This window comes from Amycolatopsis rubida (genome assembly GCF_900115345.1).
GTDB lineage: Bacteria > Actinomycetota > Actinomycetes > Mycobacteriales > Pseudonocardiaceae > Amycolatopsis > Amycolatopsis rubida.
This window is the reverse complement of the sequence record NZ_FOWC01000007.1, coordinates 56,598-458,490: the sequence shown is the minus strand read 5'-3', so window position 1 is coordinate 458,490 and position 401,893 is coordinate 56,598. Positions and strand designations below refer to the sequence as shown.

The 401,893-nt window shown below is 70.5% G+C and carries 375 protein-coding genes, 4 tRNA genes, 8 pseudogenes and 1 riboswitch; of the genes and pseudogenes, 169 read left to right on the top strand and 218 right to left on the bottom strand.

What is annotated here, in order from left to right:
• Positions 1-91: 91 nt before the first annotated feature.
• Positions 92-409, bottom strand: coding sequence for a dienelactone hydrolase family protein (locus BM362_RS27450; protein WP_107309564.1), 318 nt, complete (start codon positions 407-409; stop codon positions 92-94).
• Positions 410-641: 232 nt separating this feature from the next.
• Here BM362_RS27450 and BM362_RS27445 point away from each other — a divergent pair, with 232 nt between their 5' ends.
• A complete protein-coding gene (locus BM362_RS27445) occupies positions 642-1,544 on the top strand; it encodes an NADP-dependent oxidoreductase (protein ID WP_093575084.1) in 903 nt (300 codons plus the stop codon).
• Here the strand turns inward: BM362_RS27445 and BM362_RS27440 are convergent.
• Positions 1,531-3,234 carry an MFS transporter gene (locus BM362_RS27440; protein WP_208865354.1) on the bottom strand — a complete coding sequence of 568 codons (1,704 nt, stop codon included), beginning with the start codon at positions 3,232-3,234 and terminating at the stop codon, positions 1,531-1,533. The genes BM362_RS27445 and BM362_RS27440 overlap by 14 nt on opposite strands.
• Positions 3,235-3,380: 146 nt before the next feature.
• On the opposite strand from BM362_RS27440, the gene BM362_RS27435 reads away from it, so the two are divergent.
• Complete coding sequence (locus BM362_RS27435; RefSeq protein WP_093575083.1) at positions 3,381-4,445, top strand: zinc-binding dehydrogenase; 1,065 nt, start codon at positions 3,381-3,383, stop codon at positions 4,443-4,445.
• Between the two features lie 13 nt (positions 4,446-4,458).
• Here BM362_RS27435 and BM362_RS27430 read toward each other — a convergent pair whose 3' ends face one another.
• The 4 genes from BM362_RS27430 to mrf are packed head-to-tail and all read right to left on the bottom strand — an operon-like array spanning position 4,459 to position 7,209.
• Positions 4,459-5,553, bottom strand: coding sequence for a GTP-binding protein (locus BM362_RS27430; RefSeq protein ID WP_067587237.1), 1,095 nt, complete (start codon positions 5,551-5,553; stop codon positions 4,459-4,461).
• On the bottom strand, positions 5,550-5,708 hold the full coding sequence (gene rpmF, locus BM362_RS27425) for a 50S ribosomal protein L32 (RefSeq protein WP_093575082.1): 159 nt from the start codon (positions 5,706-5,708) through the stop codon (positions 5,550-5,552). Before rpmF ends, BM362_RS27430 begins: the two co-directional genes overlap by 4 nt.
• Positions 5,708-5,971 carry a type B 50S ribosomal protein L31 gene (locus BM362_RS27420; RefSeq protein WP_067587243.1) on the bottom strand — a complete coding sequence of 88 codons (264 nt, stop codon included), beginning with the start codon at positions 5,969-5,971 and terminating at the stop codon, positions 5,708-5,710. Before BM362_RS27420 ends, rpmF begins: the two co-directional genes overlap by 1 nt.
• A complete protein-coding gene (gene mrf, locus BM362_RS27415; protein ID WP_093575081.1) occupies positions 5,968-7,209 on the bottom strand; it encodes a ribosome hibernation factor-recruiting GTPase MRF in 1,242 nt (413 codons plus the stop codon). Before mrf ends, BM362_RS27420 begins: the two co-directional genes overlap by 4 nt.
• Before the next feature lie 78 nt (positions 7,210-7,287).
• On the opposite strand from mrf, the gene rpmB reads away from it, so the two are divergent.
• The 6 genes from rpmB to BM362_RS27385 all read left to right on the top strand — a co-directional run bounded on the left by rpmB (position 7,288) and on the right by BM362_RS27385 (position 11,260).
• Entirely contained in the window at positions 7,288-7,524 is a 237-nt protein-coding gene (rpmB, locus tag BM362_RS27410) for a 50S ribosomal protein L28 (protein WP_067587249.1), read from the top strand.
• Entirely contained in the window at positions 7,525-7,692 is a 168-nt protein-coding gene (gene rpmG / locus BM362_RS27405) for a 50S ribosomal protein L33 (RefSeq protein ID WP_009078884.1), read from the top strand.
• Complete coding sequence (gene rpsN / locus BM362_RS27400) at positions 7,692-7,997, top strand: 30S ribosomal protein S14 (protein ID WP_067587252.1); 306 nt, start codon at positions 7,692-7,694, stop codon at positions 7,995-7,997. The genes rpmG and rpsN overlap by 1 nt, the downstream gene beginning before the upstream one ends.
• On the top strand, positions 7,994-8,239 hold the full coding sequence (rpsR, locus tag BM362_RS27395) for a 30S ribosomal protein S18 (protein ID WP_093575080.1): 246 nt from the start codon (positions 7,994-7,996) through the stop codon (positions 8,237-8,239). The genes rpsN and rpsR overlap by 4 nt, the downstream gene beginning before the upstream one ends.
• A 94-nt stretch (positions 8,240-8,333) precedes the next feature.
• Positions 8,334-9,395 (top strand): AAA family ATPase, encoded by a 1,062-nt coding sequence (locus BM362_RS27390; protein ID WP_067587258.1) that lies wholly within the window; start codon positions 8,334-8,336, stop codon positions 9,393-9,395.
• Complete coding sequence (locus tag BM362_RS27385) at positions 9,392-11,260, top strand: vWA domain-containing protein (RefSeq protein WP_093575079.1); 1,869 nt, start codon at positions 9,392-9,394, stop codon at positions 11,258-11,260. Before BM362_RS27390 ends, BM362_RS27385 begins: the two co-directional genes overlap by 4 nt.
• 33 nt (positions 11,261-11,293) lie before the next feature.
• Here BM362_RS27385 and BM362_RS27380 read toward each other — a convergent pair whose 3' ends face one another.
• Both BM362_RS27380 and BM362_RS47655 read right to left on the bottom strand, forming a co-directional pair.
• Positions 11,294-11,548 carry a hypothetical protein gene (locus tag BM362_RS27380; protein ID WP_093575078.1) on the bottom strand — a complete coding sequence of 85 codons (255 nt, stop codon included), beginning with the start codon at positions 11,546-11,548 and terminating at the stop codon, positions 11,294-11,296.
• 4 nt (positions 11,549-11,552) lie between these two features.
• A complete protein-coding gene (locus BM362_RS47655; protein WP_167545454.1) occupies positions 11,553-11,729 on the bottom strand; it encodes a hypothetical protein in 177 nt (58 codons plus the stop codon).
• A 655-nt stretch (positions 11,730-12,384) separates the two neighbouring features.
• On the opposite strand from BM362_RS47655, the gene cobA reads away from it, so the two are divergent.
• Complete coding sequence (gene cobA / locus BM362_RS27375; protein WP_093575077.1) at positions 12,385-13,611, top strand: uroporphyrinogen-III C-methyltransferase; 1,227 nt, start codon at positions 12,385-12,387, stop codon at positions 13,609-13,611.
• A 29-nt stretch (positions 13,612-13,640) separates the two neighbouring features.
• A complete protein-coding gene (locus BM362_RS27370; RefSeq protein ID WP_067587272.1) occupies positions 13,641-14,408 on the top strand; it encodes a PIG-L deacetylase family protein in 768 nt (255 codons plus the stop codon).
• 172 nt (positions 14,409-14,580) lie between these two features.
• Here BM362_RS27370 and BM362_RS27365 read toward each other — a convergent pair whose 3' ends face one another.
• Entirely contained in the window at positions 14,581-15,456 is an 876-nt protein-coding gene (locus BM362_RS27365) for an alpha/beta fold hydrolase (protein ID WP_093575076.1), read from the bottom strand.
• Positions 15,457-15,566: 110 nt separating this feature from the next.
• Between BM362_RS27365 and BM362_RS27360 the strand changes: the two genes are divergently transcribed.
• The gene (locus BM362_RS27360; RefSeq protein ID WP_067587278.1) at positions 15,567-16,409 is read left to right on the top strand and encodes a crotonase/enoyl-CoA hydratase family protein; all 843 of its coding nucleotides are present in this window, start codon (positions 15,567-15,569) and stop codon (positions 16,407-16,409) included.
• A gap of 35 nt (positions 16,410-16,444) precedes the next feature.
• Positions 16,445-18,151 carry an AMP-binding protein gene (locus tag BM362_RS27355; protein WP_093575075.1) on the top strand — a complete coding sequence of 569 codons (1,707 nt, stop codon included), beginning with the start codon at positions 16,445-16,447 and terminating at the stop codon, positions 18,149-18,151.
• A gap of 21 nt (positions 18,152-18,172) precedes the next feature.
• Here BM362_RS27355 and BM362_RS48390 read toward each other — a convergent pair whose 3' ends face one another.
• A complete protein-coding gene (locus BM362_RS48390) occupies positions 18,173-18,691 on the bottom strand; it encodes a hypothetical protein (RefSeq protein ID WP_208865353.1) in 519 nt (172 codons plus the stop codon).
• A gap of 271 nt (positions 18,692-18,962) precedes the next feature.
• Between BM362_RS48390 and BM362_RS27345 the strand changes: the two genes are divergently transcribed.
• The 6 genes from BM362_RS27345 to BM362_RS27320 all read left to right on the top strand — a co-directional run bounded on the left by BM362_RS27345 (position 18,963) and on the right by BM362_RS27320 (position 22,796).
• Positions 18,963-19,196 carry a hypothetical protein gene (locus tag BM362_RS27345; protein ID WP_067587284.1) on the top strand — a complete coding sequence of 78 codons (234 nt, stop codon included), beginning with the start codon at positions 18,963-18,965 and terminating at the stop codon, positions 19,194-19,196.
• 525 nt (positions 19,197-19,721) lie between these two features.
• A complete protein-coding gene (gene clsA, locus BM362_RS27340) occupies positions 19,722-20,318 on the top strand; it encodes a cardiolipin synthase ClsA (protein WP_067587287.1) in 597 nt (198 codons plus the stop codon).
• Positions 20,319-20,364: 46 nt separating this feature from the next.
• On the top strand, positions 20,365-20,748 hold the full coding sequence (gcvH, locus tag BM362_RS27335) for a glycine cleavage system protein GcvH (protein WP_067587291.1): 384 nt from the start codon (positions 20,365-20,367) through the stop codon (positions 20,746-20,748).
• Positions 20,749-20,872: 124 nt separating this feature from the next.
• Positions 20,873-21,343: a glycogen accumulation regulator GarA gene (gene garA / locus BM362_RS27330; protein ID WP_009078859.1), complete on the top strand. Its 471-nt coding sequence runs from the start codon at positions 20,873-20,875 to the stop codon at positions 21,341-21,343.
• Complete coding sequence (gene ftsR / locus BM362_RS27325) at positions 21,340-22,110, top strand: transcriptional regulator FtsR (RefSeq protein ID WP_167545453.1); 771 nt, start codon at positions 21,340-21,342, stop codon at positions 22,108-22,110. Before garA ends, ftsR begins: the two co-directional genes overlap by 4 nt.
• A 212-nt stretch (positions 22,111-22,322) precedes the next feature.
• Positions 22,323-22,796, top strand: a complete 474-nt coding sequence (locus tag BM362_RS27320) for a bifunctional nuclease family protein (RefSeq protein ID WP_009078856.1) — start codon at positions 22,323-22,325, stop codon at positions 22,794-22,796.
• Positions 22,797-22,832: 36 nt separating this feature from the next.
• On the opposite strand, the gene BM362_RS27315 is transcribed toward BM362_RS27320, so the two are convergent.
• Positions 22,833-23,462 (bottom strand): TetR/AcrR family transcriptional regulator, encoded by a 630-nt coding sequence (locus BM362_RS27315; RefSeq protein WP_067587296.1) that lies wholly within the window; start codon positions 23,460-23,462, stop codon positions 22,833-22,835.
• A gap of 259 nt (positions 23,463-23,721) precedes the next feature.
• On the opposite strand from BM362_RS27315, the gene BM362_RS27310 reads away from it, so the two are divergent.
• Positions 23,722-24,303, top strand: a complete 582-nt coding sequence (locus tag BM362_RS27310) for a MerR family transcriptional regulator (protein WP_067587299.1) — start codon at positions 23,722-23,724, stop codon at positions 24,301-24,303.
• A gap of 33 nt (positions 24,304-24,336) precedes the next feature.
• Positions 24,337-24,436, top strand: a riboswitch (glycine riboswitch).
• Between the two features lie 227 nt (positions 24,437-24,663).
• Here BM362_RS27310 and BM362_RS27305 read toward each other — a convergent pair.
• Positions 24,664-25,038, bottom strand: a complete 375-nt coding sequence (locus BM362_RS27305; RefSeq protein WP_067587302.1) for a nuclear transport factor 2 family protein — start codon at positions 25,036-25,038, stop codon at positions 24,664-24,666.
• 110 nt (positions 25,039-25,148) lie between these two features.
• Between BM362_RS27305 and BM362_RS50035 the strand changes: the two are divergent.
• Both BM362_RS50035 and BM362_RS50030 read left to right on the top strand, forming a co-directional pair.
• A pseudogene (locus tag BM362_RS50035) lies at positions 25,149-25,481 on the top strand (nucleotidyltransferase family protein); the annotation flags it as partial.
• A 23-nt stretch (positions 25,482-25,504) separates the two neighbouring features.
• Positions 25,505-25,738 (top strand): nucleotidyltransferase family protein, encoded by a 234-nt coding sequence (locus BM362_RS50030; RefSeq protein ID WP_280142746.1) that lies wholly within the window; start codon positions 25,505-25,507, stop codon positions 25,736-25,738.
• Between the two features lie 131 nt (positions 25,739-25,869).
• Here the strand turns inward: BM362_RS50030 and BM362_RS27295 are convergent, their stop codons facing one another.
• Positions 25,870-26,772 carry a LysR family transcriptional regulator gene (locus BM362_RS27295; RefSeq protein ID WP_093575074.1) on the bottom strand — a complete coding sequence of 301 codons (903 nt, stop codon included), beginning with the start codon at positions 26,770-26,772 and terminating at the stop codon, positions 25,870-25,872.
• A 70-nt stretch (positions 26,773-26,842) separates the two neighbouring features.
• Here BM362_RS27295 and BM362_RS27290 point away from each other — a divergent pair, with 70 nt between their 5' ends.
• The 4 genes from BM362_RS27290 to BM362_RS27275 are packed head-to-tail and all read left to right on the top strand — an operon-like array spanning position 26,843 to position 29,899.
• A complete protein-coding gene (locus BM362_RS27290) occupies positions 26,843-27,532 on the top strand; it encodes a nitroreductase family protein (RefSeq protein WP_093575073.1) in 690 nt (229 codons plus the stop codon).
• A gap of 36 nt (positions 27,533-27,568) precedes the next feature.
• Entirely contained in the window at positions 27,569-28,366 is a 798-nt protein-coding gene (locus BM362_RS27285; protein ID WP_067587311.1) for a helix-turn-helix domain-containing protein, read from the top strand.
• A 20-nt stretch (positions 28,367-28,386) separates the two neighbouring features.
• Entirely contained in the window at positions 28,387-29,373 is a 987-nt protein-coding gene (locus tag BM362_RS27280; protein ID WP_093575072.1) for a zinc-dependent alcohol dehydrogenase, read from the top strand.
• A gap of 40 nt (positions 29,374-29,413) precedes the next feature.
• On the top strand, positions 29,414-29,899 hold the full coding sequence (locus tag BM362_RS27275; RefSeq protein ID WP_093575071.1) for a GNAT family N-acetyltransferase: 486 nt from the start codon (positions 29,414-29,416) through the stop codon (positions 29,897-29,899).
• Positions 29,900-30,322: 423 nt separating this feature from the next.
• On the opposite strand, the gene BM362_RS27265 is transcribed toward BM362_RS27275, so the two are convergent.
• The 4 genes from BM362_RS27265 to BM362_RS48385 all read right to left on the bottom strand — a co-directional run bounded on the left by BM362_RS27265 (position 30,323) and on the right by BM362_RS48385 (position 32,305).
• Positions 30,323-30,760: an SRPBCC family protein gene (locus BM362_RS27265; protein WP_093575069.1), complete on the bottom strand. Its 438-nt coding sequence runs from the start codon at positions 30,758-30,760 to the stop codon at positions 30,323-30,325.
• An 8-nt stretch (positions 30,761-30,768) separates the two neighbouring features.
• A complete protein-coding gene (locus BM362_RS27260; protein WP_067587323.1) occupies positions 30,769-31,209 on the bottom strand; it encodes an SRPBCC family protein in 441 nt (146 codons plus the stop codon).
• An 81-nt stretch (positions 31,210-31,290) separates the two neighbouring features.
• Entirely contained in the window at positions 31,291-31,686 is a 396-nt protein-coding gene (locus BM362_RS46950) for an STAS domain-containing protein (RefSeq protein ID WP_143132494.1), read from the bottom strand.
• A gap of 397 nt (positions 31,687-32,083) precedes the next feature.
• Positions 32,084-32,305 carry a hypothetical protein gene (locus tag BM362_RS48385; RefSeq protein WP_093575067.1) on the bottom strand — a complete coding sequence of 74 codons (222 nt, stop codon included), beginning with the start codon at positions 32,303-32,305 and terminating at the stop codon, positions 32,084-32,086.
• Positions 32,306-32,367: 62 nt separating this feature from the next.
• Between BM362_RS48385 and BM362_RS48380 the strand changes: the two genes are divergently transcribed.
• From BM362_RS48380 to BM362_RS50360, 3 genes are all read left to right on the top strand, one after another.
• Complete coding sequence (locus tag BM362_RS48380; RefSeq protein WP_093575066.1) at positions 32,368-32,697, top strand: hypothetical protein; 330 nt, start codon at positions 32,368-32,370, stop codon at positions 32,695-32,697.
• Between the two features lie 147 nt (positions 32,698-32,844).
• On the top strand, positions 32,845-33,816 hold the full coding sequence (locus tag BM362_RS27240; protein ID WP_093575065.1) for an L-threonylcarbamoyladenylate synthase: 972 nt from the start codon (positions 32,845-32,847) through the stop codon (positions 33,814-33,816).
• A gap of 289 nt (positions 33,817-34,105) precedes the next feature.
• Positions 34,106-36,253, top strand: a complete 2,148-nt coding sequence (locus BM362_RS50360) for an ANTAR domain-containing protein (RefSeq protein ID WP_342029821.1) — start codon at positions 34,106-34,108, stop codon at positions 36,251-36,253.
• Between the two features lie 119 nt (positions 36,254-36,372).
• Here the strand turns inward: BM362_RS50360 and BM362_RS27225 are convergent, their stop codons facing one another.
• The 4 genes from BM362_RS27225 to BM362_RS27210 form a co-directional block, all read right to left on the bottom strand.
• Complete coding sequence (locus BM362_RS27225; RefSeq protein ID WP_093575064.1) at positions 36,373-36,615, bottom strand: STAS domain-containing protein; 243 nt, start codon at positions 36,613-36,615, stop codon at positions 36,373-36,375.
• Between the two features lie 283 nt (positions 36,616-36,898).
• Positions 36,899-37,720 carry a GAF and ANTAR domain-containing protein gene (locus BM362_RS27220; RefSeq protein ID WP_167545452.1) on the bottom strand — a complete coding sequence of 274 codons (822 nt, stop codon included), beginning with the start codon at positions 37,718-37,720 and terminating at the stop codon, positions 36,899-36,901.
• 181 nt (positions 37,721-37,901) lie between these two features.
• A complete protein-coding gene (locus BM362_RS27215; RefSeq protein ID WP_067587345.1) occupies positions 37,902-38,078 on the bottom strand; it encodes a CsbD family protein in 177 nt (58 codons plus the stop codon).
• A 76-nt stretch (positions 38,079-38,154) separates the two neighbouring features.
• Positions 38,155-38,646, bottom strand: a complete 492-nt coding sequence (locus BM362_RS27210) for a hypothetical protein (protein ID WP_067587348.1) — start codon at positions 38,644-38,646, stop codon at positions 38,155-38,157.
• Positions 38,647-38,900: 254 nt separating this feature from the next.
• Here BM362_RS27210 and BM362_RS27205 point away from each other — a divergent pair, with 254 nt between their 5' ends.
• Positions 38,901-39,335, top strand: coding sequence for an ATP-binding protein (locus tag BM362_RS27205; RefSeq protein WP_067587351.1), 435 nt, complete (start codon positions 38,901-38,903; stop codon positions 39,333-39,335).
• A 74-nt stretch (positions 39,336-39,409) separates the two neighbouring features.
• On the opposite strand, the gene BM362_RS27200 is transcribed toward BM362_RS27205, so the two are convergent.
• Genes BM362_RS27200 through BM362_RS27185 form a run of 4 tightly spaced genes read right to left on the bottom strand, consistent with a single transcriptional unit; the run spans position 39,410 to position 43,960 of the window.
• Entirely contained in the window at positions 39,410-40,861 is a 1,452-nt protein-coding gene (locus BM362_RS27200) for a glycoside hydrolase family 3 protein (RefSeq protein WP_093575062.1), read from the bottom strand.
• Positions 40,858-41,688, bottom strand: coding sequence for a carbohydrate ABC transporter permease (locus tag BM362_RS27195; protein WP_067587358.1), 831 nt, complete (start codon positions 41,686-41,688; stop codon positions 40,858-40,860). The genes BM362_RS27200 and BM362_RS27195 overlap by 4 nt, the downstream gene beginning before the upstream one ends.
• The gene (locus tag BM362_RS27190) at positions 41,685-42,671 is read right to left on the bottom strand and encodes a carbohydrate ABC transporter permease (RefSeq protein WP_067587361.1); all 987 of its coding nucleotides are present in this window, start codon (positions 42,669-42,671) and stop codon (positions 41,685-41,687) included. The genes BM362_RS27195 and BM362_RS27190 overlap by 4 nt, the downstream gene beginning before the upstream one ends.
• Positions 42,668-43,960, bottom strand: a complete 1,293-nt coding sequence (locus tag BM362_RS27185; RefSeq protein ID WP_067587364.1) for a sugar ABC transporter substrate-binding protein — start codon at positions 43,958-43,960, stop codon at positions 42,668-42,670. Before BM362_RS27185 ends, BM362_RS27190 begins: the two co-directional genes overlap by 4 nt.
• Before the next feature lie 661 nt (positions 43,961-44,621).
• On the opposite strand from BM362_RS27185, the gene BM362_RS50690 reads away from it, so the two are divergent.
• The 3 genes from BM362_RS50690 to BM362_RS27170 are packed head-to-tail and all read left to right on the top strand — an operon-like array spanning position 44,622 to position 46,827.
• On the top strand, positions 44,622-45,908 hold the full coding sequence (locus tag BM362_RS50690; protein WP_093575061.1) for a lysozyme: 1,287 nt from the start codon (positions 44,622-44,624) through the stop codon (positions 45,906-45,908).
• 59 nt (positions 45,909-45,967) lie between these two features.
• Positions 45,968-46,333, top strand: coding sequence for a YrdB family protein (locus tag BM362_RS27175; protein WP_093575060.1), 366 nt, complete (start codon positions 45,968-45,970; stop codon positions 46,331-46,333).
• A gap of 53 nt (positions 46,334-46,386) precedes the next feature.
• Entirely contained in the window at positions 46,387-46,827 is a 441-nt protein-coding gene (locus BM362_RS27170; RefSeq protein WP_143132493.1) for a hypothetical protein, read from the top strand.
• Between the two features lie 4 nt (positions 46,828-46,831).
• Here the strand turns inward: BM362_RS27170 and BM362_RS27165 are convergent, their stop codons facing one another.
• On the bottom strand, positions 46,832-49,042 hold the full coding sequence (locus BM362_RS27165; RefSeq protein WP_167545451.1) for a serine/threonine-protein kinase: 2,211 nt from the start codon (positions 49,040-49,042) through the stop codon (positions 46,832-46,834).
• Between the two features lie 90 nt (positions 49,043-49,132).
• Between BM362_RS27165 and BM362_RS27160 the strand changes: the two genes are divergently transcribed.
• Together BM362_RS27160 and BM362_RS47640 are read left to right on the top strand one after the other, a co-directional pair.
• The gene (locus BM362_RS27160; RefSeq protein ID WP_093575058.1) at positions 49,133-50,722 is read left to right on the top strand and encodes an acyl-CoA synthetase; all 1,590 of its coding nucleotides are present in this window, start codon (positions 49,133-49,135) and stop codon (positions 50,720-50,722) included.
• Positions 50,723-50,923: 201 nt separating this feature from the next.
• Positions 50,924-51,091, top strand: a complete 168-nt coding sequence (locus BM362_RS47640) for a hypothetical protein (protein ID WP_167545450.1) — start codon at positions 50,924-50,926, stop codon at positions 51,089-51,091.
• A 114-nt stretch (positions 51,092-51,205) separates the two neighbouring features.
• Here the strand turns inward: BM362_RS47640 and BM362_RS27150 are convergent, their stop codons facing one another.
• A complete protein-coding gene (locus BM362_RS27150; protein WP_093575056.1) occupies positions 51,206-51,655 on the bottom strand; it encodes a MarR family winged helix-turn-helix transcriptional regulator in 450 nt (149 codons plus the stop codon).
• Between the two features lie 55 nt (positions 51,656-51,710).
• On the opposite strand from BM362_RS27150, the gene BM362_RS27145 reads away from it, so the two are divergent.
• Entirely contained in the window at positions 51,711-53,990 is a 2,280-nt protein-coding gene (locus BM362_RS27145) for an FUSC family protein (protein ID WP_107309563.1), read from the top strand.
• A 43-nt stretch (positions 53,991-54,033) separates the two neighbouring features.
• On the opposite strand, the gene BM362_RS49330 is transcribed toward BM362_RS27145, so the two are convergent.
• Together BM362_RS49330 and BM362_RS49325 are read right to left on the bottom strand one after the other, a co-directional pair.
• Positions 54,034-54,273 (bottom strand): S1 family peptidase, encoded by a 240-nt coding sequence (locus BM362_RS49330; RefSeq protein WP_244287300.1) that lies wholly within the window; start codon positions 54,271-54,273, stop codon positions 54,034-54,036.
• Complete coding sequence (locus BM362_RS49325; RefSeq protein WP_232791814.1) at positions 54,270-54,671, bottom strand: S1 family peptidase; 402 nt, start codon at positions 54,669-54,671, stop codon at positions 54,270-54,272. Before BM362_RS49325 ends, BM362_RS49330 begins: the two co-directional genes overlap by 4 nt.
• A gap of 321 nt (positions 54,672-54,992) precedes the next feature.
• Between BM362_RS49325 and BM362_RS27135 the strand changes: the two genes are divergently transcribed.
• From BM362_RS27135 to BM362_RS27120, 4 genes are read left to right on the top strand one after another with little or no spacing between them, the layout of a single operon-like run.
• Positions 54,993-55,934, top strand: a complete 942-nt coding sequence (locus BM362_RS27135) for an ABC transporter permease (protein ID WP_067587387.1) — start codon at positions 54,993-54,995, stop codon at positions 55,932-55,934.
• Positions 55,931-56,932: an ABC transporter permease gene (locus tag BM362_RS27130; RefSeq protein ID WP_232791815.1), complete on the top strand. Its 1,002-nt coding sequence runs from the start codon at positions 55,931-55,933 to the stop codon at positions 56,930-56,932. Before BM362_RS27135 ends, BM362_RS27130 begins: the two co-directional genes overlap by 4 nt.
• Before the next feature lie 19 nt (positions 56,933-56,951).
• On the top strand, positions 56,952-58,640 hold the full coding sequence (locus tag BM362_RS27125) for an ABC transporter substrate-binding protein (RefSeq protein WP_093575054.1): 1,689 nt from the start codon (positions 56,952-56,954) through the stop codon (positions 58,638-58,640).
• Between the two features lie 4 nt (positions 58,641-58,644).
• Positions 58,645-60,261 carry a dipeptide ABC transporter ATP-binding protein gene (locus tag BM362_RS27120; protein ID WP_093575053.1) on the top strand — a complete coding sequence of 539 codons (1,617 nt, stop codon included), beginning with the start codon at positions 58,645-58,647 and terminating at the stop codon, positions 60,259-60,261.
• 88 nt (positions 60,262-60,349) lie between these two features.
• On the opposite strand, the gene BM362_RS27115 is transcribed toward BM362_RS27120, so the two are convergent.
• Positions 60,350-60,904 (bottom strand): hypothetical protein, encoded by a 555-nt coding sequence (locus BM362_RS27115; RefSeq protein ID WP_093575052.1) that lies wholly within the window; start codon positions 60,902-60,904, stop codon positions 60,350-60,352.
• A 68-nt stretch (positions 60,905-60,972) separates the two neighbouring features.
• On the opposite strand from BM362_RS27115, the gene BM362_RS27110 reads away from it, so the two are divergent.
• Entirely contained in the window at positions 60,973-61,497 is a 525-nt protein-coding gene (locus BM362_RS27110) for a dihydrofolate reductase family protein (protein WP_093575051.1), read from the top strand.
• Here the strand turns inward: BM362_RS27110 and pip are convergent.
• Positions 61,494-62,438, bottom strand: coding sequence for a prolyl aminopeptidase (gene pip / locus BM362_RS27105; RefSeq protein ID WP_093575050.1), 945 nt, complete (start codon positions 62,436-62,438; stop codon positions 61,494-61,496). The two genes, BM362_RS27110 and pip, sit on opposite strands and share 4 nt — an antisense overlap.
• Before the next feature lie 143 nt (positions 62,439-62,581).
• Here pip and BM362_RS27100 point away from each other — a divergent pair, with 143 nt between their 5' ends.
• On the top strand, positions 62,582-63,262 hold the full coding sequence (locus tag BM362_RS27100) for a hypothetical protein (RefSeq protein WP_208865352.1): 681 nt from the start codon (positions 62,582-62,584) through the stop codon (positions 63,260-63,262).
• Between the two features lie 58 nt (positions 63,263-63,320).
• Positions 63,321-64,175: an SAM-dependent methyltransferase gene (locus tag BM362_RS27095; protein ID WP_093575114.1), complete on the top strand. Its 855-nt coding sequence runs from the start codon at positions 63,321-63,323 to the stop codon at positions 64,173-64,175.
• Between the two features lie 3 nt (positions 64,176-64,178).
• On the opposite strand, the gene BM362_RS27090 is transcribed toward BM362_RS27095, so the two are convergent.
• The 6 genes from BM362_RS27090 to BM362_RS27065 form a co-directional block, all read right to left on the bottom strand.
• Complete coding sequence (locus BM362_RS27090) at positions 64,179-65,660, bottom strand: APC family permease (protein WP_093575048.1); 1,482 nt, start codon at positions 65,658-65,660, stop codon at positions 64,179-64,181.
• Between the two features lie 30 nt (positions 65,661-65,690).
• Positions 65,691-67,034, bottom strand: coding sequence for an MFS transporter (locus tag BM362_RS27085; protein ID WP_093575047.1), 1,344 nt, complete (start codon positions 67,032-67,034; stop codon positions 65,691-65,693).
• 154 nt (positions 67,035-67,188) lie between these two features.
• Positions 67,189-68,595 carry an aspartate ammonia-lyase gene (locus tag BM362_RS27080; protein ID WP_067587407.1) on the bottom strand — a complete coding sequence of 469 codons (1,407 nt, stop codon included), beginning with the start codon at positions 68,593-68,595 and terminating at the stop codon, positions 67,189-67,191.
• Between the two features lie 25 nt (positions 68,596-68,620).
• Entirely contained in the window at positions 68,621-69,754 is a 1,134-nt protein-coding gene (locus BM362_RS27075) for a M20 family metallopeptidase (protein WP_093575046.1), read from the bottom strand.
• Complete coding sequence (locus BM362_RS27070; RefSeq protein ID WP_067587413.1) at positions 69,754-70,431, bottom strand: DUF1028 domain-containing protein; 678 nt, start codon at positions 70,429-70,431, stop codon at positions 69,754-69,756. The genes BM362_RS27075 and BM362_RS27070 overlap by 1 nt, the downstream gene beginning before the upstream one ends.
• Entirely contained in the window at positions 70,428-70,940 is a 513-nt protein-coding gene (locus tag BM362_RS27065; protein ID WP_244287299.1) for a RidA family protein, read from the bottom strand. The genes BM362_RS27070 and BM362_RS27065 overlap by 4 nt, the downstream gene beginning before the upstream one ends.
• 136 nt (positions 70,941-71,076) lie before the next feature.
• Here BM362_RS27065 and BM362_RS27060 point away from each other — a divergent pair, with 136 nt between their 5' ends.
• Positions 71,077-72,357, top strand: a complete 1,281-nt coding sequence (locus tag BM362_RS27060; protein ID WP_093575045.1) for a flavin-containing monooxygenase — start codon at positions 71,077-71,079, stop codon at positions 72,355-72,357.
• A 421-nt stretch (positions 72,358-72,778) separates the two neighbouring features.
• Here BM362_RS27060 and BM362_RS27055 read toward each other — a convergent pair whose 3' ends face one another.
• A complete protein-coding gene (locus BM362_RS27055) occupies positions 72,779-73,717 on the bottom strand; it encodes a beta-ketoacyl-ACP synthase III (protein WP_093575044.1) in 939 nt (312 codons plus the stop codon).
• Between the two features lie 60 nt (positions 73,718-73,777).
• Between BM362_RS27055 and BM362_RS27050 the strand changes: the two genes are divergently transcribed.
• Positions 73,778-74,371 carry a TetR/AcrR family transcriptional regulator gene (locus BM362_RS27050; RefSeq protein WP_067587422.1) on the top strand — a complete coding sequence of 198 codons (594 nt, stop codon included), beginning with the start codon at positions 73,778-73,780 and terminating at the stop codon, positions 74,369-74,371.
• A gap of 13 nt (positions 74,372-74,384) precedes the next feature.
• On the opposite strand, the gene BM362_RS27045 is transcribed toward BM362_RS27050, so the two are convergent.
• Both BM362_RS27045 and BM362_RS27040 read right to left on the bottom strand, forming a co-directional pair.
• A complete protein-coding gene (locus BM362_RS27045; RefSeq protein WP_067587424.1) occupies positions 74,385-75,296 on the bottom strand; it encodes a LysR substrate-binding domain-containing protein in 912 nt (303 codons plus the stop codon).
• A gap of 14 nt (positions 75,297-75,310) precedes the next feature.
• Positions 75,311-77,218 (bottom strand): annotated as a pseudogene (locus BM362_RS27040) (primary-amine oxidase); the annotation flags it as partial.
• Between the two features lie 126 nt (positions 77,219-77,344).
• Here BM362_RS27040 and BM362_RS27035 point away from each other — a divergent pair.
• Positions 77,345-77,953 carry a TetR/AcrR family transcriptional regulator gene (locus BM362_RS27035; RefSeq protein ID WP_208865351.1) on the top strand — a complete coding sequence of 203 codons (609 nt, stop codon included), beginning with the start codon at positions 77,345-77,347 and terminating at the stop codon, positions 77,951-77,953.
• On the opposite strand, the gene BM362_RS27030 is transcribed toward BM362_RS27035, so the two are convergent.
• A complete protein-coding gene (locus BM362_RS27030) occupies positions 77,944-79,404 on the bottom strand; it encodes an aldehyde dehydrogenase family protein (RefSeq protein ID WP_093575041.1) in 1,461 nt (486 codons plus the stop codon). The genes BM362_RS27035 and BM362_RS27030 overlap by 10 nt on opposite strands.
• Before the next feature lie 102 nt (positions 79,405-79,506).
• Positions 79,507-80,268 (bottom strand): 23S ribosomal RNA methyltransferase Erm, encoded by a 762-nt coding sequence (erm, locus tag BM362_RS27025; RefSeq protein WP_093575040.1) that lies wholly within the window; start codon positions 80,266-80,268, stop codon positions 79,507-79,509.
• A 462-nt stretch (positions 80,269-80,730) separates the two neighbouring features.
• Here erm and BM362_RS27020 point away from each other — a divergent pair, with 462 nt between their 5' ends.
• Complete coding sequence (locus BM362_RS27020) at positions 80,731-81,588, top strand: PRC and DUF2382 domain-containing protein (protein WP_093575039.1); 858 nt, start codon at positions 80,731-80,733, stop codon at positions 81,586-81,588.
• 78 nt (positions 81,589-81,666) lie between these two features.
• On the opposite strand, the gene BM362_RS27015 is transcribed toward BM362_RS27020, so the two are convergent.
• The 3 genes from BM362_RS27015 to BM362_RS27005 are packed head-to-tail and all read right to left on the bottom strand — an operon-like array spanning position 81,667 to position 85,044.
• Positions 81,667-82,410 carry a succinate dehydrogenase/fumarate reductase iron-sulfur subunit gene (locus BM362_RS27015; protein WP_093575038.1) on the bottom strand — a complete coding sequence of 248 codons (744 nt, stop codon included), beginning with the start codon at positions 82,408-82,410 and terminating at the stop codon, positions 81,667-81,669.
• Positions 82,407-84,335, bottom strand: coding sequence for a fumarate reductase/succinate dehydrogenase flavoprotein subunit (locus tag BM362_RS27010; protein WP_093575037.1), 1,929 nt, complete (start codon positions 84,333-84,335; stop codon positions 82,407-82,409). The genes BM362_RS27015 and BM362_RS27010 overlap by 4 nt, the downstream gene beginning before the upstream one ends.
• A 1-nt stretch (position 84,336) precedes the next feature.
• Positions 84,337-85,044 (bottom strand): succinate dehydrogenase cytochrome b subunit, encoded by a 708-nt coding sequence (locus BM362_RS27005; protein ID WP_093575036.1) that lies wholly within the window; start codon positions 85,042-85,044, stop codon positions 84,337-84,339.
• Between the two features lie 83 nt (positions 85,045-85,127).
• Between BM362_RS27005 and BM362_RS27000 the strand changes: the two genes are divergently transcribed.
• Entirely contained in the window at positions 85,128-86,051 is a 924-nt protein-coding gene (locus tag BM362_RS27000) for a LysR family transcriptional regulator (protein WP_093575113.1), read from the top strand.
• Between the two features lie 130 nt (positions 86,052-86,181).
• On the opposite strand, the gene BM362_RS26995 is transcribed toward BM362_RS27000, so the two are convergent.
• From BM362_RS26995 to BM362_RS26960, 7 genes are all read right to left on the bottom strand, one after another.
• Positions 86,182-86,625 (bottom strand): TetR/AcrR family transcriptional regulator, encoded by a 444-nt coding sequence (locus BM362_RS26995; protein WP_208865364.1) that lies wholly within the window; start codon positions 86,623-86,625, stop codon positions 86,182-86,184.
• Positions 86,626-86,710: 85 nt separating this feature from the next.
• On the bottom strand, positions 86,711-87,091 hold the full coding sequence (locus tag BM362_RS26985) for a PPOX class F420-dependent oxidoreductase (RefSeq protein WP_067587450.1): 381 nt from the start codon (positions 87,089-87,091) through the stop codon (positions 86,711-86,713).
• Between the two features lie 12 nt (positions 87,092-87,103).
• Positions 87,104-87,706, bottom strand: a complete 603-nt coding sequence (locus BM362_RS26980; protein WP_093575034.1) for a dihydrofolate reductase family protein — start codon at positions 87,704-87,706, stop codon at positions 87,104-87,106.
• A 19-nt stretch (positions 87,707-87,725) separates the two neighbouring features.
• On the bottom strand, positions 87,726-89,009 hold the full coding sequence (locus tag BM362_RS26975; RefSeq protein WP_093575033.1) for an FAD-binding oxidoreductase: 1,284 nt from the start codon (positions 89,007-89,009) through the stop codon (positions 87,726-87,728).
• Positions 89,010-89,308: 299 nt separating this feature from the next.
• Positions 89,309-90,181 carry a DUF6597 domain-containing transcriptional factor gene (locus BM362_RS26970; RefSeq protein ID WP_244287298.1) on the bottom strand — a complete coding sequence of 291 codons (873 nt, stop codon included), beginning with the start codon at positions 90,179-90,181 and terminating at the stop codon, positions 89,309-89,311.
• Between the two features lie 477 nt (positions 90,182-90,658).
• Positions 90,659-92,002: an NADP-specific glutamate dehydrogenase gene (gene gdhA / locus BM362_RS26965; protein WP_093575031.1), complete on the bottom strand. Its 1,344-nt coding sequence runs from the start codon at positions 92,000-92,002 to the stop codon at positions 90,659-90,661.
• Positions 92,003-92,074: 72 nt separating this feature from the next.
• Positions 92,075-95,410 (bottom strand): molybdopterin-dependent oxidoreductase, encoded by a 3,336-nt coding sequence (locus BM362_RS26960; protein WP_093575030.1) that lies wholly within the window; start codon positions 95,408-95,410, stop codon positions 92,075-92,077.
• Positions 95,411-95,503: 93 nt separating this feature from the next.
• Here BM362_RS26960 and BM362_RS26955 point away from each other — a divergent pair, with 93 nt between their 5' ends.
• The 7 genes from BM362_RS26955 (at position 95,504) to gcl (ending at position 104,803) form a co-directional block, all read left to right on the top strand.
• Complete coding sequence (locus tag BM362_RS26955) at positions 95,504-96,145, top strand: GntR family transcriptional regulator (RefSeq protein WP_232791873.1); 642 nt, start codon at positions 95,504-95,506, stop codon at positions 96,143-96,145.
• Between the two features lie 777 nt (positions 96,146-96,922).
• Positions 96,923-97,927 carry a pyridoxamine 5'-phosphate oxidase family protein gene (locus tag BM362_RS26940; RefSeq protein ID WP_067588918.1) on the top strand — a complete coding sequence of 335 codons (1,005 nt, stop codon included), beginning with the start codon at positions 96,923-96,925 and terminating at the stop codon, positions 97,925-97,927.
• A 270-nt stretch (positions 97,928-98,197) separates the two neighbouring features.
• Complete coding sequence (locus BM362_RS26935; protein WP_067588916.1) at positions 98,198-99,385, top strand: cupin domain-containing protein; 1,188 nt, start codon at positions 98,198-98,200, stop codon at positions 99,383-99,385.
• A gap of 347 nt (positions 99,386-99,732) precedes the next feature.
• On the top strand, positions 99,733-100,680 hold the full coding sequence (locus BM362_RS26930) for a ferredoxin family protein (protein ID WP_067588914.1): 948 nt from the start codon (positions 99,733-99,735) through the stop codon (positions 100,678-100,680).
• 711 nt (positions 100,681-101,391) lie between these two features.
• Positions 101,392-102,216, top strand: coding sequence for a hydroxypyruvate isomerase family protein (locus tag BM362_RS26925; RefSeq protein ID WP_093575028.1), 825 nt, complete (start codon positions 101,392-101,394; stop codon positions 102,214-102,216).
• Positions 102,216-103,106: an NAD(P)-dependent oxidoreductase gene (locus tag BM362_RS26920; protein ID WP_093575027.1), complete on the top strand. Its 891-nt coding sequence runs from the start codon at positions 102,216-102,218 to the stop codon at positions 103,104-103,106. The genes BM362_RS26925 and BM362_RS26920 overlap by 1 nt, the downstream gene beginning before the upstream one ends.
• Positions 103,107-103,108: 2 nt before the next feature.
• Positions 103,109-104,803: a glyoxylate carboligase gene (gene gcl / locus BM362_RS26915; protein WP_093575026.1), complete on the top strand. Its 1,695-nt coding sequence runs from the start codon at positions 103,109-103,111 to the stop codon at positions 104,801-104,803.
• A gap of 47 nt (positions 104,804-104,850) precedes the next feature.
• Here the strand turns inward: gcl and BM362_RS26910 are convergent, their stop codons facing one another.
• Positions 104,851-105,657 carry a helix-turn-helix transcriptional regulator gene (locus BM362_RS26910; RefSeq protein WP_093575025.1) on the bottom strand — a complete coding sequence of 269 codons (807 nt, stop codon included), beginning with the start codon at positions 105,655-105,657 and terminating at the stop codon, positions 104,851-104,853.
• Positions 105,658-105,701: 44 nt separating this feature from the next.
• On the opposite strand from BM362_RS26910, the gene cmtR reads away from it, so the two are divergent.
• The 3 genes from cmtR to BM362_RS26895 all read left to right on the top strand — a co-directional run bounded on the left by cmtR (position 105,702) and on the right by BM362_RS26895 (position 107,727).
• On the top strand, positions 105,702-106,034 hold the full coding sequence (gene cmtR, locus BM362_RS26905) for a Cd(II)/Pb(II)-sensing metalloregulatory transcriptional regulator CmtR (protein WP_093575024.1): 333 nt from the start codon (positions 105,702-105,704) through the stop codon (positions 106,032-106,034).
• Complete coding sequence (locus tag BM362_RS26900; RefSeq protein WP_093575023.1) at positions 106,031-106,702, top strand: cation efflux transmembrane domain-containing protein; 672 nt, start codon at positions 106,031-106,033, stop codon at positions 106,700-106,702. The genes cmtR and BM362_RS26900 overlap by 4 nt, the downstream gene beginning before the upstream one ends.
• Positions 106,703-106,986: 284 nt before the next feature.
• A complete protein-coding gene (locus BM362_RS26895) occupies positions 106,987-107,727 on the top strand; it encodes an SDR family oxidoreductase (protein WP_067588904.1) in 741 nt (246 codons plus the stop codon).
• 10 nt (positions 107,728-107,737) lie between these two features.
• Here BM362_RS26895 and BM362_RS26890 read toward each other — a convergent pair whose 3' ends face one another.
• Entirely contained in the window at positions 107,738-108,379 is a 642-nt protein-coding gene (locus tag BM362_RS26890) for a hypothetical protein (RefSeq protein ID WP_093575022.1), read from the bottom strand.
• A gap of 149 nt (positions 108,380-108,528) precedes the next feature.
• On the opposite strand from BM362_RS26890, the gene BM362_RS26885 reads away from it, so the two are divergent.
• Positions 108,529-108,942, top strand: a complete 414-nt coding sequence (locus BM362_RS26885; protein ID WP_093575021.1) for a hypothetical protein — start codon at positions 108,529-108,531, stop codon at positions 108,940-108,942.
• Positions 108,943-109,521: 579 nt separating this feature from the next.
• On the opposite strand, the gene BM362_RS26880 is transcribed toward BM362_RS26885, so the two are convergent.
• A complete protein-coding gene (locus tag BM362_RS26880; protein ID WP_067588900.1) occupies positions 109,522-109,980 on the bottom strand; it encodes a single-stranded DNA-binding protein in 459 nt (152 codons plus the stop codon).
• 503 nt (positions 109,981-110,483) lie between these two features.
• Between BM362_RS26880 and BM362_RS50025 the strand changes: the two are divergent.
• The 3 pseudogenes from BM362_RS50025 to BM362_RS50355 form a co-directional block, all read left to right on the top strand.
• Positions 110,484-110,654: pseudogene (locus tag BM362_RS50025) on the top strand (hypothetical protein); the annotation flags it as partial.
• 20 nt (positions 110,655-110,674) lie between these two features.
• Positions 110,675-111,415: pseudogene (locus BM362_RS49320) on the top strand (hypothetical protein).
• 462 nt (positions 111,416-111,877) lie between these two features.
• A pseudogene (locus BM362_RS50355) lies at positions 111,878-112,081 on the top strand (glycoside hydrolase family 15 protein); the annotation flags it as partial.
• Between the two features lie 248 nt (positions 112,082-112,329).
• On the opposite strand, the gene BM362_RS26865 reads toward BM362_RS50355, so the two are convergent.
• Positions 112,330-113,352, bottom strand: coding sequence for a DMT family transporter (locus BM362_RS26865; RefSeq protein ID WP_093575018.1), 1,023 nt, complete (start codon positions 113,350-113,352; stop codon positions 112,330-112,332).
• Positions 113,353-113,388: 36 nt separating this feature from the next.
• On the opposite strand from BM362_RS26865, the gene BM362_RS26860 reads away from it, so the two are divergent.
• Positions 113,389-113,949, top strand: coding sequence for a TetR/AcrR family transcriptional regulator (locus BM362_RS26860; protein WP_093575017.1), 561 nt, complete (start codon positions 113,389-113,391; stop codon positions 113,947-113,949).
• A gap of 4 nt (positions 113,950-113,953) precedes the next feature.
• On the opposite strand, the gene BM362_RS26855 is transcribed toward BM362_RS26860, so the two are convergent.
• Positions 113,954-114,514, bottom strand: a complete 561-nt coding sequence (locus BM362_RS26855; RefSeq protein WP_093575016.1) for a CGNR zinc finger domain-containing protein — start codon at positions 114,512-114,514, stop codon at positions 113,954-113,956.
• Positions 114,515-114,618: 104 nt separating this feature from the next.
• On the opposite strand from BM362_RS26855, the gene BM362_RS26850 reads away from it, so the two are divergent.
• Both BM362_RS26850 and BM362_RS26845 read left to right on the top strand, forming a co-directional pair.
• Positions 114,619-115,530 carry a pyridoxamine 5'-phosphate oxidase family protein gene (locus BM362_RS26850; RefSeq protein WP_093575015.1) on the top strand — a complete coding sequence of 304 codons (912 nt, stop codon included), beginning with the start codon at positions 114,619-114,621 and terminating at the stop codon, positions 115,528-115,530.
• Between the two features lie 13 nt (positions 115,531-115,543).
• Complete coding sequence (locus tag BM362_RS26845; protein WP_093575014.1) at positions 115,544-116,005, top strand: nuclear transport factor 2 family protein; 462 nt, start codon at positions 115,544-115,546, stop codon at positions 116,003-116,005.
• 87 nt (positions 116,006-116,092) lie between these two features.
• On the opposite strand, the gene BM362_RS26840 is transcribed toward BM362_RS26845, so the two are convergent.
• On the bottom strand, positions 116,093-117,484 hold the full coding sequence (locus BM362_RS26840) for an amino acid permease (RefSeq protein WP_093575013.1): 1,392 nt from the start codon (positions 117,482-117,484) through the stop codon (positions 116,093-116,095).
• Positions 117,485-117,891: 407 nt separating this feature from the next.
• Between BM362_RS26840 and BM362_RS26835 the strand changes: the two genes are divergently transcribed.
• The 5 genes from BM362_RS26835 (at position 117,892) to BM362_RS26815 (ending at position 125,596) form a co-directional block, all read left to right on the top strand.
• Positions 117,892-120,873: an arabinosyltransferase domain-containing protein gene (locus BM362_RS26835; protein ID WP_093575112.1), complete on the top strand. Its 2,982-nt coding sequence runs from the start codon at positions 117,892-117,894 to the stop codon at positions 120,871-120,873.
• A gap of 296 nt (positions 120,874-121,169) precedes the next feature.
• On the top strand, positions 121,170-123,272 hold the full coding sequence (locus tag BM362_RS26830) for a DUF6541 family protein (protein ID WP_143132492.1): 2,103 nt from the start codon (positions 121,170-121,172) through the stop codon (positions 123,270-123,272).
• Between the two features lie 101 nt (positions 123,273-123,373).
• Entirely contained in the window at positions 123,374-124,315 is a 942-nt protein-coding gene (gene ligD / locus BM362_RS26825) for a non-homologous end-joining DNA ligase (protein WP_067588888.1), read from the top strand.
• Positions 124,316-124,392: 77 nt separating this feature from the next.
• Positions 124,393-124,743: a hypothetical protein gene (locus tag BM362_RS26820; RefSeq protein WP_232791872.1), complete on the top strand. Its 351-nt coding sequence runs from the start codon at positions 124,393-124,395 to the stop codon at positions 124,741-124,743.
• A gap of 76 nt (positions 124,744-124,819) precedes the next feature.
• Positions 124,820-125,596 carry an SDR family oxidoreductase gene (locus BM362_RS26815; protein ID WP_093575011.1) on the top strand — a complete coding sequence of 259 codons (777 nt, stop codon included), beginning with the start codon at positions 124,820-124,822 and terminating at the stop codon, positions 125,594-125,596.
• Here BM362_RS26815 and BM362_RS26810 read toward each other — a convergent pair.
• The 13 genes from BM362_RS26810 to BM362_RS26750 all read right to left on the bottom strand — a co-directional run bounded on the left by BM362_RS26810 (position 125,593) and on the right by BM362_RS26750 (position 137,288).
• A complete protein-coding gene (locus BM362_RS26810; protein ID WP_067588884.1) occupies positions 125,593-126,066 on the bottom strand; it encodes an SRPBCC family protein in 474 nt (157 codons plus the stop codon). The two genes, BM362_RS26815 and BM362_RS26810, sit on opposite strands and share 4 nt — an antisense overlap.
• 47 nt (positions 126,067-126,113) lie before the next feature.
• On the bottom strand, positions 126,114-126,317 hold the full coding sequence (locus tag BM362_RS26805) for a DUF6186 family protein (RefSeq protein ID WP_067588882.1): 204 nt from the start codon (positions 126,315-126,317) through the stop codon (positions 126,114-126,116).
• Positions 126,314-126,904 carry a hypothetical protein gene (locus tag BM362_RS26800; protein ID WP_093575010.1) on the bottom strand — a complete coding sequence of 197 codons (591 nt, stop codon included), beginning with the start codon at positions 126,902-126,904 and terminating at the stop codon, positions 126,314-126,316. The genes BM362_RS26805 and BM362_RS26800 overlap by 4 nt, the downstream gene beginning before the upstream one ends.
• A gap of 136 nt (positions 126,905-127,040) precedes the next feature.
• Positions 127,041-127,946, bottom strand: coding sequence for a cobalamin-binding protein (locus BM362_RS26795; protein WP_067588878.1), 906 nt, complete (start codon positions 127,944-127,946; stop codon positions 127,041-127,043).
• Between the two features lie 14 nt (positions 127,947-127,960).
• Positions 127,961-129,061 (bottom strand): serine hydrolase domain-containing protein, encoded by a 1,101-nt coding sequence (locus BM362_RS26790; RefSeq protein ID WP_093575009.1) that lies wholly within the window; start codon positions 129,059-129,061, stop codon positions 127,961-127,963.
• 8 nt (positions 129,062-129,069) lie between these two features.
• Positions 129,070-130,647 carry an ATP-binding cassette domain-containing protein gene (locus tag BM362_RS26785; RefSeq protein WP_067588874.1) on the bottom strand — a complete coding sequence of 526 codons (1,578 nt, stop codon included), beginning with the start codon at positions 130,645-130,647 and terminating at the stop codon, positions 129,070-129,072.
• On the bottom strand, positions 130,644-131,540 hold the full coding sequence (locus BM362_RS26780) for an ABC transporter permease (protein WP_093575008.1): 897 nt from the start codon (positions 131,538-131,540) through the stop codon (positions 130,644-130,646). Before BM362_RS26780 ends, BM362_RS26785 begins: the two co-directional genes overlap by 4 nt.
• Positions 131,537-132,493, bottom strand: a complete 957-nt coding sequence (locus tag BM362_RS26775; RefSeq protein ID WP_093575007.1) for an ABC transporter permease — start codon at positions 132,491-132,493, stop codon at positions 131,537-131,539. Before BM362_RS26775 ends, BM362_RS26780 begins: the two co-directional genes overlap by 4 nt.
• A complete protein-coding gene (locus tag BM362_RS26770; protein WP_067588870.1) occupies positions 132,490-134,082 on the bottom strand; it encodes an ABC transporter substrate-binding protein in 1,593 nt (530 codons plus the stop codon). The genes BM362_RS26775 and BM362_RS26770 overlap by 4 nt, the downstream gene beginning before the upstream one ends.
• 82 nt (positions 134,083-134,164) lie before the next feature.
• On the bottom strand, positions 134,165-134,590 hold the full coding sequence (locus tag BM362_RS26765) for a thioesterase family protein (protein WP_067588868.1): 426 nt from the start codon (positions 134,588-134,590) through the stop codon (positions 134,165-134,167).
• Entirely contained in the window at positions 134,583-135,542 is a 960-nt protein-coding gene (locus tag BM362_RS26760) for a 3-hydroxyacyl-CoA dehydrogenase NAD-binding domain-containing protein (RefSeq protein WP_093575006.1), read from the bottom strand. Before BM362_RS26760 ends, BM362_RS26765 begins: the two co-directional genes overlap by 8 nt.
• Complete coding sequence (locus tag BM362_RS26755) at positions 135,535-136,428, bottom strand: beta-keto acid cleavage family enzyme (RefSeq protein ID WP_067588864.1); 894 nt, start codon at positions 136,426-136,428, stop codon at positions 135,535-135,537. The genes BM362_RS26760 and BM362_RS26755 overlap by 8 nt, the downstream gene beginning before the upstream one ends.
• Positions 136,428-137,288 (bottom strand): TetR/AcrR family transcriptional regulator, encoded by an 861-nt coding sequence (locus BM362_RS26750; protein ID WP_067588862.1) that lies wholly within the window; start codon positions 137,286-137,288, stop codon positions 136,428-136,430. The genes BM362_RS26755 and BM362_RS26750 overlap by 1 nt, the downstream gene beginning before the upstream one ends.
• Before the next feature lie 511 nt (positions 137,289-137,799).
• Here BM362_RS26750 and BM362_RS26745 point away from each other — a divergent pair.
• The 5 genes from BM362_RS26745 to BM362_RS26725 all read left to right on the top strand — a co-directional run bounded on the left by BM362_RS26745 (position 137,800) and on the right by BM362_RS26725 (position 142,128).
• Complete coding sequence (locus tag BM362_RS26745; RefSeq protein ID WP_037805907.1) at positions 137,800-139,122, top strand: M20/M25/M40 family metallo-hydrolase; 1,323 nt, start codon at positions 137,800-137,802, stop codon at positions 139,120-139,122.
• The gene (locus BM362_RS26740) at positions 139,122-140,015 is read left to right on the top strand and encodes an alpha/beta fold hydrolase (RefSeq protein WP_067588860.1); all 894 of its coding nucleotides are present in this window, start codon (positions 139,122-139,124) and stop codon (positions 140,013-140,015) included. The genes BM362_RS26745 and BM362_RS26740 overlap by 1 nt, the downstream gene beginning before the upstream one ends.
• Before the next feature lie 33 nt (positions 140,016-140,048).
• A complete protein-coding gene (locus tag BM362_RS26735) occupies positions 140,049-140,651 on the top strand; it encodes an ArsR/SmtB family transcription factor (protein ID WP_037805909.1) in 603 nt (200 codons plus the stop codon).
• On the top strand, positions 140,644-141,372 hold the full coding sequence (locus tag BM362_RS26730; protein WP_093575005.1) for an SRPBCC family protein: 729 nt from the start codon (positions 140,644-140,646) through the stop codon (positions 141,370-141,372). The genes BM362_RS26735 and BM362_RS26730 overlap by 8 nt, the downstream gene beginning before the upstream one ends.
• 111 nt (positions 141,373-141,483) lie before the next feature.
• Entirely contained in the window at positions 141,484-142,128 is a 645-nt protein-coding gene (locus tag BM362_RS26725; protein WP_093575004.1) for a hypothetical protein, read from the top strand.
• Between the two features lie 147 nt (positions 142,129-142,275).
• On the opposite strand, the gene BM362_RS48370 is transcribed toward BM362_RS26725, so the two are convergent.
• The 4 genes from BM362_RS48370 to BM362_RS26705 form a co-directional block, all read right to left on the bottom strand.
• Positions 142,276-142,839, bottom strand: coding sequence for a VOC family protein (locus BM362_RS48370; protein ID WP_208865349.1), 564 nt, complete (start codon positions 142,837-142,839; stop codon positions 142,276-142,278).
• An 18-nt stretch (positions 142,840-142,857) separates the two neighbouring features.
• The gene (locus BM362_RS26715) at positions 142,858-143,082 is read right to left on the bottom strand and encodes a DUF5703 family protein (protein WP_067588850.1); all 225 of its coding nucleotides are present in this window, start codon (positions 143,080-143,082) and stop codon (positions 142,858-142,860) included.
• Positions 143,079-144,092: a YncE family protein gene (locus BM362_RS26710; RefSeq protein ID WP_093575003.1), complete on the bottom strand. Its 1,014-nt coding sequence runs from the start codon at positions 144,090-144,092 to the stop codon at positions 143,079-143,081. The genes BM362_RS26715 and BM362_RS26710 overlap by 4 nt, the downstream gene beginning before the upstream one ends.
• Positions 144,093-144,190: 98 nt before the next feature.
• Positions 144,191-145,153 carry an aldo/keto reductase gene (locus BM362_RS26705; protein WP_067588948.1) on the bottom strand — a complete coding sequence of 321 codons (963 nt, stop codon included), beginning with the start codon at positions 145,151-145,153 and terminating at the stop codon, positions 144,191-144,193.
• A 245-nt stretch (positions 145,154-145,398) separates the two neighbouring features.
• Between BM362_RS26705 and BM362_RS26700 the strand changes: the two genes are divergently transcribed.
• From BM362_RS26700 to BM362_RS26690, 3 genes are all read left to right on the top strand, one after another.
• Entirely contained in the window at positions 145,399-146,241 is an 843-nt protein-coding gene (locus BM362_RS26700) for an undecaprenyl-diphosphate phosphatase (protein ID WP_093575001.1), read from the top strand.
• Positions 146,242-146,270: 29 nt separating this feature from the next.
• The gene (locus BM362_RS26695; RefSeq protein WP_067588844.1) at positions 146,271-146,975 is read left to right on the top strand and encodes a histidine phosphatase family protein; all 705 of its coding nucleotides are present in this window, start codon (positions 146,271-146,273) and stop codon (positions 146,973-146,975) included.
• Between the two features lie 91 nt (positions 146,976-147,066).
• Complete coding sequence (locus tag BM362_RS26690) at positions 147,067-149,118, top strand: M3 family metallopeptidase (protein WP_093575000.1); 2,052 nt, start codon at positions 147,067-147,069, stop codon at positions 149,116-149,118.
• Between the two features lie 190 nt (positions 149,119-149,308).
• Here BM362_RS26690 and BM362_RS26685 read toward each other — a convergent pair whose 3' ends face one another.
• Positions 149,309-149,677 carry a hypothetical protein gene (locus tag BM362_RS26685; RefSeq protein WP_093574999.1) on the bottom strand — a complete coding sequence of 123 codons (369 nt, stop codon included), beginning with the start codon at positions 149,675-149,677 and terminating at the stop codon, positions 149,309-149,311.
• Positions 149,678-150,229: 552 nt separating this feature from the next.
• Here BM362_RS26685 and BM362_RS26675 point away from each other — a divergent pair.
• Together BM362_RS26675 and BM362_RS26670 are read left to right on the top strand one after the other, a co-directional pair.
• Positions 150,230-151,480, top strand: a complete 1,251-nt coding sequence (locus tag BM362_RS26675; protein ID WP_208865348.1) for an MFS transporter — start codon at positions 150,230-150,232, stop codon at positions 151,478-151,480.
• A 184-nt stretch (positions 151,481-151,664) separates the two neighbouring features.
• Positions 151,665-153,401, top strand: coding sequence for a glycosyl hydrolase family 18 protein (locus BM362_RS26670; RefSeq protein WP_167545447.1), 1,737 nt, complete (start codon positions 151,665-151,667; stop codon positions 153,399-153,401).
• Between the two features lie 83 nt (positions 153,402-153,484).
• Here the strand turns inward: BM362_RS26670 and BM362_RS26665 are convergent, their stop codons facing one another.
• From BM362_RS26665 to BM362_RS49310, 5 genes are all read right to left on the bottom strand, one after another.
• A complete protein-coding gene (locus BM362_RS26665; RefSeq protein WP_093574995.1) occupies positions 153,485-153,784 on the bottom strand; it encodes a hypothetical protein in 300 nt (99 codons plus the stop codon).
• 156 nt (positions 153,785-153,940) lie between these two features.
• Positions 153,941-154,486: a hypothetical protein gene (locus tag BM362_RS26660; protein ID WP_093574994.1), complete on the bottom strand. Its 546-nt coding sequence runs from the start codon at positions 154,484-154,486 to the stop codon at positions 153,941-153,943.
• Between the two features lie 46 nt (positions 154,487-154,532).
• Entirely contained in the window at positions 154,533-156,167 is a 1,635-nt protein-coding gene (locus tag BM362_RS26655) for a beta-ketoacyl reductase (protein WP_093574993.1), read from the bottom strand.
• A gap of 276 nt (positions 156,168-156,443) precedes the next feature.
• Complete coding sequence (locus BM362_RS26650) at positions 156,444-157,043, bottom strand: P-loop nucleotide/nucleoside kinase family protein (protein ID WP_093574992.1); 600 nt, start codon at positions 157,041-157,043, stop codon at positions 156,444-156,446.
• Positions 157,044-157,457: an MBL fold metallo-hydrolase gene (locus tag BM362_RS49310; protein WP_244287297.1), complete on the bottom strand. Its 414-nt coding sequence runs from the start codon at positions 157,455-157,457 to the stop codon at positions 157,044-157,046.
• Positions 157,458-157,774: 317 nt separating this feature from the next.
• Between BM362_RS49310 and BM362_RS26640 the strand changes: the two genes are divergently transcribed.
• Positions 157,775-158,209, top strand: coding sequence for a MarR family winged helix-turn-helix transcriptional regulator (locus BM362_RS26640; RefSeq protein ID WP_067588826.1), 435 nt, complete (start codon positions 157,775-157,777; stop codon positions 158,207-158,209).
• Here BM362_RS26640 and BM362_RS26635 read toward each other — a convergent pair.
• Complete coding sequence (locus BM362_RS26635) at positions 158,133-158,771, bottom strand: TetR/AcrR family transcriptional regulator (RefSeq protein ID WP_093574991.1); 639 nt, start codon at positions 158,769-158,771, stop codon at positions 158,133-158,135. The genes BM362_RS26640 and BM362_RS26635 overlap by 77 nt on opposite strands.
• Positions 158,772-158,863: 92 nt before the next feature.
• On the opposite strand from BM362_RS26635, the gene BM362_RS26630 reads away from it, so the two are divergent.
• Positions 158,864-159,925 (top strand): Gfo/Idh/MocA family protein, encoded by a 1,062-nt coding sequence (locus BM362_RS26630; protein WP_093574990.1) that lies wholly within the window; start codon positions 158,864-158,866, stop codon positions 159,923-159,925.
• Between the two features lie 129 nt (positions 159,926-160,054).
• Here BM362_RS26630 and BM362_RS26625 read toward each other — a convergent pair whose 3' ends face one another.
• Positions 160,055-161,044: a malate dehydrogenase gene (locus BM362_RS26625; RefSeq protein WP_067588822.1), complete on the bottom strand. Its 990-nt coding sequence runs from the start codon at positions 161,042-161,044 to the stop codon at positions 160,055-160,057.
• A gap of 541 nt (positions 161,045-161,585) precedes the next feature.
• Here BM362_RS26625 and BM362_RS26620 point away from each other — a divergent pair.
• Positions 161,586-162,224, top strand: a complete 639-nt coding sequence (locus BM362_RS26620) for a DUF4360 domain-containing protein (protein ID WP_093574989.1) — start codon at positions 161,586-161,588, stop codon at positions 162,222-162,224.
• 37 nt (positions 162,225-162,261) lie between these two features.
• On the opposite strand, the gene BM362_RS26615 is transcribed toward BM362_RS26620, so the two are convergent.
• Positions 162,262-162,699 (bottom strand): MarR family winged helix-turn-helix transcriptional regulator, encoded by a 438-nt coding sequence (locus BM362_RS26615; RefSeq protein ID WP_093574988.1) that lies wholly within the window; start codon positions 162,697-162,699, stop codon positions 162,262-162,264.
• A gap of 103 nt (positions 162,700-162,802) precedes the next feature.
• Between BM362_RS26615 and BM362_RS26610 the strand changes: the two genes are divergently transcribed.
• On the top strand, positions 162,803-163,189 hold the full coding sequence (locus BM362_RS26610) for a nuclear transport factor 2 family protein (protein ID WP_093574987.1): 387 nt from the start codon (positions 162,803-162,805) through the stop codon (positions 163,187-163,189).
• Positions 163,190-163,288: 99 nt separating this feature from the next.
• Here the strand turns inward: BM362_RS26610 and BM362_RS26605 are convergent, their stop codons facing one another.
• Complete coding sequence (locus BM362_RS26605) at positions 163,289-163,519, bottom strand: hypothetical protein (protein WP_093574986.1); 231 nt, start codon at positions 163,517-163,519, stop codon at positions 163,289-163,291.
• A gap of 356 nt (positions 163,520-163,875) precedes the next feature.
• Here BM362_RS26605 and BM362_RS26600 point away from each other — a divergent pair, with 356 nt between their 5' ends.
• Positions 163,876-164,826 (top strand): aldo/keto reductase, encoded by a 951-nt coding sequence (locus BM362_RS26600; RefSeq protein WP_093574985.1) that lies wholly within the window; start codon positions 163,876-163,878, stop codon positions 164,824-164,826.
• A gap of 1 nt (position 164,827) precedes the next feature.
• Here the strand turns inward: BM362_RS26600 and BM362_RS26595 are convergent, their stop codons facing one another.
• Positions 164,828-166,915: an FUSC family protein gene (locus BM362_RS26595; protein WP_093574984.1), complete on the bottom strand. Its 2,088-nt coding sequence runs from the start codon at positions 166,913-166,915 to the stop codon at positions 164,828-164,830.
• 455 nt (positions 166,916-167,370) lie between these two features.
• Between BM362_RS26595 and BM362_RS26590 the strand changes: the two genes are divergently transcribed.
• Together BM362_RS26590 and BM362_RS26585 are read left to right on the top strand one after the other, a co-directional pair.
• Complete coding sequence (locus BM362_RS26590) at positions 167,371-168,063, top strand: papain-like cysteine protease family protein (RefSeq protein WP_067588810.1); 693 nt, start codon at positions 167,371-167,373, stop codon at positions 168,061-168,063.
• Between the two features lie 76 nt (positions 168,064-168,139).
• A complete protein-coding gene (locus tag BM362_RS26585) occupies positions 168,140-168,937 on the top strand; it encodes a hypothetical protein (protein WP_093574982.1) in 798 nt (265 codons plus the stop codon).
• A gap of 1 nt (position 168,938) precedes the next feature.
• Here BM362_RS26585 and BM362_RS26580 read toward each other — a convergent pair whose 3' ends face one another.
• From BM362_RS26580 to BM362_RS26570, 3 genes are all read right to left on the bottom strand, one after another.
• A complete protein-coding gene (locus tag BM362_RS26580) occupies positions 168,939-169,886 on the bottom strand; it encodes a hypothetical protein (RefSeq protein WP_093574981.1) in 948 nt (315 codons plus the stop codon).
• Between the two features lie 206 nt (positions 169,887-170,092).
• Entirely contained in the window at positions 170,093-171,367 is a 1,275-nt protein-coding gene (locus tag BM362_RS26575) for a hydroxymethylglutaryl-CoA reductase, degradative (RefSeq protein ID WP_067588804.1), read from the bottom strand.
• Between the two features lie 131 nt (positions 171,368-171,498).
• Entirely contained in the window at positions 171,499-173,334 is a 1,836-nt protein-coding gene (locus BM362_RS26570; RefSeq protein ID WP_093574980.1) for a helix-turn-helix domain-containing protein, read from the bottom strand.
• Between the two features lie 177 nt (positions 173,335-173,511).
• On the opposite strand from BM362_RS26570, the gene BM362_RS26565 reads away from it, so the two are divergent.
• Genes BM362_RS26565 through BM362_RS26550 form a run of 4 tightly spaced genes read left to right on the top strand, consistent with a single transcriptional unit; the run spans position 173,512 to position 179,845 of the window.
• A complete protein-coding gene (locus BM362_RS26565; RefSeq protein WP_093574979.1) occupies positions 173,512-175,563 on the top strand; it encodes a hydantoinase/oxoprolinase family protein in 2,052 nt (683 codons plus the stop codon).
• A gap of 26 nt (positions 175,564-175,589) precedes the next feature.
• Positions 175,590-177,743: a hydantoinase B/oxoprolinase family protein gene (locus tag BM362_RS26560; protein WP_093574978.1), complete on the top strand. Its 2,154-nt coding sequence runs from the start codon at positions 175,590-175,592 to the stop codon at positions 177,741-177,743.
• 27 nt (positions 177,744-177,770) lie between these two features.
• Complete coding sequence (locus tag BM362_RS26555) at positions 177,771-179,051, top strand: CaiB/BaiF CoA transferase family protein (RefSeq protein WP_244287296.1); 1,281 nt, start codon at positions 177,771-177,773, stop codon at positions 179,049-179,051.
• Positions 179,051-179,845, top strand: coding sequence for an enoyl-CoA hydratase/isomerase family protein (locus BM362_RS26550; RefSeq protein WP_067588793.1), 795 nt, complete (start codon positions 179,051-179,053; stop codon positions 179,843-179,845). Before BM362_RS26555 ends, BM362_RS26550 begins: the two co-directional genes overlap by 1 nt.
• Before the next feature lie 13 nt (positions 179,846-179,858).
• On the opposite strand, the gene BM362_RS26545 is transcribed toward BM362_RS26550, so the two are convergent.
• From BM362_RS26545 to BM362_RS26535, 3 genes are all read right to left on the bottom strand, one after another.
• Complete coding sequence (locus BM362_RS26545) at positions 179,859-182,984, bottom strand: GH92 family glycosyl hydrolase (protein ID WP_093575110.1); 3,126 nt, start codon at positions 182,982-182,984, stop codon at positions 179,859-179,861.
• A 30-nt stretch (positions 182,985-183,014) separates the two neighbouring features.
• Positions 183,015-183,416 (bottom strand): GNAT family N-acetyltransferase, encoded by a 402-nt coding sequence (locus tag BM362_RS26540; RefSeq protein ID WP_067588791.1) that lies wholly within the window; start codon positions 183,414-183,416, stop codon positions 183,015-183,017.
• 153 nt (positions 183,417-183,569) lie between these two features.
• On the bottom strand, positions 183,570-187,877 hold the full coding sequence (locus BM362_RS26535; protein ID WP_093575109.1) for a GH92 family glycosyl hydrolase: 4,308 nt from the start codon (positions 187,875-187,877) through the stop codon (positions 183,570-183,572).
• A 518-nt stretch (positions 187,878-188,395) separates the two neighbouring features.
• On the opposite strand from BM362_RS26535, the gene BM362_RS26530 reads away from it, so the two are divergent.
• Positions 188,396-189,052: a class I SAM-dependent methyltransferase gene (locus BM362_RS26530; protein WP_067588789.1), complete on the top strand. Its 657-nt coding sequence runs from the start codon at positions 188,396-188,398 to the stop codon at positions 189,050-189,052.
• Positions 189,052-189,687, top strand: a complete 636-nt coding sequence (locus tag BM362_RS26525; protein WP_093574977.1) for a class I SAM-dependent methyltransferase — start codon at positions 189,052-189,054, stop codon at positions 189,685-189,687. Before BM362_RS26530 ends, BM362_RS26525 begins: the two co-directional genes overlap by 1 nt.
• A gap of 43 nt (positions 189,688-189,730) precedes the next feature.
• On the opposite strand, the gene BM362_RS26520 is transcribed toward BM362_RS26525, so the two are convergent.
• Both BM362_RS26520 and BM362_RS26515 read right to left on the bottom strand, forming a co-directional pair.
• A complete protein-coding gene (locus BM362_RS26520; RefSeq protein WP_093574976.1) occupies positions 189,731-191,035 on the bottom strand; it encodes a M20/M25/M40 family metallo-hydrolase in 1,305 nt (434 codons plus the stop codon).
• A complete protein-coding gene (locus BM362_RS26515; RefSeq protein ID WP_093574975.1) occupies positions 191,028-191,855 on the bottom strand; it encodes a M55 family metallopeptidase in 828 nt (275 codons plus the stop codon). The genes BM362_RS26520 and BM362_RS26515 overlap by 8 nt, the downstream gene beginning before the upstream one ends.
• Before the next feature lie 188 nt (positions 191,856-192,043).
• Here BM362_RS26515 and BM362_RS26510 point away from each other — a divergent pair, with 188 nt between their 5' ends.
• From BM362_RS26510 to mptB, 5 genes are all read left to right on the top strand, one after another.
• On the top strand, positions 192,044-193,819 hold the full coding sequence (locus tag BM362_RS26510; protein WP_244287295.1) for an ABC transporter substrate-binding protein: 1,776 nt from the start codon (positions 192,044-192,046) through the stop codon (positions 193,817-193,819).
• Positions 193,820-194,096: 277 nt separating this feature from the next.
• The gene (locus BM362_RS26505) at positions 194,097-195,125 is read left to right on the top strand and encodes an ABC transporter permease (RefSeq protein WP_093574973.1); all 1,029 of its coding nucleotides are present in this window, start codon (positions 194,097-194,099) and stop codon (positions 195,123-195,125) included.
• A complete protein-coding gene (locus BM362_RS26500; protein WP_093574972.1) occupies positions 195,122-196,036 on the top strand; it encodes an ABC transporter permease in 915 nt (304 codons plus the stop codon). Before BM362_RS26505 ends, BM362_RS26500 begins: the two co-directional genes overlap by 4 nt.
• Positions 196,033-197,685 carry a nickel ABC transporter ATP-binding protein NikE gene (nikE, locus tag BM362_RS26495; protein ID WP_093574971.1) on the top strand — a complete coding sequence of 551 codons (1,653 nt, stop codon included), beginning with the start codon at positions 196,033-196,035 and terminating at the stop codon, positions 197,683-197,685. Before BM362_RS26500 ends, nikE begins: the two co-directional genes overlap by 4 nt.
• A 76-nt stretch (positions 197,686-197,761) precedes the next feature.
• The gene (mptB, locus tag BM362_RS26490; protein ID WP_093574970.1) at positions 197,762-199,312 is read left to right on the top strand and encodes a polyprenol phosphomannose-dependent alpha 1,6 mannosyltransferase MptB; all 1,551 of its coding nucleotides are present in this window, start codon (positions 197,762-197,764) and stop codon (positions 199,310-199,312) included.
• 704 nt (positions 199,313-200,016) lie between these two features.
• On the opposite strand, the gene BM362_RS26480 is transcribed toward mptB, so the two are convergent.
• From BM362_RS26480 to BM362_RS26470, 3 genes are all read right to left on the bottom strand, one after another.
• A complete protein-coding gene (locus tag BM362_RS26480; protein WP_067588773.1) occupies positions 200,017-200,622 on the bottom strand; it encodes a short chain dehydrogenase in 606 nt (201 codons plus the stop codon).
• The gene (locus BM362_RS26475; protein ID WP_093574969.1) at positions 200,619-201,488 is read right to left on the bottom strand and encodes a helix-turn-helix transcriptional regulator; all 870 of its coding nucleotides are present in this window, start codon (positions 201,486-201,488) and stop codon (positions 200,619-200,621) included. The genes BM362_RS26480 and BM362_RS26475 overlap by 4 nt, the downstream gene beginning before the upstream one ends.
• A 61-nt stretch (positions 201,489-201,549) precedes the next feature.
• Entirely contained in the window at positions 201,550-203,082 is a 1,533-nt protein-coding gene (locus BM362_RS26470; RefSeq protein ID WP_143132491.1) for a hypothetical protein, read from the bottom strand.
• A gap of 126 nt (positions 203,083-203,208) precedes the next feature.
• Between BM362_RS26470 and BM362_RS26465 the strand changes: the two genes are divergently transcribed.
• Entirely contained in the window at positions 203,209-203,568 is a 360-nt protein-coding gene (locus BM362_RS26465) for a nuclear transport factor 2 family protein (protein WP_093574967.1), read from the top strand.
• 13 nt (positions 203,569-203,581) lie between these two features.
• Here the strand turns inward: BM362_RS26465 and BM362_RS47630 are convergent, their stop codons facing one another.
• The 5 genes from BM362_RS47630 to BM362_RS26445 are packed head-to-tail and all read right to left on the bottom strand — an operon-like array spanning position 203,582 to position 207,696.
• Positions 203,582-203,722 (bottom strand): hypothetical protein, encoded by a 141-nt coding sequence (locus tag BM362_RS47630; RefSeq protein ID WP_157905055.1) that lies wholly within the window; start codon positions 203,720-203,722, stop codon positions 203,582-203,584.
• 2 nt (positions 203,723-203,724) lie between these two features.
• Complete coding sequence (locus BM362_RS26460; RefSeq protein WP_143132490.1) at positions 203,725-204,393, bottom strand: hypothetical protein; 669 nt, start codon at positions 204,391-204,393, stop codon at positions 203,725-203,727.
• Positions 204,394-204,439: 46 nt separating this feature from the next.
• Positions 204,440-204,853 (bottom strand): TIGR03668 family PPOX class F420-dependent oxidoreductase, encoded by a 414-nt coding sequence (locus BM362_RS26455; protein WP_093574965.1) that lies wholly within the window; start codon positions 204,851-204,853, stop codon positions 204,440-204,442.
• Between the two features lie 6 nt (positions 204,854-204,859).
• Positions 204,860-205,759, bottom strand: coding sequence for a S66 peptidase family protein (locus BM362_RS26450; protein WP_067588757.1), 900 nt, complete (start codon positions 205,757-205,759; stop codon positions 204,860-204,862).
• Positions 205,756-207,696, bottom strand: coding sequence for a prolyl oligopeptidase family serine peptidase (locus BM362_RS26445; RefSeq protein ID WP_067588755.1), 1,941 nt, complete (start codon positions 207,694-207,696; stop codon positions 205,756-205,758). The genes BM362_RS26450 and BM362_RS26445 overlap by 4 nt, the downstream gene beginning before the upstream one ends.
• 130 nt (positions 207,697-207,826) lie before the next feature.
• Between BM362_RS26445 and BM362_RS26440 the strand changes: the two genes are divergently transcribed.
• Genes BM362_RS26440 through BM362_RS26430 form a run of 3 tightly spaced genes read left to right on the top strand, consistent with a single transcriptional unit; the run spans position 207,827 to position 210,095 of the window.
• Entirely contained in the window at positions 207,827-208,402 is a 576-nt protein-coding gene (locus BM362_RS26440; RefSeq protein WP_037805986.1) for a DUF3090 domain-containing protein, read from the top strand.
• A gap of 8 nt (positions 208,403-208,410) precedes the next feature.
• Positions 208,411-209,220, top strand: a complete 810-nt coding sequence (locus tag BM362_RS26435; protein ID WP_067588753.1) for an SCO1664 family protein — start codon at positions 208,411-208,413, stop codon at positions 209,218-209,220.
• Positions 209,220-210,095, top strand: a complete 876-nt coding sequence (locus BM362_RS26430) for a phosphotransferase (protein WP_093574964.1) — start codon at positions 209,220-209,222, stop codon at positions 210,093-210,095. Before BM362_RS26435 ends, BM362_RS26430 begins: the two co-directional genes overlap by 1 nt.
• A 64-nt stretch (positions 210,096-210,159) precedes the next feature.
• On the opposite strand, the gene BM362_RS26425 is transcribed toward BM362_RS26430, so the two are convergent.
• Positions 210,160-211,152 carry an aldo/keto reductase gene (locus BM362_RS26425; RefSeq protein ID WP_093574963.1) on the bottom strand — a complete coding sequence of 331 codons (993 nt, stop codon included), beginning with the start codon at positions 211,150-211,152 and terminating at the stop codon, positions 210,160-210,162.
• Between the two features lie 155 nt (positions 211,153-211,307).
• Between BM362_RS26425 and BM362_RS26420 the strand changes: the two genes are divergently transcribed.
• The 3 genes from BM362_RS26420 (at position 211,308) to BM362_RS26410 (ending at position 214,119) form a co-directional block, all read left to right on the top strand.
• Entirely contained in the window at positions 211,308-212,123 is an 816-nt protein-coding gene (locus tag BM362_RS26420; protein ID WP_093574962.1) for a DUF3097 domain-containing protein, read from the top strand.
• A gap of 92 nt (positions 212,124-212,215) precedes the next feature.
• Positions 212,216-212,650, top strand: a complete 435-nt coding sequence (locus BM362_RS26415; protein WP_067588746.1) for an NfeD family protein — start codon at positions 212,216-212,218, stop codon at positions 212,648-212,650.
• 53 nt (positions 212,651-212,703) lie between these two features.
• Entirely contained in the window at positions 212,704-214,119 is a 1,416-nt protein-coding gene (locus BM362_RS26410; RefSeq protein ID WP_093575108.1) for an SPFH domain-containing protein, read from the top strand.
• 62 nt (positions 214,120-214,181) lie between these two features.
• Here BM362_RS26410 and BM362_RS26405 read toward each other — a convergent pair whose 3' ends face one another.
• Positions 214,182-215,525, bottom strand: a complete 1,344-nt coding sequence (locus BM362_RS26405) for an MFS transporter (protein WP_067588743.1) — start codon at positions 215,523-215,525, stop codon at positions 214,182-214,184.
• Between the two features lie 166 nt (positions 215,526-215,691).
• Here BM362_RS26405 and BM362_RS26400 point away from each other — a divergent pair, with 166 nt between their 5' ends.
• The 3 genes from BM362_RS26400 (at position 215,692) to BM362_RS26385 (ending at position 217,628) form a co-directional block, all read left to right on the top strand.
• Positions 215,692-216,261 carry a TetR/AcrR family transcriptional regulator gene (locus BM362_RS26400; protein WP_067588741.1) on the top strand — a complete coding sequence of 190 codons (570 nt, stop codon included), beginning with the start codon at positions 215,692-215,694 and terminating at the stop codon, positions 216,259-216,261.
• Positions 216,262-216,465: 204 nt separating this feature from the next.
• A complete protein-coding gene (locus BM362_RS26390) occupies positions 216,466-216,861 on the top strand; it encodes a hypothetical protein (RefSeq protein ID WP_208865346.1) in 396 nt (131 codons plus the stop codon).
• Positions 216,861-217,628, top strand: coding sequence for an SGNH/GDSL hydrolase family protein (locus tag BM362_RS26385; RefSeq protein ID WP_067588739.1), 768 nt, complete (start codon positions 216,861-216,863; stop codon positions 217,626-217,628). Before BM362_RS26390 ends, BM362_RS26385 begins: the two co-directional genes overlap by 1 nt.
• Here the strand turns inward: BM362_RS26385 and BM362_RS26380 are convergent.
• The gene (locus BM362_RS26380) at positions 217,625-218,152 is read right to left on the bottom strand and encodes a CGNR zinc finger domain-containing protein (protein WP_093574961.1); all 528 of its coding nucleotides are present in this window, start codon (positions 218,150-218,152) and stop codon (positions 217,625-217,627) included. The genes BM362_RS26385 and BM362_RS26380 overlap by 4 nt on opposite strands.
• Positions 218,153-218,611: 459 nt before the next feature.
• Here BM362_RS26380 and BM362_RS47625 point away from each other — a divergent pair.
• From BM362_RS47625 to BM362_RS26365, 4 genes are all read left to right on the top strand, one after another.
• Positions 218,612-218,697, top strand: a tRNA-Tyr gene (locus BM362_RS47625).
• Positions 218,698-218,828: 131 nt separating this feature from the next.
• A tRNA-Arg gene (locus BM362_RS26375) sits at positions 218,829-218,902 on the top strand.
• 139 nt (positions 218,903-219,041) lie between these two features.
• A tRNA-Gln gene (locus BM362_RS26370) sits at positions 219,042-219,113 on the top strand.
• A gap of 144 nt (positions 219,114-219,257) precedes the next feature.
• Positions 219,258-219,329, top strand: a tRNA-Arg gene (locus tag BM362_RS26365).
• Positions 219,330-220,470: 1,141 nt separating this feature from the next.
• Here BM362_RS26365 and BM362_RS26350 read toward each other — a convergent pair.
• Entirely contained in the window at positions 220,471-221,271 is an 801-nt protein-coding gene (locus tag BM362_RS26350; RefSeq protein WP_093574960.1) for a pentapeptide repeat-containing protein, read from the bottom strand.
• 46 nt (positions 221,272-221,317) lie between these two features.
• The gene (locus tag BM362_RS26345) at positions 221,318-221,734 is read right to left on the bottom strand and encodes a hypothetical protein (RefSeq protein WP_093574959.1); all 417 of its coding nucleotides are present in this window, start codon (positions 221,732-221,734) and stop codon (positions 221,318-221,320) included.
• Positions 221,735-221,820: 86 nt separating this feature from the next.
• On the opposite strand from BM362_RS26345, the gene BM362_RS26340 reads away from it, so the two are divergent.
• Both BM362_RS26340 and BM362_RS26335 read left to right on the top strand, forming a co-directional pair.
• Positions 221,821-222,993 carry a sensor histidine kinase gene (locus BM362_RS26340; protein WP_232791869.1) on the top strand — a complete coding sequence of 391 codons (1,173 nt, stop codon included), beginning with the start codon at positions 221,821-221,823 and terminating at the stop codon, positions 222,991-222,993.
• Complete coding sequence (locus tag BM362_RS26335; protein ID WP_067588728.1) at positions 222,990-223,595, top strand: response regulator transcription factor; 606 nt, start codon at positions 222,990-222,992, stop codon at positions 223,593-223,595. The genes BM362_RS26340 and BM362_RS26335 overlap by 4 nt, the downstream gene beginning before the upstream one ends.
• A gap of 55 nt (positions 223,596-223,650) precedes the next feature.
• On the opposite strand, the gene BM362_RS26330 is transcribed toward BM362_RS26335, so the two are convergent.
• The 4 genes from BM362_RS26330 to BM362_RS26320 all read right to left on the bottom strand — a co-directional run bounded on the left by BM362_RS26330 (position 223,651) and on the right by BM362_RS26320 (position 226,953).
• Positions 223,651-224,139 carry a DinB family protein gene (locus tag BM362_RS26330; RefSeq protein WP_093574958.1) on the bottom strand — a complete coding sequence of 163 codons (489 nt, stop codon included), beginning with the start codon at positions 224,137-224,139 and terminating at the stop codon, positions 223,651-223,653.
• Between the two features lie 163 nt (positions 224,140-224,302).
• Positions 224,303-225,373 carry a coiled-coil domain-containing protein gene (locus BM362_RS26325; RefSeq protein ID WP_244287294.1) on the bottom strand — a complete coding sequence of 357 codons (1,071 nt, stop codon included), beginning with the start codon at positions 225,371-225,373 and terminating at the stop codon, positions 224,303-224,305.
• A gap of 220 nt (positions 225,374-225,593) precedes the next feature.
• A complete protein-coding gene (locus BM362_RS47620; RefSeq protein ID WP_167545445.1) occupies positions 225,594-225,761 on the bottom strand; it encodes a hypothetical protein in 168 nt (55 codons plus the stop codon).
• A gap of 70 nt (positions 225,762-225,831) precedes the next feature.
• Positions 225,832-226,953, bottom strand: a complete 1,122-nt coding sequence (locus BM362_RS26320; protein ID WP_093574957.1) for an FAD-dependent oxidoreductase — start codon at positions 226,951-226,953, stop codon at positions 225,832-225,834.
• 78 nt (positions 226,954-227,031) lie between these two features.
• Here BM362_RS26320 and BM362_RS26315 point away from each other — a divergent pair, with 78 nt between their 5' ends.
• Both BM362_RS26315 and BM362_RS26310 read left to right on the top strand, forming a co-directional pair.
• Complete coding sequence (locus BM362_RS26315; protein ID WP_093574956.1) at positions 227,032-227,727, top strand: TetR/AcrR family transcriptional regulator; 696 nt, start codon at positions 227,032-227,034, stop codon at positions 227,725-227,727.
• Complete coding sequence (locus tag BM362_RS26310; protein ID WP_093574955.1) at positions 227,724-228,887, top strand: tyrosine-type recombinase/integrase; 1,164 nt, start codon at positions 227,724-227,726, stop codon at positions 228,885-228,887. Before BM362_RS26315 ends, BM362_RS26310 begins: the two co-directional genes overlap by 4 nt.
• On the opposite strand, the gene BM362_RS26305 is transcribed toward BM362_RS26310, so the two are convergent.
• Positions 228,888-229,517, bottom strand: a complete 630-nt coding sequence (locus tag BM362_RS26305; RefSeq protein ID WP_342029822.1) for an MBL fold metallo-hydrolase — start codon at positions 229,515-229,517, stop codon at positions 228,888-228,890.
• Here BM362_RS26305 and BM362_RS50345 point away from each other — a divergent pair.
• Positions 229,473-229,679 carry a hypothetical protein gene (locus tag BM362_RS50345; RefSeq protein ID WP_342029820.1) on the top strand — a complete coding sequence of 69 codons (207 nt, stop codon included), beginning with the start codon at positions 229,473-229,475 and terminating at the stop codon, positions 229,677-229,679. The two genes, BM362_RS26305 and BM362_RS50345, sit on opposite strands and share 45 nt — an antisense overlap.
• 61 nt (positions 229,680-229,740) lie before the next feature.
• Here the strand turns inward: BM362_RS50345 and BM362_RS26300 are convergent, their stop codons facing one another.
• Together BM362_RS26300 and BM362_RS26295 are read right to left on the bottom strand one after the other, a co-directional pair.
• Positions 229,741-230,484: a hypothetical protein gene (locus BM362_RS26300; protein ID WP_067588714.1), complete on the bottom strand. Its 744-nt coding sequence runs from the start codon at positions 230,482-230,484 to the stop codon at positions 229,741-229,743.
• 27 nt (positions 230,485-230,511) lie between these two features.
• Positions 230,512-231,198: a TetR/AcrR family transcriptional regulator gene (locus BM362_RS26295; RefSeq protein WP_067588712.1), complete on the bottom strand. Its 687-nt coding sequence runs from the start codon at positions 231,196-231,198 to the stop codon at positions 230,512-230,514.
• Positions 231,199-231,281: 83 nt separating this feature from the next.
• On the opposite strand from BM362_RS26295, the gene BM362_RS26290 reads away from it, so the two are divergent.
• Positions 231,282-232,418 carry an FAD-dependent oxidoreductase gene (locus BM362_RS26290; RefSeq protein WP_067588710.1) on the top strand — a complete coding sequence of 379 codons (1,137 nt, stop codon included), beginning with the start codon at positions 231,282-231,284 and terminating at the stop codon, positions 232,416-232,418.
• Positions 232,419-232,443: 25 nt separating this feature from the next.
• On the opposite strand, the gene BM362_RS26285 is transcribed toward BM362_RS26290, so the two are convergent.
• Together BM362_RS26285 and BM362_RS26280 are read right to left on the bottom strand one after the other, a co-directional pair.
• Positions 232,444-233,379 carry an AraC family transcriptional regulator gene (locus tag BM362_RS26285; RefSeq protein ID WP_093574954.1) on the bottom strand — a complete coding sequence of 312 codons (936 nt, stop codon included), beginning with the start codon at positions 233,377-233,379 and terminating at the stop codon, positions 232,444-232,446.
• Positions 233,380-233,629: 250 nt separating this feature from the next.
• Positions 233,630-234,469, bottom strand: coding sequence for an alpha/beta fold hydrolase (locus tag BM362_RS26280; protein ID WP_067588706.1), 840 nt, complete (start codon positions 234,467-234,469; stop codon positions 233,630-233,632).
• A 111-nt stretch (positions 234,470-234,580) separates the two neighbouring features.
• Between BM362_RS26280 and BM362_RS26275 the strand changes: the two genes are divergently transcribed.
• Entirely contained in the window at positions 234,581-235,057 is a 477-nt protein-coding gene (locus tag BM362_RS26275; RefSeq protein WP_067588704.1) for an anthrone oxygenase family protein, read from the top strand.
• 19 nt (positions 235,058-235,076) lie between these two features.
• On the opposite strand, the gene BM362_RS26270 is transcribed toward BM362_RS26275, so the two are convergent.
• From BM362_RS26270 to BM362_RS26250, 5 genes and pseudogenes are all read right to left on the bottom strand, one after another.
• Positions 235,077-235,565 (bottom strand): GyrI-like domain-containing protein, encoded by a 489-nt coding sequence (locus tag BM362_RS26270; protein ID WP_167545444.1) that lies wholly within the window; start codon positions 235,563-235,565, stop codon positions 235,077-235,079.
• 30 nt (positions 235,566-235,595) lie between these two features.
• A complete protein-coding gene (locus tag BM362_RS26265) occupies positions 235,596-235,919 on the bottom strand; it encodes a YciI family protein (RefSeq protein WP_067588702.1) in 324 nt (107 codons plus the stop codon).
• Positions 235,919-236,647, bottom strand: a pseudogene (locus BM362_RS26260) (alpha/beta fold hydrolase); the annotation flags it as partial. The gene BM362_RS26265 and the pseudogene BM362_RS26260, both read right to left, overlap by 1 nt.
• A 144-nt stretch (positions 236,648-236,791) precedes the next feature.
• Positions 236,792-238,033 (bottom strand): annotated as a pseudogene (locus BM362_RS26255) (RNA polymerase sigma factor); the annotation flags it as partial.
• Positions 238,034-238,119: 86 nt separating this feature from the next.
• The gene (locus BM362_RS26250) at positions 238,120-238,869 is read right to left on the bottom strand and encodes a TetR/AcrR family transcriptional regulator (RefSeq protein WP_093574952.1); all 750 of its coding nucleotides are present in this window, start codon (positions 238,867-238,869) and stop codon (positions 238,120-238,122) included.
• Between the two features lie 106 nt (positions 238,870-238,975).
• Here BM362_RS26250 and BM362_RS26245 point away from each other — a divergent pair, with 106 nt between their 5' ends.
• Both BM362_RS26245 and BM362_RS26240 read left to right on the top strand, forming a co-directional pair.
• Positions 238,976-241,444, top strand: coding sequence for a DEAD/DEAH box helicase (locus BM362_RS26245; RefSeq protein WP_244287293.1), 2,469 nt, complete (start codon positions 238,976-238,978; stop codon positions 241,442-241,444).
• On the top strand, positions 241,441-242,088 hold the full coding sequence (locus BM362_RS26240; protein WP_067588698.1) for an SWIM zinc finger family protein: 648 nt from the start codon (positions 241,441-241,443) through the stop codon (positions 242,086-242,088). The genes BM362_RS26245 and BM362_RS26240 overlap by 4 nt, the downstream gene beginning before the upstream one ends.
• 88 nt (positions 242,089-242,176) lie before the next feature.
• Here BM362_RS26240 and BM362_RS26235 read toward each other — a convergent pair whose 3' ends face one another.
• Positions 242,177-242,563 (bottom strand): TetR-like C-terminal domain-containing protein, encoded by a 387-nt coding sequence (locus BM362_RS26235; protein ID WP_093575104.1) that lies wholly within the window; start codon positions 242,561-242,563, stop codon positions 242,177-242,179.
• Between the two features lie 27 nt (positions 242,564-242,590).
• Here BM362_RS26235 and BM362_RS26230 point away from each other — a divergent pair, with 27 nt between their 5' ends.
• Positions 242,591-242,965, top strand: coding sequence for a fumarylacetoacetate hydrolase family protein (locus BM362_RS26230; RefSeq protein WP_425285732.1), 375 nt, complete (start codon positions 242,591-242,593; stop codon positions 242,963-242,965).
• A 182-nt stretch (positions 242,966-243,147) separates the two neighbouring features.
• Positions 243,148-243,924: a PE-PPE domain-containing protein gene (locus BM362_RS26225; RefSeq protein WP_093574950.1), complete on the top strand. Its 777-nt coding sequence runs from the start codon at positions 243,148-243,150 to the stop codon at positions 243,922-243,924.
• Between the two features lie 57 nt (positions 243,925-243,981).
• Here the strand turns inward: BM362_RS26225 and rox are convergent, their stop codons facing one another.
• The 5 genes from rox to BM362_RS26200 all read right to left on the bottom strand — a co-directional run bounded on the left by rox (position 243,982) and on the right by BM362_RS26200 (position 249,017).
• The gene (gene rox / locus BM362_RS26220; RefSeq protein ID WP_093574949.1) at positions 243,982-245,409 is read right to left on the bottom strand and encodes a rifampin monooxygenase; all 1,428 of its coding nucleotides are present in this window, start codon (positions 245,407-245,409) and stop codon (positions 243,982-243,984) included.
• 176 nt (positions 245,410-245,585) lie between these two features.
• Entirely contained in the window at positions 245,586-246,230 is a 645-nt protein-coding gene (locus BM362_RS26215; RefSeq protein WP_093574948.1) for a class I SAM-dependent DNA methyltransferase, read from the bottom strand.
• 52 nt (positions 246,231-246,282) lie between these two features.
• Positions 246,283-247,899, bottom strand: a complete 1,617-nt coding sequence (locus BM362_RS26210) for an acyl-CoA dehydrogenase family protein (protein WP_093574947.1) — start codon at positions 247,897-247,899, stop codon at positions 246,283-246,285.
• The gene (locus BM362_RS26205) at positions 247,883-248,488 is read right to left on the bottom strand and encodes a TetR/AcrR family transcriptional regulator (protein ID WP_093574946.1); all 606 of its coding nucleotides are present in this window, start codon (positions 248,486-248,488) and stop codon (positions 247,883-247,885) included. The genes BM362_RS26210 and BM362_RS26205 overlap by 17 nt, the downstream gene beginning before the upstream one ends.
• Before the next feature lie 40 nt (positions 248,489-248,528).
• The gene (locus tag BM362_RS26200; protein ID WP_093575103.1) at positions 248,529-249,017 is read right to left on the bottom strand and encodes an AAA family ATPase; all 489 of its coding nucleotides are present in this window, start codon (positions 249,015-249,017) and stop codon (positions 248,529-248,531) included.
• Positions 249,018-249,143: 126 nt separating this feature from the next.
• On the opposite strand from BM362_RS26200, the gene BM362_RS26195 reads away from it, so the two are divergent.
• Positions 249,144-250,010 (top strand): LLM class flavin-dependent oxidoreductase, encoded by an 867-nt coding sequence (locus tag BM362_RS26195; RefSeq protein ID WP_093574945.1) that lies wholly within the window; start codon positions 249,144-249,146, stop codon positions 250,008-250,010.
• Here BM362_RS26195 and BM362_RS26190 read toward each other — a convergent pair.
• Positions 250,007-250,519, bottom strand: a complete 513-nt coding sequence (locus BM362_RS26190) for a hypothetical protein (protein WP_208865344.1) — start codon at positions 250,517-250,519, stop codon at positions 250,007-250,009. The genes BM362_RS26195 and BM362_RS26190 overlap by 4 nt on opposite strands.
• 125 nt (positions 250,520-250,644) lie before the next feature.
• On the opposite strand from BM362_RS26190, the gene BM362_RS50340 reads away from it, so the two are divergent.
• The 5 genes and pseudogenes from BM362_RS50340 to BM362_RS50020 all read left to right on the top strand — a co-directional run.
• Positions 250,645-250,902 (top strand): SDR family NAD(P)-dependent oxidoreductase, encoded by a 258-nt coding sequence (locus BM362_RS50340; protein WP_342029819.1) that lies wholly within the window; start codon positions 250,645-250,647, stop codon positions 250,900-250,902.
• Between the two features lie 85 nt (positions 250,903-250,987).
• The gene (locus BM362_RS50335; RefSeq protein WP_342029818.1) at positions 250,988-251,341 is read left to right on the top strand and encodes an SDR family NAD(P)-dependent oxidoreductase; all 354 of its coding nucleotides are present in this window, start codon (positions 250,988-250,990) and stop codon (positions 251,339-251,341) included.
• Positions 251,342-252,054: 713 nt separating this feature from the next.
• Positions 252,055-253,080: a tyrosine-type recombinase/integrase gene (locus BM362_RS26180; RefSeq protein ID WP_093574944.1), complete on the top strand. Its 1,026-nt coding sequence runs from the start codon at positions 252,055-252,057 to the stop codon at positions 253,078-253,080.
• A 4-nt stretch (positions 253,081-253,084) separates the two neighbouring features.
• Positions 253,085-253,549: an SRPBCC family protein gene (locus BM362_RS26175; protein WP_208865343.1), complete on the top strand. Its 465-nt coding sequence runs from the start codon at positions 253,085-253,087 to the stop codon at positions 253,547-253,549.
• Positions 253,550-253,840: 291 nt separating this feature from the next.
• Positions 253,841-254,038: pseudogene (locus BM362_RS50020) on the top strand (tetratricopeptide repeat protein); the annotation flags it as partial.
• A gap of 492 nt (positions 254,039-254,530) precedes the next feature.
• Here the strand turns inward: BM362_RS50020 and BM362_RS26160 are convergent.
• Positions 254,531-254,911, bottom strand: coding sequence for a hypothetical protein (locus BM362_RS26160; RefSeq protein ID WP_067588650.1), 381 nt, complete (start codon positions 254,909-254,911; stop codon positions 254,531-254,533).
• A gap of 66 nt (positions 254,912-254,977) precedes the next feature.
• On the opposite strand from BM362_RS26160, the gene BM362_RS26155 reads away from it, so the two are divergent.
• A complete protein-coding gene (locus BM362_RS26155) occupies positions 254,978-255,754 on the top strand; it encodes a glycerophosphodiester phosphodiesterase family protein (RefSeq protein WP_093574941.1) in 777 nt (258 codons plus the stop codon).
• A 40-nt stretch (positions 255,755-255,794) separates the two neighbouring features.
• Entirely contained in the window at positions 255,795-256,793 is a 999-nt protein-coding gene (locus BM362_RS26150) for a helix-turn-helix transcriptional regulator (protein WP_067588648.1), read from the top strand.
• Here the strand turns inward: BM362_RS26150 and BM362_RS26145 are convergent.
• The gene (locus BM362_RS26145) at positions 256,726-257,430 is read right to left on the bottom strand and encodes a transglycosylase family protein (protein WP_067588646.1); all 705 of its coding nucleotides are present in this window, start codon (positions 257,428-257,430) and stop codon (positions 256,726-256,728) included. The genes BM362_RS26150 and BM362_RS26145 overlap by 68 nt on opposite strands.
• A gap of 250 nt (positions 257,431-257,680) precedes the next feature.
• Here BM362_RS26145 and BM362_RS26140 point away from each other — a divergent pair, with 250 nt between their 5' ends.
• From BM362_RS26140 to BM362_RS26130, 3 genes are all read left to right on the top strand, one after another.
• On the top strand, positions 257,681-259,081 hold the full coding sequence (locus BM362_RS26140; RefSeq protein WP_067583428.1) for an MFS transporter: 1,401 nt from the start codon (positions 257,681-257,683) through the stop codon (positions 259,079-259,081).
• A 22-nt stretch (positions 259,082-259,103) separates the two neighbouring features.
• Positions 259,104-259,865, top strand: coding sequence for a thymidine kinase (locus BM362_RS26135; RefSeq protein WP_208865342.1), 762 nt, complete (start codon positions 259,104-259,106; stop codon positions 259,863-259,865).
• A 226-nt stretch (positions 259,866-260,091) separates the two neighbouring features.
• Complete coding sequence (locus tag BM362_RS26130; RefSeq protein WP_009078445.1) at positions 260,092-260,439, top strand: RNA polymerase-binding protein RbpA; 348 nt, start codon at positions 260,092-260,094, stop codon at positions 260,437-260,439.
• 98 nt (positions 260,440-260,537) lie between these two features.
• Here BM362_RS26130 and BM362_RS26125 read toward each other — a convergent pair whose 3' ends face one another.
• Positions 260,538-261,701, bottom strand: a complete 1,164-nt coding sequence (locus tag BM362_RS26125; protein ID WP_093574940.1) for an MFS transporter — start codon at positions 261,699-261,701, stop codon at positions 260,538-260,540.
• A 49-nt stretch (positions 261,702-261,750) separates the two neighbouring features.
• Between BM362_RS26125 and BM362_RS26120 the strand changes: the two genes are divergently transcribed.
• From BM362_RS26120 to BM362_RS50330, 3 genes are all read left to right on the top strand, one after another.
• Entirely contained in the window at positions 261,751-262,227 is a 477-nt protein-coding gene (locus BM362_RS26120; protein ID WP_093574939.1) for a winged helix-turn-helix transcriptional regulator, read from the top strand.
• 80 nt (positions 262,228-262,307) lie between these two features.
• The gene (locus tag BM362_RS26115; RefSeq protein ID WP_067583439.1) at positions 262,308-262,652 is read left to right on the top strand and encodes an ArsR/SmtB family transcription factor; all 345 of its coding nucleotides are present in this window, start codon (positions 262,308-262,310) and stop codon (positions 262,650-262,652) included.
• Positions 262,649-263,731 (top strand): SRPBCC domain-containing protein, encoded by a 1,083-nt coding sequence (locus BM362_RS50330; RefSeq protein ID WP_093574938.1) that lies wholly within the window; start codon positions 262,649-262,651, stop codon positions 263,729-263,731. The genes BM362_RS26115 and BM362_RS50330 overlap by 4 nt, the downstream gene beginning before the upstream one ends.
• A 3-nt stretch (positions 263,732-263,734) precedes the next feature.
• Here BM362_RS50330 and BM362_RS26105 read toward each other — a convergent pair whose 3' ends face one another.
• From BM362_RS26105 to BM362_RS26095, 3 genes are read right to left on the bottom strand one after another with little or no spacing between them, the layout of a single operon-like run.
• Positions 263,735-264,502, bottom strand: coding sequence for a polyprenol monophosphomannose synthase (locus BM362_RS26105; RefSeq protein WP_037806192.1), 768 nt, complete (start codon positions 264,500-264,502; stop codon positions 263,735-263,737).
• A gap of 23 nt (positions 264,503-264,525) precedes the next feature.
• Positions 264,526-266,160 (bottom strand): apolipoprotein N-acyltransferase, encoded by a 1,635-nt coding sequence (gene lnt, locus BM362_RS26100; protein WP_093574937.1) that lies wholly within the window; start codon positions 266,158-266,160, stop codon positions 264,526-264,528.
• 10 nt (positions 266,161-266,170) lie between these two features.
• Positions 266,171-267,772 carry an amidohydrolase gene (locus BM362_RS26095; protein ID WP_093574936.1) on the bottom strand — a complete coding sequence of 534 codons (1,602 nt, stop codon included), beginning with the start codon at positions 267,770-267,772 and terminating at the stop codon, positions 266,171-266,173.
• A gap of 121 nt (positions 267,773-267,893) precedes the next feature.
• On the opposite strand from BM362_RS26095, the gene BM362_RS26090 reads away from it, so the two are divergent.
• Complete coding sequence (locus BM362_RS26090; protein ID WP_208865341.1) at positions 267,894-269,282, top strand: KamA family radical SAM protein; 1,389 nt, start codon at positions 267,894-267,896, stop codon at positions 269,280-269,282.
• Positions 269,283-269,692: 410 nt separating this feature from the next.
• Here the strand turns inward: BM362_RS26090 and BM362_RS26085 are convergent, their stop codons facing one another.
• Together BM362_RS26085 and BM362_RS26080 are read right to left on the bottom strand one after the other, a co-directional pair.
• Entirely contained in the window at positions 269,693-270,163 is a 471-nt protein-coding gene (locus tag BM362_RS26085) for a MarR family winged helix-turn-helix transcriptional regulator (RefSeq protein ID WP_244287292.1), read from the bottom strand.
• A gap of 10 nt (positions 270,164-270,173) precedes the next feature.
• A complete protein-coding gene (locus BM362_RS26080) occupies positions 270,174-271,058 on the bottom strand; it encodes a TIGR03621 family F420-dependent LLM class oxidoreductase (RefSeq protein ID WP_093574935.1) in 885 nt (294 codons plus the stop codon).
• Positions 271,059-271,241: 183 nt separating this feature from the next.
• Between BM362_RS26080 and BM362_RS26075 the strand changes: the two genes are divergently transcribed.
• From BM362_RS26075 to BM362_RS26065, 3 genes are all read left to right on the top strand, one after another.
• Positions 271,242-272,078 (top strand): SDR family oxidoreductase, encoded by an 837-nt coding sequence (locus BM362_RS26075; RefSeq protein ID WP_093574934.1) that lies wholly within the window; start codon positions 271,242-271,244, stop codon positions 272,076-272,078.
• Between the two features lie 102 nt (positions 272,079-272,180).
• Complete coding sequence (locus BM362_RS26070; protein WP_093574933.1) at positions 272,181-272,450, top strand: acyl carrier protein; 270 nt, start codon at positions 272,181-272,183, stop codon at positions 272,448-272,450.
• A gap of 224 nt (positions 272,451-272,674) precedes the next feature.
• Positions 272,675-274,501 (top strand): AfsR/SARP family transcriptional regulator, encoded by a 1,827-nt coding sequence (locus BM362_RS26065; protein ID WP_167545443.1) that lies wholly within the window; start codon positions 272,675-272,677, stop codon positions 274,499-274,501.
• Positions 274,502-274,578: 77 nt separating this feature from the next.
• On the opposite strand, the gene BM362_RS26060 is transcribed toward BM362_RS26065, so the two are convergent.
• From BM362_RS26060 to BM362_RS26045, 4 genes are all read right to left on the bottom strand, one after another.
• Positions 274,579-276,096, bottom strand: a complete 1,518-nt coding sequence (locus BM362_RS26060) for a right-handed parallel beta-helix repeat-containing protein (protein ID WP_167545442.1) — start codon at positions 276,094-276,096, stop codon at positions 274,579-274,581.
• A gap of 334 nt (positions 276,097-276,430) precedes the next feature.
• Positions 276,431-276,850: a cupin domain-containing protein gene (locus BM362_RS26055; RefSeq protein ID WP_425285735.1), complete on the bottom strand. Its 420-nt coding sequence runs from the start codon at positions 276,848-276,850 to the stop codon at positions 276,431-276,433.
• A gap of 2 nt (positions 276,851-276,852) precedes the next feature.
• Positions 276,853-277,188, bottom strand: coding sequence for a TcmI family type II polyketide cyclase (locus BM362_RS26050; protein ID WP_093574929.1), 336 nt, complete (start codon positions 277,186-277,188; stop codon positions 276,853-276,855).
• 86 nt (positions 277,189-277,274) lie between these two features.
• Positions 277,275-277,958 carry an SDR family NAD(P)-dependent oxidoreductase gene (locus BM362_RS26045; RefSeq protein WP_093574928.1) on the bottom strand — a complete coding sequence of 228 codons (684 nt, stop codon included), beginning with the start codon at positions 277,956-277,958 and terminating at the stop codon, positions 277,275-277,277.
• Between the two features lie 95 nt (positions 277,959-278,053).
• On the opposite strand from BM362_RS26045, the gene asnB reads away from it, so the two are divergent.
• From asnB to BM362_RS26010, 7 genes are read left to right on the top strand one after another with little or no spacing between them, the layout of a single operon-like run.
• Positions 278,054-279,898, top strand: a complete 1,845-nt coding sequence (gene asnB / locus BM362_RS26040) for an asparagine synthase (glutamine-hydrolyzing) (protein WP_093575099.1) — start codon at positions 278,054-278,056, stop codon at positions 279,896-279,898.
• Between the two features lie 14 nt (positions 279,899-279,912).
• Positions 279,913-280,563: a TenA family protein gene (locus BM362_RS26035; protein ID WP_093574927.1), complete on the top strand. Its 651-nt coding sequence runs from the start codon at positions 279,913-279,915 to the stop codon at positions 280,561-280,563.
• A gap of 17 nt (positions 280,564-280,580) precedes the next feature.
• Positions 280,581-281,777, top strand: coding sequence for a cytochrome P450 (locus BM362_RS26030; protein ID WP_244287290.1), 1,197 nt, complete (start codon positions 280,581-280,583; stop codon positions 281,775-281,777).
• Between the two features lie 7 nt (positions 281,778-281,784).
• Positions 281,785-281,994, top strand: a complete 210-nt coding sequence (locus BM362_RS26025; RefSeq protein WP_093574925.1) for a ferredoxin — start codon at positions 281,785-281,787, stop codon at positions 281,992-281,994.
• Between the two features lie 18 nt (positions 281,995-282,012).
• Entirely contained in the window at positions 282,013-282,378 is a 366-nt protein-coding gene (locus BM362_RS26020) for a SchA/CurD-like domain-containing protein (RefSeq protein ID WP_093574924.1), read from the top strand.
• A gap of 5 nt (positions 282,379-282,383) precedes the next feature.
• Positions 282,384-283,454: an LLM class flavin-dependent oxidoreductase gene (locus BM362_RS26015; RefSeq protein ID WP_093574923.1), complete on the top strand. Its 1,071-nt coding sequence runs from the start codon at positions 282,384-282,386 to the stop codon at positions 283,452-283,454.
• Positions 283,438-284,490, top strand: a complete 1,053-nt coding sequence (locus tag BM362_RS26010; RefSeq protein WP_093574922.1) for a methyltransferase — start codon at positions 283,438-283,440, stop codon at positions 284,488-284,490. Before BM362_RS26015 ends, BM362_RS26010 begins: the two co-directional genes overlap by 17 nt.
• A gap of 51 nt (positions 284,491-284,541) precedes the next feature.
• On the opposite strand, the gene BM362_RS26005 is transcribed toward BM362_RS26010, so the two are convergent.
• A complete protein-coding gene (locus BM362_RS26005) occupies positions 284,542-285,312 on the bottom strand; it encodes an SDR family NAD(P)-dependent oxidoreductase (protein WP_093575098.1) in 771 nt (256 codons plus the stop codon).
• Positions 285,313-285,475: 163 nt separating this feature from the next.
• Here BM362_RS26005 and BM362_RS26000 point away from each other — a divergent pair, with 163 nt between their 5' ends.
• Genes BM362_RS26000 through BM362_RS25985 form a run of 4 tightly spaced genes read left to right on the top strand, consistent with a single transcriptional unit; the run spans position 285,476 to position 289,843 of the window.
• On the top strand, positions 285,476-286,681 hold the full coding sequence (locus tag BM362_RS26000) for a hypothetical protein (protein ID WP_093574921.1): 1,206 nt from the start codon (positions 285,476-285,478) through the stop codon (positions 286,679-286,681).
• Positions 286,678-287,520, top strand: coding sequence for a TylF/MycF family methyltransferase (locus BM362_RS25995; RefSeq protein WP_093574920.1), 843 nt, complete (start codon positions 286,678-286,680; stop codon positions 287,518-287,520). The genes BM362_RS26000 and BM362_RS25995 overlap by 4 nt, the downstream gene beginning before the upstream one ends.
• Positions 287,517-288,722: a class I SAM-dependent methyltransferase gene (locus tag BM362_RS25990; protein WP_093574919.1), complete on the top strand. Its 1,206-nt coding sequence runs from the start codon at positions 287,517-287,519 to the stop codon at positions 288,720-288,722. The genes BM362_RS25995 and BM362_RS25990 overlap by 4 nt, the downstream gene beginning before the upstream one ends.
• Before the next feature lie 17 nt (positions 288,723-288,739).
• The gene (locus tag BM362_RS25985) at positions 288,740-289,843 is read left to right on the top strand and encodes a nucleotide disphospho-sugar-binding domain-containing protein (RefSeq protein ID WP_093574918.1); all 1,104 of its coding nucleotides are present in this window, start codon (positions 288,740-288,742) and stop codon (positions 289,841-289,843) included.
• Here BM362_RS25985 and BM362_RS47615 read toward each other — a convergent pair whose 3' ends face one another.
• Positions 289,844-290,869, bottom strand: a complete 1,026-nt coding sequence (locus tag BM362_RS47615; RefSeq protein WP_167545441.1) for a hypothetical protein — start codon at positions 290,867-290,869, stop codon at positions 289,844-289,846. It lies immediately after the preceding gene.
• 97 nt (positions 290,870-290,966) lie between these two features.
• On the opposite strand from BM362_RS47615, the gene BM362_RS25975 reads away from it, so the two are divergent.
• Together BM362_RS25975 and BM362_RS25970 are read left to right on the top strand one after the other, a co-directional pair.
• Entirely contained in the window at positions 290,967-292,106 is a 1,140-nt protein-coding gene (locus tag BM362_RS25975) for a nucleotide disphospho-sugar-binding domain-containing protein (protein ID WP_093574916.1), read from the top strand.
• 2 nt (positions 292,107-292,108) lie between these two features.
• Positions 292,109-292,747 (top strand): TenA family protein, encoded by a 639-nt coding sequence (locus BM362_RS25970; RefSeq protein WP_093574915.1) that lies wholly within the window; start codon positions 292,109-292,111, stop codon positions 292,745-292,747.
• Here BM362_RS25970 and BM362_RS25965 read toward each other — a convergent pair.
• Both BM362_RS25965 and BM362_RS25960 read right to left on the bottom strand, forming a co-directional pair.
• Entirely contained in the window at positions 292,744-293,577 is an 834-nt protein-coding gene (locus BM362_RS25965) for an NmrA family NAD(P)-binding protein (protein ID WP_093574914.1), read from the bottom strand. The two genes, BM362_RS25970 and BM362_RS25965, sit on opposite strands and share 4 nt — an antisense overlap.
• Positions 293,574-294,776 carry an FAD-dependent monooxygenase gene (locus tag BM362_RS25960; protein WP_167545440.1) on the bottom strand — a complete coding sequence of 401 codons (1,203 nt, stop codon included), beginning with the start codon at positions 294,774-294,776 and terminating at the stop codon, positions 293,574-293,576. Before BM362_RS25960 ends, BM362_RS25965 begins: the two co-directional genes overlap by 4 nt.
• 85 nt (positions 294,777-294,861) lie before the next feature.
• Here BM362_RS25960 and BM362_RS25955 point away from each other — a divergent pair, with 85 nt between their 5' ends.
• Positions 294,862-296,079: a class I SAM-dependent methyltransferase gene (locus BM362_RS25955; protein ID WP_093574912.1), complete on the top strand. Its 1,218-nt coding sequence runs from the start codon at positions 294,862-294,864 to the stop codon at positions 296,077-296,079.
• Between the two features lie 8 nt (positions 296,080-296,087).
• Positions 296,088-297,182 carry a Rieske 2Fe-2S domain-containing protein gene (locus BM362_RS25950; RefSeq protein ID WP_093574911.1) on the top strand — a complete coding sequence of 365 codons (1,095 nt, stop codon included), beginning with the start codon at positions 296,088-296,090 and terminating at the stop codon, positions 297,180-297,182.
• Here BM362_RS25950 and BM362_RS25945 read toward each other — a convergent pair.
• From BM362_RS25945 to BM362_RS25935, 3 genes are read right to left on the bottom strand one after another with little or no spacing between them, the layout of a single operon-like run.
• Positions 297,119-297,742: a dTDP-4-dehydrorhamnose 3,5-epimerase family protein gene (locus BM362_RS25945; RefSeq protein ID WP_093574910.1), complete on the bottom strand. Its 624-nt coding sequence runs from the start codon at positions 297,740-297,742 to the stop codon at positions 297,119-297,121. The genes BM362_RS25950 and BM362_RS25945 overlap by 64 nt on opposite strands.
• Positions 297,743-297,752: 10 nt before the next feature.
• Positions 297,753-298,817: a methyltransferase gene (locus BM362_RS25940; protein WP_093574909.1), complete on the bottom strand. Its 1,065-nt coding sequence runs from the start codon at positions 298,815-298,817 to the stop codon at positions 297,753-297,755.
• Positions 298,814-300,034: a cytochrome P450 gene (locus BM362_RS25935; RefSeq protein WP_167545439.1), complete on the bottom strand. Its 1,221-nt coding sequence runs from the start codon at positions 300,032-300,034 to the stop codon at positions 298,814-298,816. Before BM362_RS25935 ends, BM362_RS25940 begins: the two co-directional genes overlap by 4 nt.
• Before the next feature lie 154 nt (positions 300,035-300,188).
• Here BM362_RS25935 and BM362_RS25930 point away from each other — a divergent pair, with 154 nt between their 5' ends.
• Positions 300,189-301,223 (top strand): methyltransferase, encoded by a 1,035-nt coding sequence (locus tag BM362_RS25930; protein ID WP_093574907.1) that lies wholly within the window; start codon positions 300,189-300,191, stop codon positions 301,221-301,223.
• A gap of 1 nt (position 301,224) precedes the next feature.
• Here BM362_RS25930 and BM362_RS25925 read toward each other — a convergent pair whose 3' ends face one another.
• From BM362_RS25925 to BM362_RS25870, 12 genes are all read right to left on the bottom strand, one after another.
• Complete coding sequence (locus BM362_RS25925) at positions 301,225-302,493, bottom strand: nucleotide disphospho-sugar-binding domain-containing protein (protein WP_093574906.1); 1,269 nt, start codon at positions 302,491-302,493, stop codon at positions 301,225-301,227.
• A 13-nt stretch (positions 302,494-302,506) separates the two neighbouring features.
• Complete coding sequence (locus BM362_RS25920) at positions 302,507-303,862, bottom strand: acetyl-CoA carboxylase biotin carboxylase subunit (RefSeq protein WP_093574905.1); 1,356 nt, start codon at positions 303,860-303,862, stop codon at positions 302,507-302,509.
• Positions 303,859-304,350 carry an acetyl-CoA carboxylase biotin carboxyl carrier protein gene (locus BM362_RS25915; protein ID WP_208865339.1) on the bottom strand — a complete coding sequence of 164 codons (492 nt, stop codon included), beginning with the start codon at positions 304,348-304,350 and terminating at the stop codon, positions 303,859-303,861. The genes BM362_RS25920 and BM362_RS25915 overlap by 4 nt, the downstream gene beginning before the upstream one ends.
• Complete coding sequence (accA, locus tag BM362_RS25910; protein WP_093574904.1) at positions 304,347-306,062, bottom strand: acetyl-CoA carboxylase carboxyl transferase subunit alpha; 1,716 nt, start codon at positions 306,060-306,062, stop codon at positions 304,347-304,349. The genes BM362_RS25915 and accA overlap by 4 nt, the downstream gene beginning before the upstream one ends.
• Positions 306,031-306,222, bottom strand: coding sequence for a hypothetical protein (locus tag BM362_RS25905; protein WP_093574903.1), 192 nt, complete (start codon positions 306,220-306,222; stop codon positions 306,031-306,033). The genes accA and BM362_RS25905 overlap by 32 nt, the downstream gene beginning before the upstream one ends.
• 19 nt (positions 306,223-306,241) lie before the next feature.
• Positions 306,242-306,544, bottom strand: coding sequence for an antibiotic biosynthesis monooxygenase family protein (locus tag BM362_RS25900; protein ID WP_093575096.1), 303 nt, complete (start codon positions 306,542-306,544; stop codon positions 306,242-306,244).
• Positions 306,541-306,894: an antibiotic biosynthesis monooxygenase family protein gene (locus tag BM362_RS25895; RefSeq protein ID WP_093574902.1), complete on the bottom strand. Its 354-nt coding sequence runs from the start codon at positions 306,892-306,894 to the stop codon at positions 306,541-306,543. Before BM362_RS25895 ends, BM362_RS25900 begins: the two co-directional genes overlap by 4 nt.
• Positions 306,894-307,646 (bottom strand): SDR family NAD(P)-dependent oxidoreductase, encoded by a 753-nt coding sequence (locus BM362_RS25890; protein WP_093574901.1) that lies wholly within the window; start codon positions 307,644-307,646, stop codon positions 306,894-306,896. The genes BM362_RS25895 and BM362_RS25890 overlap by 1 nt, the downstream gene beginning before the upstream one ends.
• Positions 307,647-307,679: 33 nt before the next feature.
• Entirely contained in the window at positions 307,680-308,138 is a 459-nt protein-coding gene (locus BM362_RS25885; RefSeq protein ID WP_093574900.1) for an anthrone oxygenase family protein, read from the bottom strand.
• A gap of 14 nt (positions 308,139-308,152) precedes the next feature.
• Positions 308,153-308,620, bottom strand: coding sequence for an SRPBCC family protein (locus tag BM362_RS25880; protein WP_093574899.1), 468 nt, complete (start codon positions 308,618-308,620; stop codon positions 308,153-308,155).
• A gap of 1 nt (position 308,621) precedes the next feature.
• Positions 308,622-309,881 carry a ketosynthase chain-length factor gene (locus BM362_RS25875; RefSeq protein WP_093574898.1) on the bottom strand — a complete coding sequence of 420 codons (1,260 nt, stop codon included), beginning with the start codon at positions 309,879-309,881 and terminating at the stop codon, positions 308,622-308,624.
• A 184-nt stretch (positions 309,882-310,065) separates the two neighbouring features.
• Positions 310,066-311,580, bottom strand: coding sequence for an FAD-dependent oxidoreductase (locus BM362_RS25870; protein ID WP_280142744.1), 1,515 nt, complete (start codon positions 311,578-311,580; stop codon positions 310,066-310,068).
• On the opposite strand from BM362_RS25870, the gene BM362_RS25865 reads away from it, so the two are divergent.
• Complete coding sequence (locus BM362_RS25865) at positions 311,531-311,998, top strand: MarR family winged helix-turn-helix transcriptional regulator (RefSeq protein ID WP_167545438.1); 468 nt, start codon at positions 311,531-311,533, stop codon at positions 311,996-311,998. The two genes, BM362_RS25870 and BM362_RS25865, sit on opposite strands and share 50 nt — an antisense overlap.
• Positions 311,999-312,843: 845 nt before the next feature.
• Here BM362_RS25865 and BM362_RS25860 read toward each other — a convergent pair.
• Positions 312,844-313,908, bottom strand: coding sequence for a methyltransferase (locus tag BM362_RS25860; RefSeq protein WP_093574895.1), 1,065 nt, complete (start codon positions 313,906-313,908; stop codon positions 312,844-312,846).
• Positions 313,909-313,997: 89 nt separating this feature from the next.
• A complete protein-coding gene (locus BM362_RS25855; RefSeq protein ID WP_244287288.1) occupies positions 313,998-314,504 on the bottom strand; it encodes a MarR family winged helix-turn-helix transcriptional regulator in 507 nt (168 codons plus the stop codon).
• 479 nt (positions 314,505-314,983) lie between these two features.
• Between BM362_RS25855 and BM362_RS25850 the strand changes: the two genes are divergently transcribed.
• On the top strand, positions 314,984-316,951 hold the full coding sequence (locus BM362_RS25850; RefSeq protein ID WP_167545437.1) for an AfsR/SARP family transcriptional regulator: 1,968 nt from the start codon (positions 314,984-314,986) through the stop codon (positions 316,949-316,951).
• Positions 316,952-317,000: 49 nt separating this feature from the next.
• Here BM362_RS25850 and BM362_RS25845 read toward each other — a convergent pair whose 3' ends face one another.
• From BM362_RS25845 to BM362_RS25835, 3 genes are read right to left on the bottom strand one after another with little or no spacing between them, the layout of a single operon-like run.
• Positions 317,001-317,198 (bottom strand): ferredoxin, encoded by a 198-nt coding sequence (locus BM362_RS25845; protein ID WP_342029817.1) that lies wholly within the window; start codon positions 317,196-317,198, stop codon positions 317,001-317,003.
• Positions 317,195-318,391 carry a cytochrome P450 gene (locus tag BM362_RS25840; protein WP_093574892.1) on the bottom strand — a complete coding sequence of 399 codons (1,197 nt, stop codon included), beginning with the start codon at positions 318,389-318,391 and terminating at the stop codon, positions 317,195-317,197. The genes BM362_RS25845 and BM362_RS25840 overlap by 4 nt, the downstream gene beginning before the upstream one ends.
• A gap of 37 nt (positions 318,392-318,428) precedes the next feature.
• Positions 318,429-319,571 (bottom strand): cytochrome P450, encoded by a 1,143-nt coding sequence (locus BM362_RS25835; protein ID WP_244287287.1) that lies wholly within the window; start codon positions 319,569-319,571, stop codon positions 318,429-318,431.
• Positions 319,572-319,723: 152 nt separating this feature from the next.
• Here BM362_RS25835 and BM362_RS25830 point away from each other — a divergent pair, with 152 nt between their 5' ends.
• Positions 319,724-320,941 (top strand): nucleotide disphospho-sugar-binding domain-containing protein, encoded by a 1,218-nt coding sequence (locus tag BM362_RS25830; protein ID WP_107309562.1) that lies wholly within the window; start codon positions 319,724-319,726, stop codon positions 320,939-320,941.
• Here the strand turns inward: BM362_RS25830 and BM362_RS25825 are convergent.
• From BM362_RS25825 to BM362_RS25805, 5 genes are all read right to left on the bottom strand, one after another.
• Entirely contained in the window at positions 320,925-321,722 is a 798-nt protein-coding gene (locus tag BM362_RS25825) for an SDR family NAD(P)-dependent oxidoreductase (protein WP_093575094.1), read from the bottom strand. The genes BM362_RS25830 and BM362_RS25825 overlap by 17 nt on opposite strands.
• Before the next feature lie 55 nt (positions 321,723-321,777).
• Positions 321,778-323,217, bottom strand: coding sequence for an NDP-hexose 2,3-dehydratase family protein (locus BM362_RS25820; RefSeq protein WP_093574889.1), 1,440 nt, complete (start codon positions 323,215-323,217; stop codon positions 321,778-321,780).
• A gap of 6 nt (positions 323,218-323,223) precedes the next feature.
• Positions 323,224-324,222, bottom strand: coding sequence for an acetylserotonin O-methyltransferase (locus tag BM362_RS25815; protein WP_244287286.1), 999 nt, complete (start codon positions 324,220-324,222; stop codon positions 323,224-323,226).
• 20 nt (positions 324,223-324,242) lie between these two features.
• Positions 324,243-324,698, bottom strand: a complete 456-nt coding sequence (locus tag BM362_RS25810; protein WP_093574887.1) for an anthrone oxygenase family protein — start codon at positions 324,696-324,698, stop codon at positions 324,243-324,245.
• A 214-nt stretch (positions 324,699-324,912) separates the two neighbouring features.
• Entirely contained in the window at positions 324,913-326,550 is a 1,638-nt protein-coding gene (locus BM362_RS25805; RefSeq protein ID WP_167545436.1) for an MFS transporter, read from the bottom strand.
• A 272-nt stretch (positions 326,551-326,822) separates the two neighbouring features.
• Here BM362_RS25805 and BM362_RS25800 point away from each other — a divergent pair, with 272 nt between their 5' ends.
• Complete coding sequence (locus tag BM362_RS25800) at positions 326,823-327,440, top strand: PadR family transcriptional regulator (RefSeq protein WP_093574885.1); 618 nt, start codon at positions 326,823-326,825, stop codon at positions 327,438-327,440.
• Positions 327,441-327,579: 139 nt separating this feature from the next.
• Here BM362_RS25800 and BM362_RS25795 read toward each other — a convergent pair whose 3' ends face one another.
• From BM362_RS25795 to BM362_RS25755, 9 genes are all read right to left on the bottom strand, one after another.
• The gene (locus tag BM362_RS25795; protein WP_093574884.1) at positions 327,580-328,050 is read right to left on the bottom strand and encodes a hypothetical protein; all 471 of its coding nucleotides are present in this window, start codon (positions 328,048-328,050) and stop codon (positions 327,580-327,582) included.
• 116 nt (positions 328,051-328,166) lie between these two features.
• A complete protein-coding gene (locus BM362_RS25790; RefSeq protein ID WP_093575093.1) occupies positions 328,167-329,426 on the bottom strand; it encodes a beta-ketoacyl-[acyl-carrier-protein] synthase family protein in 1,260 nt (419 codons plus the stop codon).
• 25 nt (positions 329,427-329,451) lie between these two features.
• Positions 329,452-329,901, bottom strand: coding sequence for an anthrone oxygenase family protein (locus BM362_RS25785; protein ID WP_244287285.1), 450 nt, complete (start codon positions 329,899-329,901; stop codon positions 329,452-329,454).
• Positions 329,898-330,752 carry an LLM class flavin-dependent oxidoreductase gene (locus BM362_RS25780; RefSeq protein ID WP_093574883.1) on the bottom strand — a complete coding sequence of 285 codons (855 nt, stop codon included), beginning with the start codon at positions 330,750-330,752 and terminating at the stop codon, positions 329,898-329,900. Before BM362_RS25780 ends, BM362_RS25785 begins: the two co-directional genes overlap by 4 nt.
• Before the next feature lie 18 nt (positions 330,753-330,770).
• Positions 330,771-331,664 (bottom strand): NAD(P)-dependent oxidoreductase, encoded by an 894-nt coding sequence (locus tag BM362_RS25775; RefSeq protein WP_093574882.1) that lies wholly within the window; start codon positions 331,662-331,664, stop codon positions 330,771-330,773.
• Between the two features lie 5 nt (positions 331,665-331,669).
• Positions 331,670-332,074: a SchA/CurD-like domain-containing protein gene (locus BM362_RS25770; protein ID WP_093574881.1), complete on the bottom strand. Its 405-nt coding sequence runs from the start codon at positions 332,072-332,074 to the stop codon at positions 331,670-331,672.
• Entirely contained in the window at positions 332,074-332,811 is a 738-nt protein-coding gene (locus tag BM362_RS25765) for an SDR family NAD(P)-dependent oxidoreductase (protein ID WP_093574880.1), read from the bottom strand. The genes BM362_RS25770 and BM362_RS25765 overlap by 1 nt, the downstream gene beginning before the upstream one ends.
• A gap of 68 nt (positions 332,812-332,879) precedes the next feature.
• A complete protein-coding gene (locus tag BM362_RS25760; RefSeq protein ID WP_093574879.1) occupies positions 332,880-334,370 on the bottom strand; it encodes a peptide MFS transporter in 1,491 nt (496 codons plus the stop codon).
• Positions 334,367-335,986, bottom strand: coding sequence for an FAD-dependent monooxygenase (locus BM362_RS25755; protein ID WP_093574878.1), 1,620 nt, complete (start codon positions 335,984-335,986; stop codon positions 334,367-334,369). The genes BM362_RS25760 and BM362_RS25755 overlap by 4 nt, the downstream gene beginning before the upstream one ends.
• Positions 335,987-336,161: 175 nt before the next feature.
• Between BM362_RS25755 and BM362_RS25750 the strand changes: the two genes are divergently transcribed.
• Both BM362_RS25750 and BM362_RS25745 read left to right on the top strand, forming a co-directional pair.
• Positions 336,162-337,154 carry a methyltransferase gene (locus BM362_RS25750; RefSeq protein WP_244287284.1) on the top strand — a complete coding sequence of 331 codons (993 nt, stop codon included), beginning with the start codon at positions 336,162-336,164 and terminating at the stop codon, positions 337,152-337,154.
• Positions 337,151-338,161 (top strand): methyltransferase, encoded by a 1,011-nt coding sequence (locus BM362_RS25745; protein ID WP_167545435.1) that lies wholly within the window; start codon positions 337,151-337,153, stop codon positions 338,159-338,161. Before BM362_RS25750 ends, BM362_RS25745 begins: the two co-directional genes overlap by 4 nt.
• Before the next feature lie 3 nt (positions 338,162-338,164).
• On the opposite strand, the gene BM362_RS25740 is transcribed toward BM362_RS25745, so the two are convergent.
• The gene (locus tag BM362_RS25740; protein ID WP_093574875.1) at positions 338,165-339,274 is read right to left on the bottom strand and encodes a DegT/DnrJ/EryC1/StrS family aminotransferase; all 1,110 of its coding nucleotides are present in this window, start codon (positions 339,272-339,274) and stop codon (positions 338,165-338,167) included.
• 896 nt (positions 339,275-340,170) lie between these two features.
• Here BM362_RS25740 and BM362_RS25730 point away from each other — a divergent pair.
• Both BM362_RS25730 and BM362_RS25725 read left to right on the top strand, forming a co-directional pair.
• Positions 340,171-341,790: an alpha/beta hydrolase gene (locus tag BM362_RS25730; protein ID WP_093574873.1), complete on the top strand. Its 1,620-nt coding sequence runs from the start codon at positions 340,171-340,173 to the stop codon at positions 341,788-341,790.
• 855 nt (positions 341,791-342,645) lie between these two features.
• Entirely contained in the window at positions 342,646-343,335 is a 690-nt protein-coding gene (locus BM362_RS25725; RefSeq protein ID WP_093574872.1) for a RidA family protein, read from the top strand.
• 8 nt (positions 343,336-343,343) lie between these two features.
• Here the strand turns inward: BM362_RS25725 and BM362_RS25720 are convergent, their stop codons facing one another.
• The 11 genes from BM362_RS25720 to BM362_RS25670 form a co-directional block, all read right to left on the bottom strand.
• The gene (locus BM362_RS25720; protein ID WP_093574871.1) at positions 343,344-344,420 is read right to left on the bottom strand and encodes a threonine aldolase family protein; all 1,077 of its coding nucleotides are present in this window, start codon (positions 344,418-344,420) and stop codon (positions 343,344-343,346) included.
• A gap of 12 nt (positions 344,421-344,432) precedes the next feature.
• Positions 344,433-345,644, bottom strand: coding sequence for a PucR family transcriptional regulator (locus tag BM362_RS25715; RefSeq protein WP_161269830.1), 1,212 nt, complete (start codon positions 345,642-345,644; stop codon positions 344,433-344,435).
• A gap of 45 nt (positions 345,645-345,689) precedes the next feature.
• A complete protein-coding gene (locus tag BM362_RS25710) occupies positions 345,690-346,922 on the bottom strand; it encodes an NAD(P)/FAD-dependent oxidoreductase (RefSeq protein WP_067585237.1) in 1,233 nt (410 codons plus the stop codon).
• Between the two features lie 54 nt (positions 346,923-346,976).
• Positions 346,977-348,296, bottom strand: a complete 1,320-nt coding sequence (locus BM362_RS25705; protein ID WP_093574870.1) for an NAD(P)/FAD-dependent oxidoreductase — start codon at positions 348,294-348,296, stop codon at positions 346,977-346,979.
• Between the two features lie 197 nt (positions 348,297-348,493).
• Entirely contained in the window at positions 348,494-350,422 is a 1,929-nt protein-coding gene (locus BM362_RS25700; RefSeq protein ID WP_093574869.1) for a S9 family peptidase, read from the bottom strand.
• A complete protein-coding gene (locus tag BM362_RS25695) occupies positions 350,419-352,305 on the bottom strand; it encodes a dipeptide ABC transporter ATP-binding protein (protein WP_244287283.1) in 1,887 nt (628 codons plus the stop codon). Before BM362_RS25695 ends, BM362_RS25700 begins: the two co-directional genes overlap by 4 nt.
• A gap of 17 nt (positions 352,306-352,322) precedes the next feature.
• Positions 352,323-353,177 carry an ABC transporter permease gene (locus tag BM362_RS25690; protein ID WP_093574867.1) on the bottom strand — a complete coding sequence of 285 codons (855 nt, stop codon included), beginning with the start codon at positions 353,175-353,177 and terminating at the stop codon, positions 352,323-352,325.
• Positions 353,177-354,139, bottom strand: coding sequence for an ABC transporter permease (locus BM362_RS25685; protein WP_167545434.1), 963 nt, complete (start codon positions 354,137-354,139; stop codon positions 353,177-353,179). Before BM362_RS25685 ends, BM362_RS25690 begins: the two co-directional genes overlap by 1 nt.
• Positions 354,140-354,173: 34 nt before the next feature.
• Positions 354,174-355,784, bottom strand: a complete 1,611-nt coding sequence (locus tag BM362_RS25680; RefSeq protein ID WP_093574866.1) for an ABC transporter substrate-binding protein — start codon at positions 355,782-355,784, stop codon at positions 354,174-354,176.
• 130 nt (positions 355,785-355,914) lie between these two features.
• A complete protein-coding gene (locus BM362_RS25675) occupies positions 355,915-357,600 on the bottom strand; it encodes a gamma-glutamyltransferase (protein ID WP_067585249.1) in 1,686 nt (561 codons plus the stop codon).
• Positions 357,597-359,654, bottom strand: a complete 2,058-nt coding sequence (locus tag BM362_RS25670; protein WP_167545433.1) for a prolyl oligopeptidase family serine peptidase — start codon at positions 359,652-359,654, stop codon at positions 357,597-357,599. The genes BM362_RS25675 and BM362_RS25670 overlap by 4 nt, the downstream gene beginning before the upstream one ends.
• 209 nt (positions 359,655-359,863) lie before the next feature.
• Between BM362_RS25670 and BM362_RS25665 the strand changes: the two genes are divergently transcribed.
• Both BM362_RS25665 and BM362_RS25660 read left to right on the top strand, forming a co-directional pair.
• Positions 359,864-361,054 (top strand): aminotransferase class V-fold PLP-dependent enzyme, encoded by a 1,191-nt coding sequence (locus BM362_RS25665; protein ID WP_093574864.1) that lies wholly within the window; start codon positions 359,864-359,866, stop codon positions 361,052-361,054.
• 43 nt (positions 361,055-361,097) lie between these two features.
• Positions 361,098-362,585, top strand: a complete 1,488-nt coding sequence (locus BM362_RS25660) for a benzaldehyde dehydrogenase (RefSeq protein ID WP_067585264.1) — start codon at positions 361,098-361,100, stop codon at positions 362,583-362,585.
• Between the two features lie 1,091 nt (positions 362,586-363,676).
• Here the strand turns inward: BM362_RS25660 and BM362_RS25650 are convergent.
• Positions 363,677-364,645, bottom strand: a complete 969-nt coding sequence (locus tag BM362_RS25650; RefSeq protein ID WP_244287282.1) for an alpha/beta hydrolase — start codon at positions 364,643-364,645, stop codon at positions 363,677-363,679.
• A 156-nt stretch (positions 364,646-364,801) separates the two neighbouring features.
• On the opposite strand from BM362_RS25650, the gene BM362_RS25645 reads away from it, so the two are divergent.
• Both BM362_RS25645 and BM362_RS25640 read left to right on the top strand, forming a co-directional pair.
• A complete protein-coding gene (locus BM362_RS25645) occupies positions 364,802-365,707 on the top strand; it encodes a helix-turn-helix domain-containing protein (RefSeq protein WP_067585270.1) in 906 nt (301 codons plus the stop codon).
• Between the two features lie 41 nt (positions 365,708-365,748).
• Positions 365,749-366,894, top strand: a complete 1,146-nt coding sequence (locus tag BM362_RS25640; RefSeq protein WP_093574862.1) for a low temperature requirement protein A — start codon at positions 365,749-365,751, stop codon at positions 366,892-366,894.
• A gap of 128 nt (positions 366,895-367,022) precedes the next feature.
• Here BM362_RS25640 and BM362_RS25635 read toward each other — a convergent pair whose 3' ends face one another.
• From BM362_RS25635 to BM362_RS25610, 6 genes are read right to left on the bottom strand one after another with little or no spacing between them, the layout of a single operon-like run.
• Positions 367,023-368,072: a zinc-dependent alcohol dehydrogenase family protein gene (locus BM362_RS25635; protein WP_093574861.1), complete on the bottom strand. Its 1,050-nt coding sequence runs from the start codon at positions 368,070-368,072 to the stop codon at positions 367,023-367,025.
• A 16-nt stretch (positions 368,073-368,088) separates the two neighbouring features.
• Positions 368,089-369,576, bottom strand: a complete 1,488-nt coding sequence (locus BM362_RS25630) for a sugar ABC transporter ATP-binding protein (RefSeq protein WP_093574860.1) — start codon at positions 369,574-369,576, stop codon at positions 368,089-368,091.
• Positions 369,573-370,631 (bottom strand): hypothetical protein, encoded by a 1,059-nt coding sequence (locus BM362_RS25625; RefSeq protein ID WP_093574859.1) that lies wholly within the window; start codon positions 370,629-370,631, stop codon positions 369,573-369,575. Before BM362_RS25625 ends, BM362_RS25630 begins: the two co-directional genes overlap by 4 nt.
• Positions 370,628-372,790 (bottom strand): ABC transporter permease, encoded by a 2,163-nt coding sequence (locus BM362_RS25620; protein ID WP_093574858.1) that lies wholly within the window; start codon positions 372,788-372,790, stop codon positions 370,628-370,630. The genes BM362_RS25625 and BM362_RS25620 overlap by 4 nt, the downstream gene beginning before the upstream one ends.
• A 10-nt stretch (positions 372,791-372,800) precedes the next feature.
• Positions 372,801-373,877, bottom strand: a complete 1,077-nt coding sequence (locus tag BM362_RS25615; RefSeq protein WP_093574857.1) for a sugar ABC transporter substrate-binding protein — start codon at positions 373,875-373,877, stop codon at positions 372,801-372,803.
• A gap of 36 nt (positions 373,878-373,913) precedes the next feature.
• A complete protein-coding gene (locus BM362_RS25610) occupies positions 373,914-374,897 on the bottom strand; it encodes an ABC transporter permease (protein WP_167545432.1) in 984 nt (327 codons plus the stop codon).
• 201 nt (positions 374,898-375,098) lie between these two features.
• Between BM362_RS25610 and BM362_RS49295 the strand changes: the two genes are divergently transcribed.
• The gene (locus BM362_RS49295) at positions 375,099-376,169 is read left to right on the top strand and encodes a LuxR C-terminal-related transcriptional regulator (RefSeq protein WP_167545431.1); all 1,071 of its coding nucleotides are present in this window, start codon (positions 375,099-375,101) and stop codon (positions 376,167-376,169) included.
• 13 nt (positions 376,170-376,182) lie between these two features.
• On the opposite strand, the gene BM362_RS25600 is transcribed toward BM362_RS49295, so the two are convergent.
• The 21 genes from BM362_RS25600 to BM362_RS49290 all read right to left on the bottom strand — a co-directional run bounded on the left by BM362_RS25600 (position 376,183) and on the right by BM362_RS49290 (position 401,734).
• On the bottom strand, positions 376,183-376,560 hold the full coding sequence (locus BM362_RS25600) for a DUF2255 family protein (RefSeq protein ID WP_093574854.1): 378 nt from the start codon (positions 376,558-376,560) through the stop codon (positions 376,183-376,185).
• Positions 376,561-376,660: 100 nt separating this feature from the next.
• Positions 376,661-377,467, bottom strand: a complete 807-nt coding sequence (locus tag BM362_RS25595) for an SDR family NAD(P)-dependent oxidoreductase (protein ID WP_093574853.1) — start codon at positions 377,465-377,467, stop codon at positions 376,661-376,663.
• A complete protein-coding gene (locus BM362_RS25590) occupies positions 377,464-379,071 on the bottom strand; it encodes a class I adenylate-forming enzyme family protein (protein ID WP_093574852.1) in 1,608 nt (535 codons plus the stop codon). The genes BM362_RS25595 and BM362_RS25590 overlap by 4 nt, the downstream gene beginning before the upstream one ends.
• A gap of 16 nt (positions 379,072-379,087) precedes the next feature.
• A complete protein-coding gene (locus BM362_RS25585; protein WP_093574851.1) occupies positions 379,088-380,542 on the bottom strand; it encodes an aldehyde dehydrogenase family protein in 1,455 nt (484 codons plus the stop codon).
• The gene (locus BM362_RS25580; protein ID WP_093574850.1) at positions 380,539-381,273 is read right to left on the bottom strand and encodes a hypothetical protein; all 735 of its coding nucleotides are present in this window, start codon (positions 381,271-381,273) and stop codon (positions 380,539-380,541) included. Before BM362_RS25580 ends, BM362_RS25585 begins: the two co-directional genes overlap by 4 nt.
• Positions 381,273-383,234 (bottom strand): hydantoinase B/oxoprolinase family protein, encoded by a 1,962-nt coding sequence (locus BM362_RS25575; RefSeq protein WP_093574849.1) that lies wholly within the window; start codon positions 383,232-383,234, stop codon positions 381,273-381,275. Before BM362_RS25575 ends, BM362_RS25580 begins: the two co-directional genes overlap by 1 nt.
• 5 nt (positions 383,235-383,239) lie before the next feature.
• Positions 383,240-385,270: a hydantoinase/oxoprolinase family protein gene (locus tag BM362_RS25570; RefSeq protein WP_093575089.1), complete on the bottom strand. Its 2,031-nt coding sequence runs from the start codon at positions 385,268-385,270 to the stop codon at positions 383,240-383,242.
• A gap of 14 nt (positions 385,271-385,284) precedes the next feature.
• Entirely contained in the window at positions 385,285-385,494 is a 210-nt protein-coding gene (locus BM362_RS25565) for a hypothetical protein (RefSeq protein ID WP_093574848.1), read from the bottom strand.
• A gap of 363 nt (positions 385,495-385,857) precedes the next feature.
• Complete coding sequence (locus BM362_RS25560; RefSeq protein WP_167545430.1) at positions 385,858-387,177, bottom strand: MFS transporter; 1,320 nt, start codon at positions 387,175-387,177, stop codon at positions 385,858-385,860.
• Between the two features lie 453 nt (positions 387,178-387,630).
• Complete coding sequence (locus BM362_RS25555) at positions 387,631-388,989, bottom strand: aldehyde dehydrogenase (RefSeq protein WP_093574846.1); 1,359 nt, start codon at positions 388,987-388,989, stop codon at positions 387,631-387,633.
• Positions 388,986-390,407 (bottom strand): MmgE/PrpD family protein, encoded by a 1,422-nt coding sequence (locus BM362_RS25550; protein ID WP_093574845.1) that lies wholly within the window; start codon positions 390,405-390,407, stop codon positions 388,986-388,988. The genes BM362_RS25555 and BM362_RS25550 overlap by 4 nt, the downstream gene beginning before the upstream one ends.
• 89 nt (positions 390,408-390,496) lie before the next feature.
• Positions 390,497-391,936 (bottom strand): helix-turn-helix domain-containing protein, encoded by a 1,440-nt coding sequence (locus BM362_RS25545; RefSeq protein WP_093574844.1) that lies wholly within the window; start codon positions 391,934-391,936, stop codon positions 390,497-390,499.
• A gap of 50 nt (positions 391,937-391,986) precedes the next feature.
• Positions 391,987-392,745 (bottom strand): SDR family NAD(P)-dependent oxidoreductase, encoded by a 759-nt coding sequence (locus tag BM362_RS25540; RefSeq protein WP_208865338.1) that lies wholly within the window; start codon positions 392,743-392,745, stop codon positions 391,987-391,989.
• Between the two features lie 18 nt (positions 392,746-392,763).
• On the bottom strand, positions 392,764-393,105 hold the full coding sequence (locus BM362_RS25535) for a nuclear transport factor 2-like protein (protein WP_093574843.1): 342 nt from the start codon (positions 393,103-393,105) through the stop codon (positions 392,764-392,766).
• A gap of 54 nt (positions 393,106-393,159) precedes the next feature.
• The gene (locus BM362_RS25530; protein ID WP_093574842.1) at positions 393,160-393,963 is read right to left on the bottom strand and encodes an SDR family NAD(P)-dependent oxidoreductase; all 804 of its coding nucleotides are present in this window, start codon (positions 393,961-393,963) and stop codon (positions 393,160-393,162) included.
• A gap of 13 nt (positions 393,964-393,976) precedes the next feature.
• Positions 393,977-394,696: a hypothetical protein gene (locus BM362_RS25525; RefSeq protein ID WP_093574841.1), complete on the bottom strand. Its 720-nt coding sequence runs from the start codon at positions 394,694-394,696 to the stop codon at positions 393,977-393,979.
• Positions 394,697-394,724: 28 nt separating this feature from the next.
• Positions 394,725-396,287 carry a class I adenylate-forming enzyme family protein gene (locus BM362_RS25520; RefSeq protein WP_143132487.1) on the bottom strand — a complete coding sequence of 521 codons (1,563 nt, stop codon included), beginning with the start codon at positions 396,285-396,287 and terminating at the stop codon, positions 394,725-394,727.
• A 5-nt stretch (positions 396,288-396,292) separates the two neighbouring features.
• Complete coding sequence (locus BM362_RS25515; RefSeq protein WP_093574839.1) at positions 396,293-396,553, bottom strand: hypothetical protein; 261 nt, start codon at positions 396,551-396,553, stop codon at positions 396,293-396,295.
• A gap of 8 nt (positions 396,554-396,561) precedes the next feature.
• Positions 396,562-398,487 (bottom strand): hydantoinase B/oxoprolinase family protein, encoded by a 1,926-nt coding sequence (locus BM362_RS25510; protein ID WP_093574838.1) that lies wholly within the window; start codon positions 398,485-398,487, stop codon positions 396,562-396,564.
• A gap of 11 nt (positions 398,488-398,498) precedes the next feature.
• The gene (locus tag BM362_RS25505; protein WP_093574837.1) at positions 398,499-400,565 is read right to left on the bottom strand and encodes a hydantoinase/oxoprolinase family protein; all 2,067 of its coding nucleotides are present in this window, start codon (positions 400,563-400,565) and stop codon (positions 398,499-398,501) included.
• 92 nt (positions 400,566-400,657) lie between these two features.
• Positions 400,658-401,734, bottom strand: a complete 1,077-nt coding sequence (locus tag BM362_RS49290) for a helix-turn-helix transcriptional regulator (protein WP_093574836.1) — start codon at positions 401,732-401,734, stop codon at positions 400,658-400,660.
• Positions 401,735-401,893: the final 159 nt, after the last annotated feature.

The window sequence follows — 401,893 nt, the reverse complement described above, 5'->3', positions numbered from 1 at the left end:
CTACCGGCTCAAGCTTCGGCCCCCGACGTCCCGCGGCACCATCAGTCATGCCGCCAGAGCCTAACTGACGACGAATTAACGACGCAGGACACTAGCCGGTCACCCCGACCGGTCCGGAGCTCACTTCGGGCCGGGCGGTGAGGAATTCGAGATAGGCGCTGGCATCACGCAGGACCAGCTCGGGGGTGTGCGCTTCGATCAACGGCAGCACCTGAGCGAAGACCCCGGCCCGCTCGTCTTCGCCGATGAATTCCGGAAGGTCGAGCACCGGGGCCGGGCCGTGCCGATAGAAACAGCGGGGCACGAGGACGTAGTAACCGTGCTGCGCGAGTTCGCTGGCCAGGCCCTGGAGCACCGGCCGGAGGCCGAAGCCGTCGGCGGTGGGGATCGGCAGAGTTGTGCCGGGCATGAATTCTCCTGTCGTCGTCGAGGTTGCTCTGGTCACGACGAAAGGAGGCGGGGCCCGCGCGGCGGTCAGAAGAGCACCGGGTAGCCGATCCGTGAGTGGCGAAATGCCGTCCCGGTAGTCATCGCTGCCCAATCTAGCCCATCGGGCGGGGGTTGGCCGACCCCGCGGCTTGACATCAAGTCCGCTTGATGTCGAACACTGGCGGTGATCGACACGAGCGCTGGAGGCGGGAATGAGCAAGGCGATGGGGTTCCGCGAGCTGGGCGGGCCGGAGGTGCTGCGGCTGGAGGAGGTCGCGGAACCGCGTCCGGGGCCGGGGGAGGTCCGGATCCGGACGAAGGCCGCGGGGGTGCAGGCGTTCGACGTCGCGGTGCTCGCCGGGCTCATCCCGGTGCCGGAACCGGGCGCGTTCACCGTGCCGGGCAACGAGTTCGCCGGGGTCGTCGACGAAGTCGGGGAAGGCGCCGAAGGGTTCGCGGCGGGCGACGAGGTGCTCGGCTTCGGCCGGCTGGGGGCGTATCAGGAACTGGTCGTCGCCGGAGCGGACCAGGTGGTGGCGAAGCCGCCGGAGATGCCGTGGGAGGTCGCGGGCGCGTTCACCGCGGCGGCGCAGACCGCGGAGATCGCGATCGAGCGGATCAACGTCGGCCCCGGCGACACGGTGCTGGTACACGGCGCGGCTGGTTCCGTCGGAGCGATGGCGGTGCAGCTGTCCCGGTCGCGCGGCGCGAAGGTGCTCGGCGTCGCGCGTCCGGCGTGGCACGAGCAGGTGCGGGCACTCGGGGCGATTCCTCTTGCCTACAGCGAGGATTTCGTCGAACGGGTGGCTCCCCACGGCGTCACGGCGGCGATCGACGGGGTCGGCGGCGCCGCGCTGGAGTACACCTTGGACCTGATCGAGGACCGGTCCCGGATTCTCACCCTGGTCGAGCACGACCGCGCCGGCGAGCTGGGCATCCTGCTCACGGTGAACGACCGCTCCGCGGCCCGCCTCGCGCGGTTGGCGGGCCGTTACGCGAAAGGCGAGCTGACGCATCGCATCATGGCGACGTTCCCGCTCGCCGAAGCCGCCGAAGCGATGCGGACCTATCAGGCGGGGAACATCCACGGCAAGATCGTGCTCACGATGGATTGACCGGGTCCTGGTGGAAGTACCGCTTCCCCCGCGACGCGGACGCGGCCGCGGCGACCAGCGCCATCGCCGCGGCCGCGACGAACACGGTGACCAGTCCGTCGTGGAACGGACCGGAAATCAGCGTGGGGAAGAACTCCTTGCCGGTCAGCGCGGCGGAATCGGCGGGGGAGAGCCGGCCGAGCATCCCGGGGCCGACCAGGTGCGCCACCGGGTTGCTGCCCAGGAAAGCGGCGAAGAGGGTGCTCACCGGCGGCAGCTGGGCGATGTTCGCGGCGACGTCCGCCGGGACGCCGTGCGCCCGCAGCCCGCCGGTGAGCGTCGCGGGCAGCGATCCGGCCAGCCCGGCGATCATCAGCGAGAAGAACACGCCGATGGACAGCGACGTCCCGGAATTCTGGAATGTCGAGCGCATGCCGGACGCGACGCCGCGCTGGTTGTCCGGCACGCTGCTCATGATCGCCGAGGTGTTCGGCGCGGAGAACATGCCCTGGCCGATGCCGCTCAGCACGAGCAGCAGCGCGAACGCCGGATAGCTGAAGTCCACCGGCAGCGCGAGCAAGCCGAGGAAGGATCCGGCGACCAGCACCAGCCCGCCGGTGGAGAACAGCCGCGCGCCGAACCGGTCGGAGAGGTATCCCGACACCGGGCCGGCGATCAGGAATCCGGCGGTGAGCGGCAGCAGGTAGATCCCGGCCCACAGCGGGGTCTGCTCGTAGTCGTAGCCGTGCAGCGGCAGCCAGATCCCCTGCAGCCAGATGATCAGCATGAACTGCATCCCGCCGCGCGCGATCGCGGTGAGCAGCGCGGCGAGGTTCCCGGCGGTGAACGCGCGGATGCGGAACAGCGACAGCTGGAACATCGGCGACGGCACCCTGGTCTCGATCACGCAGAACCCCGCCAGCAGCGCGATCCCGGCGCCGAGCCCGCCGAGCACCCACGGGTTGCCCCAGCCGGTCGCCGCGCCGCCGTAGGGCTGGATGCCGTAGGTGATCGAGGCGAGGATGACCGCGGTGCCGAGCGCGAAGGTGACATTGCCGCCCCAGTCGATCCGCGCGCGCTGCGGCTTGCTGATCTCGCGCAGGCTGCGGATCGACCAGACGGTGCCGAAAACGCCGAACGGCACGCTCACCCAGAACACCGCGCGCCAGTCGAGTTCGGCCAGCAGCCCGCCCGCGACGAGGCCGAGGAACTGCCCGGCCAGCGCGGTGATCTGGTTGACGCCCAAGGCCATTCCGCGCTGTTCGCGCGGGAAGGCGTCGGTGAGGATCGCCGCGGAGTTCGCGGTGAGCATCGCGCCGCCGACGGCCTGCACCACCCGCCAGCCGATCAGCCACAGCGCGCCGCCGCCCGCGTGGAACGGGTCGAACGACAGCGCCACCGAGGCGACGCTGAAGATCACGAACCCGACGTTGTACATCCGGACGCGGCCGAACATGTCGCCGAGCCGCCCGAGCGTCACCACCAGGACCGCGGACACCAGCAGGTAGCCGAGGATCATCCACAGCAGGTAGCCGATGTTGGCCGGGGCCAGCGGGTCGAGTCCGATGCCGCGGAAGATCGCCGGCAGCGAGATGATCACGATCGACCCGTCCAGCGCCGACATCAGCACGCCGAGCGTCGTGTTGGAGAGCGCGACCCATTTGTAGCGCCCGTCGCGGTGTGCCTGGGTGTCGATCGTCCGGTCCGCCACAATCGACAGCCTAGACTGATAAACCTAGCCTGTTCAACTCGTGCGAAACGGGTATCCGGGACGAATTTTCGGGATCCTGGTAGCGGCGGGCTCCTGGTTGCCGATTCCTGATTCCGCTTGGATGGAACGGAACGAAGGAGGATTCGGTGAAGGCTGCTGTGCTCAAGGAATTCGGGCGCCCGCTGTCGGTCGAGGACGTCGCGGAGCCGGTGCCGGGCACCGGGGAAGTGGTCGTGGACGTCGTCGCGGCGCCGGTGCTGCACTACACCGCCGAGGTGGTCAGCGGCGCCCGGCGGTACGCGCTGGAACTGCCCGCGATCCTGGGCGCCGGCGCGGTCGGCCGGGTGCGGTCGGCCGGGCCGGACGCGACGAAACTCCGGCCGGGCGATTGGGTCCGCTGCGACCCGGCCGTCCGCTCCCGCGACGACGCGGTGACGCCGGACGTCGTCCTGCAAGGCCTGACCGCTCGCGGCGACGGAGGATTGGCGCTGCAGCGCCATTTCCGCAACGGCGGGTTCGCCGAGCGGATCATGGTCCCGACGGAGAACGCGGCCCCGCTGGGCGAGATCGGCGAGGCCGGCGCGGGCCGGTGGGCCGCGCTCGGGATCTGCCTGGTGCCCTACGGCGGCCTGCTCGACGGCGGATTGCAGCCGGGGGAGACGGTGCTGGTGAGCGGCGCGACCGGCACGTACGGCGGTGCGGCGGTGGCCGTGGCGATCGCGATGGGCGCGGGCCGGGTGATCGCGCCGGGCCGGAACCGGGCCGCGCTGGCCGATCTGGAGCAGCGCTTCGGCCATCGCGTGCGGACGGTCGTGTTGTGCGGCAACGAAGACGAGGACCGCGAGGCGATGCTCTCGGTGGCCGGCCCAGTGGACCTGGTGCTGGATCTGCTGCCGCCGTCCGCCCCGGCCGCCGCGGTGCGCGCGGCGGCGATGACGGTCCGGGAGTTCGGCCGCGTGGTGCTGATGGGCGGGGTCGGCGGCGAACTCGCGCTGCCGTACCCGTGGCTGATGCTCAACAGCGTGACGGTGCGGGGCCGGTGGATGTACCCGCGCGACGCGGTGCCGAAGCTGATCGCGCTGGCCCGGTGCGGACTGCTGGACCTGGCCCAGTTCGAGGTGGACGAGTTCGCGCTGTCCGCGGTCGGCGAGGCAGTGGAGCACGCGGCGGCGAAGAGCGGGCGGTTCCGGCTCACGGTGCTGCGGCCGTGAGCCGGAACCGTCCTTAGTGGACGTGCACCGGCTCCCACTCGGGGAACGGGTCGTCGGTGGCTCCGCTCTCGGCGAGGCAGGTCTCCAGTGCGTCGAGCAGAGCGGCGTGCTCGAGCCCGACGCCGATGAACACCAGTTCCTGCCGGGGTTCGTCCGCGACGCCCTGCGGTTCGAACCGTGCGACGCTGCCCGCCTGCGACCACAACCCCAGCGTGCCCGGCCGGCTGCTGAGGCTGAAGAACCCCTTCGACCGCAGCACCGTGCCGAACTCGCCGGAGTCCAGCCGCGAGGTCACGAAGTCCCACAACCGCACCGGGTCGAACGCGCGCGGGGAGCGGAACACCACGCTGGAAATGCCGTACTCCTCGGTCTCCGGCACGTGGTCGCCGTTCAGTTCCGCCACCCAGCCCGGCGCTTCCCGCGCGCGTTCGGCGTCGTAGCGGCCGGTGCCGAAGACCCGCTCCAGCGGCACCCGGCCGAACTCGGCGGACACGACGTCGGCAGCCGGGTTGAGGCGGCGCAGCGAGGCGAGCAACCGGTCCTTCTCCGACGGTGTGACCAGGTCGACCTTGTTCAGCAGCAGCACATCGGCGAACTCGACCTGGTCCATCAGCAGGTCGCTGACCGTCCGCTCGTCGCCCTCGTACTGGTCCAGCCGACGCTCGGCCAGGCTGTCCCCGCGGGCCAGTTCGCGGGCGAAGTTCGCCGCGTCCACCACGGTGACCATCGTGTCCAGCCGCGCCGACGACAGCACCGGGGAGCCGTCGTCGGCGGGGAAGGAGAACGTCGCCGCGACCGGCATCGGCTCGGAGATCCCGCTCGACTCGATGAGCAGATGGCCGAACCGCCCGTCCTCGCACAGCCGGGCGACCTCGTCGAGCAGATCCTCGCGCAGGGTGCAGCAAATGCACCCGTTGGTCATCTCGACCAGCCGCTCCTCGGTCCGCGACACGCTGTCCCGCACGAGCGCGGCGTCGATGTTGACCTCGCTCATGTCGTTCACGATCACCGCGACGCGCAGGCCCTCGCGGTTGGCCAGGATCCGGTTGAGCAGCGTGGTTTTCCCGGCGCCGAGGAATCCGGAAAGGACAGTGACCGGGACGCTCACCGCCCGAGCCGCTGGAAGTGCTTGATCAGCTTGCGCGGCACCAGTTTCCGCTCGCCGTCCACGACGATCGGCACCAGGTCCGGTGCCGCCGCCTTCCACTGCGAGCGCCGGGACCGGGTGTTGCTGCGGGACATCTTCCGCTTCGGGACGGCCATCAGCGCGCACCCCCGCCGCGGCGCTGCCCGTAACGGCGGTGGAACTTCTCGACCTGGCCCGCCGAGTCGAGGATCCGCTGGGTGCCGGTCCAGAACGGATGCGACCACGCGCTGATGTCCACCGCCACGAGCGGGTAGGTGTTCCCGTCGGACCATTCGATGGTCCGGTCGGAGGTGGCGGTGGAGCGGGTCAGGAACGCGTCGCCGGTCGACGAGTCCTTGAAGACCACCGGGTGGTAGTCGGGGTGGATGCCGGGTTTCACAGGGTTTCGTCCTTCTGGTTGGCGGCGTTCGCGTGCCGGTCGGGTTCTTCGGTTTCTTCGCAGGGGTCCTCGTGCCAGTCCCCGAAGGGGTCGGGGTATCCGCGCCAGGCGGCTTCGCCTTCGGCGAGTTCGGCGTCGGTGAGCAGGGCGGCTTGCAACGCGCTCTCGATCTCCGCGGGAGCGGCCTGATCGGTGACGATCACCAGCTCCTGCGCGCGGTCGCCGTGCACCGGGTCCCAGCGCAGCGAGGCGAGCGTGCGGCGTTCGGGGGAGACCTCGGCCCAGTCCGGTCCCTCCGGCGAGGCGAGCCACGGCCCGGCGTGCCCGATGCCGAGCCCGCCGCCCGCCGATTCGATCCAGAACGCGACGTCGGGCTGGCTGGCGACCCAGGCCCGGCCGCGGGTGCGGACCACGCCGTCGAGCAGCAGGTCGATCGCCTCGTGCAGCCGCTCCGGATGGAACGGGCGCTGCGCGGTGAACCGCAGCAGTTCGATGCCGCAGTCCGGGTGCAGCGGCGGCGCGCCGCGCAGCAACGCGCCGTGCAGGTCGGTGACCTCGCCGCGGCGGGCGTCGGCCGGGATCGCGGCGAACAGTCCGGCGGCGTCGGTGCGGGCGAGCTCGACCCGGGGAACGGACGGCGCGACCCGGTCCAGCACCGCGGAGGATCTGGCCGCGCACCAGGCGTCCGGTGCGGCTCCGGCGAGCACGAGCACGTCCGCCGATTCCGCCTGGGACAGTGCGACCTGCGCGAGCGTCCGCTCGTCCTCGGGGCTGCCGTGGAGGCCGCGCTCGGCGAGCAGGTCGTCGCCGGTGACGTCGGCGAGCCAGGTCGCGCAGTCCAGCACGGTGAACACCGCTTCGAGCTCGACGTCGTCGCTCACCGGGCGGTCGCCGACCAGGACGTTGCGGATCGCCCAGCTCACCGGCTCCGGCTCCATCGCTTCGTCCAGCCGCACCACGATGCGGTCGACCTGCGGCATCCGGGCCAGCCGGCGCAGCAGCGGCAGCAGATCCTCGCGCAGCGTGCAGTTGACGCAGCCGTGCGCGAGTTCGAGCGGGGTCAGCTCGTCGCGGCCGCGCAGGAGGATCCGGCGGCGGACGACGCCGGAGCCGATGTCGCGCAGGTCGTGGTGGACGACGGCGGTGCCGGGGCTCGCGCGGAGCAGAAGCGCGGCGAGAGCGCCGGTGCGGGCGATCCCGCTGCAGAGCACGAGCGGGACACGCGGACGTGGGGGCACTGGATCTCCAGACGACGGGGCGGGGTACGGTGACGAGCGTAGTTGAACATGAATGTCACTATCAACTTGGGAGGGTCCGTGTCAGCCGTGTGCCAGGTCACCGGCCGCAAGCCGGGCTACGGCAAGCAGGTCTCGCATTCGCATCGCCGCACGTCGCGGCGGTGGGAGCCGAACCTGCAGACGCGCCGCTACTACGTGCCGAGCCTCGGCCGCACCGTGCGGCTCAAGGTGTCGGCGAAGGGCATGAAGACGATCGGCAAACGCGGCATCGATGCCGTCGTCGCCGACCTCGTCGCGAAGGGAGCGAAGTTCTGAATGGCGAAAAGCACCGACATCCGGCCGGTCATCAAACTGCGGTCGACCGCGGGCACCGGCTACACGTATGTCACCAAGAAGAACCGACGCAACAACCCGGACCGGATGGTGTTGCGCAAATACGACCCGGTGGCGCGCAAGCACGTCGAATTCAAGGAAGAACGCTGATGGCGAAAAAGTCGAAAATCGCGAAGAACGAGCAGCGGAAGGTGATCGCCGCGCGGTACGTGGAACGCCGGCGCGCGCTCAAGGCGCTGATCGCGTCGCCGTCCGCCTCTGCCGACGAGAAGGCCGACGCTGTCGTTGCGCTGCAACGGATGCCGCGCGACGCGAGCCGCACGCGGATCCGCAACCGCGACGCCGCCGACGGGCGTCCGCGCGGATACCTGCGGAAATTCGGGCTGTCCCGGGTGCGCATGCGGCAGATGGCGCACAACGGGGAACTGCCCGGCGTGTCGAAGTCGAGCTGGTGAGCACCGTGCCCAAACCAGACCGGACGCCGCGCCGCCGCCCGAACCCCTTCCACGCAGCCGGAATCACCCGGGTGGACTGGAAAGACGTCGATCTGCTGCGGAAATTCATTTCCGACCGGGGCAAGATCCGGGCCCGCCGGGTCACCGGACTGACGCCGCAGCAGCAGAAACAGGTGGCGACCGCGATCAAGAACGCGCGGGAGATGGCGCTGCTGCCGTACCCGACGGCGGCGCGGAGCTGAAAAACCGGATGCGGGCAGCGGGCCGGGCGCGCGACCATCACGGCACGAAACGGGCGTCGCACGAGGATGTCCCGACACCGGAAAGGTCCGCGTTGTGCACGCCCAGCTCACGGTCACCCCCGCCCAGCTGCCCGACATCCTGCTCACGACCGCCGTCGTCCGTCCGGTCTTCCTCTGGGGCGCGCCCGGAATCGGGAAGTCTTCGCTGGTCCGGGAATTCGCGGCGGCGCTCGGCCTCGAATGCGTCTCGCTGCTCGGCACGCAGCTCGCGCCCGAGGACCTGATCGGCGTCCCGCAGATCGTCGACGGCCGCAGCCGGTTCTGCCCGCCCGAGCAGATCGCGCGCGACGAGCCGTACTGCCTGTTCCTGGACGAGCTGAACGCCGCGTCGCCGGACGTGCAGAAGGCGTTCTATTCGCTGATCCTCGACCGGCGGATCGGCTCCTACGAGCTGCCGCCCGGTTCGGTGGTGATCGGCGCCGGCAACCGCGCCACCGACCAGGCGCTCGCCCGGCCGATGGCCTCGGCGCTGGTGAACCGGCTGGTCCACCTTCACCTGCGCGCGTCGGCGGGCGACTGGCTCGCCTGGGCGGCGGGCAACGGCATCCATCCGGCAGTGGTCGAATACCTGACCCAGCGCCCGGACCACCTGTGGAGCCAGCCGCCGAAGACCGAGGAGCCCTTCTCCACGCCGAGGTCCTGGCACATGCTGTCCGACCTGCTGCATTCGGCAGGCGATGCGCTCGACGACGAGACCGCCGGGCTGCTCGCGTACGCCACGCTCACCCGGCAGCACGCAGGCGCGTTTCGGTCCTATCTCAAGGTCGCGCGGCACGCCTACGACCTGGAAGCCATCCTCAAGGGCGACGCGCGCTGGCCCGCCGAGGCGGGCGAGCGCGACCTGCTCTACTTCCTCGCCGAGACCTTCCGCGTCCGGCTCTCCCGCGACCTGCCCGCGGACAAGCGGCACGCGTCGGCGGCGGTGCGGCAGTTCGCGTTCCGGGCGAAGAGCCTGCTGGTCGAACTGGCGGAGATCTCGCTGGAGATGGCGCAGCTGGTGATCGCGGACGACGAGGCGGGCAACCCGCGCCTGCCGGCGTGGTTCCTGGTCGAAGCCGCGCGCGACCTGCCTCGGCTGGTGGCGGCCCGGGCATGAGCACCGTCCGCTCCGACGCTCGCCTCCGCGAACGCCGGAACAAGGCGATCGACGCGGGCTGGGCGCTGGTCCGCGCGAACACCGTCCTGAAGCGGCTCGCGGAGGGCGCGAGCCTGGACCGCGTCAGCCTGACCGGCGCCGCGGCTTGGGCAGTCGTCGCCGACCGCGGCCTGATCACCGCGAACCGCTCCCGCGACGCCGAACCGGCCGAGTGGGCATGGGTGTTCGCGCATCTGCTGCTGCACCTCGGCCTCGGCCATCTGGACGAGGGACAGCTCGCCGAGGCGGACGCGATCACTGCCGACCGCGACGTCGACGCGAGCTACGGCGCGGCATGTTGCGTCGCGGTGCACCGGTTCGCGGGGGCAGTGCGGGTCGGGACGCCGCTCACGCTGCTGCCCGAACTTCCCGGCACGGACGAGCTTTCCCTTGCCCGCGCTTGGCGCGACACCGGTGTTCCGGAGGTCTTCCGTTCGCTCGGCACCGGCGGCGACCGGCCGTGTCTCGCGCTCACGGAGCCGCCGAGCCGCTGGCACGCCCAGTACTACGGGAAGTCCGCGCCGTGGACCGAGCGGTTCGTGCACGGCCTGATCGCTTCGGCCACCGAGGCGATGGAGCAGGCCGCCGACGCGCGCGGCCAGACCCGGCACCGGCGGAGGCTGGGGGAGTGGGACCGCGCGCTGGGCTGGTTCGCGTCGTCGTTCCCGCTGCTGGGCGCGGTGGCCGCCGGGTTCACGCTGATCGCCGATCCGGAGGTGGTCCGCGCCTGGGACATCTCGGTCGCGGCGGTCGACGCCGAACACGGCGAGATCTACGTCAACCCGCATGCCGCGCTGACCGCCGAGGAATGGCGGTTCGTGTTCGCCCACGAGATGCTGCACGCCGCGCTCCGGCACGACCGCCGTGCGCTCGGCCGCGATCCGTATCTGTGGAACGTCGCGTGCGACTACGTGGTCAACGGCTGGCTGGTCGCCCTCGGCGTCGGCGAATTGCCCGGCGACGGGCTGCACGATCCGCAGCTGGCCGGGCTGTCCGCGGAATCGGTGTACGACACGCTGACCACCGATCTGCGCCGCGCCCGCAAACTGCGCACGCTGGGCGGCCGCGAGGCGGGCGACGTCCTCGGCGACTGGCTGTCCGAGCCGGACGCCGCCGCCCGCCGTTCCTCGCGCCGGGCCGAACCCAAGCCGCTGCCGTGGCGCGACGGCGACCGGACCGGCGGCGTCGACCTGGACGAGTTCTATCGCCGCGCGCTCAGCCAGGGGCTCGGCCTGCTGCCGCTCGGGCTGGAACAGGAGATCCGCGCGCTGGACCACCCGCCGCTGCCGTGGGACGCGCAGCTGGCGCAGTGGTTCGACGAGCACGTCCGGGCCGAGCGGCCGGTGCGCAGCTACGCGCGGGCGTCGCGCCGTCAGCCGGCGACGCCGGACATCCCGCGTCCGGGCCTGGTCCGTCCGGAGCGGATCGACCGCCGCGCGACCTTCGGCGTCGTGCTGGACACCTCCGGGTCGATGAACGCGGAACTGCTGGGCAAGGCGCTCGGCGCGATCGCGTCGTACGCGCGGGCCCGCGACGTCCCGGCCGCCCGGGTGGTGTTCTGCGACGCGGCCGCCTACGACGCCGGATACCTCGCCGTGGAAGACATCGCGGGCCGGGTAAGGGTCCGCGGCCGCGGCGGCACCCGGCTGCAGCCCGGGGTCGAGCTGCTGCGCCGCGCCCCGGATTTCCCGGCGGACGGGCCGGTGCTGATCATCACTGACGCGCAGTGCGATCACGTGCGGCCGTCGCGGGAGCATGCTTTTCTGGTTCCGCGTGGCGCTCGGCTGCCGTTCGTGCCGCGCGGTCCGGTTTTCCGGGTCGAGTGAGGACCGGATTGACGCGCGAAGCCGCACCCGGTGCTAGTGGAGTTTCCAAGCCACCGCATGCGTTTTGCAGCCGGTGGGGTCCGCGCTTCCGACGAGGTAGCCGCTGTCGGCGATCCACTCCGCCTTGCTGTGACTGCCGCCGGGAAGGATCCCGAACCGCGCGATGTCCTCGTTCTCGTACCAGACAGTCGCGCGTTTCTGCGAAGCCCCCACCGCGTTGCCGTTCGAGCCGACCCCCGCGATGTCCCCGTCGACGAGGCAGATGGTGCCGTCCGGGTCCCAAAGCACCGAATCACAGATACCCGCTGCCGGTCGCGTAGCCGGTGGGGCCGGCCTGATTGAGCCAGCTCGGATGCGGGCTCGGCCAGTCCAGCCGGTGCAGCACGCCGTTCCGGTCCCAGGTCGTCGGTGCGGAGATGCCGTGCTCGACGCCGGTCAGGTGCCCGCCGATCGTCCCGTCCCGGTCCATGACGTTGTTCGCGCTGGCCCACGCGGTCGGTGATCGGCCCGCCGTTGACCCACCGCACCGAGTGGGCCTTCGCCGGGTTCGTGTCCAGGCCGGAGATGACGGCGCCGTCGGCGAGATGCCGGTCGCGATGCACCACGTGTCGCCGGGAGCGTGCCGAGGTGGGCGACCTGGCCGTCCGGGTCCCAGCGGAAGGGGTGCTCCAGGTTGTCCGGCGTCAGCCATTCGCCGACGACGACGCCGGTGTCGCGCGCCGGGACGGCGACGGTCGGCGTCAGCATGTAACCCGCGGCGACGCCGTGGCTGTTGACGGCGCGCGCCTGCCCCTGTGTCGCGCCCGGCGCGGGCGGGCTAGCACGAGCAGAGCCTCGGCCACCGCACCCGCGCGTCTTCGTCTGGCCGCACGATTCCTTGTCATCATGACTCCCCACGTGATCCGGTATGCGCCCAGCAGTCGCTTCCGGACGCGGCGGCGGATTTGGGTGCGGACAGCCGACGCATTTTCCCGTGTCGTTAGCCCCAGCGGCCTCAGCCGCACTCCGGCGTGGCATGACCCGCGCTCGCCGCGACGAGAAGACGGTGCGCCGCCCGTATCTCCGCCTTCCTCCCCTCCGCCGCCCTCGACGGAGGCGCTGCGCGCCGCTGTTAGATTCGGCGCATGGACGACCCGCACTACCTTTCCGGCCTCGACCTGACCGGCCGCCGCGTCGTGGTGTTCGGCGGCGGTTCCGTCGCCCAGCGCCGGCTTCCGCGGCTGATCAGCGCGGGCGCCCGCGTCGAGCTGGTGTCGCCGCACACGACGCCGTCGGTGCAGGGGATGGCGGACGCGGGCGAGCTGGTGTGGCACCAGCGCCGCTACGCCGAGGGCGACCTGCGCGCGGCTTGGTATGCGCTGGCCTGCACGAACGACCCGGCGACCAACGCCGAGATCTGCGCGGAGGCGGAGCGGGAACGCGTCTTCTGCGTCCGCGCCGACGAGGGCGAGTCCGGTTCGGCGGTGACCCCCGCGACCGGACGGCACGGCGGCCTCCTGTTCGGCGTCCTGTCCGGCGGCGAGCCGCTCCGCTCGGCCGCGGTCCGCGATGCGATGCTGGACGGCCTGCACGCGGGCACGATCGAGGACGGCCGCCGGCCGCATCCGGAAGGCACGCTGCCCGGCGTCGCGCTGGTCGGCGGCGGGCCCGGCGACCCGGACCTGATCACCGTCCGCGCCCGGCGGCTGCTCTCGCGCGCCGACGTCGTGGTCGTCGACCGGCTCGGCCCGCGCGACCTGCTGGACGAATTGGCGCCGGAGGTCGAGGTCGTCGACGCGGCGAAGATCCCGTACGGCCGCGCGGCGAGCCAGGACGTGATCAACCGGACGCTTGTCGAAAAGGCCAAGGAGGGCAAGTTCGTCGTCCGGCTCAAGGGCGGCGACCCGTACCTGTTCGGCCGCGGATTCGAAGAGGTCCAGGCGTGTGCCGAGGCCGGCGTGCCGGTGACCATGGTCCCGGGCATCACCTCGGCGTTCGCGGTGCCCGCGGCGGCCGACGTCCCGGTGACGCACCGCGGGGTCGCGCACGAGGTGGTCGTCGTGTCCGGGCACGTCGCGCCGGGGGACGAGCGGTCGCTGGTGGACTGGTCGCTGCTGGCCCGGATGCGCGGGACGATCGTGCTGATGATGGGCGTCGAGCGGCTGCCGAAGTTCGCCGCCGCCCTGCTCGAAGGCGGCCGCCCCGGCGACACGCCGGTCGCCGTGGTCGAGGACGGGACGATGCGGACCCAGCGGGTGCTGCGGTCGACGCTCGCCTCGGTGGCCGAGGAAGCGGCGGCCGCGGGAGTCCGCCCGCCCGCGGTGATCGTGTTCGGCCCGGTGGCCGGACTGGACCGGAATCAGGCCGGATAACGCGGACAGCGGGCCGTCCGCGGGCGAAGATGTCCGGTATGACCCTGCCTGCCCTGCCTGAAGAGTCCTTCCGGCGCGTGCTCTGCGTCGTCGCGCACCCGGACGACATGGAGTACGGCACGTCCGCCGCCGTCGCGCGCTGGACCGCGCGCGGCATCGAGGTCGCCTACCTCCTGCTCACCCGCGGCGAGGCGGGCATGCCGAACCCGCCCGAGGAGACGGCCCGCCTGCGCGTCGCCGAACAGCGCAACGCCTGCGCGGCCGTCGGCGTCGAGCGCCTCGCCGTCCTCGAACATCCGGACGGCGTGCTCGTCTACGGCCTCGACCTGCGCCGGGACATCGCCCGCGAGATCCGCCGGTGCAAGCCCGACGTCGTGCTCGGCTGCGGATTCGACGTCGAAACGCCCTACGGCTTCGACCAGGCCGACCACCGTGCCGCCGGACTCGCGACCCTCGACGCGATCCGCGACGCGGGCAACCGGTGGGTCTTCCCGGAGCAGATCGACGACGAGGGCCTCGCCCCGCATTCCGCGCGCTGGTACCTCGTCCCCGGACTCCCCGGTTCCGGGGCGACCCACGGCGTCGACGTCACCGGAGAACCGCTGCAGCGCGGTGTCGCGTCCCTGGAGGCGCACGCGGCGTACCTGGCCGCGCTCCCGGACCACCCCGCGCCCGCGGACTTCATCCCGCAGTTCACGGCGATGAGCGGCAAGGCCATGGGCGTGGAGCACGCCGTCCTGTTCCGCGCGCACGACCTCCAGGCACCGCCGGAGTCCCCCGGCCTCGACGAGGATTGACCCGTGCCGGGGGTTCGTGAGGGGAACCCTGACGGAATCAGAGTTCCCCTCACGAACCTCGCTGAGCCGCTCAGGACCGAACTCGCCGATGGCGTGCACGGCAGGGGGCACGCCGCTGCGGACGACCTTCGCGCCCCGCCCGACGTGCCGTGAAGGACCTCGGGAGCCGGGCTCAGGCGGGGTAGCGGCGAAAGGCGAAGTCCCGGATCGCCGCGCTCAACCGCTTCGGGTCGAACCGCAGCTCGACCGGGCTCCGGGCCTGGACGAACTCGGCGTCCGGCAGGTCCTCGGCCAGACTGCCCGCGTCGCCGAAGGGGTGGATCGGGTCGCCCTCGTGCCCGATCACCAGCGTCGGCGTGGTGATCGTGCCCCGGATCGACTTCGGCGGCGCGACGCGGCCGAACAGCACGCCGTGCAGCAACGCGGCCATCGGCGCCGGTTCCTGGCTCAGCGTGTCCGTGATGACGTCCACCCATTGGTTCCCGTGCGGCACCAGGTGCGCGGCCAACGCCACCCCGCGCACTGTCGCGGGCAGGAAGCGCGCGGCGAACAACAGGGGTGCGAAGGTCAGCAGCCCGGCGATGATCGCGTTGTCCAGCACCGGCATTTCGACCACCAGCCCGCGCACCCGCGACGGCGCGGCGACGGCCACCTCCAGCGCCACGTTCGCGCCCAGCGAGGTGCCGCCGACCACCGCGTCCTCGATCTCCAGGTGGTCGAGCAGCGCGACGGCCTGTTCGCCGAACGCGGGCATCGAATAGCGCCACGACTGTGTCGGCCGGTCCGAATCGCCGTGGCCGAGCAGGTCGAGGGTCACCACGCGGAACCCCGCGCGGGCGAGCCGCCTGGCCAGCGGCGCGTGCATCCGGCGGGTGAACATGATCCCGTGCATCAGCACCACGACGCGGTCGCCGCTGCCGTATTCGGTGTAGCACAGGCGCTGGCCCTCGTGCCGGAACGAGCCGGACAGCTCGATCGGCCTTGCCTTGCGGGCCGCCGCGGGTTCCGCCGGCGGCGCGTCGGCGACGGGCACGGGTGCCGGATCCATACGGGCGCCTCCCTCTCCACCTCGGGTCTCCAGGAAAGCATCCCGCAGCCGGGTTGGCACAGTGTCAACTCCGATGGGCTGGGCTGGCGGGGATGCGTCAAGATGACCGTATGACCGAACCAGCAGCCGCCCTGCCCGAACTCGCCTCGCTCCGCGTCGACCTCGACGGACCGGTCGCCGAGGTCACCCTGCTCGGCCCGGGCAAGGGCAACGCGATGGGCCCGGACTTCTGGCGGGAGCTGCCGCTGGTGTTCGCCGCCCTCGACGCCGACCCGCGCGTGCGCGCCGTGGTCCTCGCCGGAAGCGGCAAGCACTTCTCCTACGGCCTCGACCTGCCCGCGATGATGGGCAGCTGGGCCCCGCTGCTGGCGGGCGACGCGCTGGCCGGGCCGCGCACCGAGTTCCACCGCGAGGTCCAGCGGCTGCAGCAGGCGGTCAGCTCGATCGCCGAATGCCGCAAACCGGTGGTCGCCGCCGTGTCCGGCTGGTGCATCGGCGGCGGCGTGGACGTCATCACCGCCGCCGACATCCGCCTCGCCAGCGAGGACGCCAAGTTCAGCGTCCGCGAGGTGAAGGTCGCGATCGTCGCCGACATCGGCAGCCTCCAGCGGCTCGCGCCGATCGTCGGCGAGGGCCATGTCCGCGAGCTGGCCCTGACCGGCAAGGACGTCGACGCCGCGCGGGCGGAGAAGATCGGCCTGGTCAACGACGTGTACCCGGACCAGGAGACGCTGCTGGCCAAGGCCCGCGAGCTGGCCGCGGAGATCGCCGCGAACCCGCCGCTGGTCGTCCAGGGCACCAAGCAGGTGCTGTCGGCGAACACCGAACGCCAGGTCGCCGAGGGCCTGCGCTACGTCGCCGCGTGGAACTCCGCGTTCCTGCCGAGCAAGGACCTCCAGGAAGCCGTCCAGGCCTTCCTGGAGCGACGAGCGCCGGAGTTCACGGGCGAGTAGAACAGGCACGGGAAAGCGAGCACGAGGAGTACGACGTGAGCAACGGCGCTGAGGTCACCGGCTACCAGGCATTCCGCGCGGCGCGGGACTATCTGCAGGCCCACCGCGAGGACTACGACACTGCCTATCGCGAGTTCGCGTGGCCGCGGCTGGACGAGTTCAACTGGGCGCTGGACTGGTTCGACGCCGTCGCGGCGGACCCGGCGAACGCGCAGCGGTACGCGCTGTGGATCGTGGAAGAGGACGGCACCGAGAACCGCTGGACGTTCCCGGAGATGTCCGCCCGGTCCAACCAGGTCGCGAACTGGCTGCGCGGCCTCGGCGTCTCGCGCGGCGACCGGGTGATCGTCATGCTCGGCAACCAGGGCGAGCTGTGGGAGACCATCCTCGCGGCGATCAAGCTCGGCGCGGTCGTGATCCCGGCGTCCACGTTGCTCGGCCCGGTCGATCTCGTGGACCGGGTGGAGCGCGGCAACGCGAAACACGTGATCGTGCGCGACGTCGACGCGGAGAAGTTCGCCGACGTCGCGGGCGACTACACGCGCATCGCGGTCGGCGAGCCGGTTTCCGGGTGGCACGCCTTCGAAACCGCGTACGCGTCCTCCGCCGAATTCACCCCGGACGGGGTCACCCGCGCCGAGGATCCGCTGCTGCTGTACTTCACCTCGGGCACCACCGCGAAGCCGAAACTCGTGCAGCACACGCACGTTTCGTACCCGGTCGGCCATCTGTCCACAATGTACTGGATCGGGCTGGAACCGGGCGACGTCCACCTCAACATCTCGTCGCCGGGCTGGGCCAAGCACGCGTGGAGCAATTTCTTCGCGCCGTGGAACGCCGAAGCGACCGTGTTCCTCTACAACTACGCGCGGTTCGACGCGGCCGCCCTGATGGCGCAGATGGACCGCTGCGCGGTCACCAGCTTCTGCGCGCCGCCGACGGTGTGGCGGATGCTGATCCAGGCCGACCTCAGCGCGCTGCGGACGCCGCCGAAGAAGGTCGTCGGCGCGGGGGAGCCGCTCAACCCCGAGGTGATCGAGCAGGTCGAGAAGGCGTGGGGCGTCACCATCCGGGACGGCTTCGGGCAGACCGAAACCAGCGTCCAGGTCGCGAACACGCCGGGCCAGGACGTCGTGGCCGGTTCGATGGGCCGCCCGCTGCCCGGATTCGCGGTCGCGCTGGTCGACCCGGTCACCGGCGAGCGCGCGGCCGAGGGCGAGATCTGCCTCGACCTCGCGCACCGGCCGGTCGGCCTGATGGCGGGCTACACCGACGACGACGAACGCACCTCGGCCGCGTTCGCGAACGGCTACTACCACACCGGAGACGTCGGCTCGGTCGACGAACGCGGCTACATCACCTACGTCGGCCGCACCGACGACGTCTTCAAGGCCTCGGACTACCGGATCTCGCCGTTCGAACTGGAGAGCGTCCTGCTGGAGCACGAAGCGGTCGCCGAGGCGGCGGTGGTGCCCGCGCCGGACCCGATCCGGCTGGCCGTGCCCAAGGCCTACGTCGTGCTCGCCGCCGGACGCGAGCCGAACGCCGAGACCGCGCGGGAGATCCTGGCGTACGCGCGGGAGCACCTCGCCCCGTACAAGCGGATCCGGCGGCTGGAGTTCGGCGACCTGCCGAAGACCATCTCGGGCAAGATCCGCCGGGTCGAACTGCGCGGCCGGGAGGGCGGCGAGCGGCCGGAGGGCGAGTTCCGCGAGGACGACTTCCCGGCTCTCAAGTCTTGAGAGCCGGCGGTGGTCCCGGTCTCATTCGGCCGGGACCACCGCCGCCAGCACGGTCTGCTCGCCCTTGCTGCACGTGGTGCCGCCCTGCGCGGCGGGCGGGCCGGAAACGCACAGCCAGCCGTCGACGGTCGCGTTGACCGGGTTGTTCGAGCCCGCCGCCTGGCGGCCGTTGATCGCCTGGTGGAACTTCTTGACGAGCGCCATCGCGTCGGCGCACGGAGTGGCTTTGTTGTCGTAGACGTACAGTGTCGTCCCGCTCGCCGCGGTGACTGTGCCGCAGGTGCCCGGAGTGGCCGGCGGTGCCTGTTTCGACGGTTTCGGCGCGGCCGCGGTGCTGCGGGGTGCGGCGGGCGGGCTGCTCGCGCCCGCGGTCTGCGGAAGCGGCGGGGGAGCGTGGCTGCTCGGCGCTGCCGAGGCGATCGCGGAGGGCGCCGACGACGCGGCCGCCGGTGACGCTTGATCCCCCGAACAGGCGGTGAGCGCGGGCAAAACCACCACAGCCGCGCACAGCGGCCCGTACACGGTTTTCGACGGGAGCACCGCGATCCTTTCTCCGGGGTCGCGCCCATTCTGGCCCCTCGCGCCCCCGCTGAGCGGCACCGACACACCGGAGCGGCCTCGTTTCAGTCTACTGTGGACGGTTGTTTTCGGTTTCCGGACTGGGAAATCCGCATCGCCGGGACCCATCGTTCGGAGGAATCCGGCCCGGGGCGGTTAACGCTCGGCGGTTCCGCGCCGACGTAAAGGGCAGGCGCCCCGCGCGTTCCAGGTCCCCGAAGCCCGACGCCAGAGAGCACGAGTCACCGAGAGCATGAGCACCGAAACCGTCCCCGCAGCCGAGACCGACGCCCCGACCGACCCGCCGACCGAACCCTGCAGCGTGGTGTGGTGCGGCGGCCGCCCCTACGTCCTCGAAGCCGGAGCCGTGCGCCCGCGCTGGGTGGGCACCGACGGCCGCGGCCGTCCCGAAACGCTGAGCACCGCGCAGCTGCGGCGCCGCGGCTGGAGCCACCGCCGCGCGGCCGGCAGGCGGCGCTCTCGCTGAGACTTCCGCCGGACTGCGGCCGGAGCCGGGGAGGGGTTCCGGCCGCCGTCCGCCGGATCCGCCGTTTTTCCTGGTGCTGCACCGGTTCACCTGCTGTACCGGCTTGCCCGCCGTGGCGGTTCGTTCGTGGCGCTGGCTTGCCCGCCGTGCCGGTTCGCTCGCGGCACCGGTTCACCCTCGGCACCGGTTCGCCTCGGCACCGACGGAATCGTTCCAGGCCGAGCCGGACGGACCCCGCCGCGCCGGTTCGCCGAAGTCTTCCTCGCGGCACAGCGAGCAACCCGACGGCGTCAGCCATCCCGTGCGCGGAGGTTCCCCCACTGCCAGCGGACCTCCGCGGGAGCGAAGCCGGGCGGCCCGCCGGTGTTCCGCGGCGAACTCGCCGCGCCCCGCGCCGCCGAGAAAACCCCGATGTGGCGTTCGGTGCGTTCAGCACCCGCCGAACCCCGCCTCAGCACAACCGCGGCCCCGCCTTTCACCCCGCCACGACAACCCTCACGATCCCGTCCGCTCTAGGCTGACCAAGTGACCACGGTCCCCGACGAGCCCAAGACCGAGCCCTCCCTGTGGCGGCAGGCGCTCACCGTCCCCAACCTGCTGTCGCTGCTGCGCCTGGCGGGCGTCCCGGTGTTCCTGTGGCTGCTGCTCGGCCCGAAGGAAGACGGCTGGGCGCTCGCCCTGCTGATCTTCTCCGCGCTCACCGACTGGCTCGACGGCAAGCTCGCCCGCTGGCTCGACCAGATGTCGCGGCTCGGGCAGCTGCTCGACCCCGCCGCGGACCGGCTCTACATCCTCGCCACGCTCGTCGCGTTCCTGATCCGCGACATCATCCCGTGGTGGGTCGTCGTGCCGCTGGTGCTGCGCGAGCTGGTGCTCGGGGTGTGCGTGATGCTGCTGCGCCGCGGCGGGTTCGCGCCGCCCGAGGTGACCTACATCGGCAAGGGCGCGACCTTCGTCCTCATGTACGCCTTCCCGTTCCTGCTGCTCACGCAGGGCGGCTCGGACGTCGCCGCGGTCGCGCGGCCGATCGCCTACGCGTTCATGGTGTGGGGCGGCGTCCTCTACCTCTGGTCCGGCGTGCTCTACGTCGTGCAGGCGGCTCGCGCGCTGCGCACCCGGTGAGGGAAGATTGCCGGCAGGAAAGCCGGCACCAGGAAGGGGAGCGGCGTTGACCACTCCGGAAGAACTGCGCTACACCGAGGAGCACGAGTGGGTCGCGGCCCGCGAGGGTTCGCTCGTGCGGGTGGGCATCACCGAATACGCCCAGGACCAGCTCGGCGACGTCGTGTTCGTCGACCTGCCCGAGGTCGGCAAGCAGGTCGGGGCGGGCGACGCGTTCGGCGAGGTCGAGTCCACGAAGAGCGTCTCGGAGCTGTTCGCGCCGGTCGACGGCGAGATCGTCGCGGTCAACTCCGCGGTCGCCGATTCGCCGGAGCTCGTCAACTCCGACCCCTACGGCGAGGGCTGGCTCGTGGAGATCCGGCTCGATGACCCGGCCGGTCTCGAGGCGCTGCTCGAGGCCGAGGCGTACCAGGCGCTCATCAAGGGCTGAGCCGTTCGGCCGGGCGCCGGAGCCGCAAGGGGAGCCCGAGGGTTCCGGGCCGGTCGGGCACGGTACGTTGACAGCTGCACGTTCTTGGTCGACGACAACACTTCATGCGTAGAGGAGAGCTCAGGTGAGCACGAACGACGGGCCCGGCGTTCCCCCGGAGCAGTCTCCGGAGCGGACCTCTGTCTTCCGGGCCGATTTCCTGGCCGACATGGAAGGCCAGCAGGAGTCCGCGCCGGCCGCCGAGGCACCGGTGCAGGGCGTCGACGCCCTGCCGCCGGGTTCCGCCCTCCTGGTCGTGAAGCGCGGGCCCAACGCGGGCTCCCGCTTCCTGCTCGACCGCGACACCACCAGCGCGGGACGGCACCCCGACAGCGACATCTTCCTCGACGACGTCACGGTTTCCCGCCGCCACGCGGAATTCCGGCGCGAGGGCGGGGAGTTCGTCGTGATCGACGTCGGCAGCCTGAACGGCACCTACGTCAACCGCGAGCCGGTCGACCAGGCCGTCCTCGCCGGCGGCGACGAGGTGCAGATCGGCAAGTTCCGCCTGGTCTTCCTGACCGGCCCGGGGCACGGGGGCCAGGGAGCGCAGTGACGGCGGCCGGGCAGCCCGGTCGTCAGGAGGCCCGGCGGGACGGGTTGAGCATCGGGGCGGTGCTCGCGCAGCTGCGCGGGGACTTCCCCGATGTCACGATTTCCAAGATCCGTTTCCTTGAGGCGGAAGGCCTGGTCCGCCCGGGCCGCACGCCCTCGGGGTACCGGCAGTTCTCGCCGGCGGACGTGGAACGCCTGCGGTACGTGCTGTCCGCGCAGCGCGACCACTACCTCCCGCTCAAGGTCATCAAGGAGCAGCTCGACGCGGCAGGCGCGGGCGTGCAACCGCCCGCGCCGGTCCCGTCGGCTCCCCAGCTGCCGCGGCGGCTCGTGCCGCTCGGCGACGGGAGCGATCCGGCGGGACTGCCCGCGGCGGCGGACTTCGAGACCGGGCCGGACACCCGGCTCACCCAGGAAGACCTGCTGGAACAGGCGGGCATCGACGACGCGATGCTCGCCGAGCTGTGCCAGTACGGCCTGCTGCGTCCCGGCGCGGCGGGTTTTTTCGGCCCGGAGTCGGTGCTGATCGCCCGCACCGTCAAAGCGATGACCGAGTTCGGGCTCGAACCGCGGCACCTGCGCGCGTTCCGCGCCGCGGCCGACCGCGAGGTCGGCCTGCTGGAGCAGATCGTGACCCCGGCGTACCGGCATCGCGACGCGGACGCGAAGGCGCGCGCCGACGAGGTCGTGCGCGAGCTGGCCGCGCTGTCGGTCACGCTGCACACGCTGCTCGTCAAAGCCGGCATCCGCGGCGTGGCCGGCGACTGACCCGTATGCCCGAGACGCGTTTTCGGCCACTTGTCAATGACTGAACCTCAGCGCCGGGATGCCGTACCGTGAGAGACGGTTCGCGAGACCACGAACCGAGAATGTCCGCTGCGAGCGAGCACAGCGCCCGGATGACGGGTAGCGTCGGAGACAACGGTCGTCAGCCGTCGCCAGCGCTGCGGCCCGTGTGCACGAGAGGGAGGCGAAGCCCGATGAGCGAGATGCGCGTCGTCGGCGTGCGGGTCGAACTGCCCGCGAATCAGCCGATCTTGTTGCTGCGGGAGACCGAGGGCGAGCGGTACCTGCCGATCTGGATCGGCTCGGTCGAAGCCACCGCGATCGCCCTGGAACAGCAAGGCGTGCGGCCCGCGCGGCCGCTCACCCACGATCTGCTCAAAGAGGTCATCGGCGCGCTCGGCCGCGAGCTTGAGCAGGTCGTGATCACCGATCTCAAAGAAGGCACGTTCTTCGCCGAGCTGGTCTTCGACGGCGACATCCGGGTGTCGGCCCGCCCGAGCGACTCGGTCGCGCTGGCGCTGCGGATCGGGGTCCCGATCCACGCGGTCGACGCGGTGCTCGAGGAAGCCGGGCTGATCATCCCGGACGAGCAGGAGGACGAGGTCGAGAAGTTCCGCGAGTTCCTCGACTCCGTGTCCCCGGAAGACTTCCGCGGCGCCGACACCTGATCGCCGCTGCCCGGCGGTTTCCCGCCGGGCACGAGCTCACCGCGCGGTGGCGCGGGCGAACAGGTCGGCCAGCTCCCGGCCGTAGCGATCGAGGTCCACCGCCGGATCGGCGGCGTAGGCGGCCGCGACCCCGTCGATGGCCTGCGCGATGGACAGCGCCACGATCTCCGGCGAGATGTCGCCGAACGCCCCTTCTGTGCGGCCCTGTTCCAGTTGCCGCCGCAGCGCGCCGGTGCGCAGCTGCCCGACCATGACGCCGGTCATCGCCCAGCCGTCGCGGTCGTCGGCGTGCGCGGCCATCTCGACCAGCACCCGCTCGCATTGCGGGTAGTCGCGCAGGAACGCGACCGAAGTTTCGATGTACGCGCGCAGGTTCCCCGCCCGGTCCGCCGGGTCGACGCCCTCGCTGCGCCGGCGCAGGTATTCCGATTTGGTCTCGGACACCGTGCTCAGCACCGCCTGCATGAGGCCGGCCTTGGTGGTGAAGTGGTACGAGATCAGCCGCGTGCTGCTGAGCCCGGCCCGTTCCTTGATGCGCGCGAAGGTGGTGCGCGCGTACCCGTGGTCGGCGATCGTGGCGATGGTCGCGCCGATGATCTGCGCCCGGGTGGTGGCCTCGGTGACGCTGAGGCCCAGTTCGGCTTGCGTGTCGATGTTTACTTGCATGAGTAATAAGTTACTCGGCTGAGTAAAAACTGTCCATCCCGTGCGGCGAACGGGCCAAAGCCTCGACACGGGCTTGAGGTCCGCCGCGCGTCGCGTTGACCGGCTCGCGGCGCAGCCTTACCGTCAAAGGCGGTAAATCGCCATGATGTGATTCGCCGACCCGGCGCGCTCGTGGCAGTTTTCCCCGGCCGATCCCGATCCTGGGCTCGACCGGCCTGTCGAACGCCCCGCCGCGAGGCCGGGCGAGGGGAGGCTTGCGGTGGTCGAGGCTGGTCGTCCGGAGATACCTGCCGGACCTGTCGCCGACGGCGAGCAGGGCGAGCTGTTCCCCGACGCCTCGCTGCCCGACGAGCTGGTCGGCTACCGCGGTCCCGCGGCCTGCCAGATCGCCGGGATCACCTACCGCCAGCTGGACTACTGGGCGCGCACGAAGCTGATCGCGCCCAGCATCCGGACGGCGCACGGTTCGGGGTCGCAGCGGCTGTACTCGTTCAAGGACATCCTGGTCCTCAAGGTGGTGAAACGCCTGCTGGACACCGGGGTCTCGCTGCAGAACATCCGCGTCGCGGTGGACCACCTGCGCGTGCGCGGGGTGCGCGACCTGGCGAAGGTCACGCTGTTCTCCGACGGCACCACGGTGTACGAATGCACGTCGCCGGAGGAGATCGTGGATCTGCTCCAGGGCGGCCAGGGCGTCTTCGGCATCGCGGTCAGCGGGGCGATGCAGGAGATCAGCGGCACGATCCACGAGTTCCCGGCCGAGCGTGCCGACGGCGGACTGGTCGAGGCCGTCGTGCCGGACGAGTTGACCCAGCGCCGCAACGCCCGCCGCACGGGCTGATCTTCCTCCGCGCTAGACTGGGCGCGCGATCGACGAACCCGCGCGGGAGAGACCGGACCGGCATCCCCGGTCCGGCGCCGAAGGAGCAAGTCCTCCCCGGAACCTCTCAGGCACCCTGGACCGCGCGGACGAGACGCCTCTGGAAAGCGCATCGGCAGGAGACCACCAGCCGGTGCCGCCGACGGTGCAAACCCGGGTATCCACGCGGGTGAAACTCTCAGGCGCCCCGCGGGGTACGGACAGAGTGGGGAGGGCCACGCCCGCTGTGCGGCGTGGCTTCGCCGGGTGAGGTTCAGACCTCCCGGGTGGTCTGAACCTCGCGGATGTGGTCAAGACCACATCCCCGGCGTCTCCGGTCGGTCAGCCCGGAATCTTGTCCAGGAAGCCGTGCACCTTGGCGATCCGGCCACCGGCGATTTCCACGACGTCGAACCCGATCGCGATCGGCTCGGGGTTGCCCGGAGCCGACAGGTGCCACTGGAACCGTGCGAGATCGTGGTGCGCGTCCGGCTCCGCGGGCAGGCTGAAGACCAGCCCGGCGAACTGCGCCTGCGCGCCGCCGATGAACCCGTCGATCTCGTCCTGGCCGGCGACCGCGCCGAGCGGGTCGGTGTAGGCCGCGCCCGGCGCGAAGACCTCCGAGACGAGCTGGCGGCGCCGCTGCGGGTCGGTCTCGTTCCACACGTCGAGGTAACGGCGGGCGAGGTCGGCGGCGGTCGGTGCGGTGGTGGTCATGTCGGGGTTCTCCTTGTGTCGTCCCGTTTTCGGTAGCGCCAAGCCTGGCCGAGGTTCGGCGGCCGGTCGATTACGCGGGAGGTAATCGGTCCGCTGTGCTAAACCAGGGCATGGACTGCGGCCGGACGGCGATGGAGCGGCAACCCGAGAAATTCCGCGAGATCGTGACGCGCCACGACCTGGTGCCGGAAGTGCTGGCGCGGGCGGCGGAGCTGGCGCTTCCCAGTTGGTACCTGACCGCGGGCCGCTGGTGCCAGACCGTGCGGAACGTGGTGACCGGACGCCCGCCCGCCGAGGGCAGCAAGGACTACGACCTGTTCTCCTTCGATGACTCGGATCTCAGCTGGGACGCGGAGAACGCGGTCATCGAGGAGGGCGCCCGGAGGTTCGCGGATCTCCCCGCGTCGGTGGAAATCCGCAACGATGCGCGGGTGCACCTCTGGTACGAGGATCGCTTCGGCGTGCTGTGCGCGCCGTACTCGTCCACCGAGGCGGCCATCGACTCACGACGCCTTGCCTGGGGATCCGGCTGGCCGGCGGAGGGGAGTGGCAGGTCTACGCGCCGCACGGGTTCGCGGACATGTTCTCCCTCGTCGTCCGGCCCCGTCCCGGGCACGCGCCGCAGAGCAGTTACGAGGCGAAAGCCCGGCGCTGGCAAGAACAACGGCCGGAGTTGACCGTCCTGCCCTGGCCCAGCTGACGGGTGTCTCGGCGGAAGCTTCCGGGGCGGGCATGCGCGGCGACCGTGGCTGTGGCGCAACGGTTTGGCGCGGCCGCTTCGCCGAGAAAGCCCGGTGCTGGCCGGACTTCTCGGGCGCGAACCGTGCGGAGTCACGTTCTGGCGCCGAAAAACTCCCGGCAGAAAGTGCGGAACGTTTCGGCCCGCCGGGTCAACCGGGCGCCTTCCGCGCGAGCCAGCACCACCGGCGTCGTCGGGACTCGCTCGCGGAGCGGCCGTACGGCGAACGGCGTGCCCTCGACGGAAAGCTCCAACGACGGCCGCTGAACGGAGAGCGTGTAGCCCAGCCCCCGGGCGACCAACGCGCGCGCCAGTTCGAAGCTCGTCGTGCGGTGCGCGACCGGCATCGGCAGGCCGACAGCGGCGAAGACGTCCCGGAAATAGCGCTCCGACGGCGGTACGTCCAGCAGGACGAACGGCTCATCGGCCAAGGCGCGCAACGAAACCGTCTTGCGGCGGGCGAGGGGGTGCGCCAAGGGTAGGAGGACGCTCGGCGGCTGGTCGTACAGCTGGTCCGCCGCGATCCCGGGCACCAGGTCTTGCCGGTACAGCACAGCCAGGTCGCAGCGGCCCTCCAGCAGGAGGTGCTGCAGGTCGGGCAGCGTGCCTTCGACGAAGGAGACGTCGACTTCCGGGTGCTGGGTGCGGAAGGTCGCCAGCGCGGCGGGTACGTGGAGCGGCGCGAGGGGTGTGTAACAGCCGAAGTTCAGGCGTCCGGCCAGGTCTTGGCCGTAGTCGCGGGCAGTGGCGCCGAGTTCGGCGACCGAGGTGAGCACCGCGCGGGCCTCGCCGGCGACCTGGCGGCCGGCGTCGGTCAGCGCGGTCGCGCGGCCGGGGCCGCGGAGGACGAGCTGCACGCCCAAAGTCCGTTCCAGCGAAGCGATCGCCAGCGACACCGCCGACTGCGACACGTGGCAGCTGTCCGCGGCCGCGGTGAGGCCGCCGGTGTCGGCGACCGCGACCAGATACTCGAGCTGGCGCAACGAGGGAGACATCAGTGCAGCTTATGTCGTTCACGAGAAATGTGAACTGGACCGATGACCGCCGGCGCGGCAGGGTCGGGGCATGACCCGGCACCAGCACCCGTTCGTCCCCTACGCGCCGCCGCGGCTGTCCCCGGAGGAGGGCCTCGCCCGCGGGCAGGAGCTGTACCGGCTGCTCGACCGGCGCCGGTCGGTCCGCTGGTTCTCGCCGGACCCGGTGCCGCTCGAAGCGATCGAGACCGCGGTGCGGATCGCGAACACCGCGCCGAGCGGGGCGCACCACCAGCCGTGGACGTTCGTCGCGACCGGCGACCCGGACCTCAAGCGGGCGGTGCGCGAGGCGGCCGAGGCCGAGGAGCGGAAGTTCTACCGCGAACGCGACGCGCCGGACTGGCACGCGGCGCTCGCCCGGCTCGAAACCGACGAGCACAAGGAGTTCCTCGAAATCGCGCCGTGGCTGGTGGTCGCGTTCGCGCAGAAGAGCACGCCGCTGCCGGACGGTTCGCTGCGGAAGAACTACTACGTCAACGAGAGCGTCGGCATCGCGTGCGGCATGTTCATCACCGCGCTGCACACGATGGGCCTGGCGACGCTCACCCACACGCCGAACCCGATGGGCTTCCTCAGCGAGGTCTTCGAGCGCCCGGTCACCGAACGGCCCTACATCCTGTTCCCGGTCGGCTATCCCGCTCCGGACTGCGAGGCGCCGGACCTCGACCGCAAACCGCTCGCCGAGGCGCTGGTGGTGCACGCGCCGTTACCCCGGGGATAATGGTCTCCCGGCCGGCGACGCCGTAGCGTCGGACGCGTGACGACCACGGTGAAGGCCCCGATCGGCGAACTGCTCCGGGAATGGCGCGACCGCCGCCGCCTCAGTCAGCTCGCCCTCGCGATCTCGGCGGACATCTCGACGCGCCACCTGAGCTTCGTCGAGACCGGCCGGTCCAGGCCGAGCCGGGACATGGTGCTGCGGCTGGGCGAGCACCTCGACCTCCCGCTGCGCGAACGCAACCGCCTGCTGCTCGCCGCGGGCTACGCGCCCGCCTACGGCGAGTCCGACATCGGAGCGCCGGAAATGACCGTGATCCGCGAGGCGGTCCGGCGGTTGCTCGCCGGGCACGACCCGTACCCGGCGGCGGTGGTCGACCGCGGCTGGAACCTCGTCGACGCCAACCTCAGCCTCGGCGTGCTCACCGAGGGCATCGCGCCCTCGCTGCTGGCCGGCCCGGTGAACGTGCTGCGCGCGACGCTGCACCCGGACGGCATGGCGCCGCGGGTGCTGAACCTGGGGGAGTGGCGCGCGCATCTGCTGGGCCGGCTGCGCCGCCAGGTCGAGCAGACCGCCGACGCCGGGCTCGCCGAACTGCTGGAGGAGCTGCGCGGGTATCCGTGCGACGACGAGGTCCCCGAGCTGGAGATCCCCGGCCCAGGTGACATTTTCGTGCCGTTGCGTTACCGGCACGAGGATCTGGAGCTGACCTTCTTCAGCACGGTCGCGACCTTCGGGACGCCGCTGGACGTGACGGTCGCCGAGCTGGTGATCGAGTCGTTCTATCCGGCCGATCCGGCGACGGCGGCGTTCCTGCGCGAGCGCGTGACCGGCTGAGCGCCGCTACGATCGGGGCCATGCGGGCGTTCGTGGTGACCGGACCGGGGGAGGCCGGGCCTGCCGAGGTGCCGGAGCCGGCCGCCGGGGTCGGCGAGGTCGTCGTCGACGTGGAGCGCGCCGGGGTGTGCGGCACCGACGTCGAGTTCTTCACCGGCGAGATGCAGTACCTCGCCGACGGGCACGCCCGCTACCCGATGCGGCTCGGCCACGAATGGTGCGGGACGGTGTCCGAGGTCGGCCGGGGCGTGCATCCGGCGTGGGTCGGCCGCCGCGTCACCGGGGACACGATGCTCGGGTGCGGGGACTGCCGGCGGTGCCGGGGCGGGCGCCAGCACGTCTGCGCGGACCGGCAGGAGGTCGGCATCCGCGGCGGCCGGGCCGGAGCGCTCGCCGAACGCCTCGCCGTGCCGGTGCGCTCGCTGCACGAACTGCCCGACACCGTGGATCCCGTCGCCGGCGCGCTGGTCGAACCGGGCGGCAACGCCTGCCGGGCGGCGCGGGCGGCCGCGGGCGAACGGGTGCTGGTTCTCGGCCCGGGGACGATCGGATTGCTCACCGCCCTGTTCCTCAAGGCCGCGGGCAGCGAGGTCCATCTGGTGGGCGCGACGCCGTGGTCGGCGGAATTCGCGCGCGGCTTGGGTTTTTCCGCCGGGACGAACGTTCCGGAACCGCCCTTCGACGCGGTGGTCGACGCGACCGGCGATCCCTCGGCTCCCGCCCTCGCGGCCGAGGTGGTCGAACCGGCGGGACGGATCGTCTGCATCGGACTGTCCGGGCGGCCGAGCCTGCTGGACACGCGGATGCTGGCGGTGAAGGACGTCACCGCGATCGGCGTGCTGAGCGGCTCGCCGGGCTTGGCGCGGGCGATCGACGCGTACGCGTCCGGCGAGGTGGACCCGCGGCCGTTGGTGGCGGGGACGGTCGGGCTGGGCGGGGTCGCGGCGGTGCTCGGCGGGGAGCGGCCGCCGGGAGGGCCGAAGATCCACGTCGACCCGCGACGGTGACCAGGTTGCTCGGCGCGCGCGAAAACGAGAGGGTCGGGACATGAGCGCCGACCTGACTTTCCGCCAGCCGCACGAAAACGACCACGCGCGCGTCCTTGCCGCGCTGGGACCGTGGTGGGGCGGGTTGAAGGGCGAAGCCGGCGCGAAGGAGCGGGCGTTGCTCGTGCCACGCCTGTACTTCCAGCACTTCACCACGACGAGCCGCCTGGTGGAGCGTCCGGACGGGACGCTGGCAGCCTTTCTGATCGGTTTCGTCTCGCAGACCGACCCCGACACCGCCTACATCCACTTCGTCGGTGTCGACCCGGAGCTGCACGGCCAGGGAATCGGCCGTTCGCTGTACGAGTGGTTTTTCGGGCAGGTGCGGGAATCGGGGGTGCGCAGGGTGAAGTGCATCACGAGCCCGCAGAACACCGCTTCGCGCGCGTACCACGCCCGGCTCGGGTTCGAGGTGTCCGACGTGCTTCCCGACTATGACGGGCCGGGCTTGGACCGGGTCGCGTTCAGCCGCGGCATCGCCGCCTGACTCCCGGCAGAACGCGGATCCGGCTTGAGCCAGGGGAGGTCTGGCGGTCGCTGGTCCTGCTCGGGTGTGGGCCCGGACTTGTCGCGCTCGAATCCGCCAGGGGGACGGGACATCGGGTCCCGCGCCGCGGCGACCTGGACGGTGATCGGGCGGTACAGCGTGAAAACAACGCTCACCCGCGGCCGCCGCACCGTCACGACCCGGCGGATCTTGGTCGGAAGGGTCCTGGGGGCGGCCGGTCCGGCGCAGTGATCGCCTTGCGGATCTCGTGAAGCCTTCCCTCACCGGTGACCGGGAGAAACGCGAACTCGCCTCGCACCGCGCCAGCGGGGCGCCGATCGCCCGCTGGCGCGGTTCGTGGGCGAAGAAGCATCGAGTCGGCCGATGCGGCGCAGTAGCGCAGAACAGACCGCCGGCCGCGGTTTACCCGGCCAGTCGGTTGAGCGCGTCCGCGAGCTGCCGTTCGGTGTCGTTGCCCAGCTTCTCGAACACCACTTTGCCCAGCGGGGCGGCTAGTTTGGCCAAGCCTTTGAACTGCAGCTCGTTGGTGTAGGTGACGCGCGATCCGGTGCCGCTCGCCGCGACCTCGATCGTTTCGGTGGAGGTCGCGGTGTCGTTGCGCCCGACCAGCACGACGCGATCGGCGTCGAAGCGTTCGAGCGTGTACGTCAGCTCCGTGGTGATTCCCGCGATCTTCGAGGTGTTGTGCCACGACGAGCCGACGCGGACCGGCCCGTCGTCGTCGCGGACGCAGCGTTCCGTTCCGGGATCCCACTCTTCGGCGTTGCCGAAGTCGGCCAGATAGGCGAGAACCGCGTCCGGGCCCGGGTTCACGGCGAAGGTGCGCGAGACCGTGGTCACGGGGGCGCTCAGCGGGCTTCGATGACGGTCTGGAACTGTTCGGCGGCCCGCTCGACCTTCTTCTGCGGATCGGCCAGCAGCGACGCGACCGCCTCGCCGAGTTTGCCCGCCGGGGGCTCGTATTCGAGGGAGATCTCCACGCCGGTGCGGCCGTGGCCCTTGTCGTCGAACCGGACGACCCCGGAGTTGCGCACGTCCGGATCGGCGTCGTCCACCGTGGTCCAGGCGATCTTGCGCGGCGGGGCGTCCTCGACGATCCGGGCCTGCCATTCCACTGTGGACCCCGCCGGCCCGTCGACCTTCCACCGGGTGCGCGTTCCGTCGCCGTCCAGGGCTTCGACCGACTGGACGTCGGAGAACAGTTCCGGCAGCCGGGTCAGCGGACGCCACCAGTCGTAGCACGCCTGCGCGGGAGCGTTGACCTCGACGTAATGCGCTGCAGCAGCCATGGGTGCCTTTCCTCGGAGTTCAGCGAAATCTTGCCGAACCCTGCGGCTACCCGGCCGGTCGGCGGCGCAAACCGCGCGCGGCTACGAGATTCCCTTGCGGGGAACCGGAACGAGATTGGCGCCGCCGCGGACGTCGAGGGTCCGGTCGAGGCCGAGCAGCCGCAGGGGACGCAACACGGCGCGTTGGTGTGCCAGCACCGCGAAAGGCACCTCCGCGAAGTGCGCCTCGTGTTCGGCGGCCAGCAGAACGGACAGTCCCCGGCAACTGCAGAACGTCACCGCTCTCAAATCGGCGACCACTCCACCGGGTGAGTGCGCGATCGCCGCGACAGTGTGCTCGAAAAACGTTTCAGCGACTGAAGAATCGAGGTCTCCGGACACCGCGACGACCGTGATGTCGTCGGCGGTGCTGACGGTGATGTCCGCGAGAGGCACCGCGCAGGCAGGCAGCCTGGCAGGGCGAACGGGGTGCGTCATCGGGGCCTCCTGCGGACCGGCGGAGGCGGACCGGCGCTGGACTGCCTCGCTGTGCTGGGCGGGCGGCTCCTGGCTGAACCGATGCTGCCACGGTAACTCCGCCGCCGAATTCCGACAACCAGGCGCCGCGCGAACGGGGAGATCCCGTTGCGCCGGACCCGCTCGCGGCCCGTTCGGGAGTGCCGGGCGGATGCCTCCCCGCGCGCACCCGCGCCGCTCCGGCGGCGAGCGTTGCCGGTCCGGGCGGAGGAGGGCGGAGAAATCGACGCCGGCCAGGCGTTCGCCCAGGTTCGCCGAGTCCCGCGGCGTGGTCCGCGGGATGTTCTCGCCCTCGATGTTCATAGCCGGCGCGTCGAGTTCCCGGGACTGGCTCAGCGGCGAGTACGACGTGATCCTGTCACCCGACCAGGTGCGCCGGGCCCACGAGCGGCCCGATTCGGTACGCGGGCGAAGAAAGGCGGTGCTCGGCCTCGCCTGAGCGGTGACGGAAGAATTCGTTGTGCGGGCCGAGCTGGGCGCGGGTGCCGATCGGGCGCCGCTGGCCGACCTGGCCGAGGCAGGCCGCGATCCGGGCCGGATCATCCCGGGCGCGTTCGCCGGCGGGCATCCGGACCGGCACGGGCGGGGTGGTCGGGGAGCCGGTCGCTGGCGGAGTACCCGGCGTGCGCGCAGCACGAGGCGTTGGGCAATCTGGCGTCCGGGGGCCGCTGGACGACCGTCCTGTGCCCGCGCGCCGCCGAGGCGCTGGGAGCGACCGAGCTGGCCGACGCGGTGTTCGGCGGCGGCAACCGCGAACTGCCGCCACCGCCCGGCTCCCGGTCCTTCGCCGCCGAACCCGACCTCGTGGACCTCCGCGTGGTGACCGCCGAGGCCCGGGTCGAGGGCGCGGTGTCGGAGCTGGCGGTCGAGAGCGCGGAGCACGGCAGCGGATCCGCGGTCCTGCGGCTGGGCTTCTCCGGTCGCGCCCCGGCTTCCCGGCCCAGGGCCGCGGTCGCGGACTGCTGCTGGTGAACTGTCTCGCGGACCTGGTGCGGATGTGTGCGGACCCGGCCGGGGCGGCGGTGGCGGCCCGGTTCGCCGCCGGGTGAAGGCGTCCGGCACGCGCGGCTTAGGCTGACGGGCGAGGACAAGCCATCCGTCTGGCAGGAGAGTGCGAGCGTGACCGCGGCAGCTGGCGACATCGAGAAGGCGGCCGGGGTGCTGCGCGCCGGGGGCTTGGTGGCCTTCCCGACCGAGACGGTCTACGGCCTGGGCGCCGACGCCTCGGATCCGGCCGCGGTTTCCCGCATCTACCAGGCGAAGGGCCGCCCGCCCACGCACCCGCTGATCGTGCACCTCGCCGGTGCCGGGCACCTGGACGGCTGGGTCGGGAAGGTGCCCGGGCCCGCGCGGCTGCTGGCCGAGCGGTTCTGGCCGGGCCCGCTCACCTTGGTGCTGCGGCGCGGCCCGCGGGTGTCGTCGGCGGCGACCGGCGGACTGGAGACGGTGGGGGTGCGCGTGCCGGACCATCCGGTGGCGCTGGCGCTGCTGTCGGCGTTCGGCGGCGGCGCCGCGGCTCCGTCGGCCAACCGGTTCGGCTCGGTCAGCCCGACCACCGCCGAGCACGTCCGCGCGGAGCTGGGCGATGCCGTCGATTTCGTGCTGGACGGCGGTCCCTGCCAGGTCGGTGTCGAGTCCACCATCGTCGACGCCACCAGCGACACGCTCAGCGTGCTGCGGCCCGGCGGCGTGCCCCGGGAGGACCTGGAGGCCGTGCTCGGGAGTTCTCTCCAGGTGCCGTCGGTGAGCCCGATCCGGGTTCCGGGCCAGCATCCGTCGCACTACGCGCCGCGGGCTCGGGTCGTTCTCGTCGAGCCCGGCCGGGTGGTCGCCGAAGCGCGCCGCGCGCGGGACCTCGGGCACCAGGTGGGTGTCTTCCTGCCGCCGTCCCAGGACGTCGCGGCGCCGGAGGCGCACGCTGTGGTGGCGGTTCCGGCTTCGACGGCCGAGTACGCGCGCGGTCTTTACGGCTTTCTGCGCGAGCTGGACCGGGCGGGATGCGACTTGATCGTCGCGTCGCTTCCGGAGGAGAAGGGGCTGGGTCTCGCGATCGCGAACCGCCTTCGCCGCGCCGCGGGGCCGCGCGGCTGAACGTGCCGATGCGCAGGTAGTCCACAGTAGACAGTTCGGCCACGTCTCGCACCGCCGGTTCCGGCGTGCCCTGCTCCGGCGGAAGGTCGTGCCGGGTAGGCTTTTTTCTCGGTGCGTTAAGCAGGCAGCGTCCACAACCCGCTGGCTGAGGCGCGCCCTGCGCCCGGTCCGGCCCGCTCCTAGGAGTGCGTGTGGCGACCGCCGAGTGCCGAGCATCCCGTCCAGCGCGCAGACGCGCAGCCGAGCCCCACCCGGGCGTCTTCGCGCGAAGCGTGGTCGTGCGGCTGCCGTGACGGACCTGAAGATCACCCCTCGGCAGTTCGGCGATGCTGTGGTGCTGACCTTGCCGGACCGGCTCGCGACGACGCACTCGGCCGAAATCGTCGAGGCCCTGCACGCGGCGGGCCGCGCTGTCGCACCGGGCACGCGCATAGTGGTCGACCTCCGGGGCGTCAGCCCGGTGAGCGCGCCGCTCGCCCGTGCACTGGTCTCGTTCGCCCGCGAGCGCGACTGCGTGCTGGTGCCGGACCAGGCCACGACGGCGGTGCTGGACAGCGCGGATCCCGGCGCGGCCGTCCGGCGGGCCGCGTCGCCCGCGGAGGCGCTGGCCGGATCCGGGGGCGTCCGGCAGTCGTTCGCGGCGAGCGGCGCGGTGCGGTCGCTCGCCTTCGACAGCGACGATCTGACCCGGACCGAGGCGTTCCTGAGCAGCGCGTACGCGCCGATGCGGATCGGCAGCGAAGCCGGCCACGCGGGCACGCACATCAGCAGGCACGAGGTCGACGGGCTGAGCGCCGACCAGCTCGCCCTGTCCTTCGAAATGAGCTACGCCGTCGAACCGCTGGGCACGATCTGCCTGTGCGACGTCGAATCGGGCACGATCGAGGACCACCGCGTGGAGGGCTGGCCGGAAGCGGAGACGTTCGGCCCCGGGGACCTGGTGTCGTTTTCGCCCCCGGACCGGCCCTACACCGGGCGGATCGCGCGCGCCGAGTACAGCATCACCATGTTCGATCCGGTCCTGCTGAGCCAGGCCGCGGGCGTCGACCGGCCGGTGCGGCTGCTCGACCACCGGCCGGTCGACGCCAGCGCCGCCCAGCACCTGCGCTCCGCCGTCGCCCATCTGCGCGACGACGTCCTCGGCGTGCCCGGGGTCGGGGAGAATCCGCTGGCCGTGGCGACGGTGGCGCGCTACCTCGCCGTGGCCGTGCTGAACGCGTTCCCGCACACGGCCTCCGCCGAGCGCCGCGGGGACGGGCTCGACGCCCATTCGCAGACGCTCCGCCGCGCGATCTCCTTCATCGAAGCCCATCTCCACCGGCCCATCGACGTCGCGGAGATCGCCGCCGCGGCCCGGGTCTCGGCCCGTGCGGTGCAGCTGGCCTTCCGCAGGCACCTCGGCACGACCCCGATGGCCTACCTGCGCCGGGCACGGCTCGACCGCGCCCGAGCGGAACTGCGCGCCGCCGTTCCGGAGCAGGACACCGTCGCGCGGATCGCCGCCCGATGGGGCTACGCGCCCAGTGTGTTCGCCGCCCACTACCGGGCCGCGTACGGCGAGTCGCCTTCGGCGACGCTGCACCGGGGCACCGCCGAGCACATTCGTTTCCCTGGCAGCCGGAGCTTCGTTCGGACGGCGATCGAGCCGAAAAGCGAACCCGGTGACGAGGAACGGACCCTGGTGACCGCCGGGCTGCCCGGAGCGCCGGATCGCGCGCAGCCGGACGCCGCGGACCGCTTCGAACAGCTGAGCGGGATGCTGCTGTCCGCGAACTCGGTCGCGGACGTGCTGCGGCAGGTCGTGGAAGCGACCGCGGCGGCGGTGGCCGGAGCGGACTGGGCCAGCGTCACCGTGCTGGGTTCCGACGGCCGCTTCTCCACTGCCGCTCGGACCGGGAAGACCGCCGCCGAGCTGGACCGGATCCAGTACCGCGACGGGGAAGGCCCGTGCGTGGAGGCGGCCCGCGCGGACAGCCCGAGCTATGTCGCGAGCGCGGATCTAGCCGCCGAGACCCGATGGCCCCGGTTCACCGCCGCCGCCCGCGCACTCGGCTGCCGCGCGGCGTTTTCCACCGAACTCCCGGCAGTTCCCGGCTCCGACCGGGTGGCGGGCTCGCTCACCGTCTACTCCCGCCGCCCGGACAGCCTGGCCGAGACCGACCGCCGCATCGCGCTGCTGCTGGCGACGCACGCGTCGCTGGCATTGGCGAACACCCACCTGCGGAAGACCGCCGAACTGCGTCGCGCCGAGTTTCGGCGAGCCGTCGACACCCGGGATGTCATCGGGCAGGCCAAGGGCATCCTGATGAACCGGGAAGGCTTCACCGCGGACGAAGCGTTCGACCTGCTGCGGCGGACGTCCCAGGACCTGAACGTGAAGCTGGTCGAGGTGGCGCGCACCCTGACGGATCGGCACGGCGAGCTTGAGCAGGGGTGACCGCGGCGGTCAGGAATCTCGCCGCCGGTGCGCGGTTTCGGCGGCGGGCGCGGTGAAGTGGTCGAGGAGGCGGGTGCGGCGGAGCAGCCGGTCGAGTCCGGTGGACCGGTCGTCCAGGCTCAGGCCGAGCGGACCGGCCTGCTGACCATGAGCGGGCCGGACAATCCGGACGAGTCGCGGAAGGCCGGCTCGCCGCAGTCGAGGCGGACAGCGCGGCAATCCGGGTGCGCCGCCAGCATTTCCCGGGCAGTCCGGACGAGCAGGTGCTGGCTGTCGTGATCGAACTCGCCGCGCACGGTCAGCCAGGTTGTCCGAGGATGCGGTGCGGTCCACGTGCGGGCGGGCGGGTGCGGCGGCGTCACGGGGCGGCCTCCTGCGCCCGCGCGGGCGCGAGAGAGGTCCCGCAGCTGCTCGCCGGGGAGGATGTCCGCGGTCCAGCGGAGAAAACCCGTGAACAGCTCGGGATCGTCGACGTAGACGGACGTCTTGAGGTACTCGACCGGGGCGGTTCCGCCGGCCTCGGGTCTTGACCGGCGGAACCTCGGTCCCGGTCTCCTGCGCGCCGGAGGCCGACCCTGGTCTCCGGCTACCCGTTCGCCGGGAATTCACGCGTCCCGGCGCGAACGCGGCGGAAACCGGCGAGGGTCAGAGGTCGAGTTCCCGGTGCCGTTCGGCCACCGTGCGGGCGAGTTCGACCAGCTTGACGTTGAGGTCCTGGGACGTGCGGCGCAGGATGTCGAACGCCGCGTCGGCGGTGACCCCGCGGCGGTTCATCAGGATGCCTTTGGCCTGGCCGATGAGGTCGCGGCTGTCGACGGCGCGCTTGAGGTGGGCTTCCTTGAGCGCGGCCGCGGTGTGCGCGGCGGATCCGGAGAGGGCGAGCGAGGCGTGCGAGGCCAGGATGAGCGCGCTGTCGACGGCGTCGTCGTCGAAGGCCCCGGCCTGGCGGCTGTAGAGGTTGATCGCGCCGGGCGGCCGGTCGGACTTCGCGTCCGGCAGCAGCGTCGTGGCCAGCAGGGAGCCGAACCCGAGCCGTCCGGCGAGCACGCCGAATTCGGGGAAGGCGTCGGACTCCGGAAGGTTGTTGGTCAAGGCGTGCCCGGGCCGTTCGTGCCGGGCGGCTTCCAGGCACGGGCCTTCGCCGGTCCGGTACTGGATCCGGTCCAGCTCCTCGGCGGCCTCGTGGGTGCGGACCGGGGTGTGGAACCCGCCGTCGGCCGACCGCAGGGTGATGCTGGCCAGATCGGCTTGCGGCACGATCCGCAGCGCGGCGGACACCACGCGCTCCATCGCTTCGTGCAGGGAGCCCGCGTCGAGCAGGAGAACCGCGAGCGCGCCGAACTGCCGGGAGAGCGGCCCTTCGAGGGCCACGCCGCTGCGGGCCCAGCCGTCGACGGCCGGTTCCGCGCAGAACGCGACCCGGTCGGCCTCCCAGCCCTGATCGGTCTGCGTATCGGCGTCCGTCACCCCGGCCTCCTCGTTCGCTGCCCCGCCACCGGGTCGCACCGCCGGTGACCTTACCGGGCCGTGAAACCGGACCGGCAGCTGGCGACGAGGGAGGGCGTGCCCGGCGGCCGAAGCCGCGGAGGGAGGGCGGACAAGGGCCGGCGGCCGGAACCGAAGTCCCGGCCGCCGATCCGATCGCTGGTCAGTCTTTCACGCCTTTGACGGCGTCCTTGACCTTTTCTCCCGCTTGCTTGAGCGCGCCCTTCGCCTGTTCGGCCTTCCCCTCGGCCTGCCACTGCTCGTTCCCGGTGGCATTGCCGAGCGCTTCTTTGGCCTTGCCCTTGAGCTCCTCGGCCTTGTGTCCGGCGGTGTCGCTCATCGTCGATGCCCTCTCTTCGTGTCCGGGGATTCCGGGGCTACCCGCTGAGGCCAGTGCGCAAACCAGCGGCCCGCGGTCAGCGGGGCGCCTTCGCCGCGGCGATGTACTGATTGGCTTCCGGGAGAAAGGAAAGGATCACGCCGAGCAGAGCCAAGGCGGTGCTGACGTAGCCGATGACCGTGCTCTGGCCGGCCAGCAGGGAGACCACCTGCAGCGCGGTGAGCACAGTGAGCACGATCCTCGCCCAGTTGCGGCCCGCGCGGAGTTTGAACGCGAACAGCAGGCGCAGCAACGCGATCACGACCGCGATCACGACCGCGATGACGATGCCGATCGTGACCGCCTGGTCGATCTGGGCGTCGGTGAGGCGCGCGGCGTTCTGCTCATTCGCTCTTCGCATCGCGTCGGCCAGCGCGTCCCGCGCGAAGAACAGGAACACAGCTCCGACAAGGCCGGCCACCGTCGCGGCGACGAATGCCCAGAACGCGCCGGTGAGCACCGCGGGGCGAGGCGGGGCTTCGGCGGGAGTTCCGGCGGAAGGGGACGGGTAAGCAGGCATGTCAGTCATGGGAAAAAGGTGGCACAGCGCACGAAACCCCGCACGGCAAGAGCGAAACCAGTCCCGGAAAACCTTGCGGCGAGCGACTTCGCGCACAGTTTCCGGGCGTGCGGTTTGGCGCCTGCGGCCCATGGGTACCCAGCTCGCGGGGAACTGCTGATAAATTGCCGCGGGAATTCGCGGCCAGTATTGAAGAATTGACAACGGACCGTGCGGGTACTTTCTTCGTGCAGCGCAATACCGGCCGAGGAGGAGGTCGAGCGATGAGTGTGGAGGAATTGCGGTCCAGTCGCTTGCCCGCGCGCGCCGTGTCGCCGGGAGGCGCGGTCCCGCGGCTGGACCTGGCAGTGGCGCAGGATTCCACGACGTTGCGCCGGATCCGGGACCAGGCAGCGGCGTTCGTGCGCGGCCATCGGCCGCGCACCGGCGCGGACGCGGTGGCCGACGTGCGCCTGGCGCTCGACGAAATGGTCTGCAACGCGATGCGGCACGCCCGCCCGCCGTGCACGCTGGCCCTGTCCTTGCGCGGTGACCGGCTCCTGATCGAGGTGTCCGATTCGCTCCCGGCCTTCGCGCGCTACCGGGAAGGGTACGAGGGCGGAGGACGCGGGATGGCCCTGATCAACGCGATCGCCGTGCGCTGGGGCCAATCATCCCGGGCAGGCGGGAAGACCGTCTGGGCCGAACTGGCCCTTTAGCCGCGCGATCCGAAGGTGCGTGTGGGGAACCCTCAGGCAATCAGATTCCCTGAGGGTTCCCCACACGCACGGGGTCAGGAGCGAGCGAGGTACTCCGCCGCCGCCCGCAGGCTGACGTAGGAGCCGCTGAACGTGTCGATCCTCGGCGCGGCACCGGATTCCGGCCCGGGCACCCCGGTCTCGACCCGGATGTAGTCCACAGTGGACAGGCCGGCCAGGAACTCCCGGACCGCCGGATGCCGGTGCGCTTCCCGGGTCACCACCACGACGCTCTCCGCCGACGCGGCCTCGGCCAGCACCGTCGAGACATCGTCCGGGGAGACCGAAAGCGTCCGGATGCCCGGAACCAGTTCGGCCAGATGCGCGCCCAGTCCCCACGGCATCGGCCCGGCGGCGATGCCCGGTTCGGTCTGCACGTCCACCACGAGCGACGGGCCCGTCAACCGCGGCGTGCCGGTGATCCGCAGGGCGGCCCGCGCGGCGGACAGCCCGAGCGAGTAGTCCACCGGCCGGACCGTGGCGGGGGCGGGGGAGGCGCCCAGCGAAGCGGTCCGGGCAGCGGCGTCGGCGAGCCGCTCCAGGGAAAGCCGTCCCTCGGTCACCGCCGCGACGATCGCCTCCGCGGTCCGGTCCAACGTCTCGGCGTCGAACGCGGCGCCGCCGAGGCACAGCGCGTCCGCGCCGCCCAGGAGGGCCCGGACCGAAGCCTCGCCGAGCCCGTCGTGCCGTCCGTACGCCCCGGAAACGGCGCCCATCTCCAACGCGTCGGTGATGACCGCTCCGGTGAACCCCAGTTCGCCGCGCAGCACGTCGGCGAGCGCGGTCCGGTTGAACGTCGCCGGTTCCTCGCCCCATTCCCGCACGACGAGGTGCCCGGACATGACCGTCCGGACGCCCGCCTCGATCGCCGCGGCGAACGGGACGAGTTCGGTCTTCCGAAGCTCGTCGGCGGTCCGCGGCAGCACGGGCAGCGAGAGGTGCGAATCCTCGGTCGCCGCGCCGTGTCCGGGGAAGTGTTTCGCACAAGCGGCGACCCCGTACTTCTGCATGCCGGTCACGAACGCCGCGACGTGCGGCGAGGCCGCCGCCGGGTCCGAGCCGAACGCCCGCACGCCGATGCCCGGATCTTCCGCCGCGAGCGTGAGATCCGCGCACGGCGCGAGGTTGACCGTGACCCCGCACGCCGCCAGCCGCTCGCCGAGAGCGGCCGCGACGGACGCGGTCAGCTCCGGATCCCCGGCCGCGCCCAGTGCGAGCGGGCCGGGCACGAACGAGCCCTTGCCGACGTCGAGGCGGGTGACGTCGCCGCCCTCCTCGTCGATTCCGACGACCACGCCGTCCCGCTCGGACCGCAGCGCCGAGGCGAGCGCGGCGACCTGTTCGTCGTCGGCCACGTTGCGGCCGAACAGGATCACGCCGCCGAGCCCCTCGGCGATGCGGCGGCGCACCCAGTCCGGCGCGGTCGTGCCCTCGAACCCGGGCAGCAGCACGGCTTCGGCCAGCCTGCGGGGGTCAGCCACCGTCATCCCTTCACCGCGCCCGCGGTCATGCCGGACACGAGTTTCCGTTGCACGATCAGGAAGAAGATCACCGCGGGGATCGCGTAGATCACCGACGCGGCCATGACGCCGCCCCAGTCGATCGAGAACGCCGTCTTGAACGACGACAGCCACACCGGCAGCGTCTGCTTCGACTGGTCCCGCATGAACACCAGCGCGAACAGGAACTCGTTCCACGCGGTGATGAAGCTGAACACCGACGTGGTCACCAGGCCCGGCCCGAGCAGCGGCAGCGTGACCCGGCGGAACGCGCCGACCCGGCTGCAGCCGTCGATCATCGCGGCCTCTTCGAGGTCGTACGGGATGCCGTTGACGAACCCGTAGAGCATCCACACGGTGAACGGCAGCGACGTCGCGAAGTACACCAGCAGCAGCGACGGCAGCGTGTTCAGCAGCCCGATGTCGCGCATCAGCAGGTACATCGGGATGAACAGCGCCGAGAGCGGGGCCAGCTGCGCCACCAGGATCAGCAGCAGGAACCCCTTGCGGCCGCGGAAGCGGAAGCGCGCGAGCGGGATCGCCGCGAGCACGCCCACCACCAGGGCGGCCAGCACCGCGCCGAGCGTCACGATCAGGCTGTTGGTCAGGTACGTGACGAACCCGGGCTTGGTCAGCGCCGACGCGAAGTTCGACAGCGTCGCCGAGGTCGGGATCAGATCGTACTTCGGCGACAGCACGTCGCCCGGCGTCTTCAGCGACGTGGTGAACATCCAGTACGTCGGGAAGAGGAACAGCAGCGCCACGAAGAGGCCGGCGATCGACACCAGCACCCGGGCGGGCAGGGACTTCCTCATGCGATCTCCCCGTCCTTGGTCCGGACCAGCAGCTGCACGTACCGGCCGGTGACCAGCAGGAGCAGCACCAGCATGATGGTGGCGATGGCCGCGGCGGAGCCGAAGTGGCTGCCCGCGATGCCCTTGAGGTACTGCAGGATCGCCAGCGTCGTGCTCGCGCCGTCCGGGCCGCCCTGGCGGATGGCCCACACCTGGGCGAACATGTTGAAGTCCCACAGCATCGACAGGAACGTCACCATCGTCAGGATCGGCCGGATCGCGGGCCAGCTGACCGCGCGGAAGGTCTGCCACGGCCCGGCCCCGTCGATGCCCGCCGCCTCGTACTGCTCGCGCGGCACGCCGATGAGGCCCGCGTAGAGCGTGAACGCGACGAACGGCACGGCCTGCCACAGCACCAGCAGCCCGATCACCACGAGGGTGCTCGGGCCGCTGGAGAACCACGAGTACCCGATGAACGAATGGAAGCCCAGCCGGTCCAGCGTCTTGTTGAGGATGCCGTACTGCTGGTCGAAGATCCACTGGAACACCGTGGTGGTGGCGATGACCGGCACCGCCCACGCGAGGACCAGCGAAACCTGCACGAAGATCCGCAGCACCGGGTTGAGGTGGCGCATCAGCACCGCGATCAGCAGCGCCACGAGCAGGGTTGCGGCGACGAGCGCGCCGGTGAAGAGGATCGTGCGGATCGCGACTGCCCAGAACTCGGGATCGGACAGCACGTCGGTGTAGTTCTTGAAGCCGATCCACACCATCTTGCCGGTCACCAGCTCGCGCAGGTCGAGCTGGCGGAGGCTGATGCCGAGCATCTGAACGGTGGGCCAGCCGAGCAGCACCAGCACGGCGGCGAGCGCGGGCAGGATCAGCAGGTACGGCATGAGCCGTTCGCCGAACCAGCCGCTGCCCCGCTTCCGCGCCGCCCCGACGTGCGCCGATGCCGGCGGGGTCGCCCCCGCCGGCATCGGCTTGTCCTTCGTCGCGGTCATCCGCCGATGATCTTGTCGAGGGCGGTGTTCGCGTCGGCCGCGGCCTGGTCCAGGGTCTTCTTCCCGGTCAGGTAGGCGGTCAGCATGTCCTTCAGCGGGTTCTGGCCGGATTCGACCTCGCCCCACTTCGGACTGGCCGGCATCGCGTGGCCGTTCTTCGACGCCTTGGCCATCACCGCGCCCACCGGGTCCTTGTCCAGGGCGCTGACGTCGGTGGAGGTGCCCGGCACGTAGCCGCCGGCGGCGAGCTGCGTCATGTACTTGGTGCTGGTCAGCAGCTTCAGGTAGTCCTTGGCGAGGTCCTGGTGCTTGCTGTTGAGCGGGACGACCAGGTTCGAGCCGCCGAGGAACACCGGGGCGGTCTGGCCCGCGGTCTTCGACGGGATCGGGAACGCACCGGTCTTGGCGGTGATGCCCGGGTCGGTCTTGGCCGCGGTCGCCACCTCGTTCGGGGTGCCGATGAACATGGCGACCTTGCCCGCGCCGTAGATGCCCGCCTGCTGCGGCGTGGCCTCGTCGTTGTCCTTGGGCGCGGTGGTGCCGGAGGCGTCCACGAGCTTCTTGTAGAACTCGAGGCCCGCCTTGGCTTCCGGCGTGTTCAGCGACGACTTGAAGGACTTGCCCTCGGCCTTGGCGATGTCGCCGCCGTTGTCCCAGATGAACGACGACAGCGCGTACCAGTTCTGGCCCGGCATGTAGAGCGGCTGGAACTGCGGGTCGCCGCCGAACTTCGTCTTCAGCTTCGCGATGTCCGCGAGCCATTCGTCGTTCGAGGCGGGCGGCTGGGTGATGCCCGCCTGCTCGAACATGTCCTTGCGGTACATGACGACGCGGTTGGCGGCGTAGAACGGCACGCCGACGGTTTTGCCGTCGTACTGGCCGGACGCCTTGAGCCCGGCGAGCCACTGCCCGCCGTTGAGGTTGCCGACGTCGCCGGAGAGGTCGGCCAGCACGCCTTGGGCGGCGAACGCCGGCGTCTGGGTGTTGCCGACCTCGATGACGTCCGGCGGGGTGTCGCTCGCCAGCGCGGTGGTCAGCTTCTGCTGGATGCCGTTCCACTGCTGGATCTGGTAGTCGACCTTGACGCCGGGGTGGGCGGCCTCGAATTCCTTGTTGAGGGCGGCGGTCAGGCTGTCCGGCGCGGAGCCGGTCATGAGCCAGACGGTCAGCTTGCCGTCCTGCGCGCCCCCAGCGCTCGAGGCGTTCTCACTCCCGCCTGAGCCGGCGCAGCCGGCTGTGGCGAGCGTGATGGCGGCGGCTCCCGCCGCCAGCTTGAGCCAGCGCTTCACGTGTCTCGTCCTTTCGGTGCCCGGTCGTCGGCGACCGGGGCTGAATGACAAATGGTGTAGACCAATGTTCAGCAGGGTGGTCCGGACCACAGCCGGTGTCAAGCCGGTTGCCAAGATGTTGCGAAGACGGCCGCCTGGTTGACGCTGCGTGTCCGGGCCATTACCGGCGCTGGCGCGAAAAGTGCTGGTAGAAGGCGATTTCCGCAGTGCGGGCAACGGTTTCCGGTGCGGCGAAGTTGTTCGTGAACGGCTCGCCGGGCCGGGCGTGCCGCGTGCCGCGGGCGTGTCCCGGACAGGTCCGGGCGAACGACCTTCGGCCCTTGCGCGCGGAGGGAACTTCGGATTCGAGACAACTGCGGTCCGGTCCGGACGGTGCTGCGCTCCGGTCCCGGCGCGCGTGCTCGCCCGCTGCGACGGGTGGCGGGCCGGCCGCCGACAGTGACCCGGGATGGGTGAGTTTCCTCCCGGCAGGGACCGGGCGTACCCCCGGTGACCTCGGAAAACCTCTTGTGTACCACGCGTCACATCACTCCCAGTGGTTTACAGGCGTCCCGCGTGTCACACACACTGGGGCTCGCCCAGGTGATCCGGTGCCGCTCTTGGGGAAGAGAGGCGGACGGCCGGAGCGCTCCCCGGGCGGGAAAAGAAGAGGGAGTAGAGGATGACGGGCTCCGGGCGGATAGCGGCTCGGGCGGGTGCGATCGTCGCGGCGGCGGCGGTGGCTGCCGCCGGAGCGCTGGGGCTGCTGCACGCGCCCCAGGCGGCGGCAGCGCCTGCCGAGGTGCCGGGCATGGACGTGTCCGGACACCAGGGCAATGTGGACTGGAAGGCGGCCTGGAACGCCGGCGCGCGTTTCGCGTACGTCAAGGCGACCGAGGGCACCGGGTATCGCAACCCGTACTTCGCGCAGCAGTACAACGGCTCTTACGACGTCGGGATGATCCGCGGCGCGTACCACTTCGCGCGTCCGGACGTGTCCGACGGCGCGACGCAGGCGGACTATTTCGTGGCGCACGGCGGCGGCTGGTCCGCGGACGGCCGCACCATGCCGCCGATGCTGGACATCGAATACAACCCGTACGGCTCGACCTGCTTCGGCCTGTCGAAACCGGCGATGGTGTCGTGGGTGAAGTCGTTCTCCGAACGGCTGCACGCGAAAACGTCGCGCTGGCCGATGCTCTACACCACGACCGACTGGTGGAAGACCTGCACCGGGAACTCGGCGGCGTTCGGCGACACGCATCCGCTGTTCATCGCCCGCTACGCGCAGAGCGCGGGCCCGCTGCCCTCGGGCTGGCGCTACTACACCGTCTGGCAGTACTCCGACTCCGGCAACAAGCCCGGCGACCAGGACTCGTTCAACGGCTCGATGGAGCAGTTGATCAAGCTCGCCGGCGGCGAAGCCCCGAAGAGCGAGGCCCCGGCTCCGCCGAAGCCGGCCACCTCGACGAAGCCGCCGACGTCGACGAAGCCGACCACGAGCGCGCCGCCGACCTCCTCGGCGACCAAGACCCCGACCAGTTCGGCGACCGCTTCGCCGAGCACCACGACGAAGACGAGCCCGACGACGTCCAGCAGCCCGACGTCCTCGGCGACGAAGCCGCCCGCGTCCGCTTCGTCCACTGCGGCGAAGAAGGACATCAGCGGTCTCGTCTGGGCGGGTGGCAAGCAGGCGAATCCGCCGGGATCGCTGTCGGACGCCAAGCACGCCGACTCGCTCACCGCCCGCGTCCACGAGATCGCGAAGGTGACGCCGAAGGCACCGGCCGTGCAGAAGGCCACGACCAGCCACCCGACGCAGACCGCCGCGCCGGAAACCAGCCAGCCCCAGCGGCAGGCACTGGCGAAGACCGGCGTGAGCACCCCCCGGCTCGCGGTGTTCGGTGCGGCGCTGCTGGTGTTCGGGGCGATCCTGATGACGCTGTCCCGGATGGCGGCCCGGCGCTGATTCCGGCCGGGTCCGCACTCCGCGCACGGAGCGCGGGCCCGGCCGTTAGGCTTCCCGGCGTGACCACCACTCGACCCGAATTGCGCGGTTTCCCCGGCGCGGTGCTCGTCATCCGCTTCCTGACCGAACTGGCGCTGCTCGCCGGTCTCGCGGTCGCCGGCGCGCGGCTGGGCGGGAACGTGTTCCTCGACATCCTGTCCGCGGTGCTGTGGCCGGCGCTGGCGGCGGCGATCTGGTGGCTCGTGATCGCGCCGAAGGCGAAGCGGCGCAGTCCGGAGCCGACCCGGTTCTTCCTGGAGGCCGCGCTGTTCGCGGTCGCGGCGCTCGGGCTGATCGCGTCCGGTCTGCTGGTCGCGGGGATCGTGCTCGGCGTCGCCGGGATCGCGGTCGCGGCGGCCGTGCGGGTGTGGGCGAAGGACGGCTGAGCGGTTTTCCCGAGCTGGGACCGGTCCCGGCCGTCGTTGAGTACGGTGCGGGCATGGAATTTCCCGCCGTTGCCCGGACGGTGCTCGCGCCGGTCGCGTTGCTCGCCGCACTGACCGCGTGCTCGGGCAGCCCCGCTCCGGCTCCCGCGGCGTCGTCTTCCTCCGCCGCGCCGGTCGAGGAACGGGTGCCTGATCGCCAGCCGCACACGCTCGTGCTGAACGCGACCGGTTCCGGTTCCCTGAAACAGATCACCTACACCTTGGACGGCGCCACCCAGGAAACCGGGCCGGTGAAGATGCCGTGGCGGCAGTCGCTCACCGTGCCGGCGGACGGGAAACCGCACCAGTGGACGCTGGAGATCACCTATTCCGGCGCGAGCGGCGAAGTGGACATGTATTCCGTCGTGGACGGCAAGGAGTCCGTGCACACCGCGAGCGGCGGGCACGGGAACGTCACCGGGTCGGCCTCGATCGGCGGCTCCCTGGAGGGCTGAGCGCTCAGGACGGGCCGGAGTCGTGGTTCCACCAGTCGGCCATCGCGAACGGCTCGGTGCCGCGATGCGCGACCGCGAGGATCCCCGACTGGTCGTCTGTCCACTTGAGGTAGCGCTCGCCGCTGGGCGCGAGGGTCGCGCAGGCGAGGCGTCCGGTGTGGCCGTCGCGCGAGTAGGGGCGGTCGGCGGCGAAATCGGGCGGCTGGTCGGTGCACGCCTTTTCGGTGGTCTGGGTGCTGTTGAAGACCTGGTTCATCGTGGCGGCGTCGGGCAGCTGGTAGTAGACGACCAGTCCGGCTCCGCTGGCCGGTCCGCACGCGACAGCGGCATCGGCCCGCACCGCGCCGAGGTCTCGCCAGCGCTGGTCTGCGGACGGGCGCACGCAGTTGATCCGCGAAGCGGGCGGGATCCGTCGCAGCAGCGTGTTTTCCGCCGGGGCCGGGAACGCGGGGGAGGACTCGCGGTTGACCTGCGAGACGATCCGGCTGAGCGGCGCGAGATGCCATTGCGTCCACCAGCCGCCCGCGCCTTCCTGGCTGGCGCCGGTGACGTGGCCGAGGACGTGGAACGAATCGAGGCTCCAGTCGATCGCGACGGTGCCTTCCCGGCCGGGACGGCAGAGCACCTGGCCGAGATCGACGCTCAGCCAGTCGAAGCGGGTGGTGCTCGGCGACGCGCCCGGACAAGGTTTCCCGCTCGGCGCCTTCGCGGCGGTGACGAGACCGTCGAAGCTGGAACGCAGCGTCCGGGTGTCGGCGAAACGGTAGTAGGACACGTCGCGTGGGCCGGTCCCGCGTGGTGTGCAGGCGATTCCGGCGATGGCTCCGGGATAGGTGCCGAGATCCGCGGGTGCCGCGCGGTGGCACTGGTTTCCGGCGGCGATCTCGGTGAGGGCGGTCTCGTCCGGGGTCGGGAAGGCCGGCGTCCCGGTCCAGCCGACCCACGCGGCGCGCAAAGCAGCATCCTCGTCCGCCGAGGCAGTGGCTGTGGTGACCGCGCGAGCGGCATCGTCCTTCCAGACCACTGTGGACCGTCCGCCTCCGGCATGGCAGAACACGCGGCCGAGAGCGGGACCGGTTGCCGGGTAACGGTGTTCGGCCCCCGAGGCGACGGCGCAGTCTCCTTGGCCGGTTGACTCGCCGCCGCGCGACAGCAAGGCGGAGTAGGCGTCGGCGGCCTGCTTCGGGTCGGCGTACAGCGCCGTCGTCGCGGCGCGGCCGGCCGGGTCGTGACAGGTGATGGTCGCGGTCGCGCCGGAGACGGGCGTGTCCGCGGTCGCACAGTCGGCCCGCAAGGCGGCCGGCATCCGGGCGAGAGCGGCGTCGTCGACTCCGGACAGGCCGCCGGTGGTCAGCGAGGCGACGAGCAGACCGGCCGCAGCGACCGCCGGGACTCCCGCGCGCAGCATCCGCCGTCGCCGCCGATCCCGGCGTTCGGCGGCCGCCAAATCCTCGACCAGCGCGGTGCAGGCCGGATGCCGCGCGGCCGGGTCGATGCTGAGCGACCGGCGGAGGGCGCGCCGGACGGCGCGGCCGAGTTCGGCGTGGTGGCCCGGCGGCGCACCGGCCAGGCATTCGCCGAGCACGCAGGCGAGCGAATACACGTCGGCCGCCGGTCCGGCCGGCTTGCCCTGGCGTTGTTCGGGCGCGGCGTAGCCGGCCGTGCCGAGGAACGCCCCGGTCGCGGTGAGCTGCGTGAGGTCGAGCTGGCGGGCGATGCCGAAGTCGCACAGGTACGCGCGGCCGTCGGCGTCGAGCAGGATGTTGCCGGGTTTGACGTCGCGGTGCACGAGCCGCCGTTCGTGCGCCGCGTCGAGGGCGGCGGCGATCTCGCGTCCGATCCCGAGAGTCTCCTTGACCGGCAGCGGACCCCGATCGGCGAGCATCCGCGCGAGGTTCGTGCCGCGCACGTACTCCATCGCGAGGTAGCCCAGGCGGCCGTCTTCGGTGAACCCGGCGTCCAGCGCCGGGACGATGTTCGGATGCCCGAGGTCGCGCGCGATCCGGGTTTCGCGCTCGAACCGGGTGCGGAACCCGGGCACCGCCATGAACTCCGGGCCGACGACCTTGAGCGCCACCGCTCGCCCGTCCGCGGTGTCGAGCGCCTCGAAGACCTCGCTCATCCTGGTGCGCGCGAGCTGGCGGACGAGCCGGTACCGGGGCAGCCTGCCGGTGATGTCCGGCCGGTCGAGCGTCGGTGCTTCGGTCTCGTCCACGCGCCCCTCCCCGGATGGTGCCGGAAAGCCTACCGAGGGTCGCCGCCGGCCCTGCTTGCGCGCGCCGCGCCGGTGGATGAGACTCCCGCTATGCCGAGCCCGTTCAGCGCCGAAACGGCGGAAGCGATCCAGCACGCCCGCCAGCATTCCGTCGGGGATCTCCTGCGGCGCACCGCGTTGCGCCTGCCGGACAAGCTCGCGATCGTCTCCGGCGAGCGACGCGCGACCTACCGCGAGTTCGACGCGGCGGTCAACCGCTGCGCGCGCCGGCTCGCCGAGCGCGGCCTCGCGAAGGGCGACCGGCTCGCGCTGCTCAGCCGCAACTGCTGGGAGTACGCGGTGCTCGTGTTCGCCACGGCGAAGCTGGGCGTGGTGCTGGTGCCGGTGAACTTCATGCTCGGCGCGGAGGAGGTCGCGTTCATTCTCGGCCACGCCGGAGTGTCGGGGCTGATCGCCGAGGACGCGTTGCTCGGCATCGCGGCGGAGGCGGTGAAGCGCTCCGGCCGCACCGACGCCCTGCGCGCCCGGATCGGCGGCAGCGGCGGCGAATGGGAGAGCGTCGCGGACTGGATCGACCGGCCCGGCGACGAAACCGCGCCTGCGGTGCTGGTGGCGGACGACGACCCGTTGCGGCTGATGTACACCTCCGGCACCGAATCGCGGCCGAAGGGCGTGCTGTTGTCGAGCCGTTCGCTGATCTCGCAGTATGTGTCGTGCGCGATCGACGGCAGCATGACCGGCGACGACATCGAGGTGCATTCGCTGCCGCTCTACCACTGCGCGCAGCTGGACTGTTTCCTGTCGGTCGACGTCTACCTGGGCGCGACGAGCGTGATCCTGCCCGGTCCGGACCCGGCGGCGCTGCTGGCCGCGGTGGAACGGGAACGCGCGACGAAGCTGTTCGCGCCGCCGACGGTGTGGATCTCGCTGCTGCGCCACCCGGCGTTCGACACGACGGACCTGTCGAGCCTGCGGAAGGGCTACTACGGCGCGTCGCCGATGCCCGCCGAAGTGCTGCGCGAACTCGCGCGCCGCTTGCCGGACGTGCAGCTGTGGAACTTCTACGGCCAGACCGAAATGGCCCCGCTGGCCACGATCCTGCGTCCGCACGAACAACTCGCGAAAGCGGGGTCGGCGGGCCGGGCGTCGGTCAACGTCGAAACCCGGATCGTCGACGAGGACGGCCGAGCACTGCCGCCCGGCGAGGTCGGCGAGATCGTGCACCGCAGTCCGCACGCGACGCTCGGCTACTACGAGGACGAGGAGAAAACCGCCGCCGCCTTCGCGGGCGGCTGGTTCCACTCCGGCGACCTCGGCGTGCTGGACGAAGAGGGTTATCTGTCCGTGGTGGACCGGAAGAAGGACATGATCAAGACCGGCGGCGAGAACGTCGCGAGCCGCGAGGTCGAGGAAGCCCTGTACCTGCTCGACGGAATCGCCGAGGTGGCGGTGTTCGGAGTCGCGCACCCGCACTGGATCGAAGCGGTCACCGCGGCGGTCGTGCCGCGCGAGGGCGTCACGCTCACCGAGGACGAGGTGCTCGCGCACGCCCGGCAGCACCTGGCCGGATACAAGTGCCCGAAGTACGTGGTGTTCGTGGACGCGCTGCCGAAGAACCCGAGCGGGAAAATCGTGAAGCGCGCGCTGCGGGAGGGGCACGCCGACCTGGCGCGGGAGTGACGTGCTCCGAGGAAGCGAAAATGAGCTGTGCGATCCGTCTTCTCCAGCCGCCTCGGCTGGTCTGGCCCACCACCGAAGTCGGCACGTGCTATCTCGTCGGCGAACAGGCTGGCTGCTTGCTCGAAGGCCGCCCGGCCGAGTGGCTGGACTCGGCGAGCGACGACTCCGCCGGCTTCGTCGCCGCGCGGCGCGCGGTGGGGAGTGCCGTCCACGGTCTTCTGGTACGTCTCCGGCGAGTACTCCCCGGGCGCGCTGGTCGTCCGGCCCGAACTCACCGCCGAACTCGCCGAAGCGGGTGCCTCCGTGGCGGCACGCGGACGCTGGCGGCCGGGCTCGCGGAATGCCGGAGCCTCGACCGCGTCCTGCTGACCTGGGCCGCGGACAACGAACCCTCGCGGCGGGTGATCCTCTCCAACGGCGGCGCGCCGGACGGCCGCGGGCGCGGCGAGAACCGATTTCGGTTCGACCTCGCCGCCGACGGCGTCAGTCGCCGAGGTAACGGCGCGTGACTGCGCTGTTGTACCGGGTCAGCAGGCCGGCGAAGGCTTGTACCTCGTCAGGCGACCAGTCGTTCAGCAGTTCCGCGACCGAGGATCGCCGCCGGGTACGGGTGCGGTGCATGAGTTCGCGGCCGTGCCCGGTCGGGGTGATGACGCAGCGTCTGCGGTCGTCGCCGGCCGGGCTGCGCTCGGCCAGTTCCTTCCGGAGCATGGCCGAGACCTGCCGTCCGGCGGTGGACGGGTCGAGGCCCAGCGCGCCGGCCAGGGTGCCGATGTCGGCCGGGCCGAGCTCGTCGAGCGTGCGCAGGATCAGGTACTCGGCCTGGTCCAGTTCGGCGTAGACGTCGGTGCGGCGGCGCAGCATCTCGAAATTCCGCACCAGCACCGCGGTGGCGCGTTCCAGCACGTCGAGCGGTTCGCTGGGCTGTTCCATGCCCGGGTCCTCCGATGAGCCGAAGAGGCGTCGCGGAAATATCGGTATCATACCGGTGATCGCGCAGGAGGACGGGAAGGCGGGGTGGATGCTGCCCAGGGGAACGGAGATCCGGGACCGGGTGGCCGCCTCGGATCCGGGGCTGAGCCGGTTGCGCTCGGCGCTCGGGGCGACCGTGTCGATGGGCACCGCGCTCGGCGTGGAGTACCTGCTGGCGCATTTCACCGGCGCGGACCCGAAGGGCGCGCTGGTCGGGATGCTGCTCGGCGCGGTGGTCGCGATGATGGGGTCGATGGCCCTCGGCGACTCGCCGGCCTGGACGAAGGTGAAGACCGCGGTGTTCTTCCCGGTCGCCTTCGGAGCCGGCATGGTGCCGGGAGCGGCGGTCGGCGCGCATCCGGACCTGATGCTCGTCGTCTTCGTCGTGGTGATGTTCCTCGCGGTTTTCGTCCGCCGTTTCGGGCCGGTTTTCTTTTTCTACGGCTTCATGGCCTGGATGGGCTACTTCTTCGCGTCCTTCCTGCACGCGACCGTCGAGACGCTGCCCGCGCTGCTGCTCGCCGTCGTGGTGGCATCGGTGTGGGTGCTGCTGCTGTCGCTGACGGTGTTGCGCACCAGCCCGGAACGCACGCTCGGCCAAGTGGTGCGCGCGTTCGACGCACGAGGCCGAGCGCTCGCCCGGTCCTGCGCGGATCTGCTGAGCAGCCCGGATCCGCATCAGGACGTGCGGCTCCGGCGGCGAGTTCAGCGGCGGCAGGCGCGGATCGCCGAAGCGGCGCTGATGATCGAGGCGTGGTCGGCACAGCCCGGCGCGGTGCCGGAAGGCTTCTCGGCGGCCGCGCTCCGGCGCGCGATGGTCGACGCGCACCATCTGCTCGACCAGCTGGCGACCTCCGCGTGCGCGCTCGTCGACAGCGGTTCCGGGCTGGCCGTGCTGGCCGCGGAGGTGTCCGACCGGCTGGCCCGGCACGACGACCGGGGTGCGTCGCAGGTCGCCTACCGGCTGGCCGCGCTGGCCGAGGGTGCGGGCGGCACGGCAGGCGGGTGGTGGCCCGCGCGGCACTTCGCGGCGGCCGCGCTCGAACTGGCCCCGGTGCTCGAACGGGCCCGGCGGCCCGGCGCGGCCGGGGCCGAACCCGTCGACGATTTCGAACCGGCGGTGGGCCTGGTCTTCGGCGCGCTGCCGGGTTCGGCGGCCGCCGCGGGCGAGGTCCCGGCCCGGCACGCCCGGTGGAACCCGTTGTCCCGCCTCGACTTCGTGAGCAGGCAGGCGGTGCAGGGCGCGCTCGCCGGCGCGCTGGCGATCCTGGCCGGCAAGCAGTTGTCCGACGCCCGCTACTACTGGGCGGTGCTGGCCGCGTTCGTCATGTTCACCGGCACCGCCACCCGAACCGAAACCTTCCTCAAGGGCTTCAACCGGGTGGTCGGCACGTTCGTCGGCCTCGCCGCGTCGATCGGCCTGGCGGCGCTGACCGCGGGCAGCACCGCGGCCGTGCTGGCGACCATCTGCGCGAGCATGTTCCTCGGCTTCTACCTGATCCGGTTGTCGTACGCGTACATGATCTTCTTCGTGACGATCATGGTCGGCCAGCTCTACAGCGTGCTGCACGAGTTCTCGCCCGGTCTGCTTCTGCTGCGGCTGGAGGAAACCGCGATCGGCGCGGCGGTCGGCCTGCTGGTCGCGCTGCTCGTCACCCCGCTGTCCACTCGGGACACTGTGCGCACGGTGCGGAACAACCTCCTCGGCGCGCTGCACGAGGTGCTGACCGCCGCCGCGGCCCGGCTTGAGCGGCACCCCGGCCCGCCCGCGGACTTCGACGCGCTCGCCCGCGACCTCGACCACCGGCTGTACCAGCTCGCGCTGGTCGCGCGACCGCTCACCCGCCCGGTCCTCGGCGGCACGACCTCGCCCCGGTTGCGGCACCGGTTGTCGCTTTACGCCGCGCTGACCACGCACGGCAGGGCGCTCGCGGTCGCGATGCGGATGCCTGGTTCGTGCACCCGGCATCCGGAAGGCCCGGTGGCGGCGTGCACCGCCCTCGCCGAGGCGGTCGAGGAATTGACCGCGGCTCCGCCCGGCACGGGCCGGCCAGCCGCGGAGGGCCCGCTGGCGCGCGCCGACGTGGCCTTGTTCGCGTATACCCCCGCTGCCGCCGGAGAACGGGCGAAAGACCCGGCTCTGCGGGCGCTGAGCCACCTTTACCACGTCTTGTGCGATCTGGCCGCGACCGGATCGGCCGGCCCGCGGCGGCTGCCGGCGCTGCCCAACCCGACGGTGCCGCGGCTGTACCGGCAGGTCCGGGCGGGGATCCCGGGGGAGACTCCGAGCGGGTGAGGCACAGCGTGCCGAGCGGTCTCCCCCCCCTCGGGCAGCGCGCTCAGGCGAGTGTCGCTCCGCAGGCGGCGAGCGCCGGCGGCAACGGCTGGAAGAAGCTGACCTGGTCGTTCCCGCCGGAGAGCACTCCGTACCCGACCCCGGCGCAGAACAACGGGCCGCCGCTGTCGCCGGCCCCGACCGGGATATCCGTAGCGATGGTCCCGACGACCTGCTTGCCGTCGCCGAAGTTCACGGTCTGGTTGAGGCCCAGGACCTTTCCGCACGTCTTCTTCGTGGTCATGCCGCTCTTGCACACCAGCTGTCCCACTCGCGGGGCGCCCGCGCGCAGGATCCGCTGAGTGCTGCCGTCGTACAGATCGACCCGGCTGTGCCCGGATCCTCGACGCGGCCGTAATCGGTCACCGGGAAGCGGCTGTCGACGTTGCGGCCGACGGCTTTCCAGTCGAGCCCGTGTTCGGTGCAGTGCCCCGCGGTGCGGAGGTACCGGACCTGCTTGACGAGAACCGCGAATCCCGCAGAGCAGTAGTACGGCTCGCGTCCGGGTCCCGGCGAGACGGTGTACATCGCGTCGCCGCCGTTCACCGCCGCGCCGGCCGCCGAGGCGGGAGGGCTGACCGGCAGGGCGGCCGCGGCCGCGGAAATCAGCACTCCGGCCAGCTTGCGCGAGCTGCGAGACATCGGCAGGTCCTTCCGTCCACATGAGACTGGTTCCGTGCGGCCAGTCCAGAGCCGGCCGGGCCGCGGCACAGTCCGGGTCAGCCGACCGTCCCGGGACTGCGTCCGAACGGGTGACGACAACGCCGGCCGGGCAGCTGTCCGCACGGCAGACTGAGCTGGGCCGCCGGATCGCGGGTGACCTGGGTGAACAAGCCGAATGCCCGAGGAGTCGCGACCTCGGCGGCGTCTCACGATCCGGGACGGGCGCCGCCGTCGTGGTGAATTTCCTTCGGGTTCTTTACTGTCACGTCATCAAGTAACGCTGATCTGCATAGGGAACCGTTGTCCGACATCCTGTCGCCGGGCGGCGCCGGTGTCCCGGCGGCCGCTCCGGCCTCCCGGAACCTCTGGCGCGCGCTGCGGCACGACCGCTGGGCGCAAGCCAGCGCGGTCGTCATCGTGCTGGTGATCATCACCGCTCTCGCGGCTCCTCTGCTCGCCCTGATCGAAGGCCAGGATCCCTACGCCTACCACACCGAACTGCTCAATCCGGCCGACGGCACCGGCGCGGGATTCCTCGGCGGCATCAGCGGCAGCCACTGGTTCGGCGTCGAACCGCTCACCGGCCGGGACCTCTTCGCGGTCGTCGCGTACGGCGCGCGCACGTCGTTCCTGATCGGGCTCGCCGCGACCGCGGTGTCGATGCTGCTGGGCGTGCTGCTCGGGGCGAGCGCCGGGTACCTCGGCGGCTGGTGGGACACCGTGGTGAGCCGGGTGACCGACGTGCTGCTCGGGTTCCCGCAGCTGATCTTCATGATCGCGCTCGGCGCGGTCGCCCCGCAGTCGATCCCGCGCCCGCTGCTGCTGATCGCGGTGATCGGACTGTTCGGCTGGCCGCGCGTGGCCAGGGTGGTCCGCGCGCAGACGCTGAGCCTGCGCAATCGCGACTTCGTCAAGGCGGCCCGGGCGCTCGGCGCGGGCGGCGTGCACGTGTTCCGGCGCGAGCTGCTGCCGAACCTGTGGGCGCCGATCATCGTGCTGGCGACGGTGAGCATCCCGGCCAACATCGGGCTGGAAGCCGCGCTGTCGTTCCTCGGCGTCGGCATCCCGCCGCCCACGCCGAGCTGGGGCCGTTCCATCAGCGACGCGATCAACTGGGTGCAGACCGATCCGATGTTCCTCATTTTCCCCGGCGCCGCGCTGTTCCTCGCGACGCTCGCGTTCAACATGCTCGGCGACGGGCTGCGCGACGCGCTCGACCCGAAGACGGCGGTGCGCCGGTGAACCGCACCCTGCGTTTCGTGGGCATCCGCCTGCTGGGCATGCTCGGTGTGCTGCTCGTGGTCAGCTTCGGCACCTTCGCGGTGTTCTACCTGCTGCCCACCGACCCGGCGTACATGTCCTGCGGCAAGCCGTGCACGCCGGAGAACCTGGCGCTGGCACGGGAGTTCATGGGCTTCGACAAGCCGTGGATCCAGCAGTACTTCGACTTCCTCGGCGGCATCTTCACCGGCCGCACGTTCGGTACCGGCGTGACGGCGATCGTCTGCTCCGCGCCCTGCTTCGGCTACTCGTTCCAGCAGAGCGAACCGGTGCTGACGCTGATCGGGGACCGGCTGCCGATCACCGTCTCGCTGGCCGTCGGCGCGTCGGTGATCTGGCTGATCGCCGGGGTCGCGACCGGGGTGTTCTCCGCGCTGCGCCGCGGCAAGTTCGCCGACCGCGCCGCGATGACGGTGACGCTCGCCGGAGTGTCCGCGCCCGCGTATCTGGTGGGACTGCTGGGAATCCTGCTGTTCGGCTTCACCCTCGACGTCGTTCCGGTGAGCGGTTACGTGGCGTTCGCGCAAAGCCCGCTCGACTGGGCGTGGCACCTCGTGCTCCCGTGGCTGGTGCTGGCGTTCATCAACGCCGCGGTCTACGCCCGGCTCTCGCGCGGGCAGATGCTCGAAATCCTGGGCGAGGACTTCATCCGCACCGCGCGGGCGGTCGGCCTGCCGGAGCGGACAGTCATCGGGAAATACGCGCTGCGCAACGTGTTGCTGCCGGTGGTGACGGTGTTCGCGGTCGATCTCGGCGCGCTGCTCGGCGGCGCGGTGATCACCGAGCGGGTGTTCGCGCTGCCCGGTCTCGGCGGGCTGCTCGTCGACGCCGTGCACCAGGTGGACCTGCCGGTGCTGATGGGCGTCAGCCTGTTCGCCGCCTTCTTCGTCGTCCTCGCGAACTTCGCGGTGGACGTGCTCTACGGGGTCCTCGACCCCCGCGCTCGGCTCGGTTCTTGAGAAAGGGAACGGAAAAACCATGGATCGCAGGGACTTCCTGAAGGCGCTCGGCATCACCGCCACGGTCACCGGGGCAGGGGCGTTCCTCGCCGCGTGCAACGCGAACGAGCAGTCCGGCGGCGGGGGAGCGGTCGCGGTTTCGCCGGGCGGGACGCTGTACATCCTCAGCGACACCACGACCCAGCACCTCGACCCGGCGAAGAGCCAGAACCTGGCGATCACCACGATCAGCCTGATCCACCGCCGGCTCACCGCGTGGAAGACCGCCGCGGACGGCCCGGCGACCGTGGTCCCGGACCTCGCCACCGACACCGGCCGGGCCAGCGCGGACGGCAAGACCTGGACCTACACGCTCAAGGACGGCCTGAAGATGGCCGACGGCACGCCGATCACCAGCGCCGAGATCAAATACGGCATCGAGCGGTCGTTCGACCCGGCGTTCTCCGGCGGACTGGGTTACCACAAGAACCTGCTCGCCGGCGGACCCGGCTACCAGGGCCCGTTCAAGGGCGGCGAACTGGCGTCGATCGAGACACCGGACCCGAAGACGATCGTGTTCCGGCTGGCCCGCCCGTACGGCGACTGGCCGTGGATCGCGAGCATGCCGGCGTTCGCCCCGGTGCCGAAGGGCAAGGGCACCGACGGGACCTACGACACGAAGCCGGTCGCGTCCGGCCCGTACCAGGTCGAGTCGTACCAGAAGGGCGTGCAGGTCAAGTTCGTCCGCAACCCGAACTGGGACGCCAAGACCGACCTCGCGCGCACCGGCCTGCCGGACGCGGTCGTGATCCAGATGGGCCAGGACACCGGCGTCGTCGCGAAGCGGCTGCTGGCCAGCCAGGGCAACGACGCGTTCGCGTTCGGCTCGTCGTTCGTGAACCCGGCGCAGCTGGCGCAGATCCGCACGAACCCGGCGGCGAAGAACCAGCTCGTCACGTCGAAGTCCGGCGCGCTGGCCTATCTCGCACTGAACACCAAGCGCGGGCCGCTGGCGAATCCCCAGGTGCGCCAGGCGTTCCAGTACGCGGTGGACAAGACCGCCTACCAGGTCGCCGCCGCGGGCAGCGCGGATCTGGCGGGCCCGATCGCGACAACGCTGATCACCGAGGGCATCGCCGGGCGCGAGGTGTACGACCTCTACCCGGCCCCGCCGAACGGCGACGTCGCGAAGGCGAAGCAGCTGCTCGCCGAAGCGGGTTTCCCGAACGGCATCGACAACCTGGACTTCCCGGTGTCGACGGCGAACAACGAGGCGGACAAGGCGCAGGCGATCCAGGCCGCGCTGCAGCGGGCGGGGATCCGCACGAAGCTGCGCCCGCTCGACGACGAGGCGTGGACGACGCTGGTCACCGGCAACGACGGCGACTACGACCTCACGCTCGGTTCGTGGCAGCCGGACTTCCCGAGCGCCAACGCCAACATCGAGCCGCTGTTCGGCACGTCGGAGATCGGCAACGGCGGGTACAACGAGGCGCGCTACTCGGTGCCCGAGGTGGACGCGCTGATCACCGAGGCGCAGGGCACGGTCGACCCGGCCGCGGCCGGGAAGCTGTGGGCCAAGGCGGACCAGCGGATCATGCGGGACTCGCCGGTGGTCCCGCTGATCTACACGCGCAACTCGTTCCTGCACGGCGCGAAGGTCGGCAATTTCGCGATCGGCGCGTTCCCCGCGTACCCGAACTACCTCCAGATGGGCCTGGCGAAGTAATCCCGTGTCCGAGCAGCTGCTTTCCCTGCACGACGTCTCGATCCGGTTCGGCGACACGGCCGCCGTGCACGCGGTGAGCTTCGAGGTGAGCCCCGGCGAGGTCGTCGCCCTCGTCGGGGAATCCGGGTCCGGCAAGTCGGTCACCGCGCTGTCGCTGCTCGGCCTGCTGCCGGACACCGCGACGGTGACCGGCTCCGCGGTGCTCGACGGCCGCGATCTGTACACAGTGGACGGTCCGGCGCTGCGCGCGGTGCGCGGCGGCGAGATCGGCATGGTGTTCCAGGAGCCGATGAGCGCGCTGAACCCGGTGTTCCGGATCGGCACGCAGCTCGTGGACGCGGTCCGGGCGCATCGCACGGTGTCCCGGGCCGCGGCGCGGGAACGAGCCCGGGAACTGCTGGAGCTCGTGGAACTGGACGCGCGGCGCGTGCTGCGCGCCTACCCGCACGAGCTGTCCGGCGGGCAGCTGCAGCGGGTGGTCATCGCGATCGCGCTGATCCACGACCCGAAGCTGCTGGTCGCGGACGAGCCGACCACCGCGCTGGACGTCACCGTGCAAGCCGGGATCCTGCAGCTGCTGCGGTCGCTGCGGGACCGGCTCGGCACGGCGATCCTGCTGGTGACCCACGACATGGGCGTGGTCGCGGACGTCGCGGATCGCGTGGTGGTGCTGCGGGAGGGCCAGGTGGTCGAGCAGAACACGGCGGCCGGGTTGTTCGCTTCGCCGCGGGCCGGCTACACGCGGGAGCTGCTGGATTCGGTGCTGTCACTGGGTTCCGCTCCGGCCGGTGCGGTCCGGCCGACGTCGGCTCCGCTGGTTTCGGTGACGGATCTGGAGGTGACCTACCGGGTCGGCGGCGGGGCTCCGCCAGTGCGCGCGGTCGACCGCGTGTCCCTGACCGTCGGGACGGACGAGGTGCTCGGTCTCGTCGGCGAATCCGGTTCGGGCAAGAGCACGATCTCGTCCGTGCTGACCGGCTTGGTCGCTCCCTCGGCGGGCACCGTGCGGATCGACGGCGTGGACGTCGCGCGGGCATCGGCCCGGCAGCGGCGGGAAATCCGGCGGCAGATCGGGATCGTGTTCCAGAACCCGGCCTCGGCCCTCAACCCGCGCGCGACGATCGGCGCGAGCATCGCCGAGCCCTTGGTGGTGCACGGCGAACGCGGCGAGCACCGGGAGCGGGTCGCGGAACTGCTCGCCGCCGTCCGCTTGGATCCCCGCTGGAGCGGCCGGTACCCGCACGAACTGTCCGGCGGGCAGCGGCAGCGGGTCGGGATCGCGCGGGCGCTGGCGCTGCGGCCGCGGCTGCTGATCGCGGACGAGCCGACGAGCGCGCTGGACGTCTCGGTGCAGGCCTCGGTGCTGGACCTGCTGGCGGACTTGCAGCGGGAACTGGCCTTCGCCTGCCTGTTCATCAGCCACGACCTGGCGGTGGTGGAACGGGTCGCGGACCGGGTCGCGGTGCTGCATCACGGCCGGGTGGTCGAGGAGGGCCCGGTGGCGTCGGTGCTGGGGTCGCCGCGGGAGGACTACACGCGGCGGCTGGTCGCCGCGGCTCCGGTGGCGGACCCGGAACGGCAGCGGGAACGCCGGGAGGCTTGGCGCGCGCTGTCCGGCTGACCGATGAGTTTCCGCCCTTCCGGGAGTCGGTACTTGGCAGGCTCGCGCAGCCGAGCCGACATGCTGAGGCGTCGTCCGCGCGGGGTATTCAGGATCCGAGCAGGCATTCTTCGACCCGGTGCCCCAGCGTGGTCCAGGGCTGGCTGGCTAGCCAAGGCTGCCGGTAGCGCTCTGCCTCGGCGCGCAACCACTGTCCGTACAGATAGTTCATCCGCACCACTCCGCGTTGTTCGCGCGGGCCCAGCGCGAGGAAGCGCCGGTTGCCCGGCCTGGTCGCCAAGGTCGTCAGCAGCACGCGTTCTTCTGATTCGATCAGGTAGACGACGCGGCAGTCGAGGTGCGGGTATCGATGCATGAGGTCCGGCTGTACGCCTTCCCCTTCGACGATGACATGATCGCGGCGCTTGCCGAGCCGGTCGAGCTGGGCGGCCAGGGCAAATTGCACTCGAGCGGTCGAGGCCAGCAACGTGCCCAGGAGTTCGGCGTCGGAATGAAGCCAGCTGTGCGCCGGATGTGTTGTGACGTCGTGGGTGCGCAGGTCGTCGACGTGGATCACGTCGGCGATGTCGTGTCTGGCTGCGAGGTACTCGACGACGGTCGTCTTGCCGACGCTGGAGCTGCCACCGATCGCGTATACGGTCATGGGACCGATTGTCTTCGCTGGCGGCCAGCCGTTCGTGCGGGTGTGTCAGGCGATCCGAAGGGGCTGACATGGGAAAGCTGCTGTACTCCGCCGCGATGTCGCTGGACGGGTTCATCGCCGGGCCCGGCGGGGACATGGGATGGCTCGCGCCCTACACCGGAGACACCTCGGCGGACGACCTGGCCGCCGAGGTCGGCGCGCTGCTGGTCGGCCGCCGGACGTTCTCCGGCGATGACCCGTACCGCGGCACCGAGGGCGAAGGCAAGGCTTTCGGCGGCGGTTGGGACGGGCCGCAGGTAGTGCTGACCCGCCAGCCCGCTCCGCCAGCGGCGCCCGGGGTGGCGTTTCGCTCCTCGCTGGAGGAAGGCGTCGAAGCGGCCCGGGCGGCGGCGGGGGAGAAGACGGTGAACGTGCTGGGCGCTTCGGTCGGCCGGGCTTGCGTGGAGGCCGGCCTGCTGGACGAGGTCGAGGTGATCGTGATGCCGGTGCTGCTCGGCGGCGGGGTGCGGCTGTTCGAGCGGCCCGGCCCGCCGGTGCGGCTGGAGTTGCTGGAGCAGCGGGGAACGAGCCTGCGCTACCGCGTGCTGCGCTAGCGATCCTCGAACCGGGCGATCGCCTCCAGCACCGCCGTCCCCATCGACGGGCTCCCGGTGTGCCCCGCGTCGTCGATCACGACCAGTTCGGCGTCCGGCCAGGCCTGGGCGAGCTGCCACGCCTTCCGCAGCGGCGCGCTCAGGTCGGCGCGTCCGTGGATCAGCACCGCCGGAATGCCGTGCAGCAGGCGGATGTCGCGCAGCAGCTGATCGTCCTCAAGCCAGGCGTGGTGGCTGTAGTAGTGCGCGCAGAGGCGGGCGAGCGTGATCAGCTCGTCGTCGGTGCCCGCGCTGAACTGGCCGGTTCGCCCGCCGGTCCATTCGTGCGAGATCACCGCGTCTTCCCAGGCGCACCAATCGCGGGCGGCGCGGAGCCGCACCGCGCGGTCCGGGCTGGCGAGCAGCCGCGAGTACCCGGCGAGGAGGTCTCCGTCCGGGTCGGGCGCGCCCGCCCGGAACGCTTCCCATTGCGCGGGCAGCAGCCGCCGGAGGCCGCGGTAGAGCCAGTCGACCTCGTCCGGCGACGAGGTGAAGGCGGCGACCAGCACGATGCCGCTGACCCGTTCCGGATGCCGCTGCGCGTAGGCCAGCGCGAGCGTCGCGCCCCAGGAACCGCCGTAGAGCAGCCAGTTTTCGACGCCGAGATGGACGCGCAGCTTCTCCATGTCGGCGATCAGCTGCCCGGTGGTCTGGTGCTCCAGGCTCACCGCCGGGTCCGCGACGCCCGGCCTGCTCCGTCCGCAGCCGCGCTGGTCGAACACCACGACGCGGAACTTCTCCGGGTCGAATCCGCTCCGGCCGAAGCTGCCGCCGCCTCCGCCGGGGCCGCCGTGCACGCACAGCACCGGCTTGCCGGAGCCGCTGGCGTCCCAGTAGATCTGCTGTCCGTCGCCGGCGTCGAGCAGGCCGGTCGTGTCGGGTTCGACCGAAAACGGCCGCATCGCGGGCCTCCTCCCCGGGCCGGAAACCCGTCGAGCGTACTGGATCACGCCCGGGACGGGTTTACAGCGCGGACCGGGGGTCCCTAGGATCTGGCGCGCCGGAAGCGCCGCGGACGCGCGGCCCCGGCGGGGTGGAGGTCTGGATGGGGAACCCGGAGTCCGGCAGCGACCTCGAGTCGGTCGCGAATCTCGTGCGGCTGTCCGAGACGGCGCCGATGCCCCGGATCGACGGCAGCGAACCCCCGCCGCTGGTGCGCCGCCGGGCCGACCGCGCCGACGAACCGACCTCGGCGTTCGGCGGGGTCCTCGACGTTTCGACCGGCTCCCCGGCCGAACAGCTCGCCAAACGCGGCCCGGTGCCGGTCGCCGATCCGCCCGCGCCGGCCGCCGAGACCGCGCCGCCCAGCCGGCGAAAGCCGCGCTACGGCCTCTTCGCCGGTGCCGCGGTCGTAGTGTGCGCGGGGCTCGGCTCGTGGGCGTTGTGGCCGTCGGCGTCCGGCGGGACAGGTCCGCAGCCGGTGCAACCGCCGCCCGCTCCTGTCCGCACCACCTCGTCCGCGCCGCCCGCGGTGAGCACGCTCAGCGCGTCCCCGGCCCCGGCGAGCGACCAGGTCCGGGACACAGTCATCCGGGCCAGCAGCCGTCCCGCGACGACCGCGCCGCCGCCGCGCGTCCAGCCGACGCAGAACCCGCAGCAGGACGGCCGGAACCAGCCCCACGACCCGATGGAGGACGCGTTCCGCTCGGCGGTCAGCTCGTACCTGGAGCAATGGGGCGGCGACGACAATGACAACGGCGACCGGCCGCGCCGCTGGCACGGCTGAGCGGCCGCGGTACTACCCTGAGCGGGCCACAGCCGCCCGACTGCTCCGCGAGGTGTCCATGACCGGCTCGTCGTCCCCGCTGTCGCCCAGCCAGGTGCCAGTGGGGGTGGACCCGGCCCGCCCGAGCATCGCGCGGATCTACGACGGGTTCCTCGGCGGGAGCCACCACTACGAGGTGGACCGCGCGGTGATGGAGAAGATCAGCACGGCCGTCCCCGAGGCAGTGCACATCGCCCGCGGCAACCGCGGTTTCCACAACCGCGCGCTGCGCATGCTGGCGGGCCAGACCGACATCCGCCAGTTCCTCGACTGCGGTTCCGGCCTGCCGACTGCCGAGAACACCCACCAGATCGTGCAGCGCTACCACCGCGACGCGCACGTGGTCTACGTCGACAACGACCCGGTGGTGCTCGCGCACGGCCGCGCGCTGCTGGAGGACAACGACTTCACGCACATGGTCGAGGCCGACATCTTCGAACCGCGGGCCGTGCTGCGACACGAAACGGTGCGCGAGTGCATCGACTTCTCGGAGCCGGTCGCGCTCCTGCACATCGGCACGATGCACCACTACGAGGGCGAGGGCGCGGTCGAGGTGATGCGCGAGTACATCGACGCCCTCGCGCCCGGTTCCTATGTCGCCATGGCGCATTTCTACGACCCCGAGGTGCCGGAGCTGACCGCGGTCGCGAAGCGGATCGAGGAGATCCTGGTGGCCGGGCCGTTGGGCGCCGGGCGGTTCCGGACGCGCGCGGAGATCGAGGCGATGCTGCCCGGCCTGGAACTGCTGCCGCCGAGCCGGACGGACGGTCCCGGCTTGTCGGTCGCGGACGAGTGGTGGCAGGACGGTCCGAGGCTGAAGCCGCTGAGCGACGCGGCTCGATGCGTGGCGGGCGTGGTGGGGCGGAAGGTCTGAGGGCTAGGTCGCGGCCGGTTGCGGGACTTCCGTGACCGGCGCGGGTTGCCGGCGGGCGACGAGGTACCCGGCGATCCCGAACCCGATCAGCACCGCCAACGTCCCGGCGGTGAACAGCTCGAAGGTCAGCCGCGACACTCCCCAGGTCGCCTCGAAGTCGTACGGCACGCCGAGCGCCCGGTCCAGCACTCCGGGCACCACCGTCTGCCAGGCGCCCAGCAGGATCCACGCGTAGATCAGCACCGAGCTGACCCACAGCCCGGCCCGTCCGCCCGGCACCCGGAACGGGCGCTCGGCCGACGGGTATTTCCGCCGCAGCACCAGGATCGTCGGGAAGATCAGCAGATACGACAGCAGCAACGTGCTCACCGCGATGTTCAGCACCACCGCGAACACCGCCGAAGCCGAACTGCTCTGCACGATCGTCGCCACCACCGTGAACGCGGTCGCGACCACGCCGGAGAGCAGATTGACCCGCAACGGAGTGTTCAGCTTCGGATGAAAAGCCCCGAACCAGCGCGGGAAGGCGCCGCCGACAGCAGCCATCGCCTGGATGCGGTCCGAGGCGATCATCCACGAGCAGCCCTGGTTCAGCAGAACGAAAACGAACACGACGGCGGCGAGCGTCAGCATCGCGTCCGAAGCGCCGCCGTAGACGGAGAACACCTGGCGCACGGCGTCGAGGAACCCGCCGAGCCCGTTGATCTTGTCCGGCGGCATCACCAGCACGATGCCGAAAACCGGCACCAGATAGCACAACGCCGACACCAAACCGGAAACGCCGACCGTGACCGGGACATCACGCCGCGGGTTGTGCATCTCCTCCGCGGCGCCGTTGGGCGCCTCGAAGCCGACGAGGGCGAACATCAGAACCGGGACGACCGCGAGGAATCCGCCGATGGTCGGCGAGAAGGCCAGCGAGCCGTGCGCGCCGTTGCGCGCGGCGTAGATCGCCGCGGTCACGGCGAAAAGCACCACCAGCCCGACCTTCAGCAGCGCCCCGGCGGCGATGAACCACTTGCCGTACCGCAGGCTCACCACCGCGCCGAGGATCGCCAGCCAGATGAAAACGAGCTTGAACGCGTAGTCCGCGAACCCGCCCGGCGAGGCCGGAACGAGGTACTGCTGCCAGGTCGCGGCCGCGAGGAAAGTGATCGATCCGCCCAGCCACACCGGGTTGGTGATCCAGTACAGCAGTGTGCCGAGCGCGGCGGGCAGTTTCCCGAACGCGAGCCGCAGCCAGACGAAGGGCCCGCCCTCCGCCGGGAACGCGCTGCCCAGTTCGGCCATGACCAGCCCGTACGGGAACAGGAACAGCACGAGGAGCACGGCGGTCCAGGTGACCGCCTCCGCCCCCGAGGTCGCGATCTGGCCGATGGTGTCCACCGAGATGATGGCCGCGATCGCGAGGAAGATCGAGTCGATCCGGCGCAGGTTCCGGCGCAGGTTTTCTGATTCGCTGTTGACGAAGGTGGGTTCGGACACGCTTCACCGCCTTTGGTGAATCGAGGGGGGTCAGGCTTCGGTGTTCTCCAGGTCTTCCTTGTGCAGCAACGGAGTTCCGGCGGTCTCGTGCAGCGAGAACGCGGCGATCAGACCGACGGCCGCCGCGACCATCAGATACGGGCCGGGCACGAGCGTGCTGCCGGTCGCGGAAATCAGGACAGTCATCAGGTACGGCACGGTGCCGGCGAACAGCGCGGCGGTGATGTTGTACGCGATGGACAGTCCGCTTTGCCGGGTGCGGGTCGGGAAGATCTCCGCGGACCACACCGCGTAAGTGCCGAGGATCGCCGCCAGGATGGCGCCGAGCGCGAGGCCGCCGATCCAGGTGCCGACCAGCCCGGTGCGCATCACCAGGTACGCCGGGACGGCGAGAACGAACAGCGAGACGCCCGCGGCGATCAGGACCGGCCGCCTGCCGACGCGGTCGGAAAGACGGCCGAAGAAGGGCACGAGGACCAGCCCGACGAGCGAGATCACGGTGGACAGTGCCGCCGCGCTGCCGGCCGAATGGCCGAGGTAGTCGGTTTCGTAGGTGACCAGGTACGTGAGCACGGCGTAGAACGGCACGTGCATCATGGTCATCAGCCCGGCCGCTTGCAGCAGCTGCTTCTTGTTGTGGCGGAACAGTTCCCGGACCGGGCTGCGGGGAACGTTGTCGGTCGCTTCGAGGGCGCGGTACTCGGGCGTGTCCTCGATCTTGCTGCGGATGACGAACCCGATGATGCCCAGCGGCGCGGCGATCAGGAACGGGACGCGCCAGCCCCACGAGGCCAGCTGCGCGTTCGTCAGGCCGATCGACAAGAGCAGGAACACGAACGAACCGGCGAGGAAGCCCAGCAGCGAACCGACTTCCAGCCAGCTGACGCCGAACCCGCGGCGCCGCCGCGGCGCGTACTCGGCGAGGAAGCTCGCCGCGCTGCCGAATTCGCCGCCCGCCGCGAGCCCCTGGAGCAAACGCAGCAGCACCAGCAGGATCGGGGCCGCGATGCCGATCGTGGAGTAGCCCGGCAGCAGGCCGATCACGAGCGTGGCCCCGGACATCACGAAGATGACCACCGACAGCGTGCGCTTGCGGCCGATCTTGTCGCCCAGCGGGCCGAAGATCAGCGCGCCGACCGGCCGGATCCCGAACGACACCGCGAAGACGCCGAACACCGCGAGCAGACCCGCGGTCGAGTTCCCCGCCGGGAAGAACACCGACGCGATGGTGCCGGCGAGGTAGGCGTAGGCGGCCCAGTCGAACCAGTGCACGAAGACGCCGACGGCACCGGCGGCGACGCTGCGGCGCAGCGTCGCGGGATCGGCGCTCTGTTCGGCGAGGTCGGGCGCCGGAGAGGCGTCGGGTGCGGTCATGAGTGGCCTCCTTGGACCGGTTCTCCGGGAGGACGCTAAGAGCGGCCCACGGCATCTAACAAGAAGTAATAAGCAAAGCAATGCATCTGTTCGGCTTATGCAGAGGCGCTGAGCTGTGCCGATACGACGGTCTGACGGCCGCGAAACACAGCGTTCACGTGCGGGCCGGCCCGCCGGTGAGGGCCTGCGGGGTGAGCAGCACGCCGATCTGGTCGTCGGTCAGCAGCTGCCGTTCCCGCACCAGTTCCAGTGCGGGGCGGCCGGTTTGGTGCGCTTCCAGGGCGAGCGCGCTCGCGGTCTCGTAGCCGAGCGCCGGACTCAGCGCCGTGACCAGGCCGGTCGAGGCGGCGACGATGCCAGCGAGGTGCTCTCGGCGCGCGGTGATGCCGCGTACGCACTGTTCGGCGAGCACCCGGGCGCCGGCGGTGAGATGGTCGAGACCGGCGGTCAACGCTCGCGCGATGATCGGTTCGAAGGCGTTGAGCTGCAGCTGCCCGCCCTCGGCGGCGAGGGTGATCGTGACGTCGTGGCCGATGATCTCGAAGGCGATCTGGTTGACCGCCTCCGGGACGACCGGGTTGAGCTTGCCCGGCATGATCGAGGACCCGGCCTGCCGGGCGGGCAGCTCGATCTCCCCGAACCCGGCCTGCGGTCCGGACGAGAGCAGCCGGAGATCGTTGCAGATCTTCGACAATTTGACCGCCACGCGTTTCAGCACACCGGACAGCTGGACGAACACGCCGACGTCCTGGGTCGCCTCGATCAGGTCGGGCGCGGAGACGAGCGTGGTGATGCCGGTGAGTTCGCGCAAGTGCGCGACTGCCCGCTCGCGGTAGCCGGGACGCGCGTTGAGGCCGGTGCCGATCGCCGTGCCGCCGAGGTTCAGCTCGTGCAGCAGCAACCGGGCTTCGGCGAGCCGCTGTTCGTCCTCGCCGAGCGTGGCGGCGAACGCGCCGAATTCCTGGCCGAGCGTCATCGGGACGGCGTCCTGCAGCTGGGTGCGGCCCATCTTGAGGATGTCGGCGAACTCGATCGCCTTGTCCGCGAACGCTTCCCGCAGTCCGGCGAGCGCGGCCAGCAGTTCGGCGAGATGCCGGTCGAGGGCGAGTTTGACCGCGGTGGGGTAGACGTCGTTGGTGCTCTGGCCGAGGTTGACGTGGTCGAGCGGATGCAGTTCGGCGTACGCGCCGCGGGCGTGGCCGAGCACCTCCAGGGCGCGGTTGGCGATGACCTCGTTGGCGTTCATGTTCGTCGAGGTCCCGGCCCCGCCCTGGATGAGGTCGACGACGAACTGGTCGCGCAACCGGCCGTTGCGAAGCTCCGCGCACGCCTGCCCGATCGCCGTGGCTCGCTCCGGGGAGAGGGCGCCGACCTCCGCGTTGGCGCGCGCGGCCGCCTCCTTGACGGTGGCCAGCGCGGCGACGAGGTGCGGCCGGTCGGCGAGGGTTTCGCCGGTGAGGGGGAAGTTGACCAGCGCACGGGCGGTGTGCGCGCCGTAGTAGACGTCGCCGGGCACGCTGATTTCGCCGAGCATGTCGTGCTCGGAGCGGGTGCTGGACATCGGTGTCCTTCCCGGGGCAGGAGGTTCAGAGGGTTCGGGCGGTGTGGTCCATGCCGGTCCACGCCAGCGCAATCGCACCATCGAGCAGGGCTCGTTCGGCGGTGCCGCCGACGCAGTGCGCGGCGAATTCGCGCTGGTGGTTGATCGCGGGCAGCGACCCGACGCCGATGTAGGGGTGAATCGCGGGCACGACCTGCGAGACGTTGCCCATGTCGGTGGAGGCGCGGTTCATCCGCGACGCCGTGCCGTCCGGCGCGAACTCACGGCCGAGTTCGAGGGCGTTGGCGCGATAGGTGGCCAAAGCCGGTTCGTCGGCGCGGAATTCGGCGTAGGGCTTGCTCTCCGGTTCGACGCCCAGCTCGCAGCCAGTGGCCAGCGCCCCGGCCTCGAACGCCCGCATGACGCGCGGCTCCAATTCGGACAGTTCCGCCAGCGTCTCGGCCCGCACATACCACCGGCCGGACGCGTGCTCGGGGATCGCGTTGGGGGCGTCGCCGGCGTGCGTCACGATCCCGTGCACGCGCGCCGAGGCCGGAAGTTGCTGCCGCAGAAGGCCGATCGCGACCTGGGCGACGGTGAACGCGTCGGCCGCGTTCACCCCGGCTTCGGGATAAGCCGCGGCGTGCGCGGACTTGCCGGTATAGGAGATCTTCGAGTGACTGACGGCGAACGGCCGCGCTTCGGCGACGTCCACCGGCGCCGGGTGCACCATCATCGCGAGGTCCACCCCCGCGAAAGCGCCGCGTTCCAGCAACTCGATCTTCCCGCCGCCGCCCTCCTCGGCTGGAGTGCCGTAGACCTCGACGGTGATCCCGAGATCGTCGGCGACCTCGGCGAGCCCCAGCGCGGCGCCGACGGAACCGGCCGCGATGAGGTTGTGCCCGCAGGCGTGGCCGAGGCCGGGCAGAGCGTCGTACTCGGCGCACAGCGCGATCCGCCTCGGCCCGGAGCCGAAGCTCGCGTGGAACGCGGTGTCGAGACCGAGGTACTTCGACGTGACCGCGAACCCGGTCCGGTCGAGCAGCTCCGGCACCGCGGCGGCCGCGCGATGCTCTTCCCACGCCGTTTCCGGGTCGGCGTGCAGCCGCTCGGACAGCTGGATCAGCCCCTCGGCGTGCCGTTCGACCGCGGCGCGGGCGGCCGCTTTGCTCGCGGGCATCACTCGTCTCCCGGCACGCCGTAGGACGGTGCGGCCGCGGGATTCAGGCCGCGGGTGACGTAGTCGTCGCGCTGGGGCAGCCAGACGTCGAGGAGTCCGGCGAGCTGCTCGATCGGCTCGTCCGCCCAGTCCACGCGCAGATCCGTGACCGGCCAGTCCGCCGCGGACACCACGACGAGCCCGGCCGAGCGCACCGGGCCTTCCTCGCCGCCTGCTGCGAGCCCGGCCCGCATCGCCGCGACGAGGCGTTGTTCCAGCTCGCCGGTCGCGTCGGCGAACGCGTCCGCCATGGACCGCGGAATGTGGTCGCCGGCCAGCATGTTGCCCGCCACGACCACGCCGTCGCCCGTCGCCGACGCGTGCGTGCCGAGGGTTTTCGAGCCGCTGTAAGCGAAACCGGGCCCGGCCGGCCCGAGCACGGTCAGCTGCCGGTACTCGATGTGCTCCGCCGCCGACGTGACCTCGGCCAGCGCCTTCTCCGGATCCCCGTGTTCGGCGAGCCGGTCCAGCACCCGTCCGCCGAGCCGCGGGTCGGTGATGTTCTGCGAAGCCGCCGCGCCGAGGCCGGGACGCAGGTGCGCGACGCGGGCGACGACCGCCGGACTGGACGAACTGGCCGCGACGCCGAACCGGACGGTTCCGCCGGACGTGGCGCGGGCGACGATCGAAAAGGTCACTTCTCCTCCTCCGGGATCACCGCGACGGCGTCGATCTCGCACAGCCATTCCGGCCGGGCGAGCGCGGACACGACCACGCCGGTCGAGATCGGGTGCACGCCCTTGGTCCAGCGCCCGACGGTGCGGTAAACGGCCTCGCGGTAGCGCGGGTCGACCAGGTAGATCGTGAGCTTGACGAGGTGTTCCATCCGGCTGCCCGCTTCTTCGAGCAGCATCGTGATGTTCGCCATCGCCTGCTCGGCCTGCGCGGCGACGTCGCCGATCCCGACCGATTCGCTCGTGTCGAGGTCCTGCCCGATCTGGCCGCGGACGTAGACCGTGCCGTTGGCGACGACGGCCTGGCACAGGTCGTTGTCGAGGTTCTGCTCCGGGTAGGTGTCCCGCGTGTTGAACGGGCGGATGCGACGGTGGACAGTCACTGCGTGGCCTTCCGTGCGGCGGTCGTCGGACGCCTCAGCCTGACCGCGCGTCCAATGTTCTGTCCAGTAGATCTTTCTGTACCAATGCATCTGTTCTGATGATGCACTATGCATCGGTAAATCAGATCTTGAGCGCCGGAAACATCTGTTGGACACGGGCAGTGCGGGCCGTGAGGATCCGGGGAGACGGCGCTGAACCGCGCCGAAGCCGGAGCGGAGGTCTGGGATGTCGAGCGAACAGGTGGAGGCCCTCGTCGTGGGCGGGGGACAGGCCGGCCTGGCGATGAGCGAGCACCTGAGCGAGTGCGGCGTGCCGCACCTCGTCCTGGAACGGAACCGGATCGCCGAACGCTGGCGCTCGCAGCGGTGGGACTCGCTCGTCGCGAACGGCCCGGCGTGGCACGACCGGTTCCCCGGCCTGGAATTCCCCGACGTCGCTCCCGGCGAATTCGCGTCGAAGGACCAGGTAGCGAATTATTTCGAGGCCTACGCCGGGAAAATCGCCGCGCCGGTCCGCACCGGGGTCGAGGTCACGTCCGTCCGGCGGCACGAGGGCAGGCCCGGATTCCGCGTCGAAACCTCGGACGGCGACCTCGACGCCCGGTTCGTCATCGCCGCGACGGGCCCGTTCCAGCGCCCGGTGATCCCGCCGATCGTGCCCGCCGGCGCCGGTCCGGTGCAGTTGCACTCCAGCGGCTACCGGAACCCCGGGCAGCTTCCCGAAGGGGCGGTGCTGGTGGTCGGCGCGGGTTCGTCGGGCGTGCAGATCGCGGAGGAACTGCGCCGGGCCGGACGCGAGGTGTACCTGTCCGTCGGCCCGCACGACCGGCCGCCGCGCAGCTATCGCGACCGCGACTTTTGCTGGTGGCTCGGCGTTCTGGGCAAGTGGGACGCCGAGACGCCGCCCGCCGGAGCGGAACACGTGACCATCGCGGTGAGCGGCGCGCGCGGCGGGCACACCGTGGACTTCCGCGCGCTGGCCGGACTCGGCATCACGCTCGTCGGCATGACCGGCGCGTACGTCGGCGGCAAGCTCAGCTTCGCGACCGACCTGGCGAAGAACATCACGGCGGGCGACGAGAATTACCTTGCCCTGCTTGACGAAGCCGACGCCTATGTGGCTCGCAACGGGCTCGACCTGCCCGAGGAACCGTCCGCCCGCGAACTGGGACCGGACCCGGCGTGTGTCACCGATCCGGTGCTGGAACTGGATCTGGCCGCGGCCGGGGTGTCCTCGATCGTCTGGGCGACCGGGTTCGCGGTCGACTACAGCTGGCTGCAGGTCGACGCGTTCGACGAGAACGGACGCCCCAAGCACCGGCGCGGGGTGTCGGTCGAGCCGGGCGTGTACTTCATCGGCCTGCCGTGGCTGGCGCGGCGCGGGTCGAGCTTCATCTGGGGCGTGTGGCACGACGCGAAGTTCGTGGCCGACCATGTCGCGATCCAGCGCGGGTATCAGAGCCAGTCCGAGACCCCGGACAGCCAGCGTTCCGGCGCCCGGGAATGAATCCGGTGCCCGACGCTCACCGTCACCGTTTTCGCATCCGGTAACGCCTGTTCCAGCAAGGCGTACCGGGATTGGCCGAGGTGGCTCCGCGGCTCGCCCGCGAGGATCAGCGTCGGGGCGCGGATCGACGAGAGGCCGGTCCGCCACTCGGGCTGAGGAGTGCGGAGGCGCGCGCAAGGCGGTCCGGCGTCGTGACGGCGGCCGGTCGCCGGCGTCACGCGGCGGCCACCATGGACGCGCCGAAAGCGCCGAGCGAATGCCCGGCGAGCGTGCACCGCCCGAGCCCGTCCAGCGAGCGCAGGACGTCGTCCTGGAACGCCGTCGGCGGATAGGCCCGGAGTGTGCAGCCGGAACCCGAGGTCGGTCAGTCCGGGCGCAGCGGATCCCGGGCCGCTGGCGGCGTGCGGGCAGACCAGGTCGTTCACGGGCAGGTCACGACCTGCCCGGCCCAGGAGAGCCCGCCGCCGAAGGCGAAGAGCAGCACCGGCTCGCCCGGCGGCAGCTCGCCGCGAGCGACCATTTTGGACAGTGCGAGCGGGACGGACGCCGCCGACGTGTTGCCCGAATCGACCACGTCCCGGCCGATCGCCACGTCCGCGCGCAGGTCGAGCCGGTCGGTCAGCGCCTCGACGATGCGCAGGTTGGCCTGGTGGGTGACAACTCCGGCGAGGTCGGTGGTCGCGATGCCCGCGCGAGCGCAGGCTTCCGCCGCGACAGCCGGGAGTTCCTGGACGGCCCAGCGGAACACCGACTGGCCGTCCTGGGCGAACGCGGGCCGCCATTCGTCCACGAGCCGGACCAGATGCCTGCGCGTCGGGTCGGAGCCCCACACGACCGGGCCGACTGCCGCCGTGCCGGACGCGCTGAGGACGGCCGCGCCCGCGCCGTCGCCGAGCAGGACACAGGTGCCGCGGTCGGTCCAGTCGGTGACGTCCGACATCTTCTCCGCGCCGACGACCAGTGCGTGCCGGGCGGCTCCGGCCTGGACGGCGTGGTCGGCGGTGGCCAGCGCGGTGCAGAAGCCGGCGCAGCCGTTGTTGAGGTCGAAACAGACCGCGGCCGGGATGCCGAGGCGGCCCGCGACCTGGGCGGCGATGGACGGGCAGCGGTCGATCGCGCTGCAGGTGGCGACCACGATCATGCCGATCTCGCCGGGTTCGAGACCGGCCCCGGCCAGCGCCTTCGCCGCGGCTTCGGTCGCCAGGTCGGCGACCGAGCCGTCCGCGAGGTGCCGGGCGGCGATGCCGGTGCGGCGGCGGATCCACTCGTCGGTCGTGTCGACCATGTCTTCGAGGTCGGCGTTGGTCAGCACGCGGGCGGGCTGGTGGTGGCCGAGCGCGGTGATGCGGGAACCGGGCATCTTTCCTCCTGGGGTCAGCCGCACTATAGCGACCGATCGTTCGTAATCTATAGTGGCTTCATGAGTCCCCGGAAGTCCGTGGCCGAATCGCGCCTCACCCGCCGTCGCATCCTCGACCTCGGCCTGGCGATCGCCTCGGCCGAGGGCCTGGAGCGGCTGACCATCGGGCGGCTCGCCGCCGAGCTGGAGATGAGCAAGGCGGGCGTGCTCGGGCATTTCGGCACCAAGGAGAGCCTGCAACTGGCCGTGATCGAAGCCGCCGCCGAGATGTTCGTCCGCGAGGTGCCCGAACGCGCCCGCGGCGTGCCGCGCGGCCTGCCCTATCTCCGGGCGGCCGGGGAGGCCTGGATCTCCTACCTGGAACGCGACCTGCTGCCCGGCGGCTGCTTCTTCACCGCGGCGGCGGCCGAGTTCGACGGCCGGGAAGGACCGGTGCGCGACGCGGTCGCCAGGACGAGCGCGTTCTGGCAGCGAGAGCTGCGCGTCAACATCTGGCGTGCGGTGAGCCTCGGGGAACTGCCGCCGGACACGGACATCGACCAGCTGCTCTACGAGATCGTCGCGATCATGCTGGCGCTCAACCACTTCCGGCAACTGCACGGCGACCGGCAGGCTTCGGCCCGCGCGCGCCGTGCGCTCGAAGGACTGTTCTGACGCCGGCTTTCTCTCACGAGGAGTACTGCGCGCGGCACAGCTCCCGAAACTCCTGCGCCCGCCGGGTAAGCCGAACCCCGCGCATCGTCGCGAGCACAATCTCCAGTGACGGGACATCGTCGGTCAGCGTCAGCGGCACCACGCTCGCCCCCGCATATGTCGTGTCGTCCGGCGGACGCTGGTTGAGCAACGCGAACCCGTGCCCGGAAGCGACCAGCGCCCGCACTGTCTCGTACCCGCTCGTCCGGTGCCGAACCCGCGGCGCCACCCCGGCATCGCTCAGGATCGACTGCAGGTACTCCCGGCTGTGCGGCAGGTCGAGCAGCACCATCGGCTCGTCCGCCAGCTCGTGCAACGACACCTTGCGGCTCTTCCGCCGGGCGAGCCGGTGGTCCTCGGAGACGAGGGCGTACGGAGCGGCGGTGCCGACCACCTCGCGGTCGATGTCGTCGTCGAGGTCGTAGCCGTACAGCATCGCCAGCTCGGTCTCGCCCGCTCGCAACGCGCCCTTGAGCGCCTTGTGCTCGCCCTCGCGCAGGGACACGTGCACGCGGGGATGCCGGGCTTCGAACTCGGCCAGCAGGCTCGGCAGGCGGAACGGCGCGAGCGTGGCGAAACAGCCGACGGTGAGCGTGCCGACCAGGTCGGTGCCGGATTGCCGCGCGGTTTCGACCAGCTCCGCGCCGTGTGCCAGGAAATCCAGCACCCGCTTGTAGAACTCCTCGCCGGCGGTGGTCAGGCTGAGCCCGCGGGCGTGGTGGCGCAGCAGGAACTGCACGCCCATTTCCTTCTCCAGCTGCGCGATCGCCGTCGAAACGGCCGACTGCGAAACCATCAGTTCCTTCGACGCGGCCGTCATGCTCAGGTGCCGCGCCGCCGCCTCGAAGTAGCGCAGCTGCACGAGGGTGAAGGAAGGCTCGCTCATGCCGACATCCTGCCTCAGCGGCAGCAACCGGGATGCTGCGGTTTCGGCGCGGGCGTGTCCAGCGCGGGGTTGGCGTCGAAGAATCCGCTGGGCTTGAGGGTGAACCCGGTGTGGTCGACGGGCATGATCGGCCAGTCCTCGGTGCGCGGATAGTGGGTGAGCCCGAAGGTGTGCCACACGACGAGGTCGGCGCCGTCGAGGTCGCGGTCGGCCCGGATCCAGGTGTCGATGCCGGTTTTCCCGTCGTTCTGGTTGACGTACTCGCCCGCCGGGAAGCGCTCGTCTTCGGCGTACGCGGTGACCCAGAGGTGCTTGCGGGTGAAGGCGGCGCGGCGGGCGATCGAGGACGCGTCGTCGGCCAGCAACGGCGGCAGGCCTTCCGGATGCAGCGTGTAGCCGACCGGTTTGCCGAGGGCGTTGCGGGACTCGGGATTGCTGATCCGCCAGGTGCGGCCGAGGTTGCCGTCGGCGAGCCGGGCGGCCTCGGACTCCTTGGCCAGCCTGGTGCTCTTCCGGGTGAAGGCGTTGCCGTGCGGATTGTCCGGGCCGATCGGGACGCGCCGCACGTCGATCTCGTCAACGGCGTTCGAGAGGCCGTCGACCATCATGTCCAGCCGCGCGGAGAACAGGTGCTGGTGGAACGGCGCGCCGACGCCGGGGGCGATTTCGGTGGCCCACGGGTAGTCGTCCTCGGCGGGGAAGGCCGAGGCGAACACGATGCCGGTGGCCTTGCACTCGAGTTCGATCGTGCCGTCGAGGTAGAGGTACCAGTAGAAGCCGTAGTCGTAGTTGCCGACCGTCACGAAGAACGAGACGACCAGCCGGCGCTGCCGGCGGGTGGAAACACTGCCGTTGTAGTGGTCAGTGTGCTTCCACAGCACCCCAGCGTCTTCCTCGTGCATGCAGATCGCGTTCGTGATGGTGTGCGGCCGTCCGTCGTCGTCGTGCAGGACGGCGTCGAAGTAGCGGATCTCGCCGAGGCAGTCGCAGCCCAGCGTCAGCGAGTTGGCTTCCTTGCCCAGCGAGTACTCGCCCGCGTCGAAGTAGTTCTGCCAGAACCGGACCGGGCTCGGGTCGCCATAGGGCACGACCATCTCGGCGACCGACGCGCGGTAGACGACCGGACGCAGCCGATCGCCGTCCTGGAAGCCGATTTGGTGCAGGGTAAGGCCTTCGACCGGGTTGAAGCCGATCCGGAACCGCCACTTCTCCCACGTGACGACATCGCCCTCGACGGTGAAGCTCGGCCCCTCGGGCTGGGTGATCACGATGGGCTTCTGCGTGTCGCGGGCCGGCCCGTCGAGGTGGTAGTCGTAGGCGGTGCGCGGGATGTCGGCCGGGCCGTCGTCGATGAGGTCGTGCACGCGGCCGGCGATCAGGTCGACGTAGGCCACGACGCCGTCGATCGGGTGCGCCCAGAGGTTGTCGTCCTCGTTCAGCTGGAGGAACGCCAGGCAGCGCACGAGCCGCAGCCCGGTTTCGCCGGGGATGTCGAAGCAGCCGGCGCTGAGCGCGGAGATCCGGACCGAACGGGGTTCGTCGACGCCGCGGCGGCGCATCGCCGCGTTCCACGCCTCGTCTTTCCAGAGAATCTCCTCGACCAGGTCGAACTCCTCGTGCAGGATCGGCGGCTGCCCCTCGGCCGCGACGTCCACCGCCCGGTCGGCCACGACCTCGCCGCCGGTCAGCGACACGACCGCTTCGCGCACCGCCCCGGTCCGCCGGTCGAGCAGCAGCGAACGGACGCGGCGGTCCACCGGATCGCCCGGCTGCCAGGCCAGCACGGCCGCCTTCGCCGGTTCCAGCAGCGAGACGAGCGCGAACCGGGTGCTCTCGGTCGCGATCCCGGCTTCGGCCAGCAGCGCGCGGTTGCGGGCGACCTCGTCTTCGGTCAGGCGCGAGAGGGGGTGGGCCATGCGCGTCTCCTCATTCTTTGCGGACTAGCGCAAAGAATGCGCGTTGCCGGTCCGGGAGGCAAGGCCCTTACGGGGTGGGTTCTCCGGAACCGGTACTGGGTTTTTCGATGCACGTCATCAATAATCCTGGATGTGGCACGACCCAAGGACCAGGCGAAGCGACGCGACGAGCTGGTGGCGGCGGCCGCCCGCGCGATCCGGACGCGGGGGCTGGCCGGTCTCCGCGTGCGCGACGTCGCCGAGGAGGCCGGGCTGTCCGCAGGCTCGGTCAGCTACTACTACCCGGATCTCGACGATCTGCTGTTCGAACTGCACCGCGACGCGGTCGACCGGTTCTACTGGGCGCGAGCGCGCGCCGCGGAGGCCGAGGACGATCCGGTCCGGCGGCTGGCGCGGCTGGTCGACGCGGGGCTTCCGTCCGGTGAAAACGATCCGTTGAGCCGGGTGCTGTACGAAATGCACGTCCATGCGGCGCGCAACCCGGCGCACGCGGTGTTGATGACGGCGCTCTGGGACCGCGAGGTGTCGCTGTACTCGGCCGCGCTCGCGCACGGTCAGGACACCGGAGAGTTCCGGCTGCGGTCGCCCGCGGCGGACATCGCGGCGAACGCGGTGGCCCTGGAAGACGCCTACGGCCTGCATCTCGCCGGGCGCAACACCAGCCTGTCCGCGGCCAGGACGCGCGAGCTGCTGCTCGGGTACCTGGCGGCGGAAACCGGACGCGACCTCGGTCAGGCGTAGGCCGTCCAGACCGTCTTGAGGCCGGTGTACTTGTCGAACGAATGCAGGGAAAGGTCGCGGCCGAATCCGGACTGCTTGAAGCCGCCGAACGGGGTCGCGGTGCTGAGCGCGTCGACTGTGTTCACCGAGATCGTCCCGGCGTGGATGCCGTCGGAGACGCGGTGCGCGCGGGCGAGGTCGCGGGTCCAGACGGATGCGGCGAGGCCGTACGGGGTGTCGTTGGCGAGCCGGATCGCTTCGGCTTCGGTCCCGAACGGGAGGGTGGCGAGCACTGGCCCGAACAGCTCCTCGGTGACCAGCGGATCGTCGGCGGCCAGGCCGGTGACGACGGTCGGGTCCAGGAACGCGCCCCGGCGGGTGCCGCCGGCGACGACGGTCCCGCTGCCGGTCTCGACGGCGGCCAGCACCCGCGCCGCGGCGTTCTCGTCGATCATCGGACCCAGTTTCGTGGCCGGGTCCAGCGGATCTCCGGGCACCCACTCAGCGACCTTCTCCCGCAGCCGGGCGAGGAAGTCGTCGGCCGCCGAGGCCTGGACGAGCAGGCGGGTGGTGGCCGAGCAGACCTGGCCGGAGTTCGCGCAGAACCCGAAGGCGACCAGGTCCGCGGCGGCGTCGAGATCCGCGTCGGCGAACACCGCGACCGGGCTCTTGCCGCCGCATTCGAGCCAGACCTGCTTGAGGTTCGACTCGCCGGCATAGCGCAGGAACAGCCCGCCGACGGGCGTCGACCCGGTGAAGGCGAGGACGTCGACGTCCGGATGCCGTCCCAGCGCCTGTCCCGCGGTTTCGCCGAAGCCCGGCACGACGTTGAGCACCCCGTCCGGAATTCCCGCCGCCGCGGCCAATTCTCCTAATCGAAGCGCGGACAGCGGCGATTGTTCGGCGGGTTTGAGGACGACGCTGTTGCCCGCGGCCAGCGCGGGGGCGAGTTTCCACCCGGCGATGTCGAGCGGGAAGTTCCACGGCACGACCGCGCCCACCACCCCGAGCGGCACGCGCCGGATCGCGGCGAAATTGCCCGGAGGGGCGGGCGCGACCTCGTCGTAGCGTTTGTCGAGCGCTTCGGCGTACCAGGCGAAGCACTCGACGGTCGCGGGCACGTCCTGGCCGAACGTGTCCGAGATCGGACGGCCGACGTCCAGGGTGTCGCAGAGCGCCAGTTCCCGCCCGTGCGCACTGATCAGGTCAGCCAGCCGCAGCAGGCGTTTCTTGCGCTCGGCCGGGGCGAGCCGGGACCAGCGGCCGTCCTCGAACGCGCGCCGGGCGGCGGCGACCGCGGTGTCGATCTCAGCTTGGCCGCATTCGGCCACGTGCGCGACCGGGTGCCCGGTGGCGGGGTTGACGTCGGCAGAAGTCTTGCCGGACTTGGCTTCGAGCCAGTCACCGTCCACAAAGGCCGCGGTTCGGGGCCGCAGCCGCGCGGCCTCGCGCACCCAGTCGCCGTGGTTCATTCCCGGAACCGCCTTTCGTCGCTTCCGTTCACTATCGCCAGCTGCCGCGGTGCGGGAAAGCGGAGCTTTTCGCTGCCCTGCATCGGGCTGGTCGATGCAGGCTCACCGGGCGAGGTCCCACAGCGACGCCCACTGCCCGGCAGTGAGGTCGCGGGGGAGTGCCTGCGGCGACAGCCGTTGCCGAGCAAGCCAAGTCCGAGCCGCGCGGACGCTGAGGCGGCCGGTGCGGGGCAGGATCCCGCCCAGCCCGCGGCCGCGTCCGGTGAAGACCGTGCGGACGAACTCCTGGTACTCCGCCTGATCGTCGACGAGCGGCGCCGGGCGGCGGGTGATCACGAGGATCCCGCCGTCCACAGCCGGGCGAGGACGGAACGCGTGCGCCGGAACCCGGGCGGGGACGGCGAACTCGAACCACGGCCACCAGGCGGCGGTCATCTGGGAGGCGCCGCCGATTCCGGCCCGGCGGCGGGCGGCTTCCCACTGCACCAGCAGCACGGCGAGTTCCCAGTGCGGCTGCCGGAACAACCGGCGCAGGGCCGCGGTGGTGAGGTGGAAGGGAAGGTTGCCGACGACGGTGTGCGGAACGTCGGGCAGCCGGTGCCGGAGCAGATCGCCCTGGACGACCTCGACGTGGCCGCCGGTCCGCCGGGCAAGGCGGCGGGCGCGGCGGGGGTCGAGTTCGACCGCGGTCAGCGGGCGGCCGGTGCGGCTGAGCGGAACGGTCAGTGCGCCGTCGCCCGCGGCCAGTTCCACGAGGGGACCGGTCGTGCGGCCGGCGGCAGTGCAGACAGCGGCGATGACGGCGGGGTCGGCCAGGAAGTTCTGGCCGAGTTCGTGCCGTCCGCCGAAGGACTGGGCAGACATCAGGGGTGCGTACTCCGCGCATGAGGAAGCGACCCGGGTGCCAGAACCGGCAGCCCGGACGGACAACGGGAGAGCGCGACGGAGCGTTGCGCGTCCGGCGCTCAGGCGTTGCGCAGGCGAGTCAATGCGTACGCGGCGAAGAAGGCACCCATGGGCGGGGAGCCTAGCCGACCGGTCCCACGGGTCGCATCCGGTTTTCGCGCAGAGAACTCCCCGCGGGCCGCACGACGCTTCCGGAATTCGGCGGCAGCCATTTTTCCCTGGTGGAAGAACAATTTCCGCCCATTCCGCCGGGACCCGGAGAACGGTCCTCCTGCGAAGGAGGTACCCGCTGATCCCGGGCCGCAAACTGACACGAAACGGGGTCGCTCGGCTGAGGGGTACGACGCTTGCGCGGGGCTGTGACCAGCCGGAGAGTGGGACCCGGAGGAGAAATTCCGATTCGGGAAATGGAGTGGACCCATGGCACGCGCAATCCAGCCGCAGGACCTCGTCGACAGCACCGTGATGGACAATTCCGGCAGCAAGATCGGCAAGGTGGGCACGGTTTATCTCGCCGACGACACCAGGCGGCCGGAGTGGGTGACGGTGAAGACCGGGCTGTTCGGCCAGAAGGAGAGCTTCGTGCCGCTGTCGGGTGCCGGCATGGAGAGCGACGGCCTGCACGTCCAGGTCGCGAAGGACCAGGTGTCCGACGCCCCGCGCATCGACGCCGAAGGCCATCTCTCCGAAAAGGAAAGCGTCGAGCTGTACAAGTACTACGGCTTGCCTGCTCCGCGCGGCGGGAACGGCGAGAACATGCGGGACCGCGGACGCGACGCGGCGGCAGGCGGTGCGGCGGGCGGCGTCGCGGGCACCACGCGGCCGGCCGGCCGGGACACCGCCGGGGCCAAGGGGCGGCCGAGCGCTGAGCACGCTGCCGAGGGCGGACGGCACGACGCGTCCGGCACCGGTGACGTGGTGCGCTCCGAGGAGCACCTGCGGGTCGGCACCGAAGAGGTCGAAACCGGCCACGTCCGGTTGCGCAAGTACGTGGTGACCGAGGAGGAGCAGGTGACCGTGCCGGTCACGCACGAGGAAGTGCGCGTCGAGCGCGAGCCGATCACCGACGCCAAGGCGGCGGGCAAGGCCGAGATCGGCGAGGCGGAGCAGGACGTCGTGCTGCACGCCGAGAAGCCGGTGGTGCAGAAGGAAACCGTACCGGTGGAGCGGGTGCGCCTCGGCACCGAGCAGGTCACCGAGGAGCAGACCGTCCAGGGGAAGGTCCGCAAGGAGCGGATCGACATCGACGACGACACCCGCCGGGACAAGAAGTCCTGACCCGGGCCCCTGGTCCTCGGTCCGTGAGGGGGCCCTGAGGGAATCTGATTCCCTCAGGGCCCCCTCACGGACCTTCGGCTACCGGCGCGTGCGGCTGGCCTTCATGAACTCGCGGTTGAGGTTCGCGATGCTCGTCAGCGGAATCCCCTTGGGACACGACGCGACGCATTCGCCGGTGTTCGTGCACCCGCCGAAGTCGGCCGCGTCCATGGTTTCCACCATGTCGAGCACCCGCTGAGCGCGTTCCGGCTGGCCCTGCGGCAGCGAGTTCAGGTGCGCCACCTTCGCCGAGGTGAACAGCATCGCCGACCCGTTCGGGCAGGCCGCCACGCAGGCGCCACAGCCGATGCAGGTCGCGTTGTCGAAGGCGAGGTCGGCGTCCGGCTTGGGCACCGGCGTCGCGTGCGCTTCGGGCGCGCTGCCGGTCGGGGCGGTGACGTATCCGCCCGCCTCGATGATCCGGTCGAACGCCGACCGGTCGACCACCAGGTCCTTGATCACCGGGAAGCCCTTGGCGCGCCACGGTTCCACGTCCAGCACGTCGCCGTCGCGGAACGCGCGCAGGTGCAGCTGGCAGGTCGTGGTGCGTTCCGGGCCGTGCGCCCGCCCGTTGATCACGACGCCGCACGAGCCGCAGATGCCCTCCCGGCAGTCGTGGTCGAACGCGATCGGCTCGGCGCCGTCCTCGATGAGGTGCTGGTTGAGGACGTCGAGAAGCTCCAGGAACGACATGTCCGGACTGGCGTCCTCGACCGGGTAGTCGACCAGCCCGCCGTCGTCGTCCGGGCCGGACTGGCGCCAGACCCGCAGGGTGAGTTTCACGTGTAGCTCCGCTGGGTGGGATGGACGTGCTCGAAGTTCAGGATTTCCCGGTGCAGCACCGGCTTCTCGCCGTACTCCCAGGCCGAGACGAAGGAGAACCGCTCGTCGTCGCGCTGTGCCTCGCCGTCTTCGGTCTGGTGTTCCTCGCGGAAATGGCCGCCGCACGATTCCTCGCGCACGAGTGCGTCGAGCAGCAGCAATTCGGCGAGTTCCAGGAAATCGGCGACGCGACCGGCCTTCTCCAGTTCCTGGTTCAGTTCGGCGCCCGTGCCCGGGACGCGGACGTCTCGCCAGAATTCGGCGCGCAGCTGCGGAATGCGGTCGAGTGCTTTCCGCAGGCCCTCGGCGGATCGGGACATCCCGCAGTGGTCCCACATCAGGTGGCCCAGTTCGCGGTGGAAAGAGTCGACGCTGCGGGTGCCGCGCACGGACAACAGCCGTTCCAGCCGGTCGCGTACCGCGGTTTCGGCTTGCGCGACCGCCGGATCGGCCGGGTCGAGCGCGGGGAAGCCGCCGCGGGCGATGTAGTCGTTGAGCGTGGCCGGGAGCACGAAGTAGCCGTCGGCGAGGCCCTGCATCAGCGCGGACGCGCCGAGCCGGTTCGCGCCGTGGTCGGAGAAGTTGGCCTCGCCGATCACGAAGAGGCCGGGGACCGTGCTCTGCAGGTCGTAGTCGACCCACAGCCCGCCCATCGTGTAGTGGATCGCCGGGTAGATCCGCATCGGAACCTCGTACGGGTTCTCCGCGGTGATCCGCTCGTACATGTCGAACAGGTTGCCGTACTTGGCTTCCACCGCCGGACGGCCCAGCCGCGCGATCGCGTCCGCGAAGTCGAGATACACGCCGAGCCCGCCGGGACCGACGCCGAACCCGGCGTCGCAGACGTTCTTCGCGGCACGCGAAGCGATGTCGCGCGGCACGAGGTTGCCGAAGCTCGGGTACATCCGCTCCAGGTAGTAGTCCCGTTCGGACTCCGGGATCTCCTTCGGCGGACGCGGGTCGCGCGGCTGCTTCGGGACCCAGATCCGGCCGTCGTTGCGCAGCGACTCGCTCATCAGCGTCAGCTTCGACTGGTGTTCGCCCGAGCGCGGGATGCAGGTCGGGTGGATCTGCGTGAAGCACGGGTTCGCGAAGTGCGCGCCGCGCTTGTGCGCTCGCCAGATCGCGGTGGCGTTGGAGCCTTTCGCGTTGGTGGACAAGTAGAAGACGTTGCCGTAGCCGCCGGTCGCGAGCACGACCGCGTCCGCGAGATGCGTGGTCACCTCGCCGGTCACCAGATCGCGTGCGACGATTCCGCGTGCCTTGCCGTCGGACACGATCAGGTCCAGCATCTCCGTCCGCGGGTGCATCTCCACGCCGCCGGCGTCGATCTGCCGGGCCAGCGCCTGGTACGCGCCGAGCAGCAGCTGCTGTCCGGTCTGGCCGCGGGCGTAGAACGTGCGCTGCACCTGGACGCCGCCGAACGAGCGGGTGTCGAGCAGTCCGCCGTACTCCCGGGCGAACGGCACGCCCTGCGCCACCGCCTGGTCGATGATCTGCGCGGAGACCTGCGCCAGCCGGTACACATTGGACTCCCGGGACCGGAAGTCGCCGCCCTTCACCGTGTCGTAGAAGAGCCGGTAGACCGAATCGCCGTCGTTGCGGTAGTTCTTCGCCGCGTTGATGCCGCCCTGCGCGGCGACCGAGTGCGCGCGCCGCGGCGAGTCCTGGAAGCAGAACTGGACCACGTGGTAGCCCTGTTCGGCGAGGGTCGCTCCGGCCGACGCCCCGGCGAGGCCGGTGCCCACCACGATGATCCGGTGCCGCCGCCGGTTGGCCGGGTTGACCAGCTTCGCGCCGAAGCGGCGGCTGTCCCAGCGGTCCTCGATCGGACCGGCCGGCGCCCGCGTGTCGGCGATCGGCTCGCCGAGCGTGTAGTCGCTCATGTCAGGCCACCCATCCCGCCATCACGGCGATCGGCACGATCAGGAAGCCGCCGGTGATCACGACGGCGAGCACGGACCCCGCGGTTTTGAGCGCCCGGTCGCGGGCCTTGCTGGTGATGCCCAGCGTCTGCGCCGCGCTCCAGAACCCGTGGTTGATGTGCAGGCCGAGCATCAGCAGCGCGACGATGTAGATCAGGTTGACCCACCAGACCTGGAAGTCCGCGACGATGTTGTGGTACGGCTGGCCGTCGCGGAAGTCCTGGTTGGCCACGCCGACGGTGAGGTCCAGGATGTGCCACACGATGTAGAGCGCGAGCGTCGCGCCGCCCCAGCGCATGGTGTGCGTCGCGAAACTGGCCTTGCGCCGCTGGCCGTGCGCGTACTTGACCGGGCGCGCTCGCCGGTCTCGTTGGGACAGTTGCACCGCCGCGACCACGTGCAGCACCAACGCGATCAGCAGCACGACGCGCTGGATCGAGAGGTACCAGGCGTTCTGCAGCACCGGTTCCCCGATGGTCCGCAGCCAGGCGGCGTAGTCGTCGAAATGCCGCGGCCCCAGGAAAACCTTGAGATTCCCGGCCATGTGCACGAACAGGAACGCGACGAACATCAGCCCGGTGACGGCCATGACGACCTTCTTGCCGATGGTCGAACGCCAGAACGTCACGAGCGCCGGGCGACGGCGGGGCGGAGCGGGTGCGAGTGCCACGGAACCGACGGTAAGTCGGCGCTGACGAGAGGGCAAACACATGATTTCTCTCAAAAGGATAGGCACAGTCTATGCTGGTGGTCATGCAGTTCCAGCAGCTGGCGTATTTCCTGGCCGTGGCGCAGACGCGGCATTTCACCCGGGCCGCGGAGCAGATGCGGGTGGCGCAGCCCTCACTGTCGCAGCAGATCCGCGCGCTGGAACGGGATGTCGGCGCGGGGCTGTTCCACCGGATCCGCGGGAACGTCACGCTCACCGAGGCGGGGGAGACGCTGCTGCCGATCGCGCGCCGGATCATCGCCGAGACGGAGACCGCGTACCGGGCCATCCGGGAGCTGGACGAACTGGGCCGCGGCCGGGTGCGGCTGGGCGCGACGCCGAGCCTGTGCACCGGCCTCCTGCCCGCGATGCTCGCCGCGTTCCGCCGCGACTATCCCGGGATCGAGCTGGTGCTGCACGAAAGCGGGTCCCGGGACCTGCAGACCGCGCTGTCGGAAGGCGGCCTGGACCTGGCGATGATCGTGGACAGCCGCGTCCACGACGATTCCCGGCTGGAGAGCCGCGCGCTGTTCGTCGAGGACCTGGTGGTGATCTCGCCGAAGGACGCGCCCGCCCCGGTGCGCGGCCGGATGCCGATCGCCGCGCTGCGGCACCGGCCGCTGGTGATGTTCCGGCAGGGTTACGACCTGCGCGAGGCGACCGTGGCCGCTTGCCGCGCGGAGGGCTTCGACCCGCTGTTCGCGATCGAAGGCGGCGAGATGGACGCGGTGCTGGAGCTGGTCCAGGCCGGGCTGGGCCTGGCGGTCGTGCCGAGCACCGTGGTCGGGGACCGGTTCCGCCGCACGCAATTCACCGAGCCCGGCCTGAGCCGCGTGGTGCGGCTGGCGTACCGGCGTGACGTCGAGCAGCCGCGCGCGGTGCGGGCGTTGCAGGAGGCGGTGGTGCAGTACCTGGGCGGCGGGGTGGCCCGGCTGCCGCCCGGCACGCGTCCGCTCGTCGGCGGGTGATCAGCGGTCCGCTGTCGTCGGGACCAGGTCCACGAGATGGACACGCGATCGTGCGACGACGCCGGTCAGCTCGGCCAGATGGTGCTCGACGAGTTCCCTGGCGTCGTTGTCGCGGTCGTGGTGCGGCTGGCTACCGGCGTGTGTTAGACCGCGTCGGCGGGCGAGGGAGGGCCATCCCGCTGATGAGGACTAGGCCGTCCTCGGCAGGCACGTCGTCGCGGAGCGTGGCGTCCTCCGCGCCCGCGGAGAGGAGTTCTCTGACGCCGCCGACATCCCGTGCTTCGCGCTGACATAGGCGGGGATGCGCGAGGAGGCTCGATGCCTGCTCGCAGACCACCGCGAGCTGATGCCGGCAGGCGGCGTCGATCAGGGCTTCACGGGTCGGGAAGTGCCGGTAGAGCGTGCCGACGCCGACTCCGGCCCGTTTGGCGATCGCTGCCGGTGCCGCGTCGAGCCCTCCGCGGCGACCTCCAGGAGCGGGGCGCGGTTCTCGCCTGGGGCAGCGCGCCGCCGTACGAGACCACCCTCCAACCGGACCCGGCCCGCCGCTGCGCCTCGCCTTGGGCTCGGACACGTGGGAATTGGTCCACAACGCACTCACGGAACGACTGAGCCTCCTTGATTCGCAACGGGAACTGGCCGCGTCGGTCGCCTTCTGACTACATTCCCGCCGACTGCTTCTCCGGCTCGATCAGGCCGACGACGCGCACCTGCTCGCGCTGGTACGGCTGTCCGATGTACTTCTTGGCCACCTCGTCGACGATCTCCCAGGCCTGCTCGCCCTCGATCCATTCGGCCACCCGGCCGCGGATGATGATCGGCTCGAACGGATTGTCCGGCGGGGTAAGGGAAATCGCCACGCGCGGGTCGCGGCGGAGGTTGCGGGCCTTGCGGCTGTCCGGGCCGGTGAGGAAGACGATCCGCTCGCCGCGCGTGCCGATCCACACCGGGACGACGTGCGGCGACCCGTCCGGGAGCACGGTCGCGAGGTGGGCGATCGGGGTGCCGTCGAGGACGCGGCGGACTTCGGGGTTCAGCATCGGGGGTTCCTCTCAGCGGATGATTTCGTAGTGAAGGTGGGTGACGCCGGGAGCCGGGACCGTCTCGGCCAGCCGCAGCCGCACGTGTTCCGGCAGTTCGCCGAAGAAACTCCGCCCGCCGCCCAGCAGGATCGGGACCTGGTGAAGCACGAGTTCGTCGACCAGCCCGGCCTTGATCGCCTCGGTGACCAGAACGCCGCCCATGAGCGCGACGTCCTTGTCGCCCGCCGCCGCCCGCGCGCCTTTGACGGCCTCTTCGACGCTGGTCGCCTGGGTCGGCGCCTCGCTCAGCTCCGGCACCGGCTGGTGGCTGACCACGAACAACGGCGCCGTCGGATGCGGACCACTACCACCGAAGTGGCTTGAGTGGTCGTACGTCGCGTGCCCGACCACGGTCGCCCCGACGCGCGCCGCGAGCGAGTCGAAAACCCGGGCGCTGGGCTCGGAAAGCCTGAACCCGTCGAAGACCTTGCTGGGCGTGTCGCCGGTGAAGTACCAGTCGAACAGCGCCCCGGCGTCGCCGAGCCCGCTCCCGACCTCGTCGGCCCCTTCTTGGCGACGGCCGCTGATGTACCCGTCCACCGAGACCGACAGGGCACTGAACACTCTGGTCATGACGCTCCTCGGTAGTCGCTCAGAGAGCCTGGGGGAAGTCGAAAAGACGGTGCGGGTCGCAGTTCTTCTTGAGCGCGGCGAGCCTGGGGTGATTGCCCGCGTGATACGCGAGGCGCGGATCCTGGAGCGCGAGATCGGGAAAGTTCGGATAAACCCGGCCGGACCCCTCCGCGTGCGCCGTGCTCCACGCCTCGTCCACCCACGGATCGCCCGGGTCGCCGGCCTCCTCCAGCAGGAACCGCTCGCCCCGATGGGCGAACGCGGTGTCCTCCTCCGCGACCCGGTTGTACGCCCCGCCCATCGCGGTGAACGCCAGCCGCCGGTTTCCGGTGAGCCGCTGGAGAAGTTCGCCCGTGGTGCGCTCCGTCATCGTGCGCGCGAAGAACTCCGACCGGGCGCGGCGGGGTTTGTCGTCCGGGTCAAGCGCGCTGAATGTCGGCTTCACCATGCTGTAGGGAACAGCCAGCCGGATGTCTATTGCATACCGAACACCGGCCCGTGCGGTGAACTCCCTGAGCAGGCTCTCGGTCTCCGCCGGCGGCAGCGTGGAGGCCCCGAAGAGGGTCGCGCGTCCTGCTTGGACGGTGAGGTTCACCGACATTCCGTCAGGGGCGCCGGGTGCCCAGTCCTGCCATGCCTGGACGACGTCGCCCGCTGTCCAGCTCCCTTCGATCCGGCAGACCGACGGCTCCGGCACCGTCGCGAACCGCACCTCCGTGACGATCCCGAACTGCCCGCCGCCCGCCCCGCGCAACGCCCAGAACAGGTCGGACTCCCGGTGTTCGTCGCACTCCACGACGCTCCGGTCGGCAAGCACCACCTGCGCGCCGACGAGCCGATCGCAGGTCAGCCCGTACTGGCGGCCGAGCAGCCCGATGCCGCCGCCGAGCGTCAGCCCCGCGATGCCGACCGTGTCGCCGCAACCAGCGGGAATCGTCCGGCCGTGCTCGTGCAAGGTCGCGTACATCGCTGCCAAATTCGCTCCGGCCCCGATCGCCGCGACACCATGGTCGTCGACCGCGATCCGGTCCATCCCGGACAGATCCGCCACGATCCCGTCCGCCGGGCGCCTGTCCACGAAGCAATGCCCGCCACCGCGCGGCATGAGGCGCCGGCCGGTCGCCGCCGCGTGGGCGATGACTTGGACGACATCCGAGACCGAATGACACCGAACGATCAGGCTCGATCGGGCGCAGGCCCGGTAACCCGGCGAACCGGGGGAGATGACGTCGAGCGCGGTCAGGTCGATCACGGAGCTGACGCTACGGAGATCCGGCAGGTCGTTCTTGAACAAATCGCGCACCGGGGACGAGTGTCGCGCGAGAAGCGGAACGCTCAGGCCCGCGAGGCGGCCAGCCGTGCCTCACCAAGGACATGCTTGAAGGACGCTCAAGCCGACGCGGAACGGTGCGGGTCGTGCCCGCGAAGGGCGACCGACCACGGTGCGGCGGCTTGCCGTTCTTGAGCACGGCGCGCGCGGAACGGTCGTGCCCGCGACCGCCACCGATCAGGATGGACCAGTGCGGTGCGGAACGGCGTGCGAGAAGCGGAACGATGGTGCCCCGCGGCCGCCGTTCTCGACCAGGCCTCCCGGGAAGGCGCTCAAACCCGGATCAGCGACCGTCTCCGAGCAGCCAGGAACGGCGCGTACGAAGCCGAATGGTCGTGCCCGCAAGCGCACCGATCGAGGTCGCCCCCGAGCAGTTGCCTCGGCGTAACCCCGGTCAGCCGAAGACATTCCCGGCTCAGATGGGCCTGGTCCGCGTAACCGGCGTCGACCGCGAGACTCGCCATCCCGTCCGCACCCCGCCGTCCGGTCGCGATCGCTCCGGATTGGGCCAGCGCGAGAAACCCCTGGAACCGCAACGTCCGCTGCAGCACCTTCGGGCTCATCCCCACCGCCCGCAGGCACCGCCGCCGCAGCTGACTGGCCGAAAGCGCGAGATGCGCGGCGACCGCGTCCACCCCGGCGGGGTCCCACGGCATCAGCACCCGCACCGCCTCTCCGACCAGCGGATCCAGCCCGCCGGCCCGGCGAAACTCCTGCCCGAGGCGCGCCTGGAGCGCGACCAGGCCCAGCTCGGGCGTCGCGGCGAGGGCAACGGTCTCCACCAGTCGATCCACGGTCCGGCCCCCCAACTCGGCCAACCCGACGTGCTGATCGGCCAGCTCGTCGAGCCCCGCGGGCAGGGGAGGCGCGGCACCGGGCCGGAACCGCACTCCGACGATCGTCGTACGCGCCGGGATGACCTCGATCCGCGGCCCGGTCAACGGCCCGAGCAACCGCGGACGCCCGCCGACCGGGAAGTGGATCTCGACGCCGCCGGTCGGCAGATGCCGTTGCACGTACGGCGCGTCGCCCGTGCGCTGGATCCACACCGTGCGCACGACCCCCGCCAGACCCGCCACCGGCGGACGCTCCACATACGCGGTCATCCCCGTACCGAAGCGTTCCGCCGGTCGCGCGTCAAGCACGGACAGGCACCACCTTGCCCGCCAACGCTTTCCCGGACGGACTGCCCGTACGGGAAGGCCGCCCGGTGGCCGTTCGCCAGGCCGCAAGTCCCTGGCCCGGGAGGCCATCTCCGGCAGCCGCCGAGCCCGGGGCTCGTCGCTGTCTGAACTGGGAACAGCGTGCCGCCGGAGGGTGCCCGGTCATGCCGACGTCGCTCGTCATCTTGCTTGTCCTGGGCGCAGTCTGTCCGGGGGAGCGCTAGCCAGACCCCCGTCCGCTTCCCCGACCGCCGCCACCGGCCTGATCACGCTGTCTTCCGCACGACAAACCCGCCGCAGGACGGCAAACGCCGACCCGGATTGCCTGCCGGCCAGCGCATCCCGGCACTCGGACCGCAGGGAATCCGGTCCGCTGCGCACCCCATGCGGTATACCGCCGATTGCCGACTGCCGACCCGCGGACTGTCGCCCGGACGACCCGCGACCAAATAGACCAGCTCAGATGTATCCGCACACGTCCATCGCAGCGACCACCTTGCGGAACCCCGCGATGTTCGCCCCGCTCACGTAATCCCCGGCGACCCCGTGCTCGTCCGCGGTTTCGAGGCAGGTCCGGTGGATGTCAGTCATGATGTCGCGCAGCGTCCGGTCGGTGCGCTCGAACGTCCACCGCTCGCGCGCGGCGTTCTGCTGCATCTCCAGTGCGGACACCGCGACCCCGCCGGCATTCGCGGCCTTGCCGGGGCCGACCGCGACCCCGGCCTCGCGGAAGATCTGCAGCGAACCGGGCGTGCACGGCATGTTCGCGCCCTCGGCGACCGCCCGGACGTTGTTCTTCACCAGCCGCAACGCGGACTGCTCGTCCAGCTCGTTCTGCGTCGCGCACGGAAGCGCCAGATCGCACGGCACGTCCCACGGCGTGCCGCCGGTGACGTACTTCGCCGACGGCACATGGTCGACGTACTCGGAAAGCCGTCCGCGCCGGGCGAGCTTCAACTCGTGCAGCAGCTCCAGGTCGATCCCGTGCGGGTCGTGGATGTACCCGCCCGAATCCGAGCACACGACCGGCTTCGCGCCGAGTTCCCGCAGCTTCGCGATCGCGTGATAGGCGACGTTGCCCGAACCGGACACCGCCGCGGTGCGGCCGGAGAACGAGTCGTCGCGCGCGCCGAGCATCGCTTCGAGGAAGTACACCGTCCCGTATCCGGTGGCCTCCGGACGCGCCGGAATGCCGCCCAGCAACGGGTTCTTGCCGGTGATCGTGCCCGCGTCGTAACGGTTGGTGAGCCGCTTGTACTGGCCGAACAGGTAGCCGATCTCGCGCCCGCCGACGCCGATGTCGCCCGCCGGGACGTCGGTCTCCGGGCCGATGTGCCGGACGAGTTCGGTCATGAACGCCTGGCAGAACCGCATGATCTCGGCGTCGCTGCGGCCGGCCGGGTCGAAGTCGGACCCGCCCTTGCCCGCGCCGATGCCGAGGCCGGTGAGCGCGTTCTTGAAGATCTGCTCGAAGGCGAGGAACTTGACCGTGCCGAGCGTGACGTCGCCGCGGAAGCGCAGCCCGCCCTTGTACGGCCCGAGCGCCGAGCTGAACCCGACCCGGAAGCCGCGGTTGACGTGCACCGCGCCCGCGTCGTCGGTCCAGACCACCCGGAACATCACCTGCCGCTCCGGCTCGCACAGCCGCTCCAGCATCGCCGCGTCGCGCAGGTGCGGATCCCGCCGCAGCGCGGGCCGGATCGCTTCGAGCACTTCGAAGACGGCCTGGTGGAACTCCGGCTCGGCCGGGTTCCTCCGGACGATCTCCTCGTACACTTCGCGCGATGTCCCGTCGAGTGCCATCAGCCGATGATGCCGTCCGAGTGCCGGATTTCGCACCCCAGACGGGGTTTGCGCGGTCAGGGGTGACCAGGCTCACGCATCGAGCACTACATCCGCGGTGGGGACCGCCTGACAGGAAAGGCACTGGTCAGCGGGCAGATCGTCGGCGATCGCGACCAGGTGCGCGACGGTTCCGGCCAGCACCTGCACGGCGCAGCTTTCGCACTGCCCGAGCCGGCATCCGCTGGGGAGCGCGACCCCGGAGGCCTCGGCGAAACGCAGCAGGTCCCCGTCGCCGGCCCGCCAGGTGGCCTCACGGCCCGACCGCGCGAACCGCACGGTGGCTGTGGCGTCGTCCGGGATGTGGACCGGGGCGGGCGCGGCATGGAACTTCTCGGTGAAGATGTCGAAGCGCGGCACGCCCCGTTCCGTCAGCCCGGCGGTCAGCTCGTCCAGCATGCTTTCGGGACCGCACAGGTAGAACCGGGCCCGCCGCCGGATGAGATCGGCGTCGAGGCGGTCGGCGGTGATCCGGCCGGTGAAATCGCAGGACTCCCCCGGACCAGGGCTGCTGTAGTGGTCCACTGTCTGGACACTGGGCAGCCGGGCCGCCAGCCCGGCGATGCGCTCGCGGAACGCGTGCCGAGAGCGGTCGCGGCTGCCGTGGTGCAGCACGATCTCCGGCGCGGACGCGGGTTCGAGGGACTCCAGGTAGCTCAGGAACGGCGTGATCCCGATCCCGGCGGCCAGCAGCACGATCGGCCGGGAATGGACCGTCGGCAGCGCGAACCCGCCGGAGGGAGCCGTGACCAGCAACCGGGTCCCGGGCTGGAGCCGGTCGTGCACGGCGGGCGAGAACTGCCCGCCCGGCACCCGCCGCACCGCGATGGCGTACCCGCCGTCGGCGGCTTTCGCCGATCCGGTCAGCGAGTAACTGCGGGTCAGCCCCGGTGCGTCCGGCCAGGCGACGGTGATGTGCTGCCCGGCGCGGAACTGCGGCACCGCCCGGCCGTCCACCGGCCTGAGCCGCACCGACCGGATGTCCTCGGTCTCCAGCTCCGCCCGCTCGACGGCGAACTCCCGCTGCCCGGTCCACGGCTCCGGCTCGTCCGGGCGGACGTCGCAGAACGTCGAGCGCAACGGCACCGACCCGCTCACCGGATCGTGGGCCTCGTCGCCGACGAGCAGGTTGTAGTTGGTCCCGCCGTCCTTGAGCGCGTTCGAGCCGGGCAGTGCGAGGTCGGGAGCGGGTTGCCACCAGCCGTACTCCGCCACGACCACGTCGCGATGCAGCGCGGGATCGATCCGCGCCCGCATCCGGACCTCCGCCGAGGCCGTCGTGATGCGGACCCACTGCCCGTCCTCGATCCCGCGCGCCGCGGCGAGTTCCGCGCTCAGGTCGACGGCCGGTTCGGGAGAACGCTTGCGCAGCGACGAAATCCCGCGATGCTGGCTGTGGCAGAAGTATCCGTTCTTCGCGCAGGTCAGCACCAGCGGATGGCGAACGTCCGGGACGGGCGGCTCAGCGGCCGGGACCGCGGGCTGGCCGTGCTCGGCGAGCCGTTCGGAATACAGCTCGACCCGGCGAGTCGGCGTCGCGAACCCGGTCACCGTGCCGTTTTCCGCGCGCTCGGCGTACTTGCGGTACTCAGTCCGCAACGGCAGATCGACGCCGCCGGGCCGTGCGCGCAACTGTGCGGCAGTGAGCCCGAGCGGGGCCAGCTGGTGGTCCCAGCCGTCCTCGACGCGGCCGTCGAAGAACTCCGCGCCCATCCCGAGCAGGCCGGCCAGCTCGAACACGACCTCAGTGTCCGAACGCGACTCGCCGACCGGGTCGGTCATCCTCGGCCGCAGCTGCACGTGTTCCTGCGCCGCCCGGCTGATTTCGAAACCGGCCTTGACCGCCTCGTGCTCCCACGGCGTCTGAACCGGCAGCAGCAGGTCGGCGAATCGCGCGGTCGGGTTCTCGAACAGATCAAGATGCACCGCGAATTCCAAGCGCCGCAACGCTTCCGCGGTGCGATGCGGATCCGGCTGGGACAGCAGGAGATTCCCGCCGAACGACACCAGCGCCCGCACGGGATAGGGCTTCCCGTCGAGGACCGCGCGGCAGAAGTCGCGCGCGGTCACCCAGCCTTGCTCCGGCGGCCCGAGCGGGAACTCTCGCAGGCCAAGGGCTTTCGCTCGTTGCTGAGGCGCGAGCTGGTCCGCCGAAGTGACCGGCGCGACCGGCAGTTTCGGAAGCACGACGTTGCCGCCGGGGGAGTCGTAGCTGCCGGTGAGCGCGTAGAGCGTGGCTATCGCGCGTTCGGTCTGCGTCGCGTTCGCGTGCTGACCGACGCCCGACCAAGCCGCGTACGTCACGGACTTCGCCTCGGCGAGATCGGCCGCGAAGGCGGCGATCGCCGGAGCTTCGACGGTCGTCACCGCTTCGGTCCGGTCGAGCGGCCACGCGGCGCACGCCTGCGCATAGTGCTCGAACGCGGGAACGCAGTCGACCGGGCCGGTCACCGTGCGCACGCGGCGGTTTCCGTGCAGGGCGAACCTTTCCGGCCCGCTCGCCGGATAATTCGGATCGTACGGCTCAGCTCGGCAGGCGACCTCGTCCCACACCGCGAAACCAGCCGCGGCGGGATCGATTTCCGCTGCCCGGAGAAACCGGCCCGTGTCGGTTCGGACCAGCAACGGAGCGTTCGTCCACGACCGCACGAACGCCTCGTCGTGCCCGCGACGTTCGAGCAACGCCCGCGCGACGCCGAGTGCGAGCGCGCCGTCGGTGCCCGGCCGGACCCGGAGCCAGTGCTCGGCCCGCACCGCGCTGGCCGTCCGGCGCGGATCGACGACGGCCAGTTTCGGCGTACGAGCCTCGGCCAGCGCGGCGGACTGCGCGAGCCACGCCTTGGCCGGATTGTGCCCCCACAGCACCGCGAATTCCGTACCCGCGTAATCCGGGGCGGGCAACCCTGAGCCGAACGTGAACGCGTGCGCGTAGTCCTTGTGCCAGTTGCAGATTTCGGTCGCGTACAGGGTGTTGGGGCTGCCGAAAAGCCGGATGAACCGCTCGACCCAGTCGATCGCGTCGGACATCGGCGTGCCGCTGGGGGAGGTGACCGAGAACGCGACAGCCTCGGCCCCGCTGGTCGCGCGGATGCCGCCGAGCCGCTCGGCGATCTCGGACAGCGCTTCGTCCCAGCTGATCTCACGCCAGCGCGGGTCCGGATCGGACTTCGGCGTCGTGCGGCGCAACGGCCTGCGCAGCCGTTCGGGGGAGTGCACCAGTTCAGGCGCGGCGCGGCCCTTCGGGCACAACGCGGCACCGGTCGGATGTGCCGGATCCGGCCGGACGCCGCGCAGCGCGCCGTTCTCGACCGTGTAGACCGCGCCGCAGCGCGACCGGCACAACGTGCAGTAACCCCGGATCTCAGGCATTAGTTACTCCTTAGTAACCGGCTACCGGTTACTAAGGTACCCTGCTGGACTTGAGCGGGCGAAGTCAAGCCCGGGGAAGCGGAGGTGTGCCCCGTGCCGCAGCTGCAGCGCACTAACCTGCGCGAACAAGTGCTCGAAGTGGTGCGGCAGGCGATGGTGTCCGGCGAACTGCGTCCCGGCGACATCTACTCGGCCGCCGCGCTCGCGACGCGGCTGGGCGTGTCGAGCAGTCCGGTACGCGAGGCGTTGCTGACGCTGGTCAACCAGGGCCTGCTGGAACCCGTCCGCAACCGGGGCTACCGCGTCGTCGCCATCACCGAACGCGACCTGGACGAGATCTACGAGATGCGGTTGCTGCTGGAGGTCCCGGCGACCCTGTCCGCCGGGGCGGCCGCGGGTCCGGACGACCTCGTCCGGCTGGACGGACTGGCCGCGGAGATCGAGTCCGCGGCGGAGGCGGGCGATGTCGCCCGCTTCCTGGAGGCGGATCGCCGGTTCCATCTGGATCTGCTGGCGCTTTCCGGAAACGGGCGGCTGGCCGCTGCGATCGCCACGCTGCGCGACCAGACGCGGTTGTACGGCTTGGAAAAGCTCGCCGAGCGCGGCCGGCTGGCGGATTCGGCGCGGGAGCACCGGGAGATGCTGGCGACGATCGCGGAGCGGGATTGGGCTCGGCTGGAGGGCCAGGTCAGGGCGCATCTGAAGCATGTACGGGCGGAATGGGCGGCTGGCTGAACCGGGCGCATCCGGCCGGATCGCGTCAGGTGCCGCGCCACCGCCGCCACCGCCGGACGCGGATCGCCCGCGCGAGTCGCCGCGATGTTCCGCGTCGGTCCGCCGCGCGGGAACCGGCGGCCGGTGAGGTCGGGAAACCGCGCGGCGACGGACACCGGCAGCACGCGGCCGCCGAGATCGTGCCGGACCAGTTCCGCCGCGGCGGGCGAGTCGGTGACCTCGTGCACGATGCTCCAGCGCACCCGGGCAGGCTGGAACGTCCTGCTCCCGGATAGCCCGGTCCACCGCGAAATCGACCACCGCCCGGGCTCAAGGATGCGGTCGATGATCAGCTCGGCGAGCGCGTCGTCCACGACCTGCCGCGCCACCCGGTTGGCGCTCCTTCCGGCGAGCGGCCCCTTGGCCGTCCGGCGGCCGGTGGGCCCGCGTTCGGGCAGGGGAGGAGCCGACTCGGGCACGGTGCACCTGAGGTGGGATCAGCGGCGGAATTCGAGGAACCCAGTTTTCGGGACACAGGTTCTGGTGTGCGAAATCCCGGGATTCCGGATGACGTGCGCGAGGGTGACGTGGTGGGCCGGGCTTGGGAGCGGTCACCGGCCCGTGCCCGGCGGGCGGCCGGACCCGTGGCGGTCGCCGCATCGGGCACGCTGGTCATCGGAACGGATCCGGCGTCGGGCTGGTCGGGCCGTGGGCTGAACTCGCCTCCTGGCACGCGAACACATCTCGCCCCGGCCGGCGCGCCTGCGGCCCGGCCGGTTCTTAGGCTAACCTAACTCCATGGGGATCATCCGTGCGGTGCCGGACCTGGAACGCGTCGTGGGCGAGCGGCCGCTGCCGGTCATGATGAAGTCGATCGACCATCTCGACCCGCATTGCCTCGCGCTGCTCGCGCACAGTCCCGCCGCCGTGCTCGGCTATGTCGACGCCGGGGGGCGTCAGCGGGCCGAACTGGTCGGCGGGGCTCCCGGATTCGCCGCGGCGGAGACCAGGTCACGGCTGCGGCTGCCGGTCCCGCCCTCGGCCGCCCCGGGCGCCGGCGCCGCGCTGCTGGTGCTCGTCCCGGGGTGGCGCGAGACTTTGCGGATCAACGGAACCCTCGCCGAAGACGGTCTTCTCGTCGAGGAAGCGTTCCTGCACTGCGGCAAAGCAGTGATCCGCTCGAACCTGTGGGGACCGGCATCAGTGCCGGACGACGCCGTCGAGGAGGAGTCGGTTCTCGGACCCGCGGCGGCTGCGTTCCTTGCCGCCGCACCGTTCGCGGTGGTCACGTCGCGGGACGGCGCCGGGCGCGCGGATGCGAGCCCCAAGGGCGATCCGCCCGGAGTGGCCAGGGTGATCGGACCGGCGACGGTCGCGCTCGCCGACCGGCCCGGCAACCGGCGCACCGATACGTTCCACAATGTCGTCGAGCGCCCCGAGGCGGCTGTCTTGGCAGTCGTTCCCGGGGACGCTCGCACCCTGGAGATCACCGGGAAGGCGGTCATCAGCACGGAGGCCGGGCTGCGCGAGTCGATGACCGAGCGCAACCGCACCCCGAAGGCGGTGCTCAAGGTGGAAATCGAGACCGTCCGGCTCGCGCGGAACAGCGCCTTGCGCGACTCCGGGTTGTGGGACCCCGCCCGGCACGTCGATCCCGGGGACCTGCCGCGGTCGTCGAGGATCTGGACCGATCACGTCAAGCTCAACGAGACCGCGGGCGCCGCCGCGAAACTGGTGCGGGCCGGGGCGAACGAACGGCTGCTCCGAGCGGGTCTCGACCAGGACTACCGGAAGAATCTCTGAGCCGCCGGTTCGGCTGAGGGTGATCACCGGCCCGGCGAAGACTACTCAAATGACCGATGTCCGGCCCGGTGATCTCCCGTAGCGTGAGGCGCGCCCAGTCGTCGACGTTGCGAGGTCCGGATGGCTCAAGAACGCATGACAACCGACACCGACACGGCCGCCAGCGGTCTGCTGCTGAGCGTGGAACCGCTGACCGCCGCGGTCGACCGCGGCAAGGCCAACGGCGCCGTGGCCGACAACGACGGCAACGACTAGCCGTCGCCGCGCTCCATGACGGAGATTCCCGGACTGGCCGGCCTCGTAGCACCGCTCGAGGCCGGCCAGTTCTTCGCAGAGGTCCTGGGCGAGCGGCCGCGGCGGTTCCCGGGGGAGAAGGGCCGGTTCGCGTCGCTGCTCCCGTGGCCGGAGCTGGACCGGGTGCTGCGCCAGCACCGGCTGGAGTTCCCCCGGCTGCGGCTCGCGCTCGACGGCGAGGTCGTCCCCGCGCACACGTACACCGAAATGGTCTCGACGCGGCGCAACGGCCTGGTCCCGCGCGTGCTGCCGGCCCCGTTCGCCGAACACCTGCGCGCCGGTGCGACGCTCGTGCTCGACTCGGTCAACGAACTGGTCGGCGAGGTCGGCGAACTGGCGAGCAGGCTCGAACACGACCTGCGCGAGCGGATCCAGGTCAACCTGTACGCGGGCTGGGGCACCACGCACGGCTTCGACGTGCACTGGGACGACCACGACGCGTTCATCGTCCAGCTTTCCGGGCGGAAGCGGTGGCGCCTGCACGGGATCACCCGGCGGTCGCCGCTGCAACGGGACGTCGAACTTCCGGAACGCCCGGAAGGCGAACCGTACGACGACTTCCTGCTTGAGGACGGCGACGTCCTCTACCTGCCGCGCGGGCACTGGCACGACGTGTCGGCGGTCGGGGAGGAGTCGCTGCATCTGACGATCGGGTTCAACGCCGCCACCGGCGTGGACCTCGTGGCGTGGCTGGCCGACCAGCTGCGGTCCGACGAACTGTTCCGCGCGGACCTGCCCCGGTTCGCCGGCCCGGACGCGCGGGCCGAGCGGGCCGAAGCGCTCCGCCGCCGGCTCGCCGAGGTGACCGCGGGCGATGTCGTCGGCCGTTTCCTGGCCGACCGGGACGCCCAGGCCCCGGCCCAGACCCGCATCGGCCTCCCGTGGGCGGCGACGGCGGACCTGCTGCCGCCGGACGACGACTTCGAGGTCCGGTTGCTGGCCCCGCGCGCCGCGCTGGTCGACGACGACGGCACAGTTGCCCTGGTCGGAGCGGGGAAGCGGCTGGTCTTCGCCGAGGCCGCGCGACCGGTGCTCGCCGCGTTGCTCGGGTGCGGTCCGCAGCCGTTCAAGGTCCTCGCCGACGCCGCGCCCGGGGTGCCTCCGGAGACGGTGCGGGCGCTGTTGAGGGAGTTGGTGGTGCAGGGGCTCGTGGCCCGGGCCTGACCGCGGGCTTTGCCGGGCGGTGCGGACGCTGTCGGATGGGTTGGCGGTGTGAGGCCGGGCGGGCGTGCGCTTCGCTGGGCATGCTCCGAGTGGTGGTGCGGTGGGTGGTGTGAGGCCGGGCGGGCGTGCGCTTCACTGGGCATGCTCCGAGCGGCGGTGCGAGGCCCGGCCTGATGAGGTGCGTCGCCGGACCCTCGGCCATGGTTGCGAGCGCTGGTCGTCCGCAGGTCTTGAGCTGCCGTCACGCCGGTCCGGAATTCTCGGCGAGCGTTGCCCGATCGAGTGATGTCGCGCGACAGTGCCGGTCGCCTCGAAAGGACTCGGCGCGCTGTCAGCTATACTTAGGCATGCCTAAGGCCGACGCGCCGCACTCGGGCCCGGGGATCTGCTTCCCGGGCCGGAATGCCGCGCCCGGATGCGCCGCGCTCACCCGGGAGCTCGGCGGCGAGCCCGCGGGGACTGCCGCGCGGATGACGTCCTGGCTGCTGGTCGAGCAGCCGGGTTCGTGGGGCCCGGACGCGCTCGAAGACGTGCTGTCCGCCGTGTTCCCCGCCGAACGCCTTGACGCCGCGCGCGCCGCCGGCCTGCGTCCGCTGCTGATCCGGAAGCCGGGGCGGCACGCGCGGACTCCGGGCGCCCCGCGCACGGTTTACGTCGCGAGCGGGCAGCCCGGCGACCGCTGGACGGAGCGGCTCGACCTTGCTGACCTGGCGGAACTCGCCCACCTCGATCTCGAAGCGGTCGCCGCCGGACGGCGCGGGCACGGGGAACCGGTGTCGGGTCCGCTCTTTCTCGTCTGCACCCACGGCAGCAAGGACATGTGCTGCGCCGTTTTCGGCCGCCCGCTGGCGACGAGCCTCGCGCAGAACCATCCCGGGCGGGTGTGGGAGGTCAGCCACGTCGGCGGGGACCGCTGGGCCGGAAACCTCCTGACCGTGCCGGACGGTTTTCTCCACGGCAGCCTCGCGGCCCCCGACGCGGAACTGGCGGCCAAGGAAGCCCTCGGCGGCAACGTCCGGCTGGAGAACCTGCGCGGCCGTACTTCGGCGGGAAGCGCGTGGTCGCAGTTCGCCGAGATCGAGGTTCGGGGACGCACTGGCCTGCGCGGGATCGACGCGGTGCTGGCCGTGACGGAGGAATCCCGGGGCGACGCCCGAAGCGTGCTGGTCGGCGCGGGCGAGCGGCGGTACGAGGTGGTGGTGCGGCGGGCGGCCCCGACGGCCTCCGTGCACAGCCGATGCACCGCGCGGCTGATGCTGTCGGGATTTGTGACGGAATCGGTGCGCGAAGTCTGACGTCGGTGCTTTGGCCGCTCGGCGAGGGGCTCCGGTGGTCGACCGCGCCACTGACTGACGGTCCGTGGGCGGCTGGCATTTCGCGCTCACGACTCCACTTCGAGGGGTTCCTCCATAGCGGCACCCTCCTGGAGCCTCTGCCGCACGAGAACACCGCACTCGTCGGGTAATCCGTGATGGTATTTCCGCGGGTTGACCGGTCACCCGCTGGCCGGTCGCCGCGTCGAAGCGGTCGATCCGGGCGGCGATCGGGTGCGTCGTCGGCTGCTCGGCCGTCATCGAGGAGCCGGGTGTCATCCGGCATTTCGAGGGTTCAATCCGCTGTCCGCGTTCACCCGGGCGACCATGGCGCAGATGCAGGCGCCGGCGGAGAAGCGGATCGACGGCGCGTCGGGCAGCGCAAGACGTCCACGCTGCGAGGGCCTGGAAGCGGGAAGGCCGATTCCGTTCGGCTGAAGAGAAAACCACCCATCTGTCCACTATGGAACAAAGAATGACCACTGTGGACAGTCGCGGCGAGATCTGCCCTCCGGGGAGCCCGGCACGATTGTGTGTCCGAGGCGAACGGACGCCGTGGCGCGCCCAGTGCATCGAGGAAACCTGCCCGCTTCCCGTTGACCGAAGCCTCCGCGTCCCGCTATTCTCGAACTACGGAAGAAAACTTCCGCAAAGCGAAATTATCTGATCGAGATGTGAGGAGCCGAGGTACTCATGACCGGTCCCGCCGGGGAGCGGCACTCGCTGCCCTACACCGCCAACCTGTCGATCCTGTTCACCGAACTCCCGCTGCTTGAGCGCGCGCAGGCCGCTCGGGCAGCGGGCTTCACCAAGGTGGAGTACTGGTGGCCGTTCGAGAGCGCCGACCCGTCCGGGGCCGAGGTCGACCGGTTCGCGCGGTCGGTCGAGCAGGCGGGCGTCCGGCTGACCGGGCTGAACTTCTACGCGGGCGACATGGCCGCCGGCGAGCGAGGGCTCGTGTCGTGGGTCGGCCGCGAGGCAGAGTTCGCGACGAGCCTGACGGTCGCGCTCGGGCTCGCCGAACGGCTCGGCTGCCGCAGCTTCAACGCGCTGTACGGCAACCGGATCGACGGGGTCGCACCGTCCGAACAGGACGATCTGGCCCGCACGCACCTCGCCACCGCGGCGAAGGCGGCCGAGGGCATCGGCGCGCAGCTGGTGCTCGAACCGCTGTCGGGCACCCCGGCGTACCCGCTGAAGACCGCGGCCGACGCGGTCGCGGTGCTCGACGAGCTGGGCCTGGACAACGTCCGGCTGCTCGCGGACCTCTACCACCTGGCGGTCAACGGCGACGACCTCGACACCGTGATCGCCCGCCACACCCCGCGCACCGGGCACGTGCAGATCGCCGACGCGCCGGGCCGGCACCAGCCGGGCACGGGGGAGCTGGATCTCGAAGGACATCTGGAAAAGCTGCAGGCGGCGGGCTACGCCGGAGAAGTCGGCATCGAGTACAAACCGGATGGTTCCACTGTGGACTCGCTGGCCTGGCTGCCGTACGAGCGAAGGGGACATTGATGAGCAGGATCGGGTTCATCGGACTGGGCGTGATGGGCACGCCGATGGCCGCCCACCTGGCCGCCGCCGGACACGAGGTGAGCGGGTTCGACCTCAACGCCGACGCGCTGGCCAAACTGGAAGCGGCGGGCGGCCGCGCGGCGAAGGACGTCGCCGACGCGGTGTCCGGGGCCGAGGTCGTGATCACCATGCTGCCGAACCACCCGCAGGTCGAGCAGGTCGTGCTCGCCCCGGGCGGCGTGCTGGACACGATCGCGCCCGCCGCGCTGCTGGCCGACATGAGCACCATCCGGCCGGAGACGTCGATCGAGGTCGCGAAAGCCGGTGCGGCCAAGGGGATCCGCGTGCTGGACGCGCCGGTGTCCGGCGGTCAGGCCGGGGCCGAACAGGCCGCTCTGTCCATTATGGTCGGTGGCGACGAAGCCGATTTCGCCGCGGCGAAGCCGATCTTCGACACGCTCGGCAAGACGGTGGTGCACGTCGGGCCGCACGGCGCGGGCCAGGTCGTGAAGGCGGCCAACCAGCTGGTGGTGGGCGGGATCTACGGGCTGGTCGCCGAGGCGATCGTGCTGCTGGAAGCGTCCGGAGTGGACGCGGGCACCGGGCTCGACGTGCTCGCGGGCGGTCTCGCCGGCAGCCGGATCCTGGAACTGAAACGGAAGTCGATGGTCGCGCGGCAGTTCGAGCCGGGCTTCCGGATCGACCTGCACCACAAGGACATGGGCATCGCGCTCGCCGCGGCCCGGCAGTCCGACGTGGCGCTCCCGCTGACCGGCCTGGTCGCGCAGCTGGTCGCGGCCGGGCGGGCGATGGGCTACGGCTCGCTGGACCACTCCGCGCTGCTGAAGGTCGCCGAAGAACTGTCCGGCCGCTCGTCCGAGGAGGTGTGACCATGGCCCGGGTCCCCGCTATGCAGGCAGTCGTCGACGTGCTGGTCGACGAAGGGATCGACGTCGCCTTCGGCTGCCCAGGCGCGGCGATCCTGCCGCTGTACGACGCGATGCAGGGCCGCGGCATCGACCACCTGGTGGTCCGCCACGAAGAGGGCGCGACGCACATGGCCGACGGCTGGGCGCGCACCACCGGCAACGTCGGCGTCGCGATCGGCACCTCCGGTCCGGCGGGCACCAACATGATCACCGGTCTCTACACCGCGCACGCGGATTCTGTCCCGATCCTGTGCGTCACCGGGCAGGCCGCGACGACGAAGCTGCACCAGGAAGCGTTCCAGGCGGTCGACATCGTCGAGATCGCGCGGCCGGTCACGAAGTGGGCGGTCCAGGTGAAGGAGGCCGCGCAGCTGCCGTGGATCTTCCGCGAGGCGTTCCGGATCGCGCGGTCCGGACGTCCCGGTCCGGTCCTCATCGACCTTCCGATCGACGTGCAGAAGCAGATGATCGAGTGGGATTCGTCGATCGATTCGGCTCTGCCGGTCAGCACGGTGAAACCGTCGCCGGCGCGGGTCGAGCGGGCGCTGGACATGCTGCTCGCCGCCGAACGCCCGCTGATCCTGGCCGGCGGCGGCGTCGTGCTCGGCGAGGCGAGCGACCCGTTGCGGCGGGTGGCGGAGCGGCTCGGCGTCCCGGTCGGCGTCACGCTGATGGGCAAGGGCAGTTTCCCGGAGGACCACGAGCTGTTCGCCGGCATGGCGGGCATCCAGACGTCGCAGCGCTGGGCCAATGCCGCGTTCCTGGAATCCGACCTGGTCCTGGCGCTGGGCGCGCGGTTCGGCGACCGGCACACCGGCGAGCTGTCGGTGTACCGCGGCGACCGGAAGTTCATCCACGTCGACATCGAACCCACGCAGCTGGGCAAGGTGTTCGGACCGGACCTCGGCGTCGTCTCGCACACGCGGGAGTTCCTCGAAGCGCTGCTGGCGGTGCTCGACGCGCGCACCGCTCCGGCGCGGGATCGCGCGTGGGTCAAGCGGCTCGGCGACCTCAAGGCGGAGCTGCCGCGCAAGGAGGACTTCGACTGCACGCCGATCAAGGCGCCGCGGGTGTTCAAGGAGCTCAACGAGTTCTACGGGGCCGAGACGTATTTCGTGACGGCGATCGGGCTCTACCAGATCTGGTCCGGCCAGTTCCAGCACGCGCACCTGCCGCGGCACTACCAGGTGTGCGGTCAGGCAGGCCCGCTCGGCTGGGAGATCCCGGCCGCGATCGGGGTCAAGAAGGCCCGTCCGGACGCGGAGGTCGTCGGCGTGGTCGGCGACTACTCGTTCCAGTTCCTGGTCGAGGAGCTGGCGGTCGCCGCGCAGTACGACGTCGGCTTCGTGCTCGTCATGCTCAACAACGAGTACCTGGGGCTGATCCGCCAGTCCGAGCTGCCGTACGGGATGAACTACCAGGTCGACATCCACTACGACGACCACGGCACGGACAACGTCAAGATCATGGAGGCCTACGGCTGCTCCGGCACCCGCGTCGAGGACCCGGGCGAGATCCGCTCGTCGCTCGAATGGGCGCGGAAGGAGGCCGAACGCACCCGGCGGCCGGTGCTGGTCGAGATCATGATCGAACGCGAGGGCAACGCCGCGATGGGCGCCGCGCTGGACGCGGTGCGCGAGTTCGAAGCGGCTGACTGACCGGGAACCGGGCCGGGGCATTGCGTGTTCCGGCCCGGTTTCCGGTGCTACTGCGCGGAAATCAGGTCAGCCAGGGAAGCCAGCGCCTCGGCGTCGCGGGTTCCCGGCGTCGCGTGGAAGACCACCAGTTGCACGCTGACCGGGCCGGGGATGTCGAGCTTGTCGCTGTGCAGATCCAGATTTCCGACCGCGGGGTGGCGGAAGCGGACGAGGTGACCGGTGCGTGGTTTGACCTCGTGCCTGGCCCACAGCTCCCGGAACTCGTCGCTGCCGGCGGTCAGGCCGGCGATGAGGTCGGCTGCGGCGGGGTCGGCGATGCCGGGGCCGAGCGCGGCGCGCAGGCCGGCGACGCCGTCGGCCGCCATCTGGTCCCAGTCGCGGCGGAGTTCTCGTTCGGCCGGATCGAGGAAAATCCCGCGGAGCAGGTTCCGGCCGACCGCGTAGTTCGGCGAAACCGCTGCGGCGACGGGGTTCGCGGCGAGTACGTTCGTGAGGCGGTCCTGCACGTACGCGGGGTTCGTCGCCCAGGTGGAGATCAGTTCGGCGATGCTCGCGGGCACGTGCGGCTCGGTTTGGCCGGGCCGGGCCGGGGCCGCGAGCTGATGCAGGTGCCGGCGGGACGCTTCGTCCAGGACGAGTGCCCGGGCCAGCGCGTCGAGCACCTGTGCTGACGGGTTCTGGTCGCGGCCCTGTTCCAGCCGGATGTAGTAGTCGCTGCTGATTCCCGCCAGGAGCGCGAGTTCCTCGCGGCGCAGTCCCCGCACGCGGCGCCGTCCGTTGTCCGGCAGCCCGACGTCGGCCGGGGAGATCCGTTCTCGCCGGGCGCGGAGGAAGCCGCCGAGGAGGTTGTCCACCGGGTCAGTGTATTTGATTCAGCAATTGATGTACTATTTCGGCTGTGCTGACCTCTGAGACTCGCGAACTGGCGCTCGCCCGGCTGGGCCGGGCGCTGGCGGACCCGACGCGCTGCCGGATTCTCGTGGGACTGCTGGACGGGGTGGCCTACCCGGCGCGGCTGGCCGCGGAACTGGAGCTGAGCAGGTCAAACGTCTCGAACCATCTCGCGTGCCTGCGCGGGTGCGGCTTGGTGGTCGCGACGTACGAGGGGCGGCAGGTCCGGTACGCGATCGCTGATCCGCATCTCGCGCACGCGTTGGCGGAGTTGACGCAGGTGGTTTTGGCTGTCGCGCCGACGGACGCGTGTGCCGACGAGGCGCGGGCGGCGCGATGACTGAGCCCGGTCGGGACTGTTGCGCGGATTCGCCCGGAGGCGAGACCTTGTCGCTGGCCGGCGCCCCGGCGGCGGATGCCGCGCGGCGGGCGGTCTTGCGGCGGCGGGTGCGATGGCTGGTCGCCGGGACGATCACGTACAACGTGGTCGAGGCGATCGTCGCGGTGTCGGCCGGGACGATCGCGTCCTCGTCGGCGCTCATCGCGTTCGGGCTCGATTCGGTCGCCGAGGTGCTTTCCGCGGTCGCGGTGGCGTGGCAGTTCGCCAGCGCGGATCCGGAACGTCGGGAGCGGGCTGCGCTGCGGGTGATCGCGGTGTCGTTCTTCCTGCTGGCGGCCTATGTCGCGATCGATTCGGTGCGGTCGCTGTTCGGCGCCGAGGCTTCGCATTCGACGGTCGGGATCGTGCTCGCCGCGGTGTCCTTGGTCGTGATGCCGGTGCTTTCCGGCGCGCAACGCCGGGCTGGGCGCGAACTCGGTTCCGCGAGCGCGGTCGCCGACTCCAAGCAGACGCTTCTCTGTACTTACCTCTCTGGGGTGGTGCTGGCCGGGTTGCTGGTGAACGCGCTGCTGGGCTGGTACTGGGCGGATCCGCTCGCGGCATTGGCGATCGCGGCGGTCGCGGTCCGCGAGGGGCTCGAAGCCTGGCGGGGCGAGCACTGCTGCTGATCGCGGGTCATGCGCTGCTGGATGACGCGCAAGGTCATGGCCAGCGCGACGAATGCGCCGATCAGCGTCAGTGCGGCGGCTAGATCGCTCACCTTGGCAGGCCTTTCTCCGGTTGGTCGTCTCAGATCGAGAGCATGACCTGGCGCGGCCCGGATTCTGCCGTCGCTCACGCTTCCTTGACTGCGCTCCAGCCGATGTTGATGCCATACCTGCCCTTCAGCAATCCGGACACGTGTCCGGTAAGCTGTCCGGACACGTGTCCGGATGAGTGTGAGGGGTAGGGAATGTCAGTTCTGGCGGGGAAGGTCGTGGCCATCACCGGGGCGAGCAGCGGAATCGGCGAGGCGACCGCGCGGCTGCTCGCCGCACGGGGCGCGGCGGTGGTCCTGGGTGCGCGTCGCGAGGATCGGCTTGACGCGCTGGTGAAGGAAATCCGCGCCGGAGGCGGTCGCGCACTCGCGTGCGGCACCGACGTGACCCGGCGCGCGGACCTGGATCGGCTCGTGGGCCGGGCGGTCGACGAGTTCGGCCGGCTCGACGTGCTGGCCGGCAATGCCGGGATCGCGAAACTGGGGCCGGTGGCGGACGGGGATGTCGAGGGATGGTCGGCGATGATCGAGGTCAACGTGCGCGGCGTGCTGAACGGGATCGCGGCCGCGCTGCCGGTGTTCCGGCGGCAAGGGCGGGGTCATCTGGTGACGACGGTGTCGACGGCCGGGTTGAAGATCGTGCCCGGGCAGGGGGTTTACGCGGGGACGAAGAACGCCGTGCGGACGATTCTGGAGGCGCTGCGGCAGGAATCCACGGACGGTGTTCTCCGGACGACGTCGGTGTCGCCCGGTTTCGTCCGGACGGAGCTGGCCGATTCGATCGACGATCCGGGGGAGCGGGAGCAGATCCGGCGGCGGGTCGAGGAGTTCGCGCTGGATCCGGCCGCGGTGGCGCGGGCGATCGCGTTCGCGGTCGAGCAGCCGGACGACGTGGAGATCGGCGACATCACCATCCGGCCCGCTGTGCAGAACTAGCGCGCGGGGGTCAGCGGCACGGCGGCCGGTAGCCGTCGATGAGGAGTTCGCGGAAATCGAGCGAGTTGGGGGTCTTCCCGACGAAGACCAGGCCGCGCGCCTCGGTCAGCGCGGACGCGAACGAATACTGCGGCTGGCCCAGTTCGGGAAGCCAGGTCCAGGAACCGGCGTCGAAGGGGAAGAACGTGCGGACCAGCTGCCCGCCGGTCGCGGGGATGCGGGTGAGCCATTTGTCGCCGCCGCTCCAGTGGGACGCGGGGCGCAGCTGGACGTAGAAGTCGTCGTCGGCGCTGTAGGTCAGCCAGAATCCGGCGGAATGGCCGAGGTCGGCCTGCGCGTCGAACTGGTTGCCCAGCCAGACCACGGCGACGTGCCATTCGTTGTTCTGGAAGACGATTTTCGCCGCGTAGCCGTCGCCTTCCGGGAGGAGCAGGCTCCCGGTGGACGGGACGGTGGTGCCTTCGCCGCTGGCCAGCCATTTCTGCAGCCGGTTGATCGACGGGGAGCTGCATTCGTCCCGCACGCCGACGCGGGCGTGCGCGGGTGCGCCCGGTGCGGCCTGCGCGGCTGGTGCGGAAAGCGGGGCCAGCAGCAGTACGGAAATCGCGGCGAGGACTGTGGTTCCGGCCTTGGTCCGGCGAGGTGCGGGCATGGCCGGGAAGCTACCAGCGGAAATTCCGGCCGGTCAGGGCCGATAGTCGCCTTCCAGGCAAATGGTATGGACCTTTTTCGGAAAGGACCAGACCACTGCCGGTTGCTGAGCTTTTCTCTTGGCGTGAACGCTTCCGTCCGGCGACCGAGGTGACTAAGGCGCAGCGGTACGCCGCGGCGAGGGAAGACGGGGACGACCGACCGGACTTGCACGGACACGAACTTCAGCCGATCTTCCAGGGCTGGTTCGGCAGACCTGCCCGGGACGTGCGTCGGTGCCTGGCCAGCGGCGCCGGCCCGGCAGTCGACGATCCGGTCAGCTACGCCTTCCTGGTCGTGGTACCGCGACCAGCCAGCTACGGCCCCGCCCGCGCCTGGCTGTCCGGCATCGGTGCCAACCCGCTGCGCCAGCACGCCCGGGGCCGGTACCGGCGGATGACCGCGTGCGACCACGGGCCCCAGGTCGTCGACGGTCCTGCCGGTCCGGTGGCTGGGCTGGCCGACGCGCAGGCGAGAGTCCGCGAACTGGCCGATCTCGCCCCGGGAGGTGGTGCTGGCCGATGAGGGAGAGCTAGATGCGGGCGAAATCAGTGCGGTACTCGACATTCCCGCGGGCACCGTCCGTTCCCCGGCCGCACCGGGTCGGGCGGCTGGTTCGATCCCGGGCCCCGCGCAGTCCGGAAGGAGGGCGCAGCGATGACCGTGGACAACGTCCGTCGGTTGTGGACGAACGACGAACCGGAGGAGGCGCTGAACTCGCTGCGCGCCGAGGAACTCGCCGACCAGCGGGCCTTGGCCGCCGCGAACGACGCCCTGCTGGACGACGCCCTGCTGGACGCGGGTGCGCTCGATCAAAGGAAAGAGCGTTCCTGTGCTCGAACCTCCGATCGCGGTCAAGGGAAAGCCGGTGTGCCGTCCCGGGCGGCGGTGGATCAGCGCGGCCGCCGCGGCGGTTGTCGCGTCGGTACGCCGGTGGCGATCATGGGGATGACGGCGACGGCGTGCCCTGGGCGGGGTCTGGCCGGAATGCCCGGCACTTGGGTACTCCGACCAGACCCCGGTCGGGGGAGAGCTGTCGCCGATCGTCCGGTCGACCGCTTTACCGACCGGGTGTCTCGCTGGTCAGCGACACCGCCAGGAGGATCAGAATGGCGGCTCCTCGCCCGCGCCGACTCCAGCAGACACGGGCGCAGCGCCCCAGGCGTCGCCGCCTGGCCCGCTCGTTTCGCTGCTGTTGCGGCTGACCTTGGTGACGCTGGCGGTCGCGTACCGCAGCGAAGGACCGATCTCGTCCACCTGCAGTTCGACGACGGTGCGTTTTTCGCCCTCCTTGGTCTCGAACGATCGCTGCACCAAACGTCCGGTGACCAGGACCCTCGCTCCCCGGGTGAGGCTCTCCGCGACGTTTTCCGCTGTCTGCCGCCATACGCTGCACCTGAGGAACAGGGCCTCGCCGTCCTTCCATTCGCCGGATTGCCGGTCGAGGGTGCGAGGTGTCGACGCGACCGTGAAATTCGCGACCGCCGCTCCGGACGGGGTGAAGCGCAGCTCCGGGTCCGAAGTCAGGTTCCCGACCACCGTGATGACAGTTTCTCCAGCCATGATCTCACTCCCTGGTGTTGTGCCGCCAAGTCCATGGCGACGGATCTGAGGATCGATTCCCATCGATCGTTTGCCTTGAATCAACCGCTCAGCACTGCTGAACAGGTGAGCGCGGTCGAGCCGGAGTGCCGCGCCTCTGGAGGCTCTGCCGTGGTCGTGGCAGGACTCGGCGGGGAGTGGCGGCGATGCCGCAAGAGGAGGGGCGACGGCGAAATACCGATCTCGGAGGCACCGCTGGACCGGGCCGGGTGAAGGTCGGTTCGGTGCCTGCGGTCAGGGTTCCGATGACGGTGCGGACGGTTCCTCCGGCCATGGTGACGGCTCCTCTGTTCGGTGCGGCCCCGGGAGCGGGTGCCGCTTCGGAAACCAGGAGACCATCCGGGTACGACAATTTCCGGGGGTTCGCGGTCACTCCATAGGGTGGTACTCGAAGCGGCGGGAGCGGTTCCCGCCGTTCGGCTGTTGTTCCGGGACGAGGCTGCGGGCGGCATGGTCGGCGGGACGTGGGGACGGGTGGCGGTGTGGGGATTTCGGTGGTGGGGCAGGGGATCGCGCCTGCGGAAGCCGGGGTGAAGTCCGGTGCGGCGGCGGAAAGCCGGGCGCAGCCGCCGGGGGATTGCTGTGGCGGGCCGTCGTCTTGGACGACTGGGGACAAATCCGCCCTCGGGACGGCCGCGGGGACTGCGAGCCCGTTGTGGTTCACCGTCGCCGGAGGGGCACGTGTTTTATCCGCGTTCGGACGTGGCCAACATGCAAGGCGTGCAATACGTGGGTCACCGATGGGAAGTCCTTTGTGGACCTCGACCGCGACGCGACGGAGCATGTTGTCTCGATGTCGGACGAGTACACGGTCGCGAACACCGCGAAGAACGGGCGTTATCGCCTCACCGCGACGTACGTCACCGACGCCGGGTGGCCGACTCTCCTTTCCCGTACGCGGTTTCGTTAGTATCAGGTTTACCTGCTCGCGGATCCGTCGATGGCGGGCGGCGCGGCGAACGACCCGGCAGCGTGGGACGGGACTGGGCTGACGGCGAGCGGGACGGAGGAGTTGTTCGGCGCCACCACGACTGTGGCGTCGGCATTGCGGGCTTCGGCGGGATTCGTCGTGCATGACAACGGATATTCCGGTGCCGCGAGCGATTGCCTGGTAGACTTGCGGGCACATCGAACTCTTGCGAATCAATTCGATTTCGCTGATTACAGCAATGTAGTCCGATGTGGACAGATGCCGGTTGAGCGGGGCACGACGTTCTCGGTCGCGCTCGGGTACGGGAGCGACGTCCAGGGCGCGGCGGCGGCCGCGGAAGGGCCGCTGGCGAGCGGGTTCGGCAATCTGGAGCGGGCGTATCGGCGCGGTTGGGAGGAGTATGCCGGCAGCTTGAAGGCGGCGCCGGGCAGTGTGGCGGGCGACGAGCGGCAGCGGAGGGCGTAGTGCGTCGTGCTGATGGCGTTGCACGCGGCGGAGGACAAGGCGCATCGCGGTGCGAGTGTCGCGGGCTGGTCACGCCGTGGGATCACGCCGTGGGGCGACGCCGTGGGGTCACGCAGTCGGGCGACGTCGTGAACGGTACGTGCTCAACGACGGGGTACCACCGCGTGTGGGGCCGGGACCAGTACCAGCAGAGGACCGTACTGCTCGCGACGGGCGACGCGGCGCAGGCGAAGCGGACGGCGCGGTTCCGGTGGTCCGCGCAGTGGATTTCCGCGTCCACCCAAGGCGACGGGACGACGTACCCGGCCGGCGCGTTTCCGCGGTACAGCCCGGTGAGCGGGGTCCAAGGGGCCACGCCGCGGCAACTCGGCTGGTGCGAGCAGCTGGACCAGGATTCCGACGCGATCATTCTCGCTGGGATGACCGGGGCTCACCGACGCGGCGACGTACGCGCGGGTCAAGGTGACGGCGGAGCACATCCGCACGAGCGGGCCCGCGACGACGGAGCGGTGGGAGGAGCAGGAGGGCCGGTCGCCGTCGTCGATCGCGGCGGAGGTGGCCGGGCTCGTCACGGCCGGGGCGATCGCGCGGGCGAACGGCGACCCGGCGGCGGCGCGGCAGTGGGAGTCCACTGCGGACTCGTGGCGGGCGCAGCTCGACAGCTGGACGCGGACGTCCGCCGGGTACCGGGGCGGCCACATGTATTACGAGCGGATCGACAGGGGAACCGACCCGGACGACGCCGGGCAGATCTGCTTCGACGAGGGCTGCTTCTCCGAGCACGACGTCACCGGCTTCGGGTTCCTCGACCTCGTCCGGCTCGGGGTCCGCGGGACCGGCCGATCCCGAGTGCGAGCTGGCCAGCGGGCGTCCGGCGGCGGTGTAGCTGAAGTCGATGGCGAACGACGGGTACTTCATTCCCGAGCAGGTGTGGGATCGCGCCGACGTCGCGTGCTTCGGGCTGGGCCGTCCGACCGGGAGCGCGGTGCCGTTGATGTGGGCGGAAGGCCAGTACCTCCGGCTCGCGCAGAACATGGACGCCGGGAAGAACCTGGAGACTCCGGAGGCGGTCCGGCAACGCTACGGCGGCTGACCCTGCCGTTCGCGACGACGGCGGCGACCAGGGCCAACCCGAGCCCTACGCCGGTCAGCACGGTGAACGGCTCGCCGAACCACACCGTGCCCCACACCGAGGTGACCGGCGCGATCAGGAACATCAGGCTGTTCACCGCCGTCATGCCGATCCGGCCGACGAGCAGCCAGTACAACCCGTACCCGCCGAAGGTCGCCAGCACGATCAACCACGTGAGGGCGAACCAGAAGTGTCCGGACGCGGGCGGAACCGCGCTCCCGGTCGCCAGTGCGAGGGCGGTGAACACGACCGCCGAGGTGGCGCAATGGATGGCCAGCGCGCGCAATGGGGGAGCGGGGACGCGAGCCCGGCGTTCGAGCACAGTGGAGGCGACCAGCCCGAGCATTCCGGCGAACGGGATCAGGTACGCCCAGGCGGGGGCGTGCGAAGCGGCGTCCGACCAGCTGACCAGGACCACGCCGACGAGACCCAGCGCGAGCCCGGACCATTGCCGTCCGCTCGCCGCGGCGCCGAGAAGCGAACCGGCGAGCGCGGCGGCCACCAGCGGTTGCACGCCGTCGATGAGCGCGGTGGTGCCGGTGCTGACGCCTTCGCCGATGGCCCAGTAAACGGTGAGCAGATAGCCGGACTGGGAGAGCAGGCCGATCAAGACGTGCCTGCCCAGCTCGCGAATCGAGCCGGGACGCAGAAAAGGCGCCAGCAGCAGGGCCAGCGGCAGGAACCGCCACATCAGCACGGTCGGCACGGACGCGTCCGCCGCGCCGAGCTTCGCGCCGATGAACCCGGACGACCAGCACGCCACGAACAGGACGGCGGCTGCGGCTATACCGATCTGTTTACCCATGACGCCGGACTATACAGATCGGTATACACTGGGGTCATGACGATCGACTGGACGCCGAAAGCGCGAGCGGTGCTGACCGCCGCGTCGGAGTTGTTCTACGAGCGCGGGATCCACGCGGTCGGGGTCGACGTCATCGCGGCGAAGGCGGGCGTCACGAAGAAGACGCTCTACGACCGGTTCGGTTCGAAGGATCGGCTGGTCGTGGAGTATCTGTCCGCCCGGGACGCACGCTGGCGGGAGTTCCTCGGAGAGTGGCTGGAGAAGGCCGGAACGACGCCGCGGGAGCGGCTGGCGGCGGTGTTCGACGCGTCCGAAGCGTGGGCGGAGAAGTACGGCGGCAAGGGCTGCAGCATGATCAACGCGCACGCGGAGATCAGCGATCCGGCGCGTCCGGCGTACGCGGTGATGACCGAGAGCAAACAGTGGCTGCTCGGCGTCCTCGTCGAAGTGGCCGAATCGGCGGGTGTTTCGGAGCCGCACAAGGTGGCCGAGCAGATCATGCTGCTGCACGAAGGCGCGATCGTGATGGCGGGAATGCGGGTTGCCGAGAACATCTTCGCGCGCGCGGCGGAAACGGCGGCGGTGCTGCTGGGCTGAACTGTCAGCGCGTCGAGCGGATCTTCTCGTAATGCCGTGCGGCGCGAGCCCGGTTGCCGCAGGCGACGGAGCACCATTCGCGGCGCGGATGCGTCTTCATGAAGTAGAGCACGCAGCCCGGCGCGTGACAGGCGCGCAGCTTCGCCGCGTCCGGTCCGCCCAGCAGTGCGATCGATTCTCGTGCCACGCGGGCTAATCCGGCGACAACCGGCGAAGTGCCGCGCGAGGAGCTTTCCCGCAGTTTCCCGGCCGCGAAGGTCAGCTGGGGGACTGGCAAGCGGGTCACGAGGTCGTTGAGATCGCCGAGTGCGGTGTCCAGATCGACGGTGGGGGACTGCCTGTCGTCGGCGGTGACCTGGGCGGCGAGACGGCGGACGGCGTCGCGCAGCCGTCGCGCCAGTGCGAGTTCGGCGGCGGACGACCGTGAACCGCGCTCGATGCCGACCTCGTCGAGCCACGCGTCGAGGTCTTCGCGGGTGCGGAGGTCGTCGTGGAGCCCGCCGGTGTCGGCCCAGACGGTCGCCATCAGGCGGACTGGCACGACCTCGTCCGGCAGCATGCCCATGGCCGAGACGATATCACGGATGGAATGGGTTGCATCCGTGAGAAGCGACTGCTAGAACTCCTCACGGAACCTCCTGGTGAAACCCGTGAGAAAGGGAGGCTGCGATGAGCCCGGCGATCCAGCAGGCGTTCCACTCCGGCGAGCTGGCCGTCCAGCGTGCGGCGGGAGTCGAACGCCAGGCCGCGCGCCTGTCCCGGATGGCTGAACCGGCCGGGATTTCCGCGGGAATGGCGGGATTCCTGGCCGAGCGGACATTCCTCGTCCTGACCGGACGCGACGCGGGCGGGCGATTGTGGACCTCGCCCGTCACCGGCCCGCCCGGGTTCTTGGCGGCCAGGTCGGCGACGACGCTCGCGATCCACCGCGTGCTGCCGGAAGGCGATCCGCTGCACGGGCTCCCGGCCGGGCAGCTGCTCGGCATGACCAGCATCGAGTTCGCGACCCGCCGCCGGGTCCGGATCAACGGCACTCTTTCGGCCGCCGCGAAAGACCACCTGATCGTGGAGGTCGAGCAGGCGTACGGCAATTGCCCGCAGTACATCCAGCAGCGGACCCTCGCGCAAGACTTCGAGCCAGCAGCACCAGCGGCGGAACGCACCGAGCTGAGTCCCGGCGACATCGAGCTGATCCAGGAAGCCGACACGTTCTTCCTCGGCACCGTCAACCCCGCTCACGGCGCGGACGCGTCCCATCGCGGCGGCGCGCCCGGATTCGTCCGCTTCGAGGGAAATGCCCTGCGGTGGCCCGATTATCCGGGAAACAACCTCTTCAACAGCCTCGGCAACATCGCCGCGAACCCGGAAGCCGCGCTGCTCTTCTTCGACTTCGCCACCGGCCGCATCCTCCAGGTCTCCGGCACCGCCGCGATCGAATGGGGCGAAGCGGGCCGCTCGGGCGACGACGGCTACACCGGCCGGATCCTCCGGTTCGCAGTGCAGTGTGTCGTCGAGGGCCGTCCAGTGACTCGGCAGGTCGCGCACACGCCGTACCCGCGCAATCCCCAGCTCATCAAGTGAAAGGACCTCTGTCATGACCGAATCGCGGCCCCCGTTCCCGCCGTTCGACCTCTCCGCCGCGCTGCAGAAGGTCCAAGCCGCCGAGGACGCGTGGAATACGCGGGACCCGGAGAAAGTCTCGCTCGCGTACACGCCGGATTCCGTGTGGCGCAACCGCGACACGCACCTGGCCGGCCGCGCCGCGATCGTCGAGTTCCTCGCCGCGAAGTGGGAGCGCGAGCAGGACTACGCGCTGCGCAAGGGACTGTGGGGCTTTCGCGAGAACCGCATCGCGGTCCGGTTCCAGTACGAGAGCCGTGACGCGGACGGGCAATGGTGGCGCAGCTACGGCAACGAGCTGTGGGAGTTCGCCGAGAACGGCCTGATGAGCCGGCGCGAGGCGTCGATCAACGACCGGCGGATCGAGCAGTCGCAGCGGCGCGTCTTCGGGCCGCGGCCGGAAGCGGAGCGCGGGGCCGGCTTCCCGCTGTGGTGAAAGAGAACCCGGCCGTCCTTCCGGTGGTATCGGAAGGACGGCCGGGCCGGTGCCGCGTTCGCGGGGATGGGGGAACGCGGGCTCCGCTCAGGCGCCGGTGCGCGCCTGCCGTTTGCGGGACACGAGCCGCCAGCCGACGGCGAGCACCACGACGATCGCCGGGATCGAGTAGAACGCGATCTTCTCGGCCCCGTCGGAGAATCCCATCAGCACCACGACCAGCACGAGGAATCCGAGCGTGGCCCAGCCGGTGTAGGGCGCGCCGGGCATGCGGTAGCCCGGCCGCTCCAGTTCGCCGCGCAGCGCCGCCTGGCGCATGCGCATCTGGGAGAACACCAGGGTCGCCCAGGTGGCGACGACGCCGAGCGAGGCGATCGCGGTGGCGATGTCGAACGCCTCCGAGGGCACGATGTAGTTCAGCACCACGCCGAGCACGTAGGCCACCGACGTGAAGAGAATGCCGCCGTAGGGCACGTGGCGCGAGTTCATCTTGCCGACGAACTTCGGCGCTTCGCCCTCGTCGGCCAGCGCGCGGAGGATGCGGCCGGTGGAGTACAGGCCCGAGTTGCACGAGGAAAGCGCGGCGGTGAGGACGACGGCGTTCATCACGTCGCCGATGCCGCCGATGCCCAGGCGCGAGAACACCGTGACGAACGGGCTTTCGCCGCCGTTGTAGAACGGCCACGGCATCAGCATCGCCAGCAGCAGCACCGAACCGACGTAGAAGACGCCGATCCGCCACACGACGCCGTTGATCGCCTTGGGCAGCACCTTGCGCGCGTCCTTGGTCTCGCCGGCCGCGATGCCGACGACCTCGATCGCGGAGTAGGCGAACACGACCGCCTGCAGCGTCATCAGCGCGATGCCGACGCCCGCCGGGAAGAACCCGCCGTGGTCGGTCAGGTTGTGCACGCCTGCGGTGGCGCCGCCGATGTTCGCCCCGGTGAACACGAGCCCGAGCGCGGTCACCAGGAACACGATGATCGCGAGGACCTTGACGACGGAGAACCAGAACTCCAGTTCCCCGAACAGCTTCACGCTCAGCAGGTTGACCGCCATGAGCACGCCGAGCGCGACCAGCGCGGTGATCCACTGCGGCACGTCCGGCAGCCACTTGTGCACGTAGATCGCGACCGCGGTGATCTCCGCGATCCCGGTCATGGCCCAGTTCAGCCAGTACATCCAGCCGGACACGAACCCGGCCCACGGGCCGATGAACTTGCGGGCGTAGGTCACGAAACTGCCGGAGCTGGGCTGGTGCAGCACGAGTTCGCCGAGCGCCCGCATCACGAAGTAGGCCGCGATGCCGCACAGCGCGTAGGAAAGGACCAGCGACGGCCCCGCTTCGTGGAGCCGCCCGCCCGCGCCGAGGAAGAGCCCGACCCCGATCGCCCCGCCGATCGCGATCATCTGCACCTGGCGATTGCCCAGTGCTTTCGTGTAGTTGTCGCCCTCTTTGGCGACCACTGTGGATTCCATGGTTGCGTGACGCTAGCGGTACCGCACCGCGTGACGCAGCACACCTAGGCTGGACTTAAGGTGTGCTCCAGATCACCGTGGAGGAACCGGGCAAACCAGGCGGGGCCCGGTTGACTTCCGGAAATCGCGCCGGAGCTGCGCGGATGTCCACGGTGGACGGTCCGGCCGGAGACTTTCGGGTAATCCGGGGCGTCCTCAAGGGTATCCGGGCCGGGAAGCGCGCCGCAGTCGCCGGATCGGGCGACGACGGAGCGCGGCGGCTGTTCCACAGTGGACGGAAGCGCGCGGCGCGGCGGGCCGAGGCACCCGGACCCGGAATTCTCCCGGAGCCTGGCCTCACGTGCGATGACGCGGCGGCGCTGGGCCGCTTCACGGCGGAAATACGCCGCGACACTAAACTCCGCGCCGTGCCGACCCCAGATTCCGACGCCGCCGCAAGCACGCGAGCCGGCCACCGTTGGCTCATCATCGGGCTCGGGCTCGTTTCCGCGCTGGCCGCGGTGCTGTTCACCGTCGCGCCGGTGAACACCGGGACAACGACCTACCGCTGGGACGGCGCGCAGGACACCGCGCTGCCGTTGTACCCGTACCATCCGGCCAAGCTCGACGCGACTGTCCGATGCGCCGACCCGAACGGGTTGTTGCTCGCGACGACCCCGCCGAACGGCAAGCAGGGCGCGGAGCCCGTCGCGGGCGGGCTGGAGATCCGGGCGGTCGACGGCACGGTCAGAGCAGTACTCGGTGGCACGGAACTGTTTCGCCAACGTGCCGGCGGCGACTGCACGTTGACGGTGCACGCCGACGGCGAAGGCACCACTGTCGGCACCGCCAGGACGACGGGCAGGCCGATCGTCACCGGGCTGTACACCGAGCATCCCGGCACGGTTTCCGCGCAGATCGAACCCGACACGCGATGGGTCAGCACGCCGGGCGCGGCGAAGGTCGCGCTCGGCGTGGTGTCGCTGCTCGCGCTGCTCGGCTTGATCGTGCTGCTCATCCGGCGCGATCGGGGAGCCGCACGAGGGGTCCGGCTGCTTCCCCGGCGGGCGTGGGTGCCGCGGCCGGCGGACCTCGTCGTGACCGGGGTGCTCGGAGTCTGGTCCGTCGTCGGCGCGCTCACCGTGGACGACGGGTACATCTCGACGATGCTGCGCGCTCGCGAGACGAGCGGGTTCACCGGCAATTACTTCCGCTGGTTCAACGCGCCGGAAGCACCGTGGGGCTGGTATTACGAGCTGTACGCGCTTCTCGGCCGCGTCACGCCCGCCATGGTGTGGATGCGGCTGCCGTCGGTGCTGCTGGGGCTGGCGTCCTGGTTTCTGATCGATCGCGTCGTGCTGCCGCGGCTGGTGAACCGGCCGGCCCGGTGGACCCGCTGGTCGGCCGCGGCCCTTTTCCTGGCCTGGTACGTGGCCTTCGACGTCGGGCTGCGGCCGGAGCCGTGGATCGTGTTCGGCTCGCTGGCGGTGTTCGCGCTGGTCGAACGCGCCGTGGCGACCGGTGCGGTGACGCCGGTCGCGGCCGGGCTGGTGGTCGCCGGCGCCACCGCGACGACGAACCCGCTCGGGATCGCGGCGTTCCTGCCGTTCATCGCCGGAGTGCGCCCCCTTGTCCGGCTGGTGCGCAGGAGCGGCGACCTGCGCGTGCTCGGCACGGTCGCGGTGGTGGTCGGCGCCGGTGCCAGCGCGCTCCTGACGGCGTTTTACGACCAGCCGCTGACTGCCGTCCTGGAGTCGACCGCTGTCCGGCAGAAGATCGGGCCGGATCTGCCGTGGCAGAGCGAAATCAACCGGTATGCCACCTTGCTCGACCCGTCGGTGGTCGAGGGCGCGCTGAACCGCCGGGTGCCGGTGCTGCTGATGCTCCTGGCGATGGCGCTGACGGCCGTGCTGCTGATCTGGCGCCGCGCGCCGGGACTGGCTGTCGGGCCTGCCCGCCGCATGGTCGTCATCAGTGTCCTGTGCCTGGTCGTGCTCGCGTTCACGCCGACGAAGTGGACCCACCACTTCGGCGCGCTGGCCGGATTCGGCACGGTGGTCATCGCGATGCTGGTGCACACCGTCGCACGCGGAGCGCTGTCCTCGGTGTGGGCACGGGCGGCGACGCTGGGCTTGGTCGCGGCGACGACGTGGCTGGCCTGGTCCGCGCCGAACTGGTGGTGGATGCAGTCCGACTACGACGTGCGCTGGGGCGACACCGTCCCCACGGTCAAGGGAGTGCGGCTGGCGGATCTGGCCCTCTGGGCCGGGTTGGCGGTCGCGCTCGCCGGCGTGGTCGCCGGGGCGTGGCAGAGCGCGAGGCACCGGGCCGGGGCGGGGCGGGCGCCGCGCTGGCTGCCGAGGTCGGGCTGGGTGATCGTCGCGGTGGCGGCCGCTACGGTGGCGGTCGAGGTGGTCGGGCAGGCGCAAGCGGTGAAGCTGCGCTGGGGCACCTACTCGGTCGGCCGGTCGAATCTGGCTTCGCTGGGCCTCGCGGCCGGAGCCGGCCATGCCGGGAACGCCTGCGGTGTCGAGGACTGGCTGGACGTCGAGCCGGACATCGGCGCCGGCGTGCTCCGGCCGTCCGCTCCGGCCTCGGCGGAAGGGTTCGCGACGAACACCGCGTTCCCGCCGGACTCCCCGCCGCGGGCCCCGTTCGGCAGCGACCCGGAGCATCCGGCGTGGAGTTCGTACGGGTCGCCGTCGCGGACCGGCACGCTCGTCACCGGGTGGTACGACCTGCCCGCCGATGCCGGGTCGCCGGATTCGCCGCCGGTCGTGATTTCCCGCGCCGGGCACGGGAAAGTGCGGGTGTCGGTGGAGTTCGCGAAAGCGGACGGGACCGTGCTGGCGACGGTGCAGGCCAAAGCGGACGACACCGGGAAGTGGCTCGACGCGCGCTTCGATCCCCGCTGGCAGGCGCCAGGGGCGCAGCGGGTCCGGGTCGTAGCGCGGGACGAGGACCCCGGTCCGTCGGGCTGGGTCGCGGTCACCGCGCCCCGGATTCCGCGGCTGAGGCCGCTGACGAACGTGATCCCCGCGGACGAGCCGGTGACATTGGACTGGACCAACGCGTTCGTCGTGCCGTGCCGCACCCCGGCCTCCTTGGCGGACGGCATCGTGCAGCCGGTCCGCTACCGTTTCGCGCCCGGCCAGGACGCGCAGTCGCTGGTCGGGGTTTCCTACTCCGCGGACGCCGGGGGGCCGTACGTGCCGCTGTACGCCGACGCGAAGGCGACCGAACTGCCGACGTACCTTCGCGGCGACAAAGTCCGGGAGCCGGTCGCGGTGTTCCGGTTCGACTACCCGGTGGCGATGCGGGGACTGACCGTCGAACACGGCACCCGGTCGACGTCGGGACTGGCGAAGCAGACGGCCGTGCTCGACGCGAAGCCCGGCGGCAGCGGGTAGTCGCGCGGCCGCGGCCCTGAGAGCGGCTGGCACACCGAGCTTCCGGAGCCTGTGCGGGGCGGGACGCGGGGCGTCCCGCTGCCCCGCCCCGCGGTCGATCGACTTCTGCCGGGCCGGTCCGGGTATCCCGGGGTCGGTGTCGTATTCTCGGCGACGGCCGGAAGCCAGCACGTCGGAATCGAAGGCGAATCGGAAGTTACGCCTTCGACGCCCGGCCGGCGGCCCCAGTCTTCAGTACAGCTTGCAGTTCCCCGTGGAATCCAACGAGTTCTTCACGAGATTGGGTGGTCTTCGCCGTGAGTCTGCTTTTGTACCCGCTGGCGGGGCTGGCCGTTCTCGCCGTGCCGGGGCTTCTGGTGCAACTCGCCGCCGGCGTCCGGGACAAATTGTGGCTGGCCGCGCTGACCGCGCCGGTCAGCATCGGCGTCTACGGCTTCGCCGGTCTCGCGTCCGGCATTCCCGGGCTGTCCTTCGGGATTCCGCTCGCGCTCGCGGTGACCGTGCTGCTGTCCGCGATCGTCTTCGGCATCGCCTGGTTCCGCCGCGGCCGCACCGAGCCCGCGCCGATCGAGCAGCCGGACACCTCGCTGCTGCCCGCGCTGACCGGCCGGTGGCTGCTGACGGCCAAGATCGGCGCCGCGGTCCTGGTACTGGGCGGCATCGCGCTGGCCATGCAGCAGTGGCACGGCGGCCTCGGCTCCTGGGACACCTACCCGCAGGAACACGACACGATCATCCACATGGTGCTGGTGGCATACATCAGCGACACCGGCCGGGCCGCGCCGTGGGACCTGCTGCCGATCGACGTGCTGACCGGGCAGCCGGTGTCGTTCTACCCGTCCGGGCTGCCGCTGCCCGCCGCGCTGTCGGGCCAGGTGAGCGGCGGGCCGATCACCGGCTTCAACGTGGTGAACGCCCTGATCACCGGGCCGGTGTTCGTGCTCGGCTCGGCGGCGCTCGCGGCCGCGGTGTTCCGCAGGCTGCGCGCCGGATCGGGCTGGACGGCCCTCGCCGGCGGGGCGGCCGCGCTGGTCGCGGCCGGTCTGTACCGGCCGGGCGTGCAGCTTCTGCACGACGGCGGGATCGCGCCGAACGCGGCCGCGATGAGCATGGCTCCCGGCGTGCTCGCGGCGCTGATCACTGCGGGCGGGCTCCGCGGCTGGGGGCCGGGCTCGCGCTGGCTGCGGGCCGTCGTGCTGGGCATCGGGGTGGCCGGGGTGTTCTCGGTCCACCCGAGCGTGGCCGCCACCGTCGGGCTCAGCGTGGTGGTGTTCTGGATAGTCGAGGCCTGCACGAAGCGGGGACGGGAAATCCTGCGCGGGCAATGGCCGGTGCTGCTGGCCGCCGGGGTGGTCGCCGCGCTCGCCTCGGCAACCACCCTGCTCGGCTCGGCGAGCCAGGCCACTCGCACCGGGACGTGGTCGCCGGACATCCCGCCCGGACCGTTCGGCGACGCGCTGTCGAGCAACCTCAAGCTCACTTACGGCGGCTATTTCGATCCGCACGGCATCTTCTCGCAGCTCAGCGCGGGCGTGCTCGCGCTGGTGGGGGTGCTGGTCGTCCTGGCGCTGCGCCGTGCCTGGGGCGTCGCCGCGATGTGGCTGTTCTGGCTGGCGATCGTCGTCGATTTCAGGGTGCACCCCTGGTCGGGCATCGGCTCGATGGTCGGATCCCCGTTCTACAAATCGTATGTGCGCATTCAGTCGCACATTTCCCTGTTCATTCCGGTGCTGGCGGCTATCGCGGTCGTATTCGTGGCGATCGGAATCATTCGCTTGGCCGGGAAGCCGGAGAAACCGGCGGTGTTCGGCTGGGCGCGACGGTTCGCCGGTCCGGTTTCCGCGGCATTGCTCGCCGTCGTGCTGGCCGGATATGTCGGCTACGCCGCGATTCCCTACGAACACCGCAACGCCGAGGTGATCGCCACCCGCTACGCGAAGCCGGAGTTCACCAGGGTGAACGACGACGACAAGCGGGCGGCGAAGTTCGTCGAGGAGCACATCAAGCCCGGCGAACGGCTGATGAACAGCGCCAACGACGGCTCGACCTACGCTTATGTCGAGGACCGGGTGCCGGTGGTCAACGTGGTCACGCTCGGCTCGGCCCTCGAACCGGTGACCTATGAGCTGCTGCGCTCGTTCCGCGACTACCCGACCGACCCGAAGATCCGGAAAACCGTGTTGTCGCTGAACATCGGCTACGTCTACGTGGACAGCGCAGCGCCCACCATGGGCGCGGGACCCGGTTCGCCGAACAGCTGGTACACCGCGCCGACGTTCGAGCTGGCGCCGGGATTGCAGAACCTGGACGGCCTTCCCGGCCTCTCGGTGGCCTTCCGGTCGGGCACGGTGACGGTGTACAAGCTGGATCGCTCGGTGCTGGCCGCGTTGCCGAATTGACCGAGCCCGGTGGCGGGACGCCGCTCCGCGGCGGGCGGGCAGTTCACCCTCGTGCCGTCCGGCCGCTGACGTCCCGGGCGTTTCCGGATACGGTCGGTGCCATGGCTAAGGGCGAGGCCGTCGAGCTCGACGTGGGGGACCGGACGGTCCGGGTGTCCAACCCGGACCGGGTCTGCTTCCCGGCGCGCGGCGAGACGAAGCTCGATCTCGTCCGCTACTACCTCTCGGTCGGCGACGGGATCGTGCGCGCGCTGCGGGAACGGCCGTGCATGCTGCACCGGTTCCCGTCCGGGGTGACCGGCGAGAAGGTGCACCAGAAGCGGGTGCCCAACGGTGCGCCGCCGTGGCTGGAGACGGTGCGGGTGCAGTTCCCGCGCTACCACCGCCACGCCGACGAGCTGTGCGTGACCGAGCTGGCGCACGTCGCGTGGGCGGTGCAGATGTCCACTGTGGAGTTTCATCCCTGGAATTCCCGTCGCGCGGACACCGAACGGCCGGACGAATGGCGGATCGACCTCGACCCGATGCCGGAATGCGGGTTCGCCACGGTGCGCCGGGTCGCGCACGTCGCCGAAGAAATCCTCGACGAGCTGGGCGTGCGCGGCTGGCCGAAGACGTCCGGCGGCAGCGGGATGCACATCTACGTGCGGATCGAGCCGCGCTGGGGGTTCGCCGACGTCCGCCGGGCCGCGCTGGCGTTCGCGCGCGAGGTCGAGCGGCGGGCTCCGGACGAGGTCACCACCGCCTGGTGGCGCAAGGACCGCGACCCGGAGAAGCTGTTCGTGGACTACAACCAGAACGCCCGTGACCACACGATCGCCAGCGCCTATTCGGTGCGCGGCGTGCCCGAGGCGCTGGTGTCGACGCCGATCCGCTGGGACGAGGTCGACGACGTCGACCCGCACGACTGCACGATCGCGACCGTGCCCGCGCGGTTCGCCGAACTCGGCGACCTGCACGCGGGGATCGACGACGTGGCGTACTCGCTTGAGCCGTTGCTGGAGTGGGCCGACCGGGACGGGTTGGAGGCAGAGGACTCCTGAGCGAAGTCGAGCGGGCGCCTGGCGTCATGGGGGAGCCTCCGCCGCGTCTCCCCGGGGACGGAGCGGAGGGGAGCACGATGGACGGTGCTGGGCAGAACGATCCGCTTGCCGTGCTCTACCGGCTGCACCAGCAGCTGCGCGTGCTTTCGCCGGTGCTGACTGTCGCGCCCGGACGGCCGGAAACGAAGGCCATGCTCGACGGCCTGGCCGAGACCGTTTCCGAGGCCGCCGGCCTGCTCGCGACCGCGGAACCGGCCGCGCTGGCCGCGCTGCGCCAGGGGTTCGAGCACGCGCGGGCCGGGCGGGGGAATGAGACGACGTCGGAGCTGATCACCGCCTACGGGCGGCTGTCGGTGCTGCTGCGGAAAGACGCGCCGCGCCGGGACGCAGCGGACGAGCCGACGGTGCGGTGGCGTTCGAGGTTTTGACCCGCGCGGTGCCAGGCATGCCAGGATGGCGGGCGAGAGCCGGCTGAGCCCGGGCGATGCGGCAGGGGAGGACCACGTGGCCGAGCAGATCCTCGTCACCGGCGGAAGCGGGCAACTGGGCCGGGTGGTCGTGGAACGGCTCCGGGCCGCGGAGGTTCCGGTGCGGGCGTTGAGCCGGCGGAGGCGGTCCGGCGAAGGCGTCCGGTGGACGGCCGGCGACCTGCGCACGGGACGGGGGATCGACGTCGCGGTCGCCGGGGCGGGGACGGTGATTCACTGCGCGACGGACTACCGCCGGGAGGTCGAGACGGTCCGCACGCTCGTCGAGGCCGCGCGGTGGAGCGGGCAGACGCCGCATCTGGTGTACGTCTCGATCGTCGGCGTGGACAAGATCCCGCTCGGGTACTACCAGGCGAAACTGGCCGCCGAGCAGCTGATCGCGGGTTCCGGGATGCCGTACACGATCCTTCGGGCGACGCAGTTCCACTCCCTGGTCCGGACGATCCTCGCCGGTGCCGCGCGCCTGCCTGCGGTGCCGGTGCCGAAGTTCCGCTTCCAGCCCGTCGACGTGCGCGACGTCGCGGCGCGGCTCGTCGAACTGGCGCGAGGCGAACCGCGGGAGCGGGTCTCGGACTTCGGCGGACCGGAAGTGCGGACGACGGCCGAGCTGGCGCGTGCCCTGCTCGCCGTGTCGGGGAAGGCCAGACGGCTCGTTTCGGTGCCGGCACCGGGGCGGGTCGCCCGGGGCTACGCGGCTGGCGCGAACCTGGCGCCCGAGCACCCGGACGGCGTGGTCACCTTCGAGCAGTATCTGGCGGAGCGGGGCAAGCCGGCCGCGCTGCGGTACCGCTAGCCGGCGGCTCGGCGGCGGACGGTGCGCTCCAGGATGCCCAGCGTCGCCTTGAGGGCGGATTCGGGCACGATCGGGAAGGTCAGGCGCTCCTTCCACTCCTCGCTGAGTTCGGACCAGTCGTAGTAGGACGTGACGCGGGTGCCGTCCTCGGCGGGTTCCAGCCGGTAGCCGTAGACGTGGCGGACGTGCGGGCGGAGGCTGCCCTCGACGGTCCAGGCGATTTCCTCGTCCGGGACCAGTTTCGTGATGACGACCTCGACGTCGTACTTGCCCAGCGGCCGGTCGCCGAGCGCTTCCCGGTCCATGTGGACCACGAACCGGTCGCCGGCCCGGGTGACCGGTTCGCCTTCGGCGGCCATGAGCATCCCGGACGCGTCGATGTCGACGTGGCCCTGCGGGTCGGCGAGAACCGCGAAGACGGCGCCGGCGGGGGCGGGAATGATCCGGGAGACTTCGAGGCGTTCGCTCATATCGTCGACTATAGCAGAAATAATCGATGATTTACCCGGGGCTGGGGTCAGCTCTGGACGAAGAAGTGCCAGCCGACCCACCACCAGGCCAGCACGAGCGCGATCCGGGTGGACCGCTTGCGCATCAGTGCGGAGAGGACGCGGGTCAGCGACGGAATTTTCTCCGGGAACAGGTGGCTGCCCAGCCACAGCAGGAGCGCGGCGGCCACGATCGCGCCGAAGCCGATTTCGGTGATCAGCCTGCTGCTCATGCCGTTCTCCTCGCGGTGGCGGCGGCTCGCAGCATCGCCAGCCCGGCGGCCGTCCAGACGCCGAGCGCGAGAGCCTGCACGACGCGGTTGCCGAGCATCGGGTCGACGAGGTCGCTCATCGTGGGATGCGTCAGCGAAAGTCCGCCAGCCGCTTGTTCGTAGACGAAGGAGATGAGTTCCCAGAGGCACCAGGAGATCGCCAGCGCGACCCACAGCCAGCTGCGGCGCGGCACCGGTCGCGGCGGGAGCGAGGGGTCCCGCCATTCCACGGTGAGCGCGCCGACGCCGATCGCGGTGACGGCCAGGAACATCGGCACGGTTTGGCGGCCGAAGACCAGGGCGACCAGGGCGACGGCGACGATCAGCGAGGGGCCGGGCAGGCGGGCGGCGGGGAGCAGAGCGTCGGCGGGGGTGCGGTGGCGTTCGGTGACGATCAGCAGGAGCGCGGCGGCGAAGAAGATCACGCCGTCGGCGGGAGCGCCTCGGATCCAGTGGGCGAGGGAGGCGATGAGGAGAGCCGCGATCGGGAGATCGACGGCCAGGCGGGGCGCCGGGTAGTCCGCCGCGTGCCGTTCGGGCAGTGCCATGGGACGCCCCCGTTCCGTGCCGGTCCTGCATGAGGGACAACGCGAAAGGGGGCGGGTGGCTTCCCGCGCGGGCGATCTTTTCCGGTCGTGCGTGGCAATCCCGGTTCTCGCCGGGATTGCCACGCACGACGGTCAGTCAGATCCGCCGGGCTTCCGCGGGGCTGACCGGGGGATCGGCGGGAAGGCCGTGCAGAACCGTCGCGAGAATCTCCGCTCCGCGCACCACCCGGGGGCCGGGCCGGTTGAAGGAGGCCGGGCCGTCGAGGAGCCAGACCCGGTCGTTCCGGACCGCGGGCAGGCCGGTCCAGCCGGGGAGCGAGGTGAGGACGTCCAGCTCAGTCTCGGTCCGGTCCGGGGAGAAGCCGCAGGGGAGCAGGAGCAGGACGTCCGGGCGGGCGGCGAGCACGGCGTCCCACGTCATCGGTTTCGTGTGCTCGCCCGGTTCCGCGAGCAACGGGGCGCCGCCCGCGGTGGAGATCTGCTCGGGCACCCAGTGTCCGGCCGGCCAGAGCGGGTCGAGCCACTCCAGTGCGACCACCCGCGGCCGGGGAAGTCCAGCGATGCGGCGGCCGACCGTGGCGAGCCGTGAGCGGAGTTCGGCGACTCGGGCGGCGGCGACGTCCGGGACGTCCAGAGCGTCGCCGAGGGTGGTCAGGCAGCCGAGGACCTCGTCCAAGGTGCGCGGTTCCAGGCTGAGCACGCGCGGTCCGGCGTCGAGCATCCGCACCGCCGCGGCGACGCGGGTGTAGGACACCGCGCAGACCTCGCACAGGTCTTGCGTGAGCACGAGGTCCGGCGCGAGGGCGGCGAGCTGGCCGACGTCGACCGAGTAGAGCGACGAACCCTGGTGCGACGAGCCGACGGCGGTGGAGATTTCGCGGCTGGTGAGGGTGTCGGAGCCGAGGTCGGCGGCGGTCACCACCGGTACCGACGCGACCTCGGCGGGCCAGTCGCATTCGTGGGTGCGGCCGACGAGGTCGCTCGCCTTGCCGAGAACGGCGACGAGGTCGGTGGCGGCGGGCAGCAGGGAGACGATCCGCATCTCCCCAAGGTAGGTCAGGCGGCCTCGTGCAGTGCCTGCAGAAGCGAGGACGCTCGGCGGTCGACGTCCTCGGCCTGGAGTTCGTTCGGCACGAAGGAGAACGACAAACCCCGGGACGGCCACGCACCGTGGCGGCCGCCGCCGGCTCCGGAATGGCCGAAGGCGGCGGGGTCGGCGCCGGCGGGGCCGTAGGTGCCGATCGGGTCGGCCAGTTCGAAGCCGAGGCCGAAGCGCAGCGGGCGGTCGTTGATCGCGTCGATGCCTTCGGACCAGGTGCGGGTGGCGCGGGCGAGGACGTCTCCGGGGACGAGCTTGCCCGAGCGCAGCAGGTCGTAGAGGCGGGCCATCGCGGTCGCGGTGCCGACCGCGCCGCCTGCCGCCAGCGTCGCGCCGCGGTACTCCGGCGAGTTCATCGAGTCGCCCGAGTCGAGCAGGCCGCGGTACATCCGTTCGACGATCCGGCGGCGTTCCTGGTCGTGGAGGAACGTGCTGATCCGGTACCCGGGTGCGCGCCGCAGGGTGGCGACCGGGAGGGCCGGCGGGGTGCCGAGCCGCAGGTCGAGACCGTGCGGCTCGGCGAGGAGGCCGCGGATCAGCGTGCCCAGGTCCGCTCCGGTGACGCGCCGGGCCAGTTCGGTGGCGAGGTAGCCGTAGGTGAGCGCGTGGTAGGCGACCTTCGTGCCGGGAGTCCACAACGGACGTTGGGCGGCGAGGGCCCCGGCGTTCGCCGCGTTGTCCAGCATGGGCAGGTCGGCCTCGACGTAGGGCAGGCCGACGGTGTGCGAAAGGACCTGGGAGACCGGCACGTCCTCCTTGCCCGCCGCGGCGAACTCCGGCCAGTAGCGGGCGACGCGTTCGTCCGGGTCGAGCTTTCCCCGCGCGGTCAGCATCGCCAGGACGGTCGCGACCACACCCTTGGTGCCGCTGAACAACACGGCACGGGTGTCCTCGGTCCACGGCACGCCGTCCGCCGCCGAGCCGCCCCACAGTTCCACCACCGGGGCGCCGTCGCGGAACACGCTGAACGCGGCTCCGCCGGTGGTCGCCTCGATGATTTCGCCGAACGCGTCCCGCACGCCTTCGTAACCGGGTTTTACTGCACCGTTGACAGTCATTCGGCTCCTCACAGCCTCGGCGTCGTAGCGAGAAGTTCGCTGGTGTATTCGTGCGACGGGGAGTTCAGCACTGCCTCGACGGCGCCTTCTTCGACGATCTCGCCGCCGCGCAGGACCGCGATCCGGTCCGCCACCTCCGGGGCGAGGGCGATGTTGTGCGTCACGAACAGCATCGCCATGCCGAGTTCCCGGCGCAGTTCGCCGAGCAGTTCGACGATGGTGGCCTGCACGGAGACGTCCAGCGCGGACGTGACCTCGTCGCACACCAGGACGTCCGGCGTCGTCACGAGCGCGCGGGCGATCGCGGCGCGCTGCCGTTCGCCGCCGCTGAGCTGGTCCGGCAGCCGGTTCGCGAGGTCCGGCCGCAGGCGGACCCGGTCCAGGGTCTCGGCGACGCGTTTCCGGCGCTCGGTGCGGGAGAGGGAAGTCAAGCGCACCAGCGGAACCTCGATCGACTGCGCGATCGTCTTGCGCGGGTTCAGCGACGAGAACGGGCTCTGGAAGACGTACTGGATCCGCCGCAGTTCGTCGGTGCTGCGCTGCCGGGCCGCCGGAGCCAGCGGGGTGCCTTCGAGCGCGACAGTACCGGTGAATCCGCGGTTCAGTCCGGCGATGCACTGCGACAGCGTGGTTTTGCCGGAGCCGGACTCGCCGAGCAGCATCACGCTTTCTCCGCGCGTCACGGCGAGGTCGATGCCGCGCAACACCTTGTGCTGCCCGTAGGACATCCGGATGTCGCGCGCGGCGATTACCGCGTCGTCCGGTGGCGGAGCAGCGGCGGGCTCCGCGCCGAGGTCGGGCACCGCAGCGAGGAGCCGCTTCGTGTACGCGTGCTTCGGCCGCCGCAACACGTCGTCAGCGACGCCGCATTCGACCAGATCTCCCTGGTACATCACGGCGACCCGGTCCGCGAGCTGCGCCACGACGGCGAGGTCGTGCGTGATGTAGAGCGCCGCGACACCGTGCTCGGACGTCAGCTGCCGGACCGTTTCCAGCACCAGCGCCTGTGTTTTCACATCCAGGCCGGTGGTCGGCTCGTCCAGCACCACGACGCTCGGGCGGCACGCGAAAGCCATCGCGATCCCGACCCGCTGCTGCTGCCCGCCGGACAGCTGGTGCGGGTATCGCCGCTGGTATGCCTCGTCGGAGGGCAACCCGACCTCGGCGAGCACCTCAGCCACCCGCTCGCCCGCCGCACCCGCATACCCGTGCGTTTCCAGCACCTCGGCGATCTGCCGGCCCACGCGCAGCGCCGGGTTCAGCGACAACGCCGGGTCCTGCGGGATGTACGCGACCGCGTTGCCTCGCAACTGACGGCGCGCGGCGTCGTCGAGCGTCAGGATGTCGACCGGTTCGCCGTCGCGCGGGTGCAGCACCACCTGGCCGCCGCCGGAGGCCAGCCCGCGCCGGAAATGGCCGAGCGCGGCCAAACCGGCGGTCGTCTTGCCGGAGCCGGACTCCCCGACGAGCGCGAGGACCTCGCCGGGGGCGATCTCGTAGGACACCGAACGCAGCACCGGACGGCCCGCTGTCGTGCGCACGGCCAGCCCGGTCACCTCCAGGGCCTTGGTCATGGCTGTGGTCATCCCCGATCCTCCCGGGTCCGCCCGGCCGCGGCCGAGGCGAGCGAGTCGGCGACGAGGTTCGTGCCGACGGCCAGCACCGCGATCGCGACCACCGGGAGCAGCACGCCCCACGGCTGCACGACGAGCGCGATCCGGTTCTCGTTGATCATCAGGCCCCAGTCCGCGGCGGGCGGCTGGATGCCGAGCCCGAGGAACGACAGCGAGGCGATGTATCCGATCGAATACGTCAGCCGCAGCCCCAGCTCCACCATCAGCGGGCCGGTGATGTTCGGCAGGATCTCGCGCAGCAGGATCCGGCCGCGCGGCACGGCGTACATCTCGGCCGCGCGGATGTAATCGTGATTGCGCACCGAAACCGTCGCCTGCCGGGCGACCCGCGCGGTCCGCGGCGCGTGCGTCAGCCCGATGACCAGCACCAGCAGCCAGCCCTTCGGGCCGATCACCGCGATCGCCAGCAACGCGATGACCAGCTGCGGGAACGACAGCAGCACGTCGTTGCCGCGCATCAGCAGGCTGTCCAGCCAGCCGCCGCCGTACCCGGCGATCATGCCGAGCAGCGCGCCGAGCACGATGCCGAGCGCGGTGGCGAGCACCGCGTACAGCAGCAGCGTGGTGCCGCCCGCCAGGAAGCGGGTGAGGACGTCGCGGCCTAGGCCGTCAGTTCCCATGAGTCCGCCGGGTTTGAACGGTTTCCCGGCGAAGTCCGTGGTGGTGTGCCCGGTGAGGATCGGTCCGAGCCAGGGGCCGAGCAACGCCACGAGGACCACGACTCCGGCCAGCACGGTGCCGACCTTGGCCTGCGGGAACGCCCAGGCGGTGCGGATCAGCCCGGCCGCGCGCGGCGGCGTTTCCGGGACGGCGGGCACCACCCGTTCTTCTTCGACCGCGGTCATCGCAGCGCCTCCGTCCGGAGCTGGGGATCGGCGAGGATGCCGATCACGTCGGCCAGCAGGTTCACCACGATGTAGACCGCGGCGATCAGCAGCGTCACCGCCTGGACGACGGCGACGTCGCGTTTGCCGACCGCGTCGATCAGCGCCTGGCCGATGCCGGGGTAACGGAACAGGAACTCGACCACCACGACGCCGCCGGCCAGCCACGCCAGCTGGATCGCGACGACCTGCGCGACCGGCCCGACCGCGTGCGGCAGGGCGTGCCGCAGCAGCACCGTCCGCTCGCGCATTCCCTTGAGCCGTGCCATTTCCACGTACCCGGAATCGAGGACTTCGCTCATCGTCGCGCGCATCATCCGGGTGATGTACGGCGTCACGACGAGCACGAGGGTGAGCACCGGCAACACGAGCTGACTCGGTTGCGCCCATACCGCTTCGCCTGGTGGCGTGAGGGTGACTGAAGGCAGGACGCGGAACACCGTCGTCGCGAAGAGGACGATGAGCGCCACGCCGATCACGAACTCCGGCAAGGCGGCGATCACCAGGCTGACCCCGGAGACGACCTGGTCGCCGGCGCGGCCGCGGCGCATCGCGGTCCAGGTGCCGAAGGCGAGCCCGAGCGGGGTGGCGATCACGGCGGCGAGCACGAGCAGGACGAGCGAGGCCGACACGCGGTCCGCCAGCAGCGTCGTGACCGGGCCCTGGGTCGAGGTCGACGTGCCGAGGTCGCCGGTGAACAGGCCGCCCAGCCAGGAGAGGTAGCGCTGCCAGACCGGTTCGTCGAGGTGCAGCTGGTGCTGCAGCGCGGCGATCCGCTCCGGAGTCGCCTGCTGGCCGAGGATGGCCCGCGCCGGATCGCCCGGCAGCAGCAGCGTCGCGACGAACACCAGCAGGGTGACCAGCCACAGCACCACGAGGCTCACGAGCAGCCGTTTGAGGATCAGCCGGGTCATGCCGCGCCCCCTTCCGCCGTGCCGAGCCAGACCTGGCGGAACTGGTAGCCCGACAGCGAGATCCCGGTCCGGTCCGGCACGAATCCGGCCACATAGGACTGGTAGGCGTCGACCTGGTCGACGAACCCCCAGACGATCAGCCCGCCGCGTTCGTATTCGATCTGCTGCGCGCGGTGAAGCAGCTCCGTGCGCGCCTTCGGGTCCACGGTGGCGCTCGCCCGCGTGACGAGGCCGGTGAATTCCGGGTCGTTCCAATGGGTTTCGTTGTAGGGCGCTTTCGGCAGCGCGCCGGACGCGACCTGCGGCAGGTAGTTGCGCGTGTACCAGAAGTCCTGCGCGAAATCCCAGGACAGGTAGTTCTCGCCGTAGAACGTGGTGGTGTCGATCTTCCGGATCCGCACGTTCACGCCTGCTGCCTTGGCCTGCTGCTGGAAGACCTGCGCCGCCTCGACCGCACCGGCCTGGATCGGCGCGGTGACCAGTTCGATGTCGAGGTTCGGCTTGCCCGCTTCGGCGAGCAGCCGTTTCGCCTCGGCGATGTTCTGCTTCCGCTGCGGCAGTTGCCGGTTGTAGGCCGGGTCGAAGGGCGCGTACAGGTCGTTGCCGACCCGGCCCTGTCCGCTGAGCACCTGATTGATCATCTGCTCGCGATCGACCACCAGGCGCAGCGCCTGGCGCACGCGGACGTCGTTGAAGGGCGGCCGGTCGACGCGCATGGTGAACGGCAGCCAGGTCCCGGTTTCCGACCGGAGCACCTGGATCCGCGGATCGCTGCGGAGCACGTCCACGAGCGCCACCGGAACCTGGTCGATCGCGTCCACTTGGGACGAGAGGAGAGCGTTGATCCGGGCGTCGTCGTCGGCGAAGTTGATGAGCGACAACCGGTCCAGGTACGGCTCGCCCGGACGCCAGTAGTGCTCGTTGCGCACGAAGGTGCTCTGCAGCCCGGCGGTGAAGGTCTCGGCTTTGAACGGGCCGGTGCCGATCGGCCGTTTGACGTCGAAATCGGCCGGGACGATGCCGAGGCTGTACTGCCCGAGCAGGTCGTCGAAGCCGGAATTCGGGGAGGTGAGCCGGAATTCGACGGTCCGGTCGCCGGTCGCGGCGACCTCGCCGAGCATGCTCAGCCCGGCCGCGCCGCTCTTCGGGTCCTTCGGGTCGGTGATCCGGCGGAAGGTCGCGACGACGTCGGCCGGGGTCACCGGGCGGCCGTCGTGGAAGCGGATGCCCTGGCGCAGCACGGCGGTCCAGGTGCGCGCGTCCGGCGAGGACTTCAGCGATTCGGCGACCAGCATCTGGAGCCGGTAGTCGTGATCGCGCAGCAGGAGCGGCTCGTAGAGGTTGAGCACCCGGGCGATGTCCGGGTTCGTGGCGGGGATGTGCGGGTCGAGCGTGTCCGACGCGCCTCCGCCGGTGACTCCGACGCGAAGAGTGCCGCCTCGCCGGGGTGGCCCGGAGGGGACGGCGGCGGCGACGGTGGAGCCGCAGGCGGCCAGCAGGGGAGCGGTGCCGGCGAGAGCGGCGCCGCCGAGCGCGGCGGTGAGGAATCGGCGGCGGGAAACGTTGGTCGGTTTACATCGGGCTTCCATGGGTGACTTTCGAGCGGGTGTCGTGAGCGGCGATCCCGGTTCTGACCGGGATCGCCGCTCACGACACGATGGGGGGAGGGGGTCAGGCGATGGCGCGTCCCGCGTAGTCCGGGACCGGGGCGAGGTGCGTGTCGAGCGCGGTGGCGATTTCGGCGGGGAACGGCGTCGCGCGGCCCCCGGAAACGTGCAGGCACAACAGCTCTTCGGTGGCGACGAGTTCGCCGCCGACGCGCATTTCGTGGCACAGCCGCACCTTTTTCGCGCCGACTGACAGCACGGAGGTCGTCACCTCGAGTTCGGCGTCCGCGCCGACTTCGCGCAGGTACCGGACGTGCGCCTCCACTGTGTACAGCGACGCCCCGGTTCTCTCCCGGTAGCCGGGGCCGAGGCCGGCGATGTCCATCAGCGCCGTGGTCGCGTCGCCGAAGACGAGTACGTAGTAGGGCTCGGAGAGGTGGCCGTTGTAGTCGATCCACTCCGGCCGGACCCGGTCGCGGTACTCAGCCACGACGGGCCTGCCCGACCGCGCGCTGGATCGCGATGACCGCCCGGTCGCGTTCGGCGACCAGGTCGGCGATGGTCCGCCCGTCCGCCTCGTCGGCGCAGCCCGCGACCACGGCGTCGCGCAGGTCCTTGGTGAGTTCGGGTGCTTCGAGCCGGGTCCACGGCGACTTCAGCGACGGTCCGAAGTGGTCCAGCATGTGCGCCATGCCGCCCTCGCCGCCGGCCAGGTGGAAGGTCAGCATCGGGCCCTGGACCGGCCAGCGCAGGCCCGGTCCGTCGGTGATCGCGAGGTCGATCTGCTCGACGGTCGCCTCGCCGTTCGCGACCATGTGCAGGGCTTCGCGCCACAGCGCTTCCTGGAGCCGGTTCGCGATGAACCCGGGCACCTCGCGGTCCATCGTGATCACGGACTTGCCGACGCGCCGGTAGAACGCGGCGGCCCGCTCGACCGCCCACGGCGCGCTGAGCTTCCCGCCCGCGACCTCGACCAGCGGAATCAGGTACGGCGGGTTGAACGGATGCCCGACGACCAGCCGTTCCGGCGTCTTCGCGGCGACCTGCATTTCGGTCATGCCGTAGCCGGAGGTGGAGGAGGCGACCACGACGTCCGGCGCGGTGACGGCGTCGATGTCGGCGAGCAGTTTCTGTTTGAGGGGCAGGTCTTCCGGCGCGCTCTCCTGGACGAAGCCCACGCCGTCGACGGCCTCCGCGAGCGTCGCGGTGACGGTGAGCCGGTCCCGGTTCGCGCCCGGCTTGAGGCCCAATTCGGTGAGCGCGGGCCAGGCCGCGTTGACGAGCCGTTCGAGCTTCTCCGCGGCGTCTGGGGCGGGGTCCCAGGCCCGGACGTCGAAGCCCTGGGCGAGGAAGTGCGCGACCCAGCCGCCGCCGATGACGCCGGCTCCGATGCAGGCGACAGTGTCCACAGTGGTCTCAGCGGTCTCAGCGGTCTCAGGCATTCACGCGCTCCTTCAGCCCCAGGATTTCCCGCGCCCGGTCCGGGCCGGCGATGTCCGCGCCGAGCTTCTGCACGATGTCCACCGCGCGTTCGACGAGCTGGCCGTTGGTGGCCTTGACACCGCGCGCCAGGTAGAGGTTGTCCTCCAGCCCGACCCGGACGTGCCCGCCCAGCAGCACCGACTGCGCGACCCACGGCATCTGCTCGCGCCCGATGGCGAACGACGCCCACTGCGCGCCTTCCGGCAGCAGGTGCACCATCGCCTGCAGCAGCCCGGGATCCGGCGGCGCGCCGTACGGGATGCCCATGCAGAGCTGGAAAAGCGGCGGCGGGTCGATCAGGCCTTCGGAGACCATCTTCGTGGCGAACCACAGGTTGCCGGTGTCGAAGATCTCCAGTTCGGGCTTCACGCCCAGTTCCTGGATGCGCTTCGCGCCGGTGCGCAGCATGTCCGGAGTGGACACATAGAGCTGGTTGCCCTCGCCGAAGTTCAGCGAACCGCAGTCGAGGGTGCAGATGTCCGGCAGCAGTTCTTCGACGTGCGGGAGCCGGTCGTGCGCGTTGACCAGGTCGGTGCCGTCGACCGGCTTGAGCGGGTCCTCGGCGTCGATGACCAGGTCGCCGCCCATACCCGCGGTGAGGTTGACGACAACGTCCACACCGGACTCTTTGACCAGCCGCACCGCCTCGCGGTACAGCGCGACGTCCCGCGACGGCGCGCCGGTTTCGGGTTCGCGCACGTGGATGTGCACCACGGCCGCGCCGGCGTTGGCGGCCTCGACGGCGCTCTCGGCGATCTGCGCCGGGCTGACCGGGACGTGCGGGCTCCGGCGGGTGGTGTCCCCCGCGCCGGTGAGCGCGCAGGTGACGATGACCTCGTGGTTCATCAGGCTCCTTGGACGATCGAGCGGTCGATGAAGTCGTGCAGGTGCGCGCGCATCGCGCCCACCGTGCTGCCGGGACGCCCGGTCAGCACCTGGATGCCGAGGCCGTCGATCAGCGCGGTGAGCTGCGCGGTGGCGGCCTCGGGGCAGGCCAGGCGGAACACGCCCTGCTCCTGGCCGGTGCGGATGGTCATGAGAATGGTCTGGTACCAGCGGTCGTAGGAATCGGTGTAGAGCGAACGCAGCCGCGGGTCGAGCGCGACCTCGTTCCAGACCTGCAGCCACACCGACCATTCGGCGCGCAGCAGGCCCTCGGTGGGCAGCTGGAGTTCGACCAGCTTCAGCAGCCGGTCGTGCGCGCCGGGCACCGCGTGCAGCTCGGCGACCTGCCGGTCGAAAGCGAGCTTCACGTTGCGCCGCAACGCTTCGTCGAGGACTTCGGTTTTGGTGGGGAAGTGGTAGTGGATGGCGGCGGTGCTCGTGCCGCACGCTTGCGCGATGTCGGCGATGCGCACCCGGTGGTAGCCGCGTTCGGCGATGAGCTGCCAGGCGGTTTCGAGAATCCGCCGCCGGGGCTCGGAGTGGGCCAGGTCGCCGGGGTCGCTGGCGGTCCCCGCGGCCGGGGCCGGGACGGCGGTGACGGTTTTGGCGTCGTCGCTGCCGTTGAGCAGCCAGTTCACCGTGACGCCGGAGTATTCGGCCACGCGGACGAGTTCGTGCGGGGAGAAGCGGCGGGTGCCGTTGAGGGCCTTGGAGAGTTTGGTCTGGTCCAGGCCGATGGCGGCGGCGAACTCGCGTTGGGGGACGGGCATGGACTGGATCAGCTGGCGCACCCGTTCTCTCAGCTGGTCCGTTTCGTCCATGGCCGGAGACGGTAACTGCGCGTTGCGAAAATCGCAACTCCGGTGGGGGTGGATGCGTAACGATTTGAATTATCTGTTTTGTGGCAAGGAGTTGCGATCTTGGGTTGACTGGCGGATCAGTCGGATGAGGGGTGCGTTTCGCAGGTGGAGTGGTTGCGTGGGGCACCCCGAAGCCCGAGTGTGCTGACGGTTCGGGGGTGCTTGTCAGGGCGGGAAAGATGCCTTGACAAGCACCCCAGAACCGCAGGGAGGCTTCGGATCGGGGTGCGGGGGAGGGGCTGGGTGCCTCGATCGTTGGGTGCGCTGGCCGCGGTCTCGCGGGTGGTGGAGCATCCGCGGCGGGCTCCATGAAGCCCCCTCACCTCCGGTGGCTGGTCGTGAGGGGAACCCTGAGGGAATCAGAGTTCCTCAGGGTGGCTCTCACGGACTTCGGGGGCGGCCGCCGTGCCGGGCGGCGGGTCCACTCGCCGGGACGACGGCGTGCCGGGGCGTCGGATGATAGGAATGGCCGGTGACCCAACCGAACTTGATCGACGCCGCCGCGGACGAGGCTGTCACGCTCACCAGCGAGCTGATCCGCATCGACACCACCAACACCGGCGACCCCGAAACCCTCGTGGGCGAGCGGGTCGCGGCCGAGTACGTCGCGGAGAAGCTGACCGACGCCGGGTACGAGATCACCTACGTCGAGTCGGGCGGCAAGGACCGGCACAACGTGATCGTGCGGCTGCCGGGGGCCGACCCGAGCCGCGGGGCGTTGCTGATCCACGGCCACCTCGACGTCGTTCCCGCCGATCCGGCCGAGTGGTCCGTGCATCCGTTCTCCGGCGCGGTCCAGGACGGGTACGTGTGGGGGCGCGGCGCGGTCGACATGAAGGACATGGTCGGCATGACGCTGGCCCTGGCCCGGCACTACAAGATCAACAATATCGTGCCGCCCCGTGACCTCGTGTTCCTGTTCGTCGCCGACGAAGAGGCGGGCGGCAAGTACGGGGCGCAGTGGCTGGTGGAGAACCGGCCCGAGTTGTTCGAGGGGGTCACCGAGGCGATCAGCGAGGTCGGCGGGTTCTCGATCACGTTGAAGGACAACGTCCGCGCGTACGTGATCGAGACGGCCGAGAAGGGCATCCGCTGGATGAAGCTGCGCGTGCGCGGCACGGCGGGCCACGGATCGATGATTCATCGCGACAACGCGGTCACCAAGCTGTCCGAGGCCGTGGCGAAGCTCGGGCAGCACCAGTTCCCGTTGGTGCTGACCGATTCCGTGCGCGAGTTCCTCGCGGGCGTCACCGAGATCACCGGCTGGGACTTTCCGGAGGACGACCTCGAGGGCGCGGTCGCGAAGCTGGGGAACATCTCGCGGATGATCGGCGCGACCCTGCGCGACACCGCGAACCCGACGATGCTCACCGCGGGCTACAAGTCGAACGTGATTCCTTCGGTGGCCGAGGCCGCGGTCGACTGCCGGATCCTGCCGGGCCGGCTTGAGGCGTTCGACCGCGAGCTGGACGAGCTGCTCGGGCCGGACATCGAGAAGGAGTGGATGGAGCTGCCGCCGGTCGAGACGACGTTCGACGGCGCGCTCGTCGACGCCATGACCGCCGCGGTGCTGGCCGAGGACCCGGGCGCGCGCACCCTGCCGTACATGCTCTCCGGCGGCACCGACGCGAAGTCCTTCCAGCAGCTCGGCATCCGCAACTTCGGCTTCGCGCCGTTGAAACTGCCCGCCGACCTGGACTTCTCCGGGCTCTTCCACGGCGTGGACGAGCGCGTCCCGGTCGACGCGCTGAAGTTCGGCGTCCGGGTGCTGGACCGGTTCCTCCGCTCGTCCTGATGCCCGGGTTCCGGCTCGCCGACGGCACGCCCCTGCACCTCGTGCGCGGGGGCGACCCGGCGGCGGCGGTGACCGTCGTGCTGCTGCACGGCTACGCGCTCGACCAGCGCAGCTGGGGCCGGATCGCCCCGGTGCTGCCGGACGCGGTCGAGCATCCGCTCGCGGTGCTCGGCTACGACCACCGCGGGCACGGCGAATCCGGCCGGGCCGCGCGCGGCACCGCGACGATGGGCCAGCTCGCCGACGACCTCGCCGAGGTGATCGAGCGGGCCGTCCCGCACGGCCGCGTCGTGCTCGTCGGCCACGACATGGGCGGGCTCGCGGTCATGTCGCTGACCCAGCGGCATCCGGAGCTGTTCGCCGAGCGCGCCGGCGGGCTGGTGCTGCTGTCGACCTCGTCCGGGCGGCTGGCCACCGAGGCGTCGGCGGCCTGGCCCAACGCGCTCGGGAAGCTCGCGCAGGACCTGGAAATGGTGCTGGGCGCGAAGCTCTACGGCGTGTTCCGCGAGCACACCAGCCGCGCGGTGAGCGCCGGGCTGCGCTGGTGGCTGTTCGGCGACGATCCCGGCCCGGACCTCGTCGAGCTGACCGTGAAGATGATCCGCGGCAACTGGCCGCACACCGTGGCGCAGTTCCGGCCCGCACTCGACGCCTACGCGCGGGAAGCCGCGTTGTCGCTGGCCGGCGACCTGCCGGTGACCGCGATCGTGGGGGAGCGGGACCGGATCGTCGCGCCCGCCGACGTCGAGCAGTTCGTGCGCGGGCTGGCCAGGGGGTACGCCGTGGTGCTGCCCGGCGTCGGGCACGTCGTGCCGCTGGAGGCCGCGGCGCAGGTGGTCCCGCGGATCGCCGCGGTGGTCCACGAGGTCTACCGACAAGAAAACCTGTCTTGACAAGCTGAGTCTTCAGCAGCGACGATGGGACGCATGTTTCCCGTTGCGGTGATCGAGGACGCGGCCGCGGCCGAGGTGTCGCTGGATCCGGTCCGGGCCCGGCTGCTGGCCGAACTGGCCCAGCCCGCGTCGGCGACGATGCTGGCCGCCCGCGTCGACCTGCCGAGGCAGAAGGTCAACTACCACCTGCGCGCGCTGGAAAAGCACGGGCTCGTGGAGCTGGTCGAGGAACGGCGCAAGGGCAACGTCACGGAGCGGATGATGCGGGCGACCGCGGCCTCGTACGTGATCTCGCCGTCCGCGCTCGCGGCCGTGCAGCCCGATCCGGCGCAGTCGCCGGACCGGCTGTCCGCGCGCTGGCTGCTGGCGGTCGCCGGTCGGCTGGTGCGCGACGTCGGGATCCTGATCACCGGTGCGGCGAAAGCGAAGAAACGCGTCGCCACCTTCGCGCTCGACGGCGAGGTCCGGTTCGCTTCGGCGGCCGACCGCGCGGCGTTCGCGGAGGAACTGGCGACGGCGGTGACCACGCTGGTCGGGAAGTACCACGACGAGAAAGCCGAGAACGGCCGTGCGCACCGGGTGGTGCTGGCGGTGCACCCGAGCGTGCCGATGGGGGAGGAAAACGGGCATGGGTAAGGACTTCCGGGAAATCGACGCCGCCGAGGTCCCGGTCGAGCCGGAACAAGTCTGGGCGGCGATCGCGACCGGGCCGGGCATCGACTCGTGGTTCATGGGCCGCAACGAGGTCGAAGGCGGCGTCGGCGGCGCCGTGCGCGGCGCGTTCGCGGCCTACGAACCGACGCACGCGATCACCGCCTGGGATCCGCCGAACCGGCTGGCCTACGGCGGCGAACCAGAGCCGGACGGGCGACGGATCGCGTACGAATTCCTCGTCGAGGGCCGGGAGGGCGGCAGTTCGGTCGTCCGCTGCGTCACAAGCGGATTCCTGCCCGGCGACGACTGGGCGGACGAGTTCGAGGCCATGCAGGCGGGCGGCGGGCTGTTCTTCGGCAACCTGGTGGAGTTCGTGCGGCACTTCCCGGGCCGGACGGCGAAACCGGTCACCGCGTTCGGGACGACGGCCGTCGCGGACTGGCCGGCGCTGTGGGCCGCGCTGGCGAAGGAAGTGGGCGTCGAACAGCTGACGGTGGGCGCGAAAGTCCGGCTGGCCGGGGCGGAAGGGGTGATTTACGCGGTGAACGACCAGACGGTCGGGATCCGTACCGGCGAGGGCCTTTTCTGCTTCATGCAAGGCTTCCGCGGGCCGCTGGTGGCGACGCACCACGTCGTCGCGCCGGGCGTGGACGTGGCGGCGGAGGAAGCCAGGTGGGCGGAGTGGATGGCCGCGCTCGGCTGAACGGTGTCGAAAAACGCACCGGTGGCCGGATGCGGAGGAGGTCGCCGCAGCGAACTGTCCGCTGGGTCCGGGCGTGCGCGCGGTGGACACCCGGACTGCCATGATTCCCGGATGACGGCGAGAAAGCCCATCCCGGCGACGCGTACCCCGCGGCAGGCGAGCCGCGTCGCGGTAACGCTCGGCGCCGGGGCGTGCTGGCTGGGCGTACTGGTGCTGGGCGCGGGAGCCGGGCTGGCGCTGGTGAATCCCGCTTCGGGCGGCGGACTCGCCGGCGCGGTTCTTGTCATCGCGCTCGCTTGCGCGGCGGGAGTGGTGACGTTCAGGTCCAGCGGACGGACCTGGCTGCTGGTGCTGACCGTCGTCTGCACCATTCTGTACGGGGTCGCGGTCGCGATGACCTGCGTCGGCTACGTCGCAGTGCACGGCGAGCGCTACACCGCGACCGTGGTTTCCTCCGAATGCCACCAGGCCCGCTTCGGCACCGCGTGCACCGCGCGATTCGCCCGGCCGGACGGCACTCCGTTGGACGAGGACGTGTCCGTCGACTCGAAGCTCGTTCCCGGCACTGCCGTCGATCTTGCCGAAGACCGGGCAGGCATCGTGGAGACCCGCACTGCGACCGACGCTGGCGAACTGACGTTCGGCGCGCTTCTCGCCGCGGCTGGCGCGATCGTCCTGGCGGTGTTGTTCGGGCTGGCAGCGCGGTTGCGTATCCGGTATCCGGACCGGCCGGGCAAACACAGCAGACGCCGGTGAGCGCGAGGCTTACTCGCCCGCGTAGCTGCTGAAGGTCCAGACCTGGCTCTCGGGATCGGCGCACGAGTACTCGCGGACCCCGGCCGGGGAATCGTGCACTGGCCGAGGATCCGCGCCCCGGCGGCCTCGGCCCGGGCCTGGTGGCGCTCAAGCGTGTCGTCCGGCACCCAAACGCACAACGCGTGGCTGGTGCCGCGCAGCACGAGCGGGCTGTGCATGCCGTACTGGTCGGCCTCGTGCCCGCTCGAATCCGAAGGTCTCGGCGAGGAACTCGACGGCGGCTTTCGGATCGGCGTATTTGAGGTTGGGGTACACGGTTTGCGGCGGCGAAGCGTCGGCCATGCGGGTCCAGGCTACTAGGGCCACCGCTCTCGAAGGTCCGGCTGTCCACTGAGAACCCGGCGTCGCACAACGGCGCACCGGACCGGCTACAGCATTCAAAAGATGCGAGTACGCGTCGGGAACGCCGAGTTCGACGCCTATCTGACAGGAGACGCGGCCTTCGACGACCGTGTCGAAACGCCGGTGCGGCGCGTCCTCGATACCGAGCGCGGACCGGAGGTGCGTGGGTACCATCTCCGGATACTCGCGCAGCAGCGGGTCGGCGTGGTCGCCTTCGAACTGGAAGACCGGGCCGGTCGGGTCCTCCCGGGTCGGGGCGGCGATGAGGCTGTCGAGGGCGGGCGCGACGAGACAGACCAACTCGCGCATAACGGACAGTCGAGCGGGTCAGGTGGGCAGCCCCGTCGAGTGGTCGGCCGCGGTGCGCTTCCGCCGCAGCCACACCCTCCGCGTCCCGTCCGCGTAAAGCCGGACCGTGCGCAGTTCCCAGCCCGCGAACTCCGCGTGGATGGAGAGCTGGATCATCGCCGCGCGCCGGGACACCGCCGGGGGGAGGCGCAGGCGGCGATACTCCCAATCCCCTTCGACCACCGCCTCGTCGACTGTCGTCATGGCTGGATCACCTGGGTCCCTTCTCCGGCGGCCGAGCCGACGAACACGCGGCCGCTCTGGTCGTCGACGCCCACCGTGTCCGGCTGGCGCACGGTCGGGAATCGGTACTTCTCGACGGGCTCTCCGCCGCGGACGTCGTAGCCGACGACCTCGTTGCGGGCGGTCAGGGTGACCCACGCCAGGCTGCGCTTCGCGTCGTAGGCGAGGCCGTACGCGCCACCGGGCACCGGGTAGCGCTGGCGGAGGATCAAGGGGTTGGTCGAGAACGCGAGCAACGCGCCCGCGCGGGCGTCGGTGACCAGCACGCGGCCGTAGGAGTCGGCGACAGCGTTGGCCGCGCCGTCGCCCGCGCGCAGGCCCTCGTCCATCGTTCCGGCTTGGACGTCCACACTGAACACGGCGGTGCGCAGCCGGTCGAGGACCACGACGCCGTTGCCGGTGTCGACCACGTCGTCGGCGCTGTAGAGCTGCCCGGTGATCGTCTTCGCGACCGAGCCGTTCGCCAGCACCTCGACGGCCTTGCGGTCGCGGACCGCGACCAGCGTGTCCGGTCCGTCGGCGACCCCGGCGGCCGGTTGCCCGGCGACCTTCTCGGCGGTCACTTGCCCGCTCGGCAGCGCGACGCGGGCGAGCACGCCCTTGCCCGGGATCCCGGCGAGCGCCTGGCCCCCGGACACGCTGAGCGACTCCGCCGGGCCGGGCAGCGCGACGGTCTTCTTCGGCGCGCCGAGCGAGGCGAGATCGTAAAGCCGCAGCTCCGCGGGCTGCTTGAGGGCGACGACGAGCGTGTGGCTCTGCTGGTCGGCCGCGATCGCGGACACCGCGGGCATCGGCAGCACCTGCCCGGCGGGAGGCGCCGCGCGAGCAGGGGAGGCGGCGGGTTTCGCGGCCGTCGGATTGGCCACGACCTGCAGATTGTCCTTCGGCTCCGCCGAGGACGAGCAGGCGGACAGCGCGAGCGCACCGGCCAGCGGGATCGCGATCCGCGAGACGGCGGCGAGCCGACGCACCTTGAAACCTCCAGCAAAGCTCCGGCGAGCAGGTCCCTCCAGCATCCTCCAGGATCGCCGAACCGTCACGCCCGTGTCACCGACCCGACACCTGCGGCTCACCGCGTGCCCCTCTCCGGATAGCCGAATTCGACGCCGCTGACGTCGTCCAGCGCGCTGCGGATGGCGGGCGGGAGCGTGAGGTCTTCGGCGGCGAGCGACCCGGTGAGCTGGCCGGTGTCGCGCGCGCCGACGACCGGGGCGGCGACCCCCGGCCGGTCCCGGACCCAGGCCAGCGCCACCGCGAGCGGCGAGGTGCCGAGCCCTTCGGCGGCGGTCACGACGGCCTGCACGATCCGCGCGGCCCGTTCGGTGCGGTGGTGTTCGACGTAGCCGGCGTACTCCGCGGACGCGCCGCGCGAGTCGGCGGGCGTTCCGGTGCGGTACTTCCCGGTGAGGACGCCGCGGCCGAGCGGAGCCCACGGCAGCACCCCGATCCCGTGGTGCGCCGCGGCCGGGACGACTTCGCGTTCGATGCCGCGTTCCAGCAACGAGTACTCGAACTGCCCGGAGACGAGCGGCACTGTGGCGAGCGAAGCGGCGGTGGCGAGCTGCCAGCCCGCGTAGTTGGAGACGCCCACATAACGGACCTTGCCGCTCGTCACCGCGTAGTCGAGGGCGGACAGCGTTTCCTCGATGGGCACGCAGGAGTCCCACGCGTGCAGCTGCCACAGGTCGATGTGGTCGGTGCGAAGCCGCTGCAGCGACCCTTCGAGCGCGGACAGCAGCGCGCCGCGCGAAGCGCCGCCGCCGAACGGGCCGTCGGCGCGGCGGGCGACGGTCTTGGTGGCCAGCACGACGTCCTCGCGCGGCACCAGGTCCGACAGCAGTTCGCCGAGCATCCGCTCGGCCTCGCCGCCCGCGTAAAGGTCGGCGGTGTCGACGAGCGTGCCGCCCGCGTCGACGAACGCGACCAGCTGGCTGGCCGCCTCGTCCGGATCGGTGTCGCCGCCCCACGTCATGGTGCCGAGGGCCATCCGCGATATCCGCAGTCCCGACCGGCCGAGCTGTCGCTTTTCCACGACCGCCGAGCCTAGTGGGCGCACCCGCCCGCACCCGACCAAGGTGACCCCGTGTCGGACCGGCATCCCGCTTCCGGGGCCCGCTGCCGGCGCTGCCGGCGCGGCCGGGGCACGGACCTGGCGCAAGTCCCGGGCCACCGGACCGGCGCCCTCGCGGGAGTCCCCGGAAACCACCCGATAGGTTCCCGAGTCGTGCGAATCGGACTGCGCCCCGTGCGGGCGGGCGAACCGGCGGGAGCGGCCTGATGGGATGGTTCGAGGCCCTGATCCTGGGGCTGGTGCAGGGGCTCACCGAGTTCCTGCCGATCTCCTCGAGCGCGCACGTGCGGATCGTCGCCGCGTTGTCGGGCTGGGGCGATCCGGGCGCGGCGTTCACCGCGGTGACCCAGATCGGCACCGAGCTGGCGGTGATCCTCTACTTCGGGCCGAAGATCGGCCGGATCCTGCGCGCCTGGTTTTTCTCCCTCTACCGCCCGGACTGGCGGCGCGACCCGGACGCGCGGCTGGGCTGGCTGATCATCGTCGGCTCGCTGCCGATCGTCGTGCTCGGCCTGCTGCTGCAGGACGAGATCGACCGGGCGTTCCGCGACCTGCGGATCACCGCGACGACGCTGATCGTCTTCGGCCTGATCCTGTTGTTCGCCGACCGGACCGCGAAGCAGCAACGGACGCTGGACCAGCTGAACGTGCCGCACGGCCTGGCGTACGGCTTCGCGCAGGCCCTCGCGCTGATCCCGGGCGTCTCGCGCTCGGGCGGCACGACGAGCGCCGGCCTGCTGATGGGCTACACCCGGTCGGAAGCCGCCGAGTACTCGTTCCTGCTCGCGGTGCCCGCGGTGTTCGGCTCGGGGCTGTACAAGCTGACCGACATCGGCAAGAACGGCGAGAACGCGCAATGGGGGCCGACGATCCTGGCCACGCTGGTCGCCTTCGGCGTCGGCTACCTGGTGATCGCGTGGCTGATGGCCTACATCAAGAAGCGCAGCTTCGTGCCCTTCGTGATCTACCGCGTCGTGCTCGGGGTCGTGCTGTTCGGCCTGGTCTTCGGCGGGGTGCTCGACCCGGACGCGGGACCCGCGGGCGGCTGAACCGGCGGGTCACCGGTTAGGGTGGCGTCGTGAGTACGGTCATCTTGCTCCGGCACGGGAAGTCCACGGCCAATGGCTCGGGCGTCCTCGCCGGACGCACGCCGAAGGTCGGGCTGGACGACACCGGCCGAGCACAGGCCGACGCCCTCGTCGAGCGGTTCGCCGGGGTGCCGGTCGCCGAGCTGGTGGTGTCGCCGATGCTGCGCTGCAAGCAGACCGTCGCGCCGCTGGCCGCCGCGAAGGGCCTGGCGAAGGTCGTCGAACCTCGGCTGTCCGAAGTGGACTACGGCGAGTGGACCGGCCGGGAACTCAAGAACCTGGTGAAGGAACCGTTGTGGCGCGTCGTGCAGGCGCATCCGTCGGCGGCGGTCTTCCCCGGCGGGGAAGGGCTCGCCGAGATGCAGGCGCGCGCGGTGGCCGCGATCCGCGCGCACGACGCCCGGATCACCGCCGAACACGGCGACCACGCGGTGTGGGTCGTGTGCAGCCACGGCGACGTGCTCAAGTCGATCCTGGCCGACGCGCTGGGCCAGCATCTCGACGCGTTCCAGCGGATCGTGGTGGACCCGGCCGCGGTGTCGGTCGTGCGCTACACCGAAACGCGGCCGTTCGTGCTCCGGGTGAACGAGCACGGCGGCGACCTGGCCGGAATCGTGCCGCCTCCGCCGAAGAAACGCGGCCGCGGCAGGAAGGCTGCCAGCGACGCCGTCGTAGGCGGAAGCACGGGCCGCTGACGCTCGACAGTCCTTCCGTCGGATGCCAAACCCCGTAGGGTGGGCGGAACCACGCGGAGAACCCTGTGGAGAACCAGGAGCGCAAACCCGAATGATTTCCCCGGACAACCCGTTCGCCGTCCCCAGCGACCTGCCCTACGAGCTGCCGCCGTTCGACCGCATCGCCGACGAGCACTACCGCCCCGCCTTCGAGGCCGGGCTCGCCGAGCACGCCGCCGACGTGGAGCGGATCGCCGACGACCCGGCCGAGCCGACCTTCGAGAACACGATCGCGGCGCTCGAGCGGGCCGGTGCGCTGCTGACCCGGGTGTCGGGCACGTTCTTCAACATCTCCGGCTCGAACGCGACCGACGAGGTCCAGGAGATCCAGGCCGAGCTGGCTCCGAAGCTGGCCGCGCACGAGGACGCGATCCACCTGAACCCGCGGCTGTTCGCCCGCATCGACGCGCTGTACCGCAAGCGTGCGGAGCTGGGCTTGAACCCGGAGGAGCTTCGGCTGCTGGAGCGCCGCTACACCGATTTCAGCCGCGCGGGCGCCGGGTTGCCCGAGGAGGACCAGGCGAAGCTGCGTGCGCTGAACGAGCAGCTTTCGACGCTGCAGACCCGTTTTTCGCAGAACCTGCTGCGGGACACCAATGATCTCGCGGTCGTGCTCGACGACGCCGCGGAACTGGCCGGGCTCGGCGAGAGCGCGATCGCGGCGGCGGCGCAGACAGCGGCCGAACGCGGTCTTGCGGGCAAGTACGTGCTGACCCTGACGCTGCCGACCGCGCAGGCGGCCGTGGCCTCGCTGGAAAACCGCTCGGTGCGCGAGCGCGTCTTCACCGCTTCGGTGTCGCGAGGCAACCGCGGAAACGACTACGACAACAACGCGATCGTCCAGGAGATCACCCGGCTGCGAGCCGAGCGGGCCGCGCTGCTGGGCTACCCGAACCACGCGGCGTACGTGATCGCGGACGAGACGGCCAAGACCGTCGAGGCGGCCGGCGGGCTGCTGGAGCGGCTGGCGCCGGTGGCGGTCGCGAACGCGCGCACCGAGGCGGCGGAACTGCGGAAGCTGCTGGAGGCGGACGTGCCGGGCGCGACGCTGCAGCCGTGGGACTGGGCGTTCTACGCGTCGAAGGTGGAGCGCGAGCGGTTCCAGCTGGACACCGCGGCGCTGCGGCCGTACTTCGAGCTGGACCGAGTGCTGCACGACGGCGTGTTCGTGGCCGCGAACCGGTTGTACGGCTTGACTTTCACCGAGCGGAACGACCTGCCGAAGTATCACCCGCAGGTGCGGATCTTCGAGGTCTTCGACGCCGACGGGAGCGGGCTCGGCCTGTTCCTGATGGACTACTACACCCGCGACTCCAAGCGCGGCGGCGCGTGGATGAACAACTTCGTGGACCAGTCGCGGCTGCTCGGGCGGCGCACGGTCGTGGTCAACGTGCTGAACGTGACCAAGCCGCGCGAGGGGGAGCCGACGCTGCTCTCGCTCGACGAGGTGCGCACCGCGTTCCACGAGTTCGGGCACGCGCTGCACTCGCTGCTGTCCGGCGTCGAGTTCCCGACGTTCACCGGCACCAACGTGCCGCGCGACTTCGTCGAGTACCCCTCGCAGGTCAACGAGATGTGGATGCTGTGGCCGGAAATCCTGGCCAGCTACGCCAAGCACCACGAGACGGGGGAGCCGCTGCCCGCCGGGCAGGTCGAGCTGCTGGAGGCCGCGCAGCAGTACGGCGAAGGCTTCCGCACGACCGAGTACCTCGCCGCGGCGCTGCTCGACCTCGCCTGGCACCGCTTCGGCCCGGACGACCGGGTGGAGGACGTGCAGCGGTTCGAGGCCGAGGCGCTGGAAAAGGCGGGCGTGGCACTGGACAGCGTCCCGCCGCGCTACCGGACGACGTACTTCAACCACGTCTTCTCCGGCGGCTACAGCGCCGGGTACTACTCCTACATCTGGAGCGAGGTGCTCGACGCGGACACCGTCGAGTGGTTCACCGAGAACGGCGGCCTCAAGCGGGAGAACGGCGACCATTTCCGGTCGACCCTGCTCGGCCTCGGCGGCAGCGTCGACCCGATGGAGGCGTTCGCGACCTTCCGCGGCCGCGCGCCGGAGATCGAGCCGCTGCTGAAGCGCCGGGGACTGGCCGGGGCGTAAGCTGGGTGTATAACGACCTATCCGGCGGGGCTGGGACGACCGGCCCCGCCGGATAGATCCGGGAAGAGCTTCAGCCGACGGCGATGCCCGGCAGCCACAGCGCCCGCGCCGAAGGGGATCGGCTTGGAGTGCCGGATCGGCCAGGTGCGCGGGCCGACTCCCACCAAGAACGCGATTCCCCCCCTGGCGATCAACGCCGGGGGGCGGCGTCTGCCCGGGTGTCGGCATGCGTCGCGCCGCTCAGGGCGATCATCGTGACGACGACGGCCGTCGCCACGGTCCCGGCGATGATGCGCTGCCGCGGCGGCGGCCCAGGTTCCGGATCGACCGGCTGCCGAACAGTCTCGATCCGGGTTTCGCGCCGCGGCGAGGTCGCTTCGGCGGCCAGTTCCCGAGCTTCGGCGTCGAAGCGCTCGGCGGGGTCTTTCTCCAGTTGGAGGGTGGTCAGCTCGGTCAGGGGACGGGGGCTGGTGGAAGAGGCTCGCGGCCATCGTCGCTTTCGCGGTGTCCCGGGCGAACGGGGAGACGCCTTCGACGGCGTGGTGGAGTGTCGCGCCAAGCGAGAACAGGTGACGGCGCCATTGCCGCATCACGATCCACGGCGCCCCGTCCTCGGCCACGACGTGCGGGTGGTCGCGGAGCCGGGCGGCGTGCCGCGCCGCCCGCTCGGCCCGCTTGAGCCGGCCGGCTCGTTCGGTCTCGCCGGACGACGGCGGCAGCCGCAGCTCCTTCACCGCGACGTCCACGCCGGGGGTTTCGTCCCGAGCCCGCCACACGCGGCCGAAACCGCCGGACCCGAGTTCGCCGATCAGGTGGTAACGGCCGCCGATCGCCGCGTCCGGTCGCCCTCGGCCATGCCCACCGTCCTTGTGCGTTCGCGGTCCTCAGTCGCGCCAGCGTAGAGAAGGCCGGCGCGGTTCCGGCGGCGAACGGGCCGATTCTCCCGGCCGAACGTGCTGACCTGGGCCGAAGCGGCCCCCGGCTCGGCGGTGAACCGGCTCTTCGTCGGATCGGCGCAATCCCGGCCCTGACTGTCGGTGGATCCGACGAAGCCGCGGAGGGGGTGCGTGACCGCACAATGCGGCATCGCCGAATCAAGGAGGATCCGCCGGTGAGCATTCGCAGTTCCGCCCCGGTCGTGCGGCGGACCGAACGGACCACGTTGGCGCTGCTGGTCGGCGTCTTCATCATCGACTACATCGACCGCGTGATGATCGCGGTCGCGCTGCCGCTGATCGGAGCCGAGTTCGGGCTTTCCAAGACCACGCAGGGGCTGGTCGTTTCCGCGTTCGCGATCGCCTACCTGCTCGGGCAGATGCCCGGCGGGCTGCTCGCGGACCGCGTCGGTGCGCGGCCGCTGCTGGTGATTTCCCTGGTGGCGTGGTCGGTGTTCACCGCCGCCACCGGGTTCGCGCCGGGGCTGGTCGTGCTGCTGGTGCTGCGCGCGGCGTTCGGGTTCGCGCAGGCGTTGTTCCCGGGCGCGGCGTTCAAGGCGCTCGCCGAGCGCACGACCCAGGAAGGGCGCAGCCGCGGCGCGGGGCTGCTGCTGGCGTCCAACTCGGTCGGGGCGGGCCTCGGGCCGCTGCTGGTCGCGCCGCTGGTGGTCGCCGCGGGCTGGCGGCACACGTTCTGGATCGTCGCGGTGGCCGGGCTGATCGTCGGGCTGGCGCTGTGGCGGCTGCTGCCCGCGCCGCTGCCGCGCGAGCTGACCGAACCCGAGGCCCGCGTCGCCCCGGTGAAGGTGCCGGTCTCGCAGGTGCTGCGGAACCGGCTGGTGATCCGCTGCGCGGCGATGTTCGCCTGCTTCAACATGCTCGCCTACGGGATGATCACCTGGGTTCCGTCGTACCTGGTCGAGACCAAGGGGCTTTCGCTGGTCGCCGCGGGGGTCTCGGCGGCGATCCCGCAGCTGGTGAACGCGGCGGCGGTGCTGATCGGCGGCTGGCTGATGAGCCGGTACTTCGACCGCAGGCCGCGCTGGCTCGTGGTGCCCGCGCTCGTCGCCGCCGCCGGGGTGCTCGTCGCGATGCTGCTGTCTGATTCGGCGACCGGGTTCACCGTGCTGCAGACCGTCGCGATGTTCATCAGCGGCCTCGCCTCGATCGGCATCGTCGGCCTGCCGCTGCGGGTGCTGCCGCGCGATCTGGTCGGCGCGGGAATGGGCCTGGTCAACACCGGCGGCCAGCTCGCCGGCGTGCTCGCGCCGCTGGTGATGGGCTGGCTCGCGGACCGGTTCGGGTTCGCCGCGGCGTTCGGCTTCCTGGCGGTGTCGACGCTGGCCGCAGCGGCGATTTCACTGACCACGCGCTCGACGACGCTCTCGCTCGGCGCACCGGCTCCGGCGAGGGAACAGGTGGGCTGACCCACCGGGGGCCGGTGGTCCGGCACCGGACCACCGGCCCCCGGTGGCGCCCGACGATCCGACCCGGCCGTTCGGCCGCATTAGTGGTCTAGACCTTGACGGGTGACTGGTCCAGTCCAATTCTGGGAAGGTTCCGGCCGTGCGCCGCCGCCGCACAGCCCCTTTTCCGGCACTGGAGCCCCGCATGCGACGAAGAAGTCACTTGTCACGATTGTCCGCTGTCCTGGCCGCCGCGGCGGCTCCGCTCGGCGTGCTGGTCGCCACCGCGGTGCCCGCGCACGCCGCGACGCCGCTGCCGAACCACGTGTTCGCGCCCTACTTCGAATCCTGGAACGGCGAGAGCCCGGCGGCGATGGCCCAGGAAGCGGGCGTCAAGCACCTGACGATGGCGTTCCTGCAGACCGCCTCCCCGGGTTCGTGCACCGTCCTCTGGAACGGCGACACCGGCATGCCGGTGTCGGACTCGACGTTCGGCGCGGACTTCCGCACCATCCGCTCGCGCGGCGGGGACGTCATCCCGTCGTTCGGCGGCTACACCGCGGACCACGACGCCACCGAGATCGCCGACAGCTGCACGAACGTCGACCAGATCGCGGCCGCGTACGAATCGCTGATCACCACCTACGACGTGCCGCGCCTGGACATGGACATCGAGGACAACTCGCTGACCAACTCCGCGGGCGTCGACCGCCGGAACAAGGCGATCAAGAAGGTCCAGGACTGGGCCGCGGCCAACGGGCGCCAGCTGCAGATCTCCTACACGCTGCCGACCACCACGAGCGGTCTCACCAGCGCGCTGGACGTGCTGCGGAACGCGGTGTCCAACGGAGCCAAGGTCGACGTGGTCAACCTGATGACCTTCGACTACTACGACAACGCCACCCACAACATGGCCCAGGACACCCAGACCGCCGCGAGCGGGCTGGTGTCGCAGCTGGCGTCGCTGTATCCGAACAAGACGCAGGAACAGCTGTGGGGGATGGTCGGCATCACCGAGATGCCGGGCATCGACGACTTCGGCGCGGCCGAAACCTTCACCACCGCCGACGCGGTCACTGTCTACAACTGGGCCGTGTCCAAGGGCATCGACATGCTGTCGTTCTGGGCGTTGCAGCGCGACAACGGCAGCTGCCCGGGCACCGGCGCACAGGACACTTGTTCCGGCATCCCGCAGGACAAGTGGTACTTCAGCCACACGTTCGCCCCGTTCACCGGCGGAACTCCGGTGCCGGGCAACGACTTCTCGGTGACCGCGAGCCCGGCCTCGGCTTCGGTCGACCCGGGCGGTTCGGCCGCCGGCAAGGTGAGCACCGCGGTGACTTCCGGTACGGCGCAGCAGGTTTCGCTTTCGGTGAGCGGTGCACCGGGCGGTGTGACCGCTTCGGTCAGTCCGGCCACGGTCAAGGCGGGGGAGAGCGCGAACCTGTCGATCACCACGACCGCGGCGACTCAGCCGGGCGTCTACCCGCTGACGATCACCGGCTCGGTCGCGGGCGGCGGCAGCCACACCGCGACGTACACGTTGACTGTCAACGGAACCAGCCCGACCGGGAGCGTCGTCAACGGCAACTTCGAGACCGGCGCGATCAGCCCGTGGAGCGGCGGGGCGATCGTCTCCTCGCCGGTGCACTCCGGCAGCCACGCACTGCAGGTGTCGCCGACGGCGTCGACTACCGGGGAAGCGACGCAGAACCTGACGCTCGCGCCGAACCACGCGTACACGCTGACCGCGTGGGTCCAGGGCGGATACGCCTACGCCGGCGTCCGCGGGGGAGCGACGGCCAGTTCGTGGACCGCCAACTCCAGCTGGACCAAGCTGACCGTGCCCTTCACGACCGGCTCGTCCGGCACGGTGACGGTGTACGTCCACGGCTGGTACGGCCAGAGCCCGATCTACGCGGACGACATCTCCGTCGGCTGATTAGTGTATAACGACCTATACAGCCGGGTGCCAGGCAAAAATTTCTCGCCTGGCGCTCGGCTCGCGTTTCAAACACAAAAATCTCACAAGCGGGCGAGGGCCAAAATCAGGCCGCGGTACAGCCAGTACATCGGCTTCGGGGCGTAGTCGTCGGTCATGATGCCGAAGTTGTCGAACGAGCTGGGGGAGCCGGTGACGTCGTCGCGCAGGGCGAACAGCTCGTAGCTGGCCACGTTCTCCGCGGCCCGATCCTGGTTGATCGCCAGGATTTCCGTCGTCAGCGCGCGGGCTTGGCCGGCCGGCGTGCGCTGGGCGGTGTGGGTCGCCCAGCCGTTCTCCGACACGCGGATCGGCACGTCGCGGCCGAGACCCGCGATGGGCATCTCCTGGGTGCGGACGGTGTGCAGGGTCTGGTGGACGAACCTGGCCAGGTCGGGCTCCGGCGGGATGCCGGGCAGTCCGGCATCCGGGTAGAGGTCGACGCCGACGAAGCCGGTCGAGCGGCTGAACTCGGCCCCGCCGAGCTGGGCGAGATGCTGCTAGAACTGCGTGAACGGCCGGGTGCGGGCGACCTCGTCGAAGCCGATCCGCAGCCGGCCGAATCCGTCCCGGTCGGCTGCCTTCCGGCCGGTGACGACGCCTTGCACCAGTGCGGTGTCGCCGTTGGGCCGGGGCACCACGTTCTGTTCGAGAGTGACCGAGATCGTATCGGCGATCGGGCCGTAGCGGTGCACCGTTTTCTCCACGCAGGACTGCCATTCCGGCATGCTCTCGCCGGAATAGCTGAGCACCACGTCCAACCGGCGGCCCGGCGCGAGGTACCGCATTTCGTCGTCGGGGAAGGCGCTGCCGCAGCCGAGGTAGTCGCGGAGCAGGAACGGTCGGTGCCCGGATTGCAGCTGCGCCAACGCTTTCCGCACCTCGGCCGGATTGTCGGGTTTGCCGGTGGTGGAACCGCCGCCGGCGTAACCGCCCGGGTAGACGCCGAAGGTCAGCGGCATCGGCGTGGCGTCGGCGACGGCCGGGGCGAGCACGGTGAGTCCGGCGGTGAGGGCGGCCGCGGCGGCGATCCGGAGTTTCTTCACGGCACTGAGTATTGGAGTTCGCCGCGAGCGGAGCCGATGACGGATGTCATCTTCCGGCCGGGACACTCGTCAGCAGTGCGGGGAAGGGTCCCCGGGGCGGGCGAGTCTGTCCGGCGGGTGGCGCGCCGGGGCCGAGCAGCACTGCTTCTTCGCTGCCGAGGGCGGCGTCGAAGACCGCCGGATCCCATCGGCTCCAGCCGATCGAGACGGCGGGCAGTCCGCGTGCGCGCCGGTGGGCGGCGAGGGCGTCGAGGAATCGGTTGGCGGCGGCGTAGCTCGCTCCGGCTTCGCCGAAGATTCCGGCGAGGGACGAAAAGAGCACAAAGGCTGACAGCGGCAGGTGTTTGGTCGCTTCGTGGAGGGTCCAGGCGGAGTCGGCTTTGGCGCGCATGACCGGGTCGGGGCATTCGGGGGTCCGCGCCGCCGCGCAGGGGTCGTCGAAGACCGCGGCGCAGTGGATGACGGCGGTCAGCGGCGGGTGGCAGGACGCGATGAGGCTTTCGACCTGATCCGGGTCGGCGGCGTCGATGGCGGCGATGCGGACGTCGGCGTCGAGATCGGTCGGGAGGTGTTCGGCGGCGGGGCCGCTGCGGCTCGCCAGCACGAGGTGCCGGACACCGTGCCCGGCGACGAGATGCTCGGCCAGCAGGGTGCCGATTCGGCCGGTGCCGCCGGTGACGAGGACGGTGCCGGAGGAATCGATCGGCCGGGCGGGGGAGGCTGCGGCGGGCGCGACGCGGAAGGCGTGCGGTACTCCGTCGCGGATGGCGAGCCGGGGTTCGGTGTTGCCGCCGACGAGGTGGAGGATGTCGGCGGCGGGGGTCGGCCGGTCGAGGTCGACCACGGTGACCTTGGCCGCCGCCGCGTTGAGCAGACCCCAGGCGGCGGCGCTCGCGAGATCGGGATCGGGTCCGGTGGCGTTGGTCGTGACGACGAGCCGGTCTTCGCGGTGTCGCAGAGCGTCCAGGGTGCGGGCAGTGCGGGAGTGGACGTCGTTGCCCGCGGGGATTTCGAGGATTTCGGCTTGGCCGGCCCGCGCTGGGACCGGGACCCAGCGCGGGCGGTAGAGCAGGGTTTCGGCGGGCAGGTCTGCTCGCTGGGCTCCGCTCCCGGCGAAGACCTCGTGCCAGGCGACGGGGATGCCTGCGGTGTGCAGCCGGGCGAGTTCGGCGAGCAGGTCGCGGACCGACGGCGGGGTGAGATCCAGGACGAGGCTGGTGTCGTCCCAGGGTTTGGTCACGCGGGCGACGGCTTCCGGGCGGAGGCCCCAGGATTCCAGCAGGCAGCACAATGCGGCTTGGAAAGCGAAGAGCCAGTCCTGATAGTCGCCCAACATCGTGTCGAAGGTGTCGGAGAAGAGCGGAAACTGTTGCGAGAACTCGGTTTCTCGGCCCGGAGATGGTGTGCTGCCGCGGGAGACGAAGGTCAGCCGGGGACGCTCCGGCACAGGCTGTCCGGGCGTCTCGCCGCTGGCGACCGCTGCGAGGGCGGTTCGGTCGCCGGCCGGGACGAGGACGCGGAGCGCGAGCGGGGCCCGGGTGGCGAGAGAGTAAGCGAGGTCGACGTCGGACGCCGTGCTGTCGAGGAGGCCCGCGGCGAGGGCGCGCAGGGCAACGCCGTCGCTCGCGCTGAGCAGCCAGGGCGGTGTGGGGAAGTCCGTGCGGGCAACGGGTTCGGGCATGGGAGTCTCTTCCGGAAGGACCTGCGCGGGCCGGGGAATGCCCTCGACTGGCCGGGACGCACAGCGGAAACCGGGCCGTTGAAGAGCGCTCGCTGCGTTCCAACCTGTCGTTGGCTGTCGGGAATCAGGATTGCGCCGGAATCAGCTGCGATTTCCGCGGCAGCCATGCGCGCGGCGACACCGGATCCGGGCCGCGCGGGGCTCGCGGTCCGCCCGGAGAACGGCGGCCGGACCGCGTCGGCTCTGTGTCCTGGCACTCCTCGACATATACCGCGCTCAGGCCGGGCCGGGCGGCAGATTTCCCCTTTGGTCCCCGTTCCGTGCACGCGGTGCCTCCGCCGCTGCTCGGCGGGCAACGATTTCCGCGACCTTCGCGCACGTTTCGTCCGGGTCGAGGTGTTCGGTGTCCAGCACTGTGCACTGTGGACGGAGCGGAAGGTACTCCGCGACGTGGTCGTGGATCCGGTCGAGCACGACCGGACCGCCCCATTCGGCCATCGCGTCAGTCGCCGCGTGGTCGCCGCGCGCGGCGAACCGGGCTTTCGCCTGCGGCCGGGGCGCGGCGAGCATGATCTCGACGTACTCGCCGCCAGCCGCGCGGGCCGCCTCCGCGAACCGCTCGGCCTGCTCGACGCGAGCCACCAGCTGCGGCAGGACGACGTCGTATCCGGCGCGCAGATGGGTTTCCGCCATGGCGAGCGCGAGTCGCCGCGCGGCGGGCAGGGTGTCCCAGAACGCGGTCCGCCAGCCGCCGATCATCGTGACCACCTGGTCGGCGTCGAGGGCCAGCACTCCCGGGCGGAGATCGGCGTAGCGCCGCGCGACGGTGGATTTCCCGATGCCGGACGGGCCGTTGAGGTGGATCAGCCGGGCCATTCACCCGACCCTAGCGGTCCAGCGGCCGTCGCGGACGTGCCCGAAGAGGACATCGGCGAAGTGGTTGCCGTAGCCGATCGTGCCGTGCCCGGCCAGTTCGGCGACGAGCTTCCGGCGGTGGCTGGCGGCCTCGGCCGGATCGCGGTCGTACCCGCAGGACCAGTCCGGGTTTTCGATCTGGATCGGCGAATGGACCGCGTCGCCGAACGCGATCAGCCGGTGCCCGCCGGAGGTGAGGACGTACTCGGCGTGCGCCCGGCGGCGAAACACCTCCTGCCCGTCCTCGACCGTGCGCACTCGCGGTGTCAGCGCGTCGGTCTCGCCGGAGGGCTCGCGCCGCGCCCACTCTGGCTCCGCGACCAGATGTCCGGCGTGACAGCCGATGTGGTCGGAGTGCGAGTGCGTGAACGCCACTGCCTCGAAGTCCTGCGGTTCGCGCCCGAGCGCGGCCAGGTTGTCGAGCAGCGCACCACCGTTCGGCGCGCCCGGTCCGCCGCCCGAACCCGGCGTCGATCAGCAGCGCCCGGCCGTCGCGTTCCACCAGCGGTCCGCCGATGCTCGCGACGAGGTAACTGTTCGCCCGGGTGGATGGTCTGGCGCGGCGCGGGCCGGCGAAGTCGGTCGTCGAGCACCGTTTCGTTCCCTTCCGCGGTCTTCCCGACCACAAGCATCAAGTTAGAAACATTCAGGCTCAAATTATTCTGACTTGATGGAGTTCCTAGGATGGGGTCATGACGGAGCCCCGGGCGATCGCCGAACGGGAGCTGTGCGGTCTGGTGAACGGGCTGGCCCAGCAGATCGCCGTCCACGTCCGCGAGCGCGCGGTGACCCTGGGGCTGACCGCCGCGCAGGCGGCCGCGCTGCGGGAGCTGACCGGTCCGATGACGATGCGCGAGCTGGCCGAGCGGATGAGCTGCGAGCCGTCGAATGCCACGTTCGTCGTCGACAAGCTGGAAAAGCAGGGGCTGATCGAGCGGCGCGCGCATCCGACCGACCGGCGCGCCCGGCATCTTGTCCTCACCGAGGACGGCACGGCGCTGCGCGAGCGGCTGCTCGACCTGCTGACCCGGGATTCGCCGCTGGCCGGGCTCACTCCGAAGGATCAGCGAGCGCTGCGGGGGCTGCTGGAGCGGGCGATCGCGGCGGGCGCAGGCCGTCGAGGATGATGCGGAGGTTCCGCCGCCACTGGTCGTCGCTCGGGACGAGACCGATCGTGTGGTCCGGCGGGATCGCGGTGGCGAGCGCGAACGGGACGTCCCGCCAGCCGAGGTCCGCGCGGAGCGTCCCCGCCTGTTGCGCTCGCTGGACCAGTTGACGCATCGCCCGCTGCAGCCGGGTGACGCGCGGTTCCAGGTCAAGCCGTTCGCCGCGGCCGGACAGGGCGTCGTGCAGGCCGCAGCTGGACGCGCGCAGCTGGACGTAGGTCTCGGCGAACTCGGCGAATCCCTGCCACGGATCGGGGGCGTCGAGCACGTGCGCGGCGCGGTCGGTCATCTCGTCGATGGTGTCGGTCAGGATGGCGGCGAGGAGTGCGTCCAGTGACGGCACGCGCCGGTACAGCGTGCCGAGGCCGACGCCCGCGCGCTGGGCGATGTCGCGGGTCGTGACCGCGAGCCCGAGCTCGTCGAGCGCTTCGCGGGTCGCCGCGACCAGCCGCTCGACGTTGCGCTGCGCGTCGGCTCGCGGTCGGCCTTGGGCGAGCAGTGCTGCGACGGCGGAGTCCGGCATTCCCGCAGTCTAGACCAAGCGGGTCAGGCTGTTCCGCTTCTGGTAGCTTGGCAGAACCGGAACAACATGACCCGCTTAGTGGAGGTGGGGGCTTGACCAAGCCGATCGGCGTCGGAATCCTCGGCGCCAACCCGGATCGGGGCTGGGCCGCACGGGCGCACATCCCTGCCATTGCCGCGTCGCCCGGCTTCTCGCTTGCCGCCATCGCGACCACGCGCACCAGCAGTGCGGAGGCGGCGCGCGCCCGGTTCGGCGCACGGCTTGCCTTTACTGACGCCCGGAGTCTCGCCGAGCACCCCGACGTCGATCTGGTTGTCGTCACGGTGAAGGTGCCCGCGCACGTCGAGTTGGTGACGGCGGCGCTGGAAGCAGGCAAGCACGTCTACTGCGAGTGGCCGTTGGCGACGACCGCGGGGGAAGCCGCCGCGCTGGCCGCGGCGGGGGAGCGGGCCGGGGTGCACACGGCGGTGGGTCTGCAGGCGCGGTTCTCGCCGACTGTCCGCCGGGCCCGCGAGATGATCGGGGAGATCGGCGAGGTGCTGTCCGCGAATGTCTACAGTTCGCGCGGCAAGGGAAACACCCGGGACGTTCCCGGGTGGACGGCCTACACCTACGACCGCCGCAGCGGGGCCGGACTGGTCGAAGTCCTCGGCGGGCACACGCTCGATCTGGTGCAGTACCTGCTCGGGCCGATCCGCGAGCTGTCCGGCCGGACCGCGATCCGGAACGGATCGCATCGCGTCGCCGAAACGGCGGAGCCGATCGCCGTCACGGCCCCGGACCATTTCCTCGCGCACGCCGAACTCGACGGCGGGGCAGCGGTGTCCGTTCATCTGCACGACGGCGAAGCGGCGATGCCCCGGACGCGGATCGAAATCGCGGGCACCGAAGGGAATCTCGCGCTGACCTCCGCGCCGGAGACCGATCCGTGGGCCGCGCAAGTGCAGATCGGCCGGCTGGAGCTTCGCCTGTCCCGTCCCGGCAGTCCGGAGTGGACGGTGGTCCCGGTGCGCGATGCCAGCGAGTTGCCGATCCAGGCGGCGAATGTGGGCCGGGTCTACGACCAGCTGGCCGCGGACCTCCACGACGGGACGCACACGGTGCCGGATTTCGCCGCCGCCCACCGGCTGCACGAGCTGCTTTCAACTGTATAACGACCTATACGGCGGGCGAGTGAAGAGCAACAATCCCGCGAGACACAGATCGTCCCGCACCTCCCAAACAACCGCGCCAGACGCGAGGTGGCCGCCCCGGTTTCGGGGCGGCCACCTCGGAAACAGACCTCAGATCAGGCCCAGCTTGCGGACCGCGTCGCGTTCCTCGGCCAGTTCGGCCACGGAGGCGTCGATCCGCGGGCGGGAGAACTCGTCGATCTCCAGGCCCTGCACGATCTCGTACTTGCCGTCCTTCGCGGTGACCGGGAAGGAGGAGATGAGGCCCTCCGGGACGCCGTAGGAGCCGTCGGAGACGACGCCGGCCGAGGTCCAGTCGCCCTCGGGGGTGCCGTTGACCCAGGTGTAGACGTGGTCGATCGCGGCCGACGCGGCGGAGGCGGCCGAGGAGAGGCCGCGGGCCTCGATGATCGCGGCGCCGCGCTTGGCGACGGTCGGGATGAAGGTGTCGGCGAGCCACGCCTCGTCGTTGATGGTCTCGGCGACGTTCTTGCCGTTGACCTCGGCGTGCTGCACCGACGGGTACTGGGTGGCCGAGTGGTTGCCCCAGATCGCGACCTTCTTCAGGTCGGTCACGGCGACGCCGAGCTTCTTGGCCAGCTGCGCCAGCGCGCGGTTGTGGTCGAGGCGGGTCATCGCGGTGAAGCGCTCGGCGGGCACGTCGGGGGCGTGCGACTGGGCGATGAGCGCGTTGGTGTTGGCCGGGTTGCCGACCACGAGAACCTTGATGTCGTCGGCCGCGCCCGCGTTGATCGCCTCGCCCTGGGGCTTGAAGATGCCGCCGTTGGCCTCAAGCAGGTCGCCGCGCTCCATGCCCTTGCTGCGCGGGCGGGCGCCGACCAGGAGGCCGATGTTCGCGCCGGAGAAGGCCTGCTTCGGGTCGTCGAAGATGTCGATGCCCGCCAGCAGCGGGAACGCGCCGTCGTCCAGCTCCATCGCGGTGCCCTCAGCCGCCTTGACCGCCTGGGGGATCTCCAGGAGCCGCAGCTTCACCGGGGTGTCGGCGCCGAGCAGCTGACCGGACGCGATGCGGAACAGCAGCGCGTAGCCGATCTGGCCGGCCGCACCGGTGACGGTGACGTTGACAGGGGCTTGGGTCATTGCGCTTCTCCAGCTTGAGACGACTTTGGCTAGTACCGAGGATGCTAGCCCTACCGGCGGGCGTCGTCCGGGTGCGTCCAGTCACGGTAGCCAGGATCACGTTCGGGCTCCCGGTGCGATCCGCCTTAAGTCGTGGGGCGAAGGGCGCAACCCGAGATCACGATCGAGTTGCGGGCGTGGCGGGCCCGGAGCCGCCGAGGTTCGTCGTGGGCAGCCGCGGCGGGGCGGTCCGCCGAATCGCCCGGGAAGCGCGGGTCGGCACGGAAGCGGACACGCCACGTGAACTGTCCTGATTGCCCGGTTTTTGCGGGCTTTTTCTCCGGATTGTCCGGACCAGCCGGGCGAGTGGTTCCGCGTTGTGTGTTTTTGAAGCATTTTTGTTGATTCGTCAATTGTCCATAATAGCTTTTGTCAACGATTTGTTAACACGTTGCTGTGTGCAGCTAAACAAGTACGTTGCTCCATTCAGTGGGACGCGGAGAGTGGTTGTCGCGCTACCCTTTCGAAACCCCCAACCCCCGGAAGTAATGGGAAGGAACCCATGCTTGCCACGATGGCCGCTGCGCTTTTGGCTCTTTCTTCGACAATTACGCCGAATTCCTGGCCGCAGAATCCGCCGCCGGACAAAATTATCATCGACGTGGCGACCGTGAACGGGACCGGCTGCCCGCCGGACACGGCCGCGGTTTCGGTTTCGGCGGACAACACCGCGTTCACCGTCACCTACAGCCAATACACCGCGCAGGTCGGCGTCGGCGCGCAGCCGACGGACTTCAGGAAGAACTGCCAGATCGGCCTTCGCGTGCACGTGCCGCAGGGGTTCACGTACGGAATCGCCTCGGCGGACTACCGCGGATTCGGGCACCTCGAAAAGGGCGCGTACGGCGTGGAACGCGCGAACTACTATTTCCAGGGGAACTCGCCGACCGCGTACGCGACACATCGGCTCGACGGGTTCTACGACAATGACTGGCAGTTCTCGGATTCGACGGACATCGACGCGATTATCTACGAACCGTGCGGCCAGGAGCGCAACCTGAACATCAACACGGAACTGCGGGCGTATGCCGGCACTTCCGATCCGAAGGCGACGACGAGCTTCCTGACGATGGACTCGACCGACGGCAGTGTCCAGACGGTTTACCACTTCGCCTGGAAGACCTGCCCGGGAACCCGGTAACTGAGTGAGGCGGACTCGTGGGCGCTTCTTCGGGCGCTCACGAGTCCGTCTGTGTCACGTTTTCCGCGAGCCTGGTCAGCAGTGCGGCCAGGGTCGCGATCTCGTCGTCGGTGAATCCGCGGCGCATCCGCTTGTCGTGCGCGATCGCGGCGTCGGCGAGGCGGTGGAAGGTCCGCTCGCCGTAGCCGGTCAGCTCGACCTGGTGCACGCGCCGGTTTTCCGGGTCGCGGGTGCGGGTGAGCAGGCCCGCGGTTTCCATGCCGTTGAGGTGGTGGGTGAGCGTCGCGCCCTGGATGCCGACGGCGTCGGCGAGTTCGCGCTGGCTCGCGTGCTGGCGGGTTTTGAGCGCGATGAGGATCTGCCAGACCGGCTGCGATCCGCCGACCTCGGCGAGCGCGCGGTCGAATGCCTGCCCCGCGGTCTTGGCGGTGCGGGCGAGGAGAACGCCGAGCGGCGGCGTGGCGGGTCGGGGCACGGGGAGGACGGTACCGCAGGATCATCGAACTCTAACCATTTGACGACGAAGGATTAGATATCTAACGTTTGTGGTGTCTCATCGACTGGTACTGGAGGGCATCATGGACGCCGCAGACATCGCTGATCTGGGCAAACGCTGGGCAGCCGCCGAGGTCGCGGGCGACCTGGGCACCTTGCGCGCCGTGGTCGCCGACGGATTCCGGCTCGTCGGACCGCTTGGATTCGTGCTCGACCGTGAGCAGTGGCTGGGCCGCTACCAGTCGGGTGCGCTGGCGACACAGCGGCTCGATTGGCGCGAGGTCGAGGTGCGCGTGCACGGCGACACAGCGATCGCGATCGGCGTGCACGACCAGGAAGCGACCCATCAGGGGAACCGCGTCGACGGGACCTTCCGGGCGACGCATGTACTCGTCCGCGACGAGGACGGCTGGCGGATCGCGGGGATGCACCTCAGTCCGATGGGGGCGCCGCCCGCTTTCGCCCGCTGATCCGCAGCGCTCCGGCGGAGGTTCGTGAGGGGAATCCTGAGGGAATCTGATTCCGTCAGGGTTCCCCTCACGGACGTTCGCGTCGCGCGCGGGTCGAGGTCAGAGTTTGCGCCACAGGTGGACAGCGTTGTCCGCGGCCGAGCCTGAGGTGGTGGCGACGGTCTTGCGGTCCGGGCTGACGGTGAGCGAGCCGATTCCGGGCAGGCCCGCGCTGTGGGCCTGCCCGGCGCTGTGGAGCCGGGTCAAGTCGGCGGCGAGTCCGGCGGCCAGCCGGAGCACTTCCGGTTCGGGCAGCGCGTCGGGCACGTTCTGCGGCAAGGGGACCAGCATGGAGTTCCGAAGCACGCCAGGGCGTGGACGCGTCCGGATCAGCTTCGGGCACCGCGCTCAATGCGGCCGCCTCGGCGCGGAATCCGGCGGATCCCGGGAGGGCGAGCGCGACGAGGCGGTCGTCCGGTCCGCTGCCGGGCAGCACCCGGGTCGTCTCGTCCCGAGCCAGTTCCGCGAGGACCTGGTACTGCCCGAGCCAGAGCGGGTGGCCGACCGCCGGTCTTCTCGTCAGCTGCCTCCCCGGAAAGCTGTGCGAGAAGGATGATCCTGCCAGGTGTGCGGCCGGGCGAGGTACGAGCGGGCAGAATCTCTCGGCGTCGCGGGCATGCCCGGGCGAGGAGTGCTTGAATGCGATCATGGTCGCACTTCGCACACTTGGCTCATCCGACGTCGCCGTCTCCCCGCTGTGTCTCGGCGGGAACGTGTTCGGCTGGACCGCCGACGAACCGGCGTCGTTCGCGGTGCTGGACGCCTATGCCGAGGCGGGCGGGAACTTCGTCGACACGGCCGATTCGTACATTTATCAGTTCCCGGGCAACGAGCCCGGGCAGTCCGAGACCATCATCGGCAAGTGGCTCGCTTCGCGCGGGAACCGGGACGACGTGGTCGTGGCGACGAAGGTCGGGGACAGTCCGCGGTTCAAGGGGCTCGCGCCGGCGAACATCAAGGCCTCGGCCGAGGAATCGTTGCGGCGGCTGGGGATCGACCGGATCGACCTGTACTACACGCATTTCGACGACGAGTCGGTTCCGGTCGGGGAGATCATTGCCGCGCTGGACGAGCTGGTGCGGGAAGGCAAGGTCCGCGCGATCGCGGCCTCGAACATCAGCCCGGAGCGGCTGGCCGCGTCGCTGGAGTTCTCCGACCGCGAGGGGCTGGCGAAGTACGCGGCGCTGCAGCCGAAGTACAACCTCGTCGCGCGGGACGAGTACGAGAGCGAGCGGCGGGGGATCGTGCAGCGGCACGGAGTGTCCTGCGTGCCGTATTTCGGTCTGGCGTCCGGGTTCCTGACCGGCAAGTACCGGCCGGGCCAGCAGGTGGACAACATCCGCAACATGCCCGGTCTCGCCGGCGGTTACGCGGACAGCGAGCACGGCGTGAAGGTGCTCGCGGCGCTGGAGGAGGTCGCGAAGGCACGCGGCGCGGAGATGGCGACGGTCGCGCTGGCCTGGCTCGCGCGGCAGCCGACGGTGGCCGCGCCGATCGCGTCCGCGCGCACGGTCGAGCAGGTTCCCGCGCTGGTCGCGATGCACGACGCGGAGCTGAGCGACGACGAGCTGCGGATCCTCGACGCCGCGTCCGCGTAAGTCAGCTGTGCCGGGGCGGGTCCTGCGCGCCGACGCCCAGCACGCGGCCCAGCGCGATCAAACCCTCGTCGAGGTGGCTCAGGCTGGACAGCACGGCGCGGGTCTCGGCCTCGTCGATCCGGTCGGCGACCGGGGTCCCGTCGTCGCGGACGAGCTTGCGCGGCCGCGTGCCGCCCGGGTTGCTGACTGCCTCGTGCACGAGGTCGACATTGGCGACGATCCGGCCGGCGAACTGGTCCAGCCGCTCCGAGACCGGGCCGGCGAGCTGGCCGGGCTGCGCGCGGGCGGCGACGTGCCGGGCGCGGAAGGCGATGCCCTCCAGCGTGGTCAGCACGTGCCAGCCGTAGTCGCGGCGGGCGCTGCGCAGGTTGATCGGGTGGGTGAGCGGTTCGATCGTCAGCCGCACCTGCTCGACCGCGCGGTCGAGGTCGCGGGACATCTCGATGATGTTCACGTTCTCGCGGCCGGACAGCAGCGTCGCGGCCGATTCGACGAATTCGTGCAGTTCGTCGAGCGCGATCGCGATGTCGTCCAGCATCACCGCGCGCGTGCGGACCGGCAGCACCACCACGGCGGCGAGCAGCCCGCACGCGGCGCCGACCGCGGTTTCGGCGACCCGGATCCACAGCACCTCGATGCTGAACGTGCCGAGCAGGCTGTAGAGCAAGCCGAGCATGCTGGTCACGAAGAACGCCATCAGGAACTGCGAGACCCGCGCGGTGTAGACCATGCCGAAAACGCAGACCAGCAATAGCGCGAGGATCGCCGGGGTGTTGCCGCTGACCAGCAGCGCCAGCGCGACACCGCCGACGATGCCCAGCAGGGTCCCGCCGGTGCGGCGCATGCCCTTCACGAACCGGGCGCCCGCGCTGGAGGTGCCGATGAACACGACGAACACCGTCAGCACCGCCCAGTACCAGCGCTGCGGCGAGATCAGCTGGCCGGCCAGCACGGCGAGCCCGCCGCCGAGGACGGCCTGGATCGCGCCGCGGGTCTGGTTGTCGTAGGCGAACGCCTTGGTCGGTTCCTCTTCCTCCTCCTCGCCGAGCGGCAGGTCCACTGTGGACTGCAGGCTGGCGGTCCGCTGCGCCCGGTCGTCCGCGACGGCGAGTTCGGCGATCGCGCGGCGGACGCCGTCGCCGGGGTGCGCGCGTTCGTCGATCCGGCTGCCTTCCACGAGCATCCGGCTGTACTCGCCGGTCTCGCTGATCAGCGGCAGGTCGCGCGGGTCGCGTTCCATCAGCGACCGGAACCGGGACAGCCGGGCCACGAGATCGTCCGCGACGCCTTCGGGCAGCGGCTGCGAGCAGGTCCGCCGCACGGTGATGACCAGCCACTGCACGGCCAGTTCGACCTCGATCACCCGGCGGCGCAGCTGGTCGGCACGACGGTCGTCGACCACGTCGGGAGCGTGGTCCTCGATCAGGAGGACCACCTCGTGCAGCCGCTCCACCGACGTGCGGATCTGCCGGTCGCTGCGGTCCGAACCGCCGGACGAGATGTACGCCCCGGCCGCCCGCACCGCCGCGCCGAGCCGCGCCCGGAACGCCTGCCGGTAGCGGATCAGCTCGCTTTCGGCGTTGCGGCGCAGGAGAAGGAACCGCACGACCGCGTTCGCCGCGACGCCGATCGCCAGCGCGAGCAGCAGGTGCGGGACCTGCGCGAGGTGCGCTTGCAGAAACATCGGGAAGAAGAACAGGAAGAACGCCATCGACCCGAGCGCGATGCCGCGCGCGCCGAACCGCTGCACGTACACCGCGACGAAGATCAGCAGCACGAACACGATGCTGTCCGCGGGCGCGTATGCGGAGCCGACGCAGGCGGCGGTGATCGAGGCGGCCCCGACCAGCAGCGCCAGCAGCAGCGTGACGGCCTGGCCGCCGCTGGTGGCGTCGTTGACAGTGAACGCGCTCATCATCGCCGCGATGGCCGCGACGAGCGTGGTGGTGAGCGGGAAATGCAGCGGCAGCATCGCGAGGACCGCGATGACGATGCCGAGCACTGCCGACGCGGCGAGCCGCAGCCGGACGAGACCGGGGTCGGCGGCCGCCATCCGGTCGAGGAAGGCGTTCCGTGCGTCGGTGATCATCGGGCGAGCAGCTCCCGCTGGGCGAGGGCCGGGCGCTGGGCTTCCTCGGCCCCGGGCAGCCAGTGAATCCGCAGGTAGTGCACGTATCATCCCGCCCGTAGTCGCTGCCCGAGTTGTTGTGCCAACGGTAGCCCGCGCAGCGGCCGGGCCGGTGCCGGGCGCCTCGATCGCGTGCCGGTGCCGGGCGCGAAGGATTCTCGGACCAGTCAAACCGCGCCAATCGGATATATTCGACCTCAGAAGAATACGCCGGGCGAACACGCCGAAAGACGGTCGTAAACAGTTTTAAAGAGAATAAGAAGCGTATTCCAGTTACTACGCTAATCGACGGGAATCTCTTGCGATAATGGTGAACGGCTAGCTAATCTCTTACTGTTCTTGGCCGGAAAACACCGATCACGGCCGAGTGGAAAACAGCAATGCCGCCATTTTCCCGGTAGTTGAGGAGTCCCCCCGTGGAAAGCAAATCCCGTCCTCCCTTTGCCCGAGCCGCCGCGGTGTGCGCGGGCGCGCTGTTCACCGTGCTGACGGCGGTCCCGGTCGCCCACGCCGGGACCGCCGCCGGCACGGCGGACCCGGGTGCCGCGCCGTCCGGCATGATCGTCACGCCGCACTCGAACGACGTGCAGCGGTTCCGGCTCGCGCCGGGCGCCGCGGCCGCGAGCGCCCGTCCGTTCGCGCAGCTCAATTACACCCAGCAGGAGCAGACCCAGAACGAATGGTGCTGGGCGGCCGACGGCTCCAGCGTCGAACAGTTCTTCGGAGCCGGCACCACGCAGTCCGAGTTCTGCGCGGCCGGCAAGGGCACCAGTGCGGGGAATTGCCCGAACGAGCCGGCGTACATGTCGGAAGTGGCCCAGGGCCTGCACCAGACCGGGTTCTCCGGCACCGCGGTCCAGGACGCGATCTCGTTCAGCGAGGTGCAGAACGAGATCAACGCCGGCGAGCCGATCATCACCCAGGTCGACTGGAGCAGCGGCGGCGGGCACGCCCGGGTCTTCTACGGCTACGACTCGGGCGCGCAGACGGTCGATTTCGGCGACCCGTGGCCGTCCTACCAGCGCTACCAGACCATGGGCTACAACGATTACCTGCAGAACAGCGAGTTCGTCTGGTCCAACACGGTCTACGGCATCGACAAGCAGTAACCGCGCCCGTCCGCCCGTTTCCCGGGCTCCGGGCGGTTTCGCCCGGAGCCCGGCTTCACCCGATGGGGAGCAGTCAATGGCCCTCGGCACAGCGCTGCCGGACCGGCGGCGGATCGCCGCCCTGGTCGCGGTCCTCGTTTTCCTCGGCCTTTCCCTTGGCGCGCGGCCGGCCCGCGCCGAATCCTGGGCCGGGGTGCGGCCGGTGTCCCCGGAGCAGGTGGCCGCGGCCGTCGAGGCGGCGCATTCCGCGCGGGCGCTCGCTTTGGTCCGGAGCAATCTGCGCAAGCCCGGCAGGCCCGAGCCGGGCCCCGTCGCCGTCGCCGGCCAAGGCGTTCCCGCTTACGTGCTGAGCAAGGACTTCGTGCTCGGCAAAGCCGGTGCGGCCGCGGGCGGGCTCGGCTACGTCGCGGTGGTCGCGACCACTTCCGACGGTTCGCCCACCACGGTCAAGGTCGTGCCGGACGGGCCCGGGTGGCGGGCGATGGGCGCGCTGTCCGGCGACGACGAGCGCCGGCTGTCGGCAGGGCTGGGTGCCGGGGAGGTGCTGCTTTACGAGCCCCAGATCAACGGCTGGTACGCGCTGAGCGACGGGGGAGTGCGGCTGCTGCAGTCCAGCCTGCCGCAGAACCCGGTCGGCCGGTTCGTGCCGCTCGACCGCTACCAGCAGCAGGTCCACGGCCGGTACGCGGACAAACTGCCCGGCTCGGACTACCAGCGGCGGGGAGGGATCGGCTTCGCCGGCGACGGGCCCCGCGCGCAGGCTCCCGACGAAACCGGGAGCGTGCTCTGGTGGTGGCTGGGCGGGGCGGCCGTCGCGGCCGCGGCGGCCGCCGGGCTGGCCGTCCGCCGGCGGCGCGTCCGCTCCGCGGAGTGAGTCAGGCCCACTCCCAGCGCAGCCCGTGGCACCCGTTGGGCACGTCCAGCAGCACGAGGTGCCCGTGCCCGGCCGAGTCGATCTCGACTTCGCCGACGTCGCGGGCGGGCTGCTGGATGCTGTCGCGGGTCGTCCGGTAGCACCGCACCGGCGGGGCGGCCGGGTCGAAGTCCACTTCGAGCAGATAGTGCTTCATCGGCTGGCCGAACCGCCGCTCCCACAAGGATTTCCGCGGCGCGTCCGCGGCGAACTCCAGCAGGCACTCCACCACTGCGGTCTCCCCTCGGGCGAGCAGCCGGTCCAGCAGCACCTCGGCCACCAGCACCCCGGTCCCGCCGTCCCAGCGGACCCGGCCCAGCCTGCCGCCTCGCGCCACGGAGACCTGGGGCAGCGGCCGTCCCTCGTCCTCGTGGAGGAAGACCAGGAGCCTCCGCACCCGGTCGGCCTGGGCCCGCAGCACGAAACTGAGCGACATCCGGTGCCGGGCACCGGTCTCGTCGATGGCGAGCCGGTCGTGGCCGCTGACGATGTGCAACCGGTCCTGATCGGGTGCGCCGACCTCCTCGATCAGCTGGCTCAGGGTCTCCGCGGGCTCCCACAGCTGCCGGTAGCCCGCGGTCACGCGCACGCGGCAGCCCGGACCTCGCGGACGCGGCGGCGGCAGCAGCCGGGCGAGCGACCCGCCGGGCAGCGCGAGGATGTCCTCCAGCAAGGTCACCGCCCGCAGGGAATCGGCCCGTTCCGGCTGGGTGCGGCCGCGGGTCCAGTAGGACAGGGTGGTGGCGCTGACCCGGACCCCGGCCGAGGCCAGGCGCTGCTGGAGTTCGTGCAGCGTCAGCCTGCGGTGCGCGACGGCGGCCCGCAGCGCCTCGGCGAACGAGCCGGAATCCAGCACCCGCGCGAGGTCCTCGTCCGCGCCCGGCGGGACGCGAGTGCCGGTCCGCTTCATCGCGGTCACCTTCCCTCGCTGGAAAAAGGACCCGGCGGGAGCCGTTGATCGCCCGGAGATTAGACCCGGGCCGAAACGAGGACAAGCCTCATTTCGGAGGGAATGCCTCCGCGTGCGCCCGAAATCTCCGTCGTCGCGGCGAATTCCGGGTGCCGGGGCGGGAACGCCTCGCCCGGTCGCTGCGCCGCACGGCGGAGCCCGGCCGGTCACTTCCCGGCGCGCAGCTCCGCCAGCACGCGCTTGGCGTGCTCGGCGTGGATCTTCTTGTCGGCGACGAGCCGGGCGACGACGGCGCCGACCTCGTCGCCGGTGGCGCCCGCCGTGGAGGCGATGTTGCGGGCGTGCAGGGACATGTGCCCGCGCTGGATTCCTTCGGTGGCGAGGGCGCGGACCGCGCCGAAGTTCTGGGCGAGGCCGACGGCCGCGATGATTTCGGCGAGTTCGGCCGCGCTGGTCACGCCCAGCAGCGCGATCGCCGCCTGTGCCACGGGATGCACCTTGGTGGCACCGCCGACGAGCCCGACCGGCATCGGCAGCTCCAACGTGCCGACGACGTCGCCGTCGCCGTTCTTCTCGAAGCGGGAAAGGGAGGTGTAGCGCCCGGCGGGAGAGACCGCGTGCGAGTGCGCGCCCGCTTCGACCGCGCGGGTGTCGTTGCCGGTCGCGAGCACGACAGCCGAGATTCCGTTCATGATCCCCTTGTTGTGCGTGGCGGCACGGTAGGGGTCGGCCTCGGCGAGCGCGGCGGCGTGGACGATGTCGTCGACGACTTCCGCGCCGCCGAGCGTTTCCGCGTCGAAGACCGCGCGGGCGCGGGCGAGCCGCAGGTCGGCTTTGTTGGTGAGGATGCGCAGCAGCGTGCGGCCGCCCGCGATCGCGCCGGCCCGCTGCGCCACCGCTTCCGCCATCGTGTTGACCGCGTTGGCTCCCATCGCGTCGCGGACGTCGACCTGCAGGTGGGCCACGACGTAGGTGCCGGCCCGCGACGGCACGACCCGGACCGACAGATCGCGGACCCCGCCGCCGGCCTCGACCAGCCGGGGGTCCTGCGCGTCGGCCAGTTCGATGAGCTCCTCGCGGGCCTCCAGGAGCCTGATCCGCCCGGCCTCCGGGTCGGCCGCGCCGACGATCTGCACCTGGGCCTGCATGATCGGCGCGGTCGAGGACGCGAAGAACCCGCCGTGGACGCGGGCGAGCTTGGCCGAGTTGGAGGCCGCGGCGACCACCGACGCCTCCTCGGTGGCCATCGGGACGAGCACCTCGCGGCCGTTGACGACGAAGTTCGTGGCCACCCCCAGCGGCAGCCCCAGCACGCCGACGACGTTCTCGATCAGGTGATCGGCGAGCTCCAGCGTGATCCCCCGCGCGGGATCGAAGGCCGCGAGCCGGCCTGCGTCGAGTCCGGCCGACTCGGCGGCGAGCGTGCGGCGGGCCTCGACGGGGAGGTCCCGGAGGCCCTGGATACGGCTGGTGCGCGACATGCGAGCTCCACTGCGATGTGGTTCCGGATGGTGACTGCGCCGACGCTAGCGGCGCCGCCACCGCCCGAACATGGACGAAGAGTCCAGCAAAGCCCGGTCCGGAATGGTTCGACAGCCCTGCCGCCCGGGGCTCAGCGCGGACGGCCCACCTGGGCGAGGCGCACCGCGACGGTGACGCGGAACAGCTCGTCCGGGCCCTGCCAGCCCTTCCCGAGCAACTCGGTGACGCGGTCCAGGCGTTGCAGCACCGTGTTCTTGTGCAGATGGAGTTCGCGGGCGGTGGCGACCGGGCTCATCCGGTTGTTCAGGTAGGCCGCGAGCGTGGGCAGCAGCGTGCCCGCGTGCTGGGCGTCCCAGTCCAGCACCCGTCCGATGACGCGCTGGACGAACGCCGTCACCCGCGTCTCGCCGGGGCCGAACAGCGCGGTGTAGGGCAGGTATTCGTCGGTCGTGACCGCGGCGTCGGCCAGCCCCAGCGAGGGCAGCACCCGAAGGCACGCGGTGGCGGTGCCGACCTGGTCCCGCGCGTCGTCGATCGCCTCGGCGAGGTGCGCGCCGACAGCCAACAAGGGAACCCGCGCGACGCGGCCTGCCATCGCGTGGATCCGGGTGCTCGCCGCGGCCGGATCGGCCTCGGCGGTGAACGCGACGACGTGCCCGGCGTGTTCGCCGACGAGCCCTCCGGCGCGCCGGAGCGAGCGGAGGGCTTCCCTGCGCAGTTCGGCCGGAACCGCGACGACGACCACCGAACGGAGTTCGTCAAGGCGGATGTCGCGGGCGCGGGCGCGCACGGCGAGGTCGGTACGCCGGTAGGGGGAGTCGGCGAGCAGGTCGGCGAGCAGGTCGCCGTGGACCCGTTGCTCCGCCTCGGCCATGGCGTCCTGTTTGAGCTGCAACAGCGCCGTGATCTGAGCCGCGCGTTCGGCGGTGCGCAGCTCGACCGGTCCGAACTCGACTTCGCCTTCCCGCAGGAGCAAGGCGCCGAGCAGGCTGTTCCCGGCGAGGACCGCGACGACGTGGGTGCGGTCGCGGACGCGCACGCACCGTCCGCTTCGACGGCTGCGGTCGGCGGCTTCGCCGACCGCGCCGTCGAGGCCGTCGGGGTCCAGGAGTTCGACGCGGCAGCGCAGTGCCCGCCCGAGGGCGGTCGCGACGTCGCGTGACCCGCCGCCCTGCAGCACCAGGTTGGTCAGGTCGGTGTGCACCTCGCTGGCCCGTTCCATCGCCTCGACGTGCCGGGCGAGTTCCTGGTAGGCGTGCTGGGCTTCGGCGGTCGAGTCCTGGGCGCGGGCGAGCAGCCGGGCAGTCTGCAGGACCACCGCGGCGTGGTCGGCGAAGGCCGAGAGCAGCGAGATCTCCTCCGGGGCGAAGGCGTGTTCGACCCGGTTGGCCGCGAACAGGACGCCGAGCACCTCGTCCTCGGCCAGCAGGGGAACCCCGAGCAGCGACACGAGCCCCTCGGCCTCGACAGCGGCGTCGATGCCCGAATCGTGCGGCGCCTCGGTCATGACCGTGTACCGGGAGGTCCAGCTGGGCCGCCGTCCTTCCACGACCTGGCTCGCCAGCCCCATTCCCGGCGGCACCCGCAGCCCGAGGAAGGACGGCGCGGTGGTGCCCAGGGTCGTGCGGACGCGCAGCTCCTGGGTCCGGACGTCGAATTCGGACAGGTAGGTCACGTCGGTGCCCATGAGATCGTGCGCCCGTTCCACCAGCCGCCCGAGCAGCTCGTCCACATCCCGCAGCTGCGCGAGTTCCCGCGCCGAGGAGAACAGCGCCGCCAGCTCCTGCCCGCGCCGGCGCCACCGGCCGGACGTGGCGTGCAGGCGCCGGATCTCGTAGCCGATCCGGGCGGCGTCCTCTTCGGACAACGCGGAGTCCGCCAGCACCGCGGCCGGATCGGCGTCGGGGCCCGCGGGCACCGCGCGCAGGAGCTGGACGACGACGTCGACCGGAATCGTCTCGGACACAGCGGACTCCTCGTGATCGATGTGCCGATCGTCCAGATTGCACAGTGAATGATGGATCGACGATACATAGTCTGCCGGGGGCTCGCGCTCGTAGCGTCCAGGCCACGGCGAGACGGAACCCGCGAGCGGGACCCCGCCGGCCGACCGGCACCGACGCAGTCAAGGGAGACAGCGAGCATGACGCTTCACGTGGGCATCGACGTCGGCGGCACGTTCACCGACGCCGTGGCGATCGCGGATGGGCGCGCCATCCGCGGGAAGGCGTTCTCCACCAGGGACGTGACCACCGGGATCCTCGGCGCGCTCGGGGTGCTGCGGGAGCGCGCGGGCCTGACCGAGGCCGAGTTCTTCGCCGGGGTGGACCGGTTCGTCCTGGGCAACACCATCGTCACGAACGCCGTGGACGAGCAGAAGTACGCCGCCGTGGGCCTGCTGACCACCCAGGGGTTCCGCGACACTCTGCGCATCGCGCGGTCCGCGCGCACCGACGAACGCGATCCCCACCGGATGTCGCCGCCCCCGGACATCGTGGACCGCGGGCGCATCGTCGAGGTCGCCGAGCGGGTCGACGCGCACGGCGAGGTCCTGGTGCCGCTCACCGAGGACGCGATCGCCGCCGCGGTGAACGCGGCGGTGGACGCCGGCGCGGAGACCCTCGCGGTCTGCCTGCTCTGGTCCTTCCGCAATCCCGCGCACGAGAACGCCATCGGCGACTACCTCGGCAAGCACCATCCGGACCTGCCCTACACGCTCTCCAGCGCGCTCACCCCGGTCTACCGCGAGTACGAGCGCATGGTGACCACGGCACTGGACGCCGCGGTCAAGCCGATCGTCGCCTCCCACTTCGAGCAGCTCGCCGAGGAACTGCGGGCGCGGGGCCTGCGGACCAGGGTGCAGATCATGCAGGTGCACGGCGGGTTCCTGTCGGTGGAGGAAACCGGCAAAGCCCCGATCTCGATGTTCAACTCCGGTCCGGTCGGCGGCGTCACCGGCGCCCGGTTGCTCGGGCGGCAGCTGGGCCGCGACCGCGTGCTGACCGCGGACATGGGCGGCACGAGCCTCGACGCGGCGGCGATCATCGACGACGAGTTCCGGTTGCTGCCCCGCGCCGAGATCGGCGGCCTGCCGACCAGCCTCACCGCGGTGGACATCGAGACCATCGGCGCGGGCGGCGGCAGCCTCGCCTGGGTCGACGGGCGCAACCTGCTGCGCGTCGGCCCGCACAGCGCGGGTTCCGTCCCGGGACCGGCCTGCTATGGCAAGGGCGGCACCCGGCCCGCGGTCACCGACGCGGCGCTGGTGCTCGGCCTGATCAACCCGGACTACTACCTCGGCGGCGCCGTCCCGCTCTACGAGGACCAGGCGCGGGCGGCACTGCGCACGTGCGTGGCCGAGCCGCTGGGCATCACCGAGGACGCCGCGGCGCAGGGCGTCTACCGGCTCGCGGCCTCGCAGATGTCCAACGCCCTGCGCAAGATCACCGTCAATCGCGGCCATGACCCGCGCGAGTTCACCCTCGTCGGCTTCGGCGGCGCGTGCGGGCTGTTCGCCGCCGCGATCGCCGCCGAGGCAGGCGTGCGGGAGGTCGTGATCCCGAACAACGCGGCCGTGTTCTCCGCGCACGGGCTGATGCACGCCGACTCGGTGTTCTCGGCCGTGCAGACCAGCCCGTGGACGATGGACCAGCCCGCGGCCGCGCTGGACAAGGAATTCGCCGCGCTCGAACGGCGCGCCCGCGCGTGGTTCGAGTCCGAGGGCATCCCCGAGGACCGCCGGGAACTGCACCGCGAGGCGGACATGAAGTTCGTCGGCCAGATCTTCGAGGTCACCACGCATCTGCCCGCCGGGACCTTCGGGGAGGCGGACAAGGAGGCGCTGCGCGCCCGGTTCGTCGCCGACTACGAGGAGGAGTTCGGCGCGGGCACCGCCTGGACCGAGGCCGGCATCCTGCTCGTCAACTCCCGGGTGCGCGCAGTCGGGCGCAGCGACGTCCAGAAGGTCCGCCACCTCGGCGGCGCGGCGGGGGAGCGGCACGAACGCACCGTCCGCGGCGTGCTCGAACCGCTGACCGGCGAACGCACCGAGGTCGAGGTGCACCGCGGTTTCGCCGCGCTCGGCAAGGCGAGCGGGCCGTGCCTGCTGGAGGAGCCGGACACGACCGTGTACGTCCCGACCGGAGCCACCGTCGAGCTGACCGGCGCCGGCGACTTCCTGATGCGCCTCGCCTGAATTCCCGTCCGTCAAAGGAGACGCCCATGACCCCGCAGCCCGCACAACCCCTGCCGCCCGGCTTCGACCCCGTCACGCTCGAAGTGATCCGGATGCGCCTGGACTCCATCGTGGAGGAGATGGGCATCGCGATGATCCGCTCGTCCGGCTCGCCGGTGATCACCGAGGCCGGCGACTTCAACACCGCGCTGTTCGACCCGGCCGGCCGCATCTACGCCTACTCCGACTACGTCCAGTTCCACATCGGCTCCGGCAGCGTGGCCGTGCAGAACCTGGTGAAGGCGATCGAGGGCGAGCCGCTGGCCCCGGGCGACGCGTTCATCTGCAACGACCCGCACACCGCGGGCGCGAGCCACCCGCCGGACACCAACGTGATCTCCCCGATCTTCCACGGCGACGAGCTGATCGGCTGGGCGCAGTCGCAGGCGCACCTCGTCGACGTGGGCGGCATGACGCCCGGCGGGTTCGCTCCCGGCGCGCTCGACTGCTATGCCGAGGCGCTGCGGCTGCCGCCGGGGGTCAAGATCTTCGAGCGCGGCGAACCCGTGGAGTGGGTCCGGCGGATCCTGCTCAACAACGTCCGGGTCCCCGCGTTGTTCTGGAACGACGTCCGCAGCCTGGTGGCCAGCAACAACACCGGCATCCGCAGGCTGCTCGGCACGATCGGGGAGTTCGGGCTCGACCGGTTCCGCGACTACACGAGGCTGTCGTTCGAACTCGCCGAACAAGTGGTGCGCGAGCGCATCGCGCAGATCCCCGACGGGACCTACACCGCCGAGGAATGGACCGAGCACAACGGGCACGTCGACGGGCTGTACCGCGTCGCGTGCACCATGACCAAGCGCGAAAACCAGATCACCTTCGATTTCAGCGGTTCCAGTGAGCAGACCGGCGGTTTCGTCAACTGCAGCTACGGTGCGCTCGTCGGCAGCGTCGCGACCGCCGTGGTGCCGATCCTCGCGTGGGACGTGCCGTTCAACGAGGGCGTGATGACCGCGTTCGACATCGTCGCCGAACCGGGCTCCATCGTGAACCCGCGGCCGCCGGCACCGATCAGCAACGGGCATCTCACCACCGGAGCCCGGGTCAGCCGCCTGGTCACCAAGCTGATGAACGACGCCTGCCGCGCCAGCGCGGACGAGGTCGTCCGGGCCCGCACCCAGGGCGGCTGGGGCGATTCGTGGACCGGCGGGATCTCGGCGGGGACCGCCGAGGACGGCGAATACTTCGTGCTGTTCAACATGGACGGCGGCGGGATGGGCGCCGGCGCGCAGCCGGACAGCGACGGCCTCGACTGCGCCGGGATGATGACCCAGGTCAACAACATGCTCCCGGACGTCGAGATGAACGAGATGCTCTACCCGGTGCTGTACCTGTGGAAGCAGCTCAACATCGAGAGCGCGGGCCACGGCGCGCACCGCGGCGGCCTCGGGCTGCGGTTCGCCTGGACGCTGCACGGCGCCCGCGAAGTCACGCAGACGGTCTTCGCCCCGAGCGCCCAGGTCACCGCCGACGGGTTCGGCGGCGGGCTGCCCGGCGGCGGCAGCGGCCACGAAGTGTGGCGCGGCACCGACGTCGCCCAGTTGCTCCGGGACGGCCGGGTGCCCACTCGCGAGGCGCTGAGCGCCGCGGAACGCGAGCTGCTGGCGATCAACCAGCAGTCGGTGACCATCCGGTCCGGAGACGTGTTCGTCGAATGGATCGCGGGCGGAGGCGGTTACGGCGACCCGCTCCTGCGGGACCCGCAGCTCGTGGCGGCCGACGTCCGCAACGGGTACGTCACCGCCGAGGTCGCGGCCGGAACCTACGGTGTGCTCGTACAGGACGGCGTCGCGGACGAAACCGCGACGGAACGCGCCAGGGCCGCGCTCCGCGAGCAGCGGCTCGGCGAGGCGCCTGGCGAACAGGTGCCGTCGGCCGCGGCCGCGGGTTCCTCGGCACCGCGCCGCGACCCCGACGGCTGGTATGTGCCCGCTTCGGGCGCGCGGCTGGGCTCCGGGGACGATTGGCGGGACAGCGCAAGGAAAGTCACCCACGTCGCAGCGGAACGGCTCGCCGCGCACGGGGTGCGGGTGCGGCCCCGCGAGCACGGCCACCGCGTGCTGATCGACGAGTTCTACAGTCCCTCGTGCGGGACGCTCCTGGACGCGCGAATCCGGGTCGAGGCCGTCGCGCGATGACGAGGTTTCCGATGATCAGGAGTTTCAATGAGCACGAGTGACCGCAGGTCCGGCAGCCCGCTGGACGAGGCCCTCGCGGGGATGCTGCCAGGCGGGCAGTCGCACGGCGCGCTGCGCGGGATCGTGGTGCTGGACATCACGCGGGTCGTCGCCGGGCCGTTCTGCTCGATGCTGCTCGCCGACCTCGGCGCGACCGTGATCAAGATCGAGAACCCGAAGGACCCGGACTACGCCCGCGACTTCCCGCCCGTGCTGGAGTCCGCGGCCGGGGAGAAGTTCAGCGGGTTCTTCGCGCAGTTCAACCGGAACAAGTTCGGCCTCACCCTCGATCTGTCCACCGAGGAGGGAAAAGCGACCCTGCGGAAGCTGGCGCGCAGCGCCGACGTCCTCGTCGAGAACTTCCGGCCCGGCACGATGGACAAGCTCGGCGTCGGCTATCCCGTGCTGCGGAAGGAAAACCCGCGGCTGGTGTACACGGCGATCTCCGGCTACGGGCAGACCGGCCCCTACCGCCGCCGTCCCGCCTACGACAACAGCGCACAGGCGACCGGCGGGCTGTGGTCGATGAACGGCTTCGCCGACCGGCCTCCGGTGCGCGTCGGCACGATCATCGGCGATCTGTCCGCGACGATGTACGCCGTCATCGGAACCCTCGCCGCCCTGCGGCACGCGGAGCGGACCGGCGAGGGCCAGCTCGTCGACGTGTCGCAGCAGGACTCGGTGCTCAGCCTGACCGAGAACGCCGTCGTCTCCTACACAGTCGACGGGAAAGTGCCGTCGCCGCTGGGCAACGAGCATCCGTTCGTCAAACCCTACGAGCTCTACCCGTGCAAGGACGGGTTCGTGTTCTTCGGCGGCTACACCGACAAGTTCTGGCGGCTTTCCTGCCATCTGTTCGGCAGGTCCGAACTCGTCGAGGACCCGGAGATCGACACCATGGCCAAGCGGTTCGACCCCGCGGTCTACGAGCGGCGCATCCGGCCGTTGCTGCACGAGTGGTTCGCGGACAAGACGAAAACCGAACTGGAGGAGATCGTCGGCGACGCCGTTCCGCTCAGCGCGGTCAAGGACATCGGCGAGGTGGTGGAGGACCCGCAGATCGCCGCGCGCGACATGGTCGTCGACGTCGAGTACCCGGAGTTCGGCGAGCTGCGCATGTTCGGCTCGCCCATCAAACTCGGCGGAACGCCCGCCCAGCCTCGCGGCCTGGCCCCGAAAACCGGCGAGCACTCCGACACCGTGCTCCGCGCGCTCGCCGGCCTCGACGAAGCGGAGATCGCGGACCTGCGCGAGAAGGGCGCGATCTGATGGGCGGCATCACCCTGGACCGCGACGGGGCCGTCGCGGTCATCCGGTTCGACCGGCCGGACAAGCTCAACGCGCTGACCCTGGCGATGTACGAGGAGCTGGGCGCGGCGTTCGACGAGGTGCGCGACGACGACGCGATCGCGGTCGCCGTGCTCACCGGCAGCGGCGACCGGGCGTTCTGCGTCGGCGCCGACCTCGCCGAGTCGATCCCGGCGCTCGCCGAAGGACGCTTCGACATCTCGGAGTGGGACGGCGCGCACCAGAAGCACACCACGCTGTTCAAGCCGGTGATCGCCGCGGTCAACGGGCTCTGCCTCGGCGGCGGGTTCGAGATCATGCTCTCGACCGAGATCCGGATCGCGGCGGAGACCGCCGAGTTCGGCCTGCCCGAGACCGGCGTCGGGGTCGTGCCCGCAGGCGGCACCCTCACCCGGCTCGCTCGCCAGATCCCGTACGTGTGGGCGATGGAACTCATGCTGGAAGGCGACCGGATCACGGCTGAGCGCGCGTTGCGGTACGGATTGCTCAACGAGGTCGTTCCGGCCGCGCAGCTGATGGACACAGCGCTCCGCCGGGCACACCGGCTGACCGAAAAGAGCGGCACCGCGCTGGCGACAGTGAAGGAGGCCGTGCTCCGTCTCGGCGACCTCCCGCAGGATCAGGCCTTCCACAGTGAAGCTCTCTACGGTCAGAAGGCCTTCACCTCGGCCGATGCTCGTGCGGGGCTGGACGCTTTCGCCGCCCGTCGACGCCCGGACTTTCCGTCCCGGCGCGGCTCCACGCCTTCGGGCTGAACGGGACGCCGGTTCAGCGCGGCGGTGGGAAGGGAGAGTTTCGATCCGGCGACCCTGGCGGGTCGTCGAAGCCCAATAGTTCCCACTGGGCGAGGACGACGCGCCGCCGGGTCGAGGCTCGGACCCGCAGCCGGTAGTGCCGGCACGCGGCGGGATCGGCGAGCACGAACGGCCGGGTCTGGCGCCGCCACCGGAACACCTCACCGGAGCGTTCGTCCAGGATCCGCCACTGCTGGCCGTCGTCGGAGCCTTCGAGCACCCAGTCCTTCGGATCGCCCGCGCGGCTGCCGGAGGTGAGCGTGTAGAGCACAACCTCGCGCGGCTCGCCTTCGGCGGTGAAGGCGATGGTCGGCCTTGGCGTGCGGAAGACGGCTTGGGTGCGGCTGGTGTCGTCCGACAGAACGCCGTGCACGGTGAGGTCGCGCAGCGGCGCGGGGGCGACCGGGGCGACCGGTTCCGTGCCCCAGTCGCCGGGCTCGGCGCGGACGTCGAACTCCAGCACCGCGCCGCGGGCGAGGACCGCGTGCGCGAGGGTGGCCGAAGGGTGCGGTTCGCCGTCGACCGTCAGGCCGTGCACGTAAGGCGTGTCGGTCGCGGCCCGGGGCGCTCGGATCACCAGGTCCTTTCCGTTGTCGAGGTGCACGGTGGCGGAGCGGAACAGCGGCGCGCACACCACGTACCGCGGGCTGCCGACCGCCAGCGGGTAGAGACCGAGGGAGGTGAAGACATACCAGGCCGACATTTCCCCGTTGTCCTCGTCCCCGGGATAGCCCTGGCCGAGTTCGCTGCCGAGGTACAGCCGCCGCAGCACCTCGCGGACGGTCCGCTGCAGTTTCGCCTGCGCCCCGGTGAAGGCGTAGACGAACGGGATGTGGTGCGAGGGCTGGTTGGAATGCGCGTATTGGCCCATCCGCACGTCCCGGGCCTCGGTCATCTCGTGGATCCGGCCGCCATGGCCGGTCTCCGGGAGCCGGAAGAACTCGTCGAGTTTCGCTTCCAGCGCTTCGGGTCCGCCGTGGAGCGCGGCGAGACCGGGACCGTCGTGCGGCACGGAGAACGCGGTGTTCCAGGCGTTGGTCTCCACATAATCCGGACCCCACACCGTCGGGTCGAACCCGTCAGCCGGGTGCCGCCAGCCGCCGTCGAGGCCGCGGCCCTGGAAGAAGCCGATCCGTGTGTCGAAGTGGTTGGCGTAATGCTGGGCGCGCTGGCGGAAGTAGACGGCGTTGTCGGCGAACCGGCGGGCTCGCGCGCCGCTGCTTTCCCGGGCGAGCGCGTCGGACAGGTTGGCGAGGCCGAAGTCGTTGAGACAGCCTTCGAGCGCCCAGGACAGGCCACCGCGCGTCGAGGTCGGCGTGTAGCCGAGGAACACGGAGCGGTCGAGCCCCTTGCGGCCGACACCTTTGCGTGGCGGGCTGACAGTGGCGTTCTTGAGCGCGGCGTCGTAGGCGGCTTCGACGTCGAAGTTCGTAACGCCCTTCAAGTAGGCGTCGGCGAACGCGACATCGGAGCTGGTGCCGGTCATCAAGTCGGCGTAGCCAGGGGAGGACCAACGCGCGATCCAGCCGCCTTCGCGGTACTGCTGCACGAAACCGTCGATCATCCGGCCGCACTGGCGCGGCGCGAGCAGCGCGTACGCGGGCCAGGCGGTGCGGTAGGTGTCCCAGAAGCCGTTGTTGACGTACAACTCGCCGTCGACGACCTTCGCGCCGGTGCGCCGCCGCGTGCTCGGCCGGAAACTCCGCACGACCGGGCTCGCGTGCCGGATGCCGCGCGGCGTGTTCTCGTGCGCGACGTTCGGGTACAGGAACAGCCGGTAGAGGCACGAGTAGAAAGTGGTCAGCTCGTCCTCGGACGCGCCTTCCACTTCGACGCGGCCGAGCACCTCCTGCCAGCGTTCCCGTGCCTGGTCCCGGACCCGGTCGAACGTCGTGCCCGCCGGGATTTCCAGCGCCAGGTTGCGTTTCGCCTGCGCGAGACTGATCAGCGACGTCGCGATCCGCAGCGTCATCTCGGACGCGGCGAACTCCAAGCTCCCGGTCACCGTCCGCCAGAACGGCCGCCGGATCCGCCCGCCGCCGGAGGGCCGCTGATCAGCTTCGGCGTAGACGAACATCCGCCGCGCGCCGGTCGACAGCCCGCTTCGCACCCACGTGTGCCCGGTGACGATCCCGCGCTCGGCGTCGATGCGAAGACCGCCGCGGTTGCGGGCGTTGTCGAACAGCACCCAGCCGCGTCCGGACGGGAACGCGAACCGGAACATCGCCGCGTGCTCGGCCGGTGCGACCTCGGCGGTGATGCCGCCGCGGAACCGCACGCGGTAATGGTGCGGCCGGTCGGTCTCGTCGTCGTGGCCGAACGCCAGCGAACGCCGCACGCGGTCCGGCTCGACCGGGCCGGTGCCGGGCATGAGGTGAAAGGTGTGCCGGTCGCCCATCCACGGACTCGGCTGATGGCTGAGCCCGAACGCCTGCAGCCGCGGCTCGTTCCGCGCGTCATTGTGCCGGTGGTAGGAGTAGAACCAGTTCAGCGCCCGCGCGTCGGTGACCGGGGTCCAGAAGGTGAACCCGTGCGGGACAGCGGTGGCCGGGAAGGTGTTGCCGCGGGAGAACTCGCCGCTGGAATGCGTGCCGCGGGTCGTGCGGACCCAGTCGACCGGGTCCTTGCGCTCCGGCGGACGCCCGGCGATCCGGACGTCGTCCAGCCAGCCCGTCCCGTCTCCGTCGAACGCGGTCGTCAGCAGGATCCGCCGCACCCGCCGTCCCGCGAACGCTTTGAGCGGACGACGCACCAGGTTCCACTGATCGACGCAGAGCGTTTTCGCGTCCGGCGCGAACCCGGCGCGGCTGCCGTCGTCGAACTCGACATCGAGCGCGACGTGCGTGCTGCGGTAGCTCGGCGCCGGACCGTCGGAGGCCGGGAAGACCACATACGACAGTGCACTGTGGTCAGTGACCGGAATGTCCACCTCGAACAGTGTCACGGTGGGCCCGGCCTGATAGCGCAAGGCTTTCAACCCGGTGAACCCGACGCCGGTCTTCGCGGTCGGCGACCGGCGCGGCCCGCTGTCCACCCGCGCCCCCGCGAGCGGCTGCGGATCGCCCGCTTCGAACGAGGAGAAGAACGCAGCCGTGGTCACGGTCCCCACGGTAATCGCTCCCGCACCGGATCAGCTCGCGGTGAACCGGATCAACCCCGCATCGGTGGAAGCGAAGCCGCAAGCGTCGAAGTAGAACGGGCGCAAATGCGGTTCGAAGTCCACGTGCAGCCACTCGCAGCCCGCGTCTCTCGCGGCGTCCCTCGCCCGGCGGACGAGTTCGGTGCCGATGCCGCGGTGCTGCCAGTCCCCGTGGACCTTCGGGTCGAGCAGGAACGCGTGATCCGCGCCGTCCCACGCCACGTTCGCGAAGCCGACCAACGTGTCGCCGTCGTGCGCGCTGACCCAGCCGAGACTGTGCCGCTTCGCCCGGTCCCACCAGCCGGGTTCCGCACGGCCGCCGTGCGCTTCGGTGAGAGTGACGAGTTGGGCGTCGGTGAGGGTGGCGCGCACGGCGCTGGATGCACCAGCCACCCAATAAGCTGCAGCTCGGCGGATCCCGCACCGTCGTCAGCCGCGACCCGGACCGAAGCCGGCTGCCCGGGCAAGGAGCCGATCTGCCGCGGGCCAGGAACCCGGAACGGATCCGAGCCCCTGGCCCGCGGCGATCTTCCTGGAATCGGCCGGTCAGAACTTCGCGCACTGCCCGGCGGACGGGCCGCGGACGGTGTTGGCGAGGTCGTGATCCGTCGGCGCGGGGGAGTTGCCCGTGCAGGCCAGCGGCCCGCCCACGGTGCTGCTCGCGATCAACGGCCCCTGGTTCCCGGTCAGGTTCACCGGGCCGGAGACGTCGGTCAGCTCGATCGACACCGGACCGGTGCTGCCGGTGATCGACACCGGACCGGCCACCTTCGTCCGGTTCAGCACCACCTGCGCCGCACCGGCCGCCGCGATCGGGCCCTTGATCTGCCCGCCGCGCACGATCAGCGAAGCGCCGCGCGCCACACTCACCGGACCCGACACCGTCGCGCCGTTCAGGCACACCACGCCGCTCGACACGGTCAGCGGGCCGTTCTGCACGCCGGTCAGCGTCTTGCCGCACGACGCGTCCGGACGGCCCAGCAGCTCGAACTCCGCCAGTGTCGCCGGACCGCCGGTGGCCGCGGTGACCTCCAGCCGGTAGTAGGCGTAATGCGCCGGGTTCTTCACCGCGAACGCCCGGGTCTGCTGCCGCCACTGGAACGACTGGTCGGTCTGCTGATCGGCGACCGTCCAGGTCTTCCCGTCATAAGACCCCTTCAGCGTCCAGCTCTTCGCGTCGCCCGCTCCGGTGCCGGAGGTGAGCGTGTAGTGGGTGACCGCCTCGTCGGTCGACTTCAGCTGGTACTGCACCGCACCGGTCACCTTCGCCTGCGTGCGCGAGGTGTTGTCCAGCAACGCCGACGCGTCCGAACCGTCCGAAGTGGACAGCGTGCCCAGCCCCGGTCCGGTTTCGTCGTGCAGCGGCGTCGGAACCGCGTCGCCCGTGGTGATCGACTTCGGCGCGTCGCCCGCGCCGGTGCCCCACGTCGACGGGTTCGGGCCCATGTCGAAGTCGAGCGTGGCGCCGTGGGCGAGCACGTCGTGCGGCAGCGACGTCGACGTCCAGTTCTTCCCGTTGACCTTCAGGCCCTGGACATAGACGTTCTTCGCCGAGTTCTTCGGCGCGTTGATCACCAGGTCCCCGCCGGGCAGGTGCACAGTCGCCTTGGTGAACAGCGGCGACCCGATCGCGTAGTCCGGGCTGCCCATCTGCAGCGGGTAGAAGCCCAGCGCGCTGAACACGTACCACGCGGACATCTCGCCGTTGTCCTCGTCGCCCGCGTAGCCCTGGCCCAACTCACTGCCGGTGTACAGCCGCGACACCGCTTCGCGCACCTTCGCCTGCGTCTTCGCCGGCTGGCCCGCGTAGTCGTACATGTAAAGGATGTGGTGCGAGGGCTGGTTGGAGTGGCCGTACTGGCCCATCCGCACGTCCCGCGCCTCCCGCATCTCGTGGATCACGCCGCCGTAGCTGCCCGGGAAGTTCGCGGTCTCCTGGTCGGCGAAGAACTGGTCGAGCTTCGCGCCCAGCTTGTCCTTGCCGCCGTAGAGATTCGCCAGCCCCTGCCCGTCCTGCGGCACGGTGAAGGCCATGTTCCAGCCGTCGGTCTCGGTGTAGTCCCCGCCCCACTGGCGAGGGTCGTAGCCGGCCTTGGCCTTCGTGAACTTCCCGCTCGCGTCCTTGCCCTGGAAGAACCCGGTGCTCGGGTCGAACAGGTTCACGTACTGCTGCGCCCGGCTGGTGAAGTACTGGTAGTTCTCCAGGTACTCCGCCTTGCGCGGATCGTCCGCCTTGGCCTGGTCGTACAGCTTCTTCGACAGGTTCGCGATGCCGAAGTCGTTGACGTAGCCCTCGATCGCCCACGAGAAGCCCTCGCCGGTCGAATTCGGCGTGTAGCCCAGGAACTCCGACTGGTCCAGACCCTTGCGGCCGACCGCCGAGTTCGGCGGCGTCACCGTCCCGTTCTTCAACGCCGCGTCGTAGGCCGACTCGACATCGAAGTTCGTCACGCCCTTCTGGTAGGCGTCGGCGAACGCGACATCCGAGCTGGTGCCGGTCATCAGGTCCGCGTAACCGGGGGAGGACCAGCGCGCGATCCAGCCGCCGTCGCGGTACTGCTGCACGAAACCGTCCACCATCTTGCCCGCCATGTCCGGCGTGAGCAGCGAGTAGGCGGGCCAGGTGGTCCGGTAGGTGTCCCAGAAGCCGTTGTTCACATACGTCTGCCCGTCGACGACCTTCGACCCGGTCTGCGTCGCGGTGTCCGTGCCGGTCTTCGGCGACACCGGGCTCGCGTACCGGTACTTCGGCGCCTCCTTCGTGCCGGCGTTCTCGAAGCCCTCGTTCGGGTACAGGAACAGCCGGTACAGGTTGGAGTACAGCGTCTCCAGCTGGTCCTTCGACGCGCCCTCGACCTCGATCACGCCGAGCTGCTTGTCCCACGCCTGCTGCGCCGCGTCCCGCACCGAGTCGAACCCGGCGTTCGGGGCGATCTCCTGATCCAGGTTCTTCTTCGCCTGGTCCACGCTGATCAGCGACGTCGCGATCCGCATCGTCACCGTCTTGTCCGCGCCCGCGTCGAACCGCAGATAGCCGGTCACGTTGTCGCGGTTCTGCCCGGTCAGCTTGCCGCCGGTCGTGACGGGCTTGTCGAACGTCGCGTAGACGAACATCCGCCCGGCGCCCGCGGACAGCCCGCTCTTCGCGTCGGAGTACCCGCTGAGCGTGCCGTGCGCCGGGTCGAGCGTGAGCCCGCCGGAGTTGTTGACGTTGTCGAAGACCAGGCTGGAATCAGCGCCCGGGAAAGAGAACCGGAGCAGCGCCGCGTGATCCGCCGGCGCGATCTCGGTCTTGATCCCGTTCTGGAACGTGACGCCGTAGTAATGCGCCCGCGCCACCTCGTTGTCGTGCGTGAACGGCAGCGCCCGCTTGTCGCGGTTCGCCTCCGGCACCCCGCTCGCCGCCGACGGCATCACCTGGAAGCTCTGCCGGTCGCCCATCCACGGGCTCGGCTCGTGGCTCACGCTGAACGCCTGCAACTGCGGGAGATTGTCCGCGTTGTTCTGCGAATGGTAGTTGTACAGCCAGCTCGCCGAACCCGCGTCGGTCACCGGAGTCCAGAAGTTGAAGCCGTGCGGCACCGCGGTCGCCGGGAAGTTGTTGCCGCGCGAGAACGTGCCGTTCGCGAGCGTGCCGCGCGTGGTGAGCACGTTGTCGCTGGGCCGGGTGCTGGCAGGCGGCGTCGGCGTCGCGGAGATCTTCAGATCGTCCAGCCAGCCCGCGAACTGCGCCGGCCCGTTCGGATTGTCGTAGCCGATCGCGATCCGGTCGATCGTCTTGCCCGCGGCGACCCGCCCGATCGCCGACCGCACCAGGTTCCACTGGTTCGCGTAGAGGACCTTGCTCGCGCCCTGGCCCTCCGGCGTCAGCGGGAACCCGTACTGGTCGGTCGCGCCGAGGTCGCGCAGCCGCGTGCCGTCGGTGAAGTCCAGGTCGACCGCGACGTTCGTGCTCGGGTACTTCAGATCGCCCTCGACGAACTGCGGCTGCACCTTGTACGACAGCTCGGTCGTCGCGGTCACCGGGAGGTCGACGTCGTAGACCTTGTTGTAGGAGTAGCCGTGCCCGGCCTTGGGCTGGCTGCCGGAGTACCGGAACGCCTTCTTGCCGGTGAACCCGACCCGGTTCTTGTTGGTGTAGCCCTGGCTCGGGCCGGAATCCACGACGCTGCGCATGTTCGGCAACGGCGGCGGGGCCGGATCGTCGTTGGCCAGCAGCAGCTCCGAGAACTGCATGATGTCGTCGCCGTGGTTGCGCGTGACTTCCAGCTGGTAGTACCGGTACGGCGCGCTCGGGGCGGACAGCTTGTAGTCGTTCTGCTGGAACCGCTTGCCGAACGACTGGCCCGACTGCTTGTCCAGATCGGTCCACGTCTTGCCGTCGTCCGAACCGCGCAGCGTCCAGTCCTGCGGGTCGCGGCCGGGCGAGTCGTTGGCCGAGGAGACCGCGTAGTGCGTGATCTTCGTCGGCTCCGACAGCGTGAACGTCACCGACGCGGCCGGCTCCCACGACAGCCACTTCGTGCCGGTGCTTCCGTCGATCAGATTCGCCGCGACCTCGCCGCCGCCGGTGTTCTCGCTGGTCGCGCTGACGTCGGTGACCTTGCCCCGGATGTCGCCGGGGATCGCGGTCCCGTTCGCGCCGTCCACCCCCGAAGCCCGCGGCTTCCCGGCGGCATCGGTGTCGACAGCATCCTGGATCGGTTGCGGGTCGTTCGGTTCGAACGAAGAAACGAAGTCCGGCGGGGCGGCCTCGCCCGGCGCGGCACCGGCCGCGGCGGGCAGGACGACCAGGCCCGCCGCCGCCACCGCCGCGGCGAGCACGGCGTGCAACGGTCTGGCGCTTCGGGGCATCATTGCTCCCAGTTCGTCAGGGGATCGGGGCCCGGGACTCGGTCATCCCGGGGCCCCGGAAGCTCAACGCGCGGGTGACATCGATGTCAAGGCCGCCCCGCAAACCTGACCGGAAACGGACAACCCTGCCCGGTCCCCGCTACGGCAACCGGGTGCCCGCCCGGCGGATGGCCCCCATGCGGCATCGGGTGCATCTCGCGTGCGGCGGGTGCGGGACTCTCCCCAGCGGGTCGCCCCGGCAGGCGCTGCGGAGATGCGTGAGGGGAACCCTCAGGGAATCTGATTCCCTGAGGGTTCCCCTCACGCACAGCTCGCGTGCAGTCGGTGGGCGGGCGCAGCGTCGACGGCGCGCGGGCAGATGAGGTGCGGTCGGCGAGGCGGCCCAGCCCGATGCTGGGCATCGCCGCGCGAGGGCGCCGGGAAACTGCACGGGGGAGGCTCGGGCCGGTCGGGGAAGCCGTCGGCGCTCGGCCAGTCGAGCGCACCCGCGCCCAGACCCGGCGGGTATAACAGAGTCCATGCCAGACGACGCCATCGATCCCGACGAGGACGCCCGCCGCCGGGCCGGACTCGCCCTCGCCAACGGCGACCCCACCGGGTGGTTCGAGCCCCTCTACGCCGCGGCGGAAGCGGGCGAGGCCGTCCTGCCGTGGTACCGCGGCGAGCCCTCGCCGGAACTCGCCGCCTGGATCGCCGGGCGACCCGGCCACGGGCGTCGCGCGCTCGTCGTCGGCTGCGGGATGGCCGACGACGCCGAACTCCTCGCCGCCGCCGGATACGAGACGTCCGCCTTCGACGTGTCGCCCAGCGCGATCAAAGCCGTGCTCAACCGCTTCCCGGACACCGTCGTCTCCTACCGCACCGCGGACCTGCTCACCCCGCCCGCGGAATTCCACTACGCCTTCGACCTGGTCGTGGAGATCATGACCGTCCAGTCGATGCCCAAGGACGTCCACGACCCGGCCATCGCCTCGGTGTCCGGTTTCGTCGCGCCGGGCGGAACGCTCGTCGTCGGCGCGGTCGCCGAGGAAAGCATCGACCTCGACACCTGGTCCGGGCCGCCGTGGCCGCTCAGCAAAGCCGAAGTCGAGTCCTTCGCCCGAGACGGCGTCACCGCGACCTCGCTGCGGCGCGTCCGCGACGACAGCCGCTGGTGGGCGGAGTTCACCCGCTGATGCCCGAGGACCGTCCCGCGACCAGCCACGAACGCCGCGCCGGGCGTCCGTGGGACGCGTCCTATCAGGACGGTCCGGCGCCGTGGGACCTCGCCCGCCCGCAGCCGGCGATCGTCGAACTCGCCGCCGAAGGGGCATTCCGCGGCACGGTCCTCGACGCCGGCTGCGGCACCGGCGAGAACGCGCTGCACCTGGCCGCCGCCGGACTGTCCATTGTGGGCGTCGACATAGCGGAAACCGCAGTGGTGCAAGCGAAAGAGAAAGCGCGTGACCGGGGGATCCCGGCCGAATTCGCCGTCGGCGACGCGTTCCGGCTGTCCGCTTTGGACCGGACCTTCGGCACCGTCCTCGACTGCGGCCTGTTCCACACCTTCGACACCGAGGAACGGCTGGCCTACGTCGACAGTCTCGCGTCCGTCACCGAACCGGGCGCGAGACTGCACGTCCTGTGCTTCCGGGAAACGGACGGGGACGCCGGACCGCATCCGGTCGCCCGAGCTGAACTCGAAGCGGCGTTCCGGAGCGAGGCCGGGTGGCGGATCGAAACTTTGCGGGACAGCCGGATCGTCGCCAGGTTCGCGCTGGACGGGCTTCCCGCGTGGCTGGCGACGGTCGAGCGGGGCGGGGCGTCGTGAGTGTTGAGCACGGTCGGAACCGTGATCAACACTCACGAGCGGCTCAGCAGTCCTGGAGGAAACGCGTCAGCACCCGCGTCCCGAACCGCAGCCCGTCCACCGGCACCCGCTCGTCCACGCCGTGCGCCATCGCCCGGTACGGGAAGCCTTCCGGCAGCGCCAGGGGAGCGAAGCCGTAGCACGCCATCCCCAGCTGGGTGAAGGCTTTCGCGTCGGTCCCGCCGCCCATGCAGTACGGCACCACCACCGCCTCCGGGTCCTCCGCCCGCAGCGCTTGCGTCATCGAGTCGAACCACGGCGAATCGACCGGAGCCTGCACCGGCGGCTGATGCGCCACGAATTCCCGCGTGACGCCCTCGCCCAGCAACGAATCCACCACCGCGAACAGGTCGTCCTCGGTCCCCGGCAAGACCCGGACGTCGACCTGCGCGGTCGCCGTCGACGGGATCACGTTCACCTTGTACCCGGCGTCGAGCATCGTCGGCGTGGTGCTGTTGCGCACCGTCGGCACCACTAGCGACCCGGCCGTCCCCAGCCGCGCCACGGTTTCGTCGACCGCGTCGCCCGAAGAAAGATCCACCGGCACGCCCAAAGCGGCGCCAGTCCGTTCCAGGAACGCGCGCACGGTCGGCGTCAACTGCACCGGCCAGCGATGGTCCGCGATCCGCTGCAACGCCCCGACCAGCCGCACGACCGCGTTCTCCGCATTCGGCCGCGACCCGTGCCCGGCCCGCCCGCTCGCGGTCAGCCGCAGGTGCGCGGTGCCGCGCTCGGCCGTGCCGACCGGGTACAGCCGCACTTTCCGGCCGTCCGCGGCGGGCACGTGATAGCTGTACCCGCCGGACTCGCTGATCGCCGCCGCGCAGCCCTCGAACAGGTCCGCGTGCTCCTTGACCAGCCAGTGCGCTCCGTAGTCGCCGCGGTCCTCCTCGTCGGCCACGAACGCCAGCACGAGATCCCGCCGCGGCCGCAGCCCGGAAGCGACAGCGGCCAGCACCATCGCGCAGAAATCCTTCATGTCGACCGCGCCCCGGCCCCACAGGAACCCGTCCCGCACCTCGCCGGAAAACGGCGGTACAGACCAATCGGCGGCGCGAGCGGGCACCACGTCCAGATGCCCCTGCACGAGCAGCGCGGGCAGCGTCGGATCGGTGCCCGGAATCCGCGCGACGACGTTCGACCGCTGGAGCTCGGGCTCCAGGATCCGCGCCGGAACCCCGTGCCGGTCAAGGAATTCGGCGACGTACTCGGCGGCGAGCCGTTCGCCCGCCGCCTCCCCGCCGCCGTAGTTGGTGGTGTCGAACCGGATCAGGTCCGCGCACAGCGAAACAACGTCGAGCTCAGCCATAAATGCCCTGCACCGCCCCTGCCGCGATGGCCGTGACCACCTTGAACGCCTTCATCGCCTCGGTCATGCTCGGCGCCTCGAACGCGACCCGGCGCGTCCCGGTCTGCTCCACGGTCGGGATCACCGCGGTCGCCTGCGCCAGATGGCTCGCGTCGAACTCGACCTCGATCCGGTGCCGTCCCGGCGTCCGCTCGGTCCGCCCGGCCAGCGTCATCGACTCCCGCGCGCCCGCCTCCAGCAGCTTCGCCGTGCGCGCCGGCGGCAGGCAGATCGCCGCGTACCGGCTCACGCATTCCTTGACCTGCACCAGTTCCGCGTCCGGCGCGTAGTCGCGCGCGTCCTCGCAGGTCTGGTCGTCGCCGCTGACCAGCAGCACCGGCACGCCGTACTCGCCCGCCATCGCCGCGTTCAGCCTGCCCTCGCTCGCGGGCACGTCGTCCAGCCACACGCCGGTGATCTGGTTTTCCAGGTACGTGTGCGACAGGACGCCGTCGAACCCGGCCCCGGCGTGGTAGCCGAGGAACACCACACCGTCCACACCGGAATCGATGCCTTGCATCATCGACAGCGGCTTGTGCCGCCCGGTCAGCATCCGCGCGCGTTCGTCGAGGTCTTCCAGCAGCAGGTTGCGCTGCGACGAGTGCGCTTCGTTGACGAGCACGTCCGTCGCCCCCGCCGCGTACAGGCCGGCCAGGACCGCGTTGACGTCGCCGGTGAACATGCCCCGGAACCGCTGCCACTGCGGGCTCCCGGGCACGACGTCGTCGGTCCAGGTGACCCCCGTGGCGCCTTCCATGTCGGCCGAGATCAGGATCCGCATGCCGGGCACTCTAGTGATCCGCGTCGCGCGCATAACGATCGGACACGCAGCGGCACCGTCACATATTGCGCGCTTCCCGCCGTATGTGGTTACTTTTCGTCTCTGGGGTCGGGGATTGACGATGGGGTGGTTCTGAAGTGCGAAATAAGCACAGGCGGCACGGGTTGCGCCGCGTTTTCGGTGTCGTGATGGCGGGAACGCTGGCGATTCTGCCGCTGGCGGGCACTGCGACAGCGCAGCAGCAGGCGCAGCCGAAGGTGCTGCGGGTCGCGTTGACCACTGGTATCGACCACTTGAACCCGTTCACCGCCGGGCTCGCCGCGTCGACCCAGGTCGGCCGGTTCATCTACGAGTTCCTGACGATCCCGTCGCAGGACAAGGCCGAGGCCGCCCCGGCGCTCGCCGAATCGTGGACCACGTCGCCGGACAAGCTGACCTGGACGTTCAAGATCCGCCAGGGCGCGAAGTGGTCCGACGGGCAGCCGGTCACCGCGAAGGACGCCGCGTTCACGTTCAACCGGATGCTCACCGACGCCACCGCGCGCACCGCGAACGGCAACTACGTCGCGAGCTTCGAGTCGGTGAAGGCGCCCGACGACGCCACGCTGGTGATCAAGACCAAGACCGTCCAGTCGTCGATGACCCTGCTCGACGTCCCGATCGTGCCCGAGCACGTGTGGTCGCGGATCAAGGACCTGAGCGACCCGAAGACCGACACCATCCCGGTCGTCGGCGTCGACGACGGGCCGTACCAGATCACCGAGTACAAGCAGAACGAATACGTCAAGTTCAAGGCCAACAAGAACTACTGGCGCGGCGCGCCCAAGGTCGACGAGCTGCAGCTGCTGGTGTTCAAGGACGTCGAGGCCGCGGTGAACGCCCTCAAGCAGGGCGAGGTCGACGTGATCAACCGGCTCACCCCGACCCAGTTCGACGCGCTCAAGGGCCAGCCGAACATCGAGCTGAACAAGGCGCCGGGCCGCCGCTACAACGCGCTCAACATCAACTTCGGCGTCGAGAACGCGGAGAACAAGCCGATCGGCAACGGCAACCCGGTGCTCAAGGACCTCCGGGTGCGCCAGGCGATCGCGCAGTCGATCGACATCAAGACGATCGTGGACAAGGTCGCCGGCGGCTACGCCCAGCCCGGCGGCGGCGTGATCCCGCCGATCTACTCGGCCTACCACTGGGATCCCGCGCCGGGGGAGGCGCGCAAGTTCGACCTCGCCGCCGCGAACGCCGCGCTCGACGCGGCCGGCTACCCGAAGGGCCAGGACGGCATCCGCACCGCGCCCGGCGGCGCGCGCCTCGAACTGCGCCTCACCGGACACGCGAACCGCGCGCCCGACCAGCGTCTCGCCCAGTACATCACCGGGTGGCTGCACGACATCGGCATCTCGGTGAAGCAGGAACTCGTCTCCGACGACGAGCTGAACGACCGCACCAACGCGGGCAATTACGACCTCGCGATCTCCGGCTACGCGAACAACCCGGACCCGGACTACTCGCTGGCCCTGCACACCTGCGCCGCGCGGCCGAACGCCGAAGGCAAGGGCGGCACCACCGACACGTTCTTCTGCGACCCGCAGTACGACGCGCTCTACGCCAAGCAGCTCGCCGAAACCGACCCGGGCGTCCGCGCCGGCTACGTCAAGCAGGCCCAGGCGCGGCTCTACAGCCAGGCGGTGAACGTCGTCTACGACTACGACGACGCGCTTGAGGCCTACCGATCCGACAAGTTCTCCTCCTTCGGCAAGCAGCCGCAGCCCGAGGGCTCGATCCTCGAGCAGACCGCCTACTGGGGCGTGTACGGCGCGGTCCCCGCCGACGCGTCGGCCGCTTCCTCGGACAGCGGTTCCGGAACGACGGTGTGGATCGTCGTCGGCGCAGTCGTGCTCGTCGTGCTCGTGGGCGGCGGCATCGCGCTGTCCCGCCGCGGCAAGTCCGCCGAAGACCGGGAGTGAACCCGATGCCGCACACATCGCCAACCCCGGTCCGGCGGTCCGTGAAGGGCCCTTTGCGGGAATCCAGGTCCTTCACGGCAGCCACGTCCGATGCCAGGGACGTGAGCCGGTGCCACAGGCCGGACCTGGCAGGCGGGGTTTGCCCGTTCGTGAGGGAAACCCTCAGGGACCTGAAGAAGCGGCTGTATGGCCATAAAGCGGGCATTTCAGCGGTAGTTGCGGCCGTGCGGGGGCCCTTCCCGGCCAGCCGGACCGTCCAGCGGAGGGGGAAGCGCGGGTGAGCCAAGCGCTAGCGCCGGACCAGGCCTCGGTGCTCGCCGATCCCGACGAGCGCCGAGGCGGGACCGGGACCCTCCGGTTCGTCCTCACGAAGATCGCCGAAGCGGTCGCCAGCGTGTTTCTCGTGATCGTCCTCGGGTTCTTCCTGTTCCGGCTGCTCCCCGGCGACCCGGTCGCGTTCATGGCGCGCGAGCGGCCCACCGATCCCGGCCAGATCGCCGAGCTGCGCGAACGGCTCGGCATCGACAAGCCCGTCCTCGCGCAGTTCGGGAACTACTTCGCCGGCCTGTTCCAAGGCGACTTCGGCGAGTCCTACATCGAACGCCGCCCGGTGCTGGACATGATCGGCGAACGGCTGTGGCCGACCGTGCTGCTCGTCGGCAGCGCGACCGTCCTGGCTGTCGCGCTCGGGATGTGGCTCGGCATCCGCGCGGCGTGGAAGCGCGACAGCTTCTTCGACCGCGCGCAGACCGGGATCGCGTTGACGTTGTGGTCGGTGCCGCAGTTCTGGCTCGGCCTGCTGCTGCTCGTCGCCACCAACGGCGTGTTCCCCAGCCGCGGCATGCACTCGCCCGACGCGGGGCCCGGCTTCTTCGCCCAGAGCGTCGACGTGCTGCACCACCTGATCCTGCCGTGCCTGACGCTGCTCGCGGTCTTCTACGCGCAGTACATGCTGGTGATGCGCTCGTCGCTGCTCGGCGAGATGAACGCCGACTACCTGACCACCGCCCGCGCGAAAGGCCTGCGCGACGACCTCGTCCGGCGACGGCACGCGGTCCCGAACGCGCTGCTGCCCACCGTGACGCTGATCTTCATGCAGTTCGGCATGGTGGTCGCCGGCGCGGTCACCGTGGAAGCGGTGTTCAGCTGGCCCGGACTCGGCCAGCTCACCTACGACGCGCTGCACGGCCCGGACCTTCCGGTGCTGCAAGGGGTCTTCATCGTCCTCGCCAGCGCCGTCGTCCTGATGAACCTGTTCGCGGAGCTGCTCTACCGCGTGCTCGACCCGAGGGTGCGTACCGCATGACCGCCGGAACGACCGCCGAGAGCGCCCGTGCGATCGCGTGGCGCCGCCGACGCGCCGGAATCGCGCGCACCTGGCACGAGTTCGCGACGCAGAAAGCCGCGCTCGCCGGGCTTCTCCTGCTCGTGCTCACCGTGCTGCTCGCTCTGGCGCTGCCGCTGATCAGCGACCAGAGCGGCCTCGACGTCACCCGCGTCACCGGAAAACCGCTCAGCCCGCCGGATGGCCGATTCTGGCTCGGCACCGACATCGACGGCCGCTCGGTGCTGCTGATGACCTTGTGGGGCACCAGGATCTCGCTGCTCGTCGGGTTCTGCGCGACCGTGCTCAGCGTGTTCATCGGCACCCTGATCGGCATCACCGCCGCGCACTTCGGCGGCTGGGCGTCGGCGATCCTGTTGCGGTTCACCGACTTCTTCCTCGTCCTGCCGTCGCTGGTGCTGGCGATCGCGCTCGCGGCCGTGCTGCCGCAAGGGATCTGGACGATCGTGCTCGCCATCGGCGTCACCGCCTGGCCGAGCACCGCGCGGCTGGTCCGGGCGCAGACCCTCACCATCGAAAGCCGCCCCTACATCGAACGCGCCCGCGCGCTCGGCGGCGGCCACCTGCACGTGATCACCAAACACGTGCTGCCCGGCGTCGCCCCGCTCGTGCTCGCCAACACCACCCTCGTGGTCGGCAACGCGGTCATCGCCGACGCCACCCTCTCGTTCCTCGGCGTCGGCGACCCCACCTCGATCTCCTGGGGCGCGATGCTGGAAACCGCCCTCAACAACGGCGCGGTCACCCGCGGCGCCTGGTGGAACCTGCTCCCGCCGGGCATCGCGATCGTGCTCGTCGTGCTGATGTTCACCCTCGTCGGCCGCGGGCTGGAAACCGTGCTGAACCCGCGGCTCAAAGGACGGCACTCGTGACCGCGCTGCTCGAACTGAAAAACCTCGGCGTCACCTACCGCACCGGCGGCGGCGACGTCCCCGCGGTCCGCGGCGTCGACCTGCGCCTCGACGCGGGCGGCACGCTCGGCGTCGCGGGGGAGTCCGGATCCGGCAAATCCACCGTCGCGATGAGCGTGCTCCGGCTCCTGCCGCGCAGCGCGAAGATCACCGGCGAGATCCTGCTCGACGGCGAGGACGTCAACGACATGCGCTGGGGACGGCTGCGCGCGGTCCGCTGGGCCGAGGCGTCGGTCGTGTTCCAGGGCGCGATGCACGCGCTCAACCCGGTCCGCCGCGTCGGCGAGCAGATCGCCGAACCGATCCGGCTGCACGCGCCCGAGGGCAGAGCGCAGTCCGAAGCACAGGTGCAGGCACGCGTCACCGAACTGCTCGAACAGGTCGACCTGCCGCGCTCGCGGGCGGGCGCCTACCCGCACGAACTGTCCGGCGGGCAGAAACAGCGCGTGATGATCGCGATGGCGCTGGCGTGCGAACCGCGGCTGGTCATCGCCGACGAACCCACCACCGCGCTCGACGTCATCGTGCAGGCCCAGGTGCTGTCGGTGCTGTCGAAACTCGTCGCCGAACGCGGCATCGGGCTGATCATGATCAGCCACGACCTGTCCGTGCTCGCCGCCACCTGCGAACGCATCGCGGTGATGTACGACGGCGAACTCGTCGAGGAGCGGCCCAGCGCCGAGCTGATGTCGTCGCCGCGGCACGAACACAGCAAAGCGCTCGCGGCGGCGTTCCCGACGGTCGGCGACCCGGTCTCGCGCTACGCCCCGGCCACCGCCACGCCGCTGCCGCCGGAACCGGAGGAACGCACCGGCTCCGACGACGCGCCGCTGCTCGCCGCCGAGAACCTGCACGTCACGTTCCGCGACCGCAAGGGCAAGCGGATCCGCGCGGTCAACGGGGTGAATCTGGAGGTCCGGCGGGACGAGATCGTCGCGCTGGTCGGCCAGTCCGGCTCCGGCAAGACCACCCTCGCCCGCACGCTGCTCGGACTGCAGAAACCCGAGTCCGGCACGGTCGGCTACGCGGGCAAACCGGTGCCCTCGTCCGGGGCCGGGCTGCGGGCGTACCGGCGGGAAGTCCAGCTCGTGCTCCAGGACCCGACGAGCGCGCTGAACCCGGCCCACACGGTGTACGAGGCGGTCGCCGAAGGCCCGCGCATCCACGGGCTGCCCCACGAACGCGACATCGTGCTGGGCGCCCTCGAATCCGCCGAACTGCGCCCGCCGGAGAAATACCTCGACCGGCTCCCGCACGAGCTGTCCGGCGGCCAGCGCCAGCGCGTCGTCATCGCCGGAGCCCTCGCGCTCGCACCGTCGCTGCTGCTCGCCGACGAGCCGGTGGCCTCGCTGGACGCGTCCGTGCGCGGCGAAATCCTCGCGCTGCTGCTCCGGCTGCGCCGCAGGCTCGGCCTCTCCGCCCTCGTCATCACCCACGACCTCGGCCTTGCCTGGAACATCGCCGACCGGGTCGCGGTGATGTACCGCGGCGAACTCGTCGAAACAGGTACCGTCGAACAGGTCCTGCTCGACCCGCAGCACGAGTACACGAAGTCGCTGCTCGCGGCGCTCCCCGGGGGCACCGCGCAGCGGACCGCGGCCGACCGCTGACCGCGGCCCGCTCCGGGCGCGCGCCCGGAGCCCGTGCGGGCCCAGCCGACTGCACCCGGTAATCTCCTGGATCGAAATGGCCACTACTATCGACGACGCGCAGCCGAACGCCGGCAGTCTCGACCGGCGGTTCCTGACGCCCGCGCGCTTCCCCTACCGCACCATCGCCATGGGCACGGTCGGAAGCGCCCTCCTCATGCTCGCCGCGCTCGGCGCGGGCGGCATCCTCATCCGCGACCCCGTCCTCGGCCACGGCCCGCTGTCCTGGGTCCGCTACGGCCACGGCCGGGCGCTCGCCAACGCGCTGCTCTGCAGCGGCTTCGGCCTCGTCGTGTGGGCGTGGGTCCGGCTCGGCCGCTACGCGCTCGCCGGGCGCATCGGCAGCAAGCCGATCCTGATCGCCGCGCTGTGCTGGATGGCGCCGCTGATCGTGTCGCCGCCGCTGTTCACCCGCGACGTCTTCTCCTATCTCGGCCAGGGCGCGCAGCTGCTCTACGGGCTCGACCCGTACGCCAACGGCCCCGCCGAGCTGCCCGTGCTGCCGAACGTCGTGCAGAACGTGCACCCGCTGTGGCAGACCACGCCCGCGCCGTACGGGCCGCTGTTCCTGCTGATCTCCAAGGGCATCGTCGCGATCACCCAGGACCACATGATCGCCGGCGTCATCCTCACCCGGCTCGTCCTGCTCGTCGGGCTCGGCATGACGCTGTGGGCGCTGCCGCGGCTCGTCAAGCACCTCGGCGGGAAGCTCCCGGTCGCGCTGTGGGTCGCGGTCGCCAGCCCGATGATGGTCATCCACCTCTTCGGCGGCCCGCACAACGACCTGATGATGCTCGGCTTCCTCACCATCGGGATGCTCGCCGCGCTCGAACGCAAGCACGTCGTCGCGGTCGTGCTCGTCACCGTCGGCATGCTGATCAAGCCGACCGCCGCCGTCGCGCTGCCGTTCATGGTCTGGATGTGGGCCGCGGACATGGCCGGCCCGTCGAAGACGAAGAACTTCTTCAAGGCCGGGGCCGCGGCGGTCGGGCTGTTCCTGCCGGTGTTCGTCGTCGGCACCTGGGTCTCGCTCGGCTCGCTCAACCTCGGCTGGTGGTCCGGTCTCAAGGCCCCGCAGCTCATCACCAACTGGCTGAACTTCCCCAGCGGCATCGGCGAGGCGGTCTACAACCTCGTCCACCTCATCGCCAACGTCCAGCCCTCGCCGTTCGTCACCGTCGCCCGCGCCATCGCGATGGTCGGCCTCGTCGCGTTCGGCGTCCGCCAGTGGTGGCTCGCCCGCGGCGGCGGCAAGGAAGCCGTCTACCGCGCCGCGATCACGCTGCTGGCCGTCGCGATCCTCATGCCGCCGACCCTGCCCTGGTACCTCACCTGGGGCTTCGTGCTGATCTCGGCGTTCCCGTGGGAACGGCGGAACCTGTCGGCGATCGTGGCCATCTCGGTGTTCGTGACGCTCGTGTACTACCCGACGGGGGAGCAGGCGCTCTACGACTGGTGGTTCATCGCGATCGTCGTCGTGGTCAGCCTCTACGCCGCCGCGTCGCTGCTGCGCCCCGACCCGCTCGGCCTCGTCGCGGCCTGGCGGAAGAAGCCGAAGGACGAGGAATTCCTCCCGAAGTCGTCGTGAGTGGTGGCGCCGGTTCTAACCGGCGCCACCACTCACGACCGCTACCTGCGGTCCGAGCGGTAGATGCCCCACTTCGGCCGCACGTAGTCGCCCCGGTCCGGCAGCTTCACCCCGGTCTTGCGCCCCTGTGCGGCGGCGTGCCTGACTCGCGCCCGCGTCGCCCGGGGTGAGCGTCGTCTACGTTTCCCGCAACGGAGCCAGCTTCGCCGCCGCGATCGACGGCGACCCCGGATTCGCGTACGCGCGAGCGGAAATCATCTCCACACCGCCGTCCCGGACCAGACCGAGCGTCAGCCACGGACCGTCGTTCGCCGGATGTGCGTGTCCCGTGCGGGCTCGCCGGGACGAACATCTCGTAGGACCGCTTCCACGTCTCGCCGTCGTGCATCTTCAGCGCGGAATCGTTCTGCACCATGCCCTTCGTCTCGGTCCGCTGCCGATCCCCGCCGCCCGTGGGGTCACGGTCGTCGCGCCAGATGCTGAACCGGTAGTGACTTTCCTCCACCGCCACGTACTTCCCGGCCCGGATGCGGACCTCCGCGATCCGCCTCGAACGCCTTCAACCCGTCCTTCAGCGGAAAACCCGGGGATTCCGGCATCGCGGAGTGTCCTTTCCGAACAGGAACGAAAGGGGCACATATCGACCGGCGGCGCAGTACATCCGATGTCTGGCCGGTCAAAGGCAAGAGTCTTGCCGAACCCGGTCAAGCGTAGGCCCGGACGACCGTCCCGGTGACGTCGCTTTCGACGCAGTTCAGGTAGTGCCGCACCAGTTCGTCCATCGGGACCGGGCGCATCCCCGGGAAATGCTCGCCGAACTCCTCCGCCGAATCGCCGATCATCGTCGGGCTGACCGCGTTGACCCGCATCCCGCGCGGCAGCTCGATCGCCGCCGACAGCACGAAGCTGTGCAGCGCCCCGCTGATCACCCCGCCGCCGGTGACGTGCGGCCACGCCTCGTCGGCGAAAATCCCGGACGTCAGCGTGAACGACGCGCCGTCCGCCGCATGATGCTGTCCTTGAAGGACCAGCTCGACCTGCCCGTAGAACTTGGCCCGCATGTTCTCGTGCAGCTCCGCCGACGTCAGCTTCGCGAACTCGTCCAACGCACCGTGCGCGGCGATGCTGACGACCGCGTCCACCGCACCGGCCTCGCGGTACATCGCCGCGATCGTCTCCGGCTCGGCCAGATCGACGCGCACCTCGCCCGAGGACCGCCCGGCCACGATGACTTCGTGCCCGCGCGACCGCAGTTCCGGCACCAGCCGTCGCCCGATCGTCCCGGCTCCGCCGACCACAAGAATCCTCACCGCACGTTCTCCTTCGTCACAGGTTCGGCAAAGCTCCGGGTCAGCAACGCGAGCGCGTCCGCGTCCGGAGTGCCCGGGAGGGCATAGAACAGGCCGAGCTGCTGATCGTCGTCGGGCAGCGTGACCGTTTCGTTCGCGAGAGTCAGACGTCCGACCACTGGGTGGTCGAGTTCGCGCACGTAGTACGAGCAGGTCCGGACCGGGCGCTTGGCCCACATGCGGGCGAACTCCGGGCTCTCCACAGCCAGCCGCCCGACAAGCTGTTCGAGCACCGGATCGTCCCGGCGCCGCGCGACCGCCTGATGCAGTGCCGCGACGGTGACCGACGCCTTGGCCGCCCAATCCCGGTACAGCGCACGATGATGCGGGTCGAGGAACAGCATCCGCGCGATGTTCGGCCGGGTCCGCTCGTCCGGGGCCTCGAACGCGACGTGCCCGGCCAGCAGCGCGTGCCCGAGCCGGTTCCACGCCAGCACCTCGGCCCGGTGGTCGATCACCACCGCCGGGACCGCGGACATCGCCGCGAGCAGATCCCGCACGGCGGGCCGCAGCTTGGTCCGCCGGGACCGCGGCCGGGCCGCCCGCCGGGGCGCGGCCAGGTTCCGCAGGTGCTCGTGCTCGACCGGATCCAGCCGCAACGCCGCGGCCAGCGCGTCGATCACCGCGTCCGAGGCGCTGCTGCTGGCCCCCTGCTCAAGCCGCGTGTAGTAGCTGGCGCTGACCCCGGCCAGCTCGGCCAGTTCCTCCCGGCGCAGCCCGGGAACCGCCCGCCGGGTCCCGCCGGGCGCGATGCCCGCGACCTCCGGCGTCAACCGCTCGCGGCGGCTGCGCAGGAAACCGCCCAGTTCCTTGCTTCCGTTGCTCACCAGACCATCTTGGCGCGCGACCGGATCCGCCGCCTGCCCCTGACGGGGATACCCCTGGGCGTCAGAACATCTTGCTCAGCACGTCGTGCCAGGCGGTGACGGCCTGTGCGAGCTGCGCGCCGGTTTTGGCGGCTTCGGTCACCGCGCTCAGCGCCAGCTTCGCCCGGCCGCGCTTCTGCTTCTCCCCGGGCTCGGCGGCCGCCTCCGCGATGTCCTTGACGTGGTAGAGGAGTTCCTCTCGCTCGTCGTCGGGCAGCCCGGGATCCTCGCGCACCGCGGCCGAAAGCGCCTCGATCGCCTCGGCGAGCCGGTCGTCCCGCCCGGCGACCGGAGCCAGCACGGTCGTGATGTCCCGGACCCTGCTGTCGAGGATGAAGTTGCTGTGCGTCACGTCGCCGCCGATTTCGATGCGGTGGCCGGACCGCGGCGCGGAATCCCGTTTGTAGTCGGCCATGTTGCCGAGCACCTCCCTCAGATAGTCGAGCGCGATGGTGAGGTAAGCCAGGTAGCCGCGGGCGAGGCTTTCGGCGTCGATCCGGTCGGTGCTCCACTGGGCCACGGCCTCGAAACCCTCAGTGCCCTTGGCCAGCCGCCTGCGGATCTCCTCGGTGAGGAACCCGTCGAGCACCCCGCCGTCGAGCTGCCGGCCGGAACCGAACTGGTCGGGCCACGGCCCGGTGAGCGCCGCCTCCCGCAGCTTCGCCGTGTCCTCGATGAAGCCGCGGAGATCTTGCTCCATCGCCTCGCCCGACACGTGCTCCTTGAACCGGGCTTCGTGGGGCCGGTGCATGAGCGGAAGCAGCTTGGGCCGGGGGAGCGCGGCGAGCCCGTCCGCGACCGCGACGAGCGCGGCGTGCAGGTCGCCGAGAAGGGCCTCCCATTCGCCGGGCGGGAGCGCCGCGATCCCGGAGCCGTCGTCGGCCCGCCCGTAGCGGGTCTGGAGGCTGTCGCGGAATCGCTGGGCCAGCGCGCCGGTGAGCGTCGCCAGCAGGCGCTCGGCTTCCGGATGGATGTCCGACACCAGATTCCGCCGGGCGGCGGCCCATCCGAACATGTCCTTGACCTGACCGACGACTTCGCGGGTCGGGCGGGTACCGGTGCGCTCCGGTCCCCACCAGACGTTGTAACGGCCCTCGTCCTCCTCTTCCTGGAAGTACCGCCCCGCTTCGCACAGCCGCTCGACCGGCGGGCGCAGAACCTTCGCGTGGGCGCGCGCTTCCTCGGAGACGCGGACCGGGAGCGCCGCGATCACCTCGCGGACCGTCCGCCGGGCGCGGTCGGCCCCGGTCACGGCTTCGCGCACCGAGCCGCCCAGCGACAGCTGCACCGGACCCGGGTGCCGGGCGTCGGGCAGCTTGGCCTCCCGGGTCGCCCGCTGCCATTCGGTCGCCCGCGAGTATCGCTCGCCGAGCGTCTTGTCCTTCGCGGACTTGGCATTCGCCGCGACCGTCGTCTTGTTCTTCTCGTACGCTTTCGACGCCAGCCAGAGCCCGCCGCCGATCAGCGCGATCCAGACGACGACGTTGAATCCGCCGGTCACCGCGTGGTCAACGTCGCTGTCGACGGCCGCGGCGATCAGCACCACGACGATCACGACCGCGATCGCGCATCCCAAAACGCCCCCCGCCCGGCCCGCACCGGGAGTGCGACCGCCGTCACAGCATGATGCCACGACCGCCCGGCGCGCGACGACGGCAGCGCGACCCCGAGGGAGAAGCCGGTGCAGGAACACGAACGCCGCGTCTTCGCGCCGGACGGGAAGATCGTGTGCCCCAACGGCGCGGAGATCTCCGGACCGGCCGACATCGCGGACAGCCACGCCCACAGCTTCGCCCGCTTCGAGGCGAGCCAGCACCTGCTCACCGGCCACGACGTCGAGCTCGACGGCGCCCCGGCCGAGGTGCGGGCGAATCTGGTCGCGATCCACCTGGGGAAGGATCGCCCGGTCACCGTGCGGATGGAGGACCGCGCGTCCCCCGCGGACCTGAGCCAGACCGGGCACGGCTGGCGGATCACCGAAGTCCGGCCCCGGATCCTGTGGCGGAGCGGGTACTTCGGGGAGTTGGCGCAGACTCGCTGACCTGTCGGACGCGTCAGCGCTTCAGCGCCCGGTACCGATTGATCAGCGCGGCGACCAGATCATCCGGCCGGAGCTGGAACGGCTCGCCCCGCCAGCGGCGGGAACGGTTGCCCCGGATCTGGCACGCCCCGGCCGCGTAGCGCCGTTTCGCCATCGTCAATCCCGGTCGAACGCGGCGGTGAAGGTCGGGGCCAGCCGCTTCAGTTCGGCTTGCTGTTCCTCGGCGGTCGCGAGCCAGCCCGCGGCGGTGAGCGCGAGCACGCGGTCGCCGTGCGCGAGCACCAGGACGCACCCGGCCACTCGCGCGTTGAACTGACCGCAGAAACCAAGGTGCGGGTCGGTGACCCCGGGGAGCGAAAACCGCGACTTCACCGCGAGTCGCCGCTCCTCGACCACCGCCACCCCGCAGTTCAGCGCGGCACGGAGGCCGGAGACGACCTGTTCGCCGGAGAAACCCCGGTACTCGGCGAGCAGTTGCCCGATCTCCATCTGGTCGGTCACGGACACCGCCTGCGCCCCGTTCCGCGCGGCGGAATCCCACGGCTGGTCCGCGCCGCACGCCCGCACGATGCGCGGCCGAGCGCCGGGGCTGACGGCCAAGGGCGACGGTTTCCGCTGGCTGCGGACCCGGGCCGCGGATAATTGCGCTTCGCTCGGCAGATACTTCGTGAGGTCTTTCGCGACCGGGGCGGCCGAAGCCGGCACCGGCGCCGAACTGACCGCGGAACTGGATGGCGGGCCCGCAGTCGGAGCCGCTTCCGGCGGCTCCGCGGCGCACCCCGCGAGAAGCAGGACAAGACCGGTCACCGCGAGCGATACACGCATAATCCTCCCCATTACGGGAGAAAAATCGCCGGACTCCGGTCCAGCGTTACGCACCCGCCCAACCCCGCCAGGTCCGCACCTCCGTGACCACCACCGCGTGCTCCGGCGGCCGCTCGGCGTACTGCGGATATTTCGAGGCCAACCACCCGGCATACGAGTCCCGCGACGCCTCGGCGACCACTCGCGCCACCCCGTCCGCGCGGGCCCACCACAACCGCGACCAGTCCTCGTCGTACTGGTCGACCAGGAACGACACCGCCGGGTTCTCCGCGATATTCGCCAGCCGCCGCAACGACGTCGTGGTCTTCGGCTTGTGGTCGACCGCGAAGACGACCGTGTCCTCGCGCACCGCGAAGGTCACCGGCACCAGGTGCGGGACCCCGCGAGCGTCCGCTGTGGCCAGCCGGGCCACCCGCGCCACCGCGAACCGGGCCCGGGTTTCCGCAGCGGACAGTCGCATACGGGCTCAGTCCAGCGCGGGGGAGTCGAGGGTCAGCGTGCCCAGTTCGGTGTCGAGCGAGGCCGAAACCCCGAGCGGCAGCGTCGGCGACCCCGCCACGTGCCCGAAACCGAACCCGCTCAGCACCGGGACCCCGAGCGGCGACAACCGTTCCGCCAGCAGTTCACGGACCTCCGCCGGGTCGCCGCACGCCGCCCACGAACCCAGCACCACCCCGCGCACGCCGTCGAACCAGCCGGAGCGCAGCAGCTGCGTCACCATCCGGTCGATCCGGTACGGGCTCTCGGTGACGTCCTCCAGCAACACGATCCCGCCGCGCGCGGACCCCTGCTCAGCCGTGCCGACACCGGACGCGAGCAGCGACAGGTTGCCGCCTACCAGCACGCCCAGCGCACGGCCGGGCACCACCACGTCCGGCTCCCGCGCCCGCAGGACCCGAGCGTGGTCCGGCTCGAACAACGTCCGCCGCAGGTGTTCCGCCGCGGGTTCGTCGAACAGCACGCTCGCGGGCATCGGCGAAAGCAGCGTCGCGAGGTCCAGATGCGTGTGCACGGCCCGGTGCAGCGCGGTCGCATCGCTCGACCCGGCCAGCGCCTTCGGACCGGCGGCCCGCAACGCCGCCCAATCCACCAGGTCGATCATCCGCTGCGTCCCGTAGCCGCCGCGCGCCGCCAGCACGCACCGGACCTCCGGGTCCAGCCAGGCCTCGGCGAACTCCGCCGCCCGCGCCTGGTCCGGCGCCGACAGGTAGGACTGCCCCGAAGCCCGCACTCCCGCGCCGACCCGCACCTTCACGCCCCAGCCGCTCAGCACCGGCAACGCGGCGTCCAGCAGGTCCTGCGGCACCGGCCCGGACGGCGCGACGAGCGCGACGGTGTCCCCGGCGGAGAGCCTGGCGGGCCTCACCGGGACAGCTCCAGCCGCGGCACGTCCGGCGTCTCGAAGCCGAACACCTGGCCGTAGAAGGAAAGTTCCGCCTCCAGCGCGGCGACGATCGTCTCCGCCTTCCGGAACCCGTGCTGCTCGCCCTCGAACCGCAGGTACGCGTGCGGGATCCCGCTGCCGTCGATTTCGGAGACGAACCGGTCCGCCTGCTCCGGCGGGCAGATCTCGTCCTCCAGGCCCTGGAGGAACAGCACCGGCCCGGCCAGCGCGCCCACGTGCGTCATCGGCGAGCGCTCCCGGTACCGGTCAGCGGCCTCCGGATCCGGGCCGACCATGCTGACCAGGTACTGCGACTCGAAGTCGTGCGTCTCGCCGCCCTCGCCGGTCCAGCCCGCGAAGTCGAGGATCGGGAACTTCACCGTCGCCGCCGCGTAGGTGCGGGTCGTCGTGATCGACGCGGCCGAGGTGAACCCGCCCGCGCTGCCGCCCCGGATGCCCAGCCGCGCCCGGTCGGCGATCCCTTCCGCGACCAGCGCTTCGGCGACCGCCGCGCAGTCGCGCACGTCCACCACGCCCCACTGCTCCCGCAGCCGCTCGCGGAACGCCCGCCCGTATCCGGTGGAGCCGCCGTAGTTCACCGCGACGACGCCGATGCCGCGGCTGGTGAAGTACGCGAAGTCCAGGTCGAGCGATTCGTCGCTGTGCCCGGTCGGCCCGCCGTGCACATGCACCAGGTACGGCGGCAGTTCGCCTTCCGGCGCGGCGAAGTCCGGGTTCGCCGGAGGGAACACGTACGCCGGGATCTCCGCACCGTCCGGTCCGGTGAACACGCGCTCGTGCGGCACCGGCAGGTACTGCGCGGGCGGCAGCGAGGCCGGCTGCGGAGTGCGGGCGCGCCACTTCCCGGTGTCCGGGTCCAGCACCACGACCGCGCTCTCGTGCCGGGGCCCGCCCGCGATCCCGGCGATCCCGTCCGGCGTCGCGGCCAGCCCGCTCGACGACCACACGGTCAGCTCGGTGTCGACGCGCGTCACCGAACCGTCGCGCTCGTCGAGAATCGCCAGCTTCCCGGAGTCGAGGACCGCGTGCTTCCCGCCGCCCAGCGGAGCGAACCAGCTGGTGCCGAGCTTCCACATCGGCCCGCCCAGTTCGCGTTCCGCCGGCGCGAGATTGACGGCCGAACCGTCGAGCCCGACCCGGTGCAGGTTCCACCAGCCGTCCGGGTCGGCGAGCACGAGCAGCTGATCGGCGGACTCCCACGCCACCTGGCACACCGCGACCTTCGGCCCGCCCGCCAGCACGCGCGCGTTCCCGAACGACCCGTCGGCCGCCACCGGCGCGACGAACAGCTCGGTCCCGTCCCACGGCATCGCCGGGTGGTCCCAGGCGATCCACGCGGCGTGCGCGCCGTCCGGCGACAGCTGCGGCGCGGTGAAGAAGCGGTGCCCTTCCGCGAGCACTCGTTCGGGGGAGCCGTCCAGCGGGATCGCGACCAGCTCGCGGGAGATGTCGGTGCGCCGAGGCCCGGTGCTGCGCTCGCGGACCGCCCACACCTCGCCCTCGCGGCCGGGCCGGAGGTCGCCGTACCGGACGCCCTGCGGCGTGGCCGGTTCCGGGGTCAGCGGGGTGACTTCGCCGCCTGTGCCGGTCTTGAGGGCATACACCCGCTGATCGGCCCAATGCGTGAACACCACGACGCCGCCGACCGCGAGCCACGGCCGTCCGCCGTACTCGTGCACCCGGTTCCGGACGTTCCACGGCGCGGGCAGCACGTCCTCGACACCGCCGTCGGGAAGCGCGCGCACGAGCGCGACCCGACCGCCCTCGGCAGGTCGCGCCTCCGCCCACCAGAGCGCGCCGTCGACCGCGGCGAGCCATTGCGCGCCGCCGCCTGCGGCCGCGGCGTCCGCGGCGGTGACGGGAGAGGTCCAGGTTCCATGAGGAGAGATGCGAGGCACCCGGAAAGCGTAACGAGGATCCGCTGCGTGTCCGGATCCGCACGCACCGCGCAGGAATCGCGCGCGAAGGTCCCTCAACCCGGGGCGGCGGATGCCGATCATGCGTGCGTGGCCTAGGGTCGAAGACGCTATGTCACGCGTAATCCACGTCTTCCGCAAGCCCGACCGGTTCGTGGCCGGCACGGTCGGCGAGCCCGGCGACCGCACCTTCTACCTCCAGGCGACGGAGGACGTGCGGACGATCAGCGTCACGATCGAAAAACAGCAGGTCGTCGTCCTCGCGGAGCGGCTCGGGTCGCTCCTGGAGGAGGTCGCCAGCCGGTTCGGGGCCGACGTGCCCAGCCACGCCCCCGACGACGAGGTCGACACGGACCCGCTCACGGTGCCGGTCGAGGAGGAGTTCCGGGTCGGCACGATGGGGCTCGGCTGGGACGCCGACTCCGGAGCGGTCGTCGTGGAGCTGCTCGCGATCACCGAGGGCGAAATCGACGAGACCGTCGTGCTCGACGACACCGAGGAAGGCCCGGACGCGGTCCGCGTGTTCCTCACCCCGGTCGCCGCCCGCGCCTTCGCCGAGCGCGCCGACCGCGTCGTGAACGCCGGCCGCAAGCCGTGCCCGCTGTGCGGCGAACCGCTCGACCCGGCCGGGCACATCTGCCCGCGGCAGAACGGGTACCGGCGCGACGTCGACGTGACCGAGGACTGAGGGCGGCCGTGGCGACCACCGCGCCAGGGCCCGCCGACCCCGCCGCCCGCGATTTCGTCTCCCGCGGCCGCATCGACGTCGAGGGCAGGCTGGTCGACGCCTCCAACGTGACGCTGTTCTGCGCGATCGAACTCGACGGCGTCACCGGCCGCGTCGTGTACAAGCCGGTGTCGGGGGAGCGGCCGCTGTGGGACTTCCCGGACGGCACCCTCGCCGGGCGCGAGGTCGCCACCGCGATGATCTCCGACGCCTGCGGCCTCGGCGCGATCCCGCCGACCGTGCTGCGCGACGGCCCGTTCGGGCCCGGCATGGTGCAGCTGTGGGTCGAGACCGACGAGGAAACCGAAGTGGTCGACGTCTGCGCGCCGGAAGAAGTGCCCGAGGGCTGGCGCACCGTACTGCACGCGCACGACCGGCTCGGCGAACCGGCGGTGCTCGTCCACGCCGACCACCCGGACCTGCGCGAACTGGCGGTCCTCGACATCGTCGTCAACAACACCGACCGCAAGGGCGGGCACCTGCTGGCCGGGACCGACGGCCGCGTCTACGGCGTGGACCACGGCATCTGCCTGCACACCGACCCGAAGCTGCGCACCGTGCTGTGGGGCTGGATCGGCGAGGACCTGCCCTCCGACGCCGTCGAGAAACTGCGGAAGCTCCGCGCGGACCTCGACGGCCGCCTCGGCGCGGAACTCGGCGAGCACCTGACCGCCTTCGAGATCCGGGCGCTCTCGCAGCGCACCGACTACCTGCTCGCCGAGGCGGTGTTCCCCGAGCCCGGCGACGACTGGCGCGCGATCCCCTGGCCGCTGTTCTGATGGCGGCCCTGATGGACGCCGCCGCCCGCGCCCGCCTCGTCAACCGGTTCGGTCCGGCCGCCGAAGCCTGGTGCGACGCGCTGCCCGCGCTCGTCGACCGGCTCTGCGGTCATTGGGGCCTCACCGTGTCCGAGGCCCGGCCCGGCAACACCGGCCGCACCCTGCTCTGCCGCGACGGCGAGGGCGTGCTGAAGGTGCTCAAGCTCTGCCCGGACCGCGCGATCGCGACCGCCGAGGCGACTGCTTTGGGCTCCTGGGCCGGGCTGTCGCGGGTCGTGCAGATCCTCGACGCCGACCTCGACCACGGCGCCGTGCTGCTCGAAGGACTCGAACCCGGAGACACGTTCACCGAACGCGGCGCCGACGTTCCCTGGGACCAGATCGGCGAACTGCTCGCCGACGTCCACGGCGTCCCCGCCGCCGGGCCGTTCCCGACCCAGCTCGAACGCGTCCGGTTCATGTTCGGCCTCGCCGAGCAACACCTCGCCGGGTCCCCGGCCGAAGCGCACCTGCCGCGGCAAACGCTGCGCATCGGCCTCGCCCGCGCCGAGAAACTGGCCGCCAGCGGCCCGATCGCGCTCGTGCACGGCGATCTGCATCCCGGCAACGTCCTGGACGCCGGACGGGAACGCGGAGCGGTCGCGATCGACCCGCGGCCGTGCGTCGGCGACCCGGCCTTCGACGCGGTCGACTGGGCGGTGCTGCCGATGGCCGACGGCGCCGCGGTCGAGGAGGGGATCGCCAACCTCCCGCACCTCGACGGCGACCGGGTCCGCGCGTGGTGCGTCGCGCTCGCCCCGCTGGTCGCGATGGGCCCGCTCCGCCGCGGCGGACCGACGCCGTTCACGGACGCGGTGCTGCGGATGGCAGGCTGAGCCGGAACGGGCCGTCGAGGAACAGAGCCCGAAGACCAGGGGATGGCCGTGTCGAGCCCACCGGCTAACCCCGAGCGACCTCGGCGGTGTGCGCGGGGGTGTAGCGCTCGCCCCGCACCTGGTCGCTCAGCGGCTCCAGCGCGGCCAGTGCCTCGGCGTCCAGGGCGAGTTCCAGCGCGGCCGCGTTCTGCTCCAGCCGGACCGGGCTGCGGGTGCCCGGAATCGCCGCCACCGCCACGCCGAGCCGCTCGGCCTGGGCGTACACCCAGGCCAGCGCCACCTGAGCGGGGGTGGTGCCCAGCCGGTCGGCCACCTCGCGCACGGTCCGCGCGATCTTCTCGTTGGCTTCGCCCGCGTCGCCGGCGAAGCGGGGATTGGTGCGCCGGAAGTCCTTCTCGCCCAGCGCGGAGCGGTCCAGTGCACCGGTCAGGAACCCCCGCCCCAGCGGCGAGTAGGGCACCAGCCCGACCCCCAGCTCGGCCATCACCGGGGTGAGCGCCTCGACGTCGCGCGTCCACAGCGAGTACTCGCTCTGCACTGCGGCGATCGGGTGCACCGCGTGCGCCCGGCGCAGCAGGTCGCCGTCGACCTCGGAAAGGCCCAGATGCCGGACCTTGCCCGCCTCGACCAGTTCGGCCATCGCCCCGACGGTCTCCTCGATCTCCACGTCCTGGGGCGGACGGTGGGCGTAGTACAGGTCGATCACGTCGACGCCCAGCCGCAGCAGCGAGGCGTCGCAGGAGCGCAGCACGTAGTCGCGGGCACCGCGGATGCGCCGCGCCCGGTCGCCGGCGCTGCGGTCGATGCCGAACTTCGTGGCCAGCTGCACCTGGTCCCGGCGGCCGTGGACGGCCCGGCCCACCAGCACCTCGTTGTGCCCGGCGCCGTAGGCGTCGGCGGTGTCCAGGAACGTGACGCCCAGCTCCAGGGCCCGGTCGATGGTGGCCATGCCGCCGTCCCAGTCGGCGGCGCCGTAGCTCTCGCTCATCCCCATGCACCCCAAGCCCATCGCGCTGACGGGAAGGCCGGACGAGCCGAGCGTGGTTCGGGTGATCATGCGCGGACACTCCTCCTGCCCGGCGGACCGGGCGGCACCTCGACGGCTGACGAACGCCGACGCTAGGACCTGGAGCGCGCTCCACGTCAAGCCGGAGGATCAGCCCCGGCGTGGCGGCGGGACGCCCCGGCGCTGCGCCGATAACGTGCCCGACCGTGCGCTATCACGACGTGCTGTCCGGCCCCCGCAAGCGGAAGGTGCCGGAGGTCCCGGCCGAACCAGGGCTCGTGGTCGAAGACCCGGCCAGCGGTTACTGCGGCGCGGTGGTGAAGATCGAATACGGCAACGTCGTCCTCGAAGACGCCAAGGGCCGCCACCGGGTGTTCCCGCTCGCGCCCGCCGCGTTCCTGCTGGAAGGCAAACCGGTCACGCTCGTGCCGGTCAGGAAGGCCGCCGCCCCCGCTCGGCAGGTGTCGGCGTCCGGCTCGGTCCGGGTGCGGGGCCTGCAGGCCAGGGTCGCGCGCGACTCCCGGATCTGGGTCGAGGGCAAGCACGACGCGGAACTGGTCGAACGCGTCTGGGGACACGACCTGCGCGTCGAGGGCGTCGTCGTGGAACCGCTCGACGGCGTCGACGTGCTCGCCGACCGGATCGCCGAATTCGGCACCGGACCCGGCCGCAGGCTCGGCGTCCTCGTCGACCACCTCGTCGCGGGCAGCAAGGAGTCCCGGCTGGTCGAGCAGATCCGCGACGAGCAGGTGCTCGTCACCGGCCACCCCTACATCGACGTCTGGCAGGCGGTGAAACCCGCGTCGGTCGGCATCCGCGCCTGGCCGGAGATCCCGCGCGGCGTCGAGTGGAAGACCGGCATCTGCGACGCGCTCGGCTGGGGCGAACCGTACGAGGGGTGGCAGCGCGTCCTCGCCGGGGTGCGCAGCTTCCGCGATCTCGAAACGCCGCTGATCGGGGCGGTGGAACGGCTCATCGACTTCGTGACCGAACCGGGCACCGCCCCCAGTGACGCTCCGTAGTGTCCGGTATGCCGGAAAGATCCAAGGTCACGCGTCGATCACGTCAGGTAGCTTGCCCGGTGCGAAGCGATGCGATCTGAGAGCATGAGGGCATGGCAGCGGCTCTGATCTGGCTGATTCTCGGCATCGTCCTGATGATCGCGGAGGTGATCTCCGGGGACTTCGTGCTGATCATGCTCGGCATCGGAGCGTTGCTCGGAGCCGGCTCGGAAGCGCTGACCGGCAACGTCTACATCGACCTCGCCGTGTTCGCGGTCAGCTCGGTCGGGCTGATCGCACTGGCCCGCCCGGCGCTCAAACGCCGCTTCCTCGCCGGGTCGGGCGTTCCCACGGGCATCGACGCGCTGGTCGGATCCCGGGCCGTCGTGGTGTCCACTGTGGACTACGATGCCGGCCAGGTGAAAATCGGCGGCGAGGTGTGGTCGGCGCGCGCCGTGCACGAATCCCAGCCGCCGATCGCCCCGGGCACCAGCGTCACGGTCGTCGAGATCTCCGGCGCCACGGCGGTGGTGGACATCGTGTCGTGAGGCGCCGTCCGAGGAAAAACGGTACTAGGTAAGGGGAAACGCTCTTGTCGACAATAGCGATCGTCGTGGTCGCGCTGCTGGCTCTGTTCGTCATCATCACCGTGGTCAAGGCGATCATGGTGGTGCCACAGGCCCAGTCGGCGGTGATCGAGCGGCTCGGCCGGTTCCGCACGGTCGCTTCGCCCGGCCTGACCTTCCTCGTGCCGTTCCTGGACAAGGTGCGCGCGCGGATCGACCTGCGCGAGCAGGTCGTCTCGTTCCCGCCGCAGCCGGTGATCACCGAGGACAACCTGACGGTGAACATCGACACCGTCGTGTACTTCCAGGTCACCGACTCGCGCGCCGCGGTCTACGAGATCTCGAACTACATCATCGGCGTCGAGCAGCTCACCACCACCACGCTCCGCAACGTGGTCGGCGGCATGAGCCTGGAAGAAACGCTGACCTCCCGCGACGCGATCAACAGCCAGCTGCGCGGCGTGCTCGACGAGGCCACCGGCCGCTGGGGCATCCGCGTCGCCCGCGTCGAGCTGAAGGCGATCGAGCCGCCGCCCTCCATCCAGGACTCGATGGAGAAGCAGATGCGCGCCGACCGGGAGAAGCGCGCGATGATCCTCACCGCCGAAGGCCAGCGGGAATCGTCGATCAAGACGGCCGAAGGCCAGAAGCAGAGCCAGATCCTCGCCGCGGAAGGCCAGAAACAGGCCGCGATCCTCGCCGCCGAAGCGGAACGGCAGTCGCGGATCCTGCGCGCGCAGGGTGAACGGGCCGCCCGCTACCTCCAGGCACAGGGCCAGGCGAAGGCGATCGAGAAGGTGTTCGCCGCGATCAAGGCCGGCCGGCCGACGCCGGAGGTCCTCGCCTACCAGTACCTGCAGACGCTGCCGCAGATGGCGCAGGGCGACGCCAACAAGGTCTGGATGATTCCCAGCGACTACGGCAAGGCCCTCGAAGGGTTCGCCCGGGCGCTGGGTGCTCCCGGAGACGACGGCGTGTTCCGGTACGAGCCGCCGCAGGACGACAGCCCGGCCAAGCCGGATCTCGAGGACGAGGAGGTCGCCAGCTGGTTCGACACCAGCAGCGACCCGAAGGTCGCCGAGGCGGTCGCGGCCGCGGAAGCGGTGGCGCGCAAGGAAGTCGAGGGCCCGTTGGGGGCTTCCTCCGGCGAGTCCCGGCGGGCGATCGGCGGGGCTCCGGCGAAACCCGAGGCTCCCGCGCCCGAGCGGGAAGAGGAACCGCCCGCACCGCCGGAGCGGCCGCAGCCCAGTGCACCGCCGCCCGCTCAGCAGCAGCAACAGCAACAGCAGTCGCTCCCGCAGCCGCCGGCCGGGCCGCCGCCGGGCGGGCCTTACCAGGGGCCGCCGCCGCAGCAGTTCGGCGGCCCGCAGGGGCCTGGGCCGGGAAGCGGGCCGTTCCCGCAGCAAGGGCCGTTCGGCGGGCCGCAGGGCGGGCCGCCGCCGCAGCGCTGATTGCGTGACACAAAGGGGCTGCCACTCCGATTTTCGGGGTGGCAGCCCCTTTTTCGTGCGGTTCAGCGGGTGTACACGCCGACGTCGTCGATGTCGGCCTTCGAGCGATCAGGCAATGCGATCACGCACGCCACAGTCACCACGACCGACGCGACGATGTAAATCGAGATCGAGTACGGCGTGCCGGTGGTGTGCAGCAACCAGGTCGCCAGCAACGGTGCGGGACCGCCCGCGAACACCGATGCCAGCTGATATCCCAATCCCGCGCCGCCATAGCGCAGATGCGTCGGGAAACTTTCGCCGATCAGCGCCGCCTGCGGGCCGTACTGCATCGAGTGCGCCACAAGGGACACGATGATGGCCACGAAGATCATCGCGTGGCCGCTGTGGGTCAGGACGGTGAAGTACGGGAACGCGATCACTCCGGTCAGCACCGCGCCGGTCAGGTACACCTGTTTGCGGCCGATCCGGTCGGAGAACTGGGAGAACAGCGGGATCAGCACCAGTTCTGCCGCGGCGCCGACCAGGACCGCGTTGAGCACGAACGTTTTGCCGAATTCCGGTCGTTGCACGACATAGACCAGGACATAGCTGGTGAACAGGTAGAAGGGCATCTGCTCGCTGAAGCGCAAGCCGGCCGACAGCAGGATTTCCCGCCAGTGGTGCCGCACTACGTCCTTCACCGGGGCTTTCGAGGTGCGCTTGGCCGCGACTGCCGCGGCGAACATCGGCGTCTCCAGGATGCGCAGCCGGATGACCAGGCCGATCGCCACCAGGACCAGGCTCAGCAGGAACGGGATTCGCCAGCCCCACGAGGAAAAGGCGTCCGGCGACAGGGTTGCCGACAGCAGGGTCATCCCGCCGGTGCCCAGCACGAGTCCGACCGGGACGCCGACTTGCGCGAAACTCGCCAGCAGGCCGCGTCGTCGCTGATCGCCCCATTCCATGGCCAGCAGCACCGATCCGCTCCACTCGCCGCCGATCGCGATGCCTTGCACCAGGCGCAGCAGCACGAGGATCAGCGGGGCGGCGATGCCGATGGTCGCCGCCCCGGGGAGCAGGCCGACGACAGCCGAGGACAGGCCCATCAGCAGGAGCGTCACGATCAGCGTCGCCTTACGGCCGAGGCGGTCGCCCCAATGGCCGAAGATCGCCGCGCCGACCGGGCGGGCCGCGAAACCGACCGCGTAGGTCGCGAACGACTGCATGACCCCGGCGTAGGACGAGGACGCGGGGAAGAACAGATGGGGAAAGACCAACGCCGCGGCGGTGTTGTAGAGGAAAAAGTCGTACCACTCGATGGTGGTTCCGATCGAACCGGCCAAAGCCGCCCGGCGTACCTGCACCCGGCGGTCGCCGGTCGAAGCTTGGACTGACTGGGTGACCTCGTTGTCGCCTAGAGTCATGGTCGTGCACCTCTCGTGACGGTCGTCACACTACAGTGTGAACGACTGGCAGAGGTTTGACGATTCCTGACGTCTGCTCCGGACGGGTTGTTTCCGTCCGTCCGGTACACCGGACGGACCTGGATCGGGCACCGCGCGGCCAGGACGCGCGACTACCATCACAGCTGTGACGGAGGACAAACCGCTGCGGGCCGACGCGCGGCGAAACCGCGCAAAGGTGCTCGAAGCCGCCGAGACGGTCTTCGCGGCCAAGGGCACCGGTGCGCCGACCGAGGAGGTCGCGCGCGAGGCCGGCGTCGGCATCGGCACGGTGTTCCGGCACTTCCCCACGAAAGAAGCGCTGCTGGAAGCCGTGCTCTACGCGCGGCTGCACCGGTTCGTCGACGAAGCCGACGCGGTCGTCGCGCAGAACGCCGAGGACGCCGGGTCCGCGTTCTTCACCTTCCTCACCAGCTGGATCGAGATGTCCAGCGCTAAAAACGCCTACTTCGAGGCACTCACCTCGGCCGGAGTGTGCGTCCCCAGCACCGGTTCGGTGATCGGGGAGCGGCTGCGCGAGTCCCTCGGCGTGCTCCTGCGCCGTGCCCAGGACAGCGGCGCGGTCCGGCGCGACGTCACCACCACCGAGCTGATCCCGGTGATCATCGGCACCGCGAAGGCAGCCGAGCACGTCGGGTCCGACCGCGAACTGCGGGACCGCACCATCGCGATTCTGTTCGACGGTCTCCGCACCTGAGGCAGCGCAGCACAGCGGCCAGCAGATCGGTGCCGAGCGAGTAGCGGACGTGCTGGCCTTGTCTCTTCGCGGTGAGCAGGCCCGCCCGGCGCAGCTCCGCGCGATCCCAGTTGTGCGCCAGTTCGCTGGTTGCGCGCCGGCGTGCGGACCAGCCGCACTGGATGCGCGAGCGCGTCGAGCCGCAGTGGCGCTGCACGCGTCCCCGTGTGGTCGGCTGCGATCTTCGTGGTCGCGTTGCAAGTGCCGGTCACCGTCCTGCTGTCGCGGATCTCCCGGCGGAGCGCGCTCGGGGCTGGGGGAGTCGTGCTGACGGTGTCGTACCTCGGTTTCCTCGCGGCTACCCTGCTCGGCTCCGGCGGGGCAGCACCCGCGATCGCGGCGGTTTCGGTGGTCTGCACCATCGGCGAGATCATCCACGCGCGGGCAGCGCCACCCGGCCCGCGCTTGCTCGGCCGGGTATCGGACTGGCCGCGTCTCCGGCCGTGCTCATCGCGCTCGCTCCGCTCGGCCGGATGCGCTCTGGGGCAGGCTCGCCGGGGCGACGCTGCTGTCCGCGGGCGCCGTGACCAGGGCAGGGGAGCCGGGCCTAAACTGAGCTGATGACCAACCGCTTAGTCTGTATTGGCGATTCGTTCACCGAAGGCGTCGGGGACGACGATCCGTCCGCGCGCAACGGGGTGCGCGGCTGGGCCGACCGGGTCGCCGAGGTGCTGGCCGCCGGCGAGCCGGGCTTCCGCTACGCCAATCTGGCGGTGCGCGGGAAGCTCCTGCCGCAGGTGCTGAACGAGCAGGTCGAACCGGCTTTGGCGATGAAGCCGGACCTCGTCACCGCCTACGCGGGCGGCAACGACCTGATGCGGCCGCGGGTCGACATCGACAGCGTCGCCGACTCCTACGAGCGCGCCGTGGCCCGGTTCCGCGCGGCCGGCGCCCAGGTGCTGCTGTTCACCGGGGTCGACGGCGTGGAAGACGCGTTGTTCCGGCAGATCCGCGGCCGGGTCGCGATCTACAACGAACACGTGCGCGGCATCGCGGCGCGGCACGAGACGCTGCTGGTGGACATGTGGTCGATGCGCCAGCTGCGCGACCGTCGCATGTGGTCTCCGGACCGGCTGCACCTGAATGCCGCCGGGCACACCGAAATCGCCATCGCCGTCCTCGACGCGCTGGGCGTGCAGCACGGTCTCACGCACGCCGCGCTGGAACCGCGCCCTCGTCTGTCCACACGGGAACAGCGGGCGGCGAACCTCCGCTGGGGACGGGAGCACGCGCTGCCGTGGATCGGTCGACGCCTGCGCGGCGAATCCTCCGGTGACACGATCGCCCCGAAGTACCCGGAACTGCGGTCGTTCGACGAGACCGTCTAGCCCGCGAGCTGCCGCGCGCGATGGCCGGCGACGTTGACTCGTGTGCCGCAGCGAGTGGAACAGAACCGCCGGCGCCCGTTGCGCGACGTGTCCACGAACGCAACACCGCACCCCTCGCGCGCGCACACGCCGAGACGGTGCGGCTCCTCGCACACCAGATGCGCGAGCCCGCCCGCCGTGTAGGCGTAGAACCGCTCGACCACGCCCGCACCCTCGCTGGAGTAATGCAGATGCGGCGCTTTCCCGTCGTGGCTGGCGATGTTCGGCCGGCAAGCAGCGACGGCGAGCAGCTCGTTGAGCAGATCGATCCGCTCGGCTGTCGTTTCCGCGACGAACACCTGATGCAGCCGCCGCCCCCACGCGAGAATCCGCTCCGCCTCGTCCGCGGTGATGCGGGGCAGCACCATGTCGCGCGCCTGCCCCGCAGCGCGCACCTCGGCGGCCGTGCTGTCGTCGCGCTGGGCAAGAGTCGTCAGGTCGGCGGCTACCTGCGCGCCCGCGCCGCCGTAAGGGTTGAAGTGCACTCGTCCATTACAGCACAAGTCTTCTTCCCCGGAAAATAAGATTGACGCATAGCTTCGCCGTAGGTGAAGATGATTTCAGCACAGCGGATGAAGGAGCGGTCATGACGAACATGCGGGAGAGGCGAGGCCAGTATCCGGCCGCCCTCCGCGCTGTCCGGTGTTCGCCGCTTCAGCAGCGCCAAGCCGACCGAAAAGACGGCCGCTTGGGCGGTATCGCTCCCTGACCTGACGCAGCAGCCGCCGCGCACCGGGAGCCGTCCGTCGGGAAACCGATCCGGGCGGCTTCTCTCGTCAGGGCCTCCGAACGCATTCAATTCTCGTCGCATTTCGCGACGGCATTTCCCTGCTGCCCATTTCACGGCGGCGGTTCTTTGACAACTGCACAGCGGAGCAAGACATTTCCGAGACTCGTCCCCGTCGCCTCACCCGCGGCCAGGACGAGCGCCGCCGGACCCGCACGGTGAAGACGGGGCGGCGGCCGCCCCACCCGGCTGTAACCCGGGCGCCCTTTCGGGGCAGTGAGGGTTCGACTCTCTCCCTCACCACTGCGCCCGGCCCAGGGCGCGTCCTGCGGCCGTGGCGAACTCGGCGGACACGTCGGGCTTCCCCGCCGAAGAGGACGGTTCGATGCCCTCCGGCCGCTCGCGGTCCGGCACTGTCGCGGTGCCGGACGCACACCCCTGTAGCTCAGTTGGACAGAGCGCCGCACTACGAATGCGGAGGTCCCAGGTTCGAATCCTGGCCGGGGTACGGGCCCGGCGCCGAGGGGGCGCCGGGGCTTTCCGCCGCGGACCGCATCCGGATGCGAGGGGCACCGGCGACCCCGCCTGGTTCGGGACCAGGAGCCACCGCGTTCGACCCGCGGGCATCCGACTTCGTCAGCCCTCGCTCCCGGTGGGTGTGACCGGCAGCATCGCGGACTTTGGATCCGCGAGCCCAGGTTCGAATCCTGGACCGGGAGCCGATGCCCGTTCGTCCAACGGGCAGGACGCGGAAGCCGAGGTTCGAACCCTCGACGGGCAGCAACCCCGCCTCCTCTCGGGCCGTTGGCTCAATCGCGCGTTACCCGGCGGGTTCGGGGTTCGCATCCCTGGCGGCCCACTCCGCCCCCGTGGTCCAACGGATACGACGCCGGCGTCCGAAGCCGGGAACGCAGGTTCGACTCCTGCCGGGGGCACGATTGCCGCGCGACCTGATGATGGCCGATCTCGACGAGGCCGTTCGCTGGCCTGCGCGCGCTGGTCGAACAGCCGGAGGCCGAGCAGGCAGCGGCGGCCCGGGAGAGCGGGTGGTCGTGGCCGGACATCGCCGTCCGGCTCGGCGTCGCCAAACAGACCGTGCACCGCCGCACCGAGAGGGCCTGCTGGTCCGCGGAGATCACCCTCAGCTGAGCCAAGCCATGGGCCGGGCGATCGCCTTGGCGCATGGCCTCGAACATCCGCGTACCGGCAGGCCACGGAGCGGCCGAAGAAGCGTCCGCGGGGCCGTTCTTGCATCCCGCAGGCACCGGCGCGGCCGCCGACCGGGCAGCCCTGGGGATCGATCTCCGAGGCCTGACCGGGACAGTGCTGGACCGCCCGCCCGCACGCGAACCGTTGCTGCCGGAAGCCGCCGCTCGGGCTGGACACACAGGCGGCCTGCGAAGCATCCCTGCGGCTCGCGCGCGCTTGCGGGGAGCGGGAGCACCGGACCGAGCAGCTCGCCTTCGTGCTGGTCACGCTGGATCCCGGCGCGTCCTGGGGCTTCGGCGTCGCAGGCGTGGATCAGCGGGCCCTGCTCGCCGATCCCGCCGCGCAATCCGGTGCTCCGAGTCGAACGACGGCTCGGCCAGCGGGTCCGCCATCGCGACCTCGTGCGGCGTTACCAGCACACAACAGGACGGACCGTCTCCGCCGGGGACGCCGTCGCCGCACTCATCGCCACCTGATTTCCGTCCCCTCGGACGGCTCCCGCGCGCGGTTCGGCAACCAGCGGAGCCTCATCAGCCCTGCCAACGTGGATCGGCACCACGGCGCGCGACTGGCCTGCTTCACGACGGTCGTGGCACGGCCCGCAAAGCCGTGAGGCTCCCTCGCGGGTCTCCGACGCTCCGCTGCGCGGAGATCCGTAAGGGTTGAACTGCACTGAACCATTACCGCACGATGACGGCATGGACGAGAACCGTTGCCCCCGCTGTGGCTGGCCCCTGGCCGAACTGCCCGCTTCCGCTGTCGTTCCCGCGTCGGCGGGCAGCCGGGCCGACTATGTGCGTTGTGTGTGCGGCAGCTGGATCGCGCGGCTCAGCGGGGTCGTCGTGGGGTCTACCCGGCCGCGCTGACTCACCAGTGTCCGGGCCGGGCCAGCCGCGGCGGGAGCTTGGTCGCAGCGTCGCCGCGGGTGGCGTTCACTTGGGACTGGGTAAGGAAAATGCTGTCGGTGAAGTCGGCGCCGCGGACGTCGGCGTCACGCAGATCCGCTCCGATCAGGTCAGCGCGGCGCAGGTCCGCGCCCCGGAGGTCGGCCGCGATCAGGCAGGCGCCGCGCAAGTTCGTGCTGCGGAGGTCCGCTCCGGCCAGTTTCGCGCCGATCAGGTCTGCGCCGCGGCGGTCCTTCTTGCGCCCGGCCCCGGTGCGCACCAGTTCGCTGGTGCGCACCAGCAGCGGGTTCACCTGAGCCCGCCGGGCGTCGACGTCGATGGCCAGCACCGCGTCCGCGTCCCCGGCGGTGATCTGTTCGAGCTCGGCGATCTCCGCGTCCAGGTCCGCGTGGATTTCGCGGGTCGCGGCCAGCGAACGCGCCTCGGCGAGGTACCAGAGCAGTTCGTGCAGATGCCGCATCACCGGGAGCGCGGCGAACATCCGCTCGCGGGTTTCCGGGGCCTCGCGCCAGCTCCGGCCGCCGAAGGTCACCTGCGAGACCTGCTGTCCGGCGCCAACGCAGTCGTACCCGGTGCAGCCCGCGAAACCCTTGGGGCGCAACCGGTCGTGGATGCCGCAGCGGAAGTCGTACAGCAGGTTCGGGCACGGGTCGCCCGCCCGCTTGTCGATGGCGAAATCAGCTGATGCGGTGAAGGTGAGCGCCACGCAGCAGAGGGCGAAACAGCTCGTGCAGTCGGCGGTCAGAGTGCGGTGGTCGGGCAAGGTCTCTCCAGCGAAGGCGGGCGAACCCGTCCAGCGTAGTCGCCGCTCAACTGCCCGCGACGACCACGACGCGTCGGCGGCGCGAACGCATCGCCAGCGCCGCGAGCACGAACACCTCCAGCTCGGGTTTGACGCCGGACAAGTCAGCGGTGCCCGCGGTGACGGTGCCGACTGTGTTCCCGGCCTCGTCGACCTGCGCGTGGTCACGACGGCCGGTCCGCCGGAAGCGCAGCTCCGAACCGCCGCTCTCGACGCTCCAGATGCGCGTGCCCGGCCGGTGAGTGCTCGCGAGCACCGACCCGTCGGCCGCCAGCAACTGGTAGCTGCGGAACCGGCGGCGGATCCGGTAGCCGGCGCCGTCCAGCCGGAACTCGCCTCCGGACCGGCCCTCGATCACGGTGAGCGGGCGGCCGTCGCTGGTGATCTCGTACTTGGTCAAGCCGGACTTCTCGATGTGCAACATGGACAAACTCCAGCATCGCCCCGCCCGAACCGCCCGTGCCGTTTGTCATGGGTGATCATCGGCGAGGCGCCCGTACCATGATCGACATGCGCGAACCCGATCCGGACCGGTTCTCGGCCCGCCAGTGGCCGGACTGGAGCTTCTGGACGGACGCCCGCAGCGGAGGGCCCGGCCTGCGTCTCGGCCGCGTCCGGTCCGTGGTGGTCAACGGCCTGATGATGGGTTTCCTGGCCACCTGGGTCATCGCCATCGCGGACGGAAAGCACGGCCCGGTGCGCACCGGGCTCGTCTTCGGCTTCCTCGGCTGCTACGCCGTGGCGTACCTGCTGGTGCTGTGGTTCGGCCCGCTCGCGCTGCGGCGGCAGCGGATCGCGATGGTGGCGGCGATGTTCGCGCTCGGTGTCACGCCCGCGCTGATCCTCGGCTCCCCGGCGTACCTGACCGCCCTCACCTACGCGATCGCGACCGGTCTCATGCTGTTGCCGCTGCGGTTTTCCCTGCTGCTGGGCTCCGCGGCGGCCGTCGCCCAGATCGCGTGGATGCTGGCCAGGGACGGCGTCGTCGCCTGGGGCCAGGTCCTCACGCTGGTCGCCGTCACCGCGATCCTCGGCATCGTCTACGCGCTGACGTTCACCGTCGGCCATCTCCGGCTCGCTCGCGAGCAGATCCGGCGGATGGCTGTCGACCAGGAACGGCAGCGCGTCGCCCGCGACCTGCACGACGTCCTCGGCCACAGCCTTTCCACGATGACCCTGAAACTCGGCCTGACGCGGCGGATCCTGGAGACTTCGGACGACACCGACGCGGCGCTCGCCGAGATCCGGGATCTGGACGACCTGTGCCGGGAGGCCCTCTCCGACGTCCGCGCGACCGTGTCCGACTACCGCACGGTGTCGTTCGCGACCGAAGTCGCCGGTGCCCGGATGGCGTTGCGCGCCGCCGGAGTCCACGCCGAACTGCCTGCCGCCGCCGATGCCGTAGCTCCGGAACTGCAGGGCGTTTTCGGTTACGTGGTAAGGGAAGCCGTGACCAATGTGCTCCGCCATTCCGACGCGCAGCGCTGCGTCGTGCGCGTCGGCCGCGACTGGCTGGAAGTCGCCGACGACGGCACAGTCCCGGCGGAGGTCGTTCCCGGACACGGGCTCACCGGTCTCACCGAGCGGATGGCCGAGGTGTCCGGCTCGCTCGAACACGGCCGCGGCCCGCACGGCGGCTTCCGGGTGCTGGCCCGCGGCCCGGCGACGGGAGGCGCCGCGTGATCCGGGTCCTGCTGGCCGACGACCAGGCGCTCGTGCGCGGCGCGTTGGCTTCGTTGCTGCGGATGGAATCCGACATCGAGGTGGTCGCCGAGGTCGGCTCCGGCCTCGAAGTCCTGCCCGCCGCGCAGCGGACCGCCCCGGACATCGCGCTCGTCGACGTCCAGATGCCCGGCCGCGACGGCCTCGCCGTGACCGCCGAACTGCGGCACGCGCTGCCGGACTGCCGGGTGCTGATCTGCACCACCTTCAGCCGCCCCGGCTACTTGTCGCGGGCGATGTCCGCGGGCGCGGCCGGGTTCGTGGTGAAGGATTCGCGCCCGGAGCAGCTGATCAACGCGATCCGGCGGGTCCACGCCGGCCTGCGGTTCGTGGACCCGGCGCTCGCCGCGGAATCGCTGGCCAGCGGGGCGAGCCCGCTCACCGACCGCGAGGCGGACGTGCTGCGCGCCGCGGCGGAAGGCGGAACAGTCGCGGACATGGCGCTGGCGCTGGGCCTGTCGGCGGGCACGGTGCGCAACCACCTGTCGTCGGCGATCGGGAAGACGCAGGCCCGCACGCGCGCGGAGGCGGTCCGGGTCGCCGAGACGAGCGGGTGGCTGTAGCGCGCACGCCGCGGAGAACCAGATCGAGCCAGGTCCCTGCGCGGCACCGCCGAGGTCAGGGGAGCGGCTGGTCGATCTGCTCGCGCAGGATGTCGCCGTGTCCCGCGTGCCGGGCGAACTCCTGGATCATCGCGAGCATCGTCCAGCGCATGCTGACGGTGCCCTCGCCGGGGAACTCCTTGGTTGCGTCGAGGTCGAAGCGCGCGGCGATCTCCCGCGACCGCTGGCTGGCGCGTTCGTACTCGGCGATCACGTCGGCCACGGTCTCGTCGTCGGTGACGGCGAAGGTGCCGACGTCGCGCTTCGAGTATCCGTCGCATTCGGACTCGTCGAGCCCCGCCCAGAACCGCTGAAACCAGATCCGTTCCGCCGCGGCGGCGTGCTTGACCACGGAAATCGGCGTCGACAGCGACGCGACGAGCCGTCGTCGCGCGTCGTCCTCGGACAGGCCGCGGAGGGTCTCGACCAGCGCTTCGCGGTTGCGGTCGAGCGTGTTCTCGAGCAGTGCTCGTTCGGTGCCGTCGGTGATGCGTTCAGTGGGCATGGTTCTGCTCCGTTCTCGGGCATGACTGGGGACGGCCTGACGAGGCCGGGATCGCTGAAGTGCTCGCAAGGCGAGCGCGCCTGCGCGGGCCGGAAAAGCACCGCGGGCGATGACTGTCAGCCAGTCAAACCTGGCGACGGAAGATATTGAACCACAACTCCGGCTACTCGATCTCGTCCGGCTGCTCCGCCTCCTCGGCCTCGCGAAGCCGCCGCATCTCGTCGAGTTCCGCCTGCCGCGCACTCAAGCGAGCCCGCAGTTCCGCCAGCTCAGCGTGCAGCGGAGCCAGCGTTTCGGCGTACGCCTTGGTCGCCTGGCTCACCTGCGCAGCGGACTCCGCGACCCGCTGATCGGCTGCCAGCTGCACGCCGCGCACCCGTTTGTCCGCCTCCGCGGCCTGCTCGCGCAGCCGCTGCTCCTGCTCCCGCATCCGGCTCTCGTGCTCGACGGTCAGCGATGCCCGAAGCTCCTGCTGCGCTTCCGCCGCCGTGCGGCGCGCCTGTTCCAGATCCTCGACCGCCGTCGCGCGCAACGCCGAGATCTCGCGCTGCAACGCCGTGACCCGGTCATGCGCGGCCGCCGCCTGTTCGAGCGCCCGCTGCCGGTTGTTCTCGGCTTCATCGCGGACCGCGAGCGCGGTTTCCTGTGCTTTCCTTGCCGCGACAGCGCTGGCGAGCGCAGCGTCACGCTCCTCACGGTCCACTTCGGACTGTTTCCTGGCCGCTGCCTCAGCCGCGCGCGCCTCCTCCGCATCGGTTACCGCGTGCGCGCGCTCCGCGTTCGCCACCCGGACCTGCTCCAACGCCTCGTCGCGAGCGGCTTCGGCCTCCTCCCGCGCTTCGAGGGCCGCCGCGGTCTGGTCGGTGACGTGCGTGCGCAGCGCCGACAGCTCCGCGTGCAGCGGATCCAACGCCGAGAGCGCCGACCCGAGCTGCTCGTCGAGCGCCCGGGTGTCGAGCTGGGTCATCGGCTGGTCGGGTCCGTAGACGGTCACCCAGATCTCGCGCTGCTCGTCGAGCATCGCGCACGTGATGACCTTCGCGCCCCACCTCCCGTACCGCTCCGGGTCGGCCGGGCAGTACGGCGTCGGCCGCCCGCCTTGCCGGGGGATAGGCGGCAGCGGCCGGCCGCAGTACGCGCATCCCGCCTCGTCTCCGGCGGCCAGTGCCCGCACGGTCGCCTCCCGGCGTTCCTCCCGGCTTCCGCGCCGGATCGGCGGCCCCATCGCCTCCATCAGTGCCCCTTTCCGCAGGTGAGACCCACTCTACCGTTAGGGTATTAAAACCGAAACATGAGGTATCGGTAATTAAACGAAAACTGGAAGACGACCACGGGAGTTCACTATCATATGGATAACTGAGATTATTCATATAGTGATAGCGCAGACCGCTTCGAGAACGCCCAGCAGGGGTGTCCCGCCTGTCCTGAGCCAGGCAGGACACCCGGACCCGATGTCAGCCGCACTTGGTAGCGACGCCGGCGGTCGCTCCGTCCTGCAGGTAGTAGGCGGCCACATAGCCCTGCTTGTAGGTGTCGCCCAGCTCGCGGACCCAGCTGCCGTTGCCTTCGACGTTCGCGCCGTGAGTGCAGCAGCAGGCGTCGTAGCGGTTGTCGGCGGTCATGCAGTCGATTTGCTGGCTGCGGGTGGTCAGTGGCCTGCCGGGGTCGAGTTCACCGACCTGCCCAGGAGACCTAGGTCCCGGCGATGAACTCGGCGAGCAGGCCGTGCGGTGCGTCGGGACCGAACATCTGCCGTTGCAGGTGCGCGCCCTCGGCGGCGGTTTCCGCGCCGCGCGGGAACATCGCCTGCTCGTACTCGGCGAGGGCGGCCTCCGCGTCGTCCGGGTGCGCGGCGAGGGCGAGCCCGAGTTCGGCGCCGTCGAGCATGGCCAGGTTCGCGCCTTCCCCGTTCGGCGGGGCGAGGTGCGCGGCGTCGCCGACCAGGGTCACGCCCGGCACCCGTTCCCACCGGTGCCCGATCGGCAAGCCGTAGTGCGGCCGGAGGACCGGCGGGGTGTCGCTTTCGGTGATCAGCGTGGTCAGCGCCGTCGACCAGCCCTCGTACTCCGCGGCGATCCGGGCGGCCGCGGCGGCCGGATCGGCGAAATCGATGCTGTCGAACCATTCCGGCGACCGGGTCAGCCCGAGGTAGGCGTGCAGGATTCCGTCCCGCTCGCGGTGTGCGGTGATGCCCTGGCCCGGCGAGAGCACCAGCAGCATCCCGCCGCCGACCGCTTCGGCCGTGGCGGGGAACCGCCGATCGGAGTCGTGGACGAAGGTCTCGACGGTTGACGTGCCGGTGTACTCCGGCTTCGCCGGGGACAGCAGCGGCCGGACCTTCGACCAGGCGCCGTCCGCCCCGACCAGCAGGTCCGTGGTGATCGTGCTGCCGTCGGCGAAGGCGATCTCGTAGCCCTGCGCCAAGGCGCGCACCCCGCTGACCTTGTGTCCCCAGTGGACGGTGCCCTCCGGCAGCGAGTCGATCAGCAGCTGCCGCAGCTCGCCGCGGTGGACCTCGGGGCGGCCGCCGGTGCCGTCGTCGGGTTGGTTGAACAGCACGGTCCCGTCCCGGGACAACAGCCGCAGCTCTTGTCTCCCTTCCAGGATCAGGCTGCGGAATTCGGCGGTCAGCCCGGCGGCTTCGACGGCGAGCTGACCGTTGTAGTCGTGGATGTCGAGCAGGCCGCCCTGGGCGCGCGAGGTCGGGGACGGCTCGGCCTCGTGGACGACGGCCGGGATTCCGTGGACGTGCAGGACGCGGGCGAGGGCGAGACCGCCGAGCCCGGCGCCGACGATCGTGACGGAGGTGTTCACGGCACAGTTCCTTCCGGGGAGAGTTCTGGTACGCCATTCCATATTGGAACGTCGCTCCAGATGTGTCAAGATAGGCGCATGGGTACGGGGACTCGCCGGGCACAGCGGCGCACGGAGGCACTCTCCCGGGAGCGCATCGTCGAGGCGGCGGTGGAACTGCTGGACGCGGCCGGCGAGAGCGGCCTGACGTTCCGGGTGCTCACCGAACGGTTGGCGACCGGGCCCGGGGCGATCTACTGGCACGTCGCGAACAAGGGCGAACTGCTCGTCGCCGCGACCGACGCGGTGGTGGCCGGCGCGCTGGCGGCGGAGCCGGCCGGATCGCCGCGGGAGGAAGTGCACGCGGTCGCGCTCGGGCTGTTCTCCGCGATCGACGCGCATCCTTGGCTCGCCGCGCAACTGCTGCTCCAGCTGTCCCGCAGCCCGGGCGGGCCGGTGACGCCGCGGATCCTCGAAAGCCTCGGCCGCCGGGTCCGCGCGCTGGGCGTGCCCGAGGAGCACTGGTTCACCGCGACGTCGGTGCTGATGCACTACGTCCTGGGCGCGGCCGGGCAGAACGCGGCGAACAACCAGGTCTCCGAGCCGGAGGCGGACCGAGCCGAATTCTTCGCCGCCACGGCGGAAGCGTGGGAGGACCTCGACCCGGAGGAGTTCGAGACGACGAGGTTGATGGCGAGCCAGATGCGCGAGCACGACGACCGCGAGCAGTTCCTGGCCGGGATCGATCTCGTGCTCGCCGGGGTCGCCGCGCTGTATCCGGGCGAGCGCGCATGACCCTCGCGCTCACCGATGCCGGGGGAGCGGGCAAGGATGCGCGAGAGCGGTTCGGCGAGTTCCTGCGCGTGTACGCGTCGCTCAACACCCGCGTCGCGTACGCGACCGATCTTGGCATCCCGCTCGACTGGGTGCCCGGCTATCAGCCGCCCGATCCGGGACGCCGCCGCGGCCGTGCGCGCCGGACCGATCCGGACGCGCTCGCGTGGCTGCCGTGGTGCCTGCGCAACGGGTTCACTTCGTTCGCCGACGTCCGGGTGGAGCACGTCGAGCAGTGGCTGGACGAGCTGGCGCGGGCCGGGTACCGAGACGCGACGCGCGGGCGGATGCTGTCGGCGGTGTCCGCGTTCTACCGCAAGTACCTGCTCCGCGAAGGCTTGGCCGGGCACAATCCGGCGGCGCTCGTGGACCGGCGGGCGCAGCATCTCAACCGGCCGTCCGGCGTTCCGTCGCAGACCGCGCGCTGGTCGTTCGACGCGTGCCGGGCGTTGCTGCTCGCGGCGTGGCTGCTGGCCGACCACAGCCGGAACGGCCCGCGCGACCGGGCGATGGTCGAGATCCTGGTCGGCACCGGGGTGCGCGCGGAGGAACTCGTCGGCGTCGATCTGGGCGACTACCGGCGGCCGGCCGCGGGCGGCATCGGCGTGCTTCGCGTGCACGGCAAGGGATCCAAGGACCGCGAGGTCGCGCTGGCCGCACCAGTGGCCGACGCGCTCGACGCCTACCTGGCCGAGCGGTCTGCGCCGCAGGTCCCGGCGCTGCGCGGGCAGGTAGGCGCGAAGCGAGCGGAGCCGCTGTTCGTCACGAGCACCGGCGCGCGCGTGCACGTTTCGCATGTGACGGCGTTGCTGCGCCGGTTGTGTGCGACGTTCTGCCAGCCGACCAAGACCGCGCGGCTGCAGGAGGTGCTCGACACCGCCGAGGCCCGGTTCGTCGCGACGCACCTGCAACCGTTGTGCGACACCATCCATCCGCATTCGGCGCGCCATTCTTATGCGACGCACGCGATCGAGCGAGGGGTCCCGCCGCGCCAGGTGCAGCGCGACCTCGGGCACGCCGCGTTGTCGACCACCGAGGGCTATCTGCACGACGAGAACGCCATCCGCGATTCGGCCGCGCACGAATTGGCCCCGGCGCTGCATCGCGGCTGGCTCGGCTGATCAGCCGAGCCAGGCGGCCTGTCCCCGGTGCAGATCGCCTGGACATTCCCAGCCGGGCTTGGCCGACGGGCCGATCCGCGGGTCGTCGCGCAGGGCATGCACGTACGCGCGGTCCAGGTCGATCCGCGCGCGAATCTGATCCGCCCCGACGGACCCGTGGCCGGGGACTTCGACGTCGTCCGCCACGGCTTCGAGCGCCCGCAATCCGGCGGGATAATCCCCGATCGGGCCGGCGGTGTCGCCGAACATCGGGACGAGCACGTCGGAAAGCATGTCTCCGGCGACGAGAACCCCGCGTTCCTCGATGAGCAGCGCCGCGTGTCCCGGGGCGTGCGCCGGATGTTCGGCGATCCGGGCGCGTGGGCCGTCCCAGGGGACGTACTCCGTCCCAGCGGGCAGGCCGGTGATGCGGGCGAACAGTTCCATCGGCACGTCGTCGGCGAGCTCCGGCGGCAATCCTTCGACGACCAGGGTTTTCCAGTCCGCCTTCGCCAGCAGGTCCCGCGAGGAGGCCGGGCACCGGGCCGTGCCGTAGCGGGGAGCGTCGCCGAATTCCGCGTGCCAGAGCACGTGATCCCCATCCGGGTGCGTCGCGAAGCCGGCCACGACCGGCTGGCCGAGTTCGCGCAGATCGGAGGCGAGGCAGGCCAGTTCGCCGGTGGTGAGCCCGGGATCGACGAGCAGTCACCATCCCCGCCCCGCACGACGACCGCGTTGTTCTCCAGCACCTCGCTCCGGTGGACCAGCACCCCCCGCCGCCTGGCTCAGCACGGCGACGCCCTTCGCTCGTGATGCGCGACCGCAGCCTGAAGTGATAGCAAAGTGCAAGCACTTGGCATTTCCGGAGCAGCGGTCAGGCCTCGATGAACGGCTCGGCGCACAGCGTGCAGGTGATCGGCCCCAGCTCCAGGATCGACCGGGCAGCGCGGATCCGGCGCGGGGGTTCGCAGCGGCAGATCGCCGCGACGTAATTCGGTCCGCCGCGGTGCGCGCCGCGGCCGTCGACCGGGGCGATCACCACCGGCGGCGCGAGCGGTTCGGCCGCCTCGTCCGGCGCATCGGGATCGTCCGGCGGGGCCGCGACGGCGAGTCGGGCGACCTCCTGTTCGGTGTGCCGCCACACGGTCAGCGCGGCTTCGAGCCGGGAGAGTTCTCCTTGATAGGCATCGAGAGTCGCGGGAAGCGCGGTGGTCGAGGACCAGCCGATCCGGTCCGCCTGTTCGGCCCGCAGGCCGAGTTCGGCGGCGAGCGCGGCGAAGCGTTTGTTGTGGTAGCGGCCGTCGCTGACGTCGACGATGTCGCGGGTGGCGGCGAGCCCGTGCGCGGCCTCGTGAAGCGTGGTGGAGAGGATCTCGGCCGCACTGCGCCGGAGGCCTTCGGCGCCGAGGAAGAACTCGGCGCGCGGTTCGACGCCGGTGCCGACGTGCCAGCGGGACCGGGCGAAGTGGCCGTGGATCTCGGTGGTGGTGCCCATCGTTCCCGACGCCAGCACCAGGATCGCTTCGGGAACGTCCGCGTGCCGCCGCCGGATTTCGGCCCAGAGCTGCTCCATCGCGTGCATGACCCGGGTCGTCGGTCCCAGCGCGGCGGTGTCCATGCGGCCATCTTGCCGCTTAAGCGGTAACTAGCCGAGGGTGAGTCCGGAAAGCACCCGCTCGAGGCCGGCGGCGAAGACGGCGTCGCCGTCCGGATGGACAGCGTCGCGGGCGGTGCGGAACAGGGTGGGGTAGCGGCCGGAGTCGAACATCCGCTGGAGGTAGGGGCCGGCCGCGCGCTGCCAGGCTTCCTCGTCGAGACCGGTGTCGCTGATGAGCCGGCGCTCGCGGATCTCGCTGCGCACCGCGCCGGTGACGTAGGAGTGGACGGTGAACACGGTGATCATGGCGTCCTCGATCGGGCCCGGACCGGCCGCGGCGGCGAGCGACGCCTCCAGGTACGCGAGCGCGTTCGGGCCGAGGCCGGGCCGTCCGCCGATCAGGTCGGCGAACCATTCGTGCCGCTGGACGGCGGCGCGGCAGCCGTGGGCGAGCGCGCGCAGCGCGGCCACGCCTTCGGTGTCCGGGTCCGGCAGCGGGATCTCGCCGTAGACGGCGTCGGTCATCAGGTCGAGCAGTTCTTCTTTGGTGTCGAGGTAGCCGTACAGCCGCATCGGCCCGGCGCCGAGAGCGGCGGCGACTTTGCGCAGCGACACCGCTTCCAGTCCGCCTTCGTCGGCGAGCGCACAGGCGGTCTCGACGATGCGGGCGCGGCTCAGCGGCGCCGGTGCCGCGCGCGCCGGCGGTTCGGGCCGTTCCCACACCAGTTCGTCCATGCTCGCTCCTTTTCGGGTGACAGTACCGGGGCGGTTCCGATACAGTGTATTTTGTCAATACAGTGTATCGAGGGGATGGCATCATGCGAATCGTGATCGCCGGTGGCGGGCTCGGCGGGCTCACCTGTGCGCGAGTGTTGCGCGCGCACGACATCGACGCCGTGGTCTGCGAACGCGACGCAAGCCGGGAAGCGCGAGTCCAAGGCGGCACGCTGGACCTGACCGTCGACGAGGGCCAGTGGGCGCTGCGCCAGGCCGGTCTGGAGGCCGGTTATCGCGCGATCGCCCGTCCGGAGGGCCAGGACATGGTCCTTTACGATTCCGCGGGAACCTTGCTGCGGCGGGAAGCCACCCCGGACGAGGGCGAAGAACGCTGGGGCCGTCCCGAGGCGGACCGGCCCGCGTTGCGGAAACTGCTGCTCGACGCGCTTCCGGAGGAGACTGTCCGCTGGGGACACGCGGTGACCCGGGCGGAGCCGCTCGGCGACGGACGCCACCGCGTTCACCTCTCCGGCGGCGAAACCCTGGACTGCGATTTCCTCGTCGGCGCGGACGGCGCCCGGTCGAGGATCCGGCCGCTGCTCACCGACACGGAACCGGCGTACTGCGGCGTGCACGGGATGGAGCTGGTCATCCATGACGCGGACCGGGCGCATCCGGCGGCGTCGGCGCTGGTCGGGCGCGGCAGCTTCTCCGCGATCGGGAATCAGCAGACGCTTTCCGCGCAACGCAACGGAGACGGCACGATCCGGGTCCACCTGGCGCTGCGGTGCGACGAAGACTGGCCGAGCGCCTCGGGGATTCCGTTCGACCAGCCGGATCGCGCTCGCGCCGCACTGAAGGAGCTGTACGCCGCGTGGCCGGCGGAATTCCTGGCCCTGGTGGATGCCGCGTCCGGGCCGGTGCTGGTTTATCCGTTGAACGCGTTGCCGGTCGGCTTGCGGTGGGACGCCGCTCCTGGCGTGACGCTGATCGGGGACGCGGCGCACTTGATGTCGCCCTTCGCCGGGCAGGGCGCGAACCTCGCGATGCGCGACGGTGCCGAGCTTGCGCTGGTTCTGGCTGAAGGCGGGGACGTGCGGAAGTTCGAGCAGGCGATGCTCGAACGCGCGGAACCGGCGGCGCGGATGTCGGCGGACAACCTGGAGCTGTTCCTGTCCGACGGCGCGGCGGAGAAGGTGCGGCACCTGTTCGCGAAGATGTTCGGGGAGGAGGACTGACGCTTCCAGCGGGCGCGCCGGATGTTCAGGCGGGTTCGCGCAGGCGGTAGTGCTGCGGGCTGCGCCCGTACTCCCGTTTGAACGCGGCGCTCAGCGTGAAGGGGCTGCGGTAGCCGACCTGCCGGGCGATCGCGGTGAGCGTCGCGTCCGGCTGCTGGCGCAGGAGATCGGCGGCGAGGGCGAGCCGCCAGGTGGCGAGGTAGGTCATCGGCGGTTCGCCGACCGCGTCGGTGAACTGCCTCGCGAGCGCGGCGCGGGAAACACCGGTCGCGCTCGCGAGACCGGCGACCGTCCACGGGTGCTCGGGCTGGTCCTGCAGCAAGCGCAGCGCCTGCCCGGCCACCGGATCGCCGTGGGCGCGGTACCAGGCCGGCGCGGCGGGGCGGTCGAGCCATTCCCGCAGGACGCGGACGAGCAGGAGGTCCAGCACCCGGTCCAGGACGGCTTCCTGCCCGGGGACGTCGCGCTCGATTTCGTCGGCGAGCATCGCGACGAGCGGATCCGGGCTGGTCCCGGCGCGAGCGGTGACGACGCTCGGCACGGCGGCGAGCAAGCGGCGCGAAACCTCGCCCACCGTCGGGTAGGTGCCGGTGAGCAGCACAGTCGGACCGTCGGCGGCGCCGCCCCAGGTGCGCACGCCGAACTCGGTCAGGTCGGTGAGATGCCCGCCCTCCGGCGTGACGCACTCCTGTCCCGGGCGGATCACGGCCTGCGGCGGCGTCCCCGGATCGTCGGCGACGAGATACGGAGCGGGTCCTCGCACGACGGCCACGTCGCCCGCGTCCAGCCGGACGGCTTCGGCGCCGCCGGGCACCAGCCAGGCGTCGCCGCGGACCACGGCGAGCACGGTCAGCGGCGCTTCGTCCTCGATCCGCAACGACCACGGCGGGCGCAGCACGGACCGGAGCAGGAACGCGCCGTGCGCGCGGGGTCCTTCGAGCAACGCGGTGAGCGGGTCCACCTGGCCGAGACTAGCGCCGAGGCAAGGGAAAACCTGGTGTTTTCGGGTTTCCCTTGCCTCGCCGAGCTTCCTTCCGCCCGGCGGCGCGCACAGTCGTCCGAGTGCCGACCCGGTGCCGAGGAGCCCGCTGTTTCCCCGCTGCCAAGGAAATCCCGCGAGGCCGAGCAACCGTTGAGTGCGGGCCCTGGCGCGCCCGGGAATCAGTCCGGCACGGCGAGAAAACCGGCCTACCGTCCCGCGGCGCTCGGTGTCAGGCGGCGAGCATCGCCGCGGCGACCTCTTCGGCGGCAGCGTCCGGAATCGCGCTCGCGGCGTCGTCCAGGACGACCAGCCGCGCTCCGGGGATCTCGCGGGCGAGGGCTTCGCCGTTGCCCGCCGGGAAAAACACGTCCCGGCGGCCGTGCAGCACCACCGTCGGGACCGCGAGCTCCGGCAGGCGTTCACGCCAGCGCGGCGTGCAGTCGAGTTTGGAGAACACCATGCCCAGCTGGTTGGCCATCTGCACGACCGGTTCCGTGCTGGCCGCGCGGTCGAAGACGCGGGCCGCGACGATTCGGGCCGTATCGGGGTCGTTGCCGAGGATTGCGGCGCCGGCGGCGGCCCAGTCGGCGACGGCGGCGCGGTCCGACCAGTCCGGCATCGGCAGCGCGAACAGCTCGCGCATGGCTTTCGCGTCGTGATCGGGCAGGTCCGCGTCGACGGGACCGGGGGCGACGGGGCGGGTTCCGTACAGCGTGAGGGCGGAGAACGCCTCGGGGTGGTCGAGGGCGGCGACTTGGGCGACCATCCCGCTGACGCCGACGCCGGCCAGGTGGGCGGGCCGGTCGTCGAGTTCGCGGGCGAGCGCGGCCGCGTCTGCGGCGAGGTCGCGCAGGGTGTAGGCCGGGGCGTTCGGGTCAATCGTGGTCGAGGTGCCTGCGTCGCGGAGGTCGTAGCGCACGACATGCCGGCCGCCGCGCGAAAGGGCTTCGCACAAGGCGTCGGGCCAGGACAGCATCGTGGTGCCGCCGGCGAGCAGGACCAGCGGCGCGGCCGGGTCGCCGAAGTGCTCGGCGCCGAGAGCGACGCCGTGGGGGAGCGTGTGCTGCATGAGGTCTCCTAGCGAGACGATGACGTATGGCTTCGAGCGGACAAGCGATGGATCGTCTCGTTGTCTGCGGGTTGACTGGGGTGCGTTGGGGACAAGACGAAAGGCAAGACGATGGTGATCGTTTCCAAGGCGGTGCTCGTGGCGGCGGTGGTCGCGGCCGGGCTGATCGCGGGGCTGTTCTACGCGTACACGGTGTCGGTGATGCCCGGCCTCGCCCATGCCGACGACCACACGTTCGTGACCGCGATGCGCCGCATCAACGAGGCCATCCTCAACGGCTGGTTCATGCTGTCGTTCCTGGGCGCGCCGCTGCTCGCCGTCGCGGCCGTGGTCCTGCACTTCACCAGCGGCGCGCAAGGCGGGCTGCTCTGGCTCGTCGCGGGCGCCGCGCTCCTGGTGGCGATGATGCTGGTGACCGGCGCGATCAACGTGCCGATGAACAACGCCCTCACCGCGGATACGGTCGACTTCGCCGCGTTGCGGGCCCGGTTCGAGCAGCCGTGGGTGCGCTGGAACCTGGTGCGGACGGTGCTGTCCGCGACCGGGTTCGGGTGCCTGGTCGGTGCCGTGGTGTCCCGGGGCGCGTGACCCCGGGACCACCGGCGGGTCAGTCGGCGAGCCGGAAGCAGAGGTCGGTGTCCCAGTTGTTCGCGTCCGGCTCGATCCGCGGGTTGGTGCGGTAGATCTCGAGCCGGGCGGCCCAGTGCTCGCCGTCGGCCTCGACGGTGCGGTCCCAGCGCACGTCCTCCTTTTCGCCCCAGGCGAGCAGGTCGGCGGTGGCGGCGAAGAGACCGCTCGGCGCTCCGTGGTGGGTGACCTGCGCGTATTTCCCGGCGGGCAGGACGCCGTTGGAGTATTCGTCGCCGAGGTCGAGGGGCTCCGCGACCGGGACTCCGACCTCGACGGTGACGGTCTTCATGTCCGTGCCGAGCACCAGGTACCGGAAGAACGGCGCGCAGGCGGGTTCGAGGCCGCGTTCGGCGAGAGCTCCGATGATCGCGGCGATCCGGTGCGCGACCTCGGCCATGCCGTCGGGTCCGACCGTCGCGCGGCAGCCGACGTAGCGCTGTTCGTTTCTGTCCACAATGGAGGGCAAGGGCGTTCCTTTCCGGGGCGGATGCGGGAGTCAGCCGAGCAGCGGGCGGACTTCGATGGTGCCGTAGGAGGCGGCCGGATGCCGGGACGCGTGTTCGACGGCCTCGTCGAGGTCGGCGCATTCGAGCACGGCGTAGCCGCCGATCTGGTCTTTGGTCTCGGCGAAGGGCCCGTCGGTGAGCAGGACCTCGCCGTCGCGCACGCGCACGGTGGTTGCTGTCGCGGGCGGGTGCAGTCCGCCGCCGCCGACGAGGATGCCGCGGTGGAGCAGGTCCTCGGACCATCCGCCGCAGCCGATCGCGAGCTGTTCGGCGGTCGGCTCTTCGGATCCGGCGATCATCAGCAGGTAGCGCATCAGTTCTCCGCGTTGAGGGTTTCGGCGAGGCGGACGGCGAACGCCTCGGGTTCGGCGGCGAAGCCACCGTGGTCGCCCGGGAAGAGGACCGGCTCGCTGCCGAGCGCGCGGGCCAGGCCGACGCCCGCCTCGTAGGCCGGGGTCCCGGCCGCGTCGCCGACCGCGACGACGATCCGGGTGTCCGCGGCGGCGAGCGCTTCGAGATCGGGTTCCCATGCGCCGATGGCGCCCATCAGCCTGCCGAAGAACACTTCGAAGTTGCCGCGCATCCGCTTGCCCTGCTCGATCTCCTCGGCGGTGGGGTGCTCGGGCGGCGGGGGGATCTCGAATCCGCTGGCGGCCATGAACGCTCCGACCGCCGCGTCGACGCCCTGCTCCCGGTAGATCGCCGGGATGTCCGGGAAATCGGCCAGCAGGTCGCCGAGGTAGCGGCTGACCGGCGGTTCGTGCGCGACGAGCGTCCGCACCGCACCCGGGTAGCGGGTGGCGTGTTCGAGCATGGTGATCGCGCCGCCGCTGTTGGCCAGCACCGAGACCGGTCCGGCGTCCAGTTCGGTCAGCAGCCGCTGGACGTCCTCGGCGTGCTGGCCGACCAGGTCGTCGTCGAGATCGGTGGTCCGGCTGCGGGAGATGCCGCGCGGGTCGAAGGTGACGACGGTGTAGCGGCCGGCAAGGCACGGGCGCAGTGCGGCGAACGCGGTGGCGTCCGCGGGGCCGCCGGGCACCAGGAGCAGCAGCGGTCCGGAGCCGGCGACGTCGTAGTGGATCTGTGCGCCGGGCGCGCGGAGGGTTTTGGTGATCATGGCTGTCCTTCCGGAGTCGGTTGTGCCTTCCCGACGAACGGAGGAGGCGGAGACAGACACCTCCGGCGAAGAAATTTCCGAAAGCCTTCTCCGGAGGTAGCTGCGTTCGGCTCCGGTGGGGGCCAGTGCGAGCGCCTCGGTGTAGGCGACCTGGGCTTCTTCGGTGCGGCCGAGCCTGCGGAGGAAGTCCGCGCGGGTGGCGGGCAGCAGGTGGTAGCCCGTCAGGTCTTCGGCCAGCCGGTCGGCGAGGGCGAGCCCGGCTTCCGGTCCGACGGCCATGCCGACCGCGACGGCGCGGTTCAGTTCGGCCACCGGCCCCGGCCGGTAACGCCGCAACTGGAGGTAGAGCCCGGCGATCTGCGCCCAGTCGGTGTCCTCGGCGCGCGCGGCGCCGGCGTGGCACGCGGCGATCGCGGCCTGCACTTGGTACGGCCCGGGGCTGCGCCGTCGCAACGCGCCTTCCAGCAGCGCGGTGCCCTCGGTGATCGCCGCGGCGTCCCACTGGCCGCGGTCTTGTTCTTCGAGCGGGATCAACTCGCCATCGGAGCCGTTTCGCGTGCCGTGGCGGGCGTGCTGTAGCAGGAGCAGCGCGAGCAGGCCGGTTGCCTCGGATTCGTCCGGCATCAAGGAATGCAGCAGCCGGGCCAGCCGGATCGCTTCGGCCGCCAGGCCGGGACGCTGGAGGTCGTCTCCTTCGCTGGCCGAGTAACCCTCGTTGAACAGCAGGTACAGCACGCCGAGCACGGCGGCGGTGCGCTCGGGCAGCAGCTGCGCGGGCGGCACGCGGTACGGGATCCCGGCGGCGCGGATCTTGCGTTTCACCCGGACGAGGCGCTGCGACATCGTCGATTCGGACACGAGGAACGCGCGGGCGATCTCCGCGGTGCTGAGCCCGACGAGCGTGCGCAGCGCGAGCGCCACCTGCGCTTCGAAGGCGAGCGCGGGATGGCAGCAGGTGAAGATGAGCCGGAGCCGGTCGTCGTCGAGTGCGCCGACTCCGCTGTGTCCGGCTGCCGGTTCGTCCGGGACGGCCAGCAGTGCGGCCTCCCGGACCTTGTCCGCTCCCGCCGACGCGCGCCGGAGCCGGTCGACGGCACGGTTGCGGGCGGCGGTGGTGAGCCACGCTCCGGGCCGGTCGGGAACGCCGTCGCGCGGCCAGGTGCGCACGGCGAGCGCGAACGCCTCCTGGGCGCATTCCTCGGCAAGGTCCCAGTCGCCGGTGACGCGGATGAGCGTGGCCACGACGGCACTCCACTCGTCGCGGAACGCCTGCGCGAGCGCGGCTTCGGCCGCGTCGTGCTGCCCGGTCACTGCGTGCCCCTCCCGGTCCGTGCCGGCGAACGGTTTCCGCCGGGACTCTCCGAACGGTAGACCGGGGCCCCGACAATTTCGCGCGGTCAGGCTCCGGCGAGCTGGCCGATCCCGTCGAGGATGCGGTCGAGCCCGAACCGGAAATGGTGTTCGGGATCCGAGGAACCGCCGTAGGTCTGTCCCGCGGTGGTGCCGACCCGGCTCGCGCGCGGGAAGCGCGCCGGATCGGCCGCCGGGATCCCGGCGAGCACCGGCGCGGAGCGGTTCCACCAGTCGACGTCGCTCATCCCGCTGCGCCGCGCGGCGCGGGCCGCGTCCACCGAACCGCGCGCCGCGCCGGCGACCAGTCCGTTGAGCAGGCTGACGATCGCGTCGAGCTGGACGTCGTCGAGATCGAGTTCGTCCATCGCGGCCAGTTCGCGCTCGTATTTGGCGAAGGTGTGCGGGCCCAGCGTCGGGCGGCCGGCGCGGATCTCCAGCAGCCACGGATGCCGGTGGTAGAGCCGCCACAGGTCCCCGGCGACCGCGGCGAGCCCGGCCCGCCAGCCCTCCGGCAGCTCGCCGGGGAGTTCGCCGTGCGCGTGGTCGAGCATCAGCTCCAGCAGCTCGTCGCGGCCGGGCACGTAGGTGTAGAGCGACATCGTCGCGACGCCCAGTTCGTCGGCGATCCGGCGCATGGTGACCGCGTCCAGCCCGTCCGCGTCCGCGACCCGGACCCCGGCGAACACCACGTGCTCGACCGACAGCTTCGGCTTCGGGCCGCGGCGCGGGGGACCGGGCACGCCCCACAGCAGTTCGATGGTCCGCCGCGGGCCGCCCGGCTCCTCGGTGTCCATTTCGCTCCTTGTACGCAGTACAGAGTTTTCCGGTAGACTATCTCGCAGAGGCCAGCCAGGGGAGGGCGGAGCACTGAATTCAGTTGTGGTGGAGCCAGGCCGGGTCGTGTTCTGGAGACCCGACGGCGCGGAGCCGGACGGTCCCGGGGCGCCCGGGACCGTCGAGGTCGTGCTGCCGGACGGGGCGCGCACGGTGCCCGCGCTGCGGTTGCCGGCCGCGGACGCGGTGCCGGTGCTGCGGGCGCTGGCTGATCCGTCCGCGCGGTTCTGGGCGCTGGCCGCCGAAGCCGCGGAACGGCTCGCGTCGGCCGGGTGGACCGGGCCTCTCGACCCCGGCGAGGAAGCCTGGCTGCGCCGGCTCGCCGACGCGATGCCGCCGCACGCCCACGCCACGCCGATCCCGGGCGATCCGGCGCGGGTGCCGGAGCCGTATCCGCTGCTGATGCGGTTCCTCGGCGACGTCGCCGGAGTGGAGCCCGCGCTGCGGGTGTCGCTGCGGATCGAGTCCGACGACCTGGCGGGCGGCCGGTTCCGCGCGGTCGTCCAGGTGCACGGCGGGACCGAGCCGCTGGTCGACGCGGAAGAGCTGTGGCGCACCGGCGGCCAGGAGGCGCGGCACGAGGTCCTGCTCACCTTGCGGCACGGGGCCGAGGTGTGGCCCGCGCTGGCTCCGCTGCTGTCGGCGGCGGTTCCGTCGTCGGTCGCGCTGGGAGACCGCGAGATCGCCGAACTGCTCGCCGGCGCGCTCGACGCCGCGGAGCTGGCGGTGCATTGGCCCGCGGAGCTGACCGGCCTGGCCGCGCGAGCGGTCGTCCGGCCGGGCGACGCGCCGTCCGAGGAGCGGTCGTTCTTCGGCGGGGACCGGGTGCTGCAGTTCGACTGGCAGCTCGCGCTCGGCGACAGCGAGCTGAGCGTCGCGGAGCTCGACGCGCTCGCCGAGGCCCAGCGTCCGGTCGTCCGCCTGCGCGACCGGTGGGTGCTGCTGGACCGCAAGACCGCCGACCGCGCCCGGGACCGCACGCTCAAGCCGCTCACCGCGATCGAAGCGCTGGGCGTCGCGCTCACCGGCCGCACCGAGGTCGACGGCGACCGGGTGGAGGTTCGCACCGACGGCTGGCTGGAGGAGCTGCGCGAGCGGCTGTCGGCCGATCCGGTGCCGGCGCCGCAGCCGGCCGGGCTGGCCGCGACCCTGCGCGACTACCAGTTGCGCGGCCTGCACTGGCTCGGCACCGTCACCGGCCTTGGTCTCGGCGGCTGCCTCGCCGACGACATGGGGCTTGGCAAAACCGTCACGCTCATCGCCCTGCACCTGCACCGCGGCACCGGGCCGACGCTGGTCGTGTGCCCGGCTTCGCTGCTGGGCACGTGGGAAACCGAGATCCGCCGGTTCGCACCCGGGACGCCGGTGCGGCGGTTCCACGGCACGGCGCGGTCGCTGGACGATCTGGCCGGCGGGTTCGTCCTGACCACCTACGGCACGCTGCGCACCGACCCCGCGCCGCTGGCCGGGGTCAGCTGGGATCTGCTGGTCGCCGACGAGGCCCAGCACGTGAAGAACCACCGCTCCGACACGGCGAAAGCGTTGCGGCTGCTGCCTTCCGCGGCGAAGGTCGCGCTCACCGGCACGCCGGTGGAGAACACGCTCACCGAACTGTGGGCGATTCTCGACTGGACCACGCCCGGACTGCTCGGCCCGCTCGCCGATTTCCGCCGTCACTGGGGGAAACCGGTCGAATCCGGGGGCGACCCGGCGGTCGCCGAGCAGCTGTCCCGGCTGCTGCGGCCGTTTCTGTTGCGCCGCCGCAAATCCGACCCGGGCATCGCGCCCGAGCTGCCCGCCAAGACCGAGACCGACCGGCCGGTGTCGCTCACCGCCGAGCAGGCCGCGCTGTACGAGGCGACCGTGCGCGAGCTGATGGCGGACATCGCCGCGAGCGACGGCATGGCCCGCCGCGGCCGCGTGGTCAAACTGCTCACCGCGCTCAAGCAGATCTGCAACCACCCCGCGCAGTTCCTCGGCGAGCCCGAGGACGGCACGCTCGCCGGCCGGTCCGGCAAACTCGAGCTGCTCGACGAACTGCTCGACACGATCCTCGCCGAGGACGGCGCGGTGCTGGTGTTCACCCAGTACGTGGTGATGGCGCGGCTGCTCGAACGGCACCTCGCCGCGCGCGGCATCCCCTCGCGGCTGCTGCACGGCGGCACCCCGGTCGCCCGGCGCGAGGAACTCGTCCGCGGCTTCCAGAACGGCGACGTGCCGGTGTTCCTGCTGTCGCTCAAGGCCGCGGGCACCGGGCTCACCCTCACGCGCGCCGACCACGTCGTGCACTACGACCGGTGGTGGAACCCGGCGGTCGAGGACCAGGCGACCGACCGCGCGTACCGGATCGGGCAGACCCGTCCGGTGCAGGTCCACCGGCTGGTCGCGGAAGGCACGGTCGAGGACCGGATCGCGGCGATGCTGCGGGAGAAACGCGCGCTCGCCGACGCGGTGCTCGCCTCGGGCGAGGCCGCGCTCACCGAACTCACCGACGCCGAGCTGGCCGAGCTCGTGACCCTCCGGAGGCAGCGATGACCGACCGGGTCCGCGGATTCCCCGCGTTCCCCGCCCGCACCGGCCGCGGCCCGTTCGCCCGCACCTGGTGGGGCCGCGCGTGGCTGCAGGCGATGGAGGACACCGCGCTCGACCTGCGGCAGCTGAAGAAAGGCCGGAGCTACGCCGCGGCCGGCCTGGTCGGCCCGATCACGGTCAGCCCGGGCCTGATCACCGCGACCACCGAGGACGCCGACGACGGCCCGTACCGCACCGGCGTGCACCTGGCCGAACTGTCCGCAACGGACTGGGAACTGCTGCTCGACCGCGCCGCCGACCACTCCGGCCATCTCGCCGCGCTGCTCGACCGGCACCTGCCGCCCGAGCTGGCCGAGGTCGTCCCGCTGCTGCCCGGCATCGGCGACCTCGACCCGGACTGCGACTGCCCCGGCTGGGAACTCCCGTGCCGGCACGCCGCCGCGCTGTCGTTCCAGGTCGCGTGGCTGCTCGACGCCGACCCGTTCCTGCTGCTGCTCGCCCGCGGCCGGACCGAGCAGGAGATCCTCGACGAGCTCGGCCGCCGCACCGCCACCCGGGTCACCACCGGAGTGCTGGCCGCGGACGCGTATGCCCGCGAGGTGCCGCCGCTGCCGGACCTCGCGGAGTTCACGCCGCGCGTCCGCTGACCCGCGCTCGCGGAGCCGGGGTTCCGCACGCGGGAAAGCTACGGCTGACCAGCCGAACTCGCCCTGCCCGCACGGGTCACATGGCGCCTCAGGAGAGCCGTGACCTCGGCGGGCCGTCGGCGGCCGGGAGCAGGCCGTGGAGGAGGGCGTCGACGATGCGTGCGGGCAGGTCCGGATCGAGCGGCTCGCGGGTGAGCACGATTCTGAAGTGCAGCGGCGCGACAAGCAGCTCCAGCACAAAACGCGGATCGGTGGCCTCGGGCAGCTCTCCGCGCTTGATCGCCCGCGCGGCGATCTGGCCGGGCTGGGCGTAGCGGGCGTCCCAGTACTGGTCGCGCAGCTGCTGGGTGATCGGGTCGTCGCCGGCGGAGGCCAACGTTCGATCGAGGGCGTTGCCTGCGGGCGAGGTCAGGTATTTCGCGAGCGAGGTGGCGTAGACGAGCAGATCGTCGCGCAAAGTCCCGCTGTCGGGCACCGGAAGCTGTTCGGCACTCTCGGCCCCGTGCTGGTCACCCCGGACGAACTGGCCGACCGCGAAAGCGACGGCCGGTACGACCTCGCCATGGAGGTCTTCGTCAACGACACCCGCGTCGGCGGCGACACGCTCGCCACCATGGCCTGGACCTTCGCCTACGCCAGCCGCGGCGCCTGGGTCCGGCCTGGCGACGTGCTCGGCTCCGGAATCTGCGGCAGCGGCTGCCTCGCCGAACTGTGGGGATGGCACGGCGACCGGCAACCGCCGCCGCTGCGCATCGGCGACACCGTCCGCATGACCGTGCACGGGATCGGCACCGTCCGCGACACCGTGGTCGCGGGCCCGCCTCTGCACGACGTTCCCCCTGCCCGCCGCACACGCCGGGGGAGCAGCCCGGCTTGAGGCATTCGCGGCGGGTCACCCGATCCGGTGGACTCGGATCCGGTGCCGATGCCGCCCGGCCAGCGGCATCCGCGAACGCCCGGCTCGTGGGCGATCATGCTTTCAGCAGGATTTCATCGCTCCTCCGTAGCGTTCCGAACGCGTTCAGTAACGTGCTGACCATTCGACGCGGAGGGGACCCGATGAGGAAGAAAGCCAGGAGGATCGCGCTGATCGGCGCGGTCGTCGCCACGCTCGGCGCGGGATTCGCCAGCGCCACACCGGCATCCGCCGACGGCGCGCACTACTACCTCCTGATCGGCGGCACCTGCGACGGGAAGGCGTCGGTCTACCATCCGGAGTGGCTGCGAGGCGGCATCGCCCGGGTCGTGGACTATCCCGCCGGAGCCGCCGGCGCGCCCAACTGCGACCAGACGCCGATGGACCAGAGCGTCGCGATCGGACACGACCGCGGCCGCCAGGTCGTCCAGGACGCCTACCGCGAGAACCCGGACGCCGAGTTCACCGTCGTCGGCTACTCCCAGGGCGCGATCGTGGCGAACCTGGTCCTCAACGACATCGCCGACGGCCGGCTCGGCGTCGACAAGGCCAGGTTCAGCGCCAAACTCTTCGCCGACCCGATGCAGCCGCCCGGCCCGGCCGGAACCGGGATCAGCGCGACGCTCCCGCCGGGCACCGGCCTGCCCTCGCCGTTCGGCGGATACGTGTCCTTCGGCGCGGGCCGCCCGGACTTCGCCGGCGTCCGGTCCATCCGCTACTGCATCCAGACCGACGGGATCTGCGATTTCGACCCGATCCAGGCGGCGGGCGGCTACTTCGCCCAGCACTGGTGCTACCAGTGGCCGCGCCCGACGGACCAGCGGTCGATCATGCAGGACACCATCGCCGACGGCGTCTACACCAGCACGTCCGTGCGGCTGGGCAAACAGGACTGCTGGGGCGGTCCGGTGCATCCCTGACCGCGGCGGGTTTCCCGGCACCCCCAGGGCAGCCGGGAAACCCGCCCGGCTACGTCCTCATCGCTTCGCGCCGAACCAGTGCAACAAGCGCTGCTCCAGCTCCCGCTGATCCTCGCCGGTCCAGACCACGTGCCCGTCCGGTCGCAGCAGCGCGGCCGGCACGTCGAGGTCCTCGCTCACGTCCACGACCCGGTCGACCCGGTCCGCCCAGCCTTCGGCCGAAAGCCGCCCGTTCTGGTCCAGCAGCAGCCCGCGGCCCTGGTGCGTCAGCTCGTACAGCCGTCCTCGCCTGAGCGCCAGGTCCGGCATCCGCCGCCCCAGCAGCCGGTGCCCGTCGCCGAAGTCGTAGCGGATGTCGAGCGCGAGCACCTTCTCCAGCAGCAGCCGGTTGACCTCCTCGAAGGCCATCAGCTCGGTCATCAGCCGCCGCACGGCGCGCCCGTCCGGGTCGGGCGACATCACCACGGCCTGCGCGCGGACGTTGTCCAGCACTGCGTCCGCGACCGGGTGCCGTTCGGCCTCGTAGGTGTCGAGCAGTCCCTCCGGAGCCCAGCCGTTGACCTCGGCGGCGAGCTTCCAGCCGAGGTTGAACGCGTCCTGGATCCCGAGGTTGAGCCCCTGCCCGCCCAGCGGCGGGTGGACGTGCGCCGCGTCCCCGGCGAGCAGCACCCGGCCGACGCGGTAGTGCTCGGCCTGCCGGGTCGCGTCCCCGAACCGCGAGAGCCAGCGAGGGGAGTGGACGCCGAAGTCCGTTCCGGCGTACTCGCGCAGCTGGTGTTTGACCTCGTCCAGCGTCGGCGCCCGCGGCTGTCGGTCCTCGACGACTCCGGCCGCGGGCACGACCACGCGGAACATCCCGTCGCGCAGCGGCCCGACCCCGAACCACAGCTGCGTTTTGCGGATTTCCATCACCAGCGCGGTGATTTCGGCGGGATCCGCGGTCGCCTCCATTTCGCCCAGCAGCACTTCACGCCGTGCGGGCTCGCCCGGGAACGCGACGCCGAGCGCCTTGCGCACCGTGCTCCGCCCGCCGTCGCAGCCGACCAGGTAGCGCGCCCGCAGTTCGCTGCCGTCGGCCAGCGCGACCGTCACCCCGTCCTCGTCCTGGCTCAGCCCCACGACCTCGCATCCGCGCCGGATCTCCGCGCCCGCCTTGACCGCGTGCTCGGCCAGCAGCCGGTCGGTGATCGGCTGCGGAAGCCCCAGCACGTACGGATGCGAGGTGTCCAGCCGTTCCGGAGCGGGGCGCGTGATCCCCGCGAAGAAACCCCCGGCCGGGTGCGTCGAACCCGCGGCGAGGAACGGCTCCAGCATCCCCCGCTGGTCCAAGACCTCCATGCTGCGCGAGTGCATCCCCAGCGCGCGCACGTACTCCGGCGGTTCCGCGTCCTTTTCCAGCACGACCACGCGCACCCCGTGCAGCCGCAGCTCCGCGGCCAGCATGACGCCCGCCGGCCCGGCCCCCACCACGATCACGTCCGCCATGAACTTTTCTTCCCCTGTACCGGAGCCGATTCCCGCCGGCGGCGTTTCCGCAGGCAGAGGCTCCGGCGGACGATTGTGGAGCACCACCCGGGCCTTGCCGCAAGCCCCGGGGTGCGCTATAAGGTGAAGGGGGCGGGGAGAAGTCCTTGCCCCCTTCTGTCCCCAGTGGACTTTCCTCAGCCCTCCTTGCGGGCCATCAGGTACGCCTGGTCCGTCGCCTCGTAGCTCGGGCCCGGCTTGCGCACCAGACGCGCGTCCACCACGAAACCGGCGTCGGCCAGCAACTGCGCGACGAAGTCCGGATCCAGCCGGTACGCGTCGGCCGCGATGTCGTGGCCGTAGGCGTTTTCGATGCGGCGACGCTGGTTGTCGCCCACCTGGAACGCGGTCAGCAGCCAGCCGCCGGGCCGCAGCACCCGCGCGAGTTCCTTGGCCAGCACCGGAAGTTCCTCAGGCGGCGTGTGGATCAGCGAATACCACGCGAGCGCCCCGGCGAGCGAGCCGTCGGCGATGTCCAGCGCGGCGAGCGAGCCGACCGCGAAGCGCAGGTGCGGATGCGTCCGGCGGGCGACCTCGACCATCGTGGGCGACAGGTCGACGCCGAAGACGTCCAAGCCCAGCGAGGCGAGGTACCCGGTGAGACGGCCGGGCCCGCAGCCGAGGTCGCCCACCGGTCCCTCGCCGGTCAGCTCCGCGAACGCGCCGAGCATCGTCCGGTCCCACGTGCTCGACTCGAGGAAATCCTTCAGCATTTCGGCGTACGACTCGGCGACGGTGTCGTACGCGCTGCGCGTCTCGGTTACGTAAACAGGTTCGGTCACGGGCAGGGACAGTAGCCCTCGCCGCCGCGGCCTGTCCGGCGAAACGCGCGGACTAGCCGCGAGCGCGGGCGATGATCGCGGAAGTGTCGGTTCCAGCGGGCAAAGTGCCGAAAGCCAGGCCCCAGTCGCCGCCGAACCGCGTGCCGCAGAACGCGTCCGCCACCGCGCGCGGCGCGTGCCGCACGAGCAGCGAACCCTGCAGCACCAACGCCATCGTCTCGACGACGCGGCGCGCCCTGAACTCCAGATCGTCCACATCGGACAGATCCTTCTTGAGCCGGTCGACCGCGTCGTCGAGCCGCGCGTCCGCGCCCGCGGCCTGCTCGACCTCGGCGAAGAACGCGGCCACCGACTCCGGCTGCCGTCCCATCGCGCGCAACGCGTCGAGCGCGGCGACGTTGCCCGACCCCTCCCAGATCGACATCAGCGGTGCCTCCCGGTACAGCCGCGGCATGCCCGATTCCTCGACGTACCCGTTGCCGCCCAAGCATTCCAGCGCCTCGGCCGCGTGCATCGGAGCCCGCTTGCACACCCAGTACTTGGTCACCGCGAGCCCGAGACGGCGGAACGCCTGCTCCTGCTCGTCGTCGCGCCGGTCGCCCGCCGCCGCGAGCCGCATCGACGCCGCCACCGCCGCTTCCGCCTCGATCACCAGGTCTGCCAGCACATTCGCCATCAGCGGCTGGTCCGCGAGCGCCTTGCCGAACGCGTACCGGTGCGTCGCGTGGTGCACCGCGCGGACCGCGCCCAGCCGCATCCCCGACGAACTGCCGAGCGCGCAGTCGAGCCGGGTGTTGTTGACCATCTCGATGATCGTCCGGACCCCGCGGCCCTCCTCGCCGACGAGCCAGCCCACCGCGTCGTCGTACTCGATCTCCGACGACGCGTTCGACCGGTTGCCGAGCTTGTCCTTCAACCGCTGCAACCGGATCGGGTTCCGGCTGCCGTCCGGGAGCACCCGGGGGAGCAGGAAGCAGGACAGCCCGCCGGGCGCCTGCGCGAGCGTGAGGAACAGGTCCGACATCGGCGCGCTGGTGAACCACTTGTGCCCGACCAGCCGATAGCTGCCGTCACCGGCGGGCCGCGCGGCGGTGGTGTTGGCGCGGACATCCGAACCGCCCTGCTTCTCGGTCATCGACATGCCCGCGATCAGCCCGCGCTTCGTGCCCGGCTCGCGCAACCCGAAGTCGTACTCGGTCGACGCCAGCAGCGGCTCGTACTTCTCGGTCAGCTCCGGATTGGCGCGCAACGCCGGAACCGCCGCGTACGTCATCGAAATCGGGCAGGTGTGCCCGGCCTCGGACTGGCTCCAGACGTAGAATTTCGCCGCCCGCGCCGCGTGCGCCCCCGGCCGCTCGTCCCGCCACGGCGCGGCCTGCAGCCCGTGCGACACCGCGACATTCATCAGGTCGTGCCAATGCGGATGGAACTCGACCTCGTCGACCCGGTGCCCGAAACGGTCGTGCGTGCGCAGCACCGGCTCGTTCTCGTTGACCAGCCGGCTCCACTCCTGCACCTGCTCGCTGCCCGCCAGCCGCCCCAGCTCGTGCAGCTCGCCGACGACCCACGACGCCTCGGTGCGCCCGACCGCCTCCGCCAGCGCCGGATCGGCCGCGACGTCGTGCTCCAGCGGCGGAACCTGATTGACGACCTCATGCGTTGCGGGCATCCGAACCTCCCAGTGACCGCACGACGAACGTGCTCAACTCGCTGACCTCCGCCGACCCGCCGCTGGTCAGCGGGCCGATCAACACCTCTGCCGCGGCGCCGACCAAGGCCGCCGCACTGACCGCCGCGTCCTGCGCGGGCAACACCCCGGTCCGCACGCCTTCGGCGACGTGCTCGGCCACGACGTCACGGAAAACCCGCCGGAACTCGAGCCGCTCGGCGTCGATCACCGCGTCCACCGGCTCGGCCAGCAGCGCATACGCCAGCCGCGGCGCCTTCAACGCCCGCACCGCGAACGTCTCGAACACCGCCACGACGCGCGCCACCGGATCGGCCGGCCCCGCCGCCGCCGACCGCACGGCCTCGACCTCGCGCGACACGACCTGCCGGAAGACGCGCACGACCAGATCGGCCTTGGTGGGGAAGTGGCGGTACACCGTGCCCACGGCAACGCCCGCCCTCTCCGCGACGGCGGCTACCGAGCAGCCGGAGTAGCCGTGCTCGGCGAGCTGCTGCACGGTGGCGTCGAGGATGGTGTCCCGGAGCGCGTCGAGCCGCTCCTGGACTTTGGGCGTTCTGCGGTAGGCCACGGCAAGAAGTGAACCACCGATTCACAACTTGAGTCAACGGTCATCGGATCCGGGCGTCGCGACAGATCCGGTCGACCGTGCGGGGGAGGCGAGAGGTCTGCGGGATCACGACCTCGCCGGGGACGCCGAGCCGATCGTCAGGCTCGAACCACGAGGCCATGTCGGCGGTCGTGAACTGCGCGGCCTCCGGCCGGGTGGCGTGGCGAGCGAACGTCTCGGCCAGCTCCGTCCGCAGGAAGTACACCAGCGTCCTGCCTCGGTGTGCGGCAATCAGCTCCCGCAGCGCGGGGCCACAGGAGGCAGCGCTCAGGATGCCCTCGACGATGACCGGCGCACCCGCGTTGAGCAGAAACCCCGCCGAATGCGCGATGAAGCCCGGGGCCAGGCCGCCGGGGAGGTCTTTCTTCTCCCACAGCAGTTCTCGCCGCATGAGATCCTGGCCGAGTACAGCCATCCCGCGTCCATGCCGTCGGCGCACCGCATCCGCCACGGACGACTTCCCCGCGCCGCTCGGACCCCTGATGATCATCAGGAGACTGTCAGGCGATCCGACCTGCTCGTAGCCCAGCACGGGGACGATCCTGCCACCCCGAAAACGCGCGGGCCGGGCTTATTCGCTTGCCGCGCCAGCGCTTCCGCCGGGACCATGCCCGGTATGCGCTTCTCGATCAACATCCCGAACTTCGGCGACTTCGCCGACGCCCGGACCGTAGCGAGAGTGGCGGCAGCGGCCGAACAAGAAGGCTGGGACGCACTGTTCCTCTGGGACCACGTCGTCCACGACAAGGAAACCCGCCGCGGCCAGCCGTTCGGCGATCCCTGGATGCTGCTGACCGCGGCCGCGCTCGCGACCTCCACGCTCAAGCTCGGCACGCTGGTCACCGCGGTGCCCCGCCGCCGTCCCGAGCACCTCGCCCGCCAGGTCGCCACCCTCGACGCCCTCAGCGGCGGACGCGTCATCTTCGGTGCCGGCCTCGGCGGACCGATCCAGGACGAATTCGGCAGCTTCGGCGAACCCACCGACCCGGTCGTCCTCGCCGAACGTCTTGACGAAAGCCTCGGCCTGCTCGACCGATACTGGTCCGGAAACCCCGTCAACCACGACGGCAAGCACTACCAAGCCCGCGACGTCACCCTCCTGCCCGCCACCGTCCAGCAGCCGCGCCCACCCGTCTGGCTGGCCGCCGTGTGGCCCAACCGCAGACCAGTACGCCGCGCCGCACGCTGGGACGGCATCGCGCCGCTGTTCAAAAACGCCACCCACGGCGTCGTCCCGGCCGCCGAAGACGTCCGCGACGTCGTGTCCTACGCTCGAAAGAGCGGCGCGGGGGAGAAGTTCGACTTCGTCGTCGGCGGCCGCACCCCAGGCGATCCCGCCCGAGCCCGCGACCTGATCGCCCCGCTCGCCGAAGCCGGCGTGACCTGGTGGGACGAACGACAGCTGAGCACTACCAGCGATATCGACCGCCTCGAACCCACCCTGCGCCGCATCAGCCAAGGCCCGCCAAGGGGAGTGGACTAGACCTCGACCACCAGCACCCGGCTCACCCGGTCCGCCAACGGCCGCACCGACTCCGCGGACACCTCGCCGCCCAACCCTTCCACCGAATGGAAACGGACAGTCGTCCCGGTAGTCCCGGCTGACGGCACCGCAACCAGCTCGCCAGCCGGAACGCCGTGGCGATACCGCTGCGTCCACGCGCCCTCGGCCCGGCGGTTCGTGTGCACCAACCACTCGCTCAACGCCGCGACCACCGACATCCCGTACCGCGGACGCCCGTCCGGGATGGGAGTAGCGGGCGGAGAATCGAAGTACCGGAGGTCTTTCGTCGCCATCACCGGCTTCCGCACCGGCCGCCCGTCATCGCTGGCTGCCATCTGCGTCCCACGCCCGTCGTCCGAGACAGAAACCGAACCGTCCGGGTGAAATTCGACGACCGCCCGGCCCGCGCCCCGATCCTCGGCCTCGTCCGCGGCGTAAGCGAGCACCTCCAGAATCAGATGACACATTCCGGTCGGCGCGTACCGCACCGGGTTCTCCCGGATCAACCGCAAGTGCTCAGGAGTCGTGCGTCGTCGGCTCAGGCAACGGCATCCGCCCATCCTGCCACCGGACGCTTGCCCTGGCCCGCGCTCCAGCACCTACGTTCGCCGCCATGACCACAACGCTCATCACCGGTGCCACCAAAGGACTCGGCTACGAAACCGCCCGCCGCCTGGTCGCTGCCGGACACACCGTCTACGTCGGCGCTCGTGACGCCGCCCGCGGCCAACAAGCCGCGAGAGAACTCGGCGCACGGACTGTTCAGCTCGACGTCACCGACGACGCATCGGTTCTCGCCGCAGCGAAAACCGTCGAGGCCGAAGGGGACTGGACGTCCTCGTCAACAACGCGGGTATCGCCGTCGAACTGAAGAGCGATGGGGAACCGGTCGGCGCGGCGGACACTAGTGCCGACCTGATGCGGGAAACGTCGTCGGCGTCGTCCGGGTATTGCACGTGTTTTTGCCGCTCCTGCAGCGATCGTCCGCGCCGGTCGTGGTGAACGTGAGCAGCGCGCTCGGTTCGCTGGGCAGGATGACCGACCAGGAGACACGCCAGTACGCGTACCGCGGCATGGCATACCCGGCATCCGCGGCAGCGGTGAACATGGTGACCATTAAGTACGCCAAGGCGTTCCCGGGGATTCGCATCAACGCCGTCGAGCCTGGCTACACCCGGACAGACATCAACGGCCGCCGCGGAGGCCAGCCGGTCGAGCAGGGCGCGGAGATCATCGTCCGGATGGCGCGGCTCGGTACCGACGGACCGACTGGCACGTACACGGACATCGACGGCCCGCTGGCTTGGTGAGCATGGTCGGCAACGACCGAGGGTTGCCTCCCGGGACCTCTGTCACGGGTCAGGCCCCGGCTGTGTGGTTCGGCACCCGGGCGAGTGGGTCTGGGCGCGGTCTCACCGCTTACTTGACATAATGTACATTATCGGCGTTTGGCCGACCTGCTGATCAGCGGGTTGAGGAGAGGCTTCCTGAGCGCTCCGATGCGGTCTTGCGACTTGCCTCTGCACGTGTTCGGCAAGCCTTGGGCAGTCGGCTGGCGTCTCCTCGGAGCACGTCGTTGGCCGACCTGTCCGACCAGGCCTTGAGGCGGTTCCTTCGGAGCGCAATCCGAGATCCCCGACGGGAGCCGTCGTCCCAGTCGTGCTTAATTCGTCACCGTGACGAATTAAGCACGACTGGCAGGACATTGAGGCTGGAGCGCAACAACTTTTCCGAACGCGCCGACACTGACTCAGGCAGCCTGAAGATCCACTCGACCAGATGAACGCGTCGCTGATCCAGCCCGGAGCCAGAGTTCAAGCTGCCGAAGCCGGTTCGAGCACTGACTTTCCGGGCTGCGCAGGACGGTTCAGGACTCGAACCGGCCAATCGGAAAGCGCTGTCCCCCAAGGGGATTCAGCCCCTTCTCGAACTCGGCAGAACCCCTCCCGCAGCCATGTTTCATGCATAATCGCTATTATGCATCATATATCAGACAACGGGTAGCGTCGAAATTGTCGGTGCTGTGCGGTACAAGATCAGTATGCTCGTTTCCGAGGCACAGCAAGCGTTCTTCGCGGCACGGCGGCCGCGCAAGGACTCGCCGCACACCACTGCCGCCTATCGGCGCGATCTCGCCGGGATCACCGCTCTCCTGCTGGCGGAGCTGGGTCGCGACGAGGTGGGCGTCGAAGAGCTGACAGCGCCGGTGCTGCGGGCTGCCTTCGGCGCGTTTGCCGACAACCACGCGAAAAGCTCGGTGTTGCGTGCGTGGTCGACGTGGAACCAGTTCCTCACCTTCTGCGTGTCGGACGGACTGCTCCCGGGCAATCCGATGGGAGCCGTCGCACGACCCAAGACTCCCCCGCTCACGCCGAAACCGTTGCGAGGCGAGGAAACTCCCGAGCAACTGCTCACTGCGGCGGCCGATGGCGCCCGGCGCGCACGGGATCCCTGGCCGGAGCGGGACGTGCTGGTCCTGGCGCTGGGACTGGTAGCAGGCCTGCGGGCAGCGGAAATGCGCGCGCTCACCCCGCGATCGGTCGTCGGACGAGACGGCGAGCTGCGGCTGCACGTCCACGGCAAGGGCAGCCGGGACCGGTCGATCCCGGTGCAACCGGCGATGGCGAAACTGATCGAGGACTACCAGGCTTCGTGCCGCCGGCGGTTCCCCCGGCAACGGTTCCCGGCGAGCGACCCGCTGCTGCGGGACCGGGCGGGCGATCCGATCGGCCGCGGTGCGCTGGAGTACCTGGTGAAATCGTGCTACCGATGGGCGGGCCTGCACGACCGGGTGCCGACGGGCGCGAATCTGCACGCTTTGCGGCACACCTTCGCCACGCGGCTGGCCGAAGACGGCGCCACCGCGTCGGAGATCATGTCCTTGCTGGGGCACGCGAGCCTGGCGACGAGCCAGAACTACATCGAAGCGACCGGACGGGAACAGCGAGCGGCCGCGGCGAGCAACCGGACCTACCGGGCGCTCAACGGATTGGCTCGGGACGATGCTTCGCGAGAGGGCACTGCACGGGAGGCCGATGTGATTGCATGAGCGCGTGACTGACGAACCCTCGCGCGTCGTGCGCGCCAGCCGTGAGATCGCGGCCCCCGCCGAGCGGATTTTCGAGCTGATCGCCGACCCGGCGCAGCAGCCCCGCTGGGAAGGCAACGACAACCTCGCCGAGTCGGAGCCGGGCCAGCGCGTCCACGCGGTCGGCGACGTGTTCGCCACGACGCTCACGAACGGCTGGGTCCGGGAGAACCACATCGTGGAGTTCGAGGAGGCGCGCCGGGTGGCGTGGCGTCCGGCGGAACCGGGGCAGAAGCCTCCGGGGCATTTGTGGCGCTGGGAGCTGAACCCGCTGGGCGCGACGCGTACGGAGGTGACGCACACCTACGACTGGTCGAACCTCGATCCCGAAGACACGATGCGGAACGCCCGCGCTCGATCCATGACGGCGGAGAAGCTTGCGGCGTCGCTGGGGAACCTGGCGAAAGCGGCGGAACTTCCGCAGTCGTAGGCGGGGTTTCCGGCAGCCGCGGGGCCGCCTCGGAGCCGGTTGTGCTCCGGATGCGGTGGCCCGGTGAGAACGAGTCGCGCGGACGCTGTCCCGATTCTTTCTCGCTCGCTGGATGTGTCCGGGGCTGCGGGGTGTGTGGGGATCGGCTGCCAATCCCCTGTATCCGGCGCGCCTGAATCACCCCGCTCACGCGGCGGGACTGTCCTGCGTCCGGCCGCGTGCAGGTCGGTCCGGTGCGCGGGAAACCAACGCCGGACCGAGCGGAGCACCGCACGGTGATCGGGCACGCAGGGTGAGCGGGTGCCGCTGCCGGATGCTGGCGAGGTTGTCGCCGGGCTGCCGATTCCGCAGGTCGACACGGATGACCCGGCTGCTGGTGTGCTCGCTACGACGACTGCGCTTGATCCGCATGAGGCGCGTTCGGAGTTGCGTCCGGCAGATGGCGCTCCGCCCACGTCGGCGATGCCTTCGCTCCGGGCCGACCGAGCATGTCCAGTTGCGCGCAGACCTCTCTCCCCCGGGCGTAGTCCTCGACGGCAACCGCCTGCCGGAGTTGCTCAGGCCGCGCTCTGAGGGAAGTCCTTGCGTTTGGTCTTCGCCCGCCGCCCGTCCGGGTGGTGGAACGCGATTCCCTCCGCTCGCGCAGTCCCTGGTAGCTGCGCGGGGCGTCCAGCGCCGCGGGCGCTTGGAAGTCGAACGGCACGCACAAGTGATCCGGCAGCGCCAGCGGATTCCCTTGGATCCGCGGCCCTAGCGCCTCGCAGGGGTGCTCGCCATCCGGTCATTCCGCGACATCGGTGTTTCCCGCGGCGAGGACCGGCACCGTGTTTCAGCGCCTTCTTCTCCTCCGGGGAGATCCAGGCGACGAGCCGGGGCCGCGGGGTCGGTCCATGGCGGGAACGCCGGGGTGCCAGCGGCGCTTGTGTCAATGGGCATAAATAGGCAGCAGGTCAGGAGCCGCTTTTCCCGGCAAGGAAAACCTCAGCGAAGCTGTTCGAGATCCTTCGCCGCCGTGGCGATCTCCTCCGCGAGCTGCCGGAGTTCGCCCGCCGACGCGCCGTCCTGAGCAGCGGTCACGATGTCTTCGGCGGCGCACCGCAGCTGGAAGAGCCGGTCCTGCAAGGCGGCGATCTCGGTGTCCGACAGCACGACCGCGTCCTCGGGCAGGCCGCTGCGCTGCAGGGCGGTCCGGCGTTCGTAGGCGCGCTGGCGGCAGGACTGCCCGCAGTAGCGCCTGCGGCGTCCGACGTTGCCAGCTTCAGGCAGGCGGCGTCCGCACCAGCCGCAGTGTTTCGGGGCGTTCGTGCGGCGCGGCACGACGCGTTCGTCGCCGGTCAGGGCGTGTTCGGCCAGTTCCCTCACCCGGCGGACTCTAGCTGTCCATCACGTTCTCGCGACGGGGCCACACCGATGGCGCAGACTGGAAGCATGCGTCCACCGTTTCCGTACCTCGCCGACTCGCTTCCCCGCGCCTTCGCCCACCGCGGCTGGCACATCGGCGACCTGGAGGGGCTGGAGAATTCGCTGCCGGCCTTCCAGCGCGCGGCCGCCGAGGGGTACCGCTACCTCGAAACCGACGTGCACGCCACTTCCGACGGGGTGGTGGTGGTCCATCACGACGCGACGCTCGATCGCACGACCGACGGGCGCGGAGCGATCGCGACCCAGACCTGGGCGCAGCTCAAGGACGTCAAGATCGACGGCCGGGCGCCGTTGTCGCGGCTGGAGGATCTGCTTGAGGAGCTGCCGGACGCGTTTCTCAACATCGACGTGAAGGCCGACAGCGCGGTGGTCCCGTTCGTGCGGACGCTGCAGCGGACCGGCGCGGTGGAGCGGGTCGCCGCGGCGTCCTTTTCGGACTCGCGGCTGGCTCGGCTGCGGCGGTTGGCCGGGCCGAAGCTGCTGACCGCGATGGGGCCGCGGTCGGCGTTCCTGTTGTGGGCGAACGGCTGGGCTCCGCTGCTGCAGATCAGCCGGTTCGCAGCGGGCTGGCTCGCGCAGGTCCCGGTGCGGCAGGGGCCGTTGAAGGTGGTCGACCAGGCGTTCGTGAAGTCGGCGGTGCGGCGCGGGTTCGAGGTGCACACGTGGACGATCGACGACGCGGACGAGATGCGGATGCTGCTCGATCTCGGCGTGCACGGCATCGTCACCGACCGGCCCGACCTGCTGCGCGAGGTGTTGCGGGAGCGGGATGCGTGGAAGTAGCGGACAGGATCTGACCGCTACCGCAGGCAGGATCGACGACGTGCCGAAGACCTCCGCGCGGCTGTTGTCGCTGCTTTCGTTGCTTCAGGCCCGGCGGGACTGGCCGGGTGCGCTGCTGGCCGAGCGGCTGGAGGTCAGTCCGCGCACGGTGCGCCGGGACGTTGATCGGTTGCGCGAGCTCGGCTATCCGATCGTCACGACGAAGGGACCGGACGGCGGTTACCGGCTGGACGCCGGTGCGCAGCTTCCTCCGTTGCTGTTCGACGACGACCAGGCTGTCGCGCTGGCGATCGCGTTGCAGGCGGCGACCGGGGCTGGGATCGAGGAGGCGGCCAAGCGGGCGTTGCAGACCGTGCGGCAGGTGATGCCCGCGCGGCTGCGGCATCGGGTGGACGCCTTGAGCTTCACCGCTGTCGAACGTCCGGCGCCCAGGGCGGATCCGCACACTCTCGTCGCGCTCAGCGCTGCCGTGCGTGCGCGGGAGGTGCTGCGGTTCGACTACGCCCCGGCGGATACCCCGCCCCGGCGCGTCGAGCCGCATCATCTCGTCACCTGGGGCCAGCGCTGGTATCTCGTCGCGTGGGATCTCGATCGCGAGGACTGGCGCATCTTCCGCGCGGACCGGATCACGCCGCGTACGCCCACCGGGCCGAGGTTCGCCGAGCGCGGGCTGTCCGACGTCGCCGCGTTCGTGGCCGCGCGGTTCCGCGGGACGGATCTGTCCGGCGAATGGCCCTGCCGCGGCGAGGTGATCCTGCGTCTCCCGGCGACGGAAGCGGCGAGCTACCTGGCCGACGGCGTCGTCGAGGCGCTCGGGCCGGACCGGTGCCGGGTGAGCCTCGGTGCTTGGTCGTGGCGCGGGCTGGCCGCCTCGTTCGGCCGGGTCGACGCCGACGTCGAAGTCGTCGGCCCGGCCGAACTGAAGGAAGCGTTCGGGCAGCTCGCCGCGCGCTACGCCGAGGCGGGGCGGGTCAGCGCGGAGCCTTCCCTTCCCACGCGGCCTTCCACGTCTTCGGACCGAGCCGGCCCGAATCGTTGATGCCGTTGGCGCGCTGCAGGTCGAGGACCGCGGTGCGGGTCTTGTCGTAGTAGCAGCCGGTGCCGCTGAAGCCGTAGCCGAAGGCGTTCATCCGCAGCTGGAACGTGCGCAGCGCGGGCGCGCAGTCGCCGTAGGCGTAGACGAGGCCGGGCCACGCGGGGGTCGCGCCGGGCGGTCCCGGCGGCGGGGCGGGCTGCGGCTTGGGTGCGGGCGGGGTCGGCTGTCCCCCGCCGCCGATGTAGGCGGCCTCTTCCCAGGAGGGGACGCGCTTGCTGCGGGCGTCGCCGTCGTTGGCGAGGCCGAGCATGCCGCCGCATTCCCAGGGCTGCCAGCCGCGCATCCGGTACAGGTAGAGCGCGCGGTAGTCCTGCTCGCGGGGGCTGGCCTGGTCGGGGCGGCCCTGGCCGCCGACGCTGCGCCAGGTGGGGAGATCGAACTGGTAGGCGCCGTAGTAGCCGTTGCCGGTGTTGATCGAGTAGCGGCCGCTCGACTCGCACATGCGGAGCTTGGCCCAGGTGCTCGAGGCGGGGTCCGCGGAGGCGGCGCCGGTGACGACGAGTTCCATGCCGAGGACGGCGACCACGAGCAGCAAGGCTCTGGCGGCGGCCCGTCTGGCAGTGCGAACGCGGTTGGTCATGTCACGCACACTAAGCACGCGCCTCATGGACCACAAGAGTCACACCACGCCTAGCAGTCTCACATGACACGCCCGGATATCCCGGTAGCGACACGCGCGGCCCGGCGTGTCGCGTGTTCCGCCGCCCGGCGTGGCGGAACACGGAGGCGACGAACCGGACACGGTTTGCCCCCTTCGGCGGTACCCGTTGCCTTCGCGGCAGTAATGTCCGGCGCGACCTGGAGATTCGCACTGATTCGAGGAGTCGTGGATGACGCTGGCCGAGACCCGGGACAGCAAGCGGGAACGGTGGGGCTGGTACTTCTACGACTGGGCCAACTCGCCGTTCTATTCGTCGGTCACGACGGTGTTCGGGGCGCTGTACATGAGCACCGTCGCAGCGGCGGACGCGAAGCAGAACATCACCCTTAACGGGGACAGGGCTTGTCTCAACGCGTCCGGAGCGGACGACAAGCTCAACCACTGCGACGTGTCGCTGTTCGGGCTCCACTTCCCCGCCGGTTCGCTGTGGGGCTACCTGCTGTCGGTGGCGACGATCGTGCAGGTTCTGGTGCTGCCGATCGCGGGCGCGGTGGCTGACCGCAGCCGTAACAAGCGCAAGATCCTCGGCGGGTTCGCCGTGCTCGGCGCGGTGGCCTCGGCGCTGATGTTCTTCATGGCCGGTTCGGACTGGCAGCTGGGCGCGGGGCTGTTCATCCTCGCGAACATCGGCTACGGCGGTTCGCTGGTCGTCTACTACTCGTTCCTGGTGGACATCGCGACGCCGGACGAGCGCGACGACGTTTCGGCCAAGGGCTGGGCGTTCGGCTATCTCGGCGGCGGGCTCGCGCTCGCGCTGCAGCTCGCCTTCTACCTCAGCCGCGAGTCCCTCGGCATCGACACCGGCCTCGCGGTGCGGATCTGCTTCCTGACCTCGGGGATCTGGTGGGCCGTTTTCACCATCCCGACACTGCGCCGTCTCCCCCGCAGCCACGTGCCGACCGCGACCGCGCGCGGCGTCTCGGTGCTGCGGGCCGGTTTCCGCGAGTTGCGCCAGACGCTCGGCGAAGCGAAGGCGTATCCGCTCACGCTCGCCTTCCTCGGCAGCTACCTGCTCTTCGCGGACGGGATAAACACCGTCGTCACGGTCTCGGCGCAGTACGGGAAGGACGAGCTGCGGTTCTCCGACGAGGTGTTGATCATCACGGTGCTGGTGATCCAGTTCCTCGCCTACGCGGGCGGCGTCCTGCACGGCCTGCTCGCGCGACGCCTCGGCGCGAAGCGGACGATCCTGGTCAGCCTCGTGCTGTGGGTCGTGGTCCTCGGCGGGGCGTACTTCGTGCAGCCGAGGCAGCCGTTGCAGTTCTTCGCCGTGGCGATCGGCATCGGGCTCGTGCTGGGCGGGACGAACGCACTGGCCAGGTCGCTGTTCAGCCAGATGATCCCGGCCGGGAAGGACGCGCAGTACTACTCGCTTTACGTCGTGGGCGAGAAGGGCACGTCGTGGCTCGGGCCGCTGGTGTTCGCCGGCGTCGGGCAGGCGACCGGGTCGTTCCGGCTGGCGATCATCGCGCTCGTGGTGTTCTTCGTGCTCGGGTTCGTGTTCGTCGCGCTGGTGCCGGTGCGGCGCGCGATCGCGGCCGCCGGCAACCGTCCGCCGGAGGTGCTGTGAGGCCCAGATAGGGTCGGTCGTCGTGACCGCCGCAGACGACGTTGTGCTCGACGACCCCACCGACGCGCTTTCCGCGGCCCCGCCTGCCGGGGCCCGGCGCAACGGTCCGGCCCGGGGACGGCTGAAGTTCTGCTACGGCCCGATGGACTGCGGGAAGTCGACGCTCGCCCTGCAGATCGACCACAACCATGCGCGCCAGGGCCGGCGCGGTCTCGTGCTGGTCCGCCACGACCGGTCCGGTGCGCCGCAGATCACCAGCCGGATCGGCATCGCGCGGCGGGCGACCGAGGTCGCGACCGGCACCGACCTGCGGGATCTGGTGCGCGAGCAGTGGGCGCGCGGGCAGCACGTGGACTACGTGATCGTGGACGAGGCGCAGTTCCTCTCCTCCGTCCAGGTCGACCAGCTCGCCGAACTCGCCGACGAGGCCGGCATCGACGTGTACTGCTTCGGGATCGCGACGGATTTCCGCAGCAGGCTGTTCCCCGGGGCCGCCCGGCTGTTCGAGATCGCCGACGAGCTCCAGCCGGTCCAGGTCGAGGTGCTCTGCTGGTGCGGGCTGCCCGGCCGGTTCAACGCGCGGGTCCGCGACGACGTGATTCTGCGTGACGGAGACACCGTTGTGGTGGCAGATACCGAACACTCCGTAGTTGAATCTTCAGCTGCAGCACGGTCTGATGCCGAAATGGTCACGGTCCGTTATCAGGTACTGTGCCGTCGCCACTTCCGCTCAGGGGATCTGGGACCCGCTGCCGCCCAGCACGGTCAGTTACGGTTGTCCTAGAGCTAACCTAACTAGCCCGACTGGGGGATATCCGCACTAAGAAGGCGGTATCCGCGTCACGTCAGAGGGCGAAAGGACTCCCTCTGGAGGAAGCTGAAGACCACGGGTGACGCAGCTCATCGTGAGCAGCGACATGGTGTGCCGGGAATCCCTCGGATGCCTCGTTCGTTGCATAGGGTGAGCATCACCCTGGCTCCACCCGGAGCTGACTGAAAGGAATCCCACTATGGCCGACCGTGTTCTCCGTGGAAGCCGGCTGGGAGCGGTCAGCTACGAGACCGACCGCAATCACGACCTCGCTCCGCGCCGTACCGTGCGCTACTCCTGCCCCAAGAACCACGAGTTCGAGGTGCCGTTCTCCGACGACGCCGAGATCCCGACGGTGTGGGAGTGCCGCCTGCACGGCAGTGAATCCGAGATCGTCGACGGCGGGCAGCCCGAGCAAAAAAAGGTCAAGCCCCCCAGGACCCACTGGGACATGCTGCTGGAGCGCCGCTCCATCCCCGAGCTCGAGGACCTGCTGAACGAACGTCTCGCCGAGCTCAAGGGACGCCGGACCAGCCGGTCCGCTTGAGCCTCGGCCAGTAGCTGGCTCCCACCACCGAACAGGAACGGCCCCCGCGACCTCCCCACGCGGGGGCCGTTTCGCGTCCCCTGCGCAGGGGGGCCGGTTCACTCTGCTCTGGTGTGCGTCCGCCGCCGGGCAGTGGCCCACACCGCGAACGCGCACCCGGCGAACGCCGCGCCCAGCACGGCGGAGCCGGCCCAGCCCGCCCTGGCGAACGCGGCGGTCGTCGCGGCCGCGCCCAGCGCGGAGCCGAGCGAGTAGAAGATCATGTACCCGCCGATGACGCTGCTGGTGCGGTCCGGATGCGCCGCGGTGAGCAGGTGCTGATTGCTGACATGCACCGCCTGCACGGCGAAATCGAGCACCAGCACGCCCAGTCCGAGCAACCACAGCGACGGCTGCCCGATCGCCAGCCAGGACACCGCCAGCAGGACCAGCGCCCCGCCGGTGACGAGGCTCGCGCGTCCCCGGTCGGCCCAGTGTCCGGCACGGGCGGCGCCCAGTGCACCCGCGAGGCCGACCAGTCCGAACAGGCCGATCTGCGCGGTGCCCAAGTTCCACGGCTCCTCGGCGAGCGGCAGCGACAGGCCGCTCCACAGCGCGCCGAACGACGCGAACAGGAAGAACGCGATCAGCCCCCGCGAGAGGAACAGCGGCTCGCGGAACAGCCCGCCGAGCGAGTTCAGCACCTGCCGGTACGTCGTGCCCTCGGGACGCGGATCCGGCGGCATCGTCTTCAGCACGAGACCGGCGAGCGTCACCAGCAGCACCGCGAGCGCGACGTAGACGCTGCGCCACCCCCGCAGTTCGGCCAGCGCCCCGGCGGCCACGCGGGCGCCGAGGATGCCGATGACCACTCCGGACGTCACGACGCCGAGGGTGCGGCCGCGTTCCTCCGGAGTGGACAGCGCGGCGGCGTAGGCGACTGTCGTCTGCACGACCACTGCGAACAGGCCCGCGAGCACGAGTCCGGTCAGCAGCAGCCAGGTTTGGGTCGCGACTGCGGCCAAGGCGGCCCCGACGGCGGTCAGCAGCAGGTGCACAGCGATGAGTTTGCGCCGGTCGACGAGGTCGCCCAGCGGGACGAGCGCGGCGAGACCGGCGAGGTAGCCGAGCTGTCCGGCGGCGACGATCCAGCCCAGTCCGGTGCCCGGCAGGCCCAGGTCCGTGCCGATCTCGGCCAGAACCGGCTGAGCGGCGTAAATGCTCGCGACGGCCACCGCGCACACCGCGGCGAACACCGTCCGGCGGCCCGTGGTGCGGCCCATGACTCCCCCAATGAGTAGCGAATTGCAACTAATCTCACCGTACGGCAGAATGGTTTCAAAGAGCAACTCATCGAGGAGGCGCGCGAGCGTGGACGGCACCCCGGCCTGGACCGACCCGTCGTGTCCGGTGGCCCGCACCCTTGACCTCGTCGGCGACCGGTGGAGCCTGCTGATCGTCCGCGACGCGATGGACGGCGCGCGCTCGTTCACCGACTTCCAGCAGCGCACCGGCATCGCGCGCAACATCCTCACCGACCGGCTCCGCCGTCTCGTCGAGCGCGGCGTCCTCGACCGGCAGACCGCGGAATCGGGCAAACGGCAGGTCTACTCGCTCACGCTGGCCGGACGCGACCTGTTCACCGTCGTCGTCGCGCTTCGGCAGTGGGGCGAGCGGCATGCCTTCTCCCCCGGCGAGGACCACTCCGTGCTGGTCGACGCGACCGGTCAGCCGATCCCGCCGCTCAAACCGGTCGCGGCGAACGGCGCGGCAGCCGACGTCGAGACGACCTCGGTGCGCAAGAACTGAATCCCGCTGCGCCTCTTGCCCGGACGACGCGGCGGGCATATAGTCAACGAACTGATTGATAAAGAGATCGGTTGATAAAGATGTCCGTTGACAACGTCGAGGACCGGCTGGACCGGGCCTTCACCGCGCTGGGCGACCCGATCCGGCGAGCGCTGATCGCCCGGCTGTCGCGCGGCGAAGCAACGGTGAACGAGCTGGCCGAGCCGTTCCCGGTGACGAAACAAGCCGTGTCGCGGCACGTCCAGGTGCTGGAGGCGGCCGGGCTCATCACGCGCAGCCGGGACGGACAGCGCCGCCCGTGTCATCTGAACGCCGCCGCTCTCGAAGAGCTGACCAGCTGGATCGACGCCTACCGGCTGACCCGCGAACGCGAGTTCCGCCGCCTCGACGCCGTCCTCGAAGAAACCAAGGAGCAGGACCGATGAACCCGACCACCATCACCGCCCAGCCCGGCAGCCCGTTCATCGAGATCGTCCGCGATTTCGACGCGTCGCCCGGGCAGCTCTTCCGCGCCTGCACCGACCCCGATCTGCTGACCCGCTGGCTCGGTCCGCGCGACGTCGAGATGCGGATCCACGAGTTCGCCGCGCACTCCGGCGGGGCGTACCGCTACGCGCACGTCGACACCGACGGCAGCGAGCACGTTTTCCGCGGCGTGTTCCACGCCGTCGAGAGAAACGAGCGAATCGTCCAGACCTTCGAGTACGAGGGCGCGTCGGGCAGCGTCAGCCTGGAAACCCTGACTTTCGAAGACGTCGACGGCCGGACGCGGCTGCGGACCCGGTCGGTGTTCCCGAGTGTCGAGGCCCGCGACGCGATGGTCGCGAGCGGGATGGAACGCGGGATCCGCGATTCGATGGACCGGCTCGACGAACTCGCGCGCGACGCGGAGCGGCCGGGCGCGAGCCGGGTCGTCGTGGACATCTCGATGTCGCTGGACGGCTATGTCACCGGACCGGGCGCCGATCCCGAGCACGGGCTCGGCGCCGGCGGCGAACCGCTGCACGCGTGGGTGTCCGACCCGACGCCGCGCGATGCGGAGATCCTGCACCGCTCGTTCATCGAGACCGGCGCGGTCGTCATGGGCCGCACCATGTTCGACGTCGTGGACGGCCCGAACGGCTGGGCCGACGAGGACGGGTACGGCGAGGGCGAGGACCGGATCCCCGCGCCGCCGGTGTTCGTCGTCACGCACGCCGGTCCGGAGAAGATCCGGCTGGGCGAGCGGTTCCGGTTCGCCACCGGCGGCATCGAGAACGCGCTCGCCCAGGCTCGCGCGGCCGCGGGCGGCAAGGACGTCATGGTGATCGGCGGCGGGTCGATCGCTTCGCAGGTCCTGCACGCCGGGCTGGCGGACGTGCTGCGGATCCACCTCGCCCCGATCGTCCTCGGCGGCGGAACCCCGCTGTTCCCCGAGGGAAATCCCGCAACGGTGCGGCTGGAACCGCTCGGTGCGGTGTCGACGCCGGGCGCCGAACACCTCACCTACCGCGTGCTCAAGTAGCGGTCAGCCTCGGCCCAGCAGCTTCTTCAGCTGGGCCAGGCGGCGCTGCACGCCCCACTCCGCGACCCGGAAGAACGCCTCGGACATGATGCCGCCGCTCATCTTCGACACGCCGATCTCCCGGTCGGTGAAGGTGATCGGCACCTCGACGATGTCGAACCCGGCGTCCGCGGTGCGGCGCGTGAGGTCGATCTGGAAGCAGTAGCCGTGCGAGGCGACCTCGTTCAGCGCCAGCTTCTCCAGCACCGGACGGCGGTACGCGCGGAACCCGGCGGTCATGTCCGCGACCTTGATCCCCAGCGCGATCCGCGAGTACAGGTTCGCCCCGCGCGAGAGCAGCGTCCGGCGCAGCGGCCAGTTCACCGTGCTGCCGCCGGGCACGTACCGCGACCCGATCGACAGGTCCGCGTCGCCGACCGCGTCCAGCAGCCGGGGCAGGTCCTCCGGGGCGTGCGAGCCGTCGGCGTCCATCTCCACGAACGTCGCGTAGCCGCGCTCCATCCCCCAATGGAACCCGGCGATGTAGGCCTTGCCGAGGCCTTCCTTCGCGGTGCGGTGCAGCACGTGCACCCGCTTGTCCGCGGCCGCGCGCTCGTCGGCCAGCTCGCCGGTGCCGTCCGGGCTGCCGTCGTCGACGACGAGCACATCGACGTCCGGGAGTGCCTTGTGGAGCCGGTCCAGCACCGGGCCGAGGTTGTCCCGCTCGTTGTAGGTCGGGATCACCACCAGCACCGGTTCGATCGTTTCGGCCCCCCGCGGCGCCTGCGCCATCCGTGTCCTCCGCATCCGGCGGATCAGTCCGCCGCTTCCCCTGCTGTGGTCCCCGTTGCCGAGGCCGGCACTGTCGTGCCGGTACCGCGCCGGGTGCGAAAACGGAGCACGAACCCGCCGGCGACACCCGCGATCGCCAACGCCAGCAGTCCGTACTCCGTCCACGCACCGATTCGATCCGACAGCGTAGTCTGCGTGCGCAGCGGCACGCGCCCGACCAGGGCATCCGCCGTGAAAAGCCGGGTGGAGCTGGTGATCGCCCCGTCCGGGGCGACGAACGCGCTCACCCCGGACACCGCCGACACCACCACCGCGCGCCCGTGCTCGACCGCGCGCAGCCGCGCCATCGCCAGCTGCTGGTAGCTCATCTCCCCCGGCCCGTACCAAGCGTTGTTGGTCGGGACGACGAGCAGTTCGCCGCCCGCGTTGGTCGCGTCGCGGGCCGGGGCGTCGAACGCCGACTCGTAGCAGATGAACACGCCGATCTTCGTGCCCGCGACCGACAGCGCGGCGTTGGAGCCGTCGCCGGGACGCATGTCGCGGGTGTCGTCGATGAACGGCGTCACCAGCCGCGCGACGGCGCGCGCGGGCACGTATTCGCCGAAGGGCACCAGATCCTGTTTGACGTAACGCTGGCCCGGGCCGGTGTCGGGGTCCCAGACGACCGCGGAGTTCTCCGCCGCCCCGTCCGGGGTGCGCACGAGCGCGCCGATGACCGCGGGAGCGCCGAAGGCCGACACCATCTGGTCGACGGCCGGGTCGTCGCCGTCGAGCGGGGTCGAGGTTTCCGGCCACAGCAGCAGGTCCGGCTTCGGTGCCTGTCCTGATTGGACTTTCCGCAGCAGGCGGGCGCTCTCGGCGAGGGCGTTCGCGCGCAGCACCCCGCGTTGTCCTTGCAGAGCCAGGCCGATGTCCGGCGCGTTGCCCTGCACGGAGCCGACGGTGAGCGAACCGTTCTGCGCCTCGGTGCCGATCGTCGGCCACACCGCGAGCCCGGCCGCGGCGGGAAGCACGGTGAACACGGCGGGCCACACCAGCGCGCGGTGCCAGGCTTCGCGCGTGCGCCAGAGCCTGCTGATGACCGCGGCGAGGCCGAAACCGGTGAGCACCACGGCGAAACCGACCAGCGGCGCGCCGCCGACCGACGCGAGCGACAGGAACGCGCCTTCGGGCTGGCTGAACGCGACCCGGCCCCACGGGAACCCGCCGAGCGGGAACCACGTGCGCGGCGTCTCCAGCGCGATGAACACCAGCGCGCCCCAGAGCGGCGCCAGCGGCAGCCGCGCCACGACCCGGATCAGCCATCCGGCGAGTCCGAAGTAGAGCGACAGCGCGAACGACAGCGCCAGCCACGGCAGCGGCCCGAAGTCGCGGCCGAGGAAGTCCTGCAGCCACACCAGCAGCGGCACGAAGAACGCCATGCCGAACACGAAGCCGTACCCGAACGCGCCGCGGAACGACCGCCCGCGAAGGACCAGGGCGAACGCGGCGAACGCGATCGGGGCCAGCCACCACAGCGGGCGCGGCGCGAAGCTGAGGTAGTAGCCGCAGCCCGTCGCCGCAGTCGCCGCGACGCGCGCGAGCCAGGGCTTCCACTCCCGCTTTCGCTTGGTCTTGTGCGGAACGCCCGAATCGGCGTCCGCCACGTTCACTGCCACACCCGGAACTCTAAGCTGACGGTGTGAACTCGTCGTAGATGACCGTGCCGCCGCGGACGGTGCGCAGGCAGCGCGGCAGCGGCGTGCCCGGCTCCAGCCTCGGCAGCGGCGGCACGCCTGAGCGCGGATCGGTGGACCAGCGTTGCACGCGGCTGTCGGCCGTGGCCACGACGAGGTCGGCCGCGTCCCAGATCGCGTAGTGCGCGGGCGCGCCGGGGACGAGGCTGCCGGTGACGCCGTCGTTGACGCCCGCCGCGCGGTGTCCGGCGCGCGTGTGCGCGGTGAACGCGGCGCGGGCGGAGAGGCGTGCTTCGGGAGTGTGGTGGTGCACGGCCGCGCGGACCGCCGCCCACGGGTCGACCGCGCACACCGGGGCGTCGCTGCCGAAGGCGAGCACGACCCCCTCGGCGGCGAGCTGGGCGAAGGGGTTCAGCGCTGCCGCCCGGTCGCCGAGCCGTTCCGAGTACATGCCGGTGCCGCCGCCCCAGGCCTCGTCGAACAGCGGCTGCACGGACGCGACGACGCCCCATCCGGCGAGTGCGCGCGCCTGGTCCGCGGTGACCATCTCCAGGTGCTCCAGCCGGTGGTGCCGCGCGGTGAGGGGACGCTGGCCGACCTGCTTCTCGGCGAGCCGGAACCCTTCGATCACCTCGCCGACGGCGGCGTCTCCGATGACGTGGAAGCCCGCCTGCAGCCCGGCTTCGGTGCAGGCCACGAGATGGTCGGCGATGACTCCGGCGCCGGCGTAGAGGGAGCCGGAGGTGCCGGGCTCGTCGGAGTACGGCGCGGTGAGCGCCGCGGTGCGGGAGCCGAGCGCGCCGTCCACGAAAAGGTCTCCGGCGACGCCGTGCGCGCCGAGGCGGCGGGCGGTGCCGAGGGCGTTCAGCTCGCCCCAGTAGCCGACGACCTCGGGCAGCGCCGGGCCGGCCAGCGCCAGGAGGTCGGCGAAGTCCTCCTCGCCGGAGATGTCCGGACCAGCGCATTCGTGCACCGACACGATCCCGCGCGCGGCGGCCGTCGCGAGGAACGCGCGCTGGGCTGCCTGGCGCTGCGCTCGGGTGACCGCGTCCCGCGCCGCGCCGCGGACGAGGTGGTGGGCGGTGCGGGTGACCGGGCCGTCTGCGGACCATCCGGCGGCGGACTCGACGCCGGGCGCGAGTTTGGCGAGCGCGCTCGACACCAGAGCGGAGTGGACGTCGACGCGGCTCAAGTAGACGGGCGTGTCCCCGGCGGCGTCGTCCAGCTCGGCGCGGCTCGGCAGCCGCTGCTCGGTCCAGGACGATTCGTCCCAGCCGTGCGCGAGCAGGACCTGCCCGGGAACGACGGCGTCGCGCACCGCGGCGAGCAGTTCGGCGGAGCTGCGGACGGCGGTCAGGTCGAGACCGGTCAGGTGCAGCCCCGTCGAGGTGGCGTGCACGTGCGCGTCCACGAACGCCGGCGCGACGAACGCCCCGCCCAGGTCGACGACCTCAGCGTCCGGGTGCAGCGCGCGGGCCGGGGCGTCCTGGCCGACCCACACCACGGTGCCGCCGGAAACCGCCATCGCGGTCGCGTCGGGAGAGGACGGGGTGTAGACGCGGCCGCCGAGCAGGAGCGTGGTGCTGTCGTTCACTCCCCGAGTCTCCCGCCTGGTCTTCCGGGCAGAGCCGACCGGGTCACCGTGCAGAAATATTTACGGTCGACTAACGTTATGGCAGGATATTTTCACGCGTTCCCGACGACTAGGAGTACAGATGACTGCGATCCAGGAACCTGTGCCGACTGCCGCCGCCTTCGACCAGCCGTACGAGTACGTCCGCGCCGAGTTGGCCGAGCCCGACTGGCGCCGCTTCCCCGGCTGGCACGACGTGACCGACGCGGAGTGGCGGGACGCCCAGTGGCAGCGCGTGCACTGCGTGCGCAACGTCAAACAGCTGCGCGCCCTGATGGGCGACCTGCTGGAGGACCGGTTCTACGAGGACCTGCTCGCCGACCAGCGCGAGATGGCCACCATGTCGATGCTGCTGCCGCCGCAGATGATCAACACGATGGCCCCGCACGCGGGGACCGACCCGGCGAAGGTCACCGAGGCGTTCTACGCCGACCCGATCCGCCGCTACATGCTTCCCGTGCGCAGCGACCGGGACCCGGTGTGGCCCAGCCACCCGCACGCCGAACGCGACTCGCTGCACGAGGCCGAGATGTGGGTGGTCGAGGGGCTCACCCACCGCTATCCGACGAAGGTGCTGGCCGAGATGATCTCGACCTGCCCGCAGTACTGCGGGCACTGCACCCGGATGGACCTCGTCGGCAACTCGACCGACCAGGTGGAGAAGCACAAGCTCGCGCTCAAGCCGGTGGACCGCCAGGACGCCATGATCGACTACCTCAAGCGCACCCCCGGCGTCCGCGACGTAGTCGTCTCCGGCGGCGACGTGGCCAACGTGCCGTGGCCGCAGCTGGAGTCGTTCCTGATGCGCCTGATGGACATCGAGACGGTGCGCGACATCCGCCTCGCCACGAAGGCCCTCGCGGCGCTCCCGCAGCACTGGCTCCAGCCGAAGGTGACCGAGGGCCTGCAGCGGGTCGCTCTGACGGCGCAGGCGCGCGGGGTGAACCTGGCCATCCACACGCACGTGAACCACGCGCAGTCGGTGACGCCATTGGTGGCGGAGGCGGCCCGGACGGCGCTGCAGGTCGGGGTGCGGGACGTGCGGAATCAGGGCGTGCTGATGCGCGGGGTCAATGCCACTCCGGCCGCGCTTCTGGATCTTTGCTTTGCTTTGCAGGGCGAGGCCAATATCCTGCCTTACTATTTTTACATGTGCGACATGATTCCGAATGCGGAGCATTGGCGGGTTTCCGTGCATGAAGCGCAGGAATTGCAGCACTCGATCATGGGGTATTTGCCGGGGTATGCGACACCGCGGATCGTGTGCGATGTGCCGTATGTCGGGAAACGGTGGGTGCACCAGCTGGCTGAGTACGACCGGGATCTCGGGATTTCCTACTGGACCAAGAACTACCGGACCGGGATCGAGCACGAGGACCCCGAGGCGTTGCAGCGGAAGTACCCGTACTACGACCCGATCCAGACCCTGCCCGAAGCCGGGCAGCAATGGTGGGCCGAACAGCCGCGCTGACCCCTCGGCCCGGGATGTCCGGGCCAGCCCCCGGTTGGGCGCTGGCCCGGACATCCCGGGAAACCGCTTCGTCCGATCCGGTCCTCGCCGTGATGACGGCAGTGGCTTGCGTACCGCACCGAACCCACGCAGGAAGCGCGCAACCAACTGCTGCGCGAATACCTGACACGCGCGCAGTCGAAACGCGTGCTGCCCGTACACCCGGATCGATCGCAGTTTTCACGACGGGCCGGGACGGCAAGGGCGTTCTCGCTGCCACCGGCAGAGAGTCGCAGCAATCCTCGCAGAGCGACTGCCAAATAATCCGAGGCTGCTTCGACGGCCTGGGCCGGTGCTCTTGTTCAGCGCGGCCGCGTGCGCTCCGGGCCGGCTTCGACGTCACCGGCGGCGCTCAGCGTGGCCCTCCGCCATCACAATCCCCTGGGCTTCAGCACGCGCTCGCGAAATGTCTCGATCGTCATCCGGTGGTAGCGCTCCAGCACCGCCCACTCCTCAGGGGTGAACTGCAACAGCACGGCCTCCATGCTGTCCAGCACGCCTTCGAAGAGACTCGCGAACTTGGCATCGTCGATCTCGCCGACCTCCACGAGCACCTTGCGGCGGTCGCGCTTGTCCCGTGACCTCCGCACGAAACCGGCCTTCTCCAGCCGGTCGATCACACTGGTCACCGCGCCGGTGGAAAGCCCGGACAGCTCCGCGATCCGTCCGGCCGTCAGCGGCGACTCGGCCCGCATCACGAGGTCCAGGCATTTCTCGTCGGTCGGAGAGAGGCCGAGCTGCGCTGCCACCCTGCTGTGGAACAGCACGGTCAGCGCCGTCGTCTCCCTGCCGTACCAGGCGAAGCGCTCCAGCACGTCTGCGGGAATGCCGGAGGAGTTCACGAAGGGCTGCTCAGAGGAGTTCGATGACGTCACCGAATGCCTCCATCGACTGCTCCAGCACGGTGAAGTAGCTGATCCCGAGCACCTCGCGGTGCTCGCGCACCTGCTCCGCGATCTGCTGCGCGGTCCCGATGAGCAACGTCGGGACTTCGAGCAGCTGGTCGACCGAGAGTTGCGGCCCGTAGTGCCGCAGACTCTCCGCACCAGCGCGTCGGTTGTTCGTCAGCAGCGTCGCCTTGCACAGGACGTTGAACTCCGCATCCTCCGCCCGCTGGGCCGCCGCCCGCCGGACGAAGCTCGTCCTCTCGGCCATCGCGCCGTGATCGGCGACCACCATCCGACCGTGCTCGGGGCGAAACTCCGCGCCGATGAAGCTCACGATCTCGGCGCGGCGGGCAGCCATCGTCAGCACCCGGTCGCCGTGCCCGCCGATCAGCAGCGGCGGACGGGGTTGCTGCACCGATTTCGCGTGCGCCGGATCCCGGAGGAGGCGGTCCAGTTCGGCGACGGTGCGGTCGAGCCGGTCCACCCTCCGCGCCGCGGTGCCGAAGGGGATGCCCGTCTCTCGGAACTCGGCGCCGACATACCCGGTGCCCAGCCCGACCTCCAACCTGCCGTCGACGAACTGGTCGGTCGTGCAGACGTCGCGGGCCAGCAGCGCGGGGTTGTGAAAACTCGCGTTGAGCACATAGGTGCCGACCCTCGGGCGCTGGGTCGCCTCGGCGGCCAGCACGACGGAGGGGAACGGCGAGGTCAGGTTGAGGTGGTCGGGGGCCGAGATCACGTCGTAGCCGAGGTGTTCTGCCCGGCGGCACCGGTCCACCCATTCCGCGCGAGAACACCCTTCGGAGATGAGCACGACACCGAACCGCAACGGTCTGCTTGACCCAGTCATACGACTCCCGACTCGAACGCGGTCAACCCGGGCGCGACGCTGGCATGCAGCACTCCTGCGGGACTCGACGTCCCGTCGAAGCACCGCCGCGCGCGGCCGTCCGGCCCCACCTTCCTTTGAATACCCATGCTACTCTAGGTTAGAGAGGTTAGATCGTCGAGATACTTAGGCCGAGGGGGCCCTATGATCCTTGTGACCGGTGCGACCGGAAGCGTCGGCCAGCACGTCGTCGCGCGGCTGGCGGCGGAGGGCCACCCGGTTCGCGCACTCACCAGAAAGCCGGACCAGGCCGTGTTTCCCCAGGGCGTGGAGGTCGCCGGCGGCGACCTGGCGACGCCCGCGAGCCTTGTCCCGGCACTGGCCGGCGTCGAGGCGGTGTACCTGCTCGCGATGGGAGATTCCCCCGCCGAGTTGCTGGACACGATCAAGCAGGCCGGGGTCCGCCGGGTCGTTCTGCTGTCCGTCGGGTTCATCGACGACAGCTCCGAGGTCCAGCCCAACGCCATCGCCGCCACGCACTGGGCGTTCGAGCAGGCCGTGCGCAGCGCGGGCGTGCAGTGGACGTTCCTGCGCCCCGACGAGTTCGCGGGCAACGCCCTCCAGTGGGCCCCGCAGATCCAGGAAGGCGACGTCGTGCGCGCCCCCTACAGCCAGGCGCACACCGCGCCGATCCACGAACTCGACGTCGCGGAGGTCGCCGCTCGCGCGCTCGTAGACGAGGCGCACGCGGGTGCCAGTTACCATCTCACCGGTCCTGAATCGCTCACGCACGCCGACCAGGTGCGGCTCATCGGCGAGACGATCGGACGTGAACTGCGGTTTGAAGAGACGCCGGCGGAGCAATGGCGCGAGCGGATGACCCAGTTCATTCCTGCGGCGATCGTCGACTCGCTGCTCAATACGCTGGCCGCCGCCGTCGACCACCCGGCCGAGGTGTCGGATGTCGTGGAAAAGGTCACTGGCCATTCGGCCCGCGGCTTCGCTGAATGGGCGCGCGACCACGCCGCGGACTTCCGCTGATCGGACCAGCGGTCACCAGCGATGGTGGACGGGGTCACCAAGCGGAACTGCCAGGGTCCTCCCCGTCGGAAAGCAGTCCGTGGCCGAGGACGGAGGCACGAGATGGAGAAGTTCACGTTGGAGAACCTGCGCGAAACGATGCGTTCCAGTGCGGGGATCGACGAGGGCGTCGACCTGGACGGTGACATCGCGGACGTCGAGTTCACCGAACTCGGCTACGATTCCCTCGCGGTACTGGAACTCGCAAGCCAGGTTCAGCGGCGTTACGGGGTGCGTATTCCGGAAGAAGCGGTCGCGGAAATGCCGACGCCGCGCAAGGCGGTCTATTTCATCAACCAGCGCCTTCTGGAAAGAGATACACCGCGCACTTGAGCCGTCACTCGATCGGCCCTGGAATGGCTTGCGAATTCCGTGGCACGGTGGAAATAGCGGCCGCGCGGGAGAGGAAACGACCGCACGGGGCAGGTCGCGATCCGGGAAAGGCCGATCAGCTGCGGCCGTCCGCGCACCGCGAGCGCGGGGACGACGGCGTCCCGATCACGGCAGGCGCGACTGGCGAACTGCGGGTGCCGGCCCGCCGTCTGCAGGGGGGATTCGTGGAGCTGAACGTGCTCGGCCAGTTCGAGGTGCTCAAGGACGGGGTCGTGCGGACGCCGTCCGCACCCAAAGTGCGGCAGGTGCTGGCGTTGTTCGCGATGAATGTCAATCGCCTGGTGCACGTCGACCAGCTGGTCGAAGAACTCTGGGAGCACCGACCGCCGCCGAGCGCGATGACCACCGTGCAGACCTATGTCTACGTGGTGCGCAAGATGATCAGGAAGGTCGCGGACGGCGACGCGCGGCTGCTCACCGTGCCGGGCGGCTACGTGTTCGCGATCGACCCCGCCGCGCTGGACGTGCTGCACTTCGCCCGGCTCGCAGACGAGGGCAAGGAGCGGTTCAAGGCCGGGGCACTGGAGGAGGCCGCCTTGGTCCTCCAGTCGGCGCTGGACCTCTGGCGCGGGCCGGTCCTCTCGTCGGTGGCGCTGGGCCCGCTGCTGCAGGCCTCCGCCATGCGGTGGGAAGAGGCGCGCAACGCCGTGCTGTACCAGCGCATCGACGTGGACCTCCAGCTGGGCAAGCACGCCGAACTGATCAGCGAGTTGACCGGTCTGGTCGCCCAGCGGCCGGTCAACGAGGGCCTGCAGGCCAAGCTCATGCTGACGCTGCACCGCGCCGGGCGCAGGTCCGAAGCTCTGCAGGCCTACCAGCGGGCACGGACTGCGCTCGCCGACGAGCTCGGCGTCGAACCGTCGGTGCAGCTGCAGCGGCTGCACGAGGCCATGCTGAAATCCGACCCGTCGATCGAGGCGCCGGCCGGCGCCTCGACGACAGCGCGAGCCGCCGCCCTTCCCGGTCCGCCGCGACTGCTGCCGCCCGACATCCCTCTCGTGGCCGGCCGCGACGAGCAGGTCGCCGGGGTGAGCCGCGAACTGCGCTCCAGGAGGATAAGACCGGCGCCGCCGGTGGTCGTCGTCGCCGCTGCACCGGGGTCGGGCAAGTCCGCGTTCTGCGTGCACGTCGCGCACCTGGTGAAGGCCACCTACCCCGACGGCCAGCTCTACGCGCGGCTGATGAGCCCCGCCGGCGACCCGGTCGATCCCAAGGATGTGCTCGGCGGCTTCCTGCAGGCGTTCGGCTATCCGGCGGGCGACCTGCCGCCGTCGCTCGGAGGCAGGGCGCGACTGTGGCGCAGCTGGACGGCGGAGCGCCGCGTCCTCGTCGTGCTGCGCGACGTCGTGCAGTTCGAGCAGATGCGTCCGCTGCTGCCCACCGGCGCGGGGTGCGCCACGCTGATCGCGAGCCGGAAGCTGCTCGCCGACGCATCGCTGACGATGGGGATCGTGCTGTGCCCACTCGACCGGCGGGAGTCGCGCAGGCTGCTCACCGGGGTCATCGCGCCTCGGCGGCTCGAAGCGGATCCGGGCGCGGTCGACGAGCTGCTGAACCGGTGCGGCGGCCTGCCGTTGCTGCTGCGGGCAGCCGCGACCAGGCTGGAACTGCGGCCGCATTGGCCGGTGCGCCGCCTGCTGCCGCCTGCTCTCGACCCGGTCGGGCTGCCCGCGGGCACCGCCGACGTTCTCGCGAGCGTCCGGCGCACCTACACCGCGATGAGCCTCGGCGCCCGGCGCGCCTTCCTCGCCGCCGCCGCGGTCCCGCGGACCTCTCCGCGCGCACTCGCCGACGGGCTCGGGAACGATGAGCAGGAGGCCGAGTCTCTGCTCGACGAACTCGTCGAGTTTCAGCTCGCCGAGTCCAGCACGGCAGAGAACGGCACCGGCTTCCTCTACCAGGTACCGATGCCGTTCCGTGCCGTCGCGCGGTCTTTGCGGGATCAGGACGGCTCCCTGTCCGCGATGGCGGTGAGCGCGCCCCTCGCCTAGTGCCCGGAACGCCGGCTGGGCGATTCGCGCTCGGCAGCGCGCCACGCCCGGCCAGACCGGGCCGCACCGTGAGATCTCTACGGCCGGACGCCGGCACCCGCGTAGGCACCGATGTTCGTCGCGTTGCCTTCGGGCACCACATTGCCGTACAAGTCCCGGCCTCCGTTGTCCGGTACGCTCGCGCCCTTCCCGATCGCGGGCGATCCGCACCGCAGGACGAACCCCGCCGGCCCGGTCCGACCGGGATCCAGGAACAACGGGTCGCCCACCACTGCGGCGGTGTCCGCCGGCGTCGTCGCCTTGACGTTGTAGTACAGATCGTGGCCGTAGGTCCCGAGGCGGTCGGTGATCGTGGAACCCAGTACCTGGCTGCTGAACACGTTGTTGACGAGCGACGCCCCGAGCGAGGAGTAGTTCGCCACGAGCGGCACCGCCGAATCCGTGTGAATGACGTTGTTGTAGATCTTCGTGTTCGGCTGGCCCTCACAGGCGATGGTGATGCCCGTCTTGTCGTTCTGGCTGATGTTGTAGCGGATGATCGCACCGCTGGACGGGCGGTCGAGGTCGCCGCAGAGCAGCAGGTGACCGCCGACGCCGGCGCGCCCGTTGTCGTGGCTGAAGTTGTACTGGTAAACCATGTCTGTGTTGCCGCTGTCGACGTCGTAGGCCACGCCCGGCTTGGCGCCGTCGCCGTGCGCGACCTCGTTGAACTGGAACACCGACCGGTCGGTGTTCCAGCCCCAGACGCCCGCGTGGTTCGCGGTGGCCCTGAGGCTGTACCCGTCCACCACGTTCCGCTCGACCAGCGCCTGCACGCCGTTCTGCACGACGATCCCGTCGCCGCCGAGGTCGGCGAGCCTGTTTTCCCGCGCTACGAACCCGGTGATCGGCACGAAGGGCTGGCCGGGTTCGGACGAGGGCTGCCGACGGTCCCACCACGAAGACGTGCCGATGCCCATGCCGTCGACACCGGACACAGTGCTGCCGGTGATCCGGACGTCGTGGAAGCCGGTCGGCACCTGCTTGCCGACCGCGTGGAACACGATGCCGCCGCTCGGATCGGTCGTCGACGTGCAGTCGCAGCCGTGCACGTCGTGGACATAGACGTTGTCCACGACGAAGTGCGACCCGATGCCGAAGTCGCCGAGCTGCACGAGGATTCCGGAACGAGGGGTGCTCGCCGAGCCTCCCGGATTAGTGACCTCCAGATCGCGCAGCTCCCATCCCTCGACGTTGCGCAAAAGTACCGCGGCCCGCTGGCCGGTGCCCGCGATCTTCGGCCGGCTGCCCTTTCCGAAGGCTCTGAGCACAATCGGAGAGTTCGCCGTTCCCGCTCCGCTCGGGGTGAAGGCGCCCCCGCAGGTGGTGCCCCTGCGCAGGCTGATCACGTCGCCAGCGTGGAAGGGGGTGGCGTTCAGCTTCGCGAGCGTCCGCCACGATGCGGCAGCCGACGTGCCGGCCGCGGCGTCGTTGCCCGCCGCGCAGTCCACGTAGAAGGTTCGTCCGGTTTTCGCGAGAGCGGGCACGCCCCACCACGCGAAGACCAGCGAAAGGGCCAGCGCGGCCGCAGCTCTTCTGACGAATGAATTGGGCAACATTGTTCTCCCCCGTCGTCGGCAATCCTCGCGGACTTGCGTCGACAACAGGGAACCGATCCCTGAAACGGGCATTTCTCGTGCGTACTGCGCCCTCGGGATCCGCCGCGCGTCAATTCATCACCGAATGGCTCGTGCCCCGTCCATTGCGGGCGAGGATCAGAGGATCACCGGACGAACGAGAAGCCGCAACATGAGCCCCCCCAATAGGCGTACGTCGCAAGTCCAGAAGCGACCATACATGCCGTGCGGGAGGGCCCACCGTGGTTTTCCGCGAAATCGCCGTAAACGTCGCCTTCCGTCGCCCGAGGACTACCCAGAGTCGCTCGCGCACTCAGCCATCGACAGCAGGCCCCGGAGCCGAGGGATCGAGCGGCTCCTCTGTGTCGACGTGCCCCAGCTCCGGTCTGGGCGCCAGCGGCGACAAGTGGAACACCACGTGCGCCTCGTCGTCGCCGGCGTTGACCACCCGGTGCCGGACGTTGATCGGCACGTAAAGCGAGTCGCCTGCGCCGAGAGGAACCAGGCCGCCGTCGAGCGCCACCTCCAGCCGGCCGGACACGACGTGCAGAAACTCCTCGGAGTACGGGTGGTAGTGCTCGGTCACGTGCTCACCGGACGCGAGGCGCAGCACGCCCGCGAACCCCGAGGTGCAGCCGACCGTTTTCGGGCTCAGGGTCACCCGCAGCTCCCCTCCCCGGCGCCGGTTGGCGGGCACGTCGCTCTCGGCCACGCGCAGCGGACGACGGGCCACGGTCACCGGATCCTCCCCTCAGCGGGCGTCCAGGCGTAGAACGGCTGGGCCATGGCGTCCTTCGGCTCCCGCCAGTTCGGGTCGTAGGGCGAGATCAGCTCGCCCAGCTTCGTGTTGAGGTCGCGGTAGAGGGCGTGCCCGCGCGCCTCGTACAGCTTCGGCGAGATGTCCTCGTCGGCCTCCACCAGGTGGAAGTACAAGCGGTGGAACCGGAACAGGGTGCGGCGCGAGACGCCGATCAGGTGGGGTAGTTCAGTGGCGTCGGACTCGGCGAACGCCGACGCCACGGCATCGGCATCGGCCGGATCCATCCGGGCCACGATCAGGGTGCGGTGCACGAAGACCTCCGGAGAGCTCGCTGGTCGGAGGCGGACACGGTCACAGCAAGCCCTGGAGGGGCGCTCGAAACGACCAGGACTCCCGCTCACCAGTCGAGCAGGCGCGCGCCTCGCAGGAACGAGCCGCTCGGGCCGCCGTCGGGCAGCGTGGCCGCGTGGACGACGTCGGCGGACGCGTCCTCCGCGGTGCGCGGGGCGTCCGGGCGCATCCGGGTGCGGACCAGGCCCGGGTTGACCGCGTTGACGAGGACGCCGGTGCCTTCGGTGTGCTGGGCCAGCATCTGGGTGAGCCCGTTGAGCGCAGCCTTGGACACCGAGTAGGCCGGCGCGCCCGAAAACAGGCCGTTGCTGAACGCACCGGTGCCGCTCGAGACCATCACGACCCGGCCCCAGCCGCGTTCGACCATGTCCGGGACGAATGCCTGGGAGACCCGCCAGGCACCCAGCGCGTTCACGGCGAGGTGGTGCTCGACCAGTCCGATCGGCACGGTGAGCGGGTCGAGGCCGTAGTCCTCCAGTACTCCCGCATTGTTGACCAGAATATCGACCGGCCCGACCTGCTCGCGGGCACGCCGCACGCTGCTGTCGTCGGTCACCGCCAATTCCACTGCACGCGCGCCGCGCCCCAGTTCCGCCGCCGCTGTCTCGGCTGCCTGAGCGTCTCGCGCCGCCACGACCACCCGCAGGCCCAGGCCGTGCATACGGGCGGCGGTCGCCCTGCCGAGTCCCCGGTTGGCTCCGGTCACCAGTGCCGTCCTGACGGTGGTCATGCGGCAATGCTCGCGCGCACCGCTCGAACCCCGTCCGGAAGAACGTCGAGCGCGAGTGGATTCTGCCTACAGGGTGGGCGTCCATCGTGGCGGACATGTGCGGAATCACCGGGTGGGTCGACTTCGAGCGGGATCTGCGTTCACAGTCGGACACAGTGCGGGCGATGGCGGCCGCGCTCGCCCATCGCGGACCCGACGCGGAGAGTGTGTGGACCGACCGGCACGCCGCGCTGGGACACCGGCGGCTAGCGGTGATCGACCGCGAGGGCGGCGAGCAGCCGATGGCGGCCGAGGAATCCGGTCAGGTGCCGGCCGTGCTGACCTACAACGGCGAGGTGTGCAATTTTTCTTCGCTGCGCGCCGAGCTGACCGCACGCGGGCACCGGTTCCGGACCCGCGGCGACACCGAAGTGGTGCTGCGCTCTTACCTCGAATGGGGCGAGCACTGCGTTGACCACCTCGACGGCATGTTCGCCTTCGCCGTCTGGGACCCTCGGCGGCGAAGGCTGCTGCTGGCGCGCGACCGGTTGGGGGTCAAACCGCTCTGCTACGCGCCGCTGGGCCGTGGTGTGGTGTTCGGGTCGGAGGTCAAGGCACTGCTGGCCCACCCGCTGGTGGACGCCGTAGTCGACGCAGGGGGCCTGGCCGAGCTGCTGTCCTACGTCGCCACGCCGGGACACGGCGTCTACCGCGGGATCCACGAGGTGCCGCCCGGCACGGTGGTCATCGTCGCCGAAGACTCCATCACCAGCCGCGCCTACTGGTCGCTGCGCCCGACCGAGCACACCGACGACTGGGACGCCACTGTCGAGACAGTGCGGGAGCTGCTCGCCGATTCCGTCGCCGCACACCTCGTCTCCGACGTCCCGCTCTGCACGCTGCTCTCCGGAGGAGTCGACTCCAGCGCGATCGTCGCGCTCGCCGCCCGCGCGACCGATCACCGGCCGCGCACGTTCGCGGTCGACTTCGAAGGCCACGGCGAGCGGTTCCGCAAGGACGTCTGGCACGAAGGCGCGGACGCGCCGTTCGCGGAACTGGTCGCCGGGCACGTCGGCGCCGACCATGAGCGGATCGTGCTGAGCACGGCCGACCTCGCCGACCCCCTCGTCGACGCCGCGGCATTGCGGGCACAGGACCTGCCGCGGCCGATCCCGGACATGGACAGGTCGTTGTTCCTGCTGCTGCGCGCGGTGCGCAGCACCTCGACCGTCGCGCTCGCGGGCGAGATCGCCGACGAACTGTTCGGCGGCTACAAGTCGTTTCACGACCCCACGCTGACCGGTACCGGCAACTTCCCGTGGGTGAGCCTCAACCTCGCCATCGGACCGCACGGCATGGGCAACGGCCTGCTCGACCAGGCGCTGCTGCGCGAGGTCGACGTCGCCGGGTACACCGCGGATCGCTACGCCGACATGCTCGGCGAGATGCCCGTACTGCCAGGAGAAACTGTCGCGGACCGGTCCGCGAGGCTCGCGTCCTACGCGCATCTGACCAGATGGCTGCCGCTGCTGCTGGCGCGCGACGACCGGCTGAGCATGGCGACCGGCCTGGAGCTGCGGGTGCCGTTCTGCGACCATCGCCTGGTCGAGTACGCCTTCTCGATCCCGCCTGCGATGCGCACCTCAGGCGGCATCGAAAAAGCAGTGCTGCGGGCCGCAGTGTCCGACTTGCTGCCGGACGAGGTGCTCCGACGGCCGAAAAGCCCGTTCCCCGTCACTCAGGACGCCGGGTACGGGCACGTGCTGCGCCACCGCCTCGAGGCGGTGGCGACCGACCGGGACAGCCCGGTCCGCCCGCTGCTGGACGAACAGGCGTGCGACCGTCTGCTCAAGGAGGCCCGCCCGGTCGCGGTGCGCGGCTGGGGCGAGCGGCGGGACGTGGAAATGCTGCTGCAACTGGATTCCTGGCTGCGGGCCTACCGGGTGCGACTAGACGTGTGAGGGAGGACGGCACGGTGCATGAGGAGTTGCTCGCCAAGGCGGAGCCGCTGGTGGCCGAGGTTGCCGGCCATCCGTTCTGGGCGGGACTGCGCGACGGCTCGCTGCCGGAGCAGTCACTGGCCCACTTCGTCCGGCAGGACACCGACCACCTGCTGCCTGCCTGCGCGCGGGCGCTGGCGCGGTGCGCCGCCATCGCGCGGCACGACGAGCACGTGGTGCTGCTCGGACAGTCGGTCATCGGCACGCTGTCGGCCCGAGACCGGCTGCGCGAGCGCCACGCTGAGCTGTTCGGGACGTCACCGTGGCGACCGGCGGACCATGCCACGCGCGCCCACTGCTCCTTCTTCACCGCCGCGAGCGCGATCGGGGTCGCCGCGGGCATCGGCGCGCTGCTGCCGATGGTGTGGTTCAACCACAAGGTTTCCGACGACCTGGTCGAGCGGTGCGCGCCTGGTTCCCGCTACTCCGAGTGGATCCGCTCCTACCATCCCGGCGAGGGCTACGCCTACGCGGTGCGCTCCTTCCTCGGCATGGTCGACCGAATCGGCGAGGAGGCCTCCGCCGCCGAGCGCGAGGAGCTCGTCGACCACTTCACCGTCGCCGCCCGCTACGAGTGGACGTTCGCCGAGACGGCGTGGCGGCGCACTGACTGGCCGGTCCGATGACCCAGAAAGGCTCGCGCATGAGCAAACCGACGTTGCGCTACCCGTTCCCATGGACGCCGCCCATGCGGGTGCCAGAGGCGCTGCGCGGCCTGCACGACTCCTCGGCCGTCGAGGTGACCTTGCCCAGCGGCGACCAGGCGCTGCTCGTAACCCGCTACGCCGACGTCCGGGCGCTGTTCGCCGAGCACCGGCTCAGCCGCAACATGGCCAGGCCCGACGCGGCCAGGGTCTCCGCCGACAACCAGCTGTTCCTCGATCCCAACGTGGACCCGGACCCGCCGGACCACACCAGGGTGCGCGGTCTGGTGACGCGTGCGTTCACCGCGCGCCGGATCGAAAGCCTGCGTCCGGTGGCGCAGTCGATCACCGACGAGTTGCTGGACAAGATGGAAGCGGGGCCGCGACCGGCCGACCTGAACGAGGCGCTGGCCTTTCCGTTGCCCATCAGGGTGATCTGCCTGTTGCTCGGCGTGCCTGCCGAAGACCGCGACCGGTTCCGCGAGGGGGTCGACGGCTTCTTGTCGGTGACCAAGCTGCCGCCGGACGAAGTGGCGCGGGCGCGGCAGGATCTGTTCGTCTATCTCGCCGATCTCATCGAGGACAAGCGGCGCAGGCCCTCCGACGACCTGATCAGCGAGCTGATCCGAGTACGCGACGAGGACGACAACCGGCTCAACGAACACGAGCTGCACTTTTGGGTGCAAGCGCTGCTGATCGCCGGCTACGTCACCACGGCCAGCCAGATCGGCACCGGCACGGCCGTGCTGCTGCACCACTCCCGCTTGGCCGACGAGATCCGCGCGGACTGGTCGCTGGTGCCCTCGGCCGTCGAGGAGCTGCTGCGCACCCAGATCATGGGCTCTTCGGTCGGCACGCTGCGCTACGCGATCGACGACATCCCGCTGACCGACGGGTCAGTGATCCGCAAGGGCACCAGCGTGCTGCTGTCGGAGGAGGCGGCGAACACCGACCCCGCGGTGTTCGACCGGCCGTTCGAGATCGACATCCGCCGGCAGGACAACCACCACATGACCTTCGGCGCCGGGCTGCACTACTGCGTCGGCGCGGCCTTGGCCCGGATGGAGCTGCAGGTGGCGACCGAAACTCTGCTGCGGCGTTTCCCGGCCATCCGGCTCGCAGTCCCCGGCGAGCGGCTGCCGCGCGCCTTGGGCGGGTTCATGGAGGGGTTCACCGAGGTCCCGGTCGACTGGTGAGGAAACCATGCGGGTCAACGCGAACAGTCGTACGTGCGCCGTGAGCAGCCTGTGCGTCTACCGCGCGCCGAGCGTGTTCTCCCAGGACGAGGACGGTCATGTGGTCGTACTGGACCACAGTCCCGGCGAAGACGTCCAGGACGAGGTCCGCCGGGCCGCGCGCGGATGCCCTACGAGGTCCATCGAGGTCGTCGAGAGCGACGCAACCGGAAGCTGAGAGGATCAGGAGGGACCCATGCCGTTCGCCGCCATCACCTACGACATCAAGGCCGGCCACGAGGACGAGATCGCGGAGGTCTTCGCGGGCTTCCGCCGGGTCGGCAGCGCGGAGGTGCCGGACGAGTCCGGGCGCCGGGCAGGCCGGATTCTCGCCACGGCGTTGTTCATCCGGGACGACCTGCTGGTCCGCGTGATCGAGTACGAGGGCAATCTGAAAGCCATCGCCGCGCACATGGCGGCCCAGCCTGGGGTGCAGGAGGTGGAGCGCAAGCTCGCGCCCTACCTGAGCAGGCCGCGCGACACCGGAACTCCGGCAGGGTTCATCGAAACGTTCGACCGCAGCTTGCTGCGCTGCGTCTCGCAGATGTCGGTGCGGAGGTGACCGGGATGCGGCTGGGGGTCAGCGTCAGTTACCTGAAGGCCGTCGCGCTGGCCCGTGAGGCGGAGCGGCTGGGCTACGACTTCGTCCTGGTCCCCGAGGGGTTCCGGTCCGACGCCCCGACGGTGCTCGGCCTCATCGCGGGGGCGACCGAACGCATCGGCCTCGTCTCCGGGGTGATGCAACTGCCGGCGAGGTCTCCCGGCGTCACCGCGCTCACCGCGGCGACACTGGATTCGCTCACCGGCGGCCGGTTCAGCCTCGGCCTGGGAGTGTCCAATCCGGACACCTCGGAAGGCTGGTATGGCACCAGGTTCGACCAGCCGCTCGCGCGGATGCGGGAGTACGTCGAGATCGTCCGCATGGCGTTGCGGCGCGAGACTGTCCGGTACAACGGAGAGCACTTCCGCCTGCCGCCGACCGCCCGCGCGGGCGAGCCGCTCCGGATTTTCGCCGAGCCCAGCGGTAAGGGCGTGCCGATCCTCCAGGCCGCGGTCGGCCCGGCAAGCATGCGGTTGTGCGGCGAGATCTCCGACGGATGGATCGGCGTGTTCCGCACTCCCGAACAACTCCCGGCGGTGCTGTCGGAACTGCTTGCCGGACGTCGCAGGGCGGGCAACGACCTCAAGAGCTTCGAGGTGCTGTTGACGCTGCCGATCGGCGTCGGCGAACCCCGGGACGCGGCCAGGCCCGTCGCCGCGTACCTCGCGCACTTTCTGGGAATGGGCGACCGGGAAACCAATCTGTACCAAGGCATCGCCGCCCGGCTCGGGTTCGAGGAGGAAGCCGGGCAGGTGCGCGACCGCTACCGGTCGGGCGACCGGGAGGGCGCCGCGGCCGCGGTGCCGCTCGAGTTCATCGACCAGATCGCGCTGCTGGGACCGGTTCCCCGGATTGCCAGGCGGATGCGTGCCTACGCCGAAGCGGGCGTGACCGCGTTGTCCGTCACCCCGTTCGACGCCGCCGTCGACGAGCAGAGGGCCGCGGTGCGGGCCGCCGCCACCGCGTTCGCCGAGGCAGACCTCGGCGCGAGTCCGCAGATCGACAGAGAGGAGATCGAACATGTCCGCCTCGTTTGACCAAGGGATCGCGCTCGAGCTGCACAAGATCGCGGCGAGGAGGCCGCACGGCGACTTCCTGCGCCCGGCCGCCCAGCTCCGCATCGCCGACCACCTCGCGGACGGGCCGCGCTCCGGCACCGAGCTCGCCGACGCGATCGGCGCCGATCCCGATGCGCTGCAGCGCTTCCTGCGCGCGTGCGCGGTGATCGGCCTGGTCGCTGAGGTTGGTCCTGGCCGGTTCGAGAACACCGAGCTGGGGGCGGCGCTCAGGTCGGGCACCGTGCTGCACCACGTCGCGATCGCGTCGAGCTGTCCCGCGCTGCGCAGGCCGACCGAGGCCATGGCCGACGCGGTGCTCAACGGCAAGCGCGTCATCAAGCAGGTGCTCGGCGTCGACCGAATCTGGGACTACTACAGCAGTCACCCCGATGAGGACGAGCACTACGCCGCACTGATGACCGTGCTGTCCGAACGGACGGGCGACGACCTGGCGCGGGTGTTCGACCTCTCGCGGTTCTCGAGGATCGTCGACATCGGCGGCAGCTCCGGCGTGCTGCTGACCCGCCTGCTCGAAGCCGCGCCGAATCTCACTGGCGCGGTGTTCGAACGGCCCGCCTACCAGGAGGCCGCCACGGCGCTGTTCGCCGAACGGGGCCTGTCGGACCGCGCGGAGTTCATCGGCGGAAACTTCCTTGACGGAGTACCGGGCGGAGCGGACCTGTACGTGATCAAGCACGTGTTCTGCGACTGGCCCGACGAGGCGGTGGCGAAGGTGCTCGCGCACTGCCGCGAGGCGTCCGAACCGGGGGCCGTGGTGCTCATCATCGACTGGGTGTTGCCGGAAACCACCGAGAAGACGACGAAGGGCGGCGTCGCCGAGCGGTTCGCGGGGGAACAACTGCACCTGCAGAACTTCATCCAGCTGCTGACCCTGGACGGGAAGCTGCGCACCTGGCCGGCGTTCCGGGACCTGCTGCGCAGCGAGGGTTTCGAAGCCGGCGGCTACACGCCGTTCAGCGAAGGGCTCAACTACATCGAGGCCGTGCGGCGCTGAACCCGGCCGGACCGCACTCCGCGGGCCGGGGCGCGGTCCGGCCGGGTTCAGTCAGCGTCCTCCCGCAGTGTGGATCACCTCGCCGTTGATGTTCCCGTTCGCCTCCGAGCCCAGGAAGACCACCAGGCGCGCGATGTCGATCGGGTCGCTCAGCCTGCCGCTGGGCGTCTTGTCGGTCTCCTGCCGGAACGCCTCGTCGTTCGCCGAGTCGGCGGCCATCTCGCGCACGCTCTCGGTCATCGTGAGACCGGGCGCGACGACGTTGACGAGAACACCCTTGCGGGTCCACATCAAACCGCGGGCGAACCCGTGCAGCGCCGCCTTCGACGAGCTGTAGATCTCCGACTTCGGCATGCCGTGGTGGGCCGTGATCGAGGACAGCAGCACGATCCGGCCCCAGCCGCGCTCGCGCATGCCGCCCACGGCCCGTTGTGCAGTCAGCATGTGTGCCTCGGTGTTCGCCCTGAATCGCGTCATCCACGCGTCGGCGGGCACGTCCTCGAAGTCCGGACCGACGTCCGGGCCGCTCCAGGTGAACCACAGCGCGTTGGCGACGAGAACGTCCACACCGCCGAAGCGGTCCTCCACCGTGCGCATCGCGGCCTCGATCGACTCGCGCTCCCGCAGCTCGTACCGCACGGCCAGCGCGCGGTCGGGACCGCCGAGCTCCTCCGCCACCACGCGTTCGGCTTCGTCGGCCGAGGTGCTGTAGGTGATCGCGACCCGGGCGCCCTCCGCGGCGAACAGCTTCGCCGCGGCAAGACCGATGCCGCGAGTGCCCCCGGTGACCAGCACGCGCCTTTCGTTCAACCCCAGGTCCATCAGAGCCCCTCCGGTGATCGCCACATGTCCCCGGCGGCCGATGCTACCGCAAAAATCCTTTGCCACCAGCTGTTTCGTCTCTCCAGCGATCCTGGAGGGAGCCTCGATCGCCACGGTCCACGGTGTCGGCCGCACTCGACACACGCGGCCGGAGGAGAACCGGATGGTGGAGACCGACGACGCGCTGGTGGAGCACCTCTTGCGGATCGCCGACGGCTCGGCCGACGACACTGCCGAGCGGCTGCGGGCTTGGGATCCTGACCGCGTCGCGGCCGCGGTGCTGGCGGAAGTCATGGCCCGCGCGGCGCTGTTTCCGGGCCCGGCCACGACGCTCGCCGTCCAGTTCGACCTCGGAACCGGAGAACGGCGGCTCGGCTACGTCGCGACCCTGACGCCGGACAGAACCGGGACTGTGCGACGGGGCTGGGCGGACGACCCGTGGCTGACGGTGCGGCAGGACCTCGCCGAACTGCTCCGCGCGGTGCATGGTCCGCCCGGCGCGCACGACGCCACCCGCGAGGTCGTCGTCAAAGACCCGCCCGCGAACGTCGGCGTCGGCAGCGACGCGCCGTGGCTCGCCGATCTGCAGGCTGCGACTCTCGGCTCCTACCAGGTGGTCAAGGCCTGTTCGCCGCACCACGTCGACCTCGATCTGCTGGCTGTCCGCTTCGGCTCGGACAAATGGGGGTCACACTGGTACACGCCGCACTACGAACGGCACTTCGCGCCTTTCCGGCAGCAGCGAGTGAAGGTGCTCGAACTGGGCGTCGGCGGTTACTCTTCGCCCGAGTGGGGCGGCGGGTCACTGCGAATGTGGCGACACTACTTCCCGCGCGGTCTGGTATACGGGCTCGACGTTTTCGACAAGTCGGCGCTCGACCGGCCCAGGATGAAGACGGTGCTGGGCGACCAGTCCGACCCCGTGTTCCTCGCCGGGCTCGCCGACCGGCTCGGGCCGTTCGAAATCGTGGTAGACGACGGCAGCCACCTGAGCTCGGACGTGCTCGCGTCGTTCGCCGCGCTCTTCCCGCACGTGCGCCCCGGCGGCCTGTACGTCATCGAGGACCTGCAGACGTCCTACTGGCCGGGGTGGAACGGCGGCCGCACAGATCCCAACGACCCCGCCACGTCGACGGGGATGCTCAAGACCCTCGTCGACGGCCTGCACCACCAGGACGCGGTGCACGACGGGCCGCACCGGCCGTCGCACACCGACCGCACGGTGACCGGGATCCACCTCTACCACAACATCGCGTTCATCGAGAAGGCCGTCAACAGCGACCAGCCCGCGATGTCGTGGCTGCGCAAGGACGTGCACCCGTACGCGTCGTCGGGCGACCCCGGCGCAGAGTCAGGAAGGACGGCATGATCGACGAGGGCGGACTCATGTACCTGGACCTCATGAAGAAGGTCCTCACCAACCTCATCTACGAAGATCCGCCGCTCGAGTCCTCAGTCCTCTTGCGCGAGCAGGAGACAAGGAAGATCGTCGCAGCTCTGCCGGAGAACGACCGGCGCGCGGCCGTGAACCTGTTGCAGCGCAACGACCACGACAGCCGGCTCAGGCTGCGCATCGACGGCCAGGACTGGCCCGCCACCGCCCACACCATGATAGGGATGAAGCGCCTGGACAACCTCCAGCACTGCGTGCGGCGGGTCGTCGAGGACGGTGTTCCCGGCGACCTGATCGAAACCGGGGTCTGGCGCGGCGGAGCCTGCATCTTCATGCGCGCCGCGCTGAAGGCGCACGGCGTGGCGGACCGGCGCGTGTGGGTGGCCGACTCGTTCGCCGGAATGCCGGAGACCACCGACGCCAGCTACCCCGGTGACCGCGAACTGGCGTTGCACGAGTACAACGCCGACCTTGCCGTGCCGCTGGACACCGTGCGCGCGAACTTCGAGCGCTACGGACTGCTGGACGACGCGGTGCGCTTCCTGCCCGGCTGGTTCTCCGACACGCTGCCCACCGCTCCCATCGAACGGCTCGCCGTGATGCGGCTGGACGGCGACCTCTACGAGTCCACAATGGACGCACTGGTCAACCTCTACCCCAAACTCTCCCCCGGCGGGTACGTCATCATCGACGACTACGTGATCCTCGCGTGCCGCGAGGCAGTGCACGACTTCCGCGACCGGCACGGCATCGACGATCCGATCGTGAAGATCGACGACGCCGGCTCGTTCTGGCGACGCGGAGCCACGTCGTGACCGGGCAAGCGGCGGACGGTGTCGCACCGTGGCCGTCGCCGTCCCTGGACCCTCGCGAGACCAACCGGTGCATTCAGCGCCTCATCACTGCGGCCGGCGGCTACCACGAGGATGCCCACGCCGTGGTGGGGGAACTCGGACTTCCGCTGGTCGCCCGGATCCTGGCGAACGAGATCGCCTTCCGCGCCGCGCTCCCGCGCAATCCGGTGCCGTTGCGCGTGGCTCTGTCGATCACCTTCCGCGGCCGGTCCGAACGGGTGGAGTTCGCCGTCGTGAAGGACGAGCCGGTGCGGATCGACTCGACCGGCGAAGGGGAACTGTCATTGCACGCGGAGTACGAGGCGGTCGAACTGCTCAGGCAGGTCTTCGGCCCTTCCCGCGTCAGGCGTGCGGGAGCCCGTGCCACTCAGTTCACCCCGCGACCGGACGGGTCGACGGACGTGATGCCCACGCCGGAAGTCCTGCTGCAATCGTGGCACGCCAACAACGTCGTGCTCTCCGCCTGTGCCGCGGACTCCCCCGGCATCGGCGACCTCGCCGACCGGTACCTCACCGACAAAGGCGGCGGGCTGCACTGGTTCACCCCGCACTACCAACACCACTTCGCCGAGTTCCGCGACCGGCCCGTGCGGCTGCTGGAGATCGGCATCGGCGAGTTCCACCTCATGCCCGGCGTCGGCGGCGGCTCGCTGAAGACGTGGAAGCGCTACTTCCGGCGCGGGATGGTCTGCGGCATCGACATCTACGACAAGTCGCATCTCGACCAGCCGCGGCTCACGACCCTGCGGGGAGACCAGAACGACGCGGAATTCCTGCGTTCGGTCGTCCGGGAGCACGGCCCGTTCGACATCGTCATCGACGACGGCAGCCACATCAACGAGCACGTGCACCACTCGTTCCGCACGCTGTGGCCGCAGCTGGCGCCTGGCGGCCTCTACGTCATCGAGGACCTGTGGACCAGTTTTGTCCCCGGCTACGGGGGAACCGACAGCCGCCCGGCGGTGCCCGGCACGTCGCTCGGACTGCTCAAGTCCCTGGTCGACGGGATCCACTACGAGGAGAACAACGGGCGGACGGCTCTCGACAGCACGGACGCGGAGGTCGTGGGCGTGCACGTGTACCACAACGTCGCGTTCATCGAGAAGGGCGTCAACGCCGAGGGAGGAATCCCGTTGTGGGTCGACCGGAATCCCGTCTACTGACCACGAGGAGCTGAGCGATGCGGGTGCTGTTCGTCTCGGCTCCCCCGGTCAGCCACCTCTTCCCGATGGTGCCGCTCATCTGGGCGACGCGCGCCGGCGGGCACGAGGTGCTGGTCGCGTCCACCGGCGCGGCGCTGGAGGCCGCCGCCTCGGCAGGGCTGCCGGGCGCCGACACCGCGCCGGACCTGGACATGGGCCAGGTGTTCACGCGGGTGATCGAGCGGCATCCGCACCTGATGGAAACCCAGCTCGGCGAAGGCATGAGCGACTTCCGTGACGTGGTGCCGCTCTTCGCCGCTCTCGCCCAAGCCTTGCTCGGCGGCTTGGTGGACCTGGCACGCTCGTGGCGGCCCGACATCGTCGTCTACGAGGTGCTCGCCACCGCCGGCGCCGTGGCCGCCGCCGAAATCGGAGTGCCCGCTGTTCAGCACGACATCACCTTCACCAGCACTGAAGGGTTGCACGAACGCATCACAGCACATCTCGACCGCCGCGTCTCCCCCGCCGCCGCCGTCATCGCCATCCGCCCGCCGAGCCTCGTTCCGCTTCCGGCGTGCGCGTGGCCCGTGCGCTACGTGCCCTACAACGGCGGCGCCGTGCTGCCCGACTGGCTGCTGGAGCCGGCCGACCGGCCGCGGGTGGCGGTGACACTGGGAACCGTATCCCCCGGCATGTCGCAGCTCGGGCCGATACCGCGCGTGGTGCGCGCGGCAGCGGAGGTCGACGCGGACTTTCTGCTGGCATTGGGCGACACTGCGCACGACGACCTGGGACAGCTGCCGCCGAACGTCCGTTCCATCGGCTGGTCACCGCTGAGCGAACTGCTGCCTCGCTGCTCCGCCGTGATTCACCACGGCGGGTCCGGCACCGTCTACAACGGACTGCTGGCGGGCCTCCCCCAGCTCCTGCTGCCCGACGGCGCCGACCGCGGGCTCAACGCGGCCGCCGTGTGTTCCCGCGGCCTCGGCCTGTCAGCCCGCGCGGAGGACCTCGACGCTGCCCTCGTACGACGGCTGCTCGACGACACGTCGCTGCGGACGGCCGCGGCCGAGGTGCGCGCGGAGATCGAAGGCCTGCCCGCCCCCGGCACGCTGGTCCCCCGGCTGGCTGCCCTGGCCTGATCACTCGTCCCAGGGCAGCCGCAGTTCGCGGTGCAGCCGCAACAGGTCCAGCACCTCGTCGCGCGGCACCCGGCCCAGACCGCACTCGGTGGCGACTCCGAACGGGCTGACGTGGCGCGCGGCGGTCCGCGCCCTGCGCCGGGCGCCCGCGAGACCGTCCGCGTGGTGGACCAATCCGAGGAACAACTGGGTCTCGGCGTCCAGTCGCAGCTCCCGCAGCGGAGCGAAGTAGGCGTCGTCGTTCCTGTTGATCGGAACGGGCAGGTGCAGCCAGGTCACGGGCCTGCGCATGGAGGCGAACACGGCGTTGGCGACCTCGACCAGCAGGCCGGTGTCGGCAGGCTCCAACCAGTGGTGCCCGCGCCCGTCCTCGCCGGGAGAGTCGCCGTAGCAAAGGTGGAAGCCAAGCTCGACGTTCTCCGGTACCAGGTCGCCATGCCGGGCCAGAGCGTCGGCGACGGCGGGCACCGTGAAGTCCGCACGGCGCGCGCGCGACTCCTCCAGCAGGCCGACCTCGACCGCGACGTCCCACTGCACGGCCAGCTGGTCCGCGGGAACGACGTCCGCCACAGCAGCCACCTCGGCCCCCAGGTGGTCGAGGAAGACCTCCTCGATGCCGGCCCGGGCCTCCGGGTCGATGAACGTGTGCAGCAGTGCGAGCGCGGTCGGCAGGCTGATCTGGAACCGGGTGGACGGCGGAACGACGCCGCTTTCCTTGAGGCGTCGGAAGATCGCGTATGACGACTTCGCCGCGTCGGCGTACCCGAGGTCGAGACGGATGTCCGCGGGCTCGGCGCGGGGGCGGAACATCGGCAGGCTGAGATTCGTGACCAGCCGCGGGGGCACGCGTTCCAGCTGTGGCACGGCCGCCAGCCGCGGTCCCTGCCAGGCGATCCAGTGCCCCCGTTCGCCAGTCTCGCCGTCGGGCATTCTCGGTGCTTCCGCGCCGCAGAGGGCGGCGACGGCGCGGAAGACCTCTTCCTCGTCCGTCAGGTTCACGCTCCCGCACAGGTGAGTTGTCGCCATGCCGGAGAGGGTGGCGCGGTCTGCACGACGCCTGGTCGACGACCGGTGGTCAGCGGTCGTCCAGTGCCTCGCGAGCCGGTGGCGGCACCCTGCGGACATGCGTGTGCTGTTCACGACCTGGGCATGGAGATCTCACCTCCACGCGCTCGTCCCGTTGGCGTGGGCCTTCCGGACGGCGGGGCACGACGTGCTGGTCGCGAGCCAGCCGGGGATCGCCGGCGAGGTCGCGCGGACCGGCCTGCCCTCGGTCGAGGTCGGGGCGGCCGTGGACGCGGTGGGAATGGTGCGCGGCTACCTGCTGCCCAGCGGGCATGTCCCTGCGCCGGTTGTCTCCCGGCGCGGACCTCGTGTGCTGGACATGTTCCTCGCGCACGCGGAATCCATGGCCGACGGTCTCGTGGACACCGCGCGGCAGTGGCGGCCCGACCTTCTGGTGTTCGAGCCGACCGCACTGGCGGGACCGGTGGCCGCGGCGGCGATCGGAGTGCCCGCCGTGCGGCACCTCTACGGCACCGACCTGATGGCCCGCGCCCGCCCGTTGCTGCCCGATCTGCTGGCACCGCTGGCGAAACGGCACGGGGTGGGCAAGTTCGACCCGTTCGGCGTGCTCGATGTCGACCCGGTTCCCGGCGGCCTGCGGGTGCCCTCCGACCGCTCCCGCGTGCCGATGCGTTACGTGCCGTGCACCAGCCCGGCTCCGCTGCCAGTCACCTTGCCCGAAAAGGACACCCGGCCAAGGATCTGCGTCACCTGGGGACACACCATCTTCCGGCTCGACCCTTCCCGCTTTCTCCTGCCTCGCGTGGTCGAGGCGGTCACCGGGCTTGACGTCGTGGCCGCGGTGTCCGCCACGCAGGCGGCGCGGCTCGCAAACGTGCCGGACGACGTGCGCGTCGTGGTCGACACCTCGATCGACCACGTGCTGCCGAGCTGCGACCTGGTGATCGCGCACGGCGGCGCGGGCACCGTGCTGACCGCCGCGGCACACGGCGTGCCGCAACTGCTCGTCCCGCAACTGCCTGACCACGCGGGACATGCGGCCCGCGTCCTCGCCGCGGGCGTTGGCGAGGTGCTCACCCCGGACGAGGCGACCCCTGACAGACTGCGTTCCGAGGTGTCGGGGCTGCTGCGGGACGACGGCGTGTGCGCGGCAGCGAGCGGACTGCGGCGTGCGGTGCGCGACCTGCCCTCCCCAGCCGAGGTCGTGACCGTGCTGACGACCGTCACGCCGAGCTGATCGTGCTTGCCGAGGAACTGCGCCGTATCGCCGGGCCCGCGCTGAGAGAGCTGACCGGGCACCCGTTCTGGTCGGGGCTGAAGGACGGCTCGTTGCCCGGCGCGGCTCTGGAGCGGTTCGTGCAGCAGGACACCAGCCACCTGCTGCCCGCATTCGCGCGGATTCTGTTGCGGTGCGCGGCGATGACCCGCGACGACGGACACGCGCTGCTGCTCGCCCACGCCGCCACCGCCACGATCGAGGCACGGGACCGGCTGCGGAGGGAATTCACCGCGCTGGCACCGGGCTTCGGCATCCCGCTGCCCTCGACGACCGCGCCCGTCCGCCGGTCGACCCGTGAGCAGTGCGACTTCTACGCCGCCGCGGCGGCGAGGTCACTGGCCGCCGGGATCGGGGCCGTGCTGCCGATGGTGTGGTTCAACCTGCCGCTGTCCGACGACCTGCGCGACCGCCAGGCACCCGGCGGCTGCTACGGCGGATGGATCGCCGCCTACCACCCGGGTGACGGCTTCCGCGCCGTGGTTCCGGCATTCCTCGACCTGGCCGAGCAGGTCGGCGAGCAGCGAGCGGTGGTCGAGAACTTCGCGGTCGGTGTTCGCTACGAGCTGGCGTTCGCTGAGGCGGCGTGGTCGGGGGGTTAACGCCCGAGATTGTCCCCCAGCCACGCGTCGAACGTGCGTGGAGGCCGCCCGGTCACCTCGTGCACAGTGGGCAACGGCACGCCGCCACGGGCCGGATCAGGATCGGCTTGGGACGCCAGCAGGCCGTCCACGTGCTCCGGGTCCATGCCCGCGTCCACCATCGCGGCACGGACCGGCTCCGCTGGCGCGTCGACGCACCGCAGCGGTCGGCCGACACGGGCAGCGAGTCGCTCTACCTGCTCCGCCGCGGTCAACGCTTCCGGACCTGTGACGGTGTAAGTGCGACCGTGGTGCTCTGCCGAGGTGAGCGCACTCACGGCAACGGCGGCTACGTCGCGTGGATCGACGACAGCGCGCGGGATTGTGCCGAATGGCGCGTACACCACTCCCTCGGACTCCACGCTCCAAAGCCACTGCCGCACGTTGGACATGAACGCCGCCGCCCGCACAACTGTCCACTCCGCACCGCTCGTGGCCACTGCCTGCTCGCCTTTTGCCGCCGCGATGGCGTAGCTGTTGGTCGTGGGCGTCGCGGCCGCGACGGTGGACAGCTTCACGAGGCACCGGGTGCCAGTCCGGCGCGCCGCGTCGGCCACCGTGGTGTCGTGCACCCACGCCCGGGGTCCGGTAGTCAGCACGAACGCGCGGTCGGCCCCGTCAAGGGCCGCGAGGACCGACGCGGGATCCTCGAGGTCTCCGCGCGCCGCCTGGACACCGCCCGGGAAAGCCGTGGGGTTCCGGCTGAACGCGCGCACCGGCTCGCCCGCGGCCGCCAGGCCCGCGACGACCTCGCTGCCGACCGTTCCGGTCGCACCGAAAACGACGATCACGCGACCGCACCTCCCTTGTCCTGGCCTAGCGCGGGCGGCCGCCAGTCGCCGATACGGGCCAGCGCGAGCTCGCCCTGGCGAGGGGACGACAGCCGCATCCGGACGTTGCGCCTGATCACGGCGAGGCGGCGTTCGACGAGCTTGACCTCGCCCATCCGCCGGGACGCCTCGGTGATCACCTGGGTTCTGGGGCCCCGTTCCTCGTCGTACCGGCGCAGGGCGGCCGGCACGCCCGGTTCGGTGGCCAGCGCGCCGCAGAGCACGACGGCGTCCTCGATCGCCTGGCATGCGCCCTGGCCGAGATCGGACGTCATCGCGTGCGCGGCATCGCCGAGCAGGACCACACGCCCGGACACGAACGACGGCAGCGGCGTCGCCATCTCGTAGACGTCGTGCCGCAGCACGGTTTCGGGCGCGGTCGCCGCGATCAGCTGCGGTATCGGCCGGTGCCACCGCCCGAAACGCCTCCGGACCTCCTGCCATTCGTCGAGGTGGCGCAGGCCGGGCCGCAGGTTCGCGACTGCGTACCAGTAGACGCGCCCGTCGGCCAGCGGCATGCGGCCGAACTCCAGGCCCCTGCCCCAGGTGTTGCCGCCGGGATCGGATTTCGGCACCGGGTGCTCGGTGATGCCGCGCCACACACTGTGCCCGCTGTAGACCGGCGCGGGCGCTTCGGGCTGGAGGATCTTCCGCACCGTGCTGTTGAGGCCGTCCGCCGCCACGACCAGATCCGCGGTGATCGTCTTCATGGCGCCGCCCGATCGATAGGTGAGCTGACCCGACTCGTCGACCCCGGTCACCTCGGCCCCGATGCGCAACCGACCCGGCGGGAGCGCCCTTTCGAGCACCCGCAGCAGCTCCCGGCGCGACAGCACGATCGACGACAGTCGTCGGGAACGGACGAACGCCTCGCTCGCAGGCTTCATCAGTCGCCAGCCCATCGCGGTGCGCAGACCCTCGCCGCCGGGGCGCATCGTCGCCGACCGCCGACGGACCTCCGCGCCGACGCCCAGCTCGTCCAGGCAGCGCTGGGCGTTGGTCATCAACGACATGCCGGCGCCGAGCTCCCGCAACGCGGGCGCTCGTTCCAGGACGGTGACCCGCCAGCCGATCCGGACCAGGCCGGCCGCGGCCGCAAGACCGCCGATCCCACCGCCGACCACTGCCGCCGCGCCTTCGCTCATGCCCGAGTTCGTCACGGCGACGACGGTGCCCGCGAGCGATCGAAGGCGCGTAGACGCGGCCTCCAGCCTCCTTGTACCTCCCGCGTCTACCTTCCCCGGCATGGCCAGTTGCCGCGTCTGCCGGGGTGAGCTGAGGGAATTTCTGGACCTCGGGCAGCAGCCCGTTTCCGACGCTTTCCTCGAACCCGACGAGCTCGACAACGAGTTCTTCTTTCACCTGCAGGTGGCGATATGCGGATCCTGCACGATGGTGCAGCTGGTGGAGGAGGTCCCGCGCGAGCGGATGTTCCATAACGCCTACCCGTACCTCTCGTCGGGCTCCGCGGGCATGCGCGAGCACTTCGAGCGGACCGCCCGGCAATTCCTGGCGACCGAGCTGACCGGCCCCGACCCGTTCATCGTCGAGCTCGGCTGCAACGACGGCGTCATGCTGCGCACAATCGGCGAGGCGGACGTGAAGCATCTCGGCGTCGAGCCGTCCGGCGGCGTGGCCAGCCTCGCCAGAGCGCAGGGCCTCCGGGTGCGCACAGCGTTTTTCGAAGAGTCGACCGCAGCGGAAATCCTGGACGACGAACAGGCGGCCGACGTCATCTACGGTGCCAACACGATCTGCCATATCCCTTACCTCGGCTCGGTTCTGCGGGGCGTCGACACATTGCTGAAGCCGGGCGGGGTGTTCGTGTTCGAGGACCCCTGCTTCGGCGACATCGTCGCGCAGACCAGCTTCGACCAGATCTACGACGAGCATTTCTACTTCTTCACCGCCACTTCGGTGAGAGCGCTCGCACACCGGTTCGGCTTCGAGCTGGTCGGTGTCGAGCGGCTGCCCGTGCACGGCGGCGAGATTCGGTATTCGCTGGCGCGCAAGGGAGAACGCACCCCCGCGCCCGCTGTCGCCGAACTGCTGTCCGAAGAGGAGTCGCGCGCGCTGGGGGAAGTAGCCACCTGCCGGGCGTTCGCCGACGACGTGCAGCACATCCGCGAGGACCTCGTCGACATGGTGCGCGACCTGCGCGACCGGGGCCGAACGGTCGTCGGCTACGGAGCCACCGCCAAGAGCGCGACCGTCACGAATTTCTGCGGCATCGGTCCGGATCTGGTTCCGTTCATCTGCGACAGCACTCCCGCGAAGCAGGGCAAGCTCGCCCCCGGCTCGCACATCCCCGTCCGGCCGCCGGAGGCGTTCGCCGAATCACGCCCGGACTACGCGCTGCTGTTCGCCTGGAACCACGCCGGGGAGATCACAGCGAAAGAACGCGACTTCCGCGACGGCGGCGGTCGGTGGATCAAGTACGTGCCGCAGGTGTACGTCGACTAGGAGATCCCATGTCAGGGGAAGGCTTCCACTGGGCGATCGCGCGGCTTACCGGCGGGCTCGTCGGCCTGCGCGCCGCCCAGCGTGCCAACGAGTTCGCTACGGTCGAGGAAAGCAGGAGCCTGCTGCGGTACCCGACCGGCTGGTACGCGGTCTGTTTCAGCGACGAGGTGCCAAGCGGAAAGGTCGTGCGGCGGCCGTTTTTCGGCGAGGACGTCGTCGTCTACCGGACGTCGAGCGGAGTGCTGCGGGCCATCCGGCCTTACTGCCCGCACTTCGGCGCTCATCTCGGCATCGGCGGCCGGGTCGAGGGCGAGGCGATCGTCTGTCCCTTCCACGGCTTCCGGTACGGCGGCGACGGCCGGTGCGTGGGCACCCCGCACGGCGAAGCACCGCCCGCCGCGCGATTGACCGCTCTGCCGGCCCGGGAAGTCAACGACATCGTGCTGGTGTGGTTCCACCCGAAGGGCACCGATCCCGGCTGGGAGGTGCCGGCCGTCGCGATGCGCGGCTTCCCGCGGGCCGCGCACCGCACGTTCGTCATCCGCGACCACCCGCAGGAGATCATGGAGAACAACTTCGACCTCACGCACTTTCCCGTCGTACACGGGGTTTCGCTGCGGACGGTCAAGGAAGCCTGCTTCGGCGAGCACTCCTCGAGCCTCACCGTCGAGGTCGAACGCGAGCTGCGCAACGGCAGCGCCTCCAAGGTCGAGATCGAGAACAACGTCCACGGCCTCGGCGTGCTGCAGTCGACGATCACTGCGCCGGGCACCGGGACCCGCGGCCTCAGCTGGGCGCTCGCGACCCCGATCGACCGGCACCGGGTCGCGTTCACGATCGCCACGAGCTTCCTGATCGAGCAGGACGCCCCGCTGCCGAAGCTCCTGCGCGGCAAGGCCCGGCCGGCGCTGTCGGCGCTGCTGAGCAGGATCGCGCTGGAACAGGCGTGCCGCACCAGCATCCAGGACTTCCCGATCTGGACGGCGAAGAAGTACTTGCCCAAGCCGAAGGTGCTCGCCGAGGAGCGGATCGTCATCGACTACCGGCGCTGGGCCAGGCAGTTCTGCGACGAGGACGACGCGGCCGAGGCCACCGGCTCGTAGCCGGGCAGCAGCCCGGCGGATCGGGCGGCGGCCAGTGAGGTCGCCGCCCGATCGCGTTCGGAGAGGACGGGCTCGATGCCGGACGGGATCGGCAGGCCGAGTTCGGCGTCCAAAACCGACACCGCCAGTTCGTCTTCCGGCACGTAGGCGTTGGACATCTGGTAGCACATCACGGTCTCGTCCCGAAGAGCGACGAACCCGTGCCCGACGCCCTTCGGGAGGTAAAGCGCGCGGCCGGTGTCCGGTCCGAGCGTCACGCAGTCCCACCGGCCGTAGGTCGGCGAGCCGACCCGCACGTCGACCACGAGGTCCAGGCACGCGCCGCCCGGACAGAACACGTACTTCTCGCCCGCGGTCGCCGCCCGGCTGTAGTGGACGCCCCGCACCACTCCCTTGCGGGAAGTGCTGAAACTCGTCCGCGCAACGGGAAACGGCAGACGCCCCACGTCGTCGTGGAAGGCCTGCGCCTCGTACGGAGTGCAGAATCGGCCGCGGTCGTCGGGGAACACTTCCGCGCGGAACTCGAACGCCCCGCGGACTGCAAGTGGCCGGACTTTCACCTCAGCCTCCTCAGACCGGCCGGAACTCCAGCAGCACCAGATCGCCGGCAGCGGGGTCGTTCGACGGCTCGAAGCCCGCCGCTCTGGCGATCCGGTTCCACTCCTCGCGATCGCGTTCCCGGCCGCCGAGGATGATCAGCATCTCGACGTCGACCAGCTTGCCGATGTCCCACTTGCCGTGCTCGGTCAGCAGCATGTCGATCACGAACAGGCGGGCGTCCGGGTTGTCGCCGATCGCCTCCCGGACGCGGGTCAGGATCGCCGCGGCCTTTTCGTCGTCCCAATTGTGCAGCGTGTGCTTGATCAGGTAAGCGTCGCAGCCGGGCGTGATCGACTCGAAGAAGTCGGTCGGCGCCAGGGCGACCCGGTCGGAGACGCCTGCCTGCTCGAACACTTCCGCGGCTTCGGCGACGACCTGCGGCTGGTCGCACAGAACGCCGGTGCAGCCGGGGTGCCGCTTGAGCACCTCGGCGAGGAACTGGCCCTTGCCGCCGCCCACGTCGGCGATGCGCGGGTACCGGCTGAAGTCGTGGCTGTCCAGGACCCGGTCGCTTCCAGGGTAGCGATTCTGCAGCATCGCGCGGTTGAACGTCGTGTTGCTGTCGGGGTTCTGCTTGAGATAGTCGAAGAACGCCATGCCGAACTCCTGGTCGAACTTCGGTTCTCCAGTGCGCACGGTGTGCAGGACGTCCTCGTACGGCCGCCACATCATCGGGTCCGAAGCGAACAGAAACATGTCCCGCACTCCGCCGGGCGCTCCTTCGCCCAGCCCTGCCGCGACCGGGGTCAGGCCGAACTTGCCGTCGGAGTCCTCCACGAGCAGCCCGGCCGCCGCCGTGCACCGCAGCACGCGGAACAACGCGTCCGCGTTCGTCCCCGTGGCCTCCGCGATTTCCTCGGCAGAACGCGGGCCGTCCGACAGCAGGTCCGGCACCTTCAGCTGGACCAGCGGGCGGAGCGCACCGATGATCCACTTCGACACGAACAACGCGATCACCCGCTGCGTCAGCGGCAGGTCGAGCGGGAACCAGGACAGCACCCCGGTGACCTCGGGCTGACGGTTGGCAGTGGTCATGGACGTACTCCTCGGTGATCGCCGGAGCGGAACCGGACGGGCATGTGCTTGTAGCTGTTCATGAAGTTGGTTTGGGTGCGCACCGGCGGGCCCAGCAGCTCGAGGTCGGGCAGCCGGTCCAGCACGGCCTCCAAGAAGATCCGCATCTCCAGCGCGGCGAGCCCGTTGCCGATGCAGTAGTGTGGTCCGCCCCCTCCGAAGGACACGTGGGGGTTCGGCGACCGGGCGACGTCGAACCGGTCGGCGTCGGCGAACACCGCCTCGTCGCGGTTGGCGGACGTGTACCAGATGACGACCCGTTCGCCCGACTTGATCGGCTGCCCCGCGACCTCGGTGTCCGCGAGCACGTTCCGCGCGAAATGAGTGACAGGAGTGACCCAGCGCAGGATCTCCGAAACCGCTGTCTCAACCAGGCCGCGGTCGGACCGCAGTCGCTCCAGCTGGCCGGGGTGCTCGAGCAGCGCCAGCACGCCACCGGTCAGCGAGCAATAGGTCGTCTCGCTGCCCGCGCTCATCAACGTGGTGGCGAACATCGCGACCTCGTGCCCGGCCAGCCGGTCGTCCTTGACCCGTGTGGCCAGCAGCACCGAGAACAGGTCGTCGACCGGCTCCCGTGCCCGGCGGCCGGCCAGTTCGGTGAAGTACTCCATCAAGTACTGGAAGCCTGCGGCACCGGTCTCCGCGGTGCTCTTGTCATAGTCGGGGTCGCCGAGGTTGACGGTCTTGGCCGCTGCGGCGACGACCTCCGCCCGCTCGTCGTGCGGAATCCCGATCAGCTCGGCGAGCACCTCCAGCGGCAGCCGCAGCGCGACGTCGTCGGCGAGGTCGAACTCGTCCCGCGCCGACATCTCGGCCAGCAGGGAGCCGACGATTTCCCGCACGGGGCCCTCGATCGCGAGCATCCGCGCCGGTGTGAAGCCCTTGACGGTCAGCTTGCGCAGCCGGGTGTGCTCCCGCCCGTCCATGAACGTGATGATCGGCAGGCCGGAACTGGTCTGCCGGACCGACGTCATCGTGCTCGGGCTCGACGAAAACACCTCGGTGTCCCGCGACACCGCGACGACGTCGGCATGGCGCACGATGTACCAGAAGTCGTACCCCTCGGCGTCCGCGGCGAGAGTCAGCCCGGGCCTCCGGCGCAGCTCACGGAAGTAGCCGTGCGGGACGCCGTCGGCGAACGCCTTCGGATCCATCAGGTCTACGTGGTGGACGGTCATCGCCTCCTCCAACCGAACGCGGCAGCTCAGGTCCGGCAAGCCTGCACGGCGACGCCCGCAGCCGGGTCGAGGGCGCATAAGGCGCGGCCCCAGAGGTTTGCGAGGAGACACTGGTAGTCCGTCACCGGTCCGGAGGACGAAAGAGAGGACGGGCATGACGACACCCATCGAGAACACGGCCCCGCGGGGCGCAGGAGCGCTGATGGACCTGGCGATGTCCTTCCAGCGCGCCAAACTGGTGCTCACCGGCCTCGAACTCGGGCTTTTCCGGGCGCTGGCCGAGGAGCCCGCCGGCGAAGCGGACCTCCGCGACCGGCTCGCTCTGCATCCGCGCGGCACGACGCATTTCCTGCGGGCGCTGACCGAACTGGGCCTGCTGGAGCTCGTCGGCGGCAGATACCGCGCCAGCCCGGCGGCGCGACAGTACCTGGTCCCCGGCCAGGAAGGCTACCTCGGCGGCTTCCTGCACGCGGCCGACGCGGTCATGTACCCGGCGTGGGGAAGACTCGCTGAAGGCTTGCGCACGGGCGAGGCACAGGCGGCCACGTTCTCCGGCTCAGCCATGTTCGAACAGCTCTACGCGGACGACGACAAGCGCGACGACTTCGTCGGCATGGCCGAGAGCTCCAGCCGTCCGCTTATCCCGGCGCTCGCGGAGACCTTCGACTGGAGCTCGGTCAAGACGGTGCTCGAACTCGGCGGGTGCCGGGGCAACACGGTCGCCGGTCTCGTGCGGGCGCACCCGCACCTGAGCGCGACGGTACTGGACCTGCCCCCGCTGCGGCCGGTCTTCGACGAGCACATGGCAAGGCTCGGCACCGCGGGCGCGGTGTCGTTCCAGGAGGGCGACTTCTTCACCGGACCGCTGCCGGAGGCGGACGTGGTCATGATCGGCCACTGCCTGGTCGACTGGACCGACGACCAGCGGAAAACGGTGATCCGCAACGCCCACTCCGCCGTCCGGCCCGGCGGCGCGTTCCTGATCTGGGATCCGGTCCTGGTTCCCGGAGAGGAGAGCTACTTGCGCAACCTGCTGCGCAGCCTCAACCTCCAGCTCATGACGCCGCACGGTGCCGGCTACCGCCTGGAAGACTGCCGGAAGTGGTTGCAGGACTCAGGTTTCGCGGACGTGTCCCACCGCTCCCTCGGCCACGACGTCACGATCGTGGTGGCGCGCAAGGACAACTGACTCATCGCACCGGCGCACCGCCGCGGGCCAGTCGCTCCAGCAGCGCCGCGGCGGTCGCCGGGCCGTCGGCCGCCTGGAAATGCGCCTGCAAGCGGACCGCGTTCTCGCGGTAGCGGGGGTCGCTGAGGACCTCGTCCACGGCGGCGGCCAACCGGTCCGGAGCCGGGCGGGAACCGTCGAGCCAGATTCCCGCGCCCGCCCACGCGATCCGGGCCCCCACCTCGGGATGGTCGCCGCGCGAGCCCGCCACAACCATCGGGACCCCGTTGGCCAGCGCGAGCTGGGCGCCGCTGTAGCCGCCGCTGGTGACCATGACGTCGGCATGCGGCAGAACGGCCTGATACGGCAGATACGGCGCGACGCGAACGTTCTCCGGCAACCGCACGTCCGGTTCGAGGCCGGGCATCGTGACGACGACCAGTCCCGCCCGCTCCGCGAGCGCGCGCACGGCCGGCCACACCAGCTCCTCCGGATCCGAGCCGTTCGTCCCCTGCGTCACGTGCACCACGGGACGGCTGTGGCGCAGCTCGTCCCACCACGGCGGCGGCATGAAGTCCGACGGCACGCCAGGTTGCAGCGGCCCGGTGAAGTGCAGCTGCGGGGGCAGCCTTCGTCGCGAGTACTCGAAGACCGGGCACGTCGGCTGCATGTGCAGGTACGGCGACACGAGCGCGTCGAAAACGGTGCTGCGGCCCGGCGGCAACCCCATCCCCGCACGGCAGTCCCGGTACGCCGCCTGCAGCGACCGCAGAGCGATCCGCCGTGTGGCGAAGGTCCTGGCACGGTTGCGGAGACGGCCCGCGAGAGTGGCCGGCGGAAGACCGCCCAATCCGTGCGGCGGGTCCTCGGGGCTGATGCCGATGAGCGCCGTTTCGTTGAGCACCGCCCACCTCGGACCGCCGCGCTCGTGGGTCAGCCGTGCGCCGAGGCAGTGCCCGTCGGTGATCAGCACGTCGGCGTCGAACCAGGACAGGATCGTCTCGTAGTCGGCGACCTGCCCCGGTGCCCGGTCCACCAGCAGGCGCCGCATCATCGTGCTCACGGCGGCGAACCCGCGTTCGCCTGGATCCGGCGCGGGCGGGAGGCCCGCATAGGACAGTGTCCGGTCGAACGGCGAGAAGCGGGCGCCCGCCTCCGCCGCCAGAGACTCGTGTTCCTTCCCCGTGTGCCACACCACTTCGTGACCGCGCTCCACGAGCGCCCCCGCGAGGACGTGGCCCAGCGCGGCGGACCCGAGTGCGGGCATGGTGCTGAGCAGGAACCGAGGCACGGCGAAACTCCCTTCAGCCCTCGTCCCGCACCGGATCGAGGAGCGACGTCGTGTGCCGGGCGGCGCGGAACTCCGGATCGGCGAGCACTCGCCGCAACAGCGACACTGTGGTGTGCACGCCGGGCCCGCTCACCCGGAACTCCCGCAGGGCACTGTCCATTCTGGCCAGCGCGCCCGCACGGTCCGGAGCCCAGACGATCACCTTGGCGAGCAAGGAGTCGTACTCCGAGGGCACCCGCCACCCCTGGTGCACTCCCGTGTCGACGCGCACGAACGGCCCGGCGGGCGGCACGAACTCGTCCAGCCTGCCGGGGCACGGCGCGAAGTCGCGGTCCGGGTCCTCCGCGTTGACACGGCACTCCACGGCCACCCCGCTGGGCCGGACGTCCTCCTGCCGTACCGAAAGCGGCGCTCCCGCGGCGATCGTCAACTGCTCGCGCACGATGTCGATCCCCGTGCGCGCCTCCGTCACCGGATGTTCGACCTGGATACGGCAGTTGACCTCGATGAACGCCACCTCGTCGCCGTCGACCAGGAATTCGAACGTGCCGGCGCCGGTGTAGCCGGCCGAACGGGCCCCGGCGACCGCGTACTCCGCCAGGCGCCGCGCCACGTCGGGCCGCAGCCCCGGAGCCGGGCTCTCCTCGACGAGCTTTTGCCTGCGCCGCTGCACCGAGCAGTCGCGCTCGCCCAGGTGCACCACAGACCCGTGCCCGTCAGCCAGCACCTGGACCTCCACGTGCCGGGCTCGCTCCCAATACCGCTCCAGATAGACCCGGTCGTCGCCGAACCCGATCCGTGCCGCCGCGCGCGTCGAGCGGTAGGCGGACAGGAGCTGGTCCGGCCGTCGGACCACTGTCATGCCCCGGCCGCCGCCGCCCGCCGCCGCCTTGATGATCAACGGCAGCCCGATCCGGCGTGCCGCGGCGACGACCTCGGCGCGACCCGTGACAGGCTGGCCGGTGCCCGGCAGTACCGGCAGCCCCGCCTCCGCCATCATCGTGCGCGCCAGCGCCTTGTCCGACAGCCGCGCCATGACCTCCGGCGCCGGTCCGACGAACACCAGCCCGTTGCGTGCGCAGATCTCGGCGAAGTCGGGGTCCTCCGACAGGAAGCCATAGCCGGGGTGCACCGCTTGCGCGCCGGTACGCAGCGCCGCCTCGATGACCGCGGGCGCGTAGTTGTAGCTGCGTTGCGGCGCGGCCGGTCCGATCTGCACCGACGCGTCGGCCGCGCGCACGGCGGCCGAGTCGCGGTCGGCCGTCGAGTAGGCCACCACACTGCGGATGGCCATCTCACGACAGGTCCGCACCACGCGCAGAGCGATCTCGCCCCTGTTCGCGACGAGGACCGTGTCGAAGCCGGTCATCGTCCCTCCGCCGGAGCAAGGAGGAACAGCGGCTGGTCGAAGTCCACCGGTTCCGCGTCGGCGACGAGCACCTCGACCACCCGGCCCGACGTGTCCGCCTCGACGATGTTCATCAGCTTCATCGCCTCGATGATCGCCACCTGCTGTCCGGCCGCCACGAGGTCGCCGACCTCCACGAATGGCGACTCGCCTGGTCCAGGTGTGCGGTAGAAGGTGCCGACGAGCGGTGCCCGCACGGCGCGCCGATCGTCGGCGGCGGCCGGCTGCGGCGAAACCGTCGGCGGCGGATTCTCGTCCCCGCCTGTGACCACCGGTTTCCCTTGCGGCCACTCGACTTCCACACTTGCGCAGCCGAACCGCACGCTCACCCGGCTCGGCGGCTGCGGTGCAGCGCCCGCGATGTCGACCACCGAGCGCACCAGCGTCTCCAGCGCCGCTTGTGCGCCGAGCTCGGCCACTGCGGCGTCGACTGAACCAGTGTCGGTCACGCCGGAACCCCCTTCTCCTCGACACCGCCCAGCACGCCGTACCGGCGGAATCGGGCGCGCCTGTCGCGCAGGAGCTGTTCCCCGGTCTGCCCGCGCAGTTCGCGCAGCGCGCCCACCACGGCGTCGCGCACCAGGTCGCTCGCAGCGTCTGGCGCCGTGTGCGCTCCTCCCGGCGGTTCGGCGACTACGCCGTCGACCACGCCGAGTTCCAACAGGGATCCGGCGTCGAGCCGCAGGGCATCCGCGGCAGTGCCGGTCGCACCGGGGTCATTCCACAAAATCGCAGCGCAGCCCTCGGGGCTGATCACCGAGTAGACCGCGTTCGCACTCGAAAGCACCCGGTCCGCGACCGCGAAGGCGAGCGCGCCGCCGCTGCCGCCCTCGCCGGTGATCACGCACACGATCGGGACGGGCAGGGAACCCATGGTGCGCAGGCATTCGGCGATGGCGAGCGCCTGGCCGTTCTCCTCCGCGTCCATGCCGGGATGGGCGCCGGGAGTGTCCACGAGCGTGACCACGGGGATCCCGAGTTTGGCGGCCAGCCGCATGGTCCTGGCGGCCTTGCGGTACCCGGCGGGCGAAGGCATGCCGAAGTTCCGCTGCACCAGATCGTTCGTGCTGTGCCCTTTCTGGTGGCCGATCACGACCACGGGCTGCCCGTCGAGCACGCCGACGCCGCACACGGTCGCCGCGCAGTCCCCGCCGACGCGATCCCCGTGCAGCTCGACGAAATCGTCGACCCACCGACCGATATGGTCCAAAGTGGTCGGGCGATCCCGGTGCCGCGCCAGGGAAATCGTCTGCGCGGCAGGTGCTCTGCGCACGCGCACTGTGTCCCGGACCACCGCGTCCGCCGTGCACTCGGCCGGTTTCGCGGCCGGACGGCTCGCCGCGGCCAGCAGGTGTGCCACCACCGGCCGCAGCTCCTCGCGCGGAGGCACGGCATCCGCGAGTCCGTGCTCCACGAGGAACTCCGCGGTCTGGAAGCCCTTCGGCAACGTTTGGCCCAGCGTCTGCTCGATCACTCTGGGGCCCGCGAAGCCCATCCTGGCCCCGGGCTCGGCCAGCACCACGTCGGACAGGCTGGCGAAGGAGGCCGCGACCCCGCCGTAGGTGGGATCGGTGACCAGCGTGATGGTCAGCAGCCCTGCCTCGTCGAGCCTCGCCATGGCGTTGCTGGTCTTCGCCATCTGCATCAGCGACAGCACGCCTTCCTGCATCCGGGCTCCTCCGGACGCGGTGACGAGCAGCAGCGGCAGACGCCCGGCGAGCGCTTCCTCGGCGGCTGCGGTGATCGCCTCGCCCGCCGCGACTCCGAGGCTGCCGCCGAGGAAGCGGAAGTCCATCGCCGCGACGACGACCCGATGCCCGTAGACGGTGCCGCGCACGACCCGGACGGCGTCCGGCAGTCCGGTCTTCGCCCGCGCGGCAGCCAGCCGGGCCGGGTACGGCGCGAGGTCGGAGAAGCGCAGCGGGTCGTGCACGGTGGGCGCGGGCGTGACCGGTTCGGCCGACCCGTCGTCCAGCAGCAGATCCACCCGCTCGTCCGCCGTCAGCCGGTCGTGCCACCCGCAGTACGGGCACACCTTGGCCACCCGCTCGAACCTCTTGCGGTACAACAGCGCCCGGCAGCCCCCGCACGCCAGCCAGTCAGCGGCCCGGGAGGAGATCCGCTCGGGGTCACGGACGCGGGTCTGGGAGGTGTCGGTCATCGGTCTTCCTCTCGCGGTCGGTGCGCAACAGGCAGTCTTCCGGCGGCAGGACGATCCCGCCCATGCCGATGCCGAGCCAAGCGAAGCTCTCGAACACGAACCTGCCGGTCTTCGTCCACGCGTTGCGCGGCCTCTCCTGCCCTTCCTCTGACGAACTCACCGCTTCCTCCGGACCGTGCCTAGTAGTCCGCGACGACCTGGTACACGCCGAAGGAGGCAGGCAGACGCTGATCGCGGTACGGCCGCAGCGGGGCTGTCGTGTCGCGGTGCGCGGGCCCCTGTTCCCACTCCCGGAACGCGTCCATGCCGGACCACCGGCTCAGCACGACGAAACCGGTCGGGTCGGTGATCGACCCGAGCAGTTCGTTGCCGACGAGCCCGGGCACCCCCATCAGCCGCTTGCTCACGTGGTGGTAGGCGTCGTGGACGAGCGAGATGTCCTGCGCCGACTGGTAGACCAGCACCCGCACCTCGCCGCTCACCGCGCGGCCTCCCACTCGCGGTGCGTGGTCGCCGTCGCGGAACCCGGCAGGTGCGCGACCACGGTCATGGTCGCCATCGACCCGCCGGAGCGGTACGGGTGCAGCTGTTCGCGGTGCCGTCGGTGCCTTTCGCTGGTCTCGAACTCGCGGAAGCGCGGTTCGTCTGCCCAGTCGCTGATGATGTAGTAGACCGAGTCCTCGTCCCGGGACCGCGACAACCACTGGCCGAGGCACGCCGGATGCGACGTCACAGCGTCGCCGACGTCCAGCCAGGTCTTCTCGAACTGCTCTTCACAGCCCCGTTTCACCTGCATGCGCAGCAGCACGCGGAAGGGTTCGGCCGAGGCCATCAGGAGATCCCCCCGTCCACGTGGATCGTCGCGCCGGTCACGTACCGGGAAAGGTCGCTGGCGAGCCACAGCACCGCGCCCGCGACCTCCTCCGGCGTGCCCAGCCTGCCCAGCGCGGTCTTGGCTCGGTACATCGCGGCAAGCTTCTCCCGCTGTTCGGCGGGCCGGGCCCGCAGTTCCTCGGTCTCGATAACGCCGAGTGCCAGCACGTTGAACCGGATTCCGCGGCCGCCGAACTCCTTGGCCAGGGACCGGGACAAGCCGCGCAGCGCGGCCTTGGTGGCCGTGTAGTGGGCACGCAGCGGGATGCCGACCTCGGAGGACTTGGACCCGATGCTGATCACCGACGCCCCTTCCCCCAGCAGCGGAAGCGCGTGCCGGATCACGAGTGCGGGCGCGGTCAGGTTGGTGTCGACGATTCTCTGCCATTCCTCCACCGGCAGCTCGGCGTAGGGCACATGGCTGATCGCGCCCGCGTTGTTCACCACCAGGTCGAGCTTCCCGAATGTGTCGGCGCACTCGGCGACCAGCGATGCCGCGTCCGCCGGGCGCGCCAGATCCCTCTTGACGACGCGGTGAGTGCCGCCGGCGTCCTTGAGCTCGCGCTCCAGCGACGCGGCCGCCTCGCTGTCCTCGTGGTAGCAGGTGAAGACGTCGACGCCGGCCCGCGCCAGCGCGAGCACCACGCCTCTGCCCACGCCCCGGCTGCCGCCGGTGACGAGCGCCTTGCGCCCCTTCAGGTCGAGATCCATTCAATCCTCCACATAGGACGGTTTACTCCAGGCTCAGAGCAGCAGCGCGGTCGCCGCGCAGTTGGCCAGCAGCGCCAGCACGACCAGCAGGCCCCTGGTGCGGTTCCACACGCCCCAGGCCCGCCGCCGCCGCTGCCAGTCGTCGGGCAGCCGGTCCGGGTCGGCCGACCGCACCCACTTGTTGATCGGCACGTTCCTGGTGACCGAGACGACCACCGCGGCTGCCGCCAGCACAGCGGCAGCCGCCAGCAGCCCCCGCGGCCACGCTGCCGCGCCGAGGGCGGCCAGCAGCACGTCGCCGAGGACGGTCCCGATCAGGCAGATCGGCATGAACGGGTCGTAACGGGTGGCGAGAAACGCGTGCACCTCGACGTACCGCTCGGCGGGCTGCCCGACCATCAGCGGGTAGGCGCCAAGGTTCGCACCCACGAGCACCCCGGCGGCGAGCCCGTTGAGCAGCAGCACCAGCGGCAGGACGATGTCGGGCGGCATCACGGGCACCGGCGTCAGGCCCGGCCCGGCGAGGTCGTCGCGGCGGCCTCGACCTTGGACTTGATCAGCTTCAGCTGCGCCGCGGTGTTGGTGTTGAGCCGGTCGGTCATGCCGGCGTCGTCCAGCGGCGCGTCGGGCTTCATCTCGAAGTCCTGCACGAACCGCAGCAGGACGCCGTCCTGCTGCTGCACGTACTCCCAGAACAGCGACATGTATTTGAAGACCCCGGTCTCGACCCGCTGGGACCTGACCGTGCGAGTCGCCGGGTCCGCCGCGCGCTCGGAGACCCAGCTCCACACCTTTCCGTCGGGGCCGGGGTGCAGCGCGAGCCGGAACCGCACGGTGTTGCCGCGCCGCTCCAGCACCTGGGCCGACCCATACTCGCTGAACAGCCGAGGCCAGGACTCGATGTCATTGGTCAGCTCCCACACCACGTCCATGGGCGCGTCGATGGTGATCGCGTTGTCCGTGTGACCGGACATGTCAGCTCCCCTTCCTCCAGTGGATCCGGTGATCGTCGGGCCGCCCGAGCACCATGGCGGCGGTGAACCCGCCGTAGCCGCGCGAAAGCACGAGCGCGACGCTGACAGGTCGTTCGCGGGGTTGCTCCACGACGACATCGAGGTCCTCGCAGCCTGGTGCGAGAGTCTTCGGGCCGACGGTGTGCGGGACGACTCCGTCGCGCATGGCCAGCAGTGCGGTCACGACGTCGAGCGGGGCACCGCCCCCGTAGAGCCTGCCGGTCAACGTCTTCGGTGCCGTGACGAGCACGCGGCGCGGTCCGAAGACCTCGTTGATCGCGCGCGCTTCGTCGGCGTCGTCGTCGACTGTTCCCGCCGCGTCCGCGAACACGACGTCCACATCGGACGGTGCGACGCGCGCATCCGCCAGCGCGCGCTCGACGACCCGGCGCAGCACCCGCGGCCGGGCGGAGTCAGGGGGCGGGTCGAACCCGGCGGCGTAGCCGAGCACCGCGCCGTAGGCCTCACGATCTCCGAGCACGCCGGCGGGTTCGACGACGAGGATCGCGCCGCCTTCGCCGGGCAGGTAGCCCGACGCCGCCGAGTCGAACGGCAGATAGGCGCGATCTGCGTCGTCCACTGTGGACACCTTGCCGACGGACATCTGGGTGATCAGCCCGTACGGGCACAAAGACGCGTCGGTCCCGCCTGTGACGACCAGCCGGCACTCGTCGGCGACCATGCGACGGGCATGCCCGATCGCGTCCAGGCCGCCCGCCTGCTCGGCACACAGCACACCGCATGGTCCGCGCATCCCGTGCCGGATGGAGATTTGCCCTGTCGTGGCCGCGTAGAACCACGCGATCGACTGGTAGGCACCGACCCAAGAGGGACCGTTGCGGTAGAGCTGCTGCATCTCGCGCTGGCCGAAGGCCGTGCCGCCGGATGAGCTCGCCGTCACCACGGCCATCTCGTACTCGGGCAGCGTCGCCAGGTCGACACCGGTGTCGGCGAGCGCGGTGTCGGCCGCGACGAACGCCATGTGTGTCCAGTGGTCGGTCTGCGGGACGAGGCGGCTGGGCACGCGTTGCGCGGCGTCGAAGTCGCGCACCTCGCCCGCCAGCCGCACCGGGTAGGGACTCGGGTCGAACCGGGTGATCCGGCCGATGCCGGACTTGCCGGCGAGCACTGCCTGCCAGTGCTCCTCGACGCCGATGCCGGTGGGCGCGACGACGCCCATCCCGGTCACCACGGCGCCGGACACCGCGCCCGATGTGATCATGGGGGACCTTCCTGCGACCGACGAAGTTCGTCAGCCGTCAGGATGGCCGGGTCCTCTGGAACGCCTCTCGATTACGACTCCATCTCGGCGCGACTCCCGCACGGACCCCCGCGACGCACGGCGCTCCCGGACCCGGCGGCGCGGTCCGCCGCGTTCCGGGAGCGCCGTTTCTCCTGCCGCGTCGTCACTTCGACGCGGGAGCCTCGGCCTCCTTGCCGTGGCCCCGGGTCTCTTCCATGGACTTCAGCATCTTGCGCTTCATGGCGGGCAGGTGGTTGAACACCCGCATGCCGGTGCGCATGAACCCGAGCATCAGCCGGCCGATCACCGGCGTGCCGAGCGGCAGGTTGCCGCCGAACTGCGACTTCGACTTCTCCACCAGAGTCCAGGCGTAGGAGTGCATCTCTTTCTCGTACGCGGCGACGGCCTCGACTGCCGTCGTCTCGCCCCGTCGAGCCGCGATCAGCCTGCGGCACAGGATCTCCGCGTCGCGCAGCGCCGTGTTGGCGCCGACGCCGAGGCCGGGCGTCATGGTGTGGATCGCGTCGCCGATGAGCGTGACGTTCGTGGACTCCCACGGCTCGAGCCGCTCGGTGGTGCGCACCTGCAGCGGAAACGCCGACCCGGGGTCGGCCATTTCGAACAGCTTGCGGAAGTCCGGGTGCCACTTGCGGGTGTGCTGCAGGACGATCTTGTGCAGCTCCTCGCCGCGCAGGTCCATGAAGTTGTCCGGAACCAGCCGGCTGGGAGCCGACCAGCCCCACATGATGTAGTCCCGCGTGTTGTCGAACATCAGGCCAGGCCAGTGCGACAGCAGCTGGGCGTCGTTGCCGCCGATGCCGTTCTTCACTTTGCCGTCGCGGTCCCACTTGAACTCCATCACGTGGATGATGCAGTTGTAGCCACCCGGCGCGTTCACCAGGTTGACGCCGCGCAGCATCTCCGGCGTCAGCAGCTTCCTGCTCTCGTCGTCGAGCGGGAGCTTGGCGGTGACGGACTTGCCGTCGATGGTGTTCATCTTCGAGTGCGGCAGGTACTGCTTTCGCACCCGCGAATTCGTGCCGTCCGCGGCGACCAGCACGTCACCGCTGGCGGAGGTGCCGTCCTCGAAGTAAGCGGTGACCGTGCCGTCGGCGTGCTGCTCGTAGTGCGTGAACTTCTTGCCGAAGTGGACGATGTCCTCGACGCCGGTGAGCAGCACCTGACGCAGGGTCATCCGGCTGATCGACTTTTCGCTGTCGACCGGGTCCTCGTGCTCGGGGGCATCCCAGTCGCCGATGCGCAGCAGCTCGGAACGGCGCTCCGTGAAGATGTTCATGAATCGCGGCGTCAGAGCCTTGGTCGCGACGAACACGTCGAACAGTTCCGGAGGCAGGCAGCGCGAGAGCGCGCGGCTCCCGTCCGGGTCAATGCCGACCCGGTAGCCGAACAGCCCGTCGGTCCGCGTGCGGTCGCGCTCGTACACCGCCACGCTGACACCGCCCTGTTTGAGGCCCTGCGCAAGGCAAAGGCCGCCGGTGCCGGCCCCGATGATGATCACGTGCGGTGGTGACGTTGGCATAAATGTCCCCCCTGTATACTGCTCGATGATAGAGAATGTCGCTCGTAGAGTAACTTGATAATCAAAGGATATCGCCGAGATGTCAGCCGTGTCAAATGAGGAGCGCGAGGCTCTGCTCGCCGAGGTCGAGAACGCCATGCGGCTCTCGACAGTGCGCGGGATCTTCTTCCACCAGGCCGTCGCGCAACGGGCGGGCATGACCGCGTCCGACCTGAACTGTGTGAACATCCTCGTCGCGGAGGGTCCGCTGACCGCGGGCCAACTGGCCGTCCGCGTCGGTCTGACCAGGGGCGGGGCGATCACCTCGGCGCTGGACCGGCTCGAGAAGGCGGGCTACGTCGTCCGCGAGCGCGATCCGGCGGACCGCAGGCAGGTGCTGATCCGGCACACCGACGCGGTCATCGCCCGCCTCGAACCGTTGCTGACGGGCTTCCTGACGCAGTGGACCGAGATCGCCACGTCCCGCACCGACCACGAACTGCGCGTGCTGCTCGACTACTTCCAACGCAGCAACGAGGCCGTCGGATCGGCTATCGCCGCGCTTCAGGAGCGTTGACCGCGCTGGTTCGACGACCGTCGAGCCCGGCAAGGAGACCGGTCGACAGCATGCGCACTCGGCGGACCGGGACTGCTCGATCCCAGCCCGCTGCTACGACCAGATTCCCCGCCAGAACGCGCCCCGCGACCGGCGGTTAGACCCCTTCGCCCGGCTTCCGGGGTGGCAGTCAAAGCGGGGTCCTCGACCTGGCCGGCCGGAGCCGGGCGGCCAACCACCCGCTCCCCGGACGGCGCGCCCGCGTCGCCGACGAGCCGGAGTCGGCGCACCGGCTTGTCGCGGCATTCCACAGTGCCGAGATGTGGCCAGGGCGAGCTTGCAGTGCGCGTGCGCCCCAGCGGGCTGTCGCGGGAAACCCGTTCGGGCCGGCTTCCGGGTGCCTGGCACACCGGCCGGAGCCCAGCGCCCTGTATCCCGCGCGCTGCCCGGTCGCCGGCGACCAGAGCACTGGTGCCACCGTCGACGTCGCCAAGGCGCGGACCGGCTGAAGTCCGCTCGCGGAGAGGGCACCCGGCACCGGCTGCGGAAAGCCTCCGGCTGCGAGCTCTCGAATGATTCGCGGCTGAAGGAGGGGCGGACCACCGATATTCTGGCCAGCGGTTGATGGACGAAGACCGAGGATGCGACTCTGCTGCCGATCGGCGCGGTCGCAGCGATTTTGCGGCCGCGGTCGCCTGTCTGTCATGAGCGACCCGACGATGCTCATGCGGGCCGGCGGCAAGGAGCACATCACCGTCGAGCAGGGCGCGTCACTCGACACGGCGGGCTTCGACCCAGTGGGGTCATCGCGCATGACTCCCCTCCGATTCCAGCAGGGCGGAGGCGTGCCCGCGCGTGGACACCGCTCAGCAAGGGCGGCCCTCGATGACATAGTGCGGCTCCGCCGTCCTGACCGCCGACGTCAGCTCGAACCCCGCGGAGGCCAGCAGACTTCGCCACTCCTCCAAGGTGCGCTCCTTCCCGCCGAGGTTCACCAGCATGCTGATGTCCATCAACTTGCTGTAGTGCCACTCGTTGAGCGGCGGCACCACGCACTCGACGAGCACCAGGCGGCCGTCGGGCTTGTCGTCGAGTGCCCGGCGGATGCGGCGGAGGATGTCCGCGCAATCGGAGTCGTCCCAGTCGTGCAGGATCGCCTTCATCAGGTAGACGTCCGCGCCCAACGGCACGCGCTCGAAGAAGCTGCCGGCCACGCGCTCGACCCGGCCGGCGACCTGGTGGGCCTCCAGCATCCCGGCCGCCGACTCCACGGCGGCCGGGATGTCGAAGAGGATGCCCTGCACCTCCGGATGGCGCTGCAGGATCGCCGACAGGAGCCGGCCCTGTCCGCCGCCGACGTCCGCGACCACGGAGAACCGTCCGAAGTCGTAGGTGTCGGCGATCTTCGCGACCCCTGCCTCGCCGACCGTCGTCATCGCCTTGTTGAAGACTTCGGAGTATTCGGGGTGGTCCTCGAGGTAGTCGAACCAGGAACGGCCGTCACGCAGTTTGGGCCCCATCGGCTCACCGGTTCGCAACGTCTCCATGACGTGGCCGTAGCTGTTCCACACGGTCGTTTCGCCGAAGAAGTAGGCGATGTAGCGCAAGGTGCCCGGCACGTCGCTGCGGAGGTACTCGGCCAGCGGGGTGAGGTCGAATCTTCCGTCCTCGCGCTCGGCGAACACCCCCAGCGCGGCGGCGGCGCGCAGGAACCGGTAGAGCGTGTTCTCGTGCGTGCCGGTGCTCTCCGCGAGTTCGGCCGCGGTCCGCGGGCCGTCGACGAGCAGGTCGGCCACTCCGAGCCGGGCCACGGCGTGGATGGTGATCGCCGCCCACCCGCCGGTCACCATCTTGCGCAACTGCTCCCACGGCGGTGCGCCGTCGTCGCGCCAAGGGGAATGAGGCCGCACGTGCGGCGAGCTCGTGGTCATCGCGGAACCCTTCGAGGCGTCGGGGAAACCGGCGACCGCACAGTGCCCGATCCGTCTCGACCCGCGAGCGACGCGGGATCGAACCCCCGTCAACCCCTGACGTCCGCCTCCGGCTTCCCCGTGGCCTTCCGCTTTTTCTCCAGGATCAGCGCGGTGTGCCGCACATGCAGGCCCACGACCTGCTCGACGAAGTTCTTCGCGGTGACCAGTTCGTCCGTGCTGTAGCCGAGGAGCACGTCGACCATCTCTTTGCCGGTCTCGCCCCAGATCTCCTCGGCCACGGCCGGAAAGTTGTCGGTCGGCTCGACCAGGACCCGTCTGCGGTCCGCGAGATCGCGGACCCGCCGGGCGTAGCCCGCCCGCTCCAGCCGGTCCAGCGCCGTCGTGAGCGCACCCGCGGTGAGCCTGGTCGCCTCGGCGAGTTCCCCTGCCGTCATCGGTCCGCGCGTCACCACAAGGCCAAGGCAGCGCAGGTCGGTCCGGTTGACGCCGAGGTATTCGGCGGCGGCCTCGTCGACGTCGTCGACAGCACTCTGCAGCCGCATCAGGCCCCTGCCGATCTCCTCGATCAACTCGTCCCGGTCATAGTTTGACAATCTGAATATCCCTTTGCTATACCTTAATTTAATTAAAGGACCTTTTGTGTGCTTCACCGCCCTCAAATCATCTCATTCGAGGTCGGCTCCCCCGGCGCGCGCCGCCCCGTGGCCCCCAGCGCGGCGCGCGCTCACGTCTGGGTCGAGGATGCGTCGAGCGTTCCTCGATCGGCGCTCGAACTGTTGCTGTATAAGATTCACGGGCTCTGAGTCAACGATCCGCCTCGCGCCAGGCGCCACGGCCGGAAGGTTCCACGCACGAACCCGGCTCTCGGTGTGTCGCGCCCGTCGGCGACTCACCCGCCCAGCGGTGGAAGCGGTTTCGACATCGGCCGAAAGCGTCCTCGGATCCAGGCAACGGGCAGATCGGCGTGCCAGTCGAACCCGCGACGGTGGCCCCATCCGGTCCACGACATGGCACCTGGCCCGGGAGCGAGATGCTTGGGGGCAAATATACAATACTTGGGGGGAAATATACAATGGAATTCGCTGTGCTCGGCTCATTGGCGGTCACCGAGGGCGGAAGGACTTTGACGCCCTCGGCGCCCAAGGTCCGCCAGGTGCTCTCGCTCCTCCTCCTGCGGCACAACCAGTTGATCTCCACCGAGGACTTCATCAACGAGCTCTGGGGGTACAACCCGCCGAGCAGTGCCCATTCGACGCTCCAGACCTACATCTACAAGCTGCGCAAGCTTCTTGTCGGCAACGATGTCCCCGGTGAGGACGACTTGCTGCTGACCCGCAAGCACGGCTATGAGATCGCCATCGAGCCGGAAACTCTCGACCTCTACCAGTTCGAACAGTCGATGGCCCGTGGAGTCGCGCTGCTCTCGACCGAGCTCGCCGCGGGCACCGCGGTGCTGTCCGACGCATTGTCGCTGTGGCATGGCCCGGTGCTGGCCGACGTCGACACTGGCGATCTGCTCGCGGTCTACGTGACCGCGCTGGAAGAGAAGCGGCTGCGGTCGCTGGAGCTGCGGCTGGACGCGGACTTACAGCTCGGCAGGCACCGCGAGGTCATCGGCGAACTGCGCAAGCTGATCTCGGACCGGCCGCTGCACGAGGAGTTCCACACCCGCCTGATGCTGGCGCTGCACCGCTCGGGCAGGCGCTCGGAGGCGTTGCAGGCCTACGGCCACATGCGCGACGTCCTCCTCACCGAACTCGGCATCGACCCCTCCCCCGAGTCTCAGCGGCTGCACCAGGCACTGCTCGCCTCCGATCCGTCGTTGGACATCGCGCCGCGGCACGCGGCCATCCCGTTGCGGCAGACCACGCTCCCGCCACCGGCGCACCTGCCCCCCGACCTGGCCGACTTCACGGGCCGCGAGGCGGAGCTCGAGCAGACGAGCAGGTGGCTCGTCCAGTCCGACGACTTCGGACTCGGCGTCGTGTCGATCACCGGCATGCCTGGCGCCGGCAAGTCGGCGTTCACCGTGCACGCCGCCCACCAACTGCGCGAGCACTTCCCCGACGGGCAGTTCTTCGTCGACCTCAAGGCTGCCCAGCAGGAGCCGGCACATCCTTCCGCTGTGCTGCACAGGATGTTGCGTGCGGTCGGCGTGCCGGAGGACGAGATCCCGCATTCGCTGGAGGAGCGCAGCAACCTGTTCCGCACCTGGAGCTCCGACCGCAGGGTCCTGATGGTGCTCGACGACACGGCCTCCGCAGCTCAGGTGCGGCCGTTGCTGCCCAGCAGCCCCCGGTCGGCGGTGCTGATCTCCAGCCGCACCGCCCAGCACAGCTTGCCGGGCGTGCGCCTGCTCGACCTCGACGTGCTGCCGCACGAGGACGGCCTCGAACTGCTGGCCAAGATCATCGGCAGGCACCGGGTCGAGCAGGAATCCCTCAGTGCGGCGACCATCGTGCGACAGTGCGGCTGTCTGCCGCTGGCCATCAGGGCCGCCGCCGCCCGGCTCGTCGCGGCCAGGGGCTGGCCGCTGAGCACGCTCGCCACCCGCCTGGCCCGCTGGCGCACGCGGCTCGACGAGCTGTGTTCGCCGGGGTTCGACCTCCAGGCGAGCTTCGACGTCGAGTACGACGCGTTGAGCAGTGACGACCGCGCGGCGCTTCACGCGCTGAGCTTGTTCGGCACCAAGCAGTTCTCCTCCGCCGACGCCGCACGACTGCTCGATTCGGACATGGAGACTGTGGACACGGTGCTGGCTCGGCTGGTCGAGCACCACTTCTTGCGGTTCACCGAGGGCGGCCGCGTGGGCGACGTGCTTTTCGCGTTCCATGAATTGACCAGGATCCACGCGCGCAAGCACCTCGACGCGGAACTGCACCACCAGGACGACCGGTCGGCGGAGTTCGCCGTGCGCATCGACGAAATCGACCTCGACGCGCATGTGCCGGCGCAGGCCGCCAGGGATCACGCGGACAGCAGATCGCTGGAGGTGCGTGAGCTGATCACCCGGTCGCGCCAGGCCCGCCAAGCCGGGTAACCGCGTTCCGCGTCGTGACCGGCTTCCCTCGCCTCGCAACGGAAGCCGGTCACGATACCTTGATGCTCGTGGTAGGACACCGGCGCGCGGCCTCCGCCACGGCCGCGTGCCGCTCCTGCGGCGGCTGCGACTGCAGCAGCACGACGATCCCGTCCTCGTCCTGGCCGAAAACGTCTGGAACGGCCAGCGCGCACAGGCCGCTGCAACAGCACGTGTCCTGGACGACCTCGACGCGCACTGGGCTCACCACTCCACCGGAACGCTCACGAAGCCCTCGAGCAGCGCGCCGTCGTGACGGCGCAGTTCGTCCGCGGGCACAGCGAGGCGGAGCGTGGGGAACCGGCTCAGCAGCAGCTCCAGCGCGACCTGCAGCTCAACCCGCGCCAGTGCGGCTCCGAGGCAGAAATGCGGTCCGATGCTGAAGGTGATGTGCGGGTTGTCGGTCCGGGTGACGTCGAAGGTCTCCGGGCAGGAGAACACCGTCTCGTCCCGGTTCGCCGACTCCACGATCGGGATGACGCCGGTGCCCGCTGAGATCGTCACGCCGCCCACCTCGAGATCGGCGGTGGCGTAGCGCAGCATCGACAGCGACGAGCCACCGACCAGCTTCCAGCGCAACAGCTCCTCGACGGCGTCGGGCACAACGCCGAGGTCGTTTCTCAGCAACGCCAGCTGGTCGGATTCGGTCAGCAGCATCGCGACGCTGCCGCCGAGCTGGGTGGCCGTGGTCTCGTAGCCGACCAGCAGCAGAAGCCGGCACCACCAGTGCAGTTCGTAGTCGTTCAGCCGGCCGTCGTCGTGATCGTGCACGGCGACCATCGCGCTGACCAGGTCGTCGGCGGGTTCCCGCCGCTTGGCCGCGATGAGTTCGCGCATGTATTGGTTCATCTCGCCGAACGCCCTGCCGATCTCCTCGCGGCCGAACCGTCCGACGGAGAAGAACCGGTCGGTCCACGCGCGGAACAGTTCCTGGTCCGCCAGCGGCACGCCGAGCAGGTCGCATACCACCCGCATCGTCAGAGGGAACGCGAACGCCTCGTTCAGGTCGACCGGCGGGGTGCGCTCGGCCATCACAGCAAGAAGCTCCTCCGCCACTTCCCGGACGTGCGGCCGCATGGTTTCGACGCGGGTCGCGGTGAACGCCTTGGCGAGCAGCCTGCGGACACGAGTGTGCTCCGGCGGATCCGGGTCGATCTCGGGATCCTGGAACATCGGATTGCCCGCCGTCATCCTCGGCGCACCGGGGCGGGCGAGATTGCGACTGAGGCGCGGGTCGGTCAGCACCGATCGCACGTCCGCGTACCGGGTGACCAGCACCGCCGGGTCGCCGCTCGGCAGCGTCACCGGAACCACCGGTTCCGAACGCAGATCTCGGATCTCCTCCGGCACGCCCAGAGCGGTGTCGCGGCGGAACGGGTACCGCAAGCGCCGGTCGGTCATCGGAAGCCCTTTCCTCGTCGGTGGGACCGCCTGGCAGTCACCAGGTCACCGGGATCTCCTCGTAGCCGAGGTCGAGCGCGCCTTCCTTGTGCCGCAGTTCCTCGACGGGCACGGCGAGCGCCAGTGCCGGAAAGCGCAGCAGCAATGCGCGCAGGGCTACCTGGAGCTCCAACCGGGCCAGCGCCGCACCAAGGCAGAAGTGCGGACCCGCGCTGAAGGTCAGGTGGTGGTTGTCCCGCCGGGACAGGTCGACCTCGTATGGGTTCTCGAACACCGTGTCGTCGTAGTTCGCCGACTCCAGCACAGGGATCACGCTCGCCCCCTTCGGCAGCGTCGCCCCGCCGACCTCGACGTCGTCGGTGAGGTAGCGCAGCATCGACAGCGAGTGACCGACGACCTGGCAGCGCAGCAGTTCCTCGACGGCGCTGGGCACCAGATCCGGGTCTGCGCGCAGCTTCGCCAGTTGCTCAGGCCAGCTGAGCAGCAACGGCACGCTGCCCCCGAGCTGGCTGGCCGTCGTTTCGTACCCCGCCAGCAGCAGCACCGTGCACCACCAGTGCAATTCGTAGTCGCTCAGCCGGCCGTCGTCGCCGTCGTGTACTGCGAGCAGTGCGCTGTAAAGGTCATCGCCCGGCTCGGCGCGCTTGGCCTCCAGCAGTTCGCCGACGTAACGCCACGCCTCCCCCGTGCCTGCGCGGAAGATGTCCTGGCCGGACTCCGGCACGCCAAGGAGACCGCAGATAACCTTGATCGTGAGCGGGTACGCGAACGCCTCGTTGAGGTCGACCGGCGGCGTCCGTGCCGCCAGCTCGGTCAGCAATTCTTCGGTAGCCTGCGCAACCACGGGACGCAGCCGCCGCACCCTCGTGGCGGTGAACGCCTTGGCGATCACCCGGCGCATCCGGGTGTGCTCGGGCGGATCCCGGTCAACCTTGGTGCCCTGGAAGATTTTTGTGTTCTCCGCGGTCATCCGCGCGGCGCCCGGCCGTTCGCGGTTGCGGCTCACCTGCGGCAGCGACAGCAAGGCACGGACGTCCTCATACCTCGTGACAAGCCAGGCCTCGTCGCCGCTGGGCAGCGTCACGGGGCAGACCGGCTCGTCCCGCAGCGACGTCAGCGGCGGCGGGTGCTCGGCCGTCGGCGGCCAGGGGAAGGGGTAGCGCATCGGGGTGCTGCTCACGGACTGCCTCCCAGCGAGGTCGACGGCTGGTGTGTTCACGATCGCGCCCCGCGCTGGCGGCCCGCACGACCCCGGGTCCACCTGTCCTGGAAGGCATGACCAGCGGACCCGGTGATCCTGTGCGCTCCGCCCACCGGGAAAGGAATCCGTCGATGCGCGCACTGTTCGTCACCGCCAACTTCGCATCGCACTACTACCAGCTTGTCCCGCTCGCCTGGGCACTGCTCGCCGCCGGCCACGAGGTGCGGGTAGCGAGCCAGCCCTCGTTCGCGGATGTGATCACCGGGGCGGGCGTGCCTGCCGTGCCGGTCGGTCCCGACGTCGATCTCGTGAAGTCCTTGATGGACAAGCTCTCCCGGCCGCAGCAGGGGCCGCCGCCGCTCGCGCCGGCAGGGGTCACCGGGCAGGAGTGGGCCGCAGGCGGCGGCAGCTGGAGGCTCACGCCGTTCGAGGTGTTCGCGGAGTGGGCCGAGCAGACCGCGGACGACGTCATCGGCTTCGCCCGCCGCTGGAGCGCCGATCTCGTCGTGCACGACCCGATCAGCTACGTCGGCCCCGCCGCCGCCGCGCACCTCGGCATCCCCGCCGTCCGGCATCTGCTCGGCCCCGACAACACCTATCTCGTCCGGGAGCTGCTCCCCGACCTGCTCGGATCCCTGACCGCGGCGCTGGGCGTCGACCCCGGCCGGATGCTCGGCACGGTGACGCTCGACAACTGTCCTGCCGCGCTGCAGCTGGACCACCAGGACGATCTGGAGCGCTGGCGCGCAAGATACGTGCCCTACAACGGGCCGGGCAGCGCGGCGCCGTGGCTGCTGGACCGCCCGGAGCGCAAGCGTATTTGCCTCACCTGGGGCTTCACCCCGTCGATGCGCGGCGAGGCCCCCGTGGTCCCGCAGCTGGTGGAAGCGCTCTCCGGGATCGACGCCGAGACGGTCGTCGTGGTCGCCAGCGCGGGCCAGGCGGGCCTCGCCGCGGCACCCGATCACGTCCGGGTTGTCGAGTCCGTCCCGATGCACCTGCTGCTGCCCAGCTGCGACCTCGTCGTGCACCACGGCGGGATCGGCACGGCGCTGACAGCGCTGCACTCGGCCGTGCCGCAGCTCGTCATGCCGCAGAAGCCCGACGAGCTGATCGTCAGCCGCAACGTCGAGTCCAGCGGGATCGGCAAGCTCCTGCCCCGCGCGACCGGAGCGGATCTGCACGGGGAGCAGATCGCCACCGCCGCGGCGGAACTGCTGGAGGACACCGGCTACCGCCGAGCGAACCAACGGGTGCGCGACGAAATGCTGAGCCGTCCCTCCCCTGCCGCGCTCGTCGCCGACCTCGAACGGCTCGCCGGGACGACCGCGCTCAGTGGCCGCCGCTGATGTGCAGCGCGTTGCCGCTGATGTTCCCGTTCGCCGCCGACCCGAGGAATACCACCGCGTTGGCGACTTCCTCGGCGGTGGACACGTGACCGACCGGCTTGCCCCGGTTGAGCACTCGCTTGACTTCCTCCGGCGGCCGTCCGGCGATCTGCTCCAGGATCTCCGGCGGCATCCGGCGGAGGAACCCGTCGGTCACCGTCGGGCCGGGCGCGACGACGTTGCTCAGCACCCCGAATGGCGCCAGCTCGGTGGCCAGCGTCCGGCTGAGGCCGTGCAGGGCCGTCTTCGCGACGACGAAGAGTTCGTCACCCGCCGCTCCGCGCACCACGACGTTGGCCGAGATCGCGACGATGCGGCCCCAGCCGCGCGCTTTCATCGACGGCACGACCGCCTGCACGGTGTGGAACGCGCCCTCGACGTCCGCGCGCAGCCCCGCGGTCCAGTGTTCGGCCGGGATGTCCTCGAACGGCACGGGGTCGACGCTCGTGCCGCCGACCGAAGAGGCGTTGAGGACCAGCACGTCGATCCCGCCCCACGCGGCGATAACTTCCTCGACGGCCGCGGTGATCACCTCGGGCCTGGTCAGGTCGTAGCGGACGGTGATCGCCTTGCCGCCCAAGGCCTCCACTTCGTCCGCCACCCGACGCGCCCCGCCGGTGTCGCGGTGGTAGGTCACCGCCACCCGCGCGCCCTCGGCTGCGAAGGCGCGGGCCGCGGGGGCGCCCATCGAACTGGTCGCACCGGTCAGGAACACCACTTTGCCGCTCAGCCCGAACTCCATGCCCGACACTGTGCCGTCCTGGGTTCGCGGCCCGATCGAAGCCAGCTCCACCTGGTCAGCGCGTGTCCGCTCGGGCGAGCAGGCTGTGCAGGCAGGCCACGAGACTGCGGGCCTGGATGTTCACGTAGTGGCTGTGGCGCAGCAGCCCGGTGATCTGGCTCATGGTCATCCACCGATGGCGCGGGAACGCGTCCGGAGGGACGGCGAGGTCGGTCTCGACGAGGAGGTACCGGTTGCGCGCGCGGAAGAAGCGGCCGCCCTCCTCGGCGAGCACCGCCTCGAAGCGGATCTGGCCGGCGCTCGCCCGCAGCACCTCGTCAAGAAACTCCGGCCGGGCGGCGGACGGCAGCACGTCGTAGTTCTCCGGCGTGCACTGGACGGTCGGCGCCAGCTCCACGATGTCAAGGTAGCCCGGTTCGACCCTGGCGTGCATGAGCACATGCAGCACTCCGTCGACGCGCTTGACCAGGAACGCCACCAGACCCGTGCCGATCGGCTCGATCATCGGCTGCATCCAGTTGCCGACCTCTCTGCCGCCCGCCCGAACGTCGACCCCGACCACCCGGAAGAACCGGCCGCTGGGGTGCGCGATCTCTCCTGCCTCGCGCGACCACGGCACCAGACCGTTCAGGGGGACTCGCTCGACGCCGACGTCCGTCGTCGTCCTGATCTCGGTGATCCAGTTGAGGATCTCGCCGGTGGTGTGCAGGCCGCCGTGCTCGCCGGCGCACGAGCGCTCCAGGCACGACCGGAAGTCCTCGCCCTGCCCCGAGGAGACACCGTCGCCTGAGAGCGGCAGGCAGGACAGCACGGTGCGCGCGTCCATGTTGACCAGGTCGTCGACGGCGAGCAGCTGGTGCACCTGGCCGACGGTCAGCCAGCAAAAGCCGTCGAGCAGCTTGACGTCCTCCTCGACCTCGACGATCGTGTTGCGGTTGCGCTTGTGGTGAAACCACGCCCCTTGCTCGGACTGGCGCACGTCGGCGAGCACACGACGGGTGCGGCCGCGGTCGCGGAAGTACTCCAGGTACGGCACAGCCTTGCCCTGGTGCACCCGGGTGTAGTTGCTGCGCGTCGCCTGGACCGTCGGCGCGATCTGGGCGCCGTTCGGGTTCCCCGGCTCTACCTTGGCCTGCATGAGGCAGTGCAGGATGCCGCCGAAGTCCTTGATCAGGATGCCGAGCAGGCCGACCTCCGGCTGGTTGATGATCGGCTGGCTCCACCGCTGGACGGGCCCGCCCGCCACCTCGACCTCGAGTCCCTCGACGCTGAAGAACTTCCCGGTGCGGTGCACGATGTTGCCGGTGGACCGGTCGGTCAGCCAGCCGTCGAGCTCCTCGAGCGGTGCCTTGCGCACCACCGCCTCGTTCCACCGGCGGCAGCCGGTCCACCAGGCATCGAACTGCTCGGTGCTGGTCACCTCGCCGGCGACGGCGAGCACCGACTCGGCGAGCCTGCGCGGGGTGGTGGAATTACCGGCCGGGGAAAGGACCATGGCCGCTCACCCGTCCCTCTCCGCGCGCACGAGGAAGTCGTGCACGCCGATCGGGACCGCCGACACAGGACGCAGGCCCGCGGTCTTCATCCAGTCCTCGCACTGCGCCGCCGAGTACTCCGCGCCGCCGTCGGTCGTGAGCAGCATGGTCAGGCTGGTGATCAGCGACTCCGGGTCGGACAGGCCGGCCGCGATCATCTGGTCGTAGACCAGCAGCGTGCCGCCGGGCGGAAGGGCCTCGGCGGCCTTCGCGACAATCGCTTGCCGCTGCTCGGGCGCCCAGTTGTGCAGCACGTGCCCGATCACGATGGTCTCGTGCTCCGGCAGCGGGTCGCGGAAGAAGTCGCCAGGATGGAACGTGGCCCGCTCGGCCAGGCCGTGCGCGCTGGTGTGCTCGTGGAAGGGGGCTTCCATCTGCGGCAGGTCGAACACGCCGACCTCCAGGTGCGGGTGCGCGAGCGCCAGCAGGGACACCAGGTTGCCGCGCGCACCGCCGACATCGAGCACGCGGCGGTGGATGCTCCAGTCGACCGATCGCACAAGTTCTTCCGCGACGGGTGCGCTCAGTGAGTCCATCATGTCCAGATACCGGCGCAGCCGCGCGGGATCGCCGGTCATTTCCGCGAACGGAAGGTCTACCTGAGGTTCGCCGGACCGCACCGCTTCGGTGAGCCTGCCCCAGGCCGGGTACAGCATGTGGTTGGCACGCAACAGATACCCGCCACGGTAGGACGGCTCGGACCGGACCAGGTGGCGCTGGGCGGCCGGGGCGTTGCGGTAGTGCTCGCCCCGCCGTCGCAGCAGCCCCAGCGATACGAGGGCCTGCAGCAACGTCAGCGACGCCCGCGGGTGCAGTCCCAGCCTCGTGCGCAGTTCGGGTTCGGTGGTGTCCTCGGTCGCTGCCTCGAACACGCCGAGCTCGAGCGCGGTCAAGAGGATCTTCGCGCTGCAGAAGGCGGTGCCCGTTCTGGTGATCCAGTCCGCGTCGACCTCGTTCGTACGCACGGCCATTCCCCTCACTCCCGTCACCCCTTCAGCACCACAGCGACGCCGTTGGCCAGCAGGCCGGCCATCGCGAACCACGTCCGGGCCAGGTGCCAGCCGCGCCACCGCCGCCGCGGATCGCTCCACTCGGCAGGCATCGAGCTCGCGTCGATCGCCTTGACCACACGGTTGATCGGCACGTTCCCGAACTGCGACACGAGCGCGACACCGAGCATCGCCGCGGTGGCGATCGCGAACCCGATGCGCGCGCCGGTGCCGGGTTCGACGAGCAGCAGGGCGACGTCGAGCACCGCGGTGCTGAGCACCACCGGCGGCATGACGCGGTCGTAGCTGCGCCCGACCAGCTGGTGCGTCTGCACATACCGATCCGGTGGGAGGCCGAGGAACGCGGGCACGACACCGAGCGCGACCGCGAGCAGGACGCCCGCGGCGAGTCCGCTGCCGGCCAACGCGACGACGCTCAGCAACTCGATCACGAGGCGATCCTGGCGCCGCACTCTCGACGTGGGCTGGACGTGGACTGAACTCACTGGCGGGCGTCGGGGCGGACCACCGTAAGTGTCTTGTCCGCACCGGGCCTGCCGGATCGTTGCCGGCCCGACGGTGTCGCCCTCCGGGCCCTGCGCCAAGGCAAGCCGGCCTTCAGCGTTTCAGTGAGCGACCGGCCGCCGGAGTTGCAGGAGGACGCTCTCAACCGGCGGTGCCCTTCGGCAGCGCACGCGTGAAGACCAGCGCGACCAGGAACACGAAAACCTGGTACCACAACGTGTTCGCCGTCGCGTCGGCCCAGTTGCGCGTCGTCGCCGAACGCTCGAACGGTTCCACCGCTCGCCGCGCCGCCGGTTCCTGCAGGCTCGCCGCGCGACAACTCCCCGGCACTACGTCCGGGTTCACCGCACCCGCGCGGTCGCCAAAGCACCGGCGGAAGTCCGCGACGATCTGGTCCGATGTGGACGGTGCGAGGTCGGTCGACGCCAGTTCCGCCCGCAGGCCGGGCGCGACCCGCCCGCTCTCGGCGTCCGCGCCGCGGGCGACCAGGCTGAAGAAGATCAGGCCGACGACGCCGACGCCCGCCGCCGCGCCGAACTGCATGACCGCGTTGGTGATCCCGGACGCGGCTCCGGCGTCGCGCGGCGGCACCTCAGCCAGCACCAGGCTGATGAGAATCGGGCTGAGCAGGCCCATGCCCGTGCCCATCAGGACGAAGCAGCCGAAGAGCTGCGGCGAGGTCAGCTGGTCGGCCTGGACCCGGACCACCGAGCTCATCACTACCGTGCCGACGGTCAGCAACCCGCACCCGGTTCCCACCAGCGTGCGGCCGTGGTTGTCGCCGAACTTCACCGCCAGCGGGGCGGTGACGAGGATGCCGGTCACCCAGCCCAGCATCGTGATCGCGGTGCGGATCGGCGACCAGCCGAGCGCGAACTGCACGTTCCAGATCACGATGAGGAACGCGGAGATCGTGCCGGAGAACAGGACGAGGTACACCAGAGTGCCCGCGGCGAACGACCGGCGCCGGACCAGGCTGGCCGGCACGAGGGCCGCATCTTCGCTGCGCCGCCGCTCGTAGCGGGCGAACACTGCCGCGAGCGGGATCGCGACCACCAGCATGACGAGCATCCACACCGGCCAGCCCAGCTCGCGGCCCTGCTGCAGCGGGTACATCAGGAACGCCGACACGAGGGCGATCAGCACCATGCCCACGAGGTCGAACCGCATTCGCTGGTCGGATCTCGACTCGGGCACGTACAGCAGGGCGCCCAGCACGGTCAGCAGACCGAGCGGAATGTTGATCAGGAAGATCGCCCGCCAGTGCAACCCAGCGAGGTCGTAGGTCGCGAGCACCCCGCCGAGGATGGGCGCGCTCACCTGGGCGAGGTTGAGCGTCACTCCGAACGCCACGAACGCAACCTTGCGCCGTTCCGGCGGGAACAGCACCTGGATGACCGCCAGCACCTGCGGTGCCATCAGTCCGGCGAACGCCCCCTGCATCACTCGGGCACCGATGAGCACCCCCATGGACGGCGCCAGCACGCACAGCAGCGAGCACGCGGCGAAGCCGGTCACCCCGACCAGGAAGATCCGCTTGCGGCCGAACATGTCCCCGAGCCGCCCGCCGATCACCAGCACCAGCGCGAAGCTCAGCGCGTACCCGGCGATGCACCACTGCCCTGCCGCGTAACTGCCGTTCAGGTCCTCCTGAATGCGAGGGATGGCCACGGACACGATGTGCGTGTCGAGGATGTCCATGAACGTCGCGAAGAGCACGACGGCGAGGGCCAGCCAAGGCCTGCGCGACGTGTTCGAAGAGATGGACGAAGCGTCCATGCCGACCCTCCAGCCACTTCCCGAACGGGAGCGAATGATCCTCTTTAGTGATGTCAACACTATCACCAGGCCGAGTGTCGTCGAATCGGTCCCGCCAGCGCGGTGGCCCGCAGCCTTCGCAGCGGTCCGCCGACGCGGACAAATCAGTCGAAACCCTCCCGCAGCCACGGTGACGGCGTACGTCGCGCGCATTTCGATCGACAGGCGGGCAGACTGCGCAGCTTCCACGCCTCTCCTCGAACCGCCGTGCCGGGACGACATAAGCTCACCCCATGAGCGCGTCCCGCCAGTACCAGCCGACGCCGCTGGCGCTGGCCGTGCTCGGCCTGCTCAGCGAGGCCCCGATGCACCCGTACCGCATGCTGCGGCTCATCCGGGAGCGAGGCAAGGACCAGGTCGTCAACGTCAGCCAGCGCAAGAGCGTCTATCAGATGATCGACCGTCTGGAGCGGGTCGGGCTGATCCGTGTCAAGGCGACCGCGAAAGACGAGAACCGCCCGGAACGGACCGTCTACGAGCTCACCGAAGAAGGCGTCGCGACAGCGCGGAGCTGGGAGACGCGGATGCTCTCCACACCCGGTGGCGAGTATCCGTCGTTCCCTGCCGCGCTGGCCTTCCTGCCGCTGCTGGAACCGGATGAGGCGCTGGCCACGCTCAGGGTCCGCGTCGAAGCGATCGAGGCAGAGCTCGCCCGCTTCGACGCGGCGCTGGCAGGTGATTGGCGCGAAGTGCCGCGCCTGTTCCTGCTTGAGATCGACTATCTGCAGGCCTCAATGCGCACCGAACTGGCCTGGGTGCGCGGGGTCGCCGACGAACTGGCCAGCGGCTCGCTCACGTGGGACGGCAGGCAGTTGCGAGCCGAGGCCGCCGCGCGCGACGCGTCCGGCTGACCGCCGCGCGCCTCCCGCCGCACGTAGTCGAGCTCGCCCCGGATCCCGGGGGCGGCGGGTGCCCGCTGGGCCGGAGCAGCGGACGGCACCGGCAAGTCGTCCGAATGACGGCGCCGTCCGCGATCACCTGCCTGCCCCGTCAGAAGCGGACGCCGTTCGTGGCACTCTGGAAGACGCCCAGCCGCGCGCCCTGCGGGTCCACGAACGTGGTCGTCCCGCTCGCGGTGAACGCGGTCGCCGACTCCGCTGCACCGGCCTGCTCGATGTGCATGTGCCCGGTCCACACCCCGGCCTCGTCGTAGGTGAAGTGCCGCAGCACGAAAGCGAAACCGGCCGGCGTTCGCCGCCAGGTGCCAAGCCCCGGGTTCGCGCCGTGATTGCTGGCTGCGGTCAGGATGCCGTCCGAAGTGCAGGCGAACATCCCCTTGTGGGAGGGGATCTCCGGGTTCGCCGGGAACGAGATGTCCACCGCCCACGTGCCCGGCAGCGACCGTGCCGGAGGTTTCTCCGGATCGGCGCTCGCCGGCGTACCGAACGTGCCCAGCCCGATCGCGGGCGCCAGCAGAGCGCCGTGTGCGATCAGCCGTCTGCGACCGAAATTCTCCGCCATGGCGATCTCCCCTCGGATGTTTCCCCGGACCCCAGCCCCGGGGCTCCCAGGAATGTAGGACGGCTCCTCACGAGCGCCGCTGGAGAACTGCTGGAGAACTGCTCGGCACCCGCCGATCACCGGACAGCGCCGAGGACCACCGCGCTCTGGAACCCGCCGAACCCGCTGCCGACGCTGAGCACGACGTCGACCTTGTGCTCCCTGGCCTCCCGCGGCACATAATCGAGATCGCACTCGGGATCCGGATGCTGCAGGTTCGCCGTCGGCGGCACGACCTGTTTGGTCAGCGCGAGCGCACAAGCCACGATCTCGATCGACCCGATCGCACCCAGCGAGTGGCCGATCATCGACTTGATCGAGCTGACCGGCACTCGGTAAGCGTGCTCGCCGAGGCTCAGCTTGAACGCGGCGGTCTCGTGCCTGTCGTTCTGCCGGGTCCCGGAACCGTGGGCGTTGACGTAGCCGACGTCCTCCGGCGCCCGCCCGGCACGGCCGAGCGCGACCCGGATCGCCTCGGCCATCTCGCGTCCGTCGGGCCGCAAGCCCGTCATGTGGAAGGCGTTGCTGCGCGTGCTGTAGCCGGCGACGCGTCCGTAGATCGCGGCGCCCCGGCGCTTGGCTGCCTGTTCCTCCTCCAGCACCAGCACTCCCGCGCCTTCCCCGAGCACGAAGCCGTCCCGCTCGGCGTCGAAGGGTTTGGAGGCGTGTTCCGGGTCGTCGTTGTTGACCGACGTCGCTTTGATGGCATCGAAACAGGCCGACGTGATCGACGACAGAGGAGCGTCCGTCGCACCCGCGATCACCACGTCGGCGGAGGATTCCTCGATCAGCCGGGCGGCGTGGCCGACCGCGTCGATGCCGGAGGTGCACCCGGTCGAGACAAGGGCGACCGGCCCCTCGGCGGCGACCTCCCAAGCCACCTCCGCCGCGAGAGTGCTGGGCACCATGTAGCCGTAGAGATGCGGAACGCCGTAGGCATGGTCGACCAGCCACTGCCGCCCGGAGTCGGAGAGGACCTGGTACTCCTCCTCCAGCCCGCTCGTGCAGCCGACCGCGGTGCCGATGCTCACGCCGACGCGGTCCGGCTCGATCCTCTCGAAATCCACTCCGCTGTCGGCCACCGCTTCCCGTGCCGCGACGACAGCGAACTGGGCGGCGCGGTCCATCCGCCTTGTTTGCCGCGCGGTGAGCCCGGCCGCCCGCGCGTCGAAGTCGACCTCGGCGGCGACCCGCGAGCGGAACCCCGTCGCGTCGAACAGCGAGATCAACCGGGTGGCCGTGCGACCGGAGGACAGCAGGTCCCAGAACGCGTGCTTGCCGATCCCGCCGGGAGCGACCACACCGACTCCGGTGATCACCGCTTTTCGTTCTGCCATCACGACTTCGCCCTCACCTTCCACATCAGACGGACACGACCGCCATCGCGTTGGCGACAGAGGCCAGCAGTGCCAGCGCCGTTCTGAGCACGTGCCAGCGGCGCCAGAGCGGCCGGGGGTCCTGCCAATCGGCGGGGATCGCGGCCGGATCGAGGGCCTTGACTCCGCGGTTGATCGGCACGTTGCAGAAGTGCGAGACCGCCGAGACACCCAGCAGCAGCACGGCCGCGATCGCGAACCAGCTCGCACCTCGCGGCGACACAACCGCCAGCACGATGTCCGCCGCCGTCGAGGCGAGGACGATGACCGGCATGGTCGGATCCCAGCGGCGGCCGATCAGCTGGTGGGCGTGGACGTACTGGTCGGCCGGCATTTCGAACAGGGCGGGCAGCACGCTCAACGCCACCGCGAACAGCACCCCGGCGACGACGCCGCTGCCCACGAGCACGGCCACCGACAGCACGGCGGCGATCACGGCAGCGCAGCCGTCGCGATCAGGTCCAGCCGCGCGGGGTCGCCGGTGCAGGGGAAGACCAGCAGCTCGTCGCAGCCCGCTTCCGCGTAGCCGTCGACGACTTCGCGCAGTCTGCCCGCGTCCGCGATCACGGAGGCGGCCAGCCGATCCGCCTTGGCGTCGAGGTAGGAGTAGTAGCTACGCAGGTACCGGCCGCCCACTTCGGCACCGTCCTCTCCCAATGAGACGTAGGCGAGCGCCACCATCCGCGGCGCGTCCTCGCGGCTCTGTTCTGCCCACACCTGCCGTGCACGCCGCACGAGGTCCGCGTAGCCCGAGACGGATCCACCGGGGGCGATCCACCCCGCCCCGCGCTCCCCCGCCCGGCGCAGAGCGGCCGTGGAGTGCCCGCCGATCCACAGGGGAATGCCGCCCGCCGGCTGCGGGCCGATCCCGGGCACCGCGCCCTTGCCCTCCCAGACCTCGCGCAGCTCGTCCAGGACTGTGTCGAGACGCCGGCCCCGGCGCGCGTAGTCGGCACCGGTCGCGGCGTAGTCGTCCGGTCTGCCTCCGGCCGCGACGCCGAGCACGAACCTCCCGCCCGCGATCCGGTCGAGGCTCGCGAGCTGCTTGGCCAGCAGTGCGGGGCTTTGCCGGCAGGCGGCGAGCAGGATCGACGTGGCCAGCGTGATCCGTTCAGTCACGGCCGCGGCCGCGGCAAGCGCCACCACGCTGTCGTAGCTGTCGTAGACCAACCGGTCGAGCACTGCCAGCGTGCTGAACCCATGGCGCTCGGCTCTGCGGGCGAACTCCACCAGGCCCCGTCCGTCCGCTCCCGGCACGGTCGTCGGCAAGCCGATTCCGATGTCCATGCTCGTCCTCCGCTGAGTTCAGGCCTTCGCCGACGGCAGTCCGGTCAGCTTCGACCGGACGTCCACGACGGCGGCGGCATCGTCGTCACCGCGTCCGGCCGCCAGCAACGATTCGAACTGGGCCAAGGAGCACTTCACGACGGGCAGGTCCGCTCCCCGCTTGTCCGCTTCGCTCGAACCGAGGCTCAGGTCCTTGTGCATCAGCGCGGCGCGGAAGCCGGGCGGCTGGTACACGCGCCTCCGGATGAACTGCGCGCGGAAACTCAGCACCGGCGAACGCCATCCGCTGTTCTCCAGCGCGTGCAGCAGGACTTCCCGGTCCAGTCCCATCGCCTCGGCGAACGCGACCGCCTCCGCCAGCCCGACGGTCTGCACACCCAGCAGCAGGTTGAACGCGAGCTTGAGGACGCTGGCCCTGCCCGGTTCGCCGACGAAGCGCTGCTCCTTGCTCAACGCTCCGAGCACGTCGCAGACGCCTTCGACGTCGTCGCGGTCGCCCGCAGTGAAGATCCGCAGTTCACCGACGGCGGCCATGTGCGGGTTCCCGACGACGCAGGCCTCCACCCGCCGCGCGCCGGCCGCGGCACACCGCTCGGCCGCCTGCCTCGCAAAGGCAGGCGACACCGTCGTCGTGTCGATGACCGTGGTACCCGGTTCGAGGTGGCCTAGCACGGAGTCGAAGAGCACCTCCGCCACCGCAGCTTCGTCTGCGAGGCTGAGCAGCACCACGCCGGCGTCTGCCCCGGCCTCGGCCGCCGAACGGGCGACCGCGACACCCGCCCCGCCTATCCGTTCCGCCTTCGCGCCAGTCCGGTTGAAAACCGTGACCGAGAACCCCGCGTCGACGAGCGCGCAGGCCATGCCCGAGCCCATCGCGCCGAGCCCGATGACTGCGATCCTCCTGCTCCTCACGGACCTCAGCCCCCTGCGCCGCGGGCGAGTGCGGCGTCCGCCGGGTGGTCCTCGCAAGAAAACTGCGAGATCCGGCGCATCATGGCGGTGCGGAAGAACTCGCCGAAAGCCTGCGGACTGGAGATCTCCCGCTGTTGCTTCAGGAATGGCCGGAGCTTCTCTTCCACCAGGTGCACGCCCTTCTGCGCGGCCATGTGCCGGCCCATCGAGGACAGGTCGCCCTCGTAGTGCACGACGCGGACCATGAAGTCGTCCTGGATGAACACCGCGGTGCCGAGCAGCCTGCCCGCCTCCGCGCCGTGCTCGTCGCGCAGCACGCCGGTGTCGACCCGTTGGAAGCCCTCGAAGATCTCGGCGATCTCGTCCTCGTGCCCCGGTTCGACCCGGTAGCCGATCGCTGCGTATGGCATCAGACTCCTCCGTCCACGTTCAACGTCACCCCGCTGATGTAGCGGGACGTGTCACCGGCCAGGAACAGCACCGCCCCGGCGACGTCCTCCGGTTGGCAGATGCGCCCGAGCGCGGTCATCCCGACGATGCGTTCCACCGCCTGCGGTGGCAGCCCCGCACCGGATTCGGCCTCGATCAGGCCGGGCGCGACCGTGTTCACCCGGATCCCCCGCGCGCCGAATTCCTTGCACAGGGCGCGAGTGAAGCCGATCAGGGCCGCCTTGGACGCCGAGTACGCGACCCCGTTGATCCGGCCTCGCAGGGCGGCCGAGGACCCGACGTTGACCACCGAGGCTCCGTCGGACAGCAGGTCGCGCACCGAGTGCGTGACGAGGTAGGCCGAGGTCGCGTTGTGGTCGAGCACCCGTCGCCACTCGTCGTCGTCGAGAGCGTCGAACGGCACGACGCCGTCCACACCAACGTTGTTGACCAGGACGTCCAAGCCGCCCAACGCTTCCAGCGCCTGCTCGGCCAGGTGTTCGACGTCCGAGCGGACCGTCACGTCCGCGCACACCACGCGGTGCCGCTCTCCCACTTCCGTCAGCTCCCGCTCAGCGGCTTGCGCCTGTTCGCCGGCCTGGTGGTGGCAAACGACGACATGCGCTCCCGCCTTCGCGAACGCGAGGGCGGTCACCCTGCCGACTCCTCTGGTCCCTCCGGTCACGAGCACGCGCTTGCCGGACAGCCCCTGTTCCATCGTTCTCTCCCCCTTCGCCATTCGATCGCACACGGCTCCACGACCGGTCGACGCCGGCCGGAGCGCGGTCACGCCGCGAACGCCTCGTCCTTGGCGAGCGCGCGGGTCAACGTCCGCCTGCGCAGCGCGAAAACCACACCGCACACCAGCGCCAGGCCGCCGAGTCCGAGGTAGTACCCCGGCTCCGGCACGACGTCGCGCAGCCGTACGACGACGCTGCCCACGCCGCCGCCCAGTGCGGCGAAGAGCCAAAGCATGCCGAGCGTGCGGCCGAGGAACTGGCGCGGCAGTACGTCCGCCGCCGCCGAGATGCTGACGGCGGCGATGGTCACCTCCCCGCACGCGTGGGTCAGGTACACCGCGACCAGCCAGAGCGGGGACAGCCGGCTGCCGTCGGACGCGATCAGCGCGGCTACCGCCATCACCACGAACCCGGTGCCCACGAGCAGCAGCCCCGCGCTGAACTTCACGGCGACGTTGTGCCGCTCGCCGATGCGCGGCAGCACCGTGGCCACTGCTGGGGCGAGCAGCAGGATGAACACCGGGGTCGCAGACTGCAGCCAGCTCGCGGGAACAGTGAATCCGAGCACGTCGCGGTCGATGTGGTCCCTGGCGAACAGATTCAGCAACGACGCGGAATGGGCGATGATCATCCAGAACAGGGTCGCGCCGAGGAACACGGCGAGGAACGCGCGCAGCCTCCGACGATCGCCCGGCCCCAGCGCCTTCTCGCGGTACAGCAGCACGTAGCCGACGACGGGCGCGACAATGCTGAGCAGTCCGCTGAGCGCGAGCACGGCCGTCACGCCGAGCACCCCGCCCACGGCGAACCCGGCCAGCACCGCGGCCAGCACGACGACGACCGCGCCGGTGCGCCGCAACGCCCGGCGGCGTTCCGGGGCGTCCAGCGGGCGGGCAGGGCGGGTGCCTACCTCGGCGAACTGCCGTGCGGTCACCGCCAGCAGGACGCCGCAGACGGCCATCGCGACGGCGGCGACGGCGAACGCGGCCGGCCAGTTCCCTCTCTCGCCGAGGAATCCAGTGACCAGCGGCGCGAGGAGCGCACTGACCTGCGTCCCCACATACATCAGGGAAATACCGGACTCACGGCCGCGGTGCCCGCCGAACATCAGGTTGGTCAGGGCGTTTTGGTTGGACTTGAACATGCCGCCGCCGATGGCCACCAGCGACAGGCCCGCCGCCGCCGTCCAGCCGCCCGGTATGGCGAGGCACAGATAGCCGAGCACGGCGGCCACGCAGCCCGCGATCATCGCGCGCCGATGGCCGAGCACGCGGTCGCCGAGCCAGCCGCCGGGCAGCGACAGCACGAACATCACGCCGATCCACGCGCCGAACAGCCCGGCGGCGTCGGCCGTGGCGAGCCCTAGGCCGCCTCCGGACGCGGGAGCGGCGGCGTAGAGCACCAGTACCGCCTGCATCGCGTAGAAACCGAAGCGCTCCAGCAGGTCCGAGCTGAACAGGGTCACATACCACCGGGGCATCCGGCGCAGCGACACTGTCCGGTCGCCGCGCTCGGCGACCGGCCGGGTAGTGCTCATGACGACCTCCTCAATCCGCACACCCGCGCGAGCACCTCGGCCAAAGCAGCCTCCTTGTCCTCGACGGCGCCCCGCGACCGCCATGCCACCATCGCGTCCGGCCGGACCAGCACCGCGTCGTCCTCGTCCACACCGAACGCGGCCGTCCACGCCCGTTCGCGGGCGACCAGGTCGCCGTTCTCCGCGATGACGTGGGCGCGCAACGGAATCCCGAACCGCTCGCCCGCCAGGCGGGCGGCGGCGGCCCACCCATTGCCCGCCCGTCCGGTGAGGAGAACGAACTCGTCCCAGAACAGGTCGACCGTGGAGATCCGCGCACCCGCGCGGTCCAGCCACACGTGCGGTGCCCGGGTGCCGGGTTCGCCGGTCAGCCGCAGATCCGGGGTGAGCACGGGCGCCTCCGGGCCGTCGTCCACAACGGACTCGGAGCGGTACCGATAGCCCAAGGTGATGACGATGTCGTCGACCATCGCGGCGGTCGTCTCGGCATCCGCGTGACCGTGGCGGATCCGATTGCGGATCATCGCTTGTTCGGCCATCGCCTCGCCGACTCGCCTGCGCTCGACGTCGTAGGTGTCCAGCAACGCGTCCCCGGCCTGCCCGCGGAGGACCGCGGCGAGCTTCCACGCCAGGTTGTGCGCGTCGTGGATGCCGGTGTTGGCACCGAAGCCACCCGCGGGAGGGTGCACGTGCGCGGCGTCTCCGGCGAGAAACACCCGGCCCGCGCGGAAGGTCTCTGCCACCAGCTGCGTGCCCTGCCACGGCACCTTGCCGACGATCTCGACTTTCATGTCCGGCACACCGGAGGCGGTGCGGATGATCTCCACGCAGCGCTCGTCGGTGAAGTCCTCTGGGCTCTCGCCACGCTCCGGGAAGTACAGCGGCGCCGCCAGCCAGGGATCACACCCGTGCAATCGGGACAGTCCCATCAGCGTTCCCGGTGCCTCGGTGGCGTAGCAGAGGATGAAATGCCTGCCCTTCAACCATTCCTCGAGCTGCGGTGCCCGGAAGTAGATGCTCAGCGCGTTGAAGACTGTGCCGCGACCGGTCCTGTGTACGCCGAGCGCCTCGCGAATGGTGCTGCTCGCGCCGTCCGCGCCCACCAGGTGGCCGGCCCGCACGGTCGACCGCACCTCGGTCACGGTGTCCTCAAGGACCGCAGTCACGCCGTCGTCGTCCTGGGCGAACTCGCACAGCCGCGTGGAAAACCGGGTCTCAGCCCCTGCCTCGCGAGCGAGGTCGGCGAGGACTCGCTCGTAGCGATCCTGCCCACAGCCCATCACGCGTTCAGGACTCACGTCGGGCCCGTCCAGGGACGGGGCCTCCACCACCACCGCCTCGTCGATCCGCGCGAAAGTCGGCACGCGTAGGATGCCGCCCTCGAAGTAGGAGTGGGAGTCGCCCATCTCGAGGGCGCGTATCCGGGGCAGCACACCGGCTGCCCTGAACAGCTCCAAGGTCCGCGCCTGCAGCCCAGGCGCCCTCGGCAAGGTGGACGTGCCGTCGCGCTTCTCGACGAGCAGCGTGCGCACCCCGTGCTGGCCGAGGAACAGCGCGGCGCTCAGCCCGACCGGACCGCCTCCGACGACCAGTACCGGAACATGCGTGTCATCCATGATCGATTCCCCTGGACTCGACCGCCCGCGGCCGCTCCGGCCCGGAAGCTGCAGGAGTACCCACCTCCGCTGGAAGACCGCTGGCGTTCTGGTCCCCCCGCGGCTCCAAGCCGTCTCCAGCAGCCGTAGACGGCGGTGCTGGACGGTCGCGGGTATGACGAGCACTGTTCCCGATGTGAGCACACCAGCAGGGATCATCAGGCTGGGCAGCGCTTTCTGCGACGCGAAGGCGTTGCTGACGGCGGTCGAGCTGGACCTGTTCAGCACGCTGTGCGCGGTGCCAGCGCCCATCGACGAGATCCGCGACCGCCTCGGACTGCACGGCAGGGGTCTGTCCGACTTCCTGCAACTGCTGGTAGCGCTGGGGCTGCTGGAGAAGAGCGGCGACCGCTACCGCAACGCGGCCGGCGCCGACCAGTACCTGGTGCGCGGCAAGCCGTCCTACGTAGGCGGCTTCCTCCAGCAGGCCAACAGAAACCTCTACCGGGCGTGGGACCGGCTTCCCGACGCGCTGCGCACCGGGAAGCCACAGGCTGTGGGCGACTTTTCCGACGTGGTCGGCAACCCCGAACGGCTCGGCCACTTCATCGGCATGATGGACGCGCTCACCCAGGTGCTCGGCCCCGAACTGGTCGGGGCCCTCGACTGGAACGGCCAGTCCTCGGTCCTGGACGTGGGCGGGTGCCGCGGCAACATGGCCGCCCACATCGTCAAGGCGCACCCCCATCTCGAAGGGCACGTGTTCGACCTGCCGCAGATGGAGCCGTTCTTCACCGAGCACATGGAAAACTCGGGCCTCACCGGGTCCGTGCTCTTCCACGGCGGCGACTTCTTCCGCGACCCGCTGCCCCAGGCGGACGTCGTCGTGCTCGGCCACGTCCTGCACGACTGGGACCGCGAACAGCGGGCCTTCCTGCGGCGCAAGGCATTCGACGCGGTAGGCCCCGGCGGCGCGCTGGTGGTCTACGACCGGATGCTCGACGACGAGCCGACGCACGTGGAAAACCTCGTGATCAGCCTCGACATGCTGCTGGTCACCGACGGCGGCGCGGAGTACCCGGTGAGCGAGATCCGCGACCATGCCACCGTGCTCGGGGCGTCGTCGGTGCGGGTTCAGCCCCTCGGCGACTACGACACGCTGGTGGAATGCCGGAAGACTGTGTCGTGAGCACGCCGGCGGAGGAAGTTTTCAAACTCGTCGGCGGCATGTCGACGGCGGCGATCATCACCACGGCCGCGAAGCTGCGCCTGGCCGACGCCGTCGGGGAAGAACCCGCTGACGCGCGGGACCTGGCGGAAACGCTGGGTCTCGACGCGGACGTGCTGACCCGCCTACTGCGCGCCCTCGTCGCGTTCGGCGTCTTCAGGCAGGTGCGACCCGGTGTCTACGAGCACACCGAGCGGTCGCGCGCTATGCGGTCCGACGCCAAGGAACGCCTGCTCGACCGGTTGCTGACCGGTACGGACTTCTCCTGGCGGTCCTGGGGAATGCTGCCCGACGCGGTGCGGACCGGACGGTGCCCGTTCCCGGACGGGTTCGGCACGGACTTCTTCGCCTACCTCGACCGGCACCCGGACGCGCAGTCGCGGATGTTCCGCGGTATCACCGCCTCGTTCGATCCGCTGCTGCCCCTCATCGCCGATGCGCTCGACATCGCGGGAGCCCGTTCCCTCGCCGACGTCGGCGGCGGCAAGGGAACGCTCCTGCGACTGCTGCTGGAACGCGAGCCGCACCTGCGCGGCGTGCTGTTCGAGAGCGAGTCGACGCTGCGCCTGGCCGACGAACAGTTGCGCTCAGGCCCGCTCGCGTCGCGCTGCGATCTGGTGGCGGGTGATTTCTTCCAGCAGATCACCTGCGACGTCGACGTATATCTGTTCAAGCTCACGCTGCACATGTACGACGACGAGGACTGCGAGCGCATTCTGCGCAACTGCGCCGCTGCCGCACAGCCCGGTGCCCGCATCGTCATCGCGGACCCACTGCTGACCGACCCGCCGCGCAGTCCGTTCGCTCCCACTATGGATCTGCACATGCTGCTGCTGATGGGCGGGCGCGAACGGACGGCCGAGGGCTATCAGGCTCTGGTCGCACGGTCCGGCCTGCGCATGAAGGCCGTCACGCCGCTTCCACGGTCCACGTCGCTGGAACTTGCGATCGTGGAAGCGGTCGTGTGACCCTCACAGTAGGGCGAGCACCTCGCGCAGCGCACTGATTACCTTGTCCTGCAATCCTTCCGACAGCGACGCGTACATCGGCAGCGAGAAGATCTCCCGGGCGAGGCGCTCGGTGACCGGCAGCGAGCCCTGCCGGTAACCGAGGTGGGCGAACCCGCTCATCGTGTGCACGGGCCACCGGTAGCTGACATTGAGCTCGATGTCGTAGGCCTTCAGCCGGTCGAGGATCAGATCGCGGCTCGGGTGCCGCACGACGTACAGGTAGTACGAGTGGACGTTGCCCTCGGAGACCCCCGGCAACACCAGTCCGGTGCCGGCCAGGCCTTCGGCGTAACGCCGCGCGACCCGCCTGCGGGCCTTGAGGTAGTCGTCGAGCCTGCGCAGCTTGCGCCGGAGGATCTCGGCGTGCACCTCGTCCAGCCGCGAGTTGTACCCCGGCGTCGACTCGACGTAGTACCGGTCCTTCATGCCGTAATAGCGCAGCCTGCGCAGCTTCGCCTCGACCTCCGCGTCCGAAGTGATCACGGCTCCGCCGTCGCCATACGCACCGAGCACTTTGGTCGGGTAGAACGAAAACGCCCCGGACGCGCCCATCGAGCCGGCGATCCGCCCGTGGTGCAGCGCGCCGTGGGCCTGTGCGCAGTCCTCCAGCACCACCAGCCCGTGCTCGTTCGCGACTGCCTGCAACGGTGCCATGTCCACGCACTGCCCGTACAGATGCACAGGCAAGAGGCATTTCGTGTTCGGCGTGATCACCTCCGCCACCTGCCCGGTGTCCATCAGGAAGTCGTCCTCGCGCACATCCGCGAACACCGGCGTGGCTCCGACCTGGTCGATCGCTACCACGGTGGGAGCCGCCGTGTTGGACACGGTCACGACCTCGTCGCCAGGGCCGATCCCCAACGCTCGCAACGCCAGCACGAGCGCGTTCGTCCCGTTGTCGACGCTCACGCACGCCCGCACCCCGTGCCGTTCGGCGTACTCCCGCTCAAAATTCCGCACACTCTCACCGAGCACGAGGGTCCCGGAGCGGAACACGGTGTCGACTGCGTCGAGCACGTCTTCCCTCTCTGCCTCGTACTCGGCCAGGTAATCCCACACCCTCGTGACCATCACGCCCCTTCCGCCGGACGAACCCGTGCCGAGCGAGCATCGACCCCCGCTCTTGCGGCGGACACCTCGCCCGCTGGAGCACGGCTGGAAGGCGAGTCGTCAGCGGCTCGGCCGTTTCAGCTGCTGGCCGCCGTAGAGCGCGACAAAGCGGCCCCGGCGCCACCTCGGCCGGAGGATCAGCTGGGGCTGTTTCGGCGAAGACCTGCCCGACGAGGACAACCGCGTCACCCTCGACCCGGTACTGGCCGATTCCTCCGGCAGCCCCGCGCTCCGGATCGACGACCCCGTCAGCGAGAACTCCCGCCGCCTGCTCGATTTCCACATCGCCCGCGCCGGCGAATCCCTCCGCGACGTCGCGACCGGATTCCGGCTGGCATCTTCTGGACACCTTGCGACCGTTGCTGATGTGGTCGTTGCGATTCCTCGACTTCGCCGAGGACATCGTCCCGGCGTTCACCGGATACCAGCGGTTAATGGTCCGCGGCTCCAGGTCACAACACCGAACACCTGCCGGCCAACGTGACTCGCCCGGCAGCCGTGGCTGGCTCACTCCCGCAGTCGAGGGCTGGCTGACCACGCTACGCCAGCGCGAGGCAGCACTACCTGGCTGGGAGACGCAGCCCAGCGGATGGCGCGCGGGCTTGAAGATCCATCATCACGCCGCGGCTCGAAGGTTCGCGCGGACCGGACAGCTGAACGGACCCGCGGCCGTCAACGATGAAACCGTGGTTCCGCTGTTCTCCGGACCGCGGCAGCGGGCGGAAGCATCGCCGGAGCGGTCCGGTACCGATTCGATCGCGGCGCTCCGCGCCACCGACCAACGGCGGTTGTCGCGCCCCGGCCAGCGCTATAGGAATAGCCCATCCATTGGCGAAATACCCAAAAGGGGCAACCGTATGAGACGACTCCGCTACGCGGTGGTGATCCCGGCGTTCGCCGGCACCTTGCTGGCCGGGTTCACGCCCGCCTTCGCGGGCCAGGAGGCTGCCGCGGGCAAGCAGCCGCTGAACTCGACCGCTATTCCGGCGCAGTACGCGAACCAGAAGCTGGACTGGCACACGTGCGCGGTCCCCTCCGAACTGCCCACTGCCCCGCCCGAGGGCGCCAAGGACATGGAGTGCGCGACCTACAAGACGCCGCGCAACTGGTACCAGCCGAACGCCCAGATCGACCTGACCATCGCGGTCAGCCGGCTGAAGGCGACCAAGAACGCGACAGCCAGCGTCGTCACCAACCCGGGCGGCCCGGGAGCTCCCGGGCGCAACTTCCCGGCGCGGCTGCGCAACCAGCCCAAACTGCGAGAGCACCAGGAGATCGTCGGGTTCGACCCGCGGGGCACGGGCAAGAGCACCAACATCACCTGCGGCGGCGCCATCGGCACCGGCTCGGACCTCGACCCGCGCGACCGCAGCAAGCAGAACCTGAACCTGATCCTCCAGGCGACGAAGTACGCGGCGCTGTCCTGCCAGCAGAAGTCCGGCGAACTGGGCCCGCTGATCACCACCGACCAGACGGTCAAGGACATCGACCTGCTGCGCGTGCTGCTCGGCCGCGACAAGATCAACTGGGTCGGCTATTCGGCGGGCACCTGGATGGGCGCACACTACGCCCAGGCCTTCCCGGCCCGCACCGGCCGGTTCGTCCTCGACTCCTCGACGGAGTTCACCACGACCTGGCAGAAGTCGTTCGACGCACAGCCGCTCGGCTTCGAGCGCCGCTGGCGGCAGGACTTCCTGCCGTGGATGGCGAAATACGACAAGCTCTACCACTTCGGCACCACCGGCGAGGCGGCCCGCCAGACCTACGAGCAGATCCGGTACGCCCTGACCCAGGGCCCGGTCACCCTGCCCGACGGCTCGCACGTGTCGGCCAACGGTCTCGACTCGTTCATCGCGGCGCAGATCTACTCGAAGCGCGCCTTTCCGGGGCTGGCCGACTACCTGGTCAACGTCCGCGCGCTGACTCAAGGCACGACTTCGGCCCAGGCCAAGGCGTCGGCCGCGCAGCGGGTCAAGGCCGCCGACAAGAGCACCACGACGCCCGGCCCGCAGCCGCTGATGGTGCCGTCCGACGGTGACGCCTACGACGCGTCGTTCTGGACGATCCCGTGCAACGAGGGCCCGTGGACCGGCTCAACCCAGAGCGCAGTCAAGCAGTCGCAGAAACTGATCGACCGGCAACTGCCTTTGCTCGGCGCCGGCTGGTTCATTCAGCCGTGCCTGTTCTGGAAGAACACCCCGGCCCCGCTCCCGGTGCTGAACGGCAAGGGCGTTCCGCCGGTGCTGATCGTCGAGTCGGAGCACGACCCGGCGACGCCGATCGAGGGCGCGCGCCGCGCGCACGAAGCGTTCGCCAACTCGCGGATGCTGACGATCACCGGAGAGGGCGACCACGGCATCTACGCCGGCGGCAACGCGGATGTGGACAAGGTCGTGGAGGCCTACCTGGTCGACGGCGTCGTGCCGAACGACCAGAACCTTCCCGGCATGCCACTGCCGGTACCCCCGGGAGCCTGACGCCACAAGAGGTCGCGGGGTCCAGCACTGGACCCCGCGACCTGGTGCGTGGACCACGTGGGGCCGAGCCGGTCAGCGCACTGTTCGAGGCGCGGTCGGCATCGGTGGTGTTCGGCCTGCGGCTGACGGCCGGGCCGCGTCCTGCGTCGCCGCGCAAGCCAGGTTGGCGGAGCGAGGGTTTGCGTGCGCCCGGCCGCTCACGCCCGCAGCCGGCGTCGGGGCGCTGGCCGTGCCAACCGAGGAGTACCGGCCCAGCGGCGAGCTGCTGCACGGCGATTCGCCGGAGGTCGCCGTGTTTGGCCGGCGGCCGGATTCCTTGACGAACGGAACCGGAGCGCTGTGCCCGCCTACGTTCTCGACACAGCCGAGCAGGCCCGCGAGCGGATGCAGGCCGCCGACCTGCCGTGCGTACCGGGCCACGCCGACTTCGAACCGCTGGCACGACAGCCACGTGTGACTGGGACAGCCACAGGCGGCACTCGCGGGAGCGGCGTGTTCGCCAAACCCGGGCGGCCGTACTGCCGCCGGTCGAAAGCTTCGAAGCGTTCTTGGTGGCTTATCAGAACCTTCGAGGGCACCGGTTCACCGCCGAGGAGCACGCAACCAGCAGACCAGCCGCCAACCCGACGTGCCGCGGGTTCCGCCCGGTGCGGATGGCCGGGGCACACTTCGAGACTGGTGAGGTCGAGTCGTCCAATTTCGCCAGTTCTCGCAGCTCGTAGCGGTGAGCGATCGCCAGGGGTGTGGCGGCTCCAGGCCTCGCCCAGCCTCGGCGGCGGTTACTGCCGGAATCGCGTTGCGCACCAGTTCCAGCGCCGTGTACCCGCCCGTTGTGAAGACGACGTCCGCCGCCCGGTGGAGCAGGTGAGCGTCTGTTCGAAACCCGAGGAACTCAATCCCTTCGACCTGGTCCTCCACGGCTATTCGCTGCTTCGCCGCCGGCTTGGCACTCGCGGTCCGATTCGCCACCCTGCGCTGACCGGCGACGCGACACCGTGTCGCATCCGGCCGCGCATCTTGCGAGCCTCGTCGGACCCGTCCGGCCCGGGAAGCTGCGAACATCCGACCATGCCTGAAACGAATTTCGACGTGCGGCTTCGCGCACTGGGACTTGCCCTGCCCACGATCGAGCCGAAAGGAAGTTATGTTCCCGGCAGAATTTCCGGAAATCTCCTCCACGTGTCCGGGCAGGGTCCTTTCGGCGACGACGGGACGGTGGCGCCCGGAGTGGTCGGGCACGACGTCACCGTCGAGCGAGCCACCAGCCTGGCGCGCCTGACCGGCGTCCGGCTGCTTGGCGAAGTGAAGAATGTCTGCGGATCCCTGAACGAAGTATCCGCGGTGGTCCGGCTTTTCGGCACCATCCGGTCGGCCCCGGAATTCGAAGACCACGTCGAGGTGATGAATGGGTGTTCGGAGCTGATGCTCGAAGTATTCGGCGAGAAAGTCGGCGCGCATGCACGCATGGTCGTCGGCGTGTCCTCTCTTCCCTTCGGAATGCCCATCGAGATCTCGGCGATCTTCCGTCTTCGAGAACACGACTGAGACAACACTCAACCGCGCTGAAGTTCCTGGCGGATCAGCTCAGCGAACCGGTCGACGTCGGACTCGGTCGTATCCCATGCAGTCATCCAGCGCACTTCGCCGTGGGCACGATCCCAGTCGGAAAAGGGAACCTGCTCGCGGATGCGATCGGCCGCGGCGACCGGCAGAGTAGCGAAAATGGCATTTGCGGCGGTTTCCTGGGTTAAAGCCAGTTTCGCCATACTCCCGTCGGTGATCCCGGTTTCGAGGGCGGTACGAAGCCGCGCGGCCATCGCGTTCGCGTGCGCCGCAGCTCGCAGGCCCAGGCCATCGTCGAACAAGGCGAGCAGCTGAACCGAGGCGAACCGCATCTTGCTGGCCAGCTGAGTTGTCAGCTTGCGCAGGTACCCGACGCCGGCGACGCGCTCCGGAGCCAGCACGATCACTGCTTCGACACCAAGGAGACCGTTCTTCGTGCCGCCGAGGCTGACGACGTCCACCCCGGCGTCGCTGGTGAACTCGGCGAACGGGACGCCAAGCGCGGCGGCCGCATTCCACAACCGGGAGCCGTCCATGTGCAGCGCCATCCCGTGGTTGTGCGCGAAACCGGCGATCGCCCGAATTTCGCCGGGCTGGTAGAGCGTGCCCAGTTCCGTGGTCTGCGAGATGGTCACGGCCAAGGGCTGTGCCCGGTGCTCATTGCCCCATCCCCAAGCCTCGCGGGCGATCAGCTCCGGCGTCAGCTTGCCGCCGGGCGCCGGCACCGTCAGCAGCTTGATCCCGGTCATCCGCTCCGGTGCGCCCGCCTCGTCGGTGTGGACGTGCGCGGTCGATGCGGCCACGACCGCCCCCCAGCGGGGCAGCACACTGGTGAGTGCCACCACGTTCGCGCCCGTGCCGTTGAAGACGGGAAACACCTCTGCCTGAGGCCCGAACTGCAACCGGATCACTTCCTGCAGCCGTGCGGTGTAGACGTCCCGCCCGTACGCGACCTGGTGCCCGCCGTTGGCGGCGGAAATCGCAGTCAGCACCTCCGGGAGGATCCCTGCGTGGTTGTCGCTGCCGAAACCGCGGCGATTCCGGTCGTGCAGGGCGGAGATCGTCATCCGGGGCACCTCTCATGACGTGGTTTCCGGCCGGTCCGTGAGCAACCGGACGAGTTTGAGGCTCACATGCAGGTCGAGGAGGTTCGTGCCTCGTTTGACACTGATCTGGCCGATGCGTTCGATGCGAGCCAGGCGGTGATACAGCGAGCTGCGGTGCAGGCAGAGCTGCTCGGCGCTGACGGTGGCGTCGCCGCCGTTGTCGAGGTAGGCCTCGAGGGTTTCGAGAAGCTGGTCGCCGTCGGCATCCGCGACGAGCCGGGCGATCGCCGGATGCAGGGTGTCGCTGTCGATCCTGCCCAGCGGCAGTTCCGAGAGGATCCGGTAGACGCCGAGCTTCTCCCAGGACACGACCCGGTCGAGCCGAAGCCGCCGCCCGACCTCGATGACCGACTGCGCCCGCCGGTAGGAGGTGCGCAGCTCGGCGATGGCGCCGACCTGGCTGCCCACCCCCACGCACACCCCGAGCGGCTGCCCGGTGCGGCCGAGCGCCCGCCAGTACTCGGCCCGCATCCGGGTGGCGATATCCGCCGTCGGCAGGATCCGGTCGACGGCGACGACTAGGAGGGCGTGGCTCTGGCGTACCAGGTAGAGGCTGTGGCGCAATGGCACCAGCCGCCGGGCCTGGGCCAGCGCGATCTCGGCGGCGGCTGCCCGGTCGGACGCCCCGGCCGGCCCGGCGATGTCCAGGATGAGCGCGACGACGGGGCGGTCGAGGTCGAACAGCGACTCCTCGGCGAGCAACCGCATGGCCTCCTGCCGGACCTCGGGATCGGCGTCCAGGACATCGCGCAGCAGCTCCCGCTCCCGGGCGCGCTCGAGGTTGTCGAACAACGTCTGCCGGTGCATGATCACCGCGGCTTGGCGGCCAGCCTCCTCGGCGGATTCCAGTTCCGCGGCGGTCATCGACTCCTCCGCGTCGATGATCCACAGATAGCCGAGGTGCAGCCCTTGGGAGCGGATCGGGACACAGACGCGGCTCAGGATCCCGCGATCCGGATTCGTCGGCACCCGGACGTAACCGGTGGCCCGGTCCACGCCGAACTCCAAACCCCATTCGACGGCTTCCGGGTTGCCTTTGCGGTGCAGGATCGAAGCCAGGCGCTGCTCGTCGACGGCTCCGTAATGCGGGCTGTAGGTCTGCAGGCGGTTGTGGGCGTCGTCGATGGCCACCGAACGGTTCAACCGCTCTGCGAGTTGCTCGGTCAGCCGCTGCAGGTCAGTCACCCAGCCCATCCTAGGACTGCGCTCGCCGGAATCCGCGGAACTTCCTCACTGTCGCACCGAGTGTGCATCCAGGACGGCCTGTTCGGTGAGGAATTCGTGGCGGCCGAACCGGTTGAGGCGGTAGGGCTGCGGGTCCACCCACTCGCTGCCTCCGGTCAGGACGAGGTCAGCGACCACGCGGCCCAGCCCCGGACCGTGCGCAACCCCGGCTTCGTTGTCGCCGGCGAGCAGGTACAGCCCCGGCGTCTCCGGGACCGGCCCGGCCAGGAACCGCCGGTCCGGAGTCAGGCACGGCACGCCTTGCAACCACCAGTCGATCGCCACGTCGTGCCCGGGGATCAGGTTCGGCAACGCCGCCCCGGTGCCGGTGGCGAGCCGCTCGACGAGGTCCTCCCGCCTCGGCTGCGACACCCCCTCGATCGAGCCGCCGATCTCGGTGAGCGGGGCGTACCCGTCTGCGCTGCCCCAGGTCAGCCCACCGCGGTGCTCGCGCAGCCAGAGGCCGGCCAGCTCGGGCACCATCACCGTAGGCAGGTCCGAGGGCACGCCGGACGGCCGCGAGATCGCCCGCGTCGCCACCAGCCGTGCCAGCGGGGCCTGGTAGCTCACCTCGGTGAGGAGAGCGTTGGACCAGGCGCCACAGGCAAGCACGACTGAACTCGCTCGAATGTCACCGAAGTCGGTACGGACTCCCACCACGCCGGAATCCGTGGTCAGCAGCCCGTTGCACCGGGTGTAGGAGCGCAGCTCGCCGCCCCGGCCGACGACCCGTTTGACCAGCGCTGCGGTCGCCCTGCCCGCGCTGAGCTGGACGCCCTCGGCGTGCAGCACCCCGCCGGCCACCTCTCCCGCGGCGAAGACGCCGCCGGTCGCCTGGTGCACCTCGGCGGCGCTCAAGGCACGGGTACCGGACGGCGCAAGCGGATGGGCCAGCACGCTCGCCACCTTCGTCCGATATCCGTCCTCGGTGAGCGCGAGGAACAGGTTGCCGTTCGAGCGCAGCTCGACCCGCGTCGCGCTGGCCGCGAGAGCCCGGTAGAACTCGATGCCGTACTGCTCCAGAGCCAGATCGGTGGCATCGAACGTGGCGTTGTAGGCGGCCGCCCACAAACCCACGAAACCGCCTCCGGCCCGGGAAGTGGCCGTGGCCGGCAGCTCGCTCTCGACCAGGATCACCCGCTCGGCTCCGCGTTCCAGAAGGTGGTCGGCGACGCAAGCTCCGAAGATGCCGGCACCGACCACGACGACATCGGTGTCGGTATCGGTTCGTGTGGACATGGCGCTCCTCTGCTTGCCGGAATCGGGGGTACCAGGCGGGTCCGCGGCCGCGCCTCAGCCGGTCACGGATCCGGAACTGGCCTTGTTCGGCGGACGCAATCTGCTGTAGTGGGAGAGATCGACGACGTTCCCGGTGCGGGGCAGCCTCAGCTGCACCGGCTCGCGATCGTGGTCGATCCCTTCCGCTGCGGCCTCGACGATCGCGGCCACCAGGTCGCCGATCACCGGTGCGTTCTTGAACTGGTTTCCGCTGGTGCCGATCGCGACGAAGAAGCCGTCCAGTGAGGTCTTGTCGTAGATCGGAATCCAGTCGTCGGACACGTCATACACGCCGGCGATGCCTCGCGGGGCACCGGGAACGGCCAGGCTCGGGATCCGCCGGGCCGCTCGCAGCACCTGGGTCTCGAAGGCGAGCTTCGTCGGGTTCGGGTCGTAAGTGTCGGGATCTTCGAGCCACACCAAGGGATCGCACGCCGGTTCCATGCTGCCGATCAGCAGGCCGCCAGAGGGCGTGGGGCGGAAATACGTGCCGAGGTCGAAGTCCGCCACGACCGCACCCCCGTCCCCTGCGGCAAACCGGGCGGGGGCACGCACCTCGTGCACCTCTTGGCGCAGCGGTCGGGTGGTGACCGCGAAATCGCCGAGTACGTCGGCCATCCGGTTCAGCTGCCCGGAATGCGGCCCGGCGGCGTTCACGACGACCGGAGCCGGCAGCAGTGTCCCGTCGTCGAGCCGGACCCCGCGGACCCGCTCGGCAGTACGCTCGATCGCCGCCACCCTGGTGCGGAACCGGAAGGCGGCTCCCCGCGCCTCGGCCGCGGTCATCAGGTTGTGCGTGGCGAGCTGCGGATCATCGACGAAACCCTCGTCGGGCACCCAGTAACCTGACAGCTCGCCATCGGGATCAGCCCAGAATCCCGGATCGGCCAGCGCTTTCGGCGGATAGTGGCGGGCCGGTTCCAGCAGCGGCAGCCGGGTGCGGATCGTCTCGGCGTCCCATCGCTCATAGGGCACCCCGGCCGCGTCGAACAACTCGAAAACCCGCTGCGGGGCGTGGTCCGGCGCATCCAGTACCAGGCTGCCGGTGACGACCATGCGGGCCATCCCGGCCGGGTCCGCGACACCGAGGTGGTCCTCCCACCGCATCCAGGCGGCCCGGGCTTCCCAGGCCGTGGCCACTCCTTCCCAGGTCGAGTAGTTGAACCGGACGACCGCGGAGGAAGCGCTGGTCGACCCGGATGCCGGTCCCGCTCCGCGGTCCACGACGCAGACGTCTCTCCCGCGGGCGGCGAGACTCGCCGCCACCGAGCAGCCGACCACTCCGGCGCCGACGACCACGACGTCCGCGTACTGCGCACCAGCTCGATCCCCCATGTGCCTCTCCTCATCAGTATCGGTAATTCGAAAAAGACTGCACAAAAAGGCATTTTCCGAATATCGAAGCCCGATTTCCGCGGGCTCCGCTCGATCAATTCGACCGTACTGTGTTCCCGCGTCGAACACATGCGCCGATCTGTCGCACGATCCCCCGGCTGAATCGACAATCGGCGAACAGCCGCCGGCGCCGCGGGTCAGGACGGTAAATGCGTACCCAGGAATTCCAGGATCGTGGTGAGCAGGTGTGCTTTCGCCGCCGGGGCGGCGACGTGATGTCCCTCCTCCGGGTAGATCACGAGGGTCGAGTCCGTTCCCTGTTCGAGCAATGCTCCGTGGAGTTCCTGTGCCTGACCGGCCGAGGTCGCGCGGTCGAGCGCACCGGCGATCGACAGGACCGGTGCGCGGACCGCCTTGGCGAAATGGACCGGGCTGCGCGAGAAATACCGTCCTTCCCGGTTGGTGACGACATCTCCGAGCAGCCGGTCGTCGAGGCAGCTGATGTTGGTGGTGAAGTGCAGGCTGACCCAGTCGGTCATCGGCGACTGGGCGATCACCGCGGCCCACCGGTCGTGCTGGGTGGCCAGCCACGCTGCCAGATACCCGCCGTAGCTGCGCCCGGCAAGCGCAACCCGGCCGGGATCGATCACCCCCCGGGCGGACAGCTCGTCGACCGCGCTGACTATGTCGAGCGTGTCCGCGCCGCCGATGTCGCCGAAGACCGCTCCGGCGAACTCCTGGCCCCGGCCTCCGCTGCCCCGCGGATTGGGATGCAGCACGGCATAGCCATTCGCGACGAGCAGCCGGGTCCAGCCGTAGACGAGCTGCCACGAGGGCCGATATGCGGCCACCGGCCCGCCGTGGATCAGCACAACCAGCGGATGCGGCTGCGGGGTTCCCGGAGTCGCCAGGAGCCCGGAGATCTCCAGGCCGTCCGGAGCGCGCCAGGTCACCGGGTTCAGCTCGCCGCCGACCGACACCTCGAATCCGGTGCCGGGATGCGCGGTGTCCAGCAGGCGGCGTTCGCCCGAATGGGAGAACGCGGTCAGTGCCGGCGGGCGCTGATAGGAGTGGATTACCGCGGCGAAGCCCGGAGTTCCTTCCACCGCAATGGGTATCGCTTCGGGATACCAGCCACCGCAGCTGCGATCCCCCGCCGAGAACAGTGGGGACCAGCGGCCGGTCCGGTCGATTTCCGCGACCACAGTGGTGAGGTCGCGCTGTCCGGCGGCCAGCAGCGTCGCATCGTCGCGCCAGCACAGAGAACTGACGTCCGCGCCGGTGACCACTGTCCGCTGCCCGGTACCCAGGTCCAGAATCGTCACGTCGCCGGCGATCAGCCCGCGGTCGCTGGCGACAGACTCGACGAAAGCGATTGCATCACCGGCGGGCGCCGCGCACACCAGACCGAGCTGTACCGCGCTTTCCGCGACCGCCTGCGGTTCCCCGCCTGGGCCGCGGGAAACGACGATCGAGGCGCGGTACCACCCGCTCTCCCCCGGATCCCGGCTCGCGACGGCGACGAACCCGTCGCCGCACCAGCCGGCTTCCCAGATGGTCCACTCCGGTCCGGAGAACGGCTCGACCGTCCCGCTGGCCAGGTCGAGGCGCCACAGCCGCCGCCCGCCGCACCGTTTTCGTCCATTATGGACGTGCGGTCGCCAGCTCGGGCGCTGACCGCCGTGCTGCCCTGACCCTTGGGCAGTGGAGCGGTCGGTGCCCGGCTCGGCCGCACCGACGAGCACGTCGCCGGTGCGCGGGCCGAACCGGAGGAACTCGACGATCCCGGGGATCGGGAACGAGTGTTCGGGCACCAGCGCGGAATCGGTCACCACGACCGTCGAGGGGCCGTCCGCGTAGGCCAGCCGCGCGCTGTCCCCGGACCACGCCGGATGACCGGTGCCACCGAGTTCCCGGGTGTTGCCCGTCGCCACGTCGACCACGTGCACCGCGGTACGCGGCGGCCGGTCGGGACTGTCGAGAATCGACGCGCTGACGGCGATCCGGCGGCCGTTCGGCGACGCGACCGGATCGGTCAGGTCCACCACACGACCGGTTGCCGGGCCGAGGCCGCGTTCGAGATAGTCCGGCACCGGCATCCGCGGCTGCCGCTGCTGCGGGGTCACCGCACACCGTCCGGCCGGCCGGGCACAGCCGCCAGCAGGCGGCGCGTGTACGCGTGCCCCGGCTGGTCCAAGACAGTCGCGGTCTCGCCGCTCTCCACGATCTTCCCGCGGTAGAGCACCACGATGCGCTCGGTCATCTGGCGCACCACCGAAAGGTCGTGCGTGATGAAAAGCATGCTCATCCCCGACCGGCGCCGGATCTCGCGCAGCAGTTCGAGCACTTGCGCCTGCGCCGAAACATCCAGGGCAGCCACCGGTTCGTCGCAGATCAGCAGCTTCGGGCGCAGCGCAATGGCCCGGGCGATCGCGATACGCTGCCGTTCGCCGCCCGAGAGTGCCGAGGGACGGCGCTCTGCGTATGCGGCGGGCAGCCCGACCTGGCCGAGCAACTCCTCGACCTCCTGCTCCGGGTCGGCGGCGTCGCCCCGCATCCCGATCACCTCGCTCAGCGTGGCACCGATGGTCAGTGCCGGGTTGAGCGAGGAATACGGGTCCTGGAACACGACCTGGACGGTGCGCCGCAGCTCACGCCGTCCACGCCGGCCGAGCCTGCGGAAGTCGCCGGCTTCGAGACCGGCGACGGCGATCCGCCCCGAGTCGGGCTGGACCAGCCCGAGCACGGACCGGGCGACGGTGGTTTTGCCCGAGCCGGTCTCGCCGACGAGCCCGAGCGATTCGCCTTCCCCGATCTCGAGGCTGACCCCGTCGAGCGCTGTCGACGCACGTGAACGGCCGACGAGGTTGTGCGAACGAAAAGTCTTGCGCAGATCGGTGACCGTCAGGATCGGCCGGACGGTCGCAGTGGCAGGCGGAGCTTCCCCGGACGCGCTCAGCGCGCCCAGTTCGGCGGCCATCTCGCCGCGGATCTCGGCGACGCGAATACAGGCGGAAAACCTCTCCTCCCCGACCGGGCCCAGTGCGGGCGCGGCGGTCGTGCATTCGGGCCGAACCCAGTTGCAGCGCGCGGAAAACGGGCAGCAGTTCGTGACGGAATCAGCTTGCGGGACACTGCCCGGAATCGACGTCAGCTCCTGCACGTAGTGCGTCGACGGCGGGTCGGCCGTGAGCAGTCCGAGCGTGTACGGGTGCGCCGGAGCCGACCGCAGCTCCGGCGCCGGGGCCTGTTCGAGCATCGAACCCGCGTACATCACCAGGATCCGGTCGCAGACCGAGAACGCGACTCGAAGGTCGTGGGTGATCAGGATCAAGCTCATTCCGCGGCTGCGCCGCAGTTCCGCGAGCAAAGACAGCACTTCGGCTTGCGTAGTGACGTCCAGCGCCGTGGTCGGCTCGTCGGCGATCAGCAGCTCGGGATCGCCAGCGAGCGCGGCCGCGAGCGCTACCCGCTGCCGCATCCCGCCCGAGAGCTGAAACGGGTACCGGCCGGCGACGTCCGGTGCCAGGCCGACCTCGTCCAGCCGTTCGGCTACCGCGTCCTTGCGCTCACGACCCCGCCGCCGGGACAGCCGGAGCGACTCCGCGATATGCGCGCCCGCGGTCTGCAGGGGGTTGAGCATCGTGAACGGGTCCTGCAACAGCAGGCTCATCCGCGTCCCTCGCAGTTCCCGCCAGCTCCGCTGATCCCTGCCCAGCAGCTCCTGCCCGGCGAACCTGACCGCGCCGCCGGCCTGAAGCCCGGCCGGGAGCAGGCCGGCGATCGACCGTGCGGTCAGCGACTTGCCGCTGCCCGATTCGCCGACGATGCCCAAGCTCTCGCCACGGGCGAGGTCGAAACTCGCCTCGCGCACCAGGATCCGCGGCTGCGCCGTACGCGTCGGCACCGACCGCACGTGCAGCCCCGCCACCGAAAGCAGCGCGGCTTCGAGAGCGGGAGCTTTGCCGTTCCCGCGCTCGCCGATCGGCAGTGTCCCAGGTGGATTCACGGTGCTCCTTCGCCCGTTCATCGTGCGGTCCCTTTGTTCGTCAGCCACTCGTGCGCCGTGTCCCCGAGGAGGGTGGCGCTCGCGGCGGTCGCGATAATCAGCACTGCGGGCGTGATCGAGAGCCACGGGTTCTGCGCGACCAGCGGCTGGCCGTTGGCCAGCATCGTGCCCCAATCCGGGCTGCCCGCAGCCCCGGTCACCCCGAGGAAGCTCAGTGCGGCCATGGCGATCAGCGTGCTGACGAAATCAAGCAGGAACGTGGTGACCACGATCGGCAGGATGTTCGGCAGCACGTGCCGCACCATCGTGCGCATCGGCGAAAGCCCGGCGGTGCGCGCGGCATCGACGTAGGGCAAGCGCACCTGGACCATCGCAGCACTGCGGCAAAGCCGGATCTGCGCCGGCACCGACAACACGACCAGGAGCCCGACGGAAATCCAGTAACCGCCGCCGACCACGCCGACCACGACGATCGCGATGAGCAGTGCGGGCAGTGCGTACACCAGGTCTGCCAGGCGGTTGACCAGAGTGTCGACGACGCCGCCGAAGTACGCGGCCGCCATCCCGAGGCTCACCCCGATCAGCACGCAGCCCAGCGCGACGGCGAGCGGCCCGATGACCGCCGCCGCCGTGCCCGCCAGCAGCTGCGAGAACACGTCCCGGCCGAGCTGGTCGGTGCCCAACAGGTGCCCTTGGCCCGGCATCGTGACGCTCAGCCCCGGGTCCTGCGCGTCAGGATCGCGGGGCGCGAGCCATTTCCCGGCGATCACCCCGATCGCCACCAGCAGCAGGAACGCCGCGCTCAGCAGAGGTGCGAACCTGATCCGCCGCCCGGTGGCCGGCCGGGCCACGCTCGCGAGATCGGCCTGCATCAGCCTCGCCTCCGTCCGGAGATCCGCGTCCGCGGATCGAGGATCAGCACGGCCGCGTCCACCGCGAGATTCACCGCGAGCACCGCCAGCGCCACGAAGAAGGTGATCCCCTGCACCATCGGGATGTCCTTCACTTCGATCGACTTCACCATCAGCCGACCGATCCCGGGTACGGAGAAGACCGTCTCGACCACCACCGCGCCCGAAACCGCGGCGATCAGCATCAGCCCGGCCGCGGTCACCACCGGCAGCGCCGTGTTCCGCAGCAGGTACCCGATCAGCACCCGGGCACCGGACACCCCACGAGCCTTGGCGAAGGTGATGTAGTCCTGCTCCATCACATCCAGCGCCGCCGCCCGGGTCTGCCGCACGACCAGCGCGGAAAGCCCGATGGCGAGCGCGATCGCCGGCAGCGTCAAATGCACGACGGTACTGACGAAATGCCCGTTCCCGCCGCCGTAGACCGGAAACCAGCCCAGCCGCACACCGAAGACATAAATGAGCACGATGCCCACGGCGAACCCGGGCGCGCTCATCCCGATGACCGTGAATGCCGAGGTCGCCCGGTCGAGCAGGCGCCCGCGCCGGATGCCCGCCGCCAGGCCCAGCGGCAGGCCGGCGACCAGCACCAGCACGAATGCGTACAGACCCAGTTGCAGCGTCAGGGGGAAATGCGAGGCGATCACGCCAGTCACGCTCTGCCCGGACTGCACCGAGGCGCCGAAGTCACCGCGCACCGCGTCCACCAGCCAAAGCCAGTACCGGGTGAAAAACGGGTCGTCCAGATGATACTGGGCGGTGATGCCGGCAATCGTCTCCGGCGTCGCGGGGCGGCTCCCGAGCAGGACAGCAACCTCCGAGACTGGGCTCAAGGTGAGCAGGCTGAAGGCCAGGAAACTCACCAGCAGCAGGATTGCGGCCATCGCCGCGACCCGTTTGGCCAGGAATGCCACGATCGGCATGCGAAATCCTTCCTACCCGGCACCGGCGGAGGCGTCAGCTCTTCTTCAACTGCGACACCCAGGTGCCGTTGACGTGCAGGTCGAAGTCGTCCGGCGTGGTGGCGAAGGTGAACCCGCCGCCAAGCGCGACATAGGTGTCCACGTGATACAGCGGCACATACGGAACGTCTTCGGCGACGGCGCTCAGCAGGGTCTTGATCGCCGCCCACCGCTGTGCCTTGTCGGTGGACCGGACCAGCTGGGTGTGTGCTTCTTCCGCGGCCGGGGTCGAGTAGTTGGCGAGATTGAAGTGCTGGGCAGCCATGTTTTCCTCGCCGGTCAGCTGACCGAGCGTGCCTGCCGGGTCCGGCACCGAGGGCACCCAGGAGAGAATCTGGATCCCCAGGTTCTGATGGCCGTAGACGGTCGAGGACCACTGCGCGGAGGTCTGGGCCTTCGGCCTGATGTCGACACCGAGCTGTTTCATGTTCTGCGCGAGGTTGAGGATGGTCAGCTCGGAATACTGCGTTCCGGAGATGTAGGGCACTTCGAGCGTGAACCCGCTGGGGTGAGCCGACTTGGCCAGCTCCGCCTTCGCCTTGGTCAGATCGAAGGGGTAGCGCGGCAGGCTGCCGGTGAACGCCTTCGCGTCCGCTTCGGACGGGGCCGCCGAGTTCAGTGAAGCGGGCAGCAGCAGCCCGTCCAAAGCGGAGCCGTGATCGCCGTAAATCGACTTCGCAAGCCCCGTCCGGTCCAGCGAATAGGCAATGGCCTTGCGCACGTGGACGTCGTCCAGCGGAGAGGTTTTCGCGTCCAGCGCCAGGAAACTCTGATAGAGCGACGGCAGCGCGACGACCATCGCGCCGTTGATCGCCGCCCACTCCGGCGAATTCTTCAGGTTCAGCACGCCCGCGCCCTGGATCGAACCGGAACGCATCGCCAGCTGCGCGGAGTTGTCCTGCGCGATGAACACGAACCCGAGGGTGTCCGGCACCGGCCGGGTGCCCGAGTAATTCGGGTTGCGGGCCAAGGTGATCTGCTGCGGAGAGTTCGCTTCGACCCGGTACGGGCCGGTGCCGACTGGAGCGGCGGACGGGGTGCCCAGGTCCTTCTGGTGTGCTTCGGCGAACGCCTTCTCCTGGATCAGGCCGATCGCGGCCAGACTTGCCCGCGCGGTCGGATCGGAATACTTGAGCTTTACCGTCACTTCCAGCGGCCCGGTCGCGGCGACGCTCGCGATCGACGCCGCGGTGCCCGCGGTCTGTGCCCCGGCCTGTGTGTCGAGGACATGGTTCAGGCTCCACGACACGTCGGCCGAAGTCATGACGGCGCCGTCGGAAAACCGGACGCCCTCGCGCAAGCGGTAGACCAGGGTAAGCGGATTCGGCTGCGCGAACTCGGCATTGAGGTTGGGCCGCACCTCGCCGGTGCCCGAAACCCGCTCCAGCGGCTCGGTGACCGTGGCCATGATCTGCTGTGTGGTGCCAGTGTAGTCCTTGGCGATGTCAAGGGAATTCGGCGCGGAGGGCAACGCGAACGAGAACGTGGTGTCCCCCTCACCCGCCGATTCCCCGGCACCGGCGCAGCCTGCGGCAAGCAACGCCGCCGACACGGTCGCGGCCAGGAATGCCCTCGGACCGAACCTTTTTCGAACTGATACGGACATCAGTCACTCCTTCGTAACTGGTGAAGGTGATCTCGCTGGACCGGCACGATGGCGGGACTCGCCGTCGTCGCACTTTCCCCCGGCTTCGTTGCGCTCCTGTCTGATGTCGCCCCCGGCGTGCCCGGCAGAATCAGAACGCAGCGGAGGTTCCGGCCCGCCGCGGCCCCGCGCAGCCGCGCAGCGTCCCGTCTGCGGCGCGCCAGCTCATCTGGTACGAGCCCATGTGGTAGTCCCAGGCGGGCAGCGGGTTGACCAGCACGCCCATCCGGGCGAGCCCAGCCACGTAGTCGCTGCTCAACCGGCTTTCGACGGATAGTTCGTAGTCGTCGGTCAGCGGCAGCATCAACGGCATTTCTCCGGCACGGTCAGGACTCATGCCGTAGTCGATGATGTTCGAGATCACCTGCGGCACCGTGCAGTGCACGTTCCCCGGGCTGCCAAGGGAAATCGCCGGCTTGCCGTCCTTCATCAGGAAGGTGTTGCCGATGATGATGCTCATGTGGGCACCGCCGGTCAGCCAGCCCGACAGGTCCGAGCGCAGCCCGTTGACCTGGTGACTGCCCACCATCGGCACTCCGCCGACGACTTCACCGGGGATGCCGCCGCTCTGGATCGAGTTGATCAGCTGGACCCAGTTGCCCTGTGCGTCGACGACGCTCAGCTCGCAACTGCCCTTGGGCTGCTTCGACGCCCCGCTCGCCGCGTGCAGCGCATTGCGGCCGCGGAGCAGTTCGACGTGTTTGGTCAGGTCGATCTTCGGCCGGCTGCGGCGCAGCTTCGCCGCGAGGTGCGCGTGAAAGTCGTCGGACATCAGGATCTCCGACGGATCCTCGAAAATCGCCGGGTCGTTGATGAACCCGGTTTCGAGCTCAGCAAGGCGCAGGGCGTGTGCCAGGTAGTAGCCGGCCTCGGCCGATTCGGTGAAGTGCCCGAGCGAGGTGACGTCGAGATGTTTGAGAACGCCGAGCACGATCGCGGTAAAGCTGGCCTGGCTGTCCGGTGGCGCGAGCTGGACGATCTCGTATCCGCGGTGCTCCCATCGCTTCGGCGTCTTCCAGCAGGCGGGCCGCCGGCCCAGGTCCTCGACCGTGATCGGCCAGCCGAGTTCATTGGCCCGTTCCACGAAGCTGAGGGCCCAACCGCCGGTGATGAAGTAGTCAGGGCCCTCCGCGGCGAGATTCCCCAGCGTGCGGGCCAGTTCCGGCTGCGCCCACCGTTCGCCGACCTGCGGCAGATGCCCGTCCGGGGCGAAGTTCTCCCGGCCGGAAGGCGTGTAGAGATAGAAGTCGACAGTCTGCGCCTGCACGAAATGCTCGAACGAGGTGACGATATGCCCTTCGGCGGCGGCCTCGACAGCCGGTGCCACCAGCTGGTCCCACGGCTTCGTGCCGAACCGTTCGTACATTGCCTTCATCCCGGGGATGAACCCGGGCGTCACCGACATCGGACCGGGCGTGCCCGGCGGAGCGTAGAGGCCCTTGCCTCCCGGAACCCGGTGGTGCGGCGGCAGATCCGGGACGATCCGTCCGAGCGAATCGAGCTCGTGCACCTCGCCGGTGGCGGCCTCGTAGTACAGACAGGTCACCAAGCCGCTGTGGTTGGTCATTTCCTGCTGGACCACGGCCTGGACGAGCGCCCCTGAAATCGCGGCGTCGATCGCGGTCCCGCCGTCCCGCAGCACCTGCAGCATCGTGTCGGTGACTGTGGGGTGCTGGCTCGAACAGACCGCCGTGCTGCCGACCGCCGGCTGCTTGCGGCCGAGGCGGCCGTTGCCGTTTCCGTCGCCCGGCGTCGGCTTGGTGGTCAAGCTGGTCATGCGGCGCTCCTGTTCGGCATCGGGGTCAGGCCGAGTTCGCGGAAGAGGAAGCCGAGCCATTCGGCGACCTGCCCAGGGTCGTACTTCACGGTTTGGTGTCCGCCGCCGGCGACTGCCCGGAGCAGGATCGGGTGCGCGGAGCCAGTGTTGTCCCGCAATCGCGCAGCGAGCTTCCGGGCATGCCACGGCGCACAACGCACGTCATTCGCGCCGCAGTAGAACAAGGTCGCCGGGAACTCAGCGCCGGACCGCACGTTGTGATAGGGCGAATAGGCATAGAGGAACTGCGCCTCCGCCGGGTCGTCCGGGTCCCCGAACTCCATGACCAGAGCCGAGGTGTAAGCGTCGCGGGTGTAAGCGAGCATGTCGCACAACGGCACCAGCGCGCACACCGCGCGCCACAGGTCGGGCCGCTGGGTGAGGGCAACCGAAGCGAGCAGGCCGCCGTTGGAGCTCCCCACCAGGGCGAGCCGATCGGTGCTCGTCACGCCGGTTTCGACCAGGTGCTCCGCGGTGGCGTACAGATCGTCGTACGACGTTTGCCGCTTCCCCAGCCTGCCCTGTTTCCAGAAAGCTTCGCCCAGCTCGCCGCCGCCGCGCACATGCGCGAGCACCAGCACGCCGCCCGCGTCGACGAACGGGGTGAACATCCCCAGATAGCCCGGAACGAAAGAGACGTTGAACCCGCCGTAGCCGTAGATCAACGCCGGCTGCGGGGAATTCGGCCGGTCCAGGTCGAGGCCGCGTCGACAGACAAGCTGGTAGGGCAGGACTGTCCCGTCCGCCGCGGTCGCGACCCGGTCGTGCACCACCAGGTCGAGGCGGTCGCTGTCCGGCGGTACCAGTTCGGTGAGCTGACGGCTCGCGCAGTCGTATCGATAGAGCCCGGGCGAGCGGGTCGGGCTGGAGTAGACGAAGGTGAACTCGCCGGCCCCCGCCGAGATGCACGTGCCCATCCAGGGCGAGCCGGGCGTCAGGTAGTGGCCGAATCGGGAAAGCTGCATCACGACGCCGCGGCCCGGCAGCGGCACCTCGGATTCCAGCGTTCCGTCGGCGGTCAGGACTCGCAGCCGCGCATAAGTGCCGACCAGTTCGCACAACACGAGCCGATCTCCGGCGCACTCGACCGAGAACATGGTCGCGTCGCTCTCCGGAAGAAGCTCTCGCCACGTGGACCGATCGGTGGCGGTGGCGACCGGGATCCCGACCAAACGCCCCCTCGGCGCTTGATCGGTGAGGATCGCGACGTACTGGTCCCCGGCAAACGCCCCATACCCGCGGCCCGGCACGTCAGCCAGGAACCGCCGCCACTCGCCGGCAGGCAGTTCCTTCACCAGGTCGGCACGCGGATCCAGCTCGCTCGTCACCGCCGCGAGCCAGCGCCCGTTCCCCGACACCTGCGGGAAGAGGCTGAATGCCTCGCGGACAGTGATCGGTTCGGGTGCGGAAGGCACGGTGTCGCCGAGGCGATGGAAGAACAGTCGCTTGTCGGGGTCCACAGTGTCCGGAGCGACGCCGCCGTTGTAGTAGAAGCCACTCGAATCCGGCAGCCAGGCAACGGTCGCCGACGAGGCGAACGGGATGCGTTCGGGCAGAAGCTCCCCTGTGCCGACCTCGACTACGTGCAGCACGCTCTGCTCGTCGCCGCCGAACGAAAGGCCGAAGGCGACGTACGCGCCGTCCGGCGAGGGCTGAAACCAGTCGAGAGCGCCGCCGAGAGCGACCGGGTCCACCACAACGCGGCTAGGACCGACCGGCTGATCGCTCGCCTCGACCCTGGCTCCCTCGCCGGCGAACCCGAGCCGGAACCAGTGCTCGCCGCGGTGCAGCGGAGCGTACGTCCCGAGCGTGCGCGCGATGCACGGTGCGACCGCGTCCCGCAGCACAGGATGGCCCGCCCAACCGGACAGCTCGGCGGCCGCACGGGCATCCTGCTCACGCTGCCACTCCATCGCCTGCGGCGAGTCGGCCTCAAGCCACTCGTACGGGTCCTCAAACCGGATCTGGCCGATCAGCCTCTCGGCTGGATCCGGAACTCCTGTCGCGGCGTTCACGGCTCTCCGTCCTGTCGGCAATCGGGGTCGGCTCAGCCTTTCAGACGGATTGGCAGACAGCATCCGACGTTGTGTCGCGCGGTCTCCGCCCATGCCACGACCAGGCGTCGCCCCACCCCGCCCCGTACGACAGTGCGTCGGATGCCGCAGGCAGCTCCGCGACGCGCCGTATCTCGCCGTACCGGCAACGAAACTGCCATTATCGGGCGATGGCAGCGACACAAAGCGAGGCCGCGGACAGTGCCCTCGGCCAGGCACGGGCCGAATTCGCGATTCTGCGCGAATGGGCGTACTTCGATTCCGCCGGTCTCGGCCTCCGGCCTGAACGCCATGTCGCGCAGCTCCGCGCCGAAATCGCTCGCGACCTGGCGGAGCCTCTCGTCACTCCCGGAACCCGGGGCGGCCCGCTGAAGACCCGGCTCCGCACCGACCTCGCCGAGTTGATCGGCGCAGGCGCCCGAGACATCGGTCTGGTCCCCACCACCGCACACGGTATCCACGTCTTTACTGGCGGCTATCCCTGGCGCAGCGGCGACGAGGTCATCTGTTTCGAAGGTGACTTTTCCACCTGTATCGCGCCTTTCCAGCTTCTCGCGCGACAGGGTGTGCGGCTGGTGATGGCACCGACCGGCGCCGACGGCCGGATCGACATCGAGCAGTTGGCCTTGCGCATCACCTCGCGCACCCGCGCAGTCTGTGTCAGCGCAGTCAATTCCGAGACCGGGGCACGGGCCCCGCTTCCCGAAATCGGCGCGCTCTGCCACGAACGGGGTGCCTGGTTCGTCGTCGACGGGATTCAGAGTCTGGGAGCTCTCCAAGCCGATGTGGAGCGCGACCGGATCGACCTGCTTGCCGCGCAGGCGTACAAATTTTTGCTGAGCGGTGCCGGAATCGGCGTCTGCTACGTGCGTCCCGAACTTGCTGCCGAGTTGAAGCCCGCGGTCGCCGGGTGGCACAACGCGAACCGTGTCAACGAGCCGTCCGCCGGACTGCCGGCCGCTGTCGGACTCGCCGACTCGGCAGTCGCGGAGCTGTGCGAACCGGGCGCGGTGTCGCACGTGCTCATGGCCGGGCTCGTCGCCAGCCTGTCCCTGCTAGCGGAAGTCGGCCCCGCGCAAATCGAACAGCACGTCCTTGGCCTCGCCGTCGAGCTTCGGCACGGGTTCGCCGACCGTGGCTTTCGCGTGCTCGCGGCCGGTCCCGATGACCGGCCGAGCCATCTCGTCGTGGTCGAACTGGACTCGCTGCCTGCCGGCGCGCTGCGCCGACGACTAGTCGAAGACAACGTCGTAGGCAGCCTACGACGTCGGGGCCTCCGGTTCTCGCCGCATCTCTACAACAACGAAGCCGACGTCGACCGTCTGTTCTGCGCAGTCGACCGCGCACTAGCCGAAGCCTAACCGCGCCAAGCCCACCGACCACCCGAGAACTTACGGAGGACGCATGACTGTCACGGAAGCCGCATCGGAAGCTGCGGCGCTGCTTGACCGTCCGCGCTGGGAGGGCAAGATCTTCGTCGACGCCTGGACGGCCGGAGAAGCGGGAACCCGTTCCGTTGTTTCGCCCGGCTCCGGCCAAACACTCACCACCATCGGTGTTTCGTCGGTCAACGATGTGCGCCGGGCGGCGAAGAGCGCTTCCCGCGCGCAACTCGACTGGGCGAGACGGACGCCCGAAGACCGCGCTGCCGTCCTCCGGCGAGCCGGCGAACTGTGGCAGCAGCACGCGCAGGAGGTGCAGTGGTGGCTGGTCCGTGAGGCCGGTTCGGTCGCACCGAAAGCCTGGCTCGAAACCTCCGCCGCCGCGGCCGAGTGCTTCGAGGCTTCGGCGCTGCCCACACATCCCTGCGGCGACGTGCTGCCCTCCAACGGCGACCGCTGGAGTTTCGCGCGCCGCCGCCCCGCTGGCGTGATCGGGGTCATCGCGCCGTTCAACTTCCCGCTGACGTTGTCAGTTCGTTCAGTGGCACCGGCGCTCGCGCTCGGCAATGCCGTCCTGCTCAAGCCGGATCCCCGCACCGCAGTCTGCGGTGGCGTTGCGGTCCTGCGGATTTTCGAGGAAGCCGGATTGCCGCCAGGGCTGTTGCAGCTCGTCAACGGCGGCGGCGACATCGGCGAAGCTATCGTCACCGCACCGGAAGTGCGCGTCATTTCGTTCACCGGATCCACGGCGGCCGGCCGGAAAGTCGGTGAGGCCGGCGCCCGCCACCTCAAGCGCACGCATCTCGAACTCGGCGGCAACAGTGCGCTCATCGTGTTGCCCGGAGCGGACCCGGCGCGCGCGGCCTCGGCCGGAGCGTTCGGCTCGTTTCTGCACCAAGGACAGATCTGCATGGCGACCGGCCGACATCTCGTGCACGAATCGCTCTACGACGACTACGTGGCGGCCATCGCGGAAAAGGCGACACGCATGACCGTCGGCGATCCGGCGACCGAAACCGTCGCACTCGGCCCGCTCATCGACCACACCCAGCTCGCACACGTCGCGTCGGTCGTCGACGACACCGTGGCGGCGGGCGCGGCTCTCGCCGCAGGCGGCACCCACAACGGACTCTTCTTCGCCCCGACCGTTCTGACCGAGCTGACCACCGACATGCGCGCCTGGCAGGAGGAGGTCTTCGGTCCGGTCGCGCCGGTCATGAGCTTCTCCGCCCCGGAAGAAGCCCTCGACCTCGCACGAAGCAGCGAATACGGCCTCTCGCTCGGCATTCTCGGCGAGGTCGGTGCGGCTATGCGCCTCGCGGACGACATCCCCTCCGGCATCGTGCACATCAACGAACAGACGGTGGCCGACGAAGCGCACATTCCGTTCGGCGGCATTGGAAACTCAGGCACCGGTGCCCGGTTTGGCGGCGCGGCGGCCAATATCGACGCCTTCACCGAGACGCAATGGCTCACCGCCCGCCCCGACATCGCGTGCTATCCCTTCTGAGGGGCAAACCTGAAAGGTAGGGCCTCGTGCGGGGCAGACCGGACCGCATCGCCGCCGACGTGGTGCGGTCGAAGAAAACCGGGCCAGGCTTGACATCGGCGACCGTCCGGGGAGCCCGCGGATGCCGGACTTGGCTCGTGACCGAACAGCGGGAACGCATCCGGGGTCATACCGCTAGGGCACACGAGGTTCTCCCGGGAACGACTCGGCCGATGGCGGCATCTCGCCGCACTCCTGCCCTGCTGAACGGAGCGACCATGACCGCCGCCAACCTGAATCGCGTCGGCCTCGGCGTGCCCGATACCGACGCGTTCGCGGCCAATACCCGCGAAATAATCGGGCTGAGCCGGGCCGCTCCGTCAGCTGACTCGACTTGGCCGCAGTTCCGGGTCCTCTTCGGGGAGCACGGCTTGCGGCCCGTTCAGGTCCTGGAGGAGACGCCGTTCACCCGGGAGGGCAATCTCTACGAGGTGCCCGAGGCGGAGGCGGTCGTGGCCGATCTGCGTACCCGCGGCCTCCAACCTGTCCTTGATGTCCATCTTCCGGGGCCTGATGCCTGCGAGTACCGCTACGATCGCCGGTTCCACGGAGTCCCGATGGCCCGTTCCGCAGCCTCGATGAGGCGCCACCGCCGAAACTCGGCTGCATCGCGCTTCTGGTCCACGATGCGGAAAGGGCGGCAAAGAACTCAACGAGATCTATCGAGCACGAGGACCCGGAGGCGTTGCAGCGGAAGTACCCGTACTGCGACCCGATCCAGACGCTGCCCGAGGCCGGGCAGAAGTGGTGGACCGAGCAGAAGGATCGCTGACCTGAGCGCATGACCTGCGGCCGGGTGAGGGATCTGCGGTTCGTGGCTAACCGTCGCGGGATCCCCGCCTTGCTGCGGGCGAAACACAGCGGGAGAAGGGCTCGAAGCTGCCGAAGCGCCACGGGGGTGCCGCCTGCGCTGCCGTGCGGCGAGTCGGCACCAAGGATGCTCGCGGGGCGGCGTCGGCGATCCCGATCGGCAGATGACTCGGGGGAATCCACAGCGAGCGCTCATGCGACACGTTCGGCCAGCCGGTCCGCAGGCTATGTTTCGCGGTCCATCATTTCATGCCTGACGCAGGCGCAATAGGTGCGGAATGCTCGCCGTGGGTGGCGGCGAGGTTTTCCCGGAAGAACGGCACCGCTTCGGCGACCGCGCGGTCGACGTACTTCGGCACGTCGTAGAAGTCCATGTGTGCGCCGCCCTCGACCACGACGAGCTTCTTCGGGCTGCGGGTGCGGCCGTACAGCTCGGCAGACATCCACAGCGAACCGGCCTCGCTGCCCGCGACCACTAGGAGCGGCTGCTGCAGCAGGTCCTCGACCATGTGGAACGCGTCGAAGGTGAAGATCCGCGACACGCTCTTGGTGAACAGGAACTTGTTCTTCGCATTCGGGTGCTGAGCGCGCGGGGTCAGGTAGTACTCGCTCGCCTCGACCATGTCGCGTGGGGTGTTCTCGTCCGGCTCGGCAGGCACGTAGGGCAGGTAGGACGGCTCGGCGCCCTTCGCCTCGGCCGTGCGCTGCTGCGCCACGGCCTGCAGCGTCGGGACGGCGGCCGCGTCGGAGTCGGTGCCGTACCAGTCGCGGCGGAACGACGTGCCGATGTTCACGGCGCTGACCGTGGTGAGGGCCTTGATCCGGTAATCCGTCAACGCGGCGTTGACCAGGTAGCCGCCGCCGGCGCAGACGCCGAGGCCGCCGATCTGCTCGGCGTCGACGTAGCCGAGAGTCTGCAGGTAGTCCACCGCTGCCCGGACGTCGTCCACGCGCGCGGCAGGGTCTTCGAGGTGGTGCGGCTCGCCGCTGCTGTCGCCCTGGAACGAGGCGTCGAACGCGAGCGTGACGAAGCCCTGCTCGGCCAGCTTCTCCGCATACAGGCCCGAGGTCTGCTCCTTCACCCCGCCGCCCGGGTGCACGGTCACGACCGCCGGGTAGCTGCCCTTGGGGTCGAAGCCGTCCGGCAGGTACAGGTTTCCCGCCATGGTGATCGAATCGTTCGGGAAGGCAACGGCCTCCGCAGACGTCACTGCACTCACTCCTTGCACGTCTTCTGTGTCCCGAACCAGGCGGCCCGGGCTCCTGGTGCCCACCCTGCGGCGGTTCGCGCGGACGTGGCAGATGCCGCTTGTCGGGGGTACCGGCAGCCCCTCCTTCCGCCGCCGTTCCGCGTTTACGCTCAAGGGATGGAGATCGCCAACGACCTCAGGGAATTCCTGATGACCCGCCGCGCGAAGATCACGCCCGAGCAGGCCGGAATCATCGCGGGCGGCCGGCGGCGGGTCAGCGGGCTGCGCCGCGAGGAAGTCGCCCGGCTCGCCGGAGTAAGCACCGAGTACTACGTGCAGATCGAACGCGGCCGCGTGTCCGGCGTCTCCGACGAAGTCCTCCACGCGATCGCCACCGCGCTGCACCTGGACGACACCGAAACCACGCACCTGTTCGACCTCACCCGCGCCGCCGGGAAACGGGCCGGCCCCGGCCGCACCGTCCGGCAGCCGGTGCCCGACGGAGTCCAAGCGCTGATCGACACGATGGTCAACGCCCCCGCGATCGTCCAGAACGGACACCTCGACGTGGTCGCGGCGAACGCGCTCGGCCGCACCCTCTACGCCGGCGTCTACGAGCGCACCCCGCACCCGCCGAACCTCGCCCGGTTCATCTTCCTCGACGAGCGCGCCGAAGAGGTCTTCCCGGACTGGAAGAAGGCAGCCGACGACGCGGTAGCCCTGCTGCACGTCGAAGCGGCCCGCGCACCGTATTCGAAAGCGGTCACCGGGCTCATCGGAGATCTCGCGACCCGCAGCGAAGCGTTCCGCACCCGGTGGGCAGCGCACGACGTGAAGGCGCACCGGCGCGGGACGAAACTGTTCCGCCACCCGGTCGTCGGCGAGCTGACGCTGCGGTTCGAAGGACTGCAGGTCGCCTCCGCGCCCGGCCTCACCCTGATCGGCTACACCGCCGAACCCGGCTCCCCTTCAGCCGAGGCGCTGCAGTTGCTGTCCAGCTGGACCGCGAGCGAGGCGCCCGGACCGGCGGTACCCTCCGCAGGGTCCGAAACCGCGGAAGGAGACCGCCGTGCCCAGGCCTAGCGAGCCGGTCGTCCTGTTCCCAGTGCATCACTGCTGAGCCCATGCCAGCCCGGAACGCGCGGTGGACCCGCCGCGAGGTCTCGCCGCTGGAGCTGTTCTTCGATCTCGTCTTCGTGCTGGCCATCGGCCAGCTAGCGCACCACCTGCTGGCGCGGCTGAGCTGGACCGGCGCCGCCGAGACGCTCGTCGCGCTGGTGGCGGTCTGCGGGGTGTGGGCGTTCACCTCGTTCGAGGCGACCATGCTCGACGTCGAACGCGGCAGCACCCGGGCGACGATCGTCGCGGTGATGGCGCTGGGACTTTTCATGAACGCGGGCATCAGCGGCGCGTTCGAGGAGCATCCGTGGCTCTTCGTCGTCCCGATGATGCTCGCGCTCGCCGGGCCCGGCGCGTATGCCGCGGCTACCGCGCCGACACCCGAACTGCGCGGGCACTTCACCCGGGTCCTGGGCTGGCTCGCCGCCTCGGCGCCGTTCTGGATCGTCGGCGCGGCACTGCGCCCGGAATCCCGGATCTGGCTGTGGGCCGCGGCCGCGCTCATCGACCTCACCGGCACGTGGACCGCGCACCCGGTACCGGGCCGGGCGCTGCGGTCCGCCCGGCTGCCGTTCGACGCGGAGCACATGATCGAGCGGATGCGGCTGTTCCTCATCATCCTGCTCGGGGAAACCGTCCTGGCACTGGGCCGGGTGCTCACCGAGCACGCGCCGGACGCGCCGTCGCTGCTGATGGTGCTGGGCGAGTTCGCCGCGCTCGTCTGCCTGTGGGCGATCTACTTCGGACGGACCGAGCAGCAGGTGGTGAGCCACGCCTCGGCCACCGAGAACCCGATCCGGTCGGTGCACGCCGGGCTCAACGCGATCTACGGCGTGGTCGCCGGGCTGGTCGCGTTCGCCGCGGGGATCGAACTCGCGCTGGCGCACGGACCCGGGCACCCGGCCGGGACCGGCGGGGTGCTGCTGCTCGGCGGGCCGATGCTGTACCTGCTGGCCCAGGCCTGGTACTTCCGCGTCGAGACCGGCACTGGCTGGCTGCCCCGGGCCGGGGGCGGAATCGTGCTGGGCGCCGGTGCGGTCGCGGCGTACTGGCTGCCGGCCTGGGCGGCTGTCGCGGTGCTGGTGGTCATCCTGCTCGCCCTCACCGCGTACCTTGCCTGCGGCTGGACGAGGGCCTCGGCCCGGAGCTGAACCCGGGCCCATCAGCCTGACCGGTCCGAACGCGGCAGCCCGAGCGACGGCGGGGTTCGCGAAGCCGCTGCTGTTCGGTACCCCGGAGAAGCGGCGGTGGGTCTCCGGCCCACCGCCGCTTCTCCTCGTCAGAACTCGATGACCGCCTTGCCGCCGGTCTGCCTGTCGAAGGCGGCATAGGCCGCCACCGCGTCGTCCAGCCGCCAGCGGTCGGTGAAGACCAGGTCCGCCTCAACCCCGTGCCGGGCGATGAACCGGGCGCACTCCGCCTGGCCCACCAGGGAAAAGGTGTACGAGCCGACCACTGTCAGCTGCTTGCGGATCAGATCCGGGCTGACGTCGAGCGTCACCGTCGAACCTTCGCCGACGAACGCGACGGTGCCCCATTTCGCCGCGGACTTCACCGCCGCGGCCCGCGCCGGTGGTGCTCCGGAGCAGTCGAGCGCCTTGGTCACGCCCTTGCCACCGGTCAGTTCCCGGATCGCTTCGACCGGATCGGCCGACGTCGAGTCGATCGCGTGCGCCGCGCCGAATTCCCTCGCCCGCGCCACGCGTTCCGACGCGATGTCGACCGCGACGACCTCCGCGCCCATCGCCGCGGCGAGCTGCACGGCGGCCTGACCCACCGGGCCTTGGCCGAAGACCGCCAGCGTGTCGCGCGCGTTGACGTCGAGCCGGGTCAGCGCTCCGTAGGCGGTGCCGGTGCCGCACGAAATCGCGGCACCGGCGGCGAAACTCAGCTCGTCGGGCAGCGGCACGAGCGTCCGCGCGGGCACCTTGAGATAGTCGGCGTGCCCGCCGTGCGCGGTCGCGCCGTAGATGACGTTGCCGCGTTCGCACATCTGCGGCCAGCCGGTACGGCACAGGTCGCAGAATCCGCAGCCGTCGTAGTGGTGGACCATCATCCGGTCCCCCACCGCCACCGTGCGCGGGTCGACCGCCGAGCCGATCGCGGCGACGACTCCGCACGGCTCGTGCCCGCCGATGAATCCGGCGTCGTCGCCGGTCATCCCGAACGCGGCCAGCGCCTGCCCGGCCGGAGCCCGGTAGAAGTGCAGGTCGCTGCCGCACATGCCGGACGCCTTCATCTCCAGCACCACATCGTCGGGGCCGGGTTCGGGATCGGCGAAGGCCTGGATTTCGAGCACCCGGTCGCCCTGGAAAATTGCTCCGCGCATGAGAATTCCGTCCTTGTCAGTGCACCGCGGCGAACATCAGGCTTTCCTCGTCGGCTTCCTCCGGGGAGAACTCCGCCGCGATGCTGCCCGCGCGCGCCACGAGCACGCGGTCGGACAGCGCCTGGATCTCCGGCAGGTACGAGGAGATGACCACGACCGCGACCCCGTCGTCGGCCAGTGCCCGGATCATCGCGTGGATTTCCGGGATCGTGCCGAGGTCCACGCCGCGGGTCGGCTCGTCGATGATCGCGACGAGCGGTTTCCGGGTCAGGCCCTTGGCCAGCACGATCTTCTGCTGGTTCCCGCCGCTCAGCTCCTCGACGGTCGCCTTCGTCGGCCGCAGCGTGCGGACCTGGAACTGCTCCACGAACCGTTTCGCGACCGATTTGCGGGAACCGGGCCGGAACAGGAACGGCAAGCGCCGAGCACCGCACAGGTGCCCGAGGTAGATGTTGTCGGCGATGGTGAGATGGCTGAAGAAGCCCGACGCTTTGCGGTCCTCGGTGATGTAGACGATCCCAGCTTTGCGTGCCTGCCGGGGCGTGCGGAACCGCACAGGCTCGCCGCCCAGCCGCACCCGGCCGCCGCGCAGCCGACGCCGTTTCAGGATCCCGCTGACGATCATCGCGGTCTCGCTGCGCCCCGCGCCGACCAGTCCGTAGATGCCGACGATTTCCCCGGCGTAGGCGGAAAACGCCATGTTGCGCACCACCGGCAGCAGCGTCACGTCCTCGACTTGCAGCGTCGGCGTCGGCTCGGGTGCGCGGTTCGGCTCCACCCGTCCCATTTCGACGGTGCGGCCGACCATCATCTTGACCACGCGATCGCGGCTGAACTCCGGCCGCTCCAGCGTCCCCTGAACCACGCCGTCGCGCAGCACGGTGATCCGGTCCGCTTGTTCGAACGCTTCGTCGAGCATGTGCGTGATGAAGATGACGCCGATGCCGCGCTTCTTGAGCTGCTGCATGGACAGGAACAGCTGCAGCCGCTCCTCCGGCGTCACTGACGACGTCGGCTCGTCGAGGATCACCAGCTTTGCGTTGCGGTGCACCGCGCGGGCGATCTCCACCATCTGCTTCTGCCCGACGCCGAGCGCCCCGGCGGGTACGTCCGGCCGGATGTGGAAGTTGTGCGATTCCAGCAATTCGCGCGCCACCACGTTCAGGTGGCCGAGGTTGTTGAACACTTTCTCGTCGCCCATGAACAGGTTCTGGGCGACAGTCATCGACTCGACCAGCGAGCCCTCCTGGTAGACCATCGCCACCCCGGCCTCGACCGATTCGCGCGGAGTCGTGAAGGCCCGGGCGACGCCGCCGACCTCCAGGGTGCCCGAATCGTGCGCGACCGCGCCGGAGACGATCTTGACCATCGTGGACTTCCCGGCGCCGTTTTCGCCGAGCAGTGCGTGGATTTCGCCCGGCCGCACCTCGAAGTCGACGCCGTCGAGCGCGTACGTTCCGCTGTAGCGCTTGCTGATGTTCGTCAGCCGCAGCACCGTGCTCATGCGTCCTCCAACCGCAGCAGGTTCCGACCGCCGCGGGCGGCCGCGATCACGTGTCCGTTGTGGACGGTCAACCCGGTGACGCCGTGCCGCGGGCTGTCGACCCGGGCGTGTGCGCTCTCGGCGACGCGACCGGTGGGGTCCATCCGGAACGCCAGGCCGCACGACCGCGCCGGGGCCCAGCTCTTGACCACGCCGAGTACGCGCAGCTGCCCCATCTGCATCGTGTCGGTGAACGGGTCGCCCGCTCGCAGCCGCGGGACGAACCATTCTTCCGGGCTGATCGTCTCCGTCATCTCGGCCAGCAGCCCGGGTTCGTCCAGCAGCAGTTCGGTGACCCGGTTGCGGATGTAGGGCGCGGCGAACCACCAGCCGTCCTCGCCGACGTGCACCCGCCCCGGATAGACGGGCAGGTTCGCGCTCAGCGCCCGGCCTCGCTTGCCCGGCGCGGACCGGGCTTCGACCCGGTGGTCCAGGCTCAGCGACAGCAGCACCTCGCCTCCGGCGACGCCGACGCCCGACGGCCACGCAAGACGCTCCGCGACCACTTCCGCCCGCGCGCCGCCGACCCGCACGAGCAGCCCGGACCGGTCGCCGGCGACGAGCGCCCGAGGCCACTCCGCGACCTTCGTCGAACCGACAGTCGCCAGCAGCGCGGCCCCGTCCGTCGCGAGCGCCGTGACGCACGCGGTGACCGGTGCGTCCGTACACAAATCCTCGGTTTCGCCGGACTGCGACACCGAGACCAGGCCGCGGCCTTCGACCGCCGCGACGATCCGCTCGTCCCGTACGGTCAGCGCCGTCACCGGGCTGCCGAACGAGGCCAGCCGACCCACCTCGTCCTCGCGCACCGTGAAGACGTCGTGGCCGCTGCTGAACACCAGCCCCGCAGCGGTCACCACCACGTCGTCCGGTTCGTACTCGCCGGACCGCAGCAGCTCCTCCGCGGAGTCGAGGCGGAGGTTCGGCCGCAGTCCGGTGTCCATCGGGGGCACCGTCCGGGCGCGGCCCCAGTTCGGATTGATCCATTCCTTCACGGTGTCCAGTACCGGGCTCATCGCACTGCCTCCGCCGTCTCGCGCACGGCTGTTCCCGGCACCGCGGCCGGGTCGATGCCGCCGACTTCGCTCGGGTCCAGCTCCAGCCTGCCGATCCGGTTGTTGCTGACACCGCACAGGTACAGGTGCCCGTCGCGTTCCTTGACCGCGGTCACCATCGGGTAGTTCTCCATCGTCTCGTCCCACAGCACGGCGAGGATTTCGCCGCGATCGCTGAACTTGACCGCGCAGGAGGTGTTGAGCTGCGGCACCACCCAGTTGTCCACCGCCGCCTCGCGGGTCATCCGCCGCCGGACCGCCGGGTAGCGGCCGAGCAGGTCGGACATCTGGGTCCGCATGGCGCACAGCGGCATCCAGTAGTTGCCGTCGGAGGACCGGTTGATGTTGTCCGGGTAGCCGGGCAGGTTCTCCAGCACCGGCTCCAGCCGTCCCTTCTTCGGGCCGGCGATCCAGAGCCGGTCGACCCGGCACAGCCCGGTGCTGGAGATCAGGATCGACTCGCCGTCGTGCGCGGTGCAGACGCCGTTGGGGAACACGTAGTTCGACACGACGACTTCGGTCCTGCCGTCCGGCGTCACCCGGATCACCCGGCCGTTCGGGCGGAATTCCACCAGTTCCAGCAGGAAGTCGGCGGTGTTCGTGCGGGTGGAGAAGTCCGAGGCGTAGATCGAGCCGTCCGGGGCGATGTCGAGGTCGTCGATCGCGCGCAGCCCCGAATCGTCGATCAGCGACAGCGGGCTCCGCTTGACCTTGTTCGCCACCAGTTCGGGTTCGCCGTCGGCACCGATGCGGTAGATGCCCATGCCGCCGACCGCGACGACGAGCCGCCCTTCGGCGTCCCACGCATGCCCGCACGGGAATCCGCCGGTGCGTGAGAAGACCTCGCCTTCGGTGTCGTCCAGGCCGCGGAACCGCCACACCCAGCCACGCTGGTCGCCGCAGTACACGTTGCCCTCGGCGTCCACCGCGCAGTCCTCCGCGCCGCGGATCTTGCCGAGCCCGACCGGAGGAGCGTCGGTGAGCCTGCGGTTGAGCGACCAGACGGTGCCCGGTTGTGTGACGTCGACCAGCGGGCCGAGCCGCAACCGCGCCGGGTCGATCTTCAGCTTCTCCACCGCGCGCTGCCGGTACTTGCCCCATTTGAGGTCCAGAACGGTGAACACGAGCAGCACGGCGGCGAGGATGACGGTGTAGTACGAGCCCTGCGCGCCGTCCGAGACGGTCGCCTGCTCGATGATCGTCACCACCGCCACGCCGACTGCCGCACGGAGCACCGAACCGCGGCCGCCCTTGATGCTGACGCCGCCGAGGACCACCGCGGTCAGCGCGATGATCTCCCAGCTGTTGCCGACGTTGGGATCGGTCCGGGCCAGCCGCGCCGACGTGAGGATCGCGGCGGCACCCGCGAGCGCACCGGACAGCACGTAGGTCCAGAACGTCACGGCGGTGACCGGAATGCCGTTGCGCCGCGCGGAACGCCGGTCCGAGCCGGTCGCGGTGACCCACCAGCCCCAGCGGGACCGGGTGAGCGCCAGGTGGACCACGATCAGCACCACCGCGAAGAGGAACCACGCGGTCGGGATGCCCAGCACGCGGCCCTCGCTGAGGAAGTCCCAGACGAGCGACGGTTTCGTGACGCCGATCTGCGTGCTGTTCGCGTTCTGCAGCACCGAAGCCGCGCCGCCGAAGGCGATCAGCGTGACCAGGGTGGTGATGAACGGGCGCATCCGCAGGATCGCGATGAGGAACCCGTTCACCGCCCCGAGCACCGCACCCGCGACGATCGCGGCCGGGACGACCAGCGCAGTCGGCCACAGCCACACCCGGTCGGCGACCATCGCGCCCAGCCCGCAGAAGCCGACGATCGACCCCACCGACAGGTCGATGCCGCCGCCGACCAGCACGACCGTAAGGCCGATCGCGAGCAGGCCGTATTCCGACACCTCGTCGAGCACGAGCGGTGCGTTGGCCGCCCCGACATTGGTCGTGGCGAGCACGTACCCGCACAGCGCGAGCGCCAGCACCAGCGGCACCGCGCCTTCCATCCACCGTTTCTCGAACAGATCCGAGACGGTGCGGTAGCGGGCGATTCTTTCCGTGCGCCGGCCGCCGGTCATGCCGAACGCGTCCAGCCCGCGCCGCAGCGGAGACGTAGTCATCGGGCCCCGCTCACTTGCTCTGGTAGCACGCGATGGTGGTCTGGTCGATGTTCGACTTGTCCACCACCGTGCTCGACACGTACCCGACCGAATGCGCGCTGCCCGGCTTCGCCCCGTTGGTGAGCAGGTTCTGCACCGCCACCGCACCGGCGGCGCCGATGCCCTGGACGTCGTAGGCGGCCGAAGCGGCCACCGTGCCCTGCTTGAGCGCGTTGCACCAGTCCTTGTCCGCGTCGAGCGTGTAGACGCCGACCGAACCCGGAGCCACCTGGCCGCGGCCTTCCGCCGCCTTGACGGTCTGCCCGACGGTGATCGAGTTCAGGTCGAAGGTCACCATGAACCCGCACACCTTGCCCTGTCGCTGCTGCAGCACGGATTCCGCGGCGGCCTGCGCCTGCGCGTTCTGGAACTGCGAGTGCGCGACGAGCGTCTGGTAGCCCGCCTTCTCCACGACGTCCTTGATGCCCTGGTCCCACAGGATCGAGGCCGGGTCGTTGCCGGGGCCGTCGATGATGGAGATGGTCTTGGGGGCGTTGCGGGAGTTGCAGTCCGAGACCGCGCGCTTGGCGATCGACTGCGCCGCGCCGTAGACGTCGACGCCGACGAACGCGTCGCCGAGCTTGGTGGAGGGCATGTTGAGCACCACGGTGTAGATGCCCGCCTTCTGCGCGCGGTCGATCGCGTTGTCGAGCAGGCCGAGGTCCTGGTTCTGCAGCACGAGCACGTCGGCGGCCTTGCGCGCGATCAGGTCGTTGATCGTGCTGATCATCCGGTCGCTGCTGAAGTTCGAGTCGTAGACCTTGAACTCGGCGCCCGCGTTGTCGAACGTGCGCTGCATGGTGGTGCCCCAGTTCTCGGTGAGCTTGTAGCCCTTGTAGAGAATCGGGACGAAGGCGATCCGTTTGCCCTTCATCGCGTCGTGCGCCTTCTGCCGCATCGGCATCAGCTGTTCGTTCGCGCCGAACACCGCGTTCGTCGCGGCGGCCGCCGAATCCGACGACCCGCCGCCCACCGAACAGCCCGACAGGCCCGCGGCGCCCAGCGCCGCCGACGCGGCGAGCACGAGCAGCTTCCTGGTGATCTTCATGTGCTTCCTACTTCCGTTCCCCGGCGTCGTTGCCGGTCACAGTTCGCCGGATTTCTCGGTTTCCTCGTTACGCGGGCGCAGCCACGCGTCGAACGCGATCGCGGCGGCCAGCACCCCGCCGCGGATCAGGTCCTGCACAGCCGTGCTCAGCCCGTGCAGCACCAGCAAGTTGTTGAGCACGCCCACGAACAGCGCGCCGACGAGGACGCCCAGGATCGTTCCGCGCCCGCCGGACAGCGAGACGCCGCCGATCACCACCACGGTCAGCGCGGTGAACAAGAGCGGGTCGAAGGACGTCACAGTCGTCTGCACGCTGCCCTGGATCGACACCGTCACGAATCCCGCCACTGCGGCGAGCAGCGCGGAAAGCACGTAGGTGAGGATCTGCAGCGGCCGCACCGGCGCGCCGGTCGACCGGGCGGTCTCGAAGTTGTCGCCCATCGCCCGGACCAGCCGCCCGGACGAGGTGTAGGCGACGAACAGCCAGGCGAGCAGGAACGCCCCGCCCGCGATCAGCACCGGCCTCGGCACGCCGAGCACTGAGCCGCCGCTCAACTTCGACAGGAACGATCCGGCGGGCACGCCGTAGACGTTCTGGCTGAGGAACAGGATGTCGATCCCGCCGATCGCCAGCATGCCGGTCGCGAGCGTGACGAACAGCGCGGGCACTTCGAAGACGGCGACGAGGACGCCGTTGACCAGACCGATCGCCAGCGCGAGCGCGGTCATCAGCGTGATCGCCTGCCATTCCGGCATGCCCTCGCTGACGAACGCGAGCGTCGCCTGCGCGCAGCCGAGCCCGATCCCGGCCACCGAAAGGTCCAGCCCCTTGCCGAGGACGACGATCGCCTCGCCGATCGCGAGGATGCCGAACGCGGCGGACAGATTGAGGATGCTGCCGAAATTGCCCGCGGTGAGGAAATTCGTCGTCGTGGCCCCCGCGGCGAGGGCGAGTGCCGCGGTGATGCCGAGTACCAGATAGGTCTGGTCGAAGCCGCCGAGGCGTGCCCGGAGCGACACGCGTGGCTTCGTTGCCACTGATGCGGTAGTCATGGGATTCCCGGTTCGATGGGTGGGACAGCGCGGCCAGTGTGTCGGCCGTCACCGGGCCGCCGCATCTGCCGCCGGTCGTATTCCGTTACCCCGTAAGGCCGATGCGACGACTGGCCCGAGCCTCGTCGCGGATATATAATGTTCGGAATTTCCGCAAGGGAGCTGCCCATGAACGCGACCGGCTTTCCGCGGCTCGACAGCGTCCGGCTGAGCGCCGATCTCGCCGATCAGGTCCGGGAACTGGGCCTGGACGCGTGCACCGCCCTCGACCGGACGCTGCCGGTCGGCCGCTGCGCCAAGGTGCTGCCCGCCAAACGGCTGCTCGGCCAGGTCTGGGACGCCGCGATGGCCGAACTGGGCTCGGCTCCCGCACCGGACCGGCTGCCCGGCCTGACCGCGCTGCTGGGCCGGGTCCGCGAGCTGGAGTCCCGAGTGGACGATGCGAGGGTCGCCGACGGGGTCGCTACCATGCGCCGGGTCCGTCGCGCGCTGACCCGGCTGCACGCCTCGTCGACGGCGGAGGAACTCCTCTCCCGCGCGGCCGAGGAGGCCTGCACGATCGGGTTCGACCGCGTGCTCGTCTCCACTGTGGACGATGCGACCTGGGTGCTGCGGCGCATGGTGATCGAACAGGATCCCCGGCTGGCCGACGAAATGCTCGCCGCCGGCCGCGAAGCCCCGCCGCGGCTGGACGGCTCGCTGGTCGAATCCGATGTCGTCCGGCAGGCGCGGGCGGGCCTCGTGTACGACGTGCAGGAGAACCCGCGCGTGAACCGGCAACTCGTCTCGCTGTCCGGCTGCACGTCCTACGCCATCGCACCGTTGCGGGCGTACGGGAAAGTCGTCGGGCTGCTGCACGCGGACAGCTACTACTCGCCCCGCCGGGAGGTCGACGTCACCGGCCGAGCCGTCCTGAACCTTTACGCGGAGGGCGTGAGCGAGACCCTGGCCCGGGTGTCCGTCCTCGAAGGACTCGCCTCGCTCCAGGCGGGAATGACGCGGCTGGCCGCCGACGTGCGCATCGCTCCCCCGCCCGAACCGAGCCGGACGCGGCATCCGCTGCTGTCGGCACGCGAGGCGGAGGTGATCGAACTGATGGCGCGCGGCGACGCGAACCGGGCGATCGCGCGGAAGCTTTCGATCTCCGAGGGGACCGTGAAGACGCACATCACGCACATCCTGCGCAAGCTCGACGCGGCGAACCGGGCGGAGGCGGTCGCGTACTGGCTGCGAAACTGAGCCCGCCCGCGGCTCAGGCGGGCACCGGCTCCAGCCGCGTCGTGGTGGCTGCGGCGGTCTCGGCGACCATCGGTGCCAGTGCGCTCGGCATGCTGCGGTACTTCTCCGTGTACGCGGCGTCGACGGCGGCGTTCGTCTCGGCGTCTGCCTCAAGGTGCAGGGACACGTCGGTCTCCACTCCGTCCACTCGCACCCGGGCGAGCTGCTTGGCCGCGGCCCAGCGGTACCAGCCGCCTTCCGTGCCGAATGCCGACCGGATGTACAGGTCGTCGCCGGTACGGACCACCCAGATCGGGGTCCACCGGCGGAGTGAGCCGTCGCGGCGGTAGCTGCTGATCCGGATCTCCGACGCGGCGCCGATGCGGTCGCGGATCTCGGGGTCGAACGACATTGCGGGCTCCTTCGGGACGAAACGGTTCGCTTCGCACGCTAGGCGCTCGCGGGCGGGCGTGGGAGGTGCTGTCAGCCCCCTCCCACGCCCGCGACGCCGGTCACGGCGCGTCGAACTCCAAGGTGGACGAATCGACCGCAGCGCCGCCGCCGTCCGCGACCAGGACATGGCCGGTCACCATCGACGCGTCGCCCGAGGCGAGGAACGCGCACACCGACGCGATCTCCTCCGGTTCCGCGGCACGGCGCAGCGGCACGTGTTTCGTCGTCAGCGCATACGCCTCGTCGAGCGTAATGCCCTCGCGCTTCGCCAGGTAGGCCATCGCGCCCTCCCCCAGCGGAGTGCGGATCCAGCCCGGGCAGACGGCGTTCACCCGGACCCCCTTCGGGCCGTAGTCCCGCGCGAGCCAGCGGGTGATGCCGATGATCCCCGCCTTGGCCGCGGTGTAGCCGACCGTCCCGGGCGGACCGGCGATCAGCCCGGCGGTCGACGCGAACAGCACCAGCGAGCCCTGCCGCTCCACCAGATGCGGCAGCACTTCCCCGGCCAGGTAGAACGAACCGTGAAGGTTCACGTCCAACGCCCGCTGATACGCCTCCACGTGCTCGGGCCGGGCGGTGCCCGACACTGCCGCGCCCTGCGTCGCGATCACCGTGTCGAGACCGCCCAGGCGAGCGACGGCCTGTTCAACCATGTCGTGGATCGCGGCTCGGTCGGTGCCGTCGGCGGGCAGCGCGACCGCGCCGAGTTCGTCCGCCAGTTCCTTGAGCCGCTCGGCGTTCAGGTCGGTGACCGCGACCTTCGCGCCGTCCTCGGCCAGCCTTCGCGCGGTGGCCGAGCCGACTCCTCCCGCCGCGCCCGTCACCAGTGCCAATTCGGGCTTCCGCCGCCGGGCCGGGTCGTTCATCGGGTGCCTTCCTCTCCCGGCCGCGTCGCCGCGGACGCACCGGAATCCGTTGCGGTAAAGAGCTTTCCGTACTTCTCGCGCAGGGTGAACTTGAGGATCTTCCCCGACGCGTTGCGCGGCAATTCCGGCTGCGCGACGAAATACCGGGGCACCTTGTACGTCGCCAGGTTCTCCCGGCAATAGGCCCGAAGTTCCGCCTCGTCGAGCGCGGTTCCTTCCGCCAGCACCACGACCGCGCAGCCGGCTTCGAGGTATTTCGGGTCCGGCACCGCGACGACAGCCGCGTCCAGCACCGCCGGATGCTGCGTCAGCACCCGTTCGATTTCGGCCGGGTACACGTTCTCCCCGCCGCTGCGGATCATGTCCTTCGCCCGGCCGGCGAGCACGAGGAAACCGTCGGCATTGACGAAGCCGAGGTCCCCCGTACGGCACCAGCCGTCCACGAAGGTGTCCCGGTTCGCCTCGGGCCGATTCCAGTACCCGGCGCAGACCGCGGGCCCGCGGACGAGGATTTCGCCCACCTCGCCGGGCGCGGCCGGTTCGAGCCCGGCCCCGGCGACCCGGACCTCGGTCAGCGGCACTGGGCGGCCGACGCTTTTCGGCTGGGCGTCGAAGTCCCCGTCGTCCAGCGTCGTCGCGATCGCGCCGCCCTCGGTCAGCCCGTAGACCTGGCTCAGCCGCACCCACGGCAGCTTCCGCCGCACCTGGTCGACGACCCACGGCATCATGGTGTCCCCGCCGATGACGAAGTGCGTGACCGATTTCGGCAGCCGGTCCTCGATCCCGTCCACGCGCAGCAGGTCGTGCAGCATGAACGAGAACAACAGGCAATCGGTCACCTGCTCGGCTTCGAGCACCTCCAGCAGCCGCTCGACGGTGAAGTTGCCCGACCGGGGGCACACCACGGTGCCGTGCATCAGGAACGTCGGCGCGGTCACCGCCTCGAACGCCCCTGCGTGGTAGAGCGGGCCCGGCACTAGCGCGACGGTTTCCGGCGAGAACCGCCAGCGCAGCGCCTGCGTGGTCGCCGTGCTCACCGTGTTGGCGTGCGTCCACACCGCGCCCTTCGGCAGACCGGTCGTGCCCGAGGTGTACAACAGCGACATCGGGTCCGCGTCGCTCACTTCCGGCACGTCGGCCAGCGGTTCGCGGCCGAGCAGGACGTCGAACGGAAGCGCCCAGTCCGGCACCGGATCCGGGGAATCCGGCCGGACCACGAATGTTTCGACGCCGGTTTCCGCGCGCACCGGCTCGACCCGGTCCAGCAGGCTGCTGTGCACGATCGCCGCTGCGCAGCCCGCATCGGCGAGGATGAACTTCAGCTCGGCCGGCGCGAGCCGGAAGTTGAGCCGGACCGCGACCACGCCGAGGTGCATCGCGGCGAAGCACAGCGGCAGGTACTCGGCGTCGTTGAAGAGCATGAGGCCGAGCCGGTCGCCCTTGCCCAGGCCGAGTTCCCGCAACGCCGTCGCGTAGCGCAGCGATTTGTCCCGCAACTGCGCGTAAGTGAGCCGTTCGCGGCCGTCGAAGCTGACTGCGATCCCGTCGCGGCCGGGCGGCGGGAGCTGGTCGGCCACCGCGTCGAGCAGCCTGGTGAACGTCATGACCCGTCCTCCTGCCTCACACACCCGGTCCGAAGACGATTTGCTTCAGTTCGGTGAACTCCTGGATGCCCTCGGGCCCGGACTCGCGGCCCCAGCCCGAGCCCTTCACCCCGCCGAACGGAGCGCTCACGGCGGGCCCGAAGGTGTTGATCGCGACCGATCCCGCGGCGATGGCGGAAGCGGCTTCCGCGGCGAGCGCCCGGTCCGCGGTGTAGACGCTCGCGGCGAGGCCGAAGCCCGTGTCGTTGGCCAGCCGCAGCCCATCGGCCAGATCGTCGTAGGTCTGCACTACGGTGACCGGTCCGAACACCTCGTTCCGCGCCAGATCGGCGTCCCGGGCGACGCCGGTGATCAGGGTCGGCTCGTAGTAGTACCCGGCGGCGAATCCCTCCGGCCGCCGTCCTCCCGCAACGACTTCGCCTCCGGCGGCGCGCGCACGGCCCACGAAGCCCTCGGTCCGCCGCAACGCGGCCGGGTTCACCACCGGTCCGATCGCCGTCTCCCGCTCGAACGGGTCGCCGATCCGGAGTCCTCGCCAGGCGGTGCGGAGCCGGTCGACGAGTTCGTCGTGACGCCGCCGCGAGACCAGCACCCGGGACAACGCGGCGCACACCTGCCCGGCACCTCCGGTCGCCCCGGGCACCAGCGACTTCAGCACCCGGTCGAGCGGGGCGTCGTCGAGGATCAGCGCCGGGGACTTGCCGCCGAGTTCGAGGTGCGTGCGGGCGAACCGTCCCCGGGTCGCCTCGATGATCTGCTGCGCGGCGGCCCGGCCTCCGGTCAGCGAAACCAGGTCGACGCGCGGGTCCGCGGTCAGCCGCCGGGCCACCTCGACGTCGCTGCACAGGATGCTCAGCGCACCGGCCGGGAACCCGGCTGCCGCGGCCGATTCCGCCACCAGCCGCATGATCAGCTGCGATTCGGGGGCCGCCTTCACCACCACCGGGCAGCCCGCGAGCAAGGCGGGCACGACCTTCGTGGCCATCGTGACCACGGGCCCGTTGTAGGCCAGGATCGCGACGACGACACCGGCCGGTTCGCGACGGACGACGACGTCGCCGAGCAAGGAGGTGCGGTGGTCATCGCGCAGCGCGTCCACGGCGCTGGCCAGCGCGGAGTTCCATGCGCCCGCCGCGCCGTACTTGTGCAGCGTCGCGCTGTAGCGCACCGGCATGCCCGCTTCCGCGGCCCAGACCGTGCCCAGGTCCGGGAACTGAGCCTCCAGCGACGCGCAGAACCTCGCGCAGATCTCGACCCGCTGCTCGACCGGCAACCGACCCCACTCCGAGTCCGTCGCCGCCGCGAGGGCCGCGTCCGCCTCCTTCACCGACGGCAACGCGACCTCGGCGACCACTTCCTCGGTCGACGGCGAAACGATCTCGTAGGCAGGTCCGCTGGCGGGCACCCACTCCCCGGCCACGTAGACCGAGTCGAGGTGCGGCACCGGGACACCGGCGACCTCGCGCGTCACGTCCCGCGCTCCGAGAGGAAGAACGGGCTGGCGGGCTTGAGGAACATCGTCGCGAACGGCGGGATCATGAAGTCCGGCAACACCATCTCGCCGGAGATCAGCTGCCGCTTCACCTCCGCCCGGAAGCCTTCGAGATCCCCGGCCGTCTCGTAGATCGCCAGATGCCCTTCGTCAACCGGGCTGACCCCGGGCAGCGGCTTGACGTCCGAAACCTCGAACCGTTGCGCGCGCAGCATTCCCGGCGCGGACATGATCTGCGGGATGTGTTCCTCGTCGTACCACTTCCCGAACGTCGCGTCGTCGCCGGTGTGGCGGCTCCACGCGAAGAACAGATGCCGGTCGTCCAGGTTCTCCGCGTCAGCGAACCGCTCGGTGTGGAAGGGTTCGCTGACCGGCTTGGCGAACAGCGCCTGGAACGGCTGCACCATGTAGTCCGGCAGCACCATGTCCCCGGAAATCAGCTTCCGCTTGACCTCGTCCCGGAAGCCCTGCGGGCTTCCGTCCATTTCGTACAGTGCGAGGTGGCCGAAGTCCAGCGAGCGCACGCCCGGCAGCGGTTTGGTGTCCGCGATGAGGAAGCGTTGCGCCCCTGCCATCCCGGGCGCGTCCATCACCTGCGGGATGTGCTCCTCGTCGTACCACTTCGCGTAAGTGCGGTAATCCGCGGTATAGGTGCTCCACGCGAAGAACAGGTTCCGATCCCCGAAAACCGGGACCGCGGCGGAAACCATCAGCTCACTCCTCGTTCGTCCGACCGGCCGGACCGCAGCCGGGTTGTTGCTTCCTCGTCGACCCGCAGACCCTCCGGGTCGTAGTGCGGGTCGCCGATCACGACCACTCCGTAGTCCCGGGCAGCCCCTTCGACGCTGACGTACTCGTCGCGCACGTCGGCGAGCACTTTCTGCGGCTCGCGCTCGAACGGCGCGCCCCATCCCCCGCCGCCGTTGGTCAGGCACCGCAGCATCGAACCGGCTTCCGTCAGCCACGCCTTCTGGCTCGCGAAGTAGTGGTAGACGCCCTTGTCCGGGTCGAGTGCTTTGGTTTCGGGATCCAGCACCCCGGCGACGGGCGTGCTCCGCGCGTAGACGTCGCGCGAGACGCCCAGCAGTCCGTCCGGTCCGGAAGTCCCTTCTCCCGGCGGGAAAATCCACATCGCCCCGGTCGGGCCGGGCTTCCCGCCGTCGGCGCCGACGCCGCTGGGTTCCTTGGTCCGGAACGGCGACAGATGCTGGGCGGCGGCGGTCAGCCAGAGCGTGTCCTTGAGGTTCGCCGCGCCGCCGCGGTGCTTGCCCGGCCCGCCGGTGTCGATCGCGTGCTCCTTGCGCAGCATGACGACCGGCGAATCGTGCTCGATCGTTTCTGTCGCCGGATCGAGGTTGTTGAGGTTGTACAGCACGGTGTAGCTGTCCCCGTCGCCTTCCTTGGTGGCACCCCACGGCCCGTGCTCGCCGCCGCATTGCGTCGCGCTCGTCCACGGGGTGCCGTCGTCCCGCACTCCGCTCGCGTTGTGCGTGTTGGTGGAGCCGTAGTCCCCGCCGACCGCACGTTCGCCGAGCACCGGGTTGAGCGCTTCGAAGATCGCGGAGATCAGCGCACCGGAGGGTTCCCAGAACATCATCGGCGCGCCTTCCGGCGGCAGCGCGCTCAGCAGCGTTCCCGGCGGCGCGACGAGGTCGACGTTGCGCCAAGTCCCGGAGGTGAACGGGATCGCCGGGTCGAGCAGCATCGTCAACGCCACGCCCAGCGCGGTTTTCGCGTCCAGGACGCCGCAGTTGATGCAGGTCCGGGCTTGCGCCGAGGTGCCGGAGAGGTCAGCCTCGATGTCGTGCCCGCGTTTGCGCAGCGTGACGCGCACCCGGTAGTCGACGGTGTCGTCGAGCCCGTCAGCGTCGATCAGCGCGCTCCCGGAGTAGTCCCCGTCCGGGATCCGGGCGATCGCTTCGCGCATCTGCTCGGCAGACGTGTCGCACGCGTAGGCCAGGGAGCCGAGGAAGGCGTCGAGGCCGTAGCGCTCGATGTTCTCCCGCACCAGCCGCTCGCCGAGTTGCAACTGCTGGTGCATGCTCTGGAAGTCCGGCAGCAGCAGGCCGCCCCAGCGGGTGTTGTCGAAGATCAGGCTGAACGCGGACCGCACCGGCTTGTCCTTCGCCCACAGCAGCATCGGCGGCAGCACGAGGCCGTTCTCGTAGACGTTCGTCTTGGTCGCGGAGAACCCGCCGGGCACCGTGCCGCCCATGTCCAGCTGATGCGCGCACATCGTCACGAACGAGACGATCTCGCCGGCCACGAACACCGGCCGGGTGAACAGCACGTCGTTCACGTGCCGCCCGCCGCGGTACGGGTCGTTGCAGATCAGCACGTCGCCCGGGGACAGGTTTTCCGGCCCGAACTCCTCCACCGCGTTGCGCGTGGCGTCGGGCATCGTGCCGAGGAACGGGGTCAGGCTGTTGCTGACGACGGCCATCCGGTAGTCCTGCGCGGGCGGGCCGCTGATCGTGCACGCGAAGTCATACCAGTCGCGGATGATCGGCGAGAACGCTTCTCGCAGGAACGCGGTGCTCATGTGCCCCACTGCGTACTTCAACCGGTTCACGATCACCGACCCGGTGAACCGGTCGGCGTGGTAGGCCGCCTGGAACTCGTCGTCGGTGAGATCGCGGATGCGCGCGGACGGAGTGTCGAGAGTGGTCATGGCGCTCACTTCTTCCGGATGACGAGTTCGCCGTACTGGCCGACGACCAGATGCTGGCCGGTGCCGACGTGGGTCGTGGACAGTCCTTCGTGGACGATCGCCGGGCCGTCGAACTCGTCGCCCGCCCGGAGCGCGGTGCGTTCGTACACCGGCGCTTCCTGGCCTTCGGCCCCGTCGCCCAGGTACCGCAGCGTCGTGGTGCGAACCGGAGCGAGCGGCTCGTCCTCGGCGCGCGCGGGCAGCTGCGGGTGCTCGACCTTCGGCGTGTCCAGCACCGCGCGGACCCGGAACGTGACGCCCTCGACCGGGACCATCTCGAAGCGGTTGCCCGACCGCTCCTGGTAGGTGTCGTGGAACGACGCGATCATCGCGCCGACTGCCGGTCCGTCGATCGTTCCGTCCGGCACGGGCACGAACGGCGTGTCCCAGCTCTGTCCGACCAGGTGCCCGTCGTAGCTGCGCTCGAAAGTCACCGCGGCACCAGCGCTTAGCCGCTCGCGCAACTGCGCTTCCATCTCGGTGAACAGCGTGTCGATCCGCTCCGCGACATCCGGCGTGAGCACGGTATAGGCGCTGCGGTTCACAGTGAACACCTGGTCGGCCGAGAGCAGGCCCAGCGCGGAGAACAAGCCCGGGTTCGGCGGCACGACGACCTGCTTGCAGTGCACCGCGTCCATCGCGGCGGGCAGCAGCATCGGCCCGGCCGCTCCGTACGCGATCAGGCTGTAGTCGCGCGGGTCGACACCGTTCTTGATCGCCACGTTGAACACGCCCTCGGCGATGTTGTGCACCGCCATCTCGTACGCGTACCGGACGCGCTGGGCGAGCGTGAAGTCCGATTCGAGGTTCTCGAATGCCTGGCGGGCCAGAGCGGGGTCCAGCGCCAGCTCGCCGCCGGCGAACGTGCCCGGGTCGATGATCCCGATCAGCAGGCAGGTGTCCGTTGTGGTCGGCTGGGTGCCGCCGCGGCCGTAGCAGGCCGGGCCGGGCGTCGAACCGGCGCTGCCGGGGCCCACCTGGATCTCGCCGGTGTTGCCGATCGTCACCAGGCTTCCTCCCCCGGCTCCGATCGCGCTGACGTCGTTCGCCAGTGCGTTGACGACGAGGTCGTGCTCCAGTTCGAAGGTCGTGTCCACGAACGGCGCGCCGCCGGTGACGACGCTGATGTCGCACGACGTGCCGCCGACGTCCGCGCACAGCAGCTGCGGCTCCCCGATCAGCGAGCCGAAGTGGGCGCTGGCGACAGTGCCCGCGGCGGGTCCGGAAAACACGATGCGGAACGGCTGCTCCATCGCCCGATGCGACGGCACCAGGGTCGCCGCGCAGTCGGCGAAGTTCAGCTGCCCGGTGAAGCCGAGTTCGGCCAGGCCTTTCTCCAGCCGCGCGGTGTAGTCGGCGTAGATCAGTTTCATCAGCGCGTCGACCATCGTCGTCGAGGCCCGCGCGTATTCCTTGGCCAGTGGGGAGACCTCGCTCGACAGCGAGCACGGCACGTCGCCGAGCACCTCGCGGACCAGTTCGCGCAGCCGGAGTTCGTGCGCCGGGTTCACGTAGGCGTTGATCAGGCAGATCGCCACGCCCGCGACGCCGCATTCGCGCAGCACTTCGAGTTCGGCCCGTGCCTGCGCTTCGTCCAATTCGAACAGGACATCACCGGAAGCGGTGAGCCGTTCCCGGATTCCCCGGCGCAGATACCGCGGCACCAGCGGCCTCGCGGCATCGCCGAAGCTTCGCCGCCAGCCCGGGTCCAAAATGGCCTCCGCGGGCCGCCAGACCCGGCCCATGTCCAGGATGTCGCGATGCCCCTCGGTGGCGAGAAACCCGATCTTCGGCACGGTGCGGGTGATCACCGCGTTCAGTCCGTGGGTGCTGGCGTGGTTGAACACCGGCGCGCCCGCGACGCCGAGCAGCGCCGCGCCTTCGAGCACCGGGCGGGTCACATCGCGGTAGTCGGTGGAGACCTTCGCGGTCCGGATCTCCCCGTCCCGCAAAGCGACCACGTCGGTGAAGGTGCCGCCCACGTCGACTGCGATCATCATTGATCCTTTCGCTACAGGAGGTCGGAGAGCAGCCGGACCGGTCCGAGCCGCGGGCCGGGGTCCCGGCTGACCGAAAACAGGCACGACCGGCATTTCACGACGTCGAACCAGCCGCCCTCGGAATTGACCGGATAGCGGAACAGCTCGGCGGCGCCGCAGCGCGGGCAGACTCCCTCGACTGGTTCCCGCTCAAGGGACGGCGGGTTCGGTTCCTGGCTCATTTCGGCGCAACTCCACTGTTGGCTCGATTCGGCCGGCGCTGGTGCGCCACCGCACACCGAACGGTAGGCCGGACGAGACCGCGCCAACAGCCGCTCACCGCACGGCCGAGTCCGCAAAACGAAGCACGCCTCGCCCGGCGTTTCGATCCGCTGTGGACAGCCTCGGCCAGGTCGCCGGCTGTTCGCATGGTGACGGGCGGTGCGGCCGCGCCAGCCGGAGTGAGGCGCGCGCGGACGCGCTTTCCGAGCCCCAGTGGGCGAGCGCGTCGTACTGGTCGCGGCACGCCAGGCCGTCGACTAGCCTGTCCGGCTCGCTGCTGCAGGCAGTCTCGGCGCACCTCCTCCTCAGCAGACTGATATTTTTTATGATTCTTCGGCTGCAGCTGCCGTCCAAGTCCGGCGGCCCAGCAGCGCGAGCGGGACCAGGCTGATCAGGCAGGCCGCCAGGAGGTAAACCGACACGGACACCGTCGTGTGCGTCGCGGCGATCAGCGCCGCCATCACGAACGGGGCCAGTCCCCCGCCGATGATGTTGGCCAGCTGGTACCCCATCGACGCGCCGGAAAACCGGACGGACGGCGGGAACATCTCGGCGAACATCGTGACGCCGGGCCCGAACATCGCGCCGACCGAGATCTGCCCGACCACGATCGCCAGCAGGATCGCCCAGAAGTTCCGGGTTTCGGCCAGCGGGAAGAGCGCGAAGCCCCAGATTCCCGCGAGCACCACGCCGCCGGCGTACACCGGACGCCTGCCGACGGTGTCCGACAGCCGCCCGCAGAGCACCGTGCTCACCCCGGTCGCGATCATCGAGAACATCACCGCGGTGAGCATGGTGTCCTTGGCGATCTTCAGCTCCCGCACGCCGTAGTCCAGCAGGCCGGTCGCGGTCGCGTAGAACATGATCGTCGCGGGCAGGAAGATGAACACGACCAGCAGCAGATTCTTCGGCCGGCGCAGCACTCGCACGACCGACGAGCGCTTCGGCGCCGCCGCGAGCTTCTCCTCCACCGCACGGAAATCCGGAGAGTCTTCGAGATAGTGGTGGATGTAGAACACCACCGGGATCATCAAGACCCCGAGCAGGAACGGAATCCGCCAGCCCCACGCGGCGAACTGGTCCGCGGTGAGAACGCCGGACAGCACGACGAAGACCAGGGTGCCGAGTACCATCCCGGCGAAAATGCCGAGCTGCGGCAGCGAGCCGTGCAGGCCCCGGCGGTTCGGCGGAGCGTGTTCGACTGCGAGCAGAGTCGACCCGCCCCACACCCCGCCGACCGCGATCCCTTGCCCGACGCGCAGGATCACCAGCAGCACCGGGGCCAGCGCGCCGATCGAGGAGAACGTCGGCAGCAGCCCGACCAATGTGGTCGCCACGGCCATCGACAGCGTCGATGCCACAAGCGCGGGTTTGCGCCCGAACCGGTCGCCGATGTGCCCGAAGACCGCCGCGCCCACCGGGCGGCCCGCGAACCCGACCGCGAACGTCGCGAACGCGGCCAGCACCCCGGCCACCGCGCTCGTCGACGGGAAGAACGCGCGGTTGAAGACCAGCGAGGCCGCGGTTCCGTAGATCAAGAAGTCGTAGTACTCCAGAGACTGCGCCGCGATCGCGGCCGCCAGCACCTTCCCGCGGCGTTTCGTCGCCGCCTCAGCGGGGGCGATACGTCCTGGTACGCTCATGTCGTCCTCATCCCGGAGCCGGTGTTCACCCGACAGTGTTTGACGGGCAATGAAATATAAAATATTCACTCCTTGATCACCAGGAACCGGCTCCTGGTTCGGGCGCGGACGGAGGACGGCACCCGGGGCTGCTGACCGGTGGCTGGTGAAGAGTTCGGGCGTGCGGCCGCATGCCCGGCGGGAGTCCCGAAACGGCACGGGAATCGCCATGACGACCGTGCCGAAGATCTCCTCACGAGCGATCCGCACGTCGTTCGGGACACCGTGGAACATCGTCGACGAGCCAAGCTCCACAGAGGACTCGGTCCGGACAGAATCACCGGGATCGCCCGATCGCCCACGACACCAGGACCCGGGTAAGCACGCGGCAGTCCTGCTCGGTCGCGAGTGCCGAGCGCGACAGCCGCCGCGGGCGCCACCCGCGCGTCCGGTGTGCGCGCGGCGAACACTTCGCTACGCCCGGAAGATCGTCTTGTACTCCAGGTACGCGTCCACGCTCCGCGGCCCGAGTTCCCGGCCGATCCCGCTGTTCTTCACCCCGCCGAACGGCGTTTCGATCGGCAGGGTCGAGGTGTTCACCCCGACGCTCCCGGTCACGATCCGGCGAGCCACCTCCGTCGCGCGTTCGCGATCCGGGGAGAACACACCGCCGCCGAGGCCGTACTCCGAGTCGTTCGCGATGGCGACCGCTTCGTCCACCGTCCGGTACGGCAGCACGGTGAGCACCGGGCCGAAGATTTCCTCGCGGGCGATGCGCATGTCGTTCGTGACGCCACGGAAGATCGCCGGCGCGACGTAATAGCCGCGCTCGAACGGGCGGCCGCCGCCGATCACCAGCTCGGCGCCCTCCGCCTTCCCGAGTTCGATGTACGACTCGACTCGCTCTCGCTGCGTCGCGTTCACCAGCGGGCCGAAGAACACCGCCGGGTCGAGCGGATCTCCTTGCGGGATCCCGGTCATCGTCGCCGCGAGCAGGTCCACGACCTCGTCGTAGCGCGAGGCCGGAGCCAGCACCCGGGTCAGCGCCCGGCAGGTCTGCCCGGTGTTCGGCGCGCAGGCGGAAAGCACCAACGGCCGGAACGCGTCGAGATCGACGTCGTCGAGCAGGATGCCCGCCGACTTGCCGCCCAGCTCCAGCGTGACGTGCTTCAGCTGCTTCGCGCACTCCGCAGCGATCGCCTTGCCCGCCACCGTGGAACCGGTGAAGGCCACCTTGTGCACGCCAGGGTGCGCGACCAGTGCCGCGCCAGTCTCGCGCCCGCCGGTCACGATGTTCACCACGCCTTCGGGAATTCCCGCTGCGGCGACGATTTCCGCGAAGACGAACGCGTCCAGCGACGTCTCGGGCGCCGGTTTGATCACCGCGGTGCATCCCGCCGCCAGAGCGGGGCCCAGCTTCCACGCGATGAGCGGCTGCGGGCCGTTCCACGGCGTGATGGCCGCGACCACGCCGACCGGTTCGCGCAGGACGATCGCGTCGCCGCTCGCGGTCTGGACCTGTTCCTCCACCGAGAGTTTCTCCGCCAGCGAAGCGAAGTACCGGTAGCAGACCGGAACCTGGCCCTGCATCGCGCGGGTGATGCTGATCGGAGTGCCGTTCTGCCGGGTGACCAGCTCCGAGATCTCGTCGGACCGTTTCTCGAACTCGTCCGCCAGCGCGCGCAGGTAACCGGCTCGCGTGGCGGGTGACAGCGCGGCCCACGGCCCGAGCGACGCGGCAGCCGTCGACACCGCGACGTCGACGGCGGCCGCGTCGCTGTCCACAATGGATCCGATCACCTCTTCGGTGGCCGGGTTCGTCACCTCGATCATGCCCGCGCCCCCGGCTTCAGCTCGTTCAGCAGTTCCGAGACGTCCTTGACGTTCCGCAGGTCGAACACCGCTTGGACGATCGCGTCCGGGTCCGCCACCACGCCTTCCACGTTGTGCCGGAACTTGGCGGCGAGTTCGTCGTCGCTCAGGTAGGTAGCGGGATCTGGCGACGGGCTGCCCTTCGGGTAGGCGCGTTCGCCGCGGTAGGTCGTGCCGCGCGCCTGCACCTCGACGCGCGAGCGGCGAGCGGCGGGGTTGCTCTTCAACGCCTCGGTGTAGTCGGGGTGCGCCTGGAACGACGCCTTCTTGGCCAGGTCGAGCACCGACGGGTCCAGCACCGTCTCCGGGGTCTGCCAGTCCTTGCCGGGCGGGATCCGGTGCGCGGCGAGGGCGAGTCCGTGGGTCATGCTGAACTGCGCGTCGCGCGGGTTGCGGATGGTTTCGTTCTGCCACACCGGCTGCAGCACGAAACTCTCGCCCCAGGCGGTGATCGCGTCGATCTCGTCCGGCCGGATGTCGTGCGTCTCGACGATCTCGGTCAGCGCGTCGAACAACGCGTGCATGACCCGGCAATGCGGGTACGGCTTGAAGGACTGGAACGGCGTGAACGTCCATTCCGTGCCCAGGCCAGCGGTGATCGGGGCCGGTTCCCAGCGGGAGGCGCCGATGAAGCGCGGAAAGCCGTATTCGCGGTCGTCGAGCATCTGCCGGTCGCCGGTGTGGCCGCGTTCGGCGAGGTTGGCCGCGGTGACCGCGGACAGCGCCAGCCCGCCGGCGAGCTGGTATTTGATCGTGGTCGACGGCGCGTGCATCATCCAGGCGCGCTGGGTGTTCGTCGGCGCCGTCGAACCCATGATGCCGAGCGCGTCGGCAAGGGTCTCCCGCTCCAGCCCCTTCGCGACACCCACCGCGGCGGCCGCGCCGAAGAGCGTGCTGCTGTAGCCGATGACGTCCGGGACGGTGACGACGCCGTCCTTGATGTCGCGCAGGTAGTCAGTCGCCTTCCCGATCCGGTACGACATTTCGTGGGCCACCGCGATCGCTTCGAGCAGCTTCGTGCCGGACGTCCGCAACGACTCCGCGGTGGCCAGCGCGCCGGGCAGCACGTACGGCGTGACGTGCCCGGGCGGCAGGACCGCGTCCTGGTCGAGCGCGTTGATCAGTTCCGCATTGGCGAACGCCGCTGCGGGGACCGAAGTCTTCGTGCCGGTGCCGAGGATCGACGCGGGTCCCTCGGCGCCGCCGAGGTATCGCGCGTAGTCGACGCCGCGCTGCGCGCCTTCGTCGCCGAGGGACGCCACCGCACAGCCCAGCGAGTCGAGCAGGATGCGCTGCGATTCGCGGATCACCTCGTCGGGGAATTCCCGGGCGTCCGCGCCCGCGGCGAATCCCGCGAGCTGCTCGACGATCGTCGCCATGCCTGCTCCTCGTTGCGGTCAACTCAGCCACATTAAATATATAATATCTAGCGGAGAAGGCCCGTCAAGACCCCAGGAGACCGCCGGAATCAGTGGATGCGCAAGGCTTTCAGCCGGTTGTACAGCGTCGACCGGCTGATCCCCAGCTCCCGGGCCGCTTCGAGCTTGTTGCCGCCCGCGGCCGCGATCGCCGCCACGATCACTTCGCGCACGGCCCGGTCGAACGGCGAAGCGAGCGCCGATCCGCCGCGATGCGAAGGCGGAAGGTCGGCCGGGACGACGTCGCCCGCCGAACGCAGCTCCGCCACCGCTCGGACCACCCGGCGCAGTTCGGCCAGATTCCCCGGCCACGGCTGAGCCGCCAGCAATCGCAAGGACTCCGGCGTGAACCGGGCGGCGCACTCCTCGGTCAGCATGCGCTGTGCCAGCCGCGGGATCTCGTGGCGGCGGCCGCGCAACGGCACCAGGTCCCGCCGTTCACCGCAGCACGCCGCGAACGGCGAAAGGCTCTCCTCCGGGGTCGAGGTCAGCACCAGGTTCCGCCTCGACGTCCGGATTCGCGCCGCGACCAACGAGGCCAGCGGGCTCGACAGCAGCTGGACGTTCTCGACGATCGCGGCCGGGCCGTCGCCGTCCAGCAGGCGGCTGGCCTGCTCGGCCCACTCCGCCTCGCCGACCCGTACCGCTTCGACCCCGTCCAGCACCGCCGCACTGTCCCCGGCGACCTCTCGCGCGACAGTCGTCTTGCCCGTGCCCGGCTCCCCCACCACCAGCAGCGGCCATCGCACCGGCACCACGGCGCGCGGGTGGCGGGGACCCGGCTCGACCACGAGGTCGACGATGCTCCCTTCAGTGCCGTCCACCGATTCCCAGGAAACCTGCACTTCCTGGCCGGACGTCACCGTGATCCGGGCATCCTCGCCGCCGTCTTCGATGCAGGCTTGGACCGCGGCATGGTCGGCCGGCGCGAGAAGGTCGAGCGCGGGCTGAGTGGCCAGCACGAGGCCGTGCCCGACGACCAGCACCCGCCGGTCCCGCCGCCGGGCCGCGGATTGGAACGCGACGAGCAGTCGTTGCTGCGCCACCGCCGTGTCCGTCCGCAGCCTGCTCTCGATCTCCGTGACCAGATGGCGCACCAACGCCGGGGCCAGTCGCTCGTCGCGGCTCACCGGCACCGCGAAGTCGAGCACCCCGGCGATCCGCCCGGTGCCGGGCTGCACGATCGGGTGGCCGAAACAGGTGAACCCGTGGAACGCGGGCATCGCGTGCTCGGCACCGCGCAGCAGCAGGCTCCGGCGAGTCTCCAGCGGCGTGCCGATCGCGTTCACGCCGACGTCGCCCTCCCCCAGCCGTACGCCCGGCACGACGCCGAGGGAGCCGACTTCCCGGCCGAAGGAGCGCTCGCCGCAGCGGATGTCCATCACCCGGGCCCGGTAATCGGCCAGCAGCACCGCGACCGAGCTGCCCCGCAGCTCGGCCTGCACCCGGTCGAGCACCGGACCCGCGGCACGGGTCAGCACCGCACTCATAGAACATAATATTTCATGTGGTCGTCTGCTGGTCAATGAAGCGGCACCGCTCAGTACAGGGTGTAGCCGCCGTCGACCGGGACCGTCACGCCGGTGACGAACGACGCCGCGTCCGACAGCAGCCACATCGCCGCCTGCGCCTGCTCGACCGGTTCGCTGCCCCGCCGCAGCGCGTGCGTTGCCGCGACAGTCTTCTCGTACTCCGGATTGAGCTTCAGGTACTCCAGGTACATCGGCGTGCGCGCGGTGGACGGGCCGATGGCGTTGACCCGGATGCCGTGCTCGCCGTATTCGGCCGCCGCCGCTTTCGTCAGGCCCATCAGCGCGTGCTTGGCCGCGGTGTACTCGGCCGCCAGTGGAATGTAGACGAACGACCCGACCGACGCGGTGTTGACGATCGAGCCGCCGCCCGCGCGCAGCATCGCCGGCACCTCGTGTTTCATGCAGAGGAACGGGCCGGTCACGTTGACCGCGAAGACCCGGTCGAACTCCTCGCGGGTGAGGTCGGCCAGCTTCTTGCCGTGGTTCGGCACGCCCGCGTTGTTGAACGCGCCGTCCAGCCTGCCGTACGCGGATTCCGCCGCCGCTACCATGGCTGCCACCTGCGTCTCGTCGGTGACGTCGGTGGTGACGAACTGGACCTCGTAGCCCTTGCCCGACAGTTCCTCCGCCAGCGCCTGGCCCGCCTCGGTGCTGATGTCCGCGATGGTCACCAGTGCGTCGTTCTCGGCGAACAGCCGCGTGGCCGTTTCGCCGATGCCGCTGGCGCCGCCGGTGACGATGATCGAGCGTCCTGCGATTGCACTCATCGAAAGTCCGTTCCCCGCCTAGACGGCGATGTCCATCTCGGGGCCGATGTACTCCTCGGCCGAGACCGCCTTGCCGTCCTTCACCGTAACCACCTGGATCAGGTGCACGCGCGCGGCCGCGAGCGTGGCCGAGGTCTGCACGAAGAAGCCGTTGCCGGTCAAGGTGTAGCGGGAGTTTTCGAACGTCGGCAGCCCGCCGCGTTCGTGGACGGCGTCGACTGCTTCCTCGACGGTCATCCACTTGTCGTCGGCGCTGTGCCAGACCTTGCAGTCGTCCGCGCACAGCGAGTGGAACAGTTCGACGTCCGAGAGCGCGCGGATCCAGCCCTTGGCCAGTTCTTCCTGAGTCGTCGTTGACATGCGAAGAACGCTAAGCGCGCGCCGGCCGCGCAACTGTCCGAATACTTGGACACTTCAGCTGTCGAACGCGACCGTCGAGGCGTCCACCGCCGCGCCTCCGCCGTCGGCGACCAATACGTGGCCGCTGACCATCGAGGCGTCGCCCGAAGCCAGGAACGCACAGCAGGCCGCGATTTCCTCCGGCTCCGCGACCCGGCGCAGCGGAACATGCGCCGCGCTCAGTGCGTACGCCTCTTCCAGGCTGATGCCTTCGCGCTCCGCGAGGTGAGCCATGCTGCCCGCGGCGAGCGCGGTCCGGACGAACCCTGGGCAGACGGCGTTGACGCGCACGCCTTTCGGCCCGTAATCGCGGGCGAGCCAGCGGGTGAGGCCGATGATCGCCGCTTTCGCCGCGGTGTAGCCCGCCGCTCCGGGCGGACCGGCGATCAGCCCCGCCGTCGAGGCGAACAGGACCAGGGAGCCTTCGCTGGCGGTCAGGTGCGGGAGCACTTCCCCGGCCAGGTAGAAGGATCCGTGCAGATTGACGTCGAGCGCACGGTGGTAGGAGTCGACGTGTCTGGGATTCGCTCCCCCGCCGATCGCCGCGCCCTGCGTCGCGATCACGGTGTCCAAGCCGCCCAGTTCCTCGACCGCTCGCGCGACCAAGACGCGAACGGCTTCGCGGTCGGCACCGTCGGCCGGGACGGCGATCGCCCCGGTGTCGCTCGCGACCTTCGCCAGCCGGTCCTCGTCGATATCGGTGACGACGAGCTTGGCGCCGTCCTCGGCCAGCCGCCGCGCGGTGGCGGAGCCGACTCCGCCAGCGGCACCGGTGATCAGCGCCAGTTCCGGTTTGGCGCGTCGTGGTGGATAGCTCATCAGCGACTCCCGGTCAGCTCGCGGCCGGGAAGAACGGGCTGACCGGTTTCAGGAACATCGCCGCGAACGGCGGGATCATGAAGTCCGGCAACACCATCTCGCCGGACATCAGCTGCCGCTTCACCTCCGCGCGGAACCCTTCGAGATCCCCGGCGATCTCGTAGATCGCCAGATGCCCGAGATCCGGGGTTTCGACTCCGGGCAGCGGCTTCAGGGCCGACATCTCGAACCGTTGCGCGCGCAGCATTCCCGGTGCCGACATGATCTGCGGGATGTGTTCCTCGTCGTACCACTTCCCGAACGTCGCGTCGTCGCCAGTATGGCGGCTCCACGCGAAAAACAGATGCCGGTCGTCCAGGTTCTCCGCCTTGGCGAACCGCTCGGACAGGAACGGCTCGCTGACCGCGTCGAGGAACAACGCCTGGAACGGGCGGTTCATGAAGTCCGGGAGCACCATTTCCCCGGAGATCAGCTTCCGCTTGACCTCCTCGCGGAACGGCTGTGCCGAACCCTCCATCTCGTAGATCGCGAGGTGCCCGAAATCGAGCGCGCGCACGCCCGGCAGCGGTTTGGTCTCCGCGAGCAGGAACCGTTGCGTGCCGACCATTCCCGGCACGTCCATCACCTGCGGGATGTGCTCGTCGTCGTACCACTTCGCGTAGGTGTCGTAGTCCGTGCTGTAGGTGCTCCACGCGAAGAACAGGCTCCGGCTGTCGAAAATCGGCACTGCCATGTGTTTTCTCCCTTGTGTCACGCGGAATTCAGACCCGGCGCCGCAGGCCGGTCCACAATTTCTCGCGCAGGATCTGCTTCTGGATCTTCCCGGTGCCGGTCTTCGGCAGGTCCTCGACGAAGACCACCTTCTTCGGCACCTTGTAGCCGCCGAGCCGCGCCCGGCAGTGCGCGAGCACCCCGTCTGCGGACACGGCGTTCCCGGGTTCGGCCGAGACGAACGCGGTGATCGCCTCGCCCCACCGCTCGTCCGGCGCGCCGACGACGGCGACCTCCCGGATCCCGGGCAGCTCGGCGACGACGTTCTCGATTTCCCTCGGGTACACGTTGAACCCGCCGGTGATGATCATGTCCTTGCGCCGGTCGAGGATGAACAAGTACCCGTGCTCGTCGAGACAGCCGACGTCGCCGGTGTGTGCCCAGCCGTCCGCGAAGGTCTCGGCTGTCGCTTCCGGGTTCCGCCAGTACCCGGCGCTCACGTGCGCGCCGCGGGTACGGATCTCGCCGGTCGCCCCGGGCGGGACGGGACGGCGATCCGCGTCCACGATCTCGACCTCGACGTGCGCGGTCACCCGGCCCGCGGAGGCCAGCCGGGGCAACCCGCGCTCGTTGCGGGTTTCGACGTGCTCCTCTGGCCGAAGCGTCGCGATCGGCAGTTGGGCTTCGCTCGCGCCGTACAGCTGCTGCATCGCCTCGCCGAAGTACGCCCGGGCTTTGGCCGCCCGGTCCGGCTGGATCGCCGAGCCCGCGTACGGGAGGATCCGGACATTGCCGATGCTGCCGGACGGGGAGCCGCGCCGAGCCAGCTCCTCCAGCAGCATGGTGATCATCGTCGGGACCAGCGGCAGCACGGTCACTTCGCCGCCTGCCGCGGCGTCCGCGATCTCCGCCGCGTCGAACTTCGGGGCGTAGATGTTCAGCCCGCCGCTCGCGGTGAGCACGTCGGCGATCCCGCCGCTGAAGTGGCTGATCGGCGCGGTGTGCAGGGCCGCGTCGCCCAGGCCGAGCGGCGGCAGGACCTCGCGAGCGTTGCGCACGAGCGCGCCGACCGTCCGGTGCGGCACCCGCACGCCCTTGGGCAGTCCGGTCGAGCCGGACGTGTACAGCAGCCAGGCGTCGTCCTCGGCGTCCGGCAGCGGCAGTTCGTCGTCGGAGCCGGAGGCGACGAACTCCTCGAACGGGATGCCCTCGGCACCCTCGCCGAGCACGATGATTTCCTTGACCTGCGGCGGGATCCACGCCGTTCCGTGCTCGGCGAGCCAGGTCCCGTCGGCGAGCACGAACGCCGGTTCCGCGTCCGCGGCGATCTGGGCCAGCTCGGCCGGGTGCAGCCGGGGCAGCAGCCCTACGCGCACCCCGCCGCCGAGCACGAGCCCGTGGTAAGCCTCGGCCCATTCGCAGCTGTTCGGCCCGAGCAGCACCGCGCGGGCGCCGCGTTCCGCGCCGAGCGCCCGGAACGCCTGGGCGATCCGCCGGGCGCGGCTGCCGAGTTCGCCGTAGGTCAGCTCGCGCCGGGAATCGCGGATCGCGGGCCGATCGGCGAACTCGGCGTAGGCCTGGGTGCAGAGCCGGGCCAGTGGGGTCGGGGACATGCGCGTCACCCCAGCCGCGAGGGCGCCCAGTCGCGCGTCGGCGAGCGCCACGCGGGCCAGTTGTCCTCGGGCTCCGGGCGAGTCACCGACAGGTGGGCGAAACAGTCCTGGCACTTCACGACCATGCGCGGGCCCAGGTAGTTCGCCACCGGGTAGCGCGCCACGTCCGTGCTTCGGCACGACGGGCAGACGGCGTCCACCGGCGTGCGCTCGACGGACACGCGCGAGGTTTCCGGGCGGGGGAAGAGAAGTCGGTCGACAGACATGGGTGCTCCTATCCCAGTATCCAGTTGACGGGGGTCGCAACCGGCACCGACCAGGTGCCCGCGTCGCGCTGGGCGGCGAGTCCGGCGCGCCGCTCGGCGGTCGCGGCCTCGTCGATCCGGCCGTCGCGCAGGACGGTGCCGAACGCCTTCGCGGCGAATTCCTCGCTGTACAGCCCGTCAGCGAGGTCGCGGCCGAGCCGTTCCAGGTCGCGGGCGAGCGGGTCGCCCCATCCCCCGCCTCCGCCGATCAGGAAGCGGATCGCGTCGCCCGCTTTCAGCACCAGCCCGGAGAACTTGCCGGTCTGGTACCGGGCGCCCCGGCAGAAGCCGCCGGCGTCCGGGTCCGGGCGGCCGTCGTCGTCGAACATCCCGAAAAGCGGTTCGGCACCGCGGAGGTCGAGCGGATCCGCGTGCCGCGCCAGGTCGAAGTTCTCGATGTACCAGCCGAAAGCGGGCGCACCCGGGCCAGCTCCGGCAGCACCCGGCGCGCCGACGCGAACCCGGTCGCAGGTGATCGTGACCATGGTGTCCGACTGCGCGGTGAGGGTGTACACCGAGCCGAGTCCACCGCGGTACTCGCCCGCTCCGGCAGTGTCCAGCACCATCTCGTGCTGCGCCACGATCAACGGGCTTTCGATCTCGACGTGCTCCTGCACCGAGGTCCGGCAGTTGCCGATCGGCGTGACACAGAAGGAAATCCCGTCTTCCTTCCACGTTCCGCCCCAGCCGCCGCCGGTGAGCGCGAACGCACCCCACGGCATGCCCTCGTGCCCGGGCCGGGTGTCGATGCCGCCGAGACTGATCACCAGCGCGGTACCGGTGTCGCACGCGATCGCGCGATCGCCCACCGCCTGGCTTAACGCGCTAGCGACAGCGTTGATGCCGCGGGCTCCGATGTCGGCGTGGTTCGAGCAGCTCGACGGCGGCAGCACGCACACCACACTGCCCTGCGGCAGAAGTGTCTCAATAGGACGGAGAGTGCCGCTGTTCACCGGTGTGCCCGGATCGACCATCAGCTTGACCGCTTCGATGCAGCGGACTGCCTCGCACCACGCCGTGCCGCAGTTGCCCAGCGGCTGCCGTCCGGAGCCGGAGAAGTCGATCTCCATGCTGTCGCCTCGCACCTTGACTGTCACGCGCACCGGAATCGGTTCGTCGGTGACGCCGTCCTCGTCGAGGAAGTCCTCCACGGTGTAGTCGCCGTCCGGAATGCTCGCGATGCCGCGGCGCATGCTCGCTTCGGTGGCCTCGATCGCGTACCGTCCGGCTTCCTTCACCTTGTCCAGCCCGCCGCGCGCGACGAGCGCCTGAAGCTGCCGCTCCCCTACGACCAGGCAACCGTGCAACGCGCGCAGGTCGCCGAGCACGAGGTGCGGCACCCGGTTGTTCTCCAGGATGAAGTTGAACAGCGGCCGCACCGGGACGTCGTTGGCGTACAGCAGCGACGGGGGCAGCTTGATCTGTTCCTCGAACGAGGTCTGCGTGCCGTTGGAGAATCCGCCGGGGATCGGGCCGCCGAGGTCGACCAGGTGCGAGGTCGAGTGCAGCATGAACTCGATCCGGCCGTCCACGAACACCGGCCGGAGCAGGTTCACGTCGGACTGGTGGATGGTGCCGCGCCACGGGTCGTTGACGAAGATGACGTCGCCGGGCTGCAGCACGTCCAGGTCGAACTCGTCCATCACGAAGTTCACGATGTGCGGCGAGGTGAAGGCGTGCTGCATGCAGCCTTCCCACTGCGCGACGGTTTCCCATCCGTCGCCGCTGCGGACGTGGATGGCGGTGGTGCAGTCGAGGATGTCGCGGCAGACCGGGGAGAACGCGCTGCGCATCAGCGCCTCGTTCATCTCGCGGGCGACCTCGATCAGGCCGTAGCGCAGGATGTCGAGTTCGAACTCGGCCGTGCCGGTGGCGGGTTCCGCGGAAATCGTCATGGTCGGTGCTCCTAGTCCTGGTTTTCGATGATCAGGAGGCGGTCGGCGTCCACGCGGGCGCGGCGGCCCGGGAGCACGACCGTGGTGGCGAACTTCTCGGAGACGATCGCCGGCCCGTCGACGACCGCGCCCGCGGCCAGCCGTTCGCGGACGTGCACCGGGACGCGCACGGTCTCTCCGGAACCGGGTACGCGCAGATCGCGATCGCCGAGCAGGGACTCGCCGGTTTCCGCGGCGGTGGAGGGCACCTTGTTCGGCCGCGGGATCACCGCCGTCACTTCGAGCGTGGAGACGACAACGGGAATCTCGGCCGCGGAGAAACCGTAGGAATCCTGGTAGAACGCGTGGAAGTCGGCGACCACGCCGGGCACGCGCTCCCCGGACATCGGGCCGGGTGCGAGCGGGAGCCGGTTGTCCCAGGTCTGCCCGCGGTACATGGCGAACACCGCGCGGTCGAACGCCAGCCCGTCCAGTTCCACGCCCTGTGCGGCCAGTTCCTCGGTGAGGCTCTCTTCCATGGCGGCGAATTCCGCTTCGATCACCGCGGCGTTGCCGGCGGCGAGCGGGACCATCAGCGACTGCGCCCGCGTGGTCCGCAGATCGCTGCGCAACAGCCCGAGTGCCGAGAACTGGCCCGGTGTCGGCGGCACTACCACGGTGTCGAGGCCAAGGATCCTCGCGACCCGGTCGGCGAGCATCGGACCAGCCGACCCGAACGGCAGCAACGCGAACTCGCGGACGTCCAGTCCCCGGTAGACCGAAATGGTGCGGATCTTCGCCGCGATGTCCTCGCACGCGATCTGGTAGGCGGCTTCGGCCAGCTCAAGCGCGGAAAGCCCCCACTGCTCGCCAGTGCGGGCCAGCGCGGCGCGGGCGGCCTCGATGTCGAGCGAAATCCGGCCGTTCGCGAACAGGTCGGGTTGCAGCACGCCGAGCAGCAGGCAGGCGTCGGTGAGCGTCGCCTCGGTGCCGCCGCGGCCGTAGCACGCCGGACCGGGATTCGAGCCCGCTGATTTCGGCCCGACGGCGACCTGCCCGAGCGCGTTCGGCCGGAGGACACTGCCCGCTCCCGAACCGACGCTTTCCACGTCGACCAGCGGCAAGGTGAGCGTCAGACCGGTTTCGAGGGTCCACAGGTCGGTGAGCGGGGTCTGCGCGCCGACGATCGCCGCGACGTCGGTGCTCGTGCCGCCGACGTCCATGGTCAGCAGGTTGCGCTTGCCCGACTCGCGCGCCAGCTGAAAGCTGCCGGTCACGCCGCCGACCGGCCCGGACACGAGCTGGAAGACCGGAGCCTTGCCCGCGTCCTGCACGGTAGCGACGCCGCCGTTGGTCGTCATGATCCAGAGCGTGCCGCCGAACCGCCGCTCCTCCAGCGCGACAGTGAGCCGCTGCAGATACCCGACCACGGCCGGGCCGACGTACGCGTCCAGCGCGACGGTCGTGGTCCGTTCGTGCTCCTTCGTGACCGGATACAGGTCCGAGGTCTGCACGTAGGCGTGCGGAATCTCCTCGGCGAGAATCTCCGCCGCGCGCCGTTCGTGGCCTCGTTCCCGGTAAGAGTTTATGAAGCACACAGCGACTGCCTGGACACCCTGTGCGGCGAAGTCTCGGGCGGCCGCTCGGACAGCGTCCTCGTCCAGTGCCAGCAGCTCCGTGCCGTCGTAGCCGATCCGCTCCGGGATGCCGATCCGGTCGCGCCGGTGCACGATCGGCCGCTCCTGGTGCGGACGCAGCCAGGTCGGGTCGTAGAACCGGTCGCCGAACTCGCGGTGCATCCGGCCGATGTCGAGCAGGTCCCGGTGCCCGCGCGTGGCCAGCAGCGCGGTCTTCGCGCCCGCCCGGCTCAGCAACGCGTTGATGCCGACGGTGTGCCCGTGCACGATCTCCGCGACCTCGGGCGGCTCGACGCCGATCGCGGCGAGCGCATCGAGGACGCCGTGTTCCTGTTCCTGGGTGGACAGCACCTTGCCGTCCCGGATTTCCCCGGTGGCGCGGTCAAGGCCGATGATGTCGGTGAAGGTCCCGCCCACGTCGATGCCGACCAGCCAGCCTGCCGAGCCTCGTTGCTCAGTCACCTCATGCCTCCACGGGTCGTGGTGTGTGAGGTGATTCTGTGCTCGGGGCGACCGCGGTCACATCGGACAAGGGTGCGGGACGGAGTGCGACCTTAGGACAGTCCCCCGCGCAGCCAGCGCGCGATCGCCTCCGTGCGGCTGGCGACGCCGAGCTTGCGCAGGATCTGCGTGACGTGGGATTTCGCGGTGCGTTCGGTGATCGCCAGCTCGCGCGCGATGTGCCGGTTCGACCGGCCTGCCGCGAGCAGTTCCATCACCTCGTTTTCCCGTGCGGTCAACGGGATCCGCGGGCTCGGCGCGGGCGGTGCGACCGGCGCGGGCAGGGCCGCCGGACGGGTCATCAGCCCGTCTGCGGTGTCGCGCAGGAACGCCAGGCCTTCCAGCATCGTGAGGCGGCCGAGGGAATGGCTCAGCGCTTCGGCCATCAGCGTGAGCAGCGCGCGGTCGGTTTCGTCGACGTCGCGGCCCTGGTGGTAGCGATCGCCGTGCAACAGGCCGACGACTTGGCCCTGCACCGTCAGCGGGGCGATTCCGTACGAAGTGGACTTCGTGACGCGGATCAGGTCGCGATCCACGCGTGCGCTGTGCTGGGTGTCGAAGATGAGCCGGGTTTCGGCCCGGTCGACTACGTCCGCCTCGATCAGGCCGCCGCGCAAGGCGGGCGGCGACGCTTTCCCGACGGCGACGATCTCGTCCGCCCACCGCGGTTCGTGCACGACGCACATCGTGTGCAGCCGCCACACGGAATCGGCCACCCGGGAGACCAGGACCCGGTCGAAGCCGAGCCGGCAGCCCGCTTCCGGGATGCGGCCGAGGAATTCGTCCACGGACTTCGCGTCCCGGACCGAGGCGAGCGAAGCGGCCACCTGGCGCAGCAGCACCTGCCGGTCGGCGAGCCGCGCTTCCGCCAGTTCGGCTTCGACCGCGCGGATCCGGCCGAGCAGTTCGGCCAGCTCTCGCCGCCGGGCACCGGACACTCCGGCCTCGTCGGCAGCGAGCAGCGTTTCGGCCAGCACGGCGTTCCACAGCCGCCCGAGCACGCTCGCCGCCTCGTCGGCCCACGGACCGTCGAGCCGCGGCACCGGCACGTCGAGCCCCAGCGCATCCCCGACCTCCACGCACAAGTCCCGGTACCGCGCGGCCCCCGAGACGGTGTTCTCCACGTCCATCGGCCACCTCTGGTACTTCCGAGGCACGGCATCGCCGCCGTGTTACGCACAATATATGCGCAGAAGGGCGGGGGTTCAAACGCGGCCGGCAACGCTCGGAAGAGCCGCCGCGAAACTGCCCGCATTGAACGGGGCGGCTGACCGAGCACGACCAGCCCG

Bases quoted from the DNA above. Each gene is read 5' to 3' on its own strand.
- BM362_RS27450 (WP_107309564.1), bottom strand. From the start codon at position 409: ATGCCCGGCACAACTCTGCCGATCCCCACCGCCGACGGCTTCGGCCTC.
- BM362_RS27445 (WP_093575084.1), top strand. From the start codon at position 642: ATGAGCAAGGCGATGGGGTTCCGCGAGCTGGGCGGGCCGGAGGTGCTG.
- rpmF (WP_093575082.1), bottom strand. From the start codon at position 5,708: ATGGCCGTCCCGAAGCGGAAGATGTCCCGCAGCAACACCCGGTCCCGG.
- rpmG (WP_009078884.1), top strand. From the start codon at position 7,525: ATGGCGAAAAGCACCGACATCCGGCCGGTCATCAAACTGCGGTCGACC.
- rpsN (WP_067587252.1), top strand. From the start codon at position 7,692: ATGGCGAAAAAGTCGAAAATCGCGAAGAACGAGCAGCGGAAGGTGATC.
- BM362_RS27385 (WP_093575079.1), top strand. From the start codon at position 9,392: ATGAGCACCGTCCGCTCCGACGCTCGCCTCCGCGAACGCCGGAACAAG.
- BM362_RS47655 (WP_167545454.1), bottom strand. From the start codon at position 11,729: ATGGACCGGGACGGGACGATCGGCGGGCACCTGACCGGCGTCGAGCAC.
- cobA (WP_093575077.1), top strand. From the start codon at position 12,385: ATGGACGACCCGCACTACCTTTCCGGCCTCGACCTGACCGGCCGCCGC.
- BM362_RS27370 (WP_067587272.1), top strand. From the start codon at position 13,641: ATGTCCGGTATGACCCTGCCTGCCCTGCCTGAAGAGTCCTTCCGGCGC.
- BM362_RS27365 (WP_093575076.1), bottom strand. From the start codon at position 15,456: ATGGATCCGGCACCCGTGCCCGTCGCCGACGCGCCGCCGGCGGAACCC.
- BM362_RS27360 (WP_067587278.1), top strand. From the start codon at position 15,567: ATGACCGAACCAGCAGCCGCCCTGCCCGAACTCGCCTCGCTCCGCGTC.
- BM362_RS27345 (WP_067587284.1), top strand. From the start codon at position 18,963: ATGAGCACCGAAACCGTCCCCGCAGCCGAGACCGACGCCCCGACCGAC.
- BM362_RS27320 (WP_009078856.1), top strand. From the start codon at position 22,323: ATGAGCGAGATGCGCGTCGTCGGCGTGCGGGTCGAACTGCCCGCGAAT.
- BM362_RS27315 (WP_067587296.1), bottom strand. From the start codon at position 23,462: ATGCAAGTAAACATCGACACGCAAGCCGAACTGGGCCTCAGCGTCACC.
- BM362_RS27305 (WP_067587302.1), bottom strand. From the start codon at position 25,038: ATGACCACCACCGCACCGACCGCCGCCGACCTCGCCCGCCGTTACCTC.
- BM362_RS27295 (WP_093575074.1), bottom strand. From the start codon at position 26,772: ATGTCTCCCTCGTTGCGCCAGCTCGAGTATCTGGTCGCGGTCGCCGAC.
- BM362_RS27290 (WP_093575073.1), top strand. From the start codon at position 26,843: ATGACCCGGCACCAGCACCCGTTCGTCCCCTACGCGCCGCCGCGGCTG.
- BM362_RS27280 (WP_093575072.1), top strand. From the start codon at position 28,387: ATGCGGGCGTTCGTGGTGACCGGACCGGGGGAGGCCGGGCCTGCCGAG.
- BM362_RS27275 (WP_093575071.1), top strand. From the start codon at position 29,414: ATGAGCGCCGACCTGACTTTCCGCCAGCCGCACGAAAACGACCACGCG.
- BM362_RS27260 (WP_067587323.1), bottom strand. From the start codon at position 31,209: ATGGCTGCTGCAGCGCATTACGTCGAGGTCAACGCTCCCGCGCAGGCG.
- BM362_RS46950 (WP_143132494.1), bottom strand. From the start codon at position 31,686: ATGACGCACCCCGTTCGCCCTGCCAGGCTGCCTGCCTGCGCGGTGCCT.
- BM362_RS27215 (WP_067587345.1), bottom strand. From the start codon at position 38,078: ATGAGCGACACCGCCGGACACAAGGCCGAGGAGCTCAAGGGCAAGGCC.
- BM362_RS27210 (WP_067587348.1), bottom strand. From the start codon at position 38,646: ATGACTGACATGCCTGCTTACCCGTCCCCTTCCGCCGGAACTCCCGCC.
- BM362_RS27205 (WP_067587351.1), top strand. From the start codon at position 38,901: ATGAGTGTGGAGGAATTGCGGTCCAGTCGCTTGCCCGCGCGCGCCGTG.
- BM362_RS27200 (WP_093575062.1), bottom strand. From the start codon at position 40,861: ATGACGGTGGCTGACCCCCGCAGGCTGGCCGAAGCCGTGCTGCTGCCC.
- BM362_RS27195 (WP_067587358.1), bottom strand. From the start codon at position 41,688: ATGAGGAAGTCCCTGCCCGCCCGGGTGCTGGTGTCGATCGCCGGCCTC.
- BM362_RS27190 (WP_067587361.1), bottom strand. From the start codon at position 42,671: ATGACCGCGACGAAGGACAAGCCGATGCCGGCGGGGGCGACCCCGCCG.
- BM362_RS50690 (WP_093575061.1), top strand. From the start codon at position 44,622: ATGACGGGCTCCGGGCGGATAGCGGCTCGGGCGGGTGCGATCGTCGCG.
- BM362_RS27170 (WP_143132493.1), top strand. From the start codon at position 46,387: ATGGAATTTCCCGCCGTTGCCCGGACGGTGCTCGCGCCGGTCGCGTTG.
- BM362_RS27160 (WP_093575058.1), top strand. From the start codon at position 49,133: ATGCCGAGCCCGTTCAGCGCCGAAACGGCGGAAGCGATCCAGCACGCC.
- BM362_RS27150 (WP_093575056.1), bottom strand. From the start codon at position 51,655: ATGGAACAGCCCAGCGAACCGCTCGACGTGCTGGAACGCGCCACCGCG.
- BM362_RS49330 (WP_244287300.1), bottom strand. From the start codon at position 54,273: ATGACCACGAAGAAGACGTGCGGAAAGGTCCTGGGCCTCAACCAGACC.
- BM362_RS49325 (WP_232791814.1), bottom strand. From the start codon at position 54,671: ATGTCTCGCAGCTCGCGCAAGCTGGCCGGAGTGCTGATTTCCGCGGCC.
- BM362_RS27125 (WP_093575054.1), top strand. From the start codon at position 56,952: ATGGATCGCAGGGACTTCCTGAAGGCGCTCGGCATCACCGCCACGGTC.
- BM362_RS27115 (WP_093575052.1), bottom strand. From the start codon at position 60,904: ATGACCGTATACGCGATCGGTGGCAGCTCCAGCGTCGGCAAGACGACC.
- BM362_RS27110 (WP_093575051.1), top strand. From the start codon at position 60,973: ATGGGAAAGCTGCTGTACTCCGCCGCGATGTCGCTGGACGGGTTCATC.
- pip (WP_093575050.1), bottom strand. From the start codon at position 62,438: ATGCGGCCGTTTTCGGTCGAACCCGACACGACCGGCCTGCTCGACGCC.
- BM362_RS27100 (WP_208865352.1), top strand. From the start codon at position 62,582: ATGGGGAACCCGGAGTCCGGCAGCGACCTCGAGTCGGTCGCGAATCTC.
- BM362_RS27095 (WP_093575114.1), top strand. From the start codon at position 63,321: ATGACCGGCTCGTCGTCCCCGCTGTCGCCCAGCCAGGTGCCAGTGGGG.
- BM362_RS27085 (WP_093575047.1), bottom strand. From the start codon at position 67,034: ATGACCGCACCCGACGCCTCTCCGGCGCCCGACCTCGCCGAACAGAGC.
- BM362_RS27080 (WP_067587407.1), bottom strand. From the start codon at position 68,595: ATGTCCAGCACCCGCTCCGAGCACGACATGCTCGGCGAAATCAGCGTG.
- BM362_RS27075 (WP_093575046.1), bottom strand. From the start codon at position 69,754: ATGCCCGCGAGCAAAGCGGCCGCCCGCGCCGCGGTCGAACGGCACGCC.
- BM362_RS27065 (WP_244287299.1), bottom strand. From the start codon at position 70,940: ATGCATTGGTACAGAAAGATCTACTGGACAGAACATTGGACGCGCGGT.
- BM362_RS27060 (WP_093575045.1), top strand. From the start codon at position 71,077: ATGTCGAGCGAACAGGTGGAGGCCCTCGTCGTGGGCGGGGGACAGGCC.
- BM362_RS27055 (WP_093575044.1), bottom strand. From the start codon at position 73,717: ATGCCCGGTTCCCGCATCACCGCGCTCGGCCACCACCAGCCCGCCCGC.
- BM362_RS27050 (WP_067587422.1), top strand. From the start codon at position 73,778: ATGAGTCCCCGGAAGTCCGTGGCCGAATCGCGCCTCACCCGCCGTCGC.
- BM362_RS27045 (WP_067587424.1), bottom strand. From the start codon at position 75,296: ATGAGCGAGCCTTCCTTCACCCTCGTGCAGCTGCGCTACTTCGAGGCG.
- BM362_RS27030 (WP_093575041.1), bottom strand. From the start codon at position 79,404: ATGAACCACGGCGACTGGGTGCGCGAGGCCGCGCGGCTGCGGCCCCGA.
- erm (WP_093575040.1), bottom strand. From the start codon at position 80,268: ATGTCTGCCCAGTCCTTCGGCGGACGGCACGAACTCGGCCAGAACTTC.
- BM362_RS27020 (WP_093575039.1), top strand. From the start codon at position 80,731: ATGGCACGCGCAATCCAGCCGCAGGACCTCGTCGACAGCACCGTGATG.
- BM362_RS27010 (WP_093575037.1), bottom strand. From the start codon at position 84,335: ATGAGCGACTACACGCTCGGCGAGCCGATCGCCGACACGCGGGCGCCG.
- BM362_RS27000 (WP_093575113.1), top strand. From the start codon at position 85,128: ATGCAGTTCCAGCAGCTGGCGTATTTCCTGGCCGTGGCGCAGACGCGG.
- BM362_RS26985 (WP_067587450.1), bottom strand. From the start codon at position 87,091: ATGCTGAACCCCGAAGTCCGCCGCGTCCTCGACGGCACCCCGATCGCC.
- BM362_RS26980 (WP_093575034.1), bottom strand. From the start codon at position 87,706: ATGACCAGAGTGTTCAGTGCCCTGTCGGTCTCGGTGGACGGGTACATC.
- gdhA (WP_093575031.1), bottom strand. From the start codon at position 92,002: ATGGCACTCGACGGGACATCGCGCGAAGTGTACGAGGAGATCGTCCGG.
- BM362_RS26960 (WP_093575030.1), bottom strand. From the start codon at position 95,410: ATGCCTGAGATCCGGGGTTACTGCACGTTGTGCCGGTCGCGCTGCGGC.
- BM362_RS26940 (WP_067588918.1), top strand. From the start codon at position 96,923: ATGGGGATCATCCGTGCGGTGCCGGACCTGGAACGCGTCGTGGGCGAG.
- BM362_RS26935 (WP_067588916.1), top strand. From the start codon at position 98,198: ATGACGGAGATTCCCGGACTGGCCGGCCTCGTAGCACCGCTCGAGGCC.
- BM362_RS26930 (WP_067588914.1), top strand. From the start codon at position 99,733: ATGCCTAAGGCCGACGCGCCGCACTCGGGCCCGGGGATCTGCTTCCCG.
- BM362_RS26925 (WP_093575028.1), top strand. From the start codon at position 101,392: ATGACCGGTCCCGCCGGGGAGCGGCACTCGCTGCCCTACACCGCCAAC.
- BM362_RS26920 (WP_093575027.1), top strand. From the start codon at position 102,216: ATGAGCAGGATCGGGTTCATCGGACTGGGCGTGATGGGCACGCCGATG.
- gcl (WP_093575026.1), top strand. From the start codon at position 103,109: ATGGCCCGGGTCCCCGCTATGCAGGCAGTCGTCGACGTGCTGGTCGAC.
- BM362_RS26900 (WP_093575023.1), top strand. From the start codon at position 106,031: ATGACTGAGCCCGGTCGGGACTGTTGCGCGGATTCGCCCGGAGGCGAG.
- BM362_RS26895 (WP_067588904.1), top strand. From the start codon at position 106,987: ATGTCAGTTCTGGCGGGGAAGGTCGTGGCCATCACCGGGGCGAGCAGC.
- BM362_RS26890 (WP_093575022.1), bottom strand. From the start codon at position 108,379: ATGCCCGCACCTCGCCGGACCAAGGCCGGAACCACAGTCCTCGCCGCG.
- BM362_RS26880 (WP_067588900.1), bottom strand. From the start codon at position 109,980: ATGGCTGGAGAAACTGTCATCACGGTGGTCGGGAACCTGACTTCGGAC.
- BM362_RS26865 (WP_093575018.1), bottom strand. From the start codon at position 113,352: ATGGGTAAACAGATCGGTATAGCCGCAGCCGCCGTCCTGTTCGTGGCG.
- BM362_RS26860 (WP_093575017.1), top strand. From the start codon at position 113,389: ATGACGATCGACTGGACGCCGAAAGCGCGAGCGGTGCTGACCGCCGCG.
- BM362_RS26855 (WP_093575016.1), bottom strand. From the start codon at position 114,514: ATGGGCATGCTGCCGGACGAGGTCGTGCCAGTCCGCCTGATGGCGACC.
- BM362_RS26850 (WP_093575015.1), top strand. From the start codon at position 114,619: ATGAGCCCGGCGATCCAGCAGGCGTTCCACTCCGGCGAGCTGGCCGTC.
- BM362_RS26845 (WP_093575014.1), top strand. From the start codon at position 115,544: ATGACCGAATCGCGGCCCCCGTTCCCGCCGTTCGACCTCTCCGCCGCG.
- BM362_RS26840 (WP_093575013.1), bottom strand. From the start codon at position 117,484: ATGGAATCCACAGTGGTCGCCAAAGAGGGCGACAACTACACGAAAGCA.
- ligD (WP_067588888.1), top strand. From the start codon at position 123,374: ATGGCTAAGGGCGAGGCCGTCGAGCTCGACGTGGGGGACCGGACGGTC.
- BM362_RS26820 (WP_232791872.1), top strand. From the start codon at position 124,393: ATGGACGGTGCTGGGCAGAACGATCCGCTTGCCGTGCTCTACCGGCTG.
- BM362_RS26810 (WP_067588884.1), bottom strand. From the start codon at position 126,066: ATGAGCGAACGCCTCGAAGTCTCCCGGATCATTCCCGCCCCCGCCGGC.
- BM362_RS26805 (WP_067588882.1), bottom strand. From the start codon at position 126,317: ATGAGCAGCAGGCTGATCACCGAAATCGGCTTCGGCGCGATCGTGGCC.
- BM362_RS26800 (WP_093575010.1), bottom strand. From the start codon at position 126,904: ATGGCACTGCCCGAACGGCACGCGGCGGACTACCCGGCGCCCCGCCTG.
- BM362_RS26795 (WP_067588878.1), bottom strand. From the start codon at position 127,946: ATGCGGATCGTCTCCCTGCTGCCCGCCGCCACCGACCTCGTCGCCGTT.
- BM362_RS26790 (WP_093575009.1), bottom strand. From the start codon at position 129,061: ATGACTGTCAACGGTGCAGTAAAACCCGGTTACGAAGGCGTGCGGGAC.
- BM362_RS26785 (WP_067588874.1), bottom strand. From the start codon at position 130,647: ATGACCACAGCCATGACCAAGGCCCTGGAGGTGACCGGGCTGGCCGTG.
- BM362_RS26780 (WP_093575008.1), bottom strand. From the start codon at position 131,540: ATGACCGCGGTCGAAGAAGAACGGGTGGTGCCCGCCGTCCCGGAAACG.
- BM362_RS26775 (WP_093575007.1), bottom strand. From the start codon at position 132,493: ATGACCCGGCTGATCCTCAAACGGCTGCTCGTGAGCCTCGTGGTGCTG.
- BM362_RS26770 (WP_067588870.1), bottom strand. From the start codon at position 134,082: ATGGAAGCCCGATGTAAACCGACCAACGTTTCCCGCCGCCGATTCCTC.
- BM362_RS26760 (WP_093575006.1), bottom strand. From the start codon at position 135,542: ATGCCTGAGACCGCTGAGACCGCTGAGACCACTGTGGACACTGTCGCC.
- BM362_RS26755 (WP_067588864.1), bottom strand. From the start codon at position 136,428: ATGAACCACGAGGTCATCGTCACCTGCGCGCTCACCGGCGCGGGGGAC.
- BM362_RS26750 (WP_067588862.1), bottom strand. From the start codon at position 137,288: ATGGACGAAACGGACCAGCTGAGAGAACGGGTGCGCCAGCTGATCCAG.
- BM362_RS26740 (WP_067588860.1), top strand. From the start codon at position 139,122: ATGCCCGGGTTCCGGCTCGCCGACGGCACGCCCCTGCACCTCGTGCGC.
- BM362_RS26735 (WP_037805909.1), top strand. From the start codon at position 140,049: ATGTTTCCCGTTGCGGTGATCGAGGACGCGGCCGCGGCCGAGGTGTCG.
- BM362_RS26730 (WP_093575005.1), top strand. From the start codon at position 140,644: ATGGGTAAGGACTTCCGGGAAATCGACGCCGCCGAGGTCCCGGTCGAG.
- BM362_RS26725 (WP_093575004.1), top strand. From the start codon at position 141,484: ATGACGGCGAGAAAGCCCATCCCGGCGACGCGTACCCCGCGGCAGGCG.
- BM362_RS48370 (WP_208865349.1), bottom strand. From the start codon at position 142,839: ATGCGCGAGTTGGTCTGTCTCGTCGCGCCCGCCCTCGACAGCCTCATC.
- BM362_RS26715 (WP_067588850.1), bottom strand. From the start codon at position 143,082: ATGACGACAGTCGACGAGGCGGTGGTCGAAGGGGATTGGGAGTATCGC.
- BM362_RS26700 (WP_093575001.1), top strand. From the start codon at position 145,399: ATGGGATGGTTCGAGGCCCTGATCCTGGGGCTGGTGCAGGGGCTCACC.
- BM362_RS26690 (WP_093575000.1), top strand. From the start codon at position 147,067: ATGATTTCCCCGGACAACCCGTTCGCCGTCCCCAGCGACCTGCCCTAC.
- BM362_RS26670 (WP_167545447.1), top strand. From the start codon at position 151,665: ATGCGACGAAGAAGTCACTTGTCACGATTGTCCGCTGTCCTGGCCGCC.
- BM362_RS26665 (WP_093574995.1), bottom strand. From the start codon at position 153,784: ATGCCCATCGCGGGTCTCGGCCGCGACGTGCCGATCCGCGTGTCGGAG.
- BM362_RS26655 (WP_093574993.1), bottom strand. From the start codon at position 156,167: ATGCCCGAACCCGTTGCCCGCACGGACTTCCCCACACCGCCCTGGCTG.
- BM362_RS26650 (WP_093574992.1), bottom strand. From the start codon at position 157,043: ATGGCCCGGCTGATCCACCTCAACGGCCCGTCCGGCATCGGGAAATCC.
- BM362_RS26640 (WP_067588826.1), top strand. From the start codon at position 157,775: ATGACGGAGCCCCGGGCGATCGCCGAACGGGAGCTGTGCGGTCTGGTG.
- BM362_RS26635 (WP_093574991.1), bottom strand. From the start codon at position 158,771: ATGCCGGACTCCGCCGTCGCAGCACTGCTCGCCCAAGGCCGACCGCGA.
- BM362_RS26625 (WP_067588822.1), bottom strand. From the start codon at position 161,044: ATGACCCAAGCCCCTGTCAACGTCACCGTCACCGGTGCGGCCGGCCAG.
- BM362_RS26620 (WP_093574989.1), top strand. From the start codon at position 161,586: ATGCTTGCCACGATGGCCGCTGCGCTTTTGGCTCTTTCTTCGACAATT.
- BM362_RS26610 (WP_093574987.1), top strand. From the start codon at position 162,803: ATGGACGCCGCAGACATCGCTGATCTGGGCAAACGCTGGGCAGCCGCC.
- BM362_RS26605 (WP_093574986.1), bottom strand. From the start codon at position 163,519: ATGCTGGTCCCCTTGCCGCAGAACGTGCCCGACGCGCTGCCCGAACCG.
- BM362_RS26600 (WP_093574985.1), top strand. From the start codon at position 163,876: ATGGTCGCACTTCGCACACTTGGCTCATCCGACGTCGCCGTCTCCCCG.
- BM362_RS26595 (WP_093574984.1), bottom strand. From the start codon at position 166,915: ATGATCACCGACGCACGGAACGCCTTCCTCGACCGGATGGCGGCCGCC.
- BM362_RS26585 (WP_093574982.1), top strand. From the start codon at position 168,140: ATGGCCCTCGGCACAGCGCTGCCGGACCGGCGGCGGATCGCCGCCCTG.
- BM362_RS26580 (WP_093574981.1), bottom strand. From the start codon at position 169,886: ATGAAGCGGACCGGCACTCGCGTCCCGCCGGGCGCGGACGAGGACCTC.
- BM362_RS26575 (WP_067588804.1), bottom strand. From the start codon at position 171,367: ATGTCGCGCACCAGCCGTATCCAGGGCCTCCGGGACCTCCCCGTCGAG.
- BM362_RS26565 (WP_093574979.1), top strand. From the start codon at position 173,512: ATGACGCTTCACGTGGGCATCGACGTCGGCGGCACGTTCACCGACGCC.
- BM362_RS26560 (WP_093574978.1), top strand. From the start codon at position 175,590: ATGACCCCGCAGCCCGCACAACCCCTGCCGCCCGGCTTCGACCCCGTC.
- BM362_RS26555 (WP_244287296.1), top strand. From the start codon at position 177,771: ATGAGCACGAGTGACCGCAGGTCCGGCAGCCCGCTGGACGAGGCCCTC.
- BM362_RS26550 (WP_067588793.1), top strand. From the start codon at position 179,051: ATGGGCGGCATCACCCTGGACCGCGACGGGGCCGTCGCGGTCATCCGG.
- BM362_RS26535 (WP_093575109.1), bottom strand. From the start codon at position 187,877: ATGCCCCGAAGCGCCAGACCGTTGCACGCCGTGCTCGCCGCGGCGGTG.
- BM362_RS26530 (WP_067588789.1), top strand. From the start codon at position 188,396: ATGCCAGACGACGCCATCGATCCCGACGAGGACGCCCGCCGCCGGGCC.
- BM362_RS26525 (WP_093574977.1), top strand. From the start codon at position 189,052: ATGCCCGAGGACCGTCCCGCGACCAGCCACGAACGCCGCGCCGGGCGT.
- BM362_RS26520 (WP_093574976.1), bottom strand. From the start codon at position 191,035: ATGGCTGAGCTCGACGTTGTTTCGCTGTGCGCGGACCTGATCCGGTTC.
- BM362_RS26515 (WP_093574975.1), bottom strand. From the start codon at position 191,855: ATGCGGATCCTGATCTCGGCCGACATGGAAGGCGCCACGGGGGTCACC.
- BM362_RS26510 (WP_244287295.1), top strand. From the start codon at position 192,044: ATGGCGGGAACGCTGGCGATTCTGCCGCTGGCGGGCACTGCGACAGCG.
- BM362_RS26500 (WP_093574972.1), top strand. From the start codon at position 195,122: ATGACCGCCGGAACGACCGCCGAGAGCGCCCGTGCGATCGCGTGGCGC.
- mptB (WP_093574970.1), top strand. From the start codon at position 197,762: ATGGCCACTACTATCGACGACGCGCAGCCGAACGCCGGCAGTCTCGAC.
- BM362_RS47630 (WP_157905055.1), bottom strand. From the start codon at position 203,722: ATGGCGAAACGGCGCTACGCGGCCGGGGCGTGCCAGATCCGGGGCAAC.
- BM362_RS26460 (WP_143132490.1), bottom strand. From the start codon at position 204,393: ATGCGTGTATCGCTCGCGGTGACCGGTCTTGTCCTGCTTCTCGCGGGG.
- BM362_RS26455 (WP_093574965.1), bottom strand. From the start codon at position 204,853: ATGCGACTGTCCGCTGCGGAAACCCGGGCCCGGTTCGCGGTGGCGCGG.
- BM362_RS26440 (WP_037805986.1), top strand. From the start codon at position 207,827: ATGTCACGCGTAATCCACGTCTTCCGCAAGCCCGACCGGTTCGTGGCC.
- BM362_RS26430 (WP_093574964.1), top strand. From the start codon at position 209,220: ATGGCGGCCCTGATGGACGCCGCCGCCCGCGCCCGCCTCGTCAACCGG.
- BM362_RS26425 (WP_093574963.1), bottom strand. From the start codon at position 211,152: ATGATCACCCGAACCACGCTCGGCTCGTCCGGCCTTCCCGTCAGCGCG.
- BM362_RS26415 (WP_067588746.1), top strand. From the start codon at position 212,216: ATGGCAGCGGCTCTGATCTGGCTGATTCTCGGCATCGTCCTGATGATC.
- BM362_RS26405 (WP_067588743.1), bottom strand. From the start codon at position 215,525: ATGACTCTAGGCGACAACGAGGTCACCCAGTCAGTCCAAGCTTCGACC.
- BM362_RS26385 (WP_067588739.1), top strand. From the start codon at position 216,861: ATGACCAACCGCTTAGTCTGTATTGGCGATTCGTTCACCGAAGGCGTC.
- BM362_RS26345 (WP_093574959.1), bottom strand. From the start codon at position 221,734: ATGTTGCACATCGAGAAGTCCGGCTTGACCAAGTACGAGATCACCAGC.
- BM362_RS26340 (WP_232791869.1), top strand. From the start codon at position 221,821: ATGCGCGAACCCGATCCGGACCGGTTCTCGGCCCGCCAGTGGCCGGAC.
- BM362_RS26330 (WP_093574958.1), bottom strand. From the start codon at position 224,139: ATGCCCACTGAACGCATCACCGACGGCACCGAACGAGCACTGCTCGAG.
- BM362_RS26325 (WP_244287294.1), bottom strand. From the start codon at position 225,373: ATGGAGGCGATGGGGCCGCCGATCCGGCGCGGAAGCCGGGAGGAACGC.
- BM362_RS47620 (WP_167545445.1), bottom strand. From the start codon at position 225,761: ATGACCGCCGACAACCGCTACGACGCCTGCTGCTGCACTCACGGCGCG.
- BM362_RS26315 (WP_093574956.1), top strand. From the start codon at position 227,032: ATGGGTACGGGGACTCGCCGGGCACAGCGGCGCACGGAGGCACTCTCC.
- BM362_RS26310 (WP_093574955.1), top strand. From the start codon at position 227,724: ATGACCCTCGCGCTCACCGATGCCGGGGGAGCGGGCAAGGATGCGCGA.
- BM362_RS26300 (WP_067588714.1), bottom strand. From the start codon at position 230,484: ATGGACACCGCCGCGCTGGGACCGACGACCCGGGTCATGCACGCGATG.
- BM362_RS26295 (WP_067588712.1), bottom strand. From the start codon at position 231,198: ATGGACGAACTGGTGTGGGAACGGCCCGAACCGCCGGCGCGCGCGGCA.
- BM362_RS26290 (WP_067588710.1), top strand. From the start codon at position 231,282: ATGCGAATCGTGATCGCCGGTGGCGGGCTCGGCGGGCTCACCTGTGCG.
- BM362_RS26280 (WP_067588706.1), bottom strand. From the start codon at position 234,469: ATGCAGCACACGCTCCCCCACGGCGTCGCTCTCGGCGCCGAGCACTTC.
- BM362_RS26275 (WP_067588704.1), top strand. From the start codon at position 234,581: ATGGTGATCGTTTCCAAGGCGGTGCTCGTGGCGGCGGTGGTCGCGGCC.
- BM362_RS26265 (WP_067588702.1), bottom strand. From the start codon at position 235,919: ATGCGCTACCTGCTGATGATCGCCGGATCCGAAGAGCCGACCGCCGAA.
- BM362_RS26250 (WP_093574952.1), bottom strand. From the start codon at position 238,869: ATGGACACCGAGGAGCCGGGCGGCCCGCGGCGGACCATCGAACTGCTG.
- BM362_RS26240 (WP_067588698.1), top strand. From the start codon at position 241,441: ATGACCGACCGGGTCCGCGGATTCCCCGCGTTCCCCGCCCGCACCGGC.
- BM362_RS26225 (WP_093574950.1), top strand. From the start codon at position 243,148: ATGAGGAAGAAAGCCAGGAGGATCGCGCTGATCGGCGCGGTCGTCGCC.
- rox (WP_093574949.1), bottom strand. From the start codon at position 245,409: ATGGCGGACGTGATCGTGGTGGGGGCCGGGCCGGCGGGCGTCATGCTG.
- BM362_RS26210 (WP_093574947.1), bottom strand. From the start codon at position 247,899: ATGCCCGCAACGCATGAGGTCGTCAATCAGGTTCCGCCGCTGGAGCAC.
- BM362_RS26200 (WP_093575103.1), bottom strand. From the start codon at position 249,017: ATGATCATCAGGGGTCCGAGCGGCGCGGGGAAGTCGTCCGTGGCGGAT.
- BM362_RS26195 (WP_093574945.1), top strand. From the start codon at position 249,144: ATGCGCTTCTCGATCAACATCCCGAACTTCGGCGACTTCGCCGACGCC.
- BM362_RS50340 (WP_342029819.1), top strand. From the start codon at position 250,645: ATGACCACAACGCTCATCACCGGTGCCACCAAAGGACTCGGCTACGAA.
- BM362_RS26155 (WP_093574941.1), top strand. From the start codon at position 254,978: ATGCGTCCACCGTTTCCGTACCTCGCCGACTCGCTTCCCCGCGCCTTC.
- BM362_RS26145 (WP_067588646.1), bottom strand. From the start codon at position 257,430: ATGACCAACCGCGTTCGCACTGCCAGACGGGCCGCCGCCAGAGCCTTG.
- BM362_RS26140 (WP_067583428.1), top strand. From the start codon at position 257,681: ATGACGCTGGCCGAGACCCGGGACAGCAAGCGGGAACGGTGGGGCTGG.
- BM362_RS26130 (WP_009078445.1), top strand. From the start codon at position 260,092: ATGGCCGACCGTGTTCTCCGTGGAAGCCGGCTGGGAGCGGTCAGCTAC.
- BM362_RS26125 (WP_093574940.1), bottom strand. From the start codon at position 261,701: ATGGGCCGCACCACGGGCCGCCGGACGGTGTTCGCCGCGGTGTGCGCG.
- BM362_RS26120 (WP_093574939.1), top strand. From the start codon at position 261,751: ATGGTTTCAAAGAGCAACTCATCGAGGAGGCGCGCGAGCGTGGACGGC.
- BM362_RS26115 (WP_067583439.1), top strand. From the start codon at position 262,308: ATGTCCGTTGACAACGTCGAGGACCGGCTGGACCGGGCCTTCACCGCG.
- BM362_RS50330 (WP_093574938.1), top strand. From the start codon at position 262,649: ATGAACCCGACCACCATCACCGCCCAGCCCGGCAGCCCGTTCATCGAG.
- BM362_RS26105 (WP_037806192.1), bottom strand. From the start codon at position 264,502: ATGGCGCAGGCGCCGCGGGGGGCCGAAACGATCGAACCGGTGCTGGTG.
- BM362_RS26090 (WP_208865341.1), top strand. From the start codon at position 267,894: ATGACTGCGATCCAGGAACCTGTGCCGACTGCCGCCGCCTTCGACCAG.
- BM362_RS26080 (WP_093574935.1), bottom strand. From the start codon at position 271,058: ATGACTGGGTCAAGCAGACCGTTGCGGTTCGGTGTCGTGCTCATCTCC.
- BM362_RS26075 (WP_093574934.1), top strand. From the start codon at position 271,242: ATGATCCTTGTGACCGGTGCGACCGGAAGCGTCGGCCAGCACGTCGTC.
- BM362_RS26070 (WP_093574933.1), top strand. From the start codon at position 272,181: ATGGAGAAGTTCACGTTGGAGAACCTGCGCGAAACGATGCGTTCCAGT.
- BM362_RS26045 (WP_093574928.1), bottom strand. From the start codon at position 277,958: ATGACCACCGTCAGGACGGCACTGGTGACCGGAGCCAACCGGGGACTC.
- asnB (WP_093575099.1), top strand. From the start codon at position 278,054: ATGTGCGGAATCACCGGGTGGGTCGACTTCGAGCGGGATCTGCGTTCA.
- BM362_RS26030 (WP_244287290.1), top strand. From the start codon at position 280,581: ATGAGCAAACCGACGTTGCGCTACCCGTTCCCATGGACGCCGCCCATG.
- BM362_RS26025 (WP_093574925.1), top strand. From the start codon at position 281,785: ATGCGGGTCAACGCGAACAGTCGTACGTGCGCCGTGAGCAGCCTGTGC.
- BM362_RS26020 (WP_093574924.1), top strand. From the start codon at position 282,013: ATGCCGTTCGCCGCCATCACCTACGACATCAAGGCCGGCCACGAGGAC.
- BM362_RS26015 (WP_093574923.1), top strand. From the start codon at position 282,384: ATGCGGCTGGGGGTCAGCGTCAGTTACCTGAAGGCCGTCGCGCTGGCC.
- BM362_RS26010 (WP_093574922.1), top strand. From the start codon at position 283,438: ATGTCCGCCTCGTTTGACCAAGGGATCGCGCTCGAGCTGCACAAGATC.
- BM362_RS26005 (WP_093575098.1), bottom strand. From the start codon at position 285,312: ATGGACCTGGGGTTGAACGAAAGGCGCGTGCTGGTCACCGGGGGCACT.
- BM362_RS26000 (WP_093574921.1), top strand. From the start codon at position 285,476: ATGGTGGAGACCGACGACGCGCTGGTGGAGCACCTCTTGCGGATCGCC.
- BM362_RS25995 (WP_093574920.1), top strand. From the start codon at position 286,678: ATGATCGACGAGGGCGGACTCATGTACCTGGACCTCATGAAGAAGGTC.
- BM362_RS25985 (WP_093574918.1), top strand. From the start codon at position 288,740: ATGCGGGTGCTGTTCGTCTCGGCTCCCCCGGTCAGCCACCTCTTCCCG.
- BM362_RS47615 (WP_167545441.1), bottom strand. From the start codon at position 290,869: ATGGCGACAACTCACCTGTGCGGGAGCGTGAACCTGACGGACGAGGAA.
- BM362_RS25975 (WP_093574916.1), top strand. From the start codon at position 290,967: ATGCGTGTGCTGTTCACGACCTGGGCATGGAGATCTCACCTCCACGCG.
- BM362_RS25955 (WP_093574912.1), top strand. From the start codon at position 294,862: ATGGCCAGTTGCCGCGTCTGCCGGGGTGAGCTGAGGGAATTTCTGGAC.
- BM362_RS25950 (WP_093574911.1), top strand. From the start codon at position 296,088: ATGTCAGGGGAAGGCTTCCACTGGGCGATCGCGCGGCTTACCGGCGGG.
- BM362_RS25940 (WP_093574909.1), bottom strand. From the start codon at position 298,817: ATGACCACTGCCAACCGTCAGCCCGAGGTCACCGGGGTGCTGTCCTGG.
- BM362_RS25935 (WP_167545439.1), bottom strand. From the start codon at position 300,034: ATGACCGTCCACCACGTAGACCTGATGGATCCGAAGGCGTTCGCCGAC.
- BM362_RS25930 (WP_093574907.1), top strand. From the start codon at position 300,189: ATGACGACACCCATCGAGAACACGGCCCCGCGGGGCGCAGGAGCGCTG.
- BM362_RS25920 (WP_093574905.1), bottom strand. From the start codon at position 303,862: ATGACCGGCTTCGACACGGTCCTCGTCGCGAACAGGGGCGAGATCGCT.
- accA (WP_093574904.1), bottom strand. From the start codon at position 306,062: ATGACCGACACCTCCCAGACCCGCGTCCGTGACCCCGAGCGGATCTCC.
- BM362_RS25895 (WP_093574902.1), bottom strand. From the start codon at position 306,894: ATGGCCTCGGCCGAACCCTTCCGCGTGCTGCTGCGCATGCAGGTGAAA.
- BM362_RS25890 (WP_093574901.1), bottom strand. From the start codon at position 307,646: ATGGATCTCGACCTGAAGGGGCGCAAGGCGCTCGTCACCGGCGGCAGC.
- BM362_RS25885 (WP_093574900.1), bottom strand. From the start codon at position 308,138: ATGCCGCCCGACATCGTCCTGCCGCTGGTGCTGCTGCTCAACGGGCTC.
- BM362_RS25880 (WP_093574899.1), bottom strand. From the start codon at position 308,620: ATGTCCGGTCACACGGACAACGCGATCACCATCGACGCGCCCATGGAC.
- BM362_RS25875 (WP_093574898.1), bottom strand. From the start codon at position 309,881: ATGATCACATCGGGCGCGGTGTCCGGCGCCGTGGTGACCGGGATGGGC.
- BM362_RS25870 (WP_280142744.1), bottom strand. From the start codon at position 311,580: ATGGCGTTCTCGACCTCGGCGAGCAGAGCCTCGCGCTCCTCATTTGAC.
- BM362_RS25860 (WP_093574895.1), bottom strand. From the start codon at position 313,908: ATGACCACGAGCTCGCCGCACGTGCGGCCTCATTCCCCTTGGCGCGAC.
- BM362_RS25850 (WP_167545437.1), top strand. From the start codon at position 314,984: ATGGAATTCGCTGTGCTCGGCTCATTGGCGGTCACCGAGGGCGGAAGG.
- BM362_RS25840 (WP_093574892.1), bottom strand. From the start codon at position 318,391: ATGACCGACCGGCGCTTGCGGTACCCGTTCCGCCGCGACACCGCTCTG.
- BM362_RS25830 (WP_107309562.1), top strand. From the start codon at position 319,724: ATGCGCGCACTGTTCGTCACCGCCAACTTCGCATCGCACTACTACCAG.
- BM362_RS25825 (WP_093575094.1), bottom strand. From the start codon at position 321,722: ATGGAGTTCGGGCTGAGCGGCAAAGTGGTGTTCCTGACCGGTGCGACC.
- BM362_RS25820 (WP_093574889.1), bottom strand. From the start codon at position 323,217: ATGGTCCTTTCCCCGGCCGGTAATTCCACCACCCCGCGCAGGCTCGCC.
- BM362_RS25805 (WP_167545436.1), bottom strand. From the start codon at position 326,550: ATGGACGCTTCGTCCATCTCTTCGAACACGTCGCGCAGGCCTTGGCTG.
- BM362_RS25800 (WP_093574885.1), top strand. From the start codon at position 326,823: ATGAGCGCGTCCCGCCAGTACCAGCCGACGCCGCTGGCGCTGGCCGTG.
- BM362_RS25795 (WP_093574884.1), bottom strand. From the start codon at position 328,050: ATGGCGGAGAATTTCGGTCGCAGACGGCTGATCGCACACGGCGCTCTG.
- BM362_RS25790 (WP_093575093.1), bottom strand. From the start codon at position 329,426: ATGGCAGAACGAAAAGCGGTGATCACCGGAGTCGGTGTGGTCGCTCCC.
- BM362_RS25780 (WP_093574883.1), bottom strand. From the start codon at position 330,752: ATGGACATCGGAATCGGCTTGCCGACGACCGTGCCGGGAGCGGACGGA.
- BM362_RS25770 (WP_093574881.1), bottom strand. From the start codon at position 332,074: ATGCCATACGCAGCGATCGGCTACCGGGTCGAACCGGGGCACGAGGAC.
- BM362_RS25765 (WP_093574880.1), bottom strand. From the start codon at position 332,811: ATGGAACAGGGGCTGTCCGGCAAGCGCGTGCTCGTGACCGGAGGGACC.
- BM362_RS25760 (WP_093574879.1), bottom strand. From the start codon at position 334,370: ATGAGCACTACCCGGCCGGTCGCCGAGCGCGGCGACCGGACAGTGTCG.
- BM362_RS25755 (WP_093574878.1), bottom strand. From the start codon at position 335,986: ATGGATGACACGCATGTTCCGGTACTGGTCGTCGGAGGCGGTCCGGTC.
- BM362_RS25740 (WP_093574875.1), bottom strand. From the start codon at position 339,274: ATGGTCACGAGGGTGTGGGATTACCTGGCCGAGTACGAGGCAGAGAGG.
- BM362_RS25730 (WP_093574873.1), top strand. From the start codon at position 340,171: ATGAGACGACTCCGCTACGCGGTGGTGATCCCGGCGTTCGCCGGCACC.
- BM362_RS25720 (WP_093574871.1), bottom strand. From the start codon at position 344,420: ATGACGATCTCCGCCCTGCACGACCGGAATCGCCGCGGTTTCGGCAGC.
- BM362_RS25710 (WP_067585237.1), bottom strand. From the start codon at position 346,922: ATGTCCACACGAACCGATACCGACACCGATGTCGTCGTGGTCGGTGCC.
- BM362_RS25705 (WP_093574870.1), bottom strand. From the start codon at position 348,296: ATGGGGGATCGAGCTGGTGCGCAGTACGCGGACGTCGTGGTCGTCGGC.
- BM362_RS25690 (WP_093574867.1), bottom strand. From the start codon at position 353,177: ATGCAGGCCGATCTCGCGAGCGTGGCCCGGCCGGCCACCGGGCGGCGG.
- BM362_RS25685 (WP_167545434.1), bottom strand. From the start codon at position 354,139: ATGCCGATCGTGGCATTCCTGGCCAAACGGGTCGCGGCGATGGCCGCA.
- BM362_RS25680 (WP_093574866.1), bottom strand. From the start codon at position 355,784: ATGTCCGTATCAGTTCGAAAAAGGTTCGGTCCGAGGGCATTCCTGGCC.
- BM362_RS25675 (WP_067585249.1), bottom strand. From the start codon at position 357,600: ATGACCAGCTTGACCACCAAGCCGACGCCGGGCGACGGAAACGGCAAC.
- BM362_RS25665 (WP_093574864.1), top strand. From the start codon at position 359,864: ATGGCAGCGACACAAAGCGAGGCCGCGGACAGTGCCCTCGGCCAGGCA.
- BM362_RS25660 (WP_067585264.1), top strand. From the start codon at position 361,098: ATGACTGTCACGGAAGCCGCATCGGAAGCTGCGGCGCTGCTTGACCGT.
- BM362_RS25645 (WP_067585270.1), top strand. From the start codon at position 364,802: ATGGAGATCGCCAACGACCTCAGGGAATTCCTGATGACCCGCCGCGCG.
- BM362_RS25640 (WP_093574862.1), top strand. From the start codon at position 365,749: ATGCCAGCCCGGAACGCGCGGTGGACCCGCCGCGAGGTCTCGCCGCTG.
- BM362_RS25635 (WP_093574861.1), bottom strand. From the start codon at position 368,072: ATGCGCGGAGCAATTTTCCAGGGCGACCGGGTGCTCGAAATCCAGGCC.
- BM362_RS25630 (WP_093574860.1), bottom strand. From the start codon at position 369,576: ATGAGCACGGTGCTGCGGCTGACGAACATCAGCAAGCGCTACAGCGGA.
- BM362_RS25625 (WP_093574859.1), bottom strand. From the start codon at position 370,631: ATGAGCCCGGTACTGGACACCGTGAAGGAATGGATCAATCCGAACTGG.
- BM362_RS25620 (WP_093574858.1), bottom strand. From the start codon at position 372,790: ATGACTACGTCTCCGCTGCGGCGCGGGCTGGACGCGTTCGGCATGACC.
- BM362_RS25615 (WP_093574857.1), bottom strand. From the start codon at position 373,877: ATGAAGATCACCAGGAAGCTGCTCGTGCTCGCCGCGTCGGCGGCGCTG.
- BM362_RS49295 (WP_167545431.1), top strand. From the start codon at position 375,099: ATGAACGCGACCGGCTTTCCGCGGCTCGACAGCGTCCGGCTGAGCGCC.
- BM362_RS25600 (WP_093574854.1), bottom strand. From the start codon at position 376,560: ATGTCGTTCGACCCCGAGATCCGCGACCGCATCGGCGCCGCGTCGGAG.
- BM362_RS25595 (WP_093574853.1), bottom strand. From the start codon at position 377,467: ATGAACGACCCGGCCCGGCGGCGGAAGCCCGAATTGGCACTGGTGACG.
- BM362_RS25590 (WP_093574852.1), bottom strand. From the start codon at position 379,071: ATGACGTTCACCAGGCTGCTCGACGCGGTGGCCGACCAGCTCCCGCCG.
- BM362_RS25580 (WP_093574850.1), bottom strand. From the start codon at position 381,273: ATGGTTTCCGCCGCGGTCCCGGTTTTCGGGGATCGGAACCTGTTCTTC.
- BM362_RS25575 (WP_093574849.1), bottom strand. From the start codon at position 383,234: ATGACCACTCTCGACACTCCGTCCGCGCGCATCCGCGATCTCACCGAC.
- BM362_RS25570 (WP_093575089.1), bottom strand. From the start codon at position 385,270: ATGATCGCAGTCGACGTGGGCGGCACCTTCACCGACGTGGTCGCTTTG.
- BM362_RS25565 (WP_093574848.1), bottom strand. From the start codon at position 385,494: ATGAGCCAGGAACCGAACCCGCCGTCCCTTGAGCGGGAACCAGTCGAG.
- BM362_RS25560 (WP_167545430.1), bottom strand. From the start codon at position 387,177: ATGAGCGTACCAGGACGTATCGCCCCCGCTGAGGCGGCGACGAAACGC.
- BM362_RS25555 (WP_093574846.1), bottom strand. From the start codon at position 388,989: ATGATCGAGGTGACGAACCCGGCCACCGAAGAGGTGATCGGATCCATT.
- BM362_RS25550 (WP_093574845.1), bottom strand. From the start codon at position 390,407: ATGGCGACGATCGTCGAGCAGCTCGCGGGATTCGCCGCGGGCGCGGAC.
- BM362_RS25545 (WP_093574844.1), bottom strand. From the start codon at position 391,936: ATGAGTGCGGTGCTGACCCGTGCCGCGGGTCCGGTGCTCGACCGGGTG.
- BM362_RS25540 (WP_208865338.1), bottom strand. From the start codon at position 392,745: ATGAGTGCAATCGCAGGACGCTCGATCATCGTCACCGGCGGCGCCAGC.
- BM362_RS25535 (WP_093574843.1), bottom strand. From the start codon at position 393,105: ATGTCAACGACGACTCAGGAAGAACTGGCCAAGGGCTGGATCCGCGCG.
- BM362_RS25530 (WP_093574842.1), bottom strand. From the start codon at position 393,963: ATGAGCTATCCACCACGACGCGCCAAACCGGAACTGGCGCTGATCACC.
- BM362_RS25525 (WP_093574841.1), bottom strand. From the start codon at position 394,696: ATGGCAGTGCCGATTTTCGACAGCCGGAGCCTGTTCTTCGCGTGGAGC.
- BM362_RS25520 (WP_143132487.1), bottom strand. From the start codon at position 396,287: ATGTCCCCGACCCCACTGGCCCGGCTCTGCACCCAGGCCTACGCCGAG.
- BM362_RS25515 (WP_093574839.1), bottom strand. From the start codon at position 396,553: ATGTCTGTCGACCGACTTCTCTTCCCCCGCCCGGAAACCTCGCGCGTG.
- BM362_RS25510 (WP_093574838.1), bottom strand. From the start codon at position 398,487: ATGACGATTTCCGCGGAACCCGCCACCGGCACGGCCGAGTTCGAACTC.
- BM362_RS49290 (WP_093574836.1), bottom strand. From the start codon at position 401,734: ATGGACGTGGAGAACACCGTCTCGGGGGCCGCGCGGTACCGGGACTTG.